This window comes from Sphingomonas montanisoli (assembly GCF_008274695.1).
Lineage (GTDB): Bacteria > Pseudomonadota > Alphaproteobacteria > Sphingomonadales > Sphingomonadaceae > Rhizorhabdus > Rhizorhabdus montanisoli.
The window spans coordinates 52,471-378,297 of sequence record NZ_VTOU01000004.1 but is presented as its reverse complement, the minus strand read 5'-3'; the positions used below and the strand labels follow the sequence as shown (position 1 = coordinate 378,297).

Sequence of the window (325,827 nt, the reverse complement as noted above, 5' to 3'; positions counted from 1 at the left end):
ACGAAAAGCGGGAGAGAACTGCGCGTAATGTAGCCGTTGTCGGGAACGCGGATTGCCAGCCTGACAGTCTGTTTGTGGGGCGCAAGCTGCCCTCCGCCCTTCACCAGATTTGGTTCGCCCACACAAAAAATCACCCCGGAGCCCAGTCCGGGGTGACACAACAGAATACGCTACTCGCACGGCATGCCGGGGCGGGTCCGAAGTCCCGCCCCGCGCGCATCACATATTGTCGACGCTCTTGCTGACCATCACGTTCACCGCGACGCGGCGGTTCTGTGCCTTGCCTTCTTCGGTGTCGTTGCTCGCCAGCGGATCGGCGGTGGCCATGCCGGTCGGGGTCAGCATGCGATACGGCTTCCAGCCGCACGCCTGCTGCAGATAGTTGATCACGCGGCTCGCACGCTTCTCACTGAGCGCCTGGTTCGTATCTTCGCTACCCGTCGAGTCGGTATAGCCGATGACCAGCAGCAGCGCATTCTCGGTCGCATTGGCCTGGGTCGCGGTCGAGCAGAGCTGTTCCTTGTCCTCGGCCGACAGGTTGGACTTGCCGGTGTCGAAGTGGACGTTGGTCGTGTGCTTGATATTATACTTGTCGATGTCGCCCACGCGGCCGCGCAGCGCTTCGGTCGCCGCGGCTTGTTCGACGAAACGCCGCTCGGTGGCGTTGCGGATCATCGTCGCGGTCTTCAGATCCTTGGTCTGGAAATTGATCTGGCTGGCAAGAAGATCGGGGCCACCCTGCATCGTCTTGACCGTCACCGGCAGGCCGTTGAGCAGCGAGTCCGAGGAGCGCTTACCCTTAATCTTCGTCGCCTGGTTGATCGCGACAACCGTGCTGTTGCCGTCGGCGGTCGTCACCTTCAGCTTATCGCCTTGGCGCGCGGAGATGACACCCTTGATCTCCGGTCCCTTAGTCAAAGTAACCGGATCAGCCGCCGGCACGCCGTTGACGAGAATACTCGGATCGACCGCATCCTGCTGTTGCGCAGACAAGCTGCCCGCGATGGGCAGGGCAACGATAGCAAGAACGGCATAAAGACTTGGCCTGTTGGCAATGACACGCATGTAGCGACTCCTCTATCCTGTCCCCCGGCTGACATTGCGTGTCCAGAACGACCTTTCTGCTGGATGAACGCTGGCCGTGACAGCGTTCATGTTGCCGATGACGCGAGCGTGAAGTGCGGCGAATTGATGCAAAGTGTGTCGGGAGCGTCTCAAAATCGCGCTGTCCTACAGGCGCCTTCGGTGCCTAGCTGTCCGCATGCCGCATTCGCACACCTTCTCCCCCTCCGCTGTTCGGGGACTGCCGTTGCGAGCGATTCTCACGCGACGTAGTGACAACTTCCACAACTTCCCGGCCGCTCGGGAGCCCCGCGACTCGCCTGTCAGGGAAAGGCGATCAGCTCGAGTTCCAGCTGCTCCGCCTCGATCTCGGGACCGTCGAAGCCCGACAAGGTGACGCCCAGCAGGCGCACCCCCTGTTCGACCGGCTCCAGCGGCGCGAGCAGAGCCAGCGCGACCTCCGCCATCACCCCCGCATCATCGGTCGGGACAGACAGCGTCTTCGCGCGCGTGATCGTGCGGAAATCAGCATAGCGCAGCTTGATCGATACGGTGCGCCCCGCCTTGCCCGATCGCGCGGCGTGGCGCGCGACCGTTTCGCTCGCCTCGCGGAAGAAGGCGGCCATCTCGTCATGGGCGAAAACATCCTGAAAGAAGGTCGTCTCGTGCCCTATCGACTTACGGACCCGATCGGGCTTCACCTGCCGATGATCAATCCCGCGCGCGGCGAGATGGTAATAGTTGCCGGACTTGCCGAAATGCCGGTCGAGCAATTCGCGGCTCGCGCGGCGCAGATCGGCGCCGGTGTGGATCCCCAGCTTCTCCATCCGTTTCGCCGTGACCGGCCCGATCCCGTGGAACCGGCCGATGGGGAGCCTGGCGACGAAGTCCGCGCCCACATCGGGCCGGACCACGCATATCCCGTCGGGCTTGTTCTGGTCCGACGCGATCTTGGCGATGAACTTGTTGTACGAAACCCCCGCCGATGCGGTGAGGCCCGTCTCCGCCTTGATCCGCCGCCTGATCTCCTGCGCGATTGCGGTCGCCGATCCGAACTCGGGGTGCCCTGCGCTGACATCAAGATAGGCTTCGTCGAGCGACAGCGGCTCGATCAGCGGCGTGAAGTCGGCGAAGATGTCGTGGATCTGGCGCGACACCGTCTTGTAGGCATCGAAGCGCGGCTTGACGAAGACCAGATCGGGGCACAGCCGCCGCGCCTGCGACGATGCCATCGCCGATCGCACACCGTAAGCGCGCGCCTCGTAGCTCGCGGCCGCGACCACGCCGCGCTCGCGCGTGCCGCCCACCGCGACCGGCCGCCCCTTCAGCGCCGGATCGTCGCGCTGCTCGACCGAGGCATAGAAGGCGTCCATGTCGATATGGATGATCTTGCGGCCATCATATTCGGGCCTTTGGGCAATATCGTCAGGGGCGTCCACGGAACAAAGCCGATACAGCAGCGGGCCGCATCTAGGAAGCACCCGCTCCGCCGACTCGACCATAAGCCGGGTGGCATAGCCCGATCCGTGATCGTTGCATCGCTCTCTCCCACGCGCTTCGTCGCACGAATGCGGGAAAATCGGAACCCTGCCGGACACTTGGCGTTCTCTACCCGAATTCATTTTACACAGGAGTGAGCGATGGCGACCACCACCCGTACCCGCTCGACGGCCAAGCGTTCCACCACGCCGCGTCGTCGCACGACCACTGCAGCCGGCACCACCGGCACGCGCTCGGCAAGCGCGAAGACCGCCTCGACCCGCAAGAAGGCAAGTACCAAGGTCGCTGATCTGAGCACCCGCGCGCAGAAGGCGATCCAGTCGGTCCCGGTGAACCGCAAAACCGTTTCGATCGGTCTCGGCGCCCTCGCCGCCGCCGCGATCGCGGGCATCGCCGCCTATCTTGGCCGCGAACGGATCAGCAAGATCGCTTCGGACAGCCGCGAAAAGCTGTCGGATGCCACCGCGCAGAGCCGTGATACACTCAAGAAGGTCGCCGACGACGTCAGCAAGCTGGCGCATGACCGGATCGACGAAGCGCGCGACAACATCACGCGCCTGCGCGGCCGGGCCAACGGCAGCAGCACCGCCGAGTCGGCCGATCAGAGCGTTTCGGCTCTCGCGAGCTGATATTCGACGAAAGAGTTACCGCACGGCACCCTTTGGGAGCGGCGGGAAACGGAGCGGCCGGGTCTCAGGATCCGGCCGTTCTTTTTTGCGGCCGTTAACCGCGACGTAAGGCGACGGGCGATATGGTTCCCAAATTAAGTAGTGACCGCAATCTCTCTTAATCCCGCTTTAACCTTTTGCCTTCATATCTTCGATGGTTAACATCGGGGTTCCGATCAGCGGCAACGCGCTCGGAACGACACAGGCAAGGAACGACCAATGCGGGTTTTGCTGATCGAGGACGATCCCACCACGGCGAAGGCGATCGAGCTCATGCTCGGTTCGGAGGGCTTCAACGTCTATTCCACCGATCTCGGCGAAGAAGGTCTCGATCTGGGCAAGCTCTACGATTACGACCTGATCGCGCTCGACCTCAACCTGCCCGACATGCACGGCTATGACGTGCTCAAGAAGCTGCGCAACTCGAAGGTCCAGACCCCCGTCATGATCCTGTCGGGCAATGCGGAGATGGACTCGAAGGTCCGCGCCCTCGGCTTCGGCGCCGACGATTACGTCACCAAGCCCTTCCACCGCGAAGAACTGGTCGCCCGTATCCATGCGATCGTCCGCCGTTCGAAGGGCCACAGCCAGTCGGTCATCAAGACCGGCAAGCTGGCGGTGAACCTGGATGCCAAGACCGTCGAGGTCGATGGCGCCCGCGTCCACCTGACCGGCAAGGAATATGCGATGCTGGAGCTGCTTTCGCTCCGCAAGGGCACGACGCTCACCAAGGAAATGTTCCTGAACCACCTTTATGGCGGCATGGACGAGCCCGAGCTCAAGATCATCGACGTCTTCATCTGCAAGCTGCGCAAGAAGCTGGCGCTGGCCTGCGGTGGCGACAATTACATCGAGACCGTCTGGGGCCGCGGCTATGTGCTGCGCGATCCCGAAGAGGGCCAGGTCTCGCAGGTCGCCTGACCCGCGACATACCCGATCGTTACAGGCGAAGGCCGGACCCCACGGGGTTCCGGCCTTTTCCTTGTCTAGCATCCTCCCCCTGGCGGGGCAGATCAAGGATGCTCAGTAAGTTGCCGTATCCGCAGTATAATCCTCACCCCGTCCCAACGCCTTCACGCGCGGATCGCTGCTGTTGAAGTCGGGGCAGAGCTCGGCGAAGTCGTGATCGGCGACGCAGGCGCGCTGCAGCCGCCGACGCGCCACGCCCGCCAGATCGGGCCGCCCGTGCTGGAGCGCCAGATTGTCCCAGATCACCAGATCGCCACGGCGCCAGCGATGCTCGTAGATGTTGGCCGGCGCGTAGAGCAGCCCGAACAGCAGGTGGAGCAGTTCGTCGCTGTCGGCCTCGTACATCCCGCCCAACCGCACCGTCTGCATCTCGGTCACGTACAGGATCGGCTCGCCCGTCGCGGGGTGCGCGATCAGCGCGGGGCGTTCGGCGCGCGGCAGGATATCGGGGATCACCACCGGTATGGCGCGTCGCGACTGGACGATCGACATCAGCGCCAAAGCCGGCGTCTGCGACAGGCGATCGCGCAGCGCAGGAGACAAATGGCGCGCCGCCGCAATCCCGTTTGCGAACCGCGTCACCGTTTCGCCCTCGGCCACATCGATCGCGTGGAGCGACAGCACCTTGATCGGCTCCTCGGTGAAGATCAGGTCCGAATGGAAGGCGAGCGCGCTCGAACCCAGCGTCCCGTCGACGGACACCTCCCCCACCTCGCGCCCCGCCGGCAGGACGTCGCCCAACGTGCCAAGCGCCCTCGCCTGCTCGTCCTGGCTGAGATTCTGATTCCGAAAGACCAGCAACTTGTGCTCGGCAAAGGCCCTGCGGATCGCATAGCCTTCGACGGCATCGATCGGCCGCGACAGATCGAAATCGCTTTCGACGCCGAAGGGCGCCCCCACGATTGGCGCGAAGCCCGGCATCCCCATCTCCTCTCTTCTATTTTGAGAGGAGATTATGCTTCGGGACAGCGATGTCGAGTCAGAGGATAGCGAGCAGATTGAGCGACAGGTAAACCTCGCCCTGTCCCCGCGCATTCGGCGCGTCGCGCAGGAAGCCGCCGGCGGCGATGTAGGTCGCGTCGACCTCGAACTGGAGATGTTCGGGTATGATCCAGTATCGCCCGCGCCCATCGAACTGGTGTCCCGCAAACCGCCCCGCCCGCCCCGACGCATCGACCACCCCGGTCGTCGAGAAGGCGTCGGTGCGCGAATGGAGCCACATCGGGCGATAGCTGGCGTGGATGTCCGATCGTTTGTCGGGCGCCAGATCGATGCGCACTCCCGGCGACAGGATGTTGGCGCGCCCGATCGCCGCCAGCATTCCGGCGGGCGAATATTCGCCCCGCCGGAAGCCGAAGATCGTGTCGTACCGACCGTAGCGTCCCCCGCGCCGATCACCGCTCGCCACGTCGATGAACACGGACAGGCGCGGCCTCCAGCCCCCGGCCAAGGTGTAGCCCGCTTCGCCGTGAACGAACCATGCCAGCACGTCGAGCCGCCGCGCATTTACCGCCGCCGACGCGCTGATCGATCCGCGCTGATAGCCGCCCTCGACATCGAAATCGGTGGTGTCGGCCGCGGGTTTCCGGAATAGCCGGAGCGCGATCGTATCGAGCGAGCGATCACGGGTCGGTCGACCAGCCTTGTCCGCTTCGCCGAGATGAAAAAAGCTGAGTTCCCCGCTCGCTCCACCGAACAGCTTCGCGCGGCTCGCGACCCCGCCCCACAGGACCAGATCGAAACTCTCCTTGTCGATCGCGCGCTCCGCATCGATCACCGACTCGATATCATCGGGTCGGCGCATCTGGGGCAGCACATACACCAGAGTCGCCTGCCACTGCTTTCCCATACCGATGTCGGCGCGCAGCCCGGTATAGCCGTTCGTAGTGTTCCGATAATCGTCGGCCGCCACCAGCCGGCGCGACCCGAGGTTGAGCATCATCCGCCCCGCCGTCGCCTTCAGGGTCGTACCCGTCCCCAGCGCATCGCGAAGATCGACCTCGACGAACGCCTGTACCGGCTCGATCGTGTTGACCTCGCTCGTCCCGATCGCGCTGCGCCGGTCGACGCCATAGATTCGGCTGTCCCATAGCTCGCCGAGCAGTCGGATCGGCCCATCGCGATATTCGGCCTTCAGCGTCGTGCGCAGATTGTAGGCGGTGTCGTCGCTGCGGAAACCGGGCCGGATCTGACCATCGATCACCTCGATCCGCGCCCGCATCGTGGCGCCCAACGTCAGACCATCGGCGGCCCTGGCGCTTCCCGTGGCGGCCGCGCCCAGGCACAGCCCCGCGCCGATTTTCCATGCTGCCCCCACAGGCGGTCGCTTATCCACGATTTGTTGCGCTTCGCAATCGGAACAAGCGGGGTTCGGGCGGGTTTGGATTTCGAAATTGACCAGCCCATCTTCCCCTCTTGTGCAGCGCAGCGAAGCGTTGCAGTCTTTCCTCCGACGAAAATAAGAAGCACAAGGAGCTTATGGCGATCGAGCGCGCTTTCGACGAGATTTGGGGCTCCAGCGCGACCAGGGAGGGCAGGCCGGAATTCGCCGCCCTCGCTGACTGGATATCGTCCACCCCGCCCGCCGAACTCGATCGACGCCAGAAGGCGGCGGAGGCGGCGTTCCGGCAGCTCGGCATCACCTTCGCGGTCTATGGCGAGGAAGAAAGCGCAGAGCGCATCATCCCCTTCGACATCGTGCCGCGCATCTTCACCAAGAGCGAGTGGTCCAATCTCTCCGAAGGGCTGGTTCAACGGGTCGAGGCGATCAATGCCTTCCTCGCCGATATCTATGGCGCGCGTAAGATCCTGAAGGACAAGATCATTCCCGAAGAGTTGATCCTCGGGAATCCCCAATTCCGGCCGATGCTCGACGGCGCCAAGCCGCCGCACGGCATCTTTGCGCATATCTGCGGCATCGACCTGGTCCGCACCGGGCCGGGTGAGTTCTGGGTGCTGGAGGACAATGCCCGCACCCCCTCCGGCGTCTCCTACATGCTCGAAAACCGTGAAGCGATGCTGCGGCTTTGCCCCGAACTGTTCGAGATGTTTCCGGTCCAGCCAATCGATTCCTATCCCGACTCGCTGCTCGAAACGCTCCAGTCGGTCGCGCCCCGCCCCGCGGGTAAGCCGGTCTGTGTGCTGCTGACCCCAGGCCATTTCAATTCCGCCTTCTACGAACACAGCTTCCTGGCCGATTCGATGGGGATCGAGCTGGTCGAGGCCGCCGATCTCGAAGTCGACGACGACATGGTCTGGATGCGGACGATCGAAGGGCGCGTGAAGGTCGACGTCATCTATCGCCGGATCGACGACGATTATATCGATCCTCTGGTGTTCAAGCCGGACTCGCTGCTGGGCGTTCCCGGTCTGATCGCGGCCTATATGGCGGGCAATGTCGCGCTGGTGAACGCACCGGGCACCGGCATCGCCGACGACAAGGCGATCTACAGCTACATGCCCGAGATCGTGAAATATTATTCGGGCGGCGAAGCGAAGCTGCCGAATGTCGAGACCTATCGCTGCCGCGAGGCCGGCGCGCTCCAATATACGCTCGACAATCTCGACAAGCTGGTCGTGAAGCTGGTCGACGGGTCCGGCGGCTACGGCATGCTCGTCGGCCCGACCGCGACCAAGGCGCAGATCGAGGAGTTCCGCGCGGCTCTGATCAAGGAGCCGCAACGCTATATCGCGCAGCCAACCCTCGCGCTGTCGACCGTGCCGACGCTCACCGACAGCGGGGTTGCCCCGCGCCATGTCGACTTCCGTCCCTTCGTCCTGTCCGGTTCAAAGGGGGTGACGATCACCCCGGGAGGGCTGACCCGCGTCGCGCTCAGGGAGGGATCGCTCGTCGTCAATTCGAGCCAGGGCGGCGGCACGAAGGACAGCCTCATTCTGGCGGGAGACGCCTGATGCTCTCGCGCACTGCCGGATCGCTTTACTGGATCGGCCGCTATGTCGAGCGGGCCGAGTTCACCGCACGGCTGATCGAAGCGACGATCCGCCTCGATGCGCTCTCACCCCGGCCCGCCGGTCAGGGTGCGTGGGACAGCGCACTGCTCGTCGCCGCCGCCGATTATGATTTCGGGCTGACCAACGAGACACGATCGCCTCTTAACATCAGCCGCTATCTCACTCTTTCAGCTAGCAATCCTTCATCTATCCGATCCTGCCTGGATGCCGCACGCAGCAATGCCAAGTCGGTGCGCACCGCGCTCAGCCGTGACGCATGGGAGGCGATCAACCGCGCGTGGCTGAACCTGCGCGGCCGCGCGACAACGGGCGGCAATCAGTCCACGCTGAGCATCGTCGAAGCGATCCGCGCCGAGACACGCGGCTTCGAAGGCGCGCTCCATCGCATGCTCCGCAATGAAGCCTATGCCTTTATCGGGCTGGGTGCCGCGATCGAGCGCGCCGACAACACCGCTCGCCTGATCGACGTCAAATATCACCTGCTGCTGCCCGATGGCGAGCGGGTCGGCGGCCCGATCGACCGCGACCAGTGGACGACGATCCTGCATGCCGTCTCTGCCAACACCGCCTATCGCTGGCTCTACAGCGAGGGTCTGAAGCCCTGGCTCGTTGCCGAATTACTCTGCCTTCGCAAAGAGATGCCACGCAGTCTTGCCGCGTCTGCCGAAGAAGTGGTGATGCATCTCAACGCCATCGGGAAGCGCACCGGCCTTCAATCCGAAGCCGATCGCATCGCACGCATGCGCCAGAGCACGATCGAGCGGACCAGCATCGATACGATCTTCAGCCAGGGCCTCCACGAATGGCTTAGCGCCACGATCGCCGACAATGGACGCATCCATCAGGCGATCGGCGCGCAGTTCCGGTTCGGCTGAGATGCGCATCCTGATCAGCCACCGCACCGAATATCGCTTCACCGAGCCGCAGGCGCGCGTCGTCCAACTGCTGCGGATGACGCCCGACAGCCATCTTGGTCAGAATATCGTCGACTGGCGGATCGAGGTCGATTGCGATGCCCGCCTGAAAAGCCGGCGCGACGGCTTCGGCAACATCGTGTCGATGCTCTATCTGGAGGGACCGATCGAGCGGATCGGCCTGAGCGTCACCGGCGAAGTGCTGACCGAAGATCGCGCGGGCGTCGTCAACGGTGCGGCGAACCTGCTGCCCGCCGGTGTGTTCCTGCGCCCGACCGAACTAACCACCGCGAACGCGGCGATCGCCACGATCGGCGCGCCCCACGGCATCAACGGCTCCGATCCGCTCGGCTGCGCGCACAGTTTGTGTGACGAGATCCACGAACGGATCGCCTGCACCGCCGATCGCAGCACCGACATGCGCTCCGCCGCCGAAATCCTGGAAGCTGGCGCAGGCTGCAGCATGGATATGGCGCACGTCCTTATCGCCACCGCCCGCGCCGCCGGCTTCCCCGCCCGCTTCGTCACCGGCTATCTGTCCGATGACGACGCCGCCCCGCAGCAGCGCCACGCACCGCATTTCTGGGCCGAACTCCATATTCCCGATTATGGGTGGATCGGCTTCGATCCGGCGCGCGAATGTTGCCCGGACGAACATTATGTCCGCGTCGCAATCGGCCTCGATTATCGTGACGCCGCCCCGATTTCGGGTGCCCGCATCGGCGGCGGCCACGAGGTGCTGCGCGTCGGCGTGGAGGTGTCGGCGGACGCGGACGGACAGCTACAGACACAGAATTAACAATCGCGCCGGAGATTTCCCGGCCTTCATAACCATTGTTCACAATTGCTGTGGCTTAATTCACGCCAAAGAGAGCCCGCTTGTGCGAATCAGGCGGGGCGGGTTGCGGTGCGCTGCAAAGCGTCCGATGCTGGACCCGTTTCAAAAGTGGGACGATGAAGCCGATGCGCGCGTGGAAGACATTGCTACTGACGAGCGCGTTGCTGCTGGGCGCCACGCGCGTCTCTGCGGCGGAGGAGCCACTGCCCTACACGATGAAGCAAGGCGATATCCTGCTCACGCTCGCGCGCGATTATATGACGAGGGAAGCCGACTATCTGGTCGTGCAGCGGCTCAACGGCATTGCCGATCCGCGCCGCATTCCCGTCGGCACCGTCCTGATGATCCCGCCCGCCATCCTGCGGACCGAGCCGGTGACGGGTGAGATCGCGTCATTCCGCGGCACCGTGACCGTCAATGGCAAGGATGCCGCGGTCGGCACCAAAGTGGGCGAAGGCATGCGCGTCGAAACCGGGCCTAGCGCCTTCGTCAGCATCCGCCTGCCCGATGCGAGCGCCATCTCGCTCCCCTCGCAAAGCCGCATCCTCGTGACCCGCCTGCGCCGCATCGCGCTCACGGGCGCCATCGACGATGATTTCAAGCTCGAGGCCGGCCGCGCGCGAATGAGCGTCACGCCCTTCAGGGACCCCGGCAGCAAGTTCCGCGTCACGACCCCGCTGTCGGTAACGGCCGTTCGCGGCACCGATTTCCGCGTCGCCTTCGAAGGCGAAGGCAAGGCGATGACCGAAGTCGTCGGCGGCAAGGTCGCCGTCGCGCCCGATGTCGAGAAGCCCACCACCGCGGTCGGGCGTGGTTTCGGCGTGATCGCTTCGCCGGACGGGGTCGGCGATCCGATCGCCCTCCTCCCCGCGCCCCAGCTCGCCAATATCGAGAAAACGGCCACCGGCGCCACGATCAGCGCGAAGCCGCTCGATGGCGCGCGGAAGTACCGGATCGCTCTGGCCGCCGATGCGCGCTTCACCGAGGTGCTCGACGAACAATTGAGCGACACGCCGTCGGCAAGCTTCGCTCTGGCGCCTACCGCGACGTTCTTCATCCGCCTGACCGCGATCGACTCCAACGGGCTCGAAGGCCTGCCGGGCACCTTCGCGTTGAGCGGCGCGGTACCGGCGACGCGCTAAAACCTTCCTCGTCATTGCGGCGTATTGAAACGATCCGGGCTGGAAACAGACGAGGTTGACAACCGCCTGCAGCGCGGGACTGTATTGCTGTTCCCCCGCGGATTGTCGCAATCAAGAGTGAAACAGGTGCGAACGAAGGCGGGGCCGAGGATCGGAATCGGCGCCAAAATCTCGCAGGAAGTGAAACCGCCAGCGACACTGTTTAGCCTCGCTCCACATACTTCCCGACGCCCGCCATCACGGAAGCATGGCAGAACGGCCCGCCCCTCTCAATGGCATGGACGCAGCATCGGTTCGGGCCTAGTTTCGTAGGCAAGATCCACGCGACCGAAAGACCATCCTGAATGAAGCTGTTGAAGGGCCTTTGGGCATTGCTGGTGGGCGTCAAGGACGCGCTCGTTCTGCTGGCGATGCTGATATTCTTCAGCTTCCTGTTCGTGGCGCTCTCGGTTCGGCCGACGACGTCCGGCGTCCCAACGACCGGCGCGCTGGTCGTCGACCTCACCGGCAGCCTCGTCGAGCAGCCGGCCGAGGCCGATCCGATCACGATATTGTCGGGCGGCGGCGGCGTGGCGCGCGAGCATCGGCTGCGCGATCTCGAACGCGCGCTCGACAGCGCTGCGAGCTCGTCCAACATCAAGGCGGTGGTCCTCGATCTCGATCGCTTCGCGGGCGGCAGCCAGGCGACGATCGCCGCCGCCGCGCGCGCGCTCGACAAGGCCCGCGCCGCCGGCAAGCCCGTTCTCGCCTATGCCACTGGCTATACCGACGACGGCTACCTGCTCGCCGCGCACGCGACCGAGGTGTGGCTCAATCCGCTCGGCGCGGTCGTGCTCACCGGCCCGGGCGGTGCGCGGCTTTATTACAAGGGGCTGCTCGACAAGCTGGGCGTGACGACCAAGGTGTATCGCGTCGGCATGTTCAAGTCGGCGGTCGAGCCCTACACCCGCTCCGATCAGTCGCCCGAGGCACGTGCCGCCAATCAGGCGCTGGCCGACACCTTGTGGGCTGCGTGGCAGGCCGATGTCGGCAAGGCACGGCCAAAGGCGAAGCTGACCGACTATATCGCGCATCCCGATCTCGCGAGCGTCGCGTCGAAAGGCGATATGGCGCAGGCGGCGCTCGCCGCGAAGCTGGTCGACCGGCTCGGCGACCGCAACGACTTCAACGCGCGCGTGTCGGCGATCGCCGGTGATGCGGGCGACGGTGGGGTCAACGATTTCAAGGCGATCCCACTTGACCGATGGGCCGACTCGCATCCCGAAAAGTCGAGCGGAACGCCGATCGGCGTGCTGACCATCGCAGGCACGATCGTCGATGGTCGCGCCGCACCGGGTTCGGCCGGCGGCGCCACCATCTCCGATCTGCTGCTGGAGGAGCTCAAGAAAAACCGGATCAAGGCGCTCGTCGTCCGCGTCGACAGCCCCGGCGGTTCGGTAATGGCGTCCGAACAGATACGCTCGGCGATCCTGCAGGCCAAGGCGCGCAGGTTGCCGATCGTCGTCTCGATGGGCGGTCTCGCGGCAAGCGGAGGCTATTGGGTGTCGACCCCGGCCGACAAGATCGTCGCCGATCCGTCGACCATCACCGGGTCGATCGGCGTCTTCGGCATCCTTCCCACCTTCCAGGGGACGCTCGCCAAGGTGGGGCTGTCGGCGGACGGGGTGAAGACGACCCCGCTGTCGGGTGAGCCCGATGTCCTGCGCGGCACCTCGCCCGAATTCGACGCGCTGCTCCAGGGATCGATAGACGACATCTATCGCCGCTTCACGGGCCTCGTCGCCCAAAGCCGCCATCTGCCCGTCGCCCGCGTGCGCGAAATCGCCGAAGGCCGCGTCTGGGCGGGCAGCACCGCCAAGGGGCTGGGCCTGGTCGACCAGTTCGGAAATGTCGACGATGCGATCGGCGAAGCCGCAAAGCTCGCTAAGCTCGATCCTAAATCGGTCCGCCCTCTCTACATCGAAAAGGCGCCGAGCAGCTGGAAGGAAATGCTCAAGTCGCTCACTCGGCCCGAGGACGAGAATGGCGACAGCGGGTCGATCGACGTGTGGAGCCGCGTCGCTGGCCGCCCCGACACGATGCTCCTGCGCGCGCTCGCCGATGCCCGCGAGGTGCTGACCGGCCCCGCAATCCAGGCGCGCTGTCTCGAATGCGCCTCCAACACACCGGTGCGCGCATCGCGTGACCAGAGTCTCTACGAAGGGCTGATCGCGTGGGCGACGCGCTGATCCGCGCCGCCACCCTCGCCGATATCCCAGCCATCGCAGCGATCTACGCTCCTTATGTGCGCGATACGATCATCAGCTTCGAGCTGGAGCCGCCATCCGAGACCGAGATGGCGCGGCGGATGGAGGGCATTGCCGCGCGTTATCCCTATCTCGTGATCGAGGAGGGCGGGCGCGTGCAGGGCTATGCCTATGCCGGCGCCTTCAACGATCGCGCTGCCTATCGCTGGGTGACCGAGACGACGATCTACCTCGCGCAATCCGCCAAGGGTCGCGGGTTGGGTCGTCGCCTTTACGCCGCGCTGCTCGACGACCTGCGCGCCCGCGGCTTCAACGCCGCGACCGGCAAGATCAGCCTGCCCAATCCCGAAAGCGTCGGCCTCCACGAAAAGCTGGGCTTCACCGTCGTCGGCGCGCACCACAAGGTCGGCTGGAAGTTCGACGCCTGGTGGGACATGGGCGTCTTCCAACTCGACCTCGCACCGCGCGAGACGCCGCCGAGGGAGCCGAGGTTCGGGCCTTAACAATCCTCTCCCGGAGGGAGAGGGGGACCACCCGCAGGGTGGTGGAGAGGTATTAGCCGGCAGCGACGCACTCTATCTCTAGCTACCCCTCCACCGGCTTCGCCGGTCCCCCTCCCCCTCCGGGGGAGGATTTGAACCACCTTACCCAAATTTCGCCGTGCACATCTTCATCGTTTCGGCCGGAGCGCCCAGCTTCGCCATATCGCTCAGCGCCTCGTTCTTGAGCGCCTGGGTCTTGGGGAAACTGTTCGCGCCCTTCGCCTTCATGCCGGCACCCACGGGCGCGTCGAGCGCGCGCTTCATCTTGTCATAGCCGGCAAGTTCGTTTTGCCCCTTCTCGTCGATCGTCGCGACCGATCGGCGCAGGAAATCGGCAAGCGCATAGCAGCCGAGTTGCGCGTCGGCCTTGGCGGCCGGTAGCTCAATCCCGCTCGTCTTCACCGTCACCGGATAGGCTTGATCGCACGGCGCTTCGAGCTTCTGCCACTCGCCGGCGGTGATCTTCTCCTGCAGCTCGCCCATCTTCTTGGCCACGGCAGAGGCGCGTTCGGTGTCGAAGGTATCGCCTTCCGATCCAGCCAACATCGCATAATGGGTGATGCGCAGCTGTTCGGCGAAGGGCAGCTCGGCCTTGATGTCGGCCTGCGCTGCCCGCGCGCGCGCCGCACTCACCACCGCGCAGGTCGCAGCCTTGTCGACCGGATCGGCCGGCAGTTCGAGGGGCTTGGGGCCGCAGCTCGCCAACAGACCGGTGGTTAGAAGAAACGGCAGAAATCGACGCATCGCTACATCCCGTGTCATGACTATTACGGGAGAGATACGTTCGCGATACGCCGGGGTTCCCCCCTCAGCGACGATATGCGGGAAGCGCGAGACCGCGCGCAATCGCCAGCGCGCGCAGGATGAAGCCTGCCAGCGCACCCACCGACGCAGCCACGAACGGATCGAGGCCCAGCAGGCTCAGCGCCACGAACAGCCCTGCGGCGAGCGCCGCCGCCGTTACGTAGATTTCCGGCCGCAGCAGGATCGATGGTTCGCCCGCCAGCACATCGCGGATGATCCCGCCGACGCACGACGTCACCACCCCCATCGCGAAGGCCGGCAGCGGCGGGATGCCGTAAGCCAGCGCCTTCCACGCGCCGAACACCGCATAGGCCGCCAGCCCCAGCGCATCGAACCAGTCGAGCGCCCTCTCCCGCCACCAGCGACGCGGCGTGACGTAAATCAGGATCGCGGCGGCCAGACATACGAAGATCGGGCGGTTGTCATGCATCCAGAAAACTGGCGCACCGATCAGCAGATCGCGCACCGTGCCGCCCCCGGTCCCGGTCACACCCGCGAAGAACGCGAACGTGACCGCCGTCTGCCTGAGCTTTGCGGCCGCCAGCGCACCCGACGCGGCGAACAAGGCGATCCCGATCGTGTCGAACATCGGCAACACGCTGCGGACGAGGGTGAAGTCGGGGTGCATGGGTCGGCTTTATCCGACACTTTTCAGAACGTCACGCTCCACCCAATCCTCCCCCGCCAGGGGAGGTGTCAGCGCAGCTGACGGAGGGGGAGGATACGGGGACGCTAGTTGGTTGCGCCCTCCCCCGTCCGTCCCCTTTGGCGCCACCTCCCCCTGGCGGGGGAGGATAAAGGGGTCAGATGTGGATCGGCTTGCCGGTCACCGCCATCGCGGCTTCCTTGATCGCTTCCGAATGGGTCGGATGCGCATGGCAGGTGTAGGCGATGTCTTCGGACGTCGCGCCGAACTCCATCGCCTGCGCGGCCTGCGCGATCATCGTGCCGGCGACCGATGCGATGATGTGGACGCCCAGAACCTTGTCGGTCTTGGCGTCAGCGATCACCTTCACGAAACCGTCGGGCTCGTGGTTGGTCTTGGCCCGCGAATTGGCCATCATCGGGAACTTGCCGACCTTGACCTCGCCGCGTTCCTTGGCCTGCTCCTCGGTCAGTCCCACGCCCGCAATCTCGGGCATGGTGTAAACCACGCCGGGGATGACATCGTGATTCACGATGCCGGTGAGGCCCGCGATATTCTCCGCCACCGCAATGCCCTCATCCTCGGCCTTGTGCGCGAGCATCGGGCCGGGGACGACGTCGCCGATCGCCCAGATGCCGGGCGTGGCAGTGTCGAAATCGTGACCGATCTCGATCTGGCCGCGCTTGTTGACGGTCAGGCCCGCACGCTCCAGCGCGAGGCCGTCGGTGTTCGGACGGCGGCCGATCGACACCAGCACCGCATCGGCCTCCAGCGTCTCGGCCGCACCGCCGGCCGCCGGCTCGACGGTGACGGTCGCGTTGCCACCGTTGATGGTCACGCCAGTCACCTTGGTGCCGAGCTTCAGCTCCATGCCCTGCTTCTTAAACAGCTTGGCGGCTTCCTTGCGGATTTCACCATCCATGCCAGGCAGCAGCGCATCGAGGAACTCGACCACCGTCACCTTGGCGCCAAGGCGCTTCCACACCGATCCGAGTTCGAGCCCGATCACGCCGCCGCCGATCACGACGAGATGCTTGGGCACCTTCGTGAATTCGAGCGCGCCGGTCGAAGATACGACGATCTTCTCGTCGATCTCGACACCCGGCAGCGGAGTCACCGACGATCCGGTCGCGATCACGATGTTCTTGGCGCGGTAGCTCTTGCCCGCGACGTCGATCGTGTCCTTGCCGGTGAAGGCGCCGTGGCCCTTGAGCCATTCGACCTTGTTCTTCTTGAACAGATATTCGATGCCGCCGGTCAGGCCCTTCACGGCATCCTTGCGCTGGCCCTGCATCGTATCGAGGTCGAGTTCGACCGTCGTCTTGATCCCCATCTTGGCCAGCTCGCCATTGGCGGCCTTGTCGTAAAATTCGGACGCATGGAGCATCGCCTTCGACGGGATGCACCCGACGTTCAGGCAGGTGCCGCCCAGCGTCTCGCGGCTTTCCACGCACGCGGTCTTCAGCCCCAGCTGCGCCGCGCGGATCGCGGCGACATAGCCGCCGGGGCCGGCGCCGATGACGATCACGTCAAAATCATAGTCGGACATTATATCGGTCCTCATTCAGAGGATGAAACAGGCCGCCCACCCAAGCTTGCTCGGGATGGGCGGATAAAGCGTGCGATCAGAGATCGATCAGCAGACGGGTCGGATCCTCGATCGCGTTCTTGAGCGCGACGAGGAAGGTCACCGCCTCGCGACCGTCGATCAGACGGTGATCGTAGCTGAGCGCCAGATACATCATCGGGCGGACGACGACTTGGCCGTCGCGGACGACCGGGCGGTCCTCGATGCGGTGGAGGCCGAGCACGCCCGACTGCGGCGGGTTGATGATCGGGGTCGACATCAACGAACCGAAGACGCCGCCGTTGGAGATCGTGAAAGTGCCGCCCTTCATGTCTTCCATCGACAGCTTGCCTTCCTTGGCACGCTTGCCGAAATCGCCGATCGTCTTTTCGATGCCGGCGACCGTCAGCGTCTCGGCGTTGCGGATCACCGGCACGACCAGCCCGTTCGGCGCGGAGACCGCGACCGACACGTCGACATAGTCGCGATAGACGATCTCTTCGCCTTCGATCGAGGCGTTGACCGAAGGAATGTCCTTCAGCGCCATGCAGGCCGCCTTCACGAAGAAGCCCATGAAGCCCAGGCGGACGCCATGCTTCTTCTCGAACAGGTCCTTATACTTGTTCCGCGCCTCGATCACCGCGGTCATATCGACGTCGTTGAACGTCGTCAGCATCGCGGCGGTGTTCTGCGCTTCCTTCAGGCGCTTGGCGACCGTCTGCCGCAGGCGGGTCATCTTCACCCGCTCTTCGTTGCGCCCGCCCGCATTCGACGCGACCGGAGCCGCAGCGGCAGGCGATGCGGCCGGAGCCGTAGCAGCCGGCTTGGGCTGCGACTTGGCGGCGGCGACGACGTCGTCCTTGGTCACGCGGCCATCCTTGCCGGTGCCACGGATCTTCGACGGATCGACGCCATATTCCAGCACCGCGCGGCGCACCGACGGCGACAGCGTCAGCGCATCGCCCGTTTCCTCGACCGGCGCCGAAGCCGGCTCGGCCGGAGCCGCCGCTTCGGCCTTGCCGACCGCGGTGCGATCCTCGACCGCCGGGGTCGCCGAGGTGGCGGCCGCGGCCCCCGCCTCGATCCGCGCGATCACCGCGCCGACATTGACCGTATCGCCTTCGTTGACGACGAGTTCGCCGATCACGCCGGCGACGGGCGAGGGAACCTCGACCGCGACCTTGTCGGTCTCCAGGCTCGCGATCGGCTCATCGACCTTCACGGCCTCGCCAGGCTTCTTGAGCCACTGGCCCAGCGTCGCTTCGGTGATCGATTCGCCGAGCGTCGGCACCACAACATCGGTTGCCATCTTACTTACCCTTTACTTCGTGGCCGAGCGCATCGGCGATCAGTGCAGCCTGCTGCACGGCATGATTGCGGGCGAGACCGGTCGCCGTCGCGGCGGCCGCCTTGCGACCGGCATAGACCGGACGCTGAGGCTTGCCGCCGACATCGGCGAGAACCTTCTCGATATAGGGTTCGACGAAGCTCCAGGCGCCCTGGTTCTTCGGCTCCTCCTGCGCCCACACCACCGTTTCGAGGTCGGGCATCCGGCTGAACCGCGCGATCAGCGCGTCGGCCGGGAAGGGATAGATCTGCTCGAGGCGCAGGATCATCGTGGTCTGGTCGCCCGCCGCGTCGCGCGCCTCGGCCAGTTCGTAATAGAGCTTGCCCGAAACGATCACGACACGCTTCACATCCTTGTCCGCCGGGGGATTGTTGTCCGGCAGGACGCGCTGGAAGCGGGTTTCGCCGGTGAAATCCTCCAGCTTCGACACGGCCGACTTGTGCCGCAGAAGCGACTTCGGCGTCATGACGATCAGCGGTTTGCGGAACTTCCGGATCATCTGACGACGCAGCATGTGGAAGTAGTTCGCCGGGGTCGTGCAGTTCGCGACCTGCATATTATCCTCGGCGCACAGCTGGAGATAACGCTCCAGACGTGCCGAGCTATGCTCAGGACCCTGCCCTTCATAGCCGTGCGGCAGCAGCATCACGAGGCCGTTGACGCGCAGCCACTTGGCCTCGCCCGACGAGATGAACTGGTCGATGATGACCTGCGCACCGTTGGCGAAGTCGCCAAACTGGGCTTCCCACATGACGAGCGTATTCGGCGCCGCCGACGCATAGCCATATTCGAAACCGAGAACGCCGAATTCGCTGAGCGGCGAGTCGAGCACCTGGAAGCGCCGGTCCATCGCCGACAGCGGGATGTACTTGTGCCCATCCTTCTGATCGACCCAGACGGCGTGCCGCTGGCTGAACGTGCCACGGCCCGAATCCTGGCCCGACAGGCGGACGGCATAGCCTTCCTTGAGGAGCGAGCCGAAAGCCAGCGCCTCGCCGGTCGCCCAGTCGAAGCCCTCGCCGGAGGAGAACATCTCCTTCTTGGCTTCCAGAATGCGGCCGAGCGTCTTGTGGATCGCCAGCCCTTCGGGAACCGTCGTCAACTGCTTGCCGAGATCCGCGACCACCTCTTCGGTGAGCCCGGTGTCGGCGGCGCGCTTCTCGGTGATGGCCTCGCGGGGTTCCGCAAAGCCGGCCCAGTCGCCCTCGAACCAGTCGGCCTTGTTGACCTTGTAGCTCTTGCCCGCCTCGAACTCGGCTTCCAGCTTCTCGACGAACTCGGCCTCGTGGGACGAGGTCCAGTTGTCGTTAATCACGCCTTCCTGAACGAGCCGCGCGTTGTAGATCGCCGAAACCGGCGGGTGCTTGCGGATCACGTCGTACATCAGCGGCTGGGTGAAGCCCGGCTCGTCGCCTTCATTATGGCCGAAGCGGCGATAGCACCACATGTCGATCACAACATCGCGCTTGAAGGTCTGGCGATACTCGGTCGCGATCTTGCAGGCGAAGGTGACGGCTTCGGGATCGTCGCCGTTGACGTGCAGGATCGGCGCCGCGACCATCTTTGCGATGTCCGACGGATAAGGCGACGACCGCGCGAACTGCGGCGAGGTGGTGAAGCCCACCTGGTTGTTGATCACGAAGTGGATCGTGCCGCCCGTATTGTAGCCGCGCAGGCCGGAGAAGCCGAAGCATTCCATGATCACGCCCTGGCCGGCAAACGCCGCGTCACCGTGGAGCAGGATCGGCAACACCTTCTCGCGCTCGAGATCGTCGAGCTTGGTCTGCTTGGCGCGTGCCTTGCCCAGCACGACCGGGTCGACGCACTCGAGGTGCGACGGGTTCGGCGCCAGGCTCATGTGAACCTTGTTGCCGTCAAACTCGCGATCGGTGGAGGTGCCGAGGTGGTACTTCACGTCGCCCGAACCGCCGACATCCTCGGGATTGGCGGAGCCGCCGGCAAACTCGTTGAAGAGCGCACGATACGGCTTGGACATCACGTTGGTGAGCATGTTCAGACGACCGCGATGGGCCATGCCGAAGATGATCTCGTTCACGCCATAGGCGCCCGAATATTTGATCACGGCTTCCATGGCCGGGATCATCGATTCACCGCCGTCGAGACCGAAGCGCTTCGTGCCGACATATTTGCGGCCGAGGAACTTCTCCCACTGCTCGGCTTCGACGACCTTGTTCAGGATCGCCTTCTTGCCTTCGGGCGTGAAGTGGATCTCGGCGTCCTTGCCTTCCATCCGCTCCTGGAGGAAGCGGCGCTCCTCCACGTCGGGGATGTGCATATACTCAAGACCAATATTGCCGCAGTAATTCTTGCGCAGGATCGACATGATCTCACGCGGCGTCGCGCTCTGCAGGCCCAGGAACCCGCCCAGAAAAACCTGGCGGTCCATGTCGTCTTCCTTGAACCCGTGCCATTCAGGGCTGAGGTCGACCGGCTCCTCGCGCTTGCTGAGGCCCAGCGGATCGAGATTGGCGAGCAGATGGCCGCGCACGCGATAGGTGCGGATCAGCATCAGCGCGTTCATCGAATCCTGCGCGCGTTGCTGGATCTCCTCCTGGCTGATCGCCGGCGCCGCGGATGGGGCCGGAGCAGCAGCCTTCGGCGCGCCACCCTTGGCGGGCTTTGCCGCAGGCTCCATCTGGGTGGGATCGAGGCCGGCGGTCAGCGAGTCGGTGCTGCTGAGCGGCCAATTCGGATTGGCCCAGCTAGGCCCCGAAACGCTTGCTTCGATGTTGGAGAAATAGTCTTGCCAGCTCGGCTCAACGGACGACTTGTCCTGGCGATACTGACGATACAAATTCTCGACGAATGAAGGCGAAACGCCCTCCGGCCCGTCGAAAGCCACGCCTTCGATACCCAATGTCACCTCCTGGTCTGCACCCACCCCGGAGCTTAGGTCCGAAGCGCAGCAATTGGCCGGGCCGATATAGGAGCGGTATGCGACGAAGGCGAGACGCTATTTGCATCTAAATGATAGAAAATGCGCAGGAGGCTATCTTTTGATTCCAAAGCCCTAATTCCTCCCCGGCGCGGCGAGGTGGCACGCCGCAGGCATGACGGAAGGGGTTCGCCACAATCGGCGCCACCTGCCTCCTGCCCCCTCCACCGCTTCGCGGTCCCCCTCCCCGTGCCGGGGAGGATCAAGAAGACAAAGAAAACGGCGGCCGGGTTGCCCCGACCGCCGCTTCGAAATCGCTCAGGTGGCGAAGGGCTTAGCCCTTGAGCACCTCGGCCAGCGTCTCGCCGAGCAGCGAGGGGCTTGCCGCCACCTTGATGCCGGCTGCTTCCATCGCCGCGATCTTGTCGTCGGCGCCGCCCTGGCCGCCCGAGACAATCGCGCCGGCGTGGCCCATGCGACGCCCCGGAGGCGCCGTGCGGCCCGCGATGAAGCCGGCCATCGGCTTCTTGCGGCCCTTCTTGGCCTCGTCGATCAGGAACTGAGCAGCTTCCTCTTCGGCCGAACCGCCGATTTCGCCGATCATGATAATCGACTTGGTCTCATCGTCGGCCAGGAACAGCTCGAGCATGTCGATGAAGTTCGTGCCGTTGACCGGATCGCCACCGATGCCGACCGCCGTGGTCTGACCAAGGCCGATCGCCGAGGTCTGGAACACCGCTTCATAGGTCAGCGTGCCCGAACGCGAGACGACGCCGACCGAACCCTTCTTGAAGATGCTGCCCGGCATGATGCCGATCTTGCACTCGTTCGGCGTCAGGACGCCGGGGCAGTTCGGGCCGATCAGGCGCGACTTGGAGCCGATCAGGGCGCGCTTCACCTTGATCATGTCGATCACGGGGATGCCTTCGGTGATCGTGACGATCAGCGGCACTTCGGCGTCGATTGCTTCGAGGATCGAGTCGGCCGCGAAGGGCGGCGGAACGTAGATCACCGAAGCATCGGCGCCGGTCGCCGCAACCGCTTCATGAACGGTGTTGAAGTTGGGCAGACCGATATGGGTCGTACCACCCTTCCCCGGCGTAACGCCGCCGACCATCTGCGTGCCATAGGCCAGCGCCTGTTCGGTGTGGAACGTACCGGTATTGCCGGTCATACCCTGGGTGATGACCTTGGTGTTCTTGTTGACGAGGATCGACATGGACTGTGGAGCCTTCCGGGAAGAGGTTGTCGATTGATCGATTATGCGAGCGAGGGATCGATGCCCTTGCAAGCGACCAGCAGTTCCTTGACCGCGTCGACCGAGACGGTGAGGTTGGCCTTCGCCTCGTCGTCGAGCTTCACCTCGATGATCTTCTCGACGCCGCCGGCGCCGAACAGGACGGGCACGCCGACATAGAGATCGTTGACGCCATATTCGCCCGACAGATAGGCGGCCGCAGGCAGGATGCGCTTCTGGTCACCTAGATAGGCTTCCGCCATCGCGATCGCCGAGGTCGCGGGGGCATAGAAGGCCGAACCGGTCTTGAGCAGCGCGACGATCTCGCCGCCGCCGCCGCGGGTACGCTTGACGATCGCGTCGATACGCTCCTTGGTCGACAGGCCCATCGAGATCAGGTCGGTGACGGGAATGCCCGACACGGTCGAATATTCGAGGACCGGCACCATCGTGTCGCCGTGGCCGCCCAGCACGAAACTGTTCACGTCCTTGACCGACACCTGGAACTCGTCGGCGAGGAAGTGGCTGAAGCGCGCCGAATCGAGCACGCCAGCCATGCCGACGACCTTGTTGTGCGGCAGGCCCGAAAATTCGCGCAGCGCCCACACCATCGCGTCGAGCGGGTTGGTGATGCAGATGACAAAGGCATCGGGGGCGTTGGCCTTGATGCCCTCACCCACGGCCTTCATGACCTTCAGGTTGATGCCGAGCAGATCGTCGCGGCTCATGCCCGGCTTGCGGGCGACACCGGCGGTGACGATGATGACGTCGGCGCCCTTGATGTCGGCGTAATCGTTGGTGCCGATGATCTTAGAGTCGAAGCCCTCGACCGGGCCGCACTGCGACAGATCGAGTGCCTTGCCCTGAGGAACGCCCTCGACCACGTCGAACAGGACGATGTCACCCAGTCCCTTGAGGGCCGCCAGGTGAGCCAGCGTGCCGCCGATATTGCCGGCGCCGATCAACGCAATCTTAGTACGAGCCATCAGCCCCTCCCGAAAGAAATCGCATGACTAAGGCGGCCGCGTGGACACCGCCGCCTATAGAACGGAGCCCGCTTAGCTCCGTGATCCGGCGTGGGCAACCACCGGATTGGCATCACGCGACGTTTTTTCATGCAGCGCAGCAATCGGTGGTTCGGGACAGCCTCGCCCCATTCGCTCGTCATTGCGAGCGGAGCCAAGCAATCCAGTCAGCAGTTCGGAGTGGATTAAGAGGAGGAGAGGTGCGCCCCTACTCCCCGTGGCCCGCCGCCAGATAGTCCTGGCTCTGCATCTCCATCAGGCGCGATACGGTGCGTTCGAACTCGAAGGCGCCGTCGCCTTCCGGATAGAGCACGATCGGCTCGGCATCGGCGGTCGCGAGCAGCTTGACCTTATGTTCGTACAGTGCGTCGATCAGCACCTTGAAGCGCGCCGCCTCGTTCCGGTTGTCCGGCCCGAGGATCGGAATGCCGACGATGAAGACGGTGTGATAATTGCGCGCGATCGCCAGATAATCGGCCGCGCCGCGCGCTTCCGAGCACAGGCGCTTGAACGAGAAGACCGCAACGCCCTTCAGGCTCTTGGGCACGTGGATCGTCCGCCCCCCGGGGACCGCCAGCTCGGCCGAGGGCACGTGCGCCGCATCCTCCGGCGGATAGTCAGTCAGACGGAAGAACGCCTTGGACAGCGCCTGCGTCGATGCCTGACCGTTAGGCGAATACCAGGTGGGAAAGCCGCCCAGCCGTTCGAGCCGGTAATCGACCGGCCCGTTCAGGCACAGCACGTCGAGCCGATCCTTGATCAGCGCGATGAACGGCAGGAACAACTGGCGGTTAAGCCCATCCTTGTAGAGATCATCTGGCGGCCGGTTCGATGTCGTCACCACGGTCACGCCCGCATCGATCAGGCCGGTGAACAGCCGGCTGAGGATCGCCGCATCGGCCATATTGTTGACGACCATCTCGTCGAAGCACAGCAGCTTGGCCTCGGCGGCCACCGCATCGACCACGGGCGGGATCGGATCGCCCTTCTCCTTGGTCCGCTCGACGCGCAGCCGATCGTGGATCTCGAGCATGAACTCGTGGAAATGGACGCGGCGCTTCGACGGCGTGTCCACGCAGTCGAAGAACAGGTCCATCATCATCGATTTGCCGCGGCCCACCCCGCCCCACATGTAAAGGCCGCGCGGGGACGGCGGCGGCTTCTTGAGCATCCGCCACAACACGCTGCCCTTGTTCGGCTGCGTCTCGAACTGGCGGCCGAGTTCGGCGAGCCGCCCCACCGTCGCGCGCTGGTCGGGATCGGGACGAAGTTCGCCGGCCGCAACCAGCGCCTCGTAACGGGCGAGAACGTCTGTCATTTGCCCTCTGACTTCTTCTTGACCGTGCCGGTGAACGCGACGCAGGCCTGCCCGTCCTGCTCCATCACCCCGCGCACGAAATACAGCCGATATGTTTCGCGCAGCAGTTCGACGACGATGTCCACGGGCTTGCCCGGCCGCAGCGGCGCGAGGAACTGGGTCGAGCTGTCGACGGTCGATCCGCCGACCACGCGCTCGACCCCCAAAGCGATCGGGGCGATGAACAGCACCTGATCGACCAGCGCCATCACGTAACCGCCGTGGACGGTTTCCTTCGAATTGGTATGGCGCGCATCCAGATCGAAGCGGATCCGCACGTGCCTGTCGTCCTCGACCCGGTAACGGGTCGCGCCATAGACATCGACGAAGCGGCCCACCGAAGGTGCCGGGCGATAGCGCCAGCCGGAATTCGCGGGATCGTCGACGAACCCGCGATCGTCATCCCAGTTACGATCTTCCGCCATCAACGCAGCTTCCGCAGCGTCGCAGTGCCGTGAAGCGCGACGTCGTCCCCCTGCGCGAGCAGCAACCGCAGGAACTGCATCCGCCCGGTCTCGCGGATCAGCTCGACCTTGCCCTCCAGTGGACGGCCGATCACCGCCCCAGCCGGATAATCGAACGCGATCGAGATGGTGACGCACGGCACGTTCGCCGCACGCAGGAACACGCCCGCGACATGCTCACCCAGCCCGGCGAGGAAGGCCCCGTGGATATTGCCCAGCGTGTTGCCCGCATGCGCAGGCGCCTCGGCGAGAACGGCCATATGAGCGCCGTCGCGCCGATAGCGGATCGGCGCCCAGGTCGCGGGCCAGGTGCCCGCCTCGCTCATGTCCCAGATATGCCAGCCGTCGGTGTCGATCCGATCGGGCACGATCAGATCTGGCGCTCGACTTCCATCTTCTTGATCTCCGCGATCGCCTTGGCGGGGCTGAGACCCTTCGGGCAGACGTTCGCGCAGTTCATGATGGTGTGGCAGCGATAGAGACGGAACGGATCCTCGAGCTCGTCGAGACGCTCGCCCGTAAACTCATCGCGGCTGTCGGCGAGCCAGCGATAGGCCTGCAGCAGGATCGCCGGGCCCAGGAACTTGTCGCTGTTCCACCAGTAGCTCGGGCACGAGGTCGAGCAGCACGCGCACAGGATGCACTCGTACAGTCCGTCCAGCTTCGCGCGATCCTCCGGCGACTGCAGGCGCTCCTTGCCCGAAGGGGTCGGCGTTACCGTCTGCAACCAGGGCTTGATCGACGAATATTGCGCGTAGAAATGGGTGAAGTCGGGAACGAGATCCTTGATCACGTCCATGTGCGGCAGCGGGGTGATGCGCACATCGCCCTTCACGTCCTCGATCGCGGTGGTGCAGGCAAGGCCGTTCCTGCCGTCGATATTCATCGAGCACGATCCGCAAATGCCCTCGCGGCACGAGCGACGGAAGGTCAGCGACGGATCCTGCTCGCTCTTGATCTTGATCAGAGCGTCGAGAACCATCGGGCCGCATTCTTCCAAGTCGATCTGGAAATTGTCGTAGCGGGGATTCTCGCCGCTATCGGGATCGTAGCGATAGACCTTGAAATTGCGCGGCTTCTTCGCGCCTTCGGCCCGAACCGTCTTGCCCTTCTTGATGACGCTGTTCTTGGGAAGCGCGAATTCGGCCATGAATCGAAACCCCTTTGTTCACGCGGTCGCGATAGCGCGTGTTTCCCGAAGGCTCAATGGTGCAATGCGGCTTACGGGTTTCCATTCGCGGTATCGTCATTGCGTGTGGGGGAATGGGGCAACAATGACAGACATCGGCTCGCTTGCGCACGCGCGGGGACCATCTAGAAGCGCAGACGCAATGGACGTGCTCCCGGATACGCCCCCGACATCCCGTCACGTCGCCAAGGGCGCGGGCGCCGCTTTGCTTGCACGGGCGGGCGGCGCGATCGAAATCATATCGCAGCCGCTTTACGTTCTGCTGTTCGGCCTGCCGACCTATGGGCTCTACACCGTGCTGTGGGCGGCGGTGAACCTGACCGAGAATATCTTCGACATGGGCATGACGAACGCGCTCCAGCGCGTCGTTCCACAGGCGCGCAACGATGCCGAGCGCGCGGCCGCGCTGCGATCGGCGATGATCGCGGGGGTCGGCCCCTGCCTGCTGATCGCGCTGATCGCCTCGCTCGCCGCGCCGTGGATCGCGCCGATTTTCAATGTCGCCGCCAAGGATGCGGGGGCGGTCGTCGCCGGCATCCGCATCTTCGCCTGGGCGCTGCCCTTTTGGGCCTATGTCGAGATCGCAACCTCGGCGCTCCGATCGCGCAAGGCCTTCGGCCCGGAAATCCGTCTGCGTATCCTGTGGGAACAGGTGATGCGGATGATCGCGGCCACCGCGTTGTGGGCGCTGGGCGCCGGTGCGCTTGGCCTGCTGATCGCGCACCTTACCTCGCTCGCGATCACCTGCGTACTTTCGACCCGGCTGCTCAAGCACTATTACCGGCTCGATCTCGCGCTCACGCCTGCGGGCGCGGAAATGTTCAACAAGACGCTCGTCGCGGGCATCTCGGTCCTACCCAGCAACATCATCGCCCGCCTCTTCGCCGATGCGCCGCCTTTGATCCTCAACATCATGATCCCCGGCGCGGCCGGCGCCAGCGCGTCAGGCCTGTTCGCGATCGCGCGCAAGATCGCCAGCGTGGTCCAGTTGATCCGCCAGGCCTTCTCCTACGTCATGGCGCCGCTCGCCTCCGAAGCCGTGCGACATGACAAGCGCGCGGTGACAGAGATCTATGCCTTCTCGACGCGCCTCACGACCGTCGTCGCGCTTCCCATCGTATGCGGGGTGATCGGCACCGGCAGCGCACTCCTCGGCCTGTTCGGGCCAGCGGGACAGGCGGCGTGGTGGCCGCTCGCCTTGCTGACCCTCGCACGGCTGATCGAAGCGATTGCGGGGGCCGCGGGGACGATCCAGAACGTCATCAGCCGCTATCACCATCCGCTCTACGGCGCGGTGTTGGGCCTGCTCACCTCACTCGCCCTGATCGCGTTCCTGCTGCCCGAAGACGGCATCATCGGGATGGGCATAGCGGTGGCGGCCGGGATCATCGTGTCGGATATCGTGCCGGTATGGATGTTGTGGCGACACGACCATGTCCAGCCGTTCGAATCGCCCTTCCTGCGCGTCGCGACGATCACGACGCTGATCAGTCTGGGGATATTGGCGATAACCTTCGCCGCGACCGCACTCCCCGATGCGCCGCGCCTGATCGGCTGCGTCATCCTGATCCTCGCCGGCATCTGGGCCTCGGGCCGCTTCGCCCTGCCCGAGTCCGACAAGCTCGCCCTGGGCAAGACGGCGCGCAAACTGCGCCTTATTTGAACAGCGTCCGCGCCGCGAAGATCGCCTCGACCAATTCGTGGTCCGACAGCTTGTCGACGTCGATACAGGCTTCCGCCTGCGTCAGTACGACCGCCTTCGCCTTGATCCCCAGCCGCCGCCCCGCAATTGTGATCGCCTGGTGCAACGACGCGATCCGCAAGCCGATCAACAGCGCGAGGCCGTAGCCGAACGCCCCAAGCACCGCGCGCGCCTTCTTCCGCTGCTGTTCGATCCCGCGCCACACCGCCAGCGCCTTCTCCGCCCCCGGCCCGCCGAGCCAGAACAGGTTCGCCCCCGAATAGGCCCCACCGCGAAAACGCAGCCAGGTCCGCTTGTTGCCCGGATAGGCCGCCTCCAGCGTCCGCCGCTCGACCAGCGCGACGCCGATGTCGGCGCCCGCCGTCCCTGCCACGAAGGCGTCGACCATCGGATTGCTCAGCAGCACATTGTCCGCGGTCGTGACCAGCATCGGCCACGCCAGCCCGCGCCCTTCGATCGCACCCAATATCGCTTCGACGATCGATCCCGGCCCGTCATATGTCTCGACGCGCGGATCATCGCGCAGCCACGCCGTTTGCGGATGATCAAAGAACCCCTCCGGCTCCTGCCCCACGATCACTAGCCGCCCCACATCGTCACGCGCCAGCAGCGTCTCTGCGACCCGATCGAGCATCGGCCGCCCCGCAACAGGTACCAGCGCCTTGCGTTCGATCCCAAAATGGCTCGCCAGCGGGTCGACGCCGGGGCGCTGTCCGGCCAGCAGGATGATCGTGAGTCGCGAAGCTGTCATGGCTGAAACTCTTGCGTCACGACGTGCGTATCGGCAAGGAAGCCGACCCACACCTATATAGACGATGATGAGCAACCTCCCCGCCCCCGCCGTCCTGATCGCAGGCGCCAACCCGACCCTGATCTGGGGCATGACCAGCGAAGAGCGCCTTCGCCGCATTGCGGTCGCGCGCAAGCTGCCTACCACCCGCACCGAGCCCGACGGCCCGGTGCTGATCGCGGCGGCGAGCCATGTGTTCGATCCGCAGTGGATCGGCTTCATGCTCGACCGGCCCGGCGCGGTGCTGACCAGCGGCGATGTGCCCGTCCTCGCCCACCTCACGGGCAATCGATCCGCCGACCTGATCCGTAAGGCGATGGCCGAGGGGCATCCGCTGCCCGAGGAACTGCCGGTGGAAATCGTGCGCGCCGAGGATCATCGCGTCTTCTACAATGTCGCGCTGCGCAAGCGCGAGGAGCCGATGCTCGAGCCGCTGACCCCCGGCAATGTCCGTGCGATCGAGCGGATGAGCTATTTCGGCGCCTACAAGGGCGTCACCGACATCCTGACCAAATATCTGTGGCCGGAATGGGCGCTGGTGCTCACCCGCATCTCGGCGAAGATCGGCCTGACACCCAACATGATCACCGGTATCGGCGCGGCCTTCTGCGTCTTCGCGACCGTGCTGTTCGCTTACGGCCATTATTGGTGGGGTATGGCGGCGGGGCTGGTTTTCATGGTACTCGACACCGTCGACGGGAAGCTCGCCCGCTGCACGATCACATCGTCGCATTGGGGCAATGTCGCCGATCACGGCATGGATCTGGTCCACCCGCCCTTCTGGTGGTGGTTCTGGGCGACCGGACTTGCCGCCTGGGGGCTCGCCTTCGGCGATGCGACCTTCTGGTGGGTGCAGGGCGTCATCCAGATCGGCTATTGGGTGCAGCGCGCGATCGAAGGCATCTTCATGCGCCGCAACGGCCTGATGCACATCCATGTGTGGGAAAAGATCGACAGCGATTTCCGCCTGATAACCGCGCGGCGCAACCCGAACATGGTGATCCTTTTCGTAGCCACGGCGTTTCAACGTCCTGACATCGGCCTGATCGCCGTCGCGGTGTGGACCGGCCTGTCGTGCCTGTTCCACCTCGTCCGGCTGATCCAGGCCGAGGTCCGGCGCGCGAACGGAGAGGCGATTACATCATGGCTGGCGGCATGAACGACACGATCCGCGCCTTCGGGCACCCGGCGACCCTGGTGCACGAATATGCGCATTGGGTCGTCCTGCTCCGCCCCGCCCAACCGACCTTGGGCGCGCTGGTGCTGGCGGCGAAGGGCGATGCGACCGCGTTCGGCGATCTCCCGGCCGAGGCGCACGCAGAACTAAAGGTCGTCACCGCCGACATCGAAGCCGCGCTCACCGTGGCGGTCGGCTATGCCAAGATCAACTATCTGATGCTGATGATGGTGGACCCCCACGTCCACTTCCACGTCCTCCCCCGCTACGAAGGGTCACGCGAACATGCGGGCGTCTCGGTGACGGACGCCGGCTGGCCGAAGGTGCCCGCGCTTGGCGAAGCGGTTACGCTCGACGATGCGCAGAAGGCCGCGTTGGTCGAATGGCTCCAGGGCCACTGGCCGCGCTGACCTAAAGATCCTCCCCCGGAGGGGGGCCGGCGCAGCCGGTGGAGGGGTAATCTCCACGCACACTAAATCCCGTTGCCGGCCAATACCTCTCCACCATCCTTCGGCTGGTCCCCCTCTCCCTCCGGGAGAGGATTTAGGCCCCCGCAACCCACCCGTCGGTCAGCGCCTTGGCGATCGCCAAATCCTCAGGAAAGTCGACCTCGGCCCACTTCTGCCCTTCGATCGAAACGGTCCCCACCACGCCCGTTGGCGCGAGCGCGTGGATCGCCTTCAGATACCAGTTCAGCGTTCCTTCGGGCGTCCGCATCATCGCTTCCACCTGATCGCGGAAGATGCGCGGGCCATCGCCCTTGAAGCCCAGCATGCCGATCGATTCCGCATTGGTCTCGTGCGGCTTCAGCGTCTTGCCGATCTGGACTAGCCGATCGCCCTCGCGCTGCACCTTCATGTCGTCGAGGTCGTAATCGTCCTTCACGTCGATCGTCACGTTGATCGGCGCCTTCGCCCCCGCGATCAGCGTGCCGACGATGCCCGGCGAGACCAAAGTATCGCCATTCAGGATGATGAAGTCCTGATCCATCTCCTCGCGCACGATCCAGCATGAGCCCAGATTGTCGGCGACCTTGTAGAACGGGTTGAAGCGCGGGCGGATCGTCAGGCCGGGATGCGCGGCCGCGATCTCCGCCAGCGCGGCGTTCAGCTTGGCGTCCTGAAATCCGGTGACGACCGCGATCTCGCTGATCCCGTTGGCGACGAGCGAGGCAACCTGCCACGCGATCAGGGTCTTGCCCGAAAAATCGATCAGGCATTTCGGCCGATCGGCCGTGAGCGGCAACAGGCGCGAGCCTTGGCCGGCCGCAAGGATGATGGCTTTCTTCATGGGCCCGCCGCTAAGCCGAAAATGCGGCAGGATCATGGAGTGGGCGCGAGACCGCCACCCAGAATCCTACCAAAAAGGCCGGACGTTTCCGCCCGGCCTCTTCGTGATCAGTGGTGGACCGTTCCCGTTGCCGGCCCCGGCGCGCCTGCGGGCGGCACAGGCTGGCTCGCGAGGTCGTCGGCCTCGGTCCAGACGATCGGGGTGGTTTCACCCGCTAGCGCCAGTTCGAGGACCTCGTCGACATGCGAAACGGGGATGATCTTCAGCCCTTCGCGCACATTCGCCGGAATTTCGGCCAGATCCTTCTCATTCTCCTTGGGGATGAGAACGGTCGTAATCCCGCCTCGCAGCGCCGCCAGCAGCTTCTCCTTCAGGCCGCCGATCGGCAGCACGCGGCCACGTAGCGTCACCTCCCCGGTCATCGCGACCTCGCGACGAACCGGGATGCCGGTGAGTGCCGAAACGATGCACGTGACGATGCCGATGCCCGCCGACGGCCCGTCCTTGGGCACCGCGCCTTCGGGCAGGTGGATGTGAACGTCCTTGCGGCCGAACAGGGTCGGTTTGATGCCATAGCCCGGCGCGCGGGCGCGAACGAAGCTGAAGGCGGCCTGGACCGATTCCTTCATCACGTCGCCCAGCTTGCCGGTGGTGTGCACGCCGCCCTTGCCGGGCACCGTGACCGCCTCGATCGTGAGCAGTTCGCCGCCCACCTCGGTCCACGCCAGCCCCGTCACCGCGCCGATCTGATCCTCTTCCTCACCAATGCCGAAGCGGAACTTACGGACACCGGAGAATTCGTGGAGGTTTTCTGGCGTAACGACGACACTCTCCGCTTTGCCCTCGAGGATGCGACGCAGCGCCTTGCGCGCGACCTTGGCGATCTCGCGCTCCAGTGTGCGCACGCCCGCCTCACGGGTGTAGTAGCGGATCAGGTCGCGCAAAGCGGCCTCGGTCAGCTCGAACTCAGCAGGCTTCAGGCCATGTGCCTCAACCTGCTTGTCACGCAGATGCTCCTGCGCGATCGCGACCTTCTCGTCCTCGGTATAACCTTCCAGACGGATGATCTCCATGCGATCGAGCAATGGCTGCGGCAGGTTCAGGCTGTTCGCGGTGCACACGAACATCACGTCCGACAGATCGATGTCGATCTCCAGATAGTGATCCTGGAACTTGCTGTTCTGTTCTGGATCGAGAACCTCGAGCAGAGCCGACGCAGGATCGCCGCGGAAATCCTGACCCAGCTTGTCGATTTCGTCGAGCAGGAACAGTGGGTTGGACGCACCAGCCTTCTTCAGGTTGGTCACGATCTTGCCCGGCAGCGAGCCGATATAGGTGCGGCGGTGGCCACGGATCTCGGCTTCGTCACGCACGCCGCCCAGCGACTGGCGCACGAACTGACGCCCGGTCGCCTTGGCGATCGAACGGCCGAGCGAGGTCTTGCCGACACCCGGCGGCCCGACGAGGCACAGGATCGGCCCCTTCAGCTTGTTGGTGCGCGCCTGAACCGCCAGATATTCGACGATCCGGTCCTTCACCTTTTCCAGCCCGTGATGATCGGCATCGAGCACGGCCTGCGCCGCCGCGATATCCTTCTTGAGCTTCGACTTCTTGCCCCAAGGCAGGCCCAGCAGCACGTCAAGATAGTTGCGGACGACGGTCGCCTCCGCCGACATTGGGGCCATCGTGCGAAGCTTCTTCAGCTCCGCATTTGCCTTCGACCGCGCTTCCTTCGACAGCTTGAGTTCGGCGATCTTCTGCGTCAACTCGGCCAGCTCGTCGCCGCCCTCGCCTTCGTCGCCGCCATTACCCAGCTCGCGCTGGATCGCCTTGAGCTGTTCATTGAGATAATATTCGCGCTGGGTCTTCTCCATCTGCCGCTTCACGCGGCTGCGGATCTTCTTTTCGACCTGCAGGACACCCAGTTCGCCTTCCATCAGCGCGAACGCCATCTCCAGCCGCTTGGCCGGATCGAGCTCGACCAGCAGCGCCTGCTTTTCGGCGACCTTGATCGAGATGTTCGCGGCGACCGAGTCGGCCAGCTTCGACGGATCCTCGATCTGGCTCAGCTGCACGCTGGTTTCGGCGGGCAGCTTCTTGTTGAGCCGCGCGTAATTTTCGAACTGATCGATCACCGAACGCATCAGCGCCGAAAGCTCGTGGCTCATCGGCGTCGCGGGTTCGGCGGCAATGCTGTCATCTTCCTCGTCCTCCGCCGCTTCGAGCAGCTCGATAGCGGCGTTGAGATGGGTTTCGCCTTCGACCAGCTCGGTCAGCCGCGCGCGCTGCTTTCCCTCGACCAGCACGCGGACGGTGCCATCGGGAAGCTTGAGGAGTTGCAGCACGGTGGCCACGACGCCGAGGTCGTAAAGGGCATCACGATCGGGATCGTCCTCGGCCGGATCGAGCTGGGCCACCAGGAAGATCGACTTGTCCGCCGCCATCGCGGCTTCGAGCGCCGCCACCGATTTCTCGCGGCCGACGAACAGGGGCACGATCATATGGGGGAACACGACGATGTCGCGCAGCGGCAGCAGGGGCAGTGTTTCGGTCATCTAGTCTCCAGAGGCGGACTCGGGGTTCGCCGTTTCGACAACCTATATGGGCGGGCACAGGTTCACTATCAATGAAGCTGCCCGCCCCCCGCCGCACCTTTGTCTTTTCGCGCCAACAGATGAGGTTTGTGGGGCGATGCCCTCCCCTCCCCACTCGTCATTGCGAGGAGCCGAAGGCGACGAAGCAATCCACTCCGCAGTTCGGAATGGATTGCTTCGCTTCGCTCGCAATGACGAGTGGGGAGGAAAGGTCGCCTGTTACTCCGCCGCCATCGCCACCGGCGCGGCCTGCGCACCGCGCACCAGCCTGCCGGGAAGGTCGCCAGTCGGCACGCCGTCGCGGGAGATCGTCCGTCCCGACACGATCGACGCGCGATAGCCGCTCGCCTTCTGCATCAGCCGCCGTCCGCCGCCGGGCAGATCGCGCACCGCCGTCGGCGCGTGGAGCGCCAGCCTCACGGTGTCGATCACGTTGACGTCGGCCTTGTAGCCAGGCGCCAGCACCCCGCGATCGTAGAGACCCACCGTCTCCGCCGGCCGCCGCGTCAGCGTCTCGACGGCCTGCGAAAGCGGCAGCAGCCCGCGCCCGCGATCGCGCACCCAGTGCGTCAGGATATGCGTCGGGAAGCTCGCGTCACAGATCAACCCGTAATGCGCGCCACCGTCGCCCAGCCCGAAGATCAGGTTGGGATGGTCCATCATCTCGCGCAGCAGATCGAGCGACCCGTTCACGAAATTGCCCAACGACAGCAGCAACTGCGCCTTGCCGTCATTCTGAAGCAGATAGTCATAGGCCCATTCGAACGGGTCCACGCCCTCGCGTGCGGCGCGTGCGGCAACGCTGTCCTCCGGGGTCGGTTCGTAGTTCGGCGGATCGCCCAGCGGGAACATGCGGGTGAAGTCGCGCGTGCTCTTGGCCAGCGGAATTTGCAGGTCGGCCTCCTCCGACACCAGCCGTGCGCGCACCTCGGGCTTGCGCAATTCGACCAGCCGGTCCTCGTCCGAAAGCGTGGCCAGCGGCGCAAAGCTCGGGCAGAAGGTGAACGGATTCCACGACAGATTGTGCGCCAGGATCATCCCCACCGGGCGCGGGAAGATCTGGCCGGTCAGCTTCGCACCGCCATCGTTCGCCTCGCGCAGCACCTTCATTACGTCGTGGCTGTCAGTATGCGCGCCCATCGTGAACGTGAACGGACGGCCCGACGCCGTCGTGATCCGCTCCATCATGCGCACGTCATGCTCCCACCCGTCCTCGGGCGTGTTGCCGACCATCTGCATGATCCCCCCGCCCGCGTCGGTCATGCCGTCGGCCAGGTTCTGCAACTCGGCCTCGGACGATCGATAGGTCGGGATATATTTGCCGTCGGACGTGCGGTGGATGAACACGCGCGACGTGGCGCAGCCCAGCGCGCCGGCCTCGATCGCTTCCTTCGCGATCGCGCGCATCTTCGCCAGATCCTCGGCGGTCGCCTCCTCGCGCTCGGCCCCGCGCTTGCCCATCACATAGACGCGCAACGGGCTGTGCGGCAGATAGGCCGCGACATCGATGTCTTGCGGGCGCTTGTCGACTTCGTTCAGATATTCGGGGAAGGTTTCCCAGTTCCAGCTGAGGCCCGCGTTCATCACCACGCCGGGAATGTCCTCGACACCCTCCATCACGGTGATCAGCAGGTCGTGATCTTCGGCGCGGCACGGCGCGAAGCCGACGCCGCAATTGCCCATCACCACCGTCGTCACGCCGTGGTTTGACGAAGGCTCCATCCGATCGGACCAGATAGCCTGCCCGTCATAATGGGTGTGAATGTCGACGAAGCCTGGGGTGACGATGCACCCCGTCGCGTCGATCTCCTCGCGCGCGCTGCCGAGATTGTGGCCAACCGCGGCGATCACGCCGTCGCGGATCGCGACGTCGGCCTGATAGGGTTCGGCGCCGGTGCCGTCGACGACCATGCCGCCGCGGATGATGATGTCAGATGTCGCCATCTCTCTTCCTTCCAACAATCAGATTTCGAGCAGCGCGCGGGCGTCTTCGGGGGTCGCGACCTCGTGGCCCATCGCCTCGATGATCGCGACGCAGCGCTTCACCAGCTCGACGTTCGTCGGCTGCCCTTCATGCTTGTAATCATGGTCTTCCAGCCCGATCCGGCAGTGCCCGCCCATCGCGATCGCATAGGGCAGCAGCGGGATGATATCGCCGCCGAAGCAGCTCGCGAACCAGCAGGCGCACACCCCCTTCAGCATGTCGGCATAGGCCTCCAGGCTGGCGGGCGTCGGCGGCAGGCCAAAGGGCTGTTCGGGGCCGCCCAGATAGAATTTCACCAGCAGCGGCTCGCCCAGCACGCCCATTTCGAGGAACTTCAATGCGGTGCGCAGATGGCCCGGCTCGAAGATCTGAAGCGTCGGCCGGGTGAGGCCCAGCGACGTATGATGCTCGATCACCTCGCGGGTCGTGTCGATCAGGTTCTGGTAAAGGTGCGTGCGGATGTAGCGCTTGTTCGCTTCGTCCCACCACGCCAGGTTCACCGAACCCATGTCGCACGCGCCGACATCGGGCTTGGTCGCCGGATCGGCCGACAAGGCGGTGTAGTGGCGGAAACGCTGCGGCACGTCGGCGCCACCCGAAAAGGTCGGCCACAGGATCGGCGACACGCCCTCGGCGCGGATGCCGCGCATGATCGCGGCCAGATCGTCGACCTCGTCATTCCAGCCGCCATCGGGCTGCTTGGCGTGGAAATGGATCATCGATGCGCCCGCGCGCGTCGTGGCGACCGCGTCGGCGATCACCTCTTCATTGCTATACGCGATATTCCGGTTCTGATCCCGCAGGTTCATCCCGTTGATCGCGGCCTCGATCATGACCTTGGCCATCAACATCCTCTCTCTCGGGCGGCTTTACGGCCGTCTTTTCCGACGCCCCTTTGTCTCACAGCGACGGATCAGGGTGCAAGCCGGGCGCAGATCGCGTACTTTGGCGGAAATCGGCCATAGCGATTTGATTATGCTGGATTTTAGCGCAGATCGGCGCCCGTCATTGTCGTTCACGCGCAACTTATGGCGCGAACGCGATATGCGAAGCGGTGGAAGCGGCGGCGATTTGACCCAGGCGCCGCCAAGGTCCATAATCCGGGCTCAGACATGGCGCAGACACAGGCATATCACGAGGCCGAAGATTATTCGGTCAAGGTCACCCGCTTCTCCACGGAGCAGCCGGTGAGTTCGGTCATCCGCACGCCCGACAACCATCTCGTCCTGTTCCTGCCACTCAGCCGGATCGATCCGGGCCAGGCACGCTGCCCCGAATTCGGCATGACCGATTATGTGCAGGGCGGGTCGATCCGATTCCGCCCCGCCGCCGTCACCTACGAATGGCGCAATCTGTACGGGCATACCCGCGTCCTGATCCACGGCTTCTCCAACGATCGCATGCACCAGGCGGTCGAGCGCGATTTCGAATGGACCGAGGAGCAGCTTCAGCGCGGTCTCGACCTGGCGGGATCGCGGTTGACCCCGCTGATGCTCCACATGCTCGACGAAGTGACCGAGCCCGGTCTCGGGAGCCCCGCCGTCACTGACGCGCTGTCGACCGTGATGATCTACGAACTGTGCCGCTACCTCCTCAAGGAACGGCTTCCGGCAGAGGCGACCGGCGGGCTTTCGAGCCGCCAGCTCGGCCTGATCCGCGATCGGCTGGAGGATAACCCTGCGGTCGCACTCGAAGAACTGGCGCAGCTTTGCGGCATGGGCACGCGCAATCTGCAGCGGCTGTTCAAGGCGAGCACCGGCGAAAGCGTGTCGAGCTATGCGCGCCGGCTCCAGATTTCGCGCGCGCGCGCCTTCCTCGACGGCACCGATCTTCCGTTGAAGGAGGTCGCGTTCCGGCTGGGCTTTACCCACACCAGCAGCTTTAACGCGGCCTTCCGCAAGTCGACTTCGCAGACCCCCGCCGACTATCGCCGTCGCACCCGCAAGGGCTATACGGCGCTTTCCTGAGCGCCCCTGGCCTGATCCGTCGCGTGGCGCACCTGCACCCATAGGGCGCCTAGCAGGATTAGCGGGGCGATCCCAACCGGTACCGCCCCGAACGCGATCATCCGCCCCGGCAGCAGATAGGCCACGCACAGTAACGGCGCCTCCCACGCCGCCAGCCGCCGCCAGCGGGTCGCCAGCGTCAGGCCGAAACCCAAGGCCGCGACGGTCATGTCATAATCGAACGCATAAGGCAGGATCAGGAAGGTCGCGGTCGCCGCGATGAAAGCGAGATCGCCTGCCGCAGCATATCGCGCCCGCCACAGCAGCGCGAGCGCCGCCACCGCCGTCGCGATCTGCCCCACCACGCCAAATGACGGCGGAAAACCGCGCAGCGCGACCAATGTTGTCGGCATCAACCGGAAATAGAGTTGGTCGCCCGGCGCATCGAGGATCGCGCCCTGGGTGGCCGGCGCCTTGGTCAGATAGTCCGTCCAGATGTCCATGCCGAAGATCAGCGCACTCACGGCCACGATCGCCAGCGTCGCCGCCACGGCAACCCCCAGCGCAGTCCAGCGTCGACGCGCGATCCAGATGATCGGGATCAGCAGGCCCAGATGCGGCTTCACCGTCAGCAACGCGGCAGACAGGCCCGCCCGTCCCTGTCGCTGGTCAATCGCGGCGAAGGCGAACAGCCACAGCGCCCCCGCCAGCAGCCCATATTGCCCCGCCCAGACATTGATCAGCGCGCCAGGCGTCAGCACCGCCATCCACAACGGCAGCCCGCGCATGAACGGCCGCGCCGCGAGCACGAACAGCCCCATCGTCGCCGTCAACCATGTCGCGAGCGCCACCGGATAAGGCAGCAAAGCAAGCAAGGCAGCCGGGATCAGGCTTTGCGGCGGATAGGAGTAATTGTGCGGGAGCAGTCCCGGAAACATGCTCCGCGCCGCCGTCCAATAGGCATCCGGATCGTAGAGGATGTCGAGCCGCCCGCCCCAGGCGAGCTTGCCGCCCACCCACATATTCACGAAATCGCGCCCAATGAGGACGCCATGTTCGGGCACCACAAGCCCACGCAAATGGCCGATGTCGAACGCGAACAACAACAGCCCCGACACGGCGCCTGCCAGCCACAGAACCGCGATCGCCCCCTTCGGTGCGGCGTCCGGTCCCTCTGCGTGCGCGTCGCTCAGGCGCTCGTCTCCGCAGCGAAGCGAGCGCGGACCATCTGGGTCACCGCGCGCCGGTCGATCTTGGCATTGGCGGTGCGATCGAAAGGATCGGACTGGATCACATAATCGCGCGGCGCCTTATAGTCGGCCAGCCGCGTGCGAACATGCGCGTCGAGCGCGTCTGCATCGATCGTCACCCCCGGCTGCGCCACGATCGCCGCGACGAGCGCCTCGCCCAGCCGATCGTCGGGCACGCCCACGGCGACCACTTCGCGCACGTCCGGATGCGTCGACAAGGCGGCCTCCACCTCGGCGCAATAGATGTTCTCGCCGCCCGAAATGATCATCTGCGTCTTGCGGTCGACGAGATGGAGATAGCCATCCGCGTCGAACCGGCCGACATCGCCGGTCAGCAGCCAGCCGTCGACGATCTTCGCGGCGGTGGCTGCGGCATTGCCGAAATAGCCCTGCATCACCACCGATCCGCGCATCGCGATCTCGCCGGTCTCGCCCTGCGGCAGCGGCTCCGCGTGATCGTCGACGACGCGGATGTCGGTCAGGGGGTTGGGCCTGCCCACCGCGCCCGGCCGCGCAGCCAGATCGGGGCCGGCGATGTTCGTGCCCGCGCCGTTGCTCTCGGTCATCCCATAACCCATGCCGATCGTGCAGTTGGGCAACTTTTCCTTCATCTCGCGGACCAGATTGTCGGGGAATGGCGCCCCGCCTGCGCCGATCGAGCGCAGGCTGGACAGATCGTGGTCGCCAAAGATGGGAGAGCGCAGGATATCCCACATCATCGTCGGTACGCAGCCGATCGACGCGATCGCATGCTCGGCGATCAGGCGGATCGCCTGTTCGGGATTCCAGCGCGCCAGGCGGTAGATCCGGCCGCCCGCCGCCAATGTCCGCAGATAGACATTGTGGAGTCCACTGACATGGAACAGCGGCGCGATCATGATGGTCGCCTGTTGGCGCGCAAGCATTGGCTCGGCCGCCGGGCCCATCGCAGCGCGAGTCATTTCGGCGGCGACCGCATTGCTGAACGAGCTGACCGACAGCCCCGCCAGCATGCTGCGATGCGAGAGCGCGGCGCCCTTGGGCCGCCCGGTCGTGCCCGATGTAAACATCATCGCTGCCAGCTCGCCCGGATCGGCCGGCCGCGCGAAGAAGGGAGTTTCGGGGACGGCTGCGACCAGATCGCCATAGGAGGTGGCGCCCGGCAGATCGCCCTCGGTCACGATCAGCGGCATGGCTCTTTCGATCCTCCCCCGCCATGGGGAGGTGTCAGCGCAGTTGACGGAGGGGGAGGACGGCGGCTCACTAAAGGTCTCGCTTCCTCCCCCTCCGTCGCCTTTGGCGCCACCTCCCCCTGGCGGGGGAGGATTAGTAGCAGCCAGCAGCCGTGCGATCCGCTTGCCGTCGCCGATCACGAGCGCGCAGTCGGTATCCTCGATCGCGCGGGCGATCTCGCCACCCGCGCCCCTGCTGTTGATCAGCACGCCCACGCCGCCAAGCATAGTCACGGCGGTGAAGCTCGTCAGATATTCGCGGCAATTCTGCATCACGATCCCGACGCGCGTCCCCTCGCCCACCCCGAATCGATCGCGCAGCGCCACCGCCAGCCGCGCCGACTCACCGAAGATGTCGGCATAGGTGAAGTGCACGTCACCATCGACGAACAGGATGCGGTCACCATAAGTGTCGAGCGCGCGCTGGTACAATTCCGGCAAGGTGCGCGCGAAGCCGCGGAACAGGCGGAGTGGCTCGCCATCGACCGTCTCGGTCACGACTTCCCAATCGCTGCCGGGCGCCATCACACGGCGCATCGCCTCGGCCCTGTCAATCGCTCCGCTCATAGCCCTCTCCCTATGCGATCCCGTGCGCCGTCACCAGCGCCGCCACCAGCGCCGCCACCCGTTCACCGATCATCATCGCGACCGCCCCGGTATTACCGTTGATCAACTCGGGCGCGATGCTCATGTCCGCGACGCGAAGCCGCTCGATGCCCTTCACGCGCAACTGCGGATCGGTGACGGCGTCCGTATCGACGCCCATCCGGCAGGTGCCGCAAACATGATAGTGGTTGCCCACTGTCGCGCGAACATGGTCGGCGATCTCGTCCCGCGTCTTCACGGCAGCCCCCGGCCCCACCTCGGCCTCGATCAGCTTCGCGAGCGCGGGTTGCGCGGCCAGTTCGCGCATCCGTAGCGTCGCATCGACCAGCGCGTCCATGTCACGCTGATCCTCGAAATAGCGCGGGTCGATGACGGGTGCCGCCAGCGGATCGGCAGAACGCAGCCGCACCTCGCCCCGGCTTTTCGGCCGTCCTTCGTTGATGCCCAGCCCGAAGCCGTGCCGATCGGGCAAGAGCCCCAGCGGCCCCCGCCGCATGCCCCGCAACATCCCCGCTACGAACAGCTGGAAATCGGGACGGTCGAGCGCCGGATCGCTGCGGAAGAACCCGCCATAATTGCCGGTCCCTTCAGCCAGGAACCCGCCCCGCCCGAACAGATAACGGCCGACCTCGATCGCCCCGCGCACCGGCTGGAGATAGTTGTAGGCGGTGATGGGTGCGTTGACCGTGTAGGTGAGGACGTAGGCGGTGTGGTTCTGCAGGTTACGCCCCACCTGCGGGCGATCGAGAACGACCGGCACGCCCAGCGCGGTCAAGGCATCCGCATCGCCAATCCCAGATTGAAGCAGCAGCTTGGGGCTGTTGATCCCCCCTCCCGACAGGATGACCTCGCCGTCCGCGCGGATCGTTTCGATCCCGCCATCGCGCGCCACCTCGATCCCGACCGTGCGGTCGCCCTCGATCAGCACCCGCAGCACGGTCGCATCGGCCATGACGGTCAGGTTAGGTCGACCACCCGATATCCCCGGATAGGCAGTAGCCGCGCTCGCGCGGCGGCCCCTGTCGATAAACCAGTCATAATGGCCCATGCCGTCGGGTTCGGGCACCGACAGATCGTCGAGCCGTTGATAGCCCGCCTGCCCCATCGCCTCGGCGGCCGCGTGGATGATGCCCAGACGCGATCCTCCGCGCACCACCGACACCGGCCCGTTGCCGCCATGATATGGTCCGGCCCCACGCGCGCTCGTCTCCAGCTTGCGGAACCACGGCAGGACGTCGTCATAGCCCCAGCCCTCGGCGCCCAGATCGCGCCAGTGATCATATTCGTGCGCAGCACCGCGCGAATAGCACATGCCATTGATCGAGCTTCCGCCACCCATCACCCGCGCCTGCGTCATCGACAGCGCACGGCCATTCAGCGCGGACTGCGGTTCGGTCATGTAACCCCAGCCGTTGCGCGGATCATAAGCGACGCGGAAAATCGCGCCGGGAATCCTCGACAGCCGCCCCGCATCGCGTCGCCCCGCCTCAACCAGCAGCACACGGACGTTCGGATCGTCGGACAGGCGCGAGGCGACAACGCAGCCGCTGCTGCCGCCACCGACCACGATATGGTCATACCCCGCCGCCATCCGGCCCCTCCCTTATTGTTTTCGCGTCTCCGCCACCCCTTGACATCGCGGTCGCGGGACGGTGGAAGCGGCTCCACGGCAAAAGAGCAAACTCTTTTACCCGAAGCAATGATCAGAGGCGTCTGCGCGACATGGATTTCCGCTACACCCCCGAAGACGAAGCCTTCCGGCAGGAGGTCCGCGCCGGCCTGCGGGCTATCCTGCCCGACGACATTCGCGAGCGGCAGCGGCTGACGACGACGATGAATTCGGACACGCACGACCAGCGCGTCTGGTTCAGCCTGCTCGACGACAAGGGCTGGTCCGTCCCCGCCTGGCCGACCGAATATGGCGGCCCCGGCTGGAGCGCGATCCAGAAATATATCTTCGAAGATGAGATGTATCTGGCGAGTGCGCCGGAATTCCAGTGGACCGGCACCCACATGGTCGGTCCCGTCATCTACCATTTCGGCGACGATGCGCAGAAGGAACGCTTCCTGCCGGCGATCCGTCGCGGCGACCATATCTGGTGCCAGGGCTTTTCCGAACCGGGCTCGGGCTCCGACCTCGCCTCACTGCGCACGCATGCGAAGCTCGAAGGGAACAAATATGTCGTCAACGGCCAGAAGATCTGGACCAGCACGGCTTATGAGGCCGATTGGGGCTTCTTCCTGGTCAAGACCGACCTGACCGTGAAGCCGCAGGCGGGGATCAGTTTCCTGCTGATCGACATGAAATCGCCCGGCATCACCGTGCGCCGCATCCCGCAGATCAACGATGAGGAGCATCTGTGCGAGGTGTTCCTCGACAATGTCGAGGTGCCTGCCGAAAACCTTGTCGGCACGCCCGGCAAGGGCTGGACCTCGGCCAAGTTCCTGCTCGAGCATGAACGCACGTCGAGCGCCTTCATCTTCTGGAACAAGCGCGAACTGCGCCGCGCGCGGATGATCGCCGACGATATCGTCCATGATGGCCGCCCGCTGTCGCAGTCACCCGCTTTCGCGGGTCGCCTTGCGCGGCTGGAGGCCGATCTGGCCGCGCTCGAATGGTCGGTGCTGCGCGTACTGGCCAACGAATCGCACGGCTTCGATGCGTCGGTCGCCTCGTCGATCCTGAAGCTGCGTGGTTCGGAAATGCAGCAGGCGACGACCGAGATTCAGGTCGATCTGCTCGCGACGCGCGGCCTGCGTGCCTATGTGCCGGGCCGTGATCAGCCCGCGCCAAGCCTGCCCGACTGGCCCGAATATGTGCCGGGCCGCACCGCGATCGCCACGATCATGCGCGCCGCCACCCTCTATGGCGGCACCAAGCAGGTTCAGAAGAACATCCTCGCCAAGCTCGCCTTCGGCCTCTGAACGGAAACGCCCAGATGAACTTCGATTATAGCGAGATGCAGCAGATGCTGCTCGACAGCGCCGAGCGGCTTATGAAGGAGCGCGGCCAGGTCGAGAAATGGCGCGAGCGGCGCCATATCGAGAGCGGGCTCGACGCCGACGGCTGGGCACAGTTCGCCGAGCTCGGTTGGCTGATGTTGCCGATCCCTGAGGACGCGGGCGGCCTCGATGGCACGATGGAGGATGTCGCCCTCCTCAACATCGCGCTGGGCAAGGGGCTCGCGACCGAGCCGTATATCAACAGCGTCGTGCTGAGCGCCTACATCCTCGATCAAGCGGGTGGTGCGCATCGTGAGGCGCTGCTGGGCGGTATCGCGAGCGGCGAAGCGCGGGTTGCGCTCGCCCATGCCGAGATCGGCGACCGCTATGACATCGACACGCCCCGCGCCACCACGGCGGTGCATGACGGCAACGGTTACAAGATCGATGGCGCCAAGTCGGTGATCTTCGATGCTCCTTCCGCCACCCACTTCATTGTCAGCGCGGACCTGGCCGACGCCGGCACCTCATTGTTCGTCGTGGAAGCGGGCGCTGCTGGTCTCGCTCTCGAAAGCTATCCGCTCGTCGACGGCACCCGCGCGGCGGATCTGCGCTTCGGCGGATTGGTCGTCGATGCCGATGCGCTGCTCGCCTCGGGCGCGCAAGCCACCGACCTTCTCTTCGCCGCCACCGATCGCGCCGCGATCGCCGCGGTCGCGCAGGGCGTCGGATCGATGGAGGCCTGCCTCGATCTTTGCTCGGCCTACATGAAGGAACGCAAGCAGTTCGGGCAGCCGATCGGCAATTTCCAGTCGCTCCAGCACATGATCGTCGACATGCTGGTGGCGACCCACCAGTCGCGCTCCGCCCTCTACGGCGCGCTCGCCGCACTCGACGGCGAAGCGCAGGCGCGCATCCGCGCCATCTCCGCCGCCAAGGTGGTGATGGGCGAGGCCAGCCAGCTCGTCATGCGCCACGGCGTCCAGATCCACGGCGGCTACGGCGTGACGGATGAATATGCGATCAGCCACCATTACCGGCGGCTGCTGTCGCTGGAAAAGGCGTACGGGGACATCGAATATCACGTCGCGCGGCTGGCGGCGGCGCACATCGCCTGACCGCAGCCCCCTACCTCGTCATTGCGAGCGTAGCGAAGCAATCCAGGCCCGCACTTGAGAGGGGTCGCGAACCTCTGACGTGTGGGCCTGGATTGCCGCGTCGCCTTCGGCTCCTCGCAATGACGATGTGAATGCGAATAGCGGCCCTACTCGCCCCCCAAGCCACCCTCCCCTTGCCTTTCGCGCGTCTCGCGCGCACATGCGCCGGCTCGAAAGGACCGATACCAATATGGCGACGAACTGGACGCCCGAAAGCTGGCGCAATCACGAAGCAGTGCAGATGCCCGTCTATCCCGACGCAGAGGCGCTCGCCTCGGCGGAGAAGGAGCTGTCGAGCTATCCACCGCTGGTGTTTGCAGGCGAAGCGCGCGCCCTGACCGCCGATCTCGCCAAGGTCGCCGAAGGCAAGGCCTTCCTGCTCCAGGGGGGCGACTGCGCCGAGAGCTTCGCCGAGTTCCATCCGGATAATATCCGCGACACGTTCCGCGTGCTGCTGCAGATGGCGGTCGTCCTGACCTATTCGTCGAAGCTGCCGATCGTGAAGGTCGGCCGCATGGCGGGTCAGTTCGCCAAGCCGCGTTCGGCGCCGAACGAAGACATCGGCGGCGTTTCCCTGCCCAGCTATCGCGGCGACATCATCAACGATATCGACTTCGCCGAAGCGGGCCGCCAGCCCGACCCGCAGCGCATGGTGCGCGCCTACAACCAGTCGGCCGCGACTCTTAACCTGCTGCGCGCCTTTTCGACCGGTGGTTATGCGAACCTGCATCGCGTCCACGCGTGGATGCTCGATTTCATGGGCCGCAGCCCGTGGGCCGCGCAATATGCGCAGGTCGCCCAGCGAATCGGCGACGCGCTCGACTTCATGGCCGCGTGCGGGATCAGCCCGGAAACGGTGCCGCAGCTCGCCGGCACCAACTTCTACACCAGCCATGAGGCGCTGCTTCTGCCTTATGAGCAGGCGTTGACGCGTCGCGACAGCACCACCGGCGACTGGTACGACACATCCGCCCATATGCTGTGGATCGGCGATCGCACCCGCTTCGAAGGGTCGTCGCATGTCGAATATCTGCGCGGCGTCGGCAACCCCATCGGCCTCAAGTGCGGCCCGAGCCTCGAGCCCGACGCGCTGCTGCGTATGCTCGACACCGTCGATCCGGCGCGTCAGCCGGGCCGGGTCACGCTGATCACGCGCTATGGCCATGACAAGATCGAGAAGCATCTCCCCGCGCTCGTCAGCGCGGTGAAGCGCGAGGGGCGGCCCGTCGTGTGGAGCTGCGATCCGATGCACGGCAATGTCGTCAAGACCAACAACGGCTACAAGACGCGGCCGTTCGAGCGGATCCTGGCCGAAGTCCGTGGCTTCTTCGCGGTTCACCGCGCCGAGGGCACCCATGGCGGCGGCATCCACATCGAGATGACCGGGCAGAACGTCACCGAATGCACCGGCGGCGCGATGGACGTGACCCAGATGGATCTCGCCGACCGCTACCACACGCATTGCGACCCGCGCCTCAATGCGGGCCAGTCGATCGAGCTGGCCTTCCTCCTGGCCGAGATGCTCAACCAGGAAATGAAGGACCGCGCGAGGGACGCGGCCTGATCTAAACCGCCGCCATCGTCACGGCCTCGATCTTGTTACCATCGGGATCGTGGATGAAGGCGGCATAATAGTTTGGATCATAGTCCGATCGAATGCCCGGTGCGCCGTCGCTGTGGCCGCCATGTGCTATTGCGATGTTGTGGAAGCGATCGACCATCGCGCGATCGCGCGCGGTGAAGGCGACATGCGCGCCGTTACCCGCACGCGCCGGCTTATCGTTCGACGGGCAGATCAGGCTGAATTCGATGTCCCCCGTCCCATAGTGGACGCCGTACTCGTCGAACATCAGGCGCCGCATCCCGAGCACTTCCATGATCGGATCATAGAAGGCCCGGGCGCGAGCGACATCACCCGTTCCGAACGAAACGTGGTGAATCATCGGATCAGAGCGCCAGCAGCGCCTTTTCGATCTTGTCGGTCGGGTGGCGGGTGAAGTCCTTGTCGATCTCGGCCACGATCTTGTCGGCGACCGCCTTGTCATAATGCTTGCGCAGCTCGCCCAGCGTGCGCGGTGGTGCGACGATGATCAGCTTTTCGAAGGCATCGACCTTCTGCTTGAGCATCAACGCGGTGTCCGCGGCGAAGCGATCCTCTTCGATCTGGTGGTAGTCGGGTTCCTCCATCGCGCTCTGGCGGCCGCCGACCGGCGACATGGCGCGGCCGGCCGCGTCGGTCTTCATCTCGCGATCGGCCAGATCGGCATGAGCGGCCTGATCCTCGACGACAAGGTTGGGATATTCGGCGTCCCCCTGGTTACGGAAATACAGACTCTTGCGGCCATCGGCGACGAGGACGAGAGCGTCATGGGCAATACGCATGGGGGAGGTCTCCTTGTTCGGTTCTACCTTCCCGACCAACGCCCCGCCCCCCAAGCGGTTCAATATCGGGGGAATATCTTCCGGACGAGCTGCCCCCGCCACGGGGTGCCGTGATAATTGAAGAAGAACCAGCCATAGAAAGTGGTGAAGAACAGAACGACCGGCGCCATCGGATCGCGATGCCCGCGCATCCGCCGGAACAGCGCGAGATCGGCGGCGCGGCGATCACGTTCACGACCACCTCCGTATATGCCATAGGCATTGTCGTGCGCGCGGCAGCCCGCGTTGCGATCATATTTGCGCCCGTCCATGAACAGGCAATATTGGCGTTCCCCATCGGGCATGGACCGAGTAGACAGCCGCGATGCAGGCTTTCAAGCGCAAAATCTTCTATCTCAGCGGCTTCGATCCACGCGGCGCTCGATATTATCACCAGATGTTCGGCGAACAGGCCACGTTGTTCAACGCAATGGCGGGACGCAACGTCACCGTCGGCAAACGCCGCCGCGAACCGCCGCATTCGGTAGCGTGGACGATCGAGGATCGCGATCCCGATACGCGCACCGATTATGTCTTTCTGGGCTGGGACGATGTGGTGCGCACGCACTGGGTGAAAAATCCGCTGGCGCTGCTGAAGCGTTCGGCCGCTGCCTATTGGAACTTCACCCGGCTGCTAGACTGGCCGATCGTAAAGACGTTTCCGTTCGGCGTGCGCTTCGCCTTCTATTATCCGGGCGTGTCGGCGATCGCGCTGCCAATCCTGCTGGGGCTGCTGCTGTGCCTGCCGGCGATCGCGCTGCTCGGCTGGGGTTGGGGATTGGCGATGACGGCGATCGTGGCGGTCGCGGTGTCGATGTTCATCGTAAAGAAGATTCAGGGCTTCTGGCTGCTGCGCTTCATCATCTTCAACGATACGCTGGCCAACGATCGGCTGCCGCCCGACGTCGAGGCGCGGATGAACGACTTCGCCAATCAGATCGCCGCAAGCTTCGATGAGGATTGGGACGAAATCCTGTTCGTCACCCACAGCAACGGATCGATCATGGGCGTGCCGATGATGGCGCGGCTGCTCGATCGCTTTGGCGGCACCCTGCCCGATCGCTTCGGCTTCGTGACTTTGGGATCGTGCATCGCGCTGATCGGCAACCGCAAGGACAGCCATCGCTTCCACGATATGCTCGCGCAGGTCGGCCGGGGCGATTTCCGCTGGCTCGACATCGGATCGATCACCGACGGCGCGTGCATCGCCGGCATCGATCCGTGCATCAGCACCCGCGAACCACGCCGCGCCCGCTTGTTCCAGACGAGCCCGCGCTGGTTCAAATATTGCGACCCCGCCACCTATCAGGCGCGCCGCCGCAACAAATATGAGACGCACTTCGATTATCTACGGACGTTCGATCGCCTGTCCCCGCTCGATTATATCGCGCTGGCATCGGGCGCCCGCCCCCTAGCGCAGTCGATCGCCGCGTTCGAGGCCGAAAATGGCTGATCAATGTCCTGTGCATAATGGCGACGCGCCGATCTTCACGCCGCCCTACCCCGTTCCGCACAAGAGCAAGGCCTCGCTGTTCAAACGGTTCCTGACCGGCTGGAGCAGCTGGATCCACACGCTGTTCGACAAGAGCTACACGATGAAGATGGGCGAGATTCGGTTGCCCCGGCTCGATTTCTACATCGCCAACGATCTCGAGGTCGTCGATCGGGTGATGGACGATCGCGAGAAGGTGTTTCCCAAGCATCCGTTCCTGAACGACCTGCTCGACCCATTGATCGGCAACAGCGTCTTTTCGGCCAATGGTGAGGATTGGGAACAGCAGCGTGCGATGGTGAACCCCGCCTTCGCGCACACCAATCTGAAGCGCGTCTATCCCGCGATGCAGGGCGCGGTCGACGATCTCATGGCGCAGATCACCGCGCTCGATCGCAGCAAGCCGATCGGCGTCGATCCGCTGATGACGCATGTCGCGGCCGACATCATCTATCGCACGATCTTTTCGGTGAAGCTGGACGGGGCGAGCGCGGACGCGATCTACCGCGCCTTCCATCGCTATCAGGAGAATATTCAGCCAGGCGCGATGCTGCGGCTCTATGGCCTGCCGAGTTTCGGATATCGGCGGCGCGCGAAAAAGGCGGCGGCCGATATCCATGCGGTGTTCGGCCCCATCGTGAAGGCGCGACACGACGCCTTTCATGCCGGCACGGGCGAACAGCAGAAGGACATCCTCCAGTCGCTGATGCAGGCGCGACATCCCGTGACGGACGCGCCCTTCACCTACGAACAGATCATGGAGCAGGTCTCCACCATCTTCCTGGCGGGGCATGAGACGGCGGCGAGCACGATGACGTGGGCGCTCTACCTGCTGTCCGAATGCCCGCATCTTCAGGAGGCGCTGGCGGCCGAGATCGAGCGCGTGGCGGGGGATGCGCCGCTGGGCTTCGAGCATCTGCGCGGACTGGATGGGGTGCGCAACCTCTTCAAGGAGACACTGCGCCTCTATCCGCCGGTCAGCTTCTTCGTGCGCGAAGTGACACAGCCGACGACGATGCGCGACAAGCTGCTGCAGAAGGGCGCGATGCTGGTCGTCTCCCCCTGGCTGATCCAGCGCAACCGTGACAATTGGAAGTGCCCGCACGCCTTCGCCCCCAATCGCTTCGACGATCCGACGGAAGCCGAGGCCGCCAAGCGCGCCTACATGCCGTTCGGCAAGGGGCCACGCATCTGCATCGGCGCGGGCTTCGCACAGCAGGAGGGGATATTGACGCTCGCCTCGGTGATCCGCGCCTTCCGCCTGCGCTATCCGGATGCGCCCAAGCCCGAGCCGATCAGCCGCCTGACGCTGCGGCCGAAGCATGTCGTGAAGCTGTATTTCGACGATCGCGCTTAGGCGACCCGGCCGACCCGCATCAGCAGCGGCCAGTGCATGTGGCGGGTGTGGTTCGGATTGCCCCAGACGGCGGCGACATCGCGGCGAAACTGCTCGATCCGATCGCCATGCCCGGCGCGCTCGAACGCCTTGGTCGCCGACCAGCTTTCGATGTAGCCGATGAGGCCCGCGAGGTTCCAGTCGAGCTCGATCGCGAGCTTGGGCGGATCATATTCCTCGAAGGGAAAGGGCAGATCCTGATAACCCGCCTCCACATGGCGCCGTTCGGGTTGCCAGTAATCGTCGAGGATCGGGCCATAGAAACGATCGACCACCGCGCTGATGGGCGCGTCGGTGATGACGTTCACATAAGTGATGAGCGCCAGTACCGCCCCCGGCCGCGCCACGCGCAGCACCTCCGCATAGAAGGTGTCGAGATCGAACCAGTGAGCGGCCTGTGCGACGGTAATCAGATCGACGCTGGCATCAGGCAGCCTGCTCGCCTCAGCCGGAGCGACGCGATAATCGACGCGGGGATGCGCAACCGCGCTCGCGATCTGCTGCGCGCTCGCATCGGTCGCCACAACACGCTCGAAGCGATCGGCGAGCAGGATCGACAATTGTCCGTTGCCACACCCGCAATCGAGCGCGGTTTCGCGCGCGGGTGTCTGTTCGGCCAGCCAATCGGCAAGCGCTGCGGGATAGGTTGGGCGGTGCGTCGCATAGGCCGCAGCGTGACCCGAAAAGTGATCTTTGAAGCCCGTCATGGGGGCGGGTTTAACCGACCGATCCGGTAGTTCAAATCCTTCCCGCCAGGGGGAGGATTATCAGGATCAGGCCGCGCGAAGCTGGGCGACAAAGGTCTCGGTCGCGGCCTTGAGGCTCAATGCGTCGGCCGACAGGCGGGTCGCAGCACTCTGGACATTGCCCGACAGTGCCCCGGCGGCGTCGGCGGCGTAGGCGACTTCGCTCATCCGGCCTGCCATGTCGGCGGCATCCTGCGCCGTGCCATCGGCATGGCCGCCGACGCTGTTCGACACGGCAAGCTGCTCGGCGATCTCGGCCACGATGCGATCGGAGGTCACGCCGAGCGAACCGACCACGTCGGCCACCTCAGCCAGCGCGCCTTCGACCGCGCTTGCGCGTTCGTCGACTGTCGCGACCAGCGCGGTGATCTTGCCGGTAGCATCCTTGGCCTGGCGCGAAAGCAATTTCACTTCGTCCGCGACCACAGCGAAGCCGCGCCCCGCCTCCCCCGCGCGCGCGGCCTCGATCGAGGCGTTAAGCGCGAGCAGATTGGTGCGCGACGCGATGTCGGCGATGATGTCGGCGAAACCGACGATGTCGGTGGTCCGCTCCGCCAGCGCCGCGAGCGAATCGTCGCCCAGTTCGGAGCTGCGCTGCGCGACCGCGGTGAGCGCGCCCTGTTCGTTGACCTGACTGGCGATGCGCGCGACCGACTGCGCTACCGTGCTCATATCCGCCGCCACTTCACGCGATCGTTCGGTGACGGCGTGGGCGGTCGCGGCGACGTCGCCCGCCTTGCGGCTGGCTTCGACCGCAAGCGCGTTCAACTCACGCGACGAGCCTTCGAGCTCGCCTGAGGAGGACAGGACCGAGCGGACCACGCCCGCGACCGAATGTTCGAAGCGATCGGCCAGTTCGAGCATCGTGATCCGCCGCTGCCCATCGGCGGCCCGTTGTTCATCGAGCCGCGCGCGGCGTTCACGATCGGCAATCCGTTCGGCATCGACCTGCGCGGCATAAGCCTGTTCGGCATAAGCGCGGGCCTTGAGCGCACGTTCGGTCGCCTCCTGGCTTTCGATCAGCAGATGCTGGGCGTGAGCACGCGCGGCCTGCTGCGCGCGCAGCAATCTGGCGAGACGTTCGGCGGCGAAGCCGAGGAAGGCGCATTGCAGCAGCACGACGGCACCGTGCATCAGCACGCGGCCGATCTCGCTGTCGTCGTTGCTCAAAAAGACCCAATCGGGCCGGACGATCTCGAACGTCAGGTGATGAACGGTGATGATCGCGCCCGCCAACACCAGAGGCCGCCAGTCGCACAGCACGATAAGCGCACCGAGGCCGACGAAGAAATACATGTGGAGGTCCATCTGCCACGGATGGCCGGTGAACACGTAGAGAAAGAGCGCAGGGTGCAACGCGATCATCATCGCGACGCTGAGCATCGCGGGCAGATCATGCCGGCCCTGCAGCGCGCAGCGCGTGGGGACGATGTTGATCGCCACCCCCATCAGCACCGCGATCGTCAGATCGTCCGCGCCGATGATCAAGCCACAGATCGCCATCACCAGCAGGCTGGCCCAGCCGCAGGCCGATAGCAGCCTGATCCCGTTGATACGGATCAGATCAAGGTCACCCAGTTCGTCGGCGCGCGCCACATCACCGGTGAGAATCCCGATTTTGCTCAAGACGGTTTCGGCGCTGATCATGAAGTGCGGCATGGCGCACAAATGGTTAAGAAAGCCGTGATCGGCGCCTTAGACTTTGGTCGAGCCGTCGCATTTCCAATCGATTGGGGCGACAGGTTCCCCCCCGTGCCGAAAGCCTCTAAAGCCCCCTCCCCATGACATATCAGGTTCACATCATTGGCGGCGGCCTCGCCGGATCGGAAGCCGCGTGGCAGCTCGCCGAAGCAGGTATCAAGGTTCGCCTGTCCGAGATGCGCGGGATCGAGGCCACCCCGGCCCATCAGACCGACAGCCTGGCCGAGCTCGTCTGTTCGAACAGCTTCCGGTCGGACGATCCGGGCAATGCGGTGGGGCTGCTGCACCGGGAAATGCGGGCGCTGGGATCGCTGATCATGGCAAAGGCCGACAAGCACCGCGTACCCGCCGGCTCCGCGCTCGCGGTCGACCGCGAAGGCTATGCCGAGGGCGTGACGGAGGCGATCGCGAACCATCCCAACATCGAACTGGTGCGCGAGCGGATCGACGCGCTGCCCGATGGCCGCGTGATCATCGCAACCGGGCCGCTGACCGGCGAAAAGCTGGCCGGCCAGATCGGCGACGCGACCGGCGCGGACGCGCTCGCCTTCTTCGATGCGATCGCGCCGATCGTCCATCACCACTCGATCGACATGGACGTCGCGTGGATGGCCTCACGCTGGGACAAGGGCGAGACCAAGGATTACATCAACTGCCCGATGACGAAGGAGCAGTACCTCGCCTTCCACCAGGCCCTGATCGACGGCGAAAAGGGCGAGTTCAAGGAGTGGGAGAAGAACACGCCCTATTTCGACGGCTGCATGCCGATCGAGGTGATGGCCGAGCGGGGCGTGGATACGCTGCGTTATGGCCCGATGAAGCCGGTGGGGCTGGATAATCCGAAGACAGGGCGCTGGCCCTATGCGGTCGTCCAGCTGCGGCAGGACAATGCACTGGGCACGCTGTGGAACATCGTGGGCTTCCAGACCAAGTTGAAGCATGGCGAGCAGGTGCGCATCTTCCGCACGATCCCCGGCCTGGAAAATGCCGAGTTCGCGCGGCTGGGCGGGCTGCATCGCAACACCTTCATCCAGTCGCCGCGCCTGCTGGACGGGACGCTGCGGCTCAAGTCGCGGCCGAACATCCGCTTTGCGGGACAGATTACGGGCTGCGAAGGCTATGTCGAAAGCGCCGCGATCGGCCTGCTCGCAGGCCGCTTCGCCGCCGCCGAGATCCTGGGCACCGAAATGGCGCCTCCGCCCCCCACGACCGCTTTGGGCGCGCTGCTGGGCCACATCACCGGCGGGGCGGAGATCGAATCCTATCAGCCGATGAACGTCAATTTCGGCCTCTTCCCTCCGCTCGTCGACGCCAAGGGCGGCCGCAAGAGCAAGAGCGACCGCAAGGCAATGTACGCGGAGCGTGCGGGCGAAGCGCTCAAGGAGTGGATGGCGGCGTAAACTTCGTCATTGCGAGGAGCCGCAGGCTACGAAGCAATCCAGGCCCGCATTCGAGATGGTCACGACCTACTCTCATGCGGGCCTGGATTGCTTCGCTCCGCTCGCAATGACGAGAATATGGACTAAGCGCTGACAAGCTTCGGATTGCCGCATTCGACCGCGAAGGTCGCGCGGGTGCTGACCACGCCGCCGGGTTCGTGGACCTTGTCGACGGTGCGGAAGCGGCTGGTCCACAGATCGGGCGCGACGTCGCACAGCAGATAGCCGCGCTGGTCCTGCTTGAACTTCAGCATCGGGTTGGCGGCCATTACCTGCGCCTGATCGTAGCGTTCATCGCTGCCCGATCCGCCCGAGCTGATCGATGTGGAGACGAACTCGACCGCGACCGGCTTGCCAGTGCCGTCACCGGGCGCGAGTTCGCCCGCGAAATTCTGATGCTCGTCGCCGGTGAGGACGACGACATTGCCGAGGCCCTCGAGATTGCGAAGCAGCCGATCGCGCGGGGCGAGATAGCCGGCCCAGCTGTCGAAGTTACGCGTCGGTTTCGGCCCCGCCGCGCCGTCCCGATCGCGTGCAAGGTTCATCATCATCACCTGTTGCGCCAGCACATTCCAGCGGCCGGCCTTCTGACGCAATTCGCTCGTCAGCCACGCCTCCTGCGCCGATCCCAGCACCTGCGCCTTCGGATCGCGCACGTCGTCGCATTCCGCCGTGAAGTTTGCGCCGCACGGCCGGGACGTGCGGAATTGGCGGGTGTCGAGCAGGTGGATGTCGGCCAGATCGCCGAAGCGCGCGCGGCGATAGGCCTGGATCGACGCGCCCATCGGGATCGAGGCGCGGCGCAGCGGCATATATTCGTAATAGGCCTGAAACGCGGCCTGCCGGCGGAGCAGGAACAGTTCGGGCGGGGTGCCTTGCGCACTGTGATCGCCGACCCAATCGTTCGAGACTTCGTGATCGTCGAAGGTCGCGAACCAGGCGGCGGCGCGGTGCGCTGCCTGCAGGTTCGGATCCATCCGGTACTGGGCGTAGCGCAGGCGATAATCGTCGAGGCTGTAGAGTTCGTCGCTAAGGTGATCGCGCACGACCGGGATCGATCGGCCGTCATGGCCGGGCTTGCTCATCAGCTTGCGGCGGCCTTCGTAGATATAGTCGCCATAATGGTAGAGGAAGTCGATCTCCTGATCGGCGATGTCGGCATAGGCCGTGTAGAGGCCGTCCTCCCACGCCTGACAGCCCGCGACCGCGAAGCGCATGCGATCGGTGCGCGCGCCGATGGCGGGGAGCGTCTTCGCGCGGCCGATCGGGCTGACCTCGCGACCAATCTTGAAGCGATAAAAATAGGGCCGCGCGGGCTGGAGGCCGGCAAGCTCGACATGGACCGAATGGCCGATTTCGGGCCGCGTGGCGGCGGTGCCCTTCTGGACGATCTGCTTGAAGCCGTCGTCGGCCGCGACCTCCCAGTCGACGTCGACCTTCGCCATCGGCATGCCGCCATGGCGATCGAGCGGATCGGGCGCGAGCCGCGTCCAGATCACGAACCCATCCGCCGCCGGCTCCCCGGCCGCCACGCCCAGTCGGAAGGGATAATCCCGAAACAGCATCTGCGCCTTGAGGATCGCGGGCGCCGCCGCGGTGGCGGCCGCCGCACCGACCAGCAGGCCGCGACGGGTGATGAAATAGGTCAAGCGAGCACTCCGAATGCGGGAATGCGCGGGCTATGCGGACGTAACGTGACGGGGATGTGTCGACCCTAAACTCTCAGACGAGCCCCAATTCAGAAAGCCTGCCTTTCAACATCGGAATCGCATTTGCTCGGAAATATCCATTCAACTTGCTCGGATGATAAATCCCGAACGCGACCACAGGTCGATAACCGGGAATTACGAGTTTATATTCGCGCAAGTACACCGCCTCAGAGCGGCCGTTTGGACCCATGAGAGCGGCCCCACCTGTCATGTGCGCAGCATGCGCTTTGGCAAACAATCCAACCCCGGCGTCGCCCCCAAAGATCATCACCTCCGGTTCAATGAACTGAATGAGTTCGCGCAGGAATGGCTTAGCCTCCTGCATATACATCGCCTCGTTCGCCGCGCTGGGTCGCATAGGCGAACGGCGGAAAAAGCGATTTAGAACCTGCACCTTGCGAATGTCGTCTAATGTCGAAATCCCCATTGCGGCGGTCAATATCTCAGCACCGTTCCTAGTCGTGGGGCCACTATTGCGACCTTCGATATATTCGTGTTGCCCGTTCAGCACGTCTACAACTTGATAGTTTGCCGGTGATCCACCAGGATTTGCGTTGATCATGAGGATTGGACTCTTGTTCAGAGGGCCGTAAAATATGCTGTAATGATCACGCGACCCCAAGCCGCTAGCTTCCCGATAGCGTGCTTCAATATCCTTCATCAGATCATAGTTCGCAGCAATCATCTGTGGGCTCCTGCTCAAACGCGCAAAAAAAGAGCCGCGGACGAAGTCCGCGGCTCTTTGCGTTGAAACCCCTATACAGAAAATACTTCGATTTGTCTATAGCCTCGGGATGCTTGAGCTTACTCCGCCGCGACGCCGTCCCCGAACAGGCCGGCCTCGATAACGTCCTCGTTCGCGGCGGGGACCGTCTTGGCGGTCTTGCGGCGGTCGAAGGCGTCCCACACGTCGGACCACTGGCCGCGGGTCGCGGCCTTCGAATATTCGGTCGCGCGGGTTTCGAAGAAGTTGGCGTGCTCGACGCCGTTGAGCAGCGGGGCGAGCCAGGGGAGCGGATGCTCCTCGATCATGTAGATCGGCTTGAGGCCCAGCTGGCCCAGGCGCCAGTCGGCGATGTAGCGGACATATTTCTTGATGTCCTTGGGCGTCATGCCGTTGACCGGGCCCATTTCGAACACGAGATCGATGAAGGCGTCCTCGATCCTCACCGTCTTCTGGCACATGTCGAGAATGTCTTCCTTGACCGACGGGGTCAGGCAGTTGCGCTCTTTCACGAAGGCGTGGAACAGGCGGATGATGCCTTCGCAGTGGAGCGTCTCGTCGCGGATCGACCAGGTGACGATCTGCCCCATGCCCTTCATCTTGTTGAAGCGCGGGAAGTTCATCAGCATCGCGAACGACGCGAACAGCTGAAGCCCTTCGGTGAAGCCGCCGAACATGGCGAGGGTGCGGGCGATATCCTCATCGCTGTCGACGCCGAACTGCTGCAGATAATCGTGCTTGTCGCGCATTTCCTTATACTGAAGGAACGCGCTGTACTCGGTCTCGGGCATGCCGATCGTGTCGAGCAGGTGGCTGTAGGCGGCGATATGGACCGTCTCCATGTTGCTGAACGCGGTCAGCATCATCTTGACTTCGGTCGGCTTGAACACGCGGCCATATTTGTCGTGGTAGCAATCCTGCACCTCGACATCGGCCTGCGTGAAGAAGCGGAAGATCTGGGTCAGCAGATTGCGCTCATGATCGGTGAGCTTCTGCGCCCAATCGCGGCAATCCTCGCCCAGCGGCACTTCCTCGGGCAGCCAGTGGAGCTGCTGCTGGCGCTTCCAATATTCGAAGGCCCACGGATATTCGAAGGGCTTGTAGGCGCGCGATGCGGAGAGGAGCGGCATGGGAGTGAACCTTCCGTTCAGCTGAACAGGATGATGACGACGGCGAGCGCGAACATGACCGCTGCCGACAGGAGATTGCGGGCGCCGAAGGCGCGAAGCTGGGCCGGGGTTTCCTCGCCCTCACCCAGCACCGCGCCCGCCGGCGCGCGAGCGGCCTTGCGCGCCTTGCCGAACGCGACGAACGCGAGGCCAAGGCACAGCAGGCCCACCAGCACGGTCACGCCCGCGATGATCAGGGGGATGTTGAGGTCGTCCACGTCAGCCTCTTACTGGCAGGCCAGACATTCGTCGTAATCCTTCACCTCGACCTCGATCTGGCGAAGGTCGATCGTGTTGTCGGCCTCGACCCCGCCGGCGAAGCCCGCGCGCTGGATCGACTTGGACCGCAGATAGTAAAGCGACTTGATGCCCAGTTCCCACGCGCGGAAGTGGAGCATCAGCAGATCCCACTTTTCGACATCGGCCGGGATGAACAGGTTCAGCGACTGCGCCTGATCGATATAGGGCGTGCGATCGGCCGCAAGCTCGATCAGCCAGCGCTGGTCGATCTCGAAGCTGGTCTTGAACACGTCCTTTTCTTCCGGGGTCAGGAAGTCGAGATGCTGGACCGAACCGCCCTTTTCGAGGATCGAGTTCCACACCGCGTCCGAATCCTTGGATTTGGTCGCGAGCAGTTTTTCCAGATAGACGTTCTTGATCGAGAAGCTGCCCGACAGCGTCTTGTGGGTATAGACGTTGGCGGGGATCGGCTCGATGCAGGCCGAGGTGCCGCCGCAGATGATGCTGATCGAAGCGGTCGGCGCGATCGCCATCTTGCAGCTGAAACGCTCCATCACACCCTGATCGGCCGCGTCGGGGCACGGGCCACGCTCGGTCGCCAGCAGCATCGACGCCTCGTTAACACCGGCGTTCACATGCTTGAAAATCTTGAGATTCCAGCTCTTCGCCATCGCGCCTTCGAAGCCGAGGCCGCGCGCCTGGAGGAAGCTGTGGAAACCCATGACACCCAGACCGACCGAACGCTCGCGGCTGGCGCTATATTTGGCGCGCGCCATCTCGTCCGGCGCGCGATCGATATAGTCCTGCAGGACGTTGTCGAGGAAGCGCATGACGTCCTCGATGAACATCTTGTCGCCGTTCCACTCGTCCCACGTTTCGAGGTTGAGCGAGGACAGGCAGCAGACCGCGGTGCGATCCATGCCCAGATGGTCGCGGCCGGTGGGCAGCGTGATTTCCGAACACAGGTTCGAGGTCGAGACCTTGAGGCCCAGATCGCGGTGATGCTTGGGCATCGTGCGGTTCACGGTGTCGTTGAACACGATATACGGCTCGCCGGTCGCCAGTCGGGTCTCGACCAGCTTCTGGAACAGCGCGCGCGCATCGACCGAGCCGCGCTTGGAGCCATCCTTGGGACTCTTGAGCTCCCATTCCGCGCCGTCGCGCACCGCTTCCATGAAGGCGTCGGTCAGCAGCACGCCATGGTGCAGGTTGAGCGCCTTGCGGTTGAAGTCGCCCGAAGGCTTACGGATTTCGAGGAACTCCTCGATCTCCGGATGCGAGACGTCGAGATAGCAGGCGGCCGAACCGCGACGCAGCGAACCCTGCGAGATCGCGAGCGTCAGCGAGTCCATCACGCGGACGAAGGGGATGATGCCCGACGTCTTGCCGTTGAGGCCGACCGGTTCACCGATGCCGCGCACTGAACCCCAATAGGTGCCGATGCCGCCGCCGCGCGCGGCCAGCCACACATTCTCGTTCCACGTGTTGACGATGCCTTCCAGGCTGTCGTCGACCGAGTTGAGATAGCAGCTGATCGGGAGGCCACGGCCCGTGCCGCCGTTCGACAGCACCGGGGTGGCCGGCATGAACCACAGCTTCGAGATATAATCGTAGAGCCGCTGGGCGTGCGCCTGATCATCGGCATAGGCCGATGCGACGCGGACGAAGAGGTCCTGATAGCTCTCGCCGGGCAGGAGGTAGCGGTCCTTCAGCGTCTCCTTGCCGAAATCGGTGAGGAGCGCGTCGCGACCATGATCGACCTCGACAGGATAAGGCTGCGGCAGGATCGTCGTCGAATCCATCGCATCCTTCTTGGCCGCCTTCACGGCCGCTTCCACCATCGTCGCCACGTCGTTCGAGCTCACTTCGCTGCTGCCAGAAAGATCCACCGCCCTTACTCCGTCCACACCACCGCTCGCGGGGCTTTGTTCCTGTTACGTTCATATCAAGGGCATTGGCACATAGATAGTGCTTCCCGGACGGATTTCACCCCGCCCGTCGGCAAATCCGACGATGTCCCGGCTCGTTGCAGCGATTCGTGAGGGCCCCCGCCCTTCCCAGTCGAACCACCACAATTTGCGTCAGCCCCTGTATGCCGACCCCACCTATAGTGCCTCATCCACCGCGGCACGCAAGAGAGAAAATTCCCTTTTCTCCAGATGTTTCGCTTGACGCGGAAAACCGGGCATCGCGTGCGAGGCGTTGCTTTCAAACAGCTGAATGATCCGTAATTTTTCCTTAATGCAACCTAGTGGACACTTCATGGTTCTCGCTTCGTCCAACCCGACGGAGAAAGAATCATGCGTAAATTTATTCTCGCCGCGATGATGGCGATGACGGCTGCACCCGTCCTGGTGGCCGCCGATCCCGCCCTCGCGCAGGACCGTCGGGACTGGCGCGACGACCGTCGCGGCAACGATCGCCGCGACGAATGGCGCAACGGCCGGCAATATGACTGGAACCGCTATGACCGTCGCAATGGCGATCACTATGATGCATCGCGCTATTATCGCGACGATCGCCGCTATCGTGAGCGCCGCCTAAGTCGCAACGATCGCGTCTATCGCGGAGACGACGGCCGGTATTATTGCCGGCGCAAGGACGGAACGACCGGCCTGATCGTCGGTGCACTCGCCGGCGGTGTTCTCGGCAACGCGCTCGACAACGGTCGCTCGTCGCTGTTGGGTACGGTGCTCGGTGCGGCAGGCGGCGGCCTTCTCGGTCGGTCGATTGACCGCGGCGAGGCCCGCTGCCGCTAAGACGGCATCGTCCTAACTCGTCATTGCGAGCGTAGCGAAGCAATCCACTCCGATCTGCGGGATGGATTGCTTCGACACTTACGGCTCCTCGCAATGACGAGCGGCGAGGTCGTTCGCCGACCTTGACCCCCGCCCCTGCGCGCGCCAATCCGGCGCGATACGGAGGGGATATATGACCGACACCATCGCGCCGCCGTCGCCACGGCGCATATTGCTGGCGAGCCTGACGGGCACGTCGGTCGAATTCTACGACTTCTATATCTTCGCGACCGCAGCCAGCCTGGTGTTCGGGCCGACCTTCTTCGGCGGCTTCGCGCCCTCGACCCAGCTTATCTGGTCCTACACTCTGCTCGGCCTCGCCTTCCTGTCGCGGCCGCTTGGCGCGTGGGCGTTCGGTCATTTCGGCGACCGGATCGGGCGCAAGTCGACTCTGGTCGCGTCACTGATGGTGATGGGTGGATCGACCCTTCTGATCGCCTTTCTCCCCTCCTACGAAGCCGCCGGCTGGCTCGGCGCCTTCCTGCTCGCGCTGCTACGCTTCGGACAGGGCTTCGGCCTTGGCGGCGAATGGGGCGGTGCGGCCCTGCTCGCGGTCGAGAATGCGCCGCCGAACAAGCGCGGGCGCTACGGCATGTTTCCGCAGCTCGGCGCACCCGTCGGCTTCATCGCGGCGAACGGCCTGTTCCTGATCCTGGGTGTCGCCATGACGCAGGAGCAGTTCATGGCGTGGGGGTGGCGCCTGCCCTTCCTGGGTTCGGCCGTATTGGTCGGGGTCGGGCTGTGGGTGCGGCTGAAGCTGACCGAGACGCCCGCGTTCAAGGCCGCGCTGGAAGAGGCGGAGCCCGCTAAGGTGCCGATCGCCGAACTGTTTCGCGAACATATGGTGCCGACGGTCGCGGGCACCTTCGCCGCGGTCGCGTGCTTTGCGACCTATTATCTAGCGACCGCCTTTGCACTCGGTTACGCGACCAAGAATCTGGGCATTCCCAAGGAGACCTTCCTGGGCGTGCAGCTTGTCACGATCCTGTTCATGGCCGCGGGCATCATGCTGGCGGGCTGGTGGTCCGACGTGAAGAGCCCGCGCTACGTGCTGATTGCGGGCTGCATCGGCACGATCGCGACCGGGGCGCTGCTCGGCCCCCTCTTCGCAGGCGGGCATCTCACGCCGATCTTCGTGTGGCTTGCGCTGGCGCTGTTCATGATGGGGTTCGTGTACGGACCGCTGGGCGCCTTCCTGCCCTCGCTGTTCCCGCCGCGGGTCCGCTATACCGGTGCGTCGATGACCTTCAACATCGCCGGCATCCTTGGCGCCGCGCCCGTTCCCGCCGTGGCACAATATCTGGCCGAGCGCGGCGGCCTTTCCTATGTCGGCTATTACCTGTCGGCCTCCGCCATCGTCAGCCTGGCTGCGCTGTGGTGGACGCGCCACCATGATGGTAGGCATAGCTGATGTTCTTCGCCTTCCTCGACGAATTGCGCAGCGCGGGTATTCCCGCGAGCCTCAAGGAGCATCTGACGCTGCTTGAGGCGATGGACCGCGACGTGATCGGGTGGAGCCCCGAGGAATTCTACTATCTGGCCCGCGCCACCTATGTGAAGGACGAGGGGCTGCTCGACCGGTTCGACCGAGTGTTCGCCAAAGTCTTCAAGGGCTTGCTCGACGAATCGGGCGAAGCGACCGAACTGCCCGAGGATTGGCTGAAAGCCGTTGCCGAGAAATTCCTGACGCCCGAACAGATGGAAGAGATCAAGTCGCTGGGCGACTGGGACGAGATCATGGAGACGCTCAAGAAGCGGCTTGAGGAGCAGCAGGGTCGGCACGAAGGCGGCAACAAGTGGATCGGCACCGGCGGCACCTCCCCCTTCGGCAATAACGGCTACAATCCCGAAGGCGTGCGCATCGGCGGCGAGAGCAAGCACAAGCGCGCGATCAAGGTCTGGGAAAAGCGCGAGTTCAAGAATCTCGATAACGACGTCGAACTGGGCACGCGCAACATCAAGGTCGCGCTGCGCCGCCTGCGCCGCTTCGCACGACAAGGCGCAGCAGACGAACTCGACATCGACGGCACAATCGACGGAACCGCGCGGCGCGGCTTCCTGGATATCCAGATGCGGCCCGAACGGCGCAATGCGGTTAAGCTGCTGCTGTTCCTCGATGTCGGCGGATCGATGGATCCCTATATCAAGATGGTCGAGGAGCTGTTTTCGGCGGCCACCACCGAGTTCAAGCATCTCGAATTCTTCTACTTCCACAATTGCGTTTACGAAGGGCTGTGGAAGGACAATCGCCGCCGCTTCGCCGAACGAACGCCGACCTGGGACGTGCTCCACAAGTTCGGGCACGATTATAAGCTGGTGATGGTGGGCGACGCGCAGATGAGCCCGTACGAGATTTCGCACGCGGGCGGATCGGTCGAGCACATGAACGAGGAACCGGGAGCTTTGTGGCTCCAGCGGCTGACCAACGTCTATTCGTCCGCGGCTTGGCTCAACCCGGTCGAAGAACGCTATTGGCCCTCGTCGCAATCGACCCGGATGATCCGCGAGTTGATGGACAACCGCATGTTCCCGCTGACCCTGAGCGGCCTCGACGACGCGATGCGCTCGCTCGGGCGAAAGAAGTAGGCGCCCTAGCCTTCCCACTCGTCATTGCGAGCGTAGCGAAGCAATCCAGGCCCGCACCGGGAAGGTCGCGAACCCCTCCTTTACGGGCCTGGATTGCTTCGTCGCCTGCGGCTTCTCGCAATGACGACTTTGGGTCATATTGTCGCGGACAGGCGATGATCGGGGCGATCGGCGGGCCTGCGGATGGGGGTTCCGATGGCGCGATTTGCCGTATTCGCACTGCCGCTATTGCTGGTCGTGGCGCTGGTGATGCTGATCAATTCGTGGAGCGACACGCCCGCGGTGGAAACGACGCCGCCTGCCGATCTTTCTGCCGTGGTGGCGCTGCCCAACGGATCGGTGCTGACCGCGCCCAAGGGGTCGGTTGGCCGCGACATGGTCGACTGGCTTGCGTCCGACGACGACACCGAGCGTCGCTTTGAACTGGGCGGTCGCGAATTTGACGGTCGATCGATCGAACCAACGATGGAATCGAAAGTGCGGATCGAGCGCGGGGTCGCGATCCTCAAGGCCAATCCCAACGTTTCGCTGGAGGTGATAGGTTATACCGCCGCGACGGCCGATCCCGCCGCCGACCTGAAACTGGGGCAGGCGCGCGCCGACTGGATCGTCAACGCGCTCCACGCTGGCGGCATCGCATCGAGCCGCCTGACTGCGCACAGTCGCGGCGGGGCCGATCCGATCGGCGACAACAAGACCCCCGCCGGCCGCGCTGCCAACGAGCGGGTCGCGATGATCCTGCGGCACCAGCATTAAAAAAATGGCCCGGAGGATTGCTCCCCCGGGCCATGAGGCTCCCGGATTTTCACGGGCGAGGCCCGCGAAACTAGGCTGCGGCTTTTAGGCCGCGAACTGGTTCATCGTGTTGTGGGCGCCACCGGCCTTGAGCGCGGCTTCACCGGCGAAATATTCCTTGTGATCGTCGCCGATGTCGGAGCCCGACATGTTCTGGTGCTTCACGCAGGCAATCCCTTCGCGGATTTCCTTGCGCTGCACGCCCTTGACGTAGCCGAGCATGCCCGCGTCGCCGAAATATTCCTTGGCGAGATTGTCGGTGCTCAGCGCGGCCGTGTGATAGGTCGGCAGCGTGATCAGGTGGTGGAAGATGCCGGCGCGTGCCGCTGCATCCTTCTGGAAGGTGCGGATCTTCTCGTCGGCCTCGATCGCCAGATCGGTCGCGTCATAATCGACCGACATCAGGCGGGCACGATCATAAGCCGACACATCCTTGCCCGCTTCGGCCCAGGCATCGAACACCTGCTGGCGGAAGTTGAGCGTCCAGTTGAACGAGGGCGAGTTGTTGTAAACCAGCTTGGCGTTCGGGATCACTTCGCGGATGCGATCCACCATCGACGCGATCTGCTCGATATGCGGCTTCTCGGTCTCGATCCAGAGCAGGTCCGCGCCGTTCTGGAGCGAGGTGATGCAATCAAGGACGCAGCGATCGGCGCCAGTGCCTTCGCGGAACTGGAACAGGTTCGATGGCAGGCGCTTCGGGCGCAGCAGCTTGCCGTTGCGGTTGAGGATCACGTCGCCGTTGCGCGCGGTCGCCGGATCGATCTCTTCGCAATCGAGGAAGCTGTTATACTGGTCGCCGATGTCGCCGGCTTCGTTGCTGACCGCGATCTGCTTGGTAAGGCCGGCCCCCAACGAGTCGGTGCGCGTGACGATGATGCCGTCCTCGACGCCCATCTCCAGGAAAGCGTAGCGGCAGGCGCGGACCTTCGCGAGGAAGTCCTCATGCGGCACGGTGACCTTGCCGTCCTGGTGGCCGCACTGCTTTTCGTCCGACACCTGATTTTCGATCTGGAGCGCGCAGGCGCCCGCCTCGATCATCTTCTTGGCGAGGAGGTAGGTCGCCTCGGCATTGCCGAAGCCCGCATCGATATCGGCGATGATCGGCACGACATGCGTTTCGTAATTGTCGATCGCGTGGATCAGGCGCTGCGCCTCGACCTCGTTGCCGGTCTCGCGCGCCTTGTCGAGCTCGCGGAACATGCCACCCAGCTCGCGGGCATCGGCCTGCTTGAGGAAGGTGTAAAGCTCCTCGATCAGCGCGGGAACGCTGGTCTTCTCATGCATCGACTGATCGGGCAGCGGGCCGAAGTCCGAGCGGAGCGCGGCGACCATCCAGCCCGACAGATAGAGGTAACGGCGCTTGGTGGTGCCGAAATGCTTCTTGATGCTGATCAGCTTCTGCTGACCGATGAAGCCGTGCCAGCAGCCGAGCGACTGGGTGTAGTCGGCCGGGTTCAGGTCATAGGCGGCCATGTCCTCGCGCATGATCTTCGCGGTGTAGCGCGCGATGTCGAGGCCGGTCTTGAAGCGGTTCTGCAGTTGCATCCGCGCGACCGATTCGGCGCTGATCCCGTCCCAGGTGCCGTCGAAGCCGCTGATGAGTTGGGCGTTGTGCGCGATCTTGTCTTGATAGGTCATCGGATCCTCGTGGACGCTTAAGAACTGCGAGAGCCGATAACGGGAGAGCGGAGGTGGATGCATGTGCGCTGCGGCAAAAAAGGCGTAGCGATGAAAATATGGATGGGGTTAGGGATGTGGAGTTGTAAAGTGCTTACATCCACTCGTCATTGCGAGGAGCCGTAGGCAACGAAGCAATCCAGGCCCGCACTGGAGTTGGTCGCGAGCCTCTCACATGCGGGCCTGGATTGCTTCGCCACGCTCGCAATGACGAGGTGTGAGGGATGGCGTTAATAAAGCAAATGCTCGCGCCGTTCCTGGATCCACGCTTGCTCGTCGGGAATGGTCAGCGCGTCGAGATCGCCCGGTTCGGCACCCGCATCGTCGATCCATTCGCGCAGCGCGGGGCCGCCGTTGATCACGTCGATCGCGAGCTTGTCGAACACATATTCGTAGGGGAAATCGCGCCACAGATCGTAATCGGGCTGCAGCGACCGGATCGCCTTGAACGCGAGCGTCTGGAGCCGCCACGGGCGGAAAGCGGCGTGATCATAGGCCGCACCCTCGGCGTGGATGAACACGCCGGCGCACAGTTGCCCGACATGCTTGTGGAAGGTCGGCTGAAACCAGACATCGCGCAACGTGCAGCCCTCGGTCCAATGCGGCGCGATCCGGCGCATTTCGGCGATCAAAGCGCGGGCATCGAGATCGGGCGCGCCGAACATTTCCAGCGGGCGGGTGGTGCCGCGTGCTTCGGACAGGGTCGTCCCCTCCAGCATCACCGTGCCCGCATAGGCCCGCGCCATGTTGACGTTGGCGGCGTTCGGGCTGGGATTGATCCACGGACGATCGACCGGCCAACCGAAGCAGGGTGCAGCCTCGGGCGCCCAGCCCTCCATCGCGATCACGCGATAATCGACGTCCAGCTTGAAGTGGCGGATGAACCAATGCCCCATCTCGCCCAAGGTCATGCCGTGCCGCATCGGCATCGGCCCTGCACCGACAAAACTCTCCCAGCCTGGACGCAGGGTCAGCCCCTCGACAGGGCGGCCCGCGGGATTGGGGCGATCGAGCACCCACACGCTCTTGCCGTGCATCGCAGCGGCTTCGAGGATGTAGAGGAGCGTCGTGACGAAGGTGTAGATACGGCAGCCGACGTCCTGCAGATCGACCAGCATCACATCGAACGTGTTCATTGACTGGCCGGTCGGCCGTCGTACCTCACCATAGAGGCTGAACACAGGCATGCCGTAGGTCGGATCGGTGAAGTCGGGCGACTCCATCATATTGTCCTGCAGGTCGCCGCGCACGCCATGCTGCGGCCCGAAAACCGCCGAGATGTTGATGCCCGCCGCAACCAGCGCATCGAGGCTGTGCGTCAGGTCCGCCGTCACCGAGGCGGGATGCGCGAGCAAGGAGACGCGATTGCCCTCGAGCGGTTTACGGAGCGTAGGGTCGGCGAGGAGCCGGTCGATACCGAAGTTCATGGAAGCCGAGGTGCCGGGAGTTCGAGGACGAAGCAAGCCGGATCGTGGAAGTCGGGCTTTCCAGGCGGATGCGCGAGCGCCCAATAGGATTTGGTGCCGTCCTTTTCCTCGATGATGGCGCTCACGCTCATGACGCAGGGGAGATACGGGATGACGGACAGGTCGAGATCGACTTCGACGCCGTCATCCGTGCGTTCAATAAAAGGCTCCACTGGCAGGGCGAGGTTACGCATCCCTTCCCGATAGCGATCGAACGCATAGGCTGCCCATCGTGTGGAAGGCGAGAAGTTGAACTCGAAATAGCTGTGGCCGTCTCCGGGCCGGATGAAGGCTTCGAAGCAGGTGGTTTGCCAAAGGCCGTCGGCTCGTTCCGCCACCGCCCATTCGGGCCGCATCGGCCTGGCACCGATGACCCTGTAGGTTAGCAGCATGTCGTCGTCTGTCTGATGGATGTCGACTTCGACCCCGTCGATCGCGTGGGCGGGAAAGTCGGGATGGGGAATGAGCGACAGCGTCATGGCCTCCGACTGCCCCAACTCTCCGATCGATGGAAGACCCGGACCGAAAGCACGCGCCATCCGTTGAGCGCTACGAACATCGAAAGGATTCCTATGCTCCGTGCTTTTCTGATCGGCCTCGTCGGCGGCGCCCGCGCTATGACCCCGCTCGCCGTGGTCGCCAATGCCGCGCGCACCGGAACCCTTCCCGCCGACAATGGCGCGCTGCGCATCTTCGCGCATCCCCTGGTCTCGCTCGGCGCCACGGCGGCCGCGACGTACGAACTGGCCGGCGACAAGCAGAAGACCGCACCGAACCGGACGATCCCGCCCGCCGTGGTGATCCGCAGCATCAACGCCGCGCTGGCGGGCATGGCGCTGTCGCCGCGCAAGGAACGCTTCGCCGCAGCCGCCGTCGCAGGCGCCACCGCCGCGCTCTCCGCCTACGCCACATTCGCGCTGCGCATGATCGCCATGCGCCGGGGCAGTCAGATGGTCACCGGGCTGGTCGAGGATGCGATCGTGGTCGGGGCCGGCATCGCCGCAGCCCGTGCCACCCTGCCCGAAGTGCCCGAACCCACCCGCGCTTTATCCCACGCCTGACGGGCGAAAGCAGTGATGACGCGCGGGCGATTCGTGCTAATCGCCCGCGCGCTATGACCGATTACACATCCGATCTGCTGCGCCTGCTCGATGCGCGGGGCTATATCCACCAGGTGACCGATGCCGGCGCGCTCGATGCGCTTGCGAACAAGGGCGTCGTCCCTGGGTATATCGGCTTCGATCCGACTGCGCCCTCGCTCCATGTCGGCAGCCTGGTGCAGATCATGCTGCTCCGCCGGCTTCAGCAGGCAGGTCACAAGCCGATCGTCCTGATGGGCGGCGGCACCGGCAAGATCGGTGATCCGAGCTTCAAGGACGAAGCGCGAAAGCTGATGACCAACGACGTCATCGCGGGCAACGTCGCGTCGATCAAGCGCGTGTTCGAAAAGTTCCTGACCTTCGGGAATGGCCCCACCGATGCGGTGATGGTCGACAATGCCGACTGGCTCGACAAGCTCGAATATATCCCTTTCCTGCGCGAAGTGGGGCAGCATTTCTCGATCAACCGTATGCTGAGCTTCGATTCGGTGAAGCTGCGGCTCGATCGCGAACAGTCGCTGAGCTTCCTCGAATTCAACTACATGATCCTGCAAGCTTATGACTTCATGGAGCTGTCGCGCCGCGCGGACGTGCGCCTGCAGATGGGCGGCTCCGATCAGTGGGGGAATATCGTCAACGGCATCGAGCTTGCCCGCCGCATGGACGGGACAGAGGTCTATGGCATCACCACGCCGCTCATCACCACGGCCGATGGCGGCAAGATGGGCAAGACGATGTCGGGCGCGGTGTGGCTGAACGAGGATGCGCTGCCCGCTTACGATTATTGGCAGTTCTGGCGGAACACCCACGATAAGGATGTCGGCCGCTTCCTGCGCCTGTTCACCGACCTGCCGCTCGACGAGATCGCGCGGCTGGAAGCGCTCGACGGGCAGGAGATCAACCAGGCGAAGATTGTCCTCGCCAACGAAGCGACCACGATGTGCCGCGGCGCCGAAGCTGCGGCTGCTGCGGCCGAGACCGCGCGACGGACCTTCGAAGAGGGCTCGGCCGGCGGGGATCTGCCGACGTTGGCGGTGCCAGAAGGATCGATCGGCATCCTCGACGCGCTCGTCAACCTCGGCCTCGTCGCGTCGAAGGGTGAGGCCAAGCGCCTGATCAAGGGCGGCGGCGCACGCGTCGACGGCGAAAAGGTGTCGGACGAGAATGCGGTCGTCACCGTCGTCGGCGACGGCGTGAAGCTTTCTGCGGGCAAGAAGGCACATGGGGTGCTGACGCTTTGACGGCGGTTCGGCTGCTCACCCTGATCGGGGTTGCCGCGCTGAGCATTTCGGCCAAGCGCGTGCCCTCCCCACTCGACGGGCTGGCGGCCGATTATGTCCACCTGAGTCTCGAAGCCGGCGAGCGCGAGCCCGGCTATGTCGACGCTTATTATGGCCCGAAGATCTGGGCCGAAGAGGCGAAGGCGCAGCCCGGCACGCCCGCGGAACTGCTCGCCCGCGCGCAGGCGATCGAGACGAAGCTCGCGGCGGTGAAGCCGGCCGGTCTCAGCGCCAACGATCGCCGTCGCCTGACCTTCCTGAAGGGACAAGCCCATGCCGCGACTACGCGGCTTGCGATGCAGAACGGGCGCAAGTTCAGCTTCGCCGACGAGGCCGAGGGGCTGTTTTCAGTTCGCCCGAAGCTCGAGCCGCTGTCGGCTTATGCCCCGGTCATCGCGGAGATCGCGAAACTCGTGCCCGGCAATGGGCCGCTGTGGCAACGCGTCGACGCGTTTCAGAATCGCTATGTCGTGCCCGCCGACCGGCTCGAACCCGTCATGCGTGCCGCGATCGCCGAATGCCGTGCGCGCACCGCCGCGCATATCGCGCTGCCCGCACAGGAGCGGTTCGATCTCGAGCTCGTGACCGGCAAGCCGTGGAGCGGCTACAACTGGTATAAGGGCGACACCCACAGCCTGATCCAGGTCAACACCGACCTGCCAGTGCGCATAGATCGCGCGATCGACCTTGGGTGCCACGAAGGCTACCCCGGGCATCACGCGCTCAACATGCTGCTCGAACGGAAGCTCGCGCTCGCCAAGGGCTGGATCGAGTTCACCGTCTATCCGCTCTATTCGCCGCAAAGCTTCATCGCCGAAGGATCGGCGAACGCCGGGATCGACCTCGCCTTTCCGGGCACAGAGAAGACCGCGTTCGAAGCGGCCAAGCTCTACCCCCTCGCCGGGCTCGATCCCGCAACCGCCGCCCCGTACGATCGCTTGCTCGGCCTGCTCCACAAGCTTGCCGGCGCGCGGCTTACGATCGCCGAAATGTATCTGGACGGAAAGATCGACCGCGCGAAGGCGATCGACCTGATTCAGAATTACCAGCTGCTCAGCCTCGAACGGGCCAAACAGAGCCTCAGCTTCACCGATTCTTACCGTAGCTACGTCATTAACTACGGCCTGGGGCAGGACATGGTCACCGCCAGCCTGAATCGCGCCGAAAAGGCGCGGTGGAAGCGGATGGAAGCCATTATATCGGAGCCGACGACCCCGGCGGATCTCGCCCGCTGACGTCGGTTTTCGACGTTGGTCCAACGGCCCGTCACGAAAGACGAAATTAACTCGGTTCTAAGCGTAACGATTTACCATTTGGTAATTCGGTGACCCGATTTTGTCTTTATCACAAGGACATGACCGAAATGACCCAGCCCGTGCCAAAGTCCGATATCGATGCCGCCGAGCTGCGCCGCGCACCCCGCGACGAGGTTGCGCTGCCCACCCGCATGATCGACGCGCAGAATCGCGCGGCCGACGTGCTGCTGGTCAACGTCTCGCCACTGGGCTTCATGGTCCGCGAATATGGATCGACCGAAAAGGGCGCGATCGTGAAGCTCCAGCTTCCGCGTCTGGGCGATGTTCCCGCAAAGGTCGTGTGGTCGCTGGGCGGCCGGATCGGCGCCGAGTTCCTCACCCCGATCGACCAATATGCCTACACCGCCATGCTGAACGCCGCCAAGGCGCGCCGCCAGCGCTGGCCGATGGGTTGACCCGCCCAACAGAGTTTGTGGCTAAAGCGCCTTCTCAAGCACCACGAAGCTGAGATCGTCCCGCGGCGGATCGCCATGGGGAAATGGCAAGGTCTCACCCGTCAGCACATAGCCGCGCCGGTGATACCAGGCGATCAGCGTGTCGCGAATGTGGACCACCGTCATTCGCATCCGCCCGCCGCCCAGCGATCGGGCCATGTCCTCCGCGCCTTCCAGCAGCCGCCGGCCGATGCCGCCGGCCTGCAAATCTGGCTGGACGGTCAGCAAGCCCAGATACCAGGCGCCTTCGCCCGCCGGCTCGATCCACACGGTGCCGAGTAGGACGCCGTCCTCGCGCAGCAGGATCAGCCGCGCATCGGGCTTGGCGGCAATGTCCGCGCGCAGTTCGGCCACGGTCGTCCGCGTGCCGCCGATATAATCCTCACGGGTCCAGCCACCGTGATCCCCACCGCGATAGGCGAGGTTCACCAGCGCCACGACTTCGGGCAGGTCAGCGTCGGTGGCGATCGTCAGGCCCATTTTCATTCCCCAACATTCGTCATTGCGAGCTGGCGAAGCCAGGCCCGTACTTGCTTTGTCGCCTGTGGCTCCTCGCGATGACGAAAAGAAACAAAAAGGCCCGGGAGTTACCCCGGGCCCTTTTCCTTAGTCAGTCGAGCAGATCAGGCGCGGCCTGACAGGCCCAGCGAACCGATCGCCTTGTCGACAAGCACCTTATCGGCGCCAGCGTCATGACGCTCGGCGATCAGCTTGGCAGCAGCTGCAGCCGCGGCATCAGCCGCGCGGGTGCGAACTTCGGCGATAGCGGAGCGCTCGGCAGCCGCGATCTTGTCCTCGGCCATCTTGCCGCGGCGCTCGATCAGGTCAGCCGCATCGACGCGCGCCTGGGCGACGATCGCTTCGGCTTCAGCCTTAGCATGCGCGATCATCTCAGCCGTATCGCTGTCGACGGCCTTCTGCTTGGCCTCATATTCGGCCTTCAGCTTTTCGGCGTCGGCACGAAGCTGCGTGGCTTCGTCGAGCGTGGCGCGGATCGCAGCGATTTTGGAGTCGAGCGCGTTGCCGATCACGACAGGCACTTTCTTCCAGATCATGATCAGGATGACGATCAGCATCGCGATCGACACCCACGCCGTGGCGTTCAGGCCCAGCGCGGTGGGATCGACGTGATGCTCCTCTGCGGGAGCCGTCGTGTGGGCGGTGTGGGCGGTCATTTCAGGATCTCCCTCACGCTGCCATCACGGCGCCGACAGCCTTCTTGGCGTCCGACGCATCGATGGTAAGGCCGGCAACCTTGGCGACGAGATCCTGCGCCACTTCGGCGGCGACCGTCTCGACGGAACCCAGGGCTTCGGTCTTGGCCGCGTTCAACGCGGCTTCGGCTTTGGCGGCCTTTTCGGCGAGCACGGCATCGGCTGCCTTCAGGCTCTTTTCGGATTCCAGGCCAGCGGCCTTCTTGGCCTCGGTAGTGGCGGCGAGCACGGCGGCCTTCGCCTCCTCCACCTTCGCGCTATGCGCCGCTTCGAGCTCGTCGGCGCGGGCATGGGCAGCCTGGGCGGCGGCGAGGTCGTCGGCGATCTTGCGCTCGCGCGCATCGACGGTCGCCTCGATCTTCGGCATCATTCCCCGCCCGATCACGAAATAGATCAGGCCAAAAACGATCAACAGCCAGAAGATCTGCGAGGCATAGGTCGCTGCGATTTGTGCGATCTGAGGCATCGAAGAATCCCTGTCAGGGCAATATAGACGGGGCCGGACGCTTGTCGCCCGGCCCCGCGACAGTCTGTTAGGCGACGAACAGCAGGATCATCGCGATAACGAACGCCAGCAGGCCGAGAAGCTCGGCGGCGGCGAAGCCGATGAAGAGACGGCCCTGCTGGCTGTCAGCGGCCGACGGATTGCGGAGCGCCGACGACAGGAACTGCGCGAACACGTTGCCCACGCCGAGTGCGGCGAGACCGAGACCGACGGCAGCGAGACCAGCGCCGATATACTTGGCTGCAACAGGATCCATGATTAACTCCCTAGTTAAAACGTTGAATAAGTTGACGAAAAATCAGTGCAGGTTGACCGCGTCGTTCAGATAGAGCGACGTCAGCAGCGCAAACACATAAGCCTGGATCGCGCACACCAGCAGTTCCAGCACGGTGATACCCACCATCAGGATCAGGCTGGGCAGGCTGACGATCGCCGCGATCCCCGCGCCGGCGTTCATCCCGTTGATCACGAAGCCCGCCAGCACCTTCATCAGGATGTGGCCCGCGGTCATCGCGACGAACAGTCGCAGACCCAGCGAGAAGGGACGGATCATGAAGGAGAACAGCTCGATGAAGAAGATCAGCGGCACCATGTAGCCGGGGGTGCCATGCGGAATGAACAGCGAGAAGAAGTGAAAGCCGTGCCGTGCGAAGCCGACGATCAGCACGATCGCGAAGCTGAGCACCGCCAGAACGCCGGTGACGGTCAGGTGGCTGGTGATCGTGAAGGGGTGCACCCCGCCGAAGCCCACCGGCAACATGCCCAGCAGGTTCGCGATCAGGATGAACATGAACAGCGAGAAGACGTACGGGGTGAACTTCTTGCCTTCCGGCCCGATGTTCGCCTTCATCAGATCACCGATGAAGCCGACCGCGCCTTCGACCATCACCTGCCAGCGGCCGGGGACGAGCTCGCGCTTCATCCCGCCCAGCATGAACAGCCAGAACGCGCCCAGCGTCAGCACCATCCACAGCGCCGAATTGGTGAAGGCGATATTATGGCCAGCGACCTGCCAATCCTGACCGAACAACGGTTCGATCAAGAACTGGTGCATCGGATCGATCTTGCCCGATTCGGCTGCCACGCTCGCTCTACCCCTGTCTATGCCAAAAGCGTCCGGAAGCTATTCCGGGCGCTCGTTGGAAATCCGAATGATGTTCCTGAAGGCGATCACGATCCCGAGGGTCATCATCACCAATAGGAGCCCCGGCGACGTGCCGAGCCAGCGGTCGAAAAGCCAGCCCAACAACGCACCGCCAGCCGGACCCGCGATCAGTTCGGAAAGCACGCGATTGCCTTGGGAATATCCCTTTTCGGGCTTCCCATGCTGCGGCGCCGTCCTGACCGTTTCAGCGTCACGCGCCGCCTGCAATCGCTCATCGAGCGATGCCAGGCGATCGTCCCCTCCGCTGGCCGAGTCCTGCCCAGGATCATCCTTCGTCATGGCCTTAACCCTTGTCCGGTTTTGCCCATGCCGACGAGCAATCCCGCCAAGGCGTCGCCCCTTTAGGAAGGGGGGTGGGGTGAGTCAATTGTTGTTACAGTGGGTTTTAAGCTGAGCCCCCTCTCCTCGCCATTGCGAGGAGCCGAAGGCGACGCGGCAATCCACTCCGAACTTCGGAATGGATTGCTTCGCTACGCTCGCAATGACGAGGAAAGAAAAATCCTCAACCGCAATAATCGGGTGCGATATTTTCCCCGGCGCGGGTACGCCATCCGCCGTCCTGCAGCTTATAGGCCTGGCCCGGCTTCACGCCACGCAGCGTCGAGCAGGCGGTGGTCTGGGCGAACTGGTCGACCGTCACGTTCCGCTGTGCCGCGATGCTGGTATAGCCCGCGCGCCGCTTGATGTTGATCGCGTCGACCGCCGACTTCAGGTCGGGCGACGGCGCCTTCACGAAGCCGAGATAGCCATCCCACTGTTCGCCGATCGCACCCGAGGAGAGCGCGGCTTCGACCACCGGTTCGGCGGCGAGCACGGGCGATATGGCAATTCCCATCGCCATCAGCCCCACGACAATCTTCGATACCGTCTTCATTGCGGAAACAGCTCCGGGTTGTTGGCGATGAAGTCGTCTGCGTCCTTCTGGAGTTTGACGACCACCTCCTGCTTCACATTGACGTTGAGGTTGATCTCGATCGGCTTTTCAGGCGCCGTAACGTTGATGCAACCGCCGAGCGGGGCAAGCGCAGCCAGCGAAAGGATCGCCCTCTTCATGGCCGGAAGCTCGCATCGCATCGGTTCACCGTCAATCTGAAGTCGTTCATCGCACGGGCTCGCTTTACTGGGGCTGAATGGGAACCGGAGCAGAACCCGCAGGCGGATCCGGCAGAGGGTTGGGCGGCGGCGGCGCATTCGGCCGTATATCGACGTTGCGCAGCGCCGAAGCGGGATCGACGAAGGTCTGCGCCGAATTGACCAGCCCGCGGAAGGGCGCGGTGATCGTGATGTTGAAACGGAAGGGCAGCCGCGTGATCGGCGCGATGAAGCGACCGATCAGCCCCTTGGGCTTTTCCGCCTTCCTGTCGAGATTCTGCGTTCCGTCGAATCGGACCTTGCTAACCACTTCGCCATCCAGAGATCCGTTAAGGTCGATCACCAACCGATTGTAACGCATGGACTTTAGTGCATCGAAGGCGATCCGCGCCATCGGCCCGAGCGCCGCATTCGTGACATCCCCGACGTAGGACAATGTCCCGCCTTCGGGGCGCACGCGCAGCTCTCCGCCTTCGATCCGCCCGCCTTCGTTGCTGAAGATGATCGGCAGGACGCCGTCGAACTTGCCGGTAAGATCGAGATTCTTGAACTCAAGTTGCTGGAGGAATACGCCTGCGTCGAGCCCGTCAATCCGGAACAGCATACGCCGCTCGACCGGCCGGCCGAAGTCCATCACCGTCGGCTCCAGCGTAAGCGTGCCGCCCGCAAATGGCCACTTCCCGCTCTCCACCGCGAGAACCTGGCCTGCCTCCAGATGGTAGTGGATGACGCCGTCGTTCACCGCGATGCCCGGATTGATCTCGGCGATGCGCACCTCCTGCCCGGGGGCCGTGACCATGGCGAGCAGATCGGTGAAATTGATCGTGCCGCGGAGCCCGGTGACGGGGCCGAAGGCGGCCGCGAAATTGGTGCTCTCGGTCCTGAACACGCCCGAACTGGTGACGTTACCGCCCGCCCACACGATCCGCCCCTGCCCCGCAATCTCGCCTTCGACATTGGCGATGATACCGACCGTCAGCGGCGTTATCCGTTCGGGCTGGAATCCCTTGCCGAAGCGCAGCCCGTCGACGTCGAGATTGGCGTCGCCGCGCCCGCTCTGCAGCGAATGGCGGATCTGGACGCGCGCGACCGACTTCCGCGTCGCCAGCTCGGTGAGCGTGCCGTTCGCAGTGATATAGCCGCCGTTGAGGGTAAGGGTCGCGTCGGGCATCCGCAGCCGGTGAAAGCGCGGTGATGCGGTCTGCGCATCGTCGATCGCGAGCCCACCCTTGATGTCGAGAATACCGCCGCGCAGCGTCCAGTCACCCGCCGCGTCGCTCAGCAGCAGCGGCACCACGCCGATCTGCCCGCTAGTCCCCGCAAAGGTGCCGCCAACGCCTCGGCTGTCCAGGCGGCCCGCGATCGTCTCCGCATCGAGCCGCGTTGGAGATTCGCCCGTCCCAAGCCGCACACGCAGCGCATCGAGCGCGAAGCCGGGCGTGTCGACCGATACCGACAGGCGGCGCGCCTCCATCACCAGCGGCTGATCGCCGATCGCACCGCGCAGGCGAGGGGCCGCGATCGCCGCGCCGCCATAGAGCTGTCCGCCCGCCGTTTGCCCCACCATCGCCCCGCCGACGGGGCATACCGGCAGGCGTGATCGCCCTATTCGCGTGCCCGCCGCCTCAAGCGATGTGAAGGCGAGCGTCGCGCATTCGCGATTGACGGTGAAGCCGCCCCGCCGATCGATCGCGACGCTGATCGGAATATCGAGCCCCTCGATCCTTCCATCGGCCAGCGGCCCATCCAGATGCGCGCGCGTCGAGATCGCGGTGCCGCCGCCGCGCGCCGGGCCGAAGCTAACCGGATCGAAGGCGGCGCGAGCGGTGCCGACGCGATAGGGCGCGATCGTCGCCGATCCGCCGACCGGCCCGCCCGGTACCGCCTGACGCAAACTCGCGCGCATGTCGGGCAGGCCACCACCGCCCAGTTCGATACTGGCGTTGATCGACGCCACCGATCCCGACGACCGCCATCCGAGCCCTTCCGCGCGCTCGGCGCGGACGAGCATCCGCGCTCCGCTCGCCGCATCAGCATCGAGACGGTCGATCCGCGCCTCGATCCCGCGCGAATCGCTGTTCACCGACAGGCTTGCGCGCGCATCCACGCTGCGCGTCGCCGCCGCGACCGCCTTGCCCCACGCCATCGCGACCGGGCCGATCGGGGTCGCCTCGGTCGATGCGAGCATCGCACGAACCTGATCGATCCGGTGCGCATCGACGCTCGCCTTCGTCAGCGCGACTTCGCCCGCCAGCGCCGCGCGGCCACTGGCGATGCCATAGCGATAATCGCCTTCGAAGCCCGCCCGCGCCGCACCGAAGCCCGCCGCCGCCACGCCATCGGCGAACAAGGTGCCGCCGCCGCGCACCTCCTTCATCGTCGCATCGATCGTGATGCGGCCACCGATCCGATCGACCCGCGCCCCACGCGCCGAAACTGCGCCACGCTGAACCACCGCCGCCCCGCGCCAGCGCGCGAGATCCGCATCGCCTGTGATGTCGAGGTCGATCAGCGGCGCCGTCAGCCGCCCCGAAGCACCGCAATCAATCGCCGCAGCCGACAGCGGCCCATCGATTCGCGGCTTGCCGTTCGCGATCGCTACGGTGAGCTTCGCATTCGTACCCGCGACCGCGCAGCCGCCCGCCGCAAGCTTGGCGGACGCCAGTTGCGCGACGCCCTTGAATCCGTCCTTGAGCCCGCCGCCGCCCGTCAGCCTGAGGCCGAAGGCTCCAGCGGGCGTATCGAGATCGAACCGCAGGTCACGCGCGGCCAGTGCGATATCGGGCAGCGCGAAGGGCTCGTCGCTCGCGGTTTTGGGCAGCAGCCTGTCGATCGCGCCGAGCGACAGCTTGCCGTCGACGATCCGCCCCTTCAGCCGCACCCCCGCCGCATCGATCGCGCGGACATAGGGGCCGGTCAGCCCCATGCCGATCGCGATTTCGGCCCAGTCGGCGACGAGATCGGGGTTCTTCGGATCGCCGATCCGGATATTCTCGATCCGCTGGGTGCGGAAACCGATCTGTGTGAGCTTGTAGCTGGCGGGAACGTGCGCGGCGGTCAGTGCATCGTCGATATAGCTTTGCGCGATCGGCATCCGCTCGATCCACAACCAGCCGAGCGCCGCCGCGATCACGGCACCGCTCGCCCCGCCGGCGATCACAAACTTGGACGGGCGTGCCATCACGGAACTCTTAGCGTGTCTTTTCGGGAAGGGAACGGCACGCTTCATCAACGTCGCGACAGGCGGATCGGTTGCGGAGCCGAACCGATACGCTAGGCTGCGCGACGATGAGCGACGCCCCCGATCCCGCCACCGACACCAGCGGCCACCGTGCACGGCTGCGCAAGCGGCTGATCGAAGGCGGGCCGGAGGCGCTGCTTGACCACGAACTCGTCGAATATCTGCTCGCCCTCGCCATCCCTCGTCGCGATACCAAGCCGATGGCGCGCAAGCTGCTCGCCGAGTTCGGCGGGCTGGGCGGCCTCCTGTCGGCCGATCCGGAATCGCTGGCCCGCGCCGATCTGAGCGAAGGCGTCGTTGCCGCGCTCAAGATCGCCGAAGCTTCCGCGCTGCGCCTACTGCGCACGAAGATCACCGACCGACCTATGCTGTCGAGCTGGCAGGCACTGGCCGATTATCTCCACGCCGACATGGCGCACCGCGCGATCGAGCGGGTGCGCGTGCTGCACCTCAATTCGAAGAACATGCTGATCCGCGACGAGCTGATTTCTGAAGGATCGGTCGATCAGGCTGCGGTGCATGTGCGCGAGGTGATCAAACGCGCGCTGGAACTCAGCTCGTCCGCGCTTATCCTTGTCCACAATCACCCGTCGGGCGACCCGCAGCCGAGCCGGCAGGATATCGCGCTGACCAAGGAGATCGCGCAGGCGGGCAAGCCGCTCGGCATCGCCGTCCACGATCACATCATCGTCGGCACGTCGGGCCAGACGAGCCTGCGGGCGCAGGGACTGATCTGAGCGCGAAAGAGGCGGCCCCGGATGGGACCGCCTCTCCTCTCGCGTGAGAGATGGTGAAGATCAGGCCGACAGAAACGCAGCGAGCTCGTTCGGCGAAATCGCCTTGTCCTTGTCAGTATCAGCCTTGGCGAAGTCGCCCGCGGTCGCGTTCAGAACCTTGATCGCGGGGAGATCGGCCTTCTTGCTGGTCTTGGTCTTGTCGACCGCAGCGGTCTGGTCCTGGCCCTTCGACGCCATGATCCAATTGCCGAATTCGAGCGCGGTCAGCTTGCCCTTGTTACCGGCGTCATATTTCGCCCATTCGGCGTTAACCTTGGCGGCGGCATCGGCGTTGACCGGCGTCGGCGTAGCGCCCGAGGCGTCAGCCGTGGCCGTCGCGGGAGCAGCAGGGGCGGGCGCCGGAGCGGCCGCGGCGGTGGCAGTCGCATCGGCTGCCGGAGCAGCGGCCGCGGGAGCCGGCGCGGCACTGGCCGTCGCGGCAGCGTCCGTTGCCGGGGCGGTGGCAGGCGCGGGAGCGGCGCTGGCGGTCGCCGCCGCGTCAGCCGCAGGTGCCGTCGTCTGCGGGGCCGGGGTCGCATCGGCCGTCGTGGTGGCGGGGGTTTCGGTCATGGGCGCCGGAGTCGCAGCGGCAGCATCCGGAGTTTCGGCCGGGGCCGGCGTCGCCATGGGGGCGGGAGCCGCGGCCGCGGGAGCGGCTTCCTGCGCGATGGCAGCGCCCGACAGGGCCAGCAGGGCGGCACCGCCCAGAAGCATGATCTTGGTCATAAGGTCTCTCCATCGGATCGGGTCACAGGCGGACCCGCGAAGATTCGAATATCGTTGCGTCGCCGACCAAATGGCCGGAACTGTCGATCAAACCGACGACCTTGATGTAAGTTGCGATTCCGGTGCCGTAACAACACGAACCGACAGATTTCAGCGACCAATCGAGCCGCGTGACTTCAGATGACTTCGAGCAGTCTTGCCGCCTGAGCCCGCGCTTCTTGCGTGATCTCAGCGCCCGAAAGCATGCGGGCGATCTCCTCGCGCCGCTCGTCCGAATCGAGCGGGCGGACACCGGTGCGCGTAACCAGGCCGTCGTGGCTCTTGGCGATCAGCCAGTGGCTGTCGCCGCGGGCCGCGACCTGCGGGCTATGGGTGACGACGAGCAGCTGCGCCTTCTTCGCCAGTCGCGACAGACGCTCGCCGATCGCGCTGGCGACCGCGCCACCGACGCCGCGATCGATCTCGTCGAAGATCATCGTCGCCGCCCCGCCTTCTTCAGCAAGCGCGACCTTGAGCGCCAGGATGAACCGCGAGAGTTCGCCACCGCTGGCGATCTTCATCAGCGGCGCGAAGGGCGCGCCGGGGTTCGTGGAGATTTCGAACTCGACACGATCCCGCCCGGCTGCGGTCCACCCACCTTCGTCCTGCGCATCGACCACCGTTTTGAACCGAGCGGCATCGAGCTTGAGCGGGGCGAGTTCGCCAGCGACCGCTGTGTCGAGCCGGGCGGCGGCGGCTGTGCGCGCAGCGGTGAGCACTTCGGCGGCCGCCGCATAGGTGGCGCGGGCGGCAGCGGCCTGCTTTTCGAGCATGGCGAGCCCGCCCTCCCCCGCCTCGATACGGCCCAAGCGCGCGGACAATTCGTCGCGCAGCGCGGCGAGTCCATCGGGTTCGACACGATGCTTGCGGGCGAGCGCGCGCAGATCGAATAAACGCGCCTCGACCGTGTCGAGCCGCGCGGGATCGAAAGAAAGCGCGTTGCCGGCGGCGGCAAGCCTGTCCTCCGCCTCCCCCGCCTCGATGATCGCGCGATCGAGCGCGGCGAGCGCATCGGCGAGCAAGGGATGTTCGGCCCCGATCCGATCGAGCCGGCGTGCGGCCTGCCGCAATTGGGCAAAGGCGCCTTCGGAGCCGTCGAGATGCGCACCGACCGCGGTCAGATCCTCGGCGAGCTTCGCGCCCTTCTGCATATCGGATCGTTCGCCGGCGAGGGTCGCTTCCTCTCCCGGTTCGGGCGCGAAGGCGTCGAGTTCGGCCACGGCATGATCAAGCCACTCGCGATCGCGCGCGGCGGCATCCAGATCGTCACGGGCTGCAGTCAGTGCGGTCTGCGCGTCGCGCCACGCGCGGAAGGCATCGGCGGCGGTGCGCGCGTCGATTCGGCCGAAGGCGTCGAGCAGAGCGCGATGGCCCCGCGGGTTGAGAAGGCCGCGATCGTCATGCTGGCCGTGAATCTCGATCAGCATCGCGCCGAGTTCACGCAGGGTCGCGGCGGGCGCGGGCTGTCCGTTGATCGCGGCGCGGCTGCCGCCATCGGCCTTGACGATGCGGCGGATGACGAGCGGTTCGCCCGGTTCGCCATCCAGCCCGTTCTCGGCGAGCAAAGCATGGGCGGGATGATCGGCGGGGAGATCGAAACTGGCGGTGACGACCGCCTGATCGGCGCCGTTGCGCACCAGCCCGCTATCGGCGCGCACGCCCAATGCGAGGCCGAGCGCGTCGAGCAGGATCGACTTGCCTGCCCCGGTCTCGCCCGTCAGCGTGCCGAGGCCGGGGCCGAATTCGAGATCGAGCGCCTCGATCAGGACGACATCACGAATGGCCAGCGCGGTCAGCATCGCGCCCTGCTTAACGGGAGATGCGGCGGGGTGCGAGGGGGCTTCGTATTCGGTGGGGAGGCGAAGGCCACAATGGTTGTGGCTTTTGTGGCCTTTGGGATTTGGCTGGATTTGCTGGAGAAAAGCGGCGGAGTGGATTGCTTCGTCGCCTGCGGCTTCTCGCAATGACGAGGTGGGGAGACGAGCGAGCGTCCTTCCCTCCCCGCCCGTCAGTGCGAGCGTAGCGAAGCAATCGAGTTGCGACGCTTCAGACGAGAGACGAGAAGAGGTCATCCCAGGCCGGGTTGGCTGACTGAATGAGCGCGACCTTCTTCGCGCGCGAACCGGCCTTCAGCTGCTTTTCGCGGAGGATGGCATATTCCATCGTAGAGTGGAGTTCGAACCAGACAAGGCGCTTGCAACCGTGGCGGGTGGTGAAGCCTTCGACGACGCCTTCTCGATGTTGCCACGCGCGCTTGGGCAGATCGGAGGTGACGCCGGTGTAGAGCGTTCCTTTGATGTGATTGGCCATGATGTAAACGGCAGGCTCGATCATGGACGCACTCCGGACGGGAGCTGTCCAACTAGAACAAAAAGAGAACAATGTCAAGCGAGATTCGTCATTGCGAGGAGCCGCAGGCGACGTGGCAATCCACTCCGAACTGCGGAATGGATTGCTTCGCTACGCTCGCAATGACGAGGTGGGGAGGTAGGGTCGCGGCCCCGACGAGTGAGGAGAGAAGGTGGCCTTACGCCGCCCGCTTCTTGCGGAGCAGCTCATAGGCATGCTCGTACCACTTCGAGCCCGGATAGTTGGCGCCCAGCACGGCCGCCGCCTTTTCCGCTTCCTGCGGGACGCCGAGCTGGAGGTAGCTTTCGGTCAGGCGCATCAGCGCCTCGGGGGCGTGGCTGGTGGTCTGATACTTGTCGACCACGACGCGGAAGCGCAGGGTGGCGGCGAGCCAGTCGGCGCGGCGCTGGTAGAAGCGGCCGACCTCCATCTCCTTACCCGCAAGGTGATCGTTGATCAGATCGACCTTCACGCGCGCATCCGCCGCGTAACGCGAATCGGGATAGCGGCGCATCAGTTCCTGCATCGCATCGAGCGCCTGCTGGGTCAGCTTCTGGTCGCGGGTGACGTCCTGGATCTGTTCGTAATAATCCATCGCGATCAGATAGAGCGCGTAAGGCGCGTCACGATTGCCCGGATGGATCGAGATGAAGCGCTGCGCCGAGCTGATCGAATCGGTATATTCGCGGGCGAGATAATAGCTGAACGCGCTCATCAGCTGCGCACGGCGGGCCCAGGGCGAATAGGGGTGCTGACGCTCGACCTCGTCGAACAAGGCAGCCGCCAGCTTATACTGGCGCTTGTCTAGCCGTTCCTTCGCCGCATTGTAGAGCGTGTCGACATCGCGGGCGACATATTTGGTGTCACCCTTGTTCTTCCCCGTGGCGCAGCCGGCCAAAGGAGCGATAAGGGCGGCAGCGATCAGAAGGGCGATCGGACGGTGGGCTTTGCGCAACATGCGCGTTGTCTTAGCGAAGGGTTTGAGGCGAGCCAATGGGGGATCGGACGCTGAAAGTATTGACGCTTTCGACGCTGTTTCCCGATGCGACCCGGCCAACCTTCGGCGTGTTCGTCGAACGGCAGACCGTGGGGCTGGCCGCGCGCGACAATGTCGAGGTGAAAGTGGTCGCGCCGATCGGCCTCCCACCCGCACCATTGCAGGGCGAGAGCCACAAGGCACTGGCCGCCCTGCCCCTCCGCGAAAACTGGAAGGGGCTGGAGGTTTACCGCCCGCGATTCACCGCGCTGCCGATCGTCGGCGGGGCGATCAATCCGTGGATGATGCGGCGGGCGATCGCGCCGCTGCTGACGGAAATTCGGCGCGACTTCGCGTTCGACGTGATCGATGCCGAATTCTTCTATCCCGACGGGCCGGCGGCGGTGGCACTGGGGCAGCGCTTCGGCGTGCCGGTGTCGATCAAGGCGCGGGGCGCAGACATTTCCTATTGGGGCCGACGGCGCGGCTGTGGCGGGCAGGTACTGGCGGCGGGACGTGCGGCGGCGGGCATGCTGGCGGTGTCGGGTGCGCTGCGAGACGAGATGATCGCGCTGGGGATGCCGGAGGACCGGATAAGGGTGCATCACACGGGGGTCGATCAGCGCGCGTTCCGGCCAATGGATCGCGCGGCGGCCAAGGCGGCGCTGGGCGTGTCGGGGCCGTTCGTGGTGACGATCGGCCATCTGATCCCGCGTAAAAGCCAGAGCCTGACGATCGCGGCGATGGCGCAGGTGCCTGATGCGACCTGCTGGGTCGTGGGGCAAGGGCCGGACGAGGCGAAATTGCGCGGCGAAATCGCGGCACTGGGGCTGCAGGATCGCGTCCACCTGATCGGGCCGAAGCCGCATGAGGCGCTGCCGGGCATATTGGCAGCGGCGGACGTGATGGCCCTGCCCTCCGCATCCGAGGGGCTGGCGAACGTGTGGGTCGAGGCGCTGGCGTGCGGGACGCCGATCGTCGTGGGCGACATCGGCGGCGCGGACGAGGTGGTCGATCGACCTGCTGCCGGACGGATCGTGGCGCGCGAGACCGGCGCGGTGGCGGCGGCGATCCGGGCGCTGATCGCCGATCCGCCCGCGCAAACCGACGTCGCTGAGGCGGCGCGGCGGTTTACATGGGAGCGCAACGGCGAGGTACTGGAGGCGCATTTGCGGGGGTTGGTGGCCCTCCCCTAATCCTCGTCATTGCGAGCGCAGCGAAGCAATCCATTCCGAACTGCGGAGTGGATTGCCGCGTCGCCTGCGGCTCCTCGCAATGACGAGTTAAGGAGTGGATCGTGCACCCAGCAGCGGGATGACGATCCCCGCGAGGATCAGGACCATGCCAACGAAGTGAAAGCCGTGGAGGGCTTCGCCCAGCAGGATCGCCGCCAGCACCGCTCCGAACAGGGGTTGCAGGCTGATCGCCTGACCGGCGGCGGCGGGGCCGATCTCGGCGACGGCGCGGTTGAACAGGAAATAGGCGATCACCGACGGGAAGATCGCGACATAGACGACCCCGCCCATCACCGCTGGGGTAAAGCGCACGATTTCCGTGCGCCATTCGAACATCGCGAAGGGCAGCATGCAGATCGCGCCGATCGCGAAGGTGAGCGTGACGAAGCTGACCGCGTCGATCGGCGGCTTCTTGCGCAGCAAGGCGGTGTAGAGCGCCCACGCGACCACGCCGCACAGCACCAGTACGTCGCCCCGGCCGAAGCCGAGCGCCATCAGCGCCGCGGGATCGGCGCGGATGATGATCAGGACGACGCCGACGGCCGCCAGCGTCACCCCGACGATCTGGACAAGGCGCGGGCGCACGCGGAACAGCATCAGATCAAACAGCAGGACCAAAGCAGGGATCGCCGCCTGGATCAGCAGCGCGTTGGTCGCGGTGGTGTAGCGCAGGCCCGAATAGAGAAAGGCGTTGAACAATGCGACGCCGATCGTGCCGAGCAGAAGGATCGACCGCCAGTGACGTCGTGCCGCAGGCCAGTCCGCGACGACGCGGCGATGGCCGAACGCCAGCAGGATCAGGCAGGCACCCATCCACCGACACAGGGCCAGGGTGAAGGGTGGGATATCGGCGTGGATGAACCGAGCGACGATCGAATTGCCCGCCCACAACAAAGTGACGAGCACGAGCATCGCATAGGTGCGCAGCGGAGAGGTGCGGTCCATCGCAGCCGGGCGACGCCCGTCAGAGCCCCATCAATGCGGCGACGAACCAGCGCCCTTCGGCGCGCAGGACGTTCCACATGCGGGCCGCGGCGCGACTGTCCATGATCTCGACGCCGACGCCGACCGCCTCGATGAAGGCAGGCGGCGGGCGGCGCAACGTCGGGCCGGTGCCGAGCAGCAGGAATTCGGGGGTGGGATCGCCATCAAGCGCCCCGGCCAGATCGGCGAGGCTCAGCGAATCGACCCCCGCCGGGTTCCAGTCCACCGCGCTGGTCGGCGTCAGGATGACCCCGCCGGGGACGATGCGGTCCTCGATCCGGAACGCCGCCCCCGAAAAACCGCGGATGATCGGCCCGGTCGAGGGCTGTTCGCGTTCGAAGCTGACCATCGCGGTTCAGCCCTTACGAGCGCGGCCCCATGCGTTCGGCCCCGGCCGCCTTCGAAACGTCCTTCTTGTCGAACTTCTGCGGCTCCAGCCCCAGCGAGATCAGCAACGACGACGAGACATAGACCGACGAATAGGTGCCGACGATGATGCCGAGCATCATGGCGGAGGTGAAGCCACGCAGCACATGGCCGCCGAACAGCAACAGCGCGCCCAGCGCGAGCATGATCGTGACCGAGGTCATCACCGTGCGCGGCAGCGTTTCGTTCACCGACAGATCGATGAGCGCCTTCATGTCCATCTGCCGATATTTGCGCATGTTTTCGCGGATACGATCGTCGATCACCATCTTGTCGTTGATCGAATAGCCGATGATCGTGAGGATGGCGGCGACGATGTTGAGATCGAACTCCATCCGCGTGATCGCGAAGAAACCGAGCGCCATCAGCACGTCGTGGACGACCGCGACCGCGGTCGACACGCCGAACTGCCATTCGTACCGAAACCAGCTGAACACCGCCATGCCGAGGACCGCCAGGACGACCGCGAGCAGGCCGTTGCGGATCAGCTCGTCCGAAACCTTGCCCGAGACAGTGTCGTAGCGGGGGAAGGTGACGCCGGGATACGCCCTCTTGAGCGACTCGGAGACCTTGGCGACCACCTTGTTGGTGGCGCCCTCATCGGTCGATGCCGGCAAAGGCAGGCGGATCGAGACGCTCTTGGGATCGCCGAACTGCTGCAGCGTGGTCTGCCCCACGCCGAGGCTGTCGACGTTCGTGCGAACCGCCTCGAGCGGCGGCGGCGCGGTGAACTTCGCTTCCAGCATCAGGCCGCCGACGAAATCGACGCCCAGATTGAGGCCGCGCAGACCCACCGCCGCGATCGACGCGACCGTCAGCAGCGCGGTGAGGATGAAGGCGATATGGCGGAGCCGGACGAAGCCGATATTGGTGTCGTCGGGGACGAGCTTGAGAAAAGGCATCTGATCGCCTCCCTTACACGTTCAGCGTGGTCGGCCGCGCCTTGCGCAACCAGTGGGCGACGAGCATCCGCGTGAAGACGACGGCGGTGAACACCGACGTCGCGATGCCGATCAGCAGCACGATCGCAAAGCCCTTGATCTGGCCCGAACCGAGCACGAACATGATCAGGCCCACGATCGCGTGGGTCACGTTCGCTTCGAAGATCGTGCGGCTTGCTTCCTTATAGCCGAGCTCGACCGCCTGAATGGGGGTGCGACCGCGGCGATATTCCTCGCGCATGCGTTCGTTGATCAGCACGTTGGCGTCGACCGCCGCGCCGATCGTCAGCACGAAGCCAGCGATACCGGGCAGTGTCAGCGTCGCATTGAGCAGCGCCATCACGCCGACGATCACGAACACGTTTATGATCACCGCGAAATTCGCATAGACGCCGAAGCGGCCATAAGCGGCGCACATGAACACGACGACGGCAAGGACCGCGATCGCCGCGGCCATCGTGCCCGCCTTGATCGAATCGGCGCCCATTTCGGGGCCTACCGTGCGTTCCTCGACCACCTTCAGCGCGACGGGCAGCTTGCCCGAACGCAGCGCGATCGCGAGTTCGTTGGCGCTTTCGACCGTGAAACGGCCCGAAATGCGCGCCTGCCCGCCCAGGATCGGCTCGTTGATGTTCGGCGCGGAAATAACCTTGCCGTCGAGGATCATCGCGAACGGCTTGCCGGCATTTTCCTGCGTCACGCGCGCGAACTTGCGGCCACCTTCGCTGTTGAAGGTGATGTTGACGATCGGCTCGTTGGTCTGGCTGTCGAAGCCCTGCTTGGCGTCGATCAGTTCATCGCCCGCGATGATGATGCGGCGCTTCACCGCGATCGCGGGGAAGCCGCCGGGATTGTCGGGATAGGGCAGGATCTCGCTGCCGACGGGCGCACGGCCCGAGGAAACCTGTTCGGCGCTCGCCGACTGATCGACCAGCTTGAATTCGAGCTTAGCGGTCTTGCCGAGCAGCGCCTTGAGCGCGGACGGATCCTGAAGGCCCGGCACCTGGACGATGATTCGATCCGCGCCCTGGCGGATGATCGTCGGCTCCTTGGTGCCGAGTTCGTCGATGCGCTTGCGCACCACTTCGGTCGCGACATCCATCGCGCTGTTGGTGGCGGCCTTGAGGCCGGTTTCGGTGGGGGTCAGCACGATCCGGGTCGAATCGACGACTGCCACGTTCCAGTCGCGCTGTCCGGTCATGCCCGCAGGCTGGGTCAGCGTGCGGAGCCGTTCGACCGCCGCATCGACCTGCGCACCATCACGCACGAAGAACGAAAGCCGCCCGCCCGTGGTCGAAATGTCGCCGATCGCGATCTTCGTATCGCCACGGCGCATTTCGGCGCGGACCTGCTCCTCCATGCGGACGACGTTGTTCTTCGCGAGATCGACGGTGTCGGCCTCGAGCATCAGATGGCTGCCGCCCGAAAGATCGAGCCCCAGGTTGATGCGCGGCATACCGCCCAGGCCGAGGCGGGCGGCGATTGATTCCGGGATCAGGCTGGGAATCGACAACAGCACGCCGATCGCCAGCGCGATGACGATGCTCAGAACCTTCCAGCGCGGGAAATCGAGCATCGTGCGATCAGTCGTTGGCAGGCTTGGACGAACCCGACGGGGTCACGCCCGACAGGGTCGCGCGCACGATCTTCACGCGCACGTTCGGCGCGATCTCGACCTCGACCTCTTCGTCCTCGACCTTGATCACCTTGCCGCGGACACCGCCGGCGGTGACGACCAGATCGCCCTTCTTCACGGCTTCGATCGTCTTGCGATGATCGGCCGCACGCTTCTGCTGCGGGCGGATCAGCAGGAAATAGAAGATCACGAAGATGAAGATCAGCGGTGCGAACTGCATCAGCATGGCGAGGCCGCTGCCCGAAGGCGCTGCGCCCGTGGCTGCAAAAGCGGGTGACGAGAACATGTTTTTTGCGTCCCGGGATATAAGCGAAGGGCCGCAACGCTGCGGCCCCGAAGTGGCGCGCCGCCTATCACGTTCTCAGGGACGGGTGCAACCGGGCGCTTGCCAAGAGGGAATCTCCTCTCTAGAGCGCGCCTCCTTGGTCGGGGCGTGGCGCAGCCTGGTAGCGCACTTGACTGGGGGTCAAGGGGTCGCAGGTTCGAATCCTGTCGCCCCGACCAGCCTTAGGGATCCGAACCCCCAGCGGATCCATCCTACGCACCTCCCACGCGTCCTTGCGAGTGGAGCGCAATCCCGTCCGACGGCTCGCAAAGGCCGATCGCTTCGGGTCTGGATTGCCGCGTCGCCTTCGGCTTCTCGCAGTGACGAGGAAAGACGTTGGATAGAATCGACTCCGAACGCGGATCATAACGAAATATCCCAGCAGCTTCGCGTTGCCCTACCTGAAGTCATTCGGGTGTGTTGCAATGCGTATCATGTGGATGGTTGCCGCCGGACTCGCGCTGGCGCCTATGCCCGCGCAGGCGGCCCTGGTGTTGAGCCAGTCGCAGGTCGGCACGACTTTCAATGTCGATTTCGGCGGTGCGGTGCTGGGGCTGATCAACCAGCCGAACCTGGGCGCGACAGGGCGCTTCACCTTCGCGGGCGCGACCGACGCGGGCAAGACGTTCAACTTCACCTATGCGCTGACCAACGATTCCACGGTCGCTTCGCAGATTCGGTCCTTCGGGCTGGACGTGGTGGGCGCATCGGTGCGGACGGCAATGTCGACCGGCGCGTTCGCCACCAACAGTATCAACCCGCTGTCAGGTCTGATCGGCAGCGATCTTTGCTTCACGCCGAGCACGTTCGGTACCTGCGGCCTGCTGGGCAACAGCACCGTGACGATGGGCCAGACCGGCGTGGGCACCTTCGCGCTGACCTTCGCCAACGCGATGGAGTCGATCGCGCTCGATGACTTTCGGGTGAATTATACCGGCGTACTGGGGCTGTACGGCGCGACGGGCACGGGCGACATCACCTCCGTCGTCGGGCAGGTTTCCGCAGCGCCCGAGCCGACGACATGGCTAACGATGCTGCTGGGCTTCACATTCGTCGGCATGGCAATGCGCCGGCGCGGCCGGTCAGGCGTGACTTATCCGCGCAGCGCGTGACGCCAGGAAGGTGGCAATCTCCCGGGCCGAGACGCGGCCATTGCCGTCGGTGTCCGCTTCGCGGAACTCGTCCGACGTCCGGTTGAGCAATTGGGTGCGCATCGACACGCGATGCAGGCTCGCTATGCCCGTCGCCTCGAGCAGACCGGGCGGTTGAAGCTGCAGCCATTGCGCGAACTGGAGCGGGGTCAGTTCGGCGTTACCGGAGACACCGCGTATGCGAACCATCGGGTTCGAGTCCGCTCGCGCGCTATGCGCCGGTACGCGCCTGCCCTTCCGGGCATCGGCGGTGCCCGCAATGCCCAGTGCAGCCATGAGCGCCGCCATCACCCAAATTGAATATCTACGCCCCATCACAGAATCGACAACGCCGCGATAGGACAATCGATCCCAAATCGGATCGGTTACGTAAGCGTAACTATCAGATCCGAAACGACTTCATGCCCAACCGGTGCATCCACCAAAGGAGCGCGAAGGCAGCCAATCGCTTTCGAGGGAGCGCGTTTCGATTGGCTCAGGAGCGACTATGGGAGGCGGCGCAGGGACAGGCGCGCTCAAGGCAAGCGGCGTGGGCGGCGCGATCAGCGTCGGCGTGGCGATCAGCCATGCGGGCGGAGCGACCTTGCGCCGCATCGCCCAAAAGGCGCCTTCATCGGCGATCATAAGACCGTTCCGATCCTCCACCTACCCTGTCTCCCCCAAGACAAACGGGTGTCGCAGCCCGATTCGACCGCGTCATAGGACTGTAACATCGGGGCCGATGCGTTCACAGATACATTCGCACCATTTCGGTGGCCGCATGTTCACGTCGCGCGCTAGGATCGGTGGATGACGATGACCCCGCTCCTGCTCCTCGTGTGCTCCAACATCTTCATGACGATCGCCTGGTACGGACACCTCAAGTTCACCGACGCGCGATTGTGGGTGGTGATCGTCGCGAGTTGGGGGATCGCGCTGATCGAATATTGCTTTGCCGTACCCGCCAATCGGATCGGCTACATGCACGGATGGAGCGCAGGTCAGCTCAAGATCACGCAGGAGATCATCACGCTGCTGGTCTTCGCGGTGTTCGCGCTGCTGGTGCTGAAAGAACCGATCGGGCTGCGGCATCTGGGGGCGTTCTGCTGCCTGATCGGTGCGGCAGCATTCATGTTCGCGGGGAAGTAGCCCCCCGCCAGCTGGTCATTGCGAGAGTAGCGAACCAATCCAGGCCCACGAGAAAGGCTCGCGTCAAAACTCCAGTGCGGGACTGGATTGCCGCGTCGCCCGCGGCTCCTTGCAATGACGACGTGGGGAGAGTGGCGATGGGTCAGGGCGCGATTGAACGATCGTTACGCCCTCCCCATATCGCCTCTGCAAAGCATTCAGGACCGATATGAGCGAACTTCCCAAATGGCATGGCACCACGATCCTGTCGGTGCGCAAGGGCGGCAAGGTTGTCGTCGTGGGCGACGGACAGGTTTCGATGGGCAACACCGTGATGAAGCCCAATGCGCGCAAGGTGCGCAAGCTGGGCGACGGCAGCGTGATCGGCGGATTCGCCGGCGCGACGGCCGATGCCTTCACCCTGTTCGAACGGCTCGAACGCAAGCTGGAGTCGCATAACGGCCAGCTGCTGCGCGCGGCGGTCGAACTGGCGAAGGACTGGCGGACCGACAAATATCTGCGCAACCTCGAGGCGATGATGATCGTCGCCGACAAGGAGGTGACGTTGATCCTGACCGGCAACGGCGACGTGCTGGAGCCGATCGGCGGGGTCGCCTCGATCGGATCGGGCGGCAACTTCGCCCTCTCCGCTGCGCGCGCTCTGGTCGAATACGAGCCCGATGCCGAGACGCTGGCCCGCAAGGCGATGAAAATCGCCGCCGAACTTTGCGTCTTCACCAACGACAATCTGACGATCGAGACTTTGGATAGCTCGAACTAAACAACCACCGTTCGTGTCGAGCGTAGTCGAGACACGTTGGCGATCGAGATGTGTCTCGACTTCGCTCGACACGAACGGGTTTTGGGAACCGGATACACGATGAACGACAATCTCACGCCCAAGGCCATCGTCTCGGCGCTCGACGCGCATATCGTGGGACAGGCCGACGCCAAGCGCGCGGTCGCGGTGGCGCTGCGCAACCGCTGGCGTCGGCAGCGCCTGCCCGAAAATCTGCGCGACGAGGTGACGCCCAAGAACATCCTGATGATCGGGCCGACCGGGTGCGGCAAGACCGAAATCAGCCGCCGTCTGGCGAAGCTGGCCGACGCGCCTTTCGTGAAGGTCGAGGCGACCAAGTTCACCGAGGTCGGTTATGTCGGCCGCGATGTGGAGCAGATCGCGCGCGATCTGGTCGAGGAAGCCGTGCGTCTTGAGAAGGAGCGCCGCCGCGCCGCCGTGAAGGACAAGGCCGAGGAGGCGGCGATGGCGCGCCTGCTCGACGCCTTGGTCGGCAAGGATGCGAGCGAGGCGACCCGACTCTCCTTCAAGCAGCGCTTCGACGAGCATCAGCTCGACGACAAGGAAATCGAGATCGAGGTCGAGGATTCGGGCGGCATGCCGTTCGAGATGCCCGGCATGAACGGCCAGGTCGGCATGATCAACCTGAGCGACATGATGGGCAAGGCGTTCGGCGGCAACAAGACCAAGCGCCGCAAGATGACCGTGCGCGCCGCGTGGACCAAGCTGGTCGACGAGGAGGCCGACAAGCGGCTCGATCAGGATGAGGTGAGCCGGATCGCGCTGCAGGATGCCGAGCAGAACGGGATCGTCTTCCTCGACGAAATCGACAAGATCGCGGTGAGCGACGTGCGCGGCGGATCGGTGAGCCGCGAAGGCGTGCAGCGCGATCTGCTGCCGCTGATCGAAGGCACGACGGTCGCGACCAAATATGGGCCGCTGAAGACCGACCATATCCTGTTCATCGCGTCGGGCGCGTTCCATGTGGCCAAGCCCAGCGACCTGTTGCCCGAGCTTCAGGGCCGCCTGCCGATCCGCGTCGAGTTGAAGGCGCTCACCGAAGAGGATTTCGTGCGCATCCTTTCGGACACGCGCGCGAGCCTGACCGAGCAATATCGCGCGCTGATCAGCACCGAGGGTGTCGAAATCGCGTTTACCGAGGACGGCATCAAGGCGATCGCCAAGATCGCCGCCGAAGTGAACGGCCAGATCGAGAATATCGGCGCGCGACGGCTGTCGACCGTGATGGAGAAGCTGCTGGAGGACGTGTCGTTCGAGGCCGAGGACCGTCAGGGCACCACCGTGACGGTCGATGCGGCCTATGTGAACGCGCAGCTGAGCGAAGTCGCGCGGAATACCGACCTGAGTAAGTATGTGCTCTGATTAAATCCTCCCCGGCACGGGGAGGTGGCGCCGAAGGCGACGGAGGGGGCGGGTCACGAGCGATCCGCCCAGCCTCTTGCCCCCTCCACCGCTTCGCGGTCCCCCTCCCCGTTTCGGGGAGGATTTAGGCATCACCGATGCAGGTGCGTCCGCTCGTAGGTCTTGTAGTACTGCTCCAGCTTCTCCCACGCCTCCTCGGCGGTTTCGACGAAGCGGAACAGGTTGAGGTCGCGTTCGGAGATCACCCCCTCCTCGACCAGCGCGTCGAAATTCACGACGCGCTCCCAGAATTCGCGGCCGAACAGGAAGATGGGCAGCTGCGCCATCTTGCCGGTCTGGATCAGCGTCAGCAGTTCGAACAGCTCGTCGAAGGTGCCGAATCCGCCGGGAAAGGCCGCGACGGCGCGCGCGCGCATCAGGAAGTGCATCTTGCGCAGCGCGAAATAGTGGAAGTGGAAGCTGAGCGTCGGCGTGACATAGGGGTTCGGCGTCTGTTCGAACGGCAGCACGATGTTGAGGCCGATCGATTCCCTGCCGACGTCCGCCGCGCCGCGATTGGCCGCTTCCATGATCGATGGCCCGCCGCCCGAGCAGACGACGAGCTGGCGCGTGCCATCGGGGTCGGTCGGATATTCGCTGGAAATCTGCGCGAGCTTGCGGGCTTCGTCATAATATTTCGACTTGGCGAGCAGGCGTTCGGCGATCAGGCGCTGGCCGTCCGTCGTCGCGGCGGCGAGCAGAGCCTCCGCCTTGTCGCGCTCGGGAATGCGGGCGGAGCCGTACATCACGAAGGTCGAGCCGATCTTCGCCTCGTCGAGCGCCATCTCGACTTTCATTAACTCCAGCTGGAAACGCACTGGGCGAAGCTCGTCGCGCAGCAGGAATTCCTCGTCCTGGAAGGCGAGCTTGTAGCTGGCAGCGACGGTCTGCGGCGTCGGGGTCGCGGTCTTCGCGACGGCGGCGTCCTCCTTGGCGCGCGGGAAGATGCGCTTGGGGATCTTGCGGTCGGTCATTCTATGTCTGTCCTAGGAAAAACGGGCGTTTTTAACGGCAATAGGGGCCGTTGCCCATGTCGAAATGAAAATGGTCGGCGTGGAGCGCGTTGGCGTCTGGCCCCAGCACGACCGCAAAACGGCCGCATGCCGCCTTGTGGAGCGAGCGCAGGAAGCCGCGCACCCGTTCGTCGCCACCATTCCACCCTTGCTTGACGGTGATGCGACGCCCGTCCTTCAAAACGAAGGCGGCGATGTCGATGGCGTTGGCGCGGCCATGTTCGGACAGGCGGTTGCCCGCCTGATTGTTGACCGGACGACAGGCGAAGCTGCCGAAGCTTTCGATCTTCGTAACATAGCCGCCCAGCCAGCGTGCCGCCTGCCCCTGCACGTCGTTGCGCACCCAGCGCGCGAAGGGGAGCGCGAGCCCGCATTTAACCGCGCCGAGATTGGTGACGGGGATGCCGATCGCGACCAGCTTCACCGACGAGGTCGCCGAACAGCCATTGTCGAAACGGCGATCGGGCAACGCATCGACCTGCGATCCTTCGGCGCGCATCGCGGCGACGCAGGCGCGGAACCGCTCGGGCGTCTCGACCGGCGGCGTCCAGCGCGACCGCGCGGGCTTGCGCGACGGGCCGACGCAGGCGGCGAGGATCAGGCAGAGGAGGAGGACGCAGGCACGAACGGACATTGGGGCGATAGTGGCGATGCCCGACTCTCGGGTCAAATGCCTCGTCCCACATAACTCGTCATTGCGAGGAGCCGCTTGCGACGACGTGGCAATCCATTCCGAACTGCGGGGTGGATTGCTTCGCTATGCTCGCAATGACGAGTTTCTTTGGGGAGACGACATGAAAAACGGCCCCCGGATCGCTCCGGGGGCCGCCTCTCCTATCCCTAGAAGGGATCAGTTGCCCGGGGGCGGGGTCGTCTCGACGTCGGTCGTCGTCGTGGTCGAGGTCGAGCCGCTCACGGCCGGGGCCGCGTCGGTCGCGCTTTTGGTGGTGTCCTTCGCATCACGCGCCGCCTGGCGGGTGGTCTCGCGCGATTCGCGGGCGGCCTGACCCGCGGCGTCGCGGCTTTCCCTCGCAGCCTGACGCGCGGTCGCCGCGGTGCTGCGGGTCGTGTCGGCCGCGGTGTTCACCGTGCTCTGCGTCGCGTTGCCGGCAGTGCTGGCCGCACTCTGCGTGGTGTCACGCACCGCGTCAGTGCCGGCCGCCTGCGCGGCGACGCTGCCATTGCCGGTTACGCCCGCAGTCGCGCCGCCGACTCCGGCCGAGCCGCTGCTGGCGACCGAACCGCTGCGCGGATTGACGCTGGTCGAGCCATTGCCGGTAACGCTGCCGCCGACGGTGGCCGTCGACTGGTCGATCGAGCTGCCAAGCGTGCCCGTGCCCGCGGTCGATCCGGTCACGCCGCCGACGGTTCCGCCGACCGCACCGGTGGCGCCGCCGGCACCGGCACCGCCCAGAAGCTGCGCCGAAGCAGGCGCCGCCGCGACGAGCGCCGCAAGCGCGCTACCGATAAGAATCTTGTTCATGGTCATCCTTCCTTCTCCACTTTTGGTTTTGAACGCACGCCACTGAAATCCTTTGCGGCGCGATAACGGATGAAGCGTCGATTCTATCCGAATCGACCGGAAGCGGGCCTGAACCCCTCGTTGTGCGAGGTTCATGTGCGGCTCTCGTCGCCTGCGGCTCCTCGCAATGACGAGGAAGAAGGCAAGTTTTTGAAAGATTGCCGCCAAATCCGTTGACGCCACCCCCCACATCTCTAGAAGCGCCGACGGGCCACGCGGTCCCAACGCCGCGCGTGCTCTCTGTGAGGAGAGTCTTAAATGACTGATTTTGAACGCCCGGCCGTCAAGCCGGTACGCCCCCATTTCTCGTCCGGCCCTTGCGCAAAGCCGCCCGGCTGGGATCCCGAAAAGCTCGCTCTCGGTTCGCTCGGCCGCTCGCATCGTTCGAAGCTCGGCAAGGCGCGGATCGTCCATGCGATCGACCTGACCCGCGAAATCCTGGGCATTCCCGCAACGCATCGCATCGGCATCGTGCCCGGTTCGGATACCGGCGCGGTCGAAATGGCGCTGTGGAGCATGCTGGGCGCCCGCAAGGCGACGATGGTCGCGTGGGAAAGCTTCGGCGAAGGTTGGGTGACGGACGTCGTCAAGCAGCTCAAGATCGAAGCGGACGTGGTCAAGGCGCCCTATGGCGAGCTTCCCGATCTCGCCGCGCTCGACCAGTCGACCGATATCGTCTTCACCTGGAACGGCACCACGTCGGGCGTGCGCGTGCCGAATGGCGACTGGATCAAGGACGATCGCGAGGGCCTGACGATCGCGGACGCCACCTCGGCGTGCTTCGCGATGGACATGCCGTGGGACAAGCTCGATGTTGTCACCTTCTCCTGGCAGAAGGTACTGGGCGGCGAAGGCGCGCACGGTATCCTGGTCCTCGGCCCGCGCGCCGTCGAACGCCTTGAGAGCTACAGCCCCGCATGGCCGCTGCCGAAAATCTTTCGCATGACCAAGGGCGGCAAGCTGATCGAAGGCATCTTCAAGGGTGAAACGATCAACACGCCGTCGTTGTTGGCGGTGGAAGATTATATCTACAGCCTCGAATGGGCCAAGCAGATCGGCGGCCTCAAGGCGCTGATCGCGCGGGCCGACGCCAATGCGGCGGCGGTCGACGCCTGGGTGCAGGCGACGCCGTGGATCGAGCATCTCGCGGTCGACCCGGCCTCGCGGTCCAACACCTCGGTCTGCCTGAAGTTCGCCGATGATGCGGTGAAGGGTCTCGACGAGGAAGCGCAGCTTGCACTCGTCAAGAAGATCGCGGGCGCGCTCGAGCTCGAAGAGGCGGCTTATGACGTTGCGGGTTATCGCGACGCGCCTCCGGGCCTGCGCATCTGGTGCGGCGCAACCGTCGACACCGCCGATGTCGAAAAGCTCGGCCCCTGGCTCGACTGGGCCTGGGCGCAGACGCGCGGCTGATTTCCCTACGAACTCCACGTCATGCCCGCGATGGCGGGCATCCATCCAGTGCAGTCACATGTGATGACCTTGGATAGGCCCCCGCCTTCGCGGGGGTGACGGCAATATGAAGGACAGACTTCGATGCCCAAGGTTCTGATTTCCGACAAGATGGATCCCCTCGCCGCCCAGATCTTCCGCAATCGCGGGGTCGAGGTCGACGAGATCACTGGCAAGACCAAGGACGAGCTGATCGCGATGATCGGCCAGTATGACGGCCTGGCCATCCGCAGCTCGACCAAGGTGACCAAGGAAGTCCTTGCCGCCGCGACCAACCTGAAGGTGGTCGGCCGCGCAGGGATCGGCGTCGACAATGTCGACATCCCCGCCGCTTCCGCCGCCGGTGTCGTCGTGATGAACACGCCGTTCGGCAATTCGATCACCACCGCCGAACATGCGATCGCCCTGATGTTCGCGCTCGCCCGCGATCTGCCGGAGGCCGACAAGTCGACCCAGGCCGGCAAGTGGGAAAAGAACCGCTTCATGGGCGTCGAGGTCACCAACAAGACGCTGGGCCTGATCGGCGCGGGCAATATCGGTTCGATCGTCGCGGATCGTGCGCTGGGCCTCAAGATGAAGGTCGTCGCGTTCGATCCGTTCCTGACCCCGGAGCGCGCGATCGAAATGGGCGTCGAGAAGGCGACGCTGGAGGAACTGCTGGCGCGTGCCGACTTCATCACGCTGCACACGCCGCTGACCGATTCGACCCGCAACATCCTGTCGAAGGAAAATCTGGCCAAGACCAAGAAGGGCGTGCGCATCATCAACTGCGCGCGCGGCGGCCTGATCGACGAAGCGGCGCTCAAGGAAGCACTCGACAGCGGCCATGTCGCGGGTGCGGCACTCGACGTGTTCGTCGAGGAACCGGCGAAGGAATCGCCACTGTTCGGCACGCCGGGCTTCATCTCGACCCCGCACCTTGGCGCGTCGACCAACGAGGCGCAGGTCAATGTCGCGATCCAGGTCGCCGAGCAGATGGCCGATTTCCTGATGTCGGGCGGCGTCACCAACGCGCTCAACATGCCGAGCCTGTCGGCCGAGGAAGCCCCCAAGCTGAAGCCGTACATGGCGCTGGCCGAGCATCTCGGCGCGCTGGTCGGCCAGCTTGAGGGCGATGCGGTGCAGGCCGTGTCGATCGAGGTCGAGGGTGCCGCGGCCGAGCTGAACATCAAGCCGATCACCGGCGCGGTGCTGGCGGGGCTGATGCGCGTCTATTCGGACACGGTGAACATGGTCAACGCGCCGCATCTGGCCAAGGAGCGCGGGCTCGACGTGCGCGAAGTGCGCCATGACCGCGAAGGCGACTATTCGACGCTGGTGCGCGTGACGGTGAAGACTGCGGCGGGCCAGAAGTCGGTCGCGGGCACCCTGTTCGCCAACGCGCAGCCGCGCCTCGTCGAGATCTTCGGTATCAAGGTCGAGGCCGATCTGGACGGCAATATGCTCTACATCGTGAACGAGGACGCGCCGGGCTTCATCGGCCGCCTGGGCACGACGCTGGGCGAAGCGGGCATCAACATCGGCACCTTCCACCTCGGCCGCCGCGCCGCCGGTGGCGAGGCGGTGGTGCTGCTGTCGGTCGACGGCCCGGTCGACGTCGCGCTCAAGCCGAAGATCTACGGCCTGCCGGGCGTGAAGACCGCGAAGGCTCTCCGTTTCTAAATAGCTCCGTCGCACCAGCGGAGGCTGGTGCCTATGTCTCTCGCCTCAAGCGACACCGTTCAAGAAGAGAGAGATGGGTCCCAGCCTTCGCTGGGGCGACGGGCTAAAGGATGTGATCGAACAGGTCGGTCCAGCCCGGATTGGCCTTTTCGATCAGGTTGAGCTTCCACGATCGTTTCCATGCCTTGAGCGATTTTTCGCGCGCGATGGCCTCTTCGATTTGATCATAGGGTTCGGCGTAAACCAGCCGGGTCAGGCCATGCTCGCGACAAAAATCGGAGCCCGTTCCGGTTCGGTGCGCATGAACCCGAGCAGCAAGGTTCGCGGTCACCCCGATGTAGAGCGTGCCCTGCGTTTGATTGGTCATGATGTAAACGTAGCCGCCCTTCACAAGCGGCACTTTGCGACGGAACAGAAATAGGCACCAGCCTTCGCTGGTGCGACGGCTTGAACCTGACACCCACACCGCTATGAGCCTCACCCCATGAGCATCGCCCCTGGACTATTGCCCGAAGGATTGCGTGATCGCCTGCCGCCGCAGGCGGAGGCGGGGTCGCGACTGTTGCATCGCGTGATCGTCGCGATCGGCCGGCATGGTTATGCGCGCGTCTCGCCGCCGCTGGCAGAGTTCGAGGAAGGGCTGGTCGGGCGGCTCAAATCGGCCCGCGCGCAGGATCTGCTGCGCTTCGTCGATCCGGTGTCGCAACGCACGCTGGCGCTGCGCCCCGACATCACCGCACAGGTCGGCCGCATCGCCGCCACCCGGATGGGCCACCGCCCCCGCCCACTCCGTCTCGCTTATGGTGGGCCGGTGCTGAAATTGCGTGCGACCCAGCTCCGCCCTGAACGCGAGCTTACGCAGGCGGGTGCCGAGCTGATCGGCACCGACAGCCTTGCCGCCGTCATCGAGATCCTGCGCGTCGCGATCGAGGCGCTGACGGTCGCGGGCGTGACCGGCATCACCGTCGATCTGACGCTTCCCGATCTGGTTGAGGCGCTGGCGACCGACGTGCTGCCGATCGCAGCCGACAAGGTCGATGCCGTGCGCGCGCGGCTCGACGCCAAGGATGCGGGCGGATTGAAGGCGCTGAGCGCGGAGGCCTACCTCCCCTTCGTCGCGGCCGCCGGACCGATCGATTCCGCACTCGCGGCGCTCCGTGCGATCCCGGCCGGCCAGGCGCTCGGCCACCGCATCACCGCGATCGAGGCGATCCGCGAGGCGATTGGAAACGACGTCACGCTGACACTCGACCCGACCGAGCGGCACGGCTTCGAATATCAGAGCTGGATCGGCTTCTCGCTGTTCGGCGCGGGGCTTTCGGGCGAGATCGGGCGTGGCGGCAGCTACACGATCCTCAACCCCGACGGATCCGAGGAAAAGGCGATCGGCTTTTCGCTCTATATCGATCCGCTGGTCGACAACGGCCTGGGCGTCGTCGCGCGCAACACGGTGTTCCTGCCGCTGGGCACCGATCCCGCCGCCGGCGCCGCGCTGCGCGCCGAGGATTGGACGACGATCGCAGCACTTTCGGATACGGACGACGCGGCCGCTTTGGGCTGCACGCATATTCTGGCAGGGGATGGTCCCCGACCGATTTAACTCTTCCGTTCGTGTCGCGCGACGTCGAGACACGTTCACAAGCGCCCGGCCAACGTGTCTCGAAGTCGCTCGACACGAACGGTGTGGGTTTGAACAGGACTGACCAATGGCCAATGTTACCGTGATCGGCGCCCAGTGGGGCGATGAGGGCAAGGGCAAGATCGTCGACTGGCTGGCCGAACGCGCCGATGTCGTCGTGCGGTTCCAGGGCGGGCACAATGCCGGCCACACGCTCGTCGTGTCGGGCAAGACCTACAAGCTGAGCCTGCTGCCGTCAGGCATCGTGCGGGGCACGCTGAGCGTCATCGGCAACGGCGTGGTGTTCGATCCGTGGCACTTCCGCGACGAGGTCGCCAAGCTCAAGGCCCAGGGCGTCGAGATCAACCCCGACAACCTCCACATCGCCGAGACATGCCCGCTGATCCTGCCGATCCACCGCGATCTAGACGGATTGCGCGAAGATGCGTCGGGCGCGGGCAAGATCGGCACGACCCGCCGCGGCATCGGCCCGGCTTACGAGGACAAGGTCGGCCGCCGCGCGATCCGCATCTGCGACCTCGCCCACCTCGACGATCTCGACATGCAGCTCGACCGGCTGTGCGCGCACCACGATGCGCTGCGTGCGGGCTTCGGCGAACCACCGGTCGATCGCGACGCGCTGAAGGCCGAACTGGCCGAGATCGCCGACGTGATCCTGCCTTATGCCAAACCCGTCTGGCTGACGCTCAACGAAGCGCGCAAGCGCGGCCGCCGCATCCTGTTCGAAGGCGCGCAGGGCGTGCTGCTCGACGTCGATCACGGCACCTATCCGTTCGTCACCTCCTCCAACACCATCGCAGGCACCGCATCGAGCGGGTCGGGCCTCGGCCCGTCGGCCGCCGGCTTCGTGCTGGGGATCGTGAAAGCGTACACGACGCGCGTCGGCTCCGGCCCCTTCCCGTCCGAGCTGGAGGACGAGACCGGCCAGCGGCTGGGCGAGCGGGGCCATGAGTTCGGCACCGTCACCGGCCGCAAGCGCCGCTGCGGCTGGTTCGACGCGGTGCTCGTGCGCCAGTCGGCCGCGGTTTCGGGCATCACCGGCGTGGCGCTGACCAAGCTCGACGTGCTCGACGGGTTCGACGAGATCAAGATCTGCACCGGCTATCGCATCGGCGACCAGACCTACGATTATCTGCCCCCGCACCCGCAGGATCAGGCGAAGGTGGAGCCGATCTACGAGACGATCGAAGGCTGGAGCGAATCGACCTTCGGCGCGCGCAGCTGGGCCGAGCTTCCGGCACAGGCGATAAAATATATCCGCCGTGTCGAGGAGCTGATCCAGTGCCCGGTGGCGCTGGTGTCGACCAGCCCCGAGCGCGAGGACACGATCCTGGTCCGCGATCCGTTCGCGGATTGATACGCGCCTAATTCGTCATTGCGAGCGAAGCGAAGCAATCCATTCCGAACTGCGGAGTGGATTGCTTCGTCGCCTTCGGCTTCTCGCAATGACGAGATTTATAGCGGCAGCTCGCCGCAAGAGCCTCCTGAGATTCCGGCCTCCGCCGGGATGAAGGTTATACGGTAGGCTTCTGGACGAACCCCGGCCCCACAATGCCCGGCGTATCCTCGACCTCGACCCGATCGACCCGCGAGGCGGGCGAGCCCTCGTGCAGCTTCGCGATCAGCGCCTCGACCTTGTCGGTTGGTCCCGCCGCGAGCGCCTCGACGCTGCCGTCCATGCGGTTGCGGACCCAGCCGTCGATGCCGCCGATTGCGGTGGCCTGCTCGATCGTCCAGGCGCGGAAACAGACGCCTTGCACCTTGCCGTGAACGGCGATGCGGCGGGCGATCCGGTCTGCTGTCATCAGCCGATCTGTGCGCGGTGCAGCAGCTTCTGGTCGGCCAGCACCAGCGCCATCATCGCCTCGACAACGGGCGCGGCGCGGATGCCGACGCAGGGGTCGTGGCGGCCCTTCGTGCGGATCTCGGCAGCGTTACCTTCACGGTCGATCGTCTCGACATGGGTGAGGATCGATGAGGTGGGTTTGAGCGCGACGCGCAGCACGATCGGCTGACCGGTCGCGATGCCGCCCGCGATGCCGCCCGCATGGTTGGCGAGGAATACGGGCTTGCCGTCATTGCCCTCTGATTCTTGGCGAGGCCGCATCGGATCGGCGTTGGTTTCGCCGGTCAGGCGCGCAGCCGCGAAGCCGTCGCCGATCTCGACGCCCTTCACCGCATTGATGCTCATCATCGCCGCCGCCAGTTCGCTGTCGAGCTTGGCGTAAAGCGGCGCGCCCCAGCCGGCGGGCACGCCCTCCGCGACGCATTCGACGACCGCACCGACCGACGATCCGGCTTTGCGCGCATCGTCGACGATCGCCTCCCAGCGCGTCGCTGCTGCACGGTCGGGGCAGAAGAAAGGGTTTTCGTCGATCGCCGCATCGTCGAAACCCGCACGATCGATCGCGTCGCCGCCCAGTTCGACCAGATAGGCGCGGATGCGGATTTCGGGGATCGCCAGACGCGCGACCGCAGCCGCCGCGACCCGAGACGCCGTCTCGCGCGCCGAGGAACGCCCGCCGCCGCGATAGTCGCGAAAGCCATATTTGGCGTCATAGGCGTAATCGGCATGGCCGGGGCGATAGGCGAGCGCGACTTCGGAATAATCCTTCGATCGCTGGTCGACATTCTCGATCATCAGGCTGATCGGTGTGCCGGTGGTGCGCCCTTCGAACACACCGGAGAGGATGCGGACCTGATCGGGCTCCTGCCGCTGCGTGGTGAAGCGCGAGGTACCCGGGCGGCGCTTGTCGAGCCAGGGCTGGATATCGGCTTCGGCCAGTTCGAGGCCCGGAGGACAGCCGTCGACGACCGCGCCGATCGCCGGCCCGTGGGATTCGCCCCAGGTCGTGAAACGGAAAACCCGGCCGAAGCTGTTGAAGCTCACTCTGCTTGTCCCAGTCGCGCGAAGGCCCCAGCATGATCGGCCCGCCCCCGCACACCGCAGGGGATCAGGCCGCCCTGCAGCGGCGTCGCCATGAAATAGTCGCCCGCATAGGGGCTTTCGAAGCCCGAAGCCACATCCGCCGCGAAGCCGAAACGACCGTAATAGTCCGGCTCGCCCAGCACGAAACAGAGGACGACCCCCTCCTGCTCCAGCCGTTCGAGCCCCGCCTGGATCAGCGCCTCGGCGATCCCCTGCCGGCGATAGTCGCGCTCCACCGCCACGGGCGCCAGCGCGACCGAGGGAACCGACTTGGCGTTGACCTCGACGGCCATCCGGCTGAACGCGACCGATCCGACGACGGTCCCGTACTCCTCGGTCGCCACGAGCATCAGCACCATATCGCCGTCGATGCACAGATCCCGCACCAGCCGCGCCTCCTCGGGCGCCGGAAAGGTGCGCAGGAACAACCCGTCGATCGCGGCGACATCCTCACCGCGCGCAGGGCGGATCTCGATCGTGTCGCTCACGCCAAGGCGATATCCGGGGCGTCCTCGGCTTTCATGCCGATGACGTTGTAGCCGGCATCGACATGGTGGATCTCACCGGTCACGCCCGACGACAGATCGGACAGCATGTAGAGTCCCGCGCCGCCGACATCCTCGATCGTCACGGTCCGGCGCAGGGGTGCGTTCAGCTCGTTCCACTTGAGGATGTAGTTGAAGTCGCCGATGCCGCGCGCGGCGAGCGTCTGGATCGGGCCGGCCGAGATCGCATTGATGCGGATGTTTTCCGGGCCGAGATCGACCGCGAGATACTTCACGCTCGTCTCCAGCGCAGCCTTGGCGACGCCCATCACGTTATAGTGCGGGATCACCTTTTCGGCGCCGTAATAGGTCAACGTCAGGATCGACCCGCCGTTCGGCATCATCGCCCGCGCGCGCTGCGCCACCGCGACCAGCGAATAGGCCGAGATGTTCATCGTCATCAGGAAATTGTCGAGCGTGGTGTCGTAAAACTTCCCGCGCAGCTGGCTCTTGTCCGAAAAGCCGATCGCGTGAACGACGAAATCGATCGTCGGCCATTTCGCCTTCAGCTCATCGAACGCAACGTCGAGTGCCGCCATGTCGGCGACGTCGCAATCGATCAGCGTGTCGGAGCCGAGCTGTTCGGCCAGCGGCTTCACGCGCTTCAGGATCGCGTCACCCTGATAGGAAAAGGCCAGTTCGGCGCCGTGCTCCCGCAGCGCCTTGGCAATACCCCAGGCGAGTGACTTATCGTTGGCGAGCCCCATGATGAGCCCGCGTTTTCCCTGCATCAGGCCGGACACGTTTCCTCCCTTATTCGGTCCCTGGCGGTCCCTTTACCGAAGGATCGGTCCCTTCGGCTAGAGCCGCGTTCAGGTGAGCACCGAAAACAAGGCCCAGGCCCACCAGCCAGAAGAACAGCAGCGTCACGATAACCCCCGCGAGACTGCCATAGGTTCGCCCATAGCCGCCCATCATGCCGAGGAACACCGGTAACAGCAGCGTCACCGCGATCCACCAGACAGCCGTGAACAAGGCGCCGGGCCATTTGGGGCTGGCCGACATGCGATATTTGGATGGCGTGAGCGACACGAACAGGCCGTAAAGCGCCACGATCAGCATGCCGAGCGGGGCGATGCGCGACAGGCTGATCAGCGGCTGGAGCCGATCCGAAAAGGGCAGGATGCGCCAGACGAACTGTTCGACGCCGGTCAGGATCAGCTGCGCGCTGAACGCCGCCATGGCCAGGATCACCGACACGATGATGATCGCGATCGAACCCGCACGATATTGCAGGAAGCTGCGGCTCGGCTTCACGCCGTAGGCGCGATAGAGGATGTCGCGGATCGTTTCGACGAAGCTGCCCACCGTCCACAGCCCGACGATACAGCCCAGCCACAGCACCGCACCGCCCGCATCGGACGCCTTGAGCACCTCCATGATCGGTTGCGACACCAGTTCGGACACCGAACGCGGCAGGGTGGCGAGAAAGCCGTGGAGCGCCTGCTGCACGTCGGGCTGGCGCCCGAAGAGCTGGGCCAGCGCGGTCATGACGATGAAGAAGGGAAACATCGTCAGGATCGCCAGATAGGCGATGTTGCCCGCGTGGATGAAGCCTTCGATATACACGCCGACCGCAGCGCGCTTGAACACTGCATAAATACGACCGCCGGGCCGCATTTCCGCGAGATGTCGTTCGAGCGGGCGCTTGCTGCGCGCTTCCGGTGTTTCGTTCAGCAAGCGTCCGTCCCTGTCAGCCTGCGCCTCAAACGCCGAGATTAGCCCTCGGGTTGCGGCCTTCCTTCGCGGCCCAGCCTTCGACGAACGCTTTCAGCTCCGCATCGTCGGCGGGCACGTCGATCATCACCGTGACGAGTTGGTCCCCGCGCGAACCATCCTTGCGATGGAAGCCCTTGCCCTTGAGGCGCAGCGTCTTGCCCGAGCTGGTGTTGGGCGGGATCGACAACATCACCGCACCGTCGACCGTCGGCACCTTCACCTTCGCACCCAGCACCGCTTCGTCGATGCCGACGGGCAGATCGAGGCGGACATCGTCCTCATCGCGCTTGAAGAAGCGATGCGGGCGGATGTCGACCGTGACGATCGCATCGCCATTGCCTGCAGGACCGGGATCGCCCTGCCCGCCCAGCCGCATCTGCGTGCCGGTCTCGACGCCATTGGGAAGCTTGACGTCGATCGTCTTGCCACTCGACAGCGTCACGCGCTGTGCGTTGAGCGCGGCCGCATCCTCGAAGGGCACGGCGAGGCGATAGGACACATCCGCGCCGCGGATCGGCCGCCCCCCACCCTGCGTCGAAAATCCGCCGAAGCCGCCCGGGCGTGGGCCCGCGCCGCCAGCCCCGCGCGAGCGACCGAAAATGCCTTCGAAGATATCGCCGAAATCGGCGCCGCCATCGCTGAAGTCGAATCCGCCCGCGCCGCCCGGGCCACCGCCCGGATGGAAACCGCCGCCGCCGCCGCGCCCGCCAAAGCCGAACGGACCGCGCGGATTGCCCTGCTCGTCAATCTCGCCACGATCATATTGCGCGCGTTTGTCGCGATCGGACAACAGGTCATAGGCCTGCGTCACCTCGGCGAATTTCTCGGTCGCCTTGGGATTGTCCTTGTTGCGATCGGGGTGAAGCTCCTTGGCGAGCTTGCGATAGGCCTTCTTGATCTCGGCCTCGTCCGCCCCGCGCTTGATGCCCAGCTTCGAATAGAGATCAGCCATCGTGTCCGTCGTCATCCCGTGAACGCACCCTGTTGCAATTATGCAACAGATCAGATGTGCATCGGCTTGCCATAGCGCAAGTGAAAAAATGGTGGTGCGCGGTCGCAACCGCGCACCTCACGCGGCGTTCTGCGTCCGAAATCTCCTGACCACAAGCGAGTTGACCATTTATGGCGCCCTATCAGTGCCCGAACTGCTCACGACTCCTCCATTTCGAAGCGCGGGTGTGCCCCGCATGCGCCTTCACACTGGGTTATGATCCCGCAGCCAACACTTTCCTGTTCCTGGGCGACGGCGCGACGACGTGGCGCGACGCGCAAGCCGAGGCGCATGACGTGGTCGTTTGCGCGAACAACAATGCCTACGAAATCTGCAACTGGCTGGTGTCGACGACCGACAGCACGCCCTTTTGCCGCGCCTGCCGATACAACAGCACGATCCCCGATCTGTCCGGCCCGCAGGTGCCCGAACGCTGGGGCAAGATCGAAGCGGCGAAGCGGCGGCTGATTCAGGAGATCATCGCACTGCGCCTACCGTGCGAGACGATGAACGAGGCCACCGAAAACGGCAGCTTCGGCCTCGCCTTCGCCTTTCTGTACGATCCGATCGGCGAAGAGAGCGGAAACGTCCAGATCACGACAGGGCACGAAGCCGGCCTGATCACGCTCAACGTCATGGAAGCCGACGACGCGAAGCGCGAGGCGATGCGCAACAGCCTGGGCGAGCCCTATCGCACCCTGCTCGGCCATTTCCGGCATGAGATCGGCCATTATTACTGGGCGCGCCTGATCGAGGGTGACCCGGAGAAGCTGGCCGAATGCCGCGCGCTCTTCGGCGACGACACGATGAGCTATGACGAGGCACGCGAGAAGCATTACGGATCGGAGGGTGGTGGTTGGACCACCGATTATGTCAGTGCCTATGCGACGATGCATCCGTGGGAGGATTTCGCGGAAACCTTCGCACACCTGCTGCACATCAAGGATGCACTGGCGACGATAGGCGGATTCGGGATGCGCCTGACCAACTGGCCCGGTGAAGACTGGGAGCCGTCGATCGACTTCGATCCCTATACCGCCGACACGCAGACGCTGGTCAACGAATGGCGTCCGTTCGCCTTTGCGGAGAATGCGATCAATCGATCGATGGGGCAGGCGGACCTCTATCCGTTTCATATCAGCGAGGCGATCACTGCGAAGCTCGACTTCGTGAACCGCCTGCTGATGGGGGCTCGAACCTCTTAGTCCTCCCGATACGGGGAGGTGGCGCCGAAGGCGACGGAGGGGGTTGGTCGCAGACGCTGCGCCTAATCTCTGCCCCCCTCCACCAGCTTCGCTGGTCCCCCTCCCCGTCCCGGGGAGGATTTTTTACGCGTGTTCCGCCTTCTTCAACTGGCGGAACTTGTGGAGCAGCGGCTCGGTATAGCCATTGGGCTGTTCGACGCCTTCGAACACCAGCGCGCGGGCGGCCTTGTACGCGATGCCGTCATAGCCGGGGGCCAGCGGCTCATAATCCGCATCGCCTGCATTCTGTGCGTCGACCTTCACCGCCATGCGCTGGAGCGCGGCATCGACCTGTTCGGCGGTACAGACACCGTGAAGCAGCCAGTTGGCCATATGCTGCGACGAGATACGCAAGGTCGCGCGGTCTTCCATCAGGCCGACATCGTTGATGTCGGGCACCTTCGAACAGCCGACTCCGGCATCGATCCAGCGCACGACATAGCCGAGGATGCCCTGGGCATTGTTATCGAGTTCGCGCGACACCTCCTCGGCGGTCCAGTTGCGGCCGGGTTCGGCGAGCGGGACGGTCAGGAGCTTGTCGAGCGCAGGCGTCGCCTCGGCGGCGACCTCCGCCTGCCGCGCGAACACGTCGAGCTTGTGATAGTGAGTCGCGTGCAGGATCGCGGCGGTCGGCGACGGAACCCAGGCGGTGTTGGCGCCGGTTTTCGGGTGGCCGATCTTCTGATCGAGCATGTCGGCCATGCGATCGGGCATCGCCCACATGCCCTTGCCGATCTGCGCCTTGCCGCTGAGGCCGCAGGCCAGGCCGATCGCGACGTTGCGTGCCTCATAGGACTGGATCCAGGCGCTCGTCTTCATCTCGGCCTTCGGGATCATCGGGCCGGCCTGCATCGATGTGTGCATCTCGTCGCCCGTGCGATCGAGGAAGCCGGTGTTGATGAAGATGACGCGGCCCTTCACCGCCTCGATACAGGCGGCGAGATTTGCCGAGGTGCGGCGCTCCTCGTCCATCACGCCGATCTTCACGGTGTGGCGCGCGAGGCCGAGCAGATCCTCGACCGCGTCGAACAGGCGATTTGCGAAGGCGGTTTCCTCCGGCCCGTGCATCTTGGGCTTCACGATATAGACCGAACCGGCGCGGCTGTTGGTGAAGCGGCCGGCCTTCTTCAGATCGTGGATCGCGATCAGGCTGGTGACGATGCCGTCGAGGATGCCCTCGGGCGCCTCGCTGCCGTCCGCGAGCAGGACGGCCGGGGTCGTCATCAAATGGCCGACATTGCGAACGAGCATGACGCTGCGGCCGGGCAACGTGAAGGCGGTGCCGTCGGGCGCGGTCCATTCGCGATCGGGATCGAGCGCGCGGGTCATCGTCTTGCCGCCCTTGTCGAAGCGCGCTTCCAGATCGCCCTTCATCAGACCGAGCCAGTTGGTGTAGGCCGCGACCTTGTCCTCCGCATCCACGGCGGCGACCGAATCCTCGAGATCGACGATCGTGGTCAGCGCGGCTTCGAGGATGACATCGGCGAGGCCGGCAGGATCGGTCTTGCCGATCGGATGCGCGCGATCGATCACGAGTTCGATGTGCAGACCGTTGTGCCGGATCAGGATCGCCGAAGGCGCATCCTTGGTGCCGCGATAGCCGACGACGTCGCCCGCCTTGAGATCGGGCAGGCCGCCGGTCCAGTTGCTCCACGACCCGCTGGCGAGCGGCACCGCATCGTCGAGGAAGGCACGGGCGGCGGCGATCACCTGCGCGCCCCGCTCCGCATCATAGCCGCCGGGCTTCGCCGCGCCGGGCAGCGCATCGGTCCCGTAATAGGCGTCGTAGAGGCTGCCCCAGCGCGCATTGGCGGCGTTGAGGACGAAGCGATCGTTGAGGACGGGAACGACGAGCTGCGGGCCGGCCATCGTCGCGAGTTCGGGGTCGACATTGGTCGTGGTCACCGAGAACGGCGCAGGTTCGGGCACCAGATAGCCGATGTCGCGCAGGAAGGCTTGATACTCCGCCTGATCGATCGGCGTTCCCTTGCGCGCGGTGTGCCACGCATCGATCTTCGCCTGGATATCGTCGCGCTTGGCGAGGAGCGCGCGATTTTGCGGCGCGAGCGTCGCGAAGAGATCGGCGGCGCCCTTCCAGAAAGCGGCGAGATCGACGCCGGTACCGGGCAGCGCCTGCTCCTCGATGAAGCGCACCAGCACGTCGGAAACCTTGAGCCCGTTCTTGTCGATCATCGTCGCATCTCCTCTGCGCAAGATGGCTACCGAAAGCCCTATCGATGCACTAGACACAAAAGAGGCAAGTCAGTCGTGCAACAGGGTACTGAATGATAGATCCCGACGCGGAGGTTTTCGTTGAGGTGGTGAAGGCCGGGAGCCTGGCCGCCGCCGCGCGTGCGCTGGGCATTTCGGCGCCGTTGGTGTCGCGGCGGCTGTCACGGCTTGAGACACGGCTGGGCGTCGCGCTGGCGCATCGCACGACGCGACGCTTCGAACTCACCCACATCGGCGAGGCCTATTATCGCGACATGATTGTGGTGCTGGATGCGTGGCAAAATGCCGAGACACGCGCCAAGCAGCCTGCGCGCATCGCGTCCGGACCGCTGCGGATCAGCGCGCCGACATCATTCGGACGGCTCTACGTCGCGCCGGCGCTGAAAGGTTTTCTCGATCTCCACCCCGACGTGGCGATCACGCTCGACCTTTCCGACGCCTATGTCGACCTTGCGGCGACACGCTTCGACCTCGCGATCCGGATCACCGCTGCGCCGGATGCGGCGGCCGACCGGCTGGCGGGCAGTACGCGTGTTCTATGCGCGGCTCCCGCCTATCTTGCCGCACGGGGCGAGCCGAAGACGCTCGGCGATCTCGACGCGCACCGCATCCTCGCAGCGGAAGGCCAGCTGCCGTGGCGGTTGGCCGAAGGGATCGTCAACGGACCTTCGCATGTCATCACCAATTCGAGCGAGGTGGTGCGCGAACTGGCGCTGGCGGGCATGGGGATCGCGCTGCGATCCTTGTGGGATGTGCACGCAGAACTGGCGAGCGGCGCGCTCCGGCAGATTCTGCCTGGACTGTCGACGGCATCCGATGTCGGCATCTATGCGGTGCGGCCGCGCGTGGAGGGATCGACCGCCGCGACGCGCGCTTTCATCGACTATCTGCGCGGGCTGCTGTCACCCGTCGCGCCGTGGGAGCAGCGCTAGGGCTTCCGCAGCGGCTCGGGCCGGCCCAGGCCGCCACCCAACGCGACGTAAAGGCTGATCAGGTTCTGAAGCTCGGACGAGCGCAGGCTGATCATCGCCTGTTCGGCGTCGAACAGGTTACGTTCGGCGTCGAGCACCTCGATATATTGGGCCACGCCATTCTGGTAACGCAGCCGCGCGAGGTGGGCCAGGTTGCGCTGCGCGTCGAGCGCGCGTTGCTGCGCGGCGATCTGCTCGGCCAGGAAGCGACGCCCGGCAATGCCGTCGGCCACTTCGCGGAATGCGCTCTGGATCGCCTTCTCATAGGCCGCGAGTGCGATCTCGCTCTGCGCCTTCGACACCTTGAGGTTACCGGTGCGGCGCCCCCAGTCGAAGATCGGCAGGTTGATCGACGGACCGAAGCTCCAGCTGCGATTGTCCTTGCCTACCAGCCCGTCGAGCTCGGGCGATGCCCAGCCATAGTTGCCCGTCAGCGTGATCGACGGGAAGAAGGCGGCGCGCGCCACGCCGATATTCGCCTCGGCCGCGCGCAGGCTCTCTTCGGCCGAGATGATGTCGGGGCGATTGGCGAGCAGATCGGAGGGCAGGCCTGCGCCGATATCACGGATGATGCCCTGATTTTCCATCGGCCGCGCTTCGGGCAGATCGTCGGGTGCGGCGGTGCCGACCAGAACATAGGTGAAGTTACGGGTCTGTGCGCGCTGAAGCTTCAGGTTGGCGAGTTCGGTCTCGGCCTGCGTGAGCAAAGTCTCGCTCTGGCGATAGTCGAGTGCGGAGGTGACGCCTGCATCGAGGCGCTTCTTGGCGATCCCCAAGCCTTCCTGGCGGCTCTTGACCGTTCCTTCGGCGATCACGATCCGCTCGGCGAGTTCGCGCGCCTTGAGATAGTTGATCGCGACGTCGCGGATCAGCGACAGCCGGAAGGCGCGCTCGGCCGCGACGGTCGACAGATAGTTCGCGCGCGCGGCCTCGGTCAGATTACGGACACGGCCCCAGAAATCGAGTTCGAACGAGGTGACGCCGATACCGACGCGATAGATTTCCTGCGTGAAGCCAGTCGCACCGCCGGTGCCGAAATTGCCGCCGCCGAAAGTCGCAGTCGGCGTACGGCTCTTGGTGTAGCTGCCGGTACCTTCGAGAGTCGGGAAGCGATCGGCGCCCTGCACCTGATACTGGCCGCGCGCCTGATCGATCCGCGCGACGGCGGTCCGCAGGTCGCGATTATTTTCGAGCGCAAGCGCAATCAGCTTCTGCAGACGCGGATCGGCGAAGAAATCCTGCCAGCCGATATCCACCGCGGCGCGCCCCGGCTGGTCCGCCGAATAATCGGGCGGATAGACCGTCGGCGTCGGCAGTTGCGGCACGCGATGCGGCGGCGACAGCGAACAGCCGCCGAGCGCCGTGGCGACCAGGAGCGTGACGAGCTTACGCATGGTGCGAGCCCCCCTCGCCCGCCGGTTTCGGATCGACATCCTCGGGATGCGCGGCCACCGACGTCGGATCCTTGCGACTGACCCAACGGCGGATTGCGAGGTAGAAGAGCGGCACGAAGAAGATGCCGAAGATGGTCGCGGCGACCATACCGCCCATCACCCCGGTGCCGACCGCGCGGCGGCTGGCAGCACCCGCCCCCGTCGCGATGAACAACGGCAACATACCCAGAATGAAGGCCATGCTGGTCATAATGATCGGGCGCAGGCGCAGGCGGACCGCCGACAAGGTGGCGTCGAGGATCGACTTGCCCGTCGCCTCTTCCTCGATCGCGAACTCGACGATGAGGATCGCATTCTTGGCGGAAAGGCCGATAATCGTGATCAGGCCCACTTGGAAATAGACGTCCGCCGAAAGTCCCCGCAACGAGGTGAGCATCACCGCGCCGAGCACGCCGAGCGGGACGACAAGCAGCACCGCGACCGGCACCGCCCAGCTTTCGTAGAGCGCGGCCAGCAGCAGGAACACGGCCAGCAGCGACAGCGACAGAAGCAATGGCACCTGCCCCGCCGACTCACGCTCTTCATACGAGATGCCGGTCCATTCGTAGGAGAAGCCCTGCGGCAGCTGCCCGGCCAGACGTTCCATCTCGTCCATCGCCTCGCCGGTCGAATGGCCGGCGGCCGGGGTTCCCGAGATCGTTGCCGATCCATAGCCATTATAGCGCTGGAGCTGCGGCGGGCCCGACGTCCATTCGGCGGTGGTGAACGCACCGAATGGCACCATCTCGCCCTTGTCGTTGCGCACGCGCAGGTTGAGCACGTCGGCCGGCGTCATGCGATAGGCGGCATCCGCCATCAGCAGCACCTGCTGGACACGGCCATTGTGCGTGAAGTCGTTCGCGTAACCCGAGCCGAACGTGATCGCGAGGGTGGCGTTCACATCGGTGATCGACAACCCGAGCGCGCGCGCCTTCACGCGATCGATGTCGACATGGAGCTGCGGCGCGGGTTCCATGCCCTCGGGGCGGACGCCCGTGAGCACCGAGCTTTGCGCGGCCATGCCGAGCAGCTGGTTGCGCGCCTGGGTCAGCGCCTCCTGCCCCATGCCGCCGCGGTCCTCGAGACGGAAGCTGAAGCCCGATGCGTTGCCAAGCTGCGAGATCGGGGGCGGATTGATCGTGAAGATCATCGCCTCCTTGACCTGCATCAGCGCACCCATCGCCTTGCCGACGAGCGTATCGGCGCTGTTCTCCGTGCCCTTTCGCTCATCCCAGGGGTGAAGCGAGCTGAACATCATCGCCGCGCTTTGGCCCTGCCCGAAGAAGCTGAAGCCGCGCAGCATCACGCGCCGTTCGACCTGCGGCTGCGCTTTGAAGAACTGCTGCATCTGGGTGGTGGCTTCGTTGGTGCGCTCGATCGTGGCACCCGGGGGGCCTTGTACGATCGAGATCACGTAACCCTGATCTTCCGACGGCAGGAAGCCTCCAGGCACGCGCAGGTACAGGAAGGCCGTCAGCGCAACGAGCAGGACGAACACCGCGAGCCAGCGCACAGGCGCGGCCAGAATCTTGCCGACGCCGCCGACATAGCGCTTCGTCGCGCGGCCGAAGAAGCGTTCAAACCAGGCGAAGAAGCGATCCATGACGGGAAGCATGCGGCTGCTGCGCGTCTGCCCTTCGACATGCGGCTTGAGCATCGTCGCGCACAAGGCCGGCGTGAGGGACAACGCGAGCAATGCCGAGAAGGCGATCGAAACGATCAACGTCACCGAAAACTGGCGATAGATGCCCCCGGTCGATCCCGGGAAGAACGCCATCGGCACAAACACCGCCATCAGCACGAGTGTGATGCCGATGATCGCGCCCGTGATCTGGCCCATCGCCTTGATCGTCGCTTCGCGTGGGCCGAGATGTTCCTCGGCCATGATGCGCTCGACATTCTCGATCACCACGATCGCGTCGTCGACCAGAATGCCGATCGCCAGCACCATGCCGAACAGGCTGAGCACATTGATCGAGAAACCGGCGACCCACAGGCCCAGGCACGCGCCCGCCAGCGCGATCGGCACGACCAGCGTCGGGATCAGCGTGGCGCGCCAGTTCTGCAGGAACAGATACATCACCAAAAAGACGAGGATCATCGCTTCGATCAAGGTGACAACCACCTCGTGGATCGACGCGTTGATGAACGGCGTGATGTCGAACGGCACGCTCCACTGGACGTCCGCCGGAAGCCCTGCCTCGAGCTCCTTCATCCGTTCGTTGATTGCGCGTACCGTTTCCAGTGAGTTGGCGTCGGGGGATGGCTCGATACCCAGGCCGACCATCGGCTTTTCGTTCAGTTCGTTGCCGGTGACGTAGCTCGACGCGCCCAGTTCGATCCGCGCGACGTCGCGCAGGCGGATCGTCGACCCGTCCGGATTGGCGCGCAGGATGATGTCCTTGAACTGCTCATCGGATGTGAAGCGGTTCTGCGTGATGATCGTGGCGTTGAGTTCGGCGTTGTTCGCCAGCGGCTGATCGCCGACTTGGCCGCCCGCCGTCTGGCTGTTCTGCTCCTGCACCGCTGTCAGCGCGTCAGACGGCGACAGTTTGTACGACGCGAGCTTATCGGGATCGAGCCAGATGCGCATCGCATATTGCGCGCCGAACAAACGCACGTCGGCGACGCCCGGCAGACGACGGATCTCGTCGATGACCTGGGTATTGGCGACGTTGCCGAGTTCGAGCGGCGTGGTGTTTCCACTCTTAGACGTCAGCGCGATGATGCCGAGGAAGCTGCCCGACACCTTGTTGACCAGAATGCCCTGTCGCCGGACTTCTTCGGGCAGGCGCTGCTCGACGCGGCGCAGCCGGTTCTGCAGCTCGACCTGCGCGATATCGATGTCGGTGCCCGCCTTGAACGTCACCTGGATCGACGCGGTGCCGTTCGAAAGGCTGGTCGACGACATGTAGAGGAAGCCGGGAACGCCGTTGAGTTCCTGCTCGATCGGCTGGGTGACGTTGGTTTCCAGCGTCTTGGCGTCAGCGCCCGGATAGGTGACCGATACGGTGACCGATGGCGGCGCGACGGTCGGATATTGTTCGATCGGCAGCGCGCGGAGCGCCATGATACCCGAAAGCAGGATGCCGAGCGCGATCACCCAGGCGAAAACCGGGCGATCGATGAAGAATCTGGACAACATGCCGGTGCTACTTCTGCGCCGGCTTCGGAGCGGGCTTCGCTGCCGGTTGCTTCATCGGCGTCGCCTTCACCGGCGCACCCGGCCGTATCTTCTGCAATCCCTCGACGATAAGCTTGTCGCCCGGCTTCAATCCGCTTTCGATGATCCAGTTGCCGCCTTGAAGCGCGCCGACCTTCACCGGGCGGGTTTCCGCCTTGCCTGTCGCGTCGACGAGCATCACGGTGGCGCCCGACGGGCTGACCTGAACCGCACGCGCGGGAACCATGATGCCCCCCTTGCGCACGCCGCCACTCAATCGTGCGCGCACGAACTGACCGGGCAGCAGCAGGCCCTGGGCATTCGCGATCTCGGCACGCAGCGAAACGGTGCCCGTCGATTCATCCACCGCGGTATCGAGGAAATCGATCGTGCCTTCGGGGCCATAAGCCGTGCCATCTTCAAGCAGCAGCTTCACATGGATGCGCCCGACATTCAGGCCGCTGATCTGGCCACTCGCGATCATCTGCCGGATCTGCAGCACGTCGCTGCTCGATTGCGAGAAGTTGACGTAAATCGGATTAACCTGCTCGATCGTCGCCATCAGCGTCGCCTGACTGGCCGAAACGAGCGCGCCCTCGGTGACCTGAGCGCGGCCTGCGCGGCCCGCGATCGGCGCGGTGACGGTGGTATAATCGAGATCGAGCTTGGCACGATCGACGGTCGCCTGCGCCGAGGCGACATCCGCTTCGGATTGGCGCAGCGCGGCGATGGCAGCATCATATTCCTGCTTGCTGATCGCCTGCTCCTTGACGAGCGGCTGATAGCGGTTGGACACCTGCCCCGCATTGGTCGCTGCGGCCTGGGCGCGACGCAGCTGGGCGAGCGCATTGTTATAAGCGGCGCGGTTCTGCGCGGGATCGATCTGGAACAAAGGCGTGCCGGGGCGGACGTCGGTACCCTCTTCGTACAGGCGTCGCTGGACGATGCCGTCGACGCGGGCGCGAACCTCGGACGTACGGCGCGCCTGGATACGCGCGGGCAGTTCGATCACCAGCGGCACGTCACCGGCCTGGACGGTCATCACCGTGACAGGTGTCGGGGGCGGAGCCGGCTGCTCCTTCTTGCCGCAGCCCGAGAGCATGATCAGTGCGGCTATAGCCACCGCACCGCCACGCACACGCCGAATTTCCTTGGTGGTGAATGGCTGTACCATCCGATTCTCAATACCCATCCGCGCTCCTTGAGCGAACATCGATGTCAAAATCAACGGTGGCCGATTGCTGTTGCCGATTATTCAACTGCAGAAAATGCAACTCCAACCAGTCCGTCGATCACGTCGCCCCCAGGATAGGCTGCGAAAACGAGGCTGTCCGGAGCAATCGTCAGCCGTGCCATATCTTCGACGATCGCAACCTCACCGATCGCAAAGGGCTGCCCTTCCAGATCGATCGCCCCGCGCACCGGCATGATCCATAAAGGCACCGGGTCCGGCTGGAGAAGCAGATCGCCCGCCGCCGTCCAGCGCTCAAGCACGAACTTCCCGCCTTGCGCGAGAATTTCGCGACCTCCCGGCAAGACGCGCGGCGCAGGATTGCCCGCGAACGGCCTGGGATCGGACACCGCGATGCCGTCGTCGAGGTGGAGTTCGCGTGGGCGGCCGTAATCATAGAGCCGATAGGTCAGATCGAGATTCTGCTGGATCTCCATCACCCGCAGCCCCGCGCCGATCGCATGAACGGTGCGGGCAGGCGAATAGATCACGTCACCCGCCTTGACCGGCTTCCAGTCGACCAACTCTTCGATCGACCCGTCGAGTGCGGCAGCGCGCAGAGCGTCAGCGCTGACGGCCTTCGTCAGCCCCAGGCCGATGGTGGAATGATCTTCGGCGGCAAGGACAACCCATGCCTCGTCCTTGCCGCGCGCAAACCCGCGCGCCTGCGCCGATTCGTCGTCGGGATGTACCTGGATCGACAGCTTCTCGCTGGTGAACAGATATTTGATGAGGAGATCGCGCGGAGGTGCACCCTCGCTTTCCTCATACCAGATTTCGCCGACGGCATCCTCGTCCTGCGGCTGATCGGGAAAGAGCGGGGCGAGATCATGCCGTCCCCAAGGCTTCAACACGCGATGGGTCTTCAGCCTGATGACGGCCAATGCAAATCTCCCCGAACCGAAGCCATACGCGCGGAGAGGCACCCGGTTCCACGGACGGAGATTTAAATCAAGCCGCCCGCGTAACGATTCAGTTGGGGAGGCGGGCTTCCACCTTGTCGACCCATTCCGGATAGAAGGCCGGTTCGCGGTTCGACCAGCCCGGTGCCGTAGCTGCTGCCTCGCTGATCGACTGGAGCAGAAGCCTGCGCTTTTCCGGGTGGAGGTGCGGCAAAGCCGCCGCCGCGCAAAACGCCGCAGGCAGCCAGGGGCGGACATTGGCCCCGATCAGCCGTTCGTAGAGAAAGCGGTAGGCGCCAAAACTGCTCAGCCGGTCCTGCCCCAGATCGAAGGCCGAAATGGTGATCAGCGGGGCCATGAAAGGCTCGATCGCCTCCAGCCCGCTATCGTCGGGCACCATGTCGCGGATGTGATCGAGGCGTACGTAGATGCGCGCCTGGGCAACGATGCTCGCGCTTTCGACCACATCGCGCGACCAGCGGGTCAGCGCGTCCTCACGACCGAGGCCGACGTCCAGAGAACGACGGATGTAGCGTTGTGTAGCGGCCGGGAAACTGGCGAACTCTTTCATTTCCGCCAGCGTCATCGCGCCGTCTGCAGGTCTCGAACTCGCCATGCCAACACCCCTTTCAGGAAGTCTGGCCGTAACTCTGCGCCTACTATGCTTAAGAGGCGCTTAAGCCCACCGAAGCCTTCCGTTAATGATCCGAGCATGGATTTTGTTGCGTTGCAACACGGCAATTTTTCAAATCAATGAAATCTGGGGATAAGTTTCGGGCCGCCGCACGGATGCGACGGCCCAAACTTTCAGATCGACATAGCGGAGCGATCACTCCTTTGCCGCCATCCGCGCCTTTTCGGCATCTTCGTCATATCCTGAAGACGGCGCGGGGTCCGAACCCTTGCCCGGCTGCGTATTCGACGGCGCATCCGAAGTCGGAAAGCTCTCGTCGAGTGCGACGTCGAGTTTGGCGTCCTCATTCTTCGGGTCGGATGCCAGTTTCTTGTTGTCGCTGGCGTCGTGCGCCGTGCGGATGTGCGGTGTCGTTCGCTTGATGTCTTCCATTGAATCGGTCGTCATCGGTCTTCTCCACCATCGGTAACTGTCAACGCGCAGAAACTGACGGGTGTTCCGGCGAACGTGCCAAACTGAACTTTCGATGAACACCGCCCGTCGTTCGACCAGCGTCATGACGAAAGCGCGCATATTCGATCGGCATTTGATATAGAATGGCGATGACATCTGACACGACCGGTCCACGCGGAGCCCTCGTTAGCCCGCGCGTCGCCTTGCTTTCGATACTGGGTTTCTGGACTCTCTACTTCGCGATCGCCACGCTGCGCTGGGTGATGCTCGATTACGGGCACCAGATCGAGATGATGGCCGCGCGCCTGCTGGTCACGATCGGGTCGATGCTGGCGACCTTCTTCGTCTATCTGGCGCTGCGCCCGCTGGGCAATCGCCCGCTGCGCACCAACGTGACCGCGGTCGCCCTGCTCTCCATCCCCGCGGCGATCGCCTATTCGTCGATGAACTGGGCGGCATTCCATCAGATGGACAAGCAGATCGAGGCCGAGAAGGCCAAGGCGGTGGGCGAAGGCAAGATCGTCATCGACAGCCGCGTGAGCGAAGCGGTGCGAAAACAGACGGAAGCCGCTATCGCCGCCGCGCGCGTGGCCGTCGCCCAGGCAGCGGAGCAGGCCCGCGCCGCGAGCGACGCCCGCCGGGAAGCCCTTGAGGCGAAGGCGGAGGCGCTACGCGAGGCAAAGGAAGCCCGCCGTGCCGCCGATGCCGCGCGTCGCGAAAGCCGCCAGCAGGAGCGCAGGGCGCGCGACGAAGCCAAGCGTGCCGCAGACGAAGCCGAGAGCGAGGCGAAGCGCAGCGCCGCCGAAGCCCGGACCGAAGCGAGGCGCGCGGCGTCCGAAGCGCGCAGGGAAGCCGCGCAGGCTGCGCGCGAAGCACGACAGGAGGCGCTGGAGGCGCGTCGCGAGGCCGCACGTCAGGCGCGGGAGGAATTCGAAAACTACCAACAGGGCATCCAGCAGGCGCGCGAAGCCGTAGAAATGGCCCGTAAGCACGGCATCAATATCGATCTCGATCAGATGCTTGCCGGCCTGCCTGCACCCCCTGCCCCACCCTCACCCACCAAGGTTGCACCGGCCGCTCCGGTTGCTCCACCTGCCCCGACAACCGTCGCGGAGGTTGCCGCAGCACCGCATATTGTGCCCACGACCCCGAAGGCGACCGCCACGCCGGGCGCGCCTGTCGCGAAATCGGTGCCTATGCCGGCTCCGGTGCCGATGGTGACCGTCCGGATACCGACGCTCAGCCCCGACACGGCGACGATTCAGGTCGGCCCGATGCCGTCCAGTGACAAGCAGGACAAGGAAGAGGACGACTATAAGCACTCCCCGCTGAGCGCGATCGCCGATCAGGCGATGAACGGCTATTTCTTCTTTGCGGCCTGGGGCGCGCTGTTCCTGGCGCTGTCCTATGCCGCCGCCGTGCGGATCGCCGAGCGTGAATCCGCGCGATATCGTGCCGCCGCGCGCGATGCCGAGCTCAAGGCGCTGCGTTATCAGGTCAATCCGCACTTCCTGTTCAACACGCTCAACTCGCTCTCGACCCTTGTCCTCAAGGACAAGCCCGACGAGGCCGAGAAGATGATCCTCAACCTGTCGACCTTCTTCCGTACCAGCCTGACCGCCGATCCGAAGGAGGATGTCACGCTGGCCGAGGAGATCAGGCTGCAGCGCCTCTATCTGGATATCGAAGCGGTGCGCTTCCCCGAGCGACTGTCGGTCGACATCCAGGTGCCCGAGACGCTGAAGAATGCCTGCGTGCCGTGCCTGATCCTGCAGCCGCTGGTCGAAAACGCGATCAAATATGGCGTTTCGCGATCGAAGCGACCCGTGAACGTCAAGATCGTTGCGCGCGAGGATTCCGAAGGCCTGGTGCTGAGCGTGGAGGATGATGGCGAGCCCATCGACGACAATGGCGCGTCGAAAGGTACCGGCGTCGGTCTGCGCAACGTTATCGATCGGTTGCGCGCACGCTTCGGCGACGAGGCGTCGTGCCGCCACGGCCCGCTGCCCAACGGTGGTTTCGGCGTGACGATTTTCATGCCACTGATCCGGGATGGCCGATGAATCACCCGTCCGTACCCTCGTCGTCGACGACGAACCTCTCGCGATCGAGCGCCTTCAGATTCTGTGCGCGCGCGAGCCGCTGATCGACCTGGTCGGCACCGCGCAGGATGGCGAGGCCGCGCTTCGCCTTATCGAGGCACTCGAGCCCGAAATGGTGCTGCTCGACATCGCAATGCCCGGCCTGGATGGCATCGGCGTGGCACGCGCGATCGACAAACTCGACAAGAAGCCCGCCATCGTCTTCTGCACCGCCTTCGATCAATATGCCGTCACGGCCTTCGATCTGTCGGCGACCGACTACGTCTTGAAGCCCGTATCGTCCGAACGCCTGTCGCGTGCCGTCGCGCGTGTGATCGAGAGGCGCAAGGCACCGCCCGAGGAGAAAACGGGGGACCATGCGCAGGAATTCTGGGTGCCGCACCGTTCCGAGATGATCCGGATCGCCGCGCAGGACATCGACCGGATCGAGGCCGAGCGCGACTATATGCGCCTTCATGTCGGCCAGCGCAGCTTCCTGCTGCATCAGACGATAACCGAACTCGAGCGACGGCTCGATCCCGCTGCCTTCATCCGGCTTCACCGTTCGACGATCGTCCGCCGCGAGCGGATTGCGCGGCTCAGCCATGACGGTATGGGCGTGTGGCATGCGGTGATGGAGGATGAAGAACGCATCCGGATAGGCCGCACCTATTTGCCCAACGCCAGGGCGCTTATGGGGCGCTGATCGCAGGCGCAAACGTCGTTCGTCGTTACGCCGCGCGAGTATATCGCAACTTTTGGCGCGATTTCGCCGTCGAACCTCCACCACACCATAGGAGGAAGCGATGGCTCGCTCGATCTGGGCAGTGGGGGGAACGGTCGTCGCGATCATGATCGCGGGCGTGCCCGGCGCCGCACAGCGCCCCACGTTGAAAACCGATCACGCACTTCGTGACGGCGGCGTCAGCATGCCGCCAGGCGGGTGGATCGATTATTGCGCGCATACCGCGTCCGATCCGGCCTGCCGTGCCGCGCGCAAACCCGATCTGCGCCCCGGCGACGTCATTCCGCTCGACGAAGCCCGATGGAACCAGATCGAGCAGATCCACGCCGAGCTCACGAAGATCGAGCAGACCGATGAGAAACGGATGGACGATCATTGGGTGGTCGCGCGAACCAGCGGCGATTGCGAAGATATCGCGCTGGCCGGTCGTGAAAAGCTGATCGCGGCGGGATTTCCGCGTCGCGCCGTCCGCCTGACCACCGCCCTGACCGAAGATGGCGATCGGCACGTCGTCGTCACGGTCGATGGGATTCGTGATGCCACGCTCGACACCTGGGTGCTGGACAACCGATCCACGCGGGTCACGTCGTGGCGAAAACTCGAGGATAGTGGCTACCGCTTTCTGACGCGCCAGGCGCCATCGGGCCCCTATTGGGTGTCACTGAAAGGGCCGGACGGCAAACGCCTTTCATAACGTCGACGGAACCGTCCCGATCGCCGTTCGTCATAGGCGCCACGGGAACGGGCATGAGTGCGACGTTCGAGGAGAGAATGATGCGGAATTATATGATCGCGGCCGCGCTGGCCGCCACGGCGATGGCAACCACGCCGTCACAGGCACAGACGGTAGTCTGCAAACAGGATAGCGGCGGTCGTTTGGCTGCAACCGTGGTCGGCGCCGGCATCGGCGCCATCCTCGGCCGTGTGGTCACGGGCCGGCATGGCGGCACAACCGGCGCGATCGTCGGCGGCGTCGTGGGTGGCGTCGGCGCCAACCAGCTCGCCAAGTCCGACCAGGACAATTGCTCGCGCGCCTACGGCTATTATGACGATCAGGGCCGCTGGCATGCCAACCGCATCGGTCGTGGCGAAGCCGTCGGCTATTATGACCGCAGTGGTGCGTGGGTGCAGGGTGCCCCGAACGGCTATTATGACGGCGACCGCTGGGTTGCGCTGAGCAGCGATGCCGAGGCGTCGGGCTATTATGACCGGGACGGTCGCTGGGTGCCGGTGGCCGCCTCCGGCTATTATGCAGCGGACGATAAGTGGGTGCCGGTGTCGGCGCCTGGCTATTATGATCGCAGCGGCCGCTGGGTCGCGGGTCCGGCCAATGGCCGATATGATGCGAGCGGCCGCTGGATCAGCGACACCAACACCGCCTATCGCCCCGCCGGTAATGGCTGGGTCGCGGCAAGCCAGCCGGGCTATTACGACTCCAACGGCCGTTGGCATGCCGGGCAGGTCACGGGCTATTATGATGCGCGGGGCCGCTGGGTCTCGATGGGCGGCGCGACGAACGCGTCGTATGACGACCGCCGCGACGTGCGCGCCCGTGCCGAACGCCTCGGCGATCGGATCGAGCGCAATCGCGAGCGTGGTGTGATCACCAACAGCCAGGCGCGCGTCGCGCGTCAGGAACTGGCCGGGATCAAGAGCGCCGAGGCAAGGTTCCGTCGCAATGACGGCACCTATTCGGCGCGTGACGAGGCGCTGCTCCAGCGCCGCCTCGACAGGCTGGCCACGACGGTTCGCGCCGATCGCGCGGACAACGACTATCGCCCCGGCTAACGCCGGCGCTTAGCCGAAAGTAGGGCGTCCGGGACCGGAAGGTTCGGGGCGCCCTTTTTCGTGCAAGATTTCGTTAACCACGATCACCGATAATTTACCTCGGTTAATCGAAAGGATCGTGGCCCGTGGGCCTGCAACGGCTGATATTCGGAGGATCGAAAGCGGGCGTCGACGACGTCCGCAATGCGATCGGCCGTGCCGCGCAGAAGACCGGGGTCGACTTCGGCTATCTTTACAATCAGGCCAAGAGCGAAAGCGGCCTCAACCCCAACGCCCAGGCTTCGAGCAGTTCGGCCGGGGGACTTTTCCAGTTCATCGATCAAAGCTGGCTTGGCGCGGTCAAGATATACGGCGCCAAGCACGGCCTCGGTTGGGCATCCGACGCGATCAGCCGCCGTTCGGACGGCAGCTGGAAAGTCGACGGCGAGGTCAAGAACGCGGTGATGAGCCTGCGCAACGATCCCGAAGCCTCCGCTTTGATGGCCGGCGAATGGGCCAGCGACAATGCAGACGGGCTCAAGTCGGCGCTAGGCCGCCAGCCCCGCGCCGCGGATCTCTATTTCGCACACTTCCTCGGGCTCGAGGGCGCAACCAAATTTCTTAAGTCGGCCGGTTCCAATCCGGACGCGATCGCCGCGAACCAGTTTCCGCGCGAAGCCCGGTCGAACCGGGGCATCTTCTACGACGGCGCCGGCAATGCCCGCACGATGGGCCAGGTCTATCAGCTGATGGCCAAGAAGATTTCCGACGACGGATCGTCGATCGGCACCGGTGCGCCATCGAATGGCGGCGGCATGTCCGCCGATCGCCTGCGGCTGGCCTATGCCAACGAAGTATTCGAAGGCGACGGCAAGAGCGCGTCCACCAACGACATGCTCGCGATGATCAGCGGCCGGGGCATGAACCTGCTGCGCCCCAGCCCCCAGACCGCCCAGCTCGCTTACATGATGCTGGCGAGCGGTGGGGACGGATCGATCACCGATCTCGACCCTCCGAAGGGCTCGGGAAGCCTCTGACTCCCCTCGAATAATGACGTCACCCCCGCGAAGACGGGGGCCCCCGCCCAGTCTTATCTCCACGGAACGCGCCAGAGGTAAGAGCGGATAGGCCCCCGTCTTCGCGCGGGTAACGAACGAAGGAAGCCCCCTCCCCCGAAAACTCAGTGCTTCGCCGCTTTCGCGGCCGCCATCGCGGCGCGGGCTTCGGCCGGCATGGCGGTGGGGTCGTTCGGCCCGGAACTCGCCATCAGGTCGACCGGACGACGTGCCTCAAGGCCATCACCACCACCCTGCTGATCGTCGGTGCTGGCCTCACCCGTCCAGGCGAGCGTGACCGACATGCGGCGGTTGCGCGGATCGTAAGGATCGCTGGTCACGAACGGCTCACGATCGGCAACGCCTTCGATCCGCAGGAAACGCTTATCAGGGATGCCGAAGTCCGACAGCGCCTTGCGAGTCGATTCCGCACGATCCGACGACAGCGTCCAGTTGTTGACCGTGCGACCCGCCGAATAGGGCATGCCGTCGGTATGACCGCGCACGATCACCTCGTTATCGACGCTCCTGATAACCGAAGCCACCTGCCCCATCAGCGCGCGCGCCTTGGGCATCAGGACACCGGTGCCCGTCTGGAACATCGCGAAGTCCGCCTGGTCGACCAGATCGATACGCAGCCCTTCGCGCGTTTCCATGAAGCGGACGTTCTTCGCCATGTCCTTCAGCTTGGGATCGGCGGCCATCTTGGCCTCGATCATCGCCTTCAATTTCTGGAAAGCGACGCGATCGCGCGACTTGAGCGCAGCCGAGCCTTCCTTGGTGCCGCCCGTCGTATCCTTGGGGATCGTCAGCGACTTGGAGCCGGTCTGCGCCGCGCGGTGCGGATATTTGTCCGCCGAGATGATCGAATCGCCGCCGAAGATGCCGTTCGAGCCTGCGCTCTTTTCCTTCATCTGGACGAGCGTGGGGCTGAAATAGTCGGCGATGCCCTTGCGCTGCTTCTCGCTGGTGGCGCCGAGCAGCCACATCAGCAGGAAGAACGCCATCATCGCGGTCACGAAGTCGGCATAGGCCACTTTCCAGGCGCCGCCGTGATGGCCGCCATGCCCTTCCGCGATGATCTTCTTGATGATGATCGGCCGGGGCTCGGGCTCGTTCTTCCCGCGCTTCGAAGGGGACTGGGCCATCTTGGTCTAGCGTCCTTGCAGAAAGTGGTCTTAGCGGCCGCGCATGCCGTCGAACACATCCGAGAAGGCCGGCTGGTTCGCATGACTGATGCCCGAGCGCGCAGCTTCGATGACGAGCGGCAGCGGGTGACCGTGGAGCGACGCGATGATGATCTGCTTGACCACACCGTAGATCGCGGCATCGGCTTCGATCACCGCCTTACAGCGGCCGGCGAAGGGCGCGACGATGCCGTAAGCGAGCAAAATACCGAGGAAGGTACCGACGAGCGCCGAACCGATCATGCCGCCCAGGATCGCCGGCGGCTTGTCGATCGAGCCCATCGTCTTCACGACGCCGAGAACGGCCGCGACGATGCCGAGCGCCGGAAGCGCGTCGGCCAGGCCCTGCATCATGTCGGCAGGCTTGATCTCGTCGTGGTGATGGGTCTTGAGCGCGTTGTCCATCACGTCCTCGACCGCCATCGGATCGAGCGTGCCCGACGAGATCACGACCAGCCGCAGCGTGTCGGTGATCATGTGGATCAGCGTGCTGTCCTTCAGGAGCTTGGGATATTCTGCGAAGACGGTCGACGCCTTGGGATCCTCGATATGCGGTTCGAGCGCGACCGGACCTTCGGTCCGCAGCTTCTTCATCAGGCTGCTGACGAGGAAGATGACGTCCAGATAGTCCTTCTTGTTATACTGCGGACCCTTGAAGACCTTGGCGAAACCGCCGCCGAACGCCTTCAATTCCTTCATCCCGTTGCCCGCCACGAGCGCGCCGACCGCGGCACCGCCGATGATCAGCATTTCGTGCGGGATCGCGTGAAGAACGGGTTCGAGATCGCCGCCGGTGAAGGCGAAACCGCCGAACACCATGACGAGAAGAATGACGAGGCCGATGCCTGCAAACATGAACGCACACTCCCACGCGATTACCGGTCGATGCGGAGGCACCCGGTTCGGCGCTTCCCATCAACGTTAACGGCGGGTTCGGGAAAAACTTTAGGCACCTTTTCCACGAAATCGCGTGGATATCGGCGCTCTCCCGAACAGCCTTGCGAGGGGCTTAACTGAGAAAGTCAAACAAAGTGTTGCGATTGACGCGGGCAAATGCGGCTTGTGCCGCCTGAAGGCTAAGCGTCTTCGCATTAAGCTGCATCACCGCCGCCGTGACGTCGGTATCCTCAAGGCCCGAGCGTTCTTCGGTGAGCTGCAAATTGCTCAGTTCCAGCGCGTCGCCTGCGGCATCGAGCCGCGACGCGCGCACACCCTGGGCCGCACGCTGGCTGTTGAGATGGGTCGACGCCGCGTCGACATTGTCGAGCACGGTATCGGCCATGGTGGCGCGGGTCGTGGGATCGGTTGTGCTGATCGCGGTCTGCGCTGCCGTGATGATCGCCGACAGGCTGGTGGTGCCCCCACTCGGTATCGCGACAGTATCGAAGATGTCGCCCCGCTTGCCGGTCGCCGGCAACCGCAGCACGCCCGACACCGAGATCTGCAGCGGCGCATCCGGCGGAAAGATCGGCTGTCCGGTCGGCGTCGTGCCGGTCATCAGGTTGTTCAGCGTGACGTTGAGTTCGCCGAGTTCCTGTACGATCGCAGCGCGATCGGTTTCCGAAACCGACTGGGTTCGGCCGGACAGGACCAGTTCCTTCACGCGATTGAACAAATCCTGCACGTTATCGATGCTCGTATCGGCCTGTGCCGCGATCGACTGGGCGTTTTCGATATTGCGCTTCCACGTCGTCGTGTCAGCCTGTGCGCTGCGCAACTGGGCGACGCGCGCGGCGGCGACGGGATCGTCGGAGGCGGTGGCGATCTTCTTCGTCGTCGAGATGTCGCTCTGCAACCGCGCGATCTGCGCGGTCAGCTTGCTCTGCTGGGAGATCTGGGTCAGGGCCCGATAGCGGGTGCTGTTGATCATTTCGTCCCTCAGCTAAACAGATTCATGATTTCCTGCAGCGTTTCGCGCGCGACCTGAATGATCTTCGCCGAGCCGCTATAGGCTTGCTGGAAACGGAGCAGCTGCGCCGCTTCGACGTCGAGATCGACGCCCGTAACTTCGTCGAGACCGAGCAGCGCGCCGTCCTTCTGCGACGAGGCTGCGGTCGCCTGCGCATTGGCCGACGACACGGTCTGCGCGTGGGTCGACACAAGCAGCGCCCATTGCGCTTCCGGACCGGTCGAGTTGCGCGTATTCTTGAGCTCGAGGGCGTTGCCGTTCCGCACCCCGGTGAGCGACTGCGCGGCAACCTTGGTCGTGTCCTGCGTCGCCGCGACGATGGTCGAAGCCCCGCCGGCCCCCAGAGTTAAAAGGTCGGCACCCGGCGCGCCATTCTGGTCGACGCCGTTGCGGTTCCAATTGTTGATCGTGCTTGCGAAGGTGGCTGCGATCGTATCGAGCTTCTGGCGGCGATCGGCCACCGTGCCCGCGACGTCGACGAGCGCGGAGAGCGAGCCCGACTGCGGCGAGACCGGAACCTGCGCACCCAGCAGAGCGCCGGACGCGATCAGCGAGATGCGCCCGTCGCTCGACTGTACCGCGCCGATATAGGCGGTGTCGGTGCGGTTCGCGTCGAGCAATTGAACCGCGCTGTTGCCGGTGATGGCGACGCTCGCGCGCCCATCCGTTTCGAACCGGACGTCGACGCCGATGAGCTTCGACACATCGTTGAGCACCGCGTCACGCCGATCGAGAAGCTGCGCTGACGCGGCCGAACCGGGGCTGGCGCGGCGAAGGCCCATGTTGATCTGCGCAAGCGCGGTCAGCGAGTCATTAAGGCTGGCGACACTGGTCAGCGCGGCGGTGTTGATGCCGGCTGCCGTATCCTTGAGCGCCTTGGCGGTGGCGTTGAACTGCTGCGCCGCCTCGGTCACGGCGGCGATCACCGTCTGACGGTTCGGGTTGCTGTCGACGTCGGCGGTAAGCCCTTCGACCGAAGTGAACACGGTCGACATCTTCACGCCCAGACCGACATCCGTGTCGTTGAGCGCACCTTCGGCGGTGCTCAGCCAGGTCGCCTTGGTCGAGGCGCGAGCATCTTCCGAGGTCGACAGGCGGACATAGGACGCCTTGTAATCGTTCGCGATCCGATCGACCGAGCCGACATTCGCGCCGCCGAAATAGGTCTGCGACTTGTACTGATAGCTCGACGAGGAGGAGAGATTCGATTCCTTGATCGTAACCGTGCGGCGCGAATAGCCCTCGGTTTCCGAATTGGCGACATTCTCGCCGACCGCGGACAAAGCGGCGCGATATGCGACGACACCCGAACGGCCGATCGAGAGGAGATCGCTCATTTCGTTTCAGCCTGTGCTTCGGCGGGCTTGGCCGTGGCATCCGCCGCCGGGGTCGATCCCCCGACGCGCGCCGCGAACTGCTTCACCAGCAGATCGGCCACGCCGAACACGCCCTTGTCGGCCATGTTGTCGGCCAGACGCGCGTCCTGCATGTCGCGGAACTGATCGGTGGCGTCGCTGCCCATGATGTCGTCGCCCAGCTTCGACTGGCGCGCCGACGACAGGATCTGGCGCAGGAACACCGCCTCGAACTGCTTCGCGACTGCCTTGAGCTTTTCCAGGTCGGACGACTTGGAATCGGTGTTCGGCGCACCGCTGATCGAGGTGACATTGCCTATCATAGCACCACAAGCTCCGCCTTCATCGCGCCCGCCTGCTTGAGCGCTTCGAGGATCGCGACCAGATCGGCCGGTGAGGCGCCGATGGCGTTCACCGACTTGACGATGTCCGACAGGCTGGCGCCCGGCGCGAACTGGAACATCGGGCGCGCGGGATCGTCGACCTTGATTGCGCTCGACTGCTCGACCGCGGTGCGGCCCTGGCTGAATGGCGCGGGCTGAACGATGCGCGGCTTTTCGTCGACCTGCACGGTCATCTTGCCGTGGGTGATCGCGACCGGCGAGATACGGACCGCGCCATTGATGACAACGGTGCCGGTGCGGGCATTGACCACGACGCGCGCCGGGGCATCGGCCGTGTCGACGTCGAGATTTTCGATCTTGCTCATCAGCGTGGCGCGCGATTCCGCGCCCTGCTGGGCTTGAATGGTGATGGTGGTGCCGTCGATCGCCTGCGCGATCGGTCCCAACCGGCCGTTGATCGTAGCTGCGACACGCTGCGCGGTCGTGAGATCGGTTTCCGCGAGGTCGAAGCGCAGTTCGGGCGAAGTCGCAAAACCCGCGTCGACCGCACGTTCGACCGTGGCGCCGCCAGGGATGCGACCTGCGGTGGGCACGTTGATGGTCAGCTTGGAGCCGTCCGCCGCGTCGATGCCGAGGCCGCCAACCGCGAGGTTGCCCTGCGCCATCGCATAGACCTGCCCATCGGCGCCCTGAAGCGGCGCCATGATCAGCGTGCCGCCGCGCAACGACTTGGCCTTGCCGAGCGCCGAAATCGTGACATCGAGCCGCTGGCCCGGCTTGGCGAAAGGCGGCAGCTCGGCGGTCAGCATGACCGCCGCCGCATTCTTCAGCGCCGGATTGACCCCCGGCGGCAGCTGCAGCCCGAAGCGCGAGGCAATGCCCTTCACGCCCTGAGTCGAATAATCGAGGCTGTCGTCACCCGTCCCCGCCAGACCGACGACAATGCCGTAGCCGGTCAGCTGGTTGGCGCGCAGCCCCTGGAAAGTGCCGATATCCTTGATCCGTTCGGGATGCGCGGCACCACTGAGCGCAAGGCCCAGGGCGCAGAACAGCGAGGCGATCCATTTACGCAACATCGACAGATCTTTCCGGCGGTTAACCATATTTGGTCAGAATGGGCTCAGAATGGAAAAGAAACGGTTAATCCAGCCCTGGCGCGAGGCCCGCGCAATCTCACCCTTACCCGAATAGGTAATGCGGGCGTCGGCAACGCGGGTGGAAGGCACGCGATTGTCCGGGCCGATGTCCGCCGCGCGGATCAGGCCGGTGATCGCGATATTTTCGTCGCCACGATTGAGCGTGAGGAGCTTTTCGCCGCGCACGAGCATCGTGCCGTTGGGATAGACGCGCGCGATCGTGACGCTGATCTCGCCGTTGAGCTGGTTCGACTGGGCGGCTGCGCCCTTGCCGTCGAACTTGCCACCGCCGCTGGTAGTCACGTCGTCCTTGTCGATCAGCTTGCCGAGCCAGCCGGTGGTCGGCGGATTGAAGCCGACATTGCCCGAACGATCGGTCGACGCGCTGTTCGCCTTCACCGCCTGGGTGCGTTCGACCAGCAGGATCGTGACGATATCGCCGACCATCGCGGCGCGCGCGCCGTTGGTCAGGGCATTATAGCCCATAGACGCCTGATAGATCGAACCGTTCGCCTGCGCCGGCATCGGCACCGCCGCATAGCTCGGCTCATATTCGCTGACGCGCGGTGCCTTGCGGGCATGCGCCGGCGCTTCGAGTGCCGAGCCCATGACCATAGCGGCGACCAGGCCGAGGGCGGTGAAGGCGTGCATGTCGCGCTTAGATGTTCTGGTTGACATACTGCATCATCTCATCGGTCGATTTGATCATCTTGGAGTTCACCTCGTAGGCGCGCTGGGTCTCGATCATGTCGACCAGCTCCTCCACGATGTTGACGTTCGAGCTTTCGAGCGCGCCCGAGCGGATGTTGCCGCGTCCATCGGTGCCACCGGCGCCGATCTGCGGCTGACCCGACGATGCGGTCTCCAGCAGCAGGTTGGTGCCGATTGCCTCGAGACCCGCAGGATTGGAGAAGCGCGCAATCTCGATCTTGCCGAGCTCGACCGGCGCTTCCTGCCCGTTCACGCTCGCGCTGACGGTGCCGTCGGTCGAAATCGTAATCTTCTGGGTATCCTGCGGCACCTGGATCTGGGGCATCAGCTGATAGCCCTCGGTGTTGACGATCGTGCCGTCGGCCGAGAGGTTGAAATTGCCGTCGCGGGTATAGCCGGTGCGGCCGTCGGGCATCTGTATCTGGAAATATCCCGATCCCTCGATCGCCATGTCGAGCGCATTGTCGGTCGTCTGAAGCGAACCCTGCGTGTCGATCTTCTTGGTGCCGTTGATCATCACACCGGTGCCGAGCGACGTGCCCGTGGCGTACTGCGTCGAGTCCGAAGACTTGGCGCCCGCCGCGGTGATCGACTGGTAAGCCAGCGTCTCGAAGCTCGCGCGGTCGCGCTTGAAGCCGGTCGTGTTGACGTTCGCCAGGTTGTTGGCGATCACCTGCATGCGCATGTTCTGGGCATCGAGGCCCGTGCGCGCGACGTGCAATGCTGCGGTCGTCATACTCTAACTCCTCAATCCAGCCGCATCAGATCGGCCGAAGCCTTGTCGATGTCCTGAGCGGACGACATCATTTTCACCTGCATGTCCCAGTCCCGGCTCGCTTCGATCATGTCGATCAGCGTGCCGGCGCTATTGACGTTCGATCCTTCGAGTGCGCCCTGCCGGACGGTCGCCTGCGGATCGGTCGGCAACGTGCCGCCCCCCTTCACCCGGAAGATGCCGTCGAGCCCCTTGGCGATATCGACGCCGTTCGAGCGCACCAGCTTCAACCGATCGACCTGCTGCGGCTGGCTGGCGTCGCCGCCGACCGGGATCACAGAGATCGTGCCGTCGCCCGCGATCATGACCTTGCTGGCCGGCGGGATCGTGATCGGGCCGCCTTCGCCGAGGACGGGCAGGCCGTCACCGGTGGTCAGCAGGCCGCTGTCGCCGACCTGAAGGTCGCCGCGGCGGGTATAACCCTCCGCGCCATCCGAAGTCTGGACGCCGAGCAGCGAGTCCCCGAGCATCGCGACATCGAGCTCGCGCCCGGTATCGGCCACAGGCCCTTCGCGCATGTCGGCGGAGAGCACCTCTTCGGAGGTCGGCGCGCGGGTGTTCATGCCCGCGCCCTTGATCCAGAGCGCCTGGCTGTTGGTCATTTCGCCCTTGAAACCGGGCGTGTTGACGTTGGCCAGGTTGTTCGCGGTCGTCGTCTGCCGCGACATCGCCGCGCGCATCGCCGAAAGCGAGCTGTAGATCAGCCGGTCCATCGTGGGTCTCCGCTAACTACCGAGCTTAGGCGCGCAGGTTCACGATGGTTTCGGTCATCGTGTTCGCGGCCTCGATCGCCTTGGCATTGGCCGAGAAGTTGCGCTGCGCCTGGATGAGCGCGACGAGTTCCTCGGTGATGTCGACGTTCGCCTGCTCGAGCGCGCCCGACTGGATCAGGCCGGTGCCGTTGGTGTTCGGCTCGTTGATCTGCGGTTCGCCCGAAACGCCGGTCGAACTCCACTTGGAGTCGCCCAGCTGGCGCAGACCTTCGGGGTTCGAGAAGGTCGCGAGGACGATCTTGCCCAGCGCCTGGCTGTTGCCGTTGGAGAAAGTGGCGATCACGAGGCCATTCGAGTCGACCGATACGTTGTCGAGCTGGCCGGCGGCGTAGCCGTCCTGGCTGAAGCTGGTCAGCGTGAACGGAGCCGACGCCATCTTCGTGGCGCCGCCGTAGGTCAGCGAGAAGCCGATCGGGCCGGTCGCGCCGGTCGGGCGGACCTGGTTGGTCGTGATCGGCCCAGGTGCCGCACCGTTGACCTGGCTGAGCGTGCCGAACTGGTCGAAGGTCAATGTGGTCGGGGTCGGCGGAGCCGAGACGGCCGGATCCGAGCTGATTTCCTTGTCGCCGACGAAGGTGCGGGCGGTCCAGGTCGTGTCGGTGACCGCACCCGACGGGATGTTCTGACGGATGTAATAGGTGGTCATCGGGAAGGCCGTGCCCGCCGCGTCATAGACCGTCGTCGTCGTGGACTGGTTGTAGCTGTTCGGATCGAAGCGATCGAAAGCATAAGGGTTTGTCGCGGTATAGACCGAGCGGGCGCCCGGCAGGTCGGCGTCGGTCGGGAAGGTCACCGAAAGATCGACTTCGCCGGTCGCGCTCGACGTACCAGAGGTCAGCGGAAGCTGGAGCGAGCGGGTCGAGTTCAGGCCCGTCGCGGTCAGCACGCCTTCGCTGTCGGTCGGCAGGATCTGCAGATAGGAGCCCGAGCTGTCGACGACGTAACGGTTGGCGTCGACGCGGAAGCTGCCGTTGCGGGTGTAGCTGACCTGGCTGTTCGATTGCGAGCTGCGGGTCACGAAGAAGCCCTGGCCCGAAACCGCCATGTCGAGCGAGCGATCCGAATTCTCGAAGCCGCCCTGGGTGAACTGCTGGTCGATCCCGCGCAGGCGGGTGCCCTGCCCCGCCACCGTCGAAGTCTGGAGCGGCGCCGACGAGATGATGTCGCCAAATTCGGCCGTGCTCTTCTTGAAGCCCGTGGTGCCGACGTTGGCGATGTTGTTCGAGATGACCCCGAGTTCGGTCTGCTGCGCCTTGAGGCCGGACAGAGCGGTATAGAAGGACATTGGGCTACTCCGTTACGAAAGCTGAAATTACGAAAGCTGGATGGCGTCGGCGGGATCGATCGTGCCGAGCGCGGTGACGAGCTTGGTCGATCCGCTGGCCGGCGACTGGACGCCGTTCACGGTGGTCCAGGCAGCGCTGGCCGTCTCCATCTGCTGGGCGGACGTATCCTTGGCGTTGACGACGATCTTCAACGGGCCGGCGACAGCCTTGCCGGCGTCGTCCTTGCCATCCCAGAAGAAGGGGACATCACCCTTGGCGACGTTGGTCGCCTTGCCGTTATAGACGACCTTACCGGTGCCATCGACGAGGCTGATGCTGACCTGGCTGGCATCCTTGTCCAGCGTGACGTTGCCCGCGAACGAGCCGTCCTGCAGCGACGTGACCGTATCCGACTGAACGAGCGCGGCCTTGCCGATCCAGCTGGCCGCATCGCCGACGCGCGACGAGGCGAGGTCCGACTTGATCGACTTGAGCGACGCGTTCATCTCGGCGATGCCCGTCGTCGACGAGAATTGCGCCATCTGGGCGACCATCTGCGTGTTATCGACCGGATTGAACGGATCCTGGGTCTGCATCTGCGTGGTCATGAGCTTCAGGAACGCCGTCTGATCGAGGGTTCCGTTGCTCTTCTTGGTGGTGGTCGCGCCCGCCGCCGTGTTACCGGCGAGCGAGTCGAGATACGAGTTTCCGGTGCTAATCGTCATTTGCCGAGCCTCAGAGTATCGAGGGTTAGGGTCTTTGCGGTCTGCATGACCTGGACGTTGTTCTGGTACTGACGCGACGTCTCCATCATCTCGACCAGCTCCTGCGCCTGATCGACCGCGGCCTCCCAGACATTGCCGTCCTTGTCGGCCTTGGGGTTGGACGGGTCGTGACGCTTGGTCGGATCGATCTTGGTGGCGACGACGCTGTCGACCTTCACGGTGGCGATGCCGGGGGCGTCGGTGACCGATTTGAAGACCGGCTTGATCGAACGAAACGCCTCTTCCTTGCTGCCCGCGACCGCGCCTGCATTGGCGAGGTTCGAGGCCGTCGTGTTGAGGCGCATCATCTGCGCGGACATCGCGCGACCGGCGATGTCGAAGACCGAAAGGTTGTTGGCCATGTCTTATTCTCCCTTCAGCGCCTGCATCACGGTGTTGATGCGGCCTTCGAGGAAAGAGAGCGTGGTGCGATATTTCACCGCATTCTCGGCGAACTGGTTCTGCTCGGTCGACAGTTCGACGGTGTTGCCGTCGAGCGAGGCTTCGAGCGGCACACGATATTGGACGTTCGCATCGGCGGCCTGGCCGGCCGAGATGCCGTTCGTACCGGTCGCCTGCTTGAGCGCCGACCCGAAATCGATGTCGCGGGCCTTGTAACCGGGCGTCGCGGCGTTCGCGATGTTCGACGCAAGCAGCGACAGGCGCTGCGACCGCAGCTCCAGTGCCTTGCCATGAACCCCGAAAAGCGGATCGGACATTTCGTCGTCTTCCTCTAAAACTATCGGCAAGCCGTCCGTTACCATCGCTGTAGAGGCGCGATCGCTTGGGTGCGGCATTCCTTGCCCATCCCATAAGCAACCACCGTGCCAATTGCGGAAAACCGCCGATCTTTCTGGCTGCGGCAAGGTCGGCAACGGGCGAACGGCAATCATTTGCCGGGGGCGGCAATTTTTTGCCGGTCCCTGCCCGTGGGCTGAAGGACTGGGCGGGCACGCATGATTTTCCTCGATCAACTGACCCGTTTCTTCGACCCGTTCGCGCTGGTGATCGTCTTTGGCGGCACCCTGCTGGTCACGGTTTTCCGCTCGACCCACGCCGATCTCGGCCGCGCCTGCAGTTCGATCGCGCTCCTCTGGAAAGCCGATCCCGACGCCGATGCCGCCGCCGCGCGCGCCGCCGTCGGTCGCGTTCGCGAGATGGCGGAGGCGCGCAGCATCATGTGCGCCGACCGGATCGACAGCGCGCACCGCTTCCTCGTCCGCGCGGGTCGCCAGCTTTCCGACAGCCAGAATTCGGCTGAATTCGTGCGGTGGGCCACCGACGACATCGATAGCCGTCGCAAGCGGCACGATGCCGTCGCCGGCGTCTGGCGCGCGGCTGCCGAAACGGCGCCGTCGATGGGCATGATCGGCACGATCATCGGCCTGGTGCAGATGTTCTCGTCGATGGACGATCCCGCGCGGATCGGCCCGGCCATGGCCGTCGCCATGCTCACCACCCTTTATGGCGTCTTCCTGTCGGCAGGCGTCGCAGGCCCGATCGCCGGGCGTCTCGAACGTCTTTCGGAGACCGAGATCGCCTGGCAGCAGGCCGCCTGCAAACAGTTCGAGTTGCTTGCGCGTGCCGAGCTCGACCACATGCCGGTCAAGCTCCGTCCTACCCTCAAGGCCGTGTTGTGAGGCGTGAGGCCTCGCAGCGCTGGGTCCTGAGCTTCGCCGATCTCAGCCTGCTGCTTCTGTCCTTCTTCGTGCTTCTGCAGGCGCAGACCGCCAACAAGGACCGCGTCGCCGCCGGCATCCGCGCTGCGTTTGGCGGCAAGGGCCAGGCGCGCCCCGCCGATGCCTTCCGCGCAGCGCCGCTGTTCGAAGGCGGCGAAGCGATCCTCACCGCATCCGCCCGCGCGCATTATATACGCATGGGCGCCGAAGCTGCGCGCGCGAAGACGCCGCTGATCGTCGCGAGCCAGGGACGTGACGGCGGATCGGCCCGGCTTGACGCCTGGGAAATGTCCGCCGCCCGCACCACCGCGGTCGCCCGTGCACTGCGCGCCGGCGGGCTGCCCGACGCGATGATCGAAGTGTCGATCCCGCCGATGCGCGCCGACGATCCGATGAAAGGCCAGACGATAAGCGTGCGGGTGCAGGGCAAGTAACCCCACAAACTCGTCATTGCGAGCAAAGCGAAGCAATCCAGGCCCGCATTAGAGAGGTTCCCGACCTACTCTAGTGCGGGCCTGGATTGCTTCGTCGCCTACGGCTGCTCGCAAAGACGAGAAAAGAAAACTGGCACACCCCTTGCTTAAATCGGCTCCGAAGAACGGAGTCATTTGAATGAACCGCACGATCACGCTTCCTCTCGCTGCCGCCATGCTCGGCGCGTTCGGCATGGCCGCCGCCTCGCCCGCCCCCGCGCAGATGATGGCGGCATCGCAGAATCTCGACGAGCTCGAACAGATCGTCGTCACCACGCTGGGCGCCGATGTCGGCCAGCCGGGCGGTCCCCTCGCCCCGATCGACCGGCGCATGCGGCTTACCGCCTGCCCCACGGGTATTCAGATCGATCCCCCTGCCAACAACGCCGTCACCGTTCGCTGCACCACCGCGGGCTGGCGACTGCGCGTGCCGCTGAAGGTCGGCGGCGGCTATATGACACAGCAGCAGGGCGGCGGGCAGATGATGGCGCCGATGGCACAGCGCGCGCCCGACATCCGCAAGGGCGACCCGGTCCAGCTCGTCGCGCAAGGCGATGCGTTCAGCATCTCGGTCGATGCTGTCGCGATGGAAGATGCCAGCATCGGCGGGCGCGTTCGCGTGCAGACGGGCGGCAAAGGCGGTACGATGTTCGCCCAGGTCGTCGATATCGGCCGCGTCCGTCTGATGGGATTTAAATGATTCTGAAACCTGCCGTTATATAACGACAGAGGTGGACCATCGGGGCAGCAACGCCCCATCGAAAGGAATTTGGACATGATCAGTGGGATAGGCTCATCTAGCCCGTCACCGATCGGCCCAGCCAAGGACGGCGTGAAGGTTGATGCCGCCGGTGCCGCGATAGCGGTATCGACGACGAAGACCGACAAGGAAATGCCAATGACCTTGGTCGCGGCAATCGCCGAACTCGGCCCGCCGGTCGATACAGACAAGATCCAGGCGATCCGTCAGGCAATCGCCCAGGGTCGTTATCCGATCGACGCCAAATCGATCGCCGACAAGATGATCGCACTCGACCTTCCCAAGGTCGGTCGCTGAGTCTTGCAGGCATGACCGACGCAGCACTCGACGGCCTGATCGGGGCGGAAGAAGCCCTGATCGACGCGCTCGACACCGGAACCATCGACGCCGTAGAGGCGGCGATGGCCCAGTTCGGCGCGGCCGTCGGGCGCTTGCGTCCGTTTCCGGGGGAAGCCCCGGATCCGGCGCTGGCCGCCCAGGCAGCCCGTGCCCTCGCGCTTACCGATCAGGTGCGCGCCCGCATCCGCTTCCTCGCGGATCGCAACCTGCAGCGGATCGATCTGCTCGCCGCCGCCGCTAACCGCTTCGACATCACGCCTGCGACCTACTCGCGGCGCTGAGGCGCACGCCTCCTCATCTTCAAACACAATCGTCGCCCCAGCGAAGGCTGGGGCCTATTTCTCTCATCTCCCCACCATCGCGTGACGGGCGAGAGATAGGCACCAGCCTTCGGCGGGGCGACGATTTAGGGGCGTTAAGACCAATGTCTAACCGCGCCTGCGCATTTTTCCCCTAAAGTTCCCACGCATCCGGTCGTTACCGTCGTTGGACCGTAAACCTTTCTTAACCACGTTCCGGGCATTCACTCTCCGTCTCCAGAAGGAAACCGAGAGTCCGATGGCCAGTGCCGCGTTGAACAAGAAGGTGTGGGTGGGGTCGCTGAAAGGCGCCATCCTGCCGCTCGCCACCTTGATGCTGGTCGGCCTGATGGTCGTTCCGATCCCGTCGGTGCTGCTCGACGTCGGTTTCATCACCAACATCATGATCTCGCTGGCGGTGCTGATGGTCGCGCTGAACGCCGCCCGGCCGCTCGATTTCTCGTCCTTCCCGACCGTCCTGCTCTTCGCCACCTTGCTGCGACTCGCGCTCAACGTCGCTTCGACCCGCGTCGTTCTGGTCGACGGGCATACCGGCGGGGCCGCGGCCGGCCATGTGATCGAGGCGTTCGGCCAGTTCCTTATCGGCGGCGATTATGCCGTCGGCATTTTCGTTTTCAGCATCCTAATGGTGATCAACCTGGTCGTCATCACCAAGGGCGCGGGCCGCGTGTCCGAAGTTTCGGCGCGCTTCACCCTGGATGCGATGCCCGGCAAGCAGATGGCGATCGACGCCGATCTGAACGCCGGCCTGCTCACCCCCGACGAAGCCAAGCTGCGCCGTCAGGAAGTCGCCACCGAAGCCGACTTCTACGGTTCGATGGATGGTGCGTCGAAGTTCGTGAAGGGCGACGCGGTCGCGGGCGTCCTGATCCTCGTCATCAACATTCTGGGCGGTCTCGTCCTCGGCGTGGTCAGTCACGGCCTGACCTTCAGCGAAGCGGCCTCGACCTATATCGTGCTCGCGATCGGCGACGCGCTGGTCGCGCAGGTGCCCGCGCTGCTGCTCTCGATCGCCGCCGCCTCGATCGTCACCCGCGTTTCCTCCCCGCTTGACCTTTCCGGCCAGATTACCAGCCAGTTCGGTTCGGCCCGCGCGTGGACCCCGGTTGCCGGCATCCTCGGCCTGCTCGGCATCATGCCTGGCATGCCGCATTTTATGATGCTGTGCGCGACCGGCCTCGCCGGCTTCGTCGCATGGAAGCTGCGCAAGCCCAAGGTCGACGACACCGCGCTCGACATCATCGCCGCCGACGCCGCCCCCACCACCGCCCCGACCAGCATCGGCTGGGACGAAGTTTCGGACGGCGCCGCGCTGGGCCTCGAACTCGGCTATGGCCTGGTCGGCCTGGTCGACGAGCGCAAGGGCGCGCCGCTCATGGCGCGCATCACCGGCATCCGTCGCCAGCTCAGCCGCGAACTCGGCTTCGTCGTGCCGATGGTCCGCGTTCGCGACAATCTCTCGCTCGCCCCCAACGCCTATCGCATCACCGTCGCCGGCGTCGTCGTCGGTGAAGATGAGGCGTGGCCCGACGAGTTGCTCGCGCTCGACAGCGGCGATCTCGAAGGCAAGGTCGAGGGCCGCGATTGCCGCGATCCGAGCTTCGGCCTCGAAGCCGTGTGGATCTCGCCCGAGAAGCGCGGCGAAGCGATCGTCGCGGGCTACACCGTCGTCGATCCCGCCACCGTCGTCGCGACCCACCTAAACCAGATGATCGCCGGCGCCGCCGCTGACCTGTTCGGCATGGACGAGGCCCAGCACCTGCTCGACGCGCTCAAGGAAGTGGCGCCGCAGTTGGTCGCCGGCCTCACCCCCGCCCCGCTCAGCCTCGCTCAGATCTCGGCCTGCGCCCGCGCACTGCTGGCCGAAGGCGTGCCACTCAAGGATTTCCGCCGTATCGCCGAAGCGATGGTCGACTCGGCCGGTCAGTCGAACGACATTCCGTCGCTGGTCGAAAATGTCCGCTCGCGGATCGGTGCGCTGATCGTCCAGGCGGTCGTGCCGGTGAAGATGCCGCTGCCCGTCGTCACGCTCGACGCCGGCCTCGAATCTTTGCTCGCCCAGGCGGTGCGCGCCAGCCCCGGCGCCGCCCACCCGTTCGAGCCTGCGCTCGCCAACCGGATCGTCACCGCAGTGTCCGAAGCGTCGCTGCCGCTGGTCAACTCGGCCACCCGTTTCGCGATCGTCACTTCGCCGGTCGCCCGTCGTCCGCTCGCGCGGCTCCTCAAGCCGCACCTGCCCGAAACGCCCGTCATGTCCTTCCTGGAAATCCCGGACGGCAAGGCGGTCGAGGTCGCGGCGGTCGTCGGCGGCGGACCCACCAATGTGAATAACGCCGCGCTGGGTGCTCGGCCGATGGAGATGGCACAATGACCAACTGGGCCAATACCGAAGCGCGCAGCGCCCGCGTGATCTCGATCGCCTGTGGCGTCAGCGGGGTGGGCAAGACCACGGTCGCCGCGAACCTTTCGCTCTCGCTGTCGAAGCTGCGTCGCCGTACCATGCTGGTCGATTGCGATCCCGGCCCCATCGACGCCACCCGCTCGATGGGCTTCAGCCCACGCGAATCGATCAATGACGTGATCGACGGGCGCCTGACGATCGACCAGATCGTCGTCGACGGCCCCGACGCGCTGTTCGTCGTGCCCGCCGGCCCGGTCGATCGCGCCGGCCGCGTCGATCTCGCCGCGCGCCGCAAGCTGGCCGATGCTTTCCGCCCGCACCGTCGCTCGCTCGACTACGTCGTCGTCGACACACCGGGCAGCGCCGATCCCGACACGCTGGACATGGTCGCGTCGTCGGATCTTCCGGTCGTGATCCTGTCGGGCCAGGGCGATGGCTTCATGGACGCTTACGGCACCGTGAAGCTGCTGGCGCTGGAACATGGCGTCCGCGAGATCGCGATCATCGGCAACCGTCTGGGCGACGAGATCGCCAGCCGCGAAATGTTCCGCCGCTTCCGCGACGTGACCGCCCGTTTCCTGACCGACACCCGCCTTTCCTATCTGGGCGGGATCATGGAGGATGAGCGCGTGCGCACCGCCGCGCGCCGCCGCCGCTGTGTGGTCGATCAATATCCCAGTGCGATTTCCGCGCGCGGCTTCGCCGATCTCGCCCGCACCATCGACTCGATGGATATCGGCGCGGTCCCCGGCGGTGACTGCTTCTTCGGCATGGAGGCCGTAGCCCATGCATATTAATCCCAAGGACGAGATGCACACCTACGGTCGCAAGCCTGCCAAGGCCCGGCCCGACGATCTCGTCCGTTCGAACATGCAGCTGGTGCGCAAGATTGCGTGGCACGTTCACGGCCGAGTCTCGTCGGCGATCGACGTCGAGGATCTCTGCCAGATCGGCATGATCGCGCTGGTCGAGGCGGCGAACGGCTACGAGGATCGTGGCCACGCTTTTTCGACCTATGCGTCGATGCGCGTGCGCGGCGCGATGATCGATCATCTGCGCAAACATGCGAACATGTGCCGGTCGGCGATGCAGAAGCGCAAGCTGCTGACCAAGACCCGCTCGGAATTCGAGAAGAAGCATGGCCGTCCGCCGAGCGAGTCCGAACTCGCCCACGCGCTGGGCCTCGATGGCGCCGCGATGCGCGCGATGATCGACGAGACTGCGGCATCCTATCTGGAGTCGATCGACGAGGTTTATTCGGACCAGTCGATGTGGTTCGCCGATGTCGAGGAGCGCGTCGACGAGACGATCGAGCGCGAGCAACTCGGTGCCGCTCTCGCGGCGCATATTGCCGAGTTGCCCGAACGCGAGGCGATGGTGCTGCAGCTCTATTTCGTCGAGGAGATGAATCTGGAGGAGATCGGACTGACCCTCGGCGTCGGCGCGGCGCGGGTCTGCCAGATCAAAAAATCGGCGCTCGATCGATTGCGAAAGGAACTGGCCGACCTCGCTTAGCGGGCCTTCGGCTCTTCCACGCCTATATATAACGTCACCCCGGCCTTGGTCCGGGGTCAAGCTTCTATGCGTCCGGTTTCGATCGCTCGATCCGGAGGAAGAAAAAGCTGGACCCCGGATCAAGCCCGGGGCGACGGCGATTGTGTTGCGCAGATGGATCAGGCGGGAGGGCCCAGTGCCCTTCGGTCAGTGCCCCTCGCTCACCCCACCCGCGCCGCCTTCGATCCGCGAAACCTTCGTGGCGACGGTGCCGATCATGTTAGCCAGTTCGTTCTGCCCGTCACGGATCTGACGCAGCAGCGGATCATCCTCGCGCTTGTCCGCCAGATCGAGACGCAGCGCATCCATCGATGCGTTAAGTTCACCCTTGCTCAGCGGCGCGGCTTCGGCCGCCGCCTTCTGCAGCTTGAGGAGTTCGATCTGCTTGGCGCGAACCTTCTCGAGATCGCTGACCAGCTTGCCAACCTGAACCATCTGCGCCTGGCGTTCGCGCGCATCGGCGACGACGAGTGACGCATCAGCCACCGTGCGGCTCGCGACGATCAGGCCGACGACCGACAGCAGGCTGGCGAAAACCCCCATTCCCGCCGCCGCGACGGGTAGCAGCCCCAATTTCGACGCGGTGGCGGGAGGGTTCGGCCTCGAAGTCGGCTGAGCCTTGGGCTCGGCGGGGACTTCGGCGACCGGAGAAACCTGGGCGAGGCTCTGGGCCGTGGCGGCCTCCAGAGCATCTTCGACAGCGGGTGCTTCGGCGGGCTCACCCTTCGCGGGAGCCTCGGCCTCGATTTCGGCATCGCTGTCGCAAGGATCGCCGAGCGTGATGCCCAATACGGGCTCCGCCTGCGGCGCGGGCATGATGGTCTTTTCGCGCAGTACATCTTCCTCAAGCGCTTCGAGCGCCTTGAGCGCTTCGTCGAAACCCTGGGTCGGAGTACCTGCGTCCATCTCTGCCATTCCGTTCTGTATGTTCGATCTGTTCCGCGTCCGCCGAAGCCCCCGGCACGCCGCGAAGGCGATACCGGGGGCCGATCGGGCGGCGGAGGTGTGGCGCCGCCCGAAACTTAGCGGAGCAGGCTCAGCACCGACTGCTGCGACTGGTTCGCCTGGGCGAGCATCGCGGTCGATGCCTGCGACAGGATCTGCGCCTTGGCGAGCGCGGTCGATTCCGCCGAGAAGTCCGCGTCTTCGATGCGCGAGCGGGCTTCCGAGAGGTTCGTCACGTTCGCGGTCAGCACGTTGACAGCGGCGTCGAGGCGGTTCTGCGTGGCACCCAGGCCGGCGCGGACCGTCGAAACCTGCGTCAGCGCGGTGTCGGCGATGCCGATGGCGGCCGAAGCGTTGGTGATGTCGTCGACCTTCACCGTGGCGTTGTACGAAGCCGCAACCTTGTCGAGGCCACCGACCGAGATCGACGTCGTGTCGCCCGAGTTGATGCCGGTCTGGATGCTGAACGTGGTCGCCGTTGCCGTTGCCGAGAACAGCGCGTTGCCGTTGAACTTGGTGTTCGTGACGACGTCGGTCATCTGCGCCTGGAGGGCGGCAACTTCGGTCTGCAGGTTGGCGCGGTCCGAAGCCTGGTAGGTGCCGTTGGCGGCCTGAACGGCCAGTTCGCGGACACGCTGCAGCATGTTGGTGACTTCGCCCAGCGCGCCTTCGGCGGTCTGCGCCAGCGAGATGCCGTCGTTGGCGTTGCGGATCGCGACGCTCATGCCGCGGACCGAAGCGGTCATCGACGAGGTGATGGCCATGCCGGCCGCGTCGTCCTTGGCCGAGTTGATACGCTTGCCGCTCGACAGACGCTCCATGGCGGTCGACAGCTGCTTGTCCGCGAGGCGGCTCGCATTCTGCGAACGAAGCGACGAGACGTTGGTGTTGATGACGGTCATAATGAATCCTTCCGCTACTTACTCGGCGTTGGGGCTCAGCCTGCCATCGCCACGGTGAGAGTAACGGTCCCCGGGAATCACCCTTAAGTAGAATTGATGGTTACTGCGGGCTTAACCATCTTGGGACTTGGAATGCCGCGATTTTTCTTTCGCAGAATATTTCGGACCACGGATTTTATTGATGTTTTCGTCCGTCGCCCGATGCCTCGACGTGCGTAGAAAATACCGCGGGATCGAGATCGGAGCGCAAGAGCCGGCCCCATGCAACATGGTCAACGTGCCGTTGTCCATCGCCTGGGACGCCAGCAGCGGTCGCGTCCGAGATGCACTTTCACCGGGATAGGCAGAAGCCCACGTCTGGCCGCCCTGAAAGGGCGACAGATCGACTACCGCAACTTTCCCCCGCCCGCCCCGTCATTGCGAGGAGCCGTCGGCGATGAAGCAATCCAGGCCCGCACAAGAGAAGCTCGCGGTCCACTCTCGTGCGGGCCTGGATTGCTTCGCTCCGCTCGCAATGACGAGGATCCAGTCGGGGATGTTCATGCAAACGAAAAAGGCCCCCGGCTTTCGCCGAGGGCCCTTCACGCGGGCATCGCGCCTGTTGCTGACGTTTACTTCAGCAGGCTGAGCACCGTCTGCTGGCTCTGGTTCGCCTGCGCCAGCATCGCAGTCGAAGCCTGAGACAAGATCTGCGCCTTGGCGAGGGCAGTCGATTCCGCCGAGAAGTCCGCGTCCTCGATGCGCGAGCGGGCTTCCGAGAGGTTCGTGACGTTCGCGGTCAACAGGTTGACGGCCGCCTCGAGGCGGTTCTGCGTGGCGCCCAGGCCGGCACGAACCGTCGAAACCTGCGTCAGCGCGGTGTCGGCGATGCCGATGGCGGCCGAAGCGTTGGTCACGTCGTCGACCTTCACGGTCGCATTGTACGAAGCGGCAACCTTGTCGAGGCCGCTGACCGAGATGGTCGTGCGATCACCCGAGTTGATGCCGGTCTGGATGTCGAAGGTCGCGGCCGTCGTGGTGGCCGAGAACAGCGTGTTACCGTTGAACTTGGTGTTCGTGACGACGTCGGTCATCTGCGCCTGGAGGGCGAGGACTTCGGTCTGCAGGTTCGCACGGTCGCTCGCCTGGTAGGTGCCGTTGGCGGCCTGCACGGCCAGTTCGCGGATACGCTGGAGCATGTTGGTCACTTCGCCCAGCGCGCCTTCGGCGGTCTGCGCCAGCGAGATGCCGTCATTGGCGTTGCGGATGGCGACGCTCATGCCGCGGACCGAGGAGGTCATCGAGCTGGCGATCGCCATGCCGGCCGCGTCGTCCTTGGCCGAGTTGATACGCTTGCCGCTCGACAGGCGCTCCATGGCGGTGCCGAGGGCCTTGTCGGCCAGACGGCTGGCGTTCTGCGAGCGGAGCGACGAGATGTTGGTGTTGATGACGGTCATGAGATCAATCCTTCGTTTAATCGATCGGCGATCCGGGGCTGCTGGCCGTCGTCGCCTCGAAACCAGTAACGGCCGGGTTGCGCAGGGCTTTAACCAGAAAAATTGACGGCCTCTGTTTTTGGCCGAAAACCGCGAAATAAATCGTGATTTTGCTGGATTTTTTGGGCCTTCGCGCGCGCGTACATGAGGGCGCGTGCGAGCATGCGCCTACGCAATATCCCGGGGGCGCGCGGCGCGCGGTCCATAAAGACTTTGTTAGTTAATTCGGCGGTAAGGATGTCTGACAAGGAATTGATGAAGGCACCGCATCATGATCGGCATCAGTGAGAAGGCTCAGGGTTCGCACCCCACCCTCACCGCCTGGCTCAAGGGCGCAGGGGTCGAGGTCGCTCGCGTCGATCCCGCCGCCGCTTCGGCCCGTGACGCGGTTCGCATTCTACACGTCACCGAGCGTGACCTCGCCCGCCAGCACGACATCCTGATCGACTTTGCCGACGGCGCCCCGATGCTCCGCCGCGCCACCATCGGCCGCCCGACCCAGCTGGTCTTCGGTTTCGAGGATATGGCGTTCGGCCACGCGCTGATCGCCGAGCTGTGCCGCCGCCCCGCCATGCCGGCCTGCGGCGAGCCCGAGAGCGCCGCCTTCCTGAACCTCGCCGCTCGCGTCGCCCGCCACGATGCCACCGTGCTGGTGCTCGGCGAAACCGGCACCGGCAAGGAAGGGATCGCCCGCTTCATCCACGCGACCAGCAACCGCGCCGACAAGCCGTTCGTCGCCGTCAACTGCGCCGCCCTGCCCGAGACGATGCTCGAAGCGATGCTGTTCGGCCACCAGAAGGGCGCCTTCACCGGCGCGAGCGGCGCTGGCGAAGGCCTGTTCCGCGCGGCCGAAGGCGGTACGCTCCTCCTCGACGAGATCGCCGAACTCCCGCTCGCGCTGCAGGCCAAGCTGCTCCGCGCGATCCAGGAGCGCGAAGTTCTCCCCGTCGGCGCGACTGCTCCCATCTCGGTCGATGTCCGCATCATCGCCGCCGCCAACCGCGATCTCGCCGCCGAAGTCGAAGCCGGACGGTTCCGCGCCGATCTTTACTGGCGCGTCAACGTGATGCCGCTGAACCTGAAGGCTCTGCGCGATCGCCGCCAGGATATCCGCGCGATCACCGCCGCCCTCCTGCTGCGCCACACCCCCGCCGCCGACGCCTTCGCCTGGCCGACCGCCAACGCGCTCGACCGGCTGATGGCGCATGGCTGGGCCGGCAATGTCCGCGAACTCGAAAATGTCCTGCAGCGCGCACTGATGCTGCGCGACGGCGACCGGATCGAAGCCGCCGACCTGATGATCGACACCACGCTCTCGCAGGCTCCGCGCCTCGCGCCGGTCGAAGCCGCGACGCCGGTGGCCAACGCCCCGATCTCGCTGGCCGACGCCCGCCGCGACGCGAACGCCCGCGCGATCGAAGAAGCTCTCGCCGCCACCGGCGGTCATCGCCAGCGCGCCGCCGAGCGCCTTGGCATTTCCGAGCGCACGTTGCGCTACCGGCTCGCGGACATCCGCGAAGCCCGGGCGGCTTGAGTATCTGATCGATGACCACGATCAACACCTCCAACCTGATGGCGATGCGCAACGCCATCCTTCAGCAGAACTCCGCTCTGCAGAAGGCCGCTGCCGCTCCCGCCGCCCCTATCGGTGGCGTCGGCGCGGTCAACGGCGCGCAGGATAGCAACTTTACCGCCTCGCTCCGTGACGCGCTGACTTCGGTCAACACGCAGCAGACCAAGGCGGCGTCGATCACCGAAAGCTACGAGCGCGGTGAAACGAACGACATCGCCGCGGTCATGCTGCAGCGGGAACAGGCCAACGTCGGTTTCCAGGCAACCCTGCAGGTCCGCAACAAACTCCTGTCCGCGTACAAGGACATCATGAGCATGCCGGTGTAATTTATGGCTGACGCGACCCTCCCCACCACCGTCCCCGCGCTCAACAGCGCCAGCGGAATCCTCGACAAGGCGAAGGCCTTCGTCGGACAGCCTGCGGTTCAACGCAGCCTGCCGATGATCGGCCTGATCGCCCTGTTGGGCGTCGCCGCGCTCATGTGGATGTCAATGTCGGGCGCGCCGCAGCGCGACCTGTTCGCCGGCATGGGCGATTCCGATAAGGCCGCCGTCGCCGACGCGCTCAAGACTGCGAACATCCCGTACGAGATCAACCGCGACACCGGCGCGCTGACCGTTCCCGAAACCAGCTTCTACCAGGCCAAGATGCTGCTCGCGCAGCAGGGCCTGCCGAAGTCGGCTCCGTCGGGCGACAGCATGATCGACTCGCTCCCGCTCGGCGCCAGCCGCGCGGTCGAGGGCGAAAAGCTGCGCGGCGCGCGTGAGATGGATCTGGCCCGCACGGTCGAGGCGATCGACGCCGTCGACACCGCAAAGGTTCATATCGCCGCCGAACAGCCCAGCGTCTTCATCCGCGACGAAGCCAAACCGCAGGCGTCGGTGATGCTGCGCTTGCGCGCCGGCCGCATGCTGTCCGAAGCTCAGGTTCAGGCGATCGTCCACCTCGTCGCATCGTCGGTTCCGGGCCTCTCGCCCGACGCCGTGTCGATCGTCGACCAGGCAGGCCGGCTCCTTTCGTCGTCGGGCAACGATCCGCTGGCCGCTGAGTCGACCCGTCAGGTCGATGTCCAGAACAAGATGGAAGCGCGCTACATGGAAGCGCTCTCCAAGATCCTGACGCCGATCGTTGGCCCCGGCAACTTCACCGCAGAGGTTCATGCCGACGTCGACTTCACCCAGACGCAGGCGACCCGCGAAAGCTTCCCCAAGGATGCGCAGGTCCTGCGCGCCGAGACCGGCGGCTGGACGGGCGACAAGAATGGCGAAGCCGGCGGCATTCCCGGCGCACTGTCGAACCAGCCTCCGGTTGCGAGCCAGGTTTCGGCCGCGCCGCAGCAGACGATGCCGGCTCCCGGCACCACCGATGCCGCCGCGCAGGGCAAGACCAGCGAAGAATATAACCGCACCTACGAACTGGGCCGCGAAGTCTCGGTCACCAAGGCGCAGGTCGGCACTGTGAAGCGCCTGTCGGTCGCGGTGGCTCTGCGCGAAGGTTCGAAGAAGTTCAGCCGAGCGGAGCTGGCCTCGATCGAGACGCTGATCCGCGGTGCCGTCGGCGCCGATCAGGCCCGCGGCGACGTCGTCGCCCTCTCCGCCCGCAGCTTCGCGGTCGCCGAGGATGTCGAAGTCAAGCCGAACTGGTTCGATGCCCCCTGGGTCTCGACGCTGGCCCGCAACCTTTCGGCCCTGCTCGTCGTCGCCCTGCTCGTCTTCGGCGTCGCCAAGCCGATGCTCAAGAAGCGCGCCACGCAGGCCGCCGAAGCCAAGGCCGCCCGTGAGCTGGCTGCCGCAACGCGCGGCGCCCTTTCCGGTGGCCAGGCCGGCGCCCGTGCCGGTGGTGCGGCCGGCGGGATGATCGGTTCGGCCGGCAACGGTGCGGGTGGTGGTGTCGCCGCCCTCTCCGGCCCCGGCGGATCGAACGAAGTCCGTCAGGAAATCGCCGCCGCCCTCGCCAACGAAGCGCTGACCGATCCCAACAAGCAGGTCACGCTCGAGATGATCGAGGCGACCCCGGGTTACGCCAACCGCGCCGAACTGATCCGCAACTTCGTTCGCCAGGACCCCGATCGCGCCGCGCTCGTCGTCCGCGACCTGATCCGCGCCGATATGCCGGGAGCCGAAGACGCCAATGGCTGACGATATCGCCCCCGAGCCCGAAGGCGAGGCCCTGCCCCCCTCGGGCAGCCAGGTCGCAGCGATCCTGATGATGCTGCTCGGCGAGGATGAGGCCGCGAAGGTTCTCTCGCGCCTCGATCCGGACGAGGTCCAGCATCTGGGCGGCGCGATGTTCGGTGTCGCCAACATCTCGGAGCCCGAGATCGAAGGCGTGCTCGACACATTCGTCGAGCGCGCGCGGGTTCGCACCACGCTGGGCTTTGGCGTCGATCGCCAGATCAAGGGCATGATGCACAAGGCGCTCGGCCAGGAGAAGGCCGACAAGGTTCTGCAGCGCATCACCCCGGTGAAGCACGTCAACGCGCTCGAAAACCTCAAGTGGATGGACGCAGGCACGATCGCCTCGCTTGTCGAGCATGAGCATCCGCAGATCGCGGCGCTCGTCCTCGCCCATCTCGAACCGCAGATTGCCGCCGACGTGCTGCAGCTGCTGCCCGAGGACAAGCAGGCCGACCTGGTCTATCGTGTCGCGACGATGGGTCCCGTTCCCGAGACCGCGCTGGCGGAGCTCGAGGATCTTATGAACCGCCCGACAAAGAGCGTCCCCACCGGCGCCGCGACCCGTCGCGGTGGCGCGGGCGAAGCCGCGAAGATCGTGACCTCGTCGCGCAAGGCGGCCGAACAGCGGATCATCAAGGCGCTCCAGAAGCTCGACAAGACCCTCGCCCGCACAATCGAGGAAGAGATGTTCGTGTTCGACAACCTGATGGGCGTCGACGAAAAGAATCTCGGCACGCTGCTGCGCGCCGTCGACAACGACACGCTCGTCGTCGCGCTCAAGGGTGCAGACGAAAAGCTGCGCCAGAAGATCTTCGGCTGCATGTCGAGCCGCGCGGCCCAGTCGATCCAGGACGAGATCGCCGATCGCGGCCCGATGCGCCTGGCCGAAGTGCAGGAAGCGCAGAAGACCATGCTGGCCACGGCCCGCAAGCTCGCCGCCGAAGGCGCGATCAATCTTGGCGGTAAGGGCGACGATTATGTCTGATCTCTGGCATCCCGAACTGTCCGCCGGCGCAACCCGCACCGAACCTTGGGCCCGCCCCTCGATCGGCGGCGGTTTCACGCCGTGGACCGAGCGCGCCGGTGCCGGCCGCCGTTCGACCGATCAGGGCTTCGTCGCCACCGACCGCCGCACTTCGACCCGCGAGACCGAACCGCAGCCCGCGCCGGCCCCCGACGTCGAGCAGATGGTTGCCGATGCCTTCGCCGCCGGCTTCGATCAGGGCCGCGAGGTCGTGATGGCTGAGTTCGCCGCCGAGCGTCAGGCGCTTGCCGCGCTGATGCGCGCTACCGAGACGCTTCAGGCCGAGCCCGCCGCGCCGCTCGCCGCCATCCTCGCCGAAACCGTTTCGCGCTTCGTCAAGCAGGTGGTGGGTGAGGTGCAGGTCGACATCGAAACGCTGCAGGAGCGCGCGATCAGTCTCGCCGAGCTGATCACCGCCGAGAGCGGCCCTGCCCGCCTGCGCTTGCATCCGGACGATATCGATCGGCTTCAGGGTCTCGACCTGCCGTTGCCGACCGCGCCCGATCATCATCTGATGCCCGGATCGATCGTGCTCGAAAGCGGCGAAGGCTGGATCGAAGATGGCCCGCAGGTCCGCCTCGCCAAGCTGCGTACGCAGCTCGACAATATGGGCCTGCCCCGGTGAACAGCCTTACGCGCGCGGCCGGTGCGATGCTGGCGACGGTCGATCTCGACTATCCCGGCCCGCGCCGCATCGGCAAGCTCGTTTCCTATGACGGCCTCATGCTCGAGGCGACCGGCTTCCCCATGCCGGTCGGCTCTAACGCCCGCGTGATCGACGCGGACGGCCATGCCGCGCTTGCCGAAGTCGTCGGCTTTCGTGGCGACCGCACCCTTCTGATGGCACTCGATTCGGACGCCCCGCACAGCGCCGGCGCGCGGATCGAACCCGACCGGCGCGGCGGCAATGTCGAAGTCGGCGATGGCCTGCTCGGCCGCGTGATGGACGCGCTGGGCAATCCGATCGACGGCCTTGGCCCGATTTCGACCGCCGATCGCTGGCCACTGGCCGGCCGTCGCGGAAACCCGCTCGATCGCGCCCGCGTGACCGAGCCGTTCGACATGGGCGTCCGCGCGATCAACGCGCTGCTGACCGCTGGCGTGGGCCAGCGTATCGCGATCGCCGCCGGCTCGGGCGTCGGCAAGTCGGTGCTAATGGGGCAGATGATCGCCGGCGCCGATGCCGACATCATCGTCGTCGGCCTCGTCGGCGAACGCAGCCGCGAAGTCAGCGACTTCTTGGCCACCAAGCTGACCGGCGACGTGCGCAAGAAAAGCGTCGTCGTCGCCGTTCCCGCCGATCATCCGCCGCTGCTGCGCCTGCGCGCCGCGATGCGCGCGACCGCGATCGCCGAATATTTCCGCAGCCAGGGCAAGCGCGTCCTGCTGCTGATCGACAGCCTGACCCGCGTCGCCCATGCGCAGCGCGAGATCGGCCTGTCGCTGGGCGAACCGCCGACGATGAAGGGCTATCCACCCTCCGCGCTCGGCCTGATTCCGCGACTCGTCGAGCGCGCGGGTGTCGACGTCGTCACCGGCGGATCGATCACCGCGCTCTACACTGTCCTCGCCGATGGCGACGATACCGACGATCCCATCGTCGATACTGCGCGCGCGATCGTCGATGGGCACATAATCCTGTCGCGTGGCCTTGCCGAGCAGGGCGTTTTCCCCGCTATCGACGTGGGCAAGTCCCTGAGCCGCGTGATGAGCGACATCGTGACCCCTGAGCATCAGCGCGCCGCGCAGATCCTGCGCCGCCTGTGGTCGCTTTATGAAGAAAATCGCGATCTCGTCCTGATGGGCGCCTATCGCGCGGGCAGCGATCCGGTGATCGATATCGCGATCCAGCGCCATGACGAAATCTTGGAGTTCATCGGCCAGGACCAGAAGGAGCGCGTCGATTACGCCGCTTCTAACCAGGCATTACTTGAGAGGTTCGGCTGATGAAGGCGATGGCCGATCGCCGCGCGCGTGTCGCGCGGATACGGGGCGCGCAGCATCTGCTCGCCGCCGCCGAGCAATCCACTGCCGATGCGAAGGTCGCGCAGCTCGAAATGAGCGTTTCGCGCCTCGCCGAACTGCGGGACAGCCTGACCGTGCCGGTCGGCACGACCAGCGGATCGGCGCTCCAGAATCGCGGCGAACTCGCCCAGCGGCTCGACAAGGCCCGCCATTCGATGGGCGACGCGATCGCCAGCGCCAAGGTGCTCGCCACTCAGCGTGCCGCCGAGCGGCTCGAAGCCCGCCAGAAGCAGGAAGGCGCGGAAAAACTCGATGCCCGTGCGGGACAGGCGCTCGCCGCCTGGCTCGAACAGCGCAGCGCAATACCGTTCCGCCGCCGGCCCGGACATTTCGAAAAGGGGGATTATTGATGACGCTTTCGGCCCTCGCCGCTTCCTCCGCGTTGACGAGCATCACCAGCGTGCCGGCCGCGCCGCAGACCGCAACCCCGGCTCCTGCCCCGACTGCTGGTGCTCCCGCGCCCGCATTCAACAAACTGCTCGACCGCGCCCGCACCTCGGATGACGGCGCGGCCAAGGACGAGACTGCGCTCCCCAAGAGCGGCTCGACCGATACCGACGACAGCGACAGTGATGGCGAGACGACGACCGACAATGTCGTGACGCTGCAGATCGCGACCACACCCTCCACCGACTCGCTGACCGCTGCGGCGAGCGAAGGCGTGACCGCCGTGCTTGCACTGATCCAGATGGCCAACGCCGCGATGACGCCCCCGCCAGCCGCTGCGCCCATCGTGACAACGACCTCTACAGCACCGGTCATTGTCGCGCCGACGATCGCCGCCCCGATCGTCGACACCACTCCGGTCGCATTGGCGAATGTTCCGGCCGCGCTTCAGCAAGCGCTCGCGCAGGCATCCGTCGCAGAACCGGCGCCCACCGTTGTCGCCGTGCCCACCACGGACATTGCCGATGCTCCGGCCGATATCGCATTGCCCGATACCACGACCACCGTCGTGACTTTGCCGAAGGCCAACACGGCCGTCCCGCTCGATACGGCGACAATCCTCGCCGCGCTAAAGGCCCGTGCGGCTGTGATCGACACCGAGACCGTGCCGCAACCCGTCGCCCCGACTGCGGAGGTCGCGCCGATCGCAACGCCTGCGCCGACGCAGCCCGTCGCACAGATCACGAAACCTGCGGCTCCGGTCAAAAACGCACCGGTAATAGTGGCGGAGACAGCACTGGTCGCCGGTAACGCGCCGGTGACACTGACGAAAGTCGCGCCCGCCATCGACTCCGCGCCGGCGAACCTGACGAACGTCGCGCCTGTCATCGACTCCGCGCCGGTGAACCTGAGGAACGTCGCGCCCGTCATCGACCCCGCAATGGCGGAAACCGCGCGCGTCGCCGTAGCGGCGACAGCCGCAGCCGTCCCGGCCCAGATCGTCAATGCACAGCCCGTCTTGGCACTGCCACTCGCTGCCTCCGACACAGCCCCGACCACCCCCATCACCGCACCGGCACCCATCGTGGTTGCCACTCCGATCAGCATCGCTCAGGCGCCGGCGTCGGTCGCACCGCTTTCGGTCTCAGTGGCACCTGAAGCAGCCGCCCCCATCACCGTCGCTGCCGCTTTGCCAAAGCCGGCCGCGCCGCACATCGACGCGCGCACCGAAGCCGCCAAGGCCGAAGTGCCGCGCAACGACGAAAGCAGCGAGGCCACGGCGCCAGCCCCCGATCTCGCCGCGTCGACGGATACATTGCCAACGCAAGTCGCCGCCCCCCCGGAGCGCGCACCGCGCACCGAATCCACGCCGCAGACCGCCGCTGCCGCCCCGGCCGACAATCAGCCGGTCCAGCGTCACCTCGATCTCGCCCGCGATACGCAGTGGCTCGATCAGCTGACGCGCGACATCAACATGGCGGCCGCGACCAACGGCCAGTTGAAGTTCCAGCTCAATCCGGAGCGCCTGGGCGCACTGACGGTCGAGATTGCGAACAGCGCGAGTGGCGCATCGATCCGCTTCACCGCCGACAGCGCCGACGCGCAGAAGATCATCGCCGACGCGCAGCCACGCCTCGTCGCCGAAGCGCGTTCGCAGGGGCTGACGATCGCAGAGACCAAGGTCGATCTGTCCAACAATCGGCAGTCGGGCGGTGCCGCGACGACCGCGAACGGACAGGGCCAGAACCAGAGCCAATCCTCTGCCGGCCAACAGTCTTCACAAGATGCTAAGCATTATGTGCGAACAACGTCGACCATGCGCGAGGAGCCGGCCGAATCGGCGCCCCGCGACGATGATGATCGCTATGCGTAACGGGATGTAAGCCGATGGCCGATGCAGCAGCCGCCCCCAAGCCCAAGAAGAAGGGCGGGATGATGAAGATCCTGATGATGCTCGTCGCAGCCTTGGTGCTGATCGGCGGGGGTGTCGGCGCGGGCCTTTATGCGGCCGGCGCGGGCCTGGCCGGCGGCGCGCATCCCAAGGAAGAACCCGAAGATCCCAACGCGCCCAAACTCGTCAAGAAGGAAGGCGCCGAGGAAGGCCATGGCGGCGAAAAGACGTCGCTGCCTTCGGACGGCATCGAAAGCGACAAGTCGCCCGATCCGACCAAATATAAGGCGACCTATTATACGTTCGAGCAGCCGTTCACGTCGAACCTGCGCGATTCGGATGGCTTCGCTCAGGTCGGTCTCGGCATCTCGACCTATTATGACGCGAAGGTTCTCGACAATATCAAGAACGACGAAATGCCGATCCGCTCGGCTGTTCTGATGACCCTGGCCGATCAGGACGCGTTCAGCATTCAGACGCCCGAGGGCAAACTGAAGCTTCAGAAGGCACTCAAGGACACGATCAACAACGTGCTGCGCCAGCATGAGGGTTTCGGTGGCGTGGACAATGTCTATTTCACCAGCCTGGTTGTCCAGTAAATCGATCCACAACCGATTTTGAGAGGCCGGTTCGCGAAGGCGAGCCGGCCTTTTTCTTTTGCGGCGCCTCTCACCCCGTCATTCCAGCGGAAGCTGGTATCTCGTGAGGCTCCAGCGGTCCCCTCATCTCCAGAGATCTCAGCTTTCGCTGGGATGACGAATGAGGATCGGACCGGCCATCCGCCCACAACCAATTTGTTAACCACGCTCGCGTAGAGGTGAGTCCGACAAGACGACTCAGGCAGGGCATCTCCTCACCAACATGACGCGCGCCAGCAACAGCCTCTCGGGTGACGAAGTCGCCGCGCTTATGGACGAATTGAGCGACATCTCGATCGATCCGACGCCTGCGGCTGCGATCGACGGTAGCGCCTCGGTCTTCCCGCTCGGCGCCGCCAAGGAGCGCCCGCACGCCGATCTTTCGCTCGTCGAGCGGATGAACGAGAAACTCGCCCGCCGCCTGCGCGACGTGATCGAGCCGATCGCCCAGGCGCGGACCCGCGTCGAGGCCGATCCCCTGGAATGCCGCCGTTTCGAGGAATGGCAGCGCAACCAGCCCGATTATATGAGCCTGAACATGTTTCGGCTGCGCCCGATGAAGGGCAATATGATGATCGCGATCGAACCCGCGTTCATCAGCAACATGGTCGACACCTTCTACGGCGGAACCGGCAACGGCCTGACCCACAAATCGGAAGAGTTCACGCCATCGGAGGAGCGCCTGCTCACCCGCATCGTCACCGCGATCACCGATGTCCTCACCCGCACCTGGGCAGAGCTCTACCCGCTCGAATTCAAGCCCGCCGGTCACGAGACCAACCCGGCCTTCGCCAGCATGATGCGCCCCGACGAGACGGTGGTCGTGCAGAGCTTCTCGCTCAAGCCCGGCATGTCGCGTTCGACCCGGATCGAAATCCTCTATCCACTCGCCGCGCTCCAGCCCATCGAGGCCGAACTGACCGCGCGGGTCCACGAGGATCCCGAAAATGACGACAACGAGTGGCGCGGCAAGCTCGCCTCCGCGCTCGAAAACGTCACCCTGCCCGTCCGCTCGGTGCTGGCGCGACCCGAAATCACCGTGGCGCAACTGATGGCGCTCAAGCCCGGCGACGTCATCCCGATCAAGCTCGCCAACTCGATCCCCCTCCTCGTCGGCAACCGCCGCTTTGGGGAAGGCACGATCGGCGAGCAGGAAGGGCGCGTCGCCATGATGATCGAAGATATTGGAAAAGGCCTGTTGAAATGACCGATATGTCCGATGTTCCCAGTGTCGCCGCCGGCATCGAGCTGGGCGAGCGCGCCAATTATCGGCTTTTGCAGGATATCCCGCTGCGTCTGTCGGTCGAAGTAGGCAGCACGTCGATGCGCCTCGCCGACCTGATGGATCTGGGCGCCGGCAGCGTCGTCGAGCTCGATCGTCAGGCGAATGAGCTGCTCGACATCCTCGTTAACGGCACCCTCGTCGCCAAGGGCGAGGTAGTGACAGTCAACGGAAAGTTCGGGATAAGGGTGGTCGACGTGGTCGCCGCCGATGCGCGACTGTCGGGTATCGAACGCCGGTCGTGACACCTGTCGCGACCGCTTATTGAGCGGACGCGATGATCTTCGAATATGTCCTGAAACTGCTGATCCTGGTCCCGCTGGTGGCGGGCCTGGCTTATGGCTCGCTCTGGCTGTGGCGCCGGATGCAGCCCGGCATGGCAATCGGCGGCAATCGCACGCGGGCGATCAAGGTCGTCGATGCGATGCCGATGGGCGCGACCGGCCGCATCGCAGTGATCGAGTTCGCCAACAAGCAGATCCTCGTCTCCATCTCGCGCGGCAAGATCGAGAAGCTGGCCGAAGCGCCCGCCGACGGTGTGTTCGTGCTGCCGGACGAGATTTAACGCCGGCGCCCGGGAATCGCCCGTTCGATCTCGGGCGGTTCCAATCCCAACGCCCGCATCTTGCCTTCCCACCGCTCCAAAGCAGCGTTGTAATAGTCGAAGATGCACGGCTCACAGCCGCGCCCGCAACAATTCTCGATATCGGGTCGACGCGGCGGAGCGGGCGGTTGGGTCACGCTTCGCGCTGTGGCAGCACCCAGCTCGCTTGTGAAGGCTCCCCCATGCAGGAGATGCGCGGCGGTCAGCTCCGTGGATGCCCGCCGACCAGCACCACCGCGACCACCGCGGGGACGTCGCCAAGATTGAACCAGCGGTGGCGCGTGCCGTTCTGGATGAAGCAGTCGCCCGCTTTCAGATGCTTGACGATGCCATCATCCAGTTCGATCGAGATCTCGCCCGACAGCACCACCTCATAATCGATCGTGTCGGTGGTGTGGAAACCGTCGCCGCCCGGCTCCATCACGTCGCCTATGCCGGTGCCGACCTTCGCTTCGATCTCACCGGGCTTCGAAGGCACGATGGCCTGTCCCTTCGCCGGGAAGGTCATGATGATGAAGCGGCTGCCGCCCGGCCCCGGAAAGAAGCGGCTGACCGGCGGCATCGATCCGTCGCGCGGGAAGCCCGCGGTGTCATCCTCGCGCCAGATCGGCACGGTCAGCCCGACCGGCTCGATCACCTCATCGCTGACGATGATCGACTTGCCCGAGGCATCCTGCCCCGAAACTACGCGCCGCACCCCCATATCCCGCTCCTCTGGTCTGTTTGGAGGGAACCTAGGCGCGCGCGGCCCGTAATGGGAAGCAGGAGGATCGCATGACCCTTACCGCCATTTTTGCGAACATCAGCTGTTCAGACCTGAAGCGCAGCGCCGCCTGGTTCACGACCCTCTTCGACCGCGGCCCGGACGCGACCCCGATGCCCGGCCTCGCCGAATGGCATCATGGCGATACATCGGGATTCCAGCTGTTCGAAAATGCCGACAATGCCGGCCGCTGCACATTGACGCTGATCGTGTCCGATGTGCGGGCGGAGCGGGATCGCGTGGCCGCGCTGAATCCTGGCGAGATCGAGACCGCCGACTACACGACGATCACGCGCCTGCACGATCCCGACGGCAATCTCGTAGTGCTCGCGCAGCCGGGGACGGCTTAAGCCCGCGCCGGAAGCCCCGCGCTGTTGCGATGAAGCGCCGCGAGGACGGTGCCGACGATCGACTCCGCATCGAGCCCCGCCTCAGCATATTGCTTCTCAGGCTTGTCGTGATCCTGGAACACATCGGGCAGGCGCAGCGTGCGCAACTTGAGGCCGTTGTCGATCAGGCCGTGATCCGACGCCAGAGTCAGCACATGCGCGCCAAGGCCGCCGATCGCGCCCTCTTCCACCGTCACCGCGACTTCGTGGCTCGTGAGGAGCATTTCGATCAGAGCTTCATCGAGGGGCTTGGCGAAGCGCAGGTCGGCGACCGTGGTCGACAGACCCAGTGCTTCGAGCTGTTCGGCGGCTTTCATCGCCTCTTCCAGACGCGTGCCCAGCGACAGGATCGCAACCGCCTTGCCTTCCTTGACGATGCGGCCCTTGCCGATCGCCAGCCGTTCCGGAACCGCGGGCAGCGCCACGCCGGTGCCGTTGCCCCGCGGATAGCGGACCGCGATCGGCCCGCTGTCGTGCAGAGCGGCGGTGTGCGTCATATGGACCAGCTCGGCCTCATCGGACGCCGCCATCACGACCATGTTCGGCAGGGTCGCGAGATAGGTGATGTCGAAGCTGCCCGCATGGGTCGATCCGTCGGCACCGACCAGCCCCGCGCGATCGATCGCGAAGCGCACCGGCAGGTTCTGGATCGCGACGTCGTGAACCACCTGATCATAGGCACGCTGCAGAAAGGTCGAATAGATCGCGCAGAACGGGCGCATACCCTGCGCGGCCAGGCCGGCGGCGAAGGTCACTGCATGCTGCTCGGCAATGCCGACGTCGAACGTGCGATCGGGGAAAGCCTTGGCGAAGCGATCGACGCCCGTTCCGCTCGGCATCGCCGCAGTGATCGCGCAGATCGTCGGGTCGCGCTCGGCCTCGCGGACGAGTTGGTCGCCGAAGACATTCTGGTAAGCCGGCGGTCCCGGCGGCGCCTTGACCTGCGCGCCGGTGACAACGTCGAACTTCTGAACGCCGTGATATTTGTCAAAAGCCGCCTCGGCGGGGGCATAGCCCTTGCCTTTCTGGGTCACGACATGGATCAACACCGGCCCGTGATCGCTGTCGCGGACATTTTCCAGGATCGGCAGAAGATGATCCAGATTATGGCCGTCGACCGGGCCGACATAATAGAAGCCCAGTTCCTCGAACAGCGTGCCCCCGGTCGCCATGCCGCGCGCATATTCGTCCATCCGCTTGGCGGCGTCGTGAATCGGGCGGGGAAATTTCTGCGCCACGCGCTTGGCGAACTCGCGCATCGACAGGAACGGACCCGACGACACGATCTTGGCGAGATAGGCCGACAGCGCGCCCACCGGCGGCGCGATCGACATGTCGTTGTCGTTCAGCACGACGATCAGCCGGTTGCCCGCCTGCTTGGCGTTGTTCATCGCCTCATAGGCCATGCCCGCCGACATCGCGCCGTCGCCGATCACCGCGATCGCGCGGCCCGGCTTGTTCGCCAGCTTGTTCGCCACCGCGAAGCCCAGCGCGGCCGAGATCGAGGTCGAGCTGTGCGCCGCCCCGAACGGATCATATTCGCTCTCGCTGCGCTTGGTGAAGCCACTCAGGCCGCCCGGCTGGCGCAGGGTGCGGATGCGATCGCGCCGGCCAGTCAGGATCTTGTGGGGGTAAGCCTGATGGCCGACATCCCAGATCAGCACGTCGTTCGGCGTGTCGAATACATAGTGGAGCGCGGCGGTCAGTTCGACCACGCCGAGGCCCGCGCCCAGATGCCCGCCCGTCACCGAAACCGCCGAAACCATCTCCGCGCGCAGCTCATCGGCCAGCTGGCGGAGCTGGGCCGGGTTCAGCTTGCGCAATTCTTCGGGGGTTCGCGCCTGATCGAGGAGCGGAGTTTCGGGACGGTCACTCATCCACGCGCCTTAATACGATCTGACCGGCGTTGGTAGGGCAATCCTTTTCGGCTAAGCGCGAAGCCATGTCGTTTACAGACGAACAGCTCGATCGCTACGCGCGCCACATCATCCTCAAGGAGATCGGCGGCGCCGGACAAACCGCGCTTTCGCGCGCAACAGTGGCGATGATCGGTGCCGGCGGAATCGGATCGCCAGCGCTCCAATATCTCGTTGCGGCCGGGGTCGGCACGATCCGGCTGATCGACGATGATGCGGTATCGCTCTCGAATCTTCAGCGGCAGACTTTGTTCGCGACCGCCGATGTCGGCCGACCCAAGGTTGCGGTCGCGGCGGAACGCGCTGCGGCAGCCAACCCCGACGTGACGATCGACGCGCGGGCGGTGCGGCTCGACGCCCGTAGCTCCGCCGACCTGTTGAGCGGGGTCGACGTGGTCGTCGATGGCTGCGACAATTTCGCGACCCGGTTGATCGTGTCCGACGCCGCGACAACATTGCGCATCCCGCTCGTTTCGGCGGCGGTCGGCCAGTTCGATGGGCAGCTGTCGGTTTGGCGTGGGTGGGAAAGCGACAAGCCCTGTTATCGCTGCCTCGTCGGTGACGATCCCGACCGGCCCGACATCAGTTGCGCCGATCAGGGCGTGCTGGGCGCGCTGACGGGTGTTCTCGGCAGCCTCGCCGCGATGGAGGCAGTGCGCGCCATCACGAAGTTCGGCGACGATCCGACCGGCAAGCTGCTGCTGATCGACGCGCTCGCCTTCCGCTTCCGCACGATTGCCGTGCCCAAGGATCCGGGATGCCGATGCTCACGTTGATCGTCGCCGGCTCGGACCCCGAACGCCTCCACGCCGCCCTCACCTTCGCCGCCGCCTCCGCCGCGATCGGCGACGAGACGCGGCTCCACGCGCATGCCCCCGCCGTGTCGTTGCTGCTGTCCCCTGACGCCACACCGCCCGCCCCCGGTCTCCCGAGCATAGCCCAGGCGATCAACGACGCGGTCGAACTGGGCGTGCGGATCACGCTTTGCCAGACGGGCCTCAGCGATGCCGCGTCCGGCCGCTTCGATATCGACGGCCCGATCGGCGTGCTGACGGCCGGCGGGCGGCTGGTCGTCTTCTAACCACCCCCGTAATAGGCCGCCCGGAAGTCGTTCGCGAAGGCGGTCAGTTGCCCCTCGGCTATCGCGCTGCGCAGGTCGGCCATCAGCGCCTGGTAAAACCAGATATTGTGCTCTGTCATCAGCATCGCGCCGAGGATTTCGCCCGAGCGGTTGAGGTGGTGGAGGTAGGCGCGGCTGAACTGGTCGCAGACCGGGCAGGCGCAGCTCGAGTCGATCGGCGACTGATCTTCGGCCTGCTTGGCATTGCGGATGTTGATCGGGCCTTTGTGCGTGAACGCCTGCCCGTTGCGGCCGCTGCGGGTGGGCAGGACACAGTCGAACATGTCGATTCCACGTTCGACCGCGCCGACGATGTCGTCGGGCTTGCCCACGCCCATCAGGTAGCGCGGCTTGGCCGGATCGAGCTGCCCCGGCGCATAATCGAGGCAGGCGAACATCGCCTCCTGCCCCTCGCCCACCGCAAGTCCACCCACCGCATAGCCATCGAACCCGATATCGAGCAGCGCGTCGGCCGATGCCTTGCGAAATCCCTCGTCGAGCGCGCCCTGCTGGATGCCGAACAGCGCCGCGCCTTCGGCATGTTCGCCGCCGCTGTCGAAGCCCTCGCGCGATCGACGCGCCCAGCGCATCGACCGCTCCATCGCCGCCGCCTGCACCTCGCGGGTGGAGGTGGTCGGCACCAGTTCGTCGAACGCCATCACGATGTCGGAGCCGAGCAGCCGCTGGATCTCCATCGACCGCTCCGGCGACAGCATGTGGCGCGAACCGTCGAGGTGGCTGGCGAAGGCCACCCCCTCCTCGCTACGCTTGGTGAGCGCCGACAGGCTCATCACCTGATAACCGCCGCTGTCGGTCAGGATCGGCCGGTCCCACCGCATGAACTTGTGCAGCCCGCCCAGGCGCGCGACCCGCTTCGCACCGGGGCGGAGCATCAGGTGATAGGTGTTGCCCAGGATGATGTCGGCGCCGGTCGCGCGCACATCGGCGGGCTTCATCGCCTTGACGGTGGCGGCGGTGCCGACCGGCATGAAGGCGGGCGTGCGGATATCACCGCGCTTCATCCGGATCGTGCCGGTGCGCGCCTTGCCGTCGGTCGCGGCGATCTGAAAGTCGAAACGGGGCTTGCTTGTCATGCCGCGCCCATAGCGCCTCCTCCCCTGCTCGTCATCCCGGAGGCTCTTGCGGAAACCGGGGTACTCCGCCACCAATCGATCCATGCATTTCGGCCCCGAAACCTATGCCATCCTCACCGCTGTCGCCTTCGTGGCCGGCTTCATCGATGCGATTGCGGGCGGCGGTGGGCTGCTGACCGTGCCCGCGATGCTCTCTGCCGGCGTGCCGCCGATCGCGATGCTCGCGACGAACAAGCTGCAGTCGAGCTTCTCATCTGGCACCGCCTGCTGGAACTTCAGCCGCAAAGGGCTGATCGACTGGCGGACTTATTGGCCGACGGTGCTGATCATCCTGATCCTGTCGGGCGTCGGCGCGATCGTGGTGCAGATGATCGATACCGAGGCGCTCAACCTGCTGGTTCCGATCCTGCTGATCGCGGTCGTCGCCTATGTGATCTTCTCGCCGCGGATGACCGACGATGATGTCCACCACCGGATCAGCGCGACCGGCTATGCGCCGGTGGGCGGGGCGATCGGCTTCTACGACGGCTTTTTCGGGCCGGGCACGGGCAGCTTCTTCGCGACCAGCCTGGTCTCGCTGCGCGGTTTTGGCCTGACGCGGGCGACCGCGCACACCAAGGCGTTCAACTTCGCAAGCAACCTCGGCGCGCTCGGCATCTTTGCCTTCAGCGGGCAGATCATCGTGTCGCTCGGCCTGTGCATGGCCGTCGGATCGATCGCGGGCGCCTATACCGGCAGCCACACCGCGATGCGCTTCGGCGCAAGGGTGATCCGCCCGGTGCTTGTCACGATCTGCCTGTGCCTGACCGCGCGGCTGATCTGGAATGCGGTGCACTAACCTTTTTTCGTCACCCCGGACGTGATCCGGGGTCCCGCTTCTTTCCGATGATCAAGAAGAAGCGGGATCCCGGATCAAATCCGGGATGACGAGGAAGGCAGCAGCAGGCTCGAATCCCCGTAGCTGTAGAACCGGTATCCGCCCGCGATCGCGTGGGCATAGGCCGCCTGCATCCGCTCCCGCCCCATCAGCGCGCTGACCAGCATGAACAGGGTCGACTTGGGCAGGTGGAAGTTGGTCATCAGCCCGTCAATCCCCCTGAACCGATAGCCGGGGGTGATGAAGATAGCGGTGTCGCCGTCGAACGGGCGGATCAGGCCGTCCTCGCCCGCAGCACTTTCGATCAGGCGCAGGCTGGTGGTGCCAACCGCGATCACGCGGCCACCCGCCGCACGCACGGCGTTGAGGCGGTTGGCAGTGGCGGGATCGATGCGGCCCCATTCGGCGTGCATCTTATGATCGTCGGTGTCGTCGGCCTTGACCGGCAGGAAGGTGCCCGCACCGACATGGAGGGTCAGCGTCTCGGTGCCGATCCTCGCGTCCGCCAGCGCCGCCATCAGCGCGGGGGTGAAGTGAAGCGCAGCGGTGGGGGCCGCTACGGCGCCCTTCTCCGTTGCAAACATCGTCTGATAGTCGTCGCGGTCGCGTTCGTCGGTCGGGCGCTTGGACGCGATATAAGGCGGCAGCGGCATCGTGCCCGCGCGTTCGAGCAGCAGTTCGACCGGCTCGGTGCCTTCGAAATCGAGCAGGATCGATCCGTCTTCGCCCCGATCCGCCGCGATGGCGGTGACGCCAGCCCCGAAATCTATCCGATCGCCATTGCGCACGCGCTTGGCGTTGCGGACGAAGGCGCGCCACTGGCGCAGCCCCTCGCGCTTGTGGAGGGTCGCGCCCACCTTCGCCTCGCCGCGCGTGCCTTCGAGCTGAGCGGGGATGACGCGGGTGTCGTTGAACACCAGGCAATCGCCCGCACGCAGCAGCGACGGCAGGTCGCTCACGCGATGATCGGTCAGCCGCTCGCCGCCTTCGACCAGCAACATGCGCGCGCTGTCACGCGGCGACGCGGGGCGCAGCGCGATATTTCCTGGCGGCAGATCGAAATCGAACAGGTCGACGCGCATCGCGTCCTAATCCTTAAACGGGCAGCGCCCGCCTCGCTGTTATTGCCCGCCTGGCTTCGACATCTGGCGAACGGCGTCGGACGTCTTGTTCGCCTCGATGTTGCGCTCCATTTCCCGACGCTCCTTCTTGGAGAGCTTCGCGGCCACAGGCGCTTCGGGCGGCTTCGACGCCGCGGCGGATTCGGGCGTCTCGGCGGGCTGGCCCAGATCGTCGGACTCGATCGATGCGTGGACGATCTTGGTCGGGTTCACCGGCGGCTCGCCCTTTTCGATCGCGTCGGCATATTGCATGCCTTCGATCACGCGACCGATAGCGGTGTAATTGTGGTCCAGGCCAAGGTTCGGCTGGAGCATGATGAAGAACTGGCTGTTCGCCGTGTTCGGTTCGTTGGTGCGCGCAAGCGAGACGACGCCACGGACGTGCGGCAGATCGTTGAACTCGGCCTTGAGATCGGGAAGGTCCGAACCGCCCTCACCCGTGCCCTTGGGATCGCCGCCCTGCGCCATGAAGCCTTCGATGACGCGGTGGAAGGCCAGCCCGTCATAGAATTTGCGGCGCACCAGCGTCTTGATCCGCTCGACCGAACCCGGCGCCACGTCGGGACGCAACTGGATACGGACCGGGCCGCCGACCGAAAGGTTGAGGACGAGCACATTCTGCGGCGTGACCGGCGGCACGACCGGCGACGGCGCGATCACCTGCGCAGAGGCGCTTCCGGCAACCAGCAGCCCGGCCAGCAGGGCAGTGACGAACTTCGACGACATCAGCACTCTATCTCCAAACACACGGGCCGGCGCTACCGCGAACCGGATTGCCCCGCGCTGAACCGCGTCATTGCCCTTTTCGGCCCAGCTTGTCGACACGCGCGACCACTTCGCGCTCGACGTCGGCCGGAACGAACTTGCGGATCGCGCCGCCATAGATCGCGATCTCCTTCACCAGCTTCGATGCGATCGGCTGCAAAGCGACGTCGGCCATCAGGAAGACGGTCTCGACCCGATCGTTCAACTGCTGGTTCATGCCCGCCATCTGATATTCATATTCGAAATCGGCGACGGCGCGCAGGCCACGCACGATGATCGACGCGCCCATATCCTCGGCGAACTTCATCAGCAGCGAATCGAACGCGACGACCTGGATCGCGTCACCCAGATGCGCGGTTTCGCGGCGGACCATCGCGAGCCGTTCGTCGAGCGAGAACATCGGCGACTTCGACGCATTGGTCGTGACGCCGACGACGAGCCGGTCGACCAGCTTCGCGCCGCGATTGATGATGTCCATATGGCCGAGCGTGACGGGATCGAAGGTTCCCGGATAGACGCCGATACGCATATGACCCTGTCTCCCCCCGGATTAATGGCTGCGGCTGATCGAATAGACCGCGATCGCGCGTAGCAGATCGGCTTCGGCCCCGTAACTGTTGAGACGCGCGAGCGCCTGATCGACGAGCATGGTCGCCTGGGCTCGCGCGCGATCGGCGCCCAGCAGCGACAGCAGCGTCGCCTTGCCTGCATCGGCATCCTTGCCCACGGCCTTGCCGACCGTGTCCGCATCCCCCTCCGCATCGAGCAGATCGTCCGCGATCTGGAAGGCCAGACCCACGTCCTGCGCGAAGGAGCGCAGCTTGAGCCGCCCCTCGGGTGCCAGCCGGCCAAGGATTGCGCCGGCCTCGACCGAGAAGGCGATCAGCGCGCCGGTCTTGAGATGCTGGAGCCGTGTGACACTCTTTTCGTCCTGCTCGCTGCCGGGTGCGGCGATATCGAGCGCCTGGCCGCCGACCATGCCCGACGCCCCCGCCGCGCGGGCAAGGCCCGCGACGAGTTCGGAACGGACGAACGGATCGCTGTGGGTCGCCTCATCGGCGAGAATTTCGAACGCCAGCGCCTGGAAAGCGTCGCCCGCCAGGATCGCGGTCGCCTCATCGAACGCCTTGTGAACGGTCGGTTTGCCACGGCGCAGATCATCGTCGTCCATCGCGGGCAGATCGTCGTGGATCAGGCTGTAGCAGTGGATCGCCTCGATCGCGGTGCCGACGCGCAAGGCGCAGTCGCGATCGACCGCGAACAGGTCCGCCGCCGCGCAGACGAGCAGCGGGCGCAGCCGCTTGCCGCCGCCGATCGCGGCATGGCGCATCGCTTCATAAAGGCGCCTGCGCCCGTCGTCGGGCACGGCCAGCAGCGCATCGAAGTGCGCGTCTATCTCTCGCGCCACGGACGCCATTGCGATGTTCAGGATGTTCGACATGCGTGTCAGCCCGCGTCGAAGGGCGTTGTCCCCACCGGCTTGCCGTCGCCGCCCAGGCTGATCTTCTCGATCCGTGCCTGGGCCGCGCGCAGCCGCTCCTCGCACTGGCGGCGCAGCGCGTCGCCCTCGGCATAGAGATCGATCGACTCGTTGAGCGGCACCTCGCCCGTTTCCAACCGGCGGACGATCGCCTCCAGCCGCTTGAGGGCGTCTTCGAAGGAGAGTTCGGGCATAGCTTCGGTCATGCGCGGCTATTGGGCCTGTGAGGAAAGAGGGTCAAGCTACTCACCCACCCGTCGTTGCGAGAAGCCGAAAGCGACGAAGCAATCCACCCCGGGGTTGGAATGGATTGCTTCGCTATGCTCGCAATGACGAGTTGAGGAGGTTACTTCTTGAACGGATCCTTGAAGCCCGGCTCACCGAACAGAGCGGCGGCTTCGTCGGTCAGCGTCGTCTCGGCGACGTTCGCCGCCGCATCGCGCTCGGCGCGAAGCTGTTCGATCAGCGCTTCGCGGTCGCCATCGAGGCGGGTGTCGACCGGGGCTTCGATGCCAGCGGCCTTGGCGGCCTTGGCGACGAGCGCATCAAGCTCACGCTGCGAGCAGAGACCCAGCGTCACCGGGTCCTTCGGCGTGATGTTCGCGATGTTCCAGTGGGTGCGGTCGCGCAGCGCAGCGATCGTGGTGCGCGTCGTGCCGATCAGCTTGGAAATCTGGCCGTCCGAAACCTCGGGGTGATTGCGCAGGATCCAGGCGATGCCATCGGGCTTGTCCTGGCGCTTCGAAACCGGCGTGTAACGCGGCCCCTTGGTGCGGCGGACCTGATCGGGGCCCTTCTGCATGACGAGGCGATAATTGGCGTCCTTCTGCCCCTTCTCGATCTCGCTCATCAGCAGTTCGCCGGCGCGGACGGGGTCGCGACCGGTCAGCTTCGTCGCGGCGGTATCGTCGGCGATCGCCTGGATCTCCAGGATGTGGAGACCGCAAAAGGCAGCAATCTGCTCGAAACTGAGCGCGGTATTGTCGACCAGCCACGATGCAGTGGCATGGGGCATGAGCGGCTGGGCCATGATGGTCCTCTTCCCGAAAATAAAAGGGCCGCCCCTTCACGGAGCGGCCGAAGCGTGGCGACCGATGTAATCAAGCCCCGCGAGGAGGGCAAGACGTTCTGGCTTCTTAGTCCTCTACCGCCTGCGGGAGAAGGTAAGGTGAGGGTTTTCTTCTTTCTTCTTGGCTATCAAGGAGATGAGGCAGACCCTCAGCCCGGCCCTCTCCCGCAGGCGGGAGAGGGGGAAGAAAATCACGCGGCCATCCGCTCCACCGCGCGGATCGGGTGGAGGGCGCCGAGAAATTGTTCGGCGCTGCGCCGCCAGCCGAAGGTCGCGCCGTAAGTGGCCGCCTTCGCGCGATCCTTGGTGAGTGCCGCCGCGACTGCGACGCCCAGATCGGCATCGATCGCCGAACTGTCGGGATGAAGGACGTCGACCGGACCCGGCACGGGAAATGCGGCCACCGGGGTTCCGCAGGCCAGCGCCTCGATCATCACCAGCCCGAACGTATCGGTGCGGCTGGGGAAAACGAACACATCCGCCCCCGCATAAGCCGAAGCGAGCGCCGCGCCAGACAGCGAACCGAGGAACACCGCATCAGGAAACTTCTTCTCGAGGCCGCTCCGCGCCGGGCCATCGCCGACGACGACTTTCGTGCCGGGCGTGTCGAGCGACAGATAGGCTTCGAGATTCTTCTCGATCGCGACGCGGCCGACATAGAGCTGAATCGGCCCGGCGAGGTCGGCGAAGGCCGGATGCGGCGCAATGTCGGCGCCGAACAGGCTCAGGTCGACTCCCCTGCCCCAGCGTGTGCTGTGTGGCAGGCCACGGCTGCGCAATTCCTGCGCGATCGACGGGGTCGACACCATGATCGCCGAAGATGGCGCGTGGAACCAGCGGATATAGGCCCAGAACCAGTCGGCCGGCATGTGCGTGCGCTTGGCCAGATAGTCCGGAAACTGGGTGTGATAGGCGGTGGTGAAGGGGATGCCGCGGCTCAGGCAATAGCGCCGCGCGGCCAGCCCGATCGGCCCTTCGGTGGCGATATGGATCGCGTCGGGATCGATCGCGTCGAGCCGGCGGCCTACCGCGACATGGTTGGTCATCGCCAGCCGAATTTCGGCGTAGCCCGGGCATGGGATCGACCGGAACTGATCAGGGGCGATGACGTGCACCTCCTGCCCCATGTCCCGCAGTTCGCGCGATACCGACTGGAGCGTGCGCACAACGCCATTGACCTGCGGACTCCAGGCGTCGGTGCAGATCGCGATCCTCACGCGGCGACCGCGCGCAGCGGCACCACTGCCGCTTCGGCTTCCGCAAGCTTGCGGGCTTCCATCTCGTCGGCCCAGTGGAGGATTTCCATCCGACCGTCGAAATGTTCGACCAAAGCGGTGCAGCCTTCGACCCAGTCACCGTCATTATAATAGAGGACGTCACCGAACGGGCGGATCTCGGCGGTGTGGATGTGGCCGCACACGACCCCGTCGACCCCGCGCGATTGCGCCTCGTGCGCAACCGCCTCTTCGTAGCGCGAGATGAACTCGACCGCGTTCCTGACCTTCTGCTTTGCGTGCTTGGACAGCGACCAATAAGGCAAGCCCATCTTCTGGCGCACCCAGTTGAGCCCGACATTGAGGCTCATCAGCGTTTCGTAGGCATAGTCGCCCAGGAAGGCGAGCCAGCGGTGGCACATCACCACCGTGTCGAACTCGTCGCCATGCGTCACCATCAGGCGGCGGCCGTCGGCAGTGGTGTGGATCGCCTGACGACGGATCTCGATGCCGCCGAAGGTCATTCCGGTGAACTGGCGGAACATCTCGTCATGATTGCCGGGGATGAAGACGACGCGGGTGCCGCGCTTGGCCCGCTTCATCACGCGCCACACAATGTCGTTGTGCGCGGCGGGCCAGTACCAGCTGCGGCGCAGGCGCCAGCCGTCGATGATGTCGCCGACCAGGTACATCGTGTCGCTGTCGGTCGAATCGAGGAAGTCGATCAGCATCTCGGCATTGCAGCCGCGCGTGCCGAGGTGAATATCCGACACCCATATGGTGCGGTAGCGGCGACGCTGGCCCTCGCGCTCCGGAACGGAGGGTTCGACGGGCATGTCGGCGGTGATACGGGTAAGCGCGTTCATCGTCGGCGTCTCCTGCCATCCAGTTGACGCCCCGAGCCTATCGCTGATCCATGTTACAGAGCGGGCAAGTCTTGGTTGCCGCTTTGTGACAGTCCACAATTAGCTGCACTTTTCAGAAGCTATCCACAGTTGATTTGCCGCGATTTTCTGTGGCCGCTAGGTCATCGATCCGAAACAGGGGGATGGCGATGCGCATCTACGGCGATTCGATTTCGGGCAACTGCCTCAAGGTGAAGTGGACCGCCGACCTGCTCGGCCGCGACTATCAGTGGATCGAAACGAGCGTGCTCGCCGCAGAGACGCGCACACCCGACTATCTGGCGATGAACCCTGCGGGCCAGGTACCGATCGTCGTCTTCGCCGATGGTCGCCCGCTTGCCCAGTCGAACGCGATCATCCTGCATCTGGCCGAAGGGTCGGCGCTGATCCCCGCCGATGCCTATGATCGCGCCAAGATGTTCGAATGGCTGTTCTGGGAGCAGTACAGCCACGAGCCCTATGTCGCGGTCGCGCGGTTTCAGGTCCATTATCTCGGCAAGCCCGCGTCCGCGCTGGAACCGAAAATCGTCGAACGCGGCAAGGGCGCGCTCAAGCTGCTCGACGACGAACTGGCGAAGCGCGACTGGCTGGTTGGTGACGCCCTCACCCTCGCCGACATCGCGCTGGTAGCCTATACCCGCGTCGCCGAGGAAGGCGGCTTCACGCTGGCCGATTATCCTGCAGTGGTGCGGTGGATCGCGCGGGTGGAAAAGGCGCTCGGCCTGTAGTCCCCAAGCGGAGGGATCATTGGCCGACCGTCAACACCACCTTCCCCACATGATCCTCATCCATCCGCCGGTGTGCGTCGGCAGCCTGGGCGAGCGGCAGCGTTGCGTCGATGACCGGGCGGATCTCGCCTGCTTCGAACAGCGGCCAGACATGCTTGGCGATCTCGTCCGCCACCGCCGCCTTGAAGGCATTGTCACGCGGGCGAAGTGTTGAGCCGGTGAGGACGAGGCGTTTGCCCATGATCTTCCAGATCGGGATTTCGGCCTTCGATCCGCCCATGATCGCGATCGAGACGTGGCGCCCCTCGTCGGCGAGGCAATCGAGGTTGCGGGGCAGATAGTCGCCGCCGATCATGTCGAGCACCGCGGTCACGCCGCGCTTGCCCGTGATCCGCTTCACCTCCTCGACATAATCCTGCGTGCGATAGTTGATCGCGTGGGCCGCGCCGAGTTCGATCGCCTTCGCGCATTTTGCGTCCGAACCGGCGGTCACGATCACCTCGACGTCGAACGCCTTGCCCAGCGCGATCGCCATCGTGCCGATGCCGCTGGTGCCGCCGTGGACGAGCAGGCTGTCGCCATCGGCGATGTAGGCGCGTTCGAACACGTTGCTCCACACGGTGAACAATGTCTCGGGGATCGCGGCCGCCTCGACCATCGACAGCCCCTCGGGCACCGGCAGGCACAAGGCCGCTTGCGCCACGGCATATTCGGCATAGCCACCACCCGATAGCAGCGCGCAGACCGGCTGGCCGAGCATCTCGGGCATCACGTCCGGCCCGACGCGCACCACCGTGCCCGCGACCTCCAGACCGGGGATCGAGGGCGCGCCCGGCGGCGGCGGATAGGCGCCCTTCCGCTGCATCACGTCAGGCCGATTCACCCCCGCCGCCGCGACTCGGATCAGCAGCTGACCGGGGCCGGGCACAGGCACATCGCGCTCGACGGGGACGAGAACTTCGGGCCCGCCCGGCTCGGCGGGGTCGATAGCCAACATCTTCGCAGGAATCTGGGCCATATTGGCCTTTCGAATGAGACGAACCGATGCGGGTTTATTGACAAGGGTGCCGCCCCGGTCAACGCTGTGTACATGGAGCCCGACGAGAGCCTCGCCCGCAGCAACGCCGATCCGGCCGCCGGCCTCGCGCGCCAGGATCTCAACCCCTTTTCGGTCGAGGAACTTCACGCCCGCATCGCCTTGCTCGAAGCGGAGATCGTGCGCTGCCGTGCAAAGATCGACGCCTCGGTTAACCATCGCGCAACCGCAGACGCACTATTCAAACGATGAGTGTGGGCCAGCCGGGGAGCGGAAGACGCGCCGATCTCCGCCTTCTGGGCCACGCACAGATCCGCTTCCTGGGCGGACAGACTTCGATCAGGGGGCAAGCCTTGATCGCGGGGCACCGGACCCCAAGATATACGTTGTCGGCAGGGGGAACCCTCTGCCGAGAGGAGTATCGATAATATGCCTTCATTCGCCCGCGAACTCGAACAGACCCTCCACAACGCGCTGTCAGCCGCGTCGAGCCGTCGTCACGAATATGCGACCCTCGAGCATCTGCTGCTGGCGCTGATCGCCGACGAGCATGCGTCGAAGGTGATGGTGGCGTGTGGGGTGGACCTGACCGAGCTCCGTAACGCGGTCACGCAATATCTCGACACCGAACTCGACGCGCTCAAGGTCGACAGCGAGAGCGATCCGAACCCGACCAGCGGTTTCCAGCGCGTCGTTCAGCGCGCGATTCTGCACGTCCAGTCGTCGGGTCGCGAGGAAGTGACCGGCGCCAACGTGCTCGTCGCCCTGTTCAGCGAGCGCGAGAGCTACGCCGTCTATTTCCTGCAGCAGCAGGACATGAGCCGCCTCGATGCGGTGAGCTATATCAGCCACGGTGTCGGCAAGGCCGGCCAGCCCACGGAGCAGCGCGAAGTGAAGGGGGCAGAGGAAGAGAAGGCTCAGGCCAAGGCCGACGGCAAGAAGGGCGAGAGTGCGCTCAAGCAGTTCTGCGTCGACCTGAACGAGAAGGCCAAGGCCGGTAAGGTCGATCCGCTGATCGGCCGCGGGCCCGAGGTCGATCGCACGATCCAGATCCTGTGCCGCCGTTCGAAGAACAACCCGCTTTATGTGGGCGATCCCGGCGTCGGCAAAACCGCGATCGCCGAGGGCCTGGCCCGCAAGATCGTCGAGGGCGACGTACCCGAGGTGCTGCTGCCCGCGGTCATCTATTCGCTCGACATGGGCGCGCTGCTCGCCGGCACCCGCTATCGCGGTGACTTCGAGGAGCGGCTGAAGCAGGTCGTCACCGAACTCGAGAAGCTGCCTCACGCGGTGCTGTTCATCGACGAGATCCACACCGTCATCGGCGCCGGCGCCACCAGCGGCGGCGCAATGGATGCGTCCAACCTTCTCAAGCCCGCGCTGTCGGGCGGGTCGATCCGCTGCATCGGCAGCACGACCTACAAGGAGTTCCGCAACCACTTCGAAAAGGATCGCGCGCTGCTGCGTCGCTTCCAGAAGATCGACGTCAACGAGCCGACGGTCGAGGATGCGATCAAGATCCTGACCGGGCTGCGGTCGGCTTTCGAGGAGCATCATCACGTCAAGTACACCCCCGACGCCATCAAGGCGGCGGTGGAGCTGTCTTCGCGCTACATCAACGACCGCAAGCTGCCCGACAAGGCGATCGACGTGATCGACGAAGTCGGCGCGATGCAGATGCTGGTGGTGCCCACTAAGCGCAAGAAGGTCATCACGCCCAAGGAGATCGAGCAGGTCATCGCGACGATGGCGCGCATCCCTCCGAAGTCGGTGTCGACCGACGACAAGAAGTCGCTCGCCAGCCTCGAAACCGATCTCAAAAGGGTCGTGTTTGGGCAGGACAAGGCGATCGAGGTGCTGTCCTCGGCGATCAAGCTGTCCCGCGCGGGCCTTCGCGATCCCGACAAGCCGATCGGCAACTACCTGTTCTCCGGCCCTACGGGCGTCGGCAAGACCGAGGTGGCACGCCAGCTGGCGAACATCATGGGCATCCCGCTCCAGCGGTTCGACATGTCCGAATATATGGAGCGTCACTCGGTCAGCCGGCTGATCGGCGCACCTCCGGGTTATGTCGGATACGACCAGGGCGGTCTCCTGACCGACGCGATCGACCAGCAGCCGCATTGCGTCCTGCTGCTCGACGAAATCGAGAAGGCGCATCCCGACCTGTTCAACATCCTGCTGCAGGTGATGGACAACGGGAAGCTGACCGATCACCACGGCAAGACGGTCGATTTCCGCAACGTCATCCTGATCATGACGACCAATGCCGGCGCCGCCGACATGGCGCGGGAAAGCATCGGCTTCGGCGCGATGACCCGCGAGGACGTTCAGGAAGACGCGATCAAGAAGATGTTCACGCCGGAATTCCGCAACCGGCTCGATGCGGTGGTGCCGTTCAGCTACCTGCCGACCGAGGTCGTGAACCGCGTCGTCGAAAAGTTCATCCTGCAGCTCGAACTGCAGCTGGCCGATCGCGACGTCCACATCTCGCTCGACGAGGAAGCGAAGAACTGGCTGACCGCCAAGGGCTATGACAAGCTCTACGGCGCACGCCCGATGGGGCGCCTGATCCAGGAGAAGGTCAAGCAGCCGCTCGCCGAGGAGCTGCTGTTCGGCAAGCTCGTCCACGGCGGCGAGGTCAAGGTGAAGCTGAAGGACGACGCGCTCGCCTTCGAAATCACCCCGGCTGCGCCCAAGCGCCCGAAGAAGAAGCCAACGCCGAAGGTGAAGGCGTAACTTCGTAACCCACTAACAAAGAGGCCCGCTTCCGACTGGAGGCGGGCCTTTTTGTATTCCAATCCTCCCCCGCCAGGGGGAGGTGGCGCCGAAGGCGACGGAGGGGGAGGATACGACCCAAAACGAGTTGGCCTCTGTCCTCCCCCTCCGTCAGTTACGCTGACACCTCCCCCTGGCGGGGGAGGAATAGCTAGGCCGTCATCTCGACCACCGGATTGCTCCCGTCCCACATTTTCGCCGCTGCGATCCCGGCGTCGGCCATTTCGCGCATCCCCGGCCCCATGATGAACTCGGCGAGCAGCCCCGGCTCATTGTCCGACGCGAGATAGGCGACGCGGGTGGCGGGGTTGGAGGCCTCGAACACGACGCGCAGGCCGTTGCCGCTCGCCTTCGCCACCGCCGCGTCGAGATCGTCGACGATATGCGCGGTGTGGTGAATGCCGAGCAGGCGCCTGCCGTCCGCGTCGCGATAGGGCGACGGCGTGTCGTTGGTCGCCTCGATCAACTCGATCTGGACATTGCCCTGATAGGATAGTCCGACGTCGATCGTGACGGTGCCCGCCTGCCCCCTATAGACGCCATCGAGCGGCACGTTGCGGAACACCGTCCACGGCCCCACGCCGAAACGGTCGATCCAGAATTGGATCGCCGCATCGAGATTTTCGACCAGATATCCGATCTGATCGATCTGCCCAAAGCCGTGCTGCGACATCGCAAACTCCCGCCATGATTTTGGTCTTCATAGCGGGAGCCGATCGGGTCAGTCCGCGGCAAGTGCCTCTTTCCGAGCGGGCAGAGCCACGCGGCGATGCGCGCGCAGGATCGATCCCAACACGACGGCCACGAAGCAGATCCAGAAGATCGCGATGAACGGGGCGTCGTTGCCGATCACCATGCGCGCCGCGAAGGTCGCGACCAGCGCGACGGGCGCGCCCCACACCACGCCATCCCATGCGGCGCGCAGGCGCGGTTCGTCCATGCCCCGGCGGCGGCGCTTGCCCAGCCAGATATAGGTGCCCGTCGCGCTGATCGCCGACAGGCCCAGCCCGAACGCCAGATAGGCGATCTTGACCGGCGTGCCGCCGAAGGTGCCGAAGTGGAGCTTGTAGGTCGACGATGCCGCCTGCTGCCCCAACGCGCCTTGATCCATGCCCGCTGCACCTTCGAAGCGCCCCTGCGCATCGTAATTATAATATTCGCCGAAGATCAGTCGGCGGCGCGGTTCGCCCATCAGCTGGACATGCTGCCCCACCGTTTTCGGATCGTGGATGATGACGAAGGTGGCCGGGATATCGGGATGGCGGCGCGCCAGATCGTCGAACGCCGCGACCACGTTGGCGATCGGCGCCGACTTCTTGTCGGGCTTGGCTTCCTTGCCGAAGATCGGTTCGTACACCTTCTCGGTCTTGCCGCCATAGCTGGCGGTCGCGATCGCATAGACCGTGACGGTCCCCAACGCGATGACGGTGCCGGTCAGCGCGACCGCGATCGTGAAGGGCAAGGTCCACACGCTCAGCCGGTTATGCCAGTCGGCCAGGCCGATCCCGCCCGTGTCGCGGGCGCGCAGGCGGAAGGCGTCGCGGAAGATGCGCGGCAGCGCCACCACGCCCGACAGCGACAGCGCAAGCATCATCACGCCCAGGATGCCGACGATCGTCATGCCGATCAGGCCGGGAATGTTAAGCGTGTAGTGGAGCGCGAAGAGGAAGTCGGACCACTTCTTCTCCTCCGCCATCGCGATCGATCCGTCCGAATTGATATGCTGGCTCTGCGTATCGGTCGAAACCGTGGCGCGCGGCATATCGACGGTGGGCAGACGGACGAACAGGTGGGTCGTGTTCGGCTTGCCCTTCTCGCTCGCCAGCACGGCTTCGATCCCGCGTTGCACGGCCTCAGGGCTGATGCGGGCCATTTCCGGGGCGCCGGGCTGCTCGATCCGCTGGAGATCGGTGTAAAAAGCGAGGACCGCGCCCGTCACCGAGACGAGATAGAGCATCGCCCCCGCGAGCAGGCCGATCGCGGCGTGGACCGAAAGCGCGCGTTTGACGGTGCCGGGTTCGACCGCTTTCACAGGGCACCTCCCTGGATCGCAGCGGGAAGCGCACTCGCCAGTCCGATCCCGACCAACAGCATCTGGCGACGACGCCCCGCCATCATCATGAAGAAAGCGAGGAAGGTCCAGGCGAGCGGCATCACGAACAGGCCGATCACGTTGGCGTCGGCCTCCCCTGCCCCCGCGAGCGCCGCGATCCAGCGCGCGCCGACCGCGAAGCCGGCCGCCGCGAACATGCCGAGGCCGATGACGATCAGGAAGGTCAGGATACGCCGCCCGAGGCCCAGCGGTTCGCCGGCTTCGGGCAGCATCTTCACACGGCGATTGGATGCCTTCGCCTTGCTGGGGGGCGAGGTCGAGGCCGCATGGGCCATAATCGCGATCGCCGTGACCATGCCGATGAGCGTCTCGACCGAAACGCCCCACATGCCCGCCGACGCCCAACCGAGAGCGATCGCCAGCGCCCACAGGCCCCAGGCAATCGCGTTGAACATCCGCGACCGCTTCGGCAGCGACCAGGCGTAGCGCAGCAGCGCCACACCCGCGATCGCCGCCGCCGCGCCCACGTAAAGAAGCGCATCAGCCATCAGAAGCGATAGCCGACGGTCGCATAGACATTGCGCGCGGCACCGACGAAGCAGTCGCCACGCGCCAGGCAGGCCGAATAATAGTCCTTGCCGAACAGGTTGGTCGCGTTGACCGAGAAGCGCCAGTTCTGCCAGCGAACCTCGGCATAGGCATCGGCCACCGTATAGCTCGGCGTCACGATCCCCGCCGGGAAAGCCGCGCCGTAAGACACGTTCTTGCTGGTGTAGCGAACGCCGGCGCCCAGCGTGAGCAAAGCGTCTTCCGACAGATCGAAGCCCTTCGTCGCCCAGGCCGAGGCGTTATATTTGGGCACATTATCCAGCTGCACGCCGGTGCCTTTGATCTGCGCCTTGTTGTAGCTGTAATTCGCGAGCAGCGTGATCTTGCCCGGCAGCGCGGTGCTGCCTTCGATCTCGAAGCCCTTGGTCGTCAGTTCGCCGGCCTGCATCTGATCGAAAGGATCGGCGGTCGAAGGATCGTCGATCGGGCGGCCGCTTTCCTTGATGTGGAAACCGGTGATCGTCAGCAGGGTCGCCTTGCCGGGATGCAGCTTCACGCCCGCCTCATATTGGCGGCCGCGCTTGGGCACGAAGAGGTTGCCGTTGCTGGCGATGCCCGCGAGCGGCTCGAAGCTTTCGGTATAGCTGACGAAGGGCGAGAGCCACGGCGTGATGTCGCCGATCAGGCCCGCGCGGAAGGTGGTCGCCTTGTCCTTCTGCCACGCGCCGCCAAAGGAGCGTTGCTTCGTCCAGTCCTGCCGCGCGCCAAGGACGATCGAGACGCGATCGTAGAAGCGGATCTGATCCTGGATGTAGACGCCGAGCTGGGTCTGCTCGCCATCCTCGTTGGCCGAAGTTGGCTGCGGGAGGCCTCCGCCATAGTTCGACAGGGCGGCATAGTTGATGTTGTAGATATCGATCACTTCATAGCTGAAGCCACCCGTCTTGCGGACGTGGTTCCAGCTATAATCGACACCCGTCAGCAGGACGTGCTTCACATTCTCGCCGGTATCGAAATCGAAGCGCAGATTGTTGTCGGTGGAGAAGATGTTCATCCGGGCGCGGGTGGCGTCCGAATAGAGGCCGATCGTGCGCTGCGCCGCATCCAGATAGGGATTGGTCGGGTTCGAATAGCTGTCAGGATAATGCGTGAAATATTCGAGGTCGCTGTCGATGTAGCGGGCCTTGAGGCTCAGCTTCACGCTGTCGCTGAACTCGTGGTTGATGATGCCGGTGCCCTGCAGCAGGCGGCCGTCATAGCGGTCCCAGCCCGGCTTGCCGATGAACAGGCTGTTCTTCAGCTGGCCGTTCGGGTTGGGCAGGATCGTACCGACCAGCGGCAGGAACTGCGCGGTCGATCCGCCATCATCCTCCTGATAGAGACCCAACAGCGTGATCTTGGTCTTTTCACTCGGCTCGAAGCTGATCGAGGGCGAAATCATCACGCGGTCATCGGGCACATGATCGGTCTGGCTGTCGGCGTCGCGCACGCGTGCGACGATGCGGCCCGATATTCCGTTGGTGATCTCGCCCGTGAAGTCGGCCAGCGCCTCCTTGCGGTCGAACGATCCGTAGCGGACCTGGAATTCCCCGCGCATCTCCTTTTCGGGTAACTTGGAAGCGAGGTTGAAGATACCGCCGATCGCCCCCTGCCCGAACAGGACCGAGGCCGGGCCGCGCACCAGTTCGACTTGGTCGAAATTATACGGATCGGCGCGGATGCTGGCATAATAGCTGAAGATGTCGCGCATTCCGTCGCGGAACTGGAGCGCGCTCACGCCGCGAACGGTGATGCCGTCGGTGCGGCTATCGGGACCGTACGGATTGGCGGTCACACCGGCAACGTAACGAAGTGTGTCGTTGATCGACACCGCCCCCTGCGCCTCGAACAGCGTATCGTCTACGATCGTGACCGGCTGCGGCGTCTGGAGAATCGGGGTGTCGGTCTTCGTCGCCGAACCGCTGGTCTGGCGCAGCGCGGTAACCAGAATGTCCGAGTCCACTGCCGCTTCGTCGGCCCAGGCCGGTACTGCGATCATAGCCGTGCAGCACAGCATCGACAGTCGAAGAGCGTTCATGTGCGATCCCCTTTTTATGAAGGGTACCGCCTTTAATGCGAGTCATTTGCATTATCAACATGAAACAATGTTTCGGATATGTTGCGAATTTTCAAACGATTGCCGCTAACGAATGCGCGCTGAAATCAGTATTTCGTGCGGCATTTCCGGGCGAGATGCACGCCACGCAGGAAGCCACGGCGGGCATAGCCGGCGTCGATCGCAGCGTTCAGGCGGCGCTGCGCGGGTGCGGCGCCGGTTGCCTCGCGCACCAGCCCGCGAAAGGGGATCAGCGAGTTGACGATTGTCTGCCCACCCGCTTCGGCGATCTTGCCGCCGCGATTTTCCTTGGCGGCCGGCCCCGCGACGAAATCAGCGCCGAGCGCGCCGTTCAGACCGGTGATCGCCTTGGCGATCGTCGTGCAGTTCATGCCCGAGATCGCATACGGATTGTCGCGCGCCGACTGCAAAACGGGCGGGATCTTGGTCTTGACCGCGCCGATGTCACGCCCGGGCTGGGAAGCGATCCGGCCTGCCTTCTTGCTGGCATCCTGAAAGCCGTTCTGCTGCGACGGGCTCGATGTATTTTGCGCAACGGCGGCGCCACTCATGACGATCAACACTGCACCGAACACACCGAACCCGATCTTCATTCCTTGAATTCCCTCGCTATTTGGCGGCGACGGCCTCGATCTCGACCAGCGTCTGCGGGCGACCGAGGGCTGCGACCTGGACCGTGCTACGCGCAGGAACGTTTGGTTGTTCCGCCGTACCGAAAAACTGCTTGTAGCTTTCGGTCATCCCGTCGCGGTCCATCTTGCCGCCCTTGGCCGGATCGCCGACCAGGAAGACGGTAAGCTTGACGATATCACCCATGCCAAGGCCGAGTTCGGCGAGTTGCGCCTTGAGCTTGGTAAGGATGCTGAGCGTCTGCGCCTTGGTGTCGCCAAAAGCGTCGGGCGTGTCGGTGACCTTGGGGTCGATCGGCGATCCGGTCGATCCCGACAGGAAGTAGAGCTTCGTCCCCGCCGGCACCGTGACCGAACCAGCGATCATCGCGTTCGGCGCAGCCTTGCGGGTGACGCCTTCGGCCTGGGCAGCCGACGTGGCGGCCGCCGCGATCAGAAGGCCGGCGACGAGTTTCTTGACGGACATGACGAACAATCTCCCTGGACAAAGGTGCGCGTCCTCCCACGCGGCCTCTCCGGGCCGTCGGGCGCATAAGGCCCGTCCGTTTCCTGCTGGTCAACTTCCTTCCGCGCCACGAAGGAAGATAAAGCGTCAGGCCAGCACGGCTTCGCAGTTCATCACCTGCGCCAGAGTGCGGTGGCGCCGCTCGACAGCTTCACCGTAGAGCGCGCTGTCCGCCCGATCGAGGCGGAGGACCACGGCACCGCCATCGACCGCGATCCGGCTCGCGAGCAGCGCGTCGGCGACACCGCCGCTCAACCGCTGGGCAAGCCGTATCGCCAGGCCCCAGCGCTGCGCGGTCTGGAGGTCCGCAGGCGTACACAATTGCGCCACCACGTCGACCGGCGCCTCGCCACCGAAGCTGACCCACAGGGCATGCGCGATCATCGCCCGGCCGCGCGCGTCGATGCCGACCCAATTGCCGTGCAGTCCGATGTCGAGCCCACGTTCGGCCCGGAATTCCGGATGCGCGCGCCAGCTGACATCGGCGAGCAGGCAGACGGCGTGGCGATAGCGGATGAGATCGCCGCTCTCGTCCTCGAACAACGGCGCGATCCAGCGATCGAGCAGGTCGCCATGTTCGGCGAAGCGCCCCTGCCGCGCGCCTTCCTCACGCGCTGCGGCGATCAGCGGATCCTGCCCGCGCACCTTTTCGGGCAACGACTGATACAGCAGCCCTTCGCGCAGGCCGTAAGCTGAAACGATCAGTTCGCTCGATCCCAGCCGCCGCGCGACGTGCGACAGCAAAGCCGCGCTCGGCAGCAGCGACGGCATACGTGAGCCCGAAAGACCCGGCACTTCGCGCAACCGCTTGCGATCGAGGTGCGAGAGGACGCGAACGAGATGCTGCGCATTCTCGCGCGCCATCCGATAATGGTGGACGATCGGCAGCGGATAGCCGGTGAGGTGCATGTCGACCCGCGCAAGCGAGCGCCACGATCCGCCGACCATATAGAAGGGCAGCCCCTCCCCCTTCCCCTGCCAGCCCGACTCGCCCAGCGCCTTGTCGACCTTCTTGCCAATCGTCTGGAGCGTGTTCGCGCCGATGCGCAGCACGCCGAGCGGGAAGGAGACGGTGTCGCGAATCTCGCCATCAGTAATGCGGACGAGTTCGAGGCTGCCGCCACCAAGATCGCCGACTATGCCGTCCGCGCCGGGAATCGCCGCGATCACGCCGAGCCCGGCCATCCGCGCCTCATCCTCGCCCGACAACAGCTCGACCGTCAGGCCAAGTCCGCCGACCATGCCGAGGAACAGATTGCCGTTGCTGGCATCGCGCACCGCCGCGGTGGCGACGGTACGGGGATTGGGCACGCCCATCTGTTCGGCCAGGCGGCGGAAGCGCGCGAGCGACGCCAGCGCACGTTCCATCGCCTCCGCATCGAGCGCGCCGTCACGCGACACGCCCTTGCCGAGACCGGCCATCACCTTTTCGTTGAACAGAATCGCCGGGATTCGCGCCGGCCCCTCGTAAATGACAAGTCGGATCGAGTTCGATCCGATGTCGATAATCCCCGACCGACCTTCTTCCGCCTTAGGAATTCGGTCGATGCTGCGGAGGGTCGATCCCGATGGCATTGGTGCGCCTTAACTCAAATCGCTGCCGGATCAAACGCGCGAAACGGCCGTCTGGTGCGAAAGATGCCGATGCCTGCCCCCGGCGCGATGAAGCGAAGCACACCCACTCCACGCTTTGCCCGGGAGAGCCTCAGCTCCCCCGTCGCAGCGACAGCTTGGGCACCGCGCCGCCGCTCTGCGCCGCGCCGCGGCCCGAGAGCGATGGGTTGGTCATGAAATAGCGATGGAGGTTGAACGGGCGGCGCGCCGGCTTGACGCGCTCGTAGGTGCCGTCGGGCTGGAGCACCCAGCTCTGCTCGTCATCGTTCAGATTGGCGACCATCACCTGATCGAGCACCTGCGCGTGAACCGTCGGGTTCTCGATCGGCAGCAGATATTCGACGCGCCGATCGAAGTTGCGCGGCATCCAGTCGGCCGAAGAAATGAACACCTTCGCGTTCGGATTGGGCAAGGCGGCGCCGTTGCCGAAGCACATGATGCGGCTATGTTCGAGGAAGCGGCCGACCACCGACTTCACCCGGATATTCTCCGACAGCCCTGCAACGCCCGGACGCAGGCAGCATATGCCACGCACGACCAGGTCGATCTGCACGCCCGCCGCGCTCGCGCGGTAGAGCTTCTCGATGATCGCGGGATCGACCAGCGAGTTCATCTTCGCCCAGATCGCCGCCTCCCGGCCTTCGCGCGCATGATCGATCTCGTTGTCGATCAGTTCGCACAGCCGATCACGCATGCCGTGGGGCGAGATGGTGAGCATCTCCAGCGCCTGCGGTTCGACATAGCCGGTGATGTAGTTGAACACCTGCGCCGCATCGCGGCCCGCACGCGGATCGGCGGTGAAGAAACTGAGATCGGTATAGATGCGCGCGGTGATCGGGTGATAATTGCCCGTCCCGAAATGGCAATAGGTGCGGTAGGCGCCGCCTTCGCGCCGCACGACCATCGAAACCTTGGCGTGGGTCTTCCAGTCGATGAAGCCATAGACGACCTGCACGCCGGCATTTTCGAGCTGCGATGCCCAGAGCAGGTTCTGCTCTTCATCGAAGCGCGCCTTGAGTTCGACGACCGCCGTCACCGATTTGCCCGCCTCGGCCGCGTCGACCAGCGCGCGGATCACCGCCGACTGCTTGCCCGCGCGATAGAGCGTCTGCTTGATCGCGACGACGTCGGGATCCTGCGCGGCCTGGCGCAGAAAGGCGATGACGATGTCGAACGACTCGTACGGATGGTGGACGACGATGTCCTTCGATCGGATCGCCGCGAAACAATCGCCACCATGTTCGCGCACCCGCTCCGGAAAGCGCGCGCTGTAAGGTGTGAACTTCAGGTCCGATCGATCTTCGTCGACCAGCTGGGCAAGGTCGCCGATGCCCAGGAACTGGCCCGACTCGATCATGAAGCTGTCGACGGTGCCGATCTGCTCTCGCCAGATCGGTTCGAGCGAAGGCTGCATATTGGCTTCGAGTTCGAGGCGGATCACTCGCCCGCGTCGCCGGCGCTGGATCGCCGAGCGGAAGGAGCGGACGAGATCCTCGGCCTCTTCCTCCATTTCGATGTCGCTATCGCGGATGATGCGGAAGGCGCCATGGCCCTGGACGCGATAGCCGGGAAACAGCAGATGCGTGAAGCGGCGCACCAGCGTCTCGACCGACACATAACGCGCAGCTTCGCCGGGCACGCGCACGAAGCGCGGCAGCGTCGCCGGCACCATCAACAGTTCGAAGATCTGCTCCCCGTCCGACTGGCGCACCAGATCGAACAGCAGGCTGAAGCCCTTGTTCGGGATGAACGGAAAGGGATGCGCGGGATCGAGCGCCTGCGGCGTCAGGATCGGGAAGATCTGCCCCTTGAAATGCTGTTCGAGCCATTCGGCGATGTCGCCGGTGATCTCATTCTCTTCGAGGACGCACACCCCGGCACGGGCGAGTTCGGGGCGGATCGTGCGCCACATGCGCTGCTGATCGCTCATCAGCTGATCGGCGCGTCCGGAGACGACTTCGAGCTGTTGGCTGACGGTCAGTCCATCGGGAGAGAGCGTATCGACGCCCTCCAGGATCTGCCCCTTGAGGCCCGCGACGCGCACCATGAAGAACTCGTCGAGATTGTCGCCCGAAATCGACAGGAAGCGCAGCCGCTCCAGCAGCGGGTGCGCGCGGTTCGCGGCCTCATCCAGCACGCGCTGGTTGAAGGCGAGCCAGCTCAGCTCCCGGTTGAAATAGCGATCACGCGGGGCAATCGGCGTCAGCGGCGCATGATCGCCGACAAGCTCTTCCTCGATGCGGGGTTCAATCTGGTCCATCCGACAGGTTTTAAGCGAAACATCATGTTTCGTCGATGACGGTGGCGTGATGAACCCTGCAATTCGATCCTCCCCCGCCAGGAGGAGTATCGCGTTTAGTCGAGGTCATTTGTACCCAGCCCCGCCAGCACGTCGCGCGCCACCGGCACGGTGATCCGCTGCCGCCGTTCCAGCGACAGTTCGTCCATCGCCTCGACGGTGCGGTGGATCGCCAGATAGCTGCGCTCGATCCGGGGTGACAGGTAACGCAGCACCTCGGGCGCCGGGAAAAGGCCGCGCGCAATCAGCAGCTTTTCGATCAGCCGCGCGGCCAGTTCGTCGTCGGGCTCCTCGATCGCAACCGTCGGCGTCGCGAGCAACCGCGAGCGAAGGTCGGGCAACCGGATCCCCCAGGCCGCCGGCGTGCTCTCCGCGATCATCAGCAGTGGGACGTGGCTTGCCTGCGCCGCATTCCAGGCGTGGAACAGCGCCTCCTCGTCATGGCGCTCGGCATTGTCGATCAGGGTCGCCGCCGCCTTGGCGGCGAAGATGCGGCCGAGCAGGCTGCGACCCGACTTGCGTGGGCCGATCAGCACGCACGCCATGACCGGCCAGAGCGATCTGTGCTCCAGATGACGGACGGCGAGACGGTTGGCGTCGGTGACGATGAAATCGCGCTCATTCTCTCCGGCCGGCCAGGCGAAGGGCAGCGCGATCTGATTCATCGCGCGGAAGGCGCCGGTGGCGGGGGCGCCGACGCGCGACGGATACGCAGCCCGCCGCCCGCATCCTCGACCTGCCAGCCGCGCGATATCAACTGCTCGCGCAGCGCCGGGAGCGGGCCGGCAAAGTTGACGCGGAAGGTGGAAACACCGCCCAGCGCAAGACTGCTCGTCTGAACCGAGGTGATGCCCGTCACGCCGCGCAGCGCCACCTCGGCCGAACGCAGCATCACCGAATCGGGGGTGTCGACCTGGATCGGCACGACCGTCGACGCCGCCAAAGCAAGCTGCCCCAGCACGTCGTCGATCGGGATCTCCTCGACAGCAGGCGCATCCTCAACCACCAGCGTCGGATCGGCGCGCAATTCGCCGGCCTGCAGCGCGCGGACATAGGCCGCGTCGATCCGCGCGGCGCCCTTGTCGAGCATTGCGGGCAGACCGTCGCCCGTCTCGGTGCGCAGCGTGAAACTGTCGATGATCTTGCCGTCCGGTCCGTGGCGCGCGGTGAACGTGCCGATCACCGGGCCGCCCGGCCATTGCCGCTGCAGCGACACCTCGGGCACGACGATGTCGGCCGCACCATATTGATCGAGCAGCATCCGCCACCAGCTGCGCCCCGGCCGACGCGTCTGTGCGGCGTTCAGCAGGATCGGATCGGCACCGGTGCCCGACACGCGCACATAATCGACCGGGCTGTTGCCCGACCGGAAGCGCGCCCACGCCTTCTGCCACTCATTGCGCAGTTCGAAGCTGATCGGCGCGCCGCCGCTCCATTCGATCGGGATGACGAGCATCGGCGCCGAACGCCGTATCGCCCCCTTCGCGCCTAGCAATTCGCCGGTGCGCGCGCGATCGAACAGGACGCCGAGCGAGGCGATGTAGCGATGCGCGCTGATCTGTTCATGTTCGACGACGATCGCACCCGCGATCGAATCGAGCGTCGAATCGGGCAGGCGCGGTGCGGCGGTTTCGGGTTGCCCGTTGGTGCGCGCCCACAGCATCGCCCAGCCCTGGCGCTGCGCCGCGCGCCAGCCGGCCGATCGCGCCGTCTCCGCATCGCGCGCGGCGATATCGACCACGACCCCCGAAACCTCGTAGCTTCCCGATCCGTCGATCGGGTTCACCCCGCGCTGCGCGCCGCGTTCGAGCTGCGCCCACAGCACCCCGCCGGCACAAAGCGCCACCAGCAGGACGATGATCGGGGTCGGACGGGAAATGCGTTCGGCGATGCTCACGCGCGTCTTTTGGCGACTTGCCATTGGAAATCCAAGCGCGATGTCGTTAGGGGGCCGCATGACCGATCAACCCGAGAGCTACACCTACGCCAAGGCCGGCGTTTCGATCGCAGCGGGCAATGCCCTCGTCAAGGCGATCGCCCCGCTTGCCAAGGCGACCCGCCGCCCCGGCGCCGACGCCGATCTGGGCGGCTTCGGCGGCTTCTTCGATCTGAAGGCCGCGGGCTATAACGATCCGCTGCTCGTCGCCGCGAATGACGGGGTCGGCACGAAGCTCAAACTCGCGATCGACAGCGGCCGACATGACGGCGTGGGCGCCGATCTGGTTGCGATGTGCGCCAACGATCTGATCGTACAGGGTGCCGAACCGCTGTTCTTCCTCGATTATTTTGCGACTGGCCGCCTCGACAATGGCGTTGCCGAACGCGTCATCGCGGGTATCGCGGAGGGCTGCAAGCTCGCCGGCTGCGCGCTGATCGGCGGCGAAACCGCGGAAATGCCCGGCATGTATGCCGATGGCGACTATGATCTCGCCGGCTTCTGCGTCGGCGCCGTCGAGCGGTCCGAGGCACTGACGGGCAACCGTGTGAAAGCGGGCGACGTTATCCTCGGCCTCGCATCGTCGGGCGTCCATTCGAACGGCTTCTCGCTCGTTCGCCGCCTGGCCGCCGACAAGGGCTGGAAGCTCGATCGTCCGGCTTTGTTCGATCAGGACGTGCTGCTGATCGAGGCGCTGATGGCGCCGACCCGCATCTATGTGAAGTCGCTGCTGCCGCAGGTCCGATCCGGCAAGGTCGCGGCGATGGCGCACATCACCGGCGGCGGCCTGCTGGAGAATATTCCCCGCGTCCTGCCCGAAGGGCTCCACGCGCATGTCGACGCCGATCTGTGGGCGCAGCCACGCCTGATGGCCTTCCTGCAGGCGCAGGGCCATATCGAACCCGGCGAGATGGCGCGCACCTTCAACTGCGGGATCGGCATGGCCGTGATCGTCGATCCGGCCGACGTCGCCGACATCACCGCTGCGCTCGAAGCCGCGGGCGAGACCGTCCACCGCATCGGTGATGTCCGGCCCGGCGCAAAGGGCTGCACTGTGCGGGGCGGCGACGAAACGTGGAGCGCACGCGCACCCTGGTCGTCGACGCATGAAGGCTAAGCTCGGCGTCCTGATTTCAGGGCGCGGCAGCAACATGGCGTCGCTGATCGCGGCGTCGCGCGCCGATGATTGCCCCTATGAAGTCGTGCTGGTCGCGTCGAATGTCGAGGATGCAGCTGGCCTTGCCACCGCCGAGGGCGAAAGCATCCCCACCTTCGCGCACCCGCATCGCGGTCTGAAGCGCGCCGATTTCGACGCACTGATCGACGCCGAACTGCGCGCCGCCGATGTCGAATATGTCGCGCTCGCCGGTTACATGCGTATCCTGAGCCCCGAGTTCATTCAGGGCTGGGAAGGCCGGATCGTCAACATCCACCCCTCGCTCCTGCCGCTCTACAAGGGTCTCGATACGCACCAGCGCGCGATCGAAGCGGGCGATGCGGAAGGCGGCTGCTCGGTCCACATCGTCACCCCCGAACTCGATGACGGCCCCGTGATCGGCCAGGCGCGCGTTCCGATCCTGCCGGGCGATACGCCCGAGACGCTGGCGGCGCGCGTGTTGATCGAAGAACACCGCCTTTATCCCGCCGCGCTCGCCGCCTATATCCGGGACCATGGCTGACGAGACATCGACCCCGGCCGAACAGGCCGCGGAAATCCGCCGCCGCCGATTGCGGCTGCTGACCCTGGGCGAGATCGTCGCGGTGGCAGCGCTCGTCATATCGGGGCTCACGTTCTGGAACAGTTATGAGGAGCGGCGCCACGCCGAGGCGGACAAGGTCGCCAGTTCGACCAAGGAGAGCCGCGCGGCGCGCACACTCGTCCTCAGCGGCAAGGCCGACAAGGATGGCGACCGGCTGACGCTCACCGCGCTGGGCGGGCAGGCGATCCAGGGGCAGACGATCGCCTTCCCCGCCGCGCTGGATCTATCCGCCGTCGACAGCACCGATCCGCGCATCGAACGGCGCTGGATCGAAAGCGCGCTGGTCGATGCGCTCAAGAAAGCGGGCGAAAAGACCAAGGCGGGTGGCGACGCGCGCCTGCCCATCGCGATCACCACGCATTTCTACGCCGACGACGCTTTGGTCGACGACGTCGCGCTCTACGATATCGGCTACGCGACCAGTTCGAGCTTTCTCAGCGGCACCGACGTGAAGCTCAAGGGTCTCTCGCTGATCGGCCACACGACCGCCGCCGCCGCGCAGAAGCGGATCGATGCGCTCTGGTCGGCCCGCCACAAGGCGCCCGCCGAATGACCGTCGCCGACTATCCGCGCACCCACACCCGGATCAGCGACCTCGCGCTCGCAATGCCTCAGGCGACCGAAACCGTCTCGCACGGCTCGCCCGCGTGGCGGATCGGCGAGAAGGGCAAGATGTTCGCCTATCTCTGGCACGATCATCATGGCGACGGCATCACTGCCGTTATCGTCAAGACGAGCGGGCCGGAGCATCAGGCGATGCTGATCGAGGCCGATCCCGACCTTCACTACAGCCCGCCCTATCTTGGCCCGTCCTGGTGGATCGGCGTGCGGCTCGATCTCGGCGAACCCGACTGGGATCAGGTCGAACACCGCATCCGCGAAAGCTGGAAACTGGTGGCGCCGACGAAGTTGCTCGCCGCGTTCGGCGACTAGGATCCGGCCTCGATCCGATTACGCCCGCCGCGCTTCGCCGCGTAGAGCAACTGATCGACCTGCTCGGTGAACCCCACCGCGCTCATATCCTCAGACCGCACGATCGTACCGACGCCAAGGCTGGCGGTGACGAACTGCCCGCAGCTCGAATTTTCGTGCGGGATCTGAAGCTCCGCCAACACGTCCACGCATCGCGGCGCATAGTCCAGCGCAGCCGCTGCATCGGTGTCAGGAAGCAGCAGGACGAACTCCTCGCCACCATAACGCGCCACGATATCGCGCGGTCGCGTCGCGAGGCTTTTCAGCCTAGCCGCCACCCGGCGCAGGCAATCGTCGCCCTGCAGGTGGCCATAGCGGTCGTTGAACTGCTTGAAATGATCGATATCGAGCATGATCATCGACAGCGGCTGGCCACTTTTGGCTGCGCTCGCAAACTCGCTTTCCAGATGATTATCGAACATCCGGCGGTTGGCGATGCGGGTCAGCCCGTCCTCGAACGACATCGCCTCCAGATCGCGTTGCAGGTGGAGCAACTCCTGCTCGGTCTTCTTGCGCTCGGAGATGTCGAACATGAAGCCGACCAGGCTGTCGACATCGCCATCCGCATTACGCGCGACGTGCACGACATCGCGGATCCAGACATAGCCGCCGTCCGGCGTCAGCGCGCGATAATCGGCTTCATGATCGACGCCCGCCTGCGACTGCGTGACGCAGAAATTGACCACATAATCCCTATCCTCGGGATGGATGCGCGTGGCCCAGTCTTCGACCGAAATCCAGCTATCCTGCTTCCACCCCAGCAGCGCCTCGATCTGCGGGCCGATATAGGCGAACCGCATCGTCGCCCAGTCGATCTTCCAGGGGATGGCCTTGGTCGATTCCAGCAGCGTCTTGTAAACCGCCGGATCATAATCCGGCTCCGCAATCTCATCGGGCGCGGCGAACCGCACGTCCGGAACATTGTCATTCATATGCGCGACCACTTTTTGGATTTCGCTTCTCATCGGGCATGGCGCGGTTGCTGGCCATCCGAAAAGTGGCTCGTTTGCGCTGCGGATCGACCAAACGGGCGGCCGGATGTCTCACAATGGGTCGAACGCACAGCCTGCCCACGCGTGGCGGATGCTCCAAACTTCCAACGATTGCGCGGGCCGCGCGAATCGGCCGCTTGAACCCGGCCGGAAGGCCCGTAAAGATGGGGACATGACAGGGATACTATCGGGGCTGGGGCGCGTCCTTCTGGGCGCGCTGATCGTCATCACTGCGGCACAGGCGGCGAATGCGCAGGACCGCAAGCTGCCTTACTGGGCATCGCTCGCCTCGGGCGACGTGCTGATGCGCACCGGGCCGGAGCGCACATTTCCGGCGATCTGGCGCTATCGCCGTCGCGATCTGCCGGTGCAGGTGATCCAGATCTACGGCGACTGGCGCAAGGTGAAGGAAGTCGACGGGACCGAAGGCTGGATGCTCTCCACCCTGATGTCCGCAAAGCGCACCGCGATCGTCGTCGGGCAATCCCCCGCCCCGATGCATGCCGAGCCGACCGATGGTTCGGCGGTCAACTGGCAGGCCGAGCCGGGCGTCGTCGGCAAGATGCCGTCATGCGAAGCGGGCTGGTGCCTGTTCGATGTGGCCGGCAAGAAGGGCTATATCCGCAGCGACCGGATCTGGGGCGCCTCCCCCGGCGAAAGCTCCGAAGAGTGAGCGCGCGCGTCGTCATCGAGACCGAGCGCCTGCGCCTGCGCCAGCACCGCGTCGACGATCTCGACGCCTGCGCCATACTCGGGCGCGATCCTGTCGCGGTCGAATCCATCTACAAGGCACCGCTCAGCCGTGAGGACGTGTGGCACCGGCTGCAGCGTTTCGCCGGCCACTGGGCGCTGCTCGGCTACGGGCTGTTCGTCGTCGAGGAAAAGGCGACCGGCAAGGTGATAGGCGAGGTCGGCCTGGCCGATTTCAAGCGCGGGCTGGGCGAGGATTTCGATGGCCCGCCCGAATTCGCCTGGGTGATGTCGAGTGAGGTCCACGGCCAGGGCTATGCGAGCGAGGCGGCCAAAGCCGCGCTCGGCTGGATCGAGGCGCAGATGGCGCCACCCCGCGTCGTCTGCATCATCGATCCCGAAAATACTGCATCCCTGCGCGTCGCCGAGAAGCTTGGCTTCCGCGCCTATGGCAGCGCCGAATATAAGGGCAAGACGGTGACGAAGCTGGAACGGCTGGCCTAGGCCGCTTTCCTGAGCCGCAGGATCAGGGGATAAAGCAAGGCTTGCTCCTCACGGATCCGCGCACGCATCCCGATGCGCAGTCCCTTCGAAAGAACGCGATATTCCGGCCAGTTCGTCTGCAGTTCAGCGGTCGTCCAGCGCTTGATATGCTCGGACGACGCCAGCATCCGCTCGCGCCCGCGGCTACGCAATCCTGCGATCGCCTGCGGTGCGAAGGCTTCGATGGCGGGATAGACGGTCGCTTCGAGGAAGGATGCGCGCACCCGGCTCACCTTGCTGATCGCGAGACGCGCGGCCGCGACCTCGGCAAGCCTTGGTTCCACCTCGGTGGCCAAAGCTTCGAGCGCGTCGATGCCTTTGATCGCGGCATCGTGAAGGGCCTGGAGCCGATCGAGCATGATCCCGTTCTAGCCGGCCACATCTTAACGCTCAGTAGGATTCAGAAGCGCGAAAGCCATTCCGCCCAGCGCTTATGGTCAGGCATTTCGCGATTCATCCAACTTTCGTCGAATAGGCTGTCGAGATAGCGCTCTCCCGAATCGCAGATCAAAGAAACGATGCTGCCGCGATCGCCCCTGCTCGCCATCTCTTCGGCGAGGCGCAGCACGCCGACCAGATTGGTGCCGGTCGACGGCCCGACCCGCCGCCCGAGTCGCGCCGACAGGAAGCGCGCGGCGGCGAAGGAGGCAGCATCCTCGATCTCGATCATGCGATCCACGATATCGGGCTGAAAGCTTGCCTCGACGCGCGGGCGCCCGATGCCTTCGATCCGCGAGCGACGATCCGACGTCAGGTCGCGCCGTCCGGTGCGCCAGGCTTCGGCAAATACCGAACCTTCGGGGTCGACCACCGCGAGCCGGGTGCCGCGGCAACTCGCCCGACGATAGCGGACATAGCGCCCGATCGTGGCGGATGTGCCCCCCGTCCCTGCCCCGACCACAATCCACGTCGGGCACGGATGCCGCTCATTCTCCATCTGCTGGAAGATCGACTGGGCGATATTGTTGTTGCCGCGCCAATCGGTCGCGCGCTCGGCATAGGTGAACTGGTCCATATAATGGCCGCCGGTTTCGCGGGCGAGCTGCTCGGCCGCCGCATAGATCGGGCCGGTCACCGGATGACATTCACCGCCCAACCGCTCGATCTCGGCCAGCTTCGCAGGTGCAGTCCCCTGCGGAACCACCGCGATGAAGCGCAGACCGAGCAGCCGCGCGAAATAGGCTTCGGAAATCGCCGTCGACCCCGATGATGCCTCGATCACCGGCGTGTCCTTGCCGATCCAGCCATTGCACAACCCATAAAGGAACAGCGACCGCGCGAGGCGATGCTTGAGCGAACCCGATGGATGGGTCGATTCATCCTTCAGATAGATGTCGACTCCACTCACCCCGTCGAGCGGCACGCGAACGAGATGCGTGTCGGCGGATCGCGTCAGATCGGCCTCGATCTCCCCGACCGCCCAGTGCAGCCAGTCGCGGTCGTCACTCATTCAGTAAACTCCGTTCGCGCGGGGAGACCCGTCACGCATAATTGAAACTGATGCTGATCCGCTCGGCCTTCGCCGCGCCCGCGACGACTTCGTGCCGCAGCCAGCTTTCCCACAGGAACACGCTGCCGACCGACGGTTCGGCATAGACGAAGGGTTGGCTATCCTCGGGCGCGTCTGCCGCGCGACCAGGCGCGGCCATCAGCATGGGCAGGCGCGGATCCTCGAGCTTCAGCGCGCCCGCGCCCGGCGGCACGGTGATGTAGATGGTGCCGGATATGATGCTGTGCGGGTGGATATGCCCGCTATGACCGCCGTCGCCTTTCAGGACGTTGACCCACAGGCTGTCGAGCTTGGGCTTCTTCGCCAGATCCATGTGCGAAGCCTCCGCGAAGCGGCGGACATGCTTGTCGAGCGCGCGCTTGAGATCGTCAAAGGCCGGATCGCGCATCGGAAGGTCGTTGAGCGACGCGTAGGACGTATAGCCGCGATAGCCATGCGCCTTCGACCAGGCCCGCCCAGCCCGATCCTCCTTTGACAGCATGAGACAGGATTCGCGCAGCTCGTCGATCAGCGCGCCGTCATCGATGCGGTCTTCGTAGAAGCGGGTGACGAACAGGGTGCGGATAGGCATCGGCGCGGTCTAGCGGGGGTTGGACGAGACGCCAATCCTCGCTTTGCTACACCCGACCGTCACCCCCGCCTTCGCAGGGGGTGACGAATTGGGGACATTCCGCCGCCGCAACGCAAAACGGGCCGCCATCGCTGGCGACCCGCTTCGTATCCGGCAGTTGCCGAAGCGGCTTAGCGCTTCGAGAACTGGAAGCTGCGGCGGGCCTTCGCCTTGCCGTACTTCTTACGCTCGACGGCGCGGCTGTCGCGGGTCAGGAAGCCCGCGGCCTTCACCGGCGCACGCAGGATCGGCTCATACTTGGTGAGCGCCTGCGAGATACCGTGCTTCACGGCGCCGGCCTGGCCCGAAAGGCCACCGCCCTTGACGGTGCAGATCACGTCATACTGGCCATCACGCTCGGCGACACCGAACGGCTGGTTGATGACGAGACGCAGCGTCGGACGCGCGAAATAGACTTCCTGGTCGCGACCGTTGATCGTGATCTTGCCGGTGCCCGGCTTGATCCACACGCGGGCGACGGCGTCCTTACGACGGCCGGTCGCATAAGCGCGACCCTGCGCGTCGATGATCTGCTCACGCAGCGGCATCGTCGACACGACGGGGGCGGGAGCGGCGGCAACAGCCTCACCTTCTTCGGTGTATGCGGCCGGAGCCTGCGCGACGGCAGCAGGCGCCTCGGCGCCGGTCAGCGCCGCGAGGTCGGAAAGGGACTGGCGATTGTCGGACATTATGCGCCCACCTTGTTCTTGCGGTTCATCGAGCCGACGTCGAGCGTCTCGGGGTTCTGGGCGGTGTGCGGATGCTCGCTGCCGGCGAAGATACGCAGGTTGCGCATCTGCTGACGACCCAGCGGGCCGCGCGGGATCATGCGCTCAACGGCCTTTTCGAGAACGCGCTCGGGGAAGCGGCCTTCGAGGATCTTGTCCGCGCGGGCTTCCTTGATGCCGCCGGCATAACCGGTGTGGCGATAATAGACCTTCTGGGTCAGTTTCTTGCCCGTGAAGCGGACCTTCTCCGCGTTGACGATCACGACATTGTCGCCGCAATCGATGAACGGGGTGAAGCTCGGCTTGTGCTTGCCGCGCAGGATATTGGCGACGATCGAGGCGAGGCGGCCGACGACCAGACCTTCCGCATCGATCACGAGCCACTTCTTTTCCACCGTCGCAGGCGTCGCCACCTTGGTGGTCTTCATCAGCGCCTTCATGGGCTTAGACCTTCTATCGCAAAACGAACTGCGCCGCCCGTAGATCGAGCGGCGCGAACGGCGGCCTAATGCGCGAGAGGCCCAAAAGAGTCAAGCAAACCGGGCTGAATTTAATAGGTATCAGGATACCTTCATGATTTTCAGACCCGCCCGATGCGGTGCGCGGCGGCGATGGCGGCGGCGAGCAGTAGCGCAGCAACTGCCTGATGCGCGACCGCGATGACGATCGGCACGCCGAGCAGCAGGGTCGCGATACCCAGCAGGATCTGAATGATTGCCACGCCCGCAATCGCAATCACCTCTGCGGTCGCCCCCACATCCTTCGCCTTGCGCGCGAGGAGCAGCAGCGCCGCGAGCGTCACCCACGCCCACCAGCGATGGACGAACTGCACGACGATCGGATTGTCGACCACATTGCCCACGACGCCCAGCGCCGCCTGCCAGCCGCCTTGCGGAAACCACTCGTCGCCCATGCGCGGCCAGCTGGCGAAGGCATAGCCGGCACGCAGTCCCGCGGTGAAGGCGCCGAACAGTATCTGGATCGCGAGCGCCGCGATCGCGAGGCCAGCCGGCCAGCGCAGCCGCGAACGGACGTCGGCACCGGTCCGCGCCAGCGCGAACAGATCGAGCGCGGTCCAGATCAAAGCCGAGAAGATCAGCAGCGCCGCGAGCAGATGGATGGCGAGACGGATATGGCTCACCTCGGTGCGCACGCTCAGCCCCGAATAGACCATCCACCAACCGATCACGCCCTGCAGCCCGCCGAGCAGGAAGATCACGACCATCCGCCGGCCATATCCCGCCGGGATCGCGCGCTTCCACCAGGCGACGGCCAGGATCACGAGAAGCACCGTCCCGATCGTCCGCGCGAGCAGGCGGTGCAGATATTCCCAGAAATAGATCGACTTGAAGCCTTCGAGCGTCATGCCCGTATTGAAGGCGGCATATTGGGGGATACGCTTGTAACCTTCGAACTCGGCCTGCCAGTCCGCCTGGGTCAGCGGCGGGATGATGCCGTGGATCGGCTTCCACTCGGTGATCGAAAGCCCGGATTCGGTGAGCCGCGTGATGCCACCCACCACCACGATCGCGAACACGAACGCCGCGAGGAACAGCATGCTCCAGCCGAGGGCGCGGGGTTTCGGGGCGGGGACGGCAGGGCGGGCGAACGACATGGCGGCCCCATGCGCCAAGCCTCCCGCGCAATCAAGCGGGCGTCATGTCCCAGGCCCGTCTTCCTCTCTCCACCCGTCATTGCGAGGAGCCGCAGGCGACGCGGCAATCGAGGCCCGCACTAGAGTCAGGTCGCCAGCCTCCCTCGTTCGGGCCTGGATTGCTTCGCTATGCTCACAATGACGAATGGGGTCGGACAAGCCACGCCTTGCCTCCGGTTGCATTGACGGCTAGAGGCGCGCGCAACTTCCCAACCCCTTATTAAATGGAGCCCGCTCGGCCATGTCGACCGAACGCACCTTTTCGATCATCAAGCCCGACGCGACCCGTCGCAACCTGACCGGCGCCGTCACCGCGAAGCTCGAAGAGGCCGGCCTGCGCGTCGTCGCTTCGAAGCGCATCCACATGACCAAGGAGCAGGCCGAGGGCTTCTACGCGGTCCATAAGGAGCGTCCCTTCTTCGGCGACCTGGTCAGCTTCATGATCTCGGGCCCCGTCGTCGTGCAGGTCCTGGAAGGCGAGAACGCCGTCCTGAAGAACCGCGAAGTCATGGGCGCGACCAATCCGGACAATGCCGATGCCGGCACGATCCGCAAGGAGTTCGCCGAATCGATCGAAGCCAATTCGGTCCACGGTTCGGACAGCCTCGACAATGCCAACATCGAGATCGCCTATTTCTTCAAGCCCGAAGAAATCGTCGGCTGATCACAACTTCGTCGTCCCGGCGAAAGCTGGGACGACCGAGGCTCAGGCGCCGCGCTCCTCTCCTGAGATCCCAGCTTTCGCTGGGATGACGAAAAGGAGTGCGGCACCCCGCTTGACGGACCCGCCCGCCCGCGACTAGCCCGAAGCATGACTTCGACCACGCGCCCGTCAAAACCGAAGATCATCGTCACCCGCCGTCTGCCCGAAGGCACCGAGGCGCGGCTGACCGAGCTTTTTCCCGACGTCGAGCTGGCCGAGGGCGAAGGCATCACCGACAAAGCCGGGCTGATCGCCGCCGCCGCGCGCTGCGACATCCTCGTCCCCACCGTGATCGACACGGTTGACGCCGATGTGATCGCGGCGGGCAAAGGGCGCCTCCAATTCATCGCCAATTTCGGCAATGGCGTCGATCATATCGACCTTACCGCCGCGCGCCGTGCGGGCGTGATCGTCACCAACACGCCGGGCGTCCTGACCGAAGACACCGCCGACATGACGATGGCGCTGATCCTGTCGGTGCCGCGCAGGCTGGCCGAGGGCGAGAAGCTGGTCCGGTCGGGCGACTGGTCCGGCTGGAGCCCCGGCGCGATGCTGGGCCATCGCATCACCGGCAAGCGGCTGGGTATCATCGGCATGGGCCGCATCGGTCAGGCGGTCGCCCGCCGCGCGCTCGCCTTCGGGCTGACGATCTCCTACCACAATCGCCACCGACTGCCGGCCGTCATCGAGCAGGAATTCGCCGCCACGTGGGAAGCCGATCTCGATCGGCTTCTGATCCGCAGCGACATCGTGTCGATCCACTGCCCCCACACCGCCGAGACCGAGCATCTGCTTGACGCACGCCGGATCGGGCTGCTGGGGCCGCAAAGCTACCTGATCAACACAGCACGCGGCGACATCGTCGAGGAAAAGGCGCTGATCGACCGGCTGGAACGCGGCGAAATCGGCGGCGCGGGCCTCGACGTGTTCGAACGCGAGCCGCTCGTCGATCCCCGCCTGCTCGCGCTCGATAATGTCGTGCTGCTGCCGCATATGGGATCGGCCACTTTCGAAGGGCGCGCCGCGACCGGCGAGCGCGTCATCGCCGCGATCCGCCAGTGGCTCGACGGCGATCGGCCCCGCGATCAGGTGCTCGAAGGCTGGGCCTGAGCGCCGGAGCCATTTTCCGTTCAGCGCAAATCCATGTCGTCCCGCCTACCCAGGCTGAACAGTGCATAAACCTCGGATGAACCCCCGATAAACGGTGGAACCATGTGGTCGCAGTCTCGTTCCGGGGAGCACTGATTGACAACGACAGGAGCGTGACATGAACACCAGCAAGATGATCGCAGCGGCGGTTGCGCTGTCCGTCGCCGGCGCCGGCGCCCCGGCTTTCGCGCAGAGCGCGGGCAAGCTTGCCAAGGGTGCCCTTATTGGTGGTGCCGGCGGTGCGGTGGCAGGCGCGGTGATTCCGGGCCTCGGCACCGGCGAAGGCGCGCTGATCGGCGCGGCCGGTGGTGCGGCCATCACGGCGCTGAGCCACAAGGATCGCCGCTACTATCGCGACAATTATGGCCGCAAGTACTATGTCGATAAGCAGGGCCGTCGTCGCTACAAGTAAGCGACTGATACCAGCTTCGAAGGCCGCCGGGTTCGCCCGGCGGCCTTTTTCGTGGCCCTAAGCCAGCCGCGCCAGCCAATCGGCGATCATAAGCCGGCCTGCGGCCACCGCTGTCGATCCGTGCGTATCATGCTGCGCGCGAAGCTCGGGCACCGTCAGCCCCGCCGCTGTCACGTCGTCCTCATTTTCCAGCCACGCATCGAAGCGCGGATCCTCGCCCATTTCGGAATGGAACTGGAGCGCGAGCAGATTGTCGCCGCGCCGGAACCCCTGATGCGCATATTTGTCCGACGATGCGAGCAACTCGACGCCGCTCGGCAGATCGAACGTATCGCCATGCCAGTGCAGCACAGGCACGTCTTCGATATGCCGCAGCGGTGATCCCTGCCCCGCGCCGTTGATGCTGATGGGGGAAAAGCCGACCTCTTTCACCGGCCCCGGATAGACGCGCGAGCCCATTGCGGCCGCGATCATCTGCGAACCGAGGCACACGCCCAATGTCGGCCGATCGAGCAGGATGCGCCGCGCGAGCCGCGTGATCTCGCACGATATCCACGGATGCCGCTCGACATCGTAAACGCCCATCGGCCCGCCCATCATCACGACCAGGTCGGGCGCGTCGAAATCGACATTGGCGAAATCGGGATCGGTCACGTCGACCCGATCGATCGCATAGCCCGCCGCTTCGATCGGTGCGCGGAAACCGGCGACGCCTTCATAGGGGACGTGGCGAATGACGAGACAGGACTTCATCGCCGCAAAGTAACGCGACGCGCGCAGATGCCAACGCTAGGGATTTTTGGGGGCGGTAAAGGTCGCCGTCTCAATCCTCCCCCGCCAGGGGGAGGTGGCGCCGAAGGCGACGGAGGGGGAGGTCAGCGACCAACCAGCGGCTGGCATCCTCCCCCTCCGTCAGCTGCGCTGACACCTCCCCCTAGCGGGGGAGGATTAAGAAGGAAGGATCAATCCCCCGTCAGGATGCGATCGACGAGCTGCTTCACCGTCGGCACGAAGCCGTTCGAGTAGAACGGATCCTGCTTGAACTTGTACGCCGCGTGGCCCGCGAACATCAGATTCTCGTCGATCGGCCCGCCATGCGCGATATCCTGCAGCGTCTTCTGGATGCAGAAGCTGCGCGGATCGGCGAGGCGGCCGGTCGAGTTGCCTTCCGTGTCCGCCCAGGACGAGAAGCCGCACTGGCTGAGACAGCCCATGCAGTCGGCCTGGTCCTTTCGGATGATCTTGGTTTCTTCCGGCGTTTCGAACACCAACGTGTTGTCAGGGGTCTTGAGCGCCGTCGTGAAGCCGTGGCCATACCATTCGCGGGCGCGGTTGAGATCGCCCAGCGTGACCCAGAAATTCTTACCCTTCACACCGACATCGAGCTGATATTGGTGGTCGCCCGCAGCCTCCATAGAGAAAGCGATCTGGCGCTCCGAGCGCGCCTCGAGGTTGCGCAGGAAAGGATTGCGGACCGCCGACGAATAGAAGCCCGTTGGCGAGAAGCGGTGAAGCAGGACATCGCCCGGGTTCAGGGTCGTCAGGTGATCCTTCCAACCCTGCGGGATCGGGCTTTCCTGCGTCAGCAGGGGCCGGGTGCCGAACTGGAACACGATCTGCCCGAGTTCGGGATTGTCGATCCAGTCGTTCCAGTCGCGCAGGAACCAGACGCCGCCCGCCATGATGATCGGTACGTCATCCGAAATGCCACCGCTGCGCATCGTTTCGCGCAGCAGCTTCACGCGCGGATAGGGATCCTGTGGAACCTTGGGATCTTCGGCGTTCGAAAGGCCGTTATGCCCGCCCGCCAGCCAAGGATCCTCGTAAACCACGCCTGCCAGCCATTCGGCTGCTTTCGAATAAGCGCGCTTCCACAGGGCGCTGAACGCACGCCCCGATGACACGATCGGCAGATAACTGACGCCATAGGACGCCGCGATCTCGCTGAGCTTATAGGGCATGCCGGCACCGCAGGTGACGCCGGCAACCATGCCTCGCGTCTTTTCCAGCACGCCGTGCAGGATGCGTTGGGCGCCGCCCATTTCCCAAAGCACGTTGATGTTGATCGCACCGCGGCCGCCAGCGATTTCGAAGGCGCGCTTCACCTGTTCGACCGCACCCTCGATGGCATATTGGATCAGCTCCTCGTGCCGGTCGCGGCGCGTGAGCGCGCGATAGACCTGGGGAATGATCTTGCCGTCGGGATCATAGCTGTCGGCGTTGACGGCCGACACGGTGCCGATGCCGCCCGCGGCGGCCCAGGCACCCGAGCTTGCATGGTTCGTCGCAGCGACGCCCTTGCCGCCTTCGATCAGAGGCCAAACCTCGCGCCCACCATAAAGGATCGGCCGCACGCCCTTGAACAAAGAAACCTCCAGACAGAATGTGGCGCCCCTATAAGCGCCTTGGCCACGAAATGCGCGTGGAATCTGCGAAGCGCCTTAGCGCCCGATGAATGACCAATATAGGGATCGATAGCTTTCGATCATCACCTTCTCGTCGAATTCGTGCAATGCGACCATCCGATTGGCCGCACCGATCATGCACCGGCGTTCAAAATCGGCCGCCAGCCGCGCCAGCCCCTGCGCCATTCCCGCCTCGTCGCCCGTCCCGAACAGGAACGGCGCGTTATCGACGCTCGCCATCGCGCGGATATCGCCAACGTCGGTGGACAAAGCCGGTAACCCGCACGCCATCGCCTCGACCAGCGAGATCGGAAACTGTTCGCTGTCCGAACTCAACGCGAAGATGTCGAAATTGCCCAGATAGCGTACCGGATCGCTGACGAAGCCCGGCAGGATCAAACGATCCGCCACGCCCAGCCGCGCGGCCTCGGCAATGATCGCCTCGCGCTCCGGCCCTTCCCCCAGGATCACGAGCCGCGCATCGGCGGGCGCTCCGGCGGCGAAGACGCGAACAAGGCGCGGCAGATTCTTCACGGCACGAAGGCCCGCGATCGTGCCGATCACCACGCCCGGCCGGCCGCGATCGAGGCCGGGGATCGGCAGCGGCGCGGCGATCTCCGCCTCGCTCGGCAGGCGAATCCCGTTGGGGATGCGCAGGACACGCGACGACGGCTGCTTCCACACGTCGCGCGCGATCGTCTCCAACCGCTGCGAGGGCACGACCAGCTTTTCGGCGGTCGGCAGCATCAGGCGACGGAACGCCACGCGCTTGGGGTTCTGGCGGACGACCTCGTCCTGGTTGAAGCCGTCCTCGGCATGGATCAGCGCCGGAAGCTTCATGAAGGGCGCCCACATCCGCCGCGCGCCCACCGCGTCCATCGCACCCCAATTGTAGGTCAGGACCAGATCGAACCCAGCCATGTAGCGCGCGAGCTGCAGGTAACGCCCTGGCGACGGCTTCCCATGGAGCGGCGGCGCGCCCTCGTCGCCAGGAAATTCCACCGCAATGCCTCGATCGATCGCACCGCGTGCACCCAGCGCGCCCGGCACCGCCGTCAGCACGACATGGGTCACGTCCTCGCCGAAGGCATTCATCAGGCGCACCGCACGCGCTTCCTTGCCGCCCAGCGCAAAGGTCGAATGGGCGTGAAGGATACGCGCGGGCCGCTTCATCCGGCGGCCGCGATCCGTGCCAGCAATCGATCGATCCCGGCGATCGACGGCGGCTCGGACAGGCTCGGCGTATGGCCGACCCGCGCGATCACGACCTCCTCCATCTGCGGCAGCGTTTCCAGCATCCGCGCCGCCGTCTCGGGCTTGAGCAGATCGGACAGGCCGCCACGCACCAGCAAGGTCGGAATGTCCTTCAGCGCGTTGAGGACCGGCCACATGTCCACCCCCGGCTCGGCCCCGCCCGGCGCGCGGAAGGGTTCGGCGATCGCCATGTCGTAATCGAACACGATCCGGCCTGCGGGCGTCAGGCGACACAGCCGCTTCGCCATCGCCAGCCAGTCGTGCAGGCCGTTGCCGGGGAAATTGCTCGCCTGCGTTTCCGCGATCCCACGCGCCGCATGGAGCCAGGTGGGATAGCTGACCGACTTGCCGACATAGGATCGGATCCGCGCCAGCCCCGCCGGATCGATCACCGGCCCGACATCGTTGATCAGCGCGCCCGCCAGTCGCCCGACATTGCTCGTCGCCAGCAACGACAGGATCAGCCCGCCCAGCGACGTCCCGAACATGATGAGGCGATCGAGCTTCAATTCGTCGATCAGCAGCTGGACGTCCTGCAGATAGGTGAGCGGAACGTAGCTCATCGGATCCTTGGCATAGGCGCTTTCGCCGCGCCCGCGCAGTTCGACCAGGATCAGGCGATGCCGACCCTTCAGCCGATCCGCCACCTCGGCGAAATCGCGCGCATTGCGGGTCAGGCCCGGGATGCAGATGATCGGTAGGCCGGTGCCGGGATAATCGCGATAATGGAGGCGCAGGCCGTCGGCCGACCACCAATATCCGTCTTCCCAATCCGCCATGCCTTGCGCCCTTCCCGTTGCCGCCCCCATATCGCCGCATGCCTGCCATCCCGCAACCCGCCGCCTACCGTCCCGATCCCAGGATCGAGGAACTCGAAGGGCGACTGTCCGATCCCGTCGCCGCCGCCGATTTTCCGGAGACGGTCCTGCGCTTCCGCAATAGCCGGTGGGACAGTTCGGTCGGCCTCGACGCGCTCGATGACGAACAATGGCTCGCGCATTTCGGCCGGTTCCAGCCACTGCCCGGCAACCTGCCCCAGCCGCTCGCGCTGCGCTATCACGGGCATCAGTTCCGCGCGTACAATCCCGATATCGGGGATGGGCGCGGCTTCCTGTTCGCGCAGCTGCGCGATGGCGCCGATCGGCTGCTCGATCTGGGCACCAAGGGATCGGGCCAGACGCCGTACAGCCGGTTCGGTGACGGCCGCCTGACCTTGAAAGGCGGGATGCGCGAAATATTGGCGACCGAGATGCTCGAAGCGCTGGGCGTTAAAACCTCCAAGACCTTTTCGGTGATCGAGACCGGCGAAGCGCTCGAGCGCCATGACGAGCCCTCCCCCACCCGCGCCGCGGTCCTCGTGCGCCTGAGCCACAGCCATATCCGCATCGGCAGCTTCCAGCGGCTCGCGACGATCGACGATGCCGAAACGATGCGCCTGCTGACCGCTTACTGCCTCGCGAACCTGTTCGATGAGCCGGCCGATGCCGGCGCAGGCCGTTTCCTGGAGCTGGTATGCGAACGCACCGCACGGCTCGCCGCAAGCTATATGGCGGCGGGCTTCGTCCACGGCGTGCTCAACAGCGACAATATCAACGTCACCGGCGAGAGCTTCGACTACGGCCCATGGCGCTTCACCCCGCAATGGACGCCCGGTTTCGTCGCTGCTTATTTCGACAATAACGGCCTCTACGCCTTCGGGCGGCAGGCGCAGGCGATCCATTGGGACGTCGTCCAGCTTGCCTTGTCGCTGCGCCACATCGCCGAACCCGAAGAACTCGCCCCCGCGCTCGATCGCTGGCCCGCGCTGTACGAGGCGGCGGTCGCGGAAGCGATCTGTGGACGACTGGGCATCGCACCGCGCGGTGAGGAGAGCGATCTCGCGCTGCTGCAGGCGATGGACGAGGCGCTACAGGCAACGAAGGTCGGTACCGATCGATTCTTCTTCGACTGGCGCGGCGGCCGCCTGCGCGCGCCGAGCGACCTTTATGATGACGATGCCTTCAAGGCGTTTCGCGAGATAGCGGCCGCCTATCAAAGTTCGGTTTCGATAGACCATCCCTATTGGTCCGACGCCGAACCCTGTTCGATGCTGATCGACGAGGTCGAGGCGATCTGGTCGGCGATCGATACGCGTGACGATTGGGCCCCGCTACACGCCAAGGTCGAGGCAGTCCGCCGCATGGGCGCGGCGCACCGAGTTGCCGACGCCGACGCCAGCCACTAGGGCGACCGGATGACCATCAACATCCTTGTAACCGGCAGCAGCCGGGGCATCGGCCGCGCGATCGTCGAGCGGCTCGATTGCGACGACGTCCGCGTCGTCGGCCATCGTTCGTCGGCGGCGGAGGGCGATGACGCTCTCGTCGCCGATTTGTCGCAGGCCGACGCGCCTGCCCGGCTGTGGCAGGCCGCGCTCGATCGCCTCGACGGACGGATCGACGTGCTGATCAACAATGCCGGCGTATTCGAAGCCGCAGCCCTCGAAGCCCCCGACACCGCCTGGTCGGATGCGTGGGCGCGCACGATGCAGATCAACCTGACGGCATCGGCCGAACTGTGCCGCCGCGCCGTCCTGCACTTTCAGCGCAACGATGGGGGCCGCATCGTCAACGTCGCGAGCCGCGCCGCCTATCGGGGCGACAGCCCCGCGCACTGGCATTATGCCGCGTCGAAGGGCGGCATGGTCGCGATGACCAAGACGATCGCGCGCGGCTATGCCCGCGACAACATCCTCGCCTTTGCGATCTGCCCCGGCTTCACGATGACGGGCATGGCCGACGATTATCTGGAGAGCCGCGGCGGCGACAAATTGCTCGCCGACATCCCGCTGGGCCGTGTCGCCGATCCGGCGGAAGTGGCCGAGATCGCCCGCTTCGCCGCGCTCCAGGCACCGGCATCGATGACCGGCGCGGTGCTCGACGTGAATGGAGCCAGCTATGTCCGCTAAGCGTCGCGGAAACGAGCCGAAAGGCGACGGCGTCACCGGCTTCCCGTTCGACGCATCGCGTACCGGCAGCTGGAAGATCAGCCTGCCGTGCAGCAAGGCCGAGGCCGAGCGGATCGCCGAAGGCGACCTGACCGAAATCGACGCCCTCGATCCGCAGCCGACGCTGATGACCAGCGAGCCCGATCCGGACCAGCCCGACGCGTGGCAGCTCGATGCCTATGTCGAAGACAAGCCCTCCAAGGCGCTGATCGCCATCGTCGCCGCGCTCGCCCCCAGCGCGACCGTGAAGCCGTTGGTCACGCATATCCCCGAAGATGACTGGGTGACGCTCAGCCAGGCGGGCCTCGAACCGATCCGCGCCGGACGCTTCTTCGTCCACACACCGCACAATGCCGAGAGCGCCCCCAAGGGCATGACCGGCTTCGTGATCGACGCGGGTCGCGCCTTCGGCACCGGGCACCATGAAACGACCACCGGCTGCCTCGAAATGCTCGATCGGTTGCGCACGTCGGGCCGGCGCTTCGACGATATCGTCGACGTCGGCACCGGCACCGGCCTGCTCGCCTTCGCGGCGCGCGCCTTGTGGCCGGCGGCGAAGGTCATCGCATCGGATATCGATCCGGTCTCGATCGAGGTCACGGCCGAAAATGCCGTGGTGAACGGAGTGCCCGTCGGCCGATCGCGCGGACAGGTCGAACTGGTCGTCGCCCCCGGCCTGTCCGATCGCCGCCTGCGCGATCGCGCGCCCTACGACCTGTTGATCGCCAACATCCTCGCCGGGCCGCTGATCGAGCTCGCGCCGGTCTTCGCCGATGCGTTGCTGCCGGGTGGAACGTTGGTCCTTGCCGGGCTGCTCGACACGCAGGCCGATGCGGTGGCGAATGCCTATCGGCGCGAGGGGCTCTACCTCACCGACAGCATCCTGCGCGGCGACTGGCGCATCCTGCGCATGGCCAAACGGCGGCGCTAAGCGCTCACCTCACCCCAAATACCTCGTCATTGCGAGGAGCCAAAGGCGACGCGGCAATCCAGGCCCGCACGAGAGAGGCGCGCTACTCACTCCAGTGTGGGCCTGGATTGCTTCGCTACGCTCGCAATGACGAGATACCTGCGAAGCGCGCGCCTTAAGCCGGCCTATTCGCCCCGCCGCCGTCCATCACCTCGCGCACCTTCGTCGCGAGCTGGCTGACCGTGAATGGCTTGGGCAGGAAGGCGACGCCCGCGTCGAGCATGCCGTTATGGACCACGGCGTTGCGGGTATAGCCGGTGGTGAACAGCACCCTGAGATCGGGGCGCAGCGCCAATGCGGCGTCGGCCAGCTTGCGGCCGTTCATTTCGGGCATGACGATATCGGTGAACAGCATCGTGATCTGCGGCTGTTCGCGCAGCGCCACCAGCGCCTCGCTGCCGCTTGCGGCGGAGATCACGATATAGCCAAGCTCGCGCAGCGCATCGACCGAGAAGTGGCGCACGCGCTGCTCATCCTCGACCACCAGCACGACCTCGCCCGCCTTGCCCTGCGGCAATTCGCTTTCGGGGACGAGCGTGTTGCTCGTCATCGTCGGCTCGCCCATGTGGCGCGGCATGTAGAGCTTGACGGTGGTGCCCTGCCCGGGCTCCGAATAGATCGCGCAATGGCCACCGGTCTGTTTGGTGAAGCCGAAGATCTGGCTGAGGCCCAGCCCCGTCCCCTTGCCGACCGCCTTGGTGGTGAAGAAGGGGTCGAACGCCTTCGCGATCACGTCTGGCGTCATGCCGGTGCCGGTGTCACTGACGCTGATCATCACATATTGGCCGGGATTCACCTCGACATGCTGCCGCGCATATTCGTCGTCGAGATAGGCGTTGGCGGTCTCGATCGTGACATGCCCGCCATCGGCCATCGCATCGCGCGCATTGACCGCCAGGTTGAGGACCGAATTCTCCAACTGCCCCGGATCGGCGAAGGCGCGCCACAGCCCACCGGCCAGGACGGTCTCGACCATATATTGCTCGCCCATCGTGCGGCGCAGCAATTCGGACATGCCCTGAACGAGCTTGTTTACGTCGATCGTGATCGGGGCGAGCGGCTGCTGCCGCGAGAAGGCGAGCAACCGCGCGGTCAGCGATGCTGCGCGCTCGGCCCCTTCGGACGCGTTGCCGATATAGCGCGCGAGCGTCTCTGGATCGCCACCGATCTTGCGCTTGGCCAGATCGAGACTGCCGATAACGATGGCCAGCATATTGTTGAAATCATGCGCGATACCGCCGGTCAATTGGCCGATCGATTCCATCTTCTGCAGTTGGCGGGTCTGCGACTCGGCCGCCTCGCGCGCGATCATCTGTTCGCGCAGCCCTTCGCTGGCCGCGATCGCCGTGTCGCGCATCCGGGTCAGATCCGCCTCACGCCGCCGCGCATCACGCAAAACCACTGCTGCCACACCGACCACCAGCAGCACGGTGAGCGCCAGGCTTAATCCCAGCGCGAAGATCAACCGGTCGGTCGCGATGCGACGCTCGGCCTGCAGCCGTTCCTCCTCGACCAGCATCGCGCCAATCATATCGGTCACGCGGCGCATCTGTTCGGGGCCGTAGCTTCTGCTCTTGGGATCGCTGTGCAGGATCTGCTGCGTCCGCGCAAAATGATCGGCGGTTTCGTGCAGCGATGCAAAGCGTTCGTCGAGAAGCTTGCGCAATGCGACCATATGGTCCGCCTGCACGGGATTGTCGGCGACTTCCTTCGCGATGGCATCGAGCGCAGGCGGCGCAGCGCGGATCGCGCTTTCCATATTGTCGTAGAAACGCGCCTGGCCGGTCAGCAGGAAGCCGCGCGTATCGGACTCCGCCTGACGCACCGTTTCGCTGAGGCGATTGAGCTTCACCTGGATGTCGAGCGAATGCTGCACCCAGTCGCTGGCCCGCGCTTGCGCCATGACGAGCATGAACGCACCGAGGGCCGCCAGAACGGCGACGACCAGCCCAGCGATCGCCAGCAGAGGCGTCCTACGTGTCACGATGCTTGCGCGCATTAACGTTTCATGACCGATCCAACGCGCGCATTCCACCGCTAATCGCCGCACTGCGGCTATCGCGTCGCAAAAACTTTTCGCAAAGCTTTGCGATTTCAACCCGCATCCGAAACGATTTGTGCCCACTCGGCTTCGCTGATGACACGTATGCCGAGTGCTTCGGCCTGCTTGAGTTTCGACCCCGCGCCTGGCCCTGCAACGACAAGGTCGGTTTTCTTCGAAACCGATCCGGCCGACTTGGCGCCCAGCGCTTCGGCCTGCGCCTTCGCCTCGTCGCGCGACATGGTTTCGAGGCTGCCGGTAAACACGACGGTCTTGCCCGAAACCGCCGATTCCTGCGTCTCGACGATGAAGTCGGGAGGCGAGACTTCGCGCAGCAGATCGTCCCACGCCTCGACATTGTGCGGTTCGTGGAAAAAGTCGGCGAGCGCGTGGCCGACGGCCGCACCGACATTCTCGACCCCGATCACTTCGGCGACGGCCTTGTCCAGCCGGTTGCGATAGCGGCCATCCTCCTCGGCCAGAGCCTGCGGAGTCGCCTCGCGCAAGGCAATGATGTCCGCGCCCAGCGCGCGGATCGCGGGCAAGGTCGTGTACCGCTTGAGCATGTCGCGCGCCGTCACCGCCCCGACATGGCGGATGCCCAGCCCGAACAGCAACCGCGCGGCATCGGGTGCCCGCTTGGCTTCGATCGCGGCGAGCAGGTTTTCGACCGATTTCTCCTTCCAGCCCTCGCGCGTCAGCAGTTCGTCGCGATGCGCGGCGAGGCGGAAGATGTCGGCCGGCTCCTTGATCCAGCCCAGCTCCAGAAACTCCTCGATCGTCTTGTCGCCCAACCCCGCAATGTCGAGCGCGCCGCGGCTGACGAAATGGCGCAGCCGTTCGAAACGCTGCGCCGCGCAGATCAGCCCGCCGGTGCAGCGGATGTCGACCTCGCCCTCCTCGCGCACCGCCTCCGATCCGCAGACCGGGCAGTGATCGGGATAGATAAAGGCGGGGAGCTCCTCATCGCGGGTCAAATTCTCGACGACCTGCGGGATCACGTCACCCGCGCGCTGCACGACGATCCGATCCCCCGGGCGCACGCCCAGCCGTGCGATCTCGTCGGCATTGTGGAGCGTGACGTTGGAAACGACCACGCCGCCCACCGTCACCGGCACCAGCCGCCCTACGGGCGTGAGCTTGCCGGTCCGCCCGACCTGGATGTCGATCGCCTCCAGCGTCGTCTGCGCCTTTTCAGCCGGAAATTTATGCGCGATCGCCCAGCGCGGCGCCTTCGCGACGAAGCCGAGGCGCTTCTGCCAATCGAGCCGATCGACCTTGTACACCACCCCGTCGATATCGAACGGCAGGTCCGCGCGCCGCGCCTCGATCCCGCGATAATGGGCGAGCGCGGGCGCCGCGCCCTCGACGCGGACGAGATCGTCCGACACGGGCAGGCCCCATGCCGCGATGGCGTCCATCACGCCCTTCTGCGTGTCGGCGGGCAGATCGGACGCTTCACCCCATCCGTGGGCGAGGAAACGCAGCGGGCGCGATGCCGTGACGCCCGGATCCTTCTGGCGCAGCGATCCGGCGGCGGCGTTGCGCGGATTGGCGAACTGCCGCGCCTTGGCCGGGTCTTCGGCCTCGTCGAGAAGGCGGGCGTTGAGCGCGGCGAAATCGTCCTTCGCCATATAGACCTCACCGCGAATCTCGAAAACGGCGGGGGCCGCGCCTGTCAGCCGATCGGGAATATCGTCGATCGTTCGTACATTGGCGGTCACGTCCTCGCCGACCGATCCGTCCCCGCGCGTCGCGGCCAGCACCAGCACGCCCTGTTCGTAGCGCAGCGAGCAGGACAGGCCGTCGATCTTCGGCTCGGCGGTGAGCGCCACCACCTCGTCCTCAGCAAGCTTCAGGTAACGCCGCACGCGATCGACGAACTCGGTCACGTCCTCATCGGCAAAGGCGTTGTCGAGGCTGTACATGCGCTGCGCATGCGCAACCTTGGTCAAGTTGCCCGCCGGCGCCGCGCCCACCACCTTCGACGGCGAATCTTCCCGCACCAGTTCGGGAAAGCCCGCCTCGATCGCATTATTCTCGCGCATCAGCGCGTCATAGTCGGCGTCCGAAATCTCGGGCGTGTCATCGGTATGATAAAGCGCATTGTGCCGCGCGATCTCGGCGGCAAGAAAGGCGAGACGATCGGAGGCTTCGGCCTCGCTGAGCTTGTCGGGGGCAGTCATGCGCGTGGACTAGCGCAAAGGGGGGAGCGGGTGGAAGCGATGAAGCGGATGTCATTGCTGGTCGCGGCGATATTCGCGTTGACGGCAGCCCCTGCTCTGGCCGCAGAACCTGCGATGCGCATCCATCTGCTGGGCACTGGCGGACCGGAAATGACGGCCGATCGTGCGGGCTATGCGACGCTCATCGAAGTGCCGGACGATCTGCTGCTGTTCGATGCGGGGCGCGGCGTGCTCGATCAGATCTATCGCCAGCGGATCAATCCCAAGCGGGTGACGCGGATCTTCCTGACGCACCTCCATTCGGATCATATCGCCGGCCTGCCCGATCTGTGGATGACGCCGTGGTTCCTGCTGGGCCGCACCGCGCCGCTGGAGGTCTGGGGTCCACCCGGCACCGCCGCAATGATCGCGGGGATGCGCGCGATGTACGGGCATGACGTCGCCCACCGCGTCAACGCCTTCAACCCCGCAAGCGCGATCGAGGTGACGGTGCACGAAGTCGCACCCGGCCGCGTCTATGCGCAGGGCGGTGTGACCGTCACCGCCTTTGCCGTGGCGCATGCCGATGGCGATCCGGCGTTCGGATACAGGATCGAGCGCGCGGGCCACGCCGCCGTGCTGTCGGGCGACACCACCGCGACACCCATGCTTGATGCCGCCGCGAAAGGCGCCGACCTGATCGTTCAGAACGTCATCGCCTTCTCCCCGCGCCTGTCGGCCATGCCCGAGATGCAGGGCGTCCTCGCCAAGCTGACGACGCCCGAACAGGCTGCAAAATTGTTCGCAGGATCAAAGCCAAAGCTCGCCATCTTCTCGCACATCGTGAAGAAGGAGTTGCCCGGCACGACGGGTGACGAGACCGTCCTCGCCCGCGTCCGCGCCGCCGGCTATGCGGGCCCGCTGGCGATGGGGCACGACCGCGAAATCGTCGAGATCGGCGACACCGTCCGTCTCCTCCCCGCGCCCTCGATCGACGACTTGCGCGAACTCGACAGCAAGTCCGCCGACTTCTGATCGTTGTCCGCACCGGATCGCTCTGCTAGGCGCGCCGGCATCCCGGGCACAGCAGGAGTCGAGCCACCATGATCCCCCGTTACGCACGCGCGCCGATGGTTGCGATCTGGGAGCCCGAAAACCGCTTCCGCATCTGGTTCGAGATCGAGGCGCACGCGACCGACGCGCTCGCCGATCTGGGCGTCGTCCCCAAGGAAGCCGCCGCCGCGCTCTGGAAATGGTGGGCCACCAAGCCCGCGATCGACGTCGCCGCGATCGACGCGATCGAGGCCGTCACCAAGCATGACGTGATCGCCTTCCTGACCTGGGTCGCCGAACAGGTGGGTGACGAAGCCCGCTTCATGCACCAGGGGATGACGTCGTCCGACGTTCTCGACACCTGCCTGGCCGTCCAGCTTTCGCAGGCCGCCGACATGCTGATCGCCGATCTCGACACCTTGCTCGAGACGATCAAGCGCCGCGCCTACGAACATAAATTGACGCCCACGATCGGCCGCAGCCACGGCATCCACGCCGAACCCGTCACCTTCGGCCTGAAGATGGCGCAGGCTTATGCCGAGTTCGCGCGCAACCGCGAGCGGCTGGTCGCGGCGCGCAAGGACATCGCGACCTGCGCGATTTCGGGGGCGGTCGGCACATTCGCCAATATCGATCCACGCGTCGAAGCGCATGTCGCCGCCAAGCTGGGCCTGTCGATCGAGCCGGTTTCGACCCAGGTCATCCCGCGCGATCGGCACGCGATGTTCTTCGCGACTTTGGGCGTCATCGCCTCGTCGATCGAACGCCTCGCCACCGAGGTTCGCCACCTGCAGCGCACCGAAGTCCTCGAAGCCGAAGAATATTTCTCGCCCGGCCAGAAGGGCTCGTCGGCGATGCCGCACAAGCGCAACCCGGTGCTGACCGAGAATTTGACCGGCCTCGCCCGCATGGTGCGAGGCTATGCGCTGCCCGCGATGGAGAATGTCGCTTTGTGGCATGAGCGCGACATCAGCCACTCGTCGGTCGAGCGCTATATCGGTCCCGACGCGACCATCACGCTCGACTTCGCGCTCGGCCGCCTCAACGGCGTGATCGACAAGCTGCTCGTCTATCCCGAGCGGATGGAGAAGAACCTCAACAAGATGGGCGGTCTCGTCCATTCGCAGCGCGTGCTGCTGGCGCTCACCCAGGCGGGTGTCAGCCGCGAGGACGCCTATGCGCTGGTTCAGCGCAACGCGATGAAGGTGTGGGAAAGCGACGGGGCGCTGTCGCTTCTCGAACTGCTCAAGGCCGATTCGAAGGTTAACGAGGCGCTTACGACCGCCCAATTGGAGGACAGTTTCGACCTCGATTACCATTTGAAGCATGTCGACGCAATTTTCGGTCGTGTATTCGGCGATTGATGATTGCATTTTACGCAAGCACTTGCATGAATTGCAACTGCGGCGAACCGATGCGAAATTGCGGCCAACCGTTTTAGTAGAGTAAACGCTTCTGCGACGTCGTGGGGACGTCATCGGGCCAACGAGCCCCAAAAGCAGGAGCATACCATGTTGAAATATATCGAAAACACCACGACGGCCTTTCTCGCCATCGCGGTGCAGGTGGTTGCGGTCGGCCTCGTCGTCGCCCTCTAAGCCTGTCTGAACCGGCACCGGGTCGTCCTTCGACCCGGATAGCCTGGCAACCGCCGACAGGTTGCCACACTCCGTCCCGCCCGCCATCGTGGCGCGATGCCTGCGCCCACCATCCTGGTCAGCATCGTCAACTATCGCACCGCCGATCTCGCCGTCGCGGCGCTCGGCGCGATCGCCGATGAAGCGATCATGCGCGGCGACGTCATGGCGGTCATCGTCGACAATGCGTCTGGCGACGGATCGCCCGAAGTGATCGCTGACGGGATCATCGAAATGGGCGGCCCCGAAGGCTGGGCCGAACTGCTCGACCGCGACGTCAACGACGGCTTCGCCGCCGGCAACAACGCCGCGATCGCGCGCTTCCGCGAGCGGCACGGCCGCACCCCCGACATCGTCTGGCTGCTCAACCCCGATACGGTGGCCGAACCTGACGCGCTGGGCGCGCTCGTCCGCTTCCTCGATGCGCACCCAAAAGCCGGGATCGTCGGCGGGCGGGTTCTGTCGCCCAATGGCAGCGCGAATTATTCCGCCTTCAATTTCCCCTCGCCGACCGGCGAACTGCTCGCCGCGCTCCATTTCGGCCCGCTGACCCGCGCGCTCGCCCACCGTGAGGTCGCGATCCCGATCCCCGACGAACCTATCCGCGTCGATTGGGTCGAAGGATCGCATATGGCGATCCGCGGCGCGGTGATCGACGCGATCGGCCCGATGGACGAAGGCTATTTCCTCTATTTCGAAGAGGTGGACTATTGCGCGCGTGCCGACGATGCGGGGTTCGAGGTGTGGCACGATCCCGCATCGCGCGTCGTCCATATCGGTGGGCAGGCGACCGGCATCACCGGCGCCGCCACCGGCATCGGCCGCCGCCCGCGTTACTGGTTCGCATCGCGCGCACGTTTTTATAGCGGCCGCTACGGAAAGAGCGGCCTCGCCCGCGCCAATGCGCTGTGGCTGATCGGCTGGCCGATCGGCAACCTCTGGGCGATCCTGCGCGGCCGTCCGCGCCGCACCCAATCCGGCCTGTGGCGCGACATGTGGCGCTATGGCGGGCTTTGAGGGTAGCGCCAGGGAATCTCACCGCCTAAGGTCGGCGCATGCCAGCCCGGACACTTAGCCCGCTCCTGCCGCTGACCGCCTTGTTGGTGACAGCGTGCATCCCCGGCCAGCAGCGCGGTCGCGCGCCCGTCACCCGCCCCCCGGCCGAGATCCAGGTGCCGGTGGTCGAACCGACGCCGCCGCCTCCCCCGCCGCCCACGTCCGAAGGCACGCCGCCCAGCCCACCGCCCGCATGGCAGGTGAAGAAGGTCGTCGCCAATGCCACCAACGTCGCCGACCAGACCTATCTGGTGAAGCCGGGCGACAATCTGCGCCGCATTTCCGACACCACAGGCGCGGCATCCGAGGCGATCGCGCGCGCCAACAATATCGCGCCGCCTTTCAAGATCCTTGCCGGGCAGAAGCTAAAAATCCCCGGCGGACGCTATCATCGCGTCGGCAAGGGCGAGACCGGCATCGCGATCTCGCGCGCTTATGGCGTCGAATGGGCGCGGATCGCGCAGCTCAACGACCTCGAAGAACCCTATGTCCTGCGCGAAGGCATGCGCCTTGTTTTGCCGAGCAGCGGCGAAGTGGCGCGGATGAGCCCGCAGGATCGCGCCGACGCCTTCCGGCTCGACATCGAGGATCTGATCACCGGGTCTGAACCCGCACTGGCCGTGCGCGAGAAGGCCAAGCCCCCCGCCCCGACGCCCAAACGGGTCGCACCGACGGTGGCGGTCGCCGAGCCGACCACCTTTGCGGGCCGGTTCGACTGGCCCGTGCGCGGCCCCATCCTGCGCAGCTTCGGCCGGATCGGCGACGGGCAGCAGAATGACGGCGTCAACATCGGCACGCCGGCAGGCAGCGCAGTCGCCGCCGCCGCCGATGGCGTGGTCGCCTATGTCGGGCAGGATATTCCGGCCTATGGCACGCTGATCCTGATCCGACATGGCGACGGCTGGCTATCGGCTTATGGCTATGCCGCCACCATCACGGTGACGCGCGGACAGAAGGTCGTGCGCGGACAGATGATCGCGCGATCGGGCGCCAGCCCCTATACGGGTGAGCCGCAATTGCACTTCGAAGTCCGCAATGGCCGGAAACCTGTCAATCCGCTGAGCGTTCTGCCGGGCCGGAGCTGATATCCGGCGGAGCTGATATCTGGTGCCATCCTTGCCTGTTCTCGACCGTCGCGCCGCGCTGCGCCTGATCGCCGCATCCCCGATCGGCCTGCCGCTGATCGCGGCGGCAGGCGATCTGGCCAGTGGTGGCCTGACCGATCGCCTGGCCCCGTTCTGGCCGGTGTACGACTATACCCGCCAGAATGAGGACCGCGTCGGTGAGTTGCGCGCCGGCTACTTCCTGCCCGAAAAGAAGCTCTACAGCGGGGCCGGGATCACAGTCAGCAAGCTTCGAATCGATTCCTGGCTGTCCGATTTCGATGGGATCGCCGAAGACGTCCGCCGCCTTCACGCGCGCTTCCCTGCCGCGTGGGCCCGTCATGCTGCGCATTTCGACAAGGTCTTCCCCGATTTCCGGGTCAGCACCGCGCCGATCTACCTGATGCTGTCGCTGGGCGATTTCGACGCGCATCTGGAACCGAACAAGGGCGTGCTGCCATTGTTCATCGGCCTCGACGGCATCGTCCAATATCACGGCGCGCAGGCCGATCTCGCCGTTCTGCTCGATCACGAATCCTACCATCTCTATCAGGGGCAGGTGAACCCGGCCCTCGCGCTCAAGAGCCGCCCGCCCCTGTTCATCACCTTGTGGATGGAGGGCACAGCGACCCGGGTGAGCGAGTTGCTCAACCCGCAGGCCAATTCGCTCGCAGTGCTGCTCAACGACGCCGCGCTCGCCGCTGCCGCGCCTGACACCATCCGCCGCGCCGCGCAGGTGATGATCGACCGCATCGACGCGGTGAGCGAGAAGGATGAGGATCGCTTCTTCGGTGCGGGCCATGAAGGGCCGGAACCGGCGCGGATCGGCTATCTGCTCGGCCTCCTGATCGCTCGCCGCCTCACAGGCCGCTACTCACCGGCCGCGCTGGCGCGGATCGACGGTCCGGCCGTGCGAGAACTTTGCCTGGAGGGCTTGACGGCAATCGCGCGCGGATGATCTGTCCCTCCCCGACAAAAGTGGAGGATGACGAATGGCCGCACCCGAACCGCTGATGATCGCAACGCCAGACGGCGATTGCCGCGCGTGGCTGTTCACCCCGTCGAGTGGCAACGGCCCATGCCCGGGCGCGATCTTCTACATGGATGGTATCGGCATTCGCCCCAACATGTTCGCGATGTCGCAGCGGCTCGCCGATGCGGGCTATGCGGTGCTGCTGCCCGATCTCTATTTCCGCGCGGGCGATTATGGGCCGTTCGATCCGAAGGAACTGCTCGCCAGCGATGAGAGCCGCGCGGTGATGATGGCGCTGATCGGCACGACCGGCAACGTCAAGGCGGCCGCCGACACCGAATATTTCCTGAAAGCGCTCGATGCGCGGCCCGAGGTGAAGGCAGGGCCGATCGGAACGACGGGCTATTGCATGGGCGGTGCGATCTCGCTGACGGTCGCGGGCACCTATCCCGATCGGATCGGCGCGGCGGCGAGCTTTCATGGCGGTGGCCTGGCGACCGACGCCGAAACCAGCCCGCATCGTTTCGCGGTGAAGGCGAAGGGACGACTCTACATCGGCGAGGCGGACAAGGACCCATATTATCCCCCCGAAATGGGCGAACGGCTGGGCGAGGCACTCGACGAGGCCGGGGTCGATTACACGCGCGAGCTGTACGAAGGTTCGCTCCACGGCTGGACCCAGGCCGATTTCCCGATCTACGATCCGCCCGCGGCCGAACGCCATTGGGACGCTTTGCTCGGGTTGTTCGGTGCGACCATAAAGTGAGCCCGTCCGGCTGGCCGGAATCGACTAAGCGCGCCGATTGACAGCCTGTCACACCCCCATCATCCCATCCTGACGGCCCATCCAGAGGCCCGACGAGGAGAAGGTTGTGAAGGGGATGCTTCGACTGGCGGCGACGGCCGCGCTTGTGCTGCCGGTGGCCGCGGTGCTGAACGCCGCAGCGACCTCCTACACGGTCGAACAGGCGACGGCTGGCAAGGCGCTCTATGGCGAACAATGCGCGGCCTGCCACGCAGCAGGCGGCGCCGCTCCGCCGCTCGTGGGCGGCGCCTTCGCGCGCAACTGGTCGGGCAAGAGCGCGGGTGAACTGTTCGCCAAGATCCGCGACACGATGCCGACCACCAACCCGCATTCTCTGTCCGAAAACCAGACTGCGGCGCTGATCGCCTATATCTACCAGCAGAACAATGTCGTCGCAGGCGCCGCCTTCCCGCGCAGCGTCAAGGAAGTCGGCACCGCGACCGTCCCGGTGATGACCGAGGGCCGCAGTGCCGAGGCCGCCGCAGCACCGACCGCACCCATGCCGCCATCGGTGATGCCCAAGGGGCCGTTGCCCCCGATCCTCGCCAAGCTCACCCCCGTCACCGACGCGACCCTGCGCAACCCGTCGCCCGCCGACTGGCTGATCTGGCGCCGCACCTATGACAGCCACGGCTTCAGCCCGCTGGCGAAGATCAACAAAGCGAATGTTAAGTCGCTGCGCATGGCGTGGAGCTGGCAGCTTGCGCCCGGCCCGATGGAGGCGACCCCGATCGTCCATGACGGCGTGCTGTTCATAGAAAGCGGCCCGGGCACGGTCCAGGCGTTCGACGGCGCGACCGGCGATCTCCTCTGGGCCCACAGCCGCAAGGTGCCCGCCGAACTGCTGAGCGCCTATCCGCTCGTCCGTGTGAAGCGCAGCATGGCGATCTATGGAGAGACCCTGCTCGTCCCCACGATCGACAGCCACCTGATCGCGCTCGACATGCGCACCGGCAGGGTCGTGTGGGACAAGGAGGTCGCCGACTACAAGAAGACCTTCATGCTCACCGCCGGGCCGATCGTCGCGCGCGGCAAGATCTTTCAGGGCATTTCGGGGAGCTATGCGCGCCAGGCGGGCGGCGCGGGCATCGTCGCGCTCGACGCCAAGTCGGGTGAGGAGGTCTGGCGCTTCAACACCGTTGCCCGCGACGGCACGCCGGGTGGCGAAACCTGGAACGACCTGCCCGTCGAGCGCCGCAGCGGCGGATCAGTGTGGGTGCCGGGCAGCTACGATCCCGACAACAACCTGCTCTATTTCGGCACCGGCCAGACCTATGACGTCAATCCGCTGCGCGAGAAATCGACCAAGCCCGGCGTCACCAACGACGCGCTCTACACCGACACCACGCTCGCGATCGATCCCGATACCGGTAAGCTCATCTGGCATTTCCAGCATCTGCCCAACGATCTGTGGGATCTCGACTGGTCGTTCGAACGCACGGTCGCGACGATCGACGGGAAGCGCATGGTCGTGACCGCAGGCAAGCAGGCGATCTTCGAAGCGCTCGACGCCAAGACCGGAAAATATGGCTTCAACTACGACTTCGGTCTGCAAAACGTCGTCACCGCGATCGATCCGGTAACGGGCGCCAAGACGATCAGCCCGGATACCGTACGCTGGGGCGAAAAGGTCACTGTCAACAAGACCTGCCCGACCGAATATGGCGCGCGTAACTGGATCGCGACCTCCTACGACGCGGCGAGCCATCTGCTCTACATCCCGCTCGATTCGTCGTGCACCGACGGGCTGCGCTCGCACGTGCCGGAACAGGGCGATACGTCGGTCGGCAATGCCGATGCCAGCAAGCTCAAGTTCGGCTATATCGCCGCGCTCGACCTCAAGACCCGCAAGGTGGCGTGGACCGAGCGCACGGCGGCGGCGCAGACCTCGGCGATGCTGGCGACCGCAGGCGGCCTGCTGTTCAACAGCAACCTCGACCGCTGGTTCAGGGCCAATGACGCGAAGACCGGCGCCGAATTGTGGAAGGTCCGCCTGTCCGACGTCGCAAACGCCTATCCGATCACCTACGAAGCGAACGGCCGCCAATATGTCGCGATCGCGACCGGCAGCAGCGGCGTGGTGCTGACCAAGTCCAAATCGACGATCGCCCCGCAATATCCGCTGCCCGGGACCGATGCGGCTACCCTGTGGGTGTTCGAGTTGCCCAACTAAAAAGATCCTCCCCGGCACGGGGAGGGGGACCATCCGCAGGATGGTGGAGGGGGGGCGCCACGAGCGATCCGCCTGACGCCAGCCCCCTCCACCGCTTCGCGGTCCCCCTCCCCGTTCCGGGGAGGATTTTTACAGGCCTCGCAATCCGCACCAAAACACACTATGTGCGCCGCGCTCATGGCAATTGAACTCCCCCTCCCGCCCAAGGTCGGCATGGTTTCGCTCGGCTGTCCGAAGAATCTGGTCGACAGCGAACGCATCCTCACCAAGCTCCGCTCGGACGGCTATGGCCTGTCGCCCGATTACGCGGGCGCGGACGTCGTGCTGGTCAACACCTGCGGCTTCCTCGACAGCGCGAAGGAGGAAAGCCTGGAGGCGATCGGTGAGGCGATTGCCGAGAATGGCCGCGTCATCGTCACCGGCTGCATGGGCGACGAAGCAGAACGGATCCGCGCGCGCTTCCCCAACGTCCTCGCCGTCACCGGCGCGCATGCCTATGAGCAGGTCGTCGGCGCGGTCCATGATGCGGCGCCGATGCCGCCATCGCCCTTCGTCGATCTGGTGCCCCAGCGCGTCGATGAGGCGGGGCTGAAGCTCACCCCGCGCCACTACAGCTATCTGAAGATTTCGGAGGGCTGCAACCACCGCTGCAGCTTCTGCATCATTCCGTCGATCCGCGGTGACCTGGTCAGCCGGCGCCCCGACGCGATCCTGCGCGAAGCTGAAAAGCTGGTCGCAGCCGGCACGAAGGAATTGCTGGTCATCAGCCAGGACACGTCAGCCTACGGCATCGACATCCGCAAGGAGCCCCGCGCCTGGAAGGGCCGCGAGGTCGTGCCGCACATGACCGATCTCGCCCGCGAACTGGGGCAGATCGCGCCGTGGGTGCGGCTCCACTACGTCTATCCCTACCCGCATGTCGATCAGGTCATCCCGCTGATGGCCGAGGGGCTGGTGCTCCCCTATCTCGACATCCCGTTCCAGCATGCCAGCCCTCCGGTGCTGCGCGCGATGAAGCGCCCCGCCAACGACGCCAAGGTACTCGAGCGGCTTGCGGCGTGGCGCGCGATCTGCCCCGACATCGCGATCCGATCGTCGTTCGTCGTCGGCTTTCCCGGCGAGACCGAGGCGGACTTCCAATATCTGCTCGACTGGCTCGACGAAGCGCAGCTCGACCGGGTCGGCGCGTTCCGCTTCGAGCCCGTTGCCGGCGCCCCTGCCAACGACCTGCCGGGTGCAGTGCCCGATGAGGTCAAGGAAGAACGCTACGCCCGGATCATGGAGAAGACCGCCGCGATCTCCGCCGCCAAGCTGCAGGCGAAGATCGGCCGCACGGTCGCCGCGATCATCGACGTGGTCGACGACGAAGGCGGCGCCACCGGCCGCACCCAGGCCGACGCGCCCGAGATCGATGGCGAAATCCACCTGCGCGACGCCGAGGGACTCAAGGCGGGCGACATCGTGACGGTCGAAATCGAAGACGCCGACGAACACGACCTGTTCGGTGTGGCGGTAAGCGAGGCCCGCTAACCTCCTCGCTCGTCATTGCGAGGAGCCGAAGGCGACCCGGCAATCCACTCCGCAGTTCGGAATGGATTGCTTCGCTCCGCTCGCAATGACGGATTGTAATAAATAGCCTTCAGCTTTAGCCTGCCACCTATGATCGAGTTCCTGATCATCGCCCTGGCTTTTTGCGGCCTTCCGCTGATCGCAATCGCCTATCTGGCGCTCGCAAGCGGCCGGCGCGCGGGCGGGAGAACGGGCATGATCGTCGGCGCGGTCATCGGCATCCTGATAGCTTCCACGCCATTCCTACATATTGCTTTCCATATGGGCCGCCAGTTGGCGCAGAGTGGATCGCTCGTCCCCATCTACGCCGATCAGCTCAAAGGCTTCATGCTGCTCAGCACCTCATTCGTGACGATCCTCGCGACAGCGGCTCTTTTCGCTATCGTCTGGCCCAGCCAACTGGCGCGGGCACAATCATAAGACTTGTGACGGTGCGTCACTTTCCATAACCTCCCCTCGTCCGCGTGACTGGCGAGAAAGGTGGGGCACCACCGGGGAGCGCGGACGTCAGACGCCGCTCGCCTGGGCATCCAACGCAAGAGAAGGATGCCGCTCATGTCCGATCCGACCGACATTGCCGTCTGGCGCCGCCTCGACGATCGCATCACCACCTCCGGCCAGCCAACCGAGGCGCAGATCGCCGATATCGCCGCGATCGGCGTCACCCACGTCATCAACCTCGCACTTCATACGCACGAACAGGCGCTGCCCGACGAGACCGCATCCGTCACGGCGGCGGGGATGCGCTACACCCACATCCCCGTCCCCTTCGACGCGCCGACCGACGAGCATTTCGCGGCTTTCTGCGCCGCGATGGACGAAACACCCGACGCCAAGATCCACATTCACTGCATCGTCAACGCCCGCGTCTCCGCCTTCCTCTATCGCTGGCGCCGCGGCGTGACGGGCATGGACGAGGCCGAAGCCCGCGCGGCGATGGAAACGGTGTGGCGCCCCGGTGGGGTGTGGGGCGCGTTCATCGGCGATGCGGAGGCAGCCAGCCGATCGCATCTGGGTCCACGCCCCGCCGCCTAAAGATGATTTGGCGTCGGTTTCTCTCCATGCCACAGTCAGGGCATGGAGAGCGAACATCGGCGCATCGAAATGCGCATTCCGGTCGACGGCGGTTATGAGATTGCGGCGACCCTGCATCGGCCCGCGAAGGTCGCCGCCGGCGCGCCTTTGATCGTCGGCCTGCCCGGCGCGGGCTATGCGCGCGGCTACTTCGACCTGCCCGAACCCGGATACAGTCAGGCCGAACATCTGGCCGCGCGCGGCACGATGCTGCTCGCGATCGATCATCTCGGCGCGGGCGACAGCAGCATCCCGCCCCACGACGTGACCACGCTCGAAGCCGTCGCGGCGGCGGGCGATCAGGCTGTGAAACAGGCGCTCGCCAATCTGCGCGCAGACGCGATCACACCGGGCGTCGTGATCGGCTGCGGCCAGTCGATGGGTGGGCATATCGCCGTCGCGATGCAGGCGTGGCACCGCAGTTTCGATGCGATCGTAGTGCTCGGATCTGGCATGCTGCGCACCAACGTGCCCGATCGTCCCGGCACTCCGCCGCCCATGATCCCGGAGGGTGCCGAAGGTGCCGAAATCTCCGCCGCACTGGCCGCGCAGGTCGACTGGCCGTGGCTGTTCCATTGGGAAGGTTCCGCGCCCGATCTGGTCGCCGCCGATCTCGCCTGCGGCATGCCGGTGCGCCACACCGCGTCGTCCTGGGCCAGCACAGGCATACCCGGCCTCGCCTTCAACCTCACCAAGCCGGGCAAGATGCTCCCGCTATGCGCGGCGATCGACGTCCCTGTCCTTGTCGGAATGGGCGAACGCGATGTCACCCTCTCCCCCGCCGAGGAACTCGCCACCTTCACCGCCAGCGGCAATCTCTCGGCCATCCGCGTCGGGAACATGGCGCACATGCACAACTTTGCCGACACGCGCATGCAGCTGTGGCGCCGGATCGATGCGTTCGTGGAGCAGGTGGCGATTGATCGCGGGGCCGCGCCTTCCTAATCTCTCCGCATGACCGATTTCGCCGCCCTTCTGCAGCCCGATCGCGGGCAGACCGCCCACGAACTCGCCCCCGTCACCGAAAAGGGTTTTGACGACTGGCTGAAAGCGCAGCCCGCCGCCGTCCGCACCCTCGCCGCCGCAGCCCGCTTCAAGGGGAAGCCCGGCGAATTGCTGGTGGTCCCCACGGGCGACAGCTGGTCCGGCGTCTTCGGCGCGGCCAAGAAGGACGGGCCGTGGAGCCTCGCCGCCATCACCGCAAAGCTGCCCGAGGGAGCCTATCGCATCGCGGGTGACGGCCCCGGTGCCGGCGCGCTCGGCTGGCTGCTGACGCATCACCGCTTCGATCGCTATCTCGCCAAGCCCGATCCGATCCCGCAGCGCATCCTGCTGACCCCCGATGTCGCGCAGATCGGCGAGACGGTGGCACTGGCCGAAGCGACCGCTCTGGTCCGCGACCTTGTCGACACGCCCGCCGGCGACATGGGGCCGGCCGAACTCGCCGCCGCCGCCGAATCGGTCGCCAAGAAGCACGGCGCCGAGTTTCGCGTCACGCGCGGCGACGAACTGAGCGACGGATATCCGATGATTGCGGCGGTCGGCCGTGCGGCGATCCGCGAACGCGCGCCGCGCCTCGTCGAAATCGAATGGGGCAACCCCGCCCATCCGCGCCTCGCGATCGTCGGCAAGGGGATCGTATTCGATTCGGGGGGGCTCGACATCAAGCCGCCCTCGGCGATGCTGGCGATGAAGAAGGATATGGGCGGCGCGGCGCATGCCATCGCGCTTGCGGGCCTTGTGATGGGTGCGCGCCTGCCTGTCCGCCTCCACCTGCTGGTGCCTATCGCGGAGAATGCGATCGCGGGCGACGCCTTCCGCCCCGGCGACATCCTGAATAGCCGCAAGGGCCTGTCGGTCGAGATCGGCAATACCGATGCCGAAGGCCGCCTCGTGCTGGGCGACGCGCTGACCCGCGCGGGCGAGGACAAGCCTGCGCTGATCCTCGATTTCGCCACGCTCACCGGCGCTGCTCGCGTCGCACTCGGCCCCGATCTGCCCGGCCTGTTCGCGAATGACGATGCGCTCGCCGCCGATCTGCTCGCGGCGGCGGATGCAGTGAGCGATCCGATGTGGCGCCTCCCCCTGTGGGGTGACTATGGCGACATGCTGAAATCCACCGTCGCCGACATCAACAATGCGGGCGAAGGCGGCTTTGCCGGGGCGACCACGGCCGCCCTGTTCCTCCAGCGCTTCGTGCCCGAAGGGACGCCGTGGGCGCATCTCGATACCTTCGCCTGGCGGCCATCGCCGAAACCGGGTCGTCCCAAGGGGGGAGAAGCGCTCGGCCTGCGTGCCGCTTTTGCGATGCTCAGGACACGTTTCGCCGCCGTATAGAAGCCGTCTGCCGAAATCCGTCATAAAAGCGACGGATGGAGATGCCGGGGATGAAACGAAACCCGCCCTTCCGTGTTTTTCTGTCCGTGGTGGAGAAACAGGAAGAGGAAGGGAAGGATATGGCGATCGCTTCAGCCTTGCCCAATTGGATGCGAGCGCTCGTATCCTATGTCCGTTCGGGCGAGCCCGATCTGACCAACCGCCAGATGGCGTTGATGTTGATTACCTACATCACGCCCGGCCCCCATACGGTGCGCGGCCTCGCGCAGCAGCTCAACGTGTCGAAGCCCGTCATCACGCGCGCCTTGAACACTTTGGGTTCGCTCGGCTATCTGCGCCGCGAACGCGACGATAGCGATCGGCGAAACATCTTCGTCGCCAAGACCGAGCAAGGGGCCGCATTTCTTGACACTTTCGGCAAGTCCCTCGATTTCGAAAAGGCCGGCAGCCGCTGATGCGACTGCCGGTGGGGCTGCGGTCATCCGCAGCTTTCACCTGGATGGACCCACGGTCCCGCTCGACAAGCGGGTAAACGCGTTTCGCCCCGACATCGCAGACGTAGCGCTGGCCGGATCTCTGTTCGCCTCGCATTATGCCGCACCCATGCCGCGCGCGTGCATCGCGCCCGCCGCGATGATGCGCAGCGCCGCGCACCCAGAATCCGCAGCCGTATCTCAGCTCCTCCATGGCGAAGGCTTCGCCGTGCTCGATCTCGCGCAGGGCTGGGCTTGGGGCTATTCGCTCCACGATCATTATGTGGGCTATGTCGAAGCATCGGCGCTCGGCGATCCGATCACTGCCGATCATGTCGTGATCGCCCGCGAGGCGATCGTCTTCGCCGGTCCTTCGATCAAGGCCGCCGCGCTCGCCACCCTGCCCTTCGCGTCAAGGCTGTCGGGCAAGATCGATGGCAATTTCCTCGCACTGGCCGACGGCGGCTTCGTCCACGCCCGCCATGTCGCCCCCTTTGACGTCCGTCAGGACGATCCGGTCGCCATTGCCGAAGCGATGATCGGCGCGCCCTATCTGTGGGGCGGCCGGGGTGCGGGCGGGATCGATTGTTCGGGCCTCGTCCAGATCGCGCTCGCCGCGACGGGCACGGCTGCTCCGCGCGACACCGATCAACAGCGAACCCAGACCGGCGACGAACTGCCGGAGGAGGCCCGCCTCCGACGCGGCGACCTGATCTATTTTCCGGGCCATGTCGGCATGATGGTCGATGAGGAACGGCTGATCCACGCGAACGCGCACTGGATGGCTGTCACCGTCGAGCCGCTTGCCGATGTTACGGCCCGCCTGAAACCCGATCATGACCGGCCGATATTGAGCCGGCGGAGACTGACACAATGACCTTCAAGGTCTTCATCGACGGTGCCGCGGGCACCACCGGACTCGAAATTGCCGACCGGCTTGCCGGCCGGACCGACATCGCCCTGCTCACGATCGCCGACGATCGGCGAAAGGATCCGGCCGCGCGCGCCGAAGCGCTCAACGCCGCCGATGCAGTGATCCTCTGCCTGCCCGACGATGCCGCGCGCGAGGCGGTGTCGCTGATCGACAACACCACGACGCGCATCATCGATGCTTCGACCGCGCACCGCACTGCCGCCGACTGGGCCTATGGTTTCGCCGAGCTGGAACCCGAAGCCCGCGCGAAGATCGCGGGGTCGACCCGCATTTCCAACCCCGGCTGCTATCCCACCGGCTTCCTCGCGCTCGTCCGCCCGCTCGTCCGCGCCGGCCTGCTGCCCGCCGACACCGCCGTCAGCGTCAACGCGCTGTCGGGCTATTCGGGCGGCGGCAAGGCGATGATCGCGATGTTCGAAGATCCGGACGACCCGGCCGCGACCAACACCGCCGCGCGCGCCTACGCGCTCTCGCTCGGCCACAAGCATGTGCCGGAAATGCAGGGTCATGCCGGACTAACCCACCCGCCCATCTTCACGCCGACAGTGGTGCACACCTATCGCGGCATGCTCGTCGAGGTGCCGCTGCACCTCCATCTGCTACCCGGCGCCGTCACCGGCGACAAAATCCGCGACACGCTGGCCGATGCCTATGCGGGCAGCCGGATTGTGCGCGTAGCGCGCGACAATCCATCCTTCCTGACGATCGAGCAGGCGGCGGGCACCGACCGGCTCGAACTCCACGTCTATTCGGACGAGAAGACCGGTCAGGCCCGCCTGATCGCCGCGCTCGACAATCTCGGCAAGGGTGCGGGTGGGGCTGCGGTGCAGAACCTCAACATTGCGTTGGGGCTGGACGAGGCCGAAGGGCTCATTCTCTGACGTCCATTCCTTCCCCCCAGGGGGAGGAATGGAGGCGCATTGCCAGCGCCCTCAAACAGGCGCACCTTCCCCGTAACGAATAAGGGGAGAGATATCATGGCCAAGCGCGCCGTGCCGACCTGGTTCTGGATCGTTGCCGTCCTGCTTTTGCTTTGGGATGCGATGGGCGTCGCCGCCTTCTGCATGCAATATATGATGGGGCCGGAGCAGCTGGCCCAGTTACCGCCCGATCAGCGCGAGGCCTTTTCGTCGATGCCATCCTGGGCCTGGGCCGCTTATGGCGTCGGCACGATCGGCGGCGTGATCGGCTCGCTGCTCCTGCTGCTCCGCACGAAGCTCGCCTTGCCGCTATACCTCATCTCGCTGATCGCGGTGCTGGCGCAATTCGGCTGGACCTTCTTCGGCTATGGCATGATCCACCATTCGGACGTCGCGATGAAGGCGATCTTCCCGGCGGTGATCATCGCCTTGTGCATCTTCCAGCTCTGGTTCGCGAACCTGGCGATCAGGCGGGGCTGGATTTCCTAAGCTTCACATCTCGCCCTTGGCGCGGCGTAGCGCGTAGAATTTCTGCACATTGGCGTTGTGCTCGGCCAGCGTGGTGGCGAAGACGTGGCCACCCTTCCCGCTCGCGACGAAGTAGAGCGCCGGGCTCTTGGCCGGATTGAGCACCGCCGCGATCGATGCCCGGCCGGGGTTCGCGATCGGGCCGATCGGCAGGCCCGGCGAGGCATAGGTGTTGTAGCCGTTGACCGCGTTCAGTTCCGACCGGCGGATGCGGCGGCCGAGCGGCTTGCCCTTGGTGATCGGATAAATGACGGTCGGGTCGGCCTGCAGCTTCATGCCCTTGCGCACGCGGTTCGAATAGACCGCGGCGACCATCGGCCGTTCGGAAGCGAGCGCGGTCTCCTTCTCGACGATCGAAGCGAGGATTATCGTTTGCTGGGGCGACTTGGCCACCGTGCTAGGCCTACGCTCCTTCCACTCCTCGGCCAGCGCTTCGCGCATCGCGGCCTGCATCCGCGCAAGGACCGCGGCACGAGGTTCGCCGCGCTCAAAGCTGTAGCTGTCGGGCAGGATCGATCCCTCGGCCGGCACCGCGATCGTGCCGGTCAAATCCTTCTCGGCATTCAGCCGATCGAAAACGAGAATCGAGGGCATGCCCTCGGGCACAGTCACCAGATGCTGGATCGGTTTGCCGTTCTGCAGGATCTCGAGGATTTCGGCACCCGACGCTTCGGCGGGAATCTCGAACTCGCCCGCGCGGATCGCCCGGTCGGGGCCGAAGCGACGGGCGAAGCGCAGGAAGTTGGTGGTCGATCGGATCGCGCCCGCCTTTTCCAGCGCGCGCGCGGCGGATGCGAGCGTTCCGCCTTTCTCGACCTGCACCGTCACCGGCGCCTTCGCAGGCCCACGTCCCCACCAGTCGCGCGAAATCCACAGCGCGGCTCCGCCGCCGACGACCGCCAGCAGGAGCAGGACGGCCAGAAGGCGGCGGATCATCGACGGTTTCCTTCGCTTACGGCTCAACGGCGCGCATGATCAGGCTGGCATTGGTGCCGCCAAAGCCGAACGAATTGTTCAGCACGGCCTTCACCTTGCGCTTCTTGGCCTTGAGCGGGACGAGGTCGAAATCCTCCAGTCCCTCGCTCGGATCGACGAGGTTGAGCGTCGGCGGCACGATCTGATCGCGGATCGCGAGGATGCAGAAGATCGATTCGACCGCGCCCGCGCCGCCCAGCAGGTGGCCGATCGCCGATTTGGTCGACGACATCGACACGGTCTTGAGCGCATCGCCGAACAGACGACGGACGGCGCCCGCCTCCAGCTCGTCGCCGAGCGGGGTCGATGTGCCGTGGGCATTGATATAGTCGATATCTTCCGGCTTTAGACCCGACTTCTTGAGCGCCATTTCCATCGAACGGTAAGCACCCGAACCTTCGGGATGCGGCGCCGTGACGTGATAGGCGTCGCCCGACAGACCATAGCCGATCACTTCGGCGTAGATCTTCGCGCCGCGCGCCTTGGCGTGCTCATATTCCTCGAGCACCACCACGCCCGCGCCTTCGCCCATCACGAAGCCGTCGCGGCCCTTGTCGTAAGGACGGGACGCACCCTCCGGATCGTCGTTGCGGGTCGACAGCGCCTTGGCCTGTGCGAAGCCAGCGATGCCCAGCGGGCAGATCGCACCTTCCGCGCCGCCCGCGAGCATCACGTCGGCGTCGTCCATCGCGATCATTCGCGCGGCATCGCCGATCGCGTGCGCACCGGTCGAACAGGCGGTGACGACCGCATGGTTCGGGCCGCGCAGGCCATATTTGATCGAAACCTGACCCGAGATCAGGTTGATCAGACGGCCGTGGACGAAATGCGGGCTGACTCGGGTCGGCCCCTTATTCTCGCACACCAGCGATTCGCTCGCGATGCCCGGCAGGCCACCGATGCCCGACCCGATCGACAGGCCGGCCCGATAGCTTTCCTCTTCGGTCATCTCGGTCAGGCCCGCATCTTCGAGCGCCTGGCCCGCCGCGTCGATGCCGTAGATGATGAAGGGATCGACCTGCCGCTGGACCTTATGGTCGACCCGCTTGTTCGGATCGAAGCCATATTCATGGTCGGCGGGCTTCACTTCGCACGCGATGGTGCATTTCTGCCCCTCGGTATCGAAGCGGGTGATCTGCCCCGCGCCGGATTTTCCGGCTAGGATATTGGCCCAGGCCGTTTCAACGTCCGCGCCCAGCGGCGTTACAAGTCCCAGTCCGGTTACGACCACGCGGCGCATGGCATTCTCCTGTTATTCTACAGTCTCATCTACGACAAAACGGCCCCCCGTCCATCCGGTTATCCGGGGTCGGGGAGCCGTTGATGTCGGTCCTGGACGCCGGTCCCGCAAGGGGAGGCGTGCTTCGGAACGCGGGAATATCAGTCCTTGTTGGCGTCGATGTAGGCGATCGCGTCCTTGACGGTCGTGATCTTCTCAGCCGCATCGTCGGGGATTTCGACGCCGAATTCCTCTTCGAACGCCATGACCAGCTCGACGATGTCGAGGCTGTCGGCGCCCAGATCGTCGATGAAGCTCGCCTCTTCGGTGACCTTCTCGGCTTCGACGCCGAGATGCTCGACGACGATCTTCTTAACGCGCTCGGCGGTCTCGCTCATTTGGGTAGCCTTCCTTCGAATTGTTGGCTCCGCACTAACGGGGCCAAGTTACGCTTGCAAGAGTGTGTGAACGCCCAACCTCCCCACCTCGTCGTTGCGAGGAGCCGGAGGCGACGCGGCAATCCAATCCCGAACTGTCGGCCCTTGCGAGCCGTGGGCCTGGATTGCAAGGTGGATCAAATCATCGCCATGCCACCGTTGACGTGGAGCGTCTGCCCGGTGACGTAGGCCGCTTCCCGGCTGGCGAGATAGACGACGGCGGCGGCGATGTCGTCGCCCTCGCCCAGCTTGCCGGCCGGGATCTTGGTGAGCAGCGCGTCCTTCTGCGCGTCGGGCAGCACGTCGGTCATCGCCGACCGGATGAAGCCGGGGGCGACGCAGTTGACGGTGATGTTGCGGCTCGCCAGCTCCTGCCCCAGCGCCTTCGACATGCCGACCAGGCCCGCCTTCGACGCGGCGTAATTGGCCTGCCCCGGATTGCCGGTCGTTCCCACGACCGACGTGATCGTGATGACGCGGCCGTGGCGCGCCTTCATCATCGGCTTGGTCGCCGCGCGGATCAGGCGGAACGCGGCCTCCAGGTTGACCGAGATCACCTGATCCCACTCGTCATCCTTCATCCGCATGATCAGATTGTCGCGGGTGACGCCCGCATTGTTGACGAGAATGTCGAGCTTTCCACCCAGCGCCTCGACCGCCTGCGGCACCAATGCGTCGACCGCGGTGGCATCGCCAAGGTTGCACGGGAGGATCACGGTATCGCCCCCAATCTCGGCCGCAACCGCGCTCAGCTTGTCGGCATTGGTGCCCGACAGCGCGACCTTGGCGCCCTGCGCGACCAGAGCCTTTGCGATCGCCGAGCCGATTCCGCCCGAAGCGCCGGTCACCAGCGCGGTCATTCCCGTCAGATCAAACATGCCGGTTCCACTTCTCTCTATCGTCACCCCCGCGAAGGCGGGGGCCTATCCAGCGCCTTTCCTCGCGGAGAGACCGGATGGATCCCCGCCTTCGCGGGGACGACGGGTTTATTGAATTACAACGAAGCCGCCAGCGCTTCGATATCGGCCATTGTGACGATGCTCGTCGCGGTCGCCTGATCGGTTATGTCCTTGACCATCGGGCCGACGACCTTGCCGCCGAACTCGATGAAATGATCGACGCCGCCCGCCGCCATCGCCGCGACGCTTTCGCGCCAGCGCACCGTGCCCGTCACCTGATCGACGAGCAGGCGGACGATCTCGGCCGGGTCGGCCGTGGGCGATGCCGTGACGTTGGCATAGACCGGCACCAGCGGCGCCTGCGCATGATTGTCGCGGAAAGCGGCGGCCATGGCATCGGCGGCTGGCTGCATCAGCGCGCAGTGGAACGGCGCAGACACGGGCAGCAGCATCGCGCGGCGCGCGCCCTTGGCCTTGGCGATCTCGATCGCGCGCTCGACGGCTTCCTTGTGGCCGGACACGACGACCTGGCGGTTGCTGTTGTCGTTGGCAGCCTGACAGACTTGGCCCTGTGCGGCCTCCTCGGCGACGGCGCGCGCGCCTTCGAAGTCGAGGCCAAGGAACACCGCCATCGCGCCGACGCCGACCGGCACCGCCGCCTGCATCGATTGGCCGCGCAGCTTCAGCAGCTTCGCGGTGGTCGCGAGGTCGAAAGCATCGGCGGCGCACAAGGCGCTATATTCGCCCAGCGAGTGCCCGGCGACGAACGCCGCCTTGTCGGGCAGGCTGATGCCGCCTTCCTTTTGCAGCACGCGCAGGGTGGCGACCGCGTTCGCCATGATCGCGGGCTGCGCATTCTCGGTCAGCGTCAGTTCGTCGGCCGGCCCTTCCACCATCAGGCGGAACAGGTTCTGGCCGAGCGCATCGTCGACCTCCTGAAAAACCTCGCGCGCGATCGGGCTGGCATCGGCCAGCGCCTGGCCCATGCCGACGGCCTGGCTACCCTGGCCGGGAAAGATGAATGCGCGCATCGCCGAGGCTCCTCTTATCTCGAAGCGCCCGCCGATAGAATTGGTGGGCACGGGAGGCAAGGGCAGCCTTAACCCAGGATCCGCGCCCGCGCCTGCGGATAGGTGCCGAGAACGCGCACCCATTTCGTATGGAACGCCAGTTCCTCCAGCGCGCGACGCACCGGCGCTTCATCCGGATGGCCTTCGATATCGGCGTAGAATTCGGTCGCCGAGAAGGTCGCGCCGCGCTGATAGCTTTCCAGCTTGGTCATGTTGACCCCGTTGGTCGCAAAGCCGCCCAGCGCTTTGTAGAGCGCGGCGGGGATATTCTTCACTTCGAACAGGAAGCTGGTCATCACCGGGCCATTGCCCGGCGGCGTTTCCGGCCCGTTGAGCGCGAGAACGACGAAGCGGGTCATATTGTCTTCGGCGTCGGCCACGTCCTCGACGACGACGTCGAGACCATAGAGTTCGGCCGATAGGTGCGGGGCGAGCGCCGCGACATGCACCTCCCCCATTTCCGCCACCAAAGCCGCAGCGCCGGCCGTGTCGGGATAGGCGATCGGCGTGATCCCCTGCCCGCGCAGCCAGTGGCGGCACTGACCCAGCGCCTGCGGGTGGCTCATCGCTTCGGTGATCTGCGTGTGGCCGGGAATCGCCATCAGCGTGTGGCGGATCGCCATGAAATGCTCACCGGTAATGACCAGGCCGGATTCGGGCAGCAGGAAATGCATGTCGGCGACCCGGCCGTTGAGCGAATTCTCGATCGGAATCACCGCACAGTCGGCGCGCCCCTCGCGAACCGCATCGATCGCGTCCTCGAAGCTGAAACAAGGCAACGGCAGCGCGTCGGGAAAGGCTTCGAGCACCGCGCGATGCGAATTCGCGCCCGGCGCCCCCTGAAACGCGACGGCGCGACTCGTATCGGCGGCGGCTTCGGTGGTCATGCGCGCGACAAGCGCCTGTGCTGGGGCGGGATAATTCTGCATGGGGCGCGAGCGTTAGGGCCGCGTTGGGCGCATCGCAAGCCGCAGCGCAGCAATTTGCCGTCCTTCTGGCTTGCGGACGCATCCAACCGATTATAAAGCGAGCGCGTTTCTCGTGCGGTGACGCGCGGGACCAGGGATTTTCGAGGGGCAAGATGGACGATCGCGCGAATACTATGGCCGGCTGGGCGCTTGCGGGCGGCATTGCGGCCCTTGGCCTCTCCATCCTGTCGGGTGAGTATTTCCACGCCGAACGGCCCGAAAAGATGGGCTATGTCGTCGAAGGCGTCGAGGAAGAGGGCGCCGAAGGCGGCGCCGCCGCCGAAAAGCCGATCGAATTCTACCTCGCCAGCGCCGATCCGGCCAAGGGCGCCGACGTGTTCAAGAAGTGCGCGGCCTGCCACAACGCCACGCAGGGCGGCCCGAATGCCCTCGGCCCGAATCTGTATCATGTTCTGGGTGAACCGGTCGGCAAGGGCCGTGGCTTCGCCTTCTCGGATGCGCTCGCGGGCAAGGGCGGCACCTGGAACTGGGACAATCTGAGCCAGTGGCTCAAGAGCCCGAAGGCGTTCGCTCCGGGCACCAAGATGACCTTCGCGGGTCTTTCGAAGCCCGAAGATCGCGCCAACATCATCGCTTATTTGAATCAGCAATCGCCCAGCCCGCTGCCGATGCCGGCGGCGCCTGCCGAAGACGCAGCGCCTGCTCCGGCCGAAGGCGGCGACAATGCCACCGCCCCGGCCGAAGGCGGCAACGAGGCGGCCCCGGCCGAATAAGCCGTACGCTCCGCACCATTTCACGAAGACCCCGCCCCGGCGGGGTCTTTTCGTTTTGGGGCTCACAGATTGATCCTCCCCCGCCAGGGAGCGCGGCGGGGGAGGATAGAAAAGGATTCTCGCCGGGATGACGAAACAGACGGCGGGTAATCGCGCGGAAACATAATCGCCGTTGATCGCGGCATTTCGGTCGTTACAGTCGCGCCTCATGCTTCACGACATCATCGCCGCCTGCGCGGTTTTCATCATCGCGGTCATCCTGCGCGGCGGCTATTGGGGCATCATCATCCTGATGGCGATCGAGAGCGCGTGCATCCCGCTCCCGTCCGAAATCATCATGCCGTTTGCGGGCTATCTGGTGTCGACCGGCGACTTCAATCTGTACATGGCGGCGACTGCCGGCGCGATCGGTTGCAACGTCGGATCGATCTTCGCCTATGAACTGGGCAAGCGCGGCGGCCGCGCGGTGGTCGATCGCTGGGGCAAATATATCCTGATGAGCCATTCGGACCTCGATCGCGCCGAAAGGTTCTTCGGTCGCTGGGGCGATCTCACCGTGCTCGTGTGCCGCCTGCTCCCCGCGATCCGCAGCTTCATCGCCTTCCCGGCAGGCGTCGCGCGGATGAACCTGTTCCGCTTTCACCTCTACACCTTCATTGGATCGTGGCCGTGGTGCTTCGGCCTGGCCTGGGTCGGCATGAAGCTGGGTGATCAGTGGCGCACCGATCCGCGCCTCAGCGGCCTGCTCCACCAACTCGACTTCGTCGTCGTCGGCGTGATCCTCGTGGGCGTGATCTGGTTCGTGTGGCACCGGATCAAGGCGCCCAAGAAGATCGCATGAACCCGATCTATTCGGGCCTGCCGACCACCATTTTCGAAAAAATGTCCGCGATCGCCCGCGAAACCGGCGCGATCAATCTGGGGCAGGGCTTCCCCGACGCCCCCGGCCCGCTCGATATCCTGGAATCGGCGGCCGATGCGCTGCTGACCCGGTCGAACCAGTATCCGCCGATGGCGGGCCTGCCCGAACTGCGCCACGCGATCGCCGACCATTATCGCCGCCATCAGGGCGTGGATTTCGACGCATTGTCCGAGGTCGTCGTCACCTCGGGCGCGACCGAGGCGATCGCCGCCGCGATCTTCGCAATCCTTTCGCCCGATGACGAAGCAATCCTGATCGAGCCGCTCTACGACGCCTATGCCCCGCTCGTCCGCCGCGCGGGCGGCGTGGTGCGCACGATCCGCCTCCAGCCGCCGACATGGCGACTCGACCCCGCCGATCTCGATGCCGCGATCACCGCGCGGACCCGGCTGATCATCGTCAACAATCCGGTCAACCCGACCGGCACGATGTTCGACCGCAAAACCCTCACCGCCATCGCCGACCGTTGCGTCGCCGATGGCATCATCGCCCTGTGCGACGAGGTGTGGGAACATGTCCGCTTTGGCCCCGATCATATCCCGCTGATCGCCATGCCCGGCATGCGCGAACTGACCGTGAAGATCGGCTCTGCGGGCAAGATCTTCGCGCTGACCGGCTGGAAGGTCGGCTGGCTGATCGCCGACATGGCGCTCGCGGGCGTCATCGCCAAGGCGCACCAGTTCCTCACCTTCACCACCCCGCCCAATCTGCAATGGGCGGTCGCCGAAGGGCTGGCCAAGCCCGACGGATGGTTCGATTCGATGCGCGGCGGATTCGCCGCAGCGCGCGACCGACTGGTCGGCGGGCTGCGCGGCGCGGGGTTCACGGTCCTGCCGTCCGACGCGACGTGGTTCGTCTCGATCGACCTCGCGGCCTCTGGGATCGCGCTGGATGACGTCACCTTCGCTGAACGCATGGCGCATGAGGCCGGGGTCGTCTCGATCCCGATGTCGGCCTTTTACGAGAGCGACCCGATCACCTCGATCGTCCGCCTCTGCTACGCCAAGGACGACGCCACGATCGACGGAGCGGTGCGGCGGATGGCGGGATTTCGAGCAAAGCTCGCCCCATAATCCTCGTCATTGCGAGGAGCCGAAGGCGACGCGGCAATCCACTCCGCAGTTCGGAATGGATTGCTTCGCTCCGCTCGCAATGACGAGTCTTATGCCTCAAGCCGCCAGCGGAAAGTCCAGCAACCGCTCCGCCACCGGCACCAGCGCGCGCGCATCGCGGCCCACCGCGCGCAGGATCGCGGGGTCGGCCGCGTCCATCCCGCCCGTGAACGCACCGAAGGACGGCAGGATCAACTTCGTCCGCCCCACCACGAAGCAGGGCCGCGACACCCGCCGCCCGCGCAACGTCACGATATATTTCGGGTGATAATGCCCCGAAATCTCGGGGCGCGGATCGCGCGGGTCGGCCGCGTGGCGCAGGATCGCATCGCCCAACGTCGCTTCGGCCAGCACCCGGCCGGCCGGCGGATCGACGATCTCGGCGTCGTGATTGCCGACGATCCACACCCAGTCGACTTCGCCCGCCATCCGCACCAGCGCCGCTCGCGCTTCCCCCTCCAGCCGCGCAACTCCCCCGCGATCGTGGAAGCTGTCGCCCAGACACACGAGAGTCCGCGCCTCGGTCTTCGCGATCAGCGCGTCGATCCGGCGCAACGTCTCGATCGAATCGTAGGGCGGCAGCATCTGCCCGCGCGCGGCATAGGCGCTGCCCTTTTCGAGATGCAGATCGGCGACCAGCAAGGTGCGCGTCGCGGCGCAAAAGGCTGCCCCCTCGGGCAGCGCAAGCAGATCGTGACCGCAGAACGAAAAGCGAACCATGCCCCGCCCTAACCCGCCGCCCTCTCCTCTTCAACTCGTCATTGCGAGCGTAGCGAAGCAATCCACTCCGGACTGCGGAATGGATTGCCGCGCCGCCTTCGGCTCCTCGCAATGACGAAGTGGTGGTTAGGGGCGCCCGTTCTCAAACAACACGCAGCGATCCTCGAACGTCACGAGCACCGATTGCTGGTCGAAGCGCATATTATACGCCTTCGCAATCGCGCTCACCTTCGTCCGGTCATCCTCGCGTCCGGGCAGGACGAGGATCAGCAGCTTGCTCGGCTCGCGCGTCACACGGCCTGCCTTGTTCATCCACCGCCCTTGCGCATCGAGGACGGTCAACCCCTCGGGGAAACGGGCCGTTACTTCGCGATCGAGGAAGTCGGTAAAGTCGGCGTCTGCGATCGGCCCCGCCTTGTTGCTCGCGCCCAGGAACAGTTCGGCGGTGAGCTGCGTGGTTTCACCACGCGCGCAGCCTGCTTCAACGGAAGCGGCGCAGCACAAGGCAGCAAGGCCGAAAGACAGGCGCGCGATCATCAACGCCGACGCTGCCATGCCCAGAAAGCGGCCGCAACCGGCGCGGCAAGGCCGATCCACGCGAGTACGTCCTCCCATCCGTCGCCGAGCAGACCGACGATCAACCCGATCGTGCTGAGCAGCGCCAGCAGCATCGGCACCGCAAAGATGGCGAGCGCGGTCTTGTGCCCCGGCTTCAGGCGAACCTGCTTCATTCGGCCGCCACCGGCGCCAGCGCCGCGCCGCTGCGCACCTCGCGGATGCGCGCCTCGATCGATCCGGCGCGCCGCCCGATCCACAGATAGAGGCCGCTCCCCAGAATCACGATCGCCCCGATATCGAGCAAGGCCCACAATATCTTGAGCGGCATCGCGCCATAATCGCCGAAGTGCAGCGGCTGCGACAGGCGCAGCGCCAGCATATACCACGGCATGTGCGCCATAGCGGTCAGCTTGCCGGTCTGCGCGTCGATCAAAGCGGGCGTGTGGATCTGCTTGGTCGCCGGCGTCGCCCCGCGCAGCCACACCGCGAAATGATGCTCGCTGGTGAAACGCACGCCGGGGAAGGCGATGAACTGCGGCGTCGTGCCGGGCGCTGCGGCCTTCGCGGTATCCACCGCCGCCTGCACCGAACCGAACCGCGCAACAGGCACCGGCGGCAGCCCCTGATAAGGCGCGGTCAGCTTCGCCAGTTGGTCGCTGCGCCACACGTTGACCAGCGGATCGCTCAGCGTGTTGATCACGCCGGTCAGCCCGACGACCATCACCCAGGCGAGCGTGACGATGCCCAGCATGTTGTGCATGTCCAGCCAGCGCACCCGCCGGCTTTTCGACCAGCGCATCGTCCCGAAATCCAGCTTCCGCATGAACGGCGCGTAGAGGACGACGCCGGAAACCGTCGCCACGCAGAACAGGAAGCCCATGAACCCCAGGAACAATTCCCCCGGCAGGGACAGGAACATATCGACATGCAGGCGCAGGATGAAACCCATCACCCCGCCTTCGTCGATCTCCCCCACCGGCTTGGCCGTGCGCAAGTCCATCGGGGTGATATGCATTTCCTTGCGCGTCGCCCGCGCGGTCGGCCCGGTGGTGATGTTCACCACCGGGCGATCGTCGTCGAAGCTCAGGAACAGCGGCCGCTCGCCCGGATAGAGGCGCTTGGCCGCCGCCAGCATCTGATCGAGGTCATGGTTCGGCACCCCCGGCATCGCCGGCAGCACCTTGCTCTCGCCCAGCGCCTTGTCGATCTCCTCATGGAAGATCAAAGGCAGGCCCGTCAGGCACAGCATCAGCAGGAACGCCGTGCAGATCAGGCTCGTCCACTTGTGGACGAGATACCAGGCCTTGATCGTTCCGTTGGTCATCGGATCAATACTCGAACGTTGCCGACGCCTTCACCGTGCGGGGCTGGCCCTGTACCAGATTGCTGCCGAACGCCGAATACCAGTAGCGGCGATTGTCGATATTCTCCGCGCTCAGGCGCAGCGTCACGGGATGGCCATCGGCGACCACCACGTACCGCATGCCCACGTCGAAGCGGGTCCAGCTGTCGAGCCGCTGCAGATTGGTCGGATCGACATATTGCTTGCCGGTCCGCACCACGCGGCCGGTGAAGGTCGCGGCCTTCAGGAAGGGCGGGACGACTTCGAAGCCGACATTGAGCTGATAGCCCGGAACGCCCACCGCATCGTTGCCGTCATTGGTGCCGTTGGCGGTCTTGCGCAGCTTGGCGTCGACGATCGTGCCGCCGCCGATCAGGCGCAGCCAGTCGGTCGGTTCGCCGTTGAAGCTGAACTCGATGCCCCGATTGCGCTGCTCGCCATCGACACTGAACAGCACGGTGCCCGGATTGGCCGGGTTGGTCTGGCTCAGCGCGCTCGGCTGCTTGGTCTGGAACAGCGCCAGCGTCGCGGTCAGCCCGCGGATCGCGACCTTGCCGCCGACTTCATACTGCTTCGACCGGAACGGCGGGAAGATCGTGCCCGGCGCGACGTTCGCGGCGGTCACAGGCGCGGTCGGCCCCTGCGCCAGCGCCTCGACGCGGTTCGCGTAGATCGAAATCCGCTCGGTCGGCCGCACGACGAGGCCGACCACCGGGGTCGTCACCGTCTTGGTATAGTTCGACGTGCGGCGGAAGGTCGCCCGGTCATAGGCTTCGACGTTCAGATGCTGGCGCCGCGCGCCCACGGTCAAAAGAACGCGATCGTCCGCAAAGCCGATCGTGTCCGACAGGAACAGGCTGCTGAACGCATTCTTCGACACGCGCGGCAGATCGGTCAGGCTGCCGCCGGTGGTCGTCGGCGCATCGGCCGGCTTGGCGACATAAACCGGCGTGTAGAGATTGGTGCAGAACACCGTCGTCGCGGTGCTGCACGGGCGCACCGCCGCCGGGAAGGTGCCCGATCGGAACGAATTGCGGTTGCTCTGCAGGTTGATCGATCCGCCCGCGTTGAACTCGTGGCTCATCCCCGCGAAGCTCACCTTGCCGCGAATGCCAGCCTGCCCGCTCTGGTTGTTGTCCTTGCGCGGCACGAACAGGCGCGCGCCGGTTCCGGCGCCGGTGGTCGCGTTGGTGACGGTCACGGTCGAATATTCGCCATCCTCGCGCCCGTCGCGGATGCCGGCGGCGGCATAGACCATCACATTGTCGACCACGTCGACCTCGACGCGCGCCAGCGCATAAATGTCGCGCAGCTTGGTGAAGGACCAAGGCTGGCCATAATTGTTGTTCGCGTCGGGCACGCGCGGCACGGCGACGCCGGTGTTGAGCAGGCGTACCTGCGGACGCGGCTGGAACGCCTGCTGGTTCTCATAACCGAAGTCGAAGAAGAATCGGCCCGGCCCGCGACGGAAATCGAAGCTCGCGCCCAGCACGCCGACGCGGCGCTTGTCATTGTCGATTGCGGTGTCGCCGCGACGGTACACGCCGTTCACGCGGATGCCGAAGCTGTCCTCCTCGCCGAAGCGGGTGCCCGCATCGAAATTGCCGCCGAAGATGCTGTCGGCGCCATAGCTGGCGGTGGCGCGGAACAGCGTCTTTTCGGCGCGCTTGGGGATCAGGTTGATGCCGCCGCCCGTGCCGGTGCCGCTGGGCGCCGCGCCGAACAGGAAGGCGTTGGCGCCGTTCAGCACCTGGATGCTCTCATAGAGTTCGGGCGAGACCAGCTGGCGCGGCGTGATGCCGAACAGCCCGTCCATCGCCACATCATCGCCGCTGAGCGCGAAGCCGCGGATCACGAACAGTTCGGCCTGGTTGCCGAAGCCCTGCGCGGTGCGGACCGAAGGTTCGTTCTTCAGCACGTCGCCGATCGTCTCGGCCTGCTGATCGAGCACCAGCTGCGCGGTATAGGTCGTGACGTTGAACGGCGTTTCGAGCGCGCTCTTGTTGCCCAGCACGCCCAGATTGCCGTCGCTGACGACCTGTTTCTGCGCCTGCTGCGCGGTGACGATGATATCGTCAGACGCTTCCTGCGCCCACAGCGGTGCGGCAACCAGCCCCGCACAACCCGCCAGCAACGCCAACGACGTCTTCATGTCTCACTCCGCGATCGATATTTGGAAAGCGTGGCGAGTAGCTTCTCACACAAGCTACTGCAAGTCACTCGCAACAATTTGAAACAGAGCGTGTCCCAAAAGGCACAGCACCGCTGGCGGGGTTCGGCGCATCTGCTAGAAGATGGGGAACGAACGCTATTTCCTACCAATATGATAGTATAAAGAGCCACCGATGATCCAGTTCGAATCGGTCGCCAAGACGTTCACGACCGGCGGCCTTCCCGCGCTTCACGACGTGACCCTGTCGATCGCCGCCAGCGAGATTTTCGGCGTCATTGGCCGGTCGGGCGCGGGCAAATCCACGCTGGTCCGCCTGATCAACGGCCTCGAACGCCCCAGCAGCGGGCGCGTGGTGGTCGACGGACAGGATGTCGGCGCCGCCCGGCCCGCCGATATGCGCGCGCTGCGCCGGCGGGTCGGCATGATCTTCCAGCAATTCGGCCTGCTCTCCTCGGCCACCGTTGCGGACAATATGGCGCTGCCGCTGCGCATCGCGGGCGTCCCCGCCGACGCCCGCAAGGCGCGCGTCGCCGATCTGCTCGATCGGGTCGGTCTCGCCGCCCACGGCCACAAATATCCGGGCCAGCTTTCGGGCGGGCAGAAGCAGCGCGTCGGCATTGCGCGCGCCATCGCTGGGGACGCGCGCATCCTGCTGTGCGATGAGGCGACCAGCGCGCTCGATCCCGAAACCACGCGCGACATCCTGTCCCTCATCGCCGATCTCAACCGCGATCTCGGCCTCACCATCGTGATGATCACGCACGAAATGGAGGTGGTGCGCGAGGTGTGCGATCGCGTCGCCGTGCTCGATGCCGGCCGCCTTGTCGAAACCGGCCCCGTCGCCGACATCTTCCTGCGCCCGCAAGCCGCCGAAACCCGCCGTCTGCTCGCCCAAGCCGGCGAAGGGCATGCCGATCACGCCGATTTCCCCGGCCGCGTCGTCCGCCTCACCTTCGAAGGCGATGCCATCGCCCAGCCGGTCCTCACCCGCGTCGCGCGCGAGACCGGGGTCGATCTCGTCGTCCTCGGCGGCCATATCGGCCGCTTCCGGCAGGGGCGCTACGGCCAGTTGACCCTCGGCGTCACCGGCGATGCCGAAGCCGCCGTCGCGGCGCTCGCCACCTACGGAGCGGTGTCATGATCGACTTCGATTCGATAGACTGGTCCGACATCGGCCAGGCCACGCTCGACACGCTCGCGATGCTCTCCGGCTCGCTGATCCTCACCGTCGCCATCGGACTCCCGCTCGGCGTCGTCCTGTTCCTCGCCAGTCCTGGACAGGTCTGGGCGAACCGCGTCGCGCATCTGGGGCTGTCGCTGGTCGTCAACCTGCTGCGATCGGTGCCCTTCATCATCCTGCTGATCGTGATGATCCCGCTCACGGTTGCGCTCGTCGGCACATCGCTCGGCGTCGTCGGCGCGATCCCGCCTCTGGTCGTGGCCGCCGCGCCCTTCTTCGCGCGCCTCGTCGAACTGGCGCTGCGCGAGGTCGGGCGCGACACGATCGAAGCGGTCACCGCGATGGGCGCCACGACGCGTGACCTCGTCCTGCGCGCTTTGATCCCGGAGGCGATGCCGGGGATTCTCGCCGGTATCACCGTCACCGCGGTCGCGCTCGTCTCCTTCACCGCGATGGCCGGCGTGGTTGGCGCGGGCGGGCTTGGCGATCTCGCGATCCGCTTCGGCTATCAACGGTTCCAGACCGACGTGATGATCGTCACGGTCGTCCTCTTGCTGATCCTCGTCCAATTGCTTCAGATGGCGGGCGATCGCCTCGTCCGTCATTTCAGCCGCCGATAGAAAGTCCGCCCATGCGCTCTCTCGCCCTCATCGCCTTCGCAGCACTTGCGCTCGCCGGCTGCAAGAAGGACGCCGCCCCCGCCGATCCCAACACGCTGACGGTCGCCGCGACCGCCGTGCCCCACGCCGAGATCCTCGAGGCGGTGAAGCCCGGTCTCGCCAGGGACGGGCTGAAACTCGATATCCGCGTGTTCAACGATTATGTGCAGCCCAACGTGCAGGTCGCCGAAGGCCGCATCGCGGTCAGCTATTTCGAGACCGAAAGCTACCTTGCCGAGTTCAACAAGGCGCGCGGCACCAATCTCGTCACGATCGCGGGCGTCCATGTCGAGCCGCTCGGCGGCTATTCGAAGAAATGGAAGACGCTCAAGGACGTGCCCGACGGCGCGACCATCGCGATCCCCAACGATGCCAGCACCAGCGGCCGCGCCTTGATCCTCCTCCAGAAAGCGGGCCTGATCAAACTCAAGCCCGGCGCGGGCATGACGGCATCGCCCCGCGACATCGCCGAAAACCCGCACAAATATGTGTTCAAGCAGTTGGAGGGCGCCACCCTGCCCCGCGTGATCGATCAGGTCGATCTGGCCCTGATCAACACCAATTACGCGCTGGAGGCGAAGCTGCGCCCCGGTCAGGACGCGCTCGTGATCGAGGGTAAGGACAGCCCCTATGTCAACTTCGTCGTCGGCCCCGAAAGCGCGCGGGACGATCCGCGCGTCGTGAAGCTGGTCGCGGCGCTCCGCAGCCCCGAGACGAAGGCGTTCATCGAGCAGCGTTACAAGGGTGCGGTGATCCCGGCCTTCTGAGAAGGCCCATCTGCTCGGTCGCGCGCCGCCTTTCCCACGCGCAGTCGGTGGTGGTGAAGGTCTCTAGCTCATCCTCCCCCGCCAGGGGGAGGTGTCAGCGGTAGCTGACGGAGGGGGAGGAAGCAGCCAACTCGTTATGCGTCGTGCCCTCCCCCTCCGTCGCTTTCAGCGCCACCTCCCCCTGGCGGGGGAGGGTTGGAACTAGCCCCGCATCCGGCTCACGACCGAGCGCTGCGAAAACTCCAACATGCCTTCGCGTCCGAATTCGGTGCCGATGCCCGATTGCTTGGCGCCCGCGAAAGGGATGTGCGGGCCGAAATGGGTGTGGTGGTTGATCCAGATCGTGCCGCTGTCCATCCGCGCCGCGACCGCGTCCGCCGCCGCCACGTCCTCGGACCATACCGATCCGCCCAGCCCATATTCGGACGAGTTGGCGCGATCGATCACCTCGTCGATCTCGTCGAACGCGATTATCGGCAGGATCGGCGCGAACTGTTCCTCGTCGACCAGCGCGGAGCCGTCGGCGATGTCACGCACCAAAGTCGGCTCGACGAAGTAACCCGCGCCTTCCTTGCGCTTGCCGCCCACGATGATCCGCCCATCGGCCGCCGCCGCATCGAGATAGCGGGTCGCCTTCTCATATTGCATCGCATTCTGCAGCGGGCCGACGCGCGTCCCCTGCTCCAGCCCGTCGCCGACCGCGAGCAGCCCGACCTCCTCGGCCAGCGCGTCGCACATCTGATCGTAGATCGAGCGGTGGACGTAGAGTCGCTTGAGCGCGATGCACACCTGCCCCGCGTTGAAGAAGGCGCTGCCCGTCACGCGCTGCGCGGTCTTCTTGATGTCTGCGTCGGGCAGGACGATGCCCGCATCGTTGCCGCCCAGTTCCAGCGTCAGCCGCTTGAGCGACGATGCCGCCGCCTCCATCACCTTGCGACCCGTCGCGGTCGACCCGGTGAAGCTGACCTTCGCGACATCGGGATGGTTGGTCAGGATGTGACCAAGTTCGTTCTTGTCGATCACGATGTTGACCACACCCGCCGGGAAAATCTTGTTCAGCGCCTCGGCGAGGATCAGCGCCGTCACCGGCGTCGTCGGCGCGGGCTTCCAGATGAAGGCGTTGCCCAGCAACAGCGCGGGCGCCAGCTTGTACACCCCGATCAGGAACGGGAAGTTCCAGGGCGTGATCCCCGCGACCACGCCCAGCGGCTTGTAATGCATCTCGATCAGATAGTCGGCGTCGTCCTGCACGACTTCGGGATCGAGGCTCTGCTCGCTGAAATAGCGGATGAAGGCAGGCGCGAAGCCGACTTCCATCTGCGCCTCGCCCAGCGGCTTGCCCTGTTCCATCACCAGCGTGCGCGCGATCCTGTCGGCATTGGCATCGATATAGTCGGCGAGTTCGAGCAACTTGGCGCGGCGCTCATCGAGCGGGGTCGCGGCCCAGCCCTTCTGCGCGCGCTTGGCCGCTGCGATCGCCCCCATGAAATCCGCTTCGGAGGCGCGGGCGACCTTGGTGAACGCTTCGCCCGTCGCCGGGTTGATGACGTCGAGCGCCTCTCCGCCCGCAATCAGCTTGCCGTCGATCAACATCGGATAGTCCGTCATCGCCCGTCTCCGCTCCTAGGTCCGCGCCTCTCCGGGCGTCATGTCGCCAATGGGCACTCACTTGCGGGATGGAGTCAAGCGCGGCCTTGGCCTTGGCCGTCATCCCAGCCGAAGCTGGAATCTCGTGAGGTTGAGCGCATCGCACTTCCATCGCGCGAGCGACTGTTCGTCGATATCGCTCATGCGACCTCGACGATGATCTTGCCGTGGGCGGCCGGATCGGACAGCGCCGCGATCGCTGCGGCGCCATGCTCCAGCGGATAACGCGCGCTGATCGGTGGCCTGAGCTTGCCGGCGCTATAGAGATCGAGCAGCGCCTTCATGTTCGACGCGTCGACCTGGGGCTCGATCTCGGTGAAGTGGCCGTAGAACACCCCTATCGCCGCCGCGCCCTTGAGCAGCAGCAGGTTCGCCGGAATCGCCGCGATGCCTGCGGGGAACCCGACGATCAGCAGCCGCCCGCCCCAGTTCAGGCCCCGTATCGCCGCCTCGGTCAGGTCGCCGCCGACCGGATCGATCACCATATCGATCCCGTCCGGACACAGCGCCTTCACCCGTGCAGCCAACGCGCGCTTTCCATCCTTGTCCAGCGGCCCGCGCGGATAGACGAAGCCGTCAACCGCGCCATAGCCCCGCGCGATCGCCAGCTTCGCGTCGCTGGACACTCCCGCGACGACTTTGAGTCCCAGCGCCGCACCGATCTCGACCGCCGCCAGCCCCACGCCGCCCGCCGCGCCCATCACCAGCAGCGTCTCCCCCGGCTTCGCCGCCGCCCGCTGCACCAGGGCATGATAAGCGGTGCCGTAGGTCATGATGAACGCCGCGCCGTGTTCGAACGGCATCGCGTCGGGGATGGCCCAGGCGGCCGCGGCCGGGATCGCGATCCGATCGGCCATGCCGCCCCATCCACTCATCGCCATCACCCGGTCGCCGACCTTGTGGCCAGTCCCGCCCGTAGCCACGCCCGCGCCCACCGCCTCGATCACGCCGGCAATCTCGCACCCGGGCGCGAAGGGGCGTTCGGGCTTATATTGATACTTGTCCTCGATGATCAGGCTGTCGGGATAGTTGACCGAACAGGCGGCGATCCGCACGAGCACCTGCCCGGTGCCCGCGACCGGATCGGGCGCGTCGTCCAACACCAGCGTCTTCGGCCCTCCGGCCGCATGTGACGTCAGCCGACGCATCATCCCCTCCCCTCATTCTCTCGACGGTCGCTTGCTTGACAGTGCAAGGGGGCGTGGTCAAACCCATCGGTACAGGCGGACGATCACAAGATATCGCCACGGGAGAGAGACGGATGCAGGCGACCTTGTCGATCCGGTCCAACGCGCGCCGCCGGGGCGGCGAGATCGCCTTGATGTGCGAGGACCGCAGCTTCACCTGGGCCCAGTTGCACGATCTGATCGCGCGCTTCGCCGCCATATTGCGCGACGAGGGCGTCAGGCCGGGGGATCGCATCGCCATCCTCGCCGACAATTGCGATCTCTATCTCTCCGCCTTCTTCGCGATACCGTGGGCCGGCGCGGTCCTGCTACCGCTCAACACCCGCCTCAACCCAGCCGAATTGGCCGAGCTTCTGGAGACGGGCGATCCGTCGCTGATCCTGTTCGATGCAGGCCGTGCCGACCTGCTCGAACGCACCTTCGATGCCGGCGCGAAGCGCGTCCCCACCCTTGCGATGCGCGGGCAAGCGCACTCGATCGACGCGCTGCAGGCGAAGGCGGCGCCCATGGACGATCTCAACCGCCACGGAAATGATCCGGCGAGCATATTCTTCACCGGCGGCACCACCGGCCGATCGAAGGGCGCGGTGATGACCCACGCCAACCACATGTTCAATTCGCTGGGCATGTGGACCGAACTGGGCGCCGACACCAGTGAGGTGCGCTATCTCCACGCCCCGCCGATGTTCCACGTCGCCGACGCCCTGTTCGTCCACGCCGTGACCGCGGTGGGCGGCTGCCACGTCCTGCTGCCGCGTTTCGATGCGGTCGCGGTGATCGACGCGATCGAGCGGCACGGCATCACCGATGTCTATCTGGTCCCGACAATGGTCGGCACCTTTCTCGACGAACTCGAACGCAACCCACGCACGCTCCCCACGCTCCGCCGGCTCTATTATGGTGCGATGCCGATGCCGGAGGAGGTCGTGCGCCGCTTCATGAAGATGCTGCCGCAATGCGGCCCGGTCCAGCTCTACGGTCAGTCGGAGGCCGGTCCGATCCTCACGATGCTGCTCCCGCGCGATCATGACGTGTCGGGCAAGACCACGCGCCTGCGCTCGGCCGGCCTGCCGATGCCGGGGGCCGAAATCGCGATCCACGACGAACAGGGTCAAGAGGTTGAACAGGGCGTCGTTGGCGAAATCGTGGCCCGTGCGGGAACCGTCATGCCCGGCTATTGGAACGACCCCGAACAGACGGCGAAGGCGCTGCGCGACGGCTGGCTCTATACGGGCGACGGCGGTTATGTCGACGCCGACGGCTTCGTTTACGTCGTCGATCGGATCAAGGACATGATCATCTCGGGCGGCGAGAACATCTATTCGATCGAGGTCGAACGCGCGATTTCGAAGCATCCCGCCGTCTCACAATGCGCGGTGATCGGCGTGCCCGATCCGCGCTGGGGCGAGCGCGTCCACGCGGCGATCGTGCTACGCGCGGGTGCGGCCGTCAGCACCGAGGAAATGCAGGCCCACTGTCGCCAGCATATCGCCGGCTACAAGATTCCCCGCTCGATCGACTGGCGCGCCTCGCTCCCGCTCTCCGGCCCGGGCAAGATCCTCAAGCGCAAGCTGCGCGACGAGGTGTTGGAACAAGCCTGAGCCTCCCCGCCCCATCCTCGTCATTGCGAGGAGCCGAAGGCGACGCGGCAGTCCACCCCGCAGTTCGGAATGGATTGCTTCGCTCCGCTACCGATGCCGAGGAAGGGGTTGGGATTCAGGCCAACGCTGTCTTCTGCCGAAACCGGCTCGCCACGAACAGCAGGATCGCCGACACCGCCAGCGCCCCGACCATGCTCAGGAAGGCAGGATCGTAGCTGCCGGCCTTATCGTAGGTCACGTTCGCGTAACGAACGAGCGCCGCCGCCACGATCGAAATGACCGGCGTAACGAGGCCCAGCGCGGTGCCATAAGCCCGGCTACCGAAGTAATTGGCGAAGATCATGCTGAACAAGGGGAAGAAGATGCCGTTGCACAGCCCGCCGACCACCGAGATCGCCAGCAGCGGTCCATAGCCCGTCACCGTCGTCAGCCCGGCCATCACCCCGGCCAGAACGAGCGTACCGCCGATCATCAGCCAGATCTGGTCGATCTTGTCCGCGAAGGTCGCGAGCACCAGCTTGGCAAGAAGCGAGATGATGGTCATCGCCGAAACCAGCGTGGTCGCCTGAAGCAGCGTCAGGCCCTTTTCCTGCCCGAATGGCACGATCGACGTTCCCAAAACCTGCGCGACCGCGAACAGCATCGCGCCCGCCGTACCGATCAGCCAGAAATTACCCGACGACAGCAGCCTGCCCATCGTCCACTGCGCACCCGGATCGTTGGCCGCCGCGGTCGATGCCGCCGTCGCCTCCATCTTCTCGCCGGCCGCCTCCATCTCGCCCGGCGCGGGGTGTTCGGGCACGAGCAGGGTCGCGGCCGTCAGAACCACCGCCACGATTGCGCCCGCGATCATCAGCGCGGTGCGCCAGCCATAATGTTCGATCGCGAGCGCCAGCGGCGGCAGGACAAGCAGCCCGCCCAGCCCCTGCCCGATCGCCCCGATCGCCATCGCGCGTCCGCGCCGCCGCTCGAACCAGCGTGCGATCAGGGTAAAGCCGCACAGATTGCCGCCCGCTGCGAAGCCGAAGGCCACCGGAATACCGATCAGCACCGCGTCGAGGAGGAGGTTCGTCGATAGCCCGACCCCGATCAGCGCGCTGCCGGTCAGGATCGCCGACAGGATCAGCAGCAGACGGACGGGCACCCGCATCGTCAGCCGACCCGCGATCGGCGCGAACACCGCCATGCCCAAGGTCATTACGACATATCCGGTCGACACGGTCGCGCGCGTCACGCCCAGATCGTCGGACACCGGCTTCACGAACGCGCCGAAGCCGATTGCGGTGGTGCCGAGGATCAGTGTCGATGCCAGCATCGCCAGCCCGACGACCAGCCAGCCGCGATAGAAGCCTTTTCCGCCGACCGACATATGTTCGCATCCTCCCCCGGGCACCATGAACGGCGCTCCTTTGCCCGCAACCTAGACGGGGTGGATGGGCACGCAAACATTAGTTTGCGCGATACGGAAACCCGGATGATGCGCTGAGGCGATCACCGGCCTTTCCCGGAAAGTCGCGAATTCTGCCCTCGACAATGAAAAAGGCCGGCCCCGCTTGGTGCGGAACCGGCCCTCCTCTCCGAAGTGATGCGTCGCTTAGAAGGCGAAGCTGACCGAGACGTTGGCGCCGAAGTCGGACCAGTCCTTCGACGTGGACATGAAGCCGTCGATGCCGGCCTTCACGTTCTGCCCGAACTGGACGTCGACGCCGCCGTCGAGGCCGTAGGTCGCCTGCGCCAGACGTGCGCCCGAGACGCCGAAGGCCTGGCCTGCGCCACCGAACTGCGACACCGATCCGCCACGCAGGTCGCCCCAGGCATATTGCGCCGATGCGGTCAGGTGCGGCAGCAGGGTCGCCCCGGTGCCGATCGGCGCGGAGCCGCCCAGATGCCAGCCGGCGGTCGCCAGCTTGATGTCGCGGGTACGGCTCGCCGTCGTCAGCGCGGCCGCCGTGCCCGTCTCGACGGCGCGGTCGGCGTGGGTGCGGACGTAGGCAAGGCCCCCGAACGGCGCGGCGGTCACCGGGCCATCGATCAGCGCGTAGCTGACTTCGCCGAACAGCTGCTGGCTCGTCGCGTCATAGCCCGAACGCAGCTGGCCATTGAGGCCGGGGATCGAGATGCTGCGCGTCGTGTCGACGTCATGCCAGCTATAGTCGCCGCCGACCTTGACGGTCAGCTTGTCCTGCGACCAGCGGCCATAAGCGCCGACCAGCTTGGTGTGGACGTCCGCCTGGCTCGCGCGGCCCTTCACCCCCACATTGCTGTCGACATAGCCCGCGTGCAGGCCGACGCGCCATGTGCCCATGCCGTAATCGACACCCGACAGCACGGTGGTGCGATCGGTCGCCGTCGCCGCGACGTTGCCGGTCGCGTCGGTCTCGATGCCCGCGCGGCCCGCCTGGCCCCAGATGCCCCAGCCTTCACCCTGCGTATCGGCGCGATCGAGCACCGAACCGCGGATCCGGCGCGACTGATCGATCAGCACCGAAGGCACCGCCGCGAACAGCTCGCCCGACAGCTCGTTATACGCGTTCGGGGTCGCCGCGTTCGACAGCATGATCGCCGAATTGAACACCGTCCCGCTGAAGCCCTGCGCTGCGATCGCATTGGCGACCGCAAGCTGGTTCGGCGTGCGGGCCAGCGACGCGAAGGTCACGTCGTTGCGCAACAGGCGCAGCGTCACCGCCGTGCCGGTGTAGCTGAGCGACGGCGTCAGGAAGGCGAAGTTCGAAGTCACGTTGGTGAACGTGCCCGTCACGCCGCCCGTGGCGCTCAGGATGTTGTAGCTGGTCAGGCGATTGTAGCTGCCCGCCTCGGCCAGCACCGCGACAGTGGTGTTGGTGGCGATGTTCGCGGTGCCCGTTGCGATGATGCGATCCGAACGCCCGTCGGCATTGGTTTCGACCTCGTAGGTCGCCCCACTTGCGAACACGACATTGCCCGCGACATTCTGCGTGCCGATCGAGTTACCCGGCGCATAGGCGCCGCCCGCCCCGATCGTGACGTTGCCGACGCGGCCGGTACCGCCCAGCTTGCCGCCGCCCGACACCGTGACCGGCGAGACGATGCTGCCGTTGACCGCCAGCTTGCCGCCCGTGACCGTCGTCGGCCCGGTATAGGTGTTGGCGCCCGTCAGGTTGAGCGTACCGCTGCCCGTCTTGGCCAGCGAACCGTCTCCGGTGATCTCGCCTGCAAAGGCGGTGCTGGTCGTCTGGTTGACGGTCAGCGCGCCGCCCTGCGCCACGCTGATCTTCGCCGCAGGGCTATTCCCCTGCAACTCCGCCACCACCTGGCGCGTGCCCGAGAAGTCGAGCGTGCCCGTGCCCTTCAGATCGAGCTCGGTGGTCGGCGCCACCGTGCCCGCCAGCTTGATCGAACCGCCCAGGATGTTCGTCGTGCCGGTGAAGGCATAGCCCGTGCCCAGCGTCAGCTTGCCCGCACCATTCTTCACCAGCGTGCCCGCACCCGTCAGCGCGCCGTCGAAATTATAGTCGTCCGCACGGTTGACGATCAGCGTACCGGCGACGTTCGCATTGCCCGTGAACAGGCCCGACGTCCCGCCATTGCCGATCGAGAACGTACCGCCCGTCAGGACGTTGACGATCCCGCTTTGCGTGCCGGTCAGCACCACGGTCGCGCCATTGTCGACCGCGAGGCCGCCGGTGGTACCGATGCTGTTGACGCCATCGAGGGTCGAGGTGCCGCCTACAAACAACACGCGGCCCGCGCCCGACACCGTCTGGTTGCCCAGCACCGACGCACCGGTATTGCCCGCCGAGCGGATTGCAAGCGTGCCGTCCGCGACATAGTTCGACGCCACAACGCCGGTCAGGCCGCCCGTGGTGGCGCCTGCGACCTCAAGGGTCGCGCCGTTGTTCACGGTGACGTTGGCGAAGCTGCTCGGCGTCGCCCCCGCGGTCCAATAACCGCCGGCCACCGTCAGGCCGGTGAAGCCACTGAACGCCGCGACCGTCTGCGCGGTGGTCTGCACCCCGACGGTGCCGTTCAGCACCGCCTGGTCGACACCGCCATTGCCCACGATCGTGCCGTTGACGACCGAACCGGTGCGCAGCGTAACCGTGTCGTTTGCCGCGCCCAGTTGGATGGCGACGCCACCGGTCCCTCCGGTGACCGTGCCGCTATTATCCAGGCTGGTCGCACCGCGGGTCAAAATGCCAACGCCGCTACGGCTCGCGATGGTGCCCGCATTGACGATTGTGCTCGTGCCGCTGGCGACGTTAATGCCCGTGACCGAACCACTAACTGTGGCGCCGGAGGCGATGTTGACAGTCGCGCTGCCCTGCGAATCGATCAGCAACCCGCTGCCATCCGTAGCCGAAACCGCGCCGGTGATGGACGCGACGAAGGTTGCCCCAGCCCCGTTGGCGATGAGGCGCACCGCATCGGCCATCGTGCCCGTCGCCGTCGCCGAACCGATCGTCGCGGTGACGCTTCTGCCGCTGACGTTGATGGCGGTCGACGACGTTCCGCTTGTTGTCACGCTGCCCGTGCTCGACAGCGCCACGGTGTTCTCATCCGCCAAGATGTTGATACCGTTGGCCGTATTCCCGGTCGTGGCGATGCTGCCGGTGTTGCTGACCTTGATCGCGGCGGTGCTGGCGGTCGTGCTGGGCGTCCCGAAGTTGCGGATCGCGCGGCCCGCATCGATCGCAATGCCGCGCGCATTCGCGCCAGCCGTCGAGATCGCGCCCGAATTGTTGACGGTGATAGCGCCGGTCTGGCTGATCGCGTCGATGCCATCGGCCGGGCGCAGGTTGCCGCCCGCAGAGCGCGTGGTGCCGACGGTCTTCACCGTACCCGTGCTGTTGATCGTGATAGCCGCACCAACCGTGGATCCGAGGATCGCGTAGCCGCCATTCCCGGTCACGGTGATATCGCGGCTGTTGATGGTCAGCGCGTTCGAAGTGCCCACCGCCTGCGCGTTGATCCCGACCACATTGCCGGTGCCGGTATAGACCACGCTGCCGCTGTTGATGACCGAATCACCCGCGAGCGCGATCACCGAGATACCGCTGCCGTTCAGAGTATTCACGTTCTGCGTCGCCGTCGACGTCAGCGCGATCGTGCCGCTGTTGAGGGTGACGGCGCCGCGACCCGATATGTTGATGCCGCTGCCCGATCCGCTGATCGACGTGCTCGTGACGCTCGTCGCGGCGGAGTTTGCGCTGTCGCCCGAAACGGAGATCGCGGTGCCGTTGTTGATGATGTTCGCGCTGGTGATCGTAACCGCGCTGCCGCGACCATTGACCGAAATGCCGGTGGCGCCGGCGCCCCGCATGTCGATAGTGCCGCTGGCGATCTTGATAGTCTGCGTGCCTGCCGCCTGATCGCTGTCAGGCGTGACGCTGATGCCGATGCCGCCGCTGGCCCCCGTCCCCGTGATCAGGGTGCTCTTGATGTCGGTCGTCTTGGTGCCGAACACCGCGATGCCAAACGGCGTGTTGCCGGCGACCGTGATGGTGCCGCTGTCGATGATCGTGTCGCCGCCCGTGCTGACATAGATGCCCGCCTGGTTGGTGCCGGCGGTGGTGACGGTGTTCGACTTGATGTTGGCGAGCGTGGCGGCGCCGACATAGATGCCCGAACCCTGCGATGCATTCGCGTTGGTCAGCGTGGCGATGTCGCTGACGACCTTGACGCTGTTACCCTGAATGAACAGCGCACCCAGGCTGCTGCCATTGTTGCCGTTGGCCGTCGCGATCGCACTGTTGACGGTCACCGTGCCGGCCGGGCCGCCGGTGAAGATGCCGCGCTGACCACCGGCCGCGGTCCCCGTCGAGTTGATCGTGATGTCCCCGCCGCTCGTGGTCGCGGTGATCGCACGACTGCTCGAATTGCCGTTCGAGGTGACCGACCCCGCATTGATCGTGATCGCGCCCGTGTTGCTGTTGCCGCGAACGGCGAAGGTCGATCCCGTGCCCGTGGCGTTGACCGTACCGACGGTGACGTTGACGGCTCCGGCGCCGGTGATCGCATCGGCGCTGATGCCCGCACCGTTATTGCCGACGCTGTTGTCGACAGTCAGGCCGGCAAGGTTGAGCGTGATCGTGCCATCGGTCGCGATGTCGACGGTGCGGGGGCCGCCGGCAACCGTATCGGTGCGGGTCAGGCTATAATCGCCGGTGCCGTTAAACGCGATGTTTTCGGCGTAGGCAGCGGCGGGGAGTGCGAGGGCGGTGCCCATCAGCAGGGACAGACGGAACGAAGACGAACGCGAAACCGCGCCGCGAATGCGGCGGAAAGAACCGACTGCCATAGTAGAAAATCCCCGTGTTACGCTGAACCTCGAGGCCGACCGCCATCGCCTGCGCGCGGCGCGATCAACCCCATGCACCCTCGCCGATACCGCTTTGGTGATACTCACCGCGGCTTTTCGGATCCGGCCTCGTAAAACAACGCAAACAGTTGCGGAATGTCTGTGCATCCCAATTCATGGGACGCCCCAAAATGGTTTACGGCCTGTGTCATAAAGGAACATATTTCGCCTTCCCGTCCGTATCCTCAATGGTTTACGCCTTTGGCCTTTCATCTTCCGGTCGGATTCGAACGGGGTCGAAATTGGGGAAAAAATGGCGGTGGATGGTGAAAGTCGCGGGCTGGGGTGGCCCGCGGTTCTTGGGTTGGGCGCGGCGCACTTCTGCCTGTTCGCCGATCGCGCGATCCCGTCCGCCTTCGCTCCTCTCTTACGCGCCGATTTCAATCTCACGGATGCGCAACTCGGCATCCTGATCGGCCCCGCGATGATCCTGCCCTTCGCGATCGGCACGATCGTCGCCGCGATCTGGGCAGGGCGCTTTTCCGCCTGGCACATCGTGATCGCCTCGTTGATCGCCTGGTCGCTGGCAAGCGCGGCCGGGGCGCTCGCAGCGACGTTCGCCGGGCTGGTCGCGGGTCGCATCGCCTTCGGCATCGCGCAGGTCGGCTTCTCTCCCGCCGCCGCCTCGCTGCTCTCGGCGTCGATCACCCCCCCTGCCCCGCTCGCCATATCGGCCTTCACCACGGGCTCGGCGTCGGGCCGCAGCGGCGGATTGCTGATCGGGGGAGCGTTGCTGCTCGGCCTCGGCAGCCTCACGCTTGCGATCGCGCCATGGCGGATCGCCAGCATCGTGCTGCTGCTGCCCAACCTGCTGCTCGCGCTCCTGCTCTGGCGCATGTCGCGCCGGGCGGCGGAGGCACATGTCCCCACGCCCGGCCTGGGCAGCGGGCTGCGCTGGATCGGGTCGGTTCGCTCCACCTTTCTCGGCCATGTGGTCGCATCGGCGGGCGTGCTGATGATCGTGCAGGCGATCGGCGCCTGGGCGCCGTCGATCCTAAATCGCCAGTTCGGCCTCTCGACCGCGGGCAGCGCCATGCTCGCCGGGGTCGCCGTCCTCGTCGGCGTCCCGATCGGCCACCTCGCGGCGGGCCGGTTCGCATCGCGCCCCGGCTTCGTGCGCAGCGGCCCCGCTCCGCTGATGATCGGCGGCGTGCTGATCGCGCTGGCGGGGTGTGCGGGCCTTCATGCCGCAGGCGGGCTGGCGGGGGCTTTCCTGGCGCTGGTGGTGATGATCGGCGGGGGCGGGATCGCGGCCGCGACGTCGCTGATCGGCCTGCAACTGATGGTCCCGCCGCGCGAACGCCTGTCGGTCAACGCGCTGTTCCTCGCGGTCACCACCGCTTTCGGCTATGCGGTCGGCCCGTGGCTCACCGGCTGGCTGAGCGACGCGATTGCGGGGGATGGTCACGCGCTGGACTATGCGCTGCTGCTGCTGGTTGCCGGATCGGCGGTGCTGGTGGCGGTTTCGGCAGCGTCCGCCTCGGCGGGGTGGCGCCAACTGGCGGGAAACAACGCATGATCGCGGCCCCCTCCCTTCCTGCCAACGTGGGCAATGGATTTACGTTCTCCAGCGAAGGTCGCGATCCCGATCTCGCCTTCGACGAATATCGGCAGCTTTACGCCAATGGTTCGGATGTCGAACGCGCCGAAGGCCCGTTCCACGCGCATGTCACCGCCTGGCGCCTGGGCAATATGCTGCTGTTCGATCGCCGCCTCGATGGCCTCATCCACTCGCGCACCGAGCGGGTCGCCTCCGACGGCTTCGATCATTTCGTGCTCTATGCGATGATCGACGGTGAAATCATCGGCAGCCCGGAAAGCCGCTTCGACCGGGCAGGCGCGGGCAACGTCGTCCTGCTCGATACCAGCATGGCCACGCGCACCCAGGCGGTCGGTGCGCACTATCTTACCGTCAGCATCGCACGCCATCTGGTCGAAGCGATCGTCGACGATCCCGCCAGCCTGCACGGGATGGTCCTGCGGCCGCCATCGACCCTGATCCTCATCGATTTCCTCGCCTCGCTCGCACATCGCGCGCCCGGTATCGCGACGGCGGCGATGCCCAATCTGTCGCGCGTGCTGGTCGATCTGCTGGCGATCGCGCTCGCCGGTTATTCGCGCCCCGGATCGGAGACGCGCCAGCAGAACTTGCTGCGCCGTCAGTCGGTCGAAAGCTATATCGCACGCCACCTTGCCGATCGCCGGCTGTCCGCGGCGACGATCAGCGACGCGACCGGCATATCGCGCTCCTCGCTCTATCGGCTCTACGACCGGCAGGGCGGGATCGCGCGGCTGGTCCAGATGCGTCGTCTCGAGGCGATCCGGGCAGCGATCGAAGATGGATCGACCGCCGGCCTCGGCGAACTCGCCCAGCAATTCGGCTTCGCGAGCGAAGCGCATATGAGCCGCGTCTTTTCCGAAGTGAACGGCCGCGCGCCCGGCGCCTATCGGCGCGAGGTCCAGGCGAATCCGGACGAAGGCGTCCTCACCGCACGTCGCCGCTGGGTCGGCTGGATGAGCGAATTATCCTGAGGGCCATTTCGCGTCCCCCGACGACGCCGGCAGCTTACCCCGCGAAACGCGCAAAATGCGCGCCTTGACCTAAACGGAGAACTCTCCGATACGAATCGGCGAGCGGTCGCTTCGGCCGCATCGCCAAATCTGTTATCGTGTCGTCCGTCCGGGTCGAGAGCCCGGGCGGCCAGTGGAGAGGCTGCGATGAGCTACAATATCCTGATCAAGAACGGCACCGTCATCGACGGGCAGAACAAGCCGGCGTTCAAGGCGGACGTGCGCATCGCCGGCGGCAAGATCGTCAAGGTCGCCGAGACGATCGAGCGCGAGGGCGTGGAGCGCGTCGTCGACGCGACCGGCTGCTACGTGACCCCGGGTTTCATCGAAACGCACAACCATTATGACGCGCCGATGTGGTGGATGCCCAACATGTTCCCGCTGCCGGGCTATGGCATTACCACCACCGTCAACGGCAATTGCGGCTTCGGCGCCGCGCCGGTCCACCCGACCAAGGAAGCCAAGGATGCCATGATCGGCATCTTCTCCTTCTTCGAAGATATCCCTCTCGAGCCGTTCCACTCGCAGCTGCCGTGGGACTGGAAGACCTGGGGCGAGTATCGCGACTCGATGCTGCGCAACCTCAAGGTTCCGATCAACTTCGAGTTCTTCTGCGGCCACCAGGCGCTGCGCCTCGCCGCAATGGGCATCGATGCGACCAAGCGCGCCGCGAACGACGAAGAGATTCGCGTGATGGCCGACATGCTGCGCGAAGCGCTGAAGGCCGGCGCGTGCGGCTTCTCGTCGAACACGATGGATTATGATGGGCAGGGCAATCCGGTCCCGTCGCTCCTCGCCGACGACAAGGAATTCTCGGCGCTGTTCGACGTGCTCGACGAATTCCCCGGCAAGACGTTCGAGGTCATCATCTCGATCTTCCAGCGCTTCACAGGTGTCGAGGACATGCAGCGCCTCGTGCCGCTGGTGAAGGACCGCAAGTTCAAGACCCAGTGGGCCGGCGTCCCCACCCTCACCTATCAGCTCGGCAAGGTCGCCCCGCTGGTCGAGGAACATGAGCGCTACAAGGCCGAGGGCTATCCGCTCTACACCGGCTTCACCCATGTCGCCCCCGCGACGATGATCAACTTCAATTCGCCGCTCACCTTCGGCCAGACCAACCTGCTCGCCTGGGTCGAAGTCGCCGAGGAGACCAACACCGCCAAGAAGCTCGAACTGCTCCAGTCCGAAGAATGGCGCGAGCGTGCGCGCCAGTCGTGGGAGGAGATGTACCCGCAGGCGATGTTCCGTCGCCCCGAAAGCGTCATCATGCGCGACAGCCAGTATCGCGTCGGGCCCTACGGCTCGGAAGTCACGTTCCAGGACGTGATCGACGCCCGCAAGGACAATGCCCACCCGTCGGACGTGCTGGCCGATTGGGTGCTGGACAACGGCATCGGCTCGACGCTCGGCTACGGCATGTCCAAGGCGTCGATGGAGCAGATCATCAACCTGTTCAAGGATGAGAACGCCCTCGGCAACATCTCGGACTCGGGCGCCCATGCCCAGATGCTGTGCGGCATCGGCGATCACATCAACATGATCACCACCTTCGCCCGCGACAATGACTGGCTGACGATCGAACAGGCGGTTTACAACCTGACCGGCAAGCTCGCCAACTTCTTCGGCTTCACCGATCGTGGCCACATCGCCGAAGGCAAGACCGCCGACATCGCGATCTGGAACATTGACGAGGTCGAGCGTCGCCCGATGATCAAGGAGTTCGACGTGCCGGACGGCTCGGGCGGCCGTGGCTATCGCTACACCCGCGACGCCGCGCCGATGCGCATGACGATGGTCCACGGCGAGCCGATCTTCGACGGCGGCTCGTTCACCGGCGCCTATCCAGGCCGCATCGCAGGGCATGAGACGCACGAAGCCTTCGCCGAGGCTCAGGCGGCGGAGTAAGGAACATAAATCCTCCCCCGCCAGGGGGAGGTGTCAGCGCATGCTGACGGAGGGGGAGGATGCGATGAACCACAGGTTTGTCGTGTCCTCCCCCTCCGTCGCTTTCAGCGCCACAGTGCGAGGTCGGATCGTCCCCCGGACGATCCTTGAACATGCCGGGGGCATGTTCAACCTCGCGCTCCCTGACGGGGAAGGACCAAAAACAGACGGTCCTCCCCCGGAGGGGGAGGGGGACCGGCGCAGCCGGTGGAGGGGTATTCTCCACACACGCCAATACCGTTACCGGCCAATACCTCTCCACCACGCCTTCGGCGCGGTCCCCCTCTCCCTCCGGGAGAGGATCTGCCCGCACACACATATTGACCTATCGTGCAAAATTGTGGCCTATGCTCGCGCATAGGAGAGACACAAGAATGATCGCGCCCGCCGATTCCCCCGCGTCCGAACAGGACGCCGCCGCCTACCCCTCGCCCGCGATGGGCTGGCTTACGGTCGCGATCCTCTTCCTGCTCTACATATTGTCGCTGACCGACCGGAACATCATGGCGCTGATGGTCGGCCCGATCAAAGCCGATCTCGGCCTGTCCGATCTGCAGATCAGCCTGCTGCAAGGTCCCGCCTTCGCCTTCCTGTTCTGCATCTGCGCGCTGCCCGTCGGCATGGCGCTCGATCGCTACAGCCGCCGCGTGATCCTGTGGCTGTCAGTCACGATCTGGAGCATCGCCGCCGCCTCGTGCGGCCTGGCCTCCAGCTTCGCGATGCTGGCCATATCGCGCGCTGGCGTCGGCGTCGGCGAATCCGGTTTCTCGACCGGCAGCTATTCGGTGGTGGGGGACAGTTTCCCCCCGCACAAGGTCGGCCTCGCCATGTCGATCTTCATCATGGGCGGCGTGATGGGCGCGGGCGTGGTGTTCCTCGTCGGCGGGCCGATCGTGTCGGCCGTGATGCAGGGCGGCGGCTCGGTCTGGCCGATCCTCGGCGCGCTCCAGCCGTGGCAGGAGGTGTTCATCATCACCGGCGCACCCGGCATCCTGCTCGCGCTGCTCGTATTCCTCTTCCGTGAGCCTATCCGCCGCAAGAAGACCTCGATCGACCAAGGCGCCGGCTATGGCGAGGCGTGGACCTTCCTGAAGGCGCACAAGCCGCTCGCCGTCGCGACATTCCTCGGCTTCGGCCTCACCTATGCCTGCACGATCGGCTTCCAGCTGTGGACCCCCAGCTTCCTCGCCCGCGTCCACGGCTGGACACCCGCGCAGATCGGCCCGGTCCTCGGCGTTACCCAGATCCTCGCTGCCGCTTTGATGCCGGTGCATGGCTGGGCGGTCGATCGGATGTTCAAGGCCGGCCGTCGTGACGCACATCTCCTGTGGTGCATGGGCGCGGTGATCATCGCCGCCCCGCTCGGCGTCGTCGCCTTCCTCGTGTCAAACCCGTGGGTGACCGTCATTCTCTACGGCCTGTTCATGGCGCTCGTCCTCGCCGCCGCCAGCATGGGCCCGACGGTGGTGCAGGTCGTTACCGCCCCGCGCCTGCGCGGCCGCGTCTCCGCGCTCTACGTCCTCGTCACCGGCCTGATCGCGTTGGCGGGCGGCCCCGCCACCGTGGGTCTCATCACCGACAAGGTGCTGGGCGACGAGAAGCTGGTGGGCATGTCGCTCGTCATCACCATATTCGTCGTGCTGCTCCCCTCGGCATTGCTGTTCGCGCTCGGCCGCCGCTCGATGCGGAATGCCGTCGAAGCCCTGTAAGGATTACCAAATGACCGATCACGCCGCCCTCATCGCGGGCACGCCCAAGGGTCTCCTGATCGACGGCCAGTTCGTCGACGCCATCTCCGGCGAGCGTTTCGACACGCTCAATCCGAACACCGGTGCGAAGCTTGCCGACATCCCTCTGGGGGCCGAAGCCGATGTCGATCGCGCCGTTGCCGCCGCGCGCCGCGCGCTCGAAGGCAGTTGGGCCAAGGTGAAGCCCGCCGAGCGTCAGGCGATGCTCCTGCGCCTCGCCGACCTGATCGATCGCGACTTCGACGATCTCGCCCTGCTCGACACACTCGAAATGGGCCGCCCGATCACGGCCGCCCGGGGTCTCCGCGATCTCGTCCTGCGCGCGATCCGCCACTTCGCCGGCCTCGCCACCGCGATCCACGGTGAGACGATCCACAATTCAGCGCCCGTCGATCTGTTCACCTATACGGTGCGCGAGCCGATCGGCGTCGTCGGCGCGATCATTCCGTGGAACGGCCCGCTGTTCAGCGCGGTGTGGAAGATCGCCCCCGCCCTCGCCGCGGGCTGCACCGTGGTGCTGAAGCCCGCCGAGGACGCCTCGCTCAGCCCCCTCGCCTTCGGCAAACTGTGCCTGGAGGCCGGCATCCCCGCAGGCGTCGTCAACATCGTCACCGGCATGGGCGCGACGGGCGCCGCGCTCTCCAACCACCCCGACATCGACAAGATCAGCTTCACCGGAAGCTGCGAGACCGGGCAGCGGATCATTCAGGCGTCGGCCGGCACCGTGAAGCGCGTCACGATGGAGCTGGGCGGCAAGTCCCCCAACATCATCTTCAACGACGCCGATCTCACCCGCGCCATCCCCGCCGCCGCGATCGGCGTGTTCAACAATTCGGGGCAGGTCTGCGCCGCCGGCACCCGCCTGTTCGTCCAGCGCGGCGTCTATGAGGAGGTCGTCGCCGGTGTCGCCGCCTTCGCCTCGGCGATGAAGATCGGCCCCAGCCTCGATCCCACGACGCAGGTCGGCCCGCTCGTCTCGGCCAAACAATATACCCGCGTGCAGGACTATCTCGATCACGGCCCGACCGAAGGTGCCCGCCTCGTTGCGGGTGGCGCGCGCGTCACCGATGGCGGCCTCGACACCGGCCACTGGGTCGCCCCCACCGTCTTCGCCGACGTCAATGACGACATGCGCATCGCGCGTGAGGAGATCTTCGGCCCCGTCGCCTCGATCATGGTGTTCGATACGCAGGAAGAGGTGATCGCCCGCGCCAACGCATCGCGCTTCGGCCTCGCGGGTGGCGTCTGGACCAAGGATATCACCGTCGGCCTGTCGACCGCCAACCGCATCAAATCGGGCACCGTCTGGGTGAACCACTATTTCGCGATGGACCCCTCGGTCCCCTTCGGCGGCTACAAGATGTCCGGCTTCGGCCGCGAAGGCGGCTACGAACACGTCGCCAGCTACCTCAACACCAAGAGCATCTGGGTCCGGATGGATTGATCTGAAAATCCTCCCCGGCACGGGGAGGGGGACCATGCGGAGCATGGTGGAGGGGGCAGGAGACCGGGCGCATCGCCTTGCCTCCTGCCCCCTCCGTCGCCTTCGGCGCCACCTCCCCGTCCCGGGGAGGATCTTTATACTTGACAAAAAGAACCATTTGGGTTATTCACTCACTCATCCTCTCGCCCGATCAGCGTGAGGATACAGGACCGGCCCGGAGCAGAGCTCGCTCCGTCACCGGGCCGTGACAGGTCGGCGCGAAGTCATCCGGTTCAGAAGCGGATGCGCATCGCTTCTCGCCGGCATGTGCTGGACGAACCCGCCGGCAGGCGGAGGCGACTTGCGGTTTCGAAGGGAAGACAGGGCCGATCCACTGCGGGAAGTCAGAGTCCCGCATCCCCGGTAGCCCCGACCGGACAGACCGCGCTTCGCCCCCAATCGCCGGGGCCATCCCCTGCAAGGATGGCAGCAGCCAATCGCAGGACCGCATCCCCTGGCCTGGTGACAGCAGGCAAAGCATGTCGGTTCGGTCGGCCCCAGCCATGCCCGCACGACTATCTTTACGTTACCCAACGTCCGGGTGCCCTTTTGGCAGGACGCGCCGACCTTCACCTGTCCTGATTCTACGCCACGGGTGCGCCTACCGAAAATCCTCCCCGATCCGGGGAGGTGTCAGCACAGCTGACGGAGGGGGCAGGAGGCTTGACGCATCGCCCGCGGCCACCCCCCTCCACCGCTTCGCGGTCCCCCTCCCCGTCCCGGGGAGGATTTCGGACTACCGCGGGATCTTGTGCCCCATCTCGTCCCCGCCCTTGTTCAGGAAGAATTCGAGCTGCTTCGCCCGGAAGCCGGGCACCGCCTTGATCTCCTTGTCGACCACCAGCGGCGCCGCGTTCGGGGTCTGGTAGCGCGGCCATGCGGGCAGGCCGGCGCCGTTCGGATCGCCCGCCTTGATGAAGTTGACCAGATAGTTCTGCATCGTCTGCGACACCTTCAGGTCGGCCGGGGCCGTGCCCTTCGGCGTGCCGAAGAAGTAGGGCATGTCCCCACAATGCGGCACACCGGGCTTCTTGCCCTGATCGGCCGCATCGACATAACCGAAGTGATAGCCCCAGCTAGGCAGCCCCGCCTTGTCAGCCATCCCCGAAACGCCCATCGCGGCCGACGTGAAGATGAAGTCGGTCTGCACCTGGCGCAGCAGTTCGGCGTCGCTCAGCTTCTGCCCCTCCGCCTCCTCATAGATCGGGCGCAGTGCATCGACATCGACGCCGAAGCGGTCTTTCAGCGTTTCCTTGTCGAAGCCCATCAGCCCGAACACGCTCGCCTCATCGCTGGTCGATCCCGAAAACAGCGGCACCTTCGTGATCGCGCCCGTTGCGAACGCCTCGGCCGTGCCGATCGGCAGCAGCTTGCCGTCGACGATCGCGCCGAATTCCGGCGCGCCCGGATCGCCCGCCAGCACCTGTGCCGGGGTCAGCTTGCGCAGCTTCGCCAGCGCCGCCGCGTCGGTGCCCTGGATGCCGGTGCGATCGGCAAAGGCCACGCCCTGCTTTTCCGCGACCTCCAGCGACCGGCTGGCGTTGAACACACCACCGCCCGAATGGACGCTGGCCTTCGCGAACAGCCCCTTGGCCGAGGGCGCGACGAGCAACTGATTGACGCTCGATCCGCCCGCCGAGCAGCCCAGGATCGTCACGTTCGACGGATCGCCACCGAACTTGTCGATGTTGCGCCGGACCCAGCCCAGCGCCGCAATCTGGTCCATCAGCCAGAAATTGGCCGTCGCGCCGCCTTTGGCCTCCGCCGTCAGCGCCGGATGCGCGAAAAAGCCCATGCGGCCGACGCGGTAATTGGGCGACACCAGCACGATGCCCTGCTTCACGATCGCCGCCGCCCCGCCATCGGCCAGGTAGCGGCCCGAACCGAACGCAAAGGCGCCGCCGTGGATCGACACCAGCACGGGCAGCTTCTTGGCGCCCACTTCCGGCGTCACGACGCTGAGCGTCAGGCAATCCTCGGATGTCTCGCCGACTTCGCGCCCACGTTCGGATTGGATGCAGTTGTAGCCAAACTGGCTCGCATCGCGCACGCCCTTCCACGCCTTGGCCGGCGCCGGCGCCTTCCAGCGGCCCTCGCCCACCGGCGGAGCCGCGAAGGGGATACCGCGATAGGAATAGCCTTCGGGAACGGCGATGCCCTTCACCTGCCCCAGATCGGTCGTCACGATCGGCGCGGCGGCGTTCGCCACGCTCGCGCACAGCGCCACCGACGCCAGCAGGCTCCGTGTCATACCCTTCATGCACCCATCTCCTTCAGTGCGCGTCGTCGCGCCATCGTTACGATCACCACGCCGGCGAGCGTCATCAGTCCGCCGATCACCATCGACGCCGTTACCGGCGTTCCGAACATCCAGTGCGATGCCGCCACCGACACGACCGGCGCCGCGAGCGTCAGCGGCATCACCGCCGACAGCGGGTGGCGACCCAGCAGCCACGCCATCCCGCCCTGCCCCGCCAGCGTCGCGCCCAGCACCGAGAAAGCGAGCCACGCGAGCGGTGCTGCGGGCAGGCCCGGCAGCTTCGCCAGCACCCCAGGCTCCAGCACCAGCGACATCGGCAGCAGGAGCGCGGTGCCCATCAGCCCGGTCCAGAAATAGAGCGTCAGCACCGGCACGCCGGCCAGTTGCCGTTGGACGAGCGAACTCGTCCCCCACATCGTCGCCGCGAGCAGCATCAGCAGCAGCCCCGGCAACTCGCCGAAGATGCGCGGATCGAACATCAGCACGACGATCCCGACGATCGCGACCGCGATCCCCGCCAGTTGCGCGCGGCTCATCCGTTCCTTCAGGATCACTGCGCCCAGCACCAGTGCGATCGGCACCGCCATCTGCCCGACGATCGCGAGCGCGCCGACATTGGTCGACACCTTGAGCGCGAGGTTGAGGAAGAGGAGGAACAGCCCGCCCGTGATCAGCCCGAACAATGCAAGAGACTTCACCCGCCCCTGCGGCGGCCGCATCCACGGCGCGCAGATCAGCCCGACGATCGCGAGGCGCGCGGCGCCCGCGGTGAAGGGGGCGAGCGCGCCGACCGTCACCTTCATCGCGATGATGTTCATCCCCCACAGGATGTTCATCGCGGCGGCAACGGACAGGTCCAACGCTCCGAACGGCACCGCCGGTTCACCACCGGCAGTGCGCGGAGTCACTTTGCGTCCTCGATCAGCTGCGCGTAGCTCGGGCGGTTCATCTGGAACAGGTCGGTCCCGCGCTCATACCAGCCCGCGCCATGCGTGCGCGCGATCAGCTGCATCGCGGGCGTATCGAGGTGCATCCGTTCCGCATTCAGGATGAACTCGTCCTTGATATGCGCGACCAGGATTTCGGCGATCACCACCGTCTGCCCCGGATAATCGAGCATGTCGCGCACCCGGCATTCAAAATTGACCGGCGCGCTGGCGATCAGCGGCGGCGCGACGACCGATGCGGGCGCGGTGCCGATCCCGAACATCGCGAGTTCGTCGACGCCGCGCGGGCTGTCGGTCGCGGTCTTGTTCATCGCCTCGGCGTCATGCTCCGCCACCAGCGCGATCACGAAGTCGGGGCGCGCGCGGATATAGGCGGCGGTGTCCTTGTCCTGCCCCTTGATCTTCATCAGGCCCAGCACGACCATCGCCGGATCGCTGCCCAGCGCGTTGAAGAAGCTGTGCGGGGCGGCGTTGGGCTTGCCCTCCTCATCCAGCGTCACCGTCCACGCGATCGGGCGCGGCGTCACCGTCGAGTTCATGATGTTGTAGCGCGCGCCAAAGGGCGTCGCGGCCATGTCGATCTGCATTCCGGTCAGCCCTTCGCTTCGGCTTTGGCCGCGCGGGCTGCCTGCGCCTTGGCGATGAAGGCTTCGCGCGCGCGGGCCACTTCCTCGCCGGTCTGGCAGATCGCGCAATAGGCGAGCTCCAGACTGTGGCTGGCGTCGATCCCGCCCTCCTGCGCGCCCTGCAGCAGCCGCTTGGCCAGTTCGGTCGCATGGGCGTTACCCTGGCCGACATTCTTGAGGAATTCGACCGCGGTGGAGAGCGCCTCGCCCTTCGGCGTGGCGCGGCTGATCAGGCCCAGCGACGAAGCCTCGGCCACGTCGATCGTGCGGCCCGAGAAGATCAGTTCGGCGGTGCGATAGCGCCCGATCTGCCGTTCGAGCAGCCACGTCGCGCCGCCATCGGGCACGGTGCCATAATCGATGAAGGGCGCGCCGAATTGCGAACCTTCGCCCGCGAACACCATGTCGGCGGAAAGCGCGAGCGCGAGGCCGATCCCGAACGCGCCACCCTCGACCGCCGAGATGACGGGGACGGGCAGCTTGCGCAGCCGCGCGATGATCCGCTGCCCCATCTCCAGCCGGGTCGCGGGCGACAGCGCGCCTTCGCCGCGTGCGGGGGGCAGCTTCACGTCGCCGCCGATGCAGAAGAATCCGCCAGCACCTGTCACCACCAGCCCGCGCGGCGGCGTGTTCCGCTCGATCTCGTCGAGCGCCGCGCCGAACAATTCCCACATCTCGAACGAGACCGAATTGACCGCTTGACGGCGGTTCAGGGTAACGATGACGATATCGTCCTCGGTCCGCTCGACGAGCAGGGGCGGTGCGCCTTCGGCCATATCCAAACCTCTCCGATCTTTCGACGGATGCTAGTTTAGCCTTGTCACCATCTCAACGTGAAATTGCACCAATGTGCATTTTCTTGATCCTCGCCGGCACGGGGAGGGGGACCATCCGCAGGATGGTGGAGGGGGTTGGAGGCAAAGCGCATCGCTTGTGGCCAGCCCCCTCCGTCGCCTTCGGCGCCACCTCCCCGTACCGGGGAGGATTTAGGAGGTCAGGCCGCCTTGCTTTCCTGCTCGCGCAGCATCGTCTCGATCTCGGTCTTCGCGGCGCCGCGCGTCGCGCCGAGCATGAAGGTGAGGTACGAGTTGACGAGGCGGGGCAGCAGATCATCGTCGGGCATCAGCCCGCGCGCCCAATCGTGGATCGTCGCATATTCGTAGCGGACGATGTCGTTGGCCAGCGCATCGGCATCCACCCAGGGTTGGAGCTGGCGGCGGCGCTGCAGGTTGCGGATCCAGCCAAGATTCGATTCCACCGCGACCGAATGCATCGCGTTCCAGATATCGATATTCACGTCCGGGCTGAAATAGACCGCCATGATCGCGCGGATATAGTTGCGAATTTTGCGGTTGCGGCGGCCCACCGCGACGATGCGCTCGATATTGTGCTGGAGCGTGCCGACTTCGGATTTGTAGGGAATCTTGCCCAGATATTCGAGGAAATATTCCTGAATCGCCGCCGCGATCAGCCGCTCGCGTGTCTGGAAGGCATTGTAGAGCGTGCGCTTCGCCACGTCGGCGCGCTTGCACAACTCGTTCATGCTCAGATTCTCGATTCCCTGCTCCTCGATCAGCGCCCGAGTCTCATCGAGAATGCGCCGCCGCCGTTCCAGAATTGCGGGGCTGGCATAGGTAAGCGGCTTCTCGATAAACTCGTTCAAACGTCGATCCTCGGCAGGAAAGCGCCAATTCTGCACAGCGGTTCAAAACCGTCAAGCAATTGAGTTAACCAATTGTGCGATCTGACGGCCAATAGGGACGACGCAGCGCCTTCTTGTTGACCTTGCCCATGATGTTGCGGCCGATATCGTCGACCATGTCGTAGCTGCGCGGGCATTTGAACCCGGCCAAAGTCTCGCGACAAAAGGTTCGAAGCTCGTCGGCGCTCGGCGGGTTGGCGGGATCGCGCGGGATCACCAGTGCCTTCGCCTCCTCGCCCATGTCCGCATTCGGCACGCCGATGATCGCGACGTCGGCGACCTTGGGATGCTGCAGCAGCACCTGTTCGGCCTCGGCCGGGTAGATGTTCACGCCGCCCGACACGATCATGTCGGACACGCGATCGGTAATGAAGACATAGCCTTCGTCGTCGACATAGCCCATCTCACCCAGCGTGAAGACGCCCGGTGCGATGTGCGCGGCGGCGGTCTTTTCCGGGTCGCCATGATAGATGATGCCCCGTCCGCTTGGATCGCGGACGTAAAGCTGGCCGATTTCGTTGGGACCAAGCGGCTTGCCATCCTCGCCAATCACGACGGTTTCGAGGGGGGCCGCCGCGCGCCCTACCGATCCGGGCTTGCGCAGCCATTCCTCGGACGTGATCGCGTGGGTCGTCCCCGCCTCGGTCCCGCCATAGGCTTCGACGAGGACCGGGCCGAACCAGTCGATCATCGCGCGCTTCACCTGCGGCGGGCAGGCCGCACCGGTATGGGCGAGCCGCTTCATGCTCGACACGTCATACTTGGCGCGCACGTCTTCGGGCAGCGCGAGGAGGCGCTGGAAGTGCGTCGGCACCATCACCGAACCGGCGATCTTCTCGCGCTCGATGATCGCCAGCGCCTGTTCGGGATCGAAATGCTCCATCACCACCAGCGCGCTGCCGCCCGCCAGGCTGCGGACCATCGTGAGCGGGCCGGTGTGATAAAGCGGGCCGACGACGATGCCGGGCGACGGCGTCGCGCGGGTGCGCAGAATATCGACGAAGGCGGCCATGTCGTCGGCGGGCGGGAAATAGCCCGGCGGGGTTTCGGTCGCCTTGGGCTTGCCGGTGGTGCCGGAGGTGAAGTGGAGGTGCGGACGCGGCTTCACGTTTGTCGCGGGGACGGCGTCGGAAGCGGCGGCGAGCCAATCCTCCCAGGGGGTCACGCCCTCGATGTCCGGACAGCGCCAGCCGATGACGAGCGGAACGCCGGCTTCCTTCGCGGCCTGGACGCCAACGCTCGCGGTCTCGGGGCCGACGAACAACGCGCCGGCACCGGCGAGGCCGAGGATATAGGCAACCTCCTCCTCGTTCAGATGATAGCTGACCGGCGCGCTCGACACGCCGGCTTCGAGTGCGGCGACATAGGCCAGCACCGTCTCGGACGAATTGGGCGCGAACACCGCGACGCGACGCTCGTTGGGGAAGTCGAGGCCGCCCATCGCGTTGATCGCGCGGTTCAGGACGGGATCGAGATCCGCCCAGCTGTAGCGCACCCGATCGTCCGCCAGCGCGAGGCTATCGCGCCGTTCGGTGGGGATGCCGGCTACGGTCAACGACATGCGAAATCCTTTCAGGCGGAACGATTGCGCGCCACGGCGGACGCGAGAGAGCTGAGGGCAAGGCGGAACGAGACGAACGCGATCGCAGCGCCGCCGATGACGACGATCGCCATCGATGTGCCGATGCGGCTTTCGTCGTGCAGGATATGATCGGTGATCAGCGCGACGATCGCGGGGCCGGCGCCGAGGCCGAGGATCGTGAACACGAACAGGAACATCGCGAGCAGACGCGCGCGAATATCGCTGGGTGCCAGCAGACCGACGACCGCCGCGATATAGACCATGAACGGCACGGTGATGAACTGGACGATGCCGTAGCAGATCAGGAAGATCCACACGGTCGGCGCGAAGAAGGTGAAGACGACCACGGGGAACAGCGCGCCGATCAGCCAGCTGTAGAAGCGCAGGTGCGCGTCGTTCATGCCGCGGCGATAGAGCCGATCGACGATCCCGCCGCTGACGGCCAGCGATGCAGCGGCGAGGATGTTCATTGCCGACAGCCAGAGACCATAGCTGGCGGGCGCCATGCCGTAGCGGCGCTCGATGAAGGTCGGCACCCAATTCGTCATCGAATAGCCGCAGATCGCGAGCGCCGACGTGCCGATCAGCATCAAAGAGACCAACTTCGCATTGTCGCGCAGGAAGGAGCCCATCGCGCCCTTGGCGACGGCGGCCTTGGCGACGCCGCGCCGCGCCGGCTCCTTGAAAGTGAAGACCAGGAAGGCGAGCAGGAAGCCCGGCAGGCCGACCATCATCATGACGAGCTGCCACGGCTGCGCCGGCCCGTGGAAGGGCAGCGACACGCTTTCATGCGCGGTGGCATAGGCGATGGCGAGACCGCCAAAGCCGAAGGCGGTAGCCGAGCCGACCTTGCCCGCCATCTGGAACACCGCGCTGGCCGTCGCCAGCCGATCGCGCGGAAAGCCGTCGGCGATCAGCGAGTAAGCGGCCGGCAACAAAGCCGCCTCCCCCGCCCCCACCAGGATGCGACCGGCGAGCAGCCCTTCGAAGCTGCGTGCATAGCCGCAAGCGATCGTCGCCGAGGCCCACACGATCACGCCGCCGAAGATGATCCAGCGGCGCGGCCAGCGATCCGCCGCCCAACCGAGCGGCAGGCCGAACAGCGCGTAGAAGATCGCAAAACTGGTCGAGGTGATCATGCTCACCTGCACGTCGCTGATGCCGAGATCGGCCTTCAGCGGCGTGACGAGCATCGACAGGATCAGCCGGTCGAGCCAGGAGAAAACGTACATGGCGAAGAGGACGGCGACCATCCACCACGCGCCCGCACCACCTTTCGGCTCCTCCTGACCCACGGCGCTCACCGCTGGGGCAGCCCTGCCAATTCGTTGATCTTCAGCTTGCCAAGCTGCGCCATGTGGACCTCATCCGGGCCGTCCGCGAGGCGGATGTAGCGCGCGGTGGCGAAGATGCCCGCGATCGGCGTGTCGTCGCTGACGCCCATGCCGCCGAAGCTCTGCATCGCGCGATCGGCGACGGTCTGCGCCATCTGCGGCGCGACGACCTTGATCGCCGCGATCAGATCCTTGGCGACCTTGTTGCCGTGCCGGTCCATCGCGTCGGCCGCCTTGAGCGTGAGCAGGCGAGCCTGCTCAATCTCGCAGAAGGACCTGGCGACGTCCTGCCGGATGCTCCCCTGATCGGCGAGCTTGCGGCCGAAGGCAACGCGATCGTTCACGCGATTCGCCATATATTCGAGCGCGCGCTGCGCACCGCCGATCAGGCGCATGCAATGGTGGATGCGACCTGGCCCGAGACGCCCTTGTGCAATCTCGAACCCGCGGCCTTCGCCGAGGATGACGTTCCCGACCGGCACGCGCACGTCGGTGAAGCGCATTTCGGCATGGCCGCTTGGCGAATGGTACGACCCCATGACACTCAACGGGCGGATCACCTCAACGCCCGGCGTGTCGCGGGGGACGATGATCTGGGTGTGCTGCTGGTGACGGGCGCGATCGTCGGAGGGCTGATGGCCCAGAACGATCAGCATCTTGGTGTTCGGGTCCATCATCCCCGAAATCCACCATTTCAGGCCGTTGATGACGTAATGATCGCCGTCGCGCACGATGCTGGTGCGGATGTTGGTCGCGTCGGACGATGCGACCTCGGGCTCGGTCATCACATAAGCCGAACGGATCGTGCCGGCCATCAGCGGCTTGAGCCACTGTTCCTGCTGCTCGGGCGTGCCGTAGCGCGCCAGCACTTCCATGTTACCGGTGTCGGGCGCGGAGCAATTGAACATCTCCGACGCGCCGAAGACGCGACCCATCATCTCGGCGAGCGGCGCATATTCGAGGTTGGTGAGGCCCGGGCTCCACTTGCCATATTCGTGCGGCATGAAGAGGTTCCACAGGCCCGCCTCTCGTGCCTTGGCCTTGATGTCCTCCATCCCCGGCCAGCGGACCCAGAGATTATGGTGGTCATGCTCCCACTCATATTTCTCGCGCTCGATGGGATAGACATTGGCGTCCATGAAAGCCTCGAGCTTCTCGCGAAGCGCCTTCACCTTGTCCGAATATTCGAAGTCCATGTGCAGTCCCTCAGAGGGTGAGCCCGCCGTCGACCACGATCGTCTGACCGACGACGTAGCCGGCAAGCGGCGAGGCGAGGAAAAGGGCGACGCCGGCCATCTCTTCGATGGTGCCGAAGCGCGCGAGCGGGATCTTGGCGAGCGCCTTTTCGCGGCGCTCGGGATGTTCGGTGGTGACGCGGGTCATCTTGGTTTCGACCAGGCTGGGGGCGAAGCCGTTGACGCGGATCCCCTCGGGCGCCCACGCCTGACCCAGCGTGCGGACGAGGGCGACGGCAGCCGCCTTCGACGCGGCATAGGCCGGGTTGCCCATCGTCGCGCGATAGGCGGCGATCGAACTGACGACGATCACCGAACCGGCGGCGGCCTTCAGATCGTCATGGAAACGCTGCGCCGAGTGCATGACGCTGTCGAGGTTGATCGACATCACCTTGTCCCAGCCGGCGGGCGCGAATTCCTGCCGCTTGTAGAGGACCGAACCTTGCGAGAGGACGAGGATGTCGAGCCCGTCGAACGGCGCGGGGGCGGACAGGAGCGCGTCGGGCGAGGAGACGTCGACCTGGGTGTAGCCAAGGCCGTCGAGATCGGAGCCGTCCTCGTCCGCATAGTCCGCCGCACTGGCGCGCGTACCCCAGACGTGGACCTCAGCGCCCGCCGCGCGGAACGCCTGCGCGATGCCGTTGCCGATGCCGGACGAGCCACCGACGACGAGGACTTTCTTGGCCGTGTAATCGAGAGGATTGGTCATGCTGCGATCCAGTTCTGCGCGCGCTTGATCAGCGCGACCGCGCGGCCGTGGAGCCGATCGCCCACAGCCTTGTCAGCCTTGCCCGTGCAGGCGCGAACATAGGTGCCTTCGAGCAGCACGGCGAGCTTCCACGCGGCGAAGACGCGATACCATCCGATCGCCGAGAGATCGCGCTCCGATCGCGCGGCATAATGGGCGATCAGCTCGTCGGCGGCGGGGAAACCGGCCCACGGCTCGATCGGGAGCGTGCCGCCGGTGCCGTCGGGTTCGGGCCATGTCGCCAGCACCCAGCCGAGATCGACGAGCGGATCGCCGATCGTCGCGAGCTCCCAGTCGACGATCGCGGCCAGTTCGGCGCTGTCGTGGCGGACCATGACGTTGGCGAGGTGATAGTCGCCGTGGAGGATGCCGGGGACCGACGTCGCGGGCAGATTGGCGGAAAGCCAGTCGGCGACCTCCATCAGCCCCGGAAGGTCCGCGCCGCCATTCCATTCGGGGGCAGCGGCATAGCCGTCATATTGCTTGCGCCAGCGGCCGATCTGTCGTTCCAGATAGCCCTCGCCCCGGCCGAAATCGGCGAGGCCCAATGCGACATGATCGAGCGCACCGAGCGCAGCAATTCCTTCCACCAGCGCGAGGCCGAGGCGGTGGCGCAGCGCGGGATCGGATGCCAGCAGCGGCGACAGCGCCGACGCCGGATTGAAGCCGTCGACCGGGCGCATGATGTAAAATGCTGCACCCAGCACATCCTCGTCGCCACAGGCCGCGACGAGCGCAGGATGGGGGACATTGGTGCCCGCCAGCGCCTTCAGAACGCGCGCCTCGCGGCGCATCGTCTCGCTCGCATCGGGGCGCGGATGCTGCGGGGGGCGGCGCAGGACATAGTCCTCGCCATTGTCGCGCGAGAAGCGGGCGATGATGTTCTGCGATCCGCCGGTCAGGGGAACGAGGTCACGGATCGGCCCCTGGCCGACACCCTGCCCGTCCATCCAGCGCTCCAGCGCCGCAACATCGATCACCGTGAAACCTCTCGTCCTTGCTCTTATCTCTTGCCTGACATTGCATGGCCGACGCGGCGTTGGCAACTTAGATTTTGACCTATGGGGCAGAATTGCGTAGCGGATACCCAACAGAGTTTATGGAGAGCGGACCGATGGCCGAAGCCTATATCGCAGCAGTGGCGCGCAGTGCCGGGGGCCGCAAGGGCGGCCGCATGGCGGGCTGGCACCCGACCGACCTGGCCGGCGCGGTGATTCGCGGGCTGGTCGATCGCGCCGGCGTCGATCCGGCACTGGTAGAGGACGTGATCCTCGGCTGCGCATGCCCGGGGGGCGAACAGGGTGCGAATATCGGCCGCTATGCCGCGCTCGCGGCGGGCTTCCCTGAAACGGTTCCCGGCACCACGGTCGATCGCCAGTGCGGATCCTCGCAACAGGCGCTGCACTTCGCCGCGGCTACCGTGATGGCGGGCCTGCAGGACGTGGTGGTCGCCGCCGGCGTCGAATCGATGACGCGCGTGCCAATGGGCCTGCCGTGGACGCTGGCCGCCAAGCATGGCTTCGGCACCTATCGCAGCCCCGGCCTCGACGCGCGCTTCGGCACCGAGCCGTTCAGCCAGTTCAAGGGCGCCGAGATGCTGGCGGAGAAGTTCGGCTTCAACCGCGAGCAGCTCGACCGTTTCGCGCTGGAGAGCCACCAGAAGGCGGCGGCGGCGGCGGCGGCCGGCAAGTTCGCCGACGAGATCATCCCGCTCGAAGTCACGCTGGAGGACGGCACGACAGTCATGCACGGCCATGATGAAGGCGTGCGTCCGGACAGCACGCTGGAGAAGATCGGCGGCGTGAAGACGCTGGTGGAGGGCGGCATGATCACCGCCGCGAACGCCAGCCAGATCTGCGACGGTGCTGCGGCGGTGCTGGTGTGCAACGAAGCGGGCCTGAAGGCGACCGGCGCGACCCCGCTGGCGCGCATCCACCAGATGACCGTGCTGGGCGGTGATCCGATCATCATGCTCGACACGCCGATCGCGGCGACCCGCAAGGCGCTGGCGAAGGCGGGCATGTCGATCGACGATATCGACCTGTACGAGGTCAACGAAGCCTTCGCGCCGGTGCCACTGGCGTGGCTGAAGGAAATCGGCGCGGACGCCGCGAAGCTCAACATCCACGGCGGCGCGATCGCGCTCGGCCACCCGCTGGGTGCCAGCGGCGCGAAGCTGATGGCGACTTTGGTGAACTCGCTCAAGCAGACCGGCGGGCGCTATGGCCTCCAGACGATGTGCGAGGCCGGCGGCATGGCGAACGTGACGATCGTCGAGCGGCTCTGATTTAATCCTCCCCCGCCAGGGGGAGGTGTCAGCGTAGCTGGCGGAGGGGGAGGATACGGCTCACTCAAGTTGGTCGCCGCCCTCCCCCTCCGTCGCCTTCGGCGCCACCTCACCCTGGCGGGGGAGGATTAGTTAGCGGGCGTAGCGCTTCACCAGATCGTAGAGATAGTCGCGGCCCGCATAGACGCTGCGCACCCGCACGCGCTCGTTCAGGCCGTGGGCGCCGTTGCCGTCGGCATCGATCGCGATGCCGGGGACGCCGTAGGTGGGGATGCCGGCCGCGCTCAGATAACGGCCGTCGGTGCCCGCCGTCAGCAGGTTCGGGACAACCGGCACCCCCGGGAAGTGCGCCTTCGCCACCGCTTCGGCGGGGCCGAGGATCGCGGGGGTCAGCGGCGGGGCGATAGCGGTCGGATCGCCGTCCTTTTCGGGCGGGAGCAAGGCGACGCCTTCGGGCAGCAAGGCGGTGAGCGCCTTCTGCACGTTGGCGGTCGTGTCGCCCGGCAGCAGGCGGCACTGGATCGTCGAGCGGGCGCGCTGCGGGAGCGCGTTGACCGCGTGGCCGGCGTCGAAGGTGGTCGCGACGCAGGTGGTGCGCAGCATCGCGTTGAGCATTGCATCGCCGAAGACGAGTTGCTGCTGGTCCGCATCGGCCGTGCCCGCCGCGAAGGCCGTCATCGCCGTTCCCTTCGCGCCGCCGATAACCGGCCCCATGCGCTGGAGATAAGCGGTGACGACCGGGCTGGGCGTGACCGGAAACTGGAAGGCGCGGATCTTCTCGAGCGCGTCGGCCAGATCGTAGATCGCATTATCGGCGCGCGGGCGCGAACTGTGGCCGCCGGGATTGCGCGCCTCGATCGTGAAGGTCTGGCTATGCTTTTCGCCGACGGCGAGCAGCATGGCGATCGGCTTGCCATCCTTGTCGGCCAGGCCGTGCCCGCCTTCGTTGAGCGCGAAGCCCGCGTCGACCGCCTCGCGCTTGTTCGCGATCAGCCATTTGACGCCGTTGGTGGCGAGGCCGCTTTCCTCGCCGCAGGTCGCGGCGAACTTGATCGTGCGGCGGGGGCGAAAACCTTCGCCCTTCATGCGGATCAGCATGTCGGCCCAGATCGCGACAAGCGCCTTGTCGTCGATCACGCCACGTCCGATGAAGAAGCCATCCTCCTCGCCGAGCGTGAAAGGATCGCGCGACCAGTCCTCACGCTTGGCGGCGACCACATCGATATGGTCGACGAGCAGGATCGCCTTGGCCTTCGGATCGGTGCCGGTGATGCGTGCGATCACGCCGCCATCCTTGGGCTTGCCCTCGGGAACGAACAGATCGGCCTCGCCTGCCTTGAACCCACCCGCACGCATGCGGGCGAGCAGGCGTTCAGACGCGAGCGTGCAGGAGCCGGTGGTCGCCGAGGTATCGGTGTTGACCATCTCCTCGAACAAGGCGCGGAACGCCGTCTGATCGGGGCGCAGGTCTGCGGCGGCGGCGGCGCTGCCGCTGGTCATCAGCAATGCAGTGACAATTGTCCGCAGGCGGCTCATTTGGCCTCGCCTTTGTTGGCTTCCGCCATCTGCTTGAGGCCGATACCCCCGATCAGGCTGCCCGAAACGAGCTGGTTCTGGGCGTGCGCGAAATGGTGCATGTGGAAGACGCCGTCCATCGCGGTGCGCTTGCCGCGCAGATCCTCCACCAGATTGACCGCCTGCTTGGTGAGCGCGAGGCCGAGGCGCGGACGTTCACCGATCTCGGCAGCGATCTTGGTGACTTCGTCCTGCAGGTCGGCGCGAGGCACGACGCGGTTGACCATGCCGTACTGATAGGCGCGCTCGGCCGGCATGCGCTGCCCCAGATAAAGGAATTCACGCGCAATGCGTGGCGGCAGTTCGAAGGCGTGGGCGAAATATTCGACGCCTGGCTGCGCCATGCGGACGACCGGATCCTGGAAGAAGGCATCGTCCGACGCGACGATCATGTCGCACACCCAGGCGAGCATCAGCCCGCCCGCAATGCACGCGCCCTGCACCATCGCGACCATCGGCTTGGGGATCGCGGCCCAGCGGCGGCACAGGCCCAGATAGACGTCCTGTTCCAAGACGTACTGCGACTCCGCGCCTTCCTTGTCGGTGTGGTTCCACCACAGGTCGATCCGCTCGCGTTCGAACTTGGTGTCCTTGTCCGGCGTGCCGAGATCGTGGCCGGCCGAGAAATGCTTGCCGTTGCCGCCGAGCACGATGACCTTGACCGCATCATCCTCCACCGCGCGCCGGAAACAGGCGTCGAGCTGGTTGAGAAGGCGGTAATTCTGCGCGTTCGAATATTGCGGGCGATCGAGCATCACCCAGGCGGTGCCGTCGCGCACCTCATAGCTGACGAAGCGGGGGTCTTGGGCAGTGTCGGCCATGTCGCAATCCTCTCTGTTGCGATCTGGATACTGCACCATTGTGCAGTTTTCAATCCACGCACGACCGTTCGTGTCGAGCGAAGTCGAGACACGTTGGCCGGGTGGTGCGTGGGGACGTGTCTCGACTTCGCTCGACACGAACGGGGAGGGGAGATGAGGCCCCTCCCCTCGCCAAATCAGCGCGGCGCCATGCGGATGGCGCCGTCGAGGCGGACGTCTTCGCCGTTGAAATAGTCGTTTTCGATCATCGCGATCGCGAGCTGGGCATATTCCGCCGGTTCGCCGAAGCGCTTCGGAAAAGGGACCGAGGCGGCGAGCGAGTCGCGGACCTGCTGGCTCGCGCGGCCCATCAGCGGGGTATCGAAGATGCCCGGCAGGATCGTGTTGATGCGGATGCCGTCGCCCATCAGGTCGCGCGCGATCGGCAGGGTCATGGCGACGACGCCGCCCTTCGACGCCGAATAGGCAACCTGGCCCATCTGCCCGTCTTCGGCCGCAGCCGACGCGGTGTTGACGATCACGCCACGCGCATTGTGTTCGAACGGCTCCAGATCGAGCATGCCCTGCGCCGACTTGGCGATGCAGGTGAAGGTGCCGATCAGGTTGATGTTCACGACGCGGCGGAACAGCTCCAGATCGTGATGCTTGGTCTGGCCGGTGGCCTTGTCGCGGCTCGCGGTCTTCTGCGCGCTACCGGTGCCCGCGCAGTTGACGAGAATGCGTTCCTGACCGTGGGCGGCGCGCGCCTTGGCGAAGCCCGCTTCGACCGACGCCTCATCGGTGACGTTAACTTCGCAGAAGGTGCCGCCCAGTTCCTGGGCCAGCGCCTCACCCAGTTCGGCGTTGAGATCGAACAGGGCGACCTTCACGCCCTTGGCCGCCAGCGCGCGCGCGGTGGCAGCGCCCAGGCCCGAGGCGCCGCCGGTGACAACGGCGGCAATGGTTGCGTCGAGCTTCATGCATGTTCTCCCTGTTCTTCGCGCGCCAGCAGGTCGGCGCGATCCGCGATCACGCCGGCATCGGCGAGCGCGTCCAATTCGGTGGTGCTGAGGCCCAGCCATTCGGCGAGCGCGGAGCGGCTATGTTCGCCGACGCGCGGGGGCGATCGGCGGAAGGTCATCGGCGTGGCACTCAGCTTGCCCGGATAGGCGACGCTGGGCACTTTGGCGCCGTCGGCGCGATCGAAATGATGGACCGTTCCGCGCGCCTCGGCGAACTCGTCGGTCAGGATGTCACCGACCGAATTGACCGGACCCGCAGGCACGCCCTTGGCCAACAAAGCGGCGGTGAGATCGGTCGAGACCCACGTGCGGGTGAGATCGTCGAGCGTGGCTTCGAGCGTGTCGCGGTTGATCACGCGCTCGCCATTGCCGGCATAGCGCGGATCGTTCGCCATTTCGGGCGCGCCCAGCACGGCGACGAGCTGGCGGAACTGGCCGTTGTTGCCGACCGCGATCACGATCTCGCCATCCGATGTCGGGAACAGGCGATAGGGAACGACGGTCGGGTGCGCATTGCCGAGCCGACCGGGTGAATAGCCACCGACCAGATAGGTCAGCGCCTGATTGGCAAGCATCGCGATCTGCGTATCGAGCAGCGAGACGTCGACATGCTGCCCCTCGCCCGTCCGTTCGGCATGGCGCAGCGCCAGAAGCGTGCTGGTCGCGGCGTACATGCCGGTCGACAGATCGGCCATCGCGACGCCGACCTTGAGCGGCGGGCCGTCCTTCTCGCCGGTGATGCTCATGAGGCCACCCATCGCCTGCGCCACGAAGTCGTAACCCGCGCGATCGGCATAGGGGCCGGTCTGCCCGAACCCGGTGATCGAGGTATAGACGAGGCGCGGGTTGATCGCGCTCAGGCTCGCATAATCGAGGCCGTATTTCCTGAGGCCGCCGAGCTTGAAATTCTCGACCACGATATCGGCCTCGGCGGCGAGGCGGCGGATCAGATCGGCGCCGCGCGGATCGGCGAGATTGACCGCGACCGAACGCTTGTTGCGGTTGGCCGAGAGATAATAGCCGCTCTCGCCCTTCTCCCCCGGCATGTCATCCGGTCCGGTCAGGTAGGGCGGGCCCCAGCTGCGGGTGTCGTCGCCCGCGCCGGGAGCCTCGATCTTCAGGACGTCCGCGCCGAAATCGGCAAGGATCTGCGTGCACCACGGACCCGCGAGAACCCGCGAGAGATCGAGCACCTTGACGCCTTCGAGCGCGAAACCTGCCACTATGCCTGTCCTTATTTCAGCGTCGCGAGATAGGCGATCAGGTTTTCCCGATCCTCTGCCTTGGGCACGCCCATGAAGATCATCCGCGTGCCCGGCACCTTGGCCATCGGCTTGGTGAGATAGGCGTCCAGGTTCGCCTGGGTCCAGGCGAAGTTCGCGCCCTTCATCGCCGGAGAGTAATTGAAGCCGGCCAGCGTGCCGGCCTTGCGACCTGAAACGCCGGCCAGGCTGGGCCCGATGCCGTTCTGACCCGCGACCGTCTTGTGGCACACCGCGCAACGCACGAAGAAGGACTTGCCCTTCGCCGCATCGCCCGCCGCCATCGCGCCCGACGATGTCGCCAGCGCCAGCGCCCCCAGAATCACACCACCGATACGCATATCCACATTCCCTTCCACGTTACCGGCTCCCGCCCTGCCCGGCGGTGGCTGAACCGTTCGTGATCAACCTGTTCAGGCGCGCTCAAACACCGCCGCGAGCCCCTGCCCGCCGCCGATGCACATCGTCTCCAGCCCGTAGCGGACCTCGCGGCGCTGCATTTCGCGCAGCAGGTTCGCCAGGATGCGTCCGCCGGTCGCGCCGATCGGGTGGCCGAGCGAAATGCCCGATCCGTTGACGTTGAGGCGATCGCCCCAATCCTCCTCCCCGCCCCAACCGAAGCCCTTGAGGCAGGCGAGCACCTGCGGCGCGAAGGCTTCGTTGAGTTCGACGAGGCCGATATCCTTCCACGAAAGGCCGGTGCGGCGAAACAGGCGCTCGGTTGCCGGCACCGGGCCGATGCCCATGCGCGACGGCTCGCAACCCGCGGCAGCCCAGCTGTGGAACCACGCCAGCGGCTCGAGGCCGAGTTCTTCGAGCTTGTCTTCGGCGACGACGAGGCAAGCCGCCCCCGCATCATTCTGCTGACTGGCATTGCCCGCCGTGACCACACCACCCTTTTCGAGCGAGCGAAGCGCGCCCAGCGATTCCATCGTCGCGTCGGCGCGGATGCCCTCGTCCTTCGCGAAGATCACTGGCTCGCCACGCTTCTGGGGAACGGAGACGGGAACCAGTTCGTCGTCGAACTTGCCTTCGGCCCAGGCCGCGGCGGCGCGGCGGTGGCTGCGCAGCGCGTAGGCGTCGCATTCCTCGCGGCTGATATTGTAGTCGCTGGCGAGGTTGTTCGCGGTCTCGATCATGCCCGAGATCACGCCGAACCGCTCGATCGGCTGCGACATCACGCGTCCGCGCGTCAGGCGATCGTGCATCGTGGTCGAGCCCGAACGCGCGCCACGGCGGTGGTCCATCGAATAATATTCGACGTTCGACATGCTTTCGACGCCGCCAGCGACGACGACATCGGCGGCGCCCGTCTGGATCATCATCGCGGCGTCGATCACGGCCTGCAGGCCCGAGCCGCAGCGGCGATCGAGCTGATAGCCCGGAACCTCGATCGGGAGGCCGGCAGCCAGAGCGGCCCAGCGGCCGATGGCGGGCGCCTCGCCATTGCCATAGCCTTGCGCGAACACGACATCGTCGATCCGCTCCGGATCGATCTTGGTGCGCGCGAGCAGAGCCTTCAGGACGATCGCGCCCAGCTCACCCGGCGGAATGTTGGCGAGGCTGCCCCCGAAGCCGCCGACGGCGGTGCGGATGGGCGAGACGATGGCGGCGCGGCGCATGAAAGTCCTTTCAGTTCCGAAAATCAGGCGATCTTGACGAGCATCTTGCCGAGGCCGGAGCCGTCGAACAGACCGTCAAAAGCTTCGAGCGAACGGTCGAGGCCTTCATAGACGGTCTCGGCCGGGGTCAGCAGGCCGGCGGCGTGCCAGGCGCGGACGTCGGCCAGGAACGCGTCCATCTTGTCGAGATGGTTGAGCGCGATGAAGCCCTGGAGCGTCAGTTCCTTCGTCACCGCGGCCGTCAGGTTGCGCGGTGCGGCCGAAGGCTCGGTCGAATTATACTGCGAGATCATCCCGCACAGGGCGAAGCGCGCATATTTGTTCGCGATCGCGAGCGCAGCCTGGAGATGTTCGCCGCCGACATTGTCGAAATAGACGTCGATGCCTTCGGGCGCCTCACGCGCGAGCGCCTTGGTGAGGCTGGGTTCGGCCTTATAGTCGATCGCGCCGTCCAGCTTGAGGACGTCGAGCAGATAGCGCTTCTTGCGCTCACCGCCCGCCGCACCGATCACCTTGTGGCCCTTGAGCTTGGCGATCTGGCAGACGACCGAGCCGACGCCGCCCGACGCGGCCGAGACGAACACGGTGTCACCGGGCTTGAGCGCGGCGCTGTGGAGCAGGCCGACATAGGCCGTGAGGCCGGTCATGCCCGCGAAGCCCAGATAGGCCTGCGGCGGTAGATCGCGGCTGCGCTTCTCGACCTTGTTCGCCGGAGCCGTGAAGCCCTCACGCCAGCCGAGGCGCGACCAGACAAGATCGCCGGGTACGAAGTTCGGATCGTTCGAGGCGACCACCTCGCCCACCGCCGGGCCTTCCATCGCCTTGCCGAGTTCGAACGGGGGCACATAGGAGCGCGCCTCGCTCATGCGGCCGCGCATCGCGGGGTCCATCGCCATCCAAAGATTGCGGACCTGCACCTCGCCGGGGCCGGGGTCGGGCAGGTCGACTTCGCCGAAGGAGAAATCGTCGCGGACCGGGCTGCCGTTCGGGCGCCGTTCGAGCCGCACTTCACGCGAACGCATCGCCAAACTCCTCAATAGCCCGCGAGGCGGGCGTAACGTTCGCGGTGAAAGGCGCTATTGCCCCCGGTTGCGTCCGCCGTCGCCGACCGCTTGTAGTACAAGCCGGCGTCATGTTCCTCAGTCATGCCGATGCCGCCGTGCATCTGCACCATCTCACGCGAGCAGAGGCGCAGCGTGTCGCCGGCAATCGCCTTGGCGAGCGAGACGAGCATGGGGGCATCGTCGCGATCCTCGTCGAGCGCGGTGAGCGCCGCTTCGACCGCCGAGCGGGTCATCAGCAGCTCGCCCTGCATCGCGACCGCGCGGTGCTGAAGCGCCTGGAACGATCCGATCAGTTGGCCGAACTGAACGCGGGTCTTGAGATAGTCGATCGTCGTTTCGAACGCCTGCGTGGCGCTGCCGAGCATTTCGGCCGCCAGCGCCGCGCGCCCGCGATCGAGGACGCGATCGAGCAGCGCCGCGCCGCCGGTCAGCGCGGCATCGGCGCCCACGGTCACGCCGTCGAAGCGGATCAGAGCGGCCTCGCGCCCGTCGATGCGATCGAGGCGGGTGCGGGTGACGCCGGCCGCGTCGCCGGGGACGAGGAGCAGGACGATCTTACCAGCCTCATCGCGCGCGGCGACGATCAGCAGGCGGGCAGAGACACCTTCGGAGACCGGCGCCTTGACGCCGTCGAGGCGGAAGCCGTCGCCGTCGCGCTTCGCGGTCAGCTTCACGTTCGCCGGATCGTGGCGGCCATCCTCATCGCAGGCGAACGCGACGATCGCCTCGCCCGTCGCGATGCGCGCGAGCCACGCGGTCTGCTGTTCGGCGTCGCCGCCCAGGCGCAGCGCGGCGACGCCCAGCACGCCGGTCGCGATCAGCGGGGATGCGACGAGGGTGCGCCCCATTTCCTCCAGCACCAGGCCCATGCTGAGATAGCCGAAATCGGAGCCGCCATGTTCTTCGGGAACGAGGATGCCCGCCCAGCCCATTGTGCCGGCGATCTCGGCCCACAATTCGGGATCGTGGCCCAGTTTCTCATGCGCGACGCGGCGGAAGGCGGTGACGGGCGCGCGATCGGGCACCCATTCGGCCGCCATGTCGCGCAGCATCGTCTGTTCTTCGGTGAGCACCGCCATGTCAGCGCCCCGGAGCCGGCGCGCTGGGAAGGCCCAGCAGCACCTTGGCCGCGATATTGTTCTGAATCTCGAAGCTCCCGCCGTAGATCGAGAAGGCGCGCGCGTGGAGCCATTGGTGCGAGGCGTCGAGTTCGACGTCCGAATAGCCCTCTCCGCTCCAGCCGAGCCCCTGCTCGCCAAGGATTTCCATGATCAGGTCGGCGCGCACCTGCGCGACATCCGACCCGAGATTCTTGAGGACGGGCACGAGCGCGTCGTTGCGCTGCCCCGCCTTACCCTCGGCCGCGATCCGGCCCATCGTAAGGTTATACGCCTGCGCGCGCATCGCATGGGCGACGAGCCGGGTGCGCAGATCGCTGTCAGCGATGCGGCCATCGGCGTCGGTGCCCACCCGCTCCTGCGCGAGCGGCAGCAGGGGAACGCCCTCACCACGCCCTTCAGACAGGCTGTCGCGTTCGAACTGGAGCAGGCGCTTGGCAATGCCCCAGCCCTTGTTCAGTTCACCGACGAGATTGTCCTTGGGCACCTTCACGGCGTTCAGGAACATCTCGCAGAAATGGGTCGATCCGCTGATCAGCGTGATCGGGCGCGTCTCGACGCCTTCGCTCTTCATGTCGATCAGCAGGAAGGAGATGCCCCCCTGCTTCGAGCTGGTATCGGTGCGGACCAGCGCGAAGCACCAGTCGGCGTGATTGGCGCCCGAGGTCCAGATTTTCTGCCCCTCGACCAGATAATGATCGCCCATGTCGACGCAGCGTGTCTGGAGCGAGGCGAGGTCCGAACCCGCACCCGGCTCCGAAAAGCCCTGGCACCAGCGCGACGTGCCGGCGGCGACGCCGGGAAGGTGCTGTGCCTTCTGTTCCTCGGTACCGAATTCGAGCAGCGTGGGACCGAGCATCGTATAGCCGGTCATCTTCATCGGGTTGAACGCCCCGATGCGCCGCATCTCTTCGGTCAGGATCTTGATTTCGGCGTGACCGAGCTCGCCGCCGCCGTAGATTTTCGGCCAGCCGGGCGCGCCCCAGCCCTTTTCCGCCATGCGATCGCGCCAGACGATCCAGTCGGGATCGCCCTCCGCGTAGGGGGCGTCATTCTGGTAGGGGACCGGATTCTTGAAGGCGAGCGAGGGCGGGAAATTGTCCTCCATCCATGCGCGCGCTTCGGCCCGGAACGCTTCACTCACGCGGCGCTGTCCTTCTTATAGTCTTCGATGACGAGCGCGCGCTCGGGGCACGATTTGGCGCCGAGCCAGGCAGCGCGCTCCTGTCCCTCGGGCACGTCGATATCGCCGTCGAGAATGTAGCCCTCGTCATCGAGATCGTAGATTTCGGGCGACTGCGCCCAGCAGCGGGCGTGGCCCGCGCACTTTTCCTTCACGACACGGATTTTCATCGACCCGCCGCCCCCCAAGCCAGCCGCACGTCTTCGATCCCGAAGACGTGGCCGCCATAGGTGGTCGGCGCGACGCCGTCCTTCAGGCGGAAGGTGGGGATGCGCTTGAGCCATTCCTCCATCGCGATAGCCAGTTCGCGCCGGGCAAGATGCGACCCGAGGCACCGGTGCGGACCATAAGCGAAGGCGACGTGGCGGTTATTCGGACGCGCCAGATCGATCGTGTTGGGATCGGGAAATTCCTGCGGGTCACGGTTCGCGACCATCGACGGGCACGAGATGCGATCGCCCGCCTTGATCTTGATGCCGTCATATTCGGTATCGCGCGAAGCGATGCGCGTCATGATCACGGTCGGGAAGGCGCGCAGCAGCTCCTCCACCGCCAGCACCACGCCCTGCGGCTCGGCGCGCAGCTTTTCCTGCTGCTCCGGATTTTCGGCGAGATAACGGAAATCGAAGCCGATCGCGGCGGCGACGGTGTCGAGGCCGGCGACGAACAATAGCGCCCCCATGCCAACGGCTTCCTTGTCGGTCATCTCGCGGCCATCAACCTTCGCCTGGACGACGAAGGTCATGAAGTCCTCAGCGGGCTCGCGGCGGCGCAGATCGACCAATTCCTGCATGAAGGCGATGACGGTGCGGATCGCCTCACCGCGCTCTTCAGGTGTGCCGTGGAATTGCTTGTCGGCCCAGCCGAGGAATTCCTCGCGGCGCGACTGGGGGAGACCCAGAAATTCAAGAAACACGCCGACCGCGAAGGGGAAGGCGAACTCGTTCATGACTTCGCAGTCATTGCCCCTGGCCTTGATCCCCTCGATCAGTTCGACGGCGCGGGCGCGATTGGCCGCCTCCATCGCCATGACCCGCTTGGGGCTGAGCAGTGGATTGAGGAGCGAGCGATAGGCGCCATGTTCGGGCGGATCGACCTCGAGCGGGATCGTCGGGAGATCGTATCCGAGCGCTTTTTCGAAGATTTTGCGGTGCGAAGAGAAGGTTTCCGCATCCTGCAGCACGCGGCGCTGATCCTCGGCGCGTACGAACACCCAGGTGCCGTATCCGTCATAGGTGTTGTTCGGCGCGTAGAAGACGGGCGGGCCATCGTGAAGCGCAGCGAGTGCGCCCTGCGGATCGCCACCACGCATCGGGCACATGCCCGGACCAGTGAAGTAGCTGAAGTCCTTTACCAGCTCAGCCGGCACATGATCAGGAACGGTCGACATCGCTCTCCCCGGTGCAGTGAAATCTGCATCTAGGGTTAGAAATGACGTGAGCGTGCCAACCTGTCAACGGCAATCGCCCCACCACATTGTTTTCGGGCATGCGGCCGCAATTCCTCGCGAAAATCCAGGCCCGTCCGCAGCGACAGGCGGAGGCCGATGTTACGGATGACGATATAATTCGATACCGGTGGCGAGAAATCGCACCGAGTCGGAGGATCCTCCCTAGCGGAAGAGATCCTCGTGCGGCGGGCGGACGATCGCAGCGGCGGGCACATCGGGCGCATCCCAGCGCAGCCCGCGAACGAGTGCGGCGGGAACGCCTTCGGCCCCCTCCCCCGTCGCAAGGCCAGCCGCGCTCGCCACCGCATCGGCCAGGGCAACCTGGGTGACTTCGAGGATGCGGCCGTCGCGATCCTGTTCGCCGCGCCGATCGATCAGCGCGGGCAGGCCGGCAGCGCCGATCGCGACATTGACGACGCCATAGCGCCAGGGGCGGCCGAAGCTGTCCGAAATGACCACCGCGACGCCGAGAGCTTCATGCAGGCGCGCGGCAGACGCATCAGGGTCCTGCGGCAGCAGCAAGGCAAAACCGTCGCGATCGGGGCCGAGGTTCGACTGGTCGATCCCGGCATTGGCCATGACGTGGCCGGTATTGTGACGCGTGATCAGAACGTGCGGCACCGCGCGGACGACCGCCGACGATTCCGCCTGCACCAGCGCCACGAGGCGCGGATCCTTGCGCGTGGTGGCCGCGAGTTCCTGCGCCGCCGCATCGGGCAGGACCGCGTCGAGCGCGATCATGCGACCTTCGGCCTTCGACACGATCTTCTGCGTGACGACGAGGACGTCGCCATCACGCAGTTCGATATTCTTCGCATGAAGCGCGTCGGCGAGGATGGAGGCGAGATCAGCCCCCTCCCCCACTTCCCCGATCGCGTCGAGGCCGATGATTTCGATCATCAATCTTCCAGCGGGATCAGTTCGCCGGTGATGCGGATGCCGGCGCCGTCGACCTTGTAGGTCTTGTTCATGAAGATCAGGACCGAGGTCAGCGCCTCGGCCGCCGCCGAATTGACGAGCGCGCCGCCGTGCAAGCCGCGCAGGCGGGCTGCATCGGCCAGTTCGACGATCACCGAACGCGCCGCCTTGTCGTCACCGAAGACGAGGACGTCGCAGCCGATATCGTCGTCGGTCGCCAGCTTGTGCGCGGCGACATTGTGGAAACCCGAGACGACGGTGACACCTTCGCCCAGGATCTGCTGCGCGCGGACGGCGGCGCTGCCTTCGGCCGGCATCTGCACGCGCATCACCTTGGGCGGGACGAGCGGGACGGTGGTGTCGCACACGATCTTGCCGGCGGCGAAAGGCGCGATTTCCGCCAGCGTAGCATCCTGCGCGGCGAAGGGGACGGTGACGATCAGGACATCGCCTGCCGCCGCCGCATCGGCGTTGCTCATGCCCGTCAGGCCGAAGCCCAGTTCCTCGGCCTTCGCGACGGCGCTTTCGGCGGCGCGCGAACCCAGGATCACCTTGCGTCCTGCCTGCGCGAGCCGGCGGCCGATCGCGGCACCCAGTTTGCCGGTGCCGCCGATGATCGCGATCGTCGTGTCAGGCGAAGCAGCGTTGGTCGTCATTCTCGTCTCCTGTCGGGGCCGGCCGATCGACCTGCCCATAAAGTGTCGTGCGCTGGCGCACCGGCCGTCCGGCCTTCGCCGCGACCGCCGCCATCTGCGTCGCATCCCAGAACTGGCCGTTCTGTCCGCCCGCAGCGCGGGTGATCGATTCGTCCATCAGGACGCCGCCAAGGTCATTCACCCCGGCGTCGAGCGCCTGGAGCACGCCTGCTTTGCCCAGCTTGACCCAGCTTGCCTGGATGTTGGTGATCAGCGGGTGAAGGACCAGCCGGCTGACCGCCTGCATCAGCAACGCCTCACGCGCCGAGGGGCCGGAGCGAACCAGCGCCTTGCGCCACATCGGCGCCTCCATATGGACAAAAGGCAAGGGCACGAACTCGGTAAAGCCGCCCGTCTCGGCCTGGAGCCGGCGGATGTGGAGCAGGTGCCGCGCCCAATGGCGATAGCCTTCGACATGGCCGAACATGATCGTCGCGGTCGAGCGCAGGCCGACGTTGTGCGCCGTGCGCATGACGTCGAGCCATTCCGCGGTGTTGACCTTGTCGACACAAATCTTGTCGCGGATTTCGTCGTCGAGGATTTCGGCCGCAGTGCCCGGAAGGGTCGACAGCCCCGCCTCCTTCAGCCGCGTCAGGAATTCGCCGAGCGGCAGGCCGAGCGTCTGCGCGCCGTGGGTGACCTCCAGCGGGGAGAAGGCGTGGATGTGGATGTCCGGCGCGGCCGTCTTCACCGCCTCGAGGATCGAGAGATAGGTGTTGCCGTCATAGTCCGGGTGAATGCCGCCCTGCAGGCAGACCTCGGTCGCGCCACGATCCCACGCCTCGGCGGCGCGGCGGCCGACCTCGGCGAGATCGAGGCGATAGGCCGGACCGCGCATCGCCTTCGTGCTGCCCTTAGAAAAGGCGCAAAAGCCGCATTTGTAGAGGCAGATGTTGGTATAGTTGATGTTGCGGTTGACGACGTAGGTGACCGTCTCACCCGCATTGGCCACGCGCAGCCGGTTCGCGGCGGCGGCGATGCGGCCGACCTCCGGACCTTCGGCGGCGAAGAGGCGCACGATCTCGGCCTCGGTCAGTTCCTCACCAGCGGTCGCGCGATCGAGGATCGCATCGAGGCGCGCGTCATCGGCGCCCACCCCAGCTGCCGGCATCGTCGGCATCGCGTCGGTGCCGCCGGGGTGCCAGCCGTCGACGACAGGCAGACCCTTGGCATCGACCTGCCGGACGACAGCCTTGGCGATCGCGGGTTCGAGCCAGCGTTCGGCGTCCTGTGCATAAGCCGGACCGACCGCGAGGCGTTCACGCAGCGTCCGCTTAGCCGCGCGGGTGGCGGCGTCGAGCAAAGCGAGGTGGGGCCACGGTGCTTCGGGATTCACGTGGTCCGGAGTGACCGGTGAGACGCCGCCCCAATCGTTGACGCCCGCGCGCAGCAGGGTCGCCAGTTCCTCGCCCGCATGGAGGTTCGGCGGCGCCTGGATCGTCATGGCGGGGCCGAGGATCAGGCGCGCGGCGGCGATCGTCCAAGCATGCTCCTCCAGCGACGGCTCGGGCGCCTTGGCCATCTTCGTGCCGGCCTTGGCGCGGAAGTTCTGGATGATGACTTCCTGGATATGGCCGTAACGCGCGTGGAGATCGCGGATCGCGATCAGCGCCTCGATCCGTTCCTCGCGGGTTTCGCCGATGCCGATCAGCAGGCCGGTCGTGAATGGAATGCCTGCACGCCCAGCCGCTTCCATCGTTGCGAGACGTGCCGAGGGCAGCTTGTCGGGCGAGCCATAGTGCGGACCACCCTTTTCCGACAGGCGATCCGAGATCGTTTCCAGCATGATGCCCATCGATGCCGAGACCGGGCGCAGGCGTCGGAAATCGGCCTCGTCCATCAGCCCGGCGTTGAGATGCGGGAGAAGGCCCGTTTCCTCGAACACCAGCTTCGCCATGTCGAGCAGCAGATCGAGCGTCGAGGCGTGGCCGCTGGCGTCGAGCGCGATCCGCGCGGCGGGGTGACGATCCTCGGGACGGTCGCCGAGCGTGAACAAAGCCTCGCGGCAGCCGGCGGCGACGCCCTCGCGCGCAATCGCCAGAACCTCGTCCGCCGACAGATAGGCCTTGCCCGCCTTCTTCGGCGTGGTCGCGAAAGTGCAGTAGTGACACACGTCGCGACACAGGCGCGTCAGGGGGATGAACACCTTGCGCGAATAGGTGACGAGCGCACCATGACCTTCGAGGGTCATCGCCTCCGCCGCCGCCATCATCGCATCGAGCGGGCGATCCACCAATGTCCGGAAATCCGATTCGTTCATGTCAGCAGCCCGTTTTCAAGCCATCTCTCCACCTGCACCTGTCGGGCAAAAGCACCCGGAAGGCCAGTGTTTCTTACGCAAATTGCCGCACCCTTCCGGACATGCGGGATCGAACAATTTGCACTGCTGTGCTAAATTGCTTGCATCCCCAATGCAACTTTGATTGAGATGCGGCAGGTTGATCGGCGCCTTTCGATGCGCCGCCCGAGGATGAGAGAGGATCGAAATGGCCGGACCGTTGGACTCGCTGGTGGTCGTCGATGCATCGCGCGTCATGCCCGGTGCGATCACCAGCATGATGCTGGCCGATCACGGCGCCGAGGTGATCAAGGTCGAGCCGCACGGCGGCACCTTCTTCGCGCACGACGTGACCCGCAAGGCGTGGGATCGCGGCAAGGCGAGCGTCGAGCTGTCCTATGAAGATGGCGACGACCGCGCGAAGCTGAAAAGCCTGATCGCCAAGGCCGACATCTTCATCCATTCGATGACGACCGAGCAGGCGCGCGCGCTGGGCTTGGACCGCGAGGCGCTGGAGGGCGACAATCCCGGCCTGATCGTCTGCGCGCTCGAAGCCTATGGCGACGACACGCCCTATGCCGATCGCCCCTATGGCGAGTCGCTCGCCGCCGCTAAGCTGGGCCTGATGGTCGACAAGGCGAGCAGCTTCCGCCCCGGCCCGATGTATCCGGGCCATCCCGCGCTCCATTACGGCCAGGCGTTCCTGGCGAATATCGGCGTACTCGCCGCAATCCGCGCGCGCCGCGAAAACGGTGCGGGGCAGACGGTGCGCGCGTCGCTGCTCGACGCGATGTCGGCGCAGTCGCCGATGAACAATTGGTGGCAGCAGGACGGCCTGTCCTACATCCGCACCGCCGATGCGGGCGCGATGGACCGTTTCGGCCACACCCGCCTGATCACCGGCATGTTCGAATGTGCCGATGGCCTGTTCATGCAGATCCACACCGGCGGCCCCGGCGGCTTCAAGAATGCGATGGAAGTGCTGGGCTATGGCGACCGCATCCAGCAGGTGAAGGGGCCGGAAATGGCCACGCCGCTGAACGACGAGGAATATCAGATCGCCCGCGTCGAGGTGTTCGAGCGCACCAAGACCAGGAATCGCGACGAATGGATCAAGGCGTTCCACGCCGCCGATGTCGCCGCCCTTCCGGTCCTCGAACCCGCCGAGATCCTGCTCGACGATCAGGTCGAATTTGTCGGGCAGCGGATCGAGCTTGCCGATCCCGATTTCGGCACGATCAAGCAGGCCGGCCCCGCCGTCCGCTTCGGCAGCGCGCAGCCGTCGACGCCCACGCCTGCCCCGGCGATCGGCGCGGATAACGCCAAGCTGGCAAGCCTGCCCGCCCGCCCCGCGCAGCCGGTTTCGCCCAAAGGCGCGCCGATCAAGCATGCGCTGGAAGGGCTGCGCGTCCTCGACTTTTCGTCCTTCTTCGCGTGCGGTTATGCGGGCCGGCTGATGTCGGATCTTGGCGCCGACGTGATCAAGATCGAGACGCCCGAAGGCGATCAGATGCGCCCCCTGCCCGACGTGTTCGACGCAGCGCAGCGCGGCAAGCGCGGCATCGTGCTGAACCTCAAGTCGCCCGAAGGCCTGGCCGCCGCGCACAAGCTGGTCGAGACCGCCGACGTGATCATGCACAACCTGCGCCCCGGCAAGGCCGACAAATTGGGCATCGGGTTTGAGACGCTGACCGCGATCAAGCCCGACCTGATCTACACTTACCTGCCCGGCTACGGTTCGCGCGGGCCGAAGTCGCTGCTCAAAAGCTTTGCACCGCTCGTGTCCGGCTGGACCGGGCTGCTCTACGAAGGCGGTGGTGCGGGCAATCCGCCGACCCGTTCGGTGTTCGGCAACGAGGATTACAACAACGGCTTCCTGGGCGCCGCCGCAGTGCTGATGGCGGTCGAAAACCGCTATCGCACCGGCAAGGGCGACTATGTCGAATGCCCGCAGCTCCATTCGAGCCTGTGGACGACGTCGGAGCACTTCCTCGATGCCGAAGATCGCGTGGTTTACGGCATGCGGCTCGATCAGGCGCAGACCGGGTTCAGCGCGCTCGACCGCATCTACCAGACGACCGACGGATGGGTGTGCATCTGCGCACGCGACGATGCGGGCTTCGCGGCGCTTGCCCGCGCGATCGGCCGGCCCGAACTGCCGACCGAGCAGGGTTTCGGCAACGCTGTGGACCGCACGATCAACGACGCCGATCTGGGCGAGATTATCGCACCCTTCTTCACCGACAAGACCAGCGCGGAAGCCTTCGAGATCCTAGACGCGGCCGGCGCACCCGCCGAGATCGTCTATAACAAGAACTGGGCCAAGGAGGTTCTGCACGAACCTTGGGCGCAGGAAACCAACCGGGTGTTCGAGGATAAGAACTCGATCTACCAGCACATTCGCGAATTCGGCCTGCTCAACCGGCTGAGCGGCACGCCCGGCGTCAAGAAGGGCTCCGCACCGCGGCTTGGCGAACATACGCGCGATATCCTGGCCGAAGCCGGTTTCAGCGCGGAGGCGATCGACGATCTGATCGCCCGCCGCATCGCGATCGAACCTGTCCCCGCGGCCACCGCCGCCTGATCCCCCTTTCTTTTCAGGACTGCCCCGATGGAACTCAATCTCCGTTACGACATGAACCGCCCCGATTTCGGGGCGCCGCACGAAGCGCTCTATCGCACCGCGATCGAGCAGTCGGCCTGGGCCGACAAGCTGGGCTTCAAGCAGGTCTATCTGGCCGAGCATCACAATGCCGATGGCGGCTATTGCCCGTCGTCGATGATCATGGCCGCCGCGATCTTCGGCGTGACCGAGAATATCCTGGCGCACCTGTCCGCGCTGGTCGTGACGATGCACGAGCCGCTGCGCATGGCTGAGGATCTGGCCGTGCTCGACATCATGTCGAAGGGTCGCCTCGTCTTCACCGCCGGCATGGGATATCGCCCGCACGAATTCGAGATGTTCGGCAAGGACATGTCGAAGCGCCTCGCGCTGCAGACCGAAGCGCTCGACGCCTGCGCGGCGGCGTGGACCGGTGAGCCGTTCGAATATCAGGGCCGCACCGTGCGCGTGACGCCGAAGCCCTACACGCCGGGCGGGCCGAAGATCTACATGGGCGGTTCGACCGAGAAGTCGGCTCTGCGCGCCGCGCGCAAGGGCTATCAATATTTCCCCGGCACGCCCGACCTGTTCCGCATCTACAAGGAAGAGCGCGAGAAGTGCGGATATCCGGCGCCCGAGGAACTGACCACGCCGGGGCCGAGCTTCCTGTACGTTTCGGACAATCCCGATCGTGACTGGCCGCTGCTCGCACCGCACATCGCCTATGCGTTCAACACCTATGCCGAATGGGCGAAGGAACGCGGCGAGGGCCAGACCCGCTACAGCGCGGCCGAAACGGTCGAAGAGCTGAAGAAGATGCCGAACATCAAGGTGGTGACGCCCGACGAATGCATCGAGATCGCCAAGAACCTCGGCAATACCGGCCAGCTGACCTTCCACGCGCTGCTGGGAGGGATCGACCCCGAATTGTCGTGGGCGAGCCTGCGCCTGTTCGAGAAGGAAGTTCTGCCCAAGCTGATCGAACTCGGCCTGGCCGACGAAGCCCGCGCCGCGCTCGCCGCATAAGACAGGAGAGAAGAGGATGTCCGAAGAAAATCCGAACCTGCGCCGCCGTTCGCTGTGGACGATGCTGGCGGTGCCCGTCGGCCTCGCCGCGATCGCATCGGGTGCGAAGGCGGCCAAGCCTTCGGGCGGCGATGTGGCGTCGCGGCTCGATGTGCTGGAATCGAAGGACGCGATCCAGAAGGTGCTGTTCGATTATGCCCGCGCCAATGATCGCGCGGACGAGACGCTGCTGCGCGGCTGCTTCTGGCCGGAATCGAAACATCACCATGGCGGCTTCAACGGCCTGTCGACCGACTTTATCAACTTCGCGATGAAGATCATCCTGGGCGTCAAATATACCGCGCACCACATTTCAAACGTCGCAATCGAGGTGAAGGGCGATCAGGCGCTGAGCGAATGCTATTATTTCGCGCACCACCGCCGCGACGCCAAGTCGGGTGGCGGCGAGGAGGATGCCTTCTTCGAAGGCCGCTATATCGACCGGCTCGAGCGCCGCAACGGCGTGTGGAAGATCATCCAGCGCCGGGGGCTTTCGGATTATTCGCAGGTGATTCCGGCGACGACGCCCTTCGCCTCCTGGCCCGCCGGCCAGCATAGCGAGCGCTTCCCGAGCGACGATTATTACGCGATGCAGAAGGCGTTCCGGGGCAGCTGATCCCCATGCGCGCATTGATGTGCGAGGCGCATGGCGAGCCGGAGACCCTCGTCATGCGCGACGTGCCCGCGCCCGAACCGGGGCCGGGCGAGATTCGGATCGCGGTGCGCGCGGCGGGGGTGAACTTCCCCGACGCGCTCGTCATCCGCAACATGTACCAGCGCCAGCCGCCCCTCCCCTTCGCCCCCGGTGGTGAAGCCGCCGGCCTGATCGATGCGATCGGGCCGGGCGTGACCGGCTGGAGCATCGGCGACCGGGTCGCCGCCTATGCGCTGTCGGGCGCCTTCGCCGAGGCGATGGTGGTGCCCGCGAGCCGGGTGGTGCCACTCTCCCCCAAGATGGATTTCGAGACCGGGGCCGTCTTCACGATGGTTTACGGCACCGCCTTCCATGCGCTCCACGATCGCGGGCGTCTGCAGGCCGGGGAGACCGTGTTGGTGCTGGGCGCGGCGGGCGGCGTGGGGCTGGCGGCGGTCGAGGTCGCCAAGGCGATGGGCGCGACCGTGATCGCGGCGGCGTCGAGCGCGACCAAGCTCGATCTGGCGCGCGCGCATGGCGCCGACGACGTGATCGATTATGCCGCCGAGGATCTGAAACAGGCGATCCGCGATCGGACCGGTGGGCGAGGGGTCGATGTGATCTTCGATCCGGTCGGCGGTTCGCTCAGCGAGGCGGCGTTTCGCAGCATCGCGCTGCACGGCCGCCATCTGGTGATCGGCTTTGCCGCGGGCACGATCCCCGCCATCCCGCTCAACCTGCCGCTGCTGCGTCAGGCCGATATCGTCGGCGTGGCGTGGGGGGCGTTCGCGGGGGCCGATCCGGCGGGCTATCGCGCCAATGCCGATCGACTGGCCGCGATGTACGAAGCGGGCGCGTTCAGGCCGCATATCGGCCTGCGCCTGCCGCTGGAGCGTGGCGGCGAGGCACTGCGGGCGATGCTGGACCGCAAGGTCGAGGGGAAGGTGGTTATCTTTCCCTAATGCCGTCACCCCCGCGAAGGCGGGGGCCTATCCAATGCTTTCTCTCGCGGAGAGACTGGATAGGTTCCCGCCTTCGCGGGAATGACGATCTTGGTTCAGGAAATCGGCGCAAACCCCGCGATCACATGATCGCCCGCCTGCACCGGATGCAGCCGCACGCGCATATCGCAGACCGCAGCGACGCCCTCGTCCGCCACGAACAGGCCCGGCACGCGGCAGCCCGGCGCGTCGTCCGGCTCGACGAGGACGACGGTGAACGGCACCTCCGCCTTGTGATCACCGGGGAGCAGGCTGCGGATGACGGTGGTGTAGGTATAGACGGTGCCCTCCGCGCTCGCCTTCTTCCATTCCAGCGTCGCGTGCGGGCGGCCAGAGACCATTTCAGGCGGATACCAGACCCATTCGCCGGTCTCCGTATCGGCGGTCAGGCGCAGTTCGCCTTCGGCCAGCCCTTCGTAAAAGGGCTTGAGCAGGTCGCTTTCGAACTTGGGAGCGTGGACGGGAATGCCCATGATCAGCCTCTCCGCAAAATGGTGGTGGCGTGCGAATTGCCGCCAAGGCCGGTGACGGCGCAGAGCGTGGCATCGGGCACCTGCGCAGCGTCGCGCTGGTGGCGAAGCTGGCGGACGCCCTCGATCAGCAGGGTGATGCCCGGCAGATAGCCGCCCGACATGTGCCCGCCCGAGGTGTTGACCGGCATCTTGCCGCCCGGCGCGGCATGGCCCGCGTGGAAGAACTTGCCACCCTCCCCCTCGCCGCACAGGCCAAGCTGTTCGGCCTGGACAAGCGCGGAGATGCTGAAGCCGTCATAAATCTGCGCACAATCGAGATCGGCGGCGATGACGCCCGCCATTTCGAACGCCGGCTTGGCGGATTCACGACCGGGGAAGTCGAAGATCGACGGCGCCTGCGTGAACATCATCGAATGCGGCCAGCGGGTCGTGCCCAGACCAAGCCCGTCGACCAGCACGCGCGGCTGCGCCATGTCGCGCGCCTCATCCGCCCGGCTGACGACATAGGCGGCGCCCGCATCGGTCATCAGGCAGCAATCGGCGACGCGGAACGGGGTCGAGATCATCGGGCTCTTGCGATAGCCCTCCAGATCCATCGGATCGCGCTTCTGCGCGGCCGGGGTCAGTTCGGCCCATTTGCGGAAGGTGATCGAGACCGAGGCCAATTCCTCCTCGCTCAGCCCATATTCGTGGGCATAGCGGTTCGCCATCGCGGCGAAGTAGCTCGGCTGGCCGAAATAGCCGACCGGCATTTCGAGATCGGCCTTGAGCGGCTCGCGCGAGTGGAAGCCATAGGGGCCGCCGGGGCGGGTCGCCTGGAAACCGTAGGGGACGAGGACGTGACGCGCGAGGCCCGCCTCGATCGCGAGCAATGCCAGCGTCAGCGCCGATGCCGTCGGGCCGGTGCCGCCGACCGTGTCGGTGATCGCGCTGAACGGGCGCTTGTCGATGCCCAACGCGAAGCCGAGTTCGTCGGCCGAATGGCTGTTGCGGTTGACGACGAAGCCGTCGATGTCCTGCGGCTTCAAGCCGGCATCGGCGATCGCCATCATGCTGGCGTCGACCGTCATTTCGAGCAGCGACTGCTGGCTCGCGCGGACCATCGGCGTTTCGCCGACGCCTGTGATCGCGATGGTTCCGGCCTTCATCGTCATGCCTGGGTAAATCCCTTTCCTTCAGCAGCGAGCCGTTCGATCAGCGGCGAGGGTTCGATCCCGTCAGCGCGCATCCGCTTGATGATGGTCGGCAGCCCCTGTTTGTCGGCCGAATAGAGCGGGCCGCCGAGATAGGACGGCCAGCCGAGCGCCTTCACCGCCAGCGCATCGATTTCGAGCGCGCGCGGGGCGATCCCTTCGTCGAGCAGCTTGGCGCCTTCGTTGATCAGCGCGAGTTCGGATTCTTTCGCGGCCGTCAGGCGATCCACAGCCGACACGGGCAGCGGATCGGCCTTGGCGGCCTGCCGTTCGCCGAAGAAGACGTAGCGGAGCGCGGCCGACTGCGGGCCGGCCATCAGTTCGCGGAACAGATCGCGCTCGCGGTCCATGCCCTCGGCGAAGGGGAGCGCGCTCGCTTCGACCGTCTTGATGATCGCTTCGGGCGCATCGAGGTTGCGAAAGCGGTCGGCATTGGCGGTACGGAACGCCGCGATCTGGCCAGGATCGACCGTGACCGGGCGATCGCGGATGCGCTCCAGCGGCGCGCCGATCTTCGTTTTTGCGAAGGCGACGGCTGCGGCGCGCAGGTCGCCGTCGACGACCGCGTCGATCAGCCCCATTGTCGCCGCTTCATCGGCCGTAACCGGATTACCGATCGTCATCAGGTCGAGCGCCTTGGCGACGCCGACGACGCGCGGCAGTCGCTGGGTACCGCCCGCGCCGGGGAGGAGGCCCAGCTTGACCTCGGGCAGACCCATCTTCGCAGGGGCCGACGCGACGCGATAATGCGCCGAAAGCGCGAGTTCGAAACCGCCGCCGAGCGCGGTGCCATGCATTGCGGCAATCACGGGCTTGGGCGTGTCCTCGACGATCTCCTCCAGCTGGCGGATTGTGGGTTCGGCGAGCGGCTTGCCGAATTCGGTGATGTCCGCGCCCGCGAAGAAGGTCTTGCCCGCGCAGATCAGGACCACGGCCTTAACCGCATCATCCTGGCCCGCCTGGTCGAGTGCAGCGGCGACACCCTGCCGTACCGCTGCCGACAGCACGTTGACCGGCGGATAATCGACGGTGACGACGGCGACCTCACCGTCCATCTCCAGCGTGGTCACATCATTGATCGACATGCAGCTTCCTTGCTTCCTGCGCCAGCTTTGCCCGCGCCGCATCGGACGTCTGGGCGGCGAGCGCAGCGCGCGCCTGCTGGCGGATATAGTGTTGGATCGACGCGATCTCGGCGTCGCTGAACTCTGCGAACCGCGGCATGCCGCGCGGAACGAGCAGCCCGTCGTGAAGGACCGCCTTGATCGCGTCGAACGAAAGCGGCGCTCCTGCCCGCTTCAGATCGGGCGCGGCGCCGCCCGACATCGTCGCCGGGCCATGACAGATTGCACAATGTGCACCGAAGATCGGCTTACCCGCATCGGCGAGCGCGGGATCGACCTTGAACGTCGGATCGTTCGCGACCGGTGTGACCGGCGCGACCGGCGGCAATTTGGCGGCGCCGCCCAGCGCGAAGGTAATCACGCGGCGGCGGGTGGTGTAATAGTCATATTCCGGCACGCGACCGCTGGCGCCCATCGCACGCCAGCTGGCCATCACCGTCACATATTGCTTGCCGTCGAGCAGATAGGTGATCGGCTGTGCCTGCACGCCGTTCTGCGTATCGAAACGCCACAGGCTCTTGCCGGTGCGCGCGTCGAACGCCTGCAACATGCCATCGGCCTGACCCTGGAACACCAGGTCGCCGCCAGTGGCGGTGACGCTGCCTGTGCGCTGGCCAACCTGCGGAACGCTCCACACCTTCTTCTGGCGAACCGGATCCCAGGCAAGGAGTTCGCTGGTGCCCGCCGGGGGGATCATCGTGGGCGGCGGGGTGCCGATGCCGTTGTTGATGACCTGGCCAGGCTTGAAGCTGAAGTCCTTCAGGCTCGGCGGATCGACATAGACGCGCTTCTGGTCATAGGCCGGGATGTAGGTGAGCTGCGTGCGTGGGCTGTACGCCATTGCTTCGGCCGCATGCGCACCGACCGGCGATGGCCACAACACGACCGGCTTGCCATCGGGGAAGCGCGCCCAGGGCGTTTCGTTCGGACGGCCGGTCTTGAGATCGATCCCGGTCGCCCAGTTCACCGGCGCAAAATTCTCGGCCGAGATCAGCTTTCCGGTGTCGCGATCGATGACGTAATAGAAGCCGTTCTTGGGCGCGTGCATCACCACGTCGCGGGGCTTGCCGCCGATGTCGAGCGTCGCCAGCTCGATATCCATCGCGCTGTTATAGTCCCAGCTTTCGCCGGGGTTCACCTGATAGTGCCAGCGGTATTTGCCGGTCTTGGCGTCGACCGCGATGATGCTGCACACGAACAATGTGTCGCCGCCGCCGGGGCTGCGGATCTTGCGGTTCCACGGCGCGCCGTTGCCGGTGCCGAAGAACAAGAGCTCGCGCTTCGCGTCATAGGCCATGGCGTGCCAGACGGTGCCGCCGCCGCCATATTTCCAGAAGTCGCCGGTCCACGTCTTGGCGGCCATCGCCATGACATCGTCGGACGCCTCGCCGTCCGGCCCTTTCGCAGGATCGCCGGGCACCGTGTAGAAACGCCACGCCTTGTCGCCGGTGGCGATGTCATACGCGGTGACATAGCCGCGTACCGGGCCGAAATCGCCGCCGCCGAAGCCGATCACCACCTTGTCGCCTGCGATCCACGGCGGGCCGCTGATATAGCTTTCGTCGGTTTTCGACAGAGTCTGCTTTTCCCACGCAAGCGCGCCCGTCTTTGCGTCGACCGCAACCAGCCGGCCGTCGATCGTGCCGGTGAAGATCTTGCCGCGCGCATAAGCGATGCCACGGCTTCCCCACGCCGCGCGCATCTTGTGGCCCGCGGCTTCGGGCGCCTTGGGATCGTAACGCCACAACTCCTTGCCCGTCCGCGCATCGACCGCGTGGATCAGGCTGTAACCCGTGGTGAAATAGACCACGCCGTCGACCGCGAGCGGCACGCTCATCGCATTCGGGCCGTCGTCGAGATCGAGCGACCAGATCATGCCGAGCTGGCTTACGTTGGCGCGGTTGATCTGATCGAGCGGACTGTAATGCTGCGCGTCCGGGCCGCCATAGTCGGTCCAGTTCTGCCCGGGCGTCGCGGCGGCGGGTGCCTTGATCGGCTGCATTCCCGCGACCGCGGCAATGCCGACCGCCGCGACCGCAAGCACGATCGCACCGCTGCGGACCTGGCGGCCCTGCGGACTGGCGGTCATTTCGCGGCCGGGTTCGGGGCCACGGGCTGCGCGGTCTCGCGGGCACGCTGGCGGATATAGTGGCGCAGACCTTCGAGTTCGGCATCACTCAGATTGTCGAATTTGCCCATGCCGCGATCCATCAGCGCACCGTCATGGACGACCTGCTTGAACGCATCCGCATCGAGCGGGATCGCCGACTTTCGCAGATCGGGGGCCGCGCCGCCCGCGATCATGCCCGCACCGTGGCAGATGATGCAGCTGGAATTGAACACGCCGCCGCCGATCTTCGCCTTGGCCGCATCGACCACGAACGCCGGATCGTCCTGGATCGGCTGATCCATCGGCTCGACCGGGGGCAGCTTGGCCTTGGCGTCGAGCGCAAAGGTCAGCACGCGGCGCTTCTGCTCGCGATAATCCCAGTTGGGCGTGTTCGCGAAGGACGAACGGAAACCGGTGATGACGGTAACATACTGCGTGCCCTTCACCGAGTAAGTGATGGCGTTGCCGAGAATGCCGTTCTGCGCATCGAATTCCCACAGGGTCTTGCCGCTGTCGGCCGCGAGCGCAGTGAACTTGCCGGTGTTGAGCCCCTGGAAGATCAGATTGCCGCCGGTCGTGATCGTGCCGCCGTTGAGGATGCCGTTCTGCGGGATCTTCCAGCGGATCTTGGCCGCGACCGGATCATAGGCGACGAGGTTGCTGCTAGCCGGCGCCGTCTTCATGCCCGCTGGCACCGCACCCAGGCCGGTGTTGACGAACATGCCCTCCTTATACTTCCACTCGGCGAGCTTGGGCGGATCGACGACGACGCGCTGCTGCTCGATCTGGGGGATATAGACCAGGCCCGTCTTGGGATTGAACGACATGGTCTGGACGGCATGCGCGCCGGTGGGCGACGGCCACATGATGAACGGCTCGCCATCGGGATAGCGCGCCTTGGGATTTTCCACCGGGCGGCCGGTCTTGAGGTCGATGTGGCTCGCCCAGTTGGCGGGGGCGAACTGCCCGGCGGAGATCGGCTTACCCGTCGTCCGGTCGATCACGTAGAAGAAGCCGTTCTTCGGCGCGTGCAGGATCACGTCGCGCGGCTTGCCCTCGATAGTGAGGGTCGCCATCTGGATATCCATCGCGTCGTTATAGTCCCAGGTATTCCCGGGATTGACCTGATAGTGCCAGAGATATTTGCCGGTCTTGCGATCGACCGCGACGATCGAAGCGAGGAACAGATTGTCGCCGCCGGCGGGGCTGCGCAGCTTCTGGTTCCAGGGGAAGCCGTTGCCGGTGCCCAGATAAACCCGGTCATATTTCTTGTCATACGCCATGGCGTGCCAGACGTTGCCGCCGCCGCCGACCTTCCACCATTCGCCGGTCCACGTCTTGGCGGCCATGTCCATCACGCCATCGGACGCTTCGCCGTCCGGCCCATTCGCGGGATTGCCGGGGACGGTGTAGAAACGCCACGCCTTCTTGCCTGTCGCCACGTCATAGGCAGTGACATAGCCACGAACCGGCCCGTAATCGCCGCCGCCGAAGCCGATGATCACCTTGTCACCCGCAACCCACGGCGGGCCGCTGATATAGGCATCGTCCTTGGGATCGAGCGTCATCGCCGACCAGAGCTGCTTGCCCGTCTTGGCGTCGATCGCGATCATGCGGCCGTCGCGGGTCGCGGTGAAGACGCGCCCCTGCGAATAAGCGATGCCGCGCGTGCCCCAGCCGGCGCGCATCTTGTGCCCGACGACCTTCGAAACCTCTGGATCGAACTGCCACAGTTGCTTGCCGGTGACCGCATCGACCGCGCTGACGACGGAGCTGCCGACACCGAAATAAAGGACGCCGCCAACTTCGAGCGGAGCCGTGAAGCTGTCGTAGGTGTCGAGATCCATCGACCAGGCGAGGCCGAGTCGGTTGATATTGCCGGCGTTGACCTGGGTCAGCGGGCTATAATGGTCTTCGTCGCTGGTGCGCCCATAGGAGCCCCAATCGGTGCCGTCCGCATTGGCAACAACGCCCGCAGGGCCGCGCGAGCCGGCAATTCCGCCGGCAAAGGCAAGCGCGATCGCGCTGCATGCCAGCGCCGCCTTCTTCGTGACTTTCATGGCAATCCTCGTTCAACCCTTTTCTATACTCTTGTGCAGAATTAGCCCCAAGTCAAACCTCAAAGTCAGCCCCCGGTTCGCGTCTGCCGTGCGCAGGTCGGCACATCCCCACGCCTCAAAATCGAGTCGCACGCTTTGCACCTTCGCAATCGTGGTCGCAGCTAAGGATAAATGCGACGATTTGGATCGAAGCGACGCAGGCGCATGAATCGCCGATTGGCGCCGAAAAGAAAAAGCGCCGCAGACCCAATTAAGAGGCGGCAGCGATACGGCTGCGCAAAAATGGCATTGACATGCAAAATTGGCATGGGCAAAAATGCACCATAGAACAGAATTGACTGTTGGGAGACGATAATGAAGGCATGGGTGAAGTCCGCTCTGTTGGCGAGCACGGTGCTCGTATCCACGGCGGCAGCAGCGCAGACGGCTCCGGCCACACCCGCGCCAGCCCCGGCTCCGGCCGAAACGAGCAGCGACGACAGTGGCGTCCAGGACATCATCGTCACGGGTTCGCGCATCGTTCGCGACGGCTATACCGCACCGACCCCGGTGACGGTGGCACCGACGGCCGATCTCGCCAAGGCGACCCCGACAAACATCGCGGACGGCCTGAACAAGCTGCCGCAGTTCAGCCTGTCGAGCGGCCCGGCCCGTTCCACGCACAACTTCGCCTCGTCGGCCGCCAACGGCAACCTGCTCAACCTGCGCGGCGTCGGCCCTGAGCGCACGCTGATCATGTTCGACAGCGTCCGCATGCCGCCAACGACGTTCCGCGGCGTCGTCGACGTCAACATCATCCCGAACCTGCTGATCGAGCGGGTCGACATCGTGACCGCCGGCGCTTCGGCTGCCTACGGCTCGGACGCCGTCTCGGGCGTCGTCAACTTCGTCCTCAACAAGAGGTTCACCGGCCTTACCGGCGTCGCCCAGGGCGGCGTCGACCAGCGCGGCAACAACGGCAACGAGAAGTTCGGCCTGGCTTATGGCTCCGACTTCGCAGACGGCCGTGGCCACGTCCTGCTCAGCGGCGAATATTATAACAGCCGCGGCATGCTGCGTTCGGATCGCTCCTCGAGCCGTGGCAACTTCCTCTACGCCGGCCAGAGTCGTGCGGCACTGCTCGCCGGAAGCCCCGGCGGTTCGGCGGCGAACCCGTTCGTGATCTACAACAACACGACGATCAACAATGCGACCGTCGGCGGCCTGATCAACGGTCCGGCCAATTTCAGCTTCAACAACTTCCGATTCAACGCCGCCGGCCAGGCCGTTCCGTTCAACATCGGCACGCAAATCGGCACGCCCGGTTACTCGGTGGGCGGCGACGGATATGTGATCCCGACCGACAGCACCGCGGTTGCTCCGCTGCGCACCTACCAGACCTTCGGCCGCCTGAGCTACGACGTCACCGACGACGTGAATGTCTATGTGCAGGGCATTTTCACGCGCAGCGACCTGAAGTACAATTCGCTCGCCAACGCCTTCACCCCGCCGAACGTCGCGACGATCTTCAGCGGCAACCCCTATATCCCGGCCAACGTCCAGGCGGCGATGACTGCGCAGGGCGTCGCCTCCTTCACGCTCTCGGATTATCTGAGCGAGATGGGCACGTTGAAGGCCAAGGAGCGCACCGACTTCTACATGGGTCAGGCGGGTATCGAAGGTAAGCTGGGCAACTTCAGCTGGAACCTCGGCTACGTCCACAGCGAGTCGATCTTCACGCTCGCGCAGCAGACGTTCGACATCAAGAAGGTCTTCGCCTCGATCGACGCGGTCCGCAATCCGGCGAACGGACAGATCACCTGCCGTGTCCTGCTCGATCCGACCGTGGCGTCGCAATATCAGGGCTGTCAGCCGCTCAACCTCCTTGGTGTCGGCGCAGCCGCCGGCACGATGGCGGGTTACAACTATGCCAATGGTGTTTCGCGCTACCGCGCCGAAACCACGCAGGATCAGTTGCAGGGTGCCATCCAGGGCTCGCTGTTTGACCTGCCCGCCGGTCCGGTCGACGTCGTGGTCGGCGCGGAATGGCGTCGCCAGAAGCTGCACCTGACCTCGAACTCGGATCCGGCGACGCTGGCGGGCGCCAACGCGGCGCAGACCACTGCGCTACGCAACGCCTATTTTGCGGGCCTGCGCGGCGTGCCGACGACGGCGCTCTACTATAACCTCACCAACACCGGCATCGCCAATGGCCGCGTAACCGTGAAGGAAGCATTCGCCGAAATCAGCGTTCCGATCCTGAAGGACACACCCTTCTTCCGCTCGCTCGACCTGAACGCTGCGGGCCGTGTCACCGACTACTCGACAAGCGGTCGCGTCGAGACGTGGAAGGTCGGCGGCACCTGGAAGCCGGTCGATGACCTGCTGTTCCGCATCACGCGGTCGCGCGACATACGCGCACCTGCGCTTTACGATCTGTTCGCTGGCGACAGCTCGGGCATCGGCACGCTCAACGATCCGGTCTCGGGTATCACCTCGAACGTTCCGCAGATCACCGGCGGCAACGCCAGCCTGAAGCCGGAAAAGGCCGACACGCTGACCTTCGGCGGCGTGTTGACCCCCAGCTTCCTGCGCGGCTTCTCGATCTCGGTCGACTATTACAACCTGAAGATCGACGATGCGATCGGCACGCTGGGAACGGCGCAGATCGTCAACAACTGCCGCCTCGACGCAAACGCGCCGGAATGCGCGCTGGTGACCCGCCCGTCGCCGACCGCCTTCCCGACCAGCGTGCGCATCGCCCCGGCGAACATCGCCGCGCTCAAGACCCGGGGCATCGATTTCGACGCCTCGTATCGGACCGAGCTCGGCAACGGCAATCTGAGCCTGCGCGCCTATGTGAACTATCTCGACAGCTTCAAGACCCAGCAGTCGGCAACTGCTGTGGTGCTTGAGAATGCGGGACGTGCGGCCACGGGCAACCAGCCGATCGCCCGTCCAAAATGGCGCGGCACGTTCAACGTGAACTACGAAAATGCAGGCTGGGGCGTCTTCGTCTCCGAACAGTATATCGGCTCGTCGAAGCTCGGCTTCCCCGCCGCGACCGGCCAGAACCAGGTGTTCGCCGATCCGAAGGTGCCAGTGGTATGGTACACCGATCTGACGATCAGCAAGAAGATCGACGCCTATGGCGGCTACATCGAGCTTTTCGGCACGGTCAACAACCTGTTCGACAAGAAGCCGCCGCTGATCCCGGGCACGATCCCCGGCCTCAACCTGCCGACGATCATCTCGGTTTACGATCAGGTCGGCCGCGCCTTCACCGGCGGTGTGCGCTTCAAGTTCTGATTGCCCGCTCCTTGAGCAATCCTGCGGCGGCCCGAAAGGGCCGCCGTTTTCTTTTGGGCGGAACCAACGCGCGATCAGGCCGTAGCGGCAGGATGATCCAAACGCTGTTCCTGTCGCTGAGCGACTTCGCCGACCGACGGATCGTTGGCATCTTCCTCCGGTCGATGCTGGTGACGTTGCTGATCTTCGCCGCGCTGGCGGTGCTGGTGGGATGGGCGCTCGTCGGCGTCGATCCCTGTTCGTGGTTCGACGGCAGTTGCCCGCTGGATGCTACCGGCGGCGGAATCGGCGCAGTGGCGCTGACATTGCTCGCGGGCTGGTTCCTGTTCCCCGCGATCGCGGTGGGCGTACTGTGCGCCTATATCGACCGCGTGGTGGCGATCGTGGAGGCACGGCACTATCCGCAGGCAGCGGCCACCGCGCGTTCACCGGGCGTCGCTTCCGTCGCGCTGCTGGGGCTGCGATCGGCGGGGCGGGTGCTGCTCTACAATCTGATCGCCCTGCCCTTCTACATCCTGCTGCTGTTCACGGTGATCGGCCCGTTCGCCCTGTTCGTCGCCGTCAACGGCGCCGCACTCGGCCGAGATCTGGGCGAGATGGTCGCATCACGGCATGGCGATCGTGCGTCGCGGGCGGCGTGGCTGGTCTCGTCACGGGTCGGCCGCTTCCTGATCGGCGCGATCACGACCTTCCTGTTCCTGATACCCTTCGCCAACCTGCTCGCGCCGATCCTGGGCGGGGCGATGGCGACGCATCTCTATCATCGGCGAACCCACGCCCATCATAATCCCGCCGCCATCGATCGACGTTGAAATGTCGCTGCCGATCATGGATATTCCGAGAGCCGGAAATAGAGCAGCAGGTTGGTAGTTCCTGCACCCGCGAAGCGGGTTCTTCCCAGCCGCGGCGTCGAACCGAAACATTCGGGGCGGCGCATCGGGCTATTCAGGCGCTGCCCTCGGATCTTGCCGAGGATTGATTATGGTCATTTCTTCGATTGTCGCACTGCTCGCATCGACGCTGTTCACAGGCGCAGCGATCTACATCAGCCTGGTGGAGCATCCGGCGCGCCTTCTGCTAGATGACGGGCCCCTGCTCGCGCAATGGCAGCCGAGCTACGATCGCGCACTTCCGATCCAGTCCGGCCTGGCCATCGTCGGCGGGGTTGCGGGGCTGATCGCCTGCTATCTTTCCGCTAACTGGATTTGGGCGGCGGGAAGTCTGATCCTGCTGGCGAACTGGCCGTTCACCCTTCTGGTCATATTTCCGGTGAACAAGCGCCTGCACGCCATCACCCCCAGCGCAGCGAACGCCGAAAGCCGTCAGTTGCTCCTGAAATGGGGAAGGCTGCACCATGTCCGCAGCGTGCTGGGCGCGACCGCCGCGATCGTCTTCGCATGGGGCGTGGCGGCCGCTGCGGGATGAGGCGGCAAGTGGTGGCCCCGGAGGGATTCGAACCCCCGACCTCTCGTTTAGGAAACGCTTGCTCTATCCTGCTGAGCTACGGAGCCGTTCGGCCCCATTAGCGTTCAGCCCGCATCGCCGCAATGTGCGTCGTGGTGCGGATCGTCGGCGCATTCTCCCCGCTCGACCTGGAAGGTCGAATGGCCGATGCCGAAGTCGTGCTTGATGGTTGCCGCACTCCTCGCGAGGAAGGCGTCATCGGCGCCTTCGGGCATGACGAGGTGTGCGGTGAGCGCGGTATCGGTGGTGCTGACGGGCCAGATGTGGACATGGTGCACCGCCGCGACGCCCGGCAGCGCACTCAGCGTCGTGGTGACGGCGGCCGGATCGATCCCCTGCGGAACCCCCTGCAGCGCCAGCGTGAGCGAATGGCGGAACAGCCCCCAAGTACCCCACACGATCACCACCACCACCACGATGCTTACGAGCGGATCGATCCACGACAGACCGGTATAGACGACCAGCAAGCCCGCCACGACCACGCCCGCCGACACGCCCGCATCAGCCATCATGTGGAGGAAGGCGCCCCGGATGTTGAGATCGTGCGATCCGCGCAGAAACAGCAGAGCCGTGCCGAGATTGACGACGATGCCGGCAGCCGCCACCGCCATCATCATCCCGCCCTCGGGCTGTACCGGCTCGATCAGCCGCTCGATCGCCCCCAGCATGATTGCGCCGCACGCGACCAGGAGCAGGATGGCGTTGAGCAGGGCCGCCACGATCGACGAGCTGCGCAGGCCGTAGGTATAACGCTCGCTCGCCGGCCGCTTCGACAGGACATAGGCGCCCCACGCCATGAACAGGCCGAGGACGTCGGAAAGGTTGTGCCCGGCGTCGGCGATCAGGGCGACCGAATCGGCCATCCATCCCGCCCCCGCTTCGATCGCGACGAAGACGATATTGAGGGTGATTCCTATCACGAAGGCGCGCCCGTAGGACATCGGACCGTGATCGTGCCCGTGCGAATGGCCGTGGGCGTGACCATGGCCATGCCCGTGAGCCCCATGATCGTGATGATGCGCGTGTGCCGACATCATCACTCGATACCAGCGCGAAGGCCCGGATTACAGGGCATTGTGAATGTCGGAACGGACTCCCAACATCCCCCTTCCGTCACAGCCGAACCCGTTTGGGAAAGCACGCTGCGACCAACGAATGATAAATCGCGTTAAGCTGCATATCGAAACTTTACACGCCTGTCGGCCGGCCATATATGCCGCCCCTCGCTGCCCCATGGGACTTCCACCGCAAGGCAGCTTTCGTTGAAACTGAAGACCGCGGGCTTGCCTGTGGCATTGGAGGTCCCTTGAATTGCACAAGCATCATAGCGCGCTGGGGCTAGCGACCGCCCTTCGTCCGGTTCAGCCGGTCACGCTCCTTCGTCCTCACGCCGCTGCGCGTGCAGCCCGATTCTTCGTCGAGAAGTTTCCGGGCCGCCCGATGTATGCCGTGAAGGCGAATCCCTCGCCCGACCTCCTGCAGATCCTGTGGGATAACGGGGTCACGCATTACGACGTGGCGTCGATCGCCGAGGTTCGCCTCGTCCGCTCGACCCTGCCCGGCGCCACCTTGTGCTTCATGCACCCGGTGAAGGCGACCGAGGCGATCGAGGAAGCCTATTTCGACTTTGGCGTCCGCACCTTCTCACTCGATTCGATTGAGGAACTGGACAAGATCGTCGCGGCTACCAACGGCGCTGAAGATCTTACGCTGTGCGTGCGCATGCGCGTTTCGTCCGATCATTCGAAGCTGAGCCTCGCATCGAAGTTCGGCGTCGAGCTGACCGAAGCGAAGGAACTGCTGCAGCGGACCCGTCAGGCGGCGGACGCGCTGGGCATCTGCTTCCACGTCGGCAGCCAGGCGATGAGCCCGCAGGCCTATGTCCAGGCGATGGATAAGGTGCGCGCCGCGATCGTGCAGGCCGCGGTCACGGTCGACGTGATCGACGTCGGCGGCGGCTTCCCGTCGATCTATCCGGACATGGAGCCGCCGGCGATGGAGGCGTATTTCCACGCCATCCACAAGGCGTTCGAAAGCCTGCCAGTGTCCTACTCGTCGGAACTGTGGTGCGAGCCCGGCCGCGCCCTGTGCGCGGAATATGCCAGCCTGCTGGTCCGCGTGGAGCGTCGCCGCGGTGACGAGCTCTACATCAACGACGGTGCCTATGGCGCACTGTTCGATGCGGCGCATGTTGGCTGGCGCTTCCCGGTGAAGCTCCTTCGTGAGCCGGAGTCGGATGTTCGCGAAATCGGCTTCAGCTTCTACGGTCCTACCTGCGACGACATGGATCGCATGGCGGGTCCGTTCAATCTGCCAGCCGACGTCCAGCCGGGCGATTATATCGAGATCGGCATGCTCGGCGCCTATGGCTGCGCGATGCGCACCGGCTTTAACGGCTTCACGGCCGGCGAGCGGGTCGAGATGGACGACGAGCCGATGGCGACGATGTACGTCATCGACGACGAACTGGCGACCAAGGTTCCGTCGAACGTCATCACGCTGTAAGAAGCCATCCACTAATTGAGCCGTCATCCCCGCGAAGGCGGGGACCCATCCAACGCCGTCCCATGAGATGAGCTTGGATAGGCCCCCGCCTTCGCGGGGGTGACGGTGTTTGGATTCACGGAGATATTAATGACCGACGCCGCCATCAACGACACGCGCAAGGCCGAGCTGCTCTCGACCGTTGTCGAGCATGTCGACATCACCAGCTTCGATGCGCGCCCGATCATCGACGCGATGGGCAAGATGAGCTTCACGAGCCGCGACCTCGCCCGCGCGACCGGCATCTACAACGACATGCTCGCCGATCCGGACTGCACGATCTTCCTGGTGATCGCGGGTTCGACCTCGGCCGGCGGTTGCATGGACGCTTATGCCGAGCTGGTCCGTTCGGGCATGGTCGACGGCATCGTCGCCACGGGTGCCACCATCGTCGACATGGATTTCTTCGAAGGCCTTGGCCACAAGCATTATCAGGCGCTCGAAGTGCCCGACGACGATACGCTGCGCTCGCTGCTGATCGACCGGATCTACGATACCTATATCGACGAGGAAGATCTCCAGCACGTCGACCACACGATCTTTGAGATCGCCGAGACGCTGGAACCCCGCCCCTATTCGTCGCGCGCCTTCATCCGCGAGATGGGCAAATATCTCGTCGAACACGGCAAGAAAGAGAACAGCCTCGTCAAGCTCGCTTACGAGCATGACGTGCCGATCTTCTGCCCGGCTTTCGTCGACAGCTCGGCGGGCTTCGGCCTCGTCAAGCATCAGGTCGACGCGATGAAGGCAGGCAAGCCCTACATGGTGCTCGATGCGATCGCCGACTTCCGCGAACTGACCGACATCAAGATCAAGGCGGGCACCACCGGCCTGCTGATGATCGGCGGCGGCGTGCCGAAGAACTTCATCCAGGACACCGTCGTGTGCGCCGAGATCCTCGGCCATGACGATGTCGCGGTCCATAAGTACGCCGTGCAGATCACCGTTGCCGACGTCCGCGACGGCGCCTGTTCGTCCTCGACGCTGCAGGAAGCGGCATCGTGGGGCAAGGTGAACACCGGCATCGAGCAGATGGTCTTCGCCGAAGCCGGCTCGGTCCTGCCGCTGCTGGCATCCGACGCCTACCACCGCGGTCACTGGAAGGGCCGCGCCAAGCGCGCCTGGGCGAAGCTGTTCGCCTGATCAATGATTACACCTCCCCCTGGCGGGGGAGGATTGGAGTTGCAGAAAAGGCGGTCCTTCCCACGCGGAAGGGCCGCCTTTTTGCTGTTGCGCCGACGCGCCCTCCGCCTAGTGTCCGGCCCGGTAACGAATCTATCCCGGGGAATACCAAGCCATGAAGACCCGTGCCGCCGTCGCGTTTGAGGCGAAGAAGCCGCTCGAGATCGTGGAGGTCGATCTGGAGGGCCCCAAGGCGGGGGAGGTTCTGGTCGAGATCATGGCGACCGGCATCTGCCACACCGATGCCTACACGCTCGACGGCCTCGACAGCGAGGGGATCTTCCCGTCGATCCTGGGGCATGAGGGCGCGGGCATCGTGCGCGAAGTCGGGGCGGGCGTCACCAGCGTGAAGCCGGGCGATCACGTGATCCCTCTCTACACCCCCGAATGCCGCCAGTGTAAATCGTGCCTGAGCGGCAAGACCAACCTGTGCATCGCGATCCGCGCGACCCAGGGCCAGGGGCTGATGCCCGACGGCACCAGCCGCTTCAGCTACAAGGGGCAGCCGATCTTCCATTATATGGGCTGCTCGACCTTTTCGAACTTCACGGTCCTGCCCGAAATCGCCGTGGCAAAGATCCGCGAGGACGCGCCGTTTCAGTCGAGCTGCTATATCGGCTGCGGCGTGACGACCGGCGTCGGCGCGGTGCTGAACACCGCTAAAGTGCAAGTCGGCGACAATGTCGTCATCTTCGGCCTGGGCGGCATCGGCTTGAACGTGATCCAGGGCGCGCGGCTGGCGGGCGCCAGCAAGATCATCGGTGTCGACATCAACCCCGATCGCGAAGAATGGGGCCGCCGCTTCGGCATGACCGACTTCCTCAACAGCCGCGGCATGAGCCGCGAGGATGTGGTCGCTAGAATCGTGGCGATGACCGATGGCGGCGCCGACTACACCTTCGACGCGACCGGCAACACCGATGTCATGCGCACCGCGCTGGAGGCGTGCCATCGCGGCTGGGGCACCTCGATCATCATCGGCGTGGCCGAGGCGGGTAAGGAGATATCCACCCGCCCGTTCCAGCTCGTCACGGGCCGCAACTGGCGCGGGACCGCCTTCGGCGGCGCCAAGGGCCGCACCGACGTGCCTAAGATCGTCGACATGTACATGACCGGCAAGATCGAGATCGACCCGATGATCACCCACGTTATGGGCCTGGAGGAGATCAACACGGCCTTCGACCTGATGCACGAGGGCAAATCGATCCGATCGGTGGTCGTGTACTGATGACCGACCGTCCCCGCTCCTGGGTGCTGACGCTGACCTGCGACGATCGCCCCGGCATCGTCGCGGCGGTCAGCGGGCTGCTGGCCGAGCGGGGCGGCTTCATCCTCGACAGCCAGCAATATGCCGATCTCGACAGCGGCCGCTTCTTCATGCGGGTCGAGTTCAAAGCGGCGACCGATGGCTTTCCGGGCGATACGACGGCGCTGCGCGAAGCGATGGCGCCGGTCGCGGAGCAGTTCGCGTTCGACTGGCAGTTGAACGATACGGCCGACAAGCCGCGCATCCTGCTGGCCGTGTCGAAGGGGTCGCACTGCCTGAACGATCTGCTCCACCGCTGGAAAAGCGGCGGCCTGCCCGTCGAGATCATGGGCGTGGTTTCGAACCACCCCACGCTGCGCCGGCTGACCGAATGGCATGGCGTGCCATTCCACGAACTACCGACCGAGGGCGGCAAGGCAACGCAGGAAGCCGCGATCCTCGATCATTTCGAGCGCACCAGATCGAGCTACCTGATCCTCGCGCGCTACATGCAGATATTGTCGCCCGAATTGTCACACTCGCTTTCAGGCCGCTGCATCAACATCCACCACAGCTTCCTGCCCAGCTTCAAGGGCGCCAAACCCTATCACCGGGCGCATGAACGCGGGGTCAAGCTGATCGGCGCGACCGCACATTTCGTGACCGACGATCTCGACGAAGGACCGATCATCGAACAGGCGGTCGAGCGCGTCGATCATCGCGCATCAATCGACGATCTGATCCGCATCGGCCGCGATATCGAGGCGCAGGTGCTGGCTCGCGCGGTCGGCTGGGTCGCCGAACGTCGGGTGATCCTCAACGGTCGACGGACCGTCGTATTTCGATAGTAGGCAAGGCAAAATACAAGGGAGACGGAATATGTTCAGTCATGTCGTGCTCGGCGCCAACGACGTCGAGAAATCGAAGAAGTTCTATGATGCGATCATCGGTGTGACCGGGGGCAATCCCGGCTTCACCGACGACAAGGGTCGTGTGATCTACATGCACAATGGCGGCATGTTGCTGATCACCAAGCCGATCAACGGCGAACCCGCCTGCCACGCCAATGGCGGCACCATCGGTTTCAAGATGGACAGCACCGCGCAGGCCGACGCCTGGCACAAGGCAGGCACCGAAAATGGTGGCACCACCTGCGAGGACGCGCCCGGCATCCGCGACGTCGGCGGCACCAAGATGTACCTCGCCTATCTGCGCGATCCCGATGGCAACAAGCTGTGCGGAATGAACATTCCCGGCTGACGCTGACGCAAAGGAGAACGAGATGATCACGCACTTCATGGTCGGCGCGAACGACGTCGAAAAATCGCGCGCCTTCTACGACGCAGCGCTCAGCGCTATCGGCTATCCCAAGTCGAACCCGGCGATCCCCCGCGCCATCTACAAGGCCGAGGGCGCGCCGTCCTTCATGGTCGGCAAGCCGGAAAATGGCGAAGACGCGACCTTCGCGAACGGCGGTACGATCGGCTTCAACGGCGGCACCAAGGCACAGGTAGACGCCTTCCACGCGGCGGGCCTCGCCAATGGCGGCACCTGCGCCGGCGCGCCGGGGCCGCGCCCCGCTTTGCCGAACATGTACGGCGCCTATCTGCGCGATCCGGACGGCAACAAGATCGCCGCTTTCTCGTTCGACGCGGCATGACGATGGAGACGCTGTCGGTCAGCGCGAGCCACGGCGGCACGCAGGGCGTCTATGCCCATGATAGCGCCGCCACGAGCACGCGCATGACCTTCAGCGTCTTCGTGCCTCCGCAGGCTCAGGCCGGGCCGGTTCCAGTCATCTGGTATCTGTCCGGACTCACCTGCACACACGCCAACGTGACCGAGAAGGGCGAATATCGCCGCCTGTGCGCCGAACTCGGCCTGATTTTTGTAGCGCCCGATACAAGCCCACGCGGCGAAGGCGTGGCGGACGATCCGGCGGGCAGCTGGGACTTCGGGCTGGGCGCCGGTTTCTACGTCGACGCGACCGAGGCGCCTTATGCGGCGAATTACCGCATGTGGTCCTACATCACCGACGAACTTCCCGCCTTGATCGCGGCAGAGTTTCCGGCCGACATGGATCGCCAGTCGATCATGGGCCATTCGATGGGTGGCCACGGTGCGCTGACGATCGCCCTGACCTTTCCCGATCGTTTCCGCGCGGTCTCCGCCTTCGCGCCGATCGTCGCGCCCGGGCAGGTGCCGTGGGGCCACAAGGCACTGGGTGGCTATCTCGGCCCCGGCATCGCCGCGTGGCGCAAGCACGACGCCGTCGCGCTGATCGAGGATGGCGCCCGCGTGGCAGATATATTGGTCGATCAGGGTGAGGCGGACGGCTTCTTAGCCCAGCAGTTGAAACCGCATCTGCTGGCCGATGCCTGCGCGAAGGCGGGGATCGACCTGACGCTGCGCATGCAGCCGGGCTACGACCACAGCTATTATTTCATCTCGTCCTTCATGGACGATCATCTGCGCTGGCATGCGGAGCGGCTTGCTTGACGATCGACGACCCGCTCGTCGTCGCGGAGGTTCGCGCCGCGTTCGACGCCTATGAAGCCGCGCTGATGGCGAATGACCTCGACGCGATGGACGCTTTGTTCTGGGACAGCGCCTCCACCGTCCGCTTCGGCCCCGGCCAGAACAGCTTTGGGATCGACGCGATCCGCGAGTTTCGCAAGGCGCGGCCGGGCGGATCACCGCAACGCACGCTGCTGCGCGTCGAGATCACAACCTTCGGCCCCGACTTCGCGATCGCCAATGCCGAATTCCGACGCGAAGGCGCTGACGCGACCGGGCGCCAGAGCCAGACATGGGTGCGCAGACCCGAAGGCTGGCGGGTGGTGGCGGCGCACGTATCGCTGTTGGGCAGCGGGCACTGAAAGGAACCGGTCCGATGAAGATCGCCGTCTTCGCCGCCAAATCCTATGACCGCCAGTTCCTGACCGCCGCCAACGCCGTCTTCGGACACCAGATCGACTTTCTCGAAGCCCGTCTCGACGCCGATACCGCGCGGCTTGCGCAGGGCTATGACGGCGTCTGCGTCTTCGTAAACGATCGGCTGGACGCCGCCGCGCTCCGCATTCTGGCCGATGGCGGAACGCGGATCGTCGCGCTGCGATGCGCGGGTTTCAACAATGTCGATCTTTCAACTGCGGCGGCGTGCGGGATCGCAGTGGTGCGCGTGCCCGCTTACTCGCCGCATGCCGTCGCCGAGTTCACGGTTGGCCTGCTGCTCACGCTCGATCGCCGGATCGCGCGCGCCTGGGCGCGGGTGCGCGAGAATAATTTCGCGCTCGACGGATTGATCGGGCGCAACCTGCATGGCCGCGCGGTGGGCGTCGTCGGCACCGGCCGCATCGGCGCCATCGTCGCCCGCATCCTGCGCGCAGGCTTTGGATGCGAGGTGCTGGCATCGGATCTGACGCCCGATCCCGCGCTGGAGGCGATCGGCGTGCGCTATGTCGATCGCGGCGAATTGCTCTCCACCAGCGAGATCGTGACGCTCCACTGCCCGCTGACGCCCGACACACGCCATCTGATCGATGCGCGGACGATTGCGGCGGCGCGTGACGGCCTGATCCTCGTCAACACCAGCCGCGGCGCGCTGGTCGACACAAGTGCGCTGATCGAAGGGCTCAAGAGCCGCAAGATCGGCGGCGTCGCGCTCGATGTCTATGAACAGGAAGCCGATCTGTTCTTTGAGGATCTGTCCAACGAGATCATCGCGGACGACGCGTTTCAGCGGCTGCTGACCTTCCCCAATGTCCTGATCACCGGGCATCAGGCGTTTCTGACCGAGGAGGCGCTGACCAGCATCGCGCAGACAACGCTGGCCAATCTCGCCGATTTCGAGGCCGGCCGACCGCTGACAAATGCGGTCCATGCCGAGGCAGTCGTCCGCCCCGGCACCAGACAGGCTTAGACCAACCGGCTCTGCTTGACCGCGGCTTCGATGAAGCTCGCAAACAGGGGGTGCGGTTCGAAGGGCTTGGACTTGAGTTCCGGATGGAACTGCACGCCCACGAACCACGGGTGATCGGGCCGCTCGACGATTTCGGGCAGTTCGCCGTCGGGCGACATGCCCGAAAAGACGAGGCCACCCTTTTCGAGCGCGTCGCGATAGCCGACGTTGACTTCGTAGCGGTGGCGATGGCGTTCGCTGATGTCGGTGCCGCCATAGATGGTCGCGACATGGCTGTTGCCGGTCAGCTTCGCGTCATAGGCGCCCAGGCGCATCGTGCCGCCCATGTCGCCACCCTCTTCGCGCTTCTGCAAGCCCGCCTGGGTCATCCATTCGGTGATCAGGCCGACGACGGGCTCGTCGGTCGGGCCGAACTCGGTGGTCGATGCCTTGGCGATGCCGGCGGTGTTCCGCGCGCCTTCGATGCAGGCCATCTGCATGCCGAGACAGATGCCGAAATAGGGCACCTTGCGCTCGCGTGCGAAGCGGACGGCGGCGATCTTGCCTTCCGACCCGCGCTCGCCGAAGCCGCCGGGCACGAGGATCGCGTTCATCGGCTCTAGCTGGCCGGCGATCTCGCCTTCGTCCTGCTCAAACAACTCGGCGTCGATCCAGCGGACATTGACCTTAACCTTGTTGGCGATGCCACCATGCTGAAGCGCCTCGTGGAGCGATTTGTAAGCATCGAGCAGGCCGACATATTTGCCCACGACGCCGATCGTCACTTCGCCTTCGGGATTGCCGATCCGGTCGAGAATCTCGGTCCAGCGCGACAGATCAGGCTCGCCGCCACCGATATTGTCGGTTTCGATCCCGAACGAGGCGAGCACCGCATCGTCCAGCCCCTCGGCGTGATATTGCAGCGGCACTTCGTAGATGTTCGCGGCGTCGAGCGCGGGGATTACCGCTTCCTTGGCCACGTTGCAGAACAAGGCGATCTTCGCGCGCTCATTCTCGGGCAACGGCCGCTCGCTGCGGCAAACCAGCACGTCAGGCTGGATGCCGAGCGATGTCAAATCGCGCACGCTGTGCTGGGTCGGCTTGGTCTTCAACTCACCGGCCGCCGCGATGTACGGCACCAGCGTCAGATGGACGAAGCAGGTCGCGGAGCGGCCCAGATCGTTCCGCAGCTGACGGATCGCCTCCATGAACGGCAACGATTCGATGTCGCCAACGGTGCCGCCAATCTCGCACAGCACGAAATCGAGCCCGTCGACATCGGCGCGGGCAAATTCCTTGATCGCATCGGTGACGTGCGGGATCACCTGCACGGTCGCGCCCAGATAGTCGCCGCGCCGTTCCTTGGCGATGATCGTCTGATAGATCCGGCCCGACGTGATGTTGTCCGACTGGCGGCCCGGAACGCCCGTGAAACGCTCGTAATGGCCCAGATCCAGGTCGGTCTCGGCGCCGTCGTCGGTCACGAAGACCTCGCCGTGCTGATAGGGCGACATCGTGCCCGGATCGACGTTCAGATAAGGATCGAACTTACGGATGCGGACCGTGTAGCCGCGCGCCTGGAGCAGAGCGGCAAGGCTGGCGGCCATAAGGCCTTTACCCAGCGAGGAGACCACGCCGCCGGTGATGAAAATAAACCGCGTCATGGGAGTATGGGCTTAAACGCGGACATGGGACGAGAGCAAGGCGGCGACTCCGTGAGGCGTGCAAAAAAGCTGTGGACGCGCGCGACAGCCGCCGCCCCGAAGGACGGCGGATAGCGGCGATAATGCGGGACTTAGTTGGCGGGCGCTGCGCCGTTCGCGGCGGGCGCTTCCGAACCCTGCGCCGCGGCGGCGGCAAGCGGATCGGCGGTGACCGGTGCTGGTGCGGGCTGCTGCGTGGTCGCGGTCTTGCCAACCAGCGAGGTATCGATCTCGCTCGGCCCGTGCGTGACGGATGCGAGCGCGGCCAGGCCGATGCTGAGCAGCACGAACAGGGTCGCGAGGATCGTGGTAGCGCGGGTCATGAAATCCGCTGCGCCCCGCGCGCTCATCAGCCCGCCGGCATTGCTGCCGCTGGTCAGGCCGCCGCCTTCCGACCGCTGCATCAGGATCACCGCAACGAGCGCAGCGGCGATGATGGCATGGACGACGAGAAGGAAGGTGAGCATCGATACGCTTTCAGTTTCAGGATTGCGCGCGATCTAGTCGATCGGGCGCAAAGGTTCAACGTTTGAACATGATTAAACGTCACCCCGGCCCTGTGCCGGGGTCCACCAAGTCTTTTGCGCCACACAAGAGACGGATGCGCAGCGCTCCTCTCCCGGTGGACCCCGGACCAAGTCCGGGGTGACGGCTGGGGTCAAGACGCCGCCGCGCCGCCTTCGATGATCGGCACGAACTGCGCCGCCGTCAGGCTCGCGCCGCCGACGAGGGCACCGTCGACATCAGCCACGGAGAGCAGTTCCTTGGCATTGTCTGGCTTCACCGAACCGCCATACAGGATGCGAACCTTGGCGCCTTCGGCACCCAGCAGCGCCGAAAGCTTCGCACGGATCGCGGCGTGCATCTCGGCAACATCGTCGACCGACGGGGTGCGACCGGTGCCGATCGCCCAGACGGGTTCATAAGCGACGACGAGGGTCACGCCGGTGCCGTCGCGCGGAATCGATCCGTCGAGTTGCCCCTCGACCACCCCGACCGCACGACCGGCGTCGCGTTCGCCCTCGGTTTCGCCCACGCAGACGATCGCGCGCATGCCGGCGGCAATGGCTGCCGTCGCTTTGGCCTGCACCTCGGCATCGGTTTCGTGCTGATCGGCGCGGCGCTCGCTATGGCCGACGATCGCGAGGGTCGCACCCGCCTCGACCAGCATCGCAGCACTGATGCAGCCGGTATGCGCGCCTTTGGCGGCCGCATGACAGTCCTGCGCGCCGATCGTCAGTTCGGGCGTGCGCGCCACCGCGGAGGCAATCAGGGTGAAGGGCGGGCAGATCGCGACATCGACCGTCCCATTGGCCTTGGCCGCCGCCGCGATCGCATCAAGCTCGGCCAAAGCCGCGATCGATCCGTTCATCTTCCAATTGCCTGCAACCAGCTTGCGCAACGCCATCTTGATCCCCGTCTGCCCGAATCCTGTGATGGCGACGCCGTAGCAACCGTGCCCGCGAACGCCAACCATGCTTGAAGCGGGGCGACGGCCCATCTATGGCATCGCCTCTCCTTATTCGGACCGGTAATCGATGATCTCCTTCTTCCGCCGCGCACTTTCTTCCTGGCTCGTATTGGGCCTGCTGGGCCTGATCCTCGTGGCGTTCATCGTGACGGGGGTGAGCACGCCCTCCTCGCTGGGCGCCGGTGACGGCGGCACCACGGTCGCCAAGGTTGGCGGAAAGTCGGTCAGCTCGGTCGAATTGATCCGCCGCGCGCAGAATGAATTGGAGGCGCAGCGCCGTCAGCAGCCGGGCGTCGATCAGCGTGCCTTCATCGCCAATGGCGGCTTCGATCGTGTCACCACGTCGCTGATCGGCGCGCGCGCGATCGACGTGTGGGGCAAGGAAGCGGGTTTCGCGATCAGCAAGCGGCTCGTCGATGCCGAAATCGCCAGCATCCCGGCCTTCCGCGGCGTGACCGGCCAGTTCGATCAGGCCGCGATGCGCCAGATTCTGTCGCAGCAGCGGATCACCGAGCGTGACCTGCGCAACGATATCGCCGGCGATCTGCTGCGCAATCAGGCGCTGTCCGCGCTCGCCGGATCGGTGATGACGCCCACGAAGGTCGCGTCGCCTTATGCGTCGCTGCTGGTCGAAAAGCGCCTCGGCCGCGTCGCGATCATCCCGCTGGCTGCCGTTGCCGATACCCGCACGCCGACCGATGCCGAGGTTGCCGCCTTCTACAAGGCGCGCATCGCCAACTACACCCAGCCCGAGACGCGCGTGCTGCGTTACGCGCTGTTCGGGGCAGAACAGGTGGCGGCAAAGGCCAAGCCCAGCGATGCCGACATCGCGGCTTATTATCAGGAGCACTCGGCCGACTATGCCGCGCGTGAGAGCCGCGATCTTTCGCAGCTGATCGTGCCGACCCAGGCGCAGGCCAATGCCATCGCCGCCAAGGCGAAGTCTGGCGGCACGCTCGCCGACGCCGCCAAGGCCAGCGGTCTCGAAGCCGCCGAGCTCAAGGATCAGAGCAAGGCCGCTTTCGCGGGCAGCGCCAACGCTGCAATCGCCGACGCCGTGTTCGCGGCGCCCGCAGGCGGTGTGATCGGTCCGGTCAAGGCGCCGCTCGGCTGGTATGTCGTCAAGGTCGCCAAGGTCGGCGGCGTGCCCGCCAAGTCGCTCGCCGAGGCGCGGCCAGAGATCGAGGCCGCGCTGGTCAAGGACAAGGCCGACAACGCGCTCGCCGATCTCTCCTCTACCATCGAAGGTGCGATTGCCGACGGCGCCAGCTTCGAGGAAGTCGCGAAGAACAACAATCTGACCGTGGTCACGACGCCGCCCGTTCTCGCGACCGGCGCGGCGCCATCGCAGCCCGGCTGGAAGGCACCGCCCGAACTCGCGGCGTTGCTCAAGTCGGGCTTCGAAGCCGCCGCCGAGGATGATCCCACGGTTGAGACGGTGGTGCCCAACCAGCGTTATGCGATGCTGGGCGTTTCGCGCGTAATCGCGCCGACCCCGATCCCGCTCGCCACCGTGCGCGCCGCCGTGGGGCGCGACATCGTGGTCGATCGCACTGCCAAGCGCGCCCAGCAGATCGCCACCACGATCCGCGACAAGGTGAAGAAGGGCATGACGCTGGAGAAGGCCGTCGCCGAAGCCGGCGTGAAGCTGCCCCCGGTCCAGCCCGCCGCCGCCCGCCAACTCGATCTGTCGCGCATCCAGCCCGATCAGATTCCCGCACCCGTCCGCGCTCTGTTCCGCCTGAGCCCCGGCAAGGTTACCTTGGCGCCCGATACGCGCAGCGGCGCTTTGTTCGTCGTCGTCCTCGACAAGATCGAACCTGCCGACCTGAAGATGGTGCCCGGCCTGGTCGAGCAGACCCGTGGTGAGCTGGCGAACGCGCAGACCGGCGAGCTGGTCGAGCAGTTCGTGAACGCGGTCGGCCAGGATATCGGCACCAGCCGCGACGCTGCCGCGATCGCCGAAGCCAAGAAGCGCTTCGTCGGCCAATGATGGCTGGATCGGTGATGCTGGGGGCGACACCGGACGACGCGGATCGCTCAGCGCTCGACGCCCTGCGCGCCGGCAAGCCCGCGCTCGTATGGCGCCGCCAGGTCGCCGACACCGATACGCCGGTCGCCGCCGCGCTCAAGCTGATCGAGGCTGGTCGCGGCGATTTCCTGCTCGAGTCGGTCGAAGGCGGCGCAACGCGCGGCCGCTACACCCTTCTGGGCCTCGCGCCGGACCTGATGTTCCGCGCTCGCGGCAATGTCGCGGAGATCAACCGCCACTGGGCCAACGATCGGGATGCTTTCGAAGCGGTCGAGGGCGGCGCGCTCGCCGCAATGCGCGATCTCGTCACGCGCTGCCGCATGGACGTGCCCGAAGGGTTGCCGCCCACGCTCGCCTGCCTCGTCGGCTATTTCGCCTATGAGACGATCGGACTGGTCGAGCGGCTCCCCCGCCCCGCCCCCAACCCGCTTGATCTGCCCGACATGCTGTTCGCGCGGCCGACGACGGTACTGGTCTTCGATCGCCTGTCCGACGCCCTGTGGATGGTCGCCCCGCTGTGGCCCGAAACCACCGGCACACCCGAGGCAAAGATCGCACAAGGCATCGCGCGGATCGAGGAACAGGCCGCAAAGCTGTCGCAGCCGTTGCCAAGCCGCACGATCAATCCGATCGATCCCGCGACGATCGTCCCCAAGCCGCAGCTGCCCCCCGGCCGCTATGGCGAGATGGTCCTGAAGGCCAAGGATTATATCGCAGCCGGTGACATCTTCCAGGTGGTGCTGGCGCAGCGTTTTGCGGTGCCCTTCGCGCTGCCGCCCATCGAACTGTATCGCGCGCTGCGCCGGATCAACCCGTCGCCCTTCCTCTATTTCCTCGACCTGCCCGGCTTCGCTGTGATCGGCTCGTCGCCCGAAATCCTGGTGCGCGCACGCGATGGCGAGGTGACGATCCGCCCGATCGCCGGCACCCGCCCGCGCGGCAAGACCGCCGCCGAGGACGCGCACAATCGCGACAGCCTGCTTGCCGATCCCAAGGAGCGCGCCGAGCATCTGATGCTGCTCGATCTTGGCCGCAACGATGTTGGCCGGGTGGCGTCGGCCGGCACCGTCGAAGTGACCGACAGTTACACCGTCGAATATTACAGCCACGTCATGCACATCGTGTCGAACGTGGTGGGCCGGCTCGATCCGGCGAAGGACGCGCTCGACGCGCTGTTCGCAGGTTTCCCGGCGGGGACTGTTTCCGGCGCTCCAAAGGTACGCGCGTGCGAGATCATCGCCGAACTCGAGCCCGAGACGCGCGGCGCCTATGCGGGGGGCGTCGGCTATTTCTCGCCCGACGGATCGATGGACAGCTGCATAGTCCTGCGCACCGCGATCGTGAAGGACGGCGTGATGCATGTGCAGGCCGGCGCAGGTATCGTTGCGGACAGCGACCCTATATATGAGCAGCGCGAGTGCGAAGCCAAAGCTGGCGCATTGATCGCTGCGGCGCGGGAGGCAGCAACGCGATCGCTATCTGCGGATTTCGGCCAATAATTAACCGTGGATGAACTTGCCATTTAATGATTTACTGTGGCTCAAATACGTCACCGTAACAAAAAGATTTGCTTTCTCTTAACAACAGGGATCAAAAGCCCCTCCCGCGAGTTAGGCGGGTGCCGGTCTCCGGCAAGAGAAAGGGTAATCAGAATCATGCGGCTTCAACTCACCACCACGGCGGCGCTTGCCGTCCTCGCTTTGTCAGCGACCTCCGCGGCGGCGCAGGACACTGTTTCGACCAGCTGGACCGGCCCCTATGTCGGCGCACAGCTCGGCTATTCGTGGCAGCCTTCGGACGGCGACGAAACGATCACGTTCGATCGCAACAAGGACGGCACGTTCGGCGACACGGTCCCTACCGCGACGGGCGCCAACGCTTTCTCGCCGGGCTTCTGCGGCGGCCGTTTCATCAACAACCTGCGTTCGGCGGGTTGCCGCAAGGACAATGACGCGACCGCGTGGAAGCTCCATGCCGGTTACGACTATCAGTTCGGTAGCGCTCCGTCGGGCTTCGTCCTCGGTGCGGTCGCTGAAGGCGGCGTGTCGTACCTGGTCGACTATACCACCGCGTTCAGCACCACCCCGAACGCCTATTCGATCGGCTCGCGCCTGACCGAGAACTATGCCCTGCGCGGTCGCGCGGGCTATGCGCTCAGCACCGGCACGCTGATCTACGGCACCGGCGGCGCGACCTACGGCAAGATCCGCAACCGCTATCGCAACGCCAACAACCTGCCCTTCACGGTTAACGATAACAGCAAGTGGCAGTGGGGCTGGAACTACGGCGGCGGCATCGAACAGAAGGTCGGCAAGTTCTCGGTCGGCGCGCTGTATCTGTTCACCGTGATGGACAATGACAACCTCACCGTTCGTCAGTTCGGCAACAGCGCGGCTTCGATCAACTCGTTCACCCCGACGGGCACCGACTTCCGTCGGACCTTCTCGAAGTTCGCCTATCACCAGCTGCTCGCGACGGTCAGCTATCGCTTCTGATCCCAGTGATCTGATGCAGGAAGGGCGGGCGGCGCTAGCCGTCCGCCCTTTCTTTTTATGGCCGCCCAGCTAGCTCTCGCCCATGTTGTCCAGCGACGAGATCGAGCGGCGCATGCCGCTCTGGACCGCTTTTGGCGGAACTCTTCCTCGACACCGAACATGATGAAATAGCCGGTTCGATCCGCGCGTCCGGTTACACGCGCGCTGATGCGGCGACCCAGGATCGGCCAGCGGGTCAAGAAAGCGCTTCTATGGCGCGACATCGATCGCAAATGGCGGTGTATCGCCGGTCTGGCGTCGGTCGAAGAATAAGAGGCGGGCGCTGTCACTGCACCCGCCCCCAATCATCAATCCTTCAGCTGCACGCCGATATAGCGCGCCGGATTGGTACCGCGTTGCGCGAACAGCAACACCGTCTTCTTTCCGGCTTTCTTCGCCGCCGCGATCTGCGCCGCGGCTGCCTGCACGGTCGACACCGGCACATTGTTGATCTGAAGGATGACGTCGCGCGCCTGGAAACCCTGTGCGCCCGCGTCGCTCGACGGATCGACATAGTTGATCACGACACCGCGCAGCGTCGTCGGCAGGCCCAGCCGGCGCGCGAGATCAGGCGTCAGCGCCTGGAAGCCGAGGCCGACCGTGGCCTTGGTGCTTTCATCGGCCGACGGATTCGACGGGCCGCTATTGCTGCCGTCATTGCCGTCGTCGTCGGATTCCGTGTCACCGGCAAGCTGATCTTCGGGCGGACGCTCACCGATCGTGACGTTGACGTTCCGGCGCTGGCCTTCGCGGATAAGCTCGATCGGGATCGAGCTGCCAACCTTGGAGCGCGATACGATGTACGACAGCGTGTTGTCGGGGGTGACGTCCTGATTGTTCACCTTCACAATCACGTCGCCCTGGCGGATACCCGCGCGCGCCGCAGCCTCACCCGGTTCGACCCGCGCGACGATCTCGCCACGATCCTTGGGCAGACCCAGGCCAGCGGCAATATCTTCGGTCATCGGCTGAATACCGACGCCCAGATAGCCGCGCTTGATCTTGTTACCCGACCTGAGCGTCTCGATGATCGGCTTGGCTTCCTCCGCCGGGATCGCGAAGCCGATGCCGACATTGCCGCCGGTGGGCGAGAAGATCGCGGTGTTGATACCGATCACATTGCCCTTCAGGTCGAACATCGGCCCGCCGGAATTGCCCTGATTGATCGAGGCGTCGGTCTGGATATAGCGATCGTAGAGTTGGCCAGCGCCGATCGAGCGGTGCAGCGCCGAGACGATGCCCGCAGTCACGGTGCCGCCCAACCCGAACGGATTGCCGATCGCCACCACCCAGTCACCGACACGCGTCGTGGTCGAATCGCCAAACTGGACGAACGGCGCGCCCTTGATGTCGATCTTGAGAAGAGCGAGGTCCGACGCGGTGTCGCGGCCGACCACGGTCGCCTTATATTCCTTGCGATCGGGCAAGGTGACGGTGATCGAACTGACCACTGCATTGCCCTGCGCCTGCGGGCCGCCCGAAATGACGTGATTGTTCGTCACGACATAGCCGTCGGGGGAGATGATGAAGCCGGAACCGAGCGAGGTCGCCTCACGCGTGATCGGCTTGCCGCTCTCGTCGGTGCCGCCCCCGCCGAAACGCTTGAACAGCTCTTCGAACGGCGTGCCGGCAAAGGCATTGTTGCCGCTGCCACGCACCTGGATCTTCTGGGTGGTGGAGATATTGACGACCGCCGGCTGCAGCTTTGCGGCGAGATCCGCGAAGCTCATCGGCGCGCCGGGGCGCGGCGCAGAGGCATCGATCGCGCCGGGCGCGTTCTGCGCGACCTGCGCGCCCGCCGGCTGCTGCATCGTCAGGGTTGCCGTCGCACCGCCCGCCAGCAGGGCAGCGGTGATCGCATATGCGTAGCGCACTTTGGCCAACTCCTCAGTACTCCTGTCTTGCCTGGTTATAACACCTGGCTAGCCTTCGGGAATCCCCCGTGAACGCCCGTTGAACGACCTTGCCCGTCGTTTCAGCGACGCCCCTTGAATTGCTTCAGATATTCGTTGTCAGGGGACAATATGACAGACGCGGACCCAGGCGCCTCGGTTCCATCGGTCCCGAAGGTCACGCGGTACGACTGCATCGCACGGTAGAAATCGTAGAATTCGGGATCCTTGCCGAAGCTTGCCGCATAGGTGGCCGATGCCTGTGCATCGGCTTCCGACGTCACGATCTGCGCCTGCTTGCGCCCTTCGGCCAGGATCGAGCGTGCTTCCTGCTCGCGTGCGGTTCGCATCCGCTGGAACGCGCTTTCCAGTGGGGTGCCGTCGGGAAGGTCGGCGCGCTTGATCCGCACATCGACGATCCGCGCGCCATATTGCGCGGCAACCTTGTTCAGCCGGTCCTGGATATTATCCATCACCTGGCCGCGCTCGGGGCTCAGCAGCGCCGAGAAGGGCCGCTTGCCGAGTTCGTTGCGCAGCGAGGAGCCGAGAATGGGCTTCAGCGCATCGCCCACCCGCTGCTCGCTGCCCGCGGTGATGAACATGCGCAGCGGATCGACGATCCGGTAGCGTGCATAGGCATCGACCTCGAGCCGCAGCTGGTCGGTCGACAGCACCGACTGACGCTGCATGTCGAAATCGAGCACGCGCTTATCGATCCAGACGATGTTCTCGACGAACGGAATACGGGCGATCAGTCCCGCTCCGGTCCGTCCGAAATCCTCGTTCGGCTTATAGGCGTTATAGACCGTGACCGGCTCACCGGTGCGGACGATCAGCGCCTGCTTGGTTTCGGGGACGATCGCGATCGTGTTGGCCGCTACGAACAGCAGAACCAGCGCGGTAATGGACAGCGCGATCGTGCGACGGCCGGCAAGGGTATCAGTCAGGCTCACTGTGCGGCCTCCGGACGACGAGGGGCGGGCAGCGGCATATAGGGGACCACGTTCGGTCCCTCGATGACCGTCTTGTCGGTCTTGGCCAAAACCCGCTCCATCGTTTCATAATACATGCGCTTGCGCGTCACCTCCGGCGCGAGGCGATATTCGGTATAGACCTTGTCGAACGCAGCGGACTCGCCCTCGGCCTTGGCGCCGAGTTGCTGCGCATAAGCGCGCGCTTCGTTGAGGTAGGTCTGCGCGGTCTGCTGCGCGGCGGACACCGATTTGAACGCATCATTGACCGCCGCAGGCGGATCGGCCTGCTTGATCGCCACACCCTGCACCACGATGCCCGCGCGATAGCTGTCGAGGATTTCCTGCATGCGCTGTGCCGTGCGCTGCTCGATCTGGCTGCGCTGCGGGCCGATCGCGTCGTTCAGCGAGACGCGGGCAAGCTCGGCGCGCATCGCGCTCTCGGCGACTTCGCCGACCGTGTCGTCAGGATCGGCGAGTTCGTAGAGATAGAGTTCGGGATCGCGAATGTTCCAGCGCACCGAATAAGCGAGATCGATGATATTCTGATCAC

305 protein-coding genes, 2 tRNA genes and 1 riboswitch (1 of these 308 only partly in view) are annotated in these 325,827 nt (G+C 65.2%); of the genes, 131 read left to right on the top strand and 176 right to left on the bottom strand.

Translation table 11 applies throughout. The features are described from left to right. Positions 1-219 precede the first annotated feature (219 nt). Entirely contained in the window at positions 220-1,065 is an 846-nt protein-coding gene (locus tag FYJ91_RS18315) for an OmpA family protein (protein ID WP_149523748.1), read from the bottom strand. Between the two features lie 320 nt (positions 1,066-1,385). Continuing rightward, entirely contained in the window at positions 1,386-2,519 is a 1,134-nt protein-coding gene (gene dinB, locus FYJ91_RS18310) for a DNA polymerase IV (protein ID WP_149523784.1), read from the bottom strand. A 183-nt stretch (positions 2,520-2,702) separates the two neighbouring features. On the opposite strand from dinB, the gene FYJ91_RS18305 reads away from it, so the two are divergent. Then, a complete protein-coding gene (locus tag FYJ91_RS18305) occupies positions 2,703-3,191 on the top strand; it encodes a hypothetical protein (RefSeq protein ID WP_149523747.1) in 489 nt (162 codons plus the stop codon). A 258-nt stretch (positions 3,192-3,449) separates the two neighbouring features. Beyond that, positions 3,450-4,151, top strand: a complete 702-nt coding sequence (gene ctrA / locus FYJ91_RS18300) for a response regulator transcription factor CtrA (RefSeq protein ID WP_149523746.1) — start codon at positions 3,450-3,452, stop codon at positions 4,149-4,151. A 102-nt stretch (positions 4,152-4,253) separates the two neighbouring features. Here the strand turns inward: ctrA and FYJ91_RS18295 are convergent, their stop codons facing one another. Continuing rightward, complete coding sequence (locus tag FYJ91_RS18295; RefSeq protein WP_181008575.1) at positions 4,254-5,120, bottom strand: TauD/TfdA dioxygenase family protein; 867 nt, start codon at positions 5,118-5,120, stop codon at positions 4,254-4,256. A gap of 58 nt (positions 5,121-5,178) precedes the next feature. Further along, positions 5,179-6,516: an alginate export family protein gene (locus tag FYJ91_RS18290; RefSeq protein ID WP_246152721.1), complete on the bottom strand. Its 1,338-nt coding sequence runs from the start codon at positions 6,514-6,516 to the stop codon at positions 5,179-5,181. Positions 6,517-6,677: 161 nt separating this feature from the next. On the opposite strand from FYJ91_RS18290, the gene FYJ91_RS18285 reads away from it, so the two are divergent. The 6 genes from FYJ91_RS18285 (at position 6,678) to FYJ91_RS18260 (ending at position 13,814) form a co-directional block, all read left to right on the top strand. After that, complete coding sequence (locus tag FYJ91_RS18285; RefSeq protein ID WP_149523744.1) at positions 6,678-8,111, top strand: circularly permuted type 2 ATP-grasp protein; 1,434 nt, start codon at positions 6,678-6,680, stop codon at positions 8,109-8,111. Beyond that, complete coding sequence (locus FYJ91_RS18280; protein WP_149523743.1) at positions 8,111-9,046, top strand: alpha-E domain-containing protein; 936 nt, start codon at positions 8,111-8,113, stop codon at positions 9,044-9,046. The genes FYJ91_RS18285 and FYJ91_RS18280 overlap by 1 nt, the downstream gene beginning before the upstream one ends. Then, complete coding sequence (locus FYJ91_RS18275) at positions 9,000-9,884, top strand: transglutaminase family protein (RefSeq protein ID WP_246152719.1); 885 nt, start codon at positions 9,000-9,002, stop codon at positions 9,882-9,884. Before FYJ91_RS18280 ends, FYJ91_RS18275 begins: the two co-directional genes overlap by 47 nt. A 155-nt stretch (positions 9,885-10,039) precedes the next feature. Continuing rightward, positions 10,040-11,065 (top strand): FecR family protein, encoded by a 1,026-nt coding sequence (locus FYJ91_RS18270; RefSeq protein ID WP_149523742.1) that lies wholly within the window; start codon positions 10,040-10,042, stop codon positions 11,063-11,065. 344 nt (positions 11,066-11,409) lie between these two features. Continuing rightward, positions 11,410-13,293: a signal peptide peptidase SppA gene (gene sppA / locus FYJ91_RS18265; RefSeq protein ID WP_149523741.1), complete on the top strand. Its 1,884-nt coding sequence runs from the start codon at positions 11,410-11,412 to the stop codon at positions 13,291-13,293. Continuing rightward, positions 13,278-13,814 carry a GNAT family N-acetyltransferase gene (locus FYJ91_RS18260; RefSeq protein WP_149523740.1) on the top strand — a complete coding sequence of 179 codons (537 nt, stop codon included), beginning with the start codon at positions 13,278-13,280 and terminating at the stop codon, positions 13,812-13,814. Before sppA ends, FYJ91_RS18260 begins: the two co-directional genes overlap by 16 nt. Positions 13,815-13,955: 141 nt before the next feature. On the opposite strand, the gene FYJ91_RS18255 is transcribed toward FYJ91_RS18260, so the two are convergent. The 11 genes from FYJ91_RS18255 to FYJ91_RS18205 form a co-directional block, all read right to left on the bottom strand. Then, a complete protein-coding gene (locus FYJ91_RS18255; RefSeq protein ID WP_149523739.1) occupies positions 13,956-14,597 on the bottom strand; it encodes a hypothetical protein in 642 nt (213 codons plus the stop codon). 64 nt (positions 14,598-14,661) lie between these two features. Then, a complete protein-coding gene (locus FYJ91_RS18250) occupies positions 14,662-15,285 on the bottom strand; it encodes a trimeric intracellular cation channel family protein (protein ID WP_149523738.1) in 624 nt (207 codons plus the stop codon). A gap of 175 nt (positions 15,286-15,460) precedes the next feature. Then, complete coding sequence (gene lpdA, locus FYJ91_RS18245; protein WP_149523737.1) at positions 15,461-16,852, bottom strand: dihydrolipoyl dehydrogenase; 1,392 nt, start codon at positions 16,850-16,852, stop codon at positions 15,461-15,463. A gap of 76 nt (positions 16,853-16,928) precedes the next feature. After that, positions 16,929-18,179 (bottom strand): 2-oxoglutarate dehydrogenase complex dihydrolipoyllysine-residue succinyltransferase, encoded by a 1,251-nt coding sequence (gene odhB, locus FYJ91_RS18240; protein ID WP_149523736.1) that lies wholly within the window; start codon positions 18,177-18,179, stop codon positions 16,929-16,931. Between the two features lies 1 nt (position 18,180). Continuing rightward, positions 18,181-21,096: a 2-oxoglutarate dehydrogenase E1 component gene (locus FYJ91_RS18235; protein ID WP_149523735.1), complete on the bottom strand. Its 2,916-nt coding sequence runs from the start codon at positions 21,094-21,096 to the stop codon at positions 18,181-18,183. 352 nt (positions 21,097-21,448) lie between these two features. Then, complete coding sequence (gene sucD, locus FYJ91_RS18230) at positions 21,449-22,333, bottom strand: succinate--CoA ligase subunit alpha (protein WP_149523734.1); 885 nt, start codon at positions 22,331-22,333, stop codon at positions 21,449-21,451. A gap of 41 nt (positions 22,334-22,374) precedes the next feature. Further along, a complete protein-coding gene (gene mdh / locus FYJ91_RS18225; RefSeq protein WP_149523733.1) occupies positions 22,375-23,337 on the bottom strand; it encodes a malate dehydrogenase in 963 nt (320 codons plus the stop codon). A gap of 247 nt (positions 23,338-23,584) precedes the next feature. Then, a complete protein-coding gene (gene zapE / locus FYJ91_RS18220; protein ID WP_149523732.1) occupies positions 23,585-24,694 on the bottom strand; it encodes a cell division protein ZapE in 1,110 nt (369 codons plus the stop codon). Then, positions 24,691-25,158, bottom strand: a complete 468-nt coding sequence (locus FYJ91_RS18215; RefSeq protein ID WP_149523731.1) for a PaaI family thioesterase — start codon at positions 25,156-25,158, stop codon at positions 24,691-24,693. Before FYJ91_RS18215 ends, zapE begins: the two co-directional genes overlap by 4 nt. Continuing rightward, positions 25,158-25,565, bottom strand: coding sequence for an acyl-CoA thioesterase domain-containing protein (locus tag FYJ91_RS18210; RefSeq protein ID WP_149523730.1), 408 nt, complete (start codon positions 25,563-25,565; stop codon positions 25,158-25,160). The genes FYJ91_RS18215 and FYJ91_RS18210 overlap by 1 nt, the downstream gene beginning before the upstream one ends. A 2-nt stretch (positions 25,566-25,567) precedes the next feature. Then, positions 25,568-26,347 carry a succinate dehydrogenase iron-sulfur subunit gene (locus tag FYJ91_RS18205; RefSeq protein WP_149523729.1) on the bottom strand — a complete coding sequence of 260 codons (780 nt, stop codon included), beginning with the start codon at positions 26,345-26,347 and terminating at the stop codon, positions 25,568-25,570. 181 nt (positions 26,348-26,528) lie between these two features. Here FYJ91_RS18205 and FYJ91_RS18200 point away from each other — a divergent pair, with 181 nt between their 5' ends. Next, complete coding sequence (locus FYJ91_RS18200; protein WP_149523728.1) at positions 26,529-28,049, top strand: lipopolysaccharide biosynthesis protein; 1,521 nt, start codon at positions 26,529-26,531, stop codon at positions 28,047-28,049. Here the strand turns inward: FYJ91_RS18200 and FYJ91_RS18195 are convergent. Next, the gene (locus FYJ91_RS18195) at positions 28,042-28,839 is read right to left on the bottom strand and encodes an NTP transferase domain-containing protein (RefSeq protein ID WP_149523727.1); all 798 of its coding nucleotides are present in this window, start codon (positions 28,837-28,839) and stop codon (positions 28,042-28,044) included. The two genes, FYJ91_RS18200 and FYJ91_RS18195, sit on opposite strands and share 8 nt — an antisense overlap. A gap of 64 nt (positions 28,840-28,903) precedes the next feature. On the opposite strand from FYJ91_RS18195, the gene FYJ91_RS18190 reads away from it, so the two are divergent. Next, positions 28,904-30,037, top strand: coding sequence for a CDP-alcohol phosphatidyltransferase family protein (locus FYJ91_RS18190; protein WP_149523726.1), 1,134 nt, complete (start codon positions 28,904-28,906; stop codon positions 30,035-30,037). Beyond that, positions 30,034-30,465, top strand: coding sequence for an HIT family protein (locus tag FYJ91_RS18185; protein ID WP_149523725.1), 432 nt, complete (start codon positions 30,034-30,036; stop codon positions 30,463-30,465). The genes FYJ91_RS18190 and FYJ91_RS18185 overlap by 4 nt, the downstream gene beginning before the upstream one ends. 133 nt (positions 30,466-30,598) lie before the next feature. Here FYJ91_RS18185 and FYJ91_RS18180 read toward each other — a convergent pair whose 3' ends face one another. The 4 genes from FYJ91_RS18180 to FYJ91_RS18165 form a co-directional block, all read right to left on the bottom strand. Next, positions 30,599-31,345: a phosphocholine cytidylyltransferase family protein gene (locus FYJ91_RS18180; protein ID WP_149523724.1), complete on the bottom strand. Its 747-nt coding sequence runs from the start codon at positions 31,343-31,345 to the stop codon at positions 30,599-30,601. A 107-nt stretch (positions 31,346-31,452) separates the two neighbouring features. Further along, the gene (gene lon, locus FYJ91_RS18175) at positions 31,453-33,900 is read right to left on the bottom strand and encodes an endopeptidase La (RefSeq protein ID WP_149523723.1); all 2,448 of its coding nucleotides are present in this window, start codon (positions 33,898-33,900) and stop codon (positions 31,453-31,455) included. A gap of 258 nt (positions 33,901-34,158) precedes the next feature. Further along, entirely contained in the window at positions 34,159-35,883 is a 1,725-nt protein-coding gene (locus FYJ91_RS18170; RefSeq protein ID WP_149523722.1) for an N-acyl-D-amino-acid deacylase family protein, read from the bottom strand. Between the two features lie 18 nt (positions 35,884-35,901). Next, a complete protein-coding gene (locus FYJ91_RS18165) occupies positions 35,902-36,768 on the bottom strand; it encodes a beta-keto acid cleavage family enzyme (RefSeq protein WP_181008574.1) in 867 nt (288 codons plus the stop codon). A gap of 267 nt (positions 36,769-37,035) precedes the next feature. Here FYJ91_RS18165 and FYJ91_RS18160 point away from each other — a divergent pair, with 267 nt between their 5' ends. Further along, entirely contained in the window at positions 37,036-37,890 is an 855-nt protein-coding gene (locus tag FYJ91_RS18160; RefSeq protein ID WP_181008573.1) for a helix-turn-helix domain-containing protein, read from the top strand. On the opposite strand, the gene FYJ91_RS18155 is transcribed toward FYJ91_RS18160, so the two are convergent. From FYJ91_RS18155 to FYJ91_RS18145, 3 genes are all read right to left on the bottom strand, one after another. Continuing rightward, positions 37,872-38,987, bottom strand: a complete 1,116-nt coding sequence (locus FYJ91_RS18155) for a glycosyltransferase family 87 protein (protein WP_149523719.1) — start codon at positions 38,985-38,987, stop codon at positions 37,872-37,874. The two genes, FYJ91_RS18160 and FYJ91_RS18155, sit on opposite strands and share 19 nt — an antisense overlap. Before the next feature lie 71 nt (positions 38,988-39,058). After that, entirely contained in the window at positions 39,059-40,897 is a 1,839-nt protein-coding gene (locus FYJ91_RS18150; RefSeq protein ID WP_149523718.1) for a class I adenylate-forming enzyme family protein, read from the bottom strand. Positions 40,898-40,907: 10 nt separating this feature from the next. Continuing rightward, a complete protein-coding gene (locus FYJ91_RS18145; RefSeq protein WP_149523717.1) occupies positions 40,908-42,527 on the bottom strand; it encodes a GMC family oxidoreductase in 1,620 nt (539 codons plus the stop codon). A 131-nt stretch (positions 42,528-42,658) separates the two neighbouring features. Here FYJ91_RS18145 and FYJ91_RS18140 point away from each other — a divergent pair, with 131 nt between their 5' ends. From FYJ91_RS18140 to FYJ91_RS18130, 3 genes are all read left to right on the top strand, one after another. Continuing rightward, positions 42,659-43,861, top strand: a complete 1,203-nt coding sequence (locus FYJ91_RS18140; RefSeq protein WP_149523716.1) for an acyl-CoA dehydrogenase family protein — start codon at positions 42,659-42,661, stop codon at positions 43,859-43,861. A 14-nt stretch (positions 43,862-43,875) separates the two neighbouring features. Further along, positions 43,876-44,997: an acyl-CoA dehydrogenase family protein gene (locus FYJ91_RS18135; RefSeq protein WP_149523715.1), complete on the top strand. Its 1,122-nt coding sequence runs from the start codon at positions 43,876-43,878 to the stop codon at positions 44,995-44,997. A gap of 229 nt (positions 44,998-45,226) precedes the next feature. Continuing rightward, positions 45,227-46,600: a class II 3-deoxy-7-phosphoheptulonate synthase gene (locus FYJ91_RS18130; protein ID WP_149523714.1), complete on the top strand. Its 1,374-nt coding sequence runs from the start codon at positions 45,227-45,229 to the stop codon at positions 46,598-46,600. Position 46,601: 1 nt separating this feature from the next. On the opposite strand, the gene FYJ91_RS18125 is transcribed toward FYJ91_RS18130, so the two are convergent. The 3 genes from FYJ91_RS18125 to FYJ91_RS18115 are packed head-to-tail and all read right to left on the bottom strand — an operon-like array spanning position 46,602 to position 47,762. Then, positions 46,602-46,979 (bottom strand): VOC family protein, encoded by a 378-nt coding sequence (locus FYJ91_RS18125; protein WP_149523713.1) that lies wholly within the window; start codon positions 46,977-46,979, stop codon positions 46,602-46,604. Between the two features lie 4 nt (positions 46,980-46,983). Then, entirely contained in the window at positions 46,984-47,418 is a 435-nt protein-coding gene (locus FYJ91_RS18120; protein WP_149523712.1) for a host attachment family protein, read from the bottom strand. A 59-nt stretch (positions 47,419-47,477) separates the two neighbouring features. Beyond that, complete coding sequence (locus FYJ91_RS18115; RefSeq protein WP_149523711.1) at positions 47,478-47,762, bottom strand: hypothetical protein; 285 nt, start codon at positions 47,760-47,762, stop codon at positions 47,478-47,480. Between the two features lie 20 nt (positions 47,763-47,782). On the opposite strand from FYJ91_RS18115, the gene FYJ91_RS18110 reads away from it, so the two are divergent. Together FYJ91_RS18110 and FYJ91_RS18105 are read left to right on the top strand one after the other, a co-directional pair. Continuing rightward, positions 47,783-48,910 carry a hypothetical protein gene (locus FYJ91_RS18110; protein WP_149523710.1) on the top strand — a complete coding sequence of 376 codons (1,128 nt, stop codon included), beginning with the start codon at positions 47,783-47,785 and terminating at the stop codon, positions 48,908-48,910. Beyond that, entirely contained in the window at positions 48,903-50,306 is a 1,404-nt protein-coding gene (locus tag FYJ91_RS18105; RefSeq protein WP_149523709.1) for a cytochrome P450, read from the top strand. The genes FYJ91_RS18110 and FYJ91_RS18105 overlap by 8 nt, the downstream gene beginning before the upstream one ends. On the opposite strand, the gene FYJ91_RS18100 is transcribed toward FYJ91_RS18105, so the two are convergent. Together FYJ91_RS18100 and FYJ91_RS18095 are read right to left on the bottom strand one after the other, a co-directional pair. Continuing rightward, positions 50,303-51,052, bottom strand: a complete 750-nt coding sequence (locus FYJ91_RS18100) for a class I SAM-dependent methyltransferase (protein ID WP_149523708.1) — start codon at positions 51,050-51,052, stop codon at positions 50,303-50,305. The two genes, FYJ91_RS18105 and FYJ91_RS18100, sit on opposite strands and share 4 nt — an antisense overlap. A 66-nt stretch (positions 51,053-51,118) precedes the next feature. Then, positions 51,119-52,738, bottom strand: a complete 1,620-nt coding sequence (locus tag FYJ91_RS18095) for a methyl-accepting chemotaxis protein (protein ID WP_181008572.1) — start codon at positions 52,736-52,738, stop codon at positions 51,119-51,121. Positions 52,739-52,872: 134 nt separating this feature from the next. Here FYJ91_RS18095 and trmFO point away from each other — a divergent pair, with 134 nt between their 5' ends. Then, positions 52,873-54,192 (top strand): methylenetetrahydrofolate--tRNA-(uracil(54)-C(5))-methyltransferase (FADH(2)-oxidizing) TrmFO, encoded by a 1,320-nt coding sequence (gene trmFO / locus FYJ91_RS18090; RefSeq protein ID WP_149523706.1) that lies wholly within the window; start codon positions 52,873-52,875, stop codon positions 54,190-54,192. Positions 54,193-54,314: 122 nt separating this feature from the next. On the opposite strand, the gene FYJ91_RS18085 is transcribed toward trmFO, so the two are convergent. From FYJ91_RS18085 to FYJ91_RS18065, 5 genes are all read right to left on the bottom strand, one after another. Further along, positions 54,315-55,880 carry an alkaline phosphatase D family protein gene (locus FYJ91_RS18085; RefSeq protein ID WP_246152717.1) on the bottom strand — a complete coding sequence of 522 codons (1,566 nt, stop codon included), beginning with the start codon at positions 55,878-55,880 and terminating at the stop codon, positions 54,315-54,317. A gap of 73 nt (positions 55,881-55,953) precedes the next feature. Continuing rightward, on the bottom strand, positions 55,954-56,625 hold the full coding sequence (locus FYJ91_RS18080; RefSeq protein WP_149523705.1) for a hypothetical protein: 672 nt from the start codon (positions 56,623-56,625) through the stop codon (positions 55,954-55,956). 119 nt (positions 56,626-56,744) lie between these two features. Then, positions 56,745-57,794 carry a ribonucleotide-diphosphate reductase subunit beta gene (locus FYJ91_RS18075; RefSeq protein WP_149523704.1) on the bottom strand — a complete coding sequence of 350 codons (1,050 nt, stop codon included), beginning with the start codon at positions 57,792-57,794 and terminating at the stop codon, positions 56,745-56,747. A 17-nt stretch (positions 57,795-57,811) separates the two neighbouring features. Beyond that, entirely contained in the window at positions 57,812-58,051 is a 240-nt protein-coding gene (locus FYJ91_RS18070; protein WP_149523703.1) for a hypothetical protein, read from the bottom strand. Positions 58,052-58,060: 9 nt separating this feature from the next. Beyond that, a complete protein-coding gene (locus FYJ91_RS18065) occupies positions 58,061-59,962 on the bottom strand; it encodes a ribonucleoside-diphosphate reductase subunit alpha (protein ID WP_149523702.1) in 1,902 nt (633 codons plus the stop codon). A 411-nt stretch (positions 59,963-60,373) separates the two neighbouring features. On the opposite strand from FYJ91_RS18065, the gene FYJ91_RS18060 reads away from it, so the two are divergent. From FYJ91_RS18060 to FYJ91_RS18045, 4 genes are all read left to right on the top strand, one after another. Beyond that, entirely contained in the window at positions 60,374-60,832 is a 459-nt protein-coding gene (locus tag FYJ91_RS18060) for a glycine zipper 2TM domain-containing protein (protein WP_149523701.1), read from the top strand. A 172-nt stretch (positions 60,833-61,004) separates the two neighbouring features. Beyond that, positions 61,005-62,282 (top strand): MFS transporter, encoded by a 1,278-nt coding sequence (locus tag FYJ91_RS18055; RefSeq protein ID WP_149523700.1) that lies wholly within the window; start codon positions 61,005-61,007, stop codon positions 62,280-62,282. Beyond that, on the top strand, positions 62,282-63,457 hold the full coding sequence (locus FYJ91_RS18050; RefSeq protein WP_149523699.1) for a vWA domain-containing protein: 1,176 nt from the start codon (positions 62,282-62,284) through the stop codon (positions 63,455-63,457). Before FYJ91_RS18055 ends, FYJ91_RS18050 begins: the two co-directional genes overlap by 1 nt. A gap of 195 nt (positions 63,458-63,652) precedes the next feature. Beyond that, positions 63,653-64,213 (top strand): OmpA family protein, encoded by a 561-nt coding sequence (locus FYJ91_RS18045; protein ID WP_181008571.1) that lies wholly within the window; start codon positions 63,653-63,655, stop codon positions 64,211-64,213. Between the two features lie 84 nt (positions 64,214-64,297). Here the strand turns inward: FYJ91_RS18045 and FYJ91_RS18040 are convergent, their stop codons facing one another. The 3 genes from FYJ91_RS18040 to FYJ91_RS18030 form a co-directional block, all read right to left on the bottom strand. Continuing rightward, complete coding sequence (locus FYJ91_RS18040; protein WP_149523697.1) at positions 64,298-65,893, bottom strand: isocitrate lyase; 1,596 nt, start codon at positions 65,891-65,893, stop codon at positions 64,298-64,300. 269 nt (positions 65,894-66,162) lie between these two features. Further along, entirely contained in the window at positions 66,163-67,359 is a 1,197-nt protein-coding gene (locus tag FYJ91_RS18035; protein WP_149523696.1) for an exo-beta-N-acetylmuramidase NamZ family protein, read from the bottom strand. Further along, positions 67,356-67,877 carry a DOMON-like domain-containing protein gene (locus FYJ91_RS18030; protein WP_246152714.1) on the bottom strand — a complete coding sequence of 174 codons (522 nt, stop codon included), beginning with the start codon at positions 67,875-67,877 and terminating at the stop codon, positions 67,356-67,358. The genes FYJ91_RS18035 and FYJ91_RS18030 overlap by 4 nt, the downstream gene beginning before the upstream one ends. Before the next feature lie 93 nt (positions 67,878-67,970). Here FYJ91_RS18030 and FYJ91_RS18025 point away from each other — a divergent pair, with 93 nt between their 5' ends. From FYJ91_RS18025 to FYJ91_RS18010, 4 genes are all read left to right on the top strand, one after another. After that, positions 67,971-68,459 carry a DUF4126 domain-containing protein gene (locus FYJ91_RS18025; RefSeq protein WP_149523695.1) on the top strand — a complete coding sequence of 163 codons (489 nt, stop codon included), beginning with the start codon at positions 67,971-67,973 and terminating at the stop codon, positions 68,457-68,459. 53 nt (positions 68,460-68,512) lie between these two features. Further along, positions 68,513-69,739: a tyrosine--tRNA ligase gene (gene tyrS, locus FYJ91_RS18020; protein ID WP_149523694.1), complete on the top strand. Its 1,227-nt coding sequence runs from the start codon at positions 68,513-68,515 to the stop codon at positions 69,737-69,739. After that, positions 69,736-71,013 carry a hypothetical protein gene (locus tag FYJ91_RS18015; RefSeq protein WP_246152713.1) on the top strand — a complete coding sequence of 426 codons (1,278 nt, stop codon included), beginning with the start codon at positions 69,736-69,738 and terminating at the stop codon, positions 71,011-71,013. The genes tyrS and FYJ91_RS18015 overlap by 4 nt, the downstream gene beginning before the upstream one ends. Positions 71,014-71,141: 128 nt before the next feature. Further along, a complete protein-coding gene (locus tag FYJ91_RS18010; protein ID WP_246152712.1) occupies positions 71,142-71,489 on the top strand; it encodes a PilZ domain-containing protein in 348 nt (115 codons plus the stop codon). A 21-nt stretch (positions 71,490-71,510) separates the two neighbouring features. On the opposite strand, the gene FYJ91_RS18005 is transcribed toward FYJ91_RS18010, so the two are convergent. The 9 genes from FYJ91_RS18005 to FYJ91_RS17965 all read right to left on the bottom strand — a co-directional run bounded on the left by FYJ91_RS18005 (position 71,511) and on the right by FYJ91_RS17965 (position 78,685). Continuing rightward, a complete protein-coding gene (locus FYJ91_RS18005; RefSeq protein ID WP_246152711.1) occupies positions 71,511-72,008 on the bottom strand; it encodes a GNAT family N-acetyltransferase in 498 nt (165 codons plus the stop codon). 143 nt (positions 72,009-72,151) lie between these two features. Continuing rightward, positions 72,152-72,703 (bottom strand): F0F1 ATP synthase subunit B family protein, encoded by a 552-nt coding sequence (locus FYJ91_RS18000; RefSeq protein WP_149523691.1) that lies wholly within the window; start codon positions 72,701-72,703, stop codon positions 72,152-72,154. 13 nt (positions 72,704-72,716) lie between these two features. Further along, complete coding sequence (locus FYJ91_RS17995) at positions 72,717-73,208, bottom strand: F0F1 ATP synthase subunit B family protein (RefSeq protein WP_149523690.1); 492 nt, start codon at positions 73,206-73,208, stop codon at positions 72,717-72,719. Positions 73,209-73,275: 67 nt separating this feature from the next. Further along, a complete protein-coding gene (locus FYJ91_RS17990; RefSeq protein ID WP_149523689.1) occupies positions 73,276-73,503 on the bottom strand; it encodes a F0F1 ATP synthase subunit C in 228 nt (75 codons plus the stop codon). 42 nt (positions 73,504-73,545) lie between these two features. Next, a complete protein-coding gene (locus tag FYJ91_RS17985; protein WP_149523688.1) occupies positions 73,546-74,331 on the bottom strand; it encodes a F0F1 ATP synthase subunit A in 786 nt (261 codons plus the stop codon). A gap of 39 nt (positions 74,332-74,370) precedes the next feature. Then, positions 74,371-74,691: an AtpZ/AtpI family protein gene (locus FYJ91_RS17980; RefSeq protein ID WP_149523687.1), complete on the bottom strand. Its 321-nt coding sequence runs from the start codon at positions 74,689-74,691 to the stop codon at positions 74,371-74,373. A gap of 223 nt (positions 74,692-74,914) precedes the next feature. Beyond that, positions 74,915-75,286 carry a YdbL family probable chaperone protein gene (locus FYJ91_RS17975; protein WP_149523686.1) on the bottom strand — a complete coding sequence of 124 codons (372 nt, stop codon included), beginning with the start codon at positions 75,284-75,286 and terminating at the stop codon, positions 74,915-74,917. Beyond that, entirely contained in the window at positions 75,283-75,465 is a 183-nt protein-coding gene (locus tag FYJ91_RS17970) for a YnbE family lipoprotein (protein WP_149523685.1), read from the bottom strand. Before FYJ91_RS17970 ends, FYJ91_RS17975 begins: the two co-directional genes overlap by 4 nt. A 64-nt stretch (positions 75,466-75,529) precedes the next feature. Then, the gene (locus FYJ91_RS17965) at positions 75,530-78,685 is read right to left on the bottom strand and encodes an intermembrane phospholipid transport YdbH family protein (protein ID WP_181008570.1); all 3,156 of its coding nucleotides are present in this window, start codon (positions 78,683-78,685) and stop codon (positions 75,530-75,532) included. Between the two features lie 107 nt (positions 78,686-78,792). Between FYJ91_RS17965 and radC the strand changes: the two genes are divergently transcribed. Next, positions 78,793-79,482, top strand: coding sequence for a RadC family protein (radC, locus tag FYJ91_RS17960; RefSeq protein ID WP_149523683.1), 690 nt, complete (start codon positions 78,793-78,795; stop codon positions 79,480-79,482). A 60-nt stretch (positions 79,483-79,542) separates the two neighbouring features. Here radC and FYJ91_RS17955 read toward each other — a convergent pair whose 3' ends face one another. The 4 genes from FYJ91_RS17955 to FYJ91_RS17940 all read right to left on the bottom strand — a co-directional run bounded on the left by FYJ91_RS17955 (position 79,543) and on the right by FYJ91_RS17940 (position 83,593). Next, on the bottom strand, positions 79,543-80,247 hold the full coding sequence (locus FYJ91_RS17955) for a hypothetical protein (RefSeq protein WP_149523682.1): 705 nt from the start codon (positions 80,245-80,247) through the stop codon (positions 79,543-79,545). Between the two features lie 176 nt (positions 80,248-80,423). Then, the gene (gene recN, locus FYJ91_RS17950; protein WP_149523681.1) at positions 80,424-82,085 is read right to left on the bottom strand and encodes a DNA repair protein RecN; all 1,662 of its coding nucleotides are present in this window, start codon (positions 82,083-82,085) and stop codon (positions 80,424-80,426) included. A 247-nt stretch (positions 82,086-82,332) separates the two neighbouring features. Next, positions 82,333-82,620, bottom strand: a complete 288-nt coding sequence (locus FYJ91_RS17945; protein ID WP_181008569.1) for a GIY-YIG nuclease family protein — start codon at positions 82,618-82,620, stop codon at positions 82,333-82,335. 193 nt (positions 82,621-82,813) lie between these two features. After that, positions 82,814-83,593, bottom strand: a complete 780-nt coding sequence (locus FYJ91_RS17940; RefSeq protein WP_149523680.1) for an outer membrane protein assembly factor BamD — start codon at positions 83,591-83,593, stop codon at positions 82,814-82,816. 35 nt (positions 83,594-83,628) lie between these two features. On the opposite strand from FYJ91_RS17940, the gene FYJ91_RS17935 reads away from it, so the two are divergent. Further along, positions 83,629-84,807 (top strand): glycosyltransferase, encoded by a 1,179-nt coding sequence (locus FYJ91_RS17935; protein WP_149523679.1) that lies wholly within the window; start codon positions 83,629-83,631, stop codon positions 84,805-84,807. Between the two features lie 87 nt (positions 84,808-84,894). Here the strand turns inward: FYJ91_RS17935 and FYJ91_RS17930 are convergent, their stop codons facing one another. The 5 genes from FYJ91_RS17930 to yajC are packed head-to-tail and all read right to left on the bottom strand — an operon-like array spanning position 84,895 to position 89,119. Beyond that, the gene (locus tag FYJ91_RS17930; RefSeq protein WP_149523678.1) at positions 84,895-85,791 is read right to left on the bottom strand and encodes a DMT family transporter; all 897 of its coding nucleotides are present in this window, start codon (positions 85,789-85,791) and stop codon (positions 84,895-84,897) included. 19 nt (positions 85,792-85,810) lie between these two features. Beyond that, complete coding sequence (locus FYJ91_RS17925; RefSeq protein WP_149523677.1) at positions 85,811-86,179, bottom strand: Mth938-like domain-containing protein; 369 nt, start codon at positions 86,177-86,179, stop codon at positions 85,811-85,813. A gap of 13 nt (positions 86,180-86,192) precedes the next feature. Next, positions 86,193-87,158, bottom strand: a complete 966-nt coding sequence (gene secF, locus FYJ91_RS17920; protein WP_149523676.1) for a protein translocase subunit SecF — start codon at positions 87,156-87,158, stop codon at positions 86,193-86,195. A gap of 13 nt (positions 87,159-87,171) precedes the next feature. After that, positions 87,172-88,773, bottom strand: a complete 1,602-nt coding sequence (secD, locus tag FYJ91_RS17915) for a protein translocase subunit SecD (protein ID WP_149523675.1) — start codon at positions 88,771-88,773, stop codon at positions 87,172-87,174. Between the two features lie 7 nt (positions 88,774-88,780). After that, positions 88,781-89,119 carry a preprotein translocase subunit YajC gene (yajC, locus tag FYJ91_RS17910; RefSeq protein ID WP_149523674.1) on the bottom strand — a complete coding sequence of 113 codons (339 nt, stop codon included), beginning with the start codon at positions 89,117-89,119 and terminating at the stop codon, positions 88,781-88,783. 141 nt (positions 89,120-89,260) lie between these two features. Here yajC and FYJ91_RS17905 point away from each other — a divergent pair. Beyond that, positions 89,261-89,337: transfer RNA gene (locus tag FYJ91_RS17905), tRNA-Pro, on the top strand. Positions 89,338-89,583: 246 nt separating this feature from the next. Next, positions 89,584-90,270, top strand: a complete 687-nt coding sequence (locus FYJ91_RS17900; protein WP_149523673.1) for a cistern family PEP-CTERM protein — start codon at positions 89,584-89,586, stop codon at positions 90,268-90,270. Here FYJ91_RS17900 and FYJ91_RS17895 read toward each other — a convergent pair. Beyond that, on the bottom strand, positions 90,241-90,585 hold the full coding sequence (locus FYJ91_RS17895; protein ID WP_149523672.1) for an EF-hand domain-containing protein: 345 nt from the start codon (positions 90,583-90,585) through the stop codon (positions 90,241-90,243). The two genes, FYJ91_RS17900 and FYJ91_RS17895, sit on opposite strands and share 30 nt — an antisense overlap. A gap of 519 nt (positions 90,586-91,104) precedes the next feature. On the opposite strand from FYJ91_RS17895, the gene FYJ91_RS17890 reads away from it, so the two are divergent. The 3 genes from FYJ91_RS17890 to hslU all read left to right on the top strand — a co-directional run bounded on the left by FYJ91_RS17890 (position 91,105) and on the right by hslU (position 93,598). Continuing rightward, positions 91,105-91,437 carry a DMT family protein gene (locus FYJ91_RS17890; protein ID WP_149523777.1) on the top strand — a complete coding sequence of 111 codons (333 nt, stop codon included), beginning with the start codon at positions 91,105-91,107 and terminating at the stop codon, positions 91,435-91,437. A 208-nt stretch (positions 91,438-91,645) separates the two neighbouring features. Next, positions 91,646-92,197, top strand: a complete 552-nt coding sequence (gene hslV / locus FYJ91_RS17885; RefSeq protein WP_149523671.1) for an ATP-dependent protease subunit HslV — start codon at positions 91,646-91,648, stop codon at positions 92,195-92,197. Positions 92,198-92,296: 99 nt separating this feature from the next. Continuing rightward, positions 92,297-93,598 carry an ATP-dependent protease ATPase subunit HslU gene (gene hslU / locus FYJ91_RS17880; protein ID WP_149523670.1) on the top strand — a complete coding sequence of 434 codons (1,302 nt, stop codon included), beginning with the start codon at positions 92,297-92,299 and terminating at the stop codon, positions 93,596-93,598. 131 nt (positions 93,599-93,729) lie between these two features. Here the strand turns inward: hslU and FYJ91_RS17875 are convergent, their stop codons facing one another. The 3 genes from FYJ91_RS17875 to FYJ91_RS17865 form a co-directional block, all read right to left on the bottom strand. After that, entirely contained in the window at positions 93,730-94,611 is an 882-nt protein-coding gene (locus tag FYJ91_RS17875; protein ID WP_149523669.1) for an LOG family protein, read from the bottom strand. Positions 94,612-94,642: 31 nt separating this feature from the next. Then, positions 94,643-95,284 carry an extensin family protein gene (locus FYJ91_RS17870; protein ID WP_149523668.1) on the bottom strand — a complete coding sequence of 214 codons (642 nt, stop codon included), beginning with the start codon at positions 95,282-95,284 and terminating at the stop codon, positions 94,643-94,645. Between the two features lie 216 nt (positions 95,285-95,500). Further along, positions 95,501-96,133, bottom strand: coding sequence for a hypothetical protein (locus tag FYJ91_RS17865; protein ID WP_181008568.1), 633 nt, complete (start codon positions 96,131-96,133; stop codon positions 95,501-95,503). A gap of 297 nt (positions 96,134-96,430) precedes the next feature. Here FYJ91_RS17865 and FYJ91_RS17855 point away from each other — a divergent pair, with 297 nt between their 5' ends. Beyond that, positions 96,431-97,585: a phosphoserine transaminase gene (locus FYJ91_RS17855; RefSeq protein WP_149523665.1), complete on the top strand. Its 1,155-nt coding sequence runs from the start codon at positions 96,431-96,433 to the stop codon at positions 97,583-97,585. A 123-nt stretch (positions 97,586-97,708) separates the two neighbouring features. Continuing rightward, positions 97,709-99,286, top strand: coding sequence for a phosphoglycerate dehydrogenase (gene serA / locus FYJ91_RS17850; protein WP_149523664.1), 1,578 nt, complete (start codon positions 97,709-97,711; stop codon positions 99,284-99,286). Positions 99,287-99,389: 103 nt separating this feature from the next. On the opposite strand, the gene FYJ91_RS17845 is transcribed toward serA, so the two are convergent. Further along, positions 99,390-99,653, bottom strand: coding sequence for a GIY-YIG nuclease family protein (locus FYJ91_RS17845; RefSeq protein WP_149523663.1), 264 nt, complete (start codon positions 99,651-99,653; stop codon positions 99,390-99,392). A gap of 117 nt (positions 99,654-99,770) precedes the next feature. Here FYJ91_RS17845 and FYJ91_RS17840 point away from each other — a divergent pair, with 117 nt between their 5' ends. Both FYJ91_RS17840 and FYJ91_RS17835 read left to right on the top strand, forming a co-directional pair. Continuing rightward, the gene (locus tag FYJ91_RS17840) at positions 99,771-100,886 is read left to right on the top strand and encodes an ATP phosphoribosyltransferase regulatory subunit (protein WP_149523662.1); all 1,116 of its coding nucleotides are present in this window, start codon (positions 99,771-99,773) and stop codon (positions 100,884-100,886) included. A 106-nt stretch (positions 100,887-100,992) separates the two neighbouring features. Further along, a complete protein-coding gene (locus FYJ91_RS17835) occupies positions 100,993-102,282 on the top strand; it encodes an adenylosuccinate synthase (RefSeq protein ID WP_149523661.1) in 1,290 nt (429 codons plus the stop codon). Positions 102,283-102,439: 157 nt separating this feature from the next. On the opposite strand, the gene FYJ91_RS17830 is transcribed toward FYJ91_RS17835, so the two are convergent. The 6 genes from FYJ91_RS17830 to FYJ91_RS17805 are packed head-to-tail and all read right to left on the bottom strand — an operon-like array spanning position 102,440 to position 107,070. Further along, positions 102,440-102,730 (bottom strand): acylphosphatase, encoded by a 291-nt coding sequence (locus FYJ91_RS17830; RefSeq protein WP_149523660.1) that lies wholly within the window; start codon positions 102,728-102,730, stop codon positions 102,440-102,442. After that, positions 102,730-103,815, bottom strand: coding sequence for a chorismate synthase (aroC, locus tag FYJ91_RS17825; protein ID WP_149523659.1), 1,086 nt, complete (start codon positions 103,813-103,815; stop codon positions 102,730-102,732). Before aroC ends, FYJ91_RS17830 begins: the two co-directional genes overlap by 1 nt. Then, a complete protein-coding gene (locus FYJ91_RS17820) occupies positions 103,812-104,342 on the bottom strand; it encodes a GNAT family N-acetyltransferase (protein ID WP_149523658.1) in 531 nt (176 codons plus the stop codon). Before FYJ91_RS17820 ends, aroC begins: the two co-directional genes overlap by 4 nt. Further along, entirely contained in the window at positions 104,339-105,142 is an 804-nt protein-coding gene (gene fabI / locus FYJ91_RS17815; protein WP_281290629.1) for an enoyl-ACP reductase FabI, read from the bottom strand. The genes FYJ91_RS17820 and fabI overlap by 4 nt, the downstream gene beginning before the upstream one ends. A gap of 10 nt (positions 105,143-105,152) precedes the next feature. Further along, the gene (locus FYJ91_RS17810) at positions 105,153-106,079 is read right to left on the bottom strand and encodes a YihY/virulence factor BrkB family protein (protein WP_246152710.1); all 927 of its coding nucleotides are present in this window, start codon (positions 106,077-106,079) and stop codon (positions 105,153-105,155) included. 25 nt (positions 106,080-106,104) lie between these two features. Beyond that, on the bottom strand, positions 106,105-107,070 hold the full coding sequence (locus FYJ91_RS17805; RefSeq protein ID WP_181008577.1) for a DnaJ C-terminal domain-containing protein: 966 nt from the start codon (positions 107,068-107,070) through the stop codon (positions 106,105-106,107). A gap of 170 nt (positions 107,071-107,240) precedes the next feature. Here FYJ91_RS17805 and FYJ91_RS17800 point away from each other — a divergent pair, with 170 nt between their 5' ends. Continuing rightward, a complete protein-coding gene (locus FYJ91_RS17800) occupies positions 107,241-108,314 on the top strand; it encodes a zinc-binding metallopeptidase family protein (RefSeq protein WP_149523656.1) in 1,074 nt (357 codons plus the stop codon). Between the two features lie 123 nt (positions 108,315-108,437). On the opposite strand, the gene FYJ91_RS17795 is transcribed toward FYJ91_RS17800, so the two are convergent. Beyond that, a complete protein-coding gene (locus tag FYJ91_RS17795; protein WP_149523655.1) occupies positions 108,438-110,546 on the bottom strand; it encodes a malate synthase G in 2,109 nt (702 codons plus the stop codon). 92 nt (positions 110,547-110,638) lie between these two features. On the opposite strand from FYJ91_RS17795, the gene FYJ91_RS17790 reads away from it, so the two are divergent. Then, on the top strand, positions 110,639-111,517 hold the full coding sequence (locus FYJ91_RS17790) for a LysR family transcriptional regulator (protein ID WP_181008567.1): 879 nt from the start codon (positions 110,639-110,641) through the stop codon (positions 111,515-111,517). Here the strand turns inward: FYJ91_RS17790 and FYJ91_RS17785 are convergent. From FYJ91_RS17785 to FYJ91_RS17760, 6 genes are all read right to left on the bottom strand, one after another. Further along, complete coding sequence (locus FYJ91_RS17785) at positions 111,514-112,950, bottom strand: efflux transporter outer membrane subunit (protein ID WP_149523654.1); 1,437 nt, start codon at positions 112,948-112,950, stop codon at positions 111,514-111,516. The two genes, FYJ91_RS17790 and FYJ91_RS17785, sit on opposite strands and share 4 nt — an antisense overlap. After that, the gene (locus FYJ91_RS17780) at positions 112,943-116,134 is read right to left on the bottom strand and encodes a multidrug efflux RND transporter permease subunit (protein WP_281290628.1); all 3,192 of its coding nucleotides are present in this window, start codon (positions 116,132-116,134) and stop codon (positions 112,943-112,945) included. Before FYJ91_RS17780 ends, FYJ91_RS17785 begins: the two co-directional genes overlap by 8 nt. Positions 116,135-116,141: 7 nt before the next feature. Then, positions 116,142-117,344 (bottom strand): efflux RND transporter periplasmic adaptor subunit, encoded by a 1,203-nt coding sequence (locus tag FYJ91_RS17775; RefSeq protein ID WP_246152709.1) that lies wholly within the window; start codon positions 117,342-117,344, stop codon positions 116,142-116,144. Positions 117,345-117,403: 59 nt separating this feature from the next. Further along, positions 117,404-118,267 carry a class I mannose-6-phosphate isomerase gene (locus FYJ91_RS17770; RefSeq protein WP_149523652.1) on the bottom strand — a complete coding sequence of 288 codons (864 nt, stop codon included), beginning with the start codon at positions 118,265-118,267 and terminating at the stop codon, positions 117,404-117,406. A gap of 88 nt (positions 118,268-118,355) precedes the next feature. Further along, on the bottom strand, positions 118,356-118,901 hold the full coding sequence (locus tag FYJ91_RS17765) for a hypothetical protein (RefSeq protein ID WP_149523651.1): 546 nt from the start codon (positions 118,899-118,901) through the stop codon (positions 118,356-118,358). Between the two features lie 213 nt (positions 118,902-119,114). Next, complete coding sequence (locus FYJ91_RS17760; RefSeq protein WP_246152708.1) at positions 119,115-119,477, bottom strand: hypothetical protein; 363 nt, start codon at positions 119,475-119,477, stop codon at positions 119,115-119,117. A 44-nt stretch (positions 119,478-119,521) separates the two neighbouring features. Between FYJ91_RS17760 and FYJ91_RS21060 the strand changes: the two genes are divergently transcribed. The 5 genes from FYJ91_RS21060 to FYJ91_RS17735 all read left to right on the top strand — a co-directional run bounded on the left by FYJ91_RS21060 (position 119,522) and on the right by FYJ91_RS17735 (position 125,002). After that, positions 119,522-121,435, top strand: a complete 1,914-nt coding sequence (locus FYJ91_RS21060; RefSeq protein WP_342788029.1) for a sensor histidine kinase — start codon at positions 119,522-119,524, stop codon at positions 121,433-121,435. Then, positions 121,425-122,159 (top strand): LytR/AlgR family response regulator transcription factor, encoded by a 735-nt coding sequence (locus FYJ91_RS17750; protein WP_149523650.1) that lies wholly within the window; start codon positions 121,425-121,427, stop codon positions 122,157-122,159. Before FYJ91_RS21060 ends, FYJ91_RS17750 begins: the two co-directional genes overlap by 11 nt. A 100-nt stretch (positions 122,160-122,259) precedes the next feature. Beyond that, positions 122,260-122,892: a transglutaminase-like cysteine peptidase gene (locus FYJ91_RS17745; RefSeq protein WP_149523649.1), complete on the top strand. Its 633-nt coding sequence runs from the start codon at positions 122,260-122,262 to the stop codon at positions 122,890-122,892. A gap of 77 nt (positions 122,893-122,969) precedes the next feature. Further along, complete coding sequence (locus tag FYJ91_RS17740) at positions 122,970-123,986, top strand: hypothetical protein (protein ID WP_246152707.1); 1,017 nt, start codon at positions 122,970-122,972, stop codon at positions 123,984-123,986. 125 nt (positions 123,987-124,111) lie between these two features. After that, positions 124,112-125,002, top strand: coding sequence for a lytic transglycosylase domain-containing protein (locus FYJ91_RS17735; protein ID WP_246152705.1), 891 nt, complete (start codon positions 124,112-124,114; stop codon positions 125,000-125,002). Between the two features lie 143 nt (positions 125,003-125,145). Here FYJ91_RS17735 and FYJ91_RS17730 read toward each other — a convergent pair whose 3' ends face one another. The 13 genes from FYJ91_RS17730 to flgB form a co-directional block, all read right to left on the bottom strand. Next, entirely contained in the window at positions 125,146-126,168 is a 1,023-nt protein-coding gene (locus tag FYJ91_RS17730; RefSeq protein ID WP_149523648.1) for a flagellar motor protein MotB, read from the bottom strand. Between the two features lie 30 nt (positions 126,169-126,198). Continuing rightward, positions 126,199-127,062 (bottom strand): flagellar motor stator protein MotA, encoded by an 864-nt coding sequence (motA, locus tag FYJ91_RS17725; RefSeq protein WP_149523647.1) that lies wholly within the window; start codon positions 127,060-127,062, stop codon positions 126,199-126,201. 154 nt (positions 127,063-127,216) lie between these two features. Continuing rightward, positions 127,217-128,077: a flagellin gene (locus FYJ91_RS17720; protein ID WP_149523646.1), complete on the bottom strand. Its 861-nt coding sequence runs from the start codon at positions 128,075-128,077 to the stop codon at positions 127,217-127,219. Between the two features lie 8 nt (positions 128,078-128,085). Then, positions 128,086-129,453, bottom strand: coding sequence for a flagellar hook-associated protein FlgK (flgK, locus tag FYJ91_RS17715; protein WP_149523645.1), 1,368 nt, complete (start codon positions 129,451-129,453; stop codon positions 128,086-128,088). Then, positions 129,450-129,794, bottom strand: a complete 345-nt coding sequence (locus FYJ91_RS17710; RefSeq protein WP_149523644.1) for a rod-binding protein — start codon at positions 129,792-129,794, stop codon at positions 129,450-129,452. Before FYJ91_RS17710 ends, flgK begins: the two co-directional genes overlap by 4 nt. Further along, a complete protein-coding gene (locus FYJ91_RS17705; protein WP_149523643.1) occupies positions 129,791-130,891 on the bottom strand; it encodes a flagellar basal body P-ring protein FlgI in 1,101 nt (366 codons plus the stop codon). The genes FYJ91_RS17710 and FYJ91_RS17705 overlap by 4 nt, the downstream gene beginning before the upstream one ends. 33 nt (positions 130,892-130,924) lie before the next feature. Then, positions 130,925-131,602: a flagellar basal body L-ring protein FlgH gene (locus FYJ91_RS17700; RefSeq protein WP_425474069.1), complete on the bottom strand. Its 678-nt coding sequence runs from the start codon at positions 131,600-131,602 to the stop codon at positions 130,925-130,927. A gap of 7 nt (positions 131,603-131,609) precedes the next feature. Continuing rightward, positions 131,610-132,398: a flagellar basal-body rod protein FlgG gene (gene flgG, locus FYJ91_RS17695; RefSeq protein ID WP_149523641.1), complete on the bottom strand. Its 789-nt coding sequence runs from the start codon at positions 132,396-132,398 to the stop codon at positions 131,610-131,612. Positions 132,399-132,409: 11 nt separating this feature from the next. Continuing rightward, a complete protein-coding gene (locus tag FYJ91_RS17690) occupies positions 132,410-133,150 on the bottom strand; it encodes a flagellar basal body rod protein FlgF (protein ID WP_149523640.1) in 741 nt (246 codons plus the stop codon). Positions 133,151-133,175: 25 nt separating this feature from the next. Beyond that, positions 133,176-134,495: a flagellar hook protein FlgE gene (locus FYJ91_RS17685; RefSeq protein ID WP_149523639.1), complete on the bottom strand. Its 1,320-nt coding sequence runs from the start codon at positions 134,493-134,495 to the stop codon at positions 133,176-133,178. Positions 134,496-134,522: 27 nt separating this feature from the next. Next, positions 134,523-135,200 (bottom strand): flagellar hook assembly protein FlgD, encoded by a 678-nt coding sequence (locus FYJ91_RS17680; RefSeq protein ID WP_149523638.1) that lies wholly within the window; start codon positions 135,198-135,200, stop codon positions 134,523-134,525. Next, positions 135,197-135,601: a flagellar basal body rod protein FlgC gene (gene flgC / locus FYJ91_RS17675; protein ID WP_127744210.1), complete on the bottom strand. Its 405-nt coding sequence runs from the start codon at positions 135,599-135,601 to the stop codon at positions 135,197-135,199. Before flgC ends, FYJ91_RS17680 begins: the two co-directional genes overlap by 4 nt. 3 nt (positions 135,602-135,604) lie before the next feature. Beyond that, entirely contained in the window at positions 135,605-135,958 is a 354-nt protein-coding gene (gene flgB, locus FYJ91_RS17670; RefSeq protein WP_149523637.1) for a flagellar basal body rod protein FlgB, read from the bottom strand. A gap of 237 nt (positions 135,959-136,195) precedes the next feature. Between flgB and FYJ91_RS17665 the strand changes: the two genes are divergently transcribed. From FYJ91_RS17665 to FYJ91_RS17630, 8 genes are all read left to right on the top strand, one after another. Then, the gene (locus tag FYJ91_RS17665; protein WP_149523636.1) at positions 136,196-136,879 is read left to right on the top strand and encodes a motility protein A; all 684 of its coding nucleotides are present in this window, start codon (positions 136,196-136,198) and stop codon (positions 136,877-136,879) included. Continuing rightward, on the top strand, positions 136,876-137,352 hold the full coding sequence (locus FYJ91_RS17660; RefSeq protein ID WP_181008566.1) for a flagellar motor protein MotB: 477 nt from the start codon (positions 136,876-136,878) through the stop codon (positions 137,350-137,352). The genes FYJ91_RS17665 and FYJ91_RS17660 overlap by 4 nt, the downstream gene beginning before the upstream one ends. 178 nt (positions 137,353-137,530) lie before the next feature. Continuing rightward, entirely contained in the window at positions 137,531-138,091 is a 561-nt protein-coding gene (locus FYJ91_RS17655) for a flagella basal body P-ring formation protein FlgA (RefSeq protein ID WP_149523634.1), read from the top strand. Positions 138,092-138,166: 75 nt separating this feature from the next. After that, complete coding sequence (gene flgM, locus FYJ91_RS17650) at positions 138,167-138,448, top strand: flagellar biosynthesis anti-sigma factor FlgM (protein ID WP_246152704.1); 282 nt, start codon at positions 138,167-138,169, stop codon at positions 138,446-138,448. A gap of 11 nt (positions 138,449-138,459) precedes the next feature. Further along, entirely contained in the window at positions 138,460-138,771 is a 312-nt protein-coding gene (locus FYJ91_RS17645; RefSeq protein ID WP_149523632.1) for a hypothetical protein, read from the top strand. A 277-nt stretch (positions 138,772-139,048) separates the two neighbouring features. Continuing rightward, positions 139,049-141,181 (top strand): flagellar biosynthesis protein FlhA, encoded by a 2,133-nt coding sequence (gene flhA, locus FYJ91_RS17640; RefSeq protein WP_149523631.1) that lies wholly within the window; start codon positions 139,049-139,051, stop codon positions 141,179-141,181. After that, positions 141,178-142,008, top strand: a complete 831-nt coding sequence (locus FYJ91_RS17635; RefSeq protein ID WP_149523630.1) for a MinD/ParA family ATP-binding protein — start codon at positions 141,178-141,180, stop codon at positions 142,006-142,008. The genes flhA and FYJ91_RS17635 overlap by 4 nt, the downstream gene beginning before the upstream one ends. Then, positions 141,998-142,726 carry a sigma-70 family RNA polymerase sigma factor gene (locus tag FYJ91_RS17630; RefSeq protein ID WP_149523629.1) on the top strand — a complete coding sequence of 243 codons (729 nt, stop codon included), beginning with the start codon at positions 141,998-142,000 and terminating at the stop codon, positions 142,724-142,726. Before FYJ91_RS17635 ends, FYJ91_RS17630 begins: the two co-directional genes overlap by 11 nt. Positions 142,727-142,912: 186 nt before the next feature. Here FYJ91_RS17630 and FYJ91_RS17625 read toward each other — a convergent pair whose 3' ends face one another. The 3 genes from FYJ91_RS17625 to FYJ91_RS17615 all read right to left on the bottom strand — a co-directional run bounded on the left by FYJ91_RS17625 (position 142,913) and on the right by FYJ91_RS17615 (position 146,048). Further along, positions 142,913-143,671, bottom strand: a complete 759-nt coding sequence (locus FYJ91_RS17625) for a hypothetical protein (protein ID WP_149523628.1) — start codon at positions 143,669-143,671, stop codon at positions 142,913-142,915. A 116-nt stretch (positions 143,672-143,787) separates the two neighbouring features. Continuing rightward, positions 143,788-144,612, bottom strand: a complete 825-nt coding sequence (locus FYJ91_RS17620) for a flagellin N-terminal helical domain-containing protein (RefSeq protein WP_149523627.1) — start codon at positions 144,610-144,612, stop codon at positions 143,788-143,790. A gap of 611 nt (positions 144,613-145,223) precedes the next feature. Then, entirely contained in the window at positions 145,224-146,048 is an 825-nt protein-coding gene (locus tag FYJ91_RS17615) for a flagellin N-terminal helical domain-containing protein (RefSeq protein ID WP_149523626.1), read from the bottom strand. Positions 146,049-146,358: 310 nt separating this feature from the next. Here FYJ91_RS17615 and FYJ91_RS17610 point away from each other — a divergent pair, with 310 nt between their 5' ends. The 12 genes from FYJ91_RS17610 to FYJ91_RS17555 all read left to right on the top strand — a co-directional run bounded on the left by FYJ91_RS17610 (position 146,359) and on the right by FYJ91_RS17555 (position 157,649). After that, positions 146,359-147,621: a sigma-54 interaction domain-containing protein gene (locus tag FYJ91_RS17610; protein WP_149523625.1), complete on the top strand. Its 1,263-nt coding sequence runs from the start codon at positions 146,359-146,361 to the stop codon at positions 147,619-147,621. 11 nt (positions 147,622-147,632) lie between these two features. Next, positions 147,633-147,986 (top strand): flagellar hook-basal body complex protein FliE, encoded by a 354-nt coding sequence (gene fliE / locus FYJ91_RS17605; protein ID WP_149523624.1) that lies wholly within the window; start codon positions 147,633-147,635, stop codon positions 147,984-147,986. A 3-nt stretch (positions 147,987-147,989) separates the two neighbouring features. Next, positions 147,990-149,798 (top strand): flagellar basal-body MS-ring/collar protein FliF, encoded by a 1,809-nt coding sequence (gene fliF / locus FYJ91_RS17600; RefSeq protein WP_149523623.1) that lies wholly within the window; start codon positions 147,990-147,992, stop codon positions 149,796-149,798. Next, positions 149,791-150,822: a flagellar motor switch protein FliG gene (gene fliG / locus FYJ91_RS17595; protein WP_149523622.1), complete on the top strand. Its 1,032-nt coding sequence runs from the start codon at positions 149,791-149,793 to the stop codon at positions 150,820-150,822. Before fliF ends, fliG begins: the two co-directional genes overlap by 8 nt. Further along, positions 150,815-151,486, top strand: coding sequence for a FliH/SctL family protein (locus FYJ91_RS17590; protein ID WP_149523621.1), 672 nt, complete (start codon positions 150,815-150,817; stop codon positions 151,484-151,486). The genes fliG and FYJ91_RS17590 overlap by 8 nt, the downstream gene beginning before the upstream one ends. Positions 151,487-151,512: 26 nt before the next feature. After that, a complete protein-coding gene (locus FYJ91_RS17585) occupies positions 151,513-152,808 on the top strand; it encodes a FliI/YscN family ATPase (protein WP_149523768.1) in 1,296 nt (431 codons plus the stop codon). Beyond that, on the top strand, positions 152,808-153,236 hold the full coding sequence (locus tag FYJ91_RS17580; RefSeq protein ID WP_149523620.1) for a hypothetical protein: 429 nt from the start codon (positions 152,808-152,810) through the stop codon (positions 153,234-153,236). Before FYJ91_RS17585 ends, FYJ91_RS17580 begins: the two co-directional genes overlap by 1 nt. Beyond that, positions 153,236-155,146: a flagellar hook-length control protein FliK gene (locus FYJ91_RS17575; protein WP_149523619.1), complete on the top strand. Its 1,911-nt coding sequence runs from the start codon at positions 153,236-153,238 to the stop codon at positions 155,144-155,146. The genes FYJ91_RS17580 and FYJ91_RS17575 overlap by 1 nt, the downstream gene beginning before the upstream one ends. Before the next feature lie 14 nt (positions 155,147-155,160). Continuing rightward, positions 155,161-155,763 (top strand): flagellar basal body-associated FliL family protein, encoded by a 603-nt coding sequence (locus FYJ91_RS17570; protein ID WP_149523618.1) that lies wholly within the window; start codon positions 155,161-155,163, stop codon positions 155,761-155,763. A gap of 262 nt (positions 155,764-156,025) precedes the next feature. Beyond that, a complete protein-coding gene (gene fliM, locus FYJ91_RS17565; RefSeq protein ID WP_149523617.1) occupies positions 156,026-157,009 on the top strand; it encodes a flagellar motor switch protein FliM in 984 nt (327 codons plus the stop codon). Then, entirely contained in the window at positions 157,006-157,329 is a 324-nt protein-coding gene (gene fliN, locus FYJ91_RS17560; protein WP_149523616.1) for a flagellar motor switch protein FliN, read from the top strand. Before fliM ends, fliN begins: the two co-directional genes overlap by 4 nt. A 32-nt stretch (positions 157,330-157,361) precedes the next feature. Next, the gene (locus FYJ91_RS17555) at positions 157,362-157,649 is read left to right on the top strand and encodes a FliO/MopB family protein (RefSeq protein ID WP_149523615.1); all 288 of its coding nucleotides are present in this window, start codon (positions 157,362-157,364) and stop codon (positions 157,647-157,649) included. Here the strand turns inward: FYJ91_RS17555 and FYJ91_RS21120 are convergent. Together FYJ91_RS21120 and FYJ91_RS17545 are read right to left on the bottom strand one after the other, a co-directional pair. Next, a complete protein-coding gene (locus tag FYJ91_RS21120; protein ID WP_219822616.1) occupies positions 157,646-157,825 on the bottom strand; it encodes an oxidoreductase-like domain-containing protein in 180 nt (59 codons plus the stop codon). The genes FYJ91_RS17555 and FYJ91_RS21120 overlap by 4 nt on opposite strands. Positions 157,826-157,890: 65 nt before the next feature. Beyond that, positions 157,891-158,391, bottom strand: a complete 501-nt coding sequence (locus FYJ91_RS17545) for a cupin domain-containing protein (RefSeq protein WP_149523614.1) — start codon at positions 158,389-158,391, stop codon at positions 157,891-157,893. A 71-nt stretch (positions 158,392-158,462) separates the two neighbouring features. Here FYJ91_RS17545 and FYJ91_RS17540 point away from each other — a divergent pair, with 71 nt between their 5' ends. Further along, a complete protein-coding gene (locus FYJ91_RS17540; protein WP_149523613.1) occupies positions 158,463-158,801 on the top strand; it encodes a VOC family protein in 339 nt (112 codons plus the stop codon). On the opposite strand, the gene dxs is transcribed toward FYJ91_RS17540, so the two are convergent. Beyond that, positions 158,798-160,717 carry a 1-deoxy-D-xylulose-5-phosphate synthase gene (gene dxs / locus FYJ91_RS17535; RefSeq protein ID WP_149523612.1) on the bottom strand — a complete coding sequence of 640 codons (1,920 nt, stop codon included), beginning with the start codon at positions 160,715-160,717 and terminating at the stop codon, positions 158,798-158,800. The genes FYJ91_RS17540 and dxs overlap by 4 nt on opposite strands. Positions 160,718-160,782: 65 nt before the next feature. On the opposite strand from dxs, the gene FYJ91_RS17530 reads away from it, so the two are divergent. Together FYJ91_RS17530 and FYJ91_RS17525 are read left to right on the top strand one after the other, a co-directional pair. After that, positions 160,783-161,532 (top strand): HesA/MoeB/ThiF family protein, encoded by a 750-nt coding sequence (locus FYJ91_RS17530; protein WP_149523611.1) that lies wholly within the window; start codon positions 160,783-160,785, stop codon positions 161,530-161,532. Next, positions 161,514-161,837, top strand: coding sequence for a DsrE family protein (locus tag FYJ91_RS17525; RefSeq protein ID WP_149523610.1), 324 nt, complete (start codon positions 161,514-161,516; stop codon positions 161,835-161,837). The genes FYJ91_RS17530 and FYJ91_RS17525 overlap by 19 nt, the downstream gene beginning before the upstream one ends. On the opposite strand, the gene tgt is transcribed toward FYJ91_RS17525, so the two are convergent. Continuing rightward, entirely contained in the window at positions 161,834-162,970 is a 1,137-nt protein-coding gene (gene tgt / locus FYJ91_RS17520; RefSeq protein ID WP_149523609.1) for a tRNA guanosine(34) transglycosylase Tgt, read from the bottom strand. The genes FYJ91_RS17525 and tgt overlap by 4 nt on opposite strands. 82 nt (positions 162,971-163,052) lie before the next feature. On the opposite strand from tgt, the gene FYJ91_RS17515 reads away from it, so the two are divergent. Continuing rightward, positions 163,053-163,808 (top strand): TSUP family transporter, encoded by a 756-nt coding sequence (locus FYJ91_RS17515; RefSeq protein WP_149523608.1) that lies wholly within the window; start codon positions 163,053-163,055, stop codon positions 163,806-163,808. Positions 163,809-163,882: 74 nt separating this feature from the next. Here the strand turns inward: FYJ91_RS17515 and queA are convergent, their stop codons facing one another. The 8 genes from queA to FYJ91_RS17475 form a co-directional block, all read right to left on the bottom strand. Further along, entirely contained in the window at positions 163,883-164,929 is a 1,047-nt protein-coding gene (gene queA / locus FYJ91_RS17510; protein WP_149523607.1) for a tRNA preQ1(34) S-adenosylmethionine ribosyltransferase-isomerase QueA, read from the bottom strand. 39 nt (positions 164,930-164,968) lie between these two features. Then, positions 164,969-165,694: a peptidylprolyl isomerase gene (locus FYJ91_RS17505; protein ID WP_149523606.1), complete on the bottom strand. Its 726-nt coding sequence runs from the start codon at positions 165,692-165,694 to the stop codon at positions 164,969-164,971. A gap of 67 nt (positions 165,695-165,761) precedes the next feature. Further along, complete coding sequence (coaD, locus tag FYJ91_RS17500) at positions 165,762-166,262, bottom strand: pantetheine-phosphate adenylyltransferase (RefSeq protein WP_149523605.1); 501 nt, start codon at positions 166,260-166,262, stop codon at positions 165,762-165,764. Between the two features lie 21 nt (positions 166,263-166,283). Beyond that, positions 166,284-167,174, bottom strand: coding sequence for a polyprenyl synthetase family protein (locus tag FYJ91_RS17495; protein WP_149523604.1), 891 nt, complete (start codon positions 167,172-167,174; stop codon positions 166,284-166,286). Positions 167,175-167,179: 5 nt separating this feature from the next. After that, entirely contained in the window at positions 167,180-167,419 is a 240-nt protein-coding gene (locus FYJ91_RS17490) for an exodeoxyribonuclease VII small subunit (protein WP_149523603.1), read from the bottom strand. A gap of 140 nt (positions 167,420-167,559) precedes the next feature. Further along, positions 167,560-168,243: a DUF1013 domain-containing protein gene (locus FYJ91_RS17485; RefSeq protein WP_149523602.1), complete on the bottom strand. Its 684-nt coding sequence runs from the start codon at positions 168,241-168,243 to the stop codon at positions 167,560-167,562. A 230-nt stretch (positions 168,244-168,473) separates the two neighbouring features. Beyond that, positions 168,474-169,499, bottom strand: a complete 1,026-nt coding sequence (locus tag FYJ91_RS17480) for a glycosyltransferase family 4 protein (RefSeq protein ID WP_149523601.1) — start codon at positions 169,497-169,499, stop codon at positions 168,474-168,476. Continuing rightward, a complete protein-coding gene (locus FYJ91_RS17475; RefSeq protein WP_149523600.1) occupies positions 169,496-170,362 on the bottom strand; it encodes a UDP-2,3-diacylglucosamine diphosphatase in 867 nt (288 codons plus the stop codon). Before FYJ91_RS17475 ends, FYJ91_RS17480 begins: the two co-directional genes overlap by 4 nt. Before the next feature lie 188 nt (positions 170,363-170,550). Between FYJ91_RS17475 and FYJ91_RS17470 the strand changes: the two genes are divergently transcribed. Beyond that, positions 170,551-171,129, top strand: coding sequence for a glutathione S-transferase family protein (locus FYJ91_RS17470; RefSeq protein ID WP_149523599.1), 579 nt, complete (start codon positions 170,551-170,553; stop codon positions 171,127-171,129). A 16-nt stretch (positions 171,130-171,145) separates the two neighbouring features. On the opposite strand, the gene FYJ91_RS17465 is transcribed toward FYJ91_RS17470, so the two are convergent. Then, a complete protein-coding gene (locus FYJ91_RS17465) occupies positions 171,146-172,147 on the bottom strand; it encodes an NAD(P)H-quinone oxidoreductase (RefSeq protein ID WP_149523598.1) in 1,002 nt (333 codons plus the stop codon). Positions 172,148-172,219: 72 nt separating this feature from the next. Between FYJ91_RS17465 and FYJ91_RS17460 the strand changes: the two genes are divergently transcribed. Both FYJ91_RS17460 and clpA read left to right on the top strand, forming a co-directional pair. Further along, a complete protein-coding gene (locus FYJ91_RS17460) occupies positions 172,220-172,417 on the top strand; it encodes a DUF1192 domain-containing protein (protein WP_149523597.1) in 198 nt (65 codons plus the stop codon). A 177-nt stretch (positions 172,418-172,594) separates the two neighbouring features. Further along, the gene (clpA, locus tag FYJ91_RS17455) at positions 172,595-174,904 is read left to right on the top strand and encodes an ATP-dependent Clp protease ATP-binding subunit ClpA (RefSeq protein WP_149523596.1); all 2,310 of its coding nucleotides are present in this window, start codon (positions 172,595-172,597) and stop codon (positions 174,902-174,904) included. A gap of 190 nt (positions 174,905-175,094) precedes the next feature. On the opposite strand, the gene FYJ91_RS17450 is transcribed toward clpA, so the two are convergent. The 10 genes from FYJ91_RS17450 to FYJ91_RS17405 form a co-directional block, all read right to left on the bottom strand. Then, positions 175,095-175,616: a VOC family protein gene (locus FYJ91_RS17450; RefSeq protein ID WP_149523595.1), complete on the bottom strand. Its 522-nt coding sequence runs from the start codon at positions 175,614-175,616 to the stop codon at positions 175,095-175,097. A 48-nt stretch (positions 175,617-175,664) separates the two neighbouring features. Continuing rightward, the gene (locus tag FYJ91_RS17445) at positions 175,665-176,975 is read right to left on the bottom strand and encodes a PepSY-associated TM helix domain-containing protein (RefSeq protein ID WP_281290627.1); all 1,311 of its coding nucleotides are present in this window, start codon (positions 176,973-176,975) and stop codon (positions 175,665-175,667) included. Next, on the bottom strand, positions 176,972-177,544 hold the full coding sequence (locus FYJ91_RS17440) for a hypothetical protein (protein WP_149523594.1): 573 nt from the start codon (positions 177,542-177,544) through the stop codon (positions 176,972-176,974). The genes FYJ91_RS17445 and FYJ91_RS17440 overlap by 4 nt, the downstream gene beginning before the upstream one ends. Beyond that, positions 177,544-179,622, bottom strand: a complete 2,079-nt coding sequence (locus FYJ91_RS17435) for a TonB-dependent siderophore receptor (protein WP_149523593.1) — start codon at positions 179,620-179,622, stop codon at positions 177,544-177,546. The genes FYJ91_RS17440 and FYJ91_RS17435 overlap by 1 nt, the downstream gene beginning before the upstream one ends. A gap of 125 nt (positions 179,623-179,747) precedes the next feature. Continuing rightward, complete coding sequence (locus FYJ91_RS17430; RefSeq protein WP_149523592.1) at positions 179,748-180,254, bottom strand: hypothetical protein; 507 nt, start codon at positions 180,252-180,254, stop codon at positions 179,748-179,750. A 16-nt stretch (positions 180,255-180,270) separates the two neighbouring features. After that, positions 180,271-180,756: a RidA family protein gene (locus FYJ91_RS17425; RefSeq protein WP_149523591.1), complete on the bottom strand. Its 486-nt coding sequence runs from the start codon at positions 180,754-180,756 to the stop codon at positions 180,271-180,273. Positions 180,757-180,882: 126 nt separating this feature from the next. Beyond that, positions 180,883-182,370 (bottom strand): Ppx/GppA family phosphatase, encoded by a 1,488-nt coding sequence (locus tag FYJ91_RS17420; RefSeq protein ID WP_149523590.1) that lies wholly within the window; start codon positions 182,368-182,370, stop codon positions 180,883-180,885. Between the two features lie 130 nt (positions 182,371-182,500). Beyond that, complete coding sequence (locus FYJ91_RS17415; protein ID WP_149523589.1) at positions 182,501-184,669, bottom strand: RNA degradosome polyphosphate kinase; 2,169 nt, start codon at positions 184,667-184,669, stop codon at positions 182,501-182,503. Between the two features lie 95 nt (positions 184,670-184,764). Beyond that, positions 184,765-185,373, bottom strand: a complete 609-nt coding sequence (locus FYJ91_RS17410) for an HdaA/DnaA family protein (protein WP_149523588.1) — start codon at positions 185,371-185,373, stop codon at positions 184,765-184,767. After that, positions 185,370-186,629, bottom strand: a complete 1,260-nt coding sequence (locus FYJ91_RS17405; RefSeq protein WP_181008565.1) for a heavy-metal-associated domain-containing protein — start codon at positions 186,627-186,629, stop codon at positions 185,370-185,372. Before FYJ91_RS17405 ends, FYJ91_RS17410 begins: the two co-directional genes overlap by 4 nt. Positions 186,630-186,663: 34 nt before the next feature. Here FYJ91_RS17405 and purM point away from each other — a divergent pair, with 34 nt between their 5' ends. Genes purM through FYJ91_RS17385 form a run of 4 tightly spaced genes read left to right on the top strand, consistent with a single transcriptional unit; the run spans position 186,664 to position 189,337 of the window. Beyond that, a complete protein-coding gene (gene purM, locus FYJ91_RS17400) occupies positions 186,664-187,761 on the top strand; it encodes a phosphoribosylformylglycinamidine cyclo-ligase (protein ID WP_149523587.1) in 1,098 nt (365 codons plus the stop codon). Continuing rightward, on the top strand, positions 187,751-188,323 hold the full coding sequence (purN, locus tag FYJ91_RS17395) for a phosphoribosylglycinamide formyltransferase (RefSeq protein ID WP_149523586.1): 573 nt from the start codon (positions 187,751-187,753) through the stop codon (positions 188,321-188,323). The genes purM and purN overlap by 11 nt, the downstream gene beginning before the upstream one ends. Then, a complete protein-coding gene (locus FYJ91_RS17390) occupies positions 188,316-188,957 on the top strand; it encodes a hypothetical protein (RefSeq protein WP_149523585.1) in 642 nt (213 codons plus the stop codon). Before purN ends, FYJ91_RS17390 begins: the two co-directional genes overlap by 8 nt. Beyond that, a complete protein-coding gene (locus tag FYJ91_RS17385; protein WP_149523584.1) occupies positions 188,954-189,337 on the top strand; it encodes an MmcQ/YjbR family DNA-binding protein in 384 nt (127 codons plus the stop codon). Before FYJ91_RS17390 ends, FYJ91_RS17385 begins: the two co-directional genes overlap by 4 nt. Here the strand turns inward: FYJ91_RS17385 and FYJ91_RS17380 are convergent. Further along, complete coding sequence (locus FYJ91_RS17380; protein ID WP_149523583.1) at positions 189,334-190,308, bottom strand: GGDEF domain-containing protein; 975 nt, start codon at positions 190,306-190,308, stop codon at positions 189,334-189,336. The two genes, FYJ91_RS17385 and FYJ91_RS17380, sit on opposite strands and share 4 nt — an antisense overlap. Before the next feature lie 232 nt (positions 190,309-190,540). On the opposite strand from FYJ91_RS17380, the gene FYJ91_RS17375 reads away from it, so the two are divergent. Beyond that, positions 190,541-191,041 (top strand): SH3 domain-containing protein, encoded by a 501-nt coding sequence (locus FYJ91_RS17375; RefSeq protein WP_149523582.1) that lies wholly within the window; start codon positions 190,541-190,543, stop codon positions 191,039-191,041. Then, positions 191,038-191,562: a GNAT family N-acetyltransferase gene (locus FYJ91_RS17370; RefSeq protein WP_246152702.1), complete on the top strand. Its 525-nt coding sequence runs from the start codon at positions 191,038-191,040 to the stop codon at positions 191,560-191,562. Before FYJ91_RS17375 ends, FYJ91_RS17370 begins: the two co-directional genes overlap by 4 nt. Here FYJ91_RS17370 and FYJ91_RS17365 read toward each other — a convergent pair. From FYJ91_RS17365 to FYJ91_RS17340, 6 genes are all read right to left on the bottom strand, one after another. Beyond that, entirely contained in the window at positions 191,559-191,960 is a 402-nt protein-coding gene (locus FYJ91_RS17365; protein ID WP_149523580.1) for a hypothetical protein, read from the bottom strand. The two genes, FYJ91_RS17370 and FYJ91_RS17365, sit on opposite strands and share 4 nt — an antisense overlap. A gap of 41 nt (positions 191,961-192,001) precedes the next feature. Next, the gene (locus FYJ91_RS17360) at positions 192,002-193,051 is read right to left on the bottom strand and encodes a PLP-dependent cysteine synthase family protein (protein ID WP_149523579.1); all 1,050 of its coding nucleotides are present in this window, start codon (positions 193,049-193,051) and stop codon (positions 192,002-192,004) included. 31 nt (positions 193,052-193,082) lie between these two features. After that, complete coding sequence (locus FYJ91_RS17355) at positions 193,083-193,682, bottom strand: TIGR02466 family protein (RefSeq protein ID WP_149523578.1); 600 nt, start codon at positions 193,680-193,682, stop codon at positions 193,083-193,085. Between the two features lie 170 nt (positions 193,683-193,852). Next, positions 193,853-194,410, bottom strand: coding sequence for a 30S ribosomal protein S9 (gene rpsI, locus FYJ91_RS17350; protein ID WP_149523577.1), 558 nt, complete (start codon positions 194,408-194,410; stop codon positions 193,853-193,855). Beyond that, positions 194,410-194,889: a 50S ribosomal protein L13 gene (gene rplM / locus FYJ91_RS17345; protein WP_149523576.1), complete on the bottom strand. Its 480-nt coding sequence runs from the start codon at positions 194,887-194,889 to the stop codon at positions 194,410-194,412. The genes rpsI and rplM overlap by 1 nt, the downstream gene beginning before the upstream one ends. A gap of 140 nt (positions 194,890-195,029) precedes the next feature. After that, entirely contained in the window at positions 195,030-196,064 is a 1,035-nt protein-coding gene (locus tag FYJ91_RS17340) for a COX15/CtaA family protein (RefSeq protein ID WP_149523575.1), read from the bottom strand. Positions 196,065-196,344: 280 nt separating this feature from the next. Here FYJ91_RS17340 and ndk point away from each other — a divergent pair, with 280 nt between their 5' ends. From ndk to FYJ91_RS17325, 3 genes are all read left to right on the top strand, one after another. Continuing rightward, positions 196,345-196,767 carry a nucleoside-diphosphate kinase gene (ndk, locus tag FYJ91_RS17335; RefSeq protein ID WP_149523574.1) on the top strand — a complete coding sequence of 141 codons (423 nt, stop codon included), beginning with the start codon at positions 196,345-196,347 and terminating at the stop codon, positions 196,765-196,767. 147 nt (positions 196,768-196,914) lie between these two features. Beyond that, positions 196,915-197,916 (top strand): 2-hydroxyacid dehydrogenase, encoded by a 1,002-nt coding sequence (locus tag FYJ91_RS17330; protein WP_149523573.1) that lies wholly within the window; start codon positions 196,915-196,917, stop codon positions 197,914-197,916. 157 nt (positions 197,917-198,073) lie between these two features. Further along, the gene (locus FYJ91_RS17325; protein WP_149523572.1) at positions 198,074-198,367 is read left to right on the top strand and encodes a hypothetical protein; all 294 of its coding nucleotides are present in this window, start codon (positions 198,074-198,076) and stop codon (positions 198,365-198,367) included. 57 nt (positions 198,368-198,424) lie between these two features. Here the strand turns inward: FYJ91_RS17325 and FYJ91_RS17320 are convergent, their stop codons facing one another. The 4 genes from FYJ91_RS17320 to FYJ91_RS17305 all read right to left on the bottom strand — a co-directional run bounded on the left by FYJ91_RS17320 (position 198,425) and on the right by FYJ91_RS17305 (position 202,805). Beyond that, positions 198,425-199,120: a glutamine amidotransferase gene (locus tag FYJ91_RS17320; RefSeq protein ID WP_149523571.1), complete on the bottom strand. Its 696-nt coding sequence runs from the start codon at positions 199,118-199,120 to the stop codon at positions 198,425-198,427. Positions 199,121-199,329: 209 nt separating this feature from the next. Then, complete coding sequence (locus tag FYJ91_RS17315) at positions 199,330-200,733, bottom strand: NAD(P)H-dependent flavin oxidoreductase (protein WP_149523570.1); 1,404 nt, start codon at positions 200,731-200,733, stop codon at positions 199,330-199,332. 75 nt (positions 200,734-200,808) lie between these two features. After that, positions 200,809-201,945, bottom strand: coding sequence for a glycosyltransferase family 4 protein (locus FYJ91_RS17310; protein WP_149523569.1), 1,137 nt, complete (start codon positions 201,943-201,945; stop codon positions 200,809-200,811). After that, positions 201,942-202,805: an alpha/beta fold hydrolase gene (locus tag FYJ91_RS17305; RefSeq protein ID WP_149523568.1), complete on the bottom strand. Its 864-nt coding sequence runs from the start codon at positions 202,803-202,805 to the stop codon at positions 201,942-201,944. The genes FYJ91_RS17310 and FYJ91_RS17305 overlap by 4 nt, the downstream gene beginning before the upstream one ends. Positions 202,806-202,843: 38 nt before the next feature. On the opposite strand from FYJ91_RS17305, the gene FYJ91_RS17300 reads away from it, so the two are divergent. The 3 genes from FYJ91_RS17300 to FYJ91_RS17290 are packed head-to-tail and all read left to right on the top strand — an operon-like array spanning position 202,844 to position 205,943. Further along, positions 202,844-204,250 (top strand): protein adenylyltransferase SelO family protein, encoded by a 1,407-nt coding sequence (locus FYJ91_RS17300; RefSeq protein ID WP_149523567.1) that lies wholly within the window; start codon positions 202,844-202,846, stop codon positions 204,248-204,250. Between the two features lie 9 nt (positions 204,251-204,259). After that, positions 204,260-204,973 carry an SDR family NAD(P)-dependent oxidoreductase gene (locus FYJ91_RS17295; RefSeq protein ID WP_149523566.1) on the top strand — a complete coding sequence of 238 codons (714 nt, stop codon included), beginning with the start codon at positions 204,260-204,262 and terminating at the stop codon, positions 204,971-204,973. Continuing rightward, positions 204,963-205,943 carry a 50S ribosomal protein L11 methyltransferase gene (locus FYJ91_RS17290; protein WP_149523565.1) on the top strand — a complete coding sequence of 327 codons (981 nt, stop codon included), beginning with the start codon at positions 204,963-204,965 and terminating at the stop codon, positions 205,941-205,943. Before FYJ91_RS17295 ends, FYJ91_RS17290 begins: the two co-directional genes overlap by 11 nt. Positions 205,944-206,097: 154 nt before the next feature. Here the strand turns inward: FYJ91_RS17290 and FYJ91_RS17285 are convergent, their stop codons facing one another. After that, on the bottom strand, positions 206,098-207,966 hold the full coding sequence (locus FYJ91_RS17285) for a CHASE3 domain-containing protein (RefSeq protein ID WP_246152700.1): 1,869 nt from the start codon (positions 207,964-207,966) through the stop codon (positions 206,098-206,100). A 110-nt stretch (positions 207,967-208,076) separates the two neighbouring features. After that, entirely contained in the window at positions 208,077-210,209 is a 2,133-nt protein-coding gene (ligA, locus tag FYJ91_RS17280) for an NAD-dependent DNA ligase LigA (RefSeq protein WP_149523564.1), read from the bottom strand. A 39-nt stretch (positions 210,210-210,248) separates the two neighbouring features. Here ligA and FYJ91_RS17275 point away from each other — a divergent pair, with 39 nt between their 5' ends. The 16 genes from FYJ91_RS17275 (at position 210,249) to FYJ91_RS17200 (ending at position 226,784) form a co-directional block, all read left to right on the top strand. Further along, positions 210,249-211,223, top strand: a complete 975-nt coding sequence (locus FYJ91_RS17275; RefSeq protein ID WP_246152727.1) for an MBL fold metallo-hydrolase — start codon at positions 210,249-210,251, stop codon at positions 211,221-211,223. A gap of 68 nt (positions 211,224-211,291) precedes the next feature. Beyond that, positions 211,292-212,605, top strand: coding sequence for an adenylosuccinate lyase (purB, locus tag FYJ91_RS17270; protein ID WP_149523562.1), 1,314 nt, complete (start codon positions 211,292-211,294; stop codon positions 212,603-212,605). A 330-nt stretch (positions 212,606-212,935) separates the two neighbouring features. Next, on the top strand, positions 212,936-213,895 hold the full coding sequence (locus FYJ91_RS17265) for a glycosyltransferase (protein ID WP_149523561.1): 960 nt from the start codon (positions 212,936-212,938) through the stop codon (positions 213,893-213,895). A gap of 38 nt (positions 213,896-213,933) precedes the next feature. Next, the gene (locus FYJ91_RS17260; protein ID WP_149523560.1) at positions 213,934-215,019 is read left to right on the top strand and encodes a M23 family metallopeptidase; all 1,086 of its coding nucleotides are present in this window, start codon (positions 213,934-213,936) and stop codon (positions 215,017-215,019) included. 22 nt (positions 215,020-215,041) lie between these two features. Next, positions 215,042-215,995 (top strand): hypothetical protein, encoded by a 954-nt coding sequence (locus FYJ91_RS17255; protein WP_149523559.1) that lies wholly within the window; start codon positions 215,042-215,044, stop codon positions 215,993-215,995. A gap of 34 nt (positions 215,996-216,029) precedes the next feature. Continuing rightward, on the top strand, positions 216,030-216,776 hold the full coding sequence (locus FYJ91_RS17250) for a dienelactone hydrolase family protein (RefSeq protein ID WP_149523558.1): 747 nt from the start codon (positions 216,030-216,032) through the stop codon (positions 216,774-216,776). Between the two features lie 115 nt (positions 216,777-216,891). Next, complete coding sequence (locus tag FYJ91_RS17245; protein WP_246152726.1) at positions 216,892-218,988, top strand: pyrroloquinoline quinone-dependent dehydrogenase; 2,097 nt, start codon at positions 216,892-216,894, stop codon at positions 218,986-218,988. A 177-nt stretch (positions 218,989-219,165) separates the two neighbouring features. Further along, a complete protein-coding gene (rimO, locus tag FYJ91_RS17240; RefSeq protein ID WP_149523556.1) occupies positions 219,166-220,518 on the top strand; it encodes a 30S ribosomal protein S12 methylthiotransferase RimO in 1,353 nt (450 codons plus the stop codon). Positions 220,519-220,647: 129 nt separating this feature from the next. Then, on the top strand, positions 220,648-220,977 hold the full coding sequence (locus FYJ91_RS17235; protein WP_149523555.1) for a hypothetical protein: 330 nt from the start codon (positions 220,648-220,650) through the stop codon (positions 220,975-220,977). Positions 220,978-221,011: 34 nt separating this feature from the next. After that, a riboswitch (ZMP/ZTP riboswitch) is annotated at positions 221,012-221,092 on the top strand. 20 nt (positions 221,093-221,112) lie between these two features. Next, a complete protein-coding gene (locus tag FYJ91_RS17230; RefSeq protein WP_246152699.1) occupies positions 221,113-221,592 on the top strand; it encodes a protein tyrosine phosphatase family protein in 480 nt (159 codons plus the stop codon). Positions 221,593-221,634: 42 nt separating this feature from the next. Continuing rightward, on the top strand, positions 221,635-222,576 hold the full coding sequence (locus FYJ91_RS17225; RefSeq protein WP_149523553.1) for an alpha/beta hydrolase: 942 nt from the start codon (positions 221,635-221,637) through the stop codon (positions 222,574-222,576). A 9-nt stretch (positions 222,577-222,585) separates the two neighbouring features. Next, entirely contained in the window at positions 222,586-223,968 is a 1,383-nt protein-coding gene (locus FYJ91_RS17220; protein ID WP_149523552.1) for a leucyl aminopeptidase family protein, read from the top strand. A 149-nt stretch (positions 223,969-224,117) separates the two neighbouring features. Next, positions 224,118-224,423: a MarR family winged helix-turn-helix transcriptional regulator gene (locus tag FYJ91_RS17215; protein ID WP_149523763.1), complete on the top strand. Its 306-nt coding sequence runs from the start codon at positions 224,118-224,120 to the stop codon at positions 224,421-224,423. Positions 224,424-224,571: 148 nt separating this feature from the next. Further along, positions 224,572-225,318: a C40 family peptidase gene (locus FYJ91_RS17210; protein WP_246152697.1), complete on the top strand. Its 747-nt coding sequence runs from the start codon at positions 224,572-224,574 to the stop codon at positions 225,316-225,318. Continuing rightward, positions 225,315-226,256 (top strand): N-acetyl-gamma-glutamyl-phosphate reductase, encoded by a 942-nt coding sequence (gene argC / locus FYJ91_RS17205; protein WP_149523550.1) that lies wholly within the window; start codon positions 225,315-225,317, stop codon positions 226,254-226,256. The genes FYJ91_RS17210 and argC overlap by 4 nt, the downstream gene beginning before the upstream one ends. Positions 226,257-226,352: 96 nt before the next feature. Then, the gene (locus FYJ91_RS17200) at positions 226,353-226,784 is read left to right on the top strand and encodes a sugar transporter (protein WP_149523549.1); all 432 of its coding nucleotides are present in this window, start codon (positions 226,353-226,355) and stop codon (positions 226,782-226,784) included. A 3-nt stretch (positions 226,785-226,787) separates the two neighbouring features. Here the strand turns inward: FYJ91_RS17200 and mltG are convergent, their stop codons facing one another. The 6 genes from mltG to FYJ91_RS17170 form a co-directional block, all read right to left on the bottom strand. Then, complete coding sequence (gene mltG / locus FYJ91_RS17195) at positions 226,788-227,759, bottom strand: endolytic transglycosylase MltG (protein WP_149523548.1); 972 nt, start codon at positions 227,757-227,759, stop codon at positions 226,788-226,790. A 16-nt stretch (positions 227,760-227,775) separates the two neighbouring features. Further along, a complete protein-coding gene (fabF, locus tag FYJ91_RS17190) occupies positions 227,776-229,038 on the bottom strand; it encodes a beta-ketoacyl-ACP synthase II (RefSeq protein WP_149523547.1) in 1,263 nt (420 codons plus the stop codon). Between the two features lie 140 nt (positions 229,039-229,178). Then, complete coding sequence (locus tag FYJ91_RS17185) at positions 229,179-229,415, bottom strand: acyl carrier protein (protein WP_127744301.1); 237 nt, start codon at positions 229,413-229,415, stop codon at positions 229,179-229,181. A gap of 176 nt (positions 229,416-229,591) precedes the next feature. Beyond that, positions 229,592-230,332, bottom strand: a complete 741-nt coding sequence (gene fabG, locus FYJ91_RS17180) for a 3-oxoacyl-[acyl-carrier-protein] reductase (RefSeq protein WP_149523546.1) — start codon at positions 230,330-230,332, stop codon at positions 229,592-229,594. A 116-nt stretch (positions 230,333-230,448) separates the two neighbouring features. Continuing rightward, entirely contained in the window at positions 230,449-231,384 is a 936-nt protein-coding gene (gene fabD, locus FYJ91_RS17175; RefSeq protein ID WP_149523545.1) for an ACP S-malonyltransferase, read from the bottom strand. A gap of 68 nt (positions 231,385-231,452) precedes the next feature. Further along, positions 231,453-232,352 carry a prephenate dehydratase gene (locus FYJ91_RS17170; protein ID WP_149523544.1) on the bottom strand — a complete coding sequence of 300 codons (900 nt, stop codon included), beginning with the start codon at positions 232,350-232,352 and terminating at the stop codon, positions 231,453-231,455. Positions 232,353-232,504: 152 nt separating this feature from the next. On the opposite strand from FYJ91_RS17170, the gene FYJ91_RS17165 reads away from it, so the two are divergent. The 3 genes from FYJ91_RS17165 to FYJ91_RS17155 all read left to right on the top strand — a co-directional run bounded on the left by FYJ91_RS17165 (position 232,505) and on the right by FYJ91_RS17155 (position 235,120). Then, positions 232,505-233,125, top strand: a complete 621-nt coding sequence (locus FYJ91_RS17165) for a c-type cytochrome (RefSeq protein ID WP_149523543.1) — start codon at positions 232,505-232,507, stop codon at positions 233,123-233,125. A gap of 208 nt (positions 233,126-233,333) precedes the next feature. Then, positions 233,334-233,966 carry a DedA family protein gene (locus tag FYJ91_RS17160; protein ID WP_149523542.1) on the top strand — a complete coding sequence of 211 codons (633 nt, stop codon included), beginning with the start codon at positions 233,334-233,336 and terminating at the stop codon, positions 233,964-233,966. Then, a complete protein-coding gene (locus tag FYJ91_RS17155; RefSeq protein WP_149523541.1) occupies positions 233,963-235,120 on the top strand; it encodes an aminotransferase in 1,158 nt (385 codons plus the stop codon). The genes FYJ91_RS17160 and FYJ91_RS17155 overlap by 4 nt, the downstream gene beginning before the upstream one ends. Before the next feature lie 96 nt (positions 235,121-235,216). On the opposite strand, the gene pdeM is transcribed toward FYJ91_RS17155, so the two are convergent. From pdeM to FYJ91_RS17130, 5 genes are all read right to left on the bottom strand, one after another. Next, positions 235,217-235,879 (bottom strand): ligase-associated DNA damage response endonuclease PdeM, encoded by a 663-nt coding sequence (gene pdeM, locus FYJ91_RS17150; protein WP_149523540.1) that lies wholly within the window; start codon positions 235,877-235,879, stop codon positions 235,217-235,219. Between the two features lie 126 nt (positions 235,880-236,005). Continuing rightward, complete coding sequence (locus tag FYJ91_RS17145; protein ID WP_246152725.1) at positions 236,006-236,416, bottom strand: DUF3574 domain-containing protein; 411 nt, start codon at positions 236,414-236,416, stop codon at positions 236,006-236,008. Further along, a complete protein-coding gene (locus FYJ91_RS17140) occupies positions 236,416-236,610 on the bottom strand; it encodes a hypothetical protein (protein WP_149523538.1) in 195 nt (64 codons plus the stop codon). The genes FYJ91_RS17145 and FYJ91_RS17140 overlap by 1 nt, the downstream gene beginning before the upstream one ends. Next, positions 236,607-237,761: a PepSY-associated TM helix domain-containing protein gene (locus tag FYJ91_RS17135; RefSeq protein WP_149523537.1), complete on the bottom strand. Its 1,155-nt coding sequence runs from the start codon at positions 237,759-237,761 to the stop codon at positions 236,607-236,609. The genes FYJ91_RS17140 and FYJ91_RS17135 overlap by 4 nt, the downstream gene beginning before the upstream one ends. Positions 237,762-237,765: 4 nt before the next feature. Then, a complete protein-coding gene (locus FYJ91_RS17130) occupies positions 237,766-239,931 on the bottom strand; it encodes a TonB-dependent receptor (RefSeq protein ID WP_149523536.1) in 2,166 nt (721 codons plus the stop codon). Positions 239,932-240,124: 193 nt separating this feature from the next. Here FYJ91_RS17130 and FYJ91_RS17125 point away from each other — a divergent pair, with 193 nt between their 5' ends. Genes FYJ91_RS17125 through FYJ91_RS17115 form a run of 3 tightly spaced genes read left to right on the top strand, consistent with a single transcriptional unit; the run spans position 240,125 to position 242,558 of the window. Continuing rightward, positions 240,125-241,093, top strand: coding sequence for a methionine ABC transporter ATP-binding protein (locus tag FYJ91_RS17125; protein WP_149523535.1), 969 nt, complete (start codon positions 240,125-240,127; stop codon positions 241,091-241,093). Then, complete coding sequence (locus tag FYJ91_RS17120; protein ID WP_149523534.1) at positions 241,090-241,752, top strand: methionine ABC transporter permease; 663 nt, start codon at positions 241,090-241,092, stop codon at positions 241,750-241,752. The genes FYJ91_RS17125 and FYJ91_RS17120 overlap by 4 nt, the downstream gene beginning before the upstream one ends. Before the next feature lie 11 nt (positions 241,753-241,763). Then, a complete protein-coding gene (locus tag FYJ91_RS17115) occupies positions 241,764-242,558 on the top strand; it encodes a MetQ/NlpA family ABC transporter substrate-binding protein (RefSeq protein ID WP_149523533.1) in 795 nt (264 codons plus the stop codon). A gap of 201 nt (positions 242,559-242,759) precedes the next feature. On the opposite strand, the gene FYJ91_RS17110 is transcribed toward FYJ91_RS17115, so the two are convergent. Together FYJ91_RS17110 and FYJ91_RS17105 are read right to left on the bottom strand one after the other, a co-directional pair. Continuing rightward, the gene (locus tag FYJ91_RS17110; protein WP_149523532.1) at positions 242,760-244,166 is read right to left on the bottom strand and encodes an aldehyde dehydrogenase family protein; all 1,407 of its coding nucleotides are present in this window, start codon (positions 244,164-244,166) and stop codon (positions 242,760-242,762) included. Positions 244,167-244,345: 179 nt separating this feature from the next. Further along, on the bottom strand, positions 244,346-245,356 hold the full coding sequence (locus FYJ91_RS17105; protein WP_342788028.1) for an NADPH:quinone oxidoreductase family protein: 1,011 nt from the start codon (positions 245,354-245,356) through the stop codon (positions 244,346-244,348). 110 nt (positions 245,357-245,466) lie between these two features. Between FYJ91_RS17105 and FYJ91_RS17100 the strand changes: the two genes are divergently transcribed. Then, positions 245,467-246,993, top strand: coding sequence for an acyl-CoA synthetase (locus tag FYJ91_RS17100; RefSeq protein WP_149523530.1), 1,527 nt, complete (start codon positions 245,467-245,469; stop codon positions 246,991-246,993). Between the two features lie 115 nt (positions 246,994-247,108). Here FYJ91_RS17100 and FYJ91_RS17095 read toward each other — a convergent pair whose 3' ends face one another. Further along, positions 247,109-248,389, bottom strand: a complete 1,281-nt coding sequence (locus FYJ91_RS17095; protein WP_149523529.1) for an MFS transporter — start codon at positions 248,387-248,389, stop codon at positions 247,109-247,111. A gap of 198 nt (positions 248,390-248,587) precedes the next feature. Further along, positions 248,588-253,270 (bottom strand): autotransporter domain-containing protein, encoded by a 4,683-nt coding sequence (locus tag FYJ91_RS17090; protein ID WP_149523528.1) that lies wholly within the window; start codon positions 253,268-253,270, stop codon positions 248,588-248,590. A 313-nt stretch (positions 253,271-253,583) separates the two neighbouring features. Here FYJ91_RS17090 and FYJ91_RS17085 point away from each other — a divergent pair, with 313 nt between their 5' ends. The 5 genes from FYJ91_RS17085 to FYJ91_RS17065 all read left to right on the top strand — a co-directional run bounded on the left by FYJ91_RS17085 (position 253,584) and on the right by FYJ91_RS17065 (position 261,037). Continuing rightward, the gene (locus tag FYJ91_RS17085; protein ID WP_149523527.1) at positions 253,584-254,849 is read left to right on the top strand and encodes an MFS transporter; all 1,266 of its coding nucleotides are present in this window, start codon (positions 253,584-253,586) and stop codon (positions 254,847-254,849) included. Continuing rightward, complete coding sequence (locus tag FYJ91_RS17080; RefSeq protein ID WP_149523526.1) at positions 254,846-255,862, top strand: helix-turn-helix domain-containing protein; 1,017 nt, start codon at positions 254,846-254,848, stop codon at positions 255,860-255,862. Before FYJ91_RS17085 ends, FYJ91_RS17080 begins: the two co-directional genes overlap by 4 nt. 186 nt (positions 255,863-256,048) lie before the next feature. Next, entirely contained in the window at positions 256,049-257,806 is a 1,758-nt protein-coding gene (locus tag FYJ91_RS17075; RefSeq protein WP_149523525.1) for an N-acyl-D-amino-acid deacylase family protein, read from the top strand. 413 nt (positions 257,807-258,219) lie between these two features. Then, the gene (locus tag FYJ91_RS17070) at positions 258,220-259,554 is read left to right on the top strand and encodes an MFS transporter (protein ID WP_246152695.1); all 1,335 of its coding nucleotides are present in this window, start codon (positions 258,220-258,222) and stop codon (positions 259,552-259,554) included. Between the two features lie 10 nt (positions 259,555-259,564). Continuing rightward, positions 259,565-261,037: an aldehyde dehydrogenase family protein gene (locus FYJ91_RS17065; protein WP_149523524.1), complete on the top strand. Its 1,473-nt coding sequence runs from the start codon at positions 259,565-259,567 to the stop codon at positions 261,035-261,037. Positions 261,038-261,812: 775 nt separating this feature from the next. On the opposite strand, the gene FYJ91_RS17060 is transcribed toward FYJ91_RS17065, so the two are convergent. The 10 genes from FYJ91_RS17060 to FYJ91_RS17015 form a co-directional block, all read right to left on the bottom strand. Continuing rightward, positions 261,813-263,336, bottom strand: coding sequence for a carboxylesterase/lipase family protein (locus FYJ91_RS17060; RefSeq protein WP_219822615.1), 1,524 nt, complete (start codon positions 263,334-263,336; stop codon positions 261,813-261,815). Then, a complete protein-coding gene (locus tag FYJ91_RS17055; RefSeq protein WP_246152693.1) occupies positions 263,333-264,244 on the bottom strand; it encodes a DMT family transporter in 912 nt (303 codons plus the stop codon). Before FYJ91_RS17055 ends, FYJ91_RS17060 begins: the two co-directional genes overlap by 4 nt. Beyond that, on the bottom strand, positions 264,241-264,870 hold the full coding sequence (locus tag FYJ91_RS17050) for a flavin reductase family protein (RefSeq protein WP_149523523.1): 630 nt from the start codon (positions 264,868-264,870) through the stop codon (positions 264,241-264,243). Before FYJ91_RS17050 ends, FYJ91_RS17055 begins: the two co-directional genes overlap by 4 nt. Positions 264,871-264,875: 5 nt before the next feature. Continuing rightward, positions 264,876-265,685: an enoyl-CoA hydratase/isomerase family protein gene (locus FYJ91_RS17045; RefSeq protein ID WP_149523522.1), complete on the bottom strand. Its 810-nt coding sequence runs from the start codon at positions 265,683-265,685 to the stop codon at positions 264,876-264,878. Between the two features lie 218 nt (positions 265,686-265,903). Continuing rightward, the gene (locus FYJ91_RS17040) at positions 265,904-266,572 is read right to left on the bottom strand and encodes a TetR/AcrR family transcriptional regulator (protein WP_149523521.1); all 669 of its coding nucleotides are present in this window, start codon (positions 266,570-266,572) and stop codon (positions 265,904-265,906) included. Between the two features lie 64 nt (positions 266,573-266,636). Beyond that, positions 266,637-268,172, bottom strand: coding sequence for an AMP-binding protein (locus tag FYJ91_RS17035; protein ID WP_149523520.1), 1,536 nt, complete (start codon positions 268,170-268,172; stop codon positions 266,637-266,639). An 11-nt stretch (positions 268,173-268,183) separates the two neighbouring features. Then, positions 268,184-269,497: an MFS transporter gene (locus FYJ91_RS17030; protein WP_246152692.1), complete on the bottom strand. Its 1,314-nt coding sequence runs from the start codon at positions 269,495-269,497 to the stop codon at positions 268,184-268,186. Beyond that, positions 269,494-270,723, bottom strand: a complete 1,230-nt coding sequence (locus tag FYJ91_RS17025; RefSeq protein WP_149523519.1) for an acyl-CoA dehydrogenase family protein — start codon at positions 270,721-270,723, stop codon at positions 269,494-269,496. The genes FYJ91_RS17030 and FYJ91_RS17025 overlap by 4 nt, the downstream gene beginning before the upstream one ends. A 10-nt stretch (positions 270,724-270,733) precedes the next feature. Then, complete coding sequence (locus FYJ91_RS17020; RefSeq protein WP_149523518.1) at positions 270,734-271,471, bottom strand: SDR family NAD(P)-dependent oxidoreductase; 738 nt, start codon at positions 271,469-271,471, stop codon at positions 270,734-270,736. After that, positions 271,468-272,490, bottom strand: coding sequence for a phosphotransferase family protein (locus tag FYJ91_RS17015; RefSeq protein WP_246152690.1), 1,023 nt, complete (start codon positions 272,488-272,490; stop codon positions 271,468-271,470). Before FYJ91_RS17015 ends, FYJ91_RS17020 begins: the two co-directional genes overlap by 4 nt. 134 nt (positions 272,491-272,624) lie before the next feature. On the opposite strand from FYJ91_RS17015, the gene FYJ91_RS17010 reads away from it, so the two are divergent. Further along, on the top strand, positions 272,625-273,797 hold the full coding sequence (locus tag FYJ91_RS17010) for an acetyl-CoA C-acetyltransferase (RefSeq protein ID WP_149523517.1): 1,173 nt from the start codon (positions 272,625-272,627) through the stop codon (positions 273,795-273,797). A gap of 132 nt (positions 273,798-273,929) precedes the next feature. On the opposite strand, the gene FYJ91_RS17005 is transcribed toward FYJ91_RS17010, so the two are convergent. The 14 genes from FYJ91_RS17005 to cofH all read right to left on the bottom strand — a co-directional run bounded on the left by FYJ91_RS17005 (position 273,930) and on the right by cofH (position 288,766). Further along, positions 273,930-275,333 carry a M20/M25/M40 family metallo-hydrolase gene (locus FYJ91_RS17005; protein ID WP_149523516.1) on the bottom strand — a complete coding sequence of 468 codons (1,404 nt, stop codon included), beginning with the start codon at positions 275,331-275,333 and terminating at the stop codon, positions 273,930-273,932. Continuing rightward, a complete protein-coding gene (locus FYJ91_RS17000) occupies positions 275,330-276,193 on the bottom strand; it encodes an enoyl-CoA hydratase (protein ID WP_149523515.1) in 864 nt (287 codons plus the stop codon). Before FYJ91_RS17000 ends, FYJ91_RS17005 begins: the two co-directional genes overlap by 4 nt. Positions 276,194-276,369: 176 nt before the next feature. After that, the gene (locus tag FYJ91_RS16995; protein ID WP_149523514.1) at positions 276,370-277,152 is read right to left on the bottom strand and encodes an SDR family NAD(P)-dependent oxidoreductase; all 783 of its coding nucleotides are present in this window, start codon (positions 277,150-277,152) and stop codon (positions 276,370-276,372) included. Beyond that, a complete protein-coding gene (locus FYJ91_RS16990) occupies positions 277,149-278,417 on the bottom strand; it encodes a CaiB/BaiF CoA transferase family protein (protein ID WP_149523513.1) in 1,269 nt (422 codons plus the stop codon). Before FYJ91_RS16990 ends, FYJ91_RS16995 begins: the two co-directional genes overlap by 4 nt. An 11-nt stretch (positions 278,418-278,428) precedes the next feature. Continuing rightward, positions 278,429-278,797, bottom strand: a complete 369-nt coding sequence (locus tag FYJ91_RS16985) for a c-type cytochrome (RefSeq protein WP_149523512.1) — start codon at positions 278,795-278,797, stop codon at positions 278,429-278,431. 72 nt (positions 278,798-278,869) lie between these two features. Next, the gene (locus tag FYJ91_RS16980; RefSeq protein WP_149523511.1) at positions 278,870-280,078 is read right to left on the bottom strand and encodes an acetyl-CoA C-acetyltransferase; all 1,209 of its coding nucleotides are present in this window, start codon (positions 280,076-280,078) and stop codon (positions 278,870-278,872) included. A gap of 23 nt (positions 280,079-280,101) precedes the next feature. After that, complete coding sequence (locus FYJ91_RS16975; RefSeq protein ID WP_149523510.1) at positions 280,102-281,100, bottom strand: NADP-dependent oxidoreductase; 999 nt, start codon at positions 281,098-281,100, stop codon at positions 280,102-280,104. An 11-nt stretch (positions 281,101-281,111) separates the two neighbouring features. Then, entirely contained in the window at positions 281,112-282,221 is a 1,110-nt protein-coding gene (locus tag FYJ91_RS16970; RefSeq protein ID WP_149523509.1) for an acyl-CoA dehydrogenase family protein, read from the bottom strand. Position 282,222: 1 nt separating this feature from the next. Then, positions 282,223-283,404: an acyl-CoA dehydrogenase family protein gene (locus FYJ91_RS16965; RefSeq protein WP_281290626.1), complete on the bottom strand. Its 1,182-nt coding sequence runs from the start codon at positions 283,402-283,404 to the stop codon at positions 282,223-282,225. Then, a complete protein-coding gene (locus FYJ91_RS16960) occupies positions 283,401-283,613 on the bottom strand; it encodes a ferredoxin (RefSeq protein ID WP_149523508.1) in 213 nt (70 codons plus the stop codon). The genes FYJ91_RS16965 and FYJ91_RS16960 overlap by 4 nt, the downstream gene beginning before the upstream one ends. Continuing rightward, positions 283,610-284,833, bottom strand: a complete 1,224-nt coding sequence (locus FYJ91_RS16955; RefSeq protein WP_181008561.1) for a cytochrome P450 — start codon at positions 284,831-284,833, stop codon at positions 283,610-283,612. The genes FYJ91_RS16960 and FYJ91_RS16955 overlap by 4 nt, the downstream gene beginning before the upstream one ends. A gap of 222 nt (positions 284,834-285,055) precedes the next feature. Then, a complete protein-coding gene (gene cofE / locus FYJ91_RS16950; RefSeq protein ID WP_149523507.1) occupies positions 285,056-285,793 on the bottom strand; it encodes a coenzyme F420-0:L-glutamate ligase in 738 nt (245 codons plus the stop codon). Continuing rightward, positions 285,793-286,467 carry an NADPH-dependent F420 reductase gene (gene npdG, locus FYJ91_RS16945; protein WP_149523506.1) on the bottom strand — a complete coding sequence of 225 codons (675 nt, stop codon included), beginning with the start codon at positions 286,465-286,467 and terminating at the stop codon, positions 285,793-285,795. The genes cofE and npdG overlap by 1 nt, the downstream gene beginning before the upstream one ends. Continuing rightward, entirely contained in the window at positions 286,442-288,766 is a 2,325-nt protein-coding gene (gene cofH / locus FYJ91_RS16940; protein WP_149523505.1) for a 5-amino-6-(D-ribitylamino)uracil--L-tyrosine 4-hydroxyphenyl transferase CofH, read from the bottom strand. The genes npdG and cofH overlap by 26 nt, the downstream gene beginning before the upstream one ends. 226 nt (positions 288,767-288,992) lie before the next feature. Between cofH and FYJ91_RS16935 the strand changes: the two genes are divergently transcribed. From FYJ91_RS16935 to FYJ91_RS16920, 4 genes are read left to right on the top strand one after another with little or no spacing between them, the layout of a single operon-like run. Further along, complete coding sequence (locus FYJ91_RS16935) at positions 288,993-291,368, top strand: CaiB/BaiF CoA transferase family protein (protein ID WP_149523504.1); 2,376 nt, start codon at positions 288,993-288,995, stop codon at positions 291,366-291,368. A 27-nt stretch (positions 291,369-291,395) separates the two neighbouring features. After that, positions 291,396-292,412 carry an LLM class flavin-dependent oxidoreductase gene (locus FYJ91_RS16930; RefSeq protein WP_149523503.1) on the top strand — a complete coding sequence of 339 codons (1,017 nt, stop codon included), beginning with the start codon at positions 291,396-291,398 and terminating at the stop codon, positions 292,410-292,412. A gap of 16 nt (positions 292,413-292,428) precedes the next feature. Next, positions 292,429-293,067, top strand: coding sequence for a nuclear transport factor 2 family protein (locus FYJ91_RS16925; RefSeq protein ID WP_149523502.1), 639 nt, complete (start codon positions 292,429-292,431; stop codon positions 293,065-293,067). A gap of 5 nt (positions 293,068-293,072) precedes the next feature. Beyond that, positions 293,073-294,047: an NADPH:quinone oxidoreductase family protein gene (locus FYJ91_RS16920; protein ID WP_149523501.1), complete on the top strand. Its 975-nt coding sequence runs from the start codon at positions 293,073-293,075 to the stop codon at positions 294,045-294,047. A gap of 95 nt (positions 294,048-294,142) precedes the next feature. Here the strand turns inward: FYJ91_RS16920 and FYJ91_RS16915 are convergent, their stop codons facing one another. Genes FYJ91_RS16915 through FYJ91_RS16895 form a run of 5 tightly spaced genes read right to left on the bottom strand, consistent with a single transcriptional unit; the run spans position 294,143 to position 301,046 of the window. Further along, positions 294,143-294,559 carry a Zn-ribbon domain-containing OB-fold protein gene (locus FYJ91_RS16915; RefSeq protein WP_149523500.1) on the bottom strand — a complete coding sequence of 139 codons (417 nt, stop codon included), beginning with the start codon at positions 294,557-294,559 and terminating at the stop codon, positions 294,143-294,145. A gap of 2 nt (positions 294,560-294,561) precedes the next feature. Then, positions 294,562-295,713 carry a thiolase family protein gene (locus FYJ91_RS16910; protein ID WP_246152689.1) on the bottom strand — a complete coding sequence of 384 codons (1,152 nt, stop codon included), beginning with the start codon at positions 295,711-295,713 and terminating at the stop codon, positions 294,562-294,564. Further along, positions 295,710-296,837 carry an enoyl-CoA hydratase/isomerase family protein gene (locus FYJ91_RS16905; protein WP_149523499.1) on the bottom strand — a complete coding sequence of 376 codons (1,128 nt, stop codon included), beginning with the start codon at positions 296,835-296,837 and terminating at the stop codon, positions 295,710-295,712. Before FYJ91_RS16905 ends, FYJ91_RS16910 begins: the two co-directional genes overlap by 4 nt. Further along, on the bottom strand, positions 296,824-298,965 hold the full coding sequence (locus FYJ91_RS16900) for a PQQ-dependent dehydrogenase, methanol/ethanol family (protein WP_149523498.1): 2,142 nt from the start codon (positions 298,963-298,965) through the stop codon (positions 296,824-296,826). The genes FYJ91_RS16905 and FYJ91_RS16900 overlap by 14 nt, the downstream gene beginning before the upstream one ends. Further along, complete coding sequence (locus tag FYJ91_RS16895) at positions 298,962-301,046, bottom strand: PQQ-dependent dehydrogenase, methanol/ethanol family (RefSeq protein ID WP_149523497.1); 2,085 nt, start codon at positions 301,044-301,046, stop codon at positions 298,962-298,964. The genes FYJ91_RS16900 and FYJ91_RS16895 overlap by 4 nt, the downstream gene beginning before the upstream one ends. Before the next feature lie 354 nt (positions 301,047-301,400). Between FYJ91_RS16895 and FYJ91_RS16890 the strand changes: the two genes are divergently transcribed. The 3 genes from FYJ91_RS16890 to FYJ91_RS16880 all read left to right on the top strand — a co-directional run bounded on the left by FYJ91_RS16890 (position 301,401) and on the right by FYJ91_RS16880 (position 305,759). After that, positions 301,401-304,334: a TonB-dependent receptor domain-containing protein gene (locus FYJ91_RS16890; RefSeq protein ID WP_149523496.1), complete on the top strand. Its 2,934-nt coding sequence runs from the start codon at positions 301,401-301,403 to the stop codon at positions 304,332-304,334. A 92-nt stretch (positions 304,335-304,426) separates the two neighbouring features. Beyond that, complete coding sequence (locus tag FYJ91_RS16885; RefSeq protein ID WP_149523495.1) at positions 304,427-305,146, top strand: EI24 domain-containing protein; 720 nt, start codon at positions 304,427-304,429, stop codon at positions 305,144-305,146. A gap of 169 nt (positions 305,147-305,315) precedes the next feature. Then, complete coding sequence (locus FYJ91_RS16880; protein WP_149523494.1) at positions 305,316-305,759, top strand: anthrone oxygenase family protein; 444 nt, start codon at positions 305,316-305,318, stop codon at positions 305,757-305,759. Between the two features lie 9 nt (positions 305,760-305,768). On the opposite strand, the gene FYJ91_RS16875 is transcribed toward FYJ91_RS16880, so the two are convergent. Both FYJ91_RS16875 and FYJ91_RS16870 read right to left on the bottom strand, forming a co-directional pair. Continuing rightward, positions 305,769-305,845, bottom strand: a tRNA-Arg gene (locus FYJ91_RS16875). A gap of 18 nt (positions 305,846-305,863) precedes the next feature. After that, positions 305,864-306,835 (bottom strand): cation diffusion facilitator family transporter, encoded by a 972-nt coding sequence (locus tag FYJ91_RS16870; RefSeq protein ID WP_246152688.1) that lies wholly within the window; start codon positions 306,833-306,835, stop codon positions 305,864-305,866. Between the two features lie 274 nt (positions 306,836-307,109). Between FYJ91_RS16870 and FYJ91_RS16865 the strand changes: the two genes are divergently transcribed. From FYJ91_RS16865 to FYJ91_RS16825, 9 genes are all read left to right on the top strand, one after another. After that, the gene (locus FYJ91_RS16865; protein ID WP_149523493.1) at positions 307,110-308,303 is read left to right on the top strand and encodes a type III PLP-dependent enzyme; all 1,194 of its coding nucleotides are present in this window, start codon (positions 307,110-307,112) and stop codon (positions 308,301-308,303) included. Positions 308,304-308,432: 129 nt separating this feature from the next. Then, positions 308,433-309,485 (top strand): 1,9-bis(guanidino)-5-aza-nonane synthase, encoded by a 1,053-nt coding sequence (locus FYJ91_RS16860; protein ID WP_149523492.1) that lies wholly within the window; start codon positions 308,433-308,435, stop codon positions 309,483-309,485. A gap of 154 nt (positions 309,486-309,639) precedes the next feature. Beyond that, a complete protein-coding gene (locus FYJ91_RS16855) occupies positions 309,640-310,752 on the top strand; it encodes an S-(hydroxymethyl)glutathione dehydrogenase/class III alcohol dehydrogenase (protein ID WP_149523491.1) in 1,113 nt (370 codons plus the stop codon). Beyond that, the gene (gene purU / locus FYJ91_RS16850) at positions 310,752-311,618 is read left to right on the top strand and encodes a formyltetrahydrofolate deformylase (protein WP_149523490.1); all 867 of its coding nucleotides are present in this window, start codon (positions 310,752-310,754) and stop codon (positions 311,616-311,618) included. The genes FYJ91_RS16855 and purU overlap by 1 nt, the downstream gene beginning before the upstream one ends. A 31-nt stretch (positions 311,619-311,649) precedes the next feature. Continuing rightward, positions 311,650-312,030 carry a VOC family protein gene (locus FYJ91_RS16845; protein WP_149523489.1) on the top strand — a complete coding sequence of 127 codons (381 nt, stop codon included), beginning with the start codon at positions 311,650-311,652 and terminating at the stop codon, positions 312,028-312,030. 22 nt (positions 312,031-312,052) lie between these two features. Next, positions 312,053-312,430 carry a VOC family protein gene (locus FYJ91_RS16840; protein WP_149523488.1) on the top strand — a complete coding sequence of 126 codons (378 nt, stop codon included), beginning with the start codon at positions 312,053-312,055 and terminating at the stop codon, positions 312,428-312,430. Positions 312,431-312,432: 2 nt separating this feature from the next. After that, the gene (gene fghA, locus FYJ91_RS16835) at positions 312,433-313,269 is read left to right on the top strand and encodes an S-formylglutathione hydrolase (RefSeq protein ID WP_149523753.1); all 837 of its coding nucleotides are present in this window, start codon (positions 312,433-312,435) and stop codon (positions 313,267-313,269) included. Then, complete coding sequence (gene hpxZ, locus FYJ91_RS16830) at positions 313,266-313,649, top strand: oxalurate catabolism protein HpxZ (RefSeq protein ID WP_149523487.1); 384 nt, start codon at positions 313,266-313,268, stop codon at positions 313,647-313,649. Before fghA ends, hpxZ begins: the two co-directional genes overlap by 4 nt. A 14-nt stretch (positions 313,650-313,663) precedes the next feature. Next, complete coding sequence (locus FYJ91_RS16825) at positions 313,664-314,692, top strand: 2-hydroxyacid dehydrogenase (RefSeq protein ID WP_149523486.1); 1,029 nt, start codon at positions 313,664-313,666, stop codon at positions 314,690-314,692. Here FYJ91_RS16825 and FYJ91_RS16820 read toward each other — a convergent pair. From FYJ91_RS16820 to tpiA, 3 genes are all read right to left on the bottom strand, one after another. Next, positions 314,689-316,335, bottom strand: a complete 1,647-nt coding sequence (locus FYJ91_RS16820) for a CTP synthase (protein WP_149523485.1) — start codon at positions 316,333-316,335, stop codon at positions 314,689-314,691. The two genes, FYJ91_RS16825 and FYJ91_RS16820, sit on opposite strands and share 4 nt — an antisense overlap. 131 nt (positions 316,336-316,466) lie before the next feature. After that, entirely contained in the window at positions 316,467-316,841 is a 375-nt protein-coding gene (gene secG, locus FYJ91_RS16815) for a preprotein translocase subunit SecG (RefSeq protein ID WP_149523484.1), read from the bottom strand. Positions 316,842-317,032: 191 nt separating this feature from the next. Continuing rightward, positions 317,033-317,782, bottom strand: a complete 750-nt coding sequence (tpiA, locus tag FYJ91_RS16810) for a triose-phosphate isomerase (protein WP_149523483.1) — start codon at positions 317,780-317,782, stop codon at positions 317,033-317,035. Between the two features lie 130 nt (positions 317,783-317,912). Between tpiA and FYJ91_RS16805 the strand changes: the two genes are divergently transcribed. The 3 genes from FYJ91_RS16805 to FYJ91_RS16795 all read left to right on the top strand — a co-directional run bounded on the left by FYJ91_RS16805 (position 317,913) and on the right by FYJ91_RS16795 (position 322,372). Next, a complete protein-coding gene (locus FYJ91_RS16805) occupies positions 317,913-319,838 on the top strand; it encodes a peptidylprolyl isomerase (RefSeq protein ID WP_149523482.1) in 1,926 nt (641 codons plus the stop codon). Continuing rightward, positions 319,835-321,376 (top strand): anthranilate synthase component I, encoded by a 1,542-nt coding sequence (trpE, locus tag FYJ91_RS16800; protein WP_425474057.1) that lies wholly within the window; start codon positions 319,835-319,837, stop codon positions 321,374-321,376. Before FYJ91_RS16805 ends, trpE begins: the two co-directional genes overlap by 4 nt. Before the next feature lie 156 nt (positions 321,377-321,532). Next, entirely contained in the window at positions 321,533-322,372 is an 840-nt protein-coding gene (locus tag FYJ91_RS16795) for an outer membrane protein (RefSeq protein WP_149523481.1), read from the top strand. Positions 322,373-322,719: 347 nt separating this feature from the next. Here the strand turns inward: FYJ91_RS16795 and FYJ91_RS16790 are convergent, their stop codons facing one another. The 3 genes from FYJ91_RS16790 to hflK form a co-directional block, all read right to left on the bottom strand. Next, on the bottom strand, positions 322,720-324,285 hold the full coding sequence (locus FYJ91_RS16790) for a Do family serine endopeptidase (RefSeq protein ID WP_149523480.1): 1,566 nt from the start codon (positions 324,283-324,285) through the stop codon (positions 322,720-322,722). 101 nt (positions 324,286-324,386) lie between these two features. Then, the gene (gene hflC / locus FYJ91_RS16785; protein WP_425474072.1) at positions 324,387-325,220 is read right to left on the bottom strand and encodes a protease modulator HflC; all 834 of its coding nucleotides are present in this window, start codon (positions 325,218-325,220) and stop codon (positions 324,387-324,389) included. A gap of 32 nt (positions 325,221-325,252) precedes the next feature. Then, positions 325,253-325,827, bottom strand: partial view of an FtsH protease activity modulator HflK gene (hflK, locus tag FYJ91_RS16780; protein WP_149523478.1) — the 3' portion only. It continues 496 nt past the right edge of the window; the window shows 575 of its 1,071 coding nt (coding positions 497-1,071); its start codon lies beyond the right edge, outside the window; the stop codon is at positions 325,253-325,255.

Coding starts and splice junctions, on each gene's coding strand:
- FYJ91_RS18315 (WP_149523748.1), bottom strand. CDS start 1,065: ATGCGTGTCATTGCCAACAGGCCAAGTCTTTATGCCGTTCTTGCTATC.
- FYJ91_RS18305 (WP_149523747.1), top strand. CDS start 2,703: ATGGCGACCACCACCCGTACCCGCTCGACGGCCAAGCGTTCCACCACG.
- ctrA (WP_149523746.1), top strand. CDS start 3,450: ATGCGGGTTTTGCTGATCGAGGACGATCCCACCACGGCGAAGGCGATC.
- FYJ91_RS18295 (WP_181008575.1), bottom strand. CDS start 5,120: ATGCCGGGCTTCGCGCCAATCGTGGGGGCGCCCTTCGGCGTCGAAAGC.
- FYJ91_RS18285 (WP_149523744.1), top strand. CDS start 6,678: ATGGCGATCGAGCGCGCTTTCGACGAGATTTGGGGCTCCAGCGCGACC.
- FYJ91_RS18280 (WP_149523743.1), top strand. CDS start 8,111: ATGCTCTCGCGCACTGCCGGATCGCTTTACTGGATCGGCCGCTATGTC.
- FYJ91_RS18275 (WP_246152719.1), top strand. CDS start 9,000: ATGGACGCATCCATCAGGCGATCGGCGCGCAGTTCCGGTTCGGCTGAG.
- FYJ91_RS18270 (WP_149523742.1), top strand. CDS start 10,040: ATGAAGCCGATGCGCGCGTGGAAGACATTGCTACTGACGAGCGCGTTG.
- sppA (WP_149523741.1), top strand. CDS start 11,410: ATGAAGCTGTTGAAGGGCCTTTGGGCATTGCTGGTGGGCGTCAAGGAC.
- FYJ91_RS18255 (WP_149523739.1), bottom strand. CDS start 14,597: ATGCGTCGATTTCTGCCGTTTCTTCTAACCACCGGTCTGTTGGCGAGC.
- FYJ91_RS18250 (WP_149523738.1), bottom strand. CDS start 15,285: ATGCACCCCGACTTCACCCTCGTCCGCAGCGTGTTGCCGATGTTCGAC.
- lpdA (WP_149523737.1), bottom strand. CDS start 16,852: ATGTCCGACTATGATTTTGACGTGATCGTCATCGGCGCCGGCCCCGGC.
- odhB (WP_149523736.1), bottom strand. CDS start 18,179: ATGGCAACCGATGTTGTGGTGCCGACGCTCGGCGAATCGATCACCGAA.
- sucD (WP_149523734.1), bottom strand. CDS start 22,333: ATGTCGATCCTCGTCAACAAGAACACCAAGGTCATCACCCAGGGTATG.
- mdh (WP_149523733.1), bottom strand. CDS start 23,337: ATGGCTCGTACTAAGATTGCGTTGATCGGCGCCGGCAATATCGGCGGC.
- zapE (WP_149523732.1), bottom strand. CDS start 24,694: ATGACAGACGTTCTCGCCCGTTACGAGGCGCTGGTTGCGGCCGGCGAA.
- FYJ91_RS18215 (WP_149523731.1), bottom strand. CDS start 25,158: ATGGCGGAAGATCGTAACTGGGATGACGATCGCGGGTTCGTCGACGAT.
- FYJ91_RS18205 (WP_149523729.1), bottom strand. CDS start 26,347: ATGGCCGAATTCGCGCTTCCCAAGAACAGCGTCATCAAGAAGGGCAAG.
- FYJ91_RS18200 (WP_149523728.1), top strand. CDS start 26,529: ATGGACGTGCTCCCGGATACGCCCCCGACATCCCGTCACGTCGCCAAG.
- FYJ91_RS18195 (WP_149523727.1), bottom strand. CDS start 28,839: ATGACAGCTTCGCGACTCACGATCATCCTGCTGGCCGGACAGCGCCCC.
- FYJ91_RS18190 (WP_149523726.1), top strand. CDS start 28,904: ATGATGAGCAACCTCCCCGCCCCCGCCGTCCTGATCGCAGGCGCCAAC.
- FYJ91_RS18185 (WP_149523725.1), top strand. CDS start 30,034: ATGAACGACACGATCCGCGCCTTCGGGCACCCGGCGACCCTGGTGCAC.
- FYJ91_RS18180 (WP_149523724.1), bottom strand. CDS start 31,345: ATGAAGAAAGCCATCATCCTTGCGGCCGGCCAAGGCTCGCGCCTGTTG.
- lon (WP_149523723.1), bottom strand. CDS start 33,900: ATGACCGAAACACTGCCCCTGCTGCCGCTGCGCGACATCGTCGTGTTC.
- FYJ91_RS18170 (WP_149523722.1), bottom strand. CDS start 35,883: ATGGCGACATCTGACATCATCATCCGCGGCGGCATGGTCGTCGACGGC.
- FYJ91_RS18165 (WP_181008574.1), bottom strand. CDS start 36,768: ATGGCCAAGGTCATGATCGAGGCCGCGATCAACGGGATGAACCTGCGG.
- FYJ91_RS18160 (WP_181008573.1), top strand. CDS start 37,036: ATGGCGCAGACACAGGCATATCACGAGGCCGAAGATTATTCGGTCAAG.
- FYJ91_RS18150 (WP_149523718.1), bottom strand. CDS start 40,897: ATGAGCGGAGCGATTGACAGGGCCGAGGCGATGCGCCGTGTGATGGCG.
- FYJ91_RS18145 (WP_149523717.1), bottom strand. CDS start 42,527: ATGGCGGCGGGGTATGACCATATCGTGGTCGGTGGCGGCAGCAGCGGC.
- FYJ91_RS18140 (WP_149523716.1), top strand. CDS start 42,659: ATGGATTTCCGCTACACCCCCGAAGACGAAGCCTTCCGGCAGGAGGTC.
- FYJ91_RS18135 (WP_149523715.1), top strand. CDS start 43,876: ATGAACTTCGATTATAGCGAGATGCAGCAGATGCTGCTCGACAGCGCC.
- FYJ91_RS18130 (WP_149523714.1), top strand. CDS start 45,227: ATGGCGACGAACTGGACGCCCGAAAGCTGGCGCAATCACGAAGCAGTG.
- FYJ91_RS18125 (WP_149523713.1), bottom strand. CDS start 46,979: ATGATTCACCACGTTTCGTTCGGAACGGGTGATGTCGCTCGCGCCCGG.
- FYJ91_RS18120 (WP_149523712.1), bottom strand. CDS start 47,418: ATGCGTATTGCCCATGACGCTCTCGTCCTCGTCGCCGATGGCCGCAAG.
- FYJ91_RS18115 (WP_149523711.1), bottom strand. CDS start 47,762: ATGCCCGATGGGGAACGCCAATATTGCCTGTTCATGGACGGGCGCAAA.
- FYJ91_RS18110 (WP_149523710.1), top strand. CDS start 47,783: ATGCAGGCTTTCAAGCGCAAAATCTTCTATCTCAGCGGCTTCGATCCA.
- FYJ91_RS18105 (WP_149523709.1), top strand. CDS start 48,903: ATGGCTGATCAATGTCCTGTGCATAATGGCGACGCGCCGATCTTCACG.
- FYJ91_RS18100 (WP_149523708.1), bottom strand. CDS start 51,052: ATGACGGGCTTCAAAGATCACTTTTCGGGTCACGCTGCGGCCTATGCG.
- FYJ91_RS18095 (WP_181008572.1), bottom strand. CDS start 52,738: ATGATCAGCGCCGAAACCGTCTTGAGCAAAATCGGGATTCTCACCGGT.
- trmFO (WP_149523706.1), top strand. CDS start 52,873: ATGACATATCAGGTTCACATCATTGGCGGCGGCCTCGCCGGATCGGAA.
- FYJ91_RS18080 (WP_149523705.1), bottom strand. CDS start 56,625: ATGATTGCTGCGAACTATGATCTGATGAAGGATATTGAAGCACGCTAT.
- FYJ91_RS18075 (WP_149523704.1), bottom strand. CDS start 57,794: ATGCCGCTCCTCTCCGCATCGCGCGCCTACAAGCCCTTCGAATATCCG.
- FYJ91_RS18060 (WP_149523701.1), top strand. CDS start 60,374: ATGCGTAAATTTATTCTCGCCGCGATGATGGCGATGACGGCTGCACCC.
- FYJ91_RS18055 (WP_149523700.1), top strand. CDS start 61,005: ATGACCGACACCATCGCGCCGCCGTCGCCACGGCGCATATTGCTGGCG.
- FYJ91_RS18050 (WP_149523699.1), top strand. CDS start 62,282: ATGTTCTTCGCCTTCCTCGACGAATTGCGCAGCGCGGGTATTCCCGCG.
- FYJ91_RS18045 (WP_181008571.1), top strand. CDS start 63,653: ATGGCGCGATTTGCCGTATTCGCACTGCCGCTATTGCTGGTCGTGGCG.
- FYJ91_RS18040 (WP_149523697.1), bottom strand. CDS start 65,893: ATGACCTATCAAGACAAGATCGCGCACAACGCCCAACTCATCAGCGGC.
- FYJ91_RS18035 (WP_149523696.1), bottom strand. CDS start 67,359: ATGAACTTCGGTATCGACCGGCTCCTCGCCGACCCTACGCTCCGTAAA.
- FYJ91_RS18030 (WP_246152714.1), bottom strand. CDS start 67,877: ATGACGCTGTCGCTCATTCCCCATCCCGACTTTCCCGCCCACGCGATC.
- FYJ91_RS18025 (WP_149523695.1), top strand. CDS start 67,971: ATGCTCCGTGCTTTTCTGATCGGCCTCGTCGGCGGCGCCCGCGCTATG.
- tyrS (WP_149523694.1), top strand. CDS start 68,513: ATGACCGATTACACATCCGATCTGCTGCGCCTGCTCGATGCGCGGGGC.
- FYJ91_RS18010 (WP_246152712.1), top strand. CDS start 71,142: ATGACCCAGCCCGTGCCAAAGTCCGATATCGATGCCGCCGAGCTGCGC.
- FYJ91_RS18005 (WP_246152711.1), bottom strand. CDS start 72,008: ATGGGCCTGACGATCGCCACCGACGCTGACCTGCCCGAAGTCGTGGCG.
- FYJ91_RS18000 (WP_149523691.1), bottom strand. CDS start 72,703: ATGACCGCCCACACCGCCCACACGACGGCTCCCGCAGAGGAGCATCAC.
- FYJ91_RS17995 (WP_149523690.1), bottom strand. CDS start 73,208: ATGCCTCAGATCGCACAAATCGCAGCGACCTATGCCTCGCAGATCTTC.
- FYJ91_RS17990 (WP_149523689.1), bottom strand. CDS start 73,503: ATGGATCCTGTTGCAGCCAAGTATATCGGCGCTGGTCTCGCTGCCGTC.
- FYJ91_RS17980 (WP_149523687.1), bottom strand. CDS start 74,691: ATGACGAAGGATGATCCTGGGCAGGACTCGGCCAGCGGAGGGGACGAT.
- FYJ91_RS17975 (WP_149523686.1), bottom strand. CDS start 75,286: ATGAAGACGGTATCGAAGATTGTCGTGGGGCTGATGGCGATGGGAATT.
- FYJ91_RS17970 (WP_149523685.1), bottom strand. CDS start 75,465: ATGAAGAGGGCGATCCTTTCGCTGGCTGCGCTTGCCCCGCTCGGCGGT.
- FYJ91_RS17965 (WP_181008570.1), bottom strand. CDS start 78,685: ATGGCACGCCCGTCCAAGTTTGTGATCGCCGGCGGGGCGAGCGGTGCC.
- radC (WP_149523683.1), top strand. CDS start 78,793: ATGAGCGACGCCCCCGATCCCGCCACCGACACCAGCGGCCACCGTGCA.
- FYJ91_RS17955 (WP_149523682.1), bottom strand. CDS start 80,247: ATGACCAAGATCATGCTTCTGGGCGGTGCCGCCCTGCTGGCCCTGTCG.
- recN (WP_149523681.1), bottom strand. CDS start 82,085: ATGCTGACCGCGCTGGCCATTCGTGATGTCGTCCTGATCGAGGCGCTC.
- FYJ91_RS17945 (WP_181008569.1), bottom strand. CDS start 82,620: ATGATCGAGCCTGCCGTTTACATCATGGCCAATCACATCAAAGGAACG.
- FYJ91_RS17940 (WP_149523680.1), bottom strand. CDS start 83,593: ATGTTGCGCAAAGCCCACCGTCCGATCGCCCTTCTGATCGCTGCCGCC.
- FYJ91_RS17935 (WP_149523679.1), top strand. CDS start 83,629: ATGGGGGATCGGACGCTGAAAGTATTGACGCTTTCGACGCTGTTTCCC.
- FYJ91_RS17930 (WP_149523678.1), bottom strand. CDS start 85,791: ATGGACCGCACCTCTCCGCTGCGCACCTATGCGATGCTCGTGCTCGTC.
- FYJ91_RS17925 (WP_149523677.1), bottom strand. CDS start 86,179: ATGGTCAGCTTCGAACGCGAACAGCCCTCGACCGGGCCGATCATCCGC.
- secF (WP_149523676.1), bottom strand. CDS start 87,158: ATGCCTTTTCTCAAGCTCGTCCCCGACGACACCAATATCGGCTTCGTC.
- secD (WP_149523675.1), bottom strand. CDS start 88,773: ATGCTCGATTTCCCGCGCTGGAAGGTTCTGAGCATCGTCATCGCGCTG.
- yajC (WP_149523674.1), bottom strand. CDS start 89,119: ATGTTCTCGTCACCCGCTTTTGCAGCCACGGGCGCAGCGCCTTCGGGC.
- FYJ91_RS17900 (WP_149523673.1), top strand. CDS start 89,584: ATGCGTATCATGTGGATGGTTGCCGCCGGACTCGCGCTGGCGCCTATG.
- FYJ91_RS17895 (WP_149523672.1), bottom strand. CDS start 90,585: ATGGCTGCACTGGGCATTGCGGGCACCGCCGATGCCCGGAAGGGCAGG.
- FYJ91_RS17890 (WP_149523777.1), top strand. CDS start 91,105: ATGACCCCGCTCCTGCTCCTCGTGTGCTCCAACATCTTCATGACGATC.
- hslV (WP_149523671.1), top strand. CDS start 91,646: ATGAGCGAACTTCCCAAATGGCATGGCACCACGATCCTGTCGGTGCGC.
- hslU (WP_149523670.1), top strand. CDS start 92,297: ATGAACGACAATCTCACGCCCAAGGCCATCGTCTCGGCGCTCGACGCG.
- FYJ91_RS17875 (WP_149523669.1), bottom strand. CDS start 94,611: ATGACCGACCGCAAGATCCCCAAGCGCATCTTCCCGCGCGCCAAGGAG.
- FYJ91_RS17870 (WP_149523668.1), bottom strand. CDS start 95,284: ATGTCCGTTCGTGCCTGCGTCCTCCTCCTCTGCCTGATCCTCGCCGCC.
- FYJ91_RS17865 (WP_181008568.1), bottom strand. CDS start 96,133: ATGAACAAGATTCTTATCGGTAGCGCGCTTGCGGCGCTCGTCGCGGCG.
- FYJ91_RS17855 (WP_149523665.1), top strand. CDS start 96,431: ATGACTGATTTTGAACGCCCGGCCGTCAAGCCGGTACGCCCCCATTTC.
- serA (WP_149523664.1), top strand. CDS start 97,709: ATGCCCAAGGTTCTGATTTCCGACAAGATGGATCCCCTCGCCGCCCAG.
- FYJ91_RS17845 (WP_149523663.1), bottom strand. CDS start 99,653: ATGACCAATCAAACGCAGGGCACGCTCTACATCGGGGTGACCGCGAAC.
- FYJ91_RS17840 (WP_149523662.1), top strand. CDS start 99,771: ATGAGCATCGCCCCTGGACTATTGCCCGAAGGATTGCGTGATCGCCTG.
- FYJ91_RS17835 (WP_149523661.1), top strand. CDS start 100,993: ATGGCCAATGTTACCGTGATCGGCGCCCAGTGGGGCGATGAGGGCAAG.
- FYJ91_RS17830 (WP_149523660.1), bottom strand. CDS start 102,730: ATGACAGCAGACCGGATCGCCCGCCGCATCGCCGTTCACGGCAAGGTG.
- FYJ91_RS17805 (WP_181008577.1), bottom strand. CDS start 107,070: ATGGCTGATCTCTATTCGAAGCTGGGCATCAAGCGCGGGGCGGACGAG.
- FYJ91_RS17800 (WP_149523656.1), top strand. CDS start 107,241: ATGGCGCCCTATCAGTGCCCGAACTGCTCACGACTCCTCCATTTCGAA.
- FYJ91_RS17795 (WP_149523655.1), bottom strand. CDS start 110,546: ATGATCGACAAGAACGGGCTCAAGGTTTCCGACGTGCTGGTGCGCTTC.
- FYJ91_RS17790 (WP_181008567.1), top strand. CDS start 110,639: ATGATAGATCCCGACGCGGAGGTTTTCGTTGAGGTGGTGAAGGCCGGG.
- FYJ91_RS17785 (WP_149523654.1), bottom strand. CDS start 112,950: ATGCGTAAGCTCGTCACGCTCCTGGTCGCCACGGCGCTCGGCGGCTGT.
- FYJ91_RS17780 (WP_281290628.1), bottom strand. CDS start 116,134: ATGTTGTCCAGATTCTTCATCGATCGCCCGGTTTTCGCCTGGGTGATC.
- FYJ91_RS17775 (WP_246152709.1), bottom strand. CDS start 117,344: ATGGGTATTGAGAATCGGATGGTACAGCCATTCACCACCAAGGAAATT.
- FYJ91_RS17765 (WP_149523651.1), bottom strand. CDS start 118,901: ATGGCGAGTTCGAGACCTGCAGACGGCGCGATGACGCTGGCGGAAATG.
- FYJ91_RS17760 (WP_246152708.1), bottom strand. CDS start 119,477: ATGACGCTGGTCGAACGACGGGCGGTGTTCATCGAAAGTTCAGTTTGG.
- FYJ91_RS21060 (WP_342788029.1), top strand. CDS start 119,522: ATGACATCTGACACGACCGGTCCACGCGGAGCCCTCGTTAGCCCGCGC.
- FYJ91_RS17750 (WP_149523650.1), top strand. CDS start 121,425: ATGGCCGATGAATCACCCGTCCGTACCCTCGTCGTCGACGACGAACCT.
- FYJ91_RS17745 (WP_149523649.1), top strand. CDS start 122,260: ATGGCTCGCTCGATCTGGGCAGTGGGGGGAACGGTCGTCGCGATCATG.
- FYJ91_RS17740 (WP_246152707.1), top strand. CDS start 122,970: ATGATGCGGAATTATATGATCGCGGCCGCGCTGGCCGCCACGGCGATG.
- FYJ91_RS17730 (WP_149523648.1), bottom strand. CDS start 126,168: ATGGCCCAGTCCCCTTCGAAGCGCGGGAAGAACGAGCCCGAGCCCCGG.
- motA (WP_149523647.1), bottom strand. CDS start 127,062: ATGTTTGCAGGCATCGGCCTCGTCATTCTTCTCGTCATGGTGTTCGGC.
- FYJ91_RS17720 (WP_149523646.1), bottom strand. CDS start 128,077: ATGATCAACAGCACCCGCTATCGGGCCCTGACCCAGATCTCCCAGCAG.
- flgK (WP_149523645.1), bottom strand. CDS start 129,453: ATGAGCGATCTCCTCTCGATCGGCCGTTCGGGTGTCGTCGCATATCGC.
- FYJ91_RS17710 (WP_149523644.1), bottom strand. CDS start 129,794: ATGATAGGCAATGTCACCTCGATCAGCGGTGCGCCGAACACCGATTCC.
- FYJ91_RS17705 (WP_149523643.1), bottom strand. CDS start 130,891: ATGTTGCGTAAATGGATCGCCTCGCTGTTCTGCGCCCTGGGCCTTGCG.
- FYJ91_RS17700 (WP_425474069.1), bottom strand. CDS start 131,602: ATGCACGCCTTCACCGCCCTCGGCCTGGTCGCCGCTATGGTCATGGGC.
- flgG (WP_149523641.1), bottom strand. CDS start 132,398: ATGACGACCGCAGCATTGCACGTCGCGCGCACGGGCCTCGATGCCCAG.
- FYJ91_RS17690 (WP_149523640.1), bottom strand. CDS start 133,150: ATGGACCGGCTGATCTACAGCTCGCTTTCGGCGATGCGCGCGGCGATG.
- FYJ91_RS17685 (WP_149523639.1), bottom strand. CDS start 134,495: ATGTCCTTCTATACCGCTCTGTCCGGCCTCAAGGCGCAGCAGACCGAA.
- FYJ91_RS17680 (WP_149523638.1), bottom strand. CDS start 135,200: ATGACGATTAGCACCGGAAACTCGTATCTCGACTCGCTCGCCGGTAAC.
- flgC (WP_127744210.1), bottom strand. CDS start 135,601: ATGGCCAACAACCTTTCGGTCTTCGACATCGCCGGTCGCGCGATGTCC.
- flgB (WP_149523637.1), bottom strand. CDS start 135,958: ATGTCCGATCCGCTTTTCGGGGTTCATGGCAAGGCACTGGAGCTGCGG.
- FYJ91_RS17665 (WP_149523636.1), top strand. CDS start 136,196: ATGATTTTCCTCGATCAACTGACCCGTTTCTTCGACCCGTTCGCGCTG.
- FYJ91_RS17655 (WP_149523634.1), top strand. CDS start 137,531: ATGAACCGCACGATCACGCTTCCTCTCGCTGCCGCCATGCTCGGCGCG.
- flgM (WP_246152704.1), top strand. CDS start 138,167: ATGATCAGTGGGATAGGCTCATCTAGCCCGTCACCGATCGGCCCAGCC.
- FYJ91_RS17645 (WP_149523632.1), top strand. CDS start 138,460: ATGACCGACGCAGCACTCGACGGCCTGATCGGGGCGGAAGAAGCCCTG.
- flhA (WP_149523631.1), top strand. CDS start 139,049: ATGGCCAGTGCCGCGTTGAACAAGAAGGTGTGGGTGGGGTCGCTGAAA.
- FYJ91_RS17635 (WP_149523630.1), top strand. CDS start 141,178: ATGACCAACTGGGCCAATACCGAAGCGCGCAGCGCCCGCGTGATCTCG.
- FYJ91_RS17630 (WP_149523629.1), top strand. CDS start 141,998: ATGCATATTAATCCCAAGGACGAGATGCACACCTACGGTCGCAAGCCT.
- FYJ91_RS17625 (WP_149523628.1), bottom strand. CDS start 143,671: ATGGACGCAGGTACTCCGACCCAGGGTTTCGACGAAGCGCTCAAGGCG.
- FYJ91_RS17620 (WP_149523627.1), bottom strand. CDS start 144,612: ATGACCGTCATCAACACCAACGTCTCGTCGCTTCGTTCGCAGAATGCG.
- FYJ91_RS17615 (WP_149523626.1), bottom strand. CDS start 146,048: ATGACCGTCATCAACACCAACATCTCGTCGCTCCGCTCGCAGAACGCC.
- FYJ91_RS17610 (WP_149523625.1), top strand. CDS start 146,359: ATGATCGGCATCAGTGAGAAGGCTCAGGGTTCGCACCCCACCCTCACC.
- fliE (WP_149523624.1), top strand. CDS start 147,633: ATGACCACGATCAACACCTCCAACCTGATGGCGATGCGCAACGCCATC.
- fliF (WP_149523623.1), top strand. CDS start 147,990: ATGGCTGACGCGACCCTCCCCACCACCGTCCCCGCGCTCAACAGCGCC.
- fliG (WP_149523622.1), top strand. CDS start 149,791: ATGGCTGACGATATCGCCCCCGAGCCCGAAGGCGAGGCCCTGCCCCCC.
- FYJ91_RS17590 (WP_149523621.1), top strand. CDS start 150,815: ATGTCTGATCTCTGGCATCCCGAACTGTCCGCCGGCGCAACCCGCACC.
- FYJ91_RS17585 (WP_149523768.1), top strand. CDS start 151,513: ATGCTGGCGACGGTCGATCTCGACTATCCCGGCCCGCGCCGCATCGGC.
- FYJ91_RS17580 (WP_149523620.1), top strand. CDS start 152,808: ATGAAGGCGATGGCCGATCGCCGCGCGCGTGTCGCGCGGATACGGGGC.
- FYJ91_RS17575 (WP_149523619.1), top strand. CDS start 153,236: ATGACGCTTTCGGCCCTCGCCGCTTCCTCCGCGTTGACGAGCATCACC.
- FYJ91_RS17570 (WP_149523618.1), top strand. CDS start 155,161: ATGGCCGATGCAGCAGCCGCCCCCAAGCCCAAGAAGAAGGGCGGGATG.
- fliM (WP_149523617.1), top strand. CDS start 156,026: ATGACGCGCGCCAGCAACAGCCTCTCGGGTGACGAAGTCGCCGCGCTT.
- fliN (WP_149523616.1), top strand. CDS start 157,006: ATGACCGATATGTCCGATGTTCCCAGTGTCGCCGCCGGCATCGAGCTG.
- FYJ91_RS17555 (WP_149523615.1), top strand. CDS start 157,362: ATGATCTTCGAATATGTCCTGAAACTGCTGATCCTGGTCCCGCTGGTG.
- FYJ91_RS17545 (WP_149523614.1), bottom strand. CDS start 158,391: ATGGGGGTGCGGCGCGTAGTTTCGGGGCAGGATGCCTCGGGCAAGTCG.
- FYJ91_RS17540 (WP_149523613.1), top strand. CDS start 158,463: ATGACCCTTACCGCCATTTTTGCGAACATCAGCTGTTCAGACCTGAAG.
- dxs (WP_149523612.1), bottom strand. CDS start 160,717: ATGAGTGACCGTCCCGAAACTCCGCTCCTCGATCAGGCGCGAACCCCC.
- FYJ91_RS17530 (WP_149523611.1), top strand. CDS start 160,783: ATGTCGTTTACAGACGAACAGCTCGATCGCTACGCGCGCCACATCATC.
- FYJ91_RS17525 (WP_149523610.1), top strand. CDS start 161,514: ATGCCGATGCTCACGTTGATCGTCGCCGGCTCGGACCCCGAACGCCTC.
- tgt (WP_149523609.1), bottom strand. CDS start 162,970: ATGACAAGCAAGCCCCGTTTCGACTTTCAGATCGCCGCGACCGACGGC.
- FYJ91_RS17515 (WP_149523608.1), top strand. CDS start 163,053: ATGCATTTCGGCCCCGAAACCTATGCCATCCTCACCGCTGTCGCCTTC.
- queA (WP_149523607.1), bottom strand. CDS start 164,929: ATGCGCGTCGACCTGTTCGATTTCGATCTGCCGCCAGGAAATATCGCG.
- FYJ91_RS17505 (WP_149523606.1), bottom strand. CDS start 165,694: ATGTCGTCGAAGTTCGTCACTGCCCTGCTGGCCGGGCTGCTGGTTGCC.
- coaD (WP_149523605.1), bottom strand. CDS start 166,262: ATGCGTATCGGCGTCTATCCGGGAACCTTCGATCCCGTCACGCTCGGC.
- FYJ91_RS17495 (WP_149523604.1), bottom strand. CDS start 167,174: ATGTCGAACATCCTGAACATCGCAATGGCGTCCGTGGCGCGAGAGATA.
- FYJ91_RS17490 (WP_149523603.1), bottom strand. CDS start 167,419: ATGACCGAAGCTATGCCCGAACTCTCCTTCGAAGACGCCCTCAAGCGG.
- FYJ91_RS17485 (WP_149523602.1), bottom strand. CDS start 168,243: ATGGCCCAGCCGCTCATGCCCCATGCCACTGCATCGTGGCTGGTCGAC.
- FYJ91_RS17475 (WP_149523600.1), bottom strand. CDS start 170,362: ATGAACGCGCTTACCCGTATCACCGCCGACATGCCCGTCGAACCCTCC.
- FYJ91_RS17470 (WP_149523599.1), top strand. CDS start 170,551: ATGCGCATCTACGGCGATTCGATTTCGGGCAACTGCCTCAAGGTGAAG.
- FYJ91_RS17465 (WP_149523598.1), bottom strand. CDS start 172,147: ATGGCCCAGATTCCTGCGAAGATGTTGGCTATCGACCCCGCCGAGCCG.
- FYJ91_RS17460 (WP_149523597.1), top strand. CDS start 172,220: ATGGAGCCCGACGAGAGCCTCGCCCGCAGCAACGCCGATCCGGCCGCC.
- clpA (WP_149523596.1), top strand. CDS start 172,595: ATGCCTTCATTCGCCCGCGAACTCGAACAGACCCTCCACAACGCGCTG.
- FYJ91_RS17450 (WP_149523595.1), bottom strand. CDS start 175,616: ATGTCGCAGCACGGCTTTGGGCAGATCGATCAGATCGGATATCTGGTC.
- FYJ91_RS17440 (WP_149523594.1), bottom strand. CDS start 177,544: ATGGCTGATGCGCTTCTTTACGTGGGCGCGGCGGCGGCGATCGCGGGT.
- FYJ91_RS17435 (WP_149523593.1), bottom strand. CDS start 179,622: ATGAACGCTCTTCGACTGTCGATGCTGTGCTGCACGGCTATGATCGCA.
- FYJ91_RS17430 (WP_149523592.1), bottom strand. CDS start 180,254: ATGAAGATCGGGTTCGGTGTGTTCGGTGCAGTGTTGATCGTCATGAGT.
- FYJ91_RS17425 (WP_149523591.1), bottom strand. CDS start 180,756: ATGTCCGTCAAGAAACTCGTCGCCGGCCTTCTGATCGCGGCGGCCGCC.
- FYJ91_RS17420 (WP_149523590.1), bottom strand. CDS start 182,370: ATGCCATCGGGATCGACCCTCCGCAGCATCGACCGAATTCCTAAGGCG.
- FYJ91_RS17415 (WP_149523589.1), bottom strand. CDS start 184,669: ATGGACCAGATTGAACCCCGCATCGAGGAAGAGCTTGTCGGCGATCAT.
- FYJ91_RS17410 (WP_149523588.1), bottom strand. CDS start 185,373: ATGAATCAGATCGCGCTGCCCTTCGCCTGGCCGGCCGGAGAGAATGAG.
- FYJ91_RS17405 (WP_181008565.1), bottom strand. CDS start 186,629: ATGGCAAGTCGCCAAAAGACGCGCGTGAGCATCGCCGAACGCATTTCC.
- purM (WP_149523587.1), top strand. CDS start 186,664: ATGACCGATCAACCCGAGAGCTACACCTACGCCAAGGCCGGCGTTTCG.
- purN (WP_149523586.1), top strand. CDS start 187,751: ATGAAGGCTAAGCTCGGCGTCCTGATTTCAGGGCGCGGCAGCAACATG.
- FYJ91_RS17390 (WP_149523585.1), top strand. CDS start 188,316: ATGGCTGACGAGACATCGACCCCGGCCGAACAGGCCGCGGAAATCCGC.
- FYJ91_RS17385 (WP_149523584.1), top strand. CDS start 188,954: ATGACCGTCGCCGACTATCCGCGCACCCACACCCGGATCAGCGACCTC.
- FYJ91_RS17380 (WP_149523583.1), bottom strand. CDS start 190,308: ATGAATGACAATGTTCCGGACGTGCGGTTCGCCGCGCCCGATGAGATT.
- FYJ91_RS17375 (WP_149523582.1), top strand. CDS start 190,541: ATGACAGGGATACTATCGGGGCTGGGGCGCGTCCTTCTGGGCGCGCTG.
- FYJ91_RS17365 (WP_149523580.1), bottom strand. CDS start 191,960: ATGCTCGATCGGCTCCAGGCCCTTCACGATGCCGCGATCAAAGGCATC.
- FYJ91_RS17360 (WP_149523579.1), bottom strand. CDS start 193,051: ATGAGTGACGACCGCGACTGGCTGCACTGGGCGGTCGGGGAGATCGAG.
- FYJ91_RS17355 (WP_149523578.1), bottom strand. CDS start 193,682: ATGCCTATCCGCACCCTGTTCGTCACCCGCTTCTACGAAGACCGCATC.
- rpsI (WP_149523577.1), bottom strand. CDS start 194,410: ATGTCCGACAATCGCCAGTCCCTTTCCGACCTCGCGGCGCTGACCGGC.
- rplM (WP_149523576.1), bottom strand. CDS start 194,889: ATGAAGGCGCTGATGAAGACCACCAAGGTGGCGACGCCTGCGACGGTG.
- FYJ91_RS17340 (WP_149523575.1), bottom strand. CDS start 196,064: ATGTCGTTCGCCCGCCCTGCCGTCCCCGCCCCGAAACCCCGCGCCCTC.
- ndk (WP_149523574.1), top strand. CDS start 196,345: ATGTCGACCGAACGCACCTTTTCGATCATCAAGCCCGACGCGACCCGT.
- FYJ91_RS17330 (WP_149523573.1), top strand. CDS start 196,915: ATGACTTCGACCACGCGCCCGTCAAAACCGAAGATCATCGTCACCCGC.
- FYJ91_RS17325 (WP_149523572.1), top strand. CDS start 198,074: ATGAACACCAGCAAGATGATCGCAGCGGCGGTTGCGCTGTCCGTCGCC.
- FYJ91_RS17320 (WP_149523571.1), bottom strand. CDS start 199,120: ATGAAGTCCTGTCTCGTCATTCGCCACGTCCCCTATGAAGGCGTCGCC.
- FYJ91_RS17310 (WP_149523569.1), bottom strand. CDS start 201,945: ATGAAGCGGCCCGCGCGTATCCTTCACGCCCATTCGACCTTTGCGCTG.
- FYJ91_RS17305 (WP_149523568.1), bottom strand. CDS start 202,805: ATGGCGGATTGGGAAGACGGATATTGGTGGTCGGCCGACGGCCTGCGC.
- FYJ91_RS17300 (WP_149523567.1), top strand. CDS start 202,844: ATGCCTGCCATCCCGCAACCCGCCGCCTACCGTCCCGATCCCAGGATC.
- FYJ91_RS17295 (WP_149523566.1), top strand. CDS start 204,260: ATGACCATCAACATCCTTGTAACCGGCAGCAGCCGGGGCATCGGCCGC.
- FYJ91_RS17290 (WP_149523565.1), top strand. CDS start 204,963: ATGTCCGCTAAGCGTCGCGGAAACGAGCCGAAAGGCGACGGCGTCACC.
- ligA (WP_149523564.1), bottom strand. CDS start 210,209: ATGACTGCCCCCGACAAGCTCAGCGAGGCCGAAGCCTCCGATCGTCTC.
- FYJ91_RS17275 (WP_246152727.1), top strand. CDS start 210,249: ATGAAGCGGATGTCATTGCTGGTCGCGGCGATATTCGCGTTGACGGCA.
- purB (WP_149523562.1), top strand. CDS start 211,292: ATGATCCCCCGTTACGCACGCGCGCCGATGGTTGCGATCTGGGAGCCC.
- FYJ91_RS17265 (WP_149523561.1), top strand. CDS start 212,936: ATGCCTGCGCCCACCATCCTGGTCAGCATCGTCAACTATCGCACCGCC.
- FYJ91_RS17260 (WP_149523560.1), top strand. CDS start 213,934: ATGCCAGCCCGGACACTTAGCCCGCTCCTGCCGCTGACCGCCTTGTTG.
- FYJ91_RS17250 (WP_149523558.1), top strand. CDS start 216,030: ATGGCCGCACCCGAACCGCTGATGATCGCAACGCCAGACGGCGATTGC.
- FYJ91_RS17245 (WP_246152726.1), top strand. CDS start 216,892: ATGCTTCGACTGGCGGCGACGGCCGCGCTTGTGCTGCCGGTGGCCGCG.
- rimO (WP_149523556.1), top strand. CDS start 219,166: ATGGCAATTGAACTCCCCCTCCCGCCCAAGGTCGGCATGGTTTCGCTC.
- FYJ91_RS17235 (WP_149523555.1), top strand. CDS start 220,648: ATGATCGAGTTCCTGATCATCGCCCTGGCTTTTTGCGGCCTTCCGCTG.
- FYJ91_RS17230 (WP_246152699.1), top strand. CDS start 221,113: ATGTCCGATCCGACCGACATTGCCGTCTGGCGCCGCCTCGACGATCGC.
- FYJ91_RS17225 (WP_149523553.1), top strand. CDS start 221,635: ATGGAGAGCGAACATCGGCGCATCGAAATGCGCATTCCGGTCGACGGC.
- FYJ91_RS17220 (WP_149523552.1), top strand. CDS start 222,586: ATGACCGATTTCGCCGCCCTTCTGCAGCCCGATCGCGGGCAGACCGCC.
- FYJ91_RS17215 (WP_149523763.1), top strand. CDS start 224,118: ATGCGAGCGCTCGTATCCTATGTCCGTTCGGGCGAGCCCGATCTGACC.
- FYJ91_RS17210 (WP_246152697.1), top strand. CDS start 224,572: ATGCCGCGCGCGTGCATCGCGCCCGCCGCGATGATGCGCAGCGCCGCG.
- argC (WP_149523550.1), top strand. CDS start 225,315: ATGACCTTCAAGGTCTTCATCGACGGTGCCGCGGGCACCACCGGACTC.
- FYJ91_RS17200 (WP_149523549.1), top strand. CDS start 226,353: ATGGCCAAGCGCGCCGTGCCGACCTGGTTCTGGATCGTTGCCGTCCTG.
- mltG (WP_149523548.1), bottom strand. CDS start 227,759: ATGATCCGCCGCCTTCTGGCCGTCCTGCTCCTGCTGGCGGTCGTCGGC.
- fabF (WP_149523547.1), bottom strand. CDS start 229,038: ATGCGCCGCGTGGTCGTAACCGGACTGGGACTTGTAACGCCGCTGGGC.
- FYJ91_RS17185 (WP_127744301.1), bottom strand. CDS start 229,415: ATGAGCGAGACCGCCGAGCGCGTTAAGAAGATCGTCGTCGAGCATCTC.
- fabG (WP_149523546.1), bottom strand. CDS start 230,332: ATGTTTGATCTGACGGGAATGACCGCGCTGGTGACCGGCGCTTCGGGC.
- fabD (WP_149523545.1), bottom strand. CDS start 231,384: ATGCGCGCATTCATCTTTCCCGGCCAGGGTAGCCAGGCCGTCGGCATG.
- FYJ91_RS17170 (WP_149523544.1), bottom strand. CDS start 232,352: ATGCAGAATTATCCCGCCCCAGCACAGGCGCTTGTCGCGCGCATGACC.
- FYJ91_RS17165 (WP_149523543.1), top strand. CDS start 232,505: ATGGACGATCGCGCGAATACTATGGCCGGCTGGGCGCTTGCGGGCGGC.
- FYJ91_RS17160 (WP_149523542.1), top strand. CDS start 233,334: ATGCTTCACGACATCATCGCCGCCTGCGCGGTTTTCATCATCGCGGTC.
- FYJ91_RS17155 (WP_149523541.1), top strand. CDS start 233,963: ATGAACCCGATCTATTCGGGCCTGCCGACCACCATTTTCGAAAAAATG.
- pdeM (WP_149523540.1), bottom strand. CDS start 235,879: ATGGTTCGCTTTTCGTTCTGCGGTCACGATCTGCTTGCGCTGCCCGAG.
- FYJ91_RS17145 (WP_246152725.1), bottom strand. CDS start 236,416: ATGATCGCGCGCCTGTCTTTCGGCCTTGCTGCCTTGTGCTGCGCCGCT.
- FYJ91_RS17140 (WP_149523538.1), bottom strand. CDS start 236,610: ATGAAGCAGGTTCGCCTGAAGCCGGGGCACAAGACCGCGCTCGCCATC.
- FYJ91_RS17135 (WP_149523537.1), bottom strand. CDS start 237,761: ATGACCAACGGAACGATCAAGGCCTGGTATCTCGTCCACAAGTGGACG.
- FYJ91_RS17130 (WP_149523536.1), bottom strand. CDS start 239,931: ATGAAGACGTCGTTGGCGTTGCTGGCGGGTTGTGCGGGGCTGGTTGCC.
- FYJ91_RS17125 (WP_149523535.1), top strand. CDS start 240,125: ATGATCCAGTTCGAATCGGTCGCCAAGACGTTCACGACCGGCGGCCTT.
- FYJ91_RS17120 (WP_149523534.1), top strand. CDS start 241,090: ATGATCGACTTCGATTCGATAGACTGGTCCGACATCGGCCAGGCCACG.
- FYJ91_RS17115 (WP_149523533.1), top strand. CDS start 241,764: ATGCGCTCTCTCGCCCTCATCGCCTTCGCAGCACTTGCGCTCGCCGGC.
- FYJ91_RS17110 (WP_149523532.1), bottom strand. CDS start 244,166: ATGACGGACTATCCGATGTTGATCGACGGCAAGCTGATTGCGGGCGGA.
- FYJ91_RS17105 (WP_342788028.1), bottom strand. CDS start 245,356: ATGATGCGTCGGCTGACGTCACATGCGGCCGGAGGGCCGAAGACGCTG.
- FYJ91_RS17100 (WP_149523530.1), top strand. CDS start 245,467: ATGCAGGCGACCTTGTCGATCCGGTCCAACGCGCGCCGCCGGGGCGGC.
- FYJ91_RS17095 (WP_149523529.1), bottom strand. CDS start 248,389: ATGGTGCCCGGGGGAGGATGCGAACATATGTCGGTCGGCGGAAAAGGC.
- FYJ91_RS17090 (WP_149523528.1), bottom strand. CDS start 253,270: ATGGCAGTCGGTTCTTTCCGCCGCATTCGCGGCGCGGTTTCGCGTTCG.
- FYJ91_RS17085 (WP_149523527.1), top strand. CDS start 253,584: ATGGCGGTGGATGGTGAAAGTCGCGGGCTGGGGTGGCCCGCGGTTCTT.
- FYJ91_RS17080 (WP_149523526.1), top strand. CDS start 254,846: ATGATCGCGGCCCCCTCCCTTCCTGCCAACGTGGGCAATGGATTTACG.
- FYJ91_RS17075 (WP_149523525.1), top strand. CDS start 256,049: ATGAGCTACAATATCCTGATCAAGAACGGCACCGTCATCGACGGGCAG.
- FYJ91_RS17070 (WP_246152695.1), top strand. CDS start 258,220: ATGATCGCGCCCGCCGATTCCCCCGCGTCCGAACAGGACGCCGCCGCC.
- FYJ91_RS17065 (WP_149523524.1), top strand. CDS start 259,565: ATGACCGATCACGCCGCCCTCATCGCGGGCACGCCCAAGGGTCTCCTG.
- FYJ91_RS17060 (WP_219822615.1), bottom strand. CDS start 263,336: ATGAAGGGTATGACACGGAGCCTGCTGGCGTCGGTGGCGCTGTGCGCG.
- FYJ91_RS17050 (WP_149523523.1), bottom strand. CDS start 264,870: ATGCAGATCGACATGGCCGCGACGCCCTTTGGCGCGCGCTACAACATC.
- FYJ91_RS17045 (WP_149523522.1), bottom strand. CDS start 265,685: ATGGCCGAAGGCGCACCGCCCCTGCTCGTCGAGCGGACCGAGGACGAT.
- FYJ91_RS17035 (WP_149523520.1), bottom strand. CDS start 268,172: ATGTCGTTGACCGTAGCCGGCATCCCCACCGAACGGCGCGATAGCCTC.
- FYJ91_RS17025 (WP_149523519.1), bottom strand. CDS start 270,723: ATGGACTTCGAATATTCGGACAAGGTGAAGGCGCTTCGCGAGAAGCTC.
- FYJ91_RS17020 (WP_149523518.1), bottom strand. CDS start 271,471: ATGACCAATCCTCTCGATTACACGGCCAAGAAAGTCCTCGTCGTCGGT.
- FYJ91_RS17010 (WP_149523517.1), top strand. CDS start 272,625: ATGGCCGAAGCCTATATCGCAGCAGTGGCGCGCAGTGCCGGGGGCCGC.
- FYJ91_RS17005 (WP_149523516.1), bottom strand. CDS start 275,333: ATGAGCCGCCTGCGGACAATTGTCACTGCATTGCTGATGACCAGCGGC.
- FYJ91_RS17000 (WP_149523515.1), bottom strand. CDS start 276,193: ATGGCCGACACTGCCCAAGACCCCCGCTTCGTCAGCTATGAGGTGCGC.
- FYJ91_RS16995 (WP_149523514.1), bottom strand. CDS start 277,152: ATGAAGCTCGACGCAACCATTGCCGCCGTTGTCACCGGCGGCGCCTCG.
- FYJ91_RS16985 (WP_149523512.1), bottom strand. CDS start 278,797: ATGCGTATCGGTGGTGTGATTCTGGGGGCGCTGGCGCTGGCGACATCG.
- FYJ91_RS16980 (WP_149523511.1), bottom strand. CDS start 280,078: ATGCGCCGCGCCGCCATCGTCTCGCCCATCCGCACCGCCGTCGGCGGC.
- FYJ91_RS16975 (WP_149523510.1), bottom strand. CDS start 281,100: ATGCGTTCGCGTGAAGTGCGGCTCGAACGGCGCCCGAACGGCAGCCCG.
- FYJ91_RS16970 (WP_149523509.1), bottom strand. CDS start 282,221: ATGGCGGTGCTCACCGAAGAACAGACGATGCTGCGCGACATGGCGGCC.
- FYJ91_RS16960 (WP_149523508.1), bottom strand. CDS start 283,613: ATGAAAATCCGTGTCGTGAAGGAAAAGTGCGCGGGCCACGCCCGCTGC.
- FYJ91_RS16955 (WP_181008561.1), bottom strand. CDS start 284,833: ATGTCGACCGTTCCTGATCATGTGCCGGCTGAGCTGGTAAAGGACTTC.
- cofE (WP_149523507.1), bottom strand. CDS start 285,793: ATGATCGAAATCATCGGCCTCGACGCGATCGGGGAAGTGGGGGAGGGG.
- npdG (WP_149523506.1), bottom strand. CDS start 286,467: ATGACGACCAACGCTGCTTCGCCTGACACGACGATCGCGATCATCGGC.
- cofH (WP_149523505.1), bottom strand. CDS start 288,766: ATGAACGAATCGGATTTCCGGACATTGGTGGATCGCCCGCTCGATGCG.
- FYJ91_RS16935 (WP_149523504.1), top strand. CDS start 288,993: ATGGCCGGACCGTTGGACTCGCTGGTGGTCGTCGATGCATCGCGCGTC.
- FYJ91_RS16930 (WP_149523503.1), top strand. CDS start 291,396: ATGGAACTCAATCTCCGTTACGACATGAACCGCCCCGATTTCGGGGCG.
- FYJ91_RS16925 (WP_149523502.1), top strand. CDS start 292,429: ATGTCCGAAGAAAATCCGAACCTGCGCCGCCGTTCGCTGTGGACGATG.
- FYJ91_RS16920 (WP_149523501.1), top strand. CDS start 293,073: ATGCGCGCATTGATGTGCGAGGCGCATGGCGAGCCGGAGACCCTCGTC.
- FYJ91_RS16915 (WP_149523500.1), bottom strand. CDS start 294,559: ATGGGCATTCCCGTCCACGCTCCCAAGTTCGAAAGCGACCTGCTCAAG.
- FYJ91_RS16910 (WP_246152689.1), bottom strand. CDS start 295,713: ATGACGATGAAGGCCGGAACCATCGCGATCACAGGCGTCGGCGAAACG.
- FYJ91_RS16905 (WP_149523499.1), bottom strand. CDS start 296,837: ATGTCGATCAATGATGTGACCACGCTGGAGATGGACGGTGAGGTCGCC.
- FYJ91_RS16900 (WP_149523498.1), bottom strand. CDS start 298,965: ATGACCGCCAGTCCGCAGGGCCGCCAGGTCCGCAGCGGTGCGATCGTG.
- FYJ91_RS16895 (WP_149523497.1), bottom strand. CDS start 301,046: ATGAAAGTCACGAAGAAGGCGGCGCTGGCATGCAGCGCGATCGCGCTT.
- FYJ91_RS16890 (WP_149523496.1), top strand. CDS start 301,401: ATGAAGGCATGGGTGAAGTCCGCTCTGTTGGCGAGCACGGTGCTCGTA.
- FYJ91_RS16885 (WP_149523495.1), top strand. CDS start 304,427: ATGATCCAAACGCTGTTCCTGTCGCTGAGCGACTTCGCCGACCGACGG.
- FYJ91_RS16880 (WP_149523494.1), top strand. CDS start 305,316: ATGGTCATTTCTTCGATTGTCGCACTGCTCGCATCGACGCTGTTCACA.
- FYJ91_RS16870 (WP_246152688.1), bottom strand. CDS start 306,835: ATGATGTCGGCACACGCGCATCATCACGATCATGGGGCTCACGGGCAT.
- FYJ91_RS16860 (WP_149523492.1), top strand. CDS start 308,433: ATGACCGACGCCGCCATCAACGACACGCGCAAGGCCGAGCTGCTCTCG.
- FYJ91_RS16855 (WP_149523491.1), top strand. CDS start 309,640: ATGAAGACCCGTGCCGCCGTCGCGTTTGAGGCGAAGAAGCCGCTCGAG.
- purU (WP_149523490.1), top strand. CDS start 310,752: ATGACCGACCGTCCCCGCTCCTGGGTGCTGACGCTGACCTGCGACGAT.
- FYJ91_RS16845 (WP_149523489.1), top strand. CDS start 311,650: ATGTTCAGTCATGTCGTGCTCGGCGCCAACGACGTCGAGAAATCGAAG.
- FYJ91_RS16840 (WP_149523488.1), top strand. CDS start 312,053: ATGATCACGCACTTCATGGTCGGCGCGAACGACGTCGAAAAATCGCGC.
- fghA (WP_149523753.1), top strand. CDS start 312,433: ATGGAGACGCTGTCGGTCAGCGCGAGCCACGGCGGCACGCAGGGCGTC.
- FYJ91_RS16825 (WP_149523486.1), top strand. CDS start 313,664: ATGAAGATCGCCGTCTTCGCCGCCAAATCCTATGACCGCCAGTTCCTG.
- FYJ91_RS16820 (WP_149523485.1), bottom strand. CDS start 316,335: ATGACGCGGTTTATTTTCATCACCGGCGGCGTGGTCTCCTCGCTGGGT.
- secG (WP_149523484.1), bottom strand. CDS start 316,841: ATGCTCACCTTCCTTCTCGTCGTCCATGCCATCATCGCCGCTGCGCTC.
- tpiA (WP_149523483.1), bottom strand. CDS start 317,782: ATGGCGTTGCGCAAGCTGGTTGCAGGCAATTGGAAGATGAACGGATCG.
- FYJ91_RS16805 (WP_149523482.1), top strand. CDS start 317,913: ATGATCTCCTTCTTCCGCCGCGCACTTTCTTCCTGGCTCGTATTGGGC.
- trpE (WP_425474057.1), top strand. CDS start 319,835: ATGATGGCTGGATCGGTGATGCTGGGGGCGACACCGGACGACGCGGAT.
- FYJ91_RS16795 (WP_149523481.1), top strand. CDS start 321,533: ATGCGGCTTCAACTCACCACCACGGCGGCGCTTGCCGTCCTCGCTTTG.